The 461,373-nt window shown below is 60.3% G+C and carries 427 protein-coding genes, 7 tRNA genes, 3 rRNA genes, 2 pseudogenes and 1 riboswitch (2 of these 440 only partly in view); of the genes and pseudogenes, 199 read left to right on the top strand and 240 right to left on the bottom strand.

The window, feature by feature from the left end; all coding sequences use genetic code 11:
• From J3P75_RS04025 to J3P75_RS03965, 13 genes are all read right to left on the bottom strand, one after another.
• A protein-coding gene (locus J3P75_RS04025; protein ID WP_434709397.1) for a S66 peptidase family protein crosses the window boundary here: on the bottom strand, positions 1-33 show its beginning. Its footprint begins 918 nt before the window's first position; 33 of the gene's 951 nt are visible here — the first part of the coding sequence; its start codon is at positions 31-33; the stop codon falls past the left edge of the window.
• Between the two features lie 167 nt (positions 34-200).
• Positions 201-1,199: a lipoyl synthase gene (lipA, locus tag J3P75_RS04020; protein WP_160768663.1), complete on the bottom strand. Its 999-nt coding sequence runs from the start codon at positions 1,197-1,199 to the stop codon at positions 201-203.
• A gap of 25 nt (positions 1,200-1,224) precedes the next feature.
• Positions 1,225-1,872: a lipoyl(octanoyl) transferase LipB gene (gene lipB, locus J3P75_RS04015; RefSeq protein WP_434709396.1), complete on the bottom strand. Its 648-nt coding sequence runs from the start codon at positions 1,870-1,872 to the stop codon at positions 1,225-1,227.
• Entirely contained in the window at positions 1,872-2,147 is a 276-nt protein-coding gene (locus J3P75_RS04010) for a DUF493 domain-containing protein (protein WP_093098020.1), read from the bottom strand. The genes lipB and J3P75_RS04010 overlap by 1 nt, the downstream gene beginning before the upstream one ends.
• A gap of 87 nt (positions 2,148-2,234) precedes the next feature.
• On the bottom strand, positions 2,235-3,392 hold the full coding sequence (locus J3P75_RS04005) for a D-alanyl-D-alanine carboxypeptidase family protein (protein WP_090286609.1): 1,158 nt from the start codon (positions 3,390-3,392) through the stop codon (positions 2,235-2,237).
• Between the two features lie 187 nt (positions 3,393-3,579).
• Entirely contained in the window at positions 3,580-4,590 is a 1,011-nt protein-coding gene (locus tag J3P75_RS04000; RefSeq protein WP_434709395.1) for a septal ring lytic transglycosylase RlpA family protein, read from the bottom strand.
• Positions 4,590-5,600 (bottom strand): lytic murein transglycosylase B, encoded by a 1,011-nt coding sequence (mltB, locus tag J3P75_RS03995; RefSeq protein ID WP_434595224.1) that lies wholly within the window; start codon positions 5,598-5,600, stop codon positions 4,590-4,592. The genes J3P75_RS04000 and mltB overlap by 1 nt, the downstream gene beginning before the upstream one ends.
• Before the next feature lie 17 nt (positions 5,601-5,617).
• Positions 5,618-6,721 carry a rod shape-determining protein RodA gene (rodA, locus tag J3P75_RS03990; RefSeq protein WP_167359939.1) on the bottom strand — a complete coding sequence of 368 codons (1,104 nt, stop codon included), beginning with the start codon at positions 6,719-6,721 and terminating at the stop codon, positions 5,618-5,620.
• 31 nt (positions 6,722-6,752) lie between these two features.
• Positions 6,753-8,648: a penicillin-binding protein 2 gene (gene mrdA, locus J3P75_RS03985; protein WP_434595221.1), complete on the bottom strand. Its 1,896-nt coding sequence runs from the start codon at positions 8,646-8,648 to the stop codon at positions 6,753-6,755.
• Between the two features lie 10 nt (positions 8,649-8,658).
• On the bottom strand, positions 8,659-9,126 hold the full coding sequence (gene rlmH, locus J3P75_RS03980) for a 23S rRNA (pseudouridine(1915)-N(3))-methyltransferase RlmH (RefSeq protein WP_011063671.1): 468 nt from the start codon (positions 9,124-9,126) through the stop codon (positions 8,659-8,661).
• 9 nt (positions 9,127-9,135) lie between these two features.
• A complete protein-coding gene (rsfS, locus tag J3P75_RS03975; protein WP_016773024.1) occupies positions 9,136-9,630 on the bottom strand; it encodes a ribosome silencing factor in 495 nt (164 codons plus the stop codon).
• A gap of 72 nt (positions 9,631-9,702) precedes the next feature.
• Complete coding sequence (gene nadD / locus J3P75_RS03970) at positions 9,703-10,425, bottom strand: nicotinate-nucleotide adenylyltransferase (RefSeq protein ID WP_434709394.1); 723 nt, start codon at positions 10,423-10,425, stop codon at positions 9,703-9,705.
• Complete coding sequence (locus tag J3P75_RS03965) at positions 10,394-11,665, bottom strand: glutamate-5-semialdehyde dehydrogenase (RefSeq protein ID WP_434709393.1); 1,272 nt, start codon at positions 11,663-11,665, stop codon at positions 10,394-10,396. The genes nadD and J3P75_RS03965 overlap by 32 nt, the downstream gene beginning before the upstream one ends.
• Positions 11,666-11,842: 177 nt before the next feature.
• Between J3P75_RS03965 and J3P75_RS03960 the strand changes: the two genes are divergently transcribed.
• From J3P75_RS03960 to J3P75_RS03940, 5 genes are all read left to right on the top strand, one after another.
• Positions 11,843-12,568 carry a DNA-3-methyladenine glycosylase gene (locus J3P75_RS03960; RefSeq protein ID WP_434709392.1) on the top strand — a complete coding sequence of 242 codons (726 nt, stop codon included), beginning with the start codon at positions 11,843-11,845 and terminating at the stop codon, positions 12,566-12,568.
• A gap of 146 nt (positions 12,569-12,714) precedes the next feature.
• A complete protein-coding gene (locus tag J3P75_RS03955) occupies positions 12,715-14,031 on the top strand; it encodes a bifunctional DedA family/phosphatase PAP2 family protein (protein WP_434709391.1) in 1,317 nt (438 codons plus the stop codon).
• A gap of 316 nt (positions 14,032-14,347) precedes the next feature.
• Positions 14,348-16,366: a hypothetical protein gene (locus tag J3P75_RS03950; RefSeq protein WP_434709390.1), complete on the top strand. Its 2,019-nt coding sequence runs from the start codon at positions 14,348-14,350 to the stop codon at positions 16,364-16,366.
• A gap of 70 nt (positions 16,367-16,436) precedes the next feature.
• Positions 16,437-19,919 carry a calcium-binding protein gene (locus J3P75_RS03945; RefSeq protein WP_434709389.1) on the top strand — a complete coding sequence of 1,161 codons (3,483 nt, stop codon included), beginning with the start codon at positions 16,437-16,439 and terminating at the stop codon, positions 19,917-19,919.
• Positions 19,920-20,275: 356 nt separating this feature from the next.
• Positions 20,276-22,030: a hypothetical protein gene (locus J3P75_RS03940; RefSeq protein ID WP_434709388.1), complete on the top strand. Its 1,755-nt coding sequence runs from the start codon at positions 20,276-20,278 to the stop codon at positions 22,028-22,030.
• A gap of 60 nt (positions 22,031-22,090) precedes the next feature.
• Here J3P75_RS03940 and J3P75_RS03935 read toward each other — a convergent pair whose 3' ends face one another.
• The 5 genes from J3P75_RS03935 to J3P75_RS03915 form a co-directional block, all read right to left on the bottom strand.
• Entirely contained in the window at positions 22,091-22,666 is a 576-nt protein-coding gene (locus J3P75_RS03935) for a hypothetical protein (protein ID WP_434709387.1), read from the bottom strand.
• A 71-nt stretch (positions 22,667-22,737) separates the two neighbouring features.
• Entirely contained in the window at positions 22,738-22,968 is a 231-nt protein-coding gene (locus J3P75_RS03930) for a hypothetical protein (RefSeq protein ID WP_434709386.1), read from the bottom strand.
• A gap of 126 nt (positions 22,969-23,094) precedes the next feature.
• Positions 23,095-23,685 (bottom strand): LON peptidase substrate-binding domain-containing protein, encoded by a 591-nt coding sequence (locus tag J3P75_RS03925; RefSeq protein WP_434709385.1) that lies wholly within the window; start codon positions 23,683-23,685, stop codon positions 23,095-23,097.
• A 10-nt stretch (positions 23,686-23,695) separates the two neighbouring features.
• Complete coding sequence (locus J3P75_RS03920; RefSeq protein WP_093097985.1) at positions 23,696-24,412, bottom strand: LrgB family protein; 717 nt, start codon at positions 24,410-24,412, stop codon at positions 23,696-23,698.
• Entirely contained in the window at positions 24,412-24,774 is a 363-nt protein-coding gene (locus J3P75_RS03915) for a CidA/LrgA family protein (protein WP_336356074.1), read from the bottom strand. The genes J3P75_RS03920 and J3P75_RS03915 overlap by 1 nt, the downstream gene beginning before the upstream one ends.
• Before the next feature lie 180 nt (positions 24,775-24,954).
• Between J3P75_RS03915 and J3P75_RS03910 the strand changes: the two genes are divergently transcribed.
• The 3 genes from J3P75_RS03910 (at position 24,955) to J3P75_RS03900 (ending at position 27,909) form a co-directional block, all read left to right on the top strand.
• A complete protein-coding gene (locus J3P75_RS03910; protein WP_434709384.1) occupies positions 24,955-25,410 on the top strand; it encodes a MaoC family dehydratase in 456 nt (151 codons plus the stop codon).
• Between the two features lie 102 nt (positions 25,411-25,512).
• Positions 25,513-27,240 carry a C13 family peptidase gene (locus J3P75_RS03905; RefSeq protein ID WP_434709383.1) on the top strand — a complete coding sequence of 576 codons (1,728 nt, stop codon included), beginning with the start codon at positions 25,513-25,515 and terminating at the stop codon, positions 27,238-27,240.
• Positions 27,241-27,267: 27 nt separating this feature from the next.
• Positions 27,268-27,909 carry an oxidoreductase gene (locus J3P75_RS03900; protein WP_394507890.1) on the top strand — a complete coding sequence of 214 codons (642 nt, stop codon included), beginning with the start codon at positions 27,268-27,270 and terminating at the stop codon, positions 27,907-27,909.
• Positions 27,910-28,029: 120 nt separating this feature from the next.
• Here the strand turns inward: J3P75_RS03900 and J3P75_RS03895 are convergent, their stop codons facing one another.
• The 4 genes from J3P75_RS03895 to J3P75_RS03880 form a co-directional block, all read right to left on the bottom strand.
• Positions 28,030-28,314 (bottom strand): YceK/YidQ family lipoprotein, encoded by a 285-nt coding sequence (locus tag J3P75_RS03895; RefSeq protein ID WP_434595203.1) that lies wholly within the window; start codon positions 28,312-28,314, stop codon positions 28,030-28,032.
• Positions 28,307-28,954 (bottom strand): flavin prenyltransferase UbiX, encoded by a 648-nt coding sequence (gene ubiX, locus J3P75_RS03890; protein WP_258447890.1) that lies wholly within the window; start codon positions 28,952-28,954, stop codon positions 28,307-28,309. Before ubiX ends, J3P75_RS03895 begins: the two co-directional genes overlap by 8 nt.
• On the bottom strand, positions 28,951-30,300 hold the full coding sequence (gene mpl, locus J3P75_RS03885; protein WP_064364045.1) for a UDP-N-acetylmuramate:L-alanyl-gamma-D-glutamyl-meso-diaminopimelate ligase: 1,350 nt from the start codon (positions 30,298-30,300) through the stop codon (positions 28,951-28,953). The genes ubiX and mpl overlap by 4 nt, the downstream gene beginning before the upstream one ends.
• A 297-nt stretch (positions 30,301-30,597) precedes the next feature.
• Entirely contained in the window at positions 30,598-32,511 is a 1,914-nt protein-coding gene (locus J3P75_RS03880; RefSeq protein WP_434709382.1) for a sigma-54-dependent Fis family transcriptional regulator, read from the bottom strand.
• 301 nt (positions 32,512-32,812) lie between these two features.
• On the opposite strand from J3P75_RS03880, the gene exaC reads away from it, so the two are divergent.
• The 14 genes and pseudogenes from exaC (at position 32,813) to darG (ending at position 44,800) form a co-directional block, all read left to right on the top strand.
• A complete protein-coding gene (exaC, locus tag J3P75_RS03875) occupies positions 32,813-34,333 on the top strand; it encodes an acetaldehyde dehydrogenase ExaC (protein WP_090286659.1) in 1,521 nt (506 codons plus the stop codon).
• 95 nt (positions 34,334-34,428) lie between these two features.
• Complete coding sequence (gene eat / locus J3P75_RS03870; protein WP_206415582.1) at positions 34,429-35,880, top strand: ethanolamine permease; 1,452 nt, start codon at positions 34,429-34,431, stop codon at positions 35,878-35,880.
• 51 nt (positions 35,881-35,931) lie between these two features.
• Entirely contained in the window at positions 35,932-37,326 is a 1,395-nt protein-coding gene (locus J3P75_RS03865) for an ethanolamine ammonia-lyase subunit EutB (RefSeq protein WP_434709381.1), read from the top strand.
• Between the two features lie 5 nt (positions 37,327-37,331).
• Complete coding sequence (gene eutC, locus J3P75_RS03860) at positions 37,332-38,156, top strand: ethanolamine ammonia-lyase subunit EutC (protein WP_434709379.1); 825 nt, start codon at positions 37,332-37,334, stop codon at positions 38,154-38,156.
• Between the two features lie 115 nt (positions 38,157-38,271).
• Positions 38,272-38,733, top strand: coding sequence for a GNAT family N-acetyltransferase (locus tag J3P75_RS03855; RefSeq protein WP_007958617.1), 462 nt, complete (start codon positions 38,272-38,274; stop codon positions 38,731-38,733).
• 227 nt (positions 38,734-38,960) lie between these two features.
• Complete coding sequence (locus J3P75_RS03850) at positions 38,961-39,611, top strand: DedA family protein (protein ID WP_093097959.1); 651 nt, start codon at positions 38,961-38,963, stop codon at positions 39,609-39,611.
• Between the two features lie 3 nt (positions 39,612-39,614).
• Entirely contained in the window at positions 39,615-40,427 is an 813-nt protein-coding gene (locus J3P75_RS03845; RefSeq protein ID WP_434709378.1) for a zinc-dependent peptidase, read from the top strand.
• Positions 40,428-40,539: 112 nt separating this feature from the next.
• Entirely contained in the window at positions 40,540-41,067 is a 528-nt protein-coding gene (ppa, locus tag J3P75_RS03840; RefSeq protein WP_320389505.1) for an inorganic diphosphatase, read from the top strand.
• Positions 41,068-41,289: 222 nt separating this feature from the next.
• Positions 41,290-42,033, top strand: a complete 744-nt coding sequence (locus tag J3P75_RS03835; protein WP_434595185.1) for a S24 family peptidase — start codon at positions 41,290-41,292, stop codon at positions 42,031-42,033.
• Positions 42,034-42,467: 434 nt separating this feature from the next.
• Positions 42,468-42,707: a type II toxin-antitoxin system RelB/DinJ family antitoxin gene (locus tag J3P75_RS03830; protein ID WP_434709377.1), complete on the top strand. Its 240-nt coding sequence runs from the start codon at positions 42,468-42,470 to the stop codon at positions 42,705-42,707.
• Positions 42,697-42,993, top strand: coding sequence for a type II toxin-antitoxin system RelE family toxin (locus J3P75_RS03825; protein ID WP_434709376.1), 297 nt, complete (start codon positions 42,697-42,699; stop codon positions 42,991-42,993). Before J3P75_RS03830 ends, J3P75_RS03825 begins: the two co-directional genes overlap by 11 nt.
• A 78-nt stretch (positions 42,994-43,071) precedes the next feature.
• On the top strand, positions 43,072-43,503 hold the full coding sequence (locus J3P75_RS03820) for a hypothetical protein (RefSeq protein ID WP_434709375.1): 432 nt from the start codon (positions 43,072-43,074) through the stop codon (positions 43,501-43,503).
• A gap of 32 nt (positions 43,504-43,535) precedes the next feature.
• Positions 43,536-43,718, top strand: a pseudogene (locus tag J3P75_RS03815) (DarT ssDNA thymidine ADP-ribosyltransferase family protein); the annotation flags it as partial.
• On the top strand, positions 43,715-44,800 hold the full coding sequence (gene darG, locus J3P75_RS03810) for a type II toxin-antitoxin system antitoxin DNA ADP-ribosyl glycohydrolase DarG (RefSeq protein ID WP_434709374.1): 1,086 nt from the start codon (positions 43,715-43,717) through the stop codon (positions 44,798-44,800). The pseudogene J3P75_RS03815 and the gene darG, both read left to right, overlap by 4 nt.
• Positions 44,801-44,842: 42 nt before the next feature.
• Here the strand turns inward: darG and J3P75_RS03805 are convergent, their stop codons facing one another.
• The 6 genes from J3P75_RS03805 to J3P75_RS03780 are packed head-to-tail and all read right to left on the bottom strand — an operon-like array spanning position 44,843 to position 55,043.
• Positions 44,843-45,655 (bottom strand): YfaP family protein, encoded by an 813-nt coding sequence (locus J3P75_RS03805; RefSeq protein ID WP_434709373.1) that lies wholly within the window; start codon positions 45,653-45,655, stop codon positions 44,843-44,845.
• Positions 45,656-45,658: 3 nt separating this feature from the next.
• Positions 45,659-47,278: a DUF2300 domain-containing protein gene (locus tag J3P75_RS03800; RefSeq protein ID WP_434709372.1), complete on the bottom strand. Its 1,620-nt coding sequence runs from the start codon at positions 47,276-47,278 to the stop codon at positions 45,659-45,661.
• A 1-nt stretch (position 47,279) separates the two neighbouring features.
• Positions 47,280-51,854, bottom strand: coding sequence for an alpha-2-macroglobulin family protein (locus J3P75_RS03795; RefSeq protein WP_434709371.1), 4,575 nt, complete (start codon positions 51,852-51,854; stop codon positions 47,280-47,282).
• Positions 51,851-52,516 carry a DUF1175 domain-containing protein gene (locus tag J3P75_RS03790; RefSeq protein ID WP_434709370.1) on the bottom strand — a complete coding sequence of 222 codons (666 nt, stop codon included), beginning with the start codon at positions 52,514-52,516 and terminating at the stop codon, positions 51,851-51,853. Before J3P75_RS03790 ends, J3P75_RS03795 begins: the two co-directional genes overlap by 4 nt.
• The gene (locus J3P75_RS03785) at positions 52,501-54,213 is read right to left on the bottom strand and encodes a DUF2138 domain-containing protein (RefSeq protein ID WP_434709369.1); all 1,713 of its coding nucleotides are present in this window, start codon (positions 54,211-54,213) and stop codon (positions 52,501-52,503) included. Before J3P75_RS03785 ends, J3P75_RS03790 begins: the two co-directional genes overlap by 16 nt.
• A 35-nt stretch (positions 54,214-54,248) precedes the next feature.
• Positions 54,249-55,043, bottom strand: coding sequence for a YfaP family protein (locus J3P75_RS03780; RefSeq protein WP_434709368.1), 795 nt, complete (start codon positions 55,041-55,043; stop codon positions 54,249-54,251).
• Between the two features lie 336 nt (positions 55,044-55,379).
• Here J3P75_RS03780 and J3P75_RS03775 point away from each other — a divergent pair, with 336 nt between their 5' ends.
• The 6 genes from J3P75_RS03775 to J3P75_RS03750 all read left to right on the top strand — a co-directional run bounded on the left by J3P75_RS03775 (position 55,380) and on the right by J3P75_RS03750 (position 62,529).
• Positions 55,380-56,687 carry an AAA family ATPase gene (locus tag J3P75_RS03775; RefSeq protein WP_434709367.1) on the top strand — a complete coding sequence of 436 codons (1,308 nt, stop codon included), beginning with the start codon at positions 55,380-55,382 and terminating at the stop codon, positions 56,685-56,687.
• Positions 56,680-57,270 (top strand): retron system putative HNH endonuclease, encoded by a 591-nt coding sequence (locus J3P75_RS03770; protein ID WP_434709366.1) that lies wholly within the window; start codon positions 56,680-56,682, stop codon positions 57,268-57,270. The genes J3P75_RS03775 and J3P75_RS03770 overlap by 8 nt, the downstream gene beginning before the upstream one ends.
• 102 nt (positions 57,271-57,372) lie before the next feature.
• The gene (locus tag J3P75_RS03765; RefSeq protein WP_339494355.1) at positions 57,373-57,615 is read left to right on the top strand and encodes an exodeoxyribonuclease VII small subunit; all 243 of its coding nucleotides are present in this window, start codon (positions 57,373-57,375) and stop codon (positions 57,613-57,615) included.
• A complete protein-coding gene (ispA, locus tag J3P75_RS03760) occupies positions 57,612-58,499 on the top strand; it encodes a (2E,6E)-farnesyl diphosphate synthase (RefSeq protein WP_434709365.1) in 888 nt (295 codons plus the stop codon). The genes J3P75_RS03765 and ispA overlap by 4 nt, the downstream gene beginning before the upstream one ends.
• Positions 58,500-58,590: 91 nt before the next feature.
• On the top strand, positions 58,591-60,489 hold the full coding sequence (gene dxs, locus J3P75_RS03755) for a 1-deoxy-D-xylulose-5-phosphate synthase (RefSeq protein WP_434709364.1): 1,899 nt from the start codon (positions 58,591-58,593) through the stop codon (positions 60,487-60,489).
• A 156-nt stretch (positions 60,490-60,645) separates the two neighbouring features.
• Positions 60,646-62,529, top strand: a complete 1,884-nt coding sequence (locus J3P75_RS03750) for a TonB-dependent receptor domain-containing protein (RefSeq protein ID WP_434709363.1) — start codon at positions 60,646-60,648, stop codon at positions 62,527-62,529.
• A 136-nt stretch (positions 62,530-62,665) separates the two neighbouring features.
• On the opposite strand, the gene J3P75_RS03745 is transcribed toward J3P75_RS03750, so the two are convergent.
• From J3P75_RS03745 to nrdR, 12 genes are all read right to left on the bottom strand, one after another.
• Complete coding sequence (locus J3P75_RS03745; protein WP_434709362.1) at positions 62,666-63,466, bottom strand: helical backbone metal receptor; 801 nt, start codon at positions 63,464-63,466, stop codon at positions 62,666-62,668.
• Positions 63,466-63,885: an MFS transporter gene (locus J3P75_RS03740; RefSeq protein WP_434709361.1), complete on the bottom strand. Its 420-nt coding sequence runs from the start codon at positions 63,883-63,885 to the stop codon at positions 63,466-63,468. The genes J3P75_RS03745 and J3P75_RS03740 overlap by 1 nt, the downstream gene beginning before the upstream one ends.
• Entirely contained in the window at positions 63,882-64,499 is a 618-nt protein-coding gene (ribA, locus tag J3P75_RS03735) for a GTP cyclohydrolase II (protein ID WP_090286700.1), read from the bottom strand. The genes J3P75_RS03740 and ribA overlap by 4 nt, the downstream gene beginning before the upstream one ends.
• 242 nt (positions 64,500-64,741) lie before the next feature.
• Positions 64,742-65,476, bottom strand: a complete 735-nt coding sequence (locus tag J3P75_RS03730; protein WP_434709360.1) for a substrate-binding periplasmic protein — start codon at positions 65,474-65,476, stop codon at positions 64,742-64,744.
• Between the two features lie 31 nt (positions 65,477-65,507).
• Entirely contained in the window at positions 65,508-66,011 is a 504-nt protein-coding gene (locus tag J3P75_RS03725; protein WP_203419661.1) for a phosphatidylglycerophosphatase A family protein, read from the bottom strand.
• Positions 66,008-66,973: a thiamine-phosphate kinase gene (gene thiL, locus J3P75_RS03720; RefSeq protein WP_434709359.1), complete on the bottom strand. Its 966-nt coding sequence runs from the start codon at positions 66,971-66,973 to the stop codon at positions 66,008-66,010. The genes J3P75_RS03725 and thiL overlap by 4 nt, the downstream gene beginning before the upstream one ends.
• A gap of 27 nt (positions 66,974-67,000) precedes the next feature.
• Positions 67,001-67,501, bottom strand: coding sequence for a transcription antitermination factor NusB (gene nusB, locus J3P75_RS03715; protein WP_434595141.1), 501 nt, complete (start codon positions 67,499-67,501; stop codon positions 67,001-67,003).
• The gene (gene ribH, locus J3P75_RS03710) at positions 67,498-67,974 is read right to left on the bottom strand and encodes a 6,7-dimethyl-8-ribityllumazine synthase (RefSeq protein ID WP_003228649.1); all 477 of its coding nucleotides are present in this window, start codon (positions 67,972-67,974) and stop codon (positions 67,498-67,500) included. The genes nusB and ribH overlap by 4 nt, the downstream gene beginning before the upstream one ends.
• 90 nt (positions 67,975-68,064) lie before the next feature.
• The gene (gene ribBA / locus J3P75_RS03705; protein WP_093097920.1) at positions 68,065-69,156 is read right to left on the bottom strand and encodes a bifunctional 3,4-dihydroxy-2-butanone-4-phosphate synthase/GTP cyclohydrolase II; all 1,092 of its coding nucleotides are present in this window, start codon (positions 69,154-69,156) and stop codon (positions 68,065-68,067) included.
• A 28-nt stretch (positions 69,157-69,184) separates the two neighbouring features.
• Positions 69,185-69,850, bottom strand: a complete 666-nt coding sequence (locus tag J3P75_RS03700; RefSeq protein WP_434709358.1) for a riboflavin synthase — start codon at positions 69,848-69,850, stop codon at positions 69,185-69,187.
• Between the two features lie 47 nt (positions 69,851-69,897).
• Positions 69,898-71,028, bottom strand: a complete 1,131-nt coding sequence (ribD, locus tag J3P75_RS03695; protein WP_434709357.1) for a bifunctional diaminohydroxyphosphoribosylaminopyrimidine deaminase/5-amino-6-(5-phosphoribosylamino)uracil reductase RibD — start codon at positions 71,026-71,028, stop codon at positions 69,898-69,900.
• A complete protein-coding gene (nrdR, locus tag J3P75_RS03690; RefSeq protein WP_172833237.1) occupies positions 71,025-71,489 on the bottom strand; it encodes a transcriptional regulator NrdR in 465 nt (154 codons plus the stop codon). Before nrdR ends, ribD begins: the two co-directional genes overlap by 4 nt.
• Positions 71,490-71,617: 128 nt before the next feature.
• Here nrdR and J3P75_RS03685 point away from each other — a divergent pair, with 128 nt between their 5' ends.
• From J3P75_RS03685 to trxA, 3 genes are all read left to right on the top strand, one after another.
• On the top strand, positions 71,618-72,082 hold the full coding sequence (locus J3P75_RS03685; RefSeq protein ID WP_434709356.1) for a YbaY family lipoprotein: 465 nt from the start codon (positions 71,618-71,620) through the stop codon (positions 72,080-72,082).
• Positions 72,079-72,732, top strand: a complete 654-nt coding sequence (locus J3P75_RS03680) for a class I SAM-dependent methyltransferase (RefSeq protein WP_434709355.1) — start codon at positions 72,079-72,081, stop codon at positions 72,730-72,732. Before J3P75_RS03685 ends, J3P75_RS03680 begins: the two co-directional genes overlap by 4 nt.
• 183 nt (positions 72,733-72,915) lie before the next feature.
• Positions 72,916-73,788 carry a thioredoxin gene (gene trxA / locus J3P75_RS03675; protein ID WP_434709354.1) on the top strand — a complete coding sequence of 291 codons (873 nt, stop codon included), beginning with the start codon at positions 72,916-72,918 and terminating at the stop codon, positions 73,786-73,788.
• A gap of 4 nt (positions 73,789-73,792) precedes the next feature.
• Here the strand turns inward: trxA and J3P75_RS03670 are convergent, their stop codons facing one another.
• Positions 73,793-74,152: a hypothetical protein gene (locus tag J3P75_RS03670; protein WP_434709353.1), complete on the bottom strand. Its 360-nt coding sequence runs from the start codon at positions 74,150-74,152 to the stop codon at positions 73,793-73,795.
• A 193-nt stretch (positions 74,153-74,345) separates the two neighbouring features.
• Here J3P75_RS03670 and J3P75_RS03665 point away from each other — a divergent pair, with 193 nt between their 5' ends.
• From J3P75_RS03665 to J3P75_RS03635, 7 genes are all read left to right on the top strand, one after another.
• The gene (locus J3P75_RS03665; RefSeq protein ID WP_434709352.1) at positions 74,346-74,912 is read left to right on the top strand and encodes a hypothetical protein; all 567 of its coding nucleotides are present in this window, start codon (positions 74,346-74,348) and stop codon (positions 74,910-74,912) included.
• A gap of 165 nt (positions 74,913-75,077) precedes the next feature.
• Entirely contained in the window at positions 75,078-75,677 is a 600-nt protein-coding gene (locus J3P75_RS03660) for a DUF2796 domain-containing protein (RefSeq protein ID WP_434709350.1), read from the top strand.
• A 138-nt stretch (positions 75,678-75,815) separates the two neighbouring features.
• Positions 75,816-76,526 carry an ABC transporter ATP-binding protein gene (locus tag J3P75_RS03655; RefSeq protein ID WP_090286721.1) on the top strand — a complete coding sequence of 237 codons (711 nt, stop codon included), beginning with the start codon at positions 75,816-75,818 and terminating at the stop codon, positions 76,524-76,526.
• 1 nt (position 76,527) lies between these two features.
• Positions 76,528-77,793 carry an ABC transporter permease gene (locus J3P75_RS03650; protein ID WP_434709349.1) on the top strand — a complete coding sequence of 422 codons (1,266 nt, stop codon included), beginning with the start codon at positions 76,528-76,530 and terminating at the stop codon, positions 77,791-77,793.
• Positions 77,794-77,804: 11 nt separating this feature from the next.
• Positions 77,805-78,323, top strand: a complete 519-nt coding sequence (locus tag J3P75_RS03645; RefSeq protein ID WP_203419672.1) for a DUF3299 domain-containing protein — start codon at positions 77,805-77,807, stop codon at positions 78,321-78,323.
• Positions 78,324-78,544: 221 nt separating this feature from the next.
• A complete protein-coding gene (locus J3P75_RS03640; protein ID WP_016985285.1) occupies positions 78,545-79,243 on the top strand; it encodes an OmpW/AlkL family protein in 699 nt (232 codons plus the stop codon).
• A gap of 422 nt (positions 79,244-79,665) precedes the next feature.
• Positions 79,666-80,808, top strand: coding sequence for an IS481 family transposase (locus J3P75_RS03635; protein ID WP_434709348.1), 1,143 nt, complete (start codon positions 79,666-79,668; stop codon positions 80,806-80,808).
• 78 nt (positions 80,809-80,886) lie between these two features.
• Here J3P75_RS03635 and J3P75_RS03630 read toward each other — a convergent pair whose 3' ends face one another.
• Positions 80,887-81,819: an NAD-dependent epimerase/dehydratase family protein gene (locus tag J3P75_RS03630; protein WP_434709347.1), complete on the bottom strand. Its 933-nt coding sequence runs from the start codon at positions 81,817-81,819 to the stop codon at positions 80,887-80,889.
• Positions 81,812-82,696, bottom strand: coding sequence for a sugar nucleotide-binding protein (locus tag J3P75_RS03625; protein ID WP_434709346.1), 885 nt, complete (start codon positions 82,694-82,696; stop codon positions 81,812-81,814). Before J3P75_RS03625 ends, J3P75_RS03630 begins: the two co-directional genes overlap by 8 nt.
• 297 nt (positions 82,697-82,993) lie before the next feature.
• Between J3P75_RS03625 and J3P75_RS03620 the strand changes: the two genes are divergently transcribed.
• Positions 82,994-87,280 (top strand): DEAD/DEAH box helicase, encoded by a 4,287-nt coding sequence (locus tag J3P75_RS03620; RefSeq protein WP_434709345.1) that lies wholly within the window; start codon positions 82,994-82,996, stop codon positions 87,278-87,280.
• 28 nt (positions 87,281-87,308) lie between these two features.
• On the opposite strand, the gene J3P75_RS03615 is transcribed toward J3P75_RS03620, so the two are convergent.
• Positions 87,309-89,411, bottom strand: coding sequence for a mechanosensitive ion channel family protein (locus J3P75_RS03615; RefSeq protein WP_434709344.1), 2,103 nt, complete (start codon positions 89,409-89,411; stop codon positions 87,309-87,311).
• Positions 89,412-89,702: 291 nt separating this feature from the next.
• Between J3P75_RS03615 and J3P75_RS03610 the strand changes: the two genes are divergently transcribed.
• Genes J3P75_RS03610 through J3P75_RS03595 form a run of 4 tightly spaced genes read left to right on the top strand, consistent with a single transcriptional unit; the run spans position 89,703 to position 93,677 of the window.
• Positions 89,703-90,629: a DUF72 domain-containing protein gene (locus J3P75_RS03610; protein WP_434709343.1), complete on the top strand. Its 927-nt coding sequence runs from the start codon at positions 89,703-89,705 to the stop codon at positions 90,627-90,629.
• The gene (locus J3P75_RS03605) at positions 90,626-91,423 is read left to right on the top strand and encodes an endonuclease/exonuclease/phosphatase family protein (protein ID WP_203419676.1); all 798 of its coding nucleotides are present in this window, start codon (positions 90,626-90,628) and stop codon (positions 91,421-91,423) included. Before J3P75_RS03610 ends, J3P75_RS03605 begins: the two co-directional genes overlap by 4 nt.
• Positions 91,420-92,694, top strand: coding sequence for a cardiolipin synthase ClsB (gene clsB / locus J3P75_RS03600; RefSeq protein ID WP_434709342.1), 1,275 nt, complete (start codon positions 91,420-91,422; stop codon positions 92,692-92,694). The genes J3P75_RS03605 and clsB overlap by 4 nt, the downstream gene beginning before the upstream one ends.
• Positions 92,691-93,677 (top strand): lysylphosphatidylglycerol synthase domain-containing protein, encoded by a 987-nt coding sequence (locus J3P75_RS03595; protein ID WP_434709341.1) that lies wholly within the window; start codon positions 92,691-92,693, stop codon positions 93,675-93,677. The genes clsB and J3P75_RS03595 overlap by 4 nt, the downstream gene beginning before the upstream one ends.
• Positions 93,678-93,832: 155 nt before the next feature.
• Here the strand turns inward: J3P75_RS03595 and J3P75_RS03590 are convergent, their stop codons facing one another.
• The 3 genes from J3P75_RS03590 to J3P75_RS03580 form a co-directional block, all read right to left on the bottom strand.
• The gene (locus J3P75_RS03590; protein ID WP_434709340.1) at positions 93,833-94,591 is read right to left on the bottom strand and encodes an alpha/beta hydrolase family protein; all 759 of its coding nucleotides are present in this window, start codon (positions 94,589-94,591) and stop codon (positions 93,833-93,835) included.
• Entirely contained in the window at positions 94,581-95,690 is a 1,110-nt protein-coding gene (locus J3P75_RS03585; RefSeq protein WP_434709339.1) for a DUF3182 family protein, read from the bottom strand. The genes J3P75_RS03590 and J3P75_RS03585 overlap by 11 nt, the downstream gene beginning before the upstream one ends.
• Before the next feature lie 298 nt (positions 95,691-95,988).
• Entirely contained in the window at positions 95,989-96,969 is a 981-nt protein-coding gene (locus J3P75_RS03580; protein WP_434709338.1) for a GlxA family transcriptional regulator, read from the bottom strand.
• Between the two features lie 101 nt (positions 96,970-97,070).
• Between J3P75_RS03580 and J3P75_RS03575 the strand changes: the two genes are divergently transcribed.
• From J3P75_RS03575 to J3P75_RS03545, 7 genes are all read left to right on the top strand, one after another.
• Positions 97,071-97,625 (top strand): cysteine hydrolase family protein, encoded by a 555-nt coding sequence (locus J3P75_RS03575; RefSeq protein WP_434709337.1) that lies wholly within the window; start codon positions 97,071-97,073, stop codon positions 97,623-97,625.
• A gap of 229 nt (positions 97,626-97,854) precedes the next feature.
• The gene (locus J3P75_RS03570) at positions 97,855-98,436 is read left to right on the top strand and encodes a YjfI family protein (RefSeq protein ID WP_203419683.1); all 582 of its coding nucleotides are present in this window, start codon (positions 97,855-97,857) and stop codon (positions 98,434-98,436) included.
• Between the two features lie 17 nt (positions 98,437-98,453).
• Entirely contained in the window at positions 98,454-99,152 is a 699-nt protein-coding gene (locus J3P75_RS03565; RefSeq protein WP_394598577.1) for a PspA/IM30 family protein, read from the top strand.
• Between the two features lie 212 nt (positions 99,153-99,364).
• The gene (locus J3P75_RS03560; RefSeq protein ID WP_434709336.1) at positions 99,365-100,015 is read left to right on the top strand and encodes a DUF2491 family protein; all 651 of its coding nucleotides are present in this window, start codon (positions 99,365-99,367) and stop codon (positions 100,013-100,015) included.
• A 15-nt stretch (positions 100,016-100,030) separates the two neighbouring features.
• Positions 100,031-100,456 carry a DUF350 domain-containing protein gene (locus J3P75_RS03555; protein WP_093097853.1) on the top strand — a complete coding sequence of 142 codons (426 nt, stop codon included), beginning with the start codon at positions 100,031-100,033 and terminating at the stop codon, positions 100,454-100,456.
• Positions 100,457-100,473: 17 nt separating this feature from the next.
• Positions 100,474-101,169, top strand: a complete 696-nt coding sequence (locus tag J3P75_RS03550) for a DUF1190 domain-containing protein (RefSeq protein WP_434709335.1) — start codon at positions 100,474-100,476, stop codon at positions 101,167-101,169.
• A 2-nt stretch (positions 101,170-101,171) separates the two neighbouring features.
• Complete coding sequence (locus tag J3P75_RS03545; RefSeq protein ID WP_434709334.1) at positions 101,172-102,329, top strand: glutathionylspermidine synthase family protein; 1,158 nt, start codon at positions 101,172-101,174, stop codon at positions 102,327-102,329.
• Positions 102,330-102,499: 170 nt separating this feature from the next.
• Here the strand turns inward: J3P75_RS03545 and J3P75_RS03540 are convergent, their stop codons facing one another.
• Both J3P75_RS03540 and J3P75_RS03535 read right to left on the bottom strand, forming a co-directional pair.
• Entirely contained in the window at positions 102,500-103,021 is a 522-nt protein-coding gene (locus J3P75_RS03540; protein ID WP_042610650.1) for a single-stranded DNA-binding protein, read from the bottom strand.
• 15 nt (positions 103,022-103,036) lie between these two features.
• On the bottom strand, positions 103,037-104,428 hold the full coding sequence (locus tag J3P75_RS03535) for an MFS transporter (protein WP_090286764.1): 1,392 nt from the start codon (positions 104,426-104,428) through the stop codon (positions 103,037-103,039).
• Positions 104,429-104,619: 191 nt separating this feature from the next.
• Here J3P75_RS03535 and uvrA point away from each other — a divergent pair, with 191 nt between their 5' ends.
• Positions 104,620-107,454, top strand: coding sequence for an excinuclease ABC subunit UvrA (gene uvrA / locus J3P75_RS03530; RefSeq protein WP_203419689.1), 2,835 nt, complete (start codon positions 104,620-104,622; stop codon positions 107,452-107,454).
• A 65-nt stretch (positions 107,455-107,519) separates the two neighbouring features.
• Here uvrA and bfr read toward each other — a convergent pair whose 3' ends face one another.
• The 56 genes from bfr to tyrS form a co-directional block, all read right to left on the bottom strand.
• Positions 107,520-107,987, bottom strand: a complete 468-nt coding sequence (gene bfr / locus J3P75_RS03525; protein ID WP_434709333.1) for a bacterioferritin — start codon at positions 107,985-107,987, stop codon at positions 107,520-107,522.
• A gap of 149 nt (positions 107,988-108,136) precedes the next feature.
• Positions 108,137-109,591, bottom strand: coding sequence for a catalase (locus tag J3P75_RS03520; protein ID WP_434709332.1), 1,455 nt, complete (start codon positions 109,589-109,591; stop codon positions 108,137-108,139).
• A gap of 236 nt (positions 109,592-109,827) precedes the next feature.
• Positions 109,828-110,214 carry a 50S ribosomal protein L17 gene (gene rplQ / locus J3P75_RS03515; RefSeq protein WP_003176402.1) on the bottom strand — a complete coding sequence of 129 codons (387 nt, stop codon included), beginning with the start codon at positions 110,212-110,214 and terminating at the stop codon, positions 109,828-109,830.
• 42 nt (positions 110,215-110,256) lie between these two features.
• Positions 110,257-111,258, bottom strand: coding sequence for a DNA-directed RNA polymerase subunit alpha (locus tag J3P75_RS03510; RefSeq protein ID WP_003186012.1), 1,002 nt, complete (start codon positions 111,256-111,258; stop codon positions 110,257-110,259).
• A gap of 22 nt (positions 111,259-111,280) precedes the next feature.
• A complete protein-coding gene (gene rpsD / locus J3P75_RS03505) occupies positions 111,281-111,901 on the bottom strand; it encodes a 30S ribosomal protein S4 (RefSeq protein WP_003176404.1) in 621 nt (206 codons plus the stop codon).
• An 18-nt stretch (positions 111,902-111,919) separates the two neighbouring features.
• Entirely contained in the window at positions 111,920-112,309 is a 390-nt protein-coding gene (rpsK, locus tag J3P75_RS03500) for a 30S ribosomal protein S11 (RefSeq protein WP_002555466.1), read from the bottom strand.
• A 30-nt stretch (positions 112,310-112,339) separates the two neighbouring features.
• Positions 112,340-112,696 (bottom strand): 30S ribosomal protein S13, encoded by a 357-nt coding sequence (gene rpsM, locus J3P75_RS03495; protein WP_003186020.1) that lies wholly within the window; start codon positions 112,694-112,696, stop codon positions 112,340-112,342.
• A 130-nt stretch (positions 112,697-112,826) separates the two neighbouring features.
• Positions 112,827-112,943: a 50S ribosomal protein L36 gene (gene rpmJ / locus J3P75_RS03490; protein WP_002555468.1), complete on the bottom strand. Its 117-nt coding sequence runs from the start codon at positions 112,941-112,943 to the stop codon at positions 112,827-112,829.
• A gap of 27 nt (positions 112,944-112,970) precedes the next feature.
• Positions 112,971-114,299 carry a preprotein translocase subunit SecY gene (gene secY / locus J3P75_RS03485; RefSeq protein WP_090286770.1) on the bottom strand — a complete coding sequence of 443 codons (1,329 nt, stop codon included), beginning with the start codon at positions 114,297-114,299 and terminating at the stop codon, positions 112,971-112,973.
• Positions 114,300-114,737, bottom strand: coding sequence for a 50S ribosomal protein L15 (gene rplO / locus J3P75_RS03480; RefSeq protein WP_003228720.1), 438 nt, complete (start codon positions 114,735-114,737; stop codon positions 114,300-114,302).
• 3 nt (positions 114,738-114,740) lie between these two features.
• On the bottom strand, positions 114,741-114,917 hold the full coding sequence (rpmD, locus tag J3P75_RS03475) for a 50S ribosomal protein L30 (protein WP_003176408.1): 177 nt from the start codon (positions 114,915-114,917) through the stop codon (positions 114,741-114,743).
• A 2-nt stretch (positions 114,918-114,919) separates the two neighbouring features.
• On the bottom strand, positions 114,920-115,420 hold the full coding sequence (gene rpsE, locus J3P75_RS03470; protein ID WP_007955637.1) for a 30S ribosomal protein S5: 501 nt from the start codon (positions 115,418-115,420) through the stop codon (positions 114,920-114,922).
• A gap of 3 nt (positions 115,421-115,423) precedes the next feature.
• Positions 115,424-115,774, bottom strand: a complete 351-nt coding sequence (rplR, locus tag J3P75_RS03465; RefSeq protein ID WP_003186037.1) for a 50S ribosomal protein L18 — start codon at positions 115,772-115,774, stop codon at positions 115,424-115,426.
• Positions 115,775-115,784: 10 nt separating this feature from the next.
• The gene (rplF, locus tag J3P75_RS03460; RefSeq protein ID WP_007966176.1) at positions 115,785-116,318 is read right to left on the bottom strand and encodes a 50S ribosomal protein L6; all 534 of its coding nucleotides are present in this window, start codon (positions 116,316-116,318) and stop codon (positions 115,785-115,787) included.
• A gap of 12 nt (positions 116,319-116,330) precedes the next feature.
• On the bottom strand, positions 116,331-116,723 hold the full coding sequence (gene rpsH / locus J3P75_RS03455; protein WP_016772944.1) for a 30S ribosomal protein S8: 393 nt from the start codon (positions 116,721-116,723) through the stop codon (positions 116,331-116,333).
• A 209-nt stretch (positions 116,724-116,932) separates the two neighbouring features.
• A complete protein-coding gene (gene rpsN, locus J3P75_RS03450) occupies positions 116,933-117,238 on the bottom strand; it encodes a 30S ribosomal protein S14 (protein WP_003228726.1) in 306 nt (101 codons plus the stop codon).
• Positions 117,239-117,251: 13 nt separating this feature from the next.
• The gene (gene rplE / locus J3P75_RS03445) at positions 117,252-117,791 is read right to left on the bottom strand and encodes a 50S ribosomal protein L5 (protein WP_003210069.1); all 540 of its coding nucleotides are present in this window, start codon (positions 117,789-117,791) and stop codon (positions 117,252-117,254) included.
• A gap of 20 nt (positions 117,792-117,811) precedes the next feature.
• Positions 117,812-118,126, bottom strand: a complete 315-nt coding sequence (gene rplX, locus J3P75_RS03440; RefSeq protein WP_003186046.1) for a 50S ribosomal protein L24 — start codon at positions 118,124-118,126, stop codon at positions 117,812-117,814.
• An 11-nt stretch (positions 118,127-118,137) separates the two neighbouring features.
• Positions 118,138-118,506, bottom strand: a complete 369-nt coding sequence (gene rplN / locus J3P75_RS03435; RefSeq protein WP_002555479.1) for a 50S ribosomal protein L14 — start codon at positions 118,504-118,506, stop codon at positions 118,138-118,140.
• A gap of 23 nt (positions 118,507-118,529) precedes the next feature.
• Positions 118,530-118,796: a 30S ribosomal protein S17 gene (gene rpsQ / locus J3P75_RS03430; protein ID WP_003194644.1), complete on the bottom strand. Its 267-nt coding sequence runs from the start codon at positions 118,794-118,796 to the stop codon at positions 118,530-118,532.
• A 2-nt stretch (positions 118,797-118,798) separates the two neighbouring features.
• Positions 118,799-118,990, bottom strand: a complete 192-nt coding sequence (rpmC, locus tag J3P75_RS03425; protein ID WP_002555481.1) for a 50S ribosomal protein L29 — start codon at positions 118,988-118,990, stop codon at positions 118,799-118,801.
• A complete protein-coding gene (gene rplP, locus J3P75_RS03420; RefSeq protein WP_003228729.1) occupies positions 118,990-119,403 on the bottom strand; it encodes a 50S ribosomal protein L16 in 414 nt (137 codons plus the stop codon). Before rplP ends, rpmC begins: the two co-directional genes overlap by 1 nt.
• Before the next feature lie 12 nt (positions 119,404-119,415).
• Complete coding sequence (rpsC, locus tag J3P75_RS03415; protein WP_003176422.1) at positions 119,416-120,102, bottom strand: 30S ribosomal protein S3; 687 nt, start codon at positions 120,100-120,102, stop codon at positions 119,416-119,418.
• Between the two features lie 13 nt (positions 120,103-120,115).
• Positions 120,116-120,448, bottom strand: coding sequence for a 50S ribosomal protein L22 (gene rplV / locus J3P75_RS03410; RefSeq protein WP_003103908.1), 333 nt, complete (start codon positions 120,446-120,448; stop codon positions 120,116-120,118).
• Between the two features lie 11 nt (positions 120,449-120,459).
• The gene (gene rpsS, locus J3P75_RS03405; RefSeq protein ID WP_011336172.1) at positions 120,460-120,735 is read right to left on the bottom strand and encodes a 30S ribosomal protein S19; all 276 of its coding nucleotides are present in this window, start codon (positions 120,733-120,735) and stop codon (positions 120,460-120,462) included.
• Between the two features lie 16 nt (positions 120,736-120,751).
• A complete protein-coding gene (gene rplB / locus J3P75_RS03400; protein ID WP_003228734.1) occupies positions 120,752-121,576 on the bottom strand; it encodes a 50S ribosomal protein L2 in 825 nt (274 codons plus the stop codon).
• A 14-nt stretch (positions 121,577-121,590) separates the two neighbouring features.
• Positions 121,591-121,890, bottom strand: a complete 300-nt coding sequence (rplW, locus tag J3P75_RS03395; protein ID WP_002555488.1) for a 50S ribosomal protein L23 — start codon at positions 121,888-121,890, stop codon at positions 121,591-121,593.
• Entirely contained in the window at positions 121,887-122,489 is a 603-nt protein-coding gene (rplD, locus tag J3P75_RS03390; RefSeq protein WP_003228735.1) for a 50S ribosomal protein L4, read from the bottom strand. The genes rplW and rplD overlap by 4 nt, the downstream gene beginning before the upstream one ends.
• Before the next feature lie 12 nt (positions 122,490-122,501).
• Positions 122,502-123,137 carry a 50S ribosomal protein L3 gene (gene rplC / locus J3P75_RS03385; protein WP_003228738.1) on the bottom strand — a complete coding sequence of 212 codons (636 nt, stop codon included), beginning with the start codon at positions 123,135-123,137 and terminating at the stop codon, positions 122,502-122,504.
• An 80-nt stretch (positions 123,138-123,217) separates the two neighbouring features.
• Entirely contained in the window at positions 123,218-123,529 is a 312-nt protein-coding gene (gene rpsJ / locus J3P75_RS03380; RefSeq protein WP_003186070.1) for a 30S ribosomal protein S10, read from the bottom strand.
• Between the two features lie 155 nt (positions 123,530-123,684).
• Positions 123,685-124,878: an elongation factor Tu gene (gene tuf / locus J3P75_RS03375; RefSeq protein ID WP_024014521.1), complete on the bottom strand. Its 1,194-nt coding sequence runs from the start codon at positions 124,876-124,878 to the stop codon at positions 123,685-123,687.
• Between the two features lie 31 nt (positions 124,879-124,909).
• Positions 124,910-127,015 (bottom strand): elongation factor G, encoded by a 2,106-nt coding sequence (fusA, locus tag J3P75_RS03370; RefSeq protein ID WP_090286772.1) that lies wholly within the window; start codon positions 127,013-127,015, stop codon positions 124,910-124,912.
• Positions 127,016-127,045: 30 nt separating this feature from the next.
• Positions 127,046-127,519, bottom strand: a complete 474-nt coding sequence (rpsG, locus tag J3P75_RS03365; protein WP_016772941.1) for a 30S ribosomal protein S7 — start codon at positions 127,517-127,519, stop codon at positions 127,046-127,048.
• A gap of 108 nt (positions 127,520-127,627) precedes the next feature.
• Positions 127,628-127,999 (bottom strand): 30S ribosomal protein S12, encoded by a 372-nt coding sequence (gene rpsL / locus J3P75_RS03360; RefSeq protein ID WP_003186084.1) that lies wholly within the window; start codon positions 127,997-127,999, stop codon positions 127,628-127,630.
• 216 nt (positions 128,000-128,215) lie between these two features.
• Positions 128,216-132,415, bottom strand: a complete 4,200-nt coding sequence (gene rpoC, locus J3P75_RS03355) for a DNA-directed RNA polymerase subunit beta' (protein WP_332769295.1) — start codon at positions 132,413-132,415, stop codon at positions 128,216-128,218.
• Between the two features lie 64 nt (positions 132,416-132,479).
• On the bottom strand, positions 132,480-136,553 hold the full coding sequence (rpoB, locus tag J3P75_RS03350) for a DNA-directed RNA polymerase subunit beta (protein WP_203419693.1): 4,074 nt from the start codon (positions 136,551-136,553) through the stop codon (positions 132,480-132,482).
• 221 nt (positions 136,554-136,774) lie between these two features.
• The gene (gene rplL, locus J3P75_RS03345) at positions 136,775-137,140 is read right to left on the bottom strand and encodes a 50S ribosomal protein L7/L12 (RefSeq protein ID WP_003228750.1); all 366 of its coding nucleotides are present in this window, start codon (positions 137,138-137,140) and stop codon (positions 136,775-136,777) included.
• A gap of 74 nt (positions 137,141-137,214) precedes the next feature.
• Positions 137,215-137,715: a 50S ribosomal protein L10 gene (rplJ, locus tag J3P75_RS03340; protein ID WP_008081912.1), complete on the bottom strand. Its 501-nt coding sequence runs from the start codon at positions 137,713-137,715 to the stop codon at positions 137,215-137,217.
• 198 nt (positions 137,716-137,913) lie between these two features.
• Positions 137,914-138,609, bottom strand: coding sequence for a 50S ribosomal protein L1 (gene rplA / locus J3P75_RS03335; protein ID WP_003228754.1), 696 nt, complete (start codon positions 138,607-138,609; stop codon positions 137,914-137,916).
• Complete coding sequence (rplK, locus tag J3P75_RS03330; protein ID WP_003176435.1) at positions 138,609-139,040, bottom strand: 50S ribosomal protein L11; 432 nt, start codon at positions 139,038-139,040, stop codon at positions 138,609-138,611. The genes rplA and rplK overlap by 1 nt, the downstream gene beginning before the upstream one ends.
• A gap of 118 nt (positions 139,041-139,158) precedes the next feature.
• Positions 139,159-139,692, bottom strand: coding sequence for a transcription termination/antitermination protein NusG (gene nusG, locus J3P75_RS03325; protein ID WP_007957598.1), 534 nt, complete (start codon positions 139,690-139,692; stop codon positions 139,159-139,161).
• A 9-nt stretch (positions 139,693-139,701) separates the two neighbouring features.
• Positions 139,702-140,070 (bottom strand): preprotein translocase subunit SecE, encoded by a 369-nt coding sequence (gene secE, locus J3P75_RS03320; RefSeq protein ID WP_007916493.1) that lies wholly within the window; start codon positions 140,068-140,070, stop codon positions 139,702-139,704.
• 45 nt (positions 140,071-140,115) lie between these two features.
• Positions 140,116-140,191 (bottom strand) — tRNA-Trp (locus J3P75_RS03315).
• A gap of 53 nt (positions 140,192-140,244) precedes the next feature.
• Positions 140,245-141,438 (bottom strand): elongation factor Tu, encoded by a 1,194-nt coding sequence (gene tuf, locus J3P75_RS03310; protein ID WP_103303766.1) that lies wholly within the window; start codon positions 141,436-141,438, stop codon positions 140,245-140,247.
• Between the two features lie 85 nt (positions 141,439-141,523).
• Positions 141,524-141,599, bottom strand: a tRNA-Thr gene (locus J3P75_RS03305).
• A gap of 26 nt (positions 141,600-141,625) precedes the next feature.
• Positions 141,626-141,699: transfer RNA gene (locus J3P75_RS03300), tRNA-Gly, on the bottom strand.
• A gap of 25 nt (positions 141,700-141,724) precedes the next feature.
• Positions 141,725-141,809 (bottom strand) — tRNA-Tyr (locus J3P75_RS03295).
• Positions 141,810-141,954: 145 nt separating this feature from the next.
• Positions 141,955-142,386: a hypothetical protein gene (locus tag J3P75_RS03290; RefSeq protein WP_434709331.1), complete on the bottom strand. Its 432-nt coding sequence runs from the start codon at positions 142,384-142,386 to the stop codon at positions 141,955-141,957.
• 7 nt (positions 142,387-142,393) lie between these two features.
• Positions 142,394-143,146: a pantothenate kinase gene (locus J3P75_RS03285; protein ID WP_434709330.1), complete on the bottom strand. Its 753-nt coding sequence runs from the start codon at positions 143,144-143,146 to the stop codon at positions 142,394-142,396.
• Positions 143,136-144,089, bottom strand: coding sequence for a bifunctional biotin--[acetyl-CoA-carboxylase] ligase/biotin operon repressor BirA (gene birA, locus J3P75_RS03280; RefSeq protein WP_434709329.1), 954 nt, complete (start codon positions 144,087-144,089; stop codon positions 143,136-143,138). Before birA ends, J3P75_RS03285 begins: the two co-directional genes overlap by 11 nt.
• Before the next feature lie 132 nt (positions 144,090-144,221).
• Positions 144,222-144,337, bottom strand: a 5S ribosomal RNA gene (rrf, locus tag J3P75_RS03275).
• Between the two features lie 150 nt (positions 144,338-144,487).
• A 23S ribosomal RNA gene (locus J3P75_RS03270) occupies positions 144,488-147,381 on the bottom strand.
• 234 nt (positions 147,382-147,615) lie between these two features.
• Positions 147,616-147,691: transfer RNA gene (locus J3P75_RS03265), tRNA-Ala, on the bottom strand.
• A 10-nt stretch (positions 147,692-147,701) separates the two neighbouring features.
• Positions 147,702-147,778 (bottom strand) — tRNA-Ile (locus tag J3P75_RS03260).
• Positions 147,779-147,901: 123 nt separating this feature from the next.
• A 16S ribosomal RNA gene (locus tag J3P75_RS03255) occupies positions 147,902-149,438 on the bottom strand.
• The 16S, 23S and 5S rRNA genes sit together here with 2 tRNA genes alongside, the layout of an rRNA operon.
• A 497-nt stretch (positions 149,439-149,935) precedes the next feature.
• A complete protein-coding gene (gene tyrS / locus J3P75_RS03250; protein WP_434709328.1) occupies positions 149,936-151,135 on the bottom strand; it encodes a tyrosine--tRNA ligase in 1,200 nt (399 codons plus the stop codon).
• A 213-nt stretch (positions 151,136-151,348) separates the two neighbouring features.
• Here tyrS and J3P75_RS03245 point away from each other — a divergent pair, with 213 nt between their 5' ends.
• On the top strand, positions 151,349-152,776 hold the full coding sequence (locus J3P75_RS03245) for a peptidoglycan DD-metalloendopeptidase family protein (protein ID WP_434711202.1): 1,428 nt from the start codon (positions 151,349-151,351) through the stop codon (positions 152,774-152,776).
• A 3-nt stretch (positions 152,777-152,779) separates the two neighbouring features.
• Positions 152,780-153,871 carry an anhydro-N-acetylmuramic acid kinase gene (locus J3P75_RS03240; protein ID WP_434709327.1) on the top strand — a complete coding sequence of 364 codons (1,092 nt, stop codon included), beginning with the start codon at positions 152,780-152,782 and terminating at the stop codon, positions 153,869-153,871.
• A gap of 91 nt (positions 153,872-153,962) precedes the next feature.
• On the opposite strand, the gene erpA is transcribed toward J3P75_RS03240, so the two are convergent.
• Positions 153,963-154,313 carry an iron-sulfur cluster insertion protein ErpA gene (gene erpA / locus J3P75_RS03235; protein WP_007918905.1) on the bottom strand — a complete coding sequence of 117 codons (351 nt, stop codon included), beginning with the start codon at positions 154,311-154,313 and terminating at the stop codon, positions 153,963-153,965.
• 168 nt (positions 154,314-154,481) lie between these two features.
• Complete coding sequence (argC, locus tag J3P75_RS03230) at positions 154,482-155,516, bottom strand: N-acetyl-gamma-glutamyl-phosphate reductase (RefSeq protein WP_042610443.1); 1,035 nt, start codon at positions 155,514-155,516, stop codon at positions 154,482-154,484.
• A gap of 133 nt (positions 155,517-155,649) precedes the next feature.
• On the opposite strand from argC, the gene hemJ reads away from it, so the two are divergent.
• From hemJ to coq7, 6 genes are all read left to right on the top strand, one after another.
• Positions 155,650-156,078, top strand: coding sequence for a protoporphyrinogen oxidase HemJ (gene hemJ / locus J3P75_RS03225; protein WP_090286791.1), 429 nt, complete (start codon positions 155,650-155,652; stop codon positions 156,076-156,078).
• A gap of 32 nt (positions 156,079-156,110) precedes the next feature.
• The gene (locus J3P75_RS03220; protein WP_434709326.1) at positions 156,111-157,079 is read left to right on the top strand and encodes an NAD(P)H-dependent flavin oxidoreductase; all 969 of its coding nucleotides are present in this window, start codon (positions 156,111-156,113) and stop codon (positions 157,077-157,079) included.
• Positions 157,080-157,158: 79 nt separating this feature from the next.
• The gene (locus tag J3P75_RS03215) at positions 157,159-158,109 is read left to right on the top strand and encodes a DUF805 domain-containing protein (RefSeq protein ID WP_434709325.1); all 951 of its coding nucleotides are present in this window, start codon (positions 157,159-157,161) and stop codon (positions 158,107-158,109) included.
• A 61-nt stretch (positions 158,110-158,170) separates the two neighbouring features.
• Entirely contained in the window at positions 158,171-158,959 is a 789-nt protein-coding gene (locus tag J3P75_RS03210) for an SDR family NAD(P)-dependent oxidoreductase (RefSeq protein ID WP_090286797.1), read from the top strand.
• 56 nt (positions 158,960-159,015) lie between these two features.
• Positions 159,016-159,354 (top strand): histidine triad nucleotide-binding protein, encoded by a 339-nt coding sequence (locus J3P75_RS03205; RefSeq protein ID WP_017128660.1) that lies wholly within the window; start codon positions 159,016-159,018, stop codon positions 159,352-159,354.
• Positions 159,355-159,532: 178 nt separating this feature from the next.
• Positions 159,533-160,180, top strand: a complete 648-nt coding sequence (coq7, locus tag J3P75_RS03200) for a 2-polyprenyl-3-methyl-6-methoxy-1,4-benzoquinone monooxygenase (RefSeq protein ID WP_434709323.1) — start codon at positions 159,533-159,535, stop codon at positions 160,178-160,180.
• Positions 160,181-160,299: 119 nt separating this feature from the next.
• On the opposite strand, the gene speD is transcribed toward coq7, so the two are convergent.
• On the bottom strand, positions 160,300-161,094 hold the full coding sequence (gene speD, locus J3P75_RS03195; protein WP_434709322.1) for an adenosylmethionine decarboxylase: 795 nt from the start codon (positions 161,092-161,094) through the stop codon (positions 160,300-160,302).
• 237 nt (positions 161,095-161,331) lie between these two features.
• Positions 161,332-161,754, bottom strand: coding sequence for an OsmC family protein (locus tag J3P75_RS03190; protein ID WP_007994936.1), 423 nt, complete (start codon positions 161,752-161,754; stop codon positions 161,332-161,334).
• Between the two features lie 249 nt (positions 161,755-162,003).
• On the opposite strand from J3P75_RS03190, the gene crp reads away from it, so the two are divergent.
• The gene (gene crp / locus J3P75_RS03185; RefSeq protein WP_434709321.1) at positions 162,004-162,648 is read left to right on the top strand and encodes a cAMP-activated global transcriptional regulator CRP; all 645 of its coding nucleotides are present in this window, start codon (positions 162,004-162,006) and stop codon (positions 162,646-162,648) included.
• A 10-nt stretch (positions 162,649-162,658) separates the two neighbouring features.
• Here crp and J3P75_RS03180 read toward each other — a convergent pair whose 3' ends face one another.
• From J3P75_RS03180 to J3P75_RS03165, 4 genes are all read right to left on the bottom strand, one after another.
• Entirely contained in the window at positions 162,659-163,357 is a 699-nt protein-coding gene (locus J3P75_RS03180; RefSeq protein ID WP_434709320.1) for a lipoate--protein ligase family protein, read from the bottom strand.
• Between the two features lie 120 nt (positions 163,358-163,477).
• Positions 163,478-164,317, bottom strand: coding sequence for an indole-3-glycerol phosphate synthase TrpC (gene trpC / locus J3P75_RS03175; protein ID WP_434709319.1), 840 nt, complete (start codon positions 164,315-164,317; stop codon positions 163,478-163,480).
• A complete protein-coding gene (trpD, locus tag J3P75_RS03170; protein ID WP_090286810.1) occupies positions 164,314-165,363 on the bottom strand; it encodes an anthranilate phosphoribosyltransferase in 1,050 nt (349 codons plus the stop codon). Before trpD ends, trpC begins: the two co-directional genes overlap by 4 nt.
• 9 nt (positions 165,364-165,372) lie before the next feature.
• On the bottom strand, positions 165,373-165,966 hold the full coding sequence (locus J3P75_RS03165; protein ID WP_090286811.1) for an aminodeoxychorismate/anthranilate synthase component II: 594 nt from the start codon (positions 165,964-165,966) through the stop codon (positions 165,373-165,375).
• A gap of 408 nt (positions 165,967-166,374) precedes the next feature.
• On the opposite strand from J3P75_RS03165, the gene estP reads away from it, so the two are divergent.
• On the top strand, positions 166,375-168,282 hold the full coding sequence (gene estP / locus J3P75_RS03160) for an esterase EstP (protein ID WP_434709318.1): 1,908 nt from the start codon (positions 166,375-166,377) through the stop codon (positions 168,280-168,282).
• 167 nt (positions 168,283-168,449) lie between these two features.
• Here estP and trpE read toward each other — a convergent pair whose 3' ends face one another.
• From trpE to J3P75_RS03110, 10 genes are all read right to left on the bottom strand, one after another.
• Positions 168,450-169,928: an anthranilate synthase component I gene (gene trpE, locus J3P75_RS03155; RefSeq protein ID WP_434709317.1), complete on the bottom strand. Its 1,479-nt coding sequence runs from the start codon at positions 169,926-169,928 to the stop codon at positions 168,450-168,452.
• A gap of 70 nt (positions 169,929-169,998) precedes the next feature.
• Positions 169,999-170,817: a phosphoglycolate phosphatase gene (locus J3P75_RS03150; RefSeq protein ID WP_434709316.1), complete on the bottom strand. Its 819-nt coding sequence runs from the start codon at positions 170,815-170,817 to the stop codon at positions 169,999-170,001.
• The gene (gene rpe, locus J3P75_RS03145; protein ID WP_085688445.1) at positions 170,814-171,488 is read right to left on the bottom strand and encodes a ribulose-phosphate 3-epimerase; all 675 of its coding nucleotides are present in this window, start codon (positions 171,486-171,488) and stop codon (positions 170,814-170,816) included. Before rpe ends, J3P75_RS03150 begins: the two co-directional genes overlap by 4 nt.
• A 114-nt stretch (positions 171,489-171,602) precedes the next feature.
• A complete protein-coding gene (locus tag J3P75_RS03140; RefSeq protein WP_434709315.1) occupies positions 171,603-172,751 on the bottom strand; it encodes an iron-containing alcohol dehydrogenase in 1,149 nt (382 codons plus the stop codon).
• 289 nt (positions 172,752-173,040) lie between these two features.
• Positions 173,041-173,859: an ABC transporter permease gene (locus J3P75_RS03135; RefSeq protein WP_434709314.1), complete on the bottom strand. Its 819-nt coding sequence runs from the start codon at positions 173,857-173,859 to the stop codon at positions 173,041-173,043.
• A 12-nt stretch (positions 173,860-173,871) separates the two neighbouring features.
• A complete protein-coding gene (locus J3P75_RS03130) occupies positions 173,872-175,119 on the bottom strand; it encodes an ABC transporter permease (protein ID WP_203419715.1) in 1,248 nt (415 codons plus the stop codon).
• 197 nt (positions 175,120-175,316) lie between these two features.
• On the bottom strand, positions 175,317-176,360 hold the full coding sequence (locus J3P75_RS03125) for an ABC transporter substrate-binding protein (protein ID WP_090286825.1): 1,044 nt from the start codon (positions 176,358-176,360) through the stop codon (positions 175,317-175,319).
• Positions 176,361-176,408: 48 nt separating this feature from the next.
• The gene (locus tag J3P75_RS03120; RefSeq protein ID WP_208939542.1) at positions 176,409-177,533 is read right to left on the bottom strand and encodes an ABC transporter ATP-binding protein; all 1,125 of its coding nucleotides are present in this window, start codon (positions 177,531-177,533) and stop codon (positions 176,409-176,411) included.
• 349 nt (positions 177,534-177,882) lie between these two features.
• The gene (locus J3P75_RS03115; protein ID WP_008085218.1) at positions 177,883-178,512 is read right to left on the bottom strand and encodes a response regulator; all 630 of its coding nucleotides are present in this window, start codon (positions 178,510-178,512) and stop codon (positions 177,883-177,885) included.
• A gap of 85 nt (positions 178,513-178,597) precedes the next feature.
• On the bottom strand, positions 178,598-180,994 hold the full coding sequence (locus J3P75_RS03110) for a PAS domain-containing sensor histidine kinase (RefSeq protein ID WP_434709312.1): 2,397 nt from the start codon (positions 180,992-180,994) through the stop codon (positions 178,598-178,600).
• 73 nt (positions 180,995-181,067) lie between these two features.
• Here J3P75_RS03110 and J3P75_RS03105 point away from each other — a divergent pair, with 73 nt between their 5' ends.
• The gene (locus J3P75_RS03105; protein WP_434709311.1) at positions 181,068-182,057 is read left to right on the top strand and encodes an alpha/beta hydrolase family protein; all 990 of its coding nucleotides are present in this window, start codon (positions 181,068-181,070) and stop codon (positions 182,055-182,057) included.
• A 135-nt stretch (positions 182,058-182,192) separates the two neighbouring features.
• Here J3P75_RS03105 and J3P75_RS03100 read toward each other — a convergent pair whose 3' ends face one another.
• Genes J3P75_RS03100 through J3P75_RS03090 form a run of 3 tightly spaced genes read right to left on the bottom strand, consistent with a single transcriptional unit; the run spans position 182,193 to position 184,649 of the window.
• The gene (locus J3P75_RS03100) at positions 182,193-182,960 is read right to left on the bottom strand and encodes a TerB family tellurite resistance protein (protein ID WP_434595034.1); all 768 of its coding nucleotides are present in this window, start codon (positions 182,958-182,960) and stop codon (positions 182,193-182,195) included.
• Position 182,961: 1 nt separating this feature from the next.
• Complete coding sequence (murU, locus tag J3P75_RS03095) at positions 182,962-183,633, bottom strand: N-acetylmuramate alpha-1-phosphate uridylyltransferase MurU (RefSeq protein ID WP_434709310.1); 672 nt, start codon at positions 183,631-183,633, stop codon at positions 182,962-182,964.
• The gene (locus J3P75_RS03090; protein WP_434709309.1) at positions 183,630-184,649 is read right to left on the bottom strand and encodes an aminoglycoside phosphotransferase family protein; all 1,020 of its coding nucleotides are present in this window, start codon (positions 184,647-184,649) and stop codon (positions 183,630-183,632) included. Before J3P75_RS03090 ends, murU begins: the two co-directional genes overlap by 4 nt.
• 130 nt (positions 184,650-184,779) lie before the next feature.
• Between J3P75_RS03090 and J3P75_RS03085 the strand changes: the two genes are divergently transcribed.
• The 11 genes from J3P75_RS03085 to J3P75_RS03035 all read left to right on the top strand — a co-directional run bounded on the left by J3P75_RS03085 (position 184,780) and on the right by J3P75_RS03035 (position 198,877).
• Complete coding sequence (locus tag J3P75_RS03085; protein ID WP_434709308.1) at positions 184,780-187,581, top strand: LPS-assembly protein LptD; 2,802 nt, start codon at positions 184,780-184,782, stop codon at positions 187,579-187,581.
• The gene (surA, locus tag J3P75_RS03080; protein ID WP_206414589.1) at positions 187,556-188,878 is read left to right on the top strand and encodes a peptidylprolyl isomerase SurA; all 1,323 of its coding nucleotides are present in this window, start codon (positions 187,556-187,558) and stop codon (positions 188,876-188,878) included. The genes J3P75_RS03085 and surA overlap by 26 nt, the downstream gene beginning before the upstream one ends.
• Positions 188,875-189,864, top strand: a complete 990-nt coding sequence (gene pdxA / locus J3P75_RS03075) for a 4-hydroxythreonine-4-phosphate dehydrogenase PdxA (protein ID WP_434709307.1) — start codon at positions 188,875-188,877, stop codon at positions 189,862-189,864. Before surA ends, pdxA begins: the two co-directional genes overlap by 4 nt.
• Entirely contained in the window at positions 189,861-190,679 is an 819-nt protein-coding gene (gene rsmA / locus J3P75_RS03070) for a 16S rRNA (adenine(1518)-N(6)/adenine(1519)-N(6))-dimethyltransferase RsmA (RefSeq protein WP_434709306.1), read from the top strand. Before pdxA ends, rsmA begins: the two co-directional genes overlap by 4 nt.
• Before the next feature lie 113 nt (positions 190,680-190,792).
• Positions 190,793-191,173 (top strand): Co2+/Mg2+ efflux protein ApaG, encoded by a 381-nt coding sequence (gene apaG / locus J3P75_RS03065; protein WP_434709305.1) that lies wholly within the window; start codon positions 190,793-190,795, stop codon positions 191,171-191,173.
• Positions 191,173-192,054 (top strand): symmetrical bis(5'-nucleosyl)-tetraphosphatase, encoded by an 882-nt coding sequence (locus J3P75_RS03060; protein WP_434709304.1) that lies wholly within the window; start codon positions 191,173-191,175, stop codon positions 192,052-192,054. Before apaG ends, J3P75_RS03060 begins: the two co-directional genes overlap by 1 nt.
• Positions 192,055-192,088: 34 nt before the next feature.
• Positions 192,089-192,418 (top strand): thiosulfate sulfurtransferase GlpE, encoded by a 330-nt coding sequence (gene glpE, locus J3P75_RS03055; RefSeq protein ID WP_434709303.1) that lies wholly within the window; start codon positions 192,089-192,091, stop codon positions 192,416-192,418.
• A gap of 295 nt (positions 192,419-192,713) precedes the next feature.
• Positions 192,714-194,636 carry a PrkA family serine protein kinase gene (locus tag J3P75_RS03050; protein WP_090286853.1) on the top strand — a complete coding sequence of 641 codons (1,923 nt, stop codon included), beginning with the start codon at positions 192,714-192,716 and terminating at the stop codon, positions 194,634-194,636.
• Positions 194,637-194,754: 118 nt separating this feature from the next.
• Positions 194,755-196,026, top strand: a complete 1,272-nt coding sequence (locus J3P75_RS03045) for a YeaH/YhbH family protein (RefSeq protein WP_090286856.1) — start codon at positions 194,755-194,757, stop codon at positions 196,024-196,026.
• Positions 196,023-197,585: a SpoVR family protein gene (locus J3P75_RS03040; RefSeq protein ID WP_434709302.1), complete on the top strand. Its 1,563-nt coding sequence runs from the start codon at positions 196,023-196,025 to the stop codon at positions 197,583-197,585. The genes J3P75_RS03045 and J3P75_RS03040 overlap by 4 nt, the downstream gene beginning before the upstream one ends.
• 62 nt (positions 197,586-197,647) lie before the next feature.
• Complete coding sequence (locus tag J3P75_RS03035; RefSeq protein ID WP_434709301.1) at positions 197,648-198,877, top strand: multifunctional CCA addition/repair protein; 1,230 nt, start codon at positions 197,648-197,650, stop codon at positions 198,875-198,877.
• Between the two features lie 95 nt (positions 198,878-198,972).
• Here the strand turns inward: J3P75_RS03035 and folK are convergent, their stop codons facing one another.
• A complete protein-coding gene (gene folK, locus J3P75_RS03030; protein WP_434709300.1) occupies positions 198,973-199,491 on the bottom strand; it encodes a 2-amino-4-hydroxy-6-hydroxymethyldihydropteridine diphosphokinase in 519 nt (172 codons plus the stop codon).
• Positions 199,482-199,838: a dihydroneopterin aldolase gene (folB, locus tag J3P75_RS03025; RefSeq protein WP_434709299.1), complete on the bottom strand. Its 357-nt coding sequence runs from the start codon at positions 199,836-199,838 to the stop codon at positions 199,482-199,484. The genes folK and folB overlap by 10 nt, the downstream gene beginning before the upstream one ends.
• Positions 199,839-199,912: 74 nt before the next feature.
• Here folB and plsY point away from each other — a divergent pair, with 74 nt between their 5' ends.
• Positions 199,913-200,482: a glycerol-3-phosphate 1-O-acyltransferase PlsY gene (plsY, locus tag J3P75_RS03020; protein WP_332764803.1), complete on the top strand. Its 570-nt coding sequence runs from the start codon at positions 199,913-199,915 to the stop codon at positions 200,480-200,482.
• Between the two features lie 23 nt (positions 200,483-200,505).
• On the opposite strand, the gene tsaD is transcribed toward plsY, so the two are convergent.
• Complete coding sequence (gene tsaD / locus J3P75_RS03015; protein ID WP_434709298.1) at positions 200,506-201,531, bottom strand: tRNA (adenosine(37)-N6)-threonylcarbamoyltransferase complex transferase subunit TsaD; 1,026 nt, start codon at positions 201,529-201,531, stop codon at positions 200,506-200,508.
• Positions 201,532-201,730: 199 nt separating this feature from the next.
• Here tsaD and rpsU point away from each other — a divergent pair, with 199 nt between their 5' ends.
• From rpsU to J3P75_RS02935, 16 genes are all read left to right on the top strand, one after another.
• Positions 201,731-201,946, top strand: coding sequence for a 30S ribosomal protein S21 (rpsU, locus tag J3P75_RS03010; protein WP_002551877.1), 216 nt, complete (start codon positions 201,731-201,733; stop codon positions 201,944-201,946).
• A gap of 485 nt (positions 201,947-202,431) precedes the next feature.
• Positions 202,432-204,396 (top strand): DNA primase, encoded by a 1,965-nt coding sequence (dnaG, locus tag J3P75_RS03005; RefSeq protein WP_434709297.1) that lies wholly within the window; start codon positions 202,432-202,434, stop codon positions 204,394-204,396.
• A gap of 67 nt (positions 204,397-204,463) precedes the next feature.
• The gene (rpoD, locus tag J3P75_RS03000) at positions 204,464-206,311 is read left to right on the top strand and encodes an RNA polymerase sigma factor RpoD (protein WP_090286871.1); all 1,848 of its coding nucleotides are present in this window, start codon (positions 204,464-204,466) and stop codon (positions 206,309-206,311) included.
• A 126-nt stretch (positions 206,312-206,437) separates the two neighbouring features.
• Positions 206,438-210,184 carry a bifunctional diguanylate cyclase/phosphodiesterase gene (locus tag J3P75_RS02995; protein WP_434709296.1) on the top strand — a complete coding sequence of 1,249 codons (3,747 nt, stop codon included), beginning with the start codon at positions 206,438-206,440 and terminating at the stop codon, positions 210,182-210,184.
• A gap of 15 nt (positions 210,185-210,199) precedes the next feature.
• Positions 210,200-210,276 (top strand) — tRNA-Ile (locus J3P75_RS02990).
• 199 nt (positions 210,277-210,475) lie between these two features.
• Complete coding sequence (locus tag J3P75_RS02985; protein WP_434709295.1) at positions 210,476-211,042, top strand: PBECR2 nuclease fold domain-containing protein; 567 nt, start codon at positions 210,476-210,478, stop codon at positions 211,040-211,042.
• 291 nt (positions 211,043-211,333) lie between these two features.
• Positions 211,334-211,795, top strand: a complete 462-nt coding sequence (locus J3P75_RS02980; RefSeq protein ID WP_042606694.1) for an Lrp/AsnC family transcriptional regulator — start codon at positions 211,334-211,336, stop codon at positions 211,793-211,795.
• A 222-nt stretch (positions 211,796-212,017) separates the two neighbouring features.
• Positions 212,018-213,700: a flavin monoamine oxidase family protein gene (locus J3P75_RS02975; RefSeq protein WP_434709293.1), complete on the top strand. Its 1,683-nt coding sequence runs from the start codon at positions 212,018-212,020 to the stop codon at positions 213,698-213,700.
• A 12-nt stretch (positions 213,701-213,712) separates the two neighbouring features.
• Positions 213,713-214,507, top strand: coding sequence for a carbon-nitrogen hydrolase family protein (locus J3P75_RS02970; RefSeq protein WP_434709292.1), 795 nt, complete (start codon positions 213,713-213,715; stop codon positions 214,505-214,507).
• A 38-nt stretch (positions 214,508-214,545) separates the two neighbouring features.
• Complete coding sequence (pqqF, locus tag J3P75_RS02965; RefSeq protein ID WP_434709291.1) at positions 214,546-216,960, top strand: pyrroloquinoline quinone biosynthesis protein PqqF; 2,415 nt, start codon at positions 214,546-214,548, stop codon at positions 216,958-216,960.
• A 156-nt stretch (positions 216,961-217,116) separates the two neighbouring features.
• Entirely contained in the window at positions 217,117-217,191 is a 75-nt protein-coding gene (gene pqqA, locus J3P75_RS02960) for a pyrroloquinoline quinone precursor peptide PqqA (protein WP_003444522.1), read from the top strand.
• An 81-nt stretch (positions 217,192-217,272) separates the two neighbouring features.
• Positions 217,273-218,184 (top strand): pyrroloquinoline quinone biosynthesis protein PqqB, encoded by a 912-nt coding sequence (gene pqqB / locus J3P75_RS02955; RefSeq protein WP_434709290.1) that lies wholly within the window; start codon positions 217,273-217,275, stop codon positions 218,182-218,184.
• A 134-nt stretch (positions 218,185-218,318) separates the two neighbouring features.
• Positions 218,319-219,071 carry a pyrroloquinoline-quinone synthase PqqC gene (gene pqqC, locus J3P75_RS02950; RefSeq protein ID WP_434709288.1) on the top strand — a complete coding sequence of 251 codons (753 nt, stop codon included), beginning with the start codon at positions 218,319-218,321 and terminating at the stop codon, positions 219,069-219,071.
• A complete protein-coding gene (pqqD, locus tag J3P75_RS02945; protein WP_434709286.1) occupies positions 219,068-219,343 on the top strand; it encodes a pyrroloquinoline quinone biosynthesis peptide chaperone PqqD in 276 nt (91 codons plus the stop codon). The genes pqqC and pqqD overlap by 4 nt, the downstream gene beginning before the upstream one ends.
• Entirely contained in the window at positions 219,336-220,475 is a 1,140-nt protein-coding gene (gene pqqE / locus J3P75_RS02940) for a pyrroloquinoline quinone biosynthesis protein PqqE (RefSeq protein WP_434711200.1), read from the top strand. The genes pqqD and pqqE overlap by 8 nt, the downstream gene beginning before the upstream one ends.
• Positions 220,441-222,252 carry a prolyl oligopeptidase family serine peptidase gene (locus tag J3P75_RS02935; RefSeq protein ID WP_434709285.1) on the top strand — a complete coding sequence of 604 codons (1,812 nt, stop codon included), beginning with the start codon at positions 220,441-220,443 and terminating at the stop codon, positions 222,250-222,252. The genes pqqE and J3P75_RS02935 overlap by 35 nt, the downstream gene beginning before the upstream one ends.
• Positions 222,253-222,368: 116 nt before the next feature.
• Here J3P75_RS02935 and J3P75_RS02930 read toward each other — a convergent pair whose 3' ends face one another.
• The gene (locus J3P75_RS02930) at positions 222,369-222,527 is read right to left on the bottom strand and encodes a YqaE/Pmp3 family membrane protein (RefSeq protein WP_003228885.1); all 159 of its coding nucleotides are present in this window, start codon (positions 222,525-222,527) and stop codon (positions 222,369-222,371) included.
• Positions 222,528-222,722: 195 nt separating this feature from the next.
• Positions 222,723-224,006, bottom strand: a complete 1,284-nt coding sequence (locus tag J3P75_RS02925) for an aspartate aminotransferase family protein (RefSeq protein WP_434709284.1) — start codon at positions 224,004-224,006, stop codon at positions 222,723-222,725.
• 169 nt (positions 224,007-224,175) lie between these two features.
• Between J3P75_RS02925 and J3P75_RS02920 the strand changes: the two genes are divergently transcribed.
• A complete protein-coding gene (locus J3P75_RS02920) occupies positions 224,176-225,090 on the top strand; it encodes a LysR family transcriptional regulator (RefSeq protein ID WP_434709283.1) in 915 nt (304 codons plus the stop codon).
• Positions 225,091-225,317: 227 nt separating this feature from the next.
• On the opposite strand, the gene J3P75_RS02915 is transcribed toward J3P75_RS02920, so the two are convergent.
• The 10 genes from J3P75_RS02915 to bioB all read right to left on the bottom strand — a co-directional run bounded on the left by J3P75_RS02915 (position 225,318) and on the right by bioB (position 237,733).
• Positions 225,318-227,096 (bottom strand): acyl-CoA dehydrogenase C-terminal domain-containing protein, encoded by a 1,779-nt coding sequence (locus J3P75_RS02915; RefSeq protein ID WP_434709282.1) that lies wholly within the window; start codon positions 227,094-227,096, stop codon positions 225,318-225,320.
• Between the two features lie 183 nt (positions 227,097-227,279).
• A complete protein-coding gene (locus tag J3P75_RS02910; RefSeq protein ID WP_434709281.1) occupies positions 227,280-229,076 on the bottom strand; it encodes an acyl-CoA dehydrogenase C-terminal domain-containing protein in 1,797 nt (598 codons plus the stop codon).
• Positions 229,077-229,166: 90 nt separating this feature from the next.
• Positions 229,167-230,456 (bottom strand): GGDEF domain-containing protein, encoded by a 1,290-nt coding sequence (locus tag J3P75_RS02905; RefSeq protein WP_434709280.1) that lies wholly within the window; start codon positions 230,454-230,456, stop codon positions 229,167-229,169.
• Between the two features lie 191 nt (positions 230,457-230,647).
• The gene (locus J3P75_RS02900; protein WP_332764761.1) at positions 230,648-232,453 is read right to left on the bottom strand and encodes a phenylacyl-CoA dehydrogenase; all 1,806 of its coding nucleotides are present in this window, start codon (positions 232,451-232,453) and stop codon (positions 230,648-230,650) included.
• Between the two features lie 276 nt (positions 232,454-232,729).
• Complete coding sequence (locus J3P75_RS02895; RefSeq protein ID WP_434594968.1) at positions 232,730-233,026, bottom strand: pyrroloquinoline quinone biosynthesis protein PqqE; 297 nt, start codon at positions 233,024-233,026, stop codon at positions 232,730-232,732.
• Between the two features lie 108 nt (positions 233,027-233,134).
• Positions 233,135-233,815 carry a dethiobiotin synthase gene (gene bioD, locus J3P75_RS02890; RefSeq protein WP_434709278.1) on the bottom strand — a complete coding sequence of 227 codons (681 nt, stop codon included), beginning with the start codon at positions 233,813-233,815 and terminating at the stop codon, positions 233,135-233,137.
• Positions 233,812-234,621, bottom strand: coding sequence for a malonyl-ACP O-methyltransferase BioC (bioC, locus tag J3P75_RS02885; RefSeq protein ID WP_434709277.1), 810 nt, complete (start codon positions 234,619-234,621; stop codon positions 233,812-233,814). Before bioC ends, bioD begins: the two co-directional genes overlap by 4 nt.
• A complete protein-coding gene (locus tag J3P75_RS02880) occupies positions 234,614-235,345 on the bottom strand; it encodes an alpha/beta fold hydrolase (RefSeq protein WP_434709276.1) in 732 nt (243 codons plus the stop codon). Before J3P75_RS02880 ends, bioC begins: the two co-directional genes overlap by 8 nt.
• Entirely contained in the window at positions 235,338-236,516 is a 1,179-nt protein-coding gene (gene bioF / locus J3P75_RS02875; protein ID WP_434709275.1) for an 8-amino-7-oxononanoate synthase, read from the bottom strand. Before bioF ends, J3P75_RS02880 begins: the two co-directional genes overlap by 8 nt.
• 161 nt (positions 236,517-236,677) lie before the next feature.
• A complete protein-coding gene (bioB, locus tag J3P75_RS02870; RefSeq protein ID WP_434709274.1) occupies positions 236,678-237,733 on the bottom strand; it encodes a biotin synthase BioB in 1,056 nt (351 codons plus the stop codon).
• Between the two features lie 90 nt (positions 237,734-237,823).
• Between bioB and J3P75_RS02865 the strand changes: the two genes are divergently transcribed.
• From J3P75_RS02865 to rarD, 5 genes are all read left to right on the top strand, one after another.
• The gene (locus tag J3P75_RS02865) at positions 237,824-238,558 is read left to right on the top strand and encodes a ComF family protein (RefSeq protein ID WP_434709273.1); all 735 of its coding nucleotides are present in this window, start codon (positions 237,824-237,826) and stop codon (positions 238,556-238,558) included.
• A gap of 183 nt (positions 238,559-238,741) precedes the next feature.
• Positions 238,742-239,506: a TOBE domain-containing protein gene (locus J3P75_RS02860; RefSeq protein WP_434709272.1), complete on the top strand. Its 765-nt coding sequence runs from the start codon at positions 238,742-238,744 to the stop codon at positions 239,504-239,506.
• Positions 239,507-239,576: 70 nt separating this feature from the next.
• Positions 239,577-241,478: a PhoX family protein gene (locus J3P75_RS02855; protein ID WP_434709271.1), complete on the top strand. Its 1,902-nt coding sequence runs from the start codon at positions 239,577-239,579 to the stop codon at positions 241,476-241,478.
• Between the two features lie 166 nt (positions 241,479-241,644).
• A complete protein-coding gene (locus J3P75_RS02850) occupies positions 241,645-242,619 on the top strand; it encodes a serine/threonine protein kinase (protein WP_434709270.1) in 975 nt (324 codons plus the stop codon).
• 207 nt (positions 242,620-242,826) lie between these two features.
• Complete coding sequence (gene rarD, locus J3P75_RS02845; RefSeq protein WP_090286931.1) at positions 242,827-243,714, top strand: EamA family transporter RarD; 888 nt, start codon at positions 242,827-242,829, stop codon at positions 243,712-243,714.
• 221 nt (positions 243,715-243,935) lie between these two features.
• Here rarD and J3P75_RS02840 read toward each other — a convergent pair whose 3' ends face one another.
• Positions 243,936-244,454 carry a glycine cleavage system protein R gene (locus J3P75_RS02840; protein ID WP_203419758.1) on the bottom strand — a complete coding sequence of 173 codons (519 nt, stop codon included), beginning with the start codon at positions 244,452-244,454 and terminating at the stop codon, positions 243,936-243,938.
• A 545-nt stretch (positions 244,455-244,999) separates the two neighbouring features.
• On the opposite strand from J3P75_RS02840, the gene J3P75_RS02835 reads away from it, so the two are divergent.
• On the top strand, positions 245,000-247,177 hold the full coding sequence (locus J3P75_RS02835; RefSeq protein ID WP_434709268.1) for a malate synthase G: 2,178 nt from the start codon (positions 245,000-245,002) through the stop codon (positions 247,175-247,177).
• A gap of 209 nt (positions 247,178-247,386) precedes the next feature.
• Here J3P75_RS02835 and J3P75_RS02830 read toward each other — a convergent pair whose 3' ends face one another.
• Complete coding sequence (locus J3P75_RS02830; protein WP_203419760.1) at positions 247,387-247,833, bottom strand: response regulator; 447 nt, start codon at positions 247,831-247,833, stop codon at positions 247,387-247,389.
• 253 nt (positions 247,834-248,086) lie between these two features.
• On the opposite strand from J3P75_RS02830, the gene J3P75_RS02825 reads away from it, so the two are divergent.
• From J3P75_RS02825 to J3P75_RS02790, 8 genes are all read left to right on the top strand, one after another.
• Positions 248,087-250,027: a DUF294 nucleotidyltransferase-like domain-containing protein gene (locus tag J3P75_RS02825; RefSeq protein ID WP_203419761.1), complete on the top strand. Its 1,941-nt coding sequence runs from the start codon at positions 248,087-248,089 to the stop codon at positions 250,025-250,027.
• Positions 250,024-250,731, top strand: coding sequence for a 3'-5' exonuclease (locus J3P75_RS02820; protein ID WP_434709267.1), 708 nt, complete (start codon positions 250,024-250,026; stop codon positions 250,729-250,731). The genes J3P75_RS02825 and J3P75_RS02820 overlap by 4 nt, the downstream gene beginning before the upstream one ends.
• A 208-nt stretch (positions 250,732-250,939) precedes the next feature.
• Positions 250,940-251,458, top strand: coding sequence for an RNA polymerase sigma factor (locus tag J3P75_RS02815; RefSeq protein WP_434709266.1), 519 nt, complete (start codon positions 250,940-250,942; stop codon positions 251,456-251,458).
• A complete protein-coding gene (locus tag J3P75_RS02810) occupies positions 251,455-252,426 on the top strand; it encodes a FecR domain-containing protein (protein WP_434709265.1) in 972 nt (323 codons plus the stop codon). The genes J3P75_RS02815 and J3P75_RS02810 overlap by 4 nt, the downstream gene beginning before the upstream one ends.
• A gap of 210 nt (positions 252,427-252,636) precedes the next feature.
• On the top strand, positions 252,637-255,063 hold the full coding sequence (locus J3P75_RS02805) for a TonB-dependent siderophore receptor (RefSeq protein ID WP_434709264.1): 2,427 nt from the start codon (positions 252,637-252,639) through the stop codon (positions 255,061-255,063).
• A gap of 75 nt (positions 255,064-255,138) precedes the next feature.
• A complete protein-coding gene (locus tag J3P75_RS02800) occupies positions 255,139-256,269 on the top strand; it encodes a PepSY-associated TM helix domain-containing protein (RefSeq protein ID WP_434709263.1) in 1,131 nt (376 codons plus the stop codon).
• Entirely contained in the window at positions 256,266-256,445 is a 180-nt protein-coding gene (locus J3P75_RS02795; RefSeq protein ID WP_090286950.1) for a hypothetical protein, read from the top strand. The genes J3P75_RS02800 and J3P75_RS02795 overlap by 4 nt, the downstream gene beginning before the upstream one ends.
• A 174-nt stretch (positions 256,446-256,619) precedes the next feature.
• Positions 256,620-257,249 carry a glutathione S-transferase gene (locus J3P75_RS02790; RefSeq protein ID WP_434709261.1) on the top strand — a complete coding sequence of 210 codons (630 nt, stop codon included), beginning with the start codon at positions 256,620-256,622 and terminating at the stop codon, positions 257,247-257,249.
• 178 nt (positions 257,250-257,427) lie between these two features.
• On the opposite strand, the gene creD is transcribed toward J3P75_RS02790, so the two are convergent.
• The 4 genes from creD to J3P75_RS02770 form a co-directional block, all read right to left on the bottom strand.
• Positions 257,428-258,795, bottom strand: coding sequence for a cell envelope integrity protein CreD (gene creD, locus J3P75_RS02785; RefSeq protein ID WP_434709260.1), 1,368 nt, complete (start codon positions 258,793-258,795; stop codon positions 257,428-257,430).
• 176 nt (positions 258,796-258,971) lie between these two features.
• Positions 258,972-260,390: a two-component system sensor histidine kinase CreC gene (creC, locus tag J3P75_RS02780; protein ID WP_434709259.1), complete on the bottom strand. Its 1,419-nt coding sequence runs from the start codon at positions 260,388-260,390 to the stop codon at positions 258,972-258,974.
• On the bottom strand, positions 260,390-261,070 hold the full coding sequence (gene creB, locus J3P75_RS02775; protein WP_434709258.1) for a two-component system response regulator CreB: 681 nt from the start codon (positions 261,068-261,070) through the stop codon (positions 260,390-260,392). Before creB ends, creC begins: the two co-directional genes overlap by 1 nt.
• Before the next feature lie 68 nt (positions 261,071-261,138).
• Positions 261,139-261,642 carry an ATP-dependent zinc protease family protein gene (locus tag J3P75_RS02770; RefSeq protein WP_090286958.1) on the bottom strand — a complete coding sequence of 168 codons (504 nt, stop codon included), beginning with the start codon at positions 261,640-261,642 and terminating at the stop codon, positions 261,139-261,141.
• 260 nt (positions 261,643-261,902) lie between these two features.
• On the opposite strand from J3P75_RS02770, the gene J3P75_RS02765 reads away from it, so the two are divergent.
• A complete protein-coding gene (locus J3P75_RS02765) occupies positions 261,903-262,790 on the top strand; it encodes an acyltransferase (protein ID WP_434709257.1) in 888 nt (295 codons plus the stop codon).
• 1 nt (position 262,791) lies between these two features.
• Here the strand turns inward: J3P75_RS02765 and J3P75_RS02760 are convergent, their stop codons facing one another.
• Positions 262,792-263,349, bottom strand: a complete 558-nt coding sequence (locus J3P75_RS02760) for a DUF2780 domain-containing protein (protein WP_434709256.1) — start codon at positions 263,347-263,349, stop codon at positions 262,792-262,794.
• Between the two features lie 149 nt (positions 263,350-263,498).
• Between J3P75_RS02760 and J3P75_RS02755 the strand changes: the two genes are divergently transcribed.
• The 4 genes from J3P75_RS02755 (at position 263,499) to J3P75_RS02740 (ending at position 265,444) form a co-directional block, all read left to right on the top strand.
• Positions 263,499-264,134 (top strand): sigma-70 family RNA polymerase sigma factor, encoded by a 636-nt coding sequence (locus J3P75_RS02755; protein WP_434709255.1) that lies wholly within the window; start codon positions 263,499-263,501, stop codon positions 264,132-264,134.
• Positions 264,131-264,805, top strand: coding sequence for an anti-sigma factor (locus J3P75_RS02750; RefSeq protein WP_434709254.1), 675 nt, complete (start codon positions 264,131-264,133; stop codon positions 264,803-264,805). The genes J3P75_RS02755 and J3P75_RS02750 overlap by 4 nt, the downstream gene beginning before the upstream one ends.
• An 82-nt stretch (positions 264,806-264,887) precedes the next feature.
• Complete coding sequence (locus J3P75_RS02745; RefSeq protein WP_434709253.1) at positions 264,888-265,154, top strand: hypothetical protein; 267 nt, start codon at positions 264,888-264,890, stop codon at positions 265,152-265,154.
• Between the two features lie 77 nt (positions 265,155-265,231).
• Complete coding sequence (locus J3P75_RS02740) at positions 265,232-265,444, top strand: cold-shock protein (RefSeq protein ID WP_434709252.1); 213 nt, start codon at positions 265,232-265,234, stop codon at positions 265,442-265,444.
• Between the two features lie 54 nt (positions 265,445-265,498).
• Here the strand turns inward: J3P75_RS02740 and fdhA are convergent, their stop codons facing one another.
• From fdhA to J3P75_RS02700, 8 genes are all read right to left on the bottom strand, one after another.
• Entirely contained in the window at positions 265,499-266,698 is a 1,200-nt protein-coding gene (fdhA, locus tag J3P75_RS02735) for a formaldehyde dehydrogenase, glutathione-independent (RefSeq protein WP_090286964.1), read from the bottom strand.
• Between the two features lie 179 nt (positions 266,699-266,877).
• Positions 266,878-267,735, bottom strand: coding sequence for a formyltetrahydrofolate deformylase (gene purU / locus J3P75_RS02730; protein ID WP_434709251.1), 858 nt, complete (start codon positions 267,733-267,735; stop codon positions 266,878-266,880).
• A gap of 226 nt (positions 267,736-267,961) precedes the next feature.
• On the bottom strand, positions 267,962-268,594 hold the full coding sequence (locus tag J3P75_RS02725; protein ID WP_434709250.1) for a sarcosine oxidase subunit gamma: 633 nt from the start codon (positions 268,592-268,594) through the stop codon (positions 267,962-267,964).
• Between the two features lie 157 nt (positions 268,595-268,751).
• Positions 268,752-271,769: a sarcosine oxidase subunit alpha gene (locus J3P75_RS02720; protein WP_434709249.1), complete on the bottom strand. Its 3,018-nt coding sequence runs from the start codon at positions 271,767-271,769 to the stop codon at positions 268,752-268,754.
• The gene (locus J3P75_RS02715) at positions 271,766-272,095 is read right to left on the bottom strand and encodes a sarcosine oxidase subunit delta (protein WP_016772830.1); all 330 of its coding nucleotides are present in this window, start codon (positions 272,093-272,095) and stop codon (positions 271,766-271,768) included. The genes J3P75_RS02720 and J3P75_RS02715 overlap by 4 nt, the downstream gene beginning before the upstream one ends.
• A 13-nt stretch (positions 272,096-272,108) precedes the next feature.
• A complete protein-coding gene (locus tag J3P75_RS02710) occupies positions 272,109-273,359 on the bottom strand; it encodes a sarcosine oxidase subunit beta (RefSeq protein ID WP_003177603.1) in 1,251 nt (416 codons plus the stop codon).
• Between the two features lie 20 nt (positions 273,360-273,379).
• Positions 273,380-274,633: a serine hydroxymethyltransferase gene (gene glyA, locus J3P75_RS02705; RefSeq protein ID WP_024014589.1), complete on the bottom strand. Its 1,254-nt coding sequence runs from the start codon at positions 274,631-274,633 to the stop codon at positions 273,380-273,382.
• Between the two features lie 272 nt (positions 274,634-274,905).
• A complete protein-coding gene (locus J3P75_RS02700) occupies positions 274,906-275,616 on the bottom strand; it encodes a TraX family protein (protein WP_434711198.1) in 711 nt (236 codons plus the stop codon).
• Positions 275,617-275,742: 126 nt separating this feature from the next.
• Here J3P75_RS02700 and J3P75_RS02695 point away from each other — a divergent pair, with 126 nt between their 5' ends.
• Positions 275,743-276,783 carry a low specificity L-threonine aldolase gene (locus tag J3P75_RS02695; RefSeq protein WP_434709248.1) on the top strand — a complete coding sequence of 347 codons (1,041 nt, stop codon included), beginning with the start codon at positions 275,743-275,745 and terminating at the stop codon, positions 276,781-276,783.
• A gap of 731 nt (positions 276,784-277,514) precedes the next feature.
• Positions 277,515-278,048: an REP-associated tyrosine transposase gene (locus J3P75_RS02690; RefSeq protein WP_434709247.1), complete on the top strand. Its 534-nt coding sequence runs from the start codon at positions 277,515-277,517 to the stop codon at positions 278,046-278,048.
• Positions 278,049-278,127: 79 nt separating this feature from the next.
• On the opposite strand, the gene gbcB is transcribed toward J3P75_RS02690, so the two are convergent.
• Positions 278,128-279,228, bottom strand: coding sequence for a glycine-betaine demethylase subunit GbcB (gene gbcB / locus J3P75_RS02685; RefSeq protein WP_208939476.1), 1,101 nt, complete (start codon positions 279,226-279,228; stop codon positions 278,128-278,130).
• 296 nt (positions 279,229-279,524) lie between these two features.
• On the opposite strand from gbcB, the gene gbcA reads away from it, so the two are divergent.
• Complete coding sequence (gbcA, locus tag J3P75_RS02680) at positions 279,525-280,820, top strand: glycine-betaine demethylase subunit GbcA (protein WP_016772823.1); 1,296 nt, start codon at positions 279,525-279,527, stop codon at positions 280,818-280,820.
• A gap of 930 nt (positions 280,821-281,750) precedes the next feature.
• On the opposite strand, the gene J3P75_RS02675 is transcribed toward gbcA, so the two are convergent.
• The 6 genes from J3P75_RS02675 to J3P75_RS02650 form a co-directional block, all read right to left on the bottom strand.
• The gene (locus tag J3P75_RS02675; RefSeq protein ID WP_434709246.1) at positions 281,751-282,521 is read right to left on the bottom strand and encodes an electron transfer flavoprotein subunit beta; all 771 of its coding nucleotides are present in this window, start codon (positions 282,519-282,521) and stop codon (positions 281,751-281,753) included.
• Between the two features lie 9 nt (positions 282,522-282,530).
• Positions 282,531-283,751 (bottom strand): electron transfer flavoprotein subunit alpha/FixB family protein, encoded by a 1,221-nt coding sequence (locus J3P75_RS02670; RefSeq protein ID WP_434709245.1) that lies wholly within the window; start codon positions 283,749-283,751, stop codon positions 282,531-282,533.
• Complete coding sequence (dgcB, locus tag J3P75_RS02665) at positions 283,751-285,700, bottom strand: dimethylglycine demethylation protein DgcB (protein WP_434709244.1); 1,950 nt, start codon at positions 285,698-285,700, stop codon at positions 283,751-283,753. Before dgcB ends, J3P75_RS02670 begins: the two co-directional genes overlap by 1 nt.
• A gap of 152 nt (positions 285,701-285,852) precedes the next feature.
• Positions 285,853-287,913: a dimethylglycine demethylation protein DgcA gene (dgcA, locus tag J3P75_RS02660; RefSeq protein ID WP_394504016.1), complete on the bottom strand. Its 2,061-nt coding sequence runs from the start codon at positions 287,911-287,913 to the stop codon at positions 285,853-285,855.
• A 15-nt stretch (positions 287,914-287,928) separates the two neighbouring features.
• On the bottom strand, positions 287,929-288,459 hold the full coding sequence (locus J3P75_RS02655; protein ID WP_005792152.1) for a DUF5943 domain-containing protein: 531 nt from the start codon (positions 288,457-288,459) through the stop codon (positions 287,929-287,931).
• 105 nt (positions 288,460-288,564) lie between these two features.
• Positions 288,565-289,542 carry a dipeptidase gene (locus J3P75_RS02650; RefSeq protein ID WP_434709243.1) on the bottom strand — a complete coding sequence of 326 codons (978 nt, stop codon included), beginning with the start codon at positions 289,540-289,542 and terminating at the stop codon, positions 288,565-288,567.
• 231 nt (positions 289,543-289,773) lie between these two features.
• Between J3P75_RS02650 and J3P75_RS02645 the strand changes: the two genes are divergently transcribed.
• The 4 genes from J3P75_RS02645 to J3P75_RS02630 all read left to right on the top strand — a co-directional run bounded on the left by J3P75_RS02645 (position 289,774) and on the right by J3P75_RS02630 (position 291,372).
• The gene (locus J3P75_RS02645) at positions 289,774-290,175 is read left to right on the top strand and encodes a lysozyme inhibitor LprI family protein (RefSeq protein WP_434709242.1); all 402 of its coding nucleotides are present in this window, start codon (positions 289,774-289,776) and stop codon (positions 290,173-290,175) included.
• 190 nt (positions 290,176-290,365) lie between these two features.
• Positions 290,366-290,620 carry a type II toxin-antitoxin system RelE family toxin gene (locus J3P75_RS02640; protein ID WP_434709240.1) on the top strand — a complete coding sequence of 85 codons (255 nt, stop codon included), beginning with the start codon at positions 290,366-290,368 and terminating at the stop codon, positions 290,618-290,620.
• Complete coding sequence (locus J3P75_RS02635; RefSeq protein ID WP_042606630.1) at positions 290,604-290,927, top strand: helix-turn-helix domain-containing protein; 324 nt, start codon at positions 290,604-290,606, stop codon at positions 290,925-290,927. The genes J3P75_RS02640 and J3P75_RS02635 overlap by 17 nt, the downstream gene beginning before the upstream one ends.
• 28 nt (positions 290,928-290,955) lie before the next feature.
• A complete protein-coding gene (locus J3P75_RS02630) occupies positions 290,956-291,372 on the top strand; it encodes a DUF3010 family protein (protein WP_434709239.1) in 417 nt (138 codons plus the stop codon).
• Between the two features lie 122 nt (positions 291,373-291,494).
• Here J3P75_RS02630 and J3P75_RS02625 read toward each other — a convergent pair whose 3' ends face one another.
• Positions 291,495-292,439 carry a GlxA family transcriptional regulator gene (locus tag J3P75_RS02625; RefSeq protein WP_434709238.1) on the bottom strand — a complete coding sequence of 315 codons (945 nt, stop codon included), beginning with the start codon at positions 292,437-292,439 and terminating at the stop codon, positions 291,495-291,497.
• A gap of 191 nt (positions 292,440-292,630) precedes the next feature.
• Here J3P75_RS02625 and J3P75_RS02620 point away from each other — a divergent pair, with 191 nt between their 5' ends.
• From J3P75_RS02620 to J3P75_RS02595, 6 genes are all read left to right on the top strand, one after another.
• Complete coding sequence (locus tag J3P75_RS02620; protein ID WP_434709237.1) at positions 292,631-293,575, top strand: choline ABC transporter substrate-binding protein; 945 nt, start codon at positions 292,631-292,633, stop codon at positions 293,573-293,575.
• Between the two features lie 120 nt (positions 293,576-293,695).
• Positions 293,696-294,583: a 3-keto-5-aminohexanoate cleavage protein gene (locus J3P75_RS02615; RefSeq protein WP_018612361.1), complete on the top strand. Its 888-nt coding sequence runs from the start codon at positions 293,696-293,698 to the stop codon at positions 294,581-294,583.
• 141 nt (positions 294,584-294,724) lie between these two features.
• Positions 294,725-295,690 carry an L-carnitine dehydrogenase gene (locus tag J3P75_RS02610; protein ID WP_434709236.1) on the top strand — a complete coding sequence of 322 codons (966 nt, stop codon included), beginning with the start codon at positions 294,725-294,727 and terminating at the stop codon, positions 295,688-295,690.
• 224 nt (positions 295,691-295,914) lie between these two features.
• Complete coding sequence (locus J3P75_RS02605; RefSeq protein ID WP_434709235.1) at positions 295,915-296,391, top strand: thioesterase family protein; 477 nt, start codon at positions 295,915-295,917, stop codon at positions 296,389-296,391.
• A gap of 24 nt (positions 296,392-296,415) precedes the next feature.
• A complete protein-coding gene (locus tag J3P75_RS02600) occupies positions 296,416-297,579 on the top strand; it encodes a gamma-butyrobetaine dioxygenase (RefSeq protein ID WP_434709234.1) in 1,164 nt (387 codons plus the stop codon).
• 364 nt (positions 297,580-297,943) lie between these two features.
• Positions 297,944-298,207: a hypothetical protein gene (locus tag J3P75_RS02595; protein WP_016772808.1), complete on the top strand. Its 264-nt coding sequence runs from the start codon at positions 297,944-297,946 to the stop codon at positions 298,205-298,207.
• Between the two features lie 152 nt (positions 298,208-298,359).
• Here the strand turns inward: J3P75_RS02595 and J3P75_RS02590 are convergent, their stop codons facing one another.
• Together J3P75_RS02590 and J3P75_RS02585 are read right to left on the bottom strand one after the other, a co-directional pair.
• Positions 298,360-299,463 (bottom strand): GlxA family transcriptional regulator, encoded by a 1,104-nt coding sequence (locus tag J3P75_RS02590; RefSeq protein ID WP_090287006.1) that lies wholly within the window; start codon positions 299,461-299,463, stop codon positions 298,360-298,362.
• Between the two features lie 514 nt (positions 299,464-299,977).
• The gene (locus J3P75_RS02585) at positions 299,978-301,354 is read right to left on the bottom strand and encodes an L-serine ammonia-lyase (RefSeq protein WP_434709233.1); all 1,377 of its coding nucleotides are present in this window, start codon (positions 301,352-301,354) and stop codon (positions 299,978-299,980) included.
• Positions 301,355-301,790: 436 nt separating this feature from the next.
• On the opposite strand from J3P75_RS02585, the gene J3P75_RS02580 reads away from it, so the two are divergent.
• The 3 genes from J3P75_RS02580 to choV all read left to right on the top strand — a co-directional run bounded on the left by J3P75_RS02580 (position 301,791) and on the right by choV (position 304,836).
• Complete coding sequence (locus tag J3P75_RS02580; protein ID WP_203419792.1) at positions 301,791-302,738, top strand: choline ABC transporter substrate-binding protein; 948 nt, start codon at positions 301,791-301,793, stop codon at positions 302,736-302,738.
• Between the two features lie 77 nt (positions 302,739-302,815).
• Positions 302,816-303,661, top strand: a complete 846-nt coding sequence (gene choW / locus J3P75_RS02575; RefSeq protein WP_016772805.1) for a choline ABC transporter permease subunit — start codon at positions 302,816-302,818, stop codon at positions 303,659-303,661.
• Complete coding sequence (choV, locus tag J3P75_RS02570; protein WP_434709232.1) at positions 303,658-304,836, top strand: choline ABC transporter ATP-binding protein; 1,179 nt, start codon at positions 303,658-303,660, stop codon at positions 304,834-304,836. The genes choW and choV overlap by 4 nt, the downstream gene beginning before the upstream one ends.
• Before the next feature lie 280 nt (positions 304,837-305,116).
• Here the strand turns inward: choV and J3P75_RS02565 are convergent, their stop codons facing one another.
• Positions 305,117-307,057: a BCCT family transporter gene (locus J3P75_RS02565; protein WP_434711197.1), complete on the bottom strand. Its 1,941-nt coding sequence runs from the start codon at positions 307,055-307,057 to the stop codon at positions 305,117-305,119.
• Positions 307,058-307,541: 484 nt separating this feature from the next.
• Here J3P75_RS02565 and betI point away from each other — a divergent pair, with 484 nt between their 5' ends.
• The 9 genes from betI (at position 307,542) to yccS (ending at position 321,427) form a co-directional block, all read left to right on the top strand.
• A complete protein-coding gene (gene betI, locus J3P75_RS02560; protein WP_203419794.1) occupies positions 307,542-308,162 on the top strand; it encodes a transcriptional regulator BetI in 621 nt (206 codons plus the stop codon).
• 61 nt (positions 308,163-308,223) lie between these two features.
• On the top strand, positions 308,224-309,696 hold the full coding sequence (betB, locus tag J3P75_RS02555; protein WP_434709231.1) for a betaine-aldehyde dehydrogenase: 1,473 nt from the start codon (positions 308,224-308,226) through the stop codon (positions 309,694-309,696).
• Between the two features lie 178 nt (positions 309,697-309,874).
• Positions 309,875-311,578 (top strand): choline dehydrogenase, encoded by a 1,704-nt coding sequence (gene betA / locus J3P75_RS02550; RefSeq protein WP_312999563.1) that lies wholly within the window; start codon positions 309,875-309,877, stop codon positions 311,576-311,578.
• Between the two features lie 281 nt (positions 311,579-311,859).
• The gene (locus J3P75_RS02545) at positions 311,860-313,302 is read left to right on the top strand and encodes a TldD/PmbA family protein (RefSeq protein WP_434709230.1); all 1,443 of its coding nucleotides are present in this window, start codon (positions 311,860-311,862) and stop codon (positions 313,300-313,302) included.
• Positions 313,302-314,639 (top strand): TldD/PmbA family protein, encoded by a 1,338-nt coding sequence (locus J3P75_RS02540; RefSeq protein ID WP_203419797.1) that lies wholly within the window; start codon positions 313,302-313,304, stop codon positions 314,637-314,639. Before J3P75_RS02545 ends, J3P75_RS02540 begins: the two co-directional genes overlap by 1 nt.
• A 150-nt stretch (positions 314,640-314,789) precedes the next feature.
• Positions 314,790-316,217 (top strand): multidrug transporter subunit MdtD, encoded by a 1,428-nt coding sequence (gene mdtD, locus J3P75_RS02535; protein ID WP_434709229.1) that lies wholly within the window; start codon positions 314,790-314,792, stop codon positions 316,215-316,217.
• Between the two features lie 80 nt (positions 316,218-316,297).
• Entirely contained in the window at positions 316,298-317,683 is a 1,386-nt protein-coding gene (gene dbpA, locus J3P75_RS02530; RefSeq protein ID WP_123532470.1) for an ATP-dependent RNA helicase DbpA, read from the top strand.
• A 142-nt stretch (positions 317,684-317,825) separates the two neighbouring features.
• Entirely contained in the window at positions 317,826-319,004 is a 1,179-nt protein-coding gene (locus J3P75_RS02525; protein WP_434709228.1) for an NAD(P)/FAD-dependent oxidoreductase, read from the top strand.
• Positions 319,005-319,234: 230 nt separating this feature from the next.
• Positions 319,235-321,427 carry a YccS family putative transporter gene (gene yccS / locus J3P75_RS02520; protein WP_434709227.1) on the top strand — a complete coding sequence of 731 codons (2,193 nt, stop codon included), beginning with the start codon at positions 319,235-319,237 and terminating at the stop codon, positions 321,425-321,427.
• A 111-nt stretch (positions 321,428-321,538) separates the two neighbouring features.
• On the opposite strand, the gene J3P75_RS02515 is transcribed toward yccS, so the two are convergent.
• Positions 321,539-322,276 (bottom strand): substrate-binding periplasmic protein, encoded by a 738-nt coding sequence (locus J3P75_RS02515; RefSeq protein WP_434709226.1) that lies wholly within the window; start codon positions 322,274-322,276, stop codon positions 321,539-321,541.
• 255 nt (positions 322,277-322,531) lie between these two features.
• On the opposite strand from J3P75_RS02515, the gene J3P75_RS02510 reads away from it, so the two are divergent.
• A complete protein-coding gene (locus J3P75_RS02510) occupies positions 322,532-322,984 on the top strand; it encodes a GNAT family N-acetyltransferase (protein WP_434709225.1) in 453 nt (150 codons plus the stop codon).
• 123 nt (positions 322,985-323,107) lie between these two features.
• Here J3P75_RS02510 and J3P75_RS02505 read toward each other — a convergent pair whose 3' ends face one another.
• The 3 genes from J3P75_RS02505 to J3P75_RS02495 are packed head-to-tail and all read right to left on the bottom strand — an operon-like array spanning position 323,108 to position 326,089.
• A complete protein-coding gene (locus J3P75_RS02505) occupies positions 323,108-323,404 on the bottom strand; it encodes a winged helix-turn-helix domain-containing protein (protein ID WP_434709224.1) in 297 nt (98 codons plus the stop codon).
• Between the two features lie 21 nt (positions 323,405-323,425).
• Positions 323,426-323,920 carry a M48 metallopeptidase family protein gene (locus tag J3P75_RS02500; protein ID WP_434709223.1) on the bottom strand — a complete coding sequence of 165 codons (495 nt, stop codon included), beginning with the start codon at positions 323,918-323,920 and terminating at the stop codon, positions 323,426-323,428.
• Between the two features lie 45 nt (positions 323,921-323,965).
• On the bottom strand, positions 323,966-326,089 hold the full coding sequence (locus J3P75_RS02495; RefSeq protein ID WP_434709222.1) for a putative bifunctional diguanylate cyclase/phosphodiesterase: 2,124 nt from the start codon (positions 326,087-326,089) through the stop codon (positions 323,966-323,968).
• Between the two features lie 311 nt (positions 326,090-326,400).
• Between J3P75_RS02495 and J3P75_RS02490 the strand changes: the two genes are divergently transcribed.
• The 4 genes from J3P75_RS02490 to J3P75_RS02475 all read left to right on the top strand — a co-directional run bounded on the left by J3P75_RS02490 (position 326,401) and on the right by J3P75_RS02475 (position 329,343).
• Positions 326,401-327,069, top strand: a complete 669-nt coding sequence (locus tag J3P75_RS02490) for a polysaccharide lyase family 7 protein (RefSeq protein WP_090287046.1) — start codon at positions 326,401-326,403, stop codon at positions 327,067-327,069.
• Positions 327,070-327,433: 364 nt separating this feature from the next.
• Entirely contained in the window at positions 327,434-327,796 is a 363-nt protein-coding gene (locus J3P75_RS02485) for a DUF6124 family protein (protein ID WP_434709221.1), read from the top strand.
• Between the two features lie 99 nt (positions 327,797-327,895).
• Entirely contained in the window at positions 327,896-328,147 is a 252-nt protein-coding gene (locus J3P75_RS02480; protein ID WP_434709220.1) for a helix-turn-helix domain-containing protein, read from the top strand.
• Positions 328,144-329,343: a type II toxin-antitoxin system HipA family toxin gene (locus J3P75_RS02475; protein ID WP_434709219.1), complete on the top strand. Its 1,200-nt coding sequence runs from the start codon at positions 328,144-328,146 to the stop codon at positions 329,341-329,343. Before J3P75_RS02480 ends, J3P75_RS02475 begins: the two co-directional genes overlap by 4 nt.
• An 80-nt stretch (positions 329,344-329,423) precedes the next feature.
• On the opposite strand, the pseudogene J3P75_RS02470 reads toward J3P75_RS02475, so the two are convergent.
• Positions 329,424-329,706: pseudogene (locus J3P75_RS02470) on the bottom strand (class II fructose-bisphosphate aldolase); the annotation flags it as partial.
• A gap of 221 nt (positions 329,707-329,927) precedes the next feature.
• Between J3P75_RS02470 and J3P75_RS02465 the strand changes: the two are divergent.
• Positions 329,928-330,278, top strand: coding sequence for a hypothetical protein (locus tag J3P75_RS02465; RefSeq protein WP_434709218.1), 351 nt, complete (start codon positions 329,928-329,930; stop codon positions 330,276-330,278).
• Positions 330,279-330,342: 64 nt separating this feature from the next.
• Here the strand turns inward: J3P75_RS02465 and fba are convergent, their stop codons facing one another.
• The 6 genes from fba to tkt all read right to left on the bottom strand — a co-directional run bounded on the left by fba (position 330,343) and on the right by tkt (position 336,683).
• Positions 330,343-331,407 carry a class II fructose-bisphosphate aldolase gene (gene fba, locus J3P75_RS02460; RefSeq protein WP_008081027.1) on the bottom strand — a complete coding sequence of 355 codons (1,065 nt, stop codon included), beginning with the start codon at positions 331,405-331,407 and terminating at the stop codon, positions 330,343-330,345.
• Positions 331,408-331,659: 252 nt separating this feature from the next.
• Positions 331,660-331,992, bottom strand: a complete 333-nt coding sequence (locus tag J3P75_RS02455; RefSeq protein ID WP_008081029.1) for an MliC family protein — start codon at positions 331,990-331,992, stop codon at positions 331,660-331,662.
• A 56-nt stretch (positions 331,993-332,048) separates the two neighbouring features.
• Positions 332,049-332,270 carry a hypothetical protein gene (locus J3P75_RS02450; protein WP_208939443.1) on the bottom strand — a complete coding sequence of 74 codons (222 nt, stop codon included), beginning with the start codon at positions 332,268-332,270 and terminating at the stop codon, positions 332,049-332,051.
• A gap of 34 nt (positions 332,271-332,304) precedes the next feature.
• Positions 332,305-333,468 (bottom strand): phosphoglycerate kinase, encoded by a 1,164-nt coding sequence (locus J3P75_RS02445; RefSeq protein WP_434709217.1) that lies wholly within the window; start codon positions 333,466-333,468, stop codon positions 332,305-332,307.
• A 12-nt stretch (positions 333,469-333,480) separates the two neighbouring features.
• Entirely contained in the window at positions 333,481-334,533 is a 1,053-nt protein-coding gene (gene epd / locus J3P75_RS02440; RefSeq protein ID WP_434709216.1) for an erythrose-4-phosphate dehydrogenase, read from the bottom strand.
• Positions 334,534-334,685: 152 nt separating this feature from the next.
• Positions 334,686-336,683, bottom strand: a complete 1,998-nt coding sequence (gene tkt, locus J3P75_RS02435; RefSeq protein ID WP_434709215.1) for a transketolase — start codon at positions 336,681-336,683, stop codon at positions 334,686-334,688.
• Between the two features lie 259 nt (positions 336,684-336,942).
• On the opposite strand from tkt, the gene J3P75_RS02430 reads away from it, so the two are divergent.
• The 4 genes from J3P75_RS02430 (at position 336,943) to J3P75_RS02415 (ending at position 341,547) form a co-directional block, all read left to right on the top strand.
• On the top strand, positions 336,943-337,938 hold the full coding sequence (locus tag J3P75_RS02430; RefSeq protein ID WP_203419812.1) for an ArsR/SmtB family transcription factor: 996 nt from the start codon (positions 336,943-336,945) through the stop codon (positions 337,936-337,938).
• A gap of 18 nt (positions 337,939-337,956) precedes the next feature.
• The gene (gene metK / locus J3P75_RS02425) at positions 337,957-339,147 is read left to right on the top strand and encodes a methionine adenosyltransferase (protein ID WP_024014624.1); all 1,191 of its coding nucleotides are present in this window, start codon (positions 337,957-337,959) and stop codon (positions 339,145-339,147) included.
• Positions 339,148-339,378: 231 nt separating this feature from the next.
• Entirely contained in the window at positions 339,379-341,055 is a 1,677-nt protein-coding gene (gene ligB, locus J3P75_RS02420) for an NAD-dependent DNA ligase LigB (RefSeq protein ID WP_434709214.1), read from the top strand.
• Between the two features lie 96 nt (positions 341,056-341,151).
• Positions 341,152-341,547 (top strand): DUF1090 domain-containing protein, encoded by a 396-nt coding sequence (locus J3P75_RS02415; RefSeq protein WP_434709213.1) that lies wholly within the window; start codon positions 341,152-341,154, stop codon positions 341,545-341,547.
• A gap of 54 nt (positions 341,548-341,601) precedes the next feature.
• Here J3P75_RS02415 and J3P75_RS02410 read toward each other — a convergent pair whose 3' ends face one another.
• The gene (locus J3P75_RS02410; RefSeq protein WP_434709211.1) at positions 341,602-342,051 is read right to left on the bottom strand and encodes a c-type cytochrome; all 450 of its coding nucleotides are present in this window, start codon (positions 342,049-342,051) and stop codon (positions 341,602-341,604) included.
• Positions 342,052-342,179: 128 nt separating this feature from the next.
• On the opposite strand from J3P75_RS02410, the gene mltA reads away from it, so the two are divergent.
• A complete protein-coding gene (gene mltA / locus J3P75_RS02405; protein ID WP_434709210.1) occupies positions 342,180-343,358 on the top strand; it encodes a murein transglycosylase A in 1,179 nt (392 codons plus the stop codon).
• 121 nt (positions 343,359-343,479) lie between these two features.
• Here mltA and J3P75_RS02400 read toward each other — a convergent pair whose 3' ends face one another.
• Entirely contained in the window at positions 343,480-343,863 is a 384-nt protein-coding gene (locus J3P75_RS02400; protein WP_203419818.1) for an MAPEG family protein, read from the bottom strand.
• 424 nt (positions 343,864-344,287) lie between these two features.
• On the opposite strand from J3P75_RS02400, the gene J3P75_RS02395 reads away from it, so the two are divergent.
• Together J3P75_RS02395 and J3P75_RS02390 are read left to right on the top strand one after the other, a co-directional pair.
• A complete protein-coding gene (locus J3P75_RS02395) occupies positions 344,288-345,457 on the top strand; it encodes an MFS transporter (protein WP_434709209.1) in 1,170 nt (389 codons plus the stop codon).
• A 310-nt stretch (positions 345,458-345,767) separates the two neighbouring features.
• On the top strand, positions 345,768-347,033 hold the full coding sequence (locus tag J3P75_RS02390) for a cation:proton antiporter (protein WP_434709208.1): 1,266 nt from the start codon (positions 345,768-345,770) through the stop codon (positions 347,031-347,033).
• On the opposite strand, the gene J3P75_RS02385 is transcribed toward J3P75_RS02390, so the two are convergent.
• Both J3P75_RS02385 and J3P75_RS02380 read right to left on the bottom strand, forming a co-directional pair.
• Positions 347,034-347,921, bottom strand: a complete 888-nt coding sequence (locus tag J3P75_RS02385; RefSeq protein ID WP_434709207.1) for a formate/nitrite transporter family protein — start codon at positions 347,919-347,921, stop codon at positions 347,034-347,036. It lies immediately after the preceding gene.
• 170 nt (positions 347,922-348,091) lie between these two features.
• Positions 348,092-348,496, bottom strand: a complete 405-nt coding sequence (locus J3P75_RS02380) for an acyl-CoA thioesterase (RefSeq protein WP_042561508.1) — start codon at positions 348,494-348,496, stop codon at positions 348,092-348,094.
• A gap of 198 nt (positions 348,497-348,694) precedes the next feature.
• A riboswitch (S-adenosyl-L-homocysteine riboswitch) is annotated at positions 348,695-348,794 on the top strand.
• A gap of 23 nt (positions 348,795-348,817) precedes the next feature.
• On the opposite strand from J3P75_RS02380, the gene ahcY reads away from it, so the two are divergent.
• The 4 genes from ahcY (at position 348,818) to J3P75_RS02360 (ending at position 354,310) form a co-directional block, all read left to right on the top strand.
• Positions 348,818-350,227 (top strand): adenosylhomocysteinase, encoded by a 1,410-nt coding sequence (gene ahcY, locus J3P75_RS02375; RefSeq protein ID WP_434709206.1) that lies wholly within the window; start codon positions 348,818-348,820, stop codon positions 350,225-350,227.
• A gap of 157 nt (positions 350,228-350,384) precedes the next feature.
• Positions 350,385-351,230, top strand: coding sequence for a methylenetetrahydrofolate reductase [NAD(P)H] (metF, locus tag J3P75_RS02370; protein WP_203419823.1), 846 nt, complete (start codon positions 350,385-350,387; stop codon positions 351,228-351,230).
• A 170-nt stretch (positions 351,231-351,400) separates the two neighbouring features.
• Positions 351,401-352,213, top strand: a complete 813-nt coding sequence (locus J3P75_RS02365; protein WP_434709205.1) for a substrate-binding periplasmic protein — start codon at positions 351,401-351,403, stop codon at positions 352,211-352,213.
• Positions 352,214-352,435: 222 nt separating this feature from the next.
• Positions 352,436-354,310 carry a DEAD/DEAH box helicase gene (locus J3P75_RS02360; RefSeq protein WP_434709204.1) on the top strand — a complete coding sequence of 625 codons (1,875 nt, stop codon included), beginning with the start codon at positions 352,436-352,438 and terminating at the stop codon, positions 354,308-354,310.
• 269 nt (positions 354,311-354,579) lie between these two features.
• Here the strand turns inward: J3P75_RS02360 and J3P75_RS02355 are convergent, their stop codons facing one another.
• Positions 354,580-355,158: a YceI family protein gene (locus J3P75_RS02355; RefSeq protein WP_434709202.1), complete on the bottom strand. Its 579-nt coding sequence runs from the start codon at positions 355,156-355,158 to the stop codon at positions 354,580-354,582.
• A 31-nt stretch (positions 355,159-355,189) separates the two neighbouring features.
• Positions 355,190-355,741: a cytochrome b gene (locus tag J3P75_RS02350; protein ID WP_090287091.1), complete on the bottom strand. Its 552-nt coding sequence runs from the start codon at positions 355,739-355,741 to the stop codon at positions 355,190-355,192.
• 295 nt (positions 355,742-356,036) lie between these two features.
• Between J3P75_RS02350 and J3P75_RS02345 the strand changes: the two genes are divergently transcribed.
• Positions 356,037-356,534, top strand: coding sequence for a hypothetical protein (locus J3P75_RS02345; protein ID WP_434709201.1), 498 nt, complete (start codon positions 356,037-356,039; stop codon positions 356,532-356,534).
• Positions 356,535-356,555: 21 nt separating this feature from the next.
• Here J3P75_RS02345 and J3P75_RS02340 read toward each other — a convergent pair whose 3' ends face one another.
• On the bottom strand, positions 356,556-356,714 hold the full coding sequence (locus J3P75_RS02340) for a hypothetical protein (RefSeq protein ID WP_434709200.1): 159 nt from the start codon (positions 356,712-356,714) through the stop codon (positions 356,556-356,558).
• A gap of 183 nt (positions 356,715-356,897) precedes the next feature.
• Positions 356,898-358,676, bottom strand: a complete 1,779-nt coding sequence (locus tag J3P75_RS02335; protein ID WP_434709199.1) for a flavin monoamine oxidase family protein — start codon at positions 358,674-358,676, stop codon at positions 356,898-356,900.
• Positions 358,677-358,899: 223 nt separating this feature from the next.
• Between J3P75_RS02335 and J3P75_RS02330 the strand changes: the two genes are divergently transcribed.
• Positions 358,900-360,306, top strand: a complete 1,407-nt coding sequence (locus J3P75_RS02330) for an adenosylmethionine--8-amino-7-oxononanoate transaminase (protein ID WP_434709198.1) — start codon at positions 358,900-358,902, stop codon at positions 360,304-360,306.
• Between the two features lie 132 nt (positions 360,307-360,438).
• Positions 360,439-361,158: a 16S rRNA (uracil(1498)-N(3))-methyltransferase gene (locus J3P75_RS02325; RefSeq protein WP_434709197.1), complete on the top strand. Its 720-nt coding sequence runs from the start codon at positions 360,439-360,441 to the stop codon at positions 361,156-361,158.
• Between the two features lie 114 nt (positions 361,159-361,272).
• Here the strand turns inward: J3P75_RS02325 and trhA are convergent, their stop codons facing one another.
• Complete coding sequence (trhA, locus tag J3P75_RS02320) at positions 361,273-361,890, bottom strand: PAQR family membrane homeostasis protein TrhA (protein WP_007964065.1); 618 nt, start codon at positions 361,888-361,890, stop codon at positions 361,273-361,275.
• A 140-nt stretch (positions 361,891-362,030) separates the two neighbouring features.
• Here trhA and J3P75_RS02315 point away from each other — a divergent pair, with 140 nt between their 5' ends.
• Positions 362,031-362,951: a LysR family transcriptional regulator gene (locus tag J3P75_RS02315; protein ID WP_434709196.1), complete on the top strand. Its 921-nt coding sequence runs from the start codon at positions 362,031-362,033 to the stop codon at positions 362,949-362,951.
• A gap of 217 nt (positions 362,952-363,168) precedes the next feature.
• On the opposite strand, the gene madM is transcribed toward J3P75_RS02315, so the two are convergent.
• The 16 genes from madM to pilG all read right to left on the bottom strand — a co-directional run bounded on the left by madM (position 363,169) and on the right by pilG (position 381,566).
• On the bottom strand, positions 363,169-363,933 hold the full coding sequence (gene madM, locus J3P75_RS02310; RefSeq protein WP_038861195.1) for a malonate transporter subunit MadM: 765 nt from the start codon (positions 363,931-363,933) through the stop codon (positions 363,169-363,171).
• Between the two features lie 5 nt (positions 363,934-363,938).
• Positions 363,939-364,331 carry a malonate transporter subunit MadL gene (gene madL, locus J3P75_RS02305; RefSeq protein ID WP_093097491.1) on the bottom strand — a complete coding sequence of 131 codons (393 nt, stop codon included), beginning with the start codon at positions 364,329-364,331 and terminating at the stop codon, positions 363,939-363,941.
• A 67-nt stretch (positions 364,332-364,398) separates the two neighbouring features.
• A complete protein-coding gene (gene mdcH / locus J3P75_RS02300; protein WP_434709195.1) occupies positions 364,399-365,319 on the bottom strand; it encodes a malonate decarboxylase subunit epsilon in 921 nt (306 codons plus the stop codon).
• Positions 365,316-365,936, bottom strand: coding sequence for a malonate decarboxylase holo-ACP synthase (locus J3P75_RS02295; protein WP_434709194.1), 621 nt, complete (start codon positions 365,934-365,936; stop codon positions 365,316-365,318). The genes mdcH and J3P75_RS02295 overlap by 4 nt, the downstream gene beginning before the upstream one ends.
• Positions 365,930-366,715, bottom strand: a complete 786-nt coding sequence (gene mdcE / locus J3P75_RS02290) for a biotin-independent malonate decarboxylase subunit gamma (RefSeq protein ID WP_434709193.1) — start codon at positions 366,713-366,715, stop codon at positions 365,930-365,932. The genes J3P75_RS02295 and mdcE overlap by 7 nt, the downstream gene beginning before the upstream one ends.
• A complete protein-coding gene (locus J3P75_RS02285; RefSeq protein ID WP_434709191.1) occupies positions 366,712-367,563 on the bottom strand; it encodes a biotin-independent malonate decarboxylase subunit beta in 852 nt (283 codons plus the stop codon). The genes mdcE and J3P75_RS02285 overlap by 4 nt, the downstream gene beginning before the upstream one ends.
• Positions 367,556-367,855: a malonate decarboxylase subunit delta gene (locus J3P75_RS02280; RefSeq protein ID WP_056786420.1), complete on the bottom strand. Its 300-nt coding sequence runs from the start codon at positions 367,853-367,855 to the stop codon at positions 367,556-367,558. Before J3P75_RS02280 ends, J3P75_RS02285 begins: the two co-directional genes overlap by 8 nt.
• Positions 367,855-368,712 (bottom strand): triphosphoribosyl-dephospho-CoA synthase, encoded by an 858-nt coding sequence (locus J3P75_RS02275; protein ID WP_434709190.1) that lies wholly within the window; start codon positions 368,710-368,712, stop codon positions 367,855-367,857. Before J3P75_RS02275 ends, J3P75_RS02280 begins: the two co-directional genes overlap by 1 nt.
• Positions 368,712-370,382 (bottom strand): malonate decarboxylase subunit alpha, encoded by a 1,671-nt coding sequence (mdcA, locus tag J3P75_RS02270; protein WP_434709189.1) that lies wholly within the window; start codon positions 370,380-370,382, stop codon positions 368,712-368,714. Before mdcA ends, J3P75_RS02275 begins: the two co-directional genes overlap by 1 nt.
• Before the next feature lie 321 nt (positions 370,383-370,703).
• A complete protein-coding gene (locus J3P75_RS02265; RefSeq protein WP_206414526.1) occupies positions 370,704-371,069 on the bottom strand; it encodes a DUF6124 family protein in 366 nt (121 codons plus the stop codon).
• Between the two features lie 530 nt (positions 371,070-371,599).
• Complete coding sequence (locus J3P75_RS02260; RefSeq protein WP_434709188.1) at positions 371,600-372,070, bottom strand: chemotaxis protein CheW; 471 nt, start codon at positions 372,068-372,070, stop codon at positions 371,600-371,602.
• Positions 372,063-377,984 (bottom strand): Hpt domain-containing protein, encoded by a 5,922-nt coding sequence (locus J3P75_RS02255; RefSeq protein ID WP_434709187.1) that lies wholly within the window; start codon positions 377,982-377,984, stop codon positions 372,063-372,065. Before J3P75_RS02255 ends, J3P75_RS02260 begins: the two co-directional genes overlap by 8 nt.
• Positions 377,985-377,995: 11 nt before the next feature.
• On the bottom strand, positions 377,996-380,044 hold the full coding sequence (locus J3P75_RS02250) for a methyl-accepting chemotaxis protein (RefSeq protein ID WP_090287125.1): 2,049 nt from the start codon (positions 380,042-380,044) through the stop codon (positions 377,996-377,998).
• Between the two features lie 142 nt (positions 380,045-380,186).
• Positions 380,187-380,726: a chemotaxis protein CheW gene (locus tag J3P75_RS02245; RefSeq protein ID WP_434709186.1), complete on the bottom strand. Its 540-nt coding sequence runs from the start codon at positions 380,724-380,726 to the stop codon at positions 380,187-380,189.
• 10 nt (positions 380,727-380,736) lie between these two features.
• Positions 380,737-381,102, bottom strand: coding sequence for a twitching motility response regulator PilH (gene pilH / locus J3P75_RS02240; protein WP_007913674.1), 366 nt, complete (start codon positions 381,100-381,102; stop codon positions 380,737-380,739).
• Between the two features lie 59 nt (positions 381,103-381,161).
• On the bottom strand, positions 381,162-381,566 hold the full coding sequence (gene pilG, locus J3P75_RS02235) for a twitching motility response regulator PilG (protein WP_090287129.1): 405 nt from the start codon (positions 381,564-381,566) through the stop codon (positions 381,162-381,164).
• A 225-nt stretch (positions 381,567-381,791) separates the two neighbouring features.
• Between pilG and gshB the strand changes: the two genes are divergently transcribed.
• The 7 genes from gshB to J3P75_RS02200 all read left to right on the top strand — a co-directional run bounded on the left by gshB (position 381,792) and on the right by J3P75_RS02200 (position 387,840).
• Positions 381,792-382,763, top strand: coding sequence for a glutathione synthase (gene gshB / locus J3P75_RS02230; protein WP_434709185.1), 972 nt, complete (start codon positions 381,792-381,794; stop codon positions 382,761-382,763).
• 107 nt (positions 382,764-382,870) lie between these two features.
• Positions 382,871-383,770 carry a TonB family protein gene (locus tag J3P75_RS02225; protein WP_434709184.1) on the top strand — a complete coding sequence of 300 codons (900 nt, stop codon included), beginning with the start codon at positions 382,871-382,873 and terminating at the stop codon, positions 383,768-383,770.
• Between the two features lie 173 nt (positions 383,771-383,943).
• A complete protein-coding gene (locus tag J3P75_RS02220; protein ID WP_434709183.1) occupies positions 383,944-384,516 on the top strand; it encodes a YqgE/AlgH family protein in 573 nt (190 codons plus the stop codon).
• Complete coding sequence (gene ruvX / locus J3P75_RS02215) at positions 384,516-384,953, top strand: Holliday junction resolvase RuvX (RefSeq protein WP_041476809.1); 438 nt, start codon at positions 384,516-384,518, stop codon at positions 384,951-384,953. The genes J3P75_RS02220 and ruvX overlap by 1 nt, the downstream gene beginning before the upstream one ends.
• A gap of 80 nt (positions 384,954-385,033) precedes the next feature.
• The gene (pyrR, locus tag J3P75_RS02210; protein ID WP_434709182.1) at positions 385,034-385,540 is read left to right on the top strand and encodes a bifunctional pyr operon transcriptional regulator/uracil phosphoribosyltransferase PyrR; all 507 of its coding nucleotides are present in this window, start codon (positions 385,034-385,036) and stop codon (positions 385,538-385,540) included.
• A gap of 27 nt (positions 385,541-385,567) precedes the next feature.
• Entirely contained in the window at positions 385,568-386,572 is a 1,005-nt protein-coding gene (locus J3P75_RS02205; protein ID WP_434709181.1) for an aspartate carbamoyltransferase catalytic subunit, read from the top strand.
• Positions 386,569-387,840 carry a dihydroorotase gene (locus J3P75_RS02200; protein WP_434709180.1) on the top strand — a complete coding sequence of 424 codons (1,272 nt, stop codon included), beginning with the start codon at positions 386,569-386,571 and terminating at the stop codon, positions 387,838-387,840. The genes J3P75_RS02205 and J3P75_RS02200 overlap by 4 nt, the downstream gene beginning before the upstream one ends.
• A gap of 93 nt (positions 387,841-387,933) precedes the next feature.
• Here the strand turns inward: J3P75_RS02200 and J3P75_RS02195 are convergent, their stop codons facing one another.
• Positions 387,934-388,368 (bottom strand): NINE protein, encoded by a 435-nt coding sequence (locus J3P75_RS02195; protein ID WP_090287138.1) that lies wholly within the window; start codon positions 388,366-388,368, stop codon positions 387,934-387,936.
• Between the two features lie 248 nt (positions 388,369-388,616).
• On the opposite strand from J3P75_RS02195, the gene J3P75_RS02190 reads away from it, so the two are divergent.
• The gene (locus tag J3P75_RS02190) at positions 388,617-389,234 is read left to right on the top strand and encodes a C40 family peptidase (protein ID WP_434709179.1); all 618 of its coding nucleotides are present in this window, start codon (positions 388,617-388,619) and stop codon (positions 389,232-389,234) included.
• A gap of 125 nt (positions 389,235-389,359) precedes the next feature.
• Here J3P75_RS02190 and J3P75_RS02185 read toward each other — a convergent pair whose 3' ends face one another.
• Positions 389,360-390,394, bottom strand: coding sequence for a type IV pilus twitching motility protein PilT (locus tag J3P75_RS02185; RefSeq protein ID WP_434709178.1), 1,035 nt, complete (start codon positions 390,392-390,394; stop codon positions 389,360-389,362).
• A gap of 56 nt (positions 390,395-390,450) precedes the next feature.
• On the opposite strand from J3P75_RS02185, the gene J3P75_RS02180 reads away from it, so the two are divergent.
• The 10 genes from J3P75_RS02180 (at position 390,451) to J3P75_RS02135 (ending at position 397,917) form a co-directional block, all read left to right on the top strand.
• Positions 390,451-391,137 (top strand): YggS family pyridoxal phosphate-dependent enzyme, encoded by a 687-nt coding sequence (locus J3P75_RS02180; RefSeq protein WP_434709177.1) that lies wholly within the window; start codon positions 390,451-390,453, stop codon positions 391,135-391,137.
• 23 nt (positions 391,138-391,160) lie between these two features.
• Positions 391,161-391,979, top strand: coding sequence for a pyrroline-5-carboxylate reductase (proC, locus tag J3P75_RS02175; RefSeq protein WP_434709176.1), 819 nt, complete (start codon positions 391,161-391,163; stop codon positions 391,977-391,979).
• 11 nt (positions 391,980-391,990) lie between these two features.
• On the top strand, positions 391,991-392,581 hold the full coding sequence (locus J3P75_RS02170) for a YggT family protein (protein ID WP_434709175.1): 591 nt from the start codon (positions 391,991-391,993) through the stop codon (positions 392,579-392,581).
• Between the two features lie 269 nt (positions 392,582-392,850).
• Entirely contained in the window at positions 392,851-393,990 is a 1,140-nt protein-coding gene (gene metX, locus J3P75_RS02165) for a homoserine O-succinyltransferase MetX (RefSeq protein ID WP_090287151.1), read from the top strand.
• A gap of 7 nt (positions 393,991-393,997) precedes the next feature.
• Positions 393,998-394,618: a methionine biosynthesis protein MetW gene (gene metW / locus J3P75_RS02160; protein WP_434594686.1), complete on the top strand. Its 621-nt coding sequence runs from the start codon at positions 393,998-394,000 to the stop codon at positions 394,616-394,618.
• Between the two features lie 25 nt (positions 394,619-394,643).
• Entirely contained in the window at positions 394,644-395,078 is a 435-nt protein-coding gene (locus tag J3P75_RS02155) for a DUF4426 domain-containing protein (RefSeq protein ID WP_434709174.1), read from the top strand.
• Entirely contained in the window at positions 395,075-395,671 is a 597-nt protein-coding gene (gene rdgB, locus J3P75_RS02150) for an RdgB/HAM1 family non-canonical purine NTP pyrophosphatase (protein ID WP_434709173.1), read from the top strand. The genes J3P75_RS02155 and rdgB overlap by 4 nt, the downstream gene beginning before the upstream one ends.
• Positions 395,668-396,873, top strand: a complete 1,206-nt coding sequence (gene hemW / locus J3P75_RS02145; protein ID WP_434709172.1) for a radical SAM family heme chaperone HemW — start codon at positions 395,668-395,670, stop codon at positions 396,871-396,873. Before rdgB ends, hemW begins: the two co-directional genes overlap by 4 nt.
• 27 nt (positions 396,874-396,900) lie before the next feature.
• Positions 396,901-397,224 carry a DUF3392 domain-containing protein gene (locus J3P75_RS02140; protein ID WP_003229134.1) on the top strand — a complete coding sequence of 108 codons (324 nt, stop codon included), beginning with the start codon at positions 396,901-396,903 and terminating at the stop codon, positions 397,222-397,224.
• Positions 397,225-397,368: 144 nt separating this feature from the next.
• Complete coding sequence (locus J3P75_RS02135) at positions 397,369-397,917, top strand: RNA 2'-phosphotransferase (protein ID WP_434709171.1); 549 nt, start codon at positions 397,369-397,371, stop codon at positions 397,915-397,917.
• A gap of 123 nt (positions 397,918-398,040) precedes the next feature.
• Here J3P75_RS02135 and J3P75_RS02130 read toward each other — a convergent pair whose 3' ends face one another.
• From J3P75_RS02130 to J3P75_RS02110, 5 genes are all read right to left on the bottom strand, one after another.
• Positions 398,041-398,829 (bottom strand): hypothetical protein, encoded by a 789-nt coding sequence (locus J3P75_RS02130; protein WP_434709170.1) that lies wholly within the window; start codon positions 398,827-398,829, stop codon positions 398,041-398,043.
• 188 nt (positions 398,830-399,017) lie between these two features.
• Entirely contained in the window at positions 399,018-399,743 is a 726-nt protein-coding gene (gene trmB, locus J3P75_RS02125; protein ID WP_253496804.1) for a tRNA (guanosine(46)-N7)-methyltransferase TrmB, read from the bottom strand.
• 9 nt (positions 399,744-399,752) lie between these two features.
• A complete protein-coding gene (locus J3P75_RS02120; protein WP_203419852.1) occupies positions 399,753-400,547 on the bottom strand; it encodes a thiazole synthase in 795 nt (264 codons plus the stop codon).
• Positions 400,548-400,608: 61 nt separating this feature from the next.
• A complete protein-coding gene (gene thiS / locus J3P75_RS02115) occupies positions 400,609-400,809 on the bottom strand; it encodes a sulfur carrier protein ThiS (protein ID WP_172604520.1) in 201 nt (66 codons plus the stop codon).
• 70 nt (positions 400,810-400,879) lie between these two features.
• Positions 400,880-401,260 carry a DUF423 domain-containing protein gene (locus tag J3P75_RS02110; RefSeq protein ID WP_090287167.1) on the bottom strand — a complete coding sequence of 127 codons (381 nt, stop codon included), beginning with the start codon at positions 401,258-401,260 and terminating at the stop codon, positions 400,880-400,882.
• Positions 401,261-401,334: 74 nt separating this feature from the next.
• On the opposite strand from J3P75_RS02110, the gene mtgA reads away from it, so the two are divergent.
• Positions 401,335-402,057 carry a monofunctional biosynthetic peptidoglycan transglycosylase gene (gene mtgA / locus J3P75_RS02105; RefSeq protein WP_434709169.1) on the top strand — a complete coding sequence of 241 codons (723 nt, stop codon included), beginning with the start codon at positions 401,335-401,337 and terminating at the stop codon, positions 402,055-402,057.
• Between the two features lie 179 nt (positions 402,058-402,236).
• Here the strand turns inward: mtgA and rpoH are convergent, their stop codons facing one another.
• From rpoH to ftsY, 4 genes are all read right to left on the bottom strand, one after another.
• Positions 402,237-403,091, bottom strand: coding sequence for an RNA polymerase sigma factor RpoH (gene rpoH, locus J3P75_RS02100; protein ID WP_007913617.1), 855 nt, complete (start codon positions 403,089-403,091; stop codon positions 402,237-402,239).
• Between the two features lie 115 nt (positions 403,092-403,206).
• Positions 403,207-404,232, bottom strand: a complete 1,026-nt coding sequence (gene ftsX, locus J3P75_RS02095) for a permease-like cell division protein FtsX (protein ID WP_434594666.1) — start codon at positions 404,230-404,232, stop codon at positions 403,207-403,209.
• Positions 404,229-404,900 carry a cell division ATP-binding protein FtsE gene (gene ftsE, locus J3P75_RS02090; protein WP_090287173.1) on the bottom strand — a complete coding sequence of 224 codons (672 nt, stop codon included), beginning with the start codon at positions 404,898-404,900 and terminating at the stop codon, positions 404,229-404,231. Before ftsE ends, ftsX begins: the two co-directional genes overlap by 4 nt.
• Positions 404,897-406,387 (bottom strand): signal recognition particle-docking protein FtsY, encoded by a 1,491-nt coding sequence (gene ftsY, locus J3P75_RS02085; protein ID WP_434709168.1) that lies wholly within the window; start codon positions 406,385-406,387, stop codon positions 404,897-404,899. Before ftsY ends, ftsE begins: the two co-directional genes overlap by 4 nt.
• 344 nt (positions 406,388-406,731) lie before the next feature.
• Here ftsY and J3P75_RS02080 point away from each other — a divergent pair, with 344 nt between their 5' ends.
• From J3P75_RS02080 to J3P75_RS02065, 4 genes are all read left to right on the top strand, one after another.
• Complete coding sequence (locus tag J3P75_RS02080; RefSeq protein ID WP_434709167.1) at positions 406,732-408,087, top strand: M16 family metallopeptidase; 1,356 nt, start codon at positions 406,732-406,734, stop codon at positions 408,085-408,087.
• Complete coding sequence (locus J3P75_RS02075; RefSeq protein WP_434709166.1) at positions 408,080-409,570, top strand: M16 family metallopeptidase; 1,491 nt, start codon at positions 408,080-408,082, stop codon at positions 409,568-409,570. The genes J3P75_RS02080 and J3P75_RS02075 overlap by 8 nt, the downstream gene beginning before the upstream one ends.
• Complete coding sequence (rsmD, locus tag J3P75_RS02070; protein WP_434709165.1) at positions 409,570-410,184, top strand: 16S rRNA (guanine(966)-N(2))-methyltransferase RsmD; 615 nt, start codon at positions 409,570-409,572, stop codon at positions 410,182-410,184. Before J3P75_RS02075 ends, rsmD begins: the two co-directional genes overlap by 1 nt.
• A 67-nt stretch (positions 410,185-410,251) precedes the next feature.
• Entirely contained in the window at positions 410,252-411,247 is a 996-nt protein-coding gene (locus tag J3P75_RS02065; protein WP_434709164.1) for a hydrolase, read from the top strand.
• 98 nt (positions 411,248-411,345) lie between these two features.
• Here the strand turns inward: J3P75_RS02065 and J3P75_RS02060 are convergent, their stop codons facing one another.
• Positions 411,346-412,200 (bottom strand): sulfurtransferase, encoded by an 855-nt coding sequence (locus tag J3P75_RS02060; RefSeq protein ID WP_434709163.1) that lies wholly within the window; start codon positions 412,198-412,200, stop codon positions 411,346-411,348.
• A gap of 30 nt (positions 412,201-412,230) precedes the next feature.
• Positions 412,231-412,902, bottom strand: a complete 672-nt coding sequence (locus tag J3P75_RS02055; RefSeq protein WP_122596593.1) for a TetR/AcrR family transcriptional regulator — start codon at positions 412,900-412,902, stop codon at positions 412,231-412,233.
• 147 nt (positions 412,903-413,049) lie between these two features.
• On the opposite strand from J3P75_RS02055, the gene J3P75_RS02050 reads away from it, so the two are divergent.
• From J3P75_RS02050 to J3P75_RS02030, 5 genes are all read left to right on the top strand, one after another.
• The gene (locus J3P75_RS02050) at positions 413,050-414,480 is read left to right on the top strand and encodes a coniferyl aldehyde dehydrogenase (protein ID WP_434709162.1); all 1,431 of its coding nucleotides are present in this window, start codon (positions 413,050-413,052) and stop codon (positions 414,478-414,480) included.
• A 29-nt stretch (positions 414,481-414,509) separates the two neighbouring features.
• Positions 414,510-415,055 carry a twin-arginine translocation pathway signal protein gene (locus J3P75_RS02045; RefSeq protein WP_434709161.1) on the top strand — a complete coding sequence of 182 codons (546 nt, stop codon included), beginning with the start codon at positions 414,510-414,512 and terminating at the stop codon, positions 415,053-415,055.
• 132 nt (positions 415,056-415,187) lie between these two features.
• Positions 415,188-416,783, top strand: coding sequence for a GMC family oxidoreductase N-terminal domain-containing protein (locus J3P75_RS02040; RefSeq protein WP_434709160.1), 1,596 nt, complete (start codon positions 415,188-415,190; stop codon positions 416,781-416,783).
• A 115-nt stretch (positions 416,784-416,898) separates the two neighbouring features.
• Positions 416,899-417,378, top strand: coding sequence for a pantetheine-phosphate adenylyltransferase (gene coaD / locus J3P75_RS02035; RefSeq protein ID WP_042606545.1), 480 nt, complete (start codon positions 416,899-416,901; stop codon positions 417,376-417,378).
• A 102-nt stretch (positions 417,379-417,480) separates the two neighbouring features.
• Entirely contained in the window at positions 417,481-417,732 is a 252-nt protein-coding gene (locus tag J3P75_RS02030) for a YfhL family 4Fe-4S dicluster ferredoxin (RefSeq protein WP_003195146.1), read from the top strand.
• A 133-nt stretch (positions 417,733-417,865) separates the two neighbouring features.
• On the opposite strand, the gene J3P75_RS02025 is transcribed toward J3P75_RS02030, so the two are convergent.
• The 3 genes from J3P75_RS02025 to J3P75_RS02015 are packed head-to-tail and all read right to left on the bottom strand — an operon-like array spanning position 417,866 to position 419,883.
• Positions 417,866-418,189, bottom strand: coding sequence for a multidrug transporter (locus tag J3P75_RS02025; protein WP_434709159.1), 324 nt, complete (start codon positions 418,187-418,189; stop codon positions 417,866-417,868).
• Positions 418,190-418,245: 56 nt separating this feature from the next.
• Positions 418,246-419,058: a bifunctional DNA-formamidopyrimidine glycosylase/DNA-(apurinic or apyrimidinic site) lyase gene (mutM, locus tag J3P75_RS02020; RefSeq protein WP_090287192.1), complete on the bottom strand. Its 813-nt coding sequence runs from the start codon at positions 419,056-419,058 to the stop codon at positions 418,246-418,248.
• Between the two features lie 12 nt (positions 419,059-419,070).
• Positions 419,071-419,883, bottom strand: coding sequence for an HDOD domain-containing protein (locus J3P75_RS02015; RefSeq protein ID WP_434711195.1), 813 nt, complete (start codon positions 419,881-419,883; stop codon positions 419,071-419,073).
• Positions 419,884-420,110: 227 nt separating this feature from the next.
• On the opposite strand from J3P75_RS02015, the gene J3P75_RS02010 reads away from it, so the two are divergent.
• From J3P75_RS02010 to ilvD, 6 genes are all read left to right on the top strand, one after another.
• Complete coding sequence (locus J3P75_RS02010; protein ID WP_434709158.1) at positions 420,111-420,650, top strand: type 1 glutamine amidotransferase domain-containing protein; 540 nt, start codon at positions 420,111-420,113, stop codon at positions 420,648-420,650.
• A 162-nt stretch (positions 420,651-420,812) separates the two neighbouring features.
• Positions 420,813-422,009, top strand: coding sequence for a class I SAM-dependent rRNA methyltransferase (locus J3P75_RS02005; RefSeq protein WP_434709157.1), 1,197 nt, complete (start codon positions 420,813-420,815; stop codon positions 422,007-422,009).
• A 440-nt stretch (positions 422,010-422,449) separates the two neighbouring features.
• Positions 422,450-423,523 (top strand): SagB family peptide dehydrogenase, encoded by a 1,074-nt coding sequence (locus J3P75_RS02000; protein WP_434709155.1) that lies wholly within the window; start codon positions 422,450-422,452, stop codon positions 423,521-423,523.
• The gene (locus J3P75_RS01995) at positions 423,520-424,497 is read left to right on the top strand and encodes a diiron oxygenase (RefSeq protein ID WP_434709154.1); all 978 of its coding nucleotides are present in this window, start codon (positions 423,520-423,522) and stop codon (positions 424,495-424,497) included. Before J3P75_RS02000 ends, J3P75_RS01995 begins: the two co-directional genes overlap by 4 nt.
• On the top strand, positions 424,490-425,722 hold the full coding sequence (locus J3P75_RS01990; RefSeq protein WP_434709153.1) for an MFS transporter: 1,233 nt from the start codon (positions 424,490-424,492) through the stop codon (positions 425,720-425,722). Before J3P75_RS01995 ends, J3P75_RS01990 begins: the two co-directional genes overlap by 8 nt.
• 266 nt (positions 425,723-425,988) lie before the next feature.
• On the top strand, positions 425,989-427,830 hold the full coding sequence (gene ilvD, locus J3P75_RS01985) for a dihydroxy-acid dehydratase (protein ID WP_090287208.1): 1,842 nt from the start codon (positions 425,989-425,991) through the stop codon (positions 427,828-427,830).
• 205 nt (positions 427,831-428,035) lie between these two features.
• Here ilvD and J3P75_RS01980 read toward each other — a convergent pair whose 3' ends face one another.
• On the bottom strand, positions 428,036-429,091 hold the full coding sequence (locus J3P75_RS01980) for a haloacid dehalogenase-like hydrolase (protein WP_434709152.1): 1,056 nt from the start codon (positions 429,089-429,091) through the stop codon (positions 428,036-428,038).
• A 239-nt stretch (positions 429,092-429,330) separates the two neighbouring features.
• Here J3P75_RS01980 and J3P75_RS01975 point away from each other — a divergent pair, with 239 nt between their 5' ends.
• A complete protein-coding gene (locus tag J3P75_RS01975; RefSeq protein WP_434709151.1) occupies positions 429,331-430,722 on the top strand; it encodes an L-cystine transporter in 1,392 nt (463 codons plus the stop codon).
• Positions 430,723-430,830: 108 nt separating this feature from the next.
• On the opposite strand, the gene J3P75_RS01970 is transcribed toward J3P75_RS01975, so the two are convergent.
• A complete protein-coding gene (locus J3P75_RS01970) occupies positions 430,831-431,343 on the bottom strand; it encodes a dihydrofolate reductase (protein ID WP_434709150.1) in 513 nt (170 codons plus the stop codon).
• A gap of 85 nt (positions 431,344-431,428) precedes the next feature.
• Between J3P75_RS01970 and J3P75_RS01965 the strand changes: the two genes are divergently transcribed.
• A complete protein-coding gene (locus J3P75_RS01965; protein WP_434709148.1) occupies positions 431,429-432,802 on the top strand; it encodes a DUF2868 domain-containing protein in 1,374 nt (457 codons plus the stop codon).
• Complete coding sequence (locus J3P75_RS01960; protein ID WP_434709147.1) at positions 432,795-434,171, top strand: GTPase/DUF3482 domain-containing protein; 1,377 nt, start codon at positions 432,795-432,797, stop codon at positions 434,169-434,171. The genes J3P75_RS01965 and J3P75_RS01960 overlap by 8 nt, the downstream gene beginning before the upstream one ends.
• A 129-nt stretch (positions 434,172-434,300) precedes the next feature.
• On the opposite strand, the gene J3P75_RS01955 is transcribed toward J3P75_RS01960, so the two are convergent.
• From J3P75_RS01955 to J3P75_RS01925, 7 genes are all read right to left on the bottom strand, one after another.
• The gene (locus J3P75_RS01955) at positions 434,301-434,855 is read right to left on the bottom strand and encodes a phosphonate degradation HD-domain oxygenase (RefSeq protein ID WP_434709146.1); all 555 of its coding nucleotides are present in this window, start codon (positions 434,853-434,855) and stop codon (positions 434,301-434,303) included.
• Positions 434,852-435,985, bottom strand: coding sequence for a TIGR03364 family FAD-dependent oxidoreductase (locus J3P75_RS01950; RefSeq protein ID WP_434709145.1), 1,134 nt, complete (start codon positions 435,983-435,985; stop codon positions 434,852-434,854). Before J3P75_RS01950 ends, J3P75_RS01955 begins: the two co-directional genes overlap by 4 nt.
• A 185-nt stretch (positions 435,986-436,170) precedes the next feature.
• The gene (locus J3P75_RS01945; RefSeq protein ID WP_093097383.1) at positions 436,171-437,196 is read right to left on the bottom strand and encodes a putative 2-aminoethylphosphonate ABC transporter substrate-binding protein; all 1,026 of its coding nucleotides are present in this window, start codon (positions 437,194-437,196) and stop codon (positions 436,171-436,173) included.
• 38 nt (positions 437,197-437,234) lie between these two features.
• The gene (locus J3P75_RS01940) at positions 437,235-438,959 is read right to left on the bottom strand and encodes a putative 2-aminoethylphosphonate ABC transporter permease subunit (RefSeq protein ID WP_434709144.1); all 1,725 of its coding nucleotides are present in this window, start codon (positions 438,957-438,959) and stop codon (positions 437,235-437,237) included.
• Positions 438,959-440,035 carry a putative 2-aminoethylphosphonate ABC transporter ATP-binding protein gene (locus J3P75_RS01935; RefSeq protein ID WP_434709143.1) on the bottom strand — a complete coding sequence of 359 codons (1,077 nt, stop codon included), beginning with the start codon at positions 440,033-440,035 and terminating at the stop codon, positions 438,959-438,961. Before J3P75_RS01935 ends, J3P75_RS01940 begins: the two co-directional genes overlap by 1 nt.
• 233 nt (positions 440,036-440,268) lie before the next feature.
• Entirely contained in the window at positions 440,269-441,132 is an 864-nt protein-coding gene (locus J3P75_RS01930; protein ID WP_434709142.1) for a LysR family transcriptional regulator, read from the bottom strand.
• Between the two features lie 16 nt (positions 441,133-441,148).
• Complete coding sequence (locus tag J3P75_RS01925; protein ID WP_434709141.1) at positions 441,149-443,458, bottom strand: heavy metal translocating P-type ATPase; 2,310 nt, start codon at positions 443,456-443,458, stop codon at positions 441,149-441,151.
• A gap of 85 nt (positions 443,459-443,543) precedes the next feature.
• Between J3P75_RS01925 and cadR the strand changes: the two genes are divergently transcribed.
• Positions 443,544-443,993 (top strand): Cd(II)/Pb(II)-responsive transcriptional regulator, encoded by a 450-nt coding sequence (gene cadR, locus J3P75_RS01920; RefSeq protein ID WP_016772685.1) that lies wholly within the window; start codon positions 443,544-443,546, stop codon positions 443,991-443,993.
• 124 nt (positions 443,994-444,117) lie between these two features.
• Here cadR and J3P75_RS01915 read toward each other — a convergent pair whose 3' ends face one another.
• From J3P75_RS01915 to J3P75_RS01905, 3 genes are all read right to left on the bottom strand, one after another.
• A complete protein-coding gene (locus J3P75_RS01915) occupies positions 444,118-445,089 on the bottom strand; it encodes a thymidylate synthase (RefSeq protein ID WP_434709140.1) in 972 nt (323 codons plus the stop codon).
• A gap of 50 nt (positions 445,090-445,139) precedes the next feature.
• Positions 445,140-445,955, bottom strand: a complete 816-nt coding sequence (gene lgt / locus J3P75_RS01910; RefSeq protein WP_434709138.1) for a prolipoprotein diacylglyceryl transferase — start codon at positions 445,953-445,955, stop codon at positions 445,140-445,142.
• Positions 445,956-446,025: 70 nt separating this feature from the next.
• Positions 446,026-446,808 (bottom strand): sulfite exporter TauE/SafE family protein, encoded by a 783-nt coding sequence (locus tag J3P75_RS01905; RefSeq protein WP_203419886.1) that lies wholly within the window; start codon positions 446,806-446,808, stop codon positions 446,026-446,028.
• Positions 446,809-446,940: 132 nt separating this feature from the next.
• Here J3P75_RS01905 and J3P75_RS01900 point away from each other — a divergent pair, with 132 nt between their 5' ends.
• Positions 446,941-447,687, top strand: a complete 747-nt coding sequence (locus J3P75_RS01900; RefSeq protein ID WP_434709137.1) for an NRDE family protein — start codon at positions 446,941-446,943, stop codon at positions 447,685-447,687.
• A gap of 207 nt (positions 447,688-447,894) precedes the next feature.
• On the opposite strand, the gene ptsP is transcribed toward J3P75_RS01900, so the two are convergent.
• On the bottom strand, positions 447,895-450,174 hold the full coding sequence (gene ptsP / locus J3P75_RS01895; RefSeq protein WP_203419888.1) for a phosphoenolpyruvate--protein phosphotransferase: 2,280 nt from the start codon (positions 450,172-450,174) through the stop codon (positions 447,895-447,897).
• 22 nt (positions 450,175-450,196) lie between these two features.
• Positions 450,197-450,676: an RNA pyrophosphohydrolase gene (locus tag J3P75_RS01890; protein WP_003229203.1), complete on the bottom strand. Its 480-nt coding sequence runs from the start codon at positions 450,674-450,676 to the stop codon at positions 450,197-450,199.
• A 143-nt stretch (positions 450,677-450,819) separates the two neighbouring features.
• Here J3P75_RS01890 and J3P75_RS01885 point away from each other — a divergent pair, with 143 nt between their 5' ends.
• Positions 450,820-451,476: an HAD family hydrolase gene (locus J3P75_RS01885; protein WP_090287246.1), complete on the top strand. Its 657-nt coding sequence runs from the start codon at positions 450,820-450,822 to the stop codon at positions 451,474-451,476.
• A gap of 94 nt (positions 451,477-451,570) precedes the next feature.
• Here the strand turns inward: J3P75_RS01885 and J3P75_RS01880 are convergent, their stop codons facing one another.
• Together J3P75_RS01880 and ilvA are read right to left on the bottom strand one after the other, a co-directional pair.
• The gene (locus J3P75_RS01880; protein WP_434709136.1) at positions 451,571-451,984 is read right to left on the bottom strand and encodes a DUF2269 family protein; all 414 of its coding nucleotides are present in this window, start codon (positions 451,982-451,984) and stop codon (positions 451,571-451,573) included.
• 40 nt (positions 451,985-452,024) lie between these two features.
• Positions 452,025-453,539, bottom strand: a complete 1,515-nt coding sequence (ilvA, locus tag J3P75_RS01875; RefSeq protein ID WP_203419890.1) for a threonine ammonia-lyase, biosynthetic — start codon at positions 453,537-453,539, stop codon at positions 452,025-452,027.
• A gap of 146 nt (positions 453,540-453,685) precedes the next feature.
• Between ilvA and rpiA the strand changes: the two genes are divergently transcribed.
• Positions 453,686-454,360, top strand: a complete 675-nt coding sequence (gene rpiA, locus J3P75_RS01870) for a ribose-5-phosphate isomerase RpiA (RefSeq protein ID WP_434709134.1) — start codon at positions 453,686-453,688, stop codon at positions 454,358-454,360.
• A gap of 133 nt (positions 454,361-454,493) precedes the next feature.
• Here the strand turns inward: rpiA and J3P75_RS01865 are convergent, their stop codons facing one another.
• From J3P75_RS01865 to J3P75_RS01850, 4 genes are all read right to left on the bottom strand, one after another.
• Complete coding sequence (locus J3P75_RS01865) at positions 454,494-455,411, bottom strand: SdiA-regulated domain-containing protein (protein ID WP_434709133.1); 918 nt, start codon at positions 455,409-455,411, stop codon at positions 454,494-454,496.
• Positions 455,412-455,528: 117 nt separating this feature from the next.
• A complete protein-coding gene (locus tag J3P75_RS01860; protein ID WP_434709132.1) occupies positions 455,529-456,452 on the bottom strand; it encodes an SdiA-regulated domain-containing protein in 924 nt (307 codons plus the stop codon).
• A gap of 268 nt (positions 456,453-456,720) precedes the next feature.
• Entirely contained in the window at positions 456,721-457,386 is a 666-nt protein-coding gene (locus J3P75_RS01855; protein WP_093097355.1) for a fumarylacetoacetate hydrolase family protein, read from the bottom strand.
• A gap of 41 nt (positions 457,387-457,427) precedes the next feature.
• On the bottom strand, positions 457,428-458,822 hold the full coding sequence (locus J3P75_RS01850; protein ID WP_434709131.1) for an FAD-binding oxidoreductase: 1,395 nt from the start codon (positions 458,820-458,822) through the stop codon (positions 457,428-457,430).
• Positions 458,823-459,027: 205 nt separating this feature from the next.
• On the opposite strand from J3P75_RS01850, the gene serA reads away from it, so the two are divergent.
• Positions 459,028-460,257, top strand: coding sequence for a phosphoglycerate dehydrogenase (gene serA / locus J3P75_RS01845; RefSeq protein WP_090287262.1), 1,230 nt, complete (start codon positions 459,028-459,030; stop codon positions 460,255-460,257).
• A gap of 51 nt (positions 460,258-460,308) precedes the next feature.
• Here serA and J3P75_RS01840 read toward each other — a convergent pair whose 3' ends face one another.
• The gene (locus J3P75_RS01840) at positions 460,309-460,734 is read right to left on the bottom strand and encodes a DUF4399 domain-containing protein (protein ID WP_434709130.1); all 426 of its coding nucleotides are present in this window, start codon (positions 460,732-460,734) and stop codon (positions 460,309-460,311) included.
• Between the two features lie 135 nt (positions 460,735-460,869).
• Here J3P75_RS01840 and J3P75_RS01835 point away from each other — a divergent pair, with 135 nt between their 5' ends.
• Positions 460,870-461,373: the 5' portion of a transporter substrate-binding domain-containing protein gene (locus J3P75_RS01835; RefSeq protein WP_434709129.1), read on the top strand. 81 nt of this gene lie beyond the right edge of the window; the window shows 504 of its 585 coding nt (coding positions 1-504); its start codon is at positions 460,870-460,872; its stop codon lies off the right edge, out of view.

The following is a 461,373-nucleotide window of genomic DNA, read 5'->3' as shown; positions in this document are numbered from 1 at the left end:
CGGGCAAAGCGTGTGAGTCGGTCGAATGGTCATCCTTGGATCTCTCAATGAATTCATGCACACACAGTAGTCAGGAACGCGGGCAAACAGAAGAGGGTCGACCCCGCCGCAAGTTGCAGGAAAAGTCAGCATTGGATGTGAGACGGGCAAAAAAATGCCCGCCGGGCTAACCTCGGCGGGCATTTTTCATCCAATGCGGATCAGGAACCCAGCAGCTCGGCCTTGACCAGCTTCGCTTGCTCATCGGCATGGTACGAAGAACGCACCAGCGGGCCCGAGGCGACGTTTTTGAAGCCCATCTTGTAACCTTCCTCGGCGAACCAGGCGAAGGTGTCCGGGTGCACGAAACGCTGCACCGGCAAGTGGCTGCGCGAAGGTTGCAGGTACTGACCGAGGGTCAGCATGTCGATGTCGTGTTCGCGCATGCGCTTCATCACTTCGATGACTTCTTCGTCGGTTTCGCCCAGACCCAGCATCAGACCGGACTTGGTCGGAATGTGCGGCATCATCTGCTTGAAGCGTTGCAGCAGGGTCAGCGACCACTGGTAATCCGAACCCGGACGCGCGGCCTTGTACAGACGCGGCACGGTTTCCAGGTTGTGGTTGAACACATCCGGCGGCTCGGCGGCGGTGATTTCCAGGGCGATGTCCATGCGGCCACGATAGTCCGGGACCAGCGTCTCAAGCTGCACATTCGGCGACAGCTTGCGGATTTCGCGGATGCAGTCGGCGAAGTGCTGGGCACCGCCGTCACGCAGGTCGTCGCGGTCAACCGAGGTGATCACCACGTACTTGAGCTTGAGATCGGCGATGGCGATCGCCAGGCTTTCCGGCTCGTTGACGTCCAGTGGCTTCGGACGACCGTGGCCGACGTCGCAGAACGGGCAGCGACGGGTGCAGATGTCGCCCATGATCATGAACGTGGCAGTGCCGCCGGAGAAGCATTCACCGAGGTTCGGGCAGGAGGCTTCTTCGCAGACGCTGTGCAGCTTGTGCTTGCGCAGCAGGCTCTTGATCCGGTCGACTTCCGGCGACACCGGGATGCGCACACGAATCCAGTCAGGCTTTTTCGGCAGTTCGGTGGTCGGAATGATCTTCACCGGGATGCGTGCAACCTTCTCGGCGCCGCGCAGCTTGACGCCGGCTTCGACCTTGGGACGCGGGGCCGGGCGCTCGGTCACGTCGAGCGTCGGGATCATGGTTTGCACTGCATCAGTAGTCATATCAGTCGATTCCGCCCGTGAGGGTCGTCTGCTCAGCATAGTCGAGGTGTTTGACGAGCTGCGCACGCAGCCGGGCACTTACCTCGGCAAATTCAATCGATCCTGCGTGATCGCTCAGCTGGGTCATCGCCAGCCCGGCGTAGCCGCAGGGATTAATCCGTCGAAACGGTTCCAGGTCCATATCCACGTTCAGGGCCAGGCCATGAAAGGAACAACCGTGGCGAATGCGCAAACCCAGAGACGCGATTTTCGCGCCCTCGACGTAAACGCCGGGAGCATCCGGCTTCGCCGCTGCGGTCACGCCGTAGCTGGCCAAAAGATCGATCAGGCACTGTTCCATGCGTGTGACCAGATCTCGTACGCCGAAACCCAGCTTGCGTACGTCCAGCAGCAGATAGGCCACCAGTTGGCCGGGACCATGATAAGTCACTTGGCCGCCGCGATCGACCTGCACCACCGGAATATCTCCCGGCAGCAGCAAGTGCTCGGCCTTGCCGGCCTGGCCCTGAGTGAACACCGGCGGGTGCTCGACGAGCCAGATTTCGTCGGCGGCAGCGCTGCCACGTTCGTTGGTGAAGCGCTGCATGGCATGCCAGACCGGCTCGTAAGCCATCCGGCCAAGTTCACGAAAGCCCAGCGTGCCGGGCATCACAACACCATGTGCACGAAGCCGGTCGCCCGCAGTTCGCTGTTGATGTTGTACAGCTGATCCTGATCGGTGGCGACAATGTGCAGCTGAATGGTGGTGTATTTGCCAGTGCTGCTTTGCCGCTCGTCGATGCGCTCGTCGTTGATGGTCGCGTGTTTCTTGACGATTTCAATGATCTGGTCTTTGCGACCGACGCCCGTATCGCTGATCACCTTGACGGGATAATCCGTAACAGGGAATTCGATCTTTGGCGCCTTTACTTCGGTATCGGTCATGGCGTAACGGCCTCTAATAGCACAAGCCGTGGTAACGCACATGGCCCCGCTCCGGATCGGGGCGGGGCCATGCAGGTCAACACAAAATCAGTTGAACAAGCCGTAGAAGAATAGACGGATGCTATCCCACATGCGGCGGAAGATACCACCCTCCTCGACGCCGTCCAGAGCGATCAGGTCAGCGCTGTGCACGACCTTGTCTTCCAGTTTGACTTCGACTTTACCGATCACGTCGCCCTTGGCGATAGGCGCGGTCAGTTGCGGGTTCATGGTCATGCTGGCAGCGAGCTTCTTCAGCTGGCCTTTTGGCAGGGTCATGGTCAGGTCTTGCGCCAGACCGGCCTTGACCTGATTGGTGGTGCCTTTCCACACCGGCGCCTGCGCCAGTTCGGTGCCCTTCTGATAGAAGGTCTGGGTTTCGAAGAAGCGGAAGCCGTAAGTCAGCAGCTTCTGGGTTTCAGCCGCACGGGCCACTTCGCTGTTGGTGCCGAACACCACGGCGATCAGACGCTGACCGTCACGCACCGCCGAAGACACCATGCAGTAGCCGGCTTCGTCGGTATGACCGGTTTTCAGACCGTCGACGGTCTTGTCGCGCCACAGCAGCAGGTTGCGGTTAGGCTGCTTGATGCCGTTCCAGAAGAACTCTTTCTGCGAGTAGATCGCGTAGTGAGCCGGGTCTTCGTGAATGATCGCGCGAGCCAGCGTCGCCATGTCGTGCGCCGAGGAGTAGTGCTCAGGGTTCGGCAGACCGGTCGGGTTCATGAAGTGGGTATTGGTCATGCCCAGTTCGGTAACCGTCTTGTTCATCAGGTCGGCGAAGGCATCTTCGCTACCGGCGATGTGCTCGGCCAGCGCGACGCTGGCGTCGTTGCCGGACTGGATGATGATGCCATGCAGCAGGTCGCTGACGGTCACCTGCGAGCCGACTTTGATGAACATCCGCGAACCGCCGGTACGCCAGGCGTTTTCGCTGACGGTCACCGGATCGTTTTCACCGATCTGGCCGCGACGGATTTCCAGGGTCGCGATGTACGCGGTCATCAGCTTGGTCAGGCTGGCCGGTGGCAGACGCTGGTCGCCGTTGTTTTCAACCAGCACGTTGCCGCTGCTGGCATCCATCAGAACGTAGGCTTTGGCCGCCAGTTGCGGTGGCGACGGCATCATCTCGGCCGCAAAAGCGGCTGGCGAGAGGAGCAGCGGGACTAGCAGACACAGGCGTTTGGCAAAGGTGGTGATGTTCATCCGTCTCTCGAAATCGCTAATGGAAACTTGCCCGAGGGCAAAACTTGTTCAGACAGCCTTCTAACGGGCCATCGCGTGTTCAGTCGTTCACTCCAGTCACCCTTGCCGGGCTTTTGTTCTTCGACGAGCCAACAACCTGGTCCACCCCCCGAATACCGCAAGTGAACCGTCAATCAAGGTCTACGTTTTACTCGGTGACCACACTGGGCGAACCCAGGTTGGCCAGGCGCACGCTGTTCTGCACCTGGGCGATTTCACCCGGCGAGCCGATCGGCCCCAGGCGAACCCGGTGCAGGGTCTGCTGATTGCGCACGATCGAGCTGATGAACACCGGAGCGCTCACCATCCCGCTGAGCTTCGACCTCAGCAGTTCGGCAGCGTCCGGGTTGGCGAACGCGCCCACCTGCAGATACTGGCCAGACGCTGTTGCAGAAGCGTTTTTTTTTGCGTCGATCTGCACCGGCACGACGGCCGCGGCGTGTTGCTGCGGCGGCGGCGTCCACTGCTCGACGGTGCCGGCCGAGGCCGTGATCACCGGAGCGCTGGTCTGCGCCACTTGCGGCTCGTTGAGCATCAGCGGCGCCGGACGGCCTTTGGCGGCCCACCATTGCTGCGGATCGATGCCTTCGACCTTGACCCGCGCGGTGCCGGTTTCGGCGTAACCGAGTTTCTTCGCCGCCGCGTAGGACAAGTCAATGATGCGATCGGAATAGAACGGCCCGCGGTCGTTGACGCGCAGTATCACGGTCTTGTTGTTGTCCAGGTTGGTCACCCGAACGTAACTTGGCAACGGTAGGGTCTTGTGTGCGGCACTCATGCCGTACAGGTCATAGACCTCGCCGTTGGCGGTGTTCTGCCCGTGAAACTTGGTGCCGTACCAGGACGCCGTGCCGGAAGCGACGTAGGTCTTGGATTCCTGCAGCGGAAAGTAGGTCTTGCCCAGCACTGTGTAAGGGTTGGCCTTGTATGGCCCGGTGTGCAGGGTCGGCGTCGCATCCGGGATACGCGAAACATCGACGTCCCACCATGGCGCGCCGTCTTTGTGCGCGCGGTTGATGTCCAGGCCCGGTTGGGCGCGGACAGCGGTGGACGGAGCTTTCTGCGTCGGGGTGCGGCTGGTCGTGCAACTGGCGACCAGAACTGCCAACGCAGCGAAAGCCACCAGCTTCAGGGGTTTATGGTTAGGCAATGCCTGCATTACTTGACGCCCCGTGCTTGTACCAGCTGTTCAGACAGTTGATGTACGGCCATGGCGTACATCACGCTGCGGTTATAACGCGTGATTGCGTAGAAATTCTTCAGGCCCATCCAGTATTCCGGGCCATTGTCGCCTTCGAGGCGAAATGCGGTAACCGGCATATCATCGCGCAGCGCATCATGACTTGACCAGCCCAGCGCCCGCAACTCTGCGACCGTTTTCGTCGGCTCGATACCGCTCGTCAGGCCTTCATCGACGTGCTCGCCGTCAACATCGGCGCGGCTGACCACCGGCTCGCCGGCAACCCAGCCGTGACGCTTGAAATAGCTGGCAACGCTGCCGATCGCATCGTCCGGGTTGTTCCAGATATTGATGTGGCCGTCACCGTCAAAATCCACCGCATAGGCGCGAAAGCTGCTCGGCATGAATTGCGGCAGGCCCATGGCCCCGGCGTAGGAGCCTTTGAGGGTCAATGGATCGACCTGCTCTTCACGCGCCAGCAGCAGAAACTCGCGCAATTCCTTGCGGAAAAATTCGGCACGGGGAGGATAGTCGAAACCGAGCGTCGACAACGCATCGATTACCCGGTAATTACCGGTATTACGTCCGAAAAAGGTCTCAACGCCGATGATCGATACAATGACTTGTGCCGGTACGCCGTATTCCTGCTCGGCACGCGCCAGGGTTGCCTCGTGCTGACGCCAGAAGTCGACACCACGGGCGATGCGCGCGTCGGTGATGAACATCGGGCGGTATTCGTTCCACTGCTTGACCCGCTCGGCAGGCCTGGAAATGGCATCGAGAATCGCCTGCTTGCGCTGCGCCTCACGGAACACCGCCATTAATTGCTCACCGGCGAAACCGTAGTCGCGGGTCATTTCACCGACGAATTCGGCCACCTGCGGCGAGCCTTCGTATTCGCCGGCCAGCGCTTCCTGGACGCTGCCCAGCAGGCCCATCAGGCCAACCAGCGGCGCGCATCGAGTCGCCCAGCCACGCATGACTTGCATTGAACTGTTCACCTTATTCAAACCTGTGCGATCCACTTGCGATGGGTATGGATCGACATCAAAACCCCAAACGCTGACAGCAGTGTCACCAGCGAAGTTCCTCCGTAGCTAATGAACGGCAACGGCACCCCTACGACCGGCAACAGGCCACTGACCATACCGATGTTGACGAAAACGTAAACAAAAAATGTCATGGTCAACGCCCCGGCGAGCAATTTGCCGAACAGGGTTTGCGCCTGAGCGGTGATCACCAGCCCGCGTCCGATCAGCAGCAGATAAATCAGCAACAGCGCGCAAATGCCGACCAGCCCGAACTCTTCACCGAGTACGGCAATGATGAAGTCGGTATGGCTTTCCGGCAGGAAGTCCAGGTGTGACTGGGTGCCGAGCAACCAGCCTTTGCCGAAGACACCGCCGGAACCGATCGCGGCTTTCGACTGGATGATGTTCCAGCCGGTGCCCAGCGGATCGCTTTCCGGATCGAGGAAGGTCAGCACGCGCTGCTTCTGGTAGTCGTGCATGACGAAAAACCACATTGCCACCGACACCGGCACCGCCGCCGCCAGCACGCTGAGGATCCAGCGCCAGCGCAACCCGCCCATGAACAGCACAAAAGCGCCGCCGGCAAGAATCAACAGCGAGGTGCCGAGATCGGGCTGACGCACGATCAGCGCGAACGGCACGCCGATCAGCATCAGGCTGATACCGACATGCTTGAGTTGCGGCGGCAAGGTGCGCTTGGACAAGTACCAGGCGATAGTCGCCGGCATGAGGATTTTCATGAATTCCGAAGGCTGGAAGCGGATCACCCCGGGGATGTTGATCCAGCGTGTGGCGCCCATGGCGTTGTGGCCCATGATGTCCACCACCAGCAGCAACACCACGCCAATGACATAACCGAGCGGCACCCAACGGGCCATGAACCGCGGTTCGAACTGGGCAATGACAATCATCGCCACCAGGCCGATGCCGAACGACGTCGCCTGTTTGCCCAGCAGATCCCAGCTCTTGCCGCTGGCCGAATACAGCACGAACAGGCTGCCGGCGGCGAGGATCAGCAGCAGGATCAGCAGCGGGCCATCAATGTGAAGTCTTTGCAGCAACGTCGCACGGCGACGCATCACATCCTCACTGGAGAGCATGCGATCGAAGTTATTCATCACGGGCCGTGGCCTCCGCAGTGATTGGGCTGGCGTACTCGGCCTTCAAATGTCCGTCCTGATCGAGCAGCCAGGCATCCATGACCTGACGCACCACTGGCGCAGCGACGCCGGAACCGGACTCACCGTTCTCGACCATCACCGACACGACGATTTTCGGATCTTCGGCCGGAGCAAAGCCGACGAACAAGGCGTGGTCGCGGTGGCGTTCCTGGACCTTGGAGCGGTCGTATTTCTCGCCCTGCTTGATCGCCACGACCTGGGCGGTACCCGACTTGCCGGCGATGCGGTATTGCGCACCGATCGCCGCTTTACGCGCGGTGCCGCGGGCGCCGTGCATCACCTGCTGCATGCCGTGGTTGACCTTGTTCCAGTCGGACGGATCGCGCAGCACGATGTTCGGCATCGGGTTGTCATCCACAGGCTTGACCCCGTCAAGCGACTTGGCCAGGTGCGGACGGTTCCAGATGCCTTTGTTGGCCACCAGTGCCGTGGCCTGGGCCAGTTGCAGCGGTGTCGATTGCATGTAGCCCTGGCCGATCCCGAGAATCAGGGTTTCGCCGGGGAACCATGCCTGTTTGCGGGTCGCCCGCTTCCATTCACGCGACGGCATCAGGCCGGGGGATTCTTCGAACATGTCCAGCGAGACTTTCTGGCCGATGCCGAACTTGTTCATGTACGCCGACAGCCGATCGATGCCGAGCTTGTGTGCCAAGTCATAGAAGTAGGTGTCGTTGGACCGCATGATCGCCGTGTCGAGGTCGACGAAGCCGTCCCCGGTGCGGTTCCAGTTGCGGTACTTGTGGTCGTAGTTGGGCAGCATGTAATAGCCCGGGTCGAACACCCGGCTCGACGCCGTGACGACGCCGGCATCAAGGCCGGCGATCGCCACCGCCGGTTTGATCGTCGAGCCCGGCGGGTACAGGCCGCGCAGCACGCGGTTGAACAGCGGCCGGTCGATGGAATCGCGTAATTCAGCATAAGCCTTGAAGCTGATCCCGGTGACGAACAGGTTGGGGTCGAAACTCGGCTGACTGACCATCGCCAGCACTTCACCGGTCTTCGGATCGAGCGCTACCACCGCGCCCCGCCGCCCGCCCAGCGCGGCCTCGGCGGCTTCCTGCAACTTGATGTCCAGACTCAGGACGATGTCCTTGCCGGGAATCGGATCGGTGCGTTTGAGCACGCGCAAAACGCGGCCCCGGGCGTTGGTCTCGACTTCCTCGTAACCGACCTGCCCGTGCAATTCCGGCTCGTAGAAACGCTCGATGCCGGTTTTGCCGATGTGGTGGGTGCCGCTGTAGTTGACCGGATCGAGGCTCTTCAGCTCTTTCTCGTTGATCCGTCCCATGTAGCCCACCGAATGCGCAAAATGCGCGCCCTGCGGATAGTGACGGACCAGTTGCGCGACCACCTCGACGCCCGGCAGGCGGAACTGGTTTACCGCGATGCGGGCAATCTGCTCTTCGCTCAGCTCGAACAGGATCGGCACCGGCTCGAACGGTCGGCGCCCCTGCCGCATGCGCTTCTCGAAGATCACCCGGTCCTCGGGCGTCAGCTCCAGCACTTCGACGATGACGTCGAGCACCTGCTGCCAGTCGCCGGAGCGCTCGCGGGTCATGCTCAGGCTGAAGCTTGGGCGGTTGTCCGCGACCACCACGCCGTTGCGATCGAAAATCAGCCCGCGCGTGGGCGGTATCGGCTGCACATGGACGCGGTTGTTCTCCGACAAGGTCGAGTGATATTCGTACTGGATCACCTGCAAGTAATACAACCGCGCTATCAGCACAACGATCAGCAACATCACCGTGATGGCCCCGAACACGACGCGGCTGCGCACCAGGCGGGCGTCCTTTTCGTGGTCCTTGATGCGGATCGGCTGAGACATGAGGGCAGGCTTACTTGTGGTAAGGGTGACCGGACAACACGGTCCAGGCACGATACAACTGTTCGCCGATGAGGATGCGCACCAACGGATGCGGCAACGTCAGCGGCGACAAGGACCAGCGCTGATCGGCACGGGCGCAGACTTCCGGCGCCAGCCCCTCGGGACCACCGACCATGAAATTGACCGTGCGCGAGTCCAGCCGCCAGCGATCGAGTTCGACCGCCAGTTGCTCGGTGCTCCAGGGCTTGCCGTGAACTTCCAGCGTGACGATCCGCTCGTTGTGCCCGACCTTGGCCAGCATGGCTTCGCCTTCCTGGCGGATGAAACGGGCCACGTCGGCATTCTTGCCACGGGTATTGAGCGGAATTTCCACCAGTTCCAGCGCCAGCTCGGACGGAAGACGCTTGGCATATTCATGCCAGCCTTCTTCCACCCACTTGGGCATGCGTGAACCGACGGCGATCAGGCGCAGTCGCACAGCAATCCCTTAGAACTGGTCTTTGTTGAGCTTGGTGAAATGCTCGTGGGTGTTTTCCGGGCTGTGGTGCTTGGCATCGGCAGCACGGCTTTGCTCGGCACCGGCCCACAGGCGCTCCAGATCGTAGAACTGACGCGCCGAGGCGGTCATCATGTGCACGATCACCAGATCGAGGTCGAGCAGCACCCAGTCGCTGTCGCCCTTGCCTTCTTCGCCCAGCGGCTTGGCGCCCTGCTTTTTCACTTCCTCGCGAACCTTGTCGAGCATCGCGTTGATCTGGCGATTGGAGGTACCGGTGGCGATGATCATGTAGTCAGTGATGCTCTGCTTGTCGCGCACATCGATGATCTGGATGTCCTGGGCCTTGACGTCTTCCAGCGCAGCGACGGCAATCTTGACCAGTTCGTCGCCCTTGAGCGGCTCGTTGGTGTTGACGGCTTCCGGCAGTGGCGCGCTCTTGAACGTGCCTTTGCGCTTTACTTTCGGTAGATCTTTATCAGTCATATGAAACTCGTTTTGCTCATGTATTCGGCGGCTTGGGGATACGGTGATTCGTATCCGTGAAGCACGCCTTGTTCAGTTCGACGCACGGTACAGACCGTGCGCATCGATGTAGGCCAGGACCGCGTCGGGCACCAGGAAACGTACCGACTTACCGCTGGCCAGCAGTTGACGGATCTGGGTGGCGGAAACCGCGAGCGGTGTCTGCCAGACGAATGCAATCTGTCCGCTCGGCCCTTTCAGGGCCAGCGGGTCGCTCACCGAACGCGCTGCCAGCAGGTTGCGCAAGGCATCCGGCGGTTCGCTGTCGGCGTCCGGGCGCTGTAGCACCAGGATGTGGCAATGCTGGAGCAACTCTTCCCAGCGGTGCCAAGTGGGCAGGCCGCAAAATGCGTCCCAGCCCAAAAGCAGAAAAACCTGGGTCTCGGCGGGCATCTCTGCGCGCAGCGACTCCAGGGTATCGATGGTCCAGGACGGCTTGTCCCGCTGCAATTCGCGGGCGTCCACCATCAACGGCGGCAAACCGGCCACCGCACACTCGACCATGGCCAGCCGATCCTGCGCCGACACCTGCGGCGTACCGCGGTGCGGCGGACGCGCGCTGGGCAGCATGCGCAGCTCATCGAGCGCCAGCGCCTCGGCGACTTCCAGCGCGCCGCGCAAATGGCCGATGTGCACCGGGTCGAACGTGCCGCCCAGAACGCCGATGCGTCGTGGGCGCGACTCGCTGCCGGTGTGCGGCGCTGTCAGGTCGAGGTCGGTCAAGTCAGACCGTCGCCTGGCCGCGCAACTGGCCATCACCGACCACAATGTACTTCTCGCAGGTCAGACCTTCGAGGCCCACCGGGCCGCGGGCGTGCAGCTTATCAGTAGAAATGCCGATCTCGGCACCCAATCCGTATTCAAATCCATCGGCAAAGCAGGTCGGCGTGTTGATCATCACCGAGGCCGAGTCGACTTCCGCCACGAAGCGCCGGGTGTCGGCGAGGTTTTCGCTGACGATCGAGTCGGTGTGGTGAGAGCCGTAATGGTTGATGTGTTCGATGGCCTGATCCAGCCCGTCGACCACGCGGATCGACAGAATCGGCGCCAGGTATTCACTGCTCCAGTCGTCCTCGGTGGCTGCTACGGCTTCGATGATCGCTCGGGTGCGCTCGCAGCCGCGCAGTTCGACACCTTTTTCGCGGAATTGCGCGGCCATCGCCGGCAGGAAATCCTGCGCAACCGTCTGATCGACCAGCAAGGTCTCCATCGCCCCGCAGATGCCATAACGATAAGTCTTGGCGTTGAAGACAATGCGCTGGGCTTTGCCCAGATCGGCGTGCTCGCTGACATACACGTGGCAGATGCCGTCCAGATGCTTGATCACCGGTACGCGGGCATCGCGGCTGATGCGTTCGATCAGGCCACGGCCACCGCGCGGCACGATCACGTCGACGTATTCGGGCATGCTGATCATCGCGCCGACGGCGGCACGGTCGGTAGTTTCTACCACTTGCACCACGGCGGCGGGCAATTCGGCCTCGGCCAGACCGCGTTGAATGCACGCAGCAATCGCCCGGTTGGAATGGATCGCTTCGGAGCCGCCACGCAGAATCGTCGCGTTGCCGGACTTGAGGCACAGGCTGGCGGCGTCGATAGTCACGTTGGGCCGGGATTCGTAAATGATCCCGATCACGCCCAACGGCACGCGCATCTTGCCGACCTGAATCCCCGACGGACGGAAGCTCATGTCACGGATCGCGCCGACCGGATCCGGCAGCGCAGCGACCTGCCGCAAACCGACGATCATCCCGTCGATGCGTGCCGGGGTCAGTTCCAGACGTTCCAGCAACGCAGGCTCCAGGCCATTGGCGCGGCCGGCGGCCAAGTCCTGTTCATTGGCTGCAGCCAGCTCGGCACGCGCCGCATCCAGAGCATTGGCGGTCGCCTGCAGGGCGCGGTTCTTCTGCGCGGTGCTGGCACGGCCGATGACCCGGGAAGCGCTGCGGGCGGCGCGACCCAATCGGGTCATGTAGTCAAGAACGGACTCAGTCATGGTCTGCTGGGGTCTTGGCAAAGAGGAAAGCGGCAGATTATAGCTGTCACGTCCCCCGACTAACAGCGGTGACGGGCGGATGGTCAAAATGAGCCTCGAATGGCCATCGTTCAGACGTAATTAAGCTCAGCATTGTTATCATCACGGCCTCTTGAGCCTGGATCAACCGTGCCCATCATGAGCAACGAGCCTCAACACTCTCAGCCCACACGCCTGCCCGTGGGCCTGCCGGACAGCTTTTTCGAGCGTGACGCCCAGGTACTGGCGCAGGATCTGCTCGGCAAAGTCATCCGCCATCGCGTCGGCGATCTGTGGCTGAGCGCGCGGATCATCGAAACCGAAGCCTATTACTGCGCCGAAAAAGGCAGCCATGCCTCACTCGGGTACACGGAAAAGCGTAAGGCTTTGTTTCTGGATGGCGGGCACATCTATATGTACTACGCCCGTGGCGGCGATTCGCTGAACTTCAGCGCGCAGGGCCCGGGCAACGCCGTGCTGATCAAATCGGCGTATCCATGGGTCGATGAAATCAGCGGTCCGGCGAGCATGGCACAAATGCTCCTGAACAACCCCGACGCTCAGGGTCGCGCCCGCCCAGCGCAGAAGCTTTGCGCCGGGCAGACATTGCTGTGCAAGGCACTCGGGCTGAAAGTACCGATGTGGGATGCCAAGCGTTTCGACCATCAACTGTTATTGGTGGAAGACACCGGTCCCGCGCCCTCACACATTATTCAAACGACTCGTCTGGGCATTCCGCTTGGACGAGACGAGCACCTGATGTACCGCTTCGTCGATGCGGCCTACGCACAATGGTGCACGCGGAACCCGCTGCGCCGGGGCCAGGTCGAAGGCCGGGATTATTTTCTGTTGCCTGGAGCCAGCGTCGATTGCGCGAATAAATGATATCCGCCTGTGGGAGCGAGCCTGCTCCCGAAGAGGTCTGCCGGACAATTTTAATCGTCTGACATTCCGCATTCGCGAGCAGGCTCGCTCCCACAGGTGAGTAGTCAGCCCCGAATATCAATTGAGAATCAATGGAGTTTTTCTGTATGGGCCCATGGCTCGATAGCGTGACCGGTTGGCTGGCGGCCAATCCACAGTGGCTGGCGGCGGCGGTGTTCCTTGTGGCGCTGGTGGAATGCCTGGCGATCGCCGGACTGATCGTGCCAGGCACCGTTCTGCTGTTTGCCGTCGCGGTTCTGGCCGGCAGCGGCGCGCTGTCGTTGAGCGAAACCCTGCTCCTGGGCTTTCTCGGCGGCATTCTCGGCGATCTGATTTCGTATTTTCTCGGTCGGCATTTTCACCAGAACATCCGTCGCCTGCCGGGGCTGCGCAGCCATCCGGAGTGGATGGCCGGCGCCGAGTCGTATTTTCATCGATACGGGATCGCCAGCCTCTTGGTCGGGCGATTTATCGGCCCGTTACGACCGATGCTGCCGATGGTGGCAGGCATGTGCGACATGCCGTTCCCACGTTTTATTGCGGTCAGCCTGCTCGCTGCGGCCGGCTGGAGCCTCGCCTACCTGCTGCCGGGCTGGGCCACCGGCGCGGCGTTCCGCTTGCCGCTGCCCGAGGGCTTCTGGCTCGAAGCCGGGATCGTCGCTGCCAGCATTGCCGTCATGGTGGGGATGAGCGTCAACAGCAGCTTGCGCCGCCATCGCCGCGCCACGCTGTGGATCGGCAGCATGAGCCTGCTGATCCTGATCGGTCTGTTCATCGGCTATCCCTACCTCACGGCGCTCGACCAGGGCGTGATGACCTTGGTCCAGGAACATCGACAGCCGGCGCTCGACGAGATCGCGGTGACGCTGACTCTGATCGGCGAATTCCGCAACATGCTGATGTTCAGCGCCTTGCTGGTCATCCTGCTGCTGGTGTGCAAGCAATGGCGCCACGCACTGTTTACCGGCGCTACGCTGCTGGTCACGGCGCTGGCCAACACCGGCACCAAATACTTCTTCGCCCGGGTACGCCCGGAAGTGCTGAGCGATCCGCTGACCACTTACAGCATGCCCAGCGGCCACGCCTCCGGCGCGTTCGCGCTGTTTCTGAGCCTCGCGGTTTTGGCCGGTCGCGGCCAGCCGCCGCGCATGCGCCTGACCTGGTTGCTGATCGGTTGCATACCGGCGCTGGCCATTGCCCTGTCGCGAGTGTATCTGGGCGCGCACTGGCCGACCGATGTGCTGGCCGGCGCCATGCTCGCCAGTTGCCTGTGCGCGGCGAGCCTGTGGCTGAGTCAGCGTTCGACCTCGCTTAATGCGATGCCTTTCAAAGTCTGGTGGCTGGTCCTGCCGGCGATGCTGGCGATGTTCGGTTTCTTCGTGCTGCGCCATCTTCCACATACGCTGCTGCGTTACGCTTATTGATTGAAACTGCACAAGCGTTATTTTCTAGCCCTGCTCTTTTCGGAAAGTTCCGACAAGGGCAGCGCGATTAACTTATTCAAACTTTCTCATTGCTCGTAAATTTTCGCGCAACAACACGGCAACTTTCCCACCTGTAAATATTTGAAAAAACCGGGTAACACAATTCAACCCCTGCACACTGCGATAAGCAATTCCGCACTTAAGAAAAAGCATTAGATTGACTCGTCAAATTCAATAACTTCGATCATCAAAACACTTCAACTAATCAGACTTTGAAGTTGAGACTGTATTGCTGATCCATTGATTCGAGTCATTCATGAGCCCAAAGCTGCCACGCAAACCCACCGCCACTCTTCGACAACCCGACACGCCGATTCCCGCGCCCTCGCCCGGCACCTCTGCAACCTGGCGGCTGCCCGGTTTTGCCGACCCCGTCAGCACCACGCGAAACATTGATGCCCGCGCCGATACCGAGCCCGCCCCGGCCATCACCATCACTACCCTGCCGACGCAAACCCCTGCGCTGCCCCGCCAAGCCGGCGCAGTGGATCAATACTGGTTGCAACCGGAATTTCTACGCGGCATGCAAGCAGCCGATGAAGATGGTTTCCGCTGGATCGTCGGCCGGCGCTTCGTCGACGTCGAATACGCCGGCGGCGTCGAAACCGCCCATGTCGGGCTCGATGATGACGGCGTCTGGCGCAGCAAACTGCTGACCGAGCGCAGCCCCTCCGGCCCCAGACTGTACAAAAATGCCGGCCGTTCGACCTGGCGCCTGACCGAACAGCCCGGCGCAGTTCCCGCAGTCGGCGCCGAACGATCAATGCTCGACTCATCTGCGCATAAGCGCCCCGCCATGCCCGGCACCGAGGCCAGTGCCGCCAGGCAACCGCGACCGGCGTCGACTCGCACGCACATCAATCAGATGTTTTACCGGCAAACGATGCGCTCGCCGGACGCTCAGGGTTATTACGAGTTCATGCCATTCCCGAGCACCAACCCCGCCGACGCTCAGTTCGCCTTCATGGACAGATACGGCAACCCCGTGCGGGTCATTGCGCCAGCGGCTGGCTTCAGTGCAGAACCTGCGCAGCTGAAATCCTGGACCGATCGTGAAATCTGGATGCTGTACGGCATCGAAGGGCCGCAGATCACCCGTTTTCGCGCCGAAGCTCAATCCAGCGGCAAGCCACCGGGCTGGGTCGAAGCTCGAGAGACCGCCAATCCGCACAACGATCTGCTGAATAACGCCCTGCGCTGGCTGCACCCAGGCATGAGCCGTGCGCAAAGTGAAACCTTCCTGCAGGCCTACAACCTGCTACCGAGCCAATTGACCCGCCTGCGCCAGGCACTCAAAAGCACACTGGCGATGCCGGAATGGACCGAGGCGCACAAGCGCCTGACCGAGGATGTCGGCAATGCGCAGCGTCTCGAACAATTGAGCCGCGACGCCACCACCGAGCTCAACCTCAAGCGCGACGCCCGGCATGACTGGTACGCCCCGCAAAGCAGCCTGACCAACGAGGTCCGTGAAGCCCTGCTGAGCAAGCTCGGCTACCTGCGCAACAAGAACAACTGCCTGTACCGCACCGACATCCCGGCGCTGTTTCGCGGTGATGAACGCACGCCGTTCGAGCTGGCTGATGACCGCACCATGCTGCCGCGTTATCACCACGAACCGGGAGCAACAACGCACAAACCGTTGAGCGCGACCTTCAGCCTCAACGAGGGCCAGATGTACGCACGCCAACCGGACCCGGAATATCTGCGTTACGAGCGCCAGACCAACAAATATCCGGGGCGCGACGCCGATGAATCGTCCTCGGACAGCGATGTCAGTGATGCGAGTGACAGTGATAGCGCGACGTCCTCCGACTGGTCGGATCCGGCCAGTCCGATTCCGTGGGACAACGATCGCCAATACCGCAGCAGCCGCTCTAAACAACAGGAGATGTTTCTCTACGTCCTCGACACGCGCGGCCTGGAAGTGGTCCCGCATGAAGAAAACATGCTGTTCAACTCGGCGGCCCGCGACACGCCGCCAACCTGGTTCCCTTCCGATGATTTCGAAGGGCTGATTTCAGTCACCCGCAGCGGTTTGCCGGCCGAGCGCATCTGGCTGCTCAATTCAGCGCAGACCAAAGCCGCCCGCATCGATGACATCGCCGCGCAGGCCGGCGACCGCGCCGAGCTGATCGAAGCCGCGACCCGCGCCGGCCATGCCAATGCCTGGGAGTACGACCGCTTGATCGACAGCGCCGAAGCGGCAGCCAAGCCGATCGTCAGGCTTTCCGGCAACCGCAACGAATTCGCCTACGACATTACCTGGCCGTGAGTACGCAACGGCCTGCACTGAAGCACCCGGCATGGAAGCCGGTCAAACACATCATTAAAGGACTGATACCGTGTCAAAACTCATCACACCCAGCCTCGCCGCCCTCGAAGCCCGCGCCCTCGGCATGGAGCAAATCAGTGCTTCAGCCAACCCGTTCGGGCGCCAGCCTGCTCGGTTGACTGCGCCACCTTCGGCTACTGCGGCGGACCCGGACGCACCCTACCGACGTACGCTGGCCAGCCTCGACAAACATTTCGGCCCGTTACGCATTGGCGAAGTCATGACCAGTCGCGTCGAATTGCAGGCCCTCGGCGCAACGGTCCACGGCCAACCCATCAGCCCGGCGAATGCCGGCATGCAGAGTGTTGATCAAGCCTTTCTCGACGGTTTGAATTTCGATGCGGAGAAGGTCCATGCACGCTTGCGCTCCGCCGACATCGCCGACAGCGGCGCCCCTGCCATGCTGTTTTTCGAAATCTGCTGCAAGCGCTCGCCCGATGCCGGGGAATTGTTCGTGCGCGCTGGCACCATCGAATCCGGCAGTTCCTTCGAGCGTCTCAATCGTTTGGGTCGGTCCGCGCAAAAGCTTGATATCCAGCGCGTCGACGCCTTTGAAAACTCCCCAGGCTGGGTCAGTCGAGGCAAAAGCTATCTGCTGAGCGGTGCCGGTGTCGGCATGCAAGCGTTCGGCATCTACAGCGGTTACATGGCCATGGTGGATGCAATCAAACACGGTGAAACCGGGGAAGCGTGGCTGCAGGGCGGCTCGATTGCCGCCGAGCTGGGTTCGCTGATCGTTGAGCAGGGCTTCAGCAAGGGTGGCCAGGCAATGATCCGTAACGGCGGGATGATCTTCCGTTATTTCCCGCGGACTTCTGTCGGCAAATTCCTGAGCCGCGGCGCCGGCATGTTCGCCAGCATCCTCACGCTGCCCTTCGACATCAAAGATGCGGTGAAATCGTTCAATGCCGCAGCGGCAACCTCCGGCAAGGTGGCGCAAGACCACTACGTCAGCGGCGGTCTGAGTGTTGCCGGCGCGGGCATCAGCCTCGCACTGGGCGTGGCGGCCCTGGCCGGCTTCGGCAGCGTTGCGGGACCTCTCGGCCTGGCCGCGGCCGGAGTCTTGATCGCCGCTTCAATGATTTATCAGGCCGCGCGCGTGGTCGATGACATCGACGACTACATCGAGCTGACCGCCCACGAACGCTTGCGCTCAGGCTGGTTCGCCTTCACCGGCAAGGAACTGGACAAGGAGGTCATGGACCGCTTCAAGGTCTCCAAGGGTTATCGCGACCATCAGGACCAACTGCAATTGTCTGCCCGACAGATGCTCGAAGGCGCCTACAAGCACTCCCTTGAGCACGTGGTCAACGGCGCATTTCGGGTCGAACTCAAATCGGTCGAACTCTGGCGCTACCAGTGGAATGAGCAGGCTGGCGAACAGCCGTTCAAGCTCGATAGCCACGCGGCGGTCATCGACGGTGACGATGAAATAGACGCTGGCAAAGGCTTGCCAGCGGACCTCGAAGGCAAGGTTTCCGGCACGGCGGGCGATGGCAAAGGGGTGTTCTGGCGCCTCGGCGATGGCAATGACCGTGTGATCGGGGTGGACGATCAGCCCAACATGTTTTCCTTCCGCGCCGGCCACAAGGCCCTGACGGGCGGTGCCAAGAGCGACGCGTTTTACCACGAAGTGACCCATGACGAACTCAACCGGGCGAGCAAACCGGCTCATCTGAACGTGTTCGATGGCGGCGCCGGTTCTGACACGCTGGCGTTCGAAGGCAGTCGTCCACTCGACGACACTGCCCACTTCGGACACGACATCAACCTGCAAACCGGCAAGATCAGCCTGCGCGGGCTGGATGTCGATATCGGCGCCGTGCATGTCGCCCAACTGACGTCGATCGAAAACGTCTCGACGCTGCGCAAAGGCACCAGTCGCGTGACCGGCAGCGACGAAGCCAACCGGATCGCCGCCAATGGTTACGACCGGGTCAATGCCGGCGCTGGCGACGACACCATCGCCATCGGCGGCATCGATTGTCGGGTTAATGGCGGTAGCGGCATGGACCGCTATTACATCGCCGACACCTGCGCGCGAACCACGATTATCGAAGACGGCGAACACGCCAGCCTGATTGAGTTTGGCTGGCCGCGGGACGTCATCCAGCACTGGGAAATCAACGACACCTCACTGGTGGTGCGCTCCCTGCGCGGCGTCGACGGCAGCGATCCCGAGCATGTCCTCACCATTGAAAACGTCTACCAACGGATCGACGGCGAGCGCCAGTTGAAGAACGCCAAGCTGGTATTCAAGACTCAGGACGAATATGAGTTGCTGGCACTGTTGCCAACGAAACCGGGCGAGGCCTTGATCGAACGTGTCGATGTCGCAATAACCATCATCGGCAAACCGAGCCCAACCGCAGAGATCATCAGTAGCGGTACGGTGGACATCAATGATCTGGGGCGCAAACGGCATTATGTGTCGCGCCTGCCTGGCGATATCGAGTTCGTTGCCAAACGCCATGCGACACGCACTTCGCGCGTGGTTCACCTCGACTTCAAGAGCATCGAAATCAAGGACGTCGTGGTCAGTCATGAAGTCGAAATCCGCAAGGGTGTCTCCGGCAATACTCACCTGACCTACAAAGACATCGACCTGGCGCTGCATCTGCCGGATAAAACCGTGACCTTCAAAGGGGTCATTCAGCCTATCGCCGCAGCCACCGGCTACAGCGGCAGAAACAGCCTGAAAGTCACCACGCCGCTGCTTGCTCAGGACATCGTCCTGATTCTGCAGGATGAGGTTTCATACCGCCTGCAGGTGCCGGAACTGAACTACCAGGACGACGCCCGCAACCCCGGCCCCCGTAGCCAGAGCACCCGCAGTTGCCTGAAGCGGCGTACCGGCAATTACCTGTTCACCCGGCCGCTGGCGGGAGAAAAACTGGCACTGCCGGCGCACCCGAGCAAAGTGGTGATTCCCGCCGGGCCGCACACCGGCATTCATGTGCTCCACGGGCAAAGTTCGACGTACGACGTGTACCTGACCAGCAACTCGATCGTGCGCCTGTCAACACCGGGCGCCGCAGCCAAAACCGCCAACGCATCGGTCTGGAACATCTTCACCAGCGCCATGACGGAGACGATCAAGCGCGATGACATTGACCTCGATACCAACCGCCTGCGCATCGGCAGCGCCGTGATCGAACTGCCGACAGTCGACGACGACGCCCCGGTCGAGTCGGTCAGCGTGGTGACGTCCGCGGGGCATATTTACGAAGTGTCGTTGCTGTTCGAAGTTCTTCAGTTGTATGTCATCGATGCCAGCGCTTACGCCAGCGTCGCCGCACTGCTGGTGGATCTCGACGCGCATCGACTGCGCAACGAACTGGCCGCCAGCGTGCACGCGACCCATCTCTGCGCCAAGGGAAAAACCGGCACGCTGGTCTACCGCTCGACGAAGCAGCACTGGAGCCTGGGCGCAGATCCGAAGGTACGTATCGAGCCTGAAGATCTGTTGATCACGCCCACGCCAACCGCTTGATAATTATCAACCGACAATAACGGTGCACTGCTGCACGGATGGCTGCAGCAGTGCACCTTGAAGACGCCCACGGCTATGCCTCCAGGCACCGGGTACCCCTTTCAGCCAATGGAAGGCTGATTCACACAAAGGAATGAAATTTCATGCGCAAAAACACGGGTCCTCTACGCCCTTCGCCAACACCTGACACATCCGGCCCGTCAACGCCTCGACCCACAGGTGACCAGCCTGTCGATCTGGATTTTCACTTGTCCGGTCGGCCGCGTTCGGGCGCTCTCGACGAGCCGCCGCGGCGCAGCGCCGACGGGAGGACCGACGAAGCACTGCAGGCAGAGACTGCAGTGACGGTCACACGAATGAGCGAAATCGTCGAACCACTCGCGCCAGTCCCCTTTTCCCCTCTGGAACGCTATCGACAAAACGCCTTGAGCGGACTCTCCGCTTACGATGCTGAAGGGCTGCGGAGCTACAAAGGCAGAAAGTTTGCTGATGTCAGCGACGACGCAACAACCGCCATGCAGACAGTGATGGTCGTGTATCACGAAATGATGAAGGTCTACCGGGCCAGGCTATCGACCGAGCGAGAGGCTTCGGGACCACCGCTCTATCGAATCGGCGAGAGCAATACCTGGAGTCTGCACAAGCCGTTTGAATACTATGATCCCAAGCAGTACACCCAGTCTCATATCGCCGACAGCCGCGGATATTATTCAGTGGATAAAATCAGGCTGATCGAATACTCGGGCGAGCACGGCAAATGGTATGAACGGCAGATTGTGGACAGAAATGCGGGTCTGGCGTTTGTCGACGAAAATGGCGGTCTGATACGCGTCGACCCGAATGAAGCACGCGCAGACAGCACGATACCCGTGAAGCTGGCGCACTGGAGCGATGGCGAAATCTGGAGTACTTACCGCCTGGAGGGCGCGCGGGCCCTGGTATTCCGCATCGAAGCCGAAGCAGCCGGAAGAGCGCCCGATTGGGCTACACGCTTTCACGAACCAGACATTCACAAGTATCTGACCGACTCATTGCGATGGCCGTACCCGGATAAATCCCGACAGGAACGAACGGAGATCTTGCGCAGCTACAATTTGAGCATTGCTCAACAGAATCGCCTGCGTCTGGAAATGGAACATGGTTCGTTTCCTGAGTGGGCCGAACAGCACAAGCGCTTGACCCTGAGCGAGTCGGACGTTACGAGGTTTGAGCATATTGCACAGGAGCTTGGACCCTTCACTCTCAAACTGAGAGAAGAAGGCGAGTTCCAGGAGCACGATTTGCCTCCCCTCTCCCAGCGCTATGAATCAGACTTCCTCAACAGTTATCTGGAATACGCGGGATACAAGCGCAACCAGCACGATTACCTCTACCGGACAGACATTCCGGCAATGTTCCGCGCCGACTTGCGAACGCCTTTTGAACTGGCGCGAGACAAACGCCTGGTGAAATTGCGCGGCAATCCGTCTGACTCAACGACCAAACGGGCATTCAGTTCAACCTTCGGTGTGGCCAACGCCTTGTCCTACATGGGCTTCGATTATTACTCCAACCCTCGGCATTACAACAGCCAGGCCAACCGTTACCCGGGACATTTCTCCGATAGCGATTCTTCCAGTGGATTCCGACACAGTTCAGGCGAAGAGTCCGACACGTCCTTCGAGATGGACGAGTCGCGTGATTACCCCTTGCTACGGCGCAACCAGAACCTTGGTTTTCTGTATGTCATCGACACCCGCAGCATCGAAGTAGTCCCACGCGTGGAAAACATTTATCTGAACAACAAGGATTTCGACGGCGATACGCTTGAGGGCCGGATATCGATGCCGACGCGTGGTATCAGTGCCGAGCGGATCTGGCTGGTGAGTTCAGATCTGAGCCGGGCGGCGAGAGTAGAGGATGTTTTTCTGCAGGCCGGTGACAGAGCCGAAGCTATCGAGAAAGCCACCTGGTCAGGGACAAATGATTATGATCGATACGGCAATAATGCCTATGACGGACTGATAGATAAAATTGCCCGTTCTGGTGGTGTCGTATTGAAGCTGCCCAAAGGTCAAGATACTCGTTCCAATGACATAACCTGGCCAGTGGCCGAACATTACCGAACGTGAGATAAAGCGCCATTCATTCCATGATGAATGGCGCGTTTTTTACTGATGTGAAGCCTATGACTATCGAACCACTTTGATCACGAACGTCGCCGGTTTGTTATTGAAAGCGTTGTGCCCGGTAGGGTTGGGATCTTCATTCACAAAGGTATCCAAGCCGCTGCTTACGTGGTGGTAAACAGGCTTGCTTCTGGATTTACTGTCTAGCGCTTTGCTGCTCAACTCAAGATGGGCCGGGCCCGCCTCGAAGTCGCCCAGCGAAGCTTTGGGTACGCCGTACGTAATGATGGAAAAGTGCTGCGCGGCGGCACTGGTGCTGGCTAAGAGATTATGCGTTAGGGCCTCTATGTAAAAGCGCGCATTGGCAAACGCTCCCGTATGCACCAGTGAGATCTCATAGTTGTCACCCTGCGGGACGAGCTTCAGTAACAGCGGTTCGTCGTCTTCATGATCGGCCAGCGTAATGAAGCTGGCGACACGCGTATCCGCCAGCCCCACCTCGGCTTCCAGTTGCTCGCTCTTGGTTATGCGCTGTTGGCCAAGGGCCTTTTGCAGACGCTGTTGATTGAGCACCACCGGCCGGCCGTTCAGATAAAGATGCGCATTGAATGTTTTGCTGTTGACTTTGGTTATGGACATGGTTTGCACCTGTAGGCATCCTGCCGTCGGCTATATACCCACGACAGGCAATATCGAAAAAGGAAAAGTCTTCAAACAGCCGCGGATGCCACTAGGGTCGAGGCGGATGCAGCCATCCGAGGGATATCCCCTTCGGGTACTTTTGCCGATTTTCGTTTACGTCGGGCAATGACCATGCGATCGGCATATGTCGATGCAGCTTCAATCACATTGTTGACGTTATGGTCGGTCTCGGCATGTTTCAAAATATACTTGCCGGCAATATCGTCCCAGAATGCCCATTCATCTTCATATACAGTCATGACTTCTTCCTTGTTCTTATTCAAATTACCCGCGTCCTGCGGGCCACTTGAAAGTAAGACAAAGTCATCAGTGCGACAATGCTGGCAAACGCGATCAGTTGATTCAAAGTACAACCAGATGAACAACTAGGCGAACAACTCGCCTTGCAACTCATCGAGCAAGGCCTGGATCGCGTCCAGCCGCTGCTGGGGATCGTCGAGTTGCAGCAGGTCGATCTTGTCTTCTTCAGCGAACGGCAACAGATAGGCCAGTTGATTGGCCAGCGATTGCTGACCGGCAGCGTCGGCGCCCATGTCGAGCGCTTCGACCATCGGGTGTTCGGCCAGCGCCTTGAGCAGCGCGACCAGATCGGCGTCTTCGTCCTGCAGCGGTTGTTCGGGCTCGTCGTCGAGCCATTCGACGTCGGCCAGGATCAGCTGATCGTGCTGCACTTCGGTGCGCAATACCGTGAAGCGGCGGCCGCCCTGCACGCGAATACCGAGCAGGCCATTGTCCTGTTGCTGAAAGTCGGTGACGCGTGCCTCGCAACCGACCAGGGCAAACCCTTGCGGCGCGACGCCGACTTCGCTGCCTTCCAGGATGCACACCACGCCGAAGCCGACGCCCTGTTTCATGCAGCGGCCGATCATGTCGAGGTAGCGCGCCTCGAAGATCTGCAAATCGAGGTTGCAGCCGGGGAACAGCACCGTGTTCAGCGGGAAAAGCGGCAGACTCATAGACATTTCCTTACACCACCATCGACACCGCCAACGGCAGGAACACCGCCGTGGCCACGCCCATCAGACTCATCGCAAGCGCCGCGAAGGCGCCGCACTCATCACTCTCCTGCAACGCGACCGACGTGCCGACCGCGTGAGCGGTCATGCCCAGCGCCATGCCGCGTGCCTCCGGGCTGTGCACACCGAGACGGGTCAGCAGCGCCGGGCCGAAGATCGCCCCGATCACCCCGGTGATCAGTACGAACACCGCCGCCAGCGCCGCGACGCCACCGATCTGCTCGGCCACCAGCATGGCAATCGGCGAGGTCACCGACTTCGGTGCCATGGTCATCAGAATCATGTGCTCGGCGCCAAACCACCAGCCCAGCGCCACGCCCATGCCAGTCGCCACCACCCCGCCTATCACCAGCGTAGTAAAAATCGGCCAGAACAATTGCCGAATGCGCCGCAAATTCAGATACAGCGGCACCGCCAGCGCCACCGTCGCCGGGCCGAGCAGGATGCTCAGGATCTCGGTGCTCTTGCGGTACTCGGCGTACGTCACGCCACAACCGACCAGCACACCGATCACCAGCAACATGGAGACCAGCACCGGCTGCAGAAAGATCCAGCGGGTTTTCTCGAACGCTGCCAGCACCAGTTGATAGGCACCGAGGGTGATGCCGATGCCGAACAGCGGATGATGAATGACCGACGCCCAGGCACCTTGCCAATCGAACAGCATCAGGACTCCTCCGCCGGCGGCGCGTGGCGTTTGACCAGGCGCTGCATCAGCACACCGGCAAAGGCCATCGACAGGATCAGCGACAGCACCAGCGCGCCGACGATCGCCCAGAAATCCGCAGCAATCGCTGCGGCGTAAACCATCACACCCACGGCTGGCGGCACCAGCAGCAACGGCAGATAACGCAGCAGACTGCCCGCCGCCAGGTTCAGCGGCTCACCGACTTCACCGCGAATGATCAGGAACGCCAGCAACAGCAGCAGACCGATGATCGGCCCCGGCAGCACCGGCAACAGCAAATGATTAAGCGCCGTGCCGAGCAATTGAAACAGCACCAGCAGGGTCAGGCCACGTAGCAACATCAGACATCTCTCCGCGCAAGTCGCCTGCATTATAAGCACGCCTGCGCTATGGATCGGCATTCGCCAAAAGCATGGTCGGTTGACCGCAGCAAATCGCCGTGATGATCTACAGTGGTTCGCAGGGCGGTCAAATCCCCCACCTGAAAAACTATAAAACCGATGAACCCAAGGAGAGTCTCAATGCCCTATGTTCCCGTTGCAGAGCTCAAAGATCATGTCGGCAAGGAACTCGGACGTTCCGAATGGCTCACCATCGATCAGGAACGCATCAACCTGTTTGCCGAAGCCACCGGTGATTATCAGTTCATTCACGTCGACCCGGCCAAAGCCGCGCAAACGCCCTTTGGCAGCACCATCGCCCACGGTTTCCTGTCGCTGTCGCTGATGCCGAAACTGATGGAAGACATTCTGGTATTGCCGGAAGGCGTGAAGATGGTGGTCAACTATGGCCTGGACAGCGTGCGTTTCATTCAGCCGGTGAAGGTCGACTCGAAAGTCCGATTGAAGGTCGATCTGGTTGAAGTGACCGAGAAAAAACCCGGCCAGTGGTTGCTCAAGGCTATCGCAACCCTCGAGATAGAGGGCTCGGAGAAACCGGCCTATATTGCCGAACCCTTGTCGCTCTGCTTCGTCTGATCGTTCCGGATGCGAAGCAGCGCACGCTGTTTCGCGTCACCTCTCTATATATGCGACGCATAGCTGCGGCATACTCGGTCGCCTAATTGCCCGGATCCCGCTATGCGCTCACTTGCTTGTCTTGCACCCCTTGCCTTGACCCTGATGCTCACCGCTTGCGGCGACGGCGAATCGCTGTTGCCGCCGGATGCACGCCTGCCGGACGGCGGACGCTATCGCGGCGAACTGGTCGATGGCTTGCTGCAAGGCCAGGGCCGCGTCGACTACCCCAATGGCAGCTGGTACGCCGGGCAGTTCGACAAGGGCCAGTGGCATGGTCAGGGCGAATGGCACGGCAGCAACGGCGAGGTCTATCGCGGCCAGTTTGCGCAGGGGCTGTTCGACGGTCAGGGCAGCCTGACCACCAACGCCAGCAGCTACACCGGCGGCTTCAAACAGGGCCGGCGCGACGGCGAAGGCACGCTGAAAGAAAACGGCATGACCTACCGTGGCGAATTCCGTGCCGACCAGTATTCCGGGCTCGGCCGTCTGGAAATGGAGGACGGCAGCTCCTATCAGGGCCAGTTCGCCCACGGCAAACCCAACGGTGAAGGCCAGCGCGGCGATGCCAGCGGCAACTCGTTCACCGGGCATTTCGTCAACGGCCAACTCGAAGGCAACGGCACCTTCAACAGCGCCGATGGCGACATCTATGTCGGCGGGTTCAAAAACAATCAATTGCACGGCAAGGGCCGCTACGAAAACGCCGACGGCGATGTCTGGCTCGGCCAGTTCAAGGAAGGCGCGCTGACCGGCAAGGGCGAACTGATCGGCGCCGACGGCAGCCATTACATCGGCGTATTCAATGATTGGCGTTTCACCGGCCAGGGCCGCTTGAACCTCTCTGACGGCAGCTTCTACATCGGCGGTTTCGACAACGACAGCTATTCGGGGCGCGGCACCCTGGTACTGACCGATGGCAGCGTGCTCAGCGGCACCTGGATCAACGGCCAGCGCGTGCGCGACGCCGACGGCAAACTGCTGCCCGATACCCTTGAACTCGGTCTGCTCGCCCAAGGTCGTTTGCTCGACGAAGCACTGACGGCAATTCCCGCCTCGACTCCGGCCGTGGAGCTGTACACCCTGACCCTCGGCGGCGATGGCAAGCAAAGTGTGTTTCTGCGCGAGTCCGACTTCGTCGCCAATATGCTCAATACGCGTTTTGGTGCGTTCGGCCAGATTCGTCTGGTCAACCACCGCGACCACCTCGGCGACCGGCCGATGGCCACCCGCGAAAACCTGCGCCGGGCCGCGCAAGCCTTGGCCGAACGCAGTGGCCCGGAAGACTTGCTGTTCATTTACCTGACCAGCCACGGCACCGCCGAGCATGAACTGGTGCTCGATCAGCCACGCATGGAGCTGGCCGACCTGCCCGCCGACGAACTCGCCGCGGTGCTGGCGCCGCTGAAGCACCGTGACAAGATCATCGTTATTTCGTCGTGCTACTCCGGCGGTTTCATTCCAGCGCTGAAGGACGAACGCACCCTGATCATGACCGCCTCGCGCGCCGACCGGGTGTCGTTTGGCTGTTCCGAAGAAGCCAATTTCACCTACTTTGGTGACGCGCTGTTCGCCCAGGCGCTGAACCAGACCGATGATCTGGAGCAGGCTTTCAAACTGGCCAGGGCCACCGTCGCCGAGCGCGAGCTGGCGGATGGTTTCGAGGCTTCGGAGCCGCAGATCTGGGCGCCGAAAACCGTGTTGTCGCACTGGCAACTGCTGCGCAAACAGCAGGCCCGTAAAGCGTTGCAAAGTGCTGCGTTGAACGACGGGGCGACAAAAGGCAACTAAGCTGAACAGTATCAAGGGAGAGACACTATGTACTTGACGCCTCAGCACGTATTGCTTGCCGGAGCCACCGGACTGACCGGTGAACATCTACTCGATCGCCTGCTCAACGAACCGACGATTTCACGCGTGCTCGCCCCTTCGCGTCGCCCCCTGGCGGAACATCCGCACCTGGAAAACCCGGTCGGCGATCCGCAGGTGTTTCTGCCGCAACTGAGCGGGCGCGTCGATATCGCCTATTGCTGTCTCGGCACCACCATCAAGCAGGCGGGCTCGGAAGAAGCCTTTCGCGCGGTGGATCTGGACATGGTCGTGGCGTTCGCCAAACGCGCGCGGGAGATGGGCGCGCGGCATCTGATCGTGATCAGCGCGATTGGCGCGGATCCGAAATCCTCGGTGTTCTACAACCGGGTCAAGGGCGAAATGGAGCAGGCACTGCGCGCGCAGGACTGGCCGCAACTGACCATCTGCCGGCCTTCATTGTTGCTGGGTGAGCGAGTCGAGCCGCGTCTGGCCGAGCAACTGGCCGGGCCACTGTCGAAGCTGATTCCGGGCAAGTACCGCGGCATCGAAGCCTGCCAGTTGGCGCGAGCGATGTGGCGGCTGGCGCTGGAAGAGCAGGATGGGGTGCGGGTGATCGAGTCGGATGAGCTGAGGAAATTGGGTAAATAACCGGAAATCGCTATCGCCAGCAGGCTGGCTCCCACACTGATTCTCAGTGAACCCACCTTTTGTGGGCAACCAGGAAACCTGTGGGAGCCAGCCTGCTGGCGATGGAGTGCGCAGCACTCCCTACAATCCGCCCGTCGCCTGAAAACCCACGCCAATCACAGTGAGCAACGACAACGGCAACAACAGTGTATCGAGCAGCGCACTGGCCGGCAGGTCCACCCCGGGATAGCTCGGCGCCTCGGCGCCGAAGCGGTCTTTCGCACAACAGCCACCATTGAGCGCATACCAATCCAGTCGCGTACCGGAATACACCACCGGCGCGCCGGGTTTCGCCGCGTCCAGCGTCCGCGCTGTGGCGCAGCCGGTCAGTTGCACGGCCAGCACCAGCGCCAGCAGCTTATTCATCGCTGCTCAGATGATGCTCGCCCCACCGCGGCAGCATGTCTTGCGGGATACCAAGCAGATTGAGAATGCGTGCTACGACGAAATCGATGAGGTCATCGATGGTCTGCGGCTGATGGTAGAAACCCGGCGACGCCGGCAGAATCGTCACGCCCATGTTCGACAGCTTGAGCATGTGTTCCAGATGAATGCTCGAATACGGCGCCTCGCGCGGCACCAGAATCAACTGGCGGCGCTCTTTCAACGTGACGTCGGCGGCGCGCTCGATCAGGTTGTTGCACGCGCCGGTCGCAATGGCCGACAGCGTGCCGGTCGAGCACGGCACCACGACCATTGCCGCCGGCGCACCGGAGCCCGAGGCCACCGGCGACATCCAGTCTTCCTTGCCGTACACGCGAATCTGTCCGGCGGCTGCGCCGGTGTATTCGGTGAGAAACGCCTGCATCATCTGTGGCTTGGCCGGCAACGACACGTCGGTTTCGGTGGCCATCACCAGTTGCGCAGCCTTGGAAATCAGAAAGTGCACTTCGCGATCTTCACGCACCAGACAATCGAGCAGACGCAAACCGTACTGCGCGCCGGACGCGCCGGTCATCGCCAGCGTGATGCGTTCCGGGCCACCGGCCTGCGAGTAACCGTTCATTGCAGCGCCTCGGCGAGTTTGCCGTGCAGACCACCGAAGCCACCGTTACTCATGATCACCACATGCGTGCCCGGCTGGGCCTGGCTCTTCACGCGTTCAATGATGCCTTCCAGCGAATCGCTGACAATCGACGGCACCGTGCACAGCGCGGCAGTCGCGGCCAGGTCCCAGCCAAGATTGGCCGGGGCGTACCAGATCACCTGATCGGCATCGACCACGCTGTCCGGCAAACCGTCACGGTGCGCGCCGAGCTTCATCGAATTGGAGCGCGGCTCGATGATCGCGATCAGCGGCGCGTCGCCAATGCGCTTGCGCAGGCCATCAAGGGTGGTGGCGATGGCTGTCGGGTGGTGGGCAAAGTCGTCGTAAATGGTGATGCCGCGGACTTCCGCGACTTTTTCCATGCGGCGTTTGACGTTCTTGAATGCGCTGAGACCGGCAATGCCCATTGACGGCACCACGCCGACATGCCGCGCTGCTGCCAGCGCCGCCAAGGCATTGGCGACGTTGTGCTGGCCGGTCAGCTCCCATTCAACGGTGCCTTGCGACACGCCTTCGAACATCACTTCGAACGCCGAACCGTCTTCGCTGAGCAGTTTGACCTGCCACTGACCGCCGGCACCGGTGGTTTGCACCGGGGTCCAGCAACCCATCTCGATCACCCGCTGCAACGCCGGCTCGGTGGTCGGGTGAATAACCAGACCTTCGCTCGGGATGGTGCGGACCAAGTGATGGAATTGCCGCTCGATCGCTGGCAGATCCGGGAAGATATCGGCGTGATCGAATTCCAGATTGTTGAGAATGGCCGTACGCGGGCGGTAATGGACGAACTTCGAACGCTTGTCGAAGAACGCGCTGTCGTATTCATCGGCCTCGATCACGAAGAACGGCGTACCGCCCAGCCGCGCCGACACCGAGAAGTTCTGCGGTACACCGCCAATCAGGAAACCCGGGCTCATGCCGGCGTGTTCCAGCACCCAGGCGAGCATGCTGCTGGTGGTGGTCTTGCCGTGGGTACCGGCAACCGCCAGCACCCAACGACCTTGCAGCACATGATCAGCCAGCCACTGCGGGCCGGAGACGTACGGCAGGCCTTTGTTCAGCACGTATTCCACGGCCGGGTTGCCACGGGACATGGCATTGCCGATCACCACCAGATCCGGCGCCGGATCGAGCTGCGCCGGGTCGTAGCCCTGAGTCAGCTGAATGCCCTGGGCTTCGAGCTGTGTGCTCATCGGTGGATAGACGTTGGCGTCGGAGCCGGTCACATGATGGCCCAGCTCTTTGGCCAACACCGCCATCGAGCCCATGAAAGTCCCGCAGATACCCAGAATATGAATGTGCATAGTCGACCTCGTAAAACATGGCCGCAGGTTAGCGTAGGGAGGGGGAAATGGCACTCTTTAGGTGAAGTCTGCGCGCGCGCAGGCCGCTACATCTCGGGTTGATCGTTCCCACGCGCAGCAAAGGAATGCAGCTCGGGACGCTCTGCGTCCCAAAGCGGACGCAGAGCGTCCGGGGAGGCGTTACCACGCAGAACGTGGGAACGATCAAGTTCGGCTCGATTATTCAGGTCCACGTAAATCGCCAGAACACCTCGATCAGTCCCTCTCCCTCTGGGAGAGGGCTAGGGTGAGGGGCATTTAACTGACACGCCGCTCAATCCCATGCTTGCGCAGCTTTCTATAAAGCGTATTTCGACTCACGCCCAGCTGTTCCGCGGTACGGGTCATGTGCCAGCGGGTCTGCTCTAACGCATTAAGCAACGCAGAACGCTCGGCATCTTCCAGCGGTCGCTCGCAAGAGTCCTGCGCCACAACCACCGGCCGCACCTGCCGAATCATCCCCGGCAAATCCTCCACCCCGACCCGGCCCTCATCACACAACGCCGCTAACGTCCGCAGCACATTGCGCAACTGCCGGACATTGCCGGGCCAGTCGAACGCCAGCAACGCCTGACGCGCCGGCTCTTCAATCACAATCGCCTCACCGCCCGCCTCTTCGGCCAACAGAAAATCCAGCAACTGCGCCTTGTCACTGCGCTCACGCAATGCCGGCAACGCCACTTCCAGCCCGTTCATGCGGTAATACAAATCCTCGCGAAAACTGCCGTCCTCGACCCGCTCGAGCAGATTGCGGTGGGTGGCACTGATGATCCGCACATTGACCGTCTCTGGTTCACCGCCGAGCGGCACCACCTGGCGATCTTCCAGCACCCGCAGCAAACGGGTCTGCAGAGCCAGCGGCATGTCGCCAATTTCATCGAGAAACAGGGTGCCGCCATCGGCCTGCTGCAACTTGCCACGCATGCCGTCCTTGCGTGCGCCGGTGAAGCTGCCGCCGCGATAGCCAAACAGTTCGCTCTCGATCAGGCTCTCCGGGATCGCCGCGCAATTGAGCGCGACGAAGGCTTTGCCCGAGCGCTGACTGGCCTGATGCACAGCCTTGGCGAAGGCTTCCTTGCCGGTGCCGGTTTCGCCGTTGATCAGCAGCGGCACATCACGTTCGAACACGCGCAGGGCTTTGCGGAAACTGGCTTGCAACGCCTCGTCACCGAGGCAGATGCCGGGCAGGCGCGGCGCTTCGATGATCTTCGCCGGGGCCGGGATCGGCAGCGGTTTGCGTGATTCGCCGCGCAGGACGGCAAACAGATGCCGCCCATCGCGGGTGCGCAGCGGCCAACTGGCGCTGGCATTGGCGCTGGCGCGAACGAGCAGCTCATCCAGCGAGCAATCGAAAAACGCTTCCACCGGTTTGCCCAGCAAGCCGCCGCGCATATGCCCAAGCAGGTTCAGCGCACTCTGGTTGACTGCGCTGATCCGCCCTTCCCCATCGAACGCCAGCAAGCCTTCGCTGAACAGCCCGACCGACTCGGCCTGCAGATGAAAGCGCAACAACCACTGGTTATCGAAGCAGCGCAGGAAGTAGCAACTCTCGATCATCTTCGCCGACAGATTGACCAGCGTCATGGTGTGGAACTGGCTCTGGCGCGAAACCTCGTGGCGCGCCGAAGACACATCGAGCACAGCGAGCAGTTCGCCATGCGGATCGAACACCGGGCTTGCCGAACAAGTCAGGCCGGTGTGGCGGCCGCGAAAGTGTTCGTCCTGATGAATGGTCAGCGCCTGGCGCTCGACCAGGCAAGTGCCGATGCCGTTGGTGCCTTCGCAGGCTTCACTCCAGTCGGCGCCGAGCCAGAGGCCGGCGCGTTCGAAAATCTTGCGTTCGGCCGGCGCGGCGACGCAGTTGAGGATCACCCCCCGCGCATCGGTCAACAGCACCGCGTGGCCGGCGCCGGAAAGCTGTTGATGCAGGCTGCTCATTTCCGTCCCGGCAATTTGCAGCACTTGCTGCAGACGTTCGCGGCTTTCCAGCACACGCCCGTGTTCGAGCACGGTCGGGGCCATGCTCAGGGCCGGGTCGAGGTGATAGTCCTGCAGACACCGCAGCCAGGAGCGGGCGATCGACGGGTCGGCACCGGGGCCGTGCAAATGCGGCTTGCCCTGGGTGGCGGTGAGGACCTGGCGGGCATGGCGACTCAAATGGTTGTCGTGCATTTCTTATTGTTCTCCCCGAGGCGCGGCGGCCCAATGCTGAGGTGACGCCCAGCATCCTCCAGGCACCGGCGCATTGCAATGCTGGCAAGACCGCCCGGCCACGGGCTGTGCCAGAAACGGTACAAATCGTCACCGCAGCTGTACCGAAACCCTCACAGCATCGACCCGCTCGTCCGAGACAAACCGTGCAACGCCCTGATTTGCCTGACCTGCGCGGCAATGGCCCGGCCCTTGCTCTACGCTTATAGCAAGCGCACTTGCGCGTTTCTCTAATAAGTACAAAGCCAAGGAGAACATCATCATGCGTTACGCTCACCCCGGTACTGACGGCGCCAAGGTCTCGTTCAAGAGCAAGTACGGTAACTACATCGGCGGCGAGTTCGTCGCGCCGGTCAAAGGTCAGTACTTCACCAATACCTCGCCAGTGAATGGCCAGCCGATTGCCGAATTCCCCCGCTCCACCGCCGAAGACATCGACAAGGCGCTGGACGCTGCCCATGCCGCCGCCGATGCCTGGGGCGCGACTTCGGTGCAGGCGCGCTCGCTGATCCTGCTGAAAATCGCCGACCGCATCGAAGCCAACCTCGAATTGCTGGCGATCACCGAAACCTGGGACAACGGCAAAGCCATCCGCGAAACCCTCAACGCCGACATTCCGCTGGCCGCCGACCACTTCCGCTACTTCGCCGGTTGCCTGCGCGCGCAGGAAGGCAGCGCCGCGGAAATCGACGGCAACACCGTGGCCTATCACATTCATGAACCGCTGGGCGTGGTCGGCCAGATCATCCCGTGGAACTTCCCGCTGTTGATGGCCGCGTGGAAACTGGCGCCTGCGCTGGCCGCCGGTAACTGCGTGGTACTCAAGCCCGCCGAGCAAACGCCGCTGGGCATCTGCGTGCTGATGGAGTTGATCGGTGACTTGCTGCCGCCGGGCGTGCTCAACGTCGTGCAAGGCTTCGGCAAAGAGGCCGGCGAAGCACTGGCGACCAGCAAGCGCATCGCCAAGATCGCCTTCACCGGCTCGACCCCGGTCGGTTCGCACATCATGAAATGCGCAGCGGAAAACATCATTCCGTCCACCGTGGAACTGGGCGGCAAATCACCGAACATCTTCTTCGAAGACATCATGCAGGCCGAGCCGAGCTTCATCGAAAAAGCCGCTGAAGGTCTGGTGCTGGCGTTCTTCAACCAGGGCGAAGTGTGCACCTGCCCGTCGCGCGCGCTAGTACAGGAATCGATCTACGACGAATTCATGCAGGCCGTGATGAAGAAAGTCAGCCAGATCAAACGCGGCGACCCGCTCGACACCGACACCATGGTCGGTGCCCAGGCATCCGAGCAGCAATTCGACAAGATTTTGTCCTACCTGGAAATCGCCAAGGGCGAAGGCGCCGAGCTGCTGACGGGCGGCAAAGTGGAAAAACTCGAAGGCAGCCTGGCCACCGGTTACTACATCCAGCCGACCCTGCTCAAGGGCACCAACAAGATGCGCGTGTTCCAGGAAGAAATCTTCGGCCCGGTGGTGAGCATCACCACCTTCAAGGACGAAGCCGAAGCTCTGGCGATCGCCAACGACACCGAGTTCGGCCTCGGCGCCGGTCTGTGGACCCGCGACATCAACCGCGCCTACCGCATGGGCCGGGCGATCAAGGCCGGTCGCGTGTGGACCAACTGCTACCACCTGTACCCGGCGCATGCCGCGTTCGGTGGTTACAAAAAGTCCGGTGTCGGCCGTGAGACGCACAAGATGATGCTCGACCATTATCAGCAGACCAAGAACCTGCTGGTGAGCTACGACATCAATCCGTTGGGCTTTTTCTAACTCTGCGGCACTGATCGTTCCCACGCGCAGCAAAGGAACGATCAGGTTCCTGGCGATACCGCCGGGGCAATAAAACAATAAGAAAGGTGAACCCTATGCCAAGCGAATCCCCGGCTGGCGCTCCGGCGACCGGCTCCTCCGTCGACTTCGAAAAAGTCGGCACCGACTACTTCCAACAACGCGAATTGAAAAAAGGCGCCGCCGGCTGGGTCCTGCTGGTGGGCCTGGGCGTTGCTTACGTGATTTCCGGCGACTACGCCGGCTGGAACTTCGGCCTCGCCCAGGGTGGCTGGGGCGGCATGTTTCTCGCCACGCTGCTGATGGCGACCATGTACCTGTGCATGTGCTTCTCCCTCGCCGAACTGTCCTCGATGATCCCCACCGCCGGCGGCGGTTACGGCTTTGCCCGCAGCGCGTTCGGGCCGTGGGGCGGATTTCTCACTGGCACCGCAATCCTCATCGAATATGCAATCGCGCCCGCCGCCATCGCGGTGTTCATCGGCGCCTACTGCGAGTCGCTGTTCGGCATCGGCGGCTGGGTGATCTATCTGGCTTTCTACATCATCTTTATCGCCATCCATATTTTCGGCGTAGGCGAAGCGCTCAAGCTGATGTTCATCATCACCGCTGTCGCCGCGTTGGCACTGGGAGTGTTTCTGGTGGCGATGGTGCCGCACTTCGATGTCGCCAACCTGCTCGACATCCCGGTTACCGCCGCGGCCGGCGCCAGCCCGTTCCTGCCGTTCGGCTATGTCGGCGTGTGGGCAGCGATTCCCTATGCGATCTGGTTTTTCCTCGCCGTCGAAGGCGTGCCGCTGGCGGCTGAAGAAACCAAAAATCCCAAGCGCGACCTGCCGCGTGGCCTGATCGGCGCGATGCTGGTGCTGTTGATGTTCGCCCTGCTGATTCTGATCGTCGGCCCCGGTGGCGCTGGCGCCAATTCGCTGCTGACCTCCGGCAATCCGCTGGTCGAAGCCTTGAGCAAAGCCTATGGCGGCTCGACCTGGATGGGCAGCTTCGTCAACCTCGTCGGCCTGGCCGGGCTGATCGCCAGTTTCTTCTCGATCATCTACGCCTACTCGCGGCAGATCTTTGCGTTGTCGCGGGCCGGTTACCTGCCGCGCAAATTGTCGCAGACCAACAAGAGCAAGGCGCCGGTGCTGGCGCTGGTGATTCCCGGAATTATCGGCTTCGGGCTGTCGTTGACCGGTCAAGGCGACCTGCTGATTCTGGTGGCGGTGTTCGGCGCGACCATTTCCTATGTGCTGATGATGGCCGCGCACATCACGCTGCGCATCCGCCGCCCCAAAATGGATCGGCCGTATCGCACGCCGGGCGGTATTTTCACTTCGGGCGTGGCGCTGGTGCTGGCGTGCATCGCCGTGGTGGCGGGGTTCCTCGTCGATCCACGGGTGGTGATCGGCGCCGCCATCATCTATGGAGTGTTAATTGCTTACTTTGCCTTCTACAGTCGGCATCACTTGGTAGCGGGCACGCCGGAAGAAGAATTCGCGGCGATTCAGAAAGCTGAACAAGCCTTGCACTGATTGTCGAAAACCACGGCGCAGAGGTATCTGCGCCGTCACGGAGAACGCTGAATGGCCAGTTTTGCTCACACGGTCGGCGCGCAGACCTACCGCTTCGACAGCCTCAAAGACCTCATGGCCAAGGCCAGCCCGGCACGCTCGGGGGATTTTCTCGCGGAAATCGCCGCGCTCAATGACGGCGAGCGCGTCGCCGCACAAATGGCCCTGGCTAACACCCCGCTCACGCATTTTCTGCAGGAAGCGCTGATCCCCTACGAAGCCGATGAAGTCACCCGACTGATCATCGACACTCACGACAAGCAGGCCTTTGCAGTCGTCAGCCATCTCACCGTCGGTGGCTTTCGCGACTGGCTGCTCAGCGACGCCGCCGACGAAACCAGTCTGCGCCTGCTGGCCCCCGGCCTGACGCCGGAAATGGTCGCGGCCGTGTCGAAGATCATGCGCGTACAGGATCTGGTGCTGGTGGCGCAAAAGATTCGCGTGGTGACGAAATTCCGCGGCACCCTCGGCTTGAAAGGTCGCCTGTCGACCCGCCTGCAACCCAACCACCCGACCGATGAGCCGTCCGGGATCGCCGCGAGCATTCTCGACGGCCTGCTCTATGGCAACGGCGACGCGATGATCGGCATCAACCCGGCCACCGACAGCATTGCCTCGATTTGCGCCATGCTGGAAATGCTCGATGCGATCATCCAGCGCTACGACATTCCGACCCAGGCCTGCGTACTCACCCACGTCACCACCTCCATCGAGGCGATCAACCGTGGCGTGCCGCTGGATCTGGTGTTCCAGTCGATCGCTGGCACCGAAGCGGCCAACGCCAGTTTCGGTATCAATCTGAATGTGTTGCAGGAAGGCTATGACGCCGGGTTGAGCCTGAACCGCGGCACGCTCGGGCAGAACCTGATGTATTTCGAAACCGGTCAGGGCAGTGCGCTGTCGGCCAATGCCCACCATGGCGTCGATCAACAGACCTGTGAGACGCGAGCCTACGCCGTGGCGCGGCATTTCAAGCCGTTTCTGGTGAACACGGTCGTAGGATTTATCGGCCCGGAATACCTCTACAACGGCAAACAGATCATCCGCGCCGGCCTCGAAGACCATTTTTGCGGCAAGTTGCTTGGCGTGCCGATGGGCTGCGACATCTGCTACACCAACCACGCCGAAGCCGATCAGGACGACATGGACACCCTGTTGACGCTCTTGGGTGTGGCCGGGATCAACTTCATCATGGGCATCCCCGGCTCCGATGACATCATGCTCAATTACCAGACCACCTCGTTCCACGACGCCCTCTACGCCCGGCAGACCCTGGGCCTGAAACCGGCGCCGGAGTTCGAGCAGTGGCTGGCCAACATGGGCATCTTCACGCAAGCCGATGGCAAGGTGCGCTTTGGTAACAATCTGCCGCCGGCCTTCCGCCAGGCGCTGGCGCAATTGGGATGACTCGCATGGAAAAACCGCCCGTGGACCCGCAAAACCCGTGGCTGCAACTGCGCCGCCTGACCCCGGCGCGCATTGCTCTGGGCCGCACTGGCACCAGCCTGCCGACCAGCGCTCAGCTGGATTTCCAGTTTGCCCATGCGCAGGCGCGCGATGCGGTGCACCTGCCGTTCGATCATGCCGGGCTCAGCGCACAGTTGCAGGAGGGCGGGCGCCAAAGCCTGCTGCTGCACAGCGCGGCGCCGGATCGCCACACGTATCTGCAACGCCCGGACCTGGGCCGCAAGCTCAGCGACGAGTCGGCGCAATCCCTGCGTGATTACGCCAGCGCCCATCCGGGCGGCGTCGATCTGGCGATTGTCGTCGCGGACGGCTTGTCGGCCCTGGCCGTGCATCGGCATACCCTGCCGTTTCTCAAGCGCCTGGAAGAACAGATGAGCGCCGATGGCTGGTCGCTCGCGCCCGTGCTGCTGGTGGAACAGGGCCGCGTCGCCATCGGTGACGAAATCGGCCAGTTGCTCGGGGCGAAAATGTTGGTGATGCTGATCGGCGAGCGGCCGGGCCTGAGTTCGCCGGACAGCCTCGGCCTGTATTTCACCTATGCGCCCAAGGTCGGCCTGACCGACGCTTACCGCAATTGCATCTCCAATGTCCGCCTGGAGGGATTGAGCTACGGCATGGCGGCGCATCGCCTGCTGTATCTGATGCGTGAAGCCTGTCGACGGCAGCTGTCGGGGGTCAACTTGAAGGACGAAGCCCAGGTGCAGACGCTGGAGCCGGACGATGAGGTGAACATGAAGGGCAATTTCCTGCTCGACCCGCCGCCCGCCTGAACCGTTTCCGCATTGCCTTTCTGCGCTGGTTTCAGGCAGGATCGAAGCACGGCCGCCAGGGTTTCCCATCGCCGTCAGAGCAGTTGAAGACAGCCACTTGAAGACGAGACCTATCATGCGGATTATTCAAGCGACCCTCGAACATCTGGATTTGCTGACCCCGTTGTTCGTCAAATATCGCGAGTTCTACGGTTCCCTGCCTTACCCGGATTCCTCCCGCGCCTTTCTCGAAAAGCGCCTGCGCCGCAAGGAATCGGTGATTTACCTGGCCCTGGCCGATGATGACGACAAGAAACTCATGGGGTTCTGTCAGCTCTATCCAAGCTTCTCCTCGCTGTCGCTCAAGCGCGTGTGGATTCTCAACGACATCTATGTCGCCGAAGACGCCCGTCGGCAATTGGTCGCGGACAATCTGATCCGCACCGCAAAAAAAATGGCCAAGGAAACCCAAGCCGTGCGCATGCGCGTCTCCACCAGCGCCGACAACGAAGTGGCACAAAAAACCTATGAATCCATCGGATTCAAGGAAGACACCGAGTTCAAGAACTACGTATTGCCGATCAGCGACGAGCTCTGATCGCCACCGACCGGGTGCTGAGGGAGCGCGCTCCCTCGCCACACGTCGGGTCTGCCTGACAATTGATCACAGGCGACACTCCTCGCGACAAAACCGACACGCTTTCCTCCTGCCAGACCGTATAATCGCGAGCTTTCCGGCTTGTAAGAAAAACTACACCCCGCTGTAGGCTTACACGAAGTCATCCGCACAGGCCTGCCGAGTCGGGCCGCCATACAGGTGCCTCCATGGATTTCAACCCGCTCGACCTTATCCTGCATCTCGACGTCTACCTCGATTTGCTGGTGAACAACTATGGGCCATGGATCTACGCCATCCTGTTTCTGGTGATCTTCTGCGAAACCGGTCTGGTGGTGATGCCGTTCCTGCCGGGCGACTCGCTGCTGTTCATTGCCGGCGCCGTGGCGGCGGGTGGTGGCATGGACCCGGTATTGCTCGGTGGTCTGCTGATGCTCGCGGCCATTCTCGGCGACAGCACCAACTACGTGATCGGTCGTACGGCGGGTGAGAAGCTGTTCAGCAACCCCAACTCGAAAATATTCCGCCGCGACTACCTGCAAAAAACCCACGACTTCTACGACAAGCACGGCGGCAAGACCGTGACCATGGCGCGTTTCCTGCCGATCATCCGTACGTTTGCGCCATTCGTCGCCGGCATCGCACGCATGCCGTATCCGCGCTTTTTCGGTTTCAGCGTACTCGGCACGATCCTCTGGGTCGGCGGCCTGGTCACTCTCGGTTACTTCTTCGGCAACGTGCCGTTCATCAAGAAGAACCTGTCGCTGCTGGTGGTGGCCATTATCCTGCTGTCGCTGGTGCCGATGATCATCGGTGTGGTGCGCAGCCGTTTCGGCGGCACCAAAGCGCAATCGCACTAAGCAATGTGGTTGTTGAGCGCCTGGCGTCGCCGACGCATTCTGGCAAAGCACCCGATTGCCGACGATGTCTGGCAACGGGTGCGGCATCACCTGAGTTTTCTCGATGGCCTCAGCGCTGCGCAAGACCAGTGGCTGCGCGACGCCTGTGTGTTGTTCCTCGAAGACAAACACCTGAGTGCCCTGCCCGGCGTCGAACTGCATCAGGAACAACGCCTGTTGCTCGCCGCCCAAGCGCAGTTGCCGCTGCTTAACCTCGGTGATTTGAACTGGTATCAAGGCTTTCATGAGATCGTCCTCTACCCCGACGACTTCCTCAGCCCGCAACGCCATCGCGACGCCAGCGGCATTGAGCATGAGTGGGACGGCGAGCACAGCGGCGAAGCCTGGCAACAGGGGCCGGTGATTCTCGCCTGGCCGGGCGTCATGGCCAGCGGTGGCTGGGAAGGCTATAACCTGGTCATTCACGAACTGGCGCATAAACTCGACATGCTCAATGGCGATGCCAACGGCCTGCCGCCGTTGCATGCCGACATGCGCGTCAGCGACTGGGCCGAGGTGATGCAGGCGGCCTACGACGATCTCAACCGCCAGCTAGACCATGATCCCGATGCCGAAACCGCCATCGATCCGTACGCGGCGGAGAACCCGGCGGAGTTCTTCGCAGTCACCAGTGAATACTTCTTCAGCGCCCCGGATCTGCTGCACGAGGCCTATCCGCAGGTGTACGCGCAGTTGCAGCTTTTCTACCGCCAGGACCCGTTGGGCAGGTTGCGGCAACTTCAGGCCACAGACCCGGTCTATCAGGCGCACGACTAAGCTGCACACGACTTTCGGTCCATGGCGTCGACGGCAGAATATGCCTATAATCGCCGCCACTTTTTGGTCAATCCGGCCAAGTGTTTTTGGTCAACTACGGGGGCAACGCCCAATGAGCTACAGCAAGATTCCGGCTGGCAAAGACCTGCCGAACGACATCTACGTCGCGATCGAGATTCCGGCCAACCACGCGCCGATCAAATACGAAATCGACAAAGACAGCGATTGCCTGTTCGTTGACCGTTTCATGGCCACCCCAATGTTCTACCCGGCCAACTACGGTTACATCCCGAACACTCTGGCTGACGACGGTGATCCCCTCGACGTGCTGGTCGTGACCCCTTACCCGGTTGCCCCAGGTTCGGTGATCCGCGCACGTCCGGTCGGCATTCTGAACATGACCGACGACGGCGGCGGCGATGCCAAAGTCATCGCAGTGCCACACGACAAGCTGTCGCAGCTGTACGTCGACGTGAAGGAATACACCGACCTGCCGCCACTGCTGATCCAGCAGATCGAGCACTTCTTTGCGAACTACAAAGATCTCGAAAAAGGCAAATGGGTCAAGATCGAAGGCTGGGCCGGCGCAGACGCCGCCCGCGAAGCGATCATCAAGTCGGTTGCCGCCTACAAAGGCTAAGCGACGGCTCGCTGCGTGATGCTTGAGAAAACCCCGGTTGATCCGGGGTTTTTTATGTCCGGCCAAAGCTCGCTTAAACAAGCTGTTTAGAGCGGACTACAGAAAAGTTTTAAGCCGTGTAATTTCCCACAAGTGCGGCTTACATCCCGTCGCAAAATTCAGCCCGATTTTGAACGCGCGGTTTATTCAAACCGCTCTGGCACGGCCGTAGACTCCGTGTTTATGAGAAAGAACACTAGCGGTCCAAGATTCAAGGCACTCCTGGAAGCTGCGAACATCTCGACGACGGGTTTCGCAAAGTTCTGGGGCACGGAAGCCCAAAATGTCCACAACTGGTACACCCGGGGCGTCCCGGCGTATCGCATGGAAGAAGTCTCACGCCTGCTGTCCGTCAATAGCGAATGGCTGAAAACCGGCGAAGGCACCAAGGAATCCCCAAGCCTCAGCCCACCGGCGAGCAATGGCGACCATTTCGACGCCAACGACCCGCAGGGCAGCTACCGATTCATCCACCCCAACGATGTCGAACTGGCCTTCTTCAAGGAAACGCCGCTCGACAGCTCCGACAAGACCCACGTCATCCAGGACCCGGACCTCTCGATCCGCCTGCTGCGCGCCCACCTCGACCAGCTGGAAGTGCGCCCCGGCGACGCCATCTGCGCCCACATGATCGGCAACAGCATGGCCGACCGCATCGAAGACGGCTCCATCGTCGCCATCGACCGCAGCCTGACCCAGGTCGTCGACGGCGAAATCTACGCCATCGAACACGACGGCATGCTGCGCATCAAATACCTGCACCGCATGCCCGGCAACGGCCTGCGCCTGCGCAGCCACAACAGCGCCGAATACCCCGACGAGGTCTTCCGCCCGGCACAGATCGAGGAGCAAAGGATTCACATATTGGGCTGGGTGTTCTGGTGGTCGACGGTGAGCAAGCGCCGGCCGGTGGTGCCGTTTCTCTGATATCAGGGCCTACATAGCCCCCCTGTAGGAGTGAGCCTGCTCGCGATGAGGCCCTGATAATCGGTACAAATCCAAAATTTGTTCGACTGCGGTCGCTCTAAACCGCACTTCAGACTGGGAATCCCTAACAAAACTCAGTATCCTGCGCCCCACATTTGCGCATCGACCCGCTCCCGCGGCTCAGATGACGCCCGACGCGGCAGACCAACGTCTGACCAAGTCCCACAGCCGGACGCAAGATCCGGATGTACGTTTTGAAGGCTGGCGCGGCTTACCAAAAATAAGCCAAGCCAGTCCCCGAGAAGCCGGCCACAAGCCGGCTTTTTAATGCCTGAAAGAGCGGCAGCCCTACCCGTCCGAAAGCCGAATTTGCACTTGTCTAGCTTCTGTCACCTTGCTACCGTAACGACAAACGTCACTACAGGTATCTCATCATGGCCTCCATCAACATCCGTATCGACGATGAGCTGAAGCAACGCTCCTTTGCCGAACTGGAGAAGCTTGGCGTCACGCCTTCCGAGCTTCTGCGCCAAACGCTTCAATACGTCGCCGAGCGGGGCAAGCTACCTTTCAAAGCGGCGTTGCTCAGCGAAGAAGATGAAGCGCTCATCGCCGTCGTCACCGAACGCCTCGCCTCACCGCAGCGAGTCAAGGTGAGTCTGGATGATTTATGAGCTTGAGTTTGATCGTCGTGCTTTAAAAGAATGGAACAAGCTAGGGGATACGATTCGCCAACAGTTCAAAAAGAAACTGGCTGAGGTTTTGGAGAATCCTCGAATCGAAGCCAATCGCCTTCGTGAGCTACCGGATTGCTACAAAGTGAAATTGAAAAGTGCCGGTTATCGATTGATCTACCAGGTGCTTGACCAGGAAATCTTGGTGTTCGTGGTCGCTATCGGCAAACGCGAGCGTGAGGCTGCTTACGAGGTTGCGCATGATCGCTTGCCATCCCGCACCTGATACGAAGTGATTTACCAGATACAAGCCGTCCGAGGCGAATCATTTTTTAAAATAAAAACGCGTACAAGGAAGTAACATATGCGTCTCGCTTATCGCCCCTCACCTTTTCAATTGACCATCCTCATTGCTTTGAGCTTTTGCATCTCCGGCTGCGTCGGTACCATCGTGGCATTGCCTGAGAAAACCACGCTCAAAACTGACGAGTACAAAGCCCTTAACGCTCGCTCGATCCACCCAGCGGTCACCCGAACCGTGCAATCAACACCCACGCGTGAATGGTGCGGCATCACGGTTTGGGCGCTGATCATTCCTGTGCCGTTGAAATTGCCCGTGTGTTCGTCGTACTCCGAGCAGTCCTTCGGACGTGACGCGTATGGCGAGGAAATCGTTTTGCTCAATTCAAAACAAACTGTACCTTCGCCGTTCTATGCCTGCGGCCCGTTCATGGTGCTGGGGCCAGTTGTTCATGGCTATCAGGGCAATGCGCTTTGCGGGGTCTTTCCAGACTAGCCGGGGATCACCAATAACCGAACGACTTCCCTGATGACCCTCGCAAAATGGAGCGTTATCAGGCTGAGGCGTTGATCCACCATCACTTACCGATTACGGGACTACTGGGCATCATGTACCACACCGATGCAATGAAAGTACGCATAGAAGCAGACGTTGCCGCAAAAGGCCTGACGTTGCCGGTTCATGCGCGCCCCAAGTGGTATTTCCAATGATCAGATTCACCCAAGGCAACCTGCTGGAAGCCAAAACCGAAGCCCTCGTCAACACGGTGAATACCGTTGGCGTCATGGGTAAGGGCATCGCGCTGATGTTCAAAGAGCGCTTTGCGCAGAATTACCGCGTGTATGCAGCGGCATGTAAGGCCGGGGAAGTAGAAACCGGCAAAATGCACGTGACTGCCACCGACGAACTCGATGGCCCTCGCTGGATTGTGAATTTTCCTACCAAGCGCCACTGGCGGTCGCCGTCGCAAATGGCATGGATAACCGAAGGCTTGCATGATCTGCGGCGGTTCCTGCTTGAAAACGATGTGAAATCCGTCGCGATTCCACCGTTGGGTGCTGGCAATGGCGGTTTGAAGTGGACCGAAGTCCGTGAGCAGATTGTCGACGTGTTGGGGGACCTGGATGCTGATGTATTGGTATTCGAGCCGTCCAATCAGTATCTGAATGTCGCCAAGCGTACGGGTGTAGAAAAACTCACGCCTGCCCGCGCTCTTATCGCCGAACTGGTTCGTCGCTATTGGGTTTTAGGCATGCAGTGCAGTCTGCTGGAAATTCAGAAGCTGGCCTGGTTTCTTGAGCGCGCAATTGAGCAGTTGCCGGATACAGAGAACCCTCTAAATCTAAAATTTGTCGCGCACAAATATGGGCCATACGCCAACCGGCTGGAACATCTGCTCGATAACCTCGATGGCAGTTATCTTCACTGTGACAAACGCATCAGTGATGCAGGCATTAGTGATGTGATCTGGTTTGATCAAGAGCGCAAAGCGTTCTTGCAGACGTATCTGAAGACTGAGGCGAAGGACTATTCGCAAGCATTGGAGCGCACGGCTCAACTGATTGACGGCTTCGAATCGCCCTTTGGCATGGAGTTATTGGCCACAGTTGATTGGCTGTTGAACCAGGAAGGGGTGCCTGCGACTGTTCCTGCAATACGTGAGGCGTTAAAACGCTGGGATGGCGGTGCCGGTGCTGCGGCTCGCAAAAGCAAGCTGTTCGATGATCAGTCTTTGGAAATTGCGCTCAAGCGATTGGCTACCAGCAGCTTTCGACCAGAATTAGTGCACTAAGCGATCAAGAACAATTGGTCAGCAACCTGCTGACCAATCCCCTCACGGATAACTAAACGACTTCACCAACGTCAACTCCCCCACCGCCCGCATCGGGATCAAAAACGTCTCCATTTTCTCACTCGGCGTGCCTTCCTCGGTGATCACCGTCACCTGCGCCGTGGTCAACGCCTGCACCGCCTCGCCCGCGCCCTCGTCATCCTCGCGATAGCCACCGCCGTAATAATTCACATACACCAGATACTGGCCTTTGATCGGCGCGGGCATGGCGGCGATTTCCGGGCCGTAGCCGGTGGTGACGTCGACGTCGAGGGCGGCGCCGTTGGGGGCGACGCGGTTGCCGTACCAGATGTGCGCGCCGTCGGGGGTGATCAGGTGCAGGTCGAGGTCGGTGCCGTCGCTGTCCCACGCCAGCAGTACGCGCAGTTTGGCCGGGGTGGCGCCGCCGCGAGTGTTGAGGAACTGGGTGCGGTGGCGTTGTTGGCCGTCGGGGCTGCGCACTTCGACGCTGTTGCTGCCGTTGGGGAAGGAGAACGGGCGGTCGAAGCGGCCGCTGGCGTCGATTTTCAGCGGCATGCTGACGCCGTTGACGATCAGGCGGCCGGGCTGGTTGTTTTTGGCCGTCGCTTTGATTTCGCCGCTGATGCGCGCGGTGCTGGCCTGGCCGATTGGGGTGTTTACCGACGAAGCCGGGTAGTTGACGGTCTGGCGAAAGCTCTCGCCCTCGCCTTCCGGGGCGCCGCTGCGCCAGCCGCTGATCGGGGTGTCGAGCTTGACGCTGTCGGCGGCTTGGGCCGGCGCCAGCGCGGTCAGCGTGCAGAGCAGCAGCAAGACCTGTGGATAACGGAGTGTCATGGTCTATTCCAGCAAAAGGTGACGGGCGAGCCCTTCGATGTAGGTTTCGTCCTGGCCGTTGGGGTGTGCTTCAAAAGCCAGGTGCAGGTATTCGTGAGTCAGGTCGAGGCGATCCTGCAGCGTCAGAACGCCGCGTACGTAGATGCGCTGCCGTTCGCGGTCGACGAAGGGCCGGCCGAAGGCAAGTTTGCATACGGCGAAAGTGCTGACTTCGTTGTAGCCGGTTTCGCTGGCAAGCTTCGGCCGCCAGCCGCGTCGCTGTTTTTGCAGCCAGTCTTGCGCGGCGGGCAGCGCTTCGCAGGAGGCGACCGGGTTGTCCCAGCGGCTGAGGCTGGCGCGCGGGTAGGCGTGCAGCAGAATCGCGTCGTAGCGCTGGCCGGCGTTGGCCTGCTCGACGGCTTGCTGCCAGGCGAGTTTGTCCGGGCCGGGTTGCTCGGAGTGATAGGTGACGGTGCTGCCGGCGAGGACCAGATCAGCAGTCCAGGCGGCGATGTTGCGTGATTCGGCAGAGGCCGGGCGAGGCGCGACGCGTTGGCGGTTGCTGCTGTCGTCGATGCTCAGGCAGTCGCCGTGGCGCGTGGCGTTTTGCAACAGGTAGGTGCGGATCGCCACAGCGAGGGCTTTGGCGGCTTCGGCGGGTTGCGCCTTGGCTTCACGCTCGAGGACGCGGGCGACATACTCCTCACGATCAAGCCGGGCGACCAGTTTGTCGTTGAGCAGGAACAATTCGCCGTTGCTGTGGATATCCAGCGCATTGCCGTTGGCGAATTCGACGCGGTAGTCACCCAGTAACGGTCCGGAGATCACTGTTCGCTCGCCCGCCGAAACCCTCGCAAGCGGGTACTTCGAAAACAGCCCGACTTCGACACAACGCCCCGCTTCTGCCGGCCATGCCGCTGGCAAAACCGTCGCCAGTGCCTGACCGTAATGCCGCAAGACCATCTGACTGGTGCCACGCCCGCCGGCCCAGACCGGCGCACCATCCGCCGTCCAGCCGGCAAAGCCACCCTGACGCGACTGCGGATCGTGATCGCCGAGCCAGCTCCAGGTTTTCACCCGCAAGCGCCCGCCCAGTTCGCCGACGACATTGCCGTCCGCCGCGTTCAGCACCACGTCGAGCAACACCCGCCGCGCCTGATCCTGCGCCGGCAGCGAGGCCAGCACCTTGAGCAACTCCACAACGGAAACCCGCTGCGCTGGCTGCACCGAGGGCAGATCGAGCAACCACGGCGGTGCCTGTCGCGCCTGCCAATAGCTGCGCCAATCGGCAGCAGAAACGCCCAACCGCGCCGGTTCAAAATACAAACCGCAGGATTTCACCAACGCCTGATCGCGCTCGATCTTGCCGCCCGCGGTGCAGCAATAGACTTCTTCTTTCGACTGCCCGCGACATTCATAAGCCGGCTCACGCGCGCCGGTATCGACCAGCCATGCGTATACGAACAATTTCCACAGGCTGCCCAGCGGCGCCTCCAGCGAGGGAGGCAACGGCTCGCGCGCGATCAGTTGCGTTTGGCTCAGCGACAACAGTTCGCCCTGATAAGCCAGGCGTAAGGGCTCGTCCTGCGCCGTTGCCAGCGCAGGCATGATCCCGATCAACAGCCACAGCAGCGGCCGGGTCATGTCAGTTGACCGTGACCTGGCCGAGCGCGGCTTTGGTTTCCTGAGCCTGATGCTGCGGCGCGTAGACCTGTTTGAAACGCACCGGCGGCAGGTTGAACTGACCTTTTTGCGAGAAACGCACCAGATGGCGCAGGCGCAGTTCACCGCTCAGCGCATCCACCGGCACCGCGTAGGCCAGTTGCCCCGGCTCGAAACGGGCCTTTTCCAGCGCGGTCGGCTCGCTGCCGTCTTTACCCTGCAACTTGATGCCCCAGGTGGTGCGCTCGACATCGGCGCCCGGTGGCAGCGGCACTTCGAGCATGCCGTAGCGCAGCGGTTTCGGCGCTTTGCTGGTGAGGATCACTTCGTCCAGATACAGACTGTCGCTGGAGAGCGGTTTGCTGCCGACCGGCTCGAGTTTGAAGGTGAACGCTTCGTCGCCCGGCACCAGTCGCGACAGACGACGGGTGATGGTCACGGCCATCGGATCGACCGCTGGCTGTTGGGTCTGGAAGCTCAGCGCCGCGCGCAGCGGACGCTCTTGTGTGCCGGACACGCTCAACACGCTTGGCACCGGCGTCGGGCCCTGCCAGATCCAGTACATCTCGCCGCTCGCGCCATAGTGTTTCTTCCAGCCTTCACCCGGTGTCAGGGCGATGGTCGGCGACGCCTGGGCGATGCTGCGTTGCAGCCAGGTCAGCGCCAGCGCGCGTTCGAGGGTCGATTGCTGTGGCAGCAGACGTTGCAGCAGCGCTGTCGCACGGCCCTGATCGAACGGTTGCAGCGAGAGGTCCAGCGCTTCAACGAAGGGCTGCGAGCTGACCGCCAGACGTTGTTGTGCCGCAGACACCTGACGATTGAACGCTTCCGGCAATGTCACTTTCGCTTGCGTGGCCAGTGAGGCGGTCAATACCCGCGCCGCCGCCAGACCGCGCGCCGAATCCGGATCGTTCATCACCAGACTGTCTTCGCCATCGTCCAGCACGGTTTCTGCACTGCCCTCACCGGCCTTGGCCAGATCGTCGATCAAACCGCTGAGCAGCGTGTTCACCGGCAGATGCATCTGTTTGGCGAACGACAGAATCAGCGCCCGTTGCAGTAGCGGCGTATTCGGCGCTTGCTTGGCGTAGACCTCCAGCACCCGCTGCCAATGCTCCGGCGGCAAGGTCAGCTCGAGCACCTGACTGGCGTTCCAGTCGGCGTAGTAAGCGTAGGCCGTGAGGAATGCATCCGGCTCGCCGTCATAACCCCACCAGGTGAAGCTCGCCGACGGCCCGGCCATTTGCACCAGCCGCAAGCGGCTGTTTTGCATGATCAGGCGCAAGCGATCGCGAATCTGCGGGTTCGACGCCAGCGAGGGATAAGCAATGCTCAGCGGCAGCAAACCGCTGGCGGTCTGCTCGACGCCGCCGTACGGGTAGCTGAGCAGATCATCAAGGGCGGAACGGAACAGCGCTTGCGGACTGTCATCCAGACGCAGGCGAATATCCGTGGCATCGGCCGGCAGACCCAACGGCGTATCACCGCTGGCAACCTCGAGACTTTGCGTTTGCGTCACTTGCCAGCCATCGCCGGTTGCACTCAGGCGCACCGCCAAGGCGTCAGCGGTTTTGCCGTCCTGCACCAGTTCCGCCGTCCATTCACCGGAAGCCAGGGCGAACGCCGGGATCGGCAGGTAGTTAATGCCGTTGTTCAAGGTCACCGGCAGACGCTGCTCAGCACCGGCATAACGAGTGACCAGTTCAGCCTTGAACGGTTTCTCGGCTTGGCTGAACGCGAACACGCCCAGTTGCGGCTGATCGCCCTGGCGGAATTTGCTCGGCCCGCTCCACTTCAGGTACAGCGGTTTTTCCGAACGAACAAACTGCTTCTTCTGCCCGACCTGACCGTCATCGGCGATCGCGCGAGCAGTGATGCGCCAGCGGGTCAGAGAGTCCGGCATCTTGAAGGTGAAACGGGTTTTGCCGTCGGCGCCGGTCAGCAGTTCCGGCTGCCAGGCGGCGGTGTCGACGTCTTCGCGACGCGGCCGCTCCAGCACTTTCACCCCGCGCTCGCTGCGGTTGGCCTTGCCCGGTGCGCCGGGGCTGCCCGGCAACGCCACGTCATAACTGATGAACGACAGGCTGGCACTGGTGCGCACGTTGTTACGGCGCGGGTGATAGAAGAACTGGTCGATGGTCGGCGCGACTTCCGGTTGCAGCGCATAGACCATTTCATCGACGACGCTGACCGTCAGGTGCGCCGGCACGGCTTTGCCGGCGAATTGCGTGGTCAGGTCAACCGTGACCGTATCGCCCGGCAGATACACCGCTTTGTCGGTGCTGATCGCCACGTCGATCTGCGGCGCGACCACTTTGATCCCGGCGTTCTGGAAGCTGTACTGACCGCCCTTGGTGTAAAGCACGGAGAAGGTCAGGTTCGGCGCAAAGTTGTCCTTTACCGGGATGCGCGCGCGGTATTGCGTGTCGCTGAGCTTTTCCAGCTTCAGCCAGTCCGCGCCCTTGGCCAGCAGCGCGGTGGCTTCGACCTTGTCGCGTTCCAGCGACAGCAATGCATCGCTGACCGGCTCGGGGAAGGTGATCAGCGCCAGCGCTTCATCGCCGGCCTTGTATTCAGGCTTGTCGAGGACGATCTCGACGGTCCCCGGCACGGCTTTTACGCCATCGCCAGTCACTGAATGGCCAGTGGCGCCGAGGACGCGACCGTGCTGATCCTTCAGCGTCAGGTTGTAGGTGCCCGGACGTTCGAACGCGAGGCTGAAGCCTTTGTCGGTGGCGGCGAGTTTGCCTTCGCCGGTGCTCTGGTCTTCGAGACGCACCCAGCCATAGCTGCTTGGCGTCACCGCTTTGCTCTGCTCGCTGCCGCCCTCGTTGGCGTAGCTGAAGTCAACCTTGTCGCCGACCGCGCTGAAGCGTTGCGGCGCGCTCAAGCGAAAACTCGCCGCGCCACGGTCGATAAGGATTTCCTTGGTGGTCTTGACCCGATATGCCGCGCCATCGCTGGCAAACACGGTGAGCATGTAGCGGCTCGGTTTGTCGGCGGCCGGCAGGTCGAGGGTCGCATTGCCTTTGCTGTCGGTGGTCAGTTCGGCGCTGGTCAGTTCCACCGGGAATTGCCCCAGATATTGCAGCTCATTGTCGACCATCGACAATTGCTGGGCGCGCAAGCTCAGGCTCAGTTTGGCATTGGCCACCGGTTTTCCGTCCGGGTAGAGCAGCACCAGACTGCCTTTGACCGGCTCGCCGGTGCGGTAATCCTGCTTGGCCAGATTCAGGGAAATCTCAAAGTGCGGCTTGATGTATTCGGCGACGCGGAAGGCGCTGCTGTAGGCCTGATCCTTGTAGTTGAAACGGATCTCGTACCCCCCGGCCACGGCATTGTCCGGCAATTGGAAACGGCCCTGCGTACCGGCCTTCGAATCGAGTTTGAGGTCGAGGTGTTGCAACTCGGTACCGGTCGCGTCGAGCACGCTAACGGTGACATCCGCCGCGCCCGGCAATACCGAATCCCGGGCATTCTTGAATTCGCGACCGACGATTTTCAGCGAAACCCAATCCCCCGGGCGATACAGCGGCCGGTCGGTGAAGGCATACAGTTTGGTGTCGTAGATTTCGCTGTCGTAATAGAAGTTTTCCGAAACGAACACGCCGCCCTCTTCGTCTTCGCCGATGACGAATGAACGCTCGGGGCTTACGTGTTTCAGGCGCAGCAAACCATCGCTGTCGGTGGCGCCGCTGCTCATTACACCAAGGCCGTCGGTCCACAGCACATTGACCTTCGGCACCGAGCTGCCTTCGTGTTTGCGTGCGGCCCAGACCAGCAGTTCGTCACCGGCAATCTTGCTCACCGCCACGGTGTTGGACACAAAGACCATGGTCGTCGCGCGGTACTTGCCGATCAGCGCCTCGACCAGGTACAGGCCCGGTTTCAGATGACCCAACGGAATGTAGACGTTGCCTGGCGCGACGCTGACGAAATCGCTTGAAGAACCGGCCAGATCGACCCCGGCCGGCGGCTGGATCGGCTTGGCCTGCCACAGCGGATAGCGGAACTGACTGACCACCGGCAGGCCCGGAATCAGTGCAAATTGCGGCTGCGCGTCGTACGGCGTCGGCGCGGCCATGGCGTCGCCCATTTTCAGTTCCGGCACTTCTTCGGTGACCTGTTTGCGCGACTCGTAGGAGAACGCACGCTGCATCACCCGACGGGATTTGCGGTACCAGTTGTCCCACAGATACGCGAGGGTATTGGATAGCCCTTCACCCTTGAACTGGCCGTCACTGACCACCCGGTGCAGGTTCTTCTGACGCTTGAGAAAATCCAGCGGTTTGTCGATGCGGTACACGCGAATGTCGGCGCCGCCATACGGTTCCATGCGGAAACGCCGGTAGTCACGGCCGGGCGCTTCGAGGCGCACCATGGCCTGTTCGTCTGCCGCGAAACTGCTGTCGGCAAGCAGAAAGAAGCTTTCGCCGGACACCGGTGTGTAGCCGCTGGGTTCGACCGAATCGTCAGCATTCACGCTCGCCAGTGGCAGCAACAGTGCGAGCAGCAGTGGAATTCGGGAGCAGAGTCGCAACATGCGGGCACCGGTCATTGGGAGAGAAAATTCAGTCGATAGACGCCGATGAAGTTGGGGTTGGCTGCGTCGGGTATCCATCGGGTGTCCTTCCATGTCATGAGTTGCTGCAGGCTTGCCGAACGCATGCCGTTGTCTGTGGGAGTGGTGGTGCCGGTGTGATAGGCGATGTAGCGGCCCATCCAGATCATCAGGTGCTGGTCGTCGCCCTGATCGAAAAACATCAGGTCACCGGGGCGCGCCTGCGACACATCGCGGCTGACCAAGTGACTGTTGAACTGAATCAGTTTGATCGCGTTGACGTACGGCCCGACCTCGCCGCCGCCCTGCTGCCACTGTTGCGCAAGCTTGCGTTGTTCGTCGCTGAGCGCCAGCTCTGGCGGCAGGTAGCGATTGGACAGGCCATTGCTGCGCAGCCACTTGTCATCGTGGACTTTCAGCGCTTCGTTGGCGGCGAAGCGCACCAGCCCGGCACAATCCTGCTGATACCAGCGCGGGCTCGGGCCCTGGCTCAGTTGCTCTTGGGCAATGCGCACGAACCAGGCGCGGAACACCTGCGATTGCGCAGGGTCCAGCGCCGGGGCTTTTAAAGGTAGAGAGTCGACGGCGCGGGCGCCCGCGCTGAGCAACAGCGCGAGCAGGCCGAGGCTGCGGATCAATGTCGTCACAGCGCTTTCCATTCCAGCGGCAGCCACTGCCAGTGGCCGTCCGGCTCACTGCCTTCGGGCAAGGTCAGGGCGTATTTACCGTAGCCGCCAAGGGCGCGCAGTTTCGGCAGCAGATAGGTTTGTGCGGCGTTGTAGAACACCGGCTCCATGTCCTGCGGCAGGCTGTCGAGAGTTTCCTGCTGCATCAGCTGGGCCATCGAATCCGGGCCGAAATAGATTGGCATCAGCACGTCTTTCGGCAATACGTCGGCCATCGGCGGGAAGCGTTTGTCGAGGGTGCCGAGGGCCTTGTCGAGCAGTTTGTCGTCCAGCGAAAACAGCAGCGTCGAGCCGTGTCGGGCGAGGCTGACCTTCATGAACGCCTTGCCGGATACCGCCTCCGGGTTCTGCGCAGTCTTCGCCGCATACGGACCGAAACTGGAGCTGACCTGGCGCTGCCAGACGTGGCTTTGGCCTTCCTGCTTCTCGACCACTGGGAACACGTTTTCCGCGATGTTGGGCTCGAACGCGCCGACCATCGAGCCGAACAGCTTGCCCAGATCGCCGTCGAGCTTGCTGCTGTCTTCGTCTTTCAGGCTGGCCACCAGCAGCGGCGTGTACAAGCGTGAATCGGCGTACCAGCACAGGCCCGCCGCACCGGCGACGTGCTCGGTCAGCGTCTGCGCCACGGCGTCGTCGGCGCCGAGCTTCATTAGTAGCGGCTTCTGCGGTTCGGCTGCCACCGGCAGGGTCACACAGGCGCTGGCGCCCAGCGGCATCGCCTGCCACACCGGTTTGAAATCGAAATCCGGCTGGTTTTCCAGCTCGTCCATGGCCAGGTAGCTGTGCCAGCCCTTGTCGTCCATGTCGAAACGCAGCCCGGCGAAATTCGGGATAAAGCGCTGATAGCCCATGGCAAGCACGCTGGCATTGACCGACAGCCGCTGCTTGGTTTCAGGGCTCTTCGCCGGCAGACCGAATGCTTCGGGAAAGAGTTTTTCGCCGTTGAGCAGCGCCGCCAGCGCTTGCGAGGAAACGTGGCCGGATTCTTCAGACGCGCCGTGTTCAGGGTCGTAGTACTTGGCCGGGTTGGACAACACCACCAGTTTGTCGCCGCGCGAGGCGAACAACAGCGATTTGCTGGCGTTGTAGCTGAGCTGATAGAGCGGGACTTCGTCGCCACCGACCTTGAGGTTGTCGATGACGCTGAGCTGACTGTCATCCAGCGCGACTTTCGCCAGCGGCTCGAGCAGTTTCGCCAGCCCGCCGCGATCCATCACCAACAGAAAATCCTTCAAGCGACCATCAGCGCCACGCCACAGCGCGACATCGGCCGGTTGATCGAAAAGCTGCTCGATCAGGCTGTCCTGCAATTTCAGATCGTGCTCGTAGACGATCCGCCGCAAGCTGCCAATCAAGCCGAGGCGATCGGCGTGGGTTTCGTAATAGAAGACGAAATCCTCGGTCAGCGTGGCCTTGAGGAACGGCACCGTCAGCAGGTCTTTAGGCAGCTGGCTCAAGGAGCGGGTTTCCAGCAACGCGTCCGGGCGACTGAGACCGAGCTTGTCACTGGCCAGCTCGGCCGGCGGCGCCTTGGGCTTGAGCAGCAGCCAGCCGAATCCGCCCGCCACGCCGGCGATCAGGCACAGCCCGAGCAACAGAAACGGCCAGCGCCGCGAAGGTTTGGCCGCTGGCGTAGCGGCAGCCGGGGTAGCAGTGTTATCGCTCATGTGCACAACATCCGAGTTCATCCGTGGCGGGATGCTTAATAGTTGAAAGTCTTGACCAGCAGCAGATCACCGATTGCCTGCAGGGGCACGATGAAGGTTTCGCGTTTCTCGTCGACGGTGTTTTCGTTGAGCACCAGCGTGATTTGCGAGGTGATCACCTCGTTCTGGTTGCTGGTCTCCTCGAAGTTATAGCCGCCGTCGCCGTAGTTGCCCCAATAGTTGACGTAAACCAGATAGGTGCCGTGCAGCGGCGCGGTCATGGTGAACATTTCCGGGCCCGGCCCGTCGACGCCATCCGGGTCGAGACCGCCGCCATTGCTCAGCGCCGGTCGCGCCCAGAACGCATGCTGACCGTCGGGAGTGACAATATGCAGATCGAGTTCGGCTTTCGGGTCGTCCCATCCCAGGACAAGACGAATTCGTGCCGGCGTGCGCAAATCGTTTGCTTCATAAAATTGCACGCGCTTGAGCGACTGGCCCTCGGCGCTGATCACCTCGACACTGTTGGAACCGGCGCCGAACGCATACGGCCGGGCGAAGCGGCCCTGGTCGTCGGTGTACAGATTAAGCGGATTGCCATTCACCGCGAGGCTATGCGGCGGACGCATATGGCCGAGGGCCTTGAGCTGGCCCTGAATCATCGTGCGATTGCGTTGAATACCGCGATCGATCGGCGGCGTCGGATAGGCGACCTGCGGGTTTTCCGTGCGATCGAGCAAACCGTGATAGCGCCAGCCCCCCACCGGCTCCGACAATTCGGCGCTCGGCGCGGCCGCCCACAGCCCCGGCGCACAGGCCAGGCCGATCAGCAGCAACAGAAATGAACGCATGTGATGCCTCCTGCCATGCCCCAACGAAACCTTGCACCCGATCCTCGGCGCTTCACAGCGATGAACTGCGTTTCGTCTGATGGACCCGCGAATGCGGGTCGTCGAAGGCGCGAAGATTAGCGATTCGGCAGTTTTTTAACAATCGGATACATGTGCTTTTGCTGTAGGAATTGCGCTTTCGAGAGGGCGTGAGCCGAATAGCGAATTTATTCGGCTCACAAAATGAGCCGAATACGTGAGGCCCCGGCATTGATTTCGGCTGGAGCTCAAGGTCTTCTCATGATCAACTACCGCCACAAAGCCGTCGGCAAGGACGGCAGAACCTGAGGTCGCCTTGTGAAACTGCGCAAATTGAAATTAAAGGACTTCCGTCGATTCGAGGAAATCGAGATAGATTTCCATCCTGAGCTGACGGTTATTGCTGCACGTAACGGGCAGGGTAAAACTACCATCCTGGAAGCCATTGCGACTGCTCTCGGCCCATTTATCGGGGCATTCGATATGGGCAAATCCAAGCACATCGAGCGCACAGACGCTCGTTATGTGCGTTTAGGCAACAGCTTCGAAAACGAGCAGAAATTTCCAGTAGTCGTTGATGCAGTCCTGGATGAACCTTTTATTGAGTGGCAAAGAGCCCTCCATGGCCCCAAAAGCCGGACGACAACCAAAGAGGCGTCTGCACTTGCAAGCTGGGGCAAAAAACTTCAGGAATCACTACGCACCGACGCAGGCACAGCCTTGCCGCTGATCAGCTATTACCCAGCTGGACGTCTGTGGATTACTCATAAAAACAGCTCTCGAAAAGCTGTGGTTAGTGCCAGTCGGACGACCGGTTATGAGGACTGTCTTTCTTCTGCGTCGAATTTTCTGCAAATGCAACAGTGGATACGCAAGGCAACAATGGCATTACTACAACAACAAGAGCTGCCAGGGTATGAGGGGTCGGATCTAAAGCCCAGGATTGCAGGGATTCAAAACGCCGTTAACCTGGTACTGGAAAACGAGGGATGGAGCAACTTCCATTACAGCCTCAGCTTCGAAGACCTCGCAATGTCTCACCCTGACCATGGGCTGCTGCCTATCAGTTTGCTCAGTGACGGCGTTCGGGCAATGATTTCGATGACCGCCGACATGGCGTTTCGTTGTGCACGCTTGAATGGTCATTATCAAGAGCAAGCCTCTCTTTTAACAGAAGGCATTGTGCTGATTGATGAAGTCGATCTGCATTTACACCCGGCCTGGCAGCAACAAGTCTTGCCAGCCCTGCGCAATGCATTTCCAAAGATCCAATTCATTGTCAGTTCTCATAGCCCGCAAGTATTGACGACGGTTAATCGCGAACAGATCCGCGTAGTACACAAAGACGAGCACGGCTGGATCTCCGAACAACCCGCGATGAGCCCTCTGGCACAAGCTTCGGGCGATGCGCTGGCCGGAGTCATGAATGTGAGCACTCGCCCTCCTATGTCGATAGTCGAAACAGCTCACGCTTATGAACAGCTTTTTCGCGACGGCGCAGGCACCAGTCCACAAGCAAAACAGTTGAGGCAGGAGCTGGATGAAGCGGGATATGAGATTTCCAATGCGGACATGGCGCTTTGGACCTTTCTCGCAGCGCAAGTCAGGAAGACACGCAATGATTGAGTTGGCTCACAATCCTGCGGTACCTCGGGCCCTTGTCGAGTTCAATGCCAGCTACCCAGAGGCGGGACCGAGCGATTTCGATGGCGCAGCATTTCATCAGGTAAAGAAAATCGTCAAGGCGAGCCTTCATTCGGATCAGGGTGGACTTTGTGCTTACTGCGAAATGCCTTTGGAATCCGATAAAGGCCAAATCGACCACATCAAGCCTAAGCGCGGCAATGACGCACATCCGCACCTGACATTCACGTATACCAACTATGCTCACGGATGCATCAGGGCTGATGGATGCGGGCAACGAAAAGGTGATCGACTTCTTCCCATCGAACCGGCCCCCGGTTGTAACGAGCGGTTCTCCTTATCGTCGGATGGCTCGCTGGAGCCCATGCCCGCACTCAATAGAAGAGAAAAGCATTTGGTGCGCCAAGCCAGAGACATGCTGGGGCTACAAAGTGCGGCACTCGTTCTTGAACGGGAGAAGTGGATAAAGGCCTTTCTCAGCCTGCTGAAAGAACAGCCTTTAATTGCGAACGATTTTTTGAAGGAGGCGCCGTTTCGCCACATATTGCTTCGCTTGATCAGCTAGCCAGTTGTCATAGCCGAGCACCAGGGCACGCCCGCTCATTTGCCCATACCCCCCCTATCTGCTAGTGTCGCGCCGGTTTAACGTCTACCGGAAATTGCCGCCATGGCCCGCAAAAAAGCTGCACTGGATTTCGAACAGTCCCTCGCCGACCTGCAAACACTGGTCGAGCGTCTGGAGAACGGGGAATTGTCGCTGGAAGACTCGCTGACCGCTTTCGAGCAGGGCATCGGTCTGACCCGTGACTGCCAGTCAGCGCTGGCGCAGGCCGAGCAGAAGGTGCAAGTGCTGCTGGAGCGCGATGGCGAACTCGCCGAGGAACCCTTCGACGCGGAACAGCCAGAATGATTGCAGCGTATTCGGCGACCAGCCAGGGCCGGGTCAACGCGGCGCTGGAAAGCTTGTTCGATGCGCCGCTGCCGGAGTTGGCGCGGCTCTACGAAGCCATGCGCTACAGCGTGATGAATGGCGGCAAACGCGTGCGTCCGTTGCTGGCTTACGCCGCGTGCGAAGCCCTCGGTGGCAAGGCCGAGCAAGCCAACGGCGCGGCCTGCGCGGTGGAGCTGATTCACGCGTACTCGCTGGTGCATGATGATTTGCCGGCGATGGACGACGACGATCTGCGTCGCGGCCAACCCACCACCCACAAGAAATTCGATGAAGCCTGCGCGATTCTCGCCGGTGACGGCTTGCAGAGTCTGGCGTTCAGCACTCTGCTCGACCCGCGTCTGAGCGATTGCAGCAGCGACATCCGCCTGCAAATGGTCACCGCGCTGGCGCAGGCTGCGGGCCCGGCGGGCATGGTCGGCGGCCAGGCCATCGATCTCGGCTCGGTGGGCTTGAAACTCGATCAGAAAGCCCTCGAACAGATGCACCGGCACAAGACCGGCGCGCTGATCGAAGTCAGCGTGCGCCTGGGCGCCCTCGCCAGCGGCCGGGCCGAGGCGGACGAACTGAAATCCCTGCAGACGTATGCACAGGCCATCGGTCTGGCGTTTCAGGTCCAGGACGACATTCTCGACGTTGAAAGCGATACCGCGACCCTCGGCAAACGCCAGGGCGCCGACATCGCGCGCGACAAGCCGACCTACCCGGCCCTGCTCGGCCTCGACGCGGCCAAAGCCTATGCCCTGGAGCTGCGAGATCAGGCGCTGCATGCCCTGCGACCGTTTGACGCGGCGGCCGAGCCGTTGCGTGAGCTGGCCCGGTATATCGTCGAGCGGCGCAACTGACGGCGAATCGGCCAAAAAAGACCAACGCGTGGGCAGGGGCCGATGCATCAGGTAAACTGCCGCATCTTCTATACCTATAACGATTCGCCTGATGCCCACGACGTTTCATGAGATTCCCCGCAAGCGCCCGACCACGCCCCTGCTCGACCGCGCGAACACGCCGGACGGCCTGCGCCGGTTAGGCGAAGCCGAGCTGGAAACCCTGGCCGATGAGTTGCGCCTGGAACTGCTCTACACGGTCGGCCAGACCGGTGGGCATTTCGGTGCCGGCCTGGGCGTGATCGAGCTGACCATCGCGCTGCATTACGTCTTCGACACGCCGGACGACCGGTTGCTGTGGGACGTCGGCCATCAGGCGTATCCGCACAAGATCCTCACCGGCCGTCGCGAGCGCATGGCCAGCCTGCGCCAGAAGGACGGCATCGCCGCATTCCCGCGTCGCTCCGAGAGCGAGTACGACACCTTTGGCGTCGGCCACTCCAGCACTTCGATCAGCGCCGCGCTGGGCATGGCGATTGCCGCCCGCCTGCAGGACAGCGATCGCAAGGCCATCGCGGTGATCGGCGATGGCGCATTGACCGCCGGCATGGCCTTTGAGGCGCTGAACCACGCGCCGGAAGTCAACGCCAACATGCTGGTGATCCTCAACGACAACGACATGTCGATCTCGCGCAACGTTGGCGGGCTGTCGAATTATCTGGCGAAGATCCTTTCCAGCCGCACCTACGCGAGCATGCGCGAAGGCAGCAAGAAAGTCCTCTCGCGCCTGCCGGGCGCCTGGGAAATTGCCCGTCGCACCGAAGAGTACGCCAAAGGCATGCTGGTCCCGGGCACGCTGTTCGAAGAACTGGGCTGGAACTACATCGGCCCGATCGACGGCCACGACCTGCCGACCCTGATCGCCACGCTGCGCAACATGCGTGACCTCAAAGGCCCGCAGTTCCTGCACATCGTCACCAAGAAAGGCAAAGGCTTCGCCCCGGCGGAAGTCGACCCGATCGGTTACCACGCCATCACCAAACTCGAGCCGCTGGACGCGCCGGCTGCTGCGCCGAAAGCCGCCAGCGGGCCGAAGTATTCGGCGGTGTTCGGCGAGTGGCTGTGCGACATGGCCGCCAGCGACCCACGTCTGGTCGGGATTACCCCGGCGATGAAGGAAGGCTCGGATCTGGTGGCGTTCAGCGAACGTTTCCCGCTGCGCTACTTCGACGTGGCGATTGCCGAGCAACACGCGGTGACATTCGCCGCGGGCATGGCCTGCGAAGGCGCGAAACCGGTGGTGGCGATCTACTCGACGTTCCTGCAGCGCGGTTACGACCAGCTGGTGCATGACGTCGCGGTACAGAACCTCGACGTACTGTTCGCCATCGACCGCGCCGGTCTGGTGGGCGAAGACGGCCCGACCCACGCCGGCAGCTTCGACCTGTCGTACCTGCGCTGCATCCCGGGCATGCTGATCATGACCCCGAGCGATGAAAACGAGCTGCGCAAGATGCTCACCACCGGACACCTGTTCAACGGCCCGGCGGCAGTGCGTTACCCGCGCGGCAGCGGCCCGAACGCGACCATCGAGAAAGACCTTGCGCCAATCGAAATCGGTAAAGGCATCGTCCGCCGTCAGGGCAGCAAAGTCGCCCTGCTGGTATTCGGCGTGCAACTGGCCGAAGCGCTGAAAGTCGCCGATAAGCTTGATGCCACCGTGGTCGACATGCGTTTCGTCAAACCTCTGGACGAATCCCTGGTGCGCGAGATCGCCGCCAGCCACGAGCTGCTGGTGACCATCGAAGAAAACGCGATCATGGGCGGCGCCGGTGGCGCGGTCAGCGAATTCCTCGCGCGCGAGAACATCCTCAAGTCGATGCTGCACCTCGGCTTGCCGGATATCTACGTCGAGCACGCAAAGCCTGCGCAGATGCTGGCCGAATGCGGTCTGGATGAAGCCGGGATCGAAGCGTCGATTCGTCAGCGCCTGGCGCTGCTCGACCAGTAAACGCAATACCCCCTGTGGGAGCGAGCCTGCTCGCGAATACGGTCTATCAGTCAACACTACTTTGACTGACAGTTCGCTTTCGCGAGCAGGCTCGCTCCCACAGTGTTTTGTGAAACCCGATTTTTTGTGCACACCTGAAACACCTGTGGAATGTTGATGAACCTCTCGCGCCTCGCCCTGCCTCTCTTCCTGCTGCCGACCGCCAGCGCTGTCGCCGACACCTTCGAACGCGATCAGGCCCTGAAGCTGCCCGACACACTGATCAGCGCCAACCGCCAGGTCGAAGCCCGCAACGACAGCAGCGCCGCCAGTACCGTGTTCACCCGCGAAGACATCGACCGCCTGCAACCGAGCGACGTACCGGACCTGCTGCGCCGCGTGCCGGGCGTGCAAGTGGCACAGACCGGCGGGCGCGGCAGCCTGCCGGGCATTTATATCCGGGGCACGCAGTCGGCGCAGAGTCTGGTGCTGGTCGACGGCCAACGCATCGGCAACTCGACCTCCGGCGACAGTAACCTGCAGCATTTGAATATCGAGCAGATCGAGCGCGTCGAAGTGCTGCGCGGCTCACGCTCGGTGATTTATGGCAGCGATGCGATCGGCGGCGTCATCCAGATCTTCACCCGCCGCGGCACCGGCCAAGGCTTGCAGCCACGCCTGCACATGGGCTTGGGCAGCAACCAGAGCTGGGAGCGCAGCCTCGGTGTGTCCGGGGGCGACGACAGAACCCGCTTTAACCTTGGTGCCAGCCTCGATGAAAGCGCCGGCATCGACCGCACTCACGGCTCATACCCGAGCGACGGCGATCACGACGCCTACCGCAACAAGTCCGTCAGCCTGAGCCTCAGCCATGCAGTGACCGACGACATCGAAGTCGGCGCCAATCTGCTGGATAACCGTGGCAAAAGTGAATTCGACAATCCGTTCGGCCGCTTCGACCCGGTTACGTTCGAGTCGCTGCAGCAACAGCCCTACAGCGATTTCAACGTCAGCAGCCTCAACAGCTACGTCGACGCGCGGGTCAATGAACGCTGGAAAACTCGCCTCGAGTTTGGCCACACAGAGAACCGCGAAAAAACCTTCGACAAGCTCAGCGAAGAGCGCTCAGTGTTCAATACTTACCGTGATTCGGTGAACTGGCAGAACGACCTGACCCTTGATCCGCGCAACAGCCTGATTCTCGGCGGCGACTGGTACGAAGACCGCATCAACAGCAGCACTGCGTTCGACGAGGACAGCCGCTGGAACCGCGCCGCATTCATCCAGCATCGCTATCAGGGCGACAGCTTTTCCACCGAGCTGGGCCTGCGCCACGACGACAATCAGCAGTTCGGTAGCCAGAACACCTGGAGCGGCACGCTCACCCTGCCGCTGAACCCGGACAACGACCTGTTGCTGAGCTACAGCGAAGGCTTCCGCGCGCCGACCTTCAATGATCTTTACTACCCGGACTTCAGTAATCCTCAGCTGAAACCGGAAACCTCGAAAAGCTATGAGCTGCAATGGCGCAGCCAGTTGAGCGACAGCAGCCGCCTCGAGGCGTCGATCTATCGCACCGATCTGGAAGACGCGATTATTTTCGGCAGCAATTCACGCCCGGAAAATGTCGCTTCGGCACGGATCAATGGCTTTGAAGCGGCCCTCAAGCAGGACCTCTTTGGCTGGCAGAGCAATCTGGGCGTTTCGATCATCGATCCGCGCGACCGCGACAGCGGGCACACCCTGGCACGACGTGCGCGGCGAACACTGAGTTGGGATCTGGATCGGCAGTTCGACCGCTTGAGCCTGGGCGCGAGCTGGCAGGCGGTGAGCAACAGTTATGATGATCGCGACAACCAGCAATCATTGGGTGGCTATGCGCTGTTCGGCTTACGCAGCAGTTGGGCGCTGAATCGCGAGATCAAGCTGGATCTGAAGGTCAATAACCTTTTCGACAAGGGTTACAGCCGAGCCAATTACAGCTATGACGGCAATTCGTATGGGTATCGCGAGGAAGGTCGGGTGTGGATGTTTGGGGTGACCTGGACGCCGGAACTCTGATCATTATGTGGTGGTTTGGCGGGCCTCTTCGCGAGCAGGCTCGCTCCCACAATGGATCTCCGTTGCACTCAGATCCCGGGTTAAACCCCGATCAAAAGTGGGAGCGAGCCTGCTCGCGAATGCAGGCGCTGCGGTCTCAACGGTCGGGCGCGATCAATTGGCAGAGCTTGGCAGTGGCGCCGATCATTTGCCCACTTGGGCGCTCAAGCCCTTTGTCAGCAACCAACAGCAACATCCCCTGCTTCACCGCCGCCACCTGCGGCCAGCTCTTCCACGCCTCCAGCTGCGCCTGATCCCCGGCCAGTATCACCTCGGGATCACGCTGCAACACCGCTTCGACACTTACCTGCGGCGCCGGCAGATTCAGGTCGGCGAAGACATTCCGCGCCCCGCAGACCTCAAGCGCATCGCTGATGATTTGCCCGCCGCCGATCGTGTACAGCGGCTTGTCCCAGACCTGATAGAACACTCGCAACGGCACCTCGCGGCGATAGCGCTGGCGCAGGTCGGCGAGCTGTTGGCGTAAATAGTCCGCGCGCTTCAGTCCGCGCTCCGGTCGTCCCAGGCGCGTGGCAATCGCTTCAATCTGAATGGTGAGCTGTTCGAGGGAATGCGGTTCAGCCACGAAAGTCGCTATACCCAGGCGCTTGAGCTGATCACGCTGCGCTGCACCGACGCTGCCGGGCCAGAGCAACAACAGATCAGGCTCGAGGCTGAGCAAACGCTCGATGTCGAGCTGGCCGTAACGTCCAACCGAGGCGACATGCGCAATCGGCGCGGGGCGCTCCCCGGCATCGAGCACGCCGACCAGCAGATCGGCTGAATCCAGTTCAACGACAATTTCCGACAACGACGGGGCGAGGCTGACCACGCGCAGATCCGCCAGCGCCGGGCCAGCGCCGATCAGCAGCAGAACCGCCAGCCAGAGCCGGCGCATCAGCCGAGTTGACGCGGAATACGGTAGAGGTAAAACAGCACCGCCGTGGACAGCGCCAGCAGCATCAGCGGCACCGCTTTAAGGCCGACGAACACCGCCAGCGCACCGATCCACGCCGGCAGGGAGGCGACCAGGAACGCCGCGCGGCGACATGCCGCAAGCGCGATCCACGCGGCCGGTTCATCAGGAGTATCGAGGGCTTTTTGCGTGGCGATCAGCGCATGTTTGTAGCGGCCAAAAAACTTCAGGCTGACGAACATCGACGCGACGCCGGCGATGAACAACGGCATCGCCAAGACGGGCAGCAGCTCCTCGCCCGCGCCGAACAACGCATTGATGACGAACAGCGGTACCAGCGCCAGCGCCAGGTATTGCCACCAGGCCACCGACAATCGGCGCCGCACCTGTCCGCGCGTCACGCGCGGTCCACCTCGCCCTGATGCTCGTTGCCCATCATGTGGTCGAGCTTGCTGGCCTTGGTCGCCAGGTAGAGTTTGTTGTGCGGGTTGTGGCCGGTGTGCAGCGGCACACGCTCGGCGACGACAATGCCCATCTCGGTCAAGGCTTTGACCTTGCGTGGATTGTTGGTCATCAGACGCAGGGATTTGACTCCCAGATGTTCGAGCATCGGCAGGCACATGGCGTAGTCACGCTGATCGGCGGCAAAGCCCAGACGCTCGTTGGCTTCTACGGTGTCGGCGCCGCCGTCCTGCAATTCGTAGGCGCGGATCTTGTTCAGCAGACCGATGCCGCGACCTTCCTGGCGCAGATACAACAGCACGCCACGGCCTTCGCGGGCGATCGCCTGCAGGGCGGCGTCCAGTTGCGAGCCACAGTCGCAACGCTGGCTGAACAGGGCATCGCCGGTCAGGCATTCGGAGTGCAAACGGCCCAGTACCGGCGCGCCATCTGCAATTTCACCCAGGCTCAGCACGACGTGCTCGCGGCCGGTGGTTTCATCGAGAAACCCGTGCATGGTGAATTGCGCATAAGGCGTTGGCAGCTTGCAAGCGGCAACAAAGACGACAGGCACCGTTGTGCTCCTGATCTGAAGAGTCTGAAATTCGCAGGCCGGCATTGTAACAGCAGGTACCTGTGGACGCTTAGGCTGAATTATCGGCGATAACGATCAAAAAGTTTGATGACAATGACCTTGATCGCCCTCCCTGTAGGAGTGAGCCTGCTCGCGATAGCGGATGATCAGGCGACATCATTGTTGAATGTCAGTCCGCTATCGCGAGCAGGCTCGCTCCTACAGGGGATTTGTGTTGGGCTTCAGTTTGCGTCAAACGGATACGGCTGCTTCCACTTTTCAAAGATCGGCTTCAACTCGCCGCTCTTGACCAACTTCGCCATACGCCGGTCATACAACGCCATCAACGCCCGGGCCTGCGGGGTATTGGCGAAACCGAGGAACAACGGCAACTCGGCCAGATGCGAATAACGGTACTGCGCCGGGTCCAGCGCATCGCGCACCACGGCTTCAACCTCGGTCCGCGCGTCGATGTAGTAATCGGCCCGCCCCTGCTTGAGCATCGACAGAATGCCGCTGCGCCGCTCGATCTGGTTGTAGCGCTTGATGTTCGGCAGGTAGTTTTCATAGCGATAGCCGCGCACCCACGCCAAGCGGTATTTGCCCAGGGTCGCCTGGGTGGGTTCGGGACTGCTGGCCAGCCCCAGTGCGTAAATGTGGTCGGAGTCAAAATTCCACTGCGGATACAGCACCTGCGGGGCTTCATCGCGATAGGAGCCGACCAGCGCGTCGACTTCCTGCAATTGCACCAGGCCGATCGAGCGGGTATACGGCACCGTGCGAATGTCCAGTTTCACGCCGACCGGTTCGAACACTTTGCGCAGTACATCCCAGGCCAGACCATGGCCGTCGGCGGCGGTGTAGTCTTGCCAGTCCTCGCTGGCCAGATGGATCACCGCAGGCGGCGGCATTTCATGCGCCTGGGCAAACACGCCCAGCAGAACCAAAACCAGCATCGCCAACCCGCGTCGCAGCATTTACCTGCCCCTCACTTGCCCCTGACCCTGATCAGGCGAACAGCCACACCAGGCCCTGCATCGCCAGCCAGGCAAACACCCCGGCGAGCACGTCGTCGAGCATGATGCCGACGCCGCCATGCACGTGTTTATCGATCCAGCGGATCGGCCACGGCTTGAGAATATCGAAAAAGCGAAACACCAGAAAACCCGCGAGTAACCAGTACCAGCCTTCCGGCACCAGCCACAGGGTGATCCACATGCCGACCATTTCGTCCCAGACGATGCCTTCGTGGTCATGCACGCGCAGATCATCGGCGACTTTGCCGCACAGCCAGAAGCCGAACAGCATGGTGATGCCCAGCATCAGCCAGTAACCCCAGTCGGGCAGCATCTGCCACAACGGAATGAACGGCAGCGCCACCAGCGAACCCCAGGTGCCCGGCGCCTTCGGCAGCGTGCCGGAACCGAAGCCGAACGCGAGGAAATGCCAGGGGTTGCGCCAGACCGACGGCGGCACGAAGTCAGCCGGAACCTGTTTCGGGTGATCTGTCACGGTGTCTCCTGAAAATGTTGATAACCGCGGGTATGCGGGGTGATATCGCGACCGTCACGATCCAGCAGCACCACGCCCTGGCCGTCGCTGACGCGGCCGATCACATGGATTGGCCAACCGGCTGCGAGCAGTGCCGGTAGCTCGACGGACGGCAGCGTAAAGGCCAGCACGTAATCATCGCCACCGCTGAGCGCTGCACGTTCGGCACCGCGCTGACCGAGAAACGCCACTAAGGCATCCGACAACGGTACACGCTCGCGTTCAATCTCAAGTCGCACCTTCGACGCCAGCGCGATATGACCGCAGTCGGCGAGCAGGCCGTCGGAGATGTCCAGCGCCGCTGTGGCTTTGCCCCGCAAGGCCTGACCGAAGGCCAGTTGCGGCTGTGGCGACCAGTAATGATCGAGCAGCGGCTGGGCGATTTCGGCCGCGGCGTCGCGTTGCCCCAGCACCAGCGGCAACGCTCCGGCAGCATTGCCCAACTCACCGCCGACACAGAGCAGATCGCCCGTTCGCGCGCCGCTGCGGGTCAACGCCTGGCCTGCGGGTACGCGGCCAAACACGGTGACCGTCAGGCTCAACGGCCCACGCGTGGTGTCGCCGCCAACCAGCGCCACGCCGCAACTCTGCGCCATGCGGTTCAAACCGCGGGCATAGGCTTGCAGCCAATCGGCGGTCACCGTCGGCACAGTCAGGGCAAGGGTAAAGGCAACGGGCGTGGCGCCCATGGCGGCCAGGTCACTGACCGCGACGGCCAGCGAGCGCTGACCGAGCAGAAAAGGATCGCACGGATCGGCGAAATGCACACCGGCCACCAGCGTATCGGTAGAAATGGCCAACTGCTCCCCGGCGGGAACCGTCAGCAAGGCACAGTCATCGCCAATCCCGAGAGCAACGCCTTCGCCGCCCTGCGCACAAGGCGCGGCGGCGAAGAAATTGCGGATCAGCTCAAACTCGCCCATGGCTGAGACAAAGTGCTCAAGCGCCAATCAGCGCTTGAACGCCTTCACTTCAGCTTCACGCAGGCGCGGGGCCAGCTTGTCGAGCACGCCGTTGACGAACTTGTGGCCGTCGGTCGAACCGAAGACTTTCGCCAGTTCGATACCTTCGTTGATCACCACGCGGTACGGCACGTCGACGCGCTTGAGCAGTTCCCAGGTGGACAGGCGCAGAACCGCCAGTTCAACCGGGTCCAGCTCTTCGATCGCCAGATCCAGGCAAGGCGTCAGGGCGGTGTCGATTTCGCTCTTGAATTGCGGAACCCCGTGCAGGATCTCGCGGAAGTAGGCGCCGTCGACATCGGTGAAATCGTTATCAACGCGAAACTGCGCTTCGATCTCGTTCAGCGATTGCTTGGCCATGTGCCACTGGTACAGCGCCTGAGTCGCGAGCTGACGGGCTTCGCGACGCTTGACGCTTTTCGAGGGCTTGCCGGCATCCGCAGGTTTCGGATCGCGCGGGTTGAAACGATCGCTTTCGTCGCTAATCACTTGGCCTCCAACTGCGCCAGCAGGCTGACCATTTCCAGAGCGGACAGGGCAGCTTCGGCACCTTTGTTACCGGCCTTGGTGCCGGAACGTTCGATGGCTTGCTCGATGGAATCAACGGTCAGGACGCCGAACGCGACCGGCACGCCGAACTCCATGGATACCTGAGCCAGACCCTTGGTGCATTCGCCCGCCACGTATTCGAAGTGCGGGGTGCCGCCACGAATGACCGCGCCGAGGGCGATGATTGCGGCGAACTCGCCTTTCTGCGCGACTTTCTGCGCAACCAGCGGGATTTCGAAGGCGCCCGGTGCGCGGATGATGGTGATGTCGCTTTCGCTCACGCCGTGGCGAACCAGGGCATCAACGGCACCGCTGACCAGGCTTTCAACCACGAAGCTGTTGAAGCGGCCCACTACCAGAGCGTAGCGGCCTTTGGGGGCGATGAAGGTACCTTCGATGGTCTTCAGGGTCATTCGTCAGTTCTCTTAAAGAGCCGGGACGCGTCTGCTACGCGCCCCTCAGTGATTATTTGCCGCGAATTGGAATCCGGAAACAGCCGGTCATTATTCGGAGGGCACGTATTCTACAACTTCCAGATCGAAACCGGATATCGCGTTAAACTTCATCGGTGCGCTCATCAAACGCATTTTGCGCACGCCGAGGTCGCGCAGGATCTGCGAACCGGCACCGACGATGCTGTAAGTGGTCGGTTTTTTCGGCGCTGGCTGATCGCCGGTTTCGCGAATGTGCGCCAGCAATACATCACCATCGAGCGGATGGCCGAGCAACAACACCACACCGCTGCCCGCCTCGGCGACCGCAGCCATGGCGGCGCGCAGGCTCCAGCGACCCGGTTGCTTGACCATCAACAGGTCGCGCAGCGGGTCCATGTTGTGCACGCGCACCAGCGTCGGCTCTTCGGCACAAACGGTGCCCAGGGTCAGCGCCATGTGCACGTCGCCTTCCACCGAATCACGATAGGTCACCAGGTTGAATTGGCCCAGTTCGCTGTCCAGTGGCTGCTCGGCAATCCGCTGAACGGTACGTTCGTGGATCATCCGATAGTGAATCAGGTCGGCGATGGTGCCGATCTTGATGTTGTGTTCGGCGGCGAAGGCTTCGAGTTCGGCGCGACGGGACATGGTGCCGTCATCGTTCATCACTTCGCAGATCACCCCGCTTGGCTCGTAACCGGCCATGCGCGCCAGATCGCACGCCGCTTCGGTGTGGCCGGCGCGCGCGAGGGTGCCGCCGGCCTGGGCCATCAGCGGGAAAATGTGGCCCGGGCTGACGATGTCTTCAGCCTTGGCGTCTTTGGCGGCAGCCGCCTGCACGGTGCGCGCGCGGTCAGCGGCGGAGATGCCGGTGGTCACGCCTTCGGCGGCTTCGATCGAGACGGTGAACTTGGTGCCGAAGCCGGAACCGTTGCGCGGTGCCATCAACGGCAGCTTCAACAGCTCACAGCGCTCGCGGCTCATCGGCATGCAGATCAGGCCACGGGCGTGCTTGGCCATGAAGTTGATATGCTCGGCCTGGCAGCACTCGGCGGCCATGATCAGGTCGCCTTCGTTCTCGCGGTCTTCGTCATCCATGAGGATGACCATTTTGCCTTGGCGGATGTCTTCAACCAGTTCTTCGATGCTGTTGAGCGCCACAAGGCACCCCCTTCTTATATTTTGAGCTTCAGGATTTGAGGTAGCCGTTCTGGGCCAGAAAGCTTTCGGTGATCGTGCTGCCAGCGGTCTTCTCGGCGGCCTTGTCACCCAGCAGCAGACGCTCCAGATAACGCGCCAGCAGGTCGACCTCAAGATTCACCCGGCGACCTGGCTTGTACGACCCCATGATGGTTTCACTCAGGGTGTGCGGGATGATCGTCAGCATGAATTCGGCGCCATCGACGGCGTTCACGGTCAGGCTGGTGCCATCGACGGTGATCGAGCCTTTATGGGCGATGTATTTGGCGAGTTCCTTTGGCGCGCGGATGCAGAATTCCACGGCGCGCGCGTTGTCGCTGCGCGATACCACTTCGCCGACACCGTCGACGTGGCCGCTGACCAGATGCCCGCCGAGACGGGTGGTCGGGGTCAGGGCTTTTTCCAGATTGACCGGGCTGCCGCTTTTCAGGTCGTTCATGGCGGTGCAGTCGAGGGTTTCGCGGCTGACGTCGGCGGCAAAACCGTTGCCCGGCAGCTCAACTGCGGTCAGGCAGACGCCGTTGACGGCGATGCTGTCGCCGAGTTTGACGTCGCTCAGGTCGAGCTTGCCGGTGTCGACATGCACACGCACATCGCCGCCCTTGGGGGTCAGTGCACGGATGCTGCCGATGGATTCGATGATGCCGGTAAACATGGGGTTCTCCTTGAGAACGGAGCCAGCGCTAAGGCGATGGCCGGGAATTATACGCGCGCCGCAGGGACAGGGCGGGCAGTGACTCGCCAGTCATCGCCGACCGCACGAATTTCAGTGATTTTCAGCTCCGGCGCATCCTTCATAGAGGCCAGCGGCCAGTCGAGCAGCGGACGCGCCGTGGAACCGAGAAACTTGCCGGCCATAAAGATCACGAACTCGTCGACCAGACCAAGCTGCGCGAAAGCCCCGGCCAGACGCGGACCGGCCTCGACCAGCACCTCATTTACGCCGCGATGGGCCAGCTCCAGCAGCAATTGATGCAGGTCGACCTGACCGTCATCACCCGGAACGATCAAGCATTCCGGGCCGTTGGCGTACTGTTCTTCGACCGCCACGCAGGTGGCGACCAGCGCCGGGCCGGCCTTGAAGAACGGCGCATCCAGCGGCACCCGCAGGCGCCCGTCGATCAGCACGCGCAACGGCGGGCGACTCATGACTTGCGCGGTTTGCTCGGCGTCCAGACCCAACTCGTCAGCACGCACGGTCAAGCGCGCACCGTCGGCCAACACGGTATCGGCGCCGGTCAGCACCACCGCCGCCTCGGCACGCAAGCGCTGAACCGCCGAACGCGCCGCCGGGCCGGTGATCCACTGGCTCTCGCCGCTCTCCATCGCCGTGCGGCCATCGAGGCTCATCGCCAGCTTGACCCGCACGAACGGCAAGCCGTGCTCCATGCGTTTCAGAAAGCCTAGATTGAGCGCGCGCGCTTCGGCCTCCAGCACGCCGCTTGCGGTGGCGATGCCGGCATCGGCCAGGCGCTGCAAACCGCGTCCGGCGACTTGCGGATTGGGGTCACGCATCGCTGCTACTACCCGCGCCACGCCGGCATTCACCAGCGCATCGGCGCACGGCGGCGTGCGGCCATGGTGGCTGCACGGTTCGAGGGTGACATAGGCCGTGGCACCGCGGGCTTGCTCACCGGCAGCGCGCAGCGCATGGACTTCAGCGTGCGGTTCGCCGGCGCGCTCATGCCAGCCTTCGCCGACAATCTGCCCATCGCGCACCACCACGCAACCGACCCGCGGGTTGGGATGGGTGGTGTAGTGACCTTTGCGTGCCAGTTCCAGCGCGCGCGCCATGAAATGCGCGTCGAGGATGGCCTGCTCGGCGGCGGTCATTCTTGCACCGGTTCGCGGGCGAGGCGGTCGATCTCTTCGCGGAATTCGTTGAGGTCCTGGAAGCGTTTGTACACCGAGGCGAAACGAATGTAGGCGACTTCATCGAGCTTTTGCAGTTCGGCCATCACCAGTTCGCCGACGACGAGGGATTTGACCTCGCGCTCGCCGGTGGCGCGCAACTTGTGCTTGATGTGGACCAGAGAGGATTCGAGGCGCTCGACGCTCACCGGACGTTTCTCCAGCGCGCGCTGCATGCCGGCACGGAGTTTTTCTTCGTCGAACGGCTGACGGCTACCGTCGGTTTTGATCAGGCGCGGCAACACCAGTTCGGCCGTCTCGAACGTCGTGAAACGTTCGCCGCAGGCCAGGCATTCACGCCGGCGGCGCACCTGTTCGCCCTCGGCGACCAGACGCGAGTCGATGACCTTGGTGTCGTTGGCACCGCAGAAGGGACAGTGCATGGTGGCTGGCAACAAAAAAAGGGAGGGCCATGGTAGCGCATCCCGGTGGCAAGACAAGCCATAGCCTTTGCGGTATACAGAACGGCATGATTGTTTGATCCATGGAATTCATTCTGCCGGAGCCTCCAATGCCGTTACGTCCGCTCGTATTGCTCAGTCTTTTCAGCCTGCTGGTGGCCTGTGGCAGCGACGCGCCCAAGCTGCAGCCGCCAACGCCAGGCCCAGCGCCACAGCAGGCACAGAAAAAAGCCAAAGAGGCCGCCGAACTCGGCCCGCTGCCGGCCTATCAACGGGAGCTGAGCGGCACGCTGCAAGGCGTACCCGCCGGGGCCGAAGTTGAACTGGCGCTGCTGGTGATCGATGAAAAGGATCGCCCGCAACAACTGCTCGCCAGCTCCAGTCTGATCGGCACCAATCAGCTGCTGCCGTTTCGCCTGCGCTTCAACCCCGAGGCCTTCCCGGCCGGTGCGCGGGTTGAGCTGCGTGGTCGCGCCAGCCAGTCCGGTCAGTTGATTCTGCATCTGCCGTCGCAGACCATTACTCAGCCGACCACCCAGGCGCTGGGCCAACTGCAATTTGTCAAAGCCCCATGACGGCACCGCTCGACCTGCAACAGGCCTTGGGCGAATTGCTCGGCGACGCCAGATTGAAAGCCTGCGCGTTGCCGGACACCGATTTGCAGCTGTGGCTGATCGACGGCGACAACATGGCCCGCGAATTCAGCCAGGAAGAAACCCAGCGCATCCTGCACGAGCCGCCCTACTGGAGTTTCTGCTGGGCCAGCGGCCTGGCGGTGGCGCGCTATCTGGCGGAGTTTCCCGAGTGGGTGCGCGGCAAGCGCGTGCTGGATTTCGGCGCCGGTTCCGGGATTGCCGGGATCGCGGCGGTGAAAGCCGGCGCGCTGGAAGTGGTGGCCTGCGATCTCGATCCGCTGGCGATTGCGGCGTGTCGGGCCAATGCCCTGCTCAATGATGTGCAGATGAGTTATTCGACGGATTTCTTTGCAGAAGCCGATCGCTTCGATCTGATACTGGTCGCGGATGTGCTGTACGACCGGGCGAATCTGCCGCTGCTCGATGCGTTTCTCAGCCGCGGGCGCGAGGCGCTGGTGGCGGATTCGCGGGTGCGGGATTTCCAGCATCCGCTATATGAGCGGATCGAGATGCTCGAGGCGATGACCCTCCCCGATCTGGCCGAGCCCGAAGAATTCAGACATGTCAGCCTCTACCATGCGCGGCGCTAGCTGAAAGCATCGCCAGCAGGCTGGCTCCCACATTTGATTTGTGGCGTTCACAAATCCTCTGTGGGAGCGAGCCTGCTCGCGAAAGCACCCGCTCAGACGACACACCTTCAAAACCTGCCCCGCTTCCGGCCACCCCCCGGCAAGCCTTATAGTTGCCCCATCCACGCTTTGACGAGATCCCCCATGAGTGAGCAAACGCCGTACATCTTCGACGCCACGACGGCCGATTTCGACCAGTCGGTGATCGAGGCTTCTTTCAACAAACCGGTGCTGGTGGATTTCTGGGCCGAATGGTGCGCGCCGTGCAAGGCGCTGATGCCGATGCTGCAAGGCATCGCCGAGAGCTATCAGGGCGAGTTGCTGCTGGCCAAGGTCAATTGCGACGTCGAGCAGGACATCGTCGCCCGCTTCGGCATTCGCAGCCTGCCGACCGTGGTGCTGTTCAAGGACGGTCAACCGGTCGACGGTTTTGCCGGTGCGCAACCTGAATCCGCCGTGCGCGCGCTGCTCGAACCACATGTGCAAATGCCGCCACCGGCCGCTGCCGACCCGTTCGAACAGGCTCAGGCGCTGTTCGATGACGGACGCTACGCCGACGCCGAAGCGGCGCTGGTAGCCATGCTCCAGGAAGACAACAGCAATGCCAAGGCGCTGATTCTGTATGCCCGCTGCCTGACCGAGCGCGGTGAGCTGAGTGAAGCGCAGACCGTACTCGACGCGGTCAAGAGTGACGAGCACAAGGCCGCACTGGCCGGCGCCAAGGCGCAGATCCAGTTCCTCGGGCTGGCCCGCGACCTGCCGGACGCCGCCGAGCTGAAAAGCCGTCTGGCGCAAAACCCGCAGGACGATGAAGCGGCCTATCAACTGGCGATCCAGCAACTGGCGCGTCAGCAATACGAGGCGGCGCTGGAAGCCCTGCTCAAACTGTTCATCCGCAACCGCAGCTACGGCGAAGGCCTGCCGCACAAGACCCTGCTGCAAGTGTTCGAACTGCTCGGCAACGATCACCCGCTGGTGACCGCTTACCGCCGCAAGGTCTTCGCCGCGCTGTACTAAGCGTTCACTCGATCCAGCTATAGAGCGGCGTGTCGGCGCCGCTCTGCACTTTCACCTGCGAACTGTGGCGCAAGCGCACCAGCAAACGCTTGCCGGCCGCCGCACTGCCGGTCAGCCCTTCCAACTGATCAAGCAGGTCCGGCCCGCTGAGCTGCCCGGCCTGACGCAACAGATCCTTCGCCACCTGCCACAACGCATCGTCCTGCCCCTGCGGTTTCGCCGCCGGCACCGCTGCAGCCACTTCAGACGGCGCAAGCGGTGCCTGAGCACTCAGCACCGAACCAAGCCTGGCCCAGTCACTGTCATCCAGCTCCACCGTCAAATCCACCGGCAGCGCGCCGACGGTTCCGCGTATCCGCAACATTGATTTCGCTCCTGCCTTTTTCCGACCTGCATGCTCCCACGGGACTTGTGTAGCGCCAAGTAAAGGCCGTCAAACACATCTGGTAATTCTCGGGCGATCGACTACATTAATTTCTTTTTTCGCGGGAAGGATCCCTAATGTCTTCGGGAAGAAAACTGGCCTCCAAGGGAGGCTACAAGTACAGCACTCCACAATGAAACGGTCTTACTGGTTCCTTCTGACAATCCCGCTCTTGCTCATCGTGGTATGGCGATTCTGGTCACCTGCGGATTTTTCAGCGTGTCCCCCAGATGACGCTGCCTCAGGCCCACTTACGCATGTCATTCGCGACTACTTCGAGCGAAACAACCGCACCGACTGGAAAGATATGGACGATCGATTCGACATAATTTCCACTCTCGATGGCCAAACCATTATCAACCAGCCGGAGACTTACGTCTGCGAGGCCTTGCAAATACTGCAAAGCCCGGCGTTCAGCCAGACTGAAAAAATCTTCACCACAGCGTTGATGTTCGAGTTGCCAATCACTGAATACATGGCCTTCATGGATCGCAGCCATCTACTGTACGCAGAGCACAGCATCGATCAAGAAGTGATGAAACTCGTATTATTGCCACGCGGAACGGCCATCAATTACTGGTGGCTGCCTGCTTGGCGACAGCGTTTCACTCGCGACGCTCCTGGCGTTTTCGACGCTAATCTGATCAACAATGTCCTATCGGGACACTATTGGTTTGAATATCCCGGCGCAGGCTTCTGATTCAACAAGCGTGACATCGAGTCTATGCACCGCCCGTAAATCCATCACGGGCGGTGCATAGTCATGTCTTGCGCAAAGCGGAGCACACGGGCAAACTCTGTGCGCTTTCGTTATAAGATTACATAACAAACTTTTCACTTTTCACTTTACGCTCTGGAGTTCGCCATGCGTCGTTTGTTGCTCGCTTTGCCGTTTGCCCTGTTGCCGCTGGCCGTTGCCTACGCCGCTGACGAGCATGACCACGATCATGACCATGAGCACGGCAGCCTCGGCGCCCATGAGCATGGCGTGGGTCGACTGAATGCTGCGCTCGATGGCCAGACTCTGGAGCTTGAGCTGGAAAGCCCGGCGATGAACCTGGTGGGTTTCGAGCATGCGGCCACTTCGGACGCTGACAAGGCCAAGGTCGCTGCCGCTCGTGCGCAGCTGGAAAAACCGTTGGCGCTGTTCAGCCTGCCGGCGGCGGCCGGTTGCAAGGTGGCCAGTCAGGAACTGGAAAGTCCGCTGTTCGGCGACAAGCCGGAAGCCGACGATCATGACGAAGATGAAGCGGACAAGGACGGTCATGAGCATCACCACGAGCACAGCGAAATCCATGCGCACTATCAGTTCACCTGCACTACGCCGGGCGCGTTGAAGACGCTGGATCTGGCGAACCTGTTCAAGACCTTCCCGGCCACGCAGAAGATTCAGGTACAACTGATCAGCGCCAGCGGCCAGCAAGGTACGGAAGTGACGGCCAAGGCGGCGTCGCTGAAATTCTGAGCTGTATGAAGATCCCCTGTAGGAGTGAGCCTGCTCGCGATAGCGGTATGTCAGACAACTTGTTATCAACTGACACGACGCTATCGCGAGCAGGCTCACTCCTACAAAAGCGTCACTCAATTACCTGACCGGTTGCACATGACCCAAGCACTCATCGAACTGTCCGACCTGGGCTTCAACTGGCCCGGTCACCCGCCGTTGCTGGACATTCCGGCGTTTCGTCTGGAAGCCGGCGAGACCCTGTTTCTCAAAGGCCCGAGCGGCAGCGGCAAGACCACCCTACTCGGTTTGCTCGGCGGTGTGCAGAAGCCGGGCCGTGGCAGCATTCGCCTGCTCGGCCAGGAACTGACCGAGCTGTCTGCCGGTGCCCGCGACACCTTTCGTGTCGACCATACCGGCTACATTTTCCAGCAGTTCAACCTGCTGCCGTTTCTCTCGGTGCGCGAGAACGTTGAACTGCCCTGCCATTTTTCGAAACTGCGCGCCCAGCGAGCGAAACAGCGCCATGGCAGCGTCGATCAGGCCGCCGCGACCCTGCTCGCTCACTTGGGGTTGAAGGACGAAAGCCTCCTCAGCCGCCGCGCCGATTCCTTGTCGATCGGCCAGCAACAACGGGTCGCCGCTGCGCGCGCTCTGATCGGCCAGCCGGAACTGGTGATCGCTGACGAGCCGACTTCGGCGCTGGACTACGACGCCCGGGAGAACTTCATTCGCCTGTTGTTCGCCGAATGCCGCGAGGCGGGCTCCAGCCTGCTATTCGTCAGTCACGATCAAAGCCTGGCGCCGCTGTTCGATCGTCACCTGTCCCTGGCCGAACTCAATCGCGCCGCCACGTCTGCCGAGGTCTGAGATGTATCTGTTTCGTCTGGCCATGGCCAGCCTGGCCAACCGCCGTTTCACCGCTTTGCTCACCGCGTTCGCCATCGCTTTATCAGTGTGCTTGCTGCTGGCGGTCGAGCGCGTGCGCACCGAAGCCAAAGCCAGTTTCGCCAGCACCATCAGCGGCACCGACCTGATCGTCGGCGCGCGTTCCGGCTCGGTGAACCTGCTGTTGTACTCGGTGTTTCGCATCGGCAACGCCACCAACAATATTCGCTGGGACAGTTTCGAGCACTTCGCCAACAACCCGAAAGTGAAGTGGGCGATCCCGATGTCCCTCGGCGACTCGCATCGCGGCTACCGGGTGATGGGCACCACCGAAGCCTATTTCGAGCACTACCAATACGGGCGTCAGCAGCACTTGGCGCTGGCCGACGGGCGCGCGTTTGCGACAGATCCGTTCGAAGTGGTGCTCGGTGCCGAAGTGGCCGAAGCCTTGCACTACAAGCTCGGCGACAAACTGGTGCTGGCCCACGGCGTCGCGGCGATCAGCCTGGTCAAGCACGACGACAAACCGTTCACCGTGGTCGGCATTTTGCAGCGCACCGGTACCCCGGTCGATCGCACGCTGCACATCAGTCTCGGCGGCATGGAAGCGATCCACATCGATTGGCACAACGGTGTGCCGGCGCGCGGCAACGGCCGGATCAGCGCGGATCAGGCGCGTAACATGGACCTGACGCCGCAAGCGATCACCGCGTTCATGCTCGGCCTCAACAGCAAGATCTCCACCTTCGCCTTGCAGCGCGAGATCAATGAATTTCGCGGTGAGCCGATGCTGGCGATTCTGCCTGGCGTGGCGCTGCAGGAATTGTGGAGTTTGATGAGCACTGCAGAAAAAGCGTTGTTCGTGGTCTCGCTGTTTGTGGTGCTGACCGGGTTGATCGGCATGCTCACGGCGATTCTCACCAGCCTCAACGAGCGGCGCCGCGAGATGGCGATTCTGCGTTCGGTGGGCGCGCGGCCATGGCACATCGCAAGCCTGCTGGTGCTGGAGGCGTTTGCCCTGGCGCTGACCGGGGCGATCGCCGGACTGGCGCTGTTGTACATCGGCATCGCCGCCGCGCAGGGTTACGTGCAGGCCAACTACGGGTTGTATCTGCCGCTGGCGTGGCCGAGCGAGTATGAATGGACGCTGCTCGGTGGCATTCTGGCGGCCGCGCTGCTGATGGGCAGCGTGCCGGCCTGGCGCGCTTATCGCCAATCCCTGGCCGACGGCCTGTCGATCCGTTTATGAGGAAGTTCACCATGCCCCGCGCCGTGCTCGCGCTGCTGTTGCTGATCGCCCTGCCCGTTTGGGCGGCAGCGCCGAAGGACCTGACGTGGTCGGAAATGATTCCGCCGGACGCCGCACCGGAAGTGCCGAACATGACCCCGTTGCATGACCTGTCGAAGATGGGCGATGCGCTGTCGGCCGAATCCGCCCCGGCGGCCAAGCAGGACCTGCCGAATGCGCCGGTGGTACAGAGCCTCGACGGCCAGAACATTCGTTTGCCAGGCTACATCGTGCCGCTGGAAGTCAGCGAAGAAGGCCGCACCACGGATTTCCTGCTGGTGCCGTATTTCGGCGCCTGCATCCATGTGCCGCCACCGCCGTCGAACCAGATCGTGCATGTGAAAAGCGAACTCGGTGTGAAGCTCGATGAGCTGTATCAGCCGTACTGGGTCGAGGGGCCGTTGCAGGTCAAGGCATCGAGCAGCGAACTGGCGGATGCCGGGTATCAGATGGAGGCGCAGAAGATTTATGCGTATGAGCTGCCGGAGTGAGTCCTGCAGTTTTGTATTGTCTGATCAGTTGGTATCGCGAGCAGGCTCACTCCTACAGGGGAACGCGTTCCAAATGTAGGAGTGAGCCTGCTCGCGATAGGGCCATCAAAGGTTCCGCAAAACTTTCCCATCACAGTTTCATTGAGCTGAGTCAAAAGACCGGATCAGCTGGCTTCGTACCATAGGGCATCAGATTTTTCTTATGTCCTTTCGGAGCCCCCATGAACAAGTCCTTGCTCAGCGCCTCGCTGTTTGCCCTCGCGCTCGCAGCCCCGCTCGCCCACGCCCACGAGGCCGGCGACATTCTGATCCGCGCCGGTGCGATCACCGTCAACCCGAAGGCCGACAGCTCCAGCGTCAAGGTCGATCAGGGTCCGTTGAGCGGCGCGAATCTGGGCGGCAAGGCGACCATGAGCAGCGACACCCAACTGGGTCTGAACTTCGCGTACATGCTCACCGACCACGTCGGCCTCGAACTGCTCGCGGCCACGCCGTTCGAGCATGACGTCAAACTCAAGGGCACCGCCCTGCCGGCTGCCAATGGCAAGCTCGGCACCCTGAAACACCTGCCACCGACCCTCAGCGTCGTGTACTACCCGCTGGATTCGAAATCGGCGTTCCAGCCTTACGTCGGCGGCGGCATCAACTACACCTGGATCTATGACGAGCACGTCGGCAGTGAAGCCAGCGCCAACGGCTTCAGCAACTTCAAGGCGAAAAACTCCTGGGGCCTGGCCTGGCAGGTCGGTGCCGACTACATGCTGACCGACAACATCATGCTCAACGCCCAGGTGCGCTACATCGACATCGACACCCGCGCTACCGTCGAAAACAACGCCGTCGCGCCGGGCACTCGTGCTCGGGTCAACGTCGATGTCGATCCGTTCATCTACATGGTCGGCTTGGGCTATAAGTTCTAAGGCGATTGACCGAACGTTCACGTGGTGGTGAATGAGGCTTGGTGGCGAGCAGGCATAGAACTGACGGCGACCGTACGCAGTTGATCGGGGGATAACATCCCCTTGCCACAGGAGTAGCGACATATTCCGGCCGTGAAAAAGGCGCCTGTCAAAGGGCGCCTTTTTCATAGGTGGGGATTTTGGGTGCGTTCGAAATCCTCGCCCCTCACCCCAGCCCTCTCCCGAGGGAGAGGGAGCCGATTTGGAGTTCTTCAAAACTTGAGTTCGGCTCGGTATTTCAGGTCGGCGTAACTCGATAGAACAACTCGGTTAGTCCCCTCTCCCCCTGGGAGTGTATGTACCGGACACATGGTGGACAGGTGTTCGGAGACATGGTGGACACTTTTTAATAGGCACATTGCTCATCATCAAGGAGATGACCTGTGTCCTGGCAAGAGGCATCCACCATGCAACTTCGTACAGAGTTTGTGCATTTAGCTCGGCAAGAAGGAGCGAATGTTCGGCAGCTTTGCCGTCGATTCAATATCAGCCCAAGTACTGCCTACAAATGGCTCAACAGGTTTGAAATATCAGGTGTAGAGGGGTTGCACGATCAGTCCCGTCGACCGAAAACATCACCGAAACGTTGTGCTGATGAGGTTGAGCAGCGGATTCTGACCATGAGTCAGCGATACGAGGCCTGGGGTGCCCGCAAGCTCAAGCGCGTGCTGGAAGATGAAGGCGCTGTGATGCCCTCTGTCAGCACTGTGCATGCGGTTTTGCAGCGTCATTCGCGTGTTGATCCAAAGGCTACCGAGATCAAACCATTTATCCGCTTTGAGCACGAAGCGCCTAACGATCTATGGCAGATCGACTTCAAGGGACATTTCAGTCTGAGCCACGGACGCTGCCATCCATTCACAATACTGGACGACCACTCACGCTTTTCGCTATGCATTGCCGCATGTGCCAATGAACAGCGCCAAACTGTACAAGACCATCTAATCCGGACGTTTCGACGCTACGGCCTGCCGTTGCGCATGACGATGGACAACGGCTCGCCATGGGGCGATCAGACTGGCGTTTATACTGCGCTGGAAGTCTGGCTGATGAGCCAGGGCATTAAGGTCGGTCACTCCCGGCCTTATCATCCTCAGACTCAGGGAAAACTGGAGCGCTTCCACCGCAGCCTGAAAAATGAAGTCCTGCAAGGCCGGTTTTTCACCGATCTCGACGACGCACAACGGGCGTTTGATACCTGGCGCGACATCTACAACCAAAAACGCCCTCATCAGGCGCTGGGCATGGCGGTGCCGGCGGCTCGTTACAGTGGCAGCCCAAGGGAATATCAGGAGCGACCGGCGGAACCGGAGTACAGCGACGCGGATGTGGTCAGGAAGGTACAGGTGGGAGGCGAAATCTTTTGGAGGAATCGGGAATACAAGATTGGAAAGGCTTTTTATGGCAGGTGCATAGCGATCAGGGAGACGACGGAGGACGGCATCCACGATGTCTACTGGAGTAGACATCGTGTCGCTCGAATCGACTTGAACTTGCAGATCGTGACGGCAGGTAAGAAGATCTAAAACCGTCCACCATGTCTCCGAACATGTGTCCACCATGTCTCCGGTACATACAGGGAGAGGGTTAGGGTGAGGGCTCTATCAGCCACGCCCCAACAACCGCGCCAACCCAACACTCATCGGCGTCTGCGCCGGCATTTCAAACCGCTCCAGCAGACGCCGGTTATCCGCCCGCGAATGGCGAATATCACCCGCCCGCGCCGGGCCATAACTGATCGGTGGCAGTTCACCGACCACCACTTTCAATGCTTCCAACATTTGCTTGAGACTCATCGACTGGTTCCAGCCAACGTTCACCGCGCCCACCTGCACATCAGGCTTTTCAAGCCCCTGCACCAGCAGATTGACCAGATCCTCGACATAGAGAAAATCGCGGGTCTGCTCGCCATCGCCGAACACGGTGATCGGCAGGCCTTGCTGCGCGCGTTCGCTGAAAATGCTGATGACCCCGGAGTACGGCGAGGACGGATCCTGGCGCGGGCCGAAGATGTTGAAGAAGCGGAAGATCACCGGTTCCAGGCCATGCTGGCGGCGATAGAAATCGAAATACTGCTCGCCGGCCAGTTTGTCCGAGGCGTACGGGGTCAGCGGAGCTTTCGGCGTGTCTTCGCTGATCGACTCGCCCTCGCCGTTGTTGCCGTAGACTGCTGCACTGGAGGCGTACAAAACCCGTTTGACGCCGGCCAGACGCATCGCTTCGCAGACATTCAGCGTGCCGATGAAATTGCTCTGGTGAGTCTTCACCGGATCGTCCACCGACGCCTGCACCGACGCCACCGCCGCCAGGTGGGCGACTGCGCTGCAGCCGTGCATGGCTTGCGCCACCAGTGCCGCATCGGCGACATCGCCGACGATCAGTTCAACCTTGGGATTATCCAGCGGCAGGTTGCTGCGTTTGCCGGTCGACAGGTCGTCGAGCACCCGCACCGAGTGACCCTTGGCGAGCAACGCGTCGGTCAGGTGCGAGCCGATGAAACCGGCTCCGCCGGTGATTAGAACGATACCTTCAGCCATGACGGTAGAACCTGTCCAGTAAGCCCGGGAGTGCGGCACGCCAGGCGCGTGGCTTGATCCCGAAAGTGTGCAGAATTTTCTTGCAGGCCAGCACCGCGTGTTGCGGCTCTTCGGCAGCGTCGGGCCGTGCGGCGTGTGCCTGGGCGGTCGGCGCTTCGATGGCCAGTGCGTGCAGGCTGCGTGCTTCGGTGAGAATCGCCTGGCCCAGCGCCAGCGGCGTGGTCGCTTCATGGCCGGCGTAGTGATACGTGCCCCACAGCGGCGCCGCGCAATCGAGTTGCTTGAGCACCGAAATGATCACCCGTGCAGCGTCGTCGACCGGGGTCGGGTTGCCGCGGCGGTCATCGGCCAGCAGCAACTCTTCCGGTTGCTCGGCGCGGGCAAGGAAACGCCCGAGGGTGCCGTCCGGGCTGTCATCGAGCAGCCAGCCGAAACGCAGCAACACGTGCTGCGGGCAGGTGGCGCGCACGCTCTGTTCGATACGCCACAAGGCTTGCCCGCGCAGGCCCAGCGGCACCGGTTCGTCTTTTTCGCTGTAGGCGGTGGCGCGCGAACCGTCGAACACCCGGTAACTCGACGGCTGCACGAGGACGATGTTGTGGTGCCGGCACAGTTCGGCCAGACGTTCGATCGCGCGTTCCTGCCCGGCCATGCGGGTTTCGCTGACGGTCTCGGCCTGGAACCAGTCGAAATAGTAGGCAAGGTTGATCAACGCATCGGGACGGGTGTCGTCCAGCAGTTGCGTCAGGCTCGCGGCATCCCAGCCGGTTTCGGGCGGGCGGGGGGCGAGGAAACCGATGTCTTCCTCCGCACCGAGGCGAATCAGCGCCTGCCCAAGGGCATTTCCGCCGCCCAGTAACATAAGGCGCATTCGCATAGAGTCAGCAGGCCCAGTCTGATTGGAACGATGGCTTTAGCGACGGATCTCGTGGAACCGTCGTCGATAATTGCCGGAATCGTTGCATTTTGCGGGTTTAGTGCGCAACCGTCATCCGTAATGTGCACATCCCGCAATTTGTATTGTCCCGACTACCGCTATCGCGAGCAGGCTCACTCCTACAATTGGAACGCGTCCCCCTGTAGGAGTGAGCCTGCTCGCGATAGCGTACTTCCAGCCGCTGAAGATCCCCAGCGGTACTTGCATCTTCCCTCCCCCGCCCGCATAACTTTATCCATGAATCTGCCCCTACCCGCCGACAGCGCCCTGGCCGGTTTCCACCCTGCCGTCAGCGCCTGGTTCAGCCACACGTTCCCGGCGGTCACCGCTGCCCAGGCCCGTGCATGGCCGTTGATCCGTCAGCGCCGCTCGACGCTGATCGCCGCGCCGACCGGTTCCGGCAAAACCCTGACCGCGTTTCTCGCCGTACTCGATGATCTGGTTCATCGCGGCCTGGAAGCCCCCCAAGGCCTGACCGATGAAACCCTGGTGGTTTACGTTTCGCCGCTCAAAGCGTTGTCCAACGATATCCAGATCAACCTGCAGAATCCGCTGGCCGGCATCACCGAACAACTGCGCCGACTGGGCCTGCCCGAGCTGCAGATCACCACCGCCGTGCGCACCGGCGACACCCCGCAGAAAGACCGCGCGGCCATGCGCAAGACCGCACCGCATATTCTGGTGACCACGCCGGAATCGCTGTACGTACTGCTCGGCTCCGAGTCAGGCCGCAAGATGCTCGGCACCACGCGCACGGTGATCATCGACGAAATTCACGCGATGGCTGCCGGCAAGCGCGGCAGTCATCTGGCCTTGAGTCTGGAACGCCTGCAAGCCTTGTGCAGCGAACCACTGACGCGCATCGGCCTGTCCGCCACGCAGAAACCGGTCGAAGCCGTGGCGCAGTTTCTCGTCGGCCATGAACGGCCTTGCGAAATCGTCGACATCGGTCATGCCCGCCCACGGGAACTGGGCATTGAAGTACCGCCGGTGCCGTTGTCGGCGGTGATGGCCAATGACGTCTGGGAGCTGGTCTACAACCGCCTCGCCGATCTGGCCCGCGAACATCGCACCACGCTGATTTTCGTCAATACCCGGCGCCTGGCCGAACGCCTCAGCCGGCACCTGAGCGAACGCCTCGGCAAGCATGCGGTGGCGGCGCACCACGGCAGTCTCGCCAAGGAGTTTCGCCTCGATGCCGAGCAGCGGCTCAAGCGCGGCGAACTGCAGGTGCTGATCGCCACCGCGTCGCTGGAACTGGGCATCGATATCGGCGAAGTCGATCTGGTCTGCCAGATCAGCTCGCCGCGCTCGATTGCCGGTTTCCTGCAACGGGTCGGCCGCTCCGGCCACCAGGTCGGCGGCACGCCGAAGGGACGGTTGTTCGCCACCACCCGTGACGATCTGATCGAATGCGCCGCCCTGCTCGATTGCGTGCGTCGCGGTGAACTCGACACTTTGCATATTCCCCAGGCGCCGCTGGATGTGCTGGCGCAGCAAATCATTGCCGAGGTCAGCTGTCAGGAATGGCCGGAAGACGCCTTGCTGGCCATGTTCCGCCGCGCCGCGCCCTATCACAATCTCGACGAAAAACACTATCAGGCGCTGCTGAGCATGCTCGCCGAAGGCTACAACGGCCGCCAGGGCATCCGCAGTGCGTATCTGCACCGCGACGCCGTCAGCCGCACCTTGCGCGGCCGGCGCGGTGCGCAACTGACCGCTGTGACCAGCGGCGGGACGATTCCGGACAACGCCGATTACAGCGTGCTGCTCGAACCGCAGGGCCTGAACATCGGCAGCGTCAACGAAGATTTCGCCGTCGAGAGCATTGCCGGCGACGTGTTCCAGCTCGGCAATACGTCGTACCGCATCCTGCGCGTGGAGGCCGGCAAGGTGCGCGTCGAGGATGCCCACGGCCAGCCGCCGACCATTCCGTTCTGGCTCGGCGAAGCCCCGGGGCGCAGCGATGAGCTGTCCGCCGCGGTGGCACGCCTGCAAGCGCAGCTCGACGAATTGCTCGGCGCCAGCCCCGGCGATCTGCAACCGGCGCTCGACTGGCTGACCCAGACCCTGGGCCTCAACCTCGCCAGCGCCGAACAACTGGTCGAGTATCTGGCCCGCGCACGGCAGACCCTCGGCGCCCTGCCCTCGCAGGACACGCTGCTGATGGAGCGGTTTTTCGACGAATCCGGCGGCACGCAACTGATCATCCACACGCCGTTCGGCAGCCGCATCAACCGCGCCTGGGGCCTGGCCCTGCGCAAGCGCTTTTGCCGCACCTTCAATTTCGAATTGCAGGCCGCCGCCAGCGAAGACGCGATCGTGCTGTCGCTGTCGACCAGTCACAGCTTTGAACTCGACGAGGTGTGGCGCTACCTGCACAGCAACAGCGCCGAACATGTCCTGATCCAGGCCGTGCTCGACGCGCCGCTGTTCGGCGTACGCTGGCGCTGGAATGCCGGGGTCGCGCTGGCGCTGCCGCGCTTTACCGGCGGGCGCAAAGTCGCGCCGCAGTTGCAGCGAATGAAAAGCGAAGACCTGATCGCCAGCGTGTTTCCCGATCAGATCGCCTGCCTGGAAAACCTCGCCGGCGAACGAGAGATTCCCGAACACCCGCTGATCGAACAAACCCTCGACGATTGCCTGCACGAAGCGATGGACAGCGAAGGCTGGCTTACGCTGTTGCGACGCATGGAACGCGGCGAGGTGCGCCTGATCAGCCGCGACCTGCCGGCGCCCTCGCCGCTCGCCGCAGAAATTCTCAGCGCGCGGCCGTACACCTTTCTTGATGACGCGCCGCTGGAAGAGCGCCGCACGCAAGCGGTGATCAACCGGCGCTGGAGCGACCCGCAATCGACCGATGACCTTGGTGCGCTGGACGCCGAGGCGATCGTCGCCGTGTGTGAAGAGGCTTGGCCTACGCCGAACTCGGCGGACGAAATGCACGAAGCGCTGATGAGTCTGGCCTGTATCAGCGCAGCGGAAGTTGCCGCGAATGACGGCTGGCACGACTGGCTGCAAACCTTGGCCAGCAGCGGTCGCGCGTGTTGCCTGCAGGTCGATGCCGAGCATTCTTTATGGCTGGCCCGCGAACGCCTGACCTGCCTGCAAGCGCTTTATCCACAGGCCACGCCGCATCCCGAACTGGACGCGTTACCGGGCTTCGACGCGGCGTGGAGCTTCGATGATGCCTTGGTCGAAGTGATCCGCGCGCGCCTCGCCGGGTTCGGCCCGCTGCCGTTACCCGCCATTGCGCAACCACTGGCGCTGCCGACTGCGCAGGTCGCGCAAGCCCTCGCTCAGCTGGAGCGTGAGGGTTATGTGCTGCGTGGCCAGTTCACGCCGAATCTTGATCACGAAGAATGGTGCGAACGGCATCTGCTCGCGCGCATCCATCGCTACACGGTCAAGCGTCTGCGCCGGGAAATCGAACCGGTGGCGTTGCAGGATTTCATGCGCTTCCTGTTCGATTGGCAGCACTTGTCGGCCTCGACGCGTGGTCAGGGCAGCGCGGTGTTGCCGGCGATTGTCGGCCAGTTCGAAGGCTACGCGGCAGCGGCTTCGGCGTGGGACAGCGACATTTTGCCGGCACGGCTCAAGGACTACTCGCCGAGCTGGCTGGATGATCTGTGCCGCAACGGCAAACTGGTGTGGACGCGCCTCAGCGCTCGGCAAAAGGTCAGCGGCACGGCGTTGCGCAGCACACCGATCGTGTTGCTGCCGCGCAGTCAGGTCGGCTTGTGGAGTGCGCTGGCGGAACAGACGCCGGTGGACGAACTGTCGCCGAAGACCCGCAAGGTCTTCGACGCCTTGAGCCAGCACGGCGCGTTGTTTTTCGATGAGCTGACTCACGAAGCGCACCTGCTGCGCAGCGAACTGGAAATCGCCTTGCAGGAACTGGTCGGCGCCGGGTTGGTAAACGCCGACAGCTTCGCCGGCCTGCGCGCGCTGATCACCCCGCCGAGCAAGCGCCAGCAGCGCAGCAGTCGGCGCGGGCGCGGCGCGTTTGTCGGCGGTATGGACGATGCCGGACGCTGGGCGTTGTTGCGCCGCGGTGCGGCTGTGGATAACAGCCAAACGTTGGAGCATGTCGCCATGACCTTGCTGCGCCGCTACGGCGTGGTGTTCTGGCGCTTGCTTGAACGTGAGGCGGACTGGTTGCCGAGCTGGCGCGAGCTACTGCGCACGTTCCATCGACTCGAAGCGCGTGGCGAGATTCGTGGCGGACGCTTTGTCAGTGGTCTGGCGGGTGAACAATTCGCCCTGCCCGAAGCGATTCCCCTGCTGCGCGAAGTGCGTCGGCGCCCGCATGACGGCAGTCTGGTGATGGTTTGCGGGGTCGATCCGCTGAACCTCGCCGGGACCTTGTTGCCGGGGGTGAAAGTGCCGGCCTTGGCGAGTAATCGGCTGGTGTATCGCGATGGGATTGCGGTGGCGGCAATGATTGCAGGCAAGCAGCAGATCTGGGTGGAGCTGGATCACGCTGCGGCGGAGCAGGTGCACAGCAAGCTGATCCGACATTGAGGCCGGGACATGCAACGCGTCATTCAGATCAGATCCGCGACTCCTGCGGCACCTCCGCCCCCGCCACCTCCTCCACCGCCTGACGCTTGGGCAACATCACCTGCTGTGGATAAGTCTGCGCAAAATGTACATTCGCAGTGTTATCCACAAGCTTCTTCAAACGCTGATTGAACGCCCGGCTAACCGCATATTGCCCGCCCGAGACCGTGCGGAATTGCGCGGTCAGCACCACGCCGTTGAGGTCCATCCGGTCGACCCCGAATACATCCAGCGGGCCTTGCAGGTTGTACTTGAGGAACGGGTCTTCGCGGATCGAATCGCCGGTCTCGCGGATCAGTTCGATGGCCCGGTCCACATCGGTGTCATAGGTGAACTGCACCGAGAAAAACGCGAAGGCGAACTGCCGCGACTGGTTGGTGACCGCTTTGATCTGGCCGAACGGCACCGAGTGCACGAAGCCCTTGCCGTCGCGCAGGCGCAGGGTGCGGATGGTCAGCCCTTCGACCGTGCCGGCATGCCCGGAATCGAGCACCACCCAATCGCCGATCGACAGGGTGTCTTCGATGATGATGAACAACCCGGTGATCACGTCCTGGACCAATTGCTGCGAGCCGAAACCGATCGCCAGACCGACCACCCCGGCACCCGCCAGCAATGGCGCAACGTTGATCCCCAGATTGGCCATGGTGGTAATCGCGCAGATCACCACCAGGATGATTTTGATCGCGTTGCGCAGCAGCGGCAGGATGGTTTTCACCCGCGTACTCGGCTGGCGCGCTGCGCGTTTGCTCAGCGGCGGTTTCAGCGCTTCCTGAATTGCCGTGTCCAGCACCACCCACAGCAGCCACGTCACCAGAAAGATCAGGCCGATGCTGCTCAAGGCTTCGCTGATCGCCCGGCCCACCGCACTGCTCTGGGCAAAATCGAGCAGCGACACGCCCCAGATCCGCCCGAGAATATCGAGAAAGGCTATCGCGATGACGATCCGCAACAACGCGTGCAGCAGGCTCAGAAAACGTTCCTTGTAGGCGCTGCTGCGCTGGATCGCTTCGGCCTTGCGCGATTTGAACAGGTGCTGCAGCACGGTGCTGAGAAATACCGTGCCGATCAGCAATACCGTAGTGAACAAGGCGCAGCGCAGGGCTTTCTGATTGTCCTCGCCGATGCCGATCAGGCTGACCGCCGAGACCAGCACCATCAGCACGATCGGCCAGTACCACAGCCCGGAAAAAATCCGCAGCGACTCTTGCAGTGACGGCTGTTTCAAGCGCTGGCTCAGCGAGCGGTTGCGGATCAGATGCGCCACCGGGCGGCGCAGGCGGATCACCAGCAAGCCGAAAATGATCGAAGCGATCAGGCCGGTGAACACGGCGATGCTGCTGGTGATGTTGCCGCCCAGTTGCCGGGCGATCTGCGGACTGGTCAAGGCATCGCTGAGCGCGGCAAGAAAGCCGATCAGGAACAGCGGTCGCGGGCAATATTGGCGGATGATTCGCGCGGCGGTGCGTTTGTGCCCGACATTGAACACCACGACCACGCACAGCAGCATCGAGGTGGAAAAGATGCCGCTACTGGTCGCGTACGCCAGACACAGCGCCAGCGCGCGGCCAACCGAGGCTTGCAGAAAGTGGCTGACGTACAGGGTCAGCGGCAGGCAGATCAACGCTGGCACGGTGTACGGCAGCAGATAACCGAGCAAATCCTGACCGCGCTGGCGCGTACGCAGCCAGCGGCCTTCGCGCAGGCGTTTGGTCAACAGGCTGCCGAGGACGGTCAGCACGGCAAAGCTGCCCAGCCAGGCGCCGGACAAGGTGAGGAAATCCCCGGCGACGCTCCAGCCAGAGCGGTTCGAGGGTTGCTTGACCAGTTTGTCGACTTCATCGGCGGCGCGGTCGGCGCGCAGGCGCCAGGCGTCGACCAGATCTTCGTTGAGGTCGAGTTTTTCCTGCACGTCATCAATGCTGGTACTGATCGCGCCGAGCAACCCGCCCTGCACCAGCGGCTCGGGTTCAGCAGCTTTTTCAGTGGTTTCGGCGCTGGCCGGAACGCCCGGCAACGCAGCAGCCTCGACTTCACTGGCGCCGAGAAACAGCAGCGCGCCCAGCACAATGGCGATCCTGAACCTGGTCAAAACGCGGGACTCCTGTGGGTGAACCTGTAAGGAACTGATCGGTAATTGCGCGGCAAGTTCAGCCATCAGGACCACACACATCCCCTGTGGGAGCGAGCCTGCTCGCGAAGGCGGCTTTATATTCAACCTCTTTGCTGACTGACCCACCGCTTTCGCGAGCAGGCTCGCTCCCACAATGAATCGGAGGCGATTGGCGATCGCGACCGCCCGTAACACCGCCGAAACTTTCCCGCCCCCGCCGCAGTCATCACAAAACACCGGCAACACGAGGACTTTCTACGGGAGGATGGGATGGCGGCGATTCACATCGGTATTTCAGGCTGGCGTTACACCCCGTGGCGCGGGGACTTCTACCCGAAGGGGCTGGCGCAGAAGCGCGAATTGCAATTCGCCTCGCGCGCCGTCAACAGCATCGAAATCAATGGATCGTTCTACGCCCTGCAACGGCCGGAACGCTACGCCCAGTGGTACGCAGAAACCCCGGACGACTTTGTGTTCAGCGTCAAGGCACCGCGTTTCATTACCCATGTGCGGCGCTTGCGCGAGATCGAAAAACCGCTGGCGAACTTCTTCGCCTCAGGCGTGCTGGAACTCAAGGAAAAGCTCGGGCCGATCCTCTGGCAGTTTCCGCCCAACTTCAAGTTCGAGCCCGAACGCTTCGAAAACTTCCTCGCTCAGTTGCCACGCGACACCGAAGCCGCCGCCGCGCTCGCCCGTCAGCATGATGAGCACCTGCGTGGCCCGGTCAGCGTCAAAGCCTGGCGCAAGAAACCGCTGCGCCATGCGGTGGAAATCCGCAACGACAGCTTTATCGATCCAGAATTCGTACGCCTGCTCAAGCGCCATAACACCGCGCTGGTGATCGCCGACACCGCCAATAAATGGCCGTACCGCGAAGACGTCACCAGCGATTTTCTCTACTTGCGCCTGCACGGTGCCGAAGAACTCTACGCCAGCGGCTACAGCGCCGAAGCCCTTGAACGCTGGGCCGAACGCATCGATGCCTGGCACCACGGCGGGCAACCGCAAGACGCGCAGCTGATCGCCCCGCGCCTGAAACCGCGACCGCGCAAATCCCGCGAAGTGTTCTGCTATTTCGATAACGACATCAAAGTCCGTGCGCCCTATGACGCGCGCAACCTGTTGCAGCGCTTCGATCTCGACCAGGACCTCGCCACCGCGCCTGGCGAACCCGCTGGCGAAGGAGTGTTGGCATGAGCATTCCAGAACCGGTCGGCTTTACCGACGAAGGCTCGGTGGTCGCACCTGCGGTACGCACCTTCACCGTGCTGACGGTCAACACGCACAAGGGCTTCACTGCGCTCAACCGGCGCTTCATCCTGCCGGAGTTGCGCGAAGCGGTGCGCAGCGTCGCCGCCGATGTGGTGTTTTTGCAGGAGGTCCACGGCACCCACGAACACCACCACAAGCGCTTCGACAACTGGCCAACGATGCCGCAGTACGAATTTCTCGCCGACAGTCTCTGGCCACAGTTTGCCTACGGGCGTAATGCGGTGTACCCGGATGGCGACCACGGCAATGCGCTGCTGTCGAAATTCCAGATCATCCGTCACGACAACCTCGACGTGTCGATCAGCGGCCACGAGAACCGCGGCCTGTTGCATTGCGTGCTGCGCTTGCCCGGCGACGGCGCCGAGGTGCATGCGATCTGCGTGCATCTGGGCTTGCGTGAGAGTCATCGCAACGCGCAACTGGATCTGCTGATGCAACGCCTGGCCGAGTTGCCGCAGGACGCGCCGGTGATCGTTGCCGGCGATTTCAATGACTGGCGCCAGCGCGCCGATGCGCAACTCAAGCCGTGCGGTTTGCGCGAAGTGTTCGCCGAGCATCAGGGCAAGCCGGCGCGCAGCTTTCCGGCGCGCCTGCCGACCCTGCGCCTGGACCGCATCTACGTGCGCAACCTCAAGGCCAGTCAGCCGAAAGTTCTGGCCAATCGGCCCTGGTCACACCTTTCCGATCATGTCCCGTTGTCGGTGGAGATCCAATTATGAGCAGCTCGCCACTGGAGAAATCCGCCGTGGAGCCGATGACCATCACCCCGCCGATGCGCGAGCCCGGCCACGTTGACGTGCAGTACCGCTGGCACGGCGGTAACCGCATCGAACTGCTGGAGAACGGCGAGGAGTATTTCCCGCGAGTGTTCGAGGCGATGCGCGCGGCGAAAAGCGAAATTCTTCTTGAGACGTTTATTGTTTTTGAAGACAAGGTCGGCGCCGAGCTTCAGGAAATCCTCATCGACGCCGCGCGGCGTGGCGTGCGCACCACGGTCAGCCTTGACGGTTTTGGCTGTGGCGAGCTGAGCACCGGCTACCTCACCGCATTGAGCGACGCCGGTGTGCATTTGCAAATCTTCGACCCGGCGCCCAAACATCTAGGCATTCGCACCAACTGGTTCCGCCGTCTGCACCGAAAGATCGTGGTGGTCGACGGCACGATCGCATTCATTGGCGGGATCAATTTTTCCGGCGATCACCTGGCCGATTTCGGCCCCGAAGCCAAGCAGGATTACTCGGTGGAAATCCAGGGCCCGGCGGTCGCCGATATTCACCACTTCGCCCTGCTGCAAAGCGGTCGTCCCGGACGGGCGAAATTCTGGTGGCAGCGCCGGCGACAACGGCGTGCCGAAATGGCTTTCAATGACCACGACGGCCAGGTGCGCCTAGTGTTCCGCGATAACGATCAGCACCACACCGACATCGAAGATGTGTATTTGCAGGCGCTGCGCCACGCCAAACACCGGGTGGTGATCGCCAACGCCTATTTCTTCCCTGGCTATCGCTTGCTGCGCGAGATCCGTAATGCCGCGCGCAGGGGTGTTGAAGTACGCCTGATTCTGCAAGGTCAGCCGGACATGCTGGTGGCCAAGATCGCCGCACGCATGACTTACGATTATCTGCTCAAGGCCGGCGTGCAAATTCACGAATATTGCCAGCGCCCACTGCACGGCAAAGTCGCGCTGATGGACGAAGAATGGAGCACCGTCGGTTCGAGCAATCTCGATCCGCTGAGCCTGTCACTGAACCTTGAAGCCAATGTGCTGATCCGCGATCGCGCATTCAATCAACATCTGTACGAGCGCCTCGAAGACCTCAGCCGCAACCACTGCAAAGCCATGGACCCGGCGAAGTTGCCGCGCGGGCGCATCTGGCACATGACCGTGGGGTTTCTGGTGTTCCACTTCCTGAGGCACTTCCCGGCAATGGCCGGTTGGCTGCCGGCACATAAACCAAGGCTCAAGCCATTTCGAGGAGACCTGACATGAGCCATACCGAAACACATTCGGCCGAGCAGTCGGCGCCGGGGCAACATTCGAAATGGAGCCGCTGGAAGCGTCCGCTGACGCTGCTGTTCTTTCTCGCCCTGATCGTCTTGCTGACCATGTTCGCCATGCGCATCGAATGGGCCGAGGTCCTGCAAACGCTCGCCGACTTCAAGTTGCGTACGCTGATCATCGCTGCCAGCCTGACGCTGCTGAGCTTTCTGGTGTACGCCAGTTTCGACCTGATCGGCCGCACTTACATTCGTCAGGATCTGACCTGGAAACAGATCCTGCCGGTGGGAATCATCAGCTACGCATTCAACCTCAATCTCAGCGCCTGGGTCGGCGGCATCGCCATGCGCTATCGCCTGTATTCGCGGCTGGGGGTGAGCAAGAGCAACATTGCCAAGATCCTCGGCCTGAGCCTGGCGACCAACTGGTTCGGCTACATGACCATCGCCGGCGTGGTCTTCACCAGCGGTCTGGTGAGCATGCCACCGGGCTGGAAAATCAGCAGCACCGCGTTGCAGGGCATCGGCGTTCTGCTGTTGCTGGTGAGCGCCGGATATCTGGCCGCATGCCGCTTTTCCAAACGCCGTGAATGGTCGATTCGCAACGTCGAAATCAACCTGCCGTCGCTGCGCATGGCGGTCCTGCAACTGCTGCTCGGCGCGTTGAACTGGTCGCTGATGGCGGCGGTGATTTTCACCCTGTTACCAAGCAAGCTCGATTATCCGTTGGTGCTGGGCGTGTTGCTGATCAGTGCGATTGCCGGGGTCATCACGCATATTCCGGCCGGACTTGGCGTACTCGAAGCGGTGTTCGTCGCGCTGCTGCAACACGAGGTCTCGCGCGGCAGCCTGGTGGCGGGGTTGCTGGCGTATCGGGCGATTTACTTTCTATTGCCGCTGCTGATCACACTGGTGATGTATCTGGTGGTGGAAGCGAAGGCCAAGGCGTTGCGGATCGAGAAGAAACCTTCCTGAGCATTGCGGTGAGGCTGACGGCGCCATCGCTAGCAGGGCTAGCTCCCACAGGTTGGAATGCATCCAAATCATGGCAGCAGCTGCGATCCCAGTCCTGGAACACATTCCCTGTGGGAGCTAGCCCTGCTAGCGATGGGGCCCGAAAAATCAATAAATCATCTGGACTGAATAATGCTCAACCGCTCCCCGACCACCATCTCGGTAATCCAGTCCACCAGAATCGAGGTATAGGCTTGCTGCGACACCGGATCGCTCAGCGCGTGATCGGCACCGTCGATGATCCGGTGCGTCAGTGAGTGGGTCTGCTGACACGCCGCGCGATAACTCATGATCGTTGCGTGCGGGACGAAGTCATCGGTTTCCGACTGCACCAGCAAAACATCCCCGGAAAATTGCGAACAGGCATGCAAAGCGCGGTTGCTGTCAGCGCGCACCAGCGTGCCGCGATAGTCACGCAGATCCGCCTTGTCCAGATCGCGCTTGGGCGTGTGCCACTGCTCATCGCGATACAGCGCCGGTACCCGCAGCGCCAGCCAGCGCACCGGGCGCAACGACGTGAGGATCGAGGCCAGATAGCCGCCGTAACTGGTGCCGACCACGGCGATCGCTGAAGTATCGAGCGCCGGGTGCGCCAGCAAGCGATCGTAGGCGGCGAGCAAATCGCGCAGATTGTCCTCGCGGGTCACGCGGCTCAGCGGGATACCGGTGCCGCCGGTGTGCCCGCGCAAATCGAAGGTGAGGCACACGCAACCCAGACCGGCGATGCCCTTGGCGCGTTCCAGATCACGCTCCTGACTGCCGCCCCAACCGTGCACGAACAGCACGCCCGGCACCTTCGATTTCGGGCTGAGGAAAGTCCCGCTCATCTGTTCGTCGTCAATGTCGATTTGAATGCTTTCGCTTCTAGCCGTCATAAGATTTGACCGTTACATATTTGAGAAGAAATTCGCTGTTCTCGGCGGGGCCCCGATAGACCTCGATGGCGTCTGCCGGCAGCGCCTGATCGATGTAGGTTTCCACCGAAGACACGCGGATCGCGCGCATCCCCGGATCGTTGACGAAACTCTGCAGCGCCGCGACTTCAGCGCTGCTCGCCCCGCCCATACGCCAAGATTGCTCGAGCACGCCGCTGCGCGGATTGCCACTGCTGTCCAGGCCTTGGGCAATGTCGTAATTGCGTCGCGAGGCGAAGAATCGCGGGTAGGCTTCATCCGCAGCGCTGTCGAACACTTGGGCCTGTTCGATGGCCAGGCGCACGTCGTCGGGCAGACCCAGCGCCAGCAAAGCTTCGTAACCACCCTGCACCACCAGCAGATTGGAACCGCCGTAGACTTCTTCGCCCTGACCATCCTTGGTCAAATATTGCTCGCCGCAGTAACTCAGCACTTTGCCGACGATGAATGACTGGCCAACGCTGTGGGTCACCACTTTGCTCAAATCCTGCTCGAGCACCACGCCTTCGCCGAACAGCTTTTCGGCGTCGGGCCGGGCGAGGATTTCATCGAAGGCGTCGAGGCTTTTGATGACTTCCTGGCCGCGACCGGCGCACGCATGAATCGGCTTGATGCGGATCGGCCCGGCATACAGCAGATGTTCGGCGGCTGGCCGTGCATCTTCCAGGGCAAAAACGCTGAGTCCATCGAGCACGACGTTGCGCACCCGTTCGGAAAACAGCGGCGACCAGCCCGACGGCGCGCGGGCCAGGTGGCTGCGCAAACCGTGGCTGATGGCTTTGGTGCAGATGAAGTCATGTTCGACAAAGCCTCCCCACAGATCGTCCGGGCCGCTGATGCCCAGGTCCTCGGCGTGGGCGGCGCCGACGATGGTTTGCGTGGGCAGTAGATACAGGTCGCGGCCGCGGTGTTTTTGCGCCTCGTAACTGCCGCCGAATTTGCAGCCGAGAATCTGCGCCAGCCAGCGCGCCAGGGCTTTGTTGGTCTGGACTTCGTGTTGCGGCGCGTCGGGACGCACCGAGTGAGCGACGACGATTTTGTTGCGCGGTGTCGGGGTCATGCGTTCCCCTTTTGCTGGTTCAATGGTTTCCCGTTGAGAGGTGCAGAGATCAGGCCAACGGCATCTAGCAGAAAAATCTATTCGAATCATTCAGTTAGGAAAAAGATGCTGGCACCGCGCCTGTTTCAAACTGCACGACAGCGCGGAAAATTCCGGCAAATTGCACGATTTCGAATATCGCACCGCACCTGTAGGAGTGAGCCTGCTCGCGATAGCGGTATATCAGTCACAACCGCATTGAATGACCCACCGCTATCGCGAGCAGGCTCACTCCTACATTGGATAGTCGTTGGTTTGACTAACGGGACAGACCAAACCGCCCTCGGTAATCACTCGGCGTCAGCCCGGTAATCTTCTTGAAAATCGCGCGAAACGCGCCGGGATCCTGATAGCCCACCGTCCACGCAATGTGATCGATCGTGCCATTGCTGAACTCCAACATCTCCCGCGCCTTGCCCACCCGCAAATGCTGGCAATACTCGGTCGGTTTCAACCCGGTCGCGGCACGAAACCGGCGCAGAAACGTGCGTTCCTCCAGCGTCGCGCGTTCGGCCATTGCGGCTAACGAAACATCCGTCGCGCCGGTGCTTTGCAGCCAGTGCTGGACCTTCAGAATGGCGGCGTCGCCATGGCTGAGAATCGGCGCGAAGTTGCTGCCGCAGGCGCTGGCGCTGTCGCTGTGCTCCATCACCAGAAAATGCGCGGTGCGAGTGGCGATGCTGGGGCCGAGCAAGCGGTTGACCAGGCGCAGGCCCAACTCCGACCAGGCCATCAGCCCGGCCGTGGTGATCAGGTCGCCATCGTCGACGATCGGCGTGTCGGCCTTGAGCTGGATCTTCGGGTAGCGTTCGCTGAAGCCCTGCGCCGCGGTCCAGTGCACCGTGGCGCTGCGGCCATCGAGCAAACCGCTTTCGGCGAGCATCAGCGACCCCACACAAACCCCGCCCAGCGTTGCCCCGCTTGTGTGCTGATCCCGTAACCATTGCATCAGCCGAGTCGGCATTTGCGCCGCCGAAAAGCCACTGATCGACGGCGGAATCAGCACGGCTTGCAAACTGGATTCATCGCCTGCAAGACTGGCGTAGATCCGCGTCGGCGGCAGATTGCCTTCGACCTGCCAGTGGCTGACCCGCAGCCTTGGCAATTGCGCCGCCTGCTGCTCGGCAGCAATCCGGTTGGCCACTGCAAACAGGTCCGTCAGCCCATGCACGGCCGCCATCTGCGCGCCGGGATAAATCAGCACACCGAGTTCAGCGATGGCGGCGTTTTCTGCGCCCATTGTCAGTTTTCCCCTGTCTATTGTCGGTGCGGCCAATCCTCGAATCGCTCATCAGCGCCAATACTCAAGTCACTTCCAGCCAACACATCGAGGACACACCCATGGCCAAGCAAGCGCTCATCGTAGTCGATATCCAGAATGACTACTTCCCTCAAGGCAAGTGGCCGCTGGCCGGTGCTGACGCCGCTGCCGACAATGCCGCCCGACTGATCGGAGCTTTCCGCGAGGCGGGCGATTCGGTGGTGCACATTCGCCACGAATTCACGTCGGCTGAGGCGCCGTTTTTCACTCCCGGCTCGGACGGCGCCAAGCTGCATCCGAAAGTGCTCAACCGCGCCGACGAGCCGGTGGTGCTCAAGCACTTCGTTAACTCGTTTCGCGAAACCGAGCTGAAAGCGCTCCTCGATGAAAAAGGCATTACTGACCTGGTCGTGGTTGGCAGCATGAGTCACATGTGCATCGATGGCATCACTCGCGCAGCGGCAGACATGGGTTACGGCGTCACGGTCGTTCACGACGCCTGCGCCAGCCGTGATCTGGAGTTCAACGGCCTGACCGTCCCGGCTGCGCAGGCGCATGCCGCGTTCATGTCGGCGCTGGGTTTCGCTTATGCCAGCGTGGTGTCGACTGACGAATTCCTGCGCAGCAACGCCTAGCAACAACTGCAATGCCCACTGGCCTGCCGCGTTGCGGGCCTTTTGCATCTGTCATGAAAATCTCACGCGTGAGTCATTGATGGCACTTTGGATTGGTTGTAGTGTGGCCCACGCGTGAGACATTCATAACCGGATTTCAGCCATGACAAGCCGCACGAAGGCGCACGCCGCAGCAAGCTCGAAAGGCGAGCGCGCCAAAACCTCCGCAAAGAAACCATCGAGCTTTTACATGAAGCAGATGCGCGCGGGTCTGGCGGCCGCCGGTTATGTGAAACACGAAACTTGGGTGCTTCCGGAAAACCGAAGCTTGCTCAAGCAAATGGAGCAACAGCTACGCCAACCGATTCTGGCTGGCTCATTCATGTCGGAGAATTACATGAGCGCAGGCAACAACTGGACCATCGATAGCCTCTTCAACGCCCTCAAGGCCCTGGACGAGGTGGCTTCGCAAGAAATCACGCTGTCGCTGATCCAGAGCTCCGAGCCGAGCATCAAGCTGGAAATGAACGAATTCGGCGGTCTGCCGATTCACATCGCCCTGGCCGGCCAGCAGATCATCGTTGACACCGTTCTGGTGGACGTCGATTCGATCAGCAACGTCCAGGCTTTCAACGACGCCGTGCTGCGCAGCCGGGAGATGTTCCCGCTGTCGTCGATCGGCATCGAGTCGATGCCCAACGGGCAGACCGTTTACAACATGTTTGGCGCCCTCAGCGCCGACTCGAGCCTGACCAACATCGTCACCGAGGTGAAAACCCTGGTCGATAACGTGCAGCGCGCCAGCGAAGCCTTCGAACACTTCTTCAAGTAATCAACAGGGAATATCCAATGACTCAGTCCATCTGGAGCAAGTTGTTCACCGCACTGCGCGGCGGCGCCAATGAAGTCGGCGAAGCCATCGCCGACCAGCAGGCCCTGCGCATCCTCGATCAGGAAATCCGCGACGCCGACAGCGCGCTTTCCAATGCCCGTCGCGAACTGGTCACCATCATGGCCAAGCACAAACTGGCCGCCGACCGCGTCAGCGAGTACGACGCCAAGATCAAGGACCTCGAAGCCAAGGCTGTCTCAGCGCTGAATGCCGGTCGCGAAGACCTGGCGCTGGAAGTCGCCGAAGCGATCTCGACCCTGACCAACGACCTGAATGCCGAGAAAAAACTCAGCGATGAATTCGGCGCCTACGCCGACAACATGCGCAAGGACATCAGCAAGGCCGAGTCGCGGATCAAGAGCCTGCGCCAGCAAGTGGACATGGCCAAGGCCCGTGACAGCGTACAGAAAGCGCAGGTCAGTGCTTCCATCGCCAGCGGTGGCGCCAACGGCAAACTGGAAACCGCCGTCGGCACCCTGAACCGCCTGCAAGCCAAGCAGCAGCAACGCGCCGCTGAACTGAGCGCTGCCGACGAACTGGCCGACGCTTCGACCGGCAACGACCTGGAACGCAAACTGCGCGACGCCGGCATCACGCCGAACGAAGGCAGCGCCAATGCGATTCTTGAGCGCCTGAAGCAGAAGTCCGCTCAATAAGACCTGCGCAAAACCCTTGTAGGTGTGAGCCTGCTCGCGATGAGGCCGGTACATTCAACATCAATGTTGTCTGAACCGCCGCCATCGCGAGCAGGCTCACTCCTACAGGATTTTCGGCGTGAAATGCCCTCTGCTCGTTCGCCGCTGCGCCCGGTACACTAGCGCCACTTTTTCGCCAACGAACACCTCCACCCGCTTCAAGGAACGTACCCATGGGATGGTTTAAAGACTTGCTCGGCACCAGCAATTGGCAGGCCGCTGCGCCAACGAGCACCGGCGCCAGCGGCCCGCTCGGGATGGCGCAGGGCAAAGGCGTGCGTTTCGACACGACCCTGGCCTTGCTGCTCGATGGCTCGACTTCGGTGCGGGTGCCCTTCGATCAGGCAGTCTGGAGCGCAGGCTGGGTCGACCTCGGCCAGTCCAACAAACTGCACCGCTATTACATGAACGACGAAGATTTCTGGGTGCAGATCCACGTCACCGGTGAAGACCAGGTCGAATCCGTCACGCTGTTCAATTACCTCAGTTACGTGACCGTCAACAGTGACGCCGAACTGCAGCGTCTGGCCGGCCCGAACAGCCAGATCGGTTTGCCGAACTACACCCACGAAGGCATCGCCTATATCCGCGAATGGGGCACCGAACAGGGCCAGACCGAGCTGGTACCGATGACCGAACACGTGGTCAATCCGGACGAGAGCTACACCATCAACCACCATTCAATGCTTTACGCGCGCGACACCGGCCTGACCGATCGCCGCGAACTGCTGCTGTTCTCCGTCGAACAGGACGAAGAAGGCACCGTCAGCCTGAGCACTTCGCTGGGCATCTCGCTGTACACGACTGATCTGAGCGCCATTTAAAAAAGGAAGTTTTTCATGCTGGAAGTGCTGGCCGTTTCCCTGAACAAGACCGCGCTGGTCGGTTTCGTCGTCTACCTGATTGGCGCCGTGCTGCTGTTCATGCTGTTTCAATTTGTCTATACGCGCATCACCGCGCACAAGGAATTCGAGCTGATCCGCGCCGGCAATACCGCCGCTGCGATCGCGCTGTCCGGCGCAATCATCGGTTTCGCCATTCCGGCCAGTAACGTGATCGCTTATTCGGTCAACGTGCTCGACTTCATACTCTGGGCGGTCATTGCCGCCGTCGTGCAATTGCTGGCGTTCGTCGCGACAGGGCTAGTGCTCAAAGGCACCTCTCAGCGCATCGCCAATGGCGAAGTGGCTGCCGGCATTTATGTGGCTGCGGTGGCGATCAGCGTCGGCATGCTCAATGCCGCCTGCATGACCCCGTCCAACTGATCGGCAGGAAGCCTTCGATGAAACGCAGCAAATACGTTCAGTTGTCCCTCGCCGCCTCGGTGGCCATGGCCATTTCCGGCCAGGCGAGCGCCGCCGATCAACCGCGCAACTTCACCAGCGTCGAGCAATGCGTCGATGCCGAAGTGGCCGCCGATGTCTGTTCCAACGCCTACGTCGCGGCATTGACCGAACACCGACGCATCGCGCCGGCGTACGACAACAAGGCCAAGTGCGATGCGGATTTCGCCGCTGACTGGTGTCAGAAAAATTCCGATGGCCGCTTCGTGCCGAAACTGGGCGGCTTCAAGGTCCCGCAGAACGGTGAAGCCGCACAGAACCTCGATGCCATCGCCAATGCGCAAATGCCTGCCGGTGACAGCACCGCACAGAATGCGCAAGCCACCTCGCACTATTCCGGTGGCGGTGGTGGCGGCGGTAATGGCTGGCTGACCGGTTGGCTGATCGGCAATGCCATGAGCAACAACGCCGACCGTACGGTATATCGCGATCGCGAAACCCGCCAGACCTACAACACCTCGACGCAGTACCGCCGCGCCGAAACGACCGCGCGCAGCCAAGCGGACTACGAAAGCAGCAAGAGCAAACCGGTCAACGTGGCTTCCTCAACGTCCCGGGGCGGCTTCGGCAGCCAGTCCAGTGCCCGCAGCGGCTGGGGTGGCTGGAGCAGCAGTTCCGGGCGCTCGAGCAGCTGACCATGAAGAAAATTGCCTGCGCCGAGCGGCCCGACTGGAAGCGCACCGCCGAGAGCCTCGGCTTTATGTTCCATACCATCGACGACGAGCCGTACTGGGACGAAAGCGCGTATTACCAGTTCACCCTGGCGCAGATCGAAAACGATCTCGAGGACCCGACCACCGAACTGCACGAGATGTGCATGGACCTGGTCGACCGCGTTGTGCACAGCGAAGAACTGCTGGACCGCCTGAGCATTCCGCCGTCGTACTACGACATGATCCGCACATCCTGGCTGGAAGGTCACCCGCATCTGTACGGGCGTATGGACTTTTCCTACAGCGGCAACGGCCCGGCGAAACTGCTCGAACTCAACTACGACACGCCGACCAGCCTCTACGAAGCCGCAGCGTTTCAGTGGGGCTGGCTGGAAGAGTGTATCGAGCGTGGCATGCTGCCGCGCCATGCCGACCAGTTCAACAGCATCGACACCAAACTGCACCAGGCCTTCGCCGAGCTGCAACTCAAGCGTCCGTTCTATTTCGCCTCGATGAAAGATTCGGTCGAAGACAAGGGCACCACCGATTACCTGCGGCTGATCGCGGAAAAGGTCGGCATCGAGTCGCGCCACATCGATATAGAAGACATCGGCCTGACGGCCGAGGGTCGCTTTGTCGACCTCGAGGATCGCTGGATCCCACACCTGTTCAAGCTGCATGCCTGGGAATTCATCTTCCACGAACCGTTCGGCGCAGCGATTGCCGAATGCGATACGCAATTCTTCGAACCGGCGTGGAAAGCGATTCTGTCCAACAAAGGCGTGTTGCCCTTGTTATGGGAAATGCACAAGGGCCACCCGAATCTGCTGGCAGCGCATCTCGATCCGAATCCGCAATGTGCAGTGCCGAAAGGCTGGGTGCGCAAGCCGTACTTCTCCCGCGAAGGTGCGAACATCGAGCTGCAAACCGCTGAAGGGATGATCGTCAAAGAGGACGGGCCTTACACCGATGCGCCATTTATCCTGCAGGAGTTTGCGCCGTTGCCGAAGTTTGGCGACAGCTACACGCTGATCGGCTCGTGGGTGATTGGTGATGAGGCGGCGGGGATCGGCGTGCGTGAGGACAACAGCCTGATCACCAAGGATTCGAGCCGTTTCCTGCCTCACCTGATTCTCGACTAAAAACACCAAACCCCATGTGGGAGCGAGCCTGCTCGCGAAAGCGCCAGGCCAGTCAATGCAAAGGGTGACTGACAGGCCGCTTTCGCGAGCAGGCTCGCTCCCACAGGTACAAAAAAGGCCCGTCGCGCAATGCGACGGGCCTTTTCATTTACAGCGGATGCAGCGGCAAATCAGAACGGAATATCGTCATCGAAGCTGTCGAAATCCGGAGCCGGTTGCGGTGCGGCCTGCTGTGGCGCTGGCGGCGCCGAACGCTGCTGCGGTGCCGACTGCTGCGGGCGCGGAGCCTGCTGGCGTGGCGCCTGCTGCTGGTAGTTGTTGCCGCCGCCTTGCTGGTCGCCCTGTTGTGGACGGCCGCCGAGCAGTTGCATGGTGCCTTGCATATCGACCACGATCTCAGTGGTGTAACGCTTGATACCGTCTTTTTCCCATTCACGGGTCTGCAGCTTGCCTTCGATGTACACCTGCGAACCCTTGCGCAGGTATTCGCCGGCGATTTCGGCAACCTTGCCGAACATCGAAACGCGGTGCCACTCGGTCTTCTCGACCTTCTGACCGGTTTGCTTGTCGGTCCATTGTTCGCTGGTGGCCAGACTCAGGTTGGTCACGGCGTTACCGTTCGGCAGGTAGCGAACTTCGGGATCCTGGCCGCAAGTGCCGACCAATATGACTTTGTTAACCCCACGGGCCATAACGTTCTCCTAGGCTTAGCACGCAGCCCCGGCCGGGTTGTTCACCAGGCGTTCGAGGGTGTCGCGATCCACTAATTCTTTGTCCAGTTTGATGTAAACAGCCGCCTCGTCAGCGACTATCACTGCATCCGTTACCCCTACGAGGGCCTTGAGACGCTCGACCAGACCCGCTTCGCGGATCGCTTCGGGCGACAACGGCAAGCGCAGGCTCGTCACGTAGGGAGGTTCGCGCATGGTAACAGCAAAGGCCAGCCAAAGTGCAGCCAGCCCGGCACATCCAAGGAACACAACCGACAGACCGCCATGCTGGAACAACCAGCCGCCAAGTATCCCGCCGAGTGCCGAACCGAGGAACTGGCTGGTGGAGTACACGCCCATGGCCGTGCCTTTGCCGCCTGCCGGTGAAACCTTGCTGATCAGCGATGGCAACGAAGCCTCCAGCAGATTGAACGCGGTGAAGAACACCACCGTGCCGATCACCAGAGCGCGCAGGCTGTCGCCGAACTGCCAGAAGAATAGTTCAGTCAGCATCAGTGTCATCACCGCACCGAGCAAAACTCGTTTCATTTTGCGTCGCTTCTCGCCATAGATGATGAAAGGGATCATGGCAAAGAAGGAAATCACCAGCGCGGTGAGATACACCCACCAGTGCTGCTCCTTGGGAAGGCCGGCTTTTTCCACCAAAGCCAGTGGCAAGGCGACGAAGCTCGACATCAACATGGCATGTAACACAAAGATACCCAGGTCGAGGCGCAGCAGGTCCGGATGCTTGAGCGTCGGCAGCAATGCCTGGCGCGCCACCCCGGATTCACGATGCTGCAGCGGCCCGGTGGAACGCGGCACCATGAACATGATGATCAGAATGCCGACCAGCGCCATGCCGCCAGTGGCAAGGAACAACCCCGACAGCCCGAACGCACGGGTCAGCAACGGCCCGACCACCATGGCCACGGCGAACGACAGGCCGATGGTCATGCCGATCATAGCCATGGCTTTGGTGCGGTGTTGTTCGCGGGTCAGGTCGGACAGCAGCGCCATCACCGCTGCGGAAATCGCCCCGGCACCTTGCAGGATCCGCCCGGCAATCACGCCCCAGATCGAATCGGCCTGCGAGGCCAGGACACTGCCGAGGGCGAAAACGATCAGTCCCAGATAAATCACCGGACGGCGGCCGATGCGGTCGGAAATGATCCCGAACGGAATCTGGAAAATCGCCTGGGTCAGGCCGTAAGCGCCGATCGCCAGGCCGATCAGGGCCGGGGTCGCGCCGGCCAGATCCATGCCATAGGTCGCCAGTACCGGCAACACCATGAACATGCCCAGCATACGGAAGGCGAACACCAGGGCCAGACCGCTCGCCGCGCGGGTCTCGCTGCCACTCATGCGTTCGCTGTGGGGATCGTGCATGGAAAAACCTCGTGTGAACCGGCGGCGATTCTACCAGTCCCATCGGAAGACGGGGTATATCGCGACGCTATGACGCGTATAGATGAAACTCTCTTCATGAACGGTGAAACGCCCTTCGTTTGATAGTGTGCATCCATCCAGTATTTGGCCGTATACTCCTACGTTTTCGACGCCCGCCGAGCGAGGCCACTTTGGACAAGATCCTGATACGTGGGGCCCGTACCCACAACCTGAAGAACATCGACCTGACCCTGCCACGGGACAAACTGATTGTCATCACCGGCCTGTCCGGATCCGGCAAGTCGTCCCTGGCGTTCGACACGCTGTATGCCGAAGGTCAGCGCCGCTATGTCGAATCGCTGTCGGCCTACGCCCGCCAATTCCTGTCGATGATGGAAAAACCCGACGTCGATACCATCGAAGGCCTGTCGCCGGCGATCTCCATCGAACAGAAGTCGACCTCGCACAACCCGCGTTCCACGGTCGGCACCATCACCGAAATCTACGACTACCTGCGCCTGCTCTACGCCCGCGTCGGTACGCCGCGCTGCCCCGACCACGACATTCCGCTGGAAGCACAGACCGTCAGCCAGATGGTCGATCTGGTGCTGGCCCAGCCGGAAGGCAGCAAGCTGATGCTGCTGGCGCCGGTAATTCGCGAGCGTAAAGGTGAGCACCTGTCGGTCTTCGAAGAACTGCGCGCGCAGGGCTTTGTCCGCGCTCGGGTCAATGGCCGCATCTGCGAGCTCGACGAACTGCCAAAACTGGATAAACAGAAGAAGCACTCGATCGACGTGATCGTCGACCGCTTCAAGGTCCGCGCCGATCTGCAGCAGCGGCTGGCCGAGTCGTTCGAAACCGCGCTGAAACTGGCCGACGGCATTGCCCTGGTGGCACCGATGGATGACGAGCCCGGCGAAGAAATGATCTTCTCCGCACGCTTCGCCTGCCCGATCTGCGGCCATGCGATCAGCGAGCTGGAACCCAAGCTGTTTTCCTTCAACAACCCGGCCGGCGCCTGCCCGACCTGTGATGGCCTGGGGGTAAAGCAGTTTTTCGATATCAAGCGACTGGTCAATGGCGAGCTGACCCTGGCCGAAGGTGCAATCCGCGGCTGGGACCGGCGCAACGTCTATTACTTCCAGATGCTCGGTTCGCTGGCTTCGCACTACAAGTTCAGCCTCGACAAGCCCTTCAACGAACTGAGCGCCGAGCAGCAGAAAAACATCCTGCACGGCAGCGGTTCGCAGAATGTCGACTTCAAATACCTCAACGACCGCGGCGATATCGTCAAACGCTCGCACCCGTTCGAAGGCATCGTGCCGAATCTGGAGCGTCGCTACCGCGAGACCGAGTCGGCAAGCGTACGCGAAGAGCTGGCCAAGTTCCTCAGCCACCAGGCTTGCCCAGACTGCCGCGGCACCCGCCTGCGTCGTGAAGCGCGGCACGTGTGGGTCGGCGAGAAAACCCTGCCGGCCGTGACCAACCTGCCGATCGGCGACGCCTGCGAATACTTCGCCGACCTGAAGATGACCGGCCGCCGCGGCGAGATCGCCGACAAGATTCTCAAGGAAATCCGCGAGCGTCTGCAGTTTCTGGTCAACGTCGGCCTCGATTACCTGTCGCTGGATCGCAGCGCCGACACTCTGTCCGGCGGCGAGGCGCAGCGGATTCGTCTGGCCAGCCAGATCGGCGCCGGTCTCGTGGGCGTCTTGTACATCCTCGATGAACCGTCCATTGGCCTGCATCAGCGCGATAACGACCGTTTGCTCGGTACCCTCAAACACCTGCGTGATATCGGCAACACGGTGATTGTGGTCGAGCACGACGAGGACGCAATTCGCCTGGCTGACTATGTCGTCGACATCGGCCCGGGCGCCGGTGTACACGGCGGGCAAATCGTTGCCGAAGGTACGCCGGACGAAGTCATGGCGCACCCGGACTCCCTGACCGGCAAATACCTGTCGGGCCGGGTGAAGATCGAAGTGCCGGCCAAGCGCACACCGCGCAACAAGAAGCTCAACCTGTCGCTCAGAGGCGCGCGCGGCAACAACCTGCGCAACGTCGATCTGGACATTCCGATCGGCCTGCTGACGTGCGTGACCGGCGTGTCCGGCTCGGGCAAATCGACGCTGATCAACAACACGCTGTTCCCGCTGAGCGCCACCGCGCTCAACGGTGCGACCACGCTGGAAGCGGCCGCACACGACAGCATCAAAGGCCTCGAGCACCTGGATAAGGTCGTCGATATCGACCAGAGCCCGATCGGCCGTACACCGCGCTCCAACCCGGCGACCTACACCGGTTTGTTCACGCCCATTCGCGAACTGTTCGCCGGCGTGCCGGAGTCGCGTTCACGCGGTTACGGGCCGGGGCGTTTCTCGTTCAACGTCAAGGGCGGTCGTTGCGAGGCCTGCCAGGGCGATGGCCTGATCAAGGTGGAGATGCACTTCCTCCCGGACATCTATGTGCCGTGCGACGTGTGCAAGAGCAAGCGCTATAACCGCGAAACCCTCGAGATCAAATACAAGGGCAAGAGCATTCACGAAACCCTCGAGATGACCATCGAGGAAGCTCGCGAATTCTTCGACGCGGTGCCGGCGCTGGCGCGCAAGCTGCAGACGTTAATGGATGTGGGCTTGTCGTACATCAAGCTCGGGCAGTCGGCGACCACGCTATCGGGTGGTGAAGCGCAGCGGGTCAAGTTGTCACGCGAGCTGTCCAAGCGTGATACCGGCAAAACCCTGTATATCCTCGACGAGCCGACCACCGGACTGCACTTCGCCGATATCCAGCAATTGCTCGACGTGCTGCACCGCCTGCGCGATCACGGCAACACGGTGGTGGTGATCGAGCACAACCTCGATGTGATCAAGACTGCCGACTGGCTGGTGGATCTTGGTCCAGAGGGCGGTTCCAAGGGCGGGCAGATCATTGCCACCGGTACGCCGGAGGAAGTGGCCGAGATGAAGCAATCTCACACTGGCCATTACCTCAAGCCGCTGTTGATCCGCGATCGGGCGTAGACGCCAGGCATGAAAAAGCCCCTGTCACTGTTGAAGTGACAGGGGCTTTTTTACATCGGAGGCAATCAGGACGCGTGGGATTGCAGGTAGTTCTCGAGACCGATGAGCTTGATCAGCCCCAACTGCTTTTCCAGCCAGTAGGTGTGATCTTCTTCGGTGTCGTTGAGCTGCACCCGCAGGATCTCACGGCTGACGTAATCCTTGTGTTGCTCGCACAGCTCGATACCTTTGCACAGGGCAGCGCGAACTTTGTATTCAAGGCGCAGATCCGCTTCGAGCATGGTCGGCACCGTGGTGCCCACATCCAGATTATCCGGACGCATGCGCGGCGTGCCTTCGAGCATCAAAATCCGCCGCATCAGCGCGTCGGCGTGGCCTGCCTCTTCTTCCATTTCGTGGTTGATTCGCTCGTAGAGCTTGGTGAACCCCCAGTCCTCATACATCCGCGAATGAACAAAATATTGGTCACGCGCGGCCAGTTCGCCGGTCAGCAACGTGTTGAGGTAATCGATTACGTCTGGGTGGCCTTGCATCGCCCTACATCTCCCTGCTGGAAAGTCTGTAGTTTGAACCAACCTGACCGGAAGGTCACCCGCCGAGCGCAATAAAAGTGAAGAATATCCGAGAAAAGCAGGCTAAATAACGCAAAAACCGCCCAAATGAGGGCGGTTCTGCTTCTCGTTTAGACTTCGTTAAGCTGTACGTTGAGCAGCTTTGCGATTGCTTCTCCATACGCCGGATCGGCTTTGTAGAAATGCTGCAGTTGGCGGTCTACGACATCAGGCGAAACCCCGGCCATCGCACCGGCAATGTTGCTGACCAACAGCGCCTTCTGCTCATCGTTCATTAAACGGTACAGCGCACCGGCGTGACTGTAGTAATCGGTGTCTTCGCGGTGATCGTAACGATCGGCCGCACCACTCAAGGCCAGCGCAGGTTCAGCATAGTGCGGAGCTTGCTTAGGCGATTCGATGTAGCTGTTCGGCTCGTAGTTAGGCGCCGCACCACCGTTGCTGCCAAAAGCCATTGAGCCGTCGCGCTGATAGGTGTTCACCGGGCTGCGCGGGGCGTTCACCGGCAGTTGCTGGTGATTAGTGCCGACGCGGTAGCGGTGTGCGTCGGCATAAGCGAACACACGACCTTGCAGCATGCGATCTGGCGACAGACCAACACCTGGGACCATGTTGCTCGGGCCAAACGCGGCCTGCTCGACTTCTGCGAAGTAGTTGAGCGGGTTGCGGTTCAGCTCCAGCTCACCGACTTCGATCAGCGGGAATTCCTTCTGCGACCAGGTTTTGGTTACGTCGAACGGGTTCTCGTAATGCGCCGCCGCTTGCGCTTCAGTCATGATCTGGATGCACACGCGCCATTTAGGGAAATCACCGCGCTCGATCGCTTCGAAGAGGTCGCGCTGAGCGTAGTCAGGATCAGTACCGGCCAAACGCGCAGCATCGGCTGGCGCAAGGTTTTTGATGCCTTGCAGCGTCTTGTAATGCCACTTCACCCAGTGACGCTCGCCCTTGGCGCTGATCAGGCTGTAGGTGTGGCTGCCAAAGCCGTGCATGTGGCGGTAGCCGTCAGGAATGCCGCGATCCGAGAACAGAATCGTCACCTGGTGCAGCGCTTCGGGCGAATGCGACCAGAAATCCCACATCATCTGCGCGCTTTTCAGATTGCTTTGCGGCAGGCGCTTTTGCGTGTGGATAAAGTCAGGGAATTTCAGCGGATCACGAATGAAGAACACCGGCGTATTGTTGCCGACGATGTCCCAGTTGCCTTCCTCGGTGTAGAACTTCAGCGCGAAACCACGTGGGTCGCGCTCGGTGTCGGCTGAACCGCGCTCTCCACCCACGGTGGAGAAGCGCAGGAACGTCGGGGTTTGCTTGCCGATCGCTTCGAACAATTTGGCGCTGGTGTATTCGGTGATATCGCGGGTGACGGTAAAAGTGCCGTAAGCACCCGAGCCTTTCGCATGTACGCGGCGCTCAGGGATGTTTTCGCGATTGAAGTGGGCGAGCTTCTCGATCAGATGAAAGTCGTCGAGCAGCAACGGACCGCGCGGGCCGGCGGAGCGAGAATTCTGGTTATCGGCGACAGGTGCGCCACTGGCGGTTGTAAGCGTTTTGGTCTGGCTCATGCGGTCTTCTTCCTCTGTCAGTCTTGAACTGCCGGCTAATGGCTTGGTGGGGAGTATTGATCATCGAAGCGACAGCCACAAATTCATTAACTTGCAGCAGTCGATAGATAATTACTAATCATGTTCCCACCACATAGTGGCATTACGACTGTGTCAGATACTTGTACGAACCGCGCATTTTCTGGAGGCACAAAAAACCGGGCACTAGGCCCGGTTCTTTGTTTCAGACTGACGTCTTACTCGGCGGATACAGCTTCGCCAGCAGTAGCACGATCAACCAACTCGACGTACGCCATAGGCGCGTTGTCGCCAGCGCGGAAACCGCACTTGAGGATGCGCAGGTAGCCACCCTCACGGGTAGCGTAACGCTTGCCCAGGTCGTTGAAGAGCTTACCAACGATAGCTTTCGAACGAGTACGGTCGAAAGCCAGACGGCGGTTAGCCAGGCTGTCTGTCTTGGCCAGAGTGATCAGCGGCTCGGCAACCCGGCGCAGTTCTTTGGCTTTTGGCAGAGTAGTTTTGATCAGCTCGTGCTCGAACAGCGACACCGCCATGTTTTGGAACATGGCCTTGCGGTGCGAGCTGGTGCGGCTCAGGTGACGACCACTTTTACGATGACGCATGGTTCATTCCTTACCAAACACTACGTTCGGTGATTACGACGATCAGGCAGTCGCCTTGTCGTCCTTCTTAAGACTTGCAGGCGGCCAGTTGTCGAGGCGCATGCCGAGGGACAGACCGCGGGAGGCCAGAACGTCCTTGATTTCAGTCAAGGATTTCTTGCCCAGGTTCGGAGTCTTCAACAGCTCTACTTCGGTACGCTGAATCAGGTCGCCGATGTAGTAGATGTTTTCCGCCTTAAGGCAGTTAGCCGAACGTACAGTCAGTTCCAGATCGTCAACCGGGCGAAGCAGGATCGGATCGATCTCGTCTTCCTGCTCGACAACCACTGGCTCACTGTCACCTTTGAGGTCGACGAACGCAGCCAACTGCTGTTGCAGAATGGTTGCAGCGCGGCGGATAGCCTCTTCAGGGTCCAGAGTACCGTTGGTTTCCAGATCAATAACCAGCTTGTCCAGGTTGGTACGCTGCTCGACACGGGCGTTTTCCACCACGTAAGCGATACGGCGAACCGGGCTGAACGAAGAATCGAGCTGCAAGCGACCGATGCTGCGGCTTTCGTCTTCATCGCTCTGACGCGAGTCGGCTGGTTCATAACCACGACCACGAGCTACGGTGAGCTTCATGTTCAGGGCGCCGTTAGACGCCAGGTTAGCGATTACGTGATCGGGATTAACGATCTCGACATCATGATCCAGCTGAATATCGGCAGCGGTAACCACCCCCGAACCCTTCTTCGACAAGGTCAGCGTAACTTCGTCACGACCGTGCAGCTTGATGGCCAGACCTTTAAGGTTCAACAGGATTTCAATTACGTCTTCCTGTACACCTTCGATGGCGCTGTACTCGTGGAGCACACCGTCAATCTCGGCCTCGACTACTGCGCAGCCGGGCATTGAGGACAACAGGATGCGGCGCAGCGCGTTGCCCAGGGTGTGGCCAAAACCACGCTCGAGAGGCTCGAGAGTGATCTTGGCGCGGGTTGGACTGACAACCTGCACATCAATGTGGCGGGGTGTCAGGAACTCATTTACCGAAATCTGCATGGATGCACCTATTTTCTAGCCCTTACTTGGAGTAGAGCTCGACAATCAGGCTTTCGTTGATGTCGGCGGACAGATCACTGCGAGCAGGAACGTTCTTGAAAACGCCCGACTTCTTCTCAGTGTCTACTTCTACCCATTCTACGCGGCCACGTTGGGCACACAGATCGAGAGCTTGGACAATGCGAAGCTGGTTTTTTGCTTTCTCGCGAACTGCAACCACGTCACCAGCACGAACCTGATACGACGGAACGTTTACGGTCTGACCGTTAACGCTGATCGACTTGTGCGATACCAGCTGACGGGATTCGGCACGAGTCGAACCAAAGCCCATACGGTATACGACGTTGTCCAGACGGCATTCGAGCAGTTGCAGCAGGTTTTCACCGGTTGCACCTTTCTTGCCAGCAGCTTCTTTGTAGTAGCCACTGAACTGACGCTCGAGAACGCCGTAGATACGACGAACCTTCTGCTTTTCACGCAGTTGGGTGCCGTAATCGGACTGGCGACCGCGGCGCTGGCCGTGGATACCAGGTGCTGCTTCAATGTTGCACTTCGATTCGATCGCGCGCACGCCGCTCTTCAGGAAGAGATCGGTGCCTTCGCGACGAGCGAGTTTGCATTTTGGACCAATGTAACGAGCCATTCTTTACAATCTCCTGGATTACACGCGGCGCTTCTTCGGCGGACGGCACCCGTTGTGCGGGATTGGCGTCACGTCGGTGATGCTGGCGATCTTGTAGCCACAGCCGTTCAAAGCGCGGACTGCGGATTCACGACCTGGACCTGGACCCTTGACGTTGACGTCGAGGTTTTTCAGGCCGTATTCCAGCGCAGCTTGACCAGCACGTTCAGCAGCTACCTGAGCAGCGAACGGGGTGGACTTGCGGGAACCGCGGAAACCCGAACCACCGGAGGTAGCCCAGGAAAGAGCGTTACCTTGACGGTCGGTAATGGTCACGATGGTGTTGTTAAAAGATGCATGGATGTGGGCGATGCCATCAACCACTGTCTTTTTAACTTTTTTACGAGGACGAGCAGCAGGTTTTGCCATGATTAAATTCCTGTCGATTCGCTGGGGCGATTACTTGCGGATCGGCTTACGCGGACCTTTACGGGTACGCGCGTTGGTCTTGGTACGCTGACCGCGTACTGGCAGACCACGACGATGACGCAGACCGCGATAGCAACCGAGGTCCATCAAGCGCTTGATTTTCATGTTGATTTCGCGACGCAGGTCACCTTCAGTGGTGAACTTCGCCACTTCGCCACGCAGCTGTTCAATTTGCTCGTCGCTCAGATCTTTGATCTTTGCTGCTGGGTTTACCCCAGTCACTGCACAGATCTTCTGCGCAGTAGTGCGACCAACACCATAGATGTAGGTCAGCGAGATAACAGTATGCTTGTTATCTGGAATGTTAACGCCTGCAATACGGGCCATTCAGTGGGACTCCAATTGACAGCTACCTACGCCCCGGAAGCCAAGAAATAGGGCGCGAGATAATATCGCTGTAATAACAAATAATCAACCCGGTAGCGCACTAGCTACCGGGCTTGAAGCACAATCACACTCAGCCTTGGCGCTGTTTGTGACGCGGTTCCGCGCTGCAAATTACTCGAACAACACCTTCGCGGCGAATAATCTTGCAGTTACGGCACAGCTTTTTCACCGATGCACGAACTTTCATCACCAACTCCTCGAACCTTATGGGTACTCAGCGCAACATGCCGCTGCCGTAACCCTTCAGGTTGGCTTTCTTCATCAGGGATTCGTACTGGTGCGAAACGAGGTGCGATTGTACTTGGGACATGAAGTCCATCACAACCACGACCACGATCAGCAACGAGGTCCCGCCAAGGTAGAACGGTACGTTTGCCGCAACCACCAGAAACTGGGGCAACAGACACACGGCCGTCATGTAAAGAGCACCGAACAGGGTCAAACGAGTCAGAACGCCATCAATGTAGCGCGCAGACTGCTCACCTGGACGGATACCCGGAATAAAGGCACCGGACTTCTTCAGGTTTTCCGCTACGTCTTTCGGATTGAACATCAACGCCGTATAGAAGAAGCAGAAGAAAATAATCCCTGCACTAAACAGCAGAATATTCAACGGCTGACCAGGAGCGATCGACTGCGAGATGTCCTGCAGCCAGCCCATACCTTCAGACTGACCGAACCAGGCACCCAGCGAAGCCGGGAACAGCAAAATGCTGCTCGCGAAAATAGCCGGAATAACACCGGCCATGTTCACCTTCAGCGGCAAGTGGCTGGTCTGCGCAGCAAAAACCTTGCGGCCCTGCTGACGCTTGGCGTAGTGAACAGCAATACGACGCTGACCACGCTCAATGAACACCACGAAACCGATAATCGCTACTGCCAGCAAACCGATGGCAACCAGGGCGAAGATGTTGATATCACCCTGACGCGCAGACTCGAAAGACTGCCCGATTGCTCTCGGAAGACCGGCGACGATACCCGAAAAAATCAACATCGAGATACCGTTGCCAACACCACGCTCAGTAATCTGCTCACCCAGCCACATCATGAACATCGCACCAGCCACAAATGTGGTTACCGCGACGAAATGGAAGCCCAAGTCACCAGTGAACGCCACGCCCTGCCCCGCCAGACCAATGGACATGCCAATAGCCTGAACGAGAGCGAGAGCGACGGTGAGGTAGCGGGTGTACTGGCTGATCTTGCGACGGCCAGCTTCACCTTCCTTCTTCAACTGCTCCAGCTGTGGGCTGACGGCGGTCATCAACTGCATGATGATCGATGCCGAAATGTACGGCATGATCCCCAATGCAAAGATGCTCATCCGTTCCAGCGCACCGCCGGAGAACATGTTGAACAAGCTAAGAATGGTCCCCTCATTCTGTCGAAACAGGTCTGCGAGTCGGTCCGGGTTGATACCTGGAACCGGGATGTGTGCGCCTATTCGGTAGACGATAATCGCCAGGAACAGAAAACGCAGACGAGCCCAGAGTTCAGACATACCGCCTTTGCCGAGCGCAGAGAGAGCACCTTGCTTAGCCATTTATTCCTCGAACTTGCCGCCAGCTGCTTCGATAGCCGCACGCGCACCTTTGGTGGCGCCGATTCCCTTGCCGATAGTGACAGCGCGAGTCACTTCACCGGACAGCATGATTTTCACACGCTGTACGTTGACGTTGATCACGTTGGCATCTTTCAGGGACTGCACAGTAACGATGTCGCCTTCCACTTTGGCCAGCTCGGAAAGACGCACTTCTGCGCGATCCATGGCTTTCAGGGAAACGAAACCGAACTTAGGCAGGCGACGATGCAGCGGCTGTTGACCGCCTTCAAAGCCTGGAGCGATAGTGCCACCGGAGCGGGAGGTCTGACCTTTGTGACCACGGCCACCAGTCTTGCCCAAACCACTACCGATACCACGGCCCGGACGATGCTTTTCGCGACGGGAACCCGGCGCTGGACTCAGATCATTGAGTTTCATCGATTAACCCTCGACACGCAGCATGTAGTAAGCCTTGTTGATCATCCCGCGATTCTCGGGAGTATCCTGGACTTCTACAGTGTGACCGATGCGACGCAGACCCAGACCCTTAACGCACAGTTTGTGGTTAGGGATGCGGCCGGTCATGCTTTTGATCAGCGTTACTTTAACGGTAGCCATGATTACTTGATCTCCTCAACACGCAGGCCACGCTTGGCAGCGATGGACTCAGGAGATTGCATAGCCTTCAGACCCTTGAAAGTGGCGTGAACCACGTTTACCGGGTTGGTCGAGCCGTAGCACTTGGCCAGAACGTTCTGAACGCCAGCAACTTCGAGGACAGCACGCATAGCGCCGCCAGCGATGATACCGGTACCTTCAGAAGCAGGCTGCATGTACACCTTCGAAGCGCCGTGAGCGGACTTCATTGCGTACTGCAGAGTGGTGCCGTTCAGGTCAACTTGAATCATGTTGCGGCGAGCAGCTTCCATTGCCTTCTGGATCGCAGCAGGCACTTCACGCGACTTGCCACGGCCGAAGCCAACACGCCCTTTACCATCACCAACCACGGTCAACGCGGTGAAAGTGAAGATACGGCCGCCTTTAACGGTTTTGGCTACGCGGTTAACTTGAACCAGCTTCTCGATGTAGCCTTCGTCGCGCTTTTGGTCGTTATTTGACATAACTTAGAACTCCAGCCCAGCTTCACGAGCAGCATCAGCCAGCGCTTTAACGCGGCCGTGATACTTGAAGCCAGAGCGGTCGAAAGCCACTTGCGATACGCCAGCGGCCTTAGCACGCGTAGCGACCAGCTGGCCAACCTTTGTGGCCGCGTCGATGTTGCCAGTGGCACCATCACGCAGTTCTTTATCCAAAGTCGAGGCACTTGCCAGGACTTTGTTGCCGTCGGCCGAGATGACCTGGGCGTAGATGTGCTGCGACGAGCGGAACACGCAGAGACGCACGACTTCGAGTTCGTGCATTTTCAGGCGTGCTTTGCGAGCGCGACGCAGTCGAGTAACTTTTTTGTCGGTCATTTGCTATGCCCTACTTCTTCTTGGCTTCTTTACGACGGACGACTTCGTCCGCGTAGCGCACACCTTTGCCTTTGTACGGCTCTGGTGGACGGAAGTCGCGGATCTCAGCGGCCACTTGACCTACCAGCTGCTTGTCGATGCCCTTGATCAGGATATCGGTCTGGCTAGGAGTCTCAGCGGTGATGCCTTGCGGCAGTTCGTAATCCACTGGGTGCGAGAAGCCAAGAGCCAGGTTCAGAACCTGACCTTTTGCTTGCGCCTTGTAACCAACACCGACCAGCTGGAGCTTGCGCTCGAAGCCTTGGCTTACGCCCTGGACCATGTTGTTTACCAACGCACGCGTGGTACCGGCCATTGCGCGAGTCTGTTGATCGCCATTGCGAGCAGCGAAACGCAGCTCACCAGCTTCTTCAACGATCTCAACGGACGAATGGATGTTCAGTTCAAGAGTACCCTTGGCACCCTTCACCGAAAGCTGTTGGCCTGCGAATTTGACTTCGACACCGGCTGGCAGCTTAACGGGGTTCTTAGCGACGCGAGACATGCTTATCCCCCCTTAGAACACAGTGCAAAGAACTTCGCCGCCGACACCGGCAGCGCGCGCAGCACGATCCGTCATCACACCTTTGTTGGTGGAGACGATAGACACGCCAAGACCGCCACGAACTTTCGGCAGATCTTCAACGGACTTGTACTGACGCAGGCCTGGACGACTAACGCGCTTCACTTCTTCGATAACCGGACGGCCTTCGAAGTACTTCAGCGAGATGGACAACGACGGCTTGGCGTCGGTGGTGATCTGAAAATCCGCGATGTAACCTTCGTCCTTCAGGACTTTTGCTACAGCAGCCTTCAACGTGGAAGACGGCATGCTTACGACAGACTTTTCAGCCATCTGGGCATTACGGATTCGAGTTAGCATGTCCGCTAACGGGTCCTGCATACTCATGGGCTAGACGCTCCTAATACAGAAAAATTAGCCTTGCGGCTACTACTTGTCGCCGAGAACTTCCGGGCATGAAAAAACACGGGCTCAGGCGAGCCGGTCATTCTAGACACACCCCAGAAATGAATCAAGCCCCAAAAGGGGCTTGATTCACATTCAAGGCACCGATGGTCAGGTTTTTGCAAACCCGGCCATCGAGGCTTTGACGACTATTACCAGCTGGCTTTAACCAGACCTGGAACGTCACCACGCATTGCAGCTTCACGCAGCTTGTTACGGCCGAGGCCGAACTTGCGGTAAACGCCGTGCGGACGACCAGTCAGGCGGCAACGGTTACGCATGCGAGAAGCGCTTGCGTCACGTGGTTGCTTCTGCAGAGCTACGGTAGCTTCCCAACGCGCTTCTGGACTTGCGTTCAGATCGACGATGATAGCTTTCAGCGCTGCACGCTTGGTGGCGTACTTGGCAACGGTGAGCTGACGCTTCAGCTCACGGTTTTTCATGCTCTTCTTGGCCATTTTCCTACTCCAATCAGTTGCGGAACGGGAATTTGAAAGCACGCAGCAGCGCGCGACCTTCATCATCGTTCTTGGCAGTGGTGGTCAGGGTAATGTCCAGACCGCGGAGAGCATCGATCTTGTCGTAGTCGATTTCAGGGAAAATGATCTGCTCTTTCACGCCCATGCTGTAGTTGCCACGACCATCGAAGGACTTGGCATTCAGGCCGCGGAAGTCGCGAACCCGAGGCAGGGAGATCGACAGCAGACGATCCAGGAACTCGTACATACGCTCACGGCGCAGAGTCACTTTGACGCCGATCGGCCATCCTTCGCGGACTTTGAAGCCTGCGATGGATTTACGAGCGTAGGTCACAACGACTTTCTGGCCGGTGATCTTTTCCAGGTCAGCAACAGCGTGTTCGATGACTTTTTTGTCGCCGATCGCTTCGCCCAGACCCATGTTCAGGGTGATTTTGGTAACGCGCGGAACTTCCATCACGTTCGAAAGCTTAAGTTCTTCCTTAAGTTTCGGAGCGATTTCCTTCCGGTAAATCTCTTTTAGTCGTGCCATGGTCTTCTACCTAGCAGTGTTCAAGCATCAACCGCTTTTTGGGTCGACTTGAAGACACGAATTTTCTTACCGTCTTCTACTTTGAAACCAACGCGGTCAGCCTTGTTGGTTTCGCCGTTGAAGATGGCGACGTTGGAAGCGTGCAGTGGCGCTTCTTTCTCGACGATACCGCCCTGTACGCCCGACATCGGGTTAGGCTTGGTATGACGCTTGACCAGGTTCAGACCACCAACAACCAGACGGTTGTCAGCAAGAACCTTCAGCACCTTACCGCGCTTACCTTTGTCTTTGCCGGCGATCACGATGATCTCGTCGTCACGACGAATCTTTTGCATGTCGGATCTCCTTACAGCACTTCTGGGGCGAGCGAGACGATCTTCATGAACTTCTCAGTACGAAGTTCACGGGTCACTGGCCCAAAGATACGGGTGCCGATCGGCTCTTGCTTGTTGTTCAGAAGAACAGCAGCGTTGCCATCAAAGCGGATAATGGAGCCATCAGCACGACGTACGCCGTGACGAGTGCGGACTACAACAGCAGTCATCACTTGGCCTTTTTTCACTTTACCGCGAGGAATTGCTTCCTTCACGGTAACTTTGATGATGTCACCGATACCAGCGTAACGACGATGGGAGCCACCCAGCACCTTGATGCACATAACACGGCGAGCGCCGCTGTTATCGGCCACATCGAGCATGGATTGAGTCTGAATCATATAATTTCTCCGACCCCTAGCCCTTAGACTTCCACAGCGCGTTCGAGAACATCAACCAGTGCCCAAGACTTGGTCTTGGCCATCGGACGAGTTTCACGAATAGTGACTTTGTCGCCGATGTGGCACTGATTGGTTTCGTCGTGCGCGTGCAGCTTAGTCGAACGCTTAACGTATTTACCGTAGATCGGGTGCTTAACGCGACGCTCGATCAGAACGGTGATGGTTTTGTCCATCTTGTCGCTGACAACACGGCCAGTCAGCGTACGGACAGTTTTTTCGGCTTCAGCCATGATCACTTACCTGCCTGCTGGTTGAGCACAGTCTTCACGCGAGCGATGTCACGCTTAACTTGCGAGAGCAGATGAGACTGCCCCAACTGGCCAGTTGCTTTCTGCATGCGCAGATTGAACTGGTCGCGCAGCAGGCCGAGCAGTTGCTCGTTCAGCTGCTGTGCGGATTTTTCACGAAGTTCATTCGCTTTCATCACATCACCGTCCGTTTAACAAAGGAGGTGGCGAGCGGCAGCTTTGCAGCAGCCAGGGCGAAAGCCTCACGCGCCAGCTCTTCAGAAACACCCTCGATTTCATACAGGACTTTGCCTGGCTGAATCTGGGCAACCCAGTATTCCACGTTACCCTTACCTTTACCCATACGAACCTCTAGAGGTTTTTTGGAGATCGGCTTGTCCGGGAATACACGGATCCAGATCTTGCCGCCACGTTTTACGTGACGGGTCAGAGCACGACGCGCTGACTCGATCTGACGAGCGGTGAGACGACCACGAGCAACAGACTTCAGCGCGAACTCGCCGAAGCTGACTTTGCTACCGCGCAGTGCCAGACCACGGTTGTGGCCGGTCATCTGCTTGCGGAACTTCGTACGCTTTGGTTGCAACATTTGGCGTACCCCTTACTTAGCAGCTTTTTTACGAGGCGCTGGTGCTTGTGGTTTCAGTTCTTCTTGGCGACCACCAATAACTTCGCCTTTGAAGATCCAAACCTTTACACCGATCACACCGTAAGTGGTGTGAGCTTCGTAGTTGGCATAGTCGATGTCGGCACGCAGGGTGTGCAATGGCACACGACCTTCGCGATACCATTCAGTACGTGCGATTTCAGCACCGCCGAGACGACCGCTCACTTGGATTTTGATGCCTTTGGCACCAATGCGCATGGCGTTCTGTACTGCGCGCTTCATAGCGCGACGGAACATTACGCGACGCTCCAGCTGCTGAGCTACGCTCTGCGCAACCAGCATACCGTCGAGCTCCGGCTTACGGATCTCTTCGATATTGATGTGCACAGGCACACCCATTTGCTTGGTCAGGTCCTGACGCAGTTTCTCAACATCTTCACCTTTCTTCCCGATAACAATACCTGGACGAGCGGTGTGGATGGTGATGCGTGCAGTTTGGGCCGGACGATGGATATCGATACGGCTTACGGACGCGCTTTTTAGTTTGTCTTGGAGATACTCACGCACTTTCAGATCTGCGAACAAGTAGTCCGCATAAGTCCGACCGTCTGCGTACCAGACGGAGGTGTGCTCCTTGACGATTCCCAGGCGAATGCCAATGGGATGTACTTTCTGACCCATCTCTTCGACTCCGTTACTTGTCAGCAACCTTGACAGTGATATGGCAAGACCGCTTGACGATGCGATCAGCACGGCCTTTGGCACGTGGCATGATGCGCTTCAGCGAACGCCCTTCGTTGACGAAAACGGTGCTGACCTTCAGGTCATCAACGTCTGCGCCTTCGTTATGCTCGGCGTTGGCTACGGCCGACTCCAGCACTTTTTTCATGATCTCGGCGGCTTTCTTACTGCTGAAAGCCAACAGGTTGAGCGCTTCGCCCACCTTCTTCCCGCGGATCTGGTCGGCGACCAAGCGGGCTTTCTGGGCGGAGATTCGAGCGCCCGACAACTTAGCGGCTACTTCCATTTCCTTACCCCTTAACGCTTGGCTTTCTTGTCAGCCACGTGCCCGCGATAGTTGCGGGTACCGGCGAACTCGCCCAGTTTGTGGCCGACCATGTCTTCGTTAACGAGAACCGGGACGTGCTGACGACCGTTGTGTACTGCGATGGTCAGACCGACCATTTGTGGCAGGATCATGGAACGACGCGACCAGGTTTTAATTGGTTTGCGATCGTTCTTTTCCGCCGCCACTTCGATCTTCTTCAGTAGGTGAAGATCAATAAAAGGACCTTTTTTCAGAGAACGTGGCACTGTCGTATCCCTCTATTTACTTGCGACGACGGACGATCATTTTGTCGGTACGCTTATTACCACGAGTCTTCGCGCCCTTAGTCGGGAAGCCCCATGGCGATACCGGATGACGACCACCAGAGGTACGACCTTCACCACCACCATGTGGGTGGTCAACCGGGTTCATGGCAACACCACGAACGGTTGGGCGAACGCCACGCCAGCGTTTGGCACCAGCTTTACCCAGCGAACGCAGGCTGTGCTCGGAGTTCGAGACTTCGCCCAGGGTCGCACGGCATTCAGCCAGGACTTTACGCATCTCACCCGAACGCAGACGCAGGGTAACGTACACACCTTCACGAGCGATCAGCTGAGCCGAAGCACCAGCGGAACGAGCGATCTGTGCGCCTTTACCTGGCTTCAATTCGATGCCGTGTACGGTAGAACCGACTGGAATGTTGCGCAGTTGCAGAGCGTTGCCTGGCTTGATTGGAGCCAGAGCGCCTGCGATCAGCTGGTCGCCAGCACTCACGCCTTTAGGGGCGATGATGTAGCGGCGCTCGCCGTCTGCGTAGCACAGCAGTGCGATGTGAGCAGTACGGTTTGGATCGTATTCGATACGCTCGACAGTGGCGACGATGCCATCTTTGTCGTTGCGACGGAAATCGACCATACGGTAATGCTGCTTATGACCACCACCGATGTGACGAGTGGTAATACGGCCATTGTTGTTACGACCACCAGTCTTCGATTTTTTCTCGAGCAGCGGTGCGTGAGGAGCGCCTTTATGCAGCTCCTGGTTGACCACCTTGACCACAAAACGGCGGCCAGGGGAAGTCGGTTTGCATTTAACGATTGCCATGATGCACCCCTTCCTTACTCAGCACTGCTGCTGAAATCGAGATCTTGGCCTGGCTGAAGGGAGATAACTGCCTTCTTCCAGTCATTACGCTTGCCCAGACCGCGAGCAGTGCGCTTGCTCTTACCCAGAACATTCAGGGTAGTGACGCGCTCTACTTTCACGCTGAACAGGCTTTCGACGGCCTTCTTGATTTCCAGCTTGGTTGCGTCAGTAGCAACCTTGAAAACGAACTGGCCTTTCTTGTCTGCCAGAACCGTAGCCTTCTCGGAAACGTGCGGGCCAAGCAGAACTTTAAATACGCGTTCCTGGTTCATCCCAGCAGCTCCTCGAATTTCTTCACGGCCGACACGGTGATCAACACCTTGTCGTATGCGATCAGACTAACTGGATCGGAACCTTGCACGTCACGTACATCTACGTGCGGCAGGTTGCGAGCAGCCAGGTACAGGTTCTGATCAACAGCGTCCGACACGATGAGAACATCGGTCAGGCTCATGTTGTTCAGCTTGCCCAGCAGATCTTTGGTTTTCGGAGTTTCAACAGCGAAATCCTGAACCACGACCAGACGATCAGTACGCACCAGCTCAGCAAGGATGGAACGCATTGCTGCGCGATACATCTTCTTGTTCAGCTTCTGGGAGTGATCCTGCGGACGAGCTGCGAAAGTGGTACCGCCGCCACGCCAGATTGGGCTACGGATAGTACCGGCACGAGCACGGCCAGTACCTTTCTGACGCCACGGGCGCTTGCCGCCACCACGAACGTCGGAACGGGTCTTCTGCTGCTTGCTACCTTGACGGCCGCCGGCCATGTAGGCCACGACTGCTTGGTGAACCAGCGTCTCGTTGAATTCGCCGCCAAATGTCAGTTCGGAAACTTCGATCGCTTGAGCGTCATTTACATTTAATTGCATGTCAGCTTCCCCTTAACCGCGAGCCTTGGCTGCTGGACGTACAACCAGGTTGCCGCCAGTAGCGCCAGGAACAGCACCCTTGACCAACAACAGATTGCGTTCAGCGTCCACGCGCACTACTTCCAGGGACTGCACGGTCACGCGCTCAGCGCCCATATGACCGGACATTTTTTTGCCCTTGAATACACGACCAGGAGTCTGGCACTGGCCGATAGAGCCTGGGACGCGGTGGGATACGGAGTTACCGTGGGTGTTATCTTGCCCGCGGAAATTCCAACGCTTGATCGTACCCTGGAAGCCTTTACCCTTGGACTGACCGGTTACATCAACCAGTTGACCAGCGGCGAAGATTTCAGCGTTGATCAGATCGCCTGCCTGGTACTCGCCTTCTTCAAGACGGAATTCCATGGTGGTGCGACCAGCGGCAACGTTCGCTTTAGCGAAGTGGCCAGCCTGAGCTGCTGTTACACGCGAAGCACGACGCTCGCCGACAGTGACTTGCACTGCACGATAGCCATCGGTCTCTTCAGTTTTGAACTGGGTGACGCGATTCGGCTCGATCTCAATGACCGTGACCGGAATGGAGACACCTTCTTCGGTGAAAATACGGGTCATACCGCATTTACGACCGACTACACCAATAGTCATGTTGTAAACCTCATGAGTGTACGGGGCTTTCACCCGCTATGGCCGCCCATTTCAGAGCGTTACACGACTAAGACCGAGTCTTAGCCGAGGCTGATCTGCACTTCCACACCGGCCGCAAGATCAAGCTTCATAAGAGCATCAACGGTTTTATCCGTTGGCTGGACGATGTCCAGAACGCGCTTATGAGTGCGGATCTCGTACTGGTCGCGCGCGTCTTTGTTGACGTGCGGGGAAACCAGAACGGTGAACCGCTCTTTACGGGTAGGCAGTGGAATTGGACCACGCACTTGAGCACCAGTACGTTTCGCGGTTTCCACGATTTCCTGGGTTGATTGGTCGATCAGGCGATGGTCAAAAGCCTTCAACCTGATACGGATTTGCTGATTTTGCATTGGATTTCAGACTCCGGCTGCTATTCCCACCGGGCGCAATACGCCCGTTAAAAGGAGGCGCAATTCTATAGACGCCCCCGATAGGTGTCAACCCAATAAAAAAGCCCCCGCTGAGCGGGGGCTTTTTCAATCCATCAAGCTGACTTTAAAAAGTCTTACTCGATGATTTTGGCTACGACGCCGGCGCCGACGGTACGACCGCCTTCACGGATAGCGAAACGCAGACCGTCTTCCATCGCGATGGTTTTGATCAGGGTAACAGTCATCTGAATGTTGTCACCTGGCATTACCATTTCAACGCCTTCTGGCAGCTCGCAGTTACCAGTCACGTCAGTAGTACGGAAGTAGAACTGTGGACGGTAGCCTTTGAAGAACGGAGTGTGACGACCGCCTTCTTCCTTGCTCAGAACGTAAACTTCTGCGGTGAACTTGGTGTGCGGCTTGACCGAACCTGGCTTGACCAGAACCTGGCCACGCTCAACGTCGTCACGCTTGGTACCACGCAGCAGAACACCGCAGTTCTCGCCAGCACGACCTTCGTCGAGCAGTTTGCGGAACATTTCAACACCGGTGCAGGTGGTGGTAGTGGTGTCACGCAGACCAACGATTTCCAGTGCATCCTGAACGCGAACGATACCGCGCTCGATACGACCAGTCACAACAGTACCGCGACCCGAGATCGAGAATACGTCTTCGATTGGCATCAGGAATGGCTTGTCGATCATACGAACTGGTTCTGGGATGTAGGTATCCAGAGTCTCAACCAGTTTACGAACGGCAGTGGTGCCCATTTCGTTGTCGTCTTTGCCTTCCAGCGCCATACGAGCCGAACCGATGATGATCGGAGTGTCGTCGCCTGGGAAGTCGTAGGTCGACAGCAGGTCACGAACTTCCATCTCAACCAGTTCCAGCAGCTCAGCGTCGTCTACCAGGTCAGCCTTGTTCAGGAAAACCACGATGTACGGAACGCCTACCTGACGGGACAGCAGGATGTGCTCACGGGTTTGTGGCATCGGACCATCAGCGGCCGAGCAAACCAGGATCGCGCCGTCCATCTGGGCAGCACCGGTGATCATGTTCTTCACGTAGTCAGCGTGACCTGGGCAGTCAACGTGAGCGTAGTGACGAATAGTCGAGTTGTACTCAACGTGAGCGGTGTTGATGGTGATACCGCGAGCTTTTTCTTCTGGAGCGCTGTCGATCTTGTCGAATTCAACGACGGCAGAACCGAAAACTTCGGAGCAGACGCGAGTCAGAGCAGCGGTCAGAGTGGTTTTACCGTGGTCAACGTGACCGATGGTGCCAACGTTGACGTGCGGTAGGGAACGATCAAATTTTTCTTTAGCCACGACAATTAACTCCTAGCCTAAAGGGGCTGAATCAGCCTTGTTTTTTGGTTACGGATTCGACGATGTGCGACGGAGCCGTATCGTATTTTTTGAATTCCATAGAGTAGCTTGCGCGACCCTGGGACATGGAGCGAACGTCGGTCGCATAACCGAACATCTCACCCAGTGGAACCTCGGCACGGATAACCTTGCCGGACACTGTGTCTTCCATACCCTGGATCATGCCGCGACGACGGTTAAGGTCGCCCATCACATCACCCATATAGTCTTCAGGCGTAACAACTTCTACAGCCATGATCGGCTCGAGCAACTCACCACCGCCCTTCTGGGCCAGTTGCTTGGTCGCCATGGAAGCAGCCACTTTAAACGCCATCTCGTTCGAGTCGACGTCGTGGTAAGAACCATCGAACACGGTAGCCTTCAGGCCGATCAGCGGATAGCCGGCAACTACGCCGTTCTTCATCTGCTCTTCGATACCCTTCTGGATAGCCGGGATGTATTCCTTAGGAACCACACCACCTACAACTTCGTTCACGAATTGCAGACCTTCCTGACCTTCGTCAGCAGGAGCAAAACGAATCCAGCAGTGACCGAACTGGCCGCGACCACCGGACTGACGAACGAACTTGCCTTCGATTTCACAGTTCTTCGTGATGCGCTCACGATACGAAACCTGAGGCTTGCCGATGTTGGCTTCGACGTTGAACTCACGGCGCATCCGGTCAACCAGGATGTCCAGGTGAAGCTCGCCCATGCCGGAGATGATCGTCTGACCAGTCTCTTCATCAGTTTTAACGCGGAAAGACGGGTCTTCCTGAGCAAGTTTGCCCAGAGCGATACCCATTTTTTCCTGGTCATCCTTGGTCTTGGGCTCTACGGCAACCGAAATAACCGGCTCCGGGAAGTCCATGCGAACCAGGATGATTGGCTTGTCAGCGTTGCAGAGGGTTTCACCAGTGGTGACGTCCTTCATGCCGATCAGGGCCGCGATGTCGCCAGCGCGCACTTCCTTGATCTCTTCGCGGGCGTTTGCGTGCATTTGCACCATACGACCCACGCGCTCTTTCTTGCCCTTGACCGAGTTGATCACGCCGTCGCCGGAGTTCAACACGCCCGAGTAAACGCGGACGAAGGTCAGAGTACCCACGAATGGGTCGGTAGCAATCTTGAACGCCAGAGCAGCAAACGGCTCGTCATCGCTTGCGTGACGCTCCATTTCCTCTTCCTCGTTATCAGGGTTGGAACCCTTGATCGCAGGAATATCGGTCGGAGCAGGCAGGTAGTCGATAACGGCGTCGAGAACCAGGGGAACGCCCTTGTTCTTGAACGAAGAACCGCAAACGGCCAGAACGATTTCGCCGGCGATAGTACGCTGACGCAAAGCAGCTTTGATCTCTTCGATCGACAGCTCTTCGCCTTCCAGGTACTTGTTCATCAGCTCTTCGTTGGCTTCGGCGGCAGCTTCAACCATGTTGTTGCGCCACTCTTCAGCCAGCTCTTGCAACTCGGCAGGAATGTCCTTGCGAACAGGGACCATACCCTTGTCAGAGTCGTTCCAGTAGACAGCTTGCATGTTGATCAGATCGATCTGACCCTGGAAGTTGTCTTCGGAACCGATAGCCAGCTGGATCGGCACCGGAGTGTGACCCAGACGCTGCTTGATCTGACCGATCACGCGCAGGAAGTTGGCACCGGCACGGTCCATCTTGTTTACATAAACAAGACGTGGAACGCCGTATTTGTTGGCTTGACGCCATACGGTTTCCGACTGCGGCTCAACACCCGAAGTACCGCAGAATACAACGACAGCGCCGTCGAGTACGCGCAGGGAACGTTCAACTTCAATGGTGAAGTCTACGTGGCCCGGGGTATCGATTACGTTGAAGCGGTGTTCGTGCGGGTACTGCTTCTCGGAACCTTTCCAGAAGGCGGTAATGGCAGCAGAAGTAATGGTAATACCACGCTCCTGCTCCTGAACCATCCAGTCTGTGGTCGCGGCGCCATCATGCACCTCGCCCATTTTGTGACTTTTGCCGGTGTAAAACAGTACGCGCTCGGTGGTGGTGGTTTTACCAGCATCCACGTGAGCGACGATACCGATGTTACGGTAGCGGCTAATCGGAGTAGTACGAGCCATAAAGCCCTCGCAAAATTAGTGAAGCTAAAATTAGAAGCGGTAGTGCGAGAAAGCTTTGTTGGCTTCGGCCATACGGTGCACGTCTTCACGCTTCTTAACAGCAGCACCTTTACCTTCAGCAGCATCCAGCAGTTCGCCAGCCAAACGCAGAGCCATAGACTTCTCGCCACGCTTACGGGCGAAGTCTACCAACCAGCGCATTGCCAGAGCGTTACGACGGGAAGGACGAACCTCGACCGGAACCTGGTAAGTAGCACCACCAACGCGGCGCGACTTCACTTCGACCAGCGGAGCGATGGCGTCGAGTGCTTTTTCGAAGAGTTCCAGGGGATCGGTGCCAGCCTTACGGGCCGCAACGGTTTCCAGGGCACCATAAACGATACGCTCGGCAACGGCCTTCTTGCCGCTTTCCATAACGTGGTTCATGAATTTGGCGAGGATCTGGCTTCCGTATTTCGGATCGTCCAGAATCTCACGCTTTGCTGCTACGCGACGTCTTGGCATGATAAGCCCTCAAGCGGTCTTCAGGTTAGCTCGGGACAGATCCAGAGGATGCGTGCCCGACCTTACTCTTATCGACTCAATAAAATTGAAAAACTGCAAAACGGCCGATTACTTCGGACGCTTGGTACCGTACTTCGAACGACCCTGGTTACGGCCTTTAACGCCGGAAGTATCCAAGGAGCCGCGAACGGTGTGGTAACGAACACCCGGCAAGTCTTTTACACGACCGCCGCGGATCAGTACCACGCTGTGCTCTTGCAGGTTGTGACCTTCACCACCGATGTACGAGGAAACCTCGAAACCGTTGGTCAGGCGCACACGGCATACTTTACGCAGTGCCGAGTTAGGTTTTTTCGGCGTGGTGGTGTACACACGGGTGCACACGCCACGACGTTGCGGGCAGTTCTGCAGCGCAGGTACGTCGGATTTCTCGACGATACGCTTACGCGGCTGACGTACCAGCTGGTTGATAGTTGCCATCTACTAGCTCCACTGTTGTCTTGCGACGCTATTGTCTTGCAAGAAAAGCAAAATGGCAGGAACGAATTCCCGCCAAATTTAGGGGATCAAGAGTCTAAAGAGGATCTTGGCCCCAGTCAAGGCAAGGCCCCGACCTCCCCGCCCTTCGAACCTCGACTAAATGTCTCGATTCGACGAACGGAGCGATCAGGGCCTTACGCTCATTTACCGCAGAACTCAGTTACCGCTCGAGTTCAGCGCTTCGGTCAGTGCAGCTTCCACTTCACTGGCGCTTACGCGCAACGGCTTGTCTGCATCACGGCGACGCTTGCGCTCGCTGTGATAAGCCAGACCGGTACCCGCCGGGATCAGACGACCCACGACGACGTTTTCTTTCAGGCCGCGCAGGTAATCGCGCTTGCCGGTGACTGCCGCTTCGGTCAGTACGCGGGTGGTTTCCTGGAAGGAAGCCGCCGAGATGAACGATTCGGTGGACAACGACGCCTTGGTGATACCCAGCAGAACGCGAGTGAACTTGGAGACAAACTTGTCTTCCGTGCTCAGACGCTCGTTCTCTACCAGAACGTGAGTCAGTTCCATCTGGTCGCCCTTGATGAAGCTGGAGTCGCCGGACTCGGAGATCTCAACTTTACGCAGCATCTGACGCAGGATAGTCTCGATGTGCTTGTCGTTGATCTTCACGCCCTGCAGACGGTAAACGTCCTGGATCTCGTTGACGATGTACTTGGCCAGCGCACTTACACCCAGCAGACGCAGAATGTCGTGTGGATCGCTCGGGCCGTCGGAGATAACTTCGCCGCGGTTTACCTGTTCGCCTTCGAACACGTTCAGGTGACGCCACTTCGGAATCAGCTCTTCGTACGGATCGCTACCGTCGTTCGGGGTAATGACCAGACGGCGCTTGCCCTTGGTCTCTTTACCGAACGCGATGGTGCCGCTGACTTCAGCCAGAATCGACGCTTCTTTCGGACGACGAGCTTCGAACAGGTCGGCAACACGCGGCAGACCACCGGTGATGTCACGGGTCTTCGAAGTTTCCTGAGGAATACGAGCGATAACATCACCGATCGCAATCTTCGCACCATCCGCTACACCGACCAGGGCGTTGGCTGGCAGGAAGTACTGAGCGATAACGTCAGTGCCTGGCAGCAACAGATCCTTGCCGTTGTCGTCGACCATCTTCACTGCAGGACGGATTTCCTTGCCGGCAGCTGGACGATCTTTCGCGTCGAGTACTTCAATGTTGGTCATACCGGTCAATTCGTCAGTCTGACGCTTGATCGTGATGCCTTCTTCCATGCCCACGTAGGTCACGGTACCTTTCATTTCGGTAACGATCGGGTGAGTGTGCGGATCCCACTTGGCCACGATTGCGCCAGCGTCGACCTTGTCACCTTCTTTAACCGAAATCACGGCACCGTACGGCAGCTTGTAACGCTCGCGCTCACGACCGAAGTCATCAGCGATCGCCAGTTCACCCGAACGGGACACGGCTACCAGGTGGCCATCCACTCGCTCAACGTGCTTCAGGTTGTGCAGACGGACGGTACCGCCATTCTTCACCTGAACGCTGTCGGCTGCGGAAGTACGGCTTGCCGCACCACCGATGTGGAACGTACGCATGGTCAGCTGGGTACCCGGCTCACCGATGGACTGGGCAGCGATAACGCCGACCGCTTCACCGATGTTCACCTGGTGACCACGCGCCAGATCACGGCCGTAGCACTTGGCGCAAATGCCATAGCGGGTTTCGCAGCTGATCGGCGAACGCACGATCACTTCGTCGATGCTGTTCAGCTCGATGAACTCGACCCACTTCTCATCTACCAGGGTGCCGGCAGGAACGATAACGTCCTCGGTACCTGGCTTGAATACGTCACGGGCAATAACACGACCCAATACGCGCTCACCCAGCGGCTCTACAACGTCACCGCCTTCAATGTGCGGAGTCATCAGCAGACCGTGTTCGGTGCCGCAATCGATCTCGGTTACTACCAAGTCCTGCGCCACGTCTACCAGACGACGAGTCAGGTAACCGGAGTTCGCAGTTTTCAACGCGGTATCCGCCAGACCTTTACGAGCACCGTGAGTCGAGATGAAGTACTGAAGTACGCTCAAACCTTCACGGAAGTTCGCAGTAATCGGCGTTTCAATGATGGAACCGTCCGGCTTGGCCATCAGACCACGCATACCGGCCAGCTGACGAATCTGTGCTGCGGAACCCCGCGCACCCGAGTCGGCCATCATGTACATCGAGTTGAAGGACTCTTGATCGACTTCAACGCCATGACGGTCAATAACCTTCTCTTTCGAGAGATTGGCCATCATCGCCTTGGAAACTTCGTCGTTCGCCTTCGACCAAAGGTCGATCACTTTGTTGTACTTCTCGCCCTGGGTTACCAGGCCGGAGGCGTACTGGCTCTCGATCTCTTTAACTTCGTCGGTGGCTGCACCGATGATGCGGGCTTTTTCATCCGGGATAACGAAGTCGTTAACACCGATGGAAACGCCGGAGATGGTCGAGTAAGCGAAACCGGTGTACATCAACTGGTCAGCGAAGATCACGGTCTCTTTCAAACCAACCACGCGGTAGCACTGGTTGATCAGCTTGGAGATCGCCTTTTTCTTCATCGGCAGGTTGACGACGTCGTACGACAGCCCTTTTGGCACAACCTGGAACAGCAGCGCGCGGCCGACAGTGGTGTCGACGATACGGGTACCGCTCACGCTGTTGCCGTCACGGTCGTTGACGGTTTCGTTGATACGAACCTTGACCTTGGCGTGCAATGCGGCTTCGCCGGCACGGAACACACGGTCAACTTCCTGCAGATCCGCGAACACACGACCTTCGCCCTTGGCGTTGATCGCTTCACGGGTCATGTAGTACAGACCCAATACAACGTCCTGCGACGGAACGATGATTGGCTCACCGTTGGCTGGCGACAGAATGTTGTTGGTCGACATCATCAACGCACGCGCTTCGAGCTGGGCTTCCAGCGTCAGCGGTACGTGCACGGCCATTTGGTCGCCGTCGAAGTCGGCGTTGTACGCGGCGCAGACCAGCGGGTGCAGCTGGATAGCCTTACCTTCGATCAGTACCGGTTCAAACGCCTGGATACCCAGACGGTGAAGGGTCGGTGCACGGTTGAGCAGGACCGGGTGTTCGCGAATCACTTCAGCGAGAACGTCCCAAACCTCTGGCAGCTCGCGCTCGACCATTTTCTTGGCCGCTTTGATGGTGGTCGCGAGACCGCGCATTTCCAGCTTGCCGAAAATGAACGGCTTGAACAGCTCGAGAGCCATCTTCTTCGGCAGACCGCACTGGTGCAGACGCAGGGTCGGGCCTACGGTAATTACCGAACGACCGGAGTAGTCAACACGCTTACCGAGCAAGTTCTGACGGAAACGACCCTGCTTACCCTTGATCATGTCAGCCAGGGATTTCAGAGGACGCTTGTTGGAACCGGTGATAGCGCGGCCACGACGACCGTTGTCGAGCAGTGCATCGACAGCTTCCTGCAACATACGCTTTTCGTTGCGCACGATGATGTCCGGAGCGGACAGATCCAGCAGGCGCTTCAAACGGTTGTTACGGTTGATCACTCGACGATACAGATCGTTGAGGTCGGAAGTCGCGAAACGACCGCCATCCAGCGGGACCAGTGGACGCAGATCCGGCGGCAGAACCGGCAGAACGGTCAGCACCATCCACTCTGGCAGGTTGCCGGAACCCTGGAAGGCTTCCATCAACTTCAGACGCTTGGACAGCTTCTTGATCTTGGTTTCCGAGTTGGTTTGCGGAATTTCTTCGCGCAGACGGCCAATCTCGTGTTCCAGGTCGATAGCGTGCAGCAGTTCGCGGACAGCTTCAGCACCCATGCGGGCGTCGAAGTCGTCACCGAACTCTTCCAGCGCTTCGAAGTACTGCTCGTCGTTCAGCAGCTGACCTTTTTCAAGGGTGGTCATGCCTGGATCGATAACGACATAGCTCTCGAAGTAGAGAACGCGTTCGATATCACGCAGGGTCATGTCCATCAGCAAACCGATACGCGACGGCAGCGATTTCAGGAACCAGATGTGGGCAACCGGCGAAGCCAGTTCGATGTGCGCCATGCGCTCACGACGAACCTTGGCCAGTGCAACTTCAACGCCGCACTTCTCGCAGATCACACCACGGTGCTTCAAGCGCTTGTACTTACCGCACAGGCACTCGTAATCCTTTACCGGGCCAAAGATCTTGGCGCAGAACAGGCCGTCACGCTCTGGTTTGAACGTACGGTAGTTGATGGTTTCCGGCTTTTTAACTTCACCGAACGACCACGAACGGATCATCTCAGGCGATGCCAATCCGATACGGATGGCGTCGAACTCTTCGACTTGACCCTGGTTTTTCAGCAAATTCAGTAGGTCTTTCAAGGCCTTTCCTCCTGGCGGAGCAGAGAGCGGGCAATCCTGCCCCGCTCTCGATTCGCGTCACGTGTTATTCGGTTTCCAGATCGATATCGATGCCGAGGGAACGAATTTCCTTGATCAACACGTTGAAGGACTCGGGCATGCCCGGCTCCATACGGTGATCGCCATCCACGATGTTCTTGTACATCTTGGTACGGCCGTTCACATCGTCCGACTTCACTGTGAGCATTTCTTGCAGAGTGTATGCAGCACCGTATGCTTCCAGTGCCCAGACCTCCATCTCCCCGAAACGCTGACCACCGAACTGCGCCTTACCACCCAGCGGCTGCTGGGTAACCAGGCTGTACGAACCGGTAGAACGCGCGTGCATCTTGTCGTCTACCAAGTGGTTCAGCTTCAGCATGTACATGTAGCCAACGGTAACTGGACGCTCGAACTTGTTGCCGGTACGGCCGTCGGTCAGCTGCATCTGGCCGCTTTCCGGCAGGTCTGCCAGTTTCAGCATGGCCTTGATTTCGCTTTCCTTGGCGCCGTCGAACACTGGAGTGGCCATTGGAACGCCGCCACGCAGGTTCTTCGCCAGATCCAGGATTTCCTGATCGGAGAAGCTGTCCAGATCTTCGTTACGACCGCCGATCTGGTTGTAGATCTCGTCCAGGAAGGTACGCAGTTCAGCGACTTTACGCTGCTCTTCGACCATCCGGTTGATCTTCTCGCCCAGACCTTTGGCCGCGAGGCCCAAGTGGGTTTCAAGGATCTGACCAACGTTCATACGCGAAGGTACGCCCAGCGGGTTGAGGACCACGTCGACCGGGGTGCCATTGGCATCGTGCGGCATGTCTTCAACCGGCATGATCACGGAGACCACACCCTTGTTACCGTGACGACCGGCCATCTTGTCGCCCGGCTGGATGCGACGACGGATTGCCAGGTAAACCTTGACGATTTTCAGCACGCCTGGAGCCAGGTCATCGCCCTGCTGCAGTTTGCGCTTCTTGTCTTCGAACTTGTCGTCCAGCAGACGGCGACGATCAACGATGTAGGCCTGAGCTTTCTCGAGCTGCTCGTTCAGAGCATCTTCAGCCATGCGCAGTTTGAACCACTGGCCGTGCTCAAGACCGTCGAGTACTTCGTCGGTGATGTCCTGACCTTTCTTCAGACCTGCGCCGCCTTCAGCCTTGTGGCCTACCAGAGCGGAACGCAGACGTTCGAAAGTCGCGCCTTCAACGATGCGGAACTCTTCGTTCAGATCCTTGCGGATCTCGTCCAGCTGGGACTTCTCGATCGACAGTGCACGAGCATCACGCTCAACGCCGTCACGGGTGAAGACCTGTACGTCGATGACAGTACCTTTGGTGCCGGTTGGCACGCGCAGGGAGGTGTCTTTCACGTCGCTGGCTTTTTCACCGAAGATTGCACGCAGCAGTTTTTCTTCCGGAGTCAGCTGGGTCTCGCCTTTCGGAGTGACCTTACCGACCAGGATGTCGCCTGCGCCTACTTCAGCACCTACGTAAACGATACCGGCTTCGTCCAGCTTGTTCAGTGCAGCTTCACCCACGTTCGGGATGTCCGCAGTGATTTCCTCTGGGCCAAGCTTGGTGTCACGGGCCACACAGGTCAGTTCCTGAATGTGGATCGTGGTGAAGCGGTCTTCCTGAACCACACGCTCGGACAGGCAGATGGAGTCTTCGAAGTTGAAGCCGTTCCATGCCATGAACGCGATGCGCATGTTCTGACCCAGCGCCAGTTCACCCATGTCGGTGGACGGGCCGTCGGCCATGATGTCGCTACGCTGAACGCGATCGCCCTTGCTCACCAGCGGACGCTGGTTGATGCAGGTGTTCTGGTTCGAGCGGGTGTATTTGGTCAGGTTGTAGATGTCGACCCCAGCTTCGCCGGTTTCAACTTCGTCATCAGCAACACGCACCACGATACGGCTGGCATCAACGGAATCGATTACGCCACCACGACGAGCCACGACGCAAACGCCGGAGTCACGGGCTACGTTACGCTCCATGCCGGTACCTACCAGCGGCTTGTCGGCGCGCAAGGTTGGTACAGCTTGACGCTGCATGTTCGAACCCATCAACGCACGGTTGGCATCATCGTGCTCGAGGAACGGGATCAGCGACGCTGCAACCGAAACTACCTGCTTCGGCGAAACGTCCATCAGGGTGACTTCTTCAGGCGCCTTGACGGTGAATTCGTTCAGGTGACGTACGGCAACCAGTTCGTCGATCAGGACTTTCTGCTCGTTCATGGTCGCCGAAGCCTGCGCGATCACGTGATCGGCTTCTTCAATGGCGGACAGGAACACGATCTCGTCGGTGACCACACCCTCTTTCACTACGCGGTACGGGCTTTCCAGGAAGCCGTACTGGTTGGTGCGAGCGTACGCAGCCAGGGAGTTGATCAGACCGATGTTCGGACCTTCCGGCGTTTCAATCGGGCAGACACGACCGTAGTGAGTCGGGTGTACGTCACGGACTTCAAAGCCAGCGCGCTCACGAGTCAGACCGCCAGGGCCGAGTGCAGAGACACGACGCTTGTGGGTGATCTCGGACAGCGGGTTGTTCTGGTCCATGAACTGCGAGAGCTGGCTGGAACCGAAGAACTCTTTCACCGCCGCAGCCACTGGCTTGGCGTTGATCAGGTCTTGCGGCATCAGGCCTTCGCTTTCAGCCATAGACAGACGCTCTTTGACCGCACGCTCAACACGTACCAGGCCAACGCGGAACTGGTTCTCGGCCATTTCGCCTACGCAGCGAACACGACGGTTACCCAGGTGGTCGATGTCATCGACGATGCCTTTACCGTTACGGATGTCGACCAGAGTCTTCAGTACCGCGACGATGTCTTCCTTGCACAGCACGCCCGAACCTTCGATCTCGGTACGACCGATACGACGGTTGAACTTCATCCGGCCGACCGCAGACAGGTCGTAGCGCTCAGGGCTGAAGAACAGGTTGTTGAACAGGGTTTCGGCAGCGTCTTTGGTTGGCGGCTCGCCTGGACGCATCATGCGATAGATCTCGACCAGCGCTTCCAATTGGTTGCTGGTGGAGTCGATCTTCAGTGTGTCGGAGACGAACGGACCGCAGTCGATATCGTTGGTGTACAGAGTCTCGATGCGTACAACGCCGGCCTTGGCAATTTTTGCCAGGACTTCGGTGTTCAGCTCGGTGTTGCACTCAGCCAGGATTTCGCCGGTAGCCGGGTGCACGATGACCTTGGCGGTAGTGCGACCCAGGACGTAGTCCAGAGGCACTTCCAGCGTCTTGATGCCGGCTTTTTCGATCTGGTTGATGTGGCGCGCGGTAATACGGCGGCCTGCTTCAACGATGACCTTGCCCTTGTCGTCCTGGATGTCCAGAACTGCGATTTCGCCACGCAGGCGCGACGGCACCAGTTCCAGGCTGAGGGTTTCGCCGCTCAGGTGGAAAACGTTGGTGGTGTAGAACGCGTCGAGCACTTCTTCAGTGGTATAGCCGAGCGCGCGCAGCAGCACGGATGCCGGCAGCTTGCGACGACGGTCGATACGCACGAACACGCAGTCTTTCGGGTCGAACTCGAAGTCCAGCCACGAACCGCGGTAAGGAATGATGCGCGCGGAGTACAGCAGTTTGCCGGAGCTATGCGTCTTGCCGCGGTCGTGGTCAAAGAACACGCCCGGGGAACGGTGCAGCTGGGAAACGATTACACGCTCGGTACCGTTGATTACGAAGGTACCGTTCTCAGTCATCAGGGGAATTTCACCCATGTAGACTTCTTGCTCTTTGATGTCCTTGATCGCTTTGTTCGACGATTCTTTGTCGAAAATGATCAGGCGCACTTTTACCCGCAAAGGTACGGCGAAAGTTACACCGCGCAATACGCATTCTTTGACATCAAATGCCGGTTCGCCCAGACGATAACCGACGTACTCCAGCGCAGCATTGCCGGAGTAGCTGATGATCGGGAAAACGGATTTGAAGGCCGCATGCAGGCCCACGTCGCGGAACTGATCTTTAGTCGCTCCCGCTTGCAAGAATTCACGATACGAATCCAGCTGGATGGCCAGGAGGTAAGGCACATCCATGACGTCCGGCAACTTGCTAAAGTCCTTGCGGATACGTTTTTTCTCAGTATATGAGTAAGCCATCAGCGTTCCCCAGCTTGGTCACCTGCTTGTTTGGCCCCTCCCGACGGGAGCAGCCAGAAAATCGTGCAAACCCCATGGTTTGCGCCACCGCATCGGGTGGTTACAGCGCCTTTATCAGCACCGACCCAGTCGGCTGCCAATAACGGAAAAAGGCCGGTGGCAAGAGCCACCAGCCATCAGCCTGTCGCTTGACGCTCGGGCTGGAGGAGCAAAGTCGATGCTTACTTCAGCTCGACTTTAGCGCCTGCTTCTTCCAGCTTCTTCTTGGCGTCTTCAGCCGCTTCTTTCGAAACGCCTTCAGCTACAACCTGAGGAGCGCCGTCTACTTTCTCTTTGGCTTCTTTCAGGCCCAGACCGGTCAGTTCACGAACTGCCTTGATCACGTTAACCTTCTTCTCGCCAGCTTCCAGCAGAACAACGTTGAACTCGGTTTGCTCTTCAACAACAGCGGCAGCAGCAGCTGGGCCAGCCGAAGCGGCAGCAGCGGTAACACCGAAGGTTTCTTCCATCGCTTTGATCAGCTCAACGATTTCCACTACGGATTTCTGGCCGATTGCTTCGATGATTTGTTCGTTAGTCAGAGACATGACTCAATTCCTGAATTGGGGGACGGCCTACGCGACCATCGAAATAAACAAAAAACGCGAGAAGTTGACGAGCCTTAGGCTGCGGCAGCTTCTTTCTGGTCGCGAATTGCCGCCAGAGTACGAGCCAATTTGCTGGTAGCGCCTTGAATCACGCTCATCAGCTGAGAAATTGCTTCGTCACGGGTCGGCAGAGTTGCCAGTACGTCGATCTGATTAGCTGCGAGGAACTTGCCCTCGAACGCAGCTGCCTTGATCTCGAACTTGTCCTGACCCTTGGCAAACTCTTTGAAGATACGGGCAGCAGCGCCCGGATGTTCGTTGGAGAATGCAATCAGGGTCGGGCCGGTGAACACGTCGTTGAGGACACTGTATTGAGTGTCAGCAACAGCGCGCTTGAGCAGGGTGTTACGTACAACACGTACGTAAACGCCAGCTTCACGAGCCTCTTTACGGAGTCCGGTCATTGCGCCTACTGTTACGCCACGTGCATCAACCACGACAGCGGACAGAGCGACTTTGGCAGCCTCGTTGACTTCAGCGACGATGGCCTTCTTGTCTTCGAGATTAATTGCCACGGGTTTAACTCCTGCTTGTTACCGTTTCATTCGATCGAAACCGAATGTCGTTTTGGTGTCTGATTCGGTAAGGAACCGGGAGCACCATCTGCGTAGGCTGATGGTTTAAGACTTGCGTCGCCTACGGTCTTGGATAGCCCCCGCCAGGCAGGGACCCCAATTTTTCAACTGACGCGATCTCTCGCGCCAATCTGTGTGTTACGCGTCCAGCGAGCTCTGGTCGATAACCAGACCTGGGCCCATAGTGGTGCTCAGGGTAACGCGCTTGACGTAGATACCTTTCGAAGAAGCTGGCTTGATACGCTTCAGATCAGCGATCAGGGCTTCAACGTTTTCCTTCAGCTTGACGGCGTCGAAACCGATTTTGCCAACGGAGGTGTGGATGATGCCGTTTTTGTCGGTGCGATAACGAACCTGACCAGCCTTGGCGTTTTTAACCGCGGTAGCTACGTCTGGAGTCACGGTACCAACCTTAGGGTTAGGCATCAGACCACGTGGACCGAGGATCTGACCCAACTGACCTACAACGCGCATGGCATCCGGGGATGCGATCACTACGTCGTAGTTCAGGTCGCCGCCTTTCATTTCGGCAGCCAGATCGTCCATGCCTACACGGTCAGCGCCGGCAGCCAGAGCGGCCTCAGCAGCTGGACCCTGAGTGAACACAGCAACGCGAACAGTCTTGCCAGTGCCGTGTGGCAGCACGGTAGCGCTACGAACAACCTGGTCGGATTTACGCGGGTCTACACCCAGGTTTACAGCAACGTCGAACGACTCGCTGAACTTGACAGTCGACAGCTCAGCCAGCAGAGCAGCAGCGTCTACAATGTTGTAGGCCTTGCCTGCTTCGATCTTGCCGGCGATAGCCTTTTGACGCTTGGTCAGCTTAGCCATTACACACCCTCCACGTTAAGGCCCATGCTACGAGCAGAACCGGCGATAGTACGCACGGCTGCATCCATATCAGCTGCAGTCAGATCCGCGTTTTTGGTTTTCGCGATTTCTTCCAGCTGAGCACGGGTAACGGTGCCAACCTTAACGGTGTTCGGACGAGCGGAACCGCTGGTCAGACCGGCCGCCTTCTTCAGCAGAACCGAAGCAGGGGTGGATTTGGTTTCGAAAGTGAAGCTACGGTCGCTGTAGACAGTGATGATCACTGGAGTCGGCAGACCTGGCTCAAGACCCTGAGTACGGGCGTTGAAGGCCTTGCAGAATTCCATGATGTTCACGCCGTGCTGACCCAGAGCAGGACCAACAGGTGGGCTTGGGTTAGCCTGAGCGGCCTTCACTTGCAGCTTGATGTAAGCGGTAATCTTCTTGGCCATGAGGCACTCCAATTACGGGTTCGAACGCCTCGAAAGGCTCCCCGGTTACTTGCGCGTTTATCCCAGTGACGACAAAACCCCACAGCCTAGGGCTGCGGGGTTGGGATTGCTTGTCCAGCTAGACCTTTTCGACCTGACTGAACTCGAGCTCCACCGGAGTAGAGCGACCGAAAATGAGCACCGCGACCTGGATCCGGCTCTTTTCGTAGTTAACTTCTTCGACGACGCCATTGAAATCAGCAAATGGACCGTCATTGACGCGCACCGTCTCACCTGGCTCAAACAGAGTCTTCGGCTTCGGCTTGTCGCTACCGTCAGCGACACGACGCAGAATCGCCTCTGCCTCTTTATCAGTGATCGGCGCAGGCTTGTCAGCAGTACCACCGATAAAGCCCATCACCCGAGGAGTATCCTTGACCAAGTGCCAAGTACCCTCGTTCATATCCATCTGGACCAGCACGTAGCCAGGGAAGAACTTGCGTTCACTTTTGCGCTTCTGGCCATTACGCATTTCAACCACTTCTTCAGTGGGAACCAGAATCTCGCCGAAGCCATCTTCCATGCCAGCCAGCTTTACGCGCTCGATCAGCGAGCGCATCACATGCTTCTCGTAACCCGAGTAAGCATGCACAACATACCAACGCTTAGCCACGGGACACCCTTAGCCGACAATCAAGGAAACAAGCCAGCCGAGCAGGGAATCAAGACCCCACAACAGCAACGCCATAACCAGAACAACAGCCACCACAATCAGGGTGGTCTGCGTGGTTTCTTGGCGAGTTGGCCACACGACTTTACGAATCTCGGTCCGAGCTTCCTTAACCAGTACAAAGAAAGACTTGCCCTTCGCAGTCTGCAGGCCTACAAAGGCAGCTACAGCAGCGATGACAAGCAAAGCGAGTACACGGTACAGGATCGGCGAAGCAGAGTAATACTGATTGCCAACAACGCCAACAACTACCAAAGCGACAACTACAAGCCACTTGAGCAGATCGAAGCGAGAGCCTTGAGCTTCAGCTTTAGGAGTCATCTATGAAGATCCTGTGAAAAGAAAGCCAGACACACTGAGTGAATCTGGCAGGTCAGGAGGGAATCGAACCCCCAACCTACGGTTTTGGAGACCGTCGCTCTGCCAATTGAGCTACTGACCTAAAACAAAATCAGGCCGACCATTATGCCGGCCCGAAAAATACATTACAACCACTTACTCGATGATTTTAGCTACGACGCCGGCGCCGACGGTACGACCGCCTTCACGGATAGCGAAACGCAGACCGTCTTCCATCGCGATGGTTTTGATCAGGGTAACAGTCATCTGAATGTTGTCGCCTGGCATTACCATTTCAACGCCTTCTGGCAGCTCGCAGTTACCAGTCACGTCAGTAGTACGGAAGTAGAACTGTGGACGGTAGCCTTTGAAGAACGGAGTGTGACGACCGCCTTCTTCCTTGCTCAGAACGTAAACTTCTGCGGTGAACTTGGTGTGCGGCTTGACCGAACCTGGCTTGACCAGAACCTGGCCACGCTCAACGTCGTCACGCTTGGTACCACGCAGCAGAACGCCGCAGTTCTCGCCAGCACGACCTTCGTCGAGCAGCTTGCGGAACATTTCAACACCGGTGCAAGTAGTAACGGTGGTGTCACGCAGACCAACGATTTCCAGCGGATCCTGAACGCGAACGATACCGCGCTCGATACGACCAGTCACAACAGTACCGCGACCCGAGATCGAGAATACGTCTTCGATCGGCATCAGGAATGGCTTGTCGATCATACGAACTGGTTCTGGGATGTAGGTATCCAGAGTTTCAACCAGTTTACGAACGGCAGTGGTGCCCATTTCGTTGTCGTCTTTGCCTTCCAGCGCCATACGAGCCGAACCGATGATGATCGGAGTGTCGTCGCCCGGGAAGTCGTAGGTCGACAGCAGGTCACGAACTTCCATCTCAACCAGTTCCAGCAGCTCAGCGTCGTCTACCAGGTCAGCCTTGTTCAGGAAAACCACGATGTACGGAACGCCCACCTGACGGGACAGCAGGATATGCTCACGGGTTTGTGGCATCGGACCATCAGCGGCCGAGCAAACCAGGATCGCGCCGTCCATCTGGGCAGCACCGGTGATCATGTTCTTCACGTAGTCAGCGTGACCTGGGCAGTCAACGTGAGCGTAGTGACGAATAGTCGAGTTGTACTCAACGTGAGCGGTGTTGATGGTGATACCGCGAGCTTTTTCTTCTGGAGCGCTGTCGATCTTGTCGAATTCAACGACGGCCGAACCGAAAACTTCGGAGCAGACGCGAGTCAGAGCAGCGGTCAGAGTGGTTTTACCGTGGTCAACGTGACCAATGGTCCCAACGTTGACGTGGGGCAGGGAACGATCAAATTTTTCCTTAGCCATCGATATCACCCTCAAACAGAAGAATTAGAAAAACAATATCAACCATTAAAACAAAGGCAGATATTTTCATATCTGCCTTGTTAGATGGAGCTCTTGAGCGGATTTGAACCGCTGACCTCACCCTTACCAAGGGTGTGCTCTACCAACTGAGCTACAAGAGCAAAACACTTTGCACAACCTGCAAACTTGGAGCGGGTAGCGGGAATCGAACCCGCATCATCAGCTTGGAAGGCTGAGGTTCTACCACTAAACTATACCCGCAGAGCCTGCAGCTCACGCTTAAATCTGGTGGAGGGAGAAGGATTCGAACCTTCGAAGTCGTAGACGTCAGATTTACAGTCTGATCCCTTTGGCCGCTCGGGAACCCCTCCTAATCAGGCCGGCATTCTATACTATGCCAAACCCCTGTCAAGCATTTTCTCATTTAAAAACCTGAGGTTAGCTGCACTGACACATCACTCCACTTCAACTACCTCTTCAGGTCTTCGCTGTGGAGCGGGCGCCATTCTATGCAAACTATTGAACAGGTGCAACCCCCTCACACTGCATTATTTTATGTTTTAACTCATTGAATTCATTGGAAAGGTTTTGCAGCTGAACATCGCCCAGCAAACGCTGGCTCTGAGGCGCGACAGACAACCAATAACCCTCTCCCGAAACATCTTTTGCCGAAGACCGCACCTCCACGCCCATTCCTGCCAAACGTTGTTGAAGGCGTGCTATCGACTCCTGCCGGGCAAAGCCGCCGAGAAACAGGCAGTCTTGCCGCCGCCCTTCCTGCTCTACCCCAACATTACCGTTCGACTCACTGAGCAAACGAATGTCTTGCTGGGAACCGCGATACAAACTTAGAGGCGTAACATCCTTTGCGCGCAAAGGCGCCTCCTGCTGATGCCAGACATAGTAAAAAACGTTGAGAACGACAAGCAGGAGAAACAACCAACGCATACAAACCTCAGGAAAAAGGACACGCCATAGCCAATCCTACAAATACCAAATCCGGGACGACCCGAGCTTCAGGCGCAACATCTGCTACAAGTTGAGCGTCACCGCCAGTGATGAAAACTGCGAAATCCTCCCTCCAATGTGCGCGCGCCATTTCCAGCTGGGTCAACACAAATCCTCGCAACATCAAAGAACACCCGCGCTCCACCGCTTCTACGGTTGTCCGCCCTGGAGCTGTACTGGACAGCGCGCGCTCAGCCGCCAAGTCTCCATAGCGGATCTTTCGGGTATGCGTGCGCAACTGATCTCGCATCAATGGCATTCCAGGACAAATGAAGCCTCCCAGATGCTCCCCGTCAGCAGCTACGAAATCAGCCGTTACCGCTGTACCAAAATCGAGTACCAAGCACGCCTTGCCCGATGCCAAGTGGAAACCGCCTAGCATGGCCAGCCAGCGATCAAGCCCCAGGCGCTGATAATCTTCGTAACCGTTCCTGACGCCGGACATTTGCCGAGCGGACGTGGCGCGCACTACCGAAATAGCGAACGCGCGCTCAAGAACATCAACCAGAGAATCTGTTTCCTCTGCTGTCCTGACACTGACCACGCGACATCTGCGGAGGGCAAGCCCATCCAGCGCCTTCAAGCTCTCCAGCAATGCCAGATCAGAGTCGACAACACCCTCGGCAAACAAGACTCCCGACGCAGATTCCAATACTCGCCACTTGATGAAACTGTTTCCACAATCGAGCTCAAGAATCATCACGCAACCTCAGGCTGAGCTCACCACCACTAAAGACTTTTTCCACCCCATCCACCTTCAGCCGCAGCGCACCCTGGCTATCGATTCCAACTACCACGCCGTCTATCTGGCTTGAACCTGCAATCAATGATACCGAACGATCCTGCCACAAATGATTGGCTTCCCATTCCACCCGAAGCGTAGAAAAGCCTTTCAACTGATGGCGCTGGATATAGGAATTCAACTGTGCGCTCAACTCACCCACCAAAGCATTACGGTCAATACTATTGCCGGATTCGAGCCGTATCGAAGTCCATTGCTGGTCGACTTCGTCAGCCTTTTGCATGTTCACGTTGATGCCAATACCCAACACAACATGACAAACATCCGCTGGATCGCCGACGAGCTCAAGGAGGATGCCCGCGACTTTCTTGTTTGCGACCAGAACATCGTTGGGCCACTTCAACCCGGCAGACGAGACACCGAAATTTCGCAGAGCCTGCATAACAGCCAAACCCACGACGAGACTCAAGCCCTCAAGCTGGCGCATCCCACCATCTATACGCAGGACGAGGCTGTAATAAAGATTCTCTGCAAACGGACTGACCCATTTACGACCTCTACGCCCACGGCCAGAGACCTGCCGCTCAGCGAGAACCAAAAACGGTGCAGAAGCACCTTGGCCAATGGCGCGCAACGCTTCAGCGTTTGTCGAGTCGACTGAATCCAGCACAGTCACCGGCCACTTCGGCACTGTTGCCGAGATTTCCACCGCATCGAGCAGAGTCAATGGCGCAGCCAATTGATAGCCCCGCCCTCGAACCTTATGGATGGACAATCCAAGTTCAGCCTCAAGGTGCTGAAGCTGCTTCCATACTGCGCTCCGACTTATTCCCAGAGCAGCACCCAGATCCTGACCAGAATGGAATCGACCATCCCTCAAGAGATTTAACAACGTCAGCATGCAGGTCTCGCCTCACAATGAGGCCCGAATAATAGCCATGCACCGGGCCATTGCATAGAAATCAAGCGCATAGATTTCTCGCAGGCAAAACAAAACCCCAACTGCTTTCGCAATTGGGGTTTCGGAATTTAATCTTGACGATGACCTACTCTCACATGGGGAAACCCCACACTACCATCGGCGATGCATCGTTTCACTGCTGAGTTCGGGATGGGATCAGGTGGTTCCAACGCTCTATGGTCGTCAAGAAATTCGGGTACTGAGTCGTGACCAGATGGCCTCGCTTCAGCAAATCGGGTATGTGACAGCTGGTGTTTGCGTTTCGAACTTTCGGTTCGTTTCGTCTTCACACACCGCAATCTGGTCTCTTTCGAGTTCGCAAATTGCTTGGGTGTTATATGGTCAAGCCTCACGGGCAATTAGTATTGGTTAGCTCAACGCCTCACAGCGCTTACACACCCAACCTATCAACGTCGTAGTCTTCGACGGCCCTTCAGGGAACTCAAGGTTCCAGTGAGATCTCATCTTGAGGCAAGTTTCCCGCTTAGATGCTTTCAGCGGTTATCTTTCCCGAACATAGCTACCCGGCAATGCCACTGGCGTGACAACCGGAACACCAGAGGTTCGTCCACTCCGGTCCTCTCGTACTAGGAGCAGCCCCTCTCAAATCTCAAACGTCCACGGCAGATAGGGACCGAACTGTCTCACGACGTTCTAAACCCAGCTCGCGTACCACTTTAAATGGCGAACAGCCATACCCTTGGGACCGGCTTCAGCCCCAGGATGTGATGAGCCGACATCGAGGTGCCAAACACCGCCGTCGATATGAACTCTTGGGCGGTATCAGCCTGTTATCCCCGGAGTACCTTTTATCCGTTGAGCGATGGCCCTTCCATACAGAACCACCGGATCACTAAGACCTACTTTCGTACCTGCTCGACGTGTCTGTCTCGCAGTCAAGCGCGCTTTTGCCTTTATACTCTACGACCGATTTCCGACCGGTCTGAGCGCACCTTCGTACTCCTCCGTTACTCTTTAGGAGGAGACCGCCCCAGTCAAACTACCCACCATACACTGTCCTCGATCCGGATAACGGACCTGAGTTAGAACCTCAAAGTTGCCAGGGTGGTATTTCAAGGATGGCTCCACGCGAACTGGCGTCCACGCTTCAAAGCCTCCCACCTATCCTACACAAGCAAATTCAAAGTCCAGTGCAAAGCTATAGTAAAGGTTCACGGGGTCTTTCCGTCTAGCCGCGGATACACTGCATCTTCACAGCGATTTCAATTTCACTGAGTCTCGGGTGGAGACAGCGCCGCCATCGTTACGCCATTCGTGCAGGTCGGAACTTACCCGACAAGGAATTTCGCTACCTTAGGACCGTTATAGTTACGGCCGCCGTTTACCGGGGCTTCGATCAAGAGCTTCGCGTTAGCTAACCCCATCAATTAACCTTCCGGCACCGGGCAGGCGTCACACCCTATACGTCCACTTTCGTGTTTGCAGAGTGCTGTGTTTTTAATAAACAGTCGCAGCGGCCTGGTATCTTCGACCGGCATGAGCTTACGGAGCAAGTCCTTCACCCTCACCGGCGCACCTTCTCCCGAAGTTACGGTGCCATTTTGCCTAGTTCCTTCACCCGAGTTCTCTCAAGCGCCTTGGTATTCTCTACCCAACCACCTGTGTCGGTTTGGGGTACGGTTCCTGGTTACCTGAAGCTTAGAAGCTTTTCTTGGAAGCATGGCATCAACCACTTCGTCACCCAAAGGGTAACTCGTCATCAGCTCTCGGCCTTAAGATCCCGGATTTACCTAAGATCTCAGCCTACCACCTTAAACTTGGACAACCAACGCCAAGCTGGCCTAGCCTTCTCCGTCCCTCCATCGCAATAACCAGAAGTACAGGAATATTAACCTGTTTTCCATCGACTACGCTTTTCAGCCTCGCCTTAGGGACCGACTAACCCTGCGTCGATTAACGTTGCGCAGGAAACCTTGGTCTTTCGGCGTGGGTGTTTTTCACACCCATTGTCGTTACTCATGTCAGCATTCGCACTTCTGATACCTCCAGCAAGCTTCTCAACTCACCTTCACAGGCTTACAGAACGCTCCTCTACCGCATCACCCGAAGGTGATACCCGTAGCTTCGGTGTATGGTTTGAGCCCCGTTACATCTTCCGCGCAGGCCGACTCGACTAGTGAGCTATTACGCTTTCTTTAAAGGGTGGCTGCTTCTAAGCCAACCTCCTAGCTGTCTAAGCCTTCCCACATCGTTTCCCACTTAACCATAACTTTGGGACCTTAGCTGACGGTCTGGGTTGTTTCCCTTTTCACGACGGACGTTAGCACCCGCCGTGTGTCTCCCATGCTCGGCACTTGTAGGTATTCGGAGTTTGCATCGGTTTGGTAAGTCGGGATGACCCCCTAGCCGAAACAGTGCTCTACCCCCTACAGTGATACATGAGGCGCTACCTAAATAGCTTTCGAGGAGAACCAGCTATCTCCGAGCTTGATTAGCCTTTCACTCCGATCCACAGGTCATCCGCTAACTTTTCAACGGTAGTCGGTTCGGTCCTCCAGTCAGTGTTACCTAACCTTCAACCTGCCCATGGATAGATCGCCCGGTTTCGGGTCTATTCCCAGCGACTAGACGCCCTATTAAGACTCGCTTTCGCTACGCCTCCCCTATTCGGTTAAGCTCGCCACTGAAAATAAGTCGCTGACCCATTATACAAAAGGTACGCAGTCACCCAACAAAGTGGGCTCCCACTGCTTGTACGCATACGGTTTCAGGATCTATTTCACTCCCCTCTCCGGGGTTCTTTTCGCCTTTCCCTCACGGTACTAGTTCACTATCGGTCAGTCAGTAGTATTTAGCCTTGGAGGATGGTCCCCCCATATTCAGACAAAGTTTCTCGTGCTCCGTCCTACTCGATTTCATTGACAAGAGATTTTCGCGTACAGGGCTATCACCCACTATGGCCGCACTTTCCAGAGCGTTCCGCTAATCTCAAATCAACTTAAGGGCTAGTCCCCGTTCGCTCGCCACTACTAAGGGAATCTCGGTTGATTTCTTTTCCTCAGGGTACTTAGATGTTTCAGTTCCCCTGGTTCGCCTCTTGCACCTATGTATTCAGTACAAGATAACCATCTTGTGATGGCTGGGTTCCCCCATTCAGACATCTCCGGATCAAAGTCTGTTTGCCGACTCCCCGAAGCTTTTCGCAGGCTACCACGTCTTTCATCGCCTCTGACTGCCAAGGCATCCACCGTATGCGCTTCTTCACTTGACCATATAACCCCAAGCAATCTGGTTATACTGTGAAGACGACATTCGCCGAAAATTCGAATTTCTCAATTAAGAGAACTCACAAATTTTACCTTAGCCTGATCCGTTACCAGTGAAAGTAACGTTCAGTCTATCTTTCTATCACATACCCAAATTTTTAAAGAACGATCTAATCAAAAGACTAGAAATCAATATTCGCACCGAATATTCATTTCTAAGCTTTCAGAAGCAGTTTATATGGTGGAGCCAAGCGGGATCGAACCGCTGACCTCCTGCGTGCAAGGCAGGCGCTCTCCCAGCTGAGCTATGGCCCCATAACAAAATTGGTGGGTCTGGGCAGATTCGAACTGCCGACCTCACCCTTATCAGGGGTGCGCTCTAACCAACTGAGCTACAGACCCAATTTCGAGCGCGTAACTGTTAGCCTGGAGCTATCAGCTTGGAGCTTAAAGCTGCTTCTATCGTCTTCTTCAATGAATCAAGCAATTCGTGTGGGAGCTCATGGAGCAGCTGATGTCGTCGATTAAGGAGGTGATCCAGCCGCAGGTTCCCCTACGGCTACCTTGTTACGACTTCACCCCAGTCATGAATCACACCGTGGTAACCGTCCTCCCGAAGGTTAGACTAGCTACTTCTGGTGCAACCCACTCCCATGGTGTGACGGGCGGTGTGTACAAGGCCCGGGAACGTATTCACCGTGACATTCTGATTCACGATTACTAGCGATTCCGACTTCACGCAGTCGAGTTGCAGACTGCGATCCGGACTACGATCGGTTTTATGGGATTAGCTCCACCTCGCGGCTTGGCAACCCTTTGTACCGACCATTGTAGCACGTGTGTAGCCCAGGCCGTAAGGGCCATGATGACTTGACGTCATCCCCACCTTCCTCCGGTTTGTCACCGGCAGTCTCCTTAGAGTGCCCACCATAACGTGCTGGTAACTAAGGACAAGGGTTGCGCTCGTTACGGGACTTAACCCAACATCTCACGACACGAGCTGACGACAGCCATGCAGCACCTGTCTCAATGTTCCCGAAGGCACCAATCCATCTCTGGAAAGTTCATTGGATGTCAAGGCCTGGTAAGGTTCTTCGCGTTGCTTCGAATTAAACCACATGCTCCACCGCTTGTGCGGGCCCCCGTCAATTCATTTGAGTTTTAACCTTGCGGCCGTACTCCCCAGGCGGTCAACTTAATGCGTTAGCTGCGCCACTAAGAGCTCAAGGCTCCCAACGGCTAGTTGACATCGTTTACGGCGTGGACTACCAGGGTATCTAATCCTGTTTGCTCCCCACGCTTTCGCACCTCAGTGTCAGTATCAGTCCAGGTGGTCGCCTTCGCCACTGGTGTTCCTTCCTATATCTACGCATTTCACCGCTACACAGGAAATTCCACCACCCTCTACCATACTCTAGCTCGACAGTTTTGAATGCAGTTCCCAGGTTGAGCCCGGGGATTTCACATCCAACTTAACGAACCACCTACGCGCGCTTTACGCCCAGTAATTCCGATTAACGCTTGCACCCTCTGTATTACCGCGGCTGCTGGCACAGAGTTAGCCGGTGCTTATTCTGTCGGTAACGTCAAAATTGCAGAGTATTAATCTACAACCCTTCCTCCCAACTTAAAGTGCTTTACAATCCGAAGACCTTCTTCACACACGCGGCATGGCTGGATCAGGCTTTCGCCCATTGTCCAATATTCCCCACTGCTGCCTCCCGTAGGAGTCTGGACCGTGTCTCAGTTCCAGTGTGACTGATCATCCTCTCAGACCAGTTACGGATCGTCGCCTTGGTGAGCCATTACCTCACCAACTAGCTAATCCGACCTAGGCTCATCTGATAGCGCAAGGCCCGAAGGTCCCCTGCTTTCTCCCGTAGGACGTATGCGGTATTAGCGTTCCTTTCGAAACGTTGTCCCCCACTACCAGGCAGATTCCTAGGCATTACTCACCCGTCCGCCGCTGAATCCAGGAGCAAGCTCCTTTCATCCGCTCGACTTGCATGTGTTAGGCCTGCCGCCAGCGTTCAATCTGAGCCATGATCAAACTCTTCAGTTCAAACATCTTTGGGTTTTTAAGAAACCCTAAACTTGGCTCAGCAATCGTTGGTTACATCTTTGATTTCTCGCGGAGTAACTTGTGATGCTGATAATCTTGTTGACTATCAGTCTGACTCCACAAGCACCCACACGAATTGCTTGATTCAGTTGTTAAAGAGCGGTTGGTTAAGATCTTTCGTCTCAACCGAGGCGCGCATTCTACAGCAGCCTCATTTGCTGTCAAGTGATTATTTTCAGAAGCTTTCGAAGATTTCTTCAACAACTTCAACCACTTGCGCTTCCGATCTCTCGTCAGCGGGAGGCGAATTCTACAGCGTTACACGCCGCTGTCAACACCTCTTTTTCAACTTCCTTTCGGGCTTCTATAAACTGAAGCCGTCTGCCGCCGAAACCTATTTAACTCGTTGAATCTCAAGGAGTTTTCCGTTTCGACTGCGCCGGAAGTGGGGCGAATTATAGACATCTGAAATTCGCCGTCAACACTTATTTGAAACATTACTCGGATTTCAATGTAATCCGGGCAAATGCCTTTTTCCCGGCCTGGCAAACGTGGGTCGCACCCAGTACATATATAAAGGAGCGATCAACCACTTCACCATCAACACGAACACCGCCAGACGCCAGCAGGTCACGCGCAGCCGCCGAGTTCTTCACCAGCCCTGCCTTGTTAAGGACAGCGGCAATCGGCATATCCTCAGCGGAAGCCAACTCGATCTCCGGCAGATCATCCGGCAACTCGCCATCCTTCATGCGGTTACCTGCTGCACGGTGAGCATTGGCCGCAGCCTCTTCACCATGGAAACGCGCGACGATTTCTTCCGCCAGCTTGATTTTGACGTCACGCGGATTGGCACCCGCCTCGACATCAGCTCGCAATGCATTGATTTCATCCATCGAACGGAAGCTGAGCAGTTCGAAGTAGCGCCACATCAGCGCATCCGGGATCGAAACCAGCTTGCTGTACATGACACCCGGCGCTTCCTGGATACCGACATAGTTGCCCAACGATTTGGACATCTTCTTCACGCCATCCAGACCTTCGAGCAACGGCATAGTCAGAATGCACTGGGCTTCTTGACCATAACCACGTTGCAGCTCGCGCCCCATCAGCAGATTGAATTTCTGATCGGTACCGCCCAACTCCACATCCGCACGCAGAGCTACCGAGTCGTAACCTTGAACCAGCGGATAAAGGAACTCGTGAATGGCGATGGGCTGATTGGTGGTGTAGCGCTTGTCGAAGTCGTCGCGCTCGAGCATGCGAGCGACGGTGTACTGCGAAGTCAGACGAATGAAGTCCGCCGGCCCCATCTGATCCATCCAGGTGGAGTTGAACGCGACTTCGGTTTTCGCCGGATCGAGAATCTTGAACACCTGAGTCTTGTACGTCTCGGCGTTTTCCAGAACCTGCTCGCGAGTCAACGGTGGGCGCGTAGCGCTCTTGCCACTCGGATCACCGATCATCCCGGTGAAATCACCGATAAGGAAGATCACCTGATGCCCCAGCTCCTGGAACTGGCGCAGCTTATTAATAAGCACGGTGTGGCCCAGATGCAGATCCGGCGCGGTCGGATCGAAACCAGCCTTGATACGCAGCGGCTGGCCGCGCTTGAGCTTCTCGATCAGCTCGGACTCGACCAGTATTTCTTCCGCACCACGTTTTATCAGCGCTAGCTGCTCTTCAACCGACTTCATAACAGACCCGCAAGGCTCAGATTCAAAGGGAACCAACCATACAATATCGCGCACCAATTACAAGTTTTGCCCGGCGCAACGACCACCAATCCGCAGACTCACTGTCTGTAGACTTGCTTCAGAGATGATTTGGTTATATTTTATACAGTTATTTCATCTTCATCATGTCATTCATCTTTTCCAATTCATCATTTTTCAAAGTCAAAATTACCTATGACCACAGAACCGTCTAAAGCGCCCCCGCTTTACCCGAAGACCCACCTGCTTGCCGCAAGTGGAATCGCCGCCCTTCTCAGCCTGGCGCTCCTGGTATTCCCTTCCAGTGATGTAGAAGCCAAAAAGACGACCCTGAGCCTTGAACTGGAAAGTCCTGCTGAACAACTGACACAAGATCAAGACGCTGCTGACGCGGCTCAAGCCACAAATGAACCCGTCGCATCGCCGTTTGCGCAAATCGAAAACACTGAAGACAGCACCGCACAAACCGCGGATGCAGCCCCTGCCCCCGCACCTGTAATTGAAGAAAAAGCTAAAGCCCCAGGTCACCGCGAAGTCGTTGTGGCCAAGGGCGATACGCTGTCCACACTCTTCGAAAAGGTCGGTTTGCCAGGCGCCTCTGTGCATGAAGTATTGGCCAGCGATAAACAAGCCAAACAATTCAGCCAGCTCAAGCGCGGCCAGAAACTCGAATTCGAACTGAGCCCGGAAGGCCAGCTGACCAGCCTGCACAGCAAGGTCAGCGACGTCGAAACCATCACCCTGACACGCAATGACAAGGGCTACGCGTTCAATCGCGTCACCGCAAAGCCGACCGTTCGCACCGCTTATGTTCACGGCGTGATCAACAGCTCGCTGTCGCAATCCGCAGCTCGCGCGGGCCTGTCGCACAGCCTGACCATGGATATGGCCAGTGTTTTTGGCTATGACGTCGACTTCGCTCAGGACATCCGTCAGGGCGACGAATTCGATGTGATCTACGAGCAGAAAGTGGTCAACGGCAAAGCAGTCGGAAACGGTCCGATTCTCTCGGCGCGCTTCACTAACCGCGGCAAGACCTACACCGCCGTGCGTTATACGAACAAGCAAGGCAACAGCAGCTATTACACCGCCGATGGCAACAGCATGCGCAAGGCCTTTATCCGCACGCCGGTGGACTTCGCTCGTATCAGCTCGAAGTTTTCGATGGGCCGCAAGCACCCGATCCTCAACAAGATCCGCGCCCACAAAGGCGTTGACTACGCTGCACCACGTGGTACGCCAATCAAGGCTGCCGGTGACGGTAAAGTGCTGCTCGCCGGTCGCCGCGGCGGTTACGGCAACACCGTGATCATTCAGCACGGCAACACCTACCGTACGCTGTACGGTCACATGCAAGGTTTTGCCAAGGGCGTGAAAACCGGCGGTACCGTCAAGCAAGGCCAGGTGATTGGCTACATTGGCACCACAGGCCTGTCGACCGGTCCGCATTTGCACTACGAGTTCCAGGTCAACGGTGTGCACGTCGATCCGCTGGGGCAGAAATTGCCGATGGCCGACCCGATAGCCAAGTCTGAGCGCGCTCGTTTCCTGGCGCAAAGCCAGCCATTGATGGCGCGCATGGACCAGGAAAAGGCCACCATGCTGGCCTCGAGCAAGCGTTAAGTCATGGCCTTGTATATCGGGGTAATGTCCGGCACCAGTCTCGACGGGCTGGACATAGCCCTGATCGAGCAGACCTCGGCGATCAGACTGGTCGCCACCCACTACATTCCCATGCCCGACTCCCTGCGCGCCGAGCTGCTTGGCTTGTGCGCCAGCGGCGCTGATGAAATTGCCCGCTCGGCCATCGCCCAGCAACACTGGGTGAAGCTCGCCGCGCAGGGTGTACACGCGCTACTGAGCAACCAGCACCTCAAACCTGAAGCTATTCGTGCGATCGGCAGTCACGGCCAGACCATTCGCCATGAACCGGCGCGCGGTTTTACCGTGCAGATCGGCAACCCGGCCCTGCTCACCGAACTGACCGGCATCACGGTCGTCAGTGACTTCCGTAGCCGCGACGTCGCGGCCGGCGGCCAGGGTGCACCGCTGGTGCCCGCCTTCCATGAGGCTTTGTTCGAAGAGCGTTCTGGCAATCAGGCAGTCTTGAATGTCGGCGGCTTCAGCAATTTGAGTCTGATCGAGCCGACCAGGCCTGTAGCCGGTTTCGACTGCGGCCCGGGGAATGTTCTGATGGACGCCTGGATTCAGCAGCAACGCGGCGAGAACTACGACCGTAATGGCGATTGGGCGAAGACCGGCACTGTTGAACCTGAACTGCTCGAAGCACTGCTCAGCGATCCGTTCTTCATCACCCAAGGGCCGAAAAGTACCGGGCGAGAAGTGTTCAACCTGCCCTGGCTGGAACAACATCTTTCGCGTTTTCCCGCGCTTGCTGCGGAGAACGTGCAAGCCACATTGCTCGAACTGACCGCCGTAACCATCGTCACCTCGCTGCAAAGCGCTCAAGCCAATACACAGGAGTTGCTGGTCTGCGGCGGCGGAGCACACAACTCGGCTTTAATGACACGATTGGCAGCGCTGCTACCCGACACCACCGTCGCCAGTACCGCTAGCCACGGCGTTGATCCTGACTGGGTCGAAGCGATGGCCTTCGCCTGGCTGGCTCATTGCTGCCTCGAAGGTATCGCCGCCAATCGTCCGAGCGTCACCGGTGCCCGCGGCCTCCGAGTGCTTGGCGCGATCTATCCGGCCTGAGTGAATCGCGAGACAACAAAAAACGCCGCAAAACCGTGAGGCTCTGCGGCGTTTCAGTATGCGAAGCGAAAACGCTGTAAAGACGCTGCTATCAGATCGAGAACGACGACCCGCAACCACACGTGGTGGTGGCGTTCGGGTTCTTGATCACGAACCGCGAACCTTCCAGGCCTTCCTGATAATCCACTTCCGCACCAGCCAGGTACTGGAAGCTCATCGGATCGACCACCAGACTCACGCCTTCGCGCTCGACAATGGTGTCATCATCGGCCACATCTTCATCGAAGGTGAAACCGTATTGAAACCCTGAACAACCGCCGCCCGTAACGAATACGCGCAGCTTCAAGCGATCATTCCCCTCTTCATCGACCAGGCTCTTCACCTTGTGCGCAGCACCTTGAGTGAATTGCAAAGCCGTGGGGGTGAAGGATTCGACGCTCATGCTGACTATCTCCCGGCGTTACGCCGCCATAATGCGTGATGACGCGCATTATCCGCTTGTCCTAGAAAATTGGTCAACTATTAGAGGAGCAGCGGCAAGCTTCAAGCGCTGAGCTTCAAGCTTGCGGCTGATGACTTCTAGCTTGGAGCTTGAAGCTCGTAGCTGCTTTTAAGGCAGCATGCCGGCGTGGGACAAACCGAAGCGCTCGTCCAGGCCAAACAGGATGTTCATGTTCTGCACTGCCTGCCCCGACGCGCCTTTGACCAGGTTGTCGATGACCGACAGTACCACCACCAAGTCGCCATCCTGCGGACGGTGCACCGCGATACGGCAGACGTTGGCGCCACGCACGCTACGGGTTTCGGGATGGCTGCCGGCCGGCATTACATCGACGAACGGTTCGTTGGCATAGCGTTTTTCAAACAGCGCTTGCAGATCAACCGAGCGATCGACCACGGTCGCGTAAAGCGTGGAGTGAATGCCACGGATCATCGGAGTCAGGTGCGGGACGAATGTCAGACCGACGTCCTTGCCCGCCGCACGACGCAAGCCCTGGCGAATTTCCGGCAGGTGACGGTGACCTTTCACCGCATACGCCTTCATGCTTTCCGACGTTTCGGAGTACAGCGAGCCTACAGCCGCACCACGGCCGGCACCGCTGACACCGGATTTGCAGTCGGCGATCAGGCGCGAAGCATCAGCCAGCCCGGCCTCCAGCAATGGCAGGAAACCCAGTTGCGTCGCGGTTGGATAGCAACCCGGCACTGCAATCAGACGTGCCTTTTTGATCTGCTCGCGATTGACTTCCGGCAGACCGTAGACCGCTTCATCCAGCAGTTCCGGTGCGCCGTGAGGCTGGCCGTACCACTTCGCCCATTCGTCGGCGTCCTGCAGGCGGAAGTCCGCCGACAGGTCGATGACTTTGGTGCCCGCGGCCAGCAACTCACCTGCCAACGCGTGCGCAACACCGTGCGGGGTGGCGAAGAACACCACATCGCAAGCACCGAGGGTTTTCACGTCCGGCACGCTGAACGCCAGGCCATCGTAATGACCGCGCAGGTTCGGGTACATGTCAGCCACGGCCAGACCGGCCTCGGATCGGGAAGTGATGACGACCACTTCTGCCTGCGGATGCTGTGCCAACAGACGCAGCAGTTCGACACCGGTGTAACCCGTGCCGCCGACGATACCGACCTTGACCATAAACCTGCCCTCAACGAAACCACTGGAAACCGTCGATGATAGGGGCCGCACGCCCCTGCGACAACCGCCAAGGTGACGTGCGGACGCTCAAGCCTCTACTATCTGGCTTACCGTGAATGAGGGAATAACCAAAATGCTCTATCTGTGGATCAAAGCGTTGCATATCGTCAGTGTCGTCTGCTGGTTCGCCGGGCTGTTTTACCTGCCGCGATTGTTCGTTTATCACGCACAAAGCGAAGACACGATCAGCAAGGAGCGCTTCAGCGTCATGGAGCGCAAGTTGTATCGCGGCATCATGGGCCCGGCGATGATCGCGACCCTGATCTTTGGCGGCTGGCTGATCTACCTCAACCCGACGATCTTCAGTCAGGGCGGCTGGATCCACGCCAAGCTGACCCTGGTCGTGCTGCTGATCGGCTACCACCACATGTGTGGCGCGCAGGTCAAACGCTTCGCCCGTGGCGAAAACACCCGCAGTCATGTCTTTTATCGCTGGTTCAATGAAGTGCCGGTTCTGCTATTGCTGGCTATCGTCATTCTGGTCGTGGTCCGGCCGTTCTAGTTTCGATAACTACACCATTTCGGGGTACTCCAATGTCGCTGCCCGTTTTGCTCGAACAACGTCTGCGTCTGCCTGTGGTGGCTGCGCCGATGTTCCTGATATCCAATCCGCAACTGGTGCTCGCCTGCTGCCGCAATGGCGTGGTGGGTAGCTTTCCCGCGCTGAACCAGCGCGAAAGCAGTGGTTTCAAGGCCTGGCTGGAAGAGATCGAGGCGGGTCTGGCCGCACTGGAAAACCCGGCGCCGTATGCGGTGAATCTGATCGTGCACAACAGCAACCCACGCTTGCAGGCTGACCTGGACATCTGCGTTGAGCACAAGGTGCCGATCGTGATTACCAGCCTCGGTGCAGTGAAGGAGCTGGTCGACGCAGTGCACAGTTATGGCGGCCTGGTATTCCACGACGTGACGACACGCCGGCATGCAGAGAAAGCCGCCGAAGCCGGCGTCGATGGTTTGATTGCAGTCGCGGCCGGCGCCGGCGGGCATGCCGGGACCTGGAGCCCGTTTGCGCTGATAGCCGAGATCCGCCAGTTCTTCGACAAGACGCTGCTGCTTGCAGGATGTTTGAACCACGGCCATGAGATTCTCGCTGCACAACTGCTGGGTGCGGATTTGGCCTACTTCGGTACGCGATTTATCGGCACCAGCGAAAGTCATGCGCCTGACGCCTACAAGCAGATGCTGCTGACAGCCAAGGCCGCGGACATCATCCATACTCCAGCGGTGTCAGGAGTACCGGCCAGTTTCATGCGCCAAAGCCTGGAAGCGGCCGGTTTCGATATGGCCGCCCTGCAAGGTACAGGCGAGGTGAATTTCGGCGACAAGCTCAAGCCGATCAACGACGAAGCCAAAGCCTGGAAAACCGTGTGGTCAGCGGGTCAGGGAGTGGGACAAATCGACGACTTGCCGACAGTCGATCAATTGATTGCACGACTGGACGCCGAGTACCGCCAGGCGCAAATTCGCGCAGCACAGTTACCGAGCCGCTGGCCACGCTGAGAAAAAACCAGGCCAGCGCTGATGCCCTGGCCTTACACTGCTGACCTTTCCAACAATTCGCGACAAGGATGCCTCGACCATGAGCGAACCCCGTTACAAGATCGTCTTCGACGGCGCTCTGCAGCCCGGTGTCGATCTCACCACCGCCAAACTCAATCTGGCGGACCTGTTCAAAAGCGATGTTGCCGGCATTGAGCGTCTGTTCAATGGCCGCACCGTAGCCCTCAAGCGTGACTTGTCGCACAGCGATGCGCAGATTTATCTGCAGGCGCTGAACAAGACTGGCATCGATGCGCGGGTCGAAACCGAAACCGTCATCGACCTGAACCTTTCTGACGTCCACGAGCAATCCGCGGTCATGGCGGAAACCGACTCCCCTTACGCACCGCCGCGCGCCGGCGTCGGCGAAAATATGCCGGCGTTCGCCACGCTCAAGCCGTTCAGCGTCGAAGGGCGAATTGGCCGCCTGCGTTTTCTGGCCTGGACAATGGTCCTGAGCCTGGTGACGCTGCCGATTGTCGGCGTGTTTGCCCTGATGGCTCTGGGGCTGGTCGCTGGCGACTCCACCACCGGCCTGATCATTGGCGGGATCCTCGCTTTCTTCCTGTTCGTCGCTTTCCTGATCGTCAGCATTCTATTCAGCGTCCAGCGTCTGCATGACATCGGCTGGTCTGGCTGGCTCTGGCTGCTGAACCTGGTGCCGTTCGTGGGCAGCTTCTTTCCGCTGGTGATCATGGTCGTGCCGGGCAACGCCGGTGCCAACCGTTACGGGCCACCGCCACCGCCCAACAGCACCGCCGTCAAAGTCCTGTGCTCGTTGTGGATCGTGTTCTTCGCGCTGATCTTCGTCGGTGGAATGCTCGGTGGTATCTCGGCTATCCAGCAGGAATACGAAAGCAGCGTCGAAAGCAGCTATGACAGTGGTTCGGTGACCACCGACGAGATCGACGGAGAGGTCGAACCGCCAGTGATTTCCGGCGACGATGCAGCCGAAGCGGCGCAGCCCCCTGTAGACTCTGCGCAAGAATGAACAGCGCTCCCCGCCGTGACACCCGCGTCGCCGGCGCGGAGCTGTTGCGATGGAGAACTGCATGACCCGTTACGCTCTGATCACTGGCGCGTCCAGCGGCATCGGCCTGGCCATGGCCGAAGCGCTGGCCCGCCGCGGCCGCAGCCTGATTCTGGTGGCTCGACAGCGTGATCAGCTGGAAAGTATTGCCCTGGAATTGACCCAACGCTTCGGCGTCGAAGTGCTGTTTCGCGCCTGCGACCTGGGCGAACCGCTGCGCCTGTCCGGCTTCCTGCTGGAACTGGAGGAAGGCGACCGGCAGATCGATTTGCTGGTGAACTGCGCCGGCATCGGCACCTGCGGCCCGTTTCTCGCGCAGGACTGGATGACTGAGCAGGATCTGATCGAGGTGAACATCCTCGCCCTCACCCGCCTCTGCCACGCCATCGGCAACAGCATGGCGCTGCAGGGTGGCGGGCAGATCCTCAATGTCGCCTCGGTGGCGGCTTTCAGCCCCGGTCCGTGGATGAGCACTTACTACGCAAGCAAGGCTTACGTCCTGAACTTCTCCGAAGCCTTGCGCGTTGAACTCAAACAAAGCGCGGTGAAGGTTTCGGTGCTCTGCCCTGGCCCGACACGCACGGCGTTTTTCCGGACGGCGCAGCTCAACAGCGAAAAACTCGATGAAAGCGCAAAACTGATGAGCCCCGAGGAAGTTGCGCTGTACACCGTGCGCGCCCTGGAAAAGAACCGCGCGATCATCATTCCGGGACGGCGTAACCGCTGGCTGGCCTTTTTGCCCAGGTTCGGCTCGCGCTGGCTCAACCGGACCATCGTCGGCATGGTCAACAAAGCCTATTGCCCGCGCTGAAAATTCCGAATTCAACGCGGTACACTCGACTCAGCCCCTATAACGGAGAAACAGCAGTGGATACTCTGTTCACCAAGATCATCAACCGGGAGATTCCGGCGAAGATCATTTACGAGGACGACCAGGTTCTGGCGTTCCACGACATCGCCCCGCAGGCACCTGTGCATTTCCTGGTGATCCCGAAGAAACCGGTGCGCACCCTCAACGACCTGACCGAAGACGACAAGGCACTGGCCGGGCACATTCTGTTCACCGCGCAACGCCTGGCGCTGGAGCTGGGCTGCGAGGAAGGTTTCCGCGTAGTGATGAACTGCAATGAACTCGGTGGGCAGACTGTCTATCACATTCATATGCATGTACTGGGTCAGCGCCAGATGAACTGGCCGCCGGGCTGATCCGCGGCAAACCTGCTCGCGAAGACGTCGGCATATCCAGCACGACAGTGCCTGACCCAACACATTCGCGAGCAGGCTCGCTCCCACATAAGCCTGCTCGCGCGACCAATGACCCAACGCAAACCTTCGCCGGCTGATTCGGTTAAACTGGCCGTCGAGATTTTTCCCGGAGGTCAGCATGACTACCCAACGTCACTACTCGCCGATTGACCGTCTTCTGCTGCAAGCCGATGCCGCGATGCGGACTTTGCTGCCCTTCAGCGGTCAGCCATACCGCCCGTCACCGGCCATCCTGCAGCCGGACACGCCAATGAGCGACGAAGACACCCGCCACGTCGCCGGCCTGATGCGCATCAACCATACCGGCGAAGTCTGCGCTCAGGCGTTGTACCAAGGGCAGGCGCTCACCGCCAAACTGCCGCAGGTGCGCGAGGCCATGGAGCATGCGGCCGAAGAAGAGATCGATCACCTGGTCTGGTGCGAACAGCGCATTCATCAGTTGGGCAGCCATACCAGCGTGCTGAATCCGTTGTTTTATGGCATGTCCTTCGGGATCGGTGCAGTGGCCGGGCTGATCAGCGACAAGGTCAGCCTCGGTTTTGTCGCGGCGACCGAGCATCAGGTGTGCAAGCATCTGAATGAACACCTCGAGCAACTGCCGGCCGAGGATGAGAAATCCCGGGCGATTCTGGAGCAGATGCGCACTGACGAAGAACATCATGCGGAGAGTGCGCTGGATGCAGGTGGTTTTCGCTTTCCGGCGCCGGTGAAGTTCGGGATGAGTATTTTGGCCAAAGTGATGACCAAGAGTACATATCGAATTTGAGATAGTTATTGCGGCTGATGGCCCCTTCGCGAGCAGGCTCGCTCCTACACGGGGCTGTGCTTCGGACATGAAAAAGGCGACTGCCGTGAAAGGAGTCGCCTTTTTTTTGCCTGGAAATCTTACGCAGGCATGTTGCGTGCGTAGAAGATCTCGAGCATTTCGTGTTTCACCCGGTCGGTCACTTGAGTACGTTGCTCGGGGGACAGATTGCTGGTGGCGTCGCCGAACAGGTAGTTGTCCAGTTCGAAGTTCTTCAGCAGCATCTTGGTGTGGAACAGGTTTTCCTGATACACGTTCACGTCGGTCATCTGGTACGCGTCGCGAGTGTCTTCGGACAGGTAGTTCTGGATCGAGTTGATCTCGTGGTCGATGAAGTGCTTGTTGCCTTCAACGTCACGGGTGAAACCGCGCACACGGTAATCCACGGTCACAATGTCCGAATCGAACTGGTGAATGAGGAAGTTGAGCGCTTTAAGCGGTGAAATGACCCCACAGGTCGACACGTCGATGTCCACACGGAAAGTTGCAATACCGTCGTCCGGATGAATCTCCGGGTAGGTGTGCACCGTGATGTGACTCTTGTCGAGGTGGGCCAGGATAATTTCGGGCAACGGGCCCGGCGATTCTTCGATCTGACTGTCAGTCGGGGTCACCGGCTCTTCAGAAATCAGAATCGTGACGCTGGCGCCCTGAGGTTCGTAGTCCTGACTGGCAATGTTCAGGATGTTGGCACCAATGATCTCGACAACTTCTGTGAGAATCTGCGTCAGGCGTTTCGCGTTGTACTCTTGATTGATGTACTCGACGTAAGCCTGCTGGTCTTGCGGGGTTTCCGCGTAGCAGATGTCATAGATGTTGAAGCTCAAGGTCTTTGTCAGGTTATTGAACCCGTGGAGCTTGAGTTTGCTTTTCACCGTTAAAAACTCTCTATGTATGCGGCCCGGCCGCGTGATCAAGCATGCCCGTCAAGTGCGAACGACGCACCTGCGTAGGACGGTTAACACCTCTTCGCGATGGCGATTTTGGTTGTCTGTTCAGGCGGATGATCCGTCGGCTGACCGATCACTGCCCTGAAAAAAGTGGCGCATTATGCAGACGTCAGCGGGGGATCGCCAGAGTCTGCACTGCTTTTATGATAGTTGAATGTCGGTTCAGCCGAGTTCGATGATTTCGTAATCGTGGGTAATCGCCACGCCAGCCGCGCCGAGCATGATCGAGGCCGAGCAATACTTCTCGGCGGACAGCTCGATGGCACGCTTGACCTGAGCTTCTTTCAGGCCACGACCCTTGACGACGAAATGCATGTGGATCCTGGTGAAGACCTTGGGATCTTCGGTGGCGCGCTCGGCTTCCAGGAACGCTTCGCAGCTTTCAACAGCCTGACGCGACTTCTTGAGGATGCTGACCACGTCGAAGTTGCTGCAACCGCCGACGCCCAGCAGGAGCATTTCCATCGGCCGAACACCCAGATTACGGCCACCGGCGTCCGGCGGACCGTCCATCACCACGACATGACCGCTGCCGGATTCGCCGAGGAACATGGCTTCGCCAGCCCATTGGATGCGTGCCTTCATCGCCCAGACTCCACTGTAAAAAAAAGGGTCGCCAGCTTAGCACAGCGATTTGCCCCGACAGGAATGACGTCCTAGGACGTACACCCCTGGACTGTAGGTAATTTCTCGAATTTGCGACGAAGTGTCTGTTAAGCTGGCGCCAATTCGCTGGCGCCCATGTCAGCCCGTGTCGTCAGCTGTTGCAGCGACCCTCTTCAGCGCCTCATAAAAAAACCAAACATCACCGTGCAGTCTTTTCGGGATACAACCATGGTTGCTATTACCCCCACATCCAGAATCAAGAATCTCGACAAGTTGTTGATGCATTGTCAGCGCCGTCGCCATGCAGCCAAGAGCAACATCATCTGTGCCGGCGACCGCTCGGACACGCTGTATTTCATCATCAAGGGCTCGGTGACGATTCTGATCGAGGATGATGACGGCCGCGAAATGATCATTGCGTACCTCAATGCCGGGGATTTCTTTGGTGAGCTGGGGCTGTTCGAGCAAGCCGGTCAGGAGCAGGAGCGCAGCGCCTGGGTCCGGGCCAAGGTCGAATGCGAAACAGCGGAAATCAGCTACGCCAAGTTTCGCGAACTGTCCCAGCTGGACCCGGACATTCTTTACGTACTCAGCGGACAAATCGCACAACGCTTGCGCAATACCACGCGCAAGGTCGGCGATCTGGCCTTCTTCGACGTCACCGGTCGTGTGGCTCGTTGCCTGCTGGAATTGTGCAAACAACCGGACGCCATGACCCACCCGGACGGCATGCAGATCAAGGTGACGCGTCAGGAAATCGGGCGGATTGTCGGTTGCTCGCGGGAGATGGTCGGTCGCGTGCTCAAGGATCTGGAAGAGCGCAACCTGGTCGATGTGAAAGGCAAGACCATGGTGGTCTTCGGTACGCGCTGAATCCTGAGAATCAGCCGCCGTAGATCTGCGCCAGCATCAGACGAAACAGTTCATCGAGACGCGCCAAAGCCTGTGGCGCGTTGAATTTCTCATGCAGGGCGATGTGGCTTTGCGCTCGTACCCGTTGCTCCAGGCCGCAGGCCTCGTTGAAGCGATTGACCGCTGCAACCATCGACTCACGCTCGTCATCCATCAGCATCGCACCGTGCACCAGCCCGACCGGACGCTGGCCGCCCTGACTCTGCCGCCAGCGCTGCGCGGTGCCGACCATCTTGCGTCCGTCCAGATTGACGTTGAAGCGTCCGTCGCAGAACGCACCGTCAATCTCGCCCAGCGAAGACGTGCCGCCCAACTCATCGAGCAACTGACAGATCGGATCGCACAAACGTCGGTAGCCGGTTTCGATACGATTGAGATCGCCCTCGCTGCGCGGCGGCGCGTAAACCAGCGCGATGTTGATCGTCGCGGCAGATTGCGGGACCGGCTCGCCGCCGGTTTCGCGCAGCAGCACCGGCCAACCGGCCGCAGCGGAAACTTCGCAAGCGTGGTCGAAACCGGGTAACCGGTTGAGGCGGCGCGGCATGACCAGCGCGCGGTCGCTGGGTTGCCAGAACAGCAGAGCGAATTCCGCGTCGCCGGCGCACACCGAGGCCAACAGATCTTGCTCGGCTTGCAGGCCGGCTTCGATGGTCAGGGGGGTTGGTAGCATGCAGGGCTCCGGCAGATTGGACATCTTTAGCGGATTTCAAGGCCTCATCGCGAGCAGGCTCACTCCTACAGGGGAACGCATTCCAAATGTAGGAGTGAGCCTGCTCGCGATGGCGTCGAATCAGTCGAGGGTCGAACCGCTGACTACCGGACCGCCACGCTCCGGGAAGAACAGACGCTGCAACTCGGTGCCCGGGCTTTCTGCACGCATGAACGCTTCGCCAACCAGAAACGCGTACACGTCGCTGATTTCCATCAGTTCGACATCGGCACGGTTGAGGATGCCGCTTTCGGTGATTACCAAGCGATCTCGGGGAATGCGCGGCAGCAGATCCAGCGTGGTTTCCAGGCTGACATCGAAGGTGTGCAGATTGCGGTTGTTGACCCCGATCAGCGGCGTATCGAGTGTCTTCAAGGCGCGTTCGAGCTCATCGCCGTCGTGCACTTCCACCAGCACATCGAGGCCGACGCTTTTCGCCACCGCAGCCAGTTCGGCCATCTTCACGTCATCCAGTGCGGAGACGATCAGCAGCACGCAGTCCGCGCCCAGTGCGCGGGCTTCGACAATCTGGTACGGATCGATCATGAAATCCTTGCGGATCACCGGCAGTTTGCACGCGGCACGGGCCTGTTGCAGATACGCATCGGCGCCCTGGAAATAGTCGATGTCGGTCAGCACCGACAGGCAGGTCGCGCCGCCCTTCTCGTAGCTTCTGGCGATGTCGGCGGGAACGAAGTCTTCGCGGATCACGCCTTTGCTCGGCGAAGCCTTTTTGATCTCGGCAATCACCGCCGGCTGCTTTTTCTTCGCCTGCGTCAGCAACGCCTGGGCGAAACCACGGGGTGCATCGGCCGCCTTGGCCAGAGTCTCCAGCTCACCGAGGCTGACGCGGGCGCTACGCTCAGCCACTTCCTCGACTTTGCGGGCGAGAATCTTTTCCAGAACCGTCGGTACACTCATCCTTCATTCTCCACTTTGAATACCGCGGTAAAGGCACCCAGCTCCTCGAGTTTCTCTCGAGCGAGGCCGGTGTGCAAAGCGTCGTGCGCAAGCTCCACGCCCTGTTTCAAACTGCTGGCCAGGTCGGCGGCGTACAACGCAGCACCGGCATTGAGCACGATCATCTCGGCGGCTTTCTGGCCGTTTTCGGTTTTGCGCTTGCCGAGGGCATCACGTATCAGCGCCAGCGACGCTTCCGGGCCTTCGACCGACAGGCCGTGCAGGCTCTGGCTCTTCATGCCGAGATCTTCCGGCTCGACCCAGTATTCAGTGATTTCGTTGTTCTTCAGTTCGGCGACAAACGTCGGCGCGGCGAGACTGAATTCATCCAGCCCATCCTTCGAATGCACCACCAGCACGTGCTTGCTGCCCAGACGCTGCAAGACTTCAGCCAATGGTCGGCACAGTGCCTGCGTGAACACGCCCACTACCTGATGTTTCACACCGGCCGGATTCGTAAGCGGGCCGAGCATGTTGAACAGCGTGCGCAGGCCGAGATCGCGGCGCGGGCCGGCAGCGTATTTCATGGCTTTGTGGTGGGTCTGGGCAAACATGAAACCGATGCCGACATTGTCGATGCAGCGCGCCACTTGTACCGGCGTCAGGTTCAGATAGATGCCGGCGGCTTCGAGCAGGTCGGCGCTGCCGCTCTTGCCCGAGACGGCGCGGTTGCCGTGCTTGGCCACGGTGCAACCGGCTGCCGCGACAACAAAGGAAGACGCGGTCGACACGTTGAAGATGTTCGCCCCGTCACCACCGGTGCCGACCACATCGACCACGCCGTCGAGGGTCTTGAGTTCAACCTGATCGGCAAGCTCGCGCATGACCGACACGGCGCCGACGATCTCGTCGATGCTCTCGCTTTTCATGCGCATGGCCATCATGAACGCGCCGATCTGCGCATCGCTGCATTGGCCAGTCATGATTTCGCGCATCACATCGCGCATCTCATCGGTGCTGAGGTCGAGGTGATCGACGATACGGCTCAGGGCTGTCTTGATATTCATGCAAAGTCCTTAGCGCATGCCGCCGGTTTGTTTGAGGAAGTTGGCGAACAGTTCATGGCCCTGTTCGGTGAGGATCGACTCGGGGTGAAACTGTACGCCTTCGATGTTCAGGGTCTTGTGACGCAGGCCCATGATCTCGTCGACCGAACCGTCATCGTGCTGTGTCCACGCGGTCAGCTCCAGGCAATCGGGCAAGCTCTCGTGTTTGACGATCAGCGAATGGTAGCGGGTGACGGTCAGCGGATGGTTGAGACCGTTGAATACGCCCTTGTCCTCGTGGAATACCGGGCTAGTCTTACCGTGCATCACTTGCCGTGCCCGCACCACATCGCCGCCGAAGGCCTGACCGATGGACTGGTGGCCAAGGCAGACCCCGAGAATCGGCAGCTTGCCGGCGAAGTGCTTGATCGCATCGATGGAAATGCCGGCTTCGGTCGGCGTGCATGGGCCGGGGGACACCACGATGCGCTCGGGGTTGAGCGCTTCGATTTCGGCGATGGTCAGTTCGTCGTTGCGCACCACTTTGACCTCGGCACCCAGCTCGCCGAGGTATTGCACAACGTTGTAGGTAAAGGAGTCGTAGTTGTCGATCATCAGCAACATGGCGTGTCGAACCTCTTGAATTCTGATTTGAAAACAGCCTTCAGAACACTTGCCCGCAGGGCGCTGCACGATGTCGGACGCAGTCAGGTGCGTCGGCACAGCGGCATTTCAGACAGGCAAGGAAGGCAAAGCGATGCAGATCCGGCGGGGCCGGCAGAAAAGATTCAGGCGCGCCAACGCCAGCGGGCGTGTGCCTTGATGACTTGATCCAGAAGTTTGCTGGTGATCAACACGGGGAAGGTCTCGTTCATGCGTTCCGGCACAGTAACTTAGCTGGGCAGAGCGTGCAATATGGCGGGGCCTGCGGGAGTTAAAACGGGGAGACGATTCGCGACCGATGGCAAAACGCCGGGATTTTTTGGTACTGTCGTTTCGTTCACCTAAAACAATAAATAAACGGACTTGCTCATGATCAGACAGACGTTGTTTGTACCGCTGGCCGGATGCCTGCTTGCACTGGCCTGTGCTCAGGCGAATGCAGCGCCAAACCCTTATTCCAGCTTCATCGTATTTGGCGACAGCCTCAACGATGCCGGTACCTTCGCCGACGCTGGCGGCCCGGCAGGCTCGACCGAGCGTTATACCAACCGCACCGGGCCGGTCTATCAGGACGGCAGCGGGGAAGTGTATTCATTGAATTCCACCCAACTGCTCGGCGCACGCTTGGGCTTCAGTGCCGACCAGACAGCGTCTTCCAGCTCGGCCGTACGTGCTGAAAACGGCCAGGCGGACGGCAACAACTGGGCGGTCGGCGGCTATCGCACCGACCAGATTCTCGATTCGATCACCAGCCAGTCGGCCACTGGCGAACGCACGCGCCCAGGTTATCTGCCATCGAACGGCTTTCGCGCCGACCCGAATGCGCTCTATTACGTTTCCGGCGGCGGTAACGACTTTTTGCAGGGCCGCGTTCTCAGCCTGCCCCAGGCCAACGCCGCCGCTGATCGGCTGGCAGACAGTGTGCAAGCCCTGCAAACCGCCGGTGCCAAATACGTGATGGTCTGGCTCCTGCCCGACGTCGGCCTGACGCCGGCACTCAACGGTACACCGCTACAAGCGTTCAGCAGCACCCTCGCCAACCAGTTCAACAGCCAGTTGGTGACACGCCTGCAAGGCATCAACGCCGAAGTCATTCCGCTGAACATTCCGGTGCTGCTCTCGGAAGTGTTCGCCGATCCGGGGCGCTTCGGTCTGGCGACTGACCAGAACCTGACCGCAACGTGCTTCAGCGGCGGCGGCTGCCCTGAGAACGCCCGTTACGGCATCAACAGCGCTACGCCAGATCCAACCAAACTGATCTACAACGACGGCGTACACCCGACCGAGTCCGGGCAGAAACTGATCGCCGACTACGCCTACTCGCTGTTGGCCGCGCCTTGGGAGCTGACCCTGCTGCCGGAAATGGCCCACTCCACCGTGCGCGCGCACCAGGATGAACTGCGCAGCCAATGGCAGGCCGATTGGGAAAACTGGCAAGCGGTAGGCCAATGGCGGGCGATTGTGTCGGCGGGCGGGCAGCATCTGGACGTCGACAGCCAAAGCAGCGGCGCCAGTGCTGATGGCAGCGGCTACAACCTCAACGTCGGCGGCAGCTATCGCTTGAATGACGCCTGGCGCGTTGGCGTGGCCGCAGGTTTGTACCGGCAGAATCTGGAAGCCGGGCATAACGACTCGGACTACAAACTCAACAGCTACATGGCCACGGCCTTTGCCCAGTTCCAGCAGAATCGCTGGTGGGCCGACGCGGCGTTGACCGGCGGCAAACTCGACTACGACAACCTCAAGCGCAAATTCGACCTGGGCGTCAGCGAAGGCGCCGAGAAAGGCGATACCGATGGCAGCCTGTGGGCGTTCAGTACGCGCGTCGGTTACGACATTGCCCAGCCGGGCAGCGAATGGCACTTGTCGCCCTTCGTCAGCGCCGACTACGCCAGCGTCGATGTCGACGGCTACTCAGAGAAGAGCAACCGTGCCACGGCGCTGACCTTCGACGATCAGAGCCGCGATTCGAAACGCCTCGGCCTCGGCTTGCAGGGCAAGTACAACATCACCGCGCAGACTCAGGTGTTCGGCGAATACGCCCATGAGCGCGAGTACGAAGACGACGTGCAGAAGGTCAATATTGCGCTCAACACCCTGCCGGCGAATGACTTCACCCTGGAAGGCTACACGCCGGCCAGCCACTTGAACCGTTTGAGCCTGGGCGTCAGCCACAAGCTCACCGCGGATCTGGCGCTGCGCGGTGGTTATACGTTCCGCAAGGATGATGACTTCAAGCAGCAGGGGTTGAATGTCGGGGTGGTGCTGGACTTCTGATTCGCAGATGCAAAAAAGCGGCGCCCTCACAGGCGCCGCTTTTTTAATGCCTCTACACAGTCCAAATGTAGGAGTGAGCCTGCTCGCGATAGCGGTGGTTCAGTCAACTGATGGGTTGAATGTTATTGCGCTATCGCGAGCAGGCGAAGGCCTACAGGGGAGCTATCTCAATCCGGGGTCTGTTCGGCCAGCGCCACAGCGCGGAACATTGCGCGGCGTTTGTTCAGGGTTTCTTCCCATTCCATCGCCGGCACCGAGTCGGCGACGATGCCGCCACCGGCCTGCACGTGCAGTTCGCCGTTCTTGATCACCGCGGTGCGAATCGCGATCGCGGTGTCCATGTTGCCGTTCCAGGCGAAGTAACCGACCGCACCGCCGTACACGCCACGCTTGACCGGCTCAAGTTCGTCGATGATTTCCATCGCGCGGATCTTCGGCGCGCCCGACAAGGTGCCCGCCGGCAGAATCGCCCGCAGTGCGTCCATCGCGGTCAGCCCGGCTTTCAACTGGCCGGTGACGTTGGAGACGATGTGCATCACGTTCGAATAACGCTCGATGACCATTTTCTCGGTGAGTTTCACCGAGCCGATCTCCGAGACTCGCCCGGTATCGTTGCGGCCCAGGTCGATCAGCATCAGGTGCTCGGCGATTTCCTTGTCGTCGGAGAGCAGATCCTGCTCCAGCGCCACATCGGCTTCTTCCGTGGCGCCGCGTGGGCGCGTACCGGCGATCGGGCGCACGGTGATCAAATTGTCTTCAACGCGCACCAGCACTTCCGGCGAACTGCCGACGACATGGAAGTCGCCGAAGTTGAAGAAGTACATGTACGGCGTCGGGTTGAAGCAACGCAGGGCGCGGTACAGATCGATCGGCGCAGCCTTGAAATCGATCGACATACGCTGCGACGGCACCACTTGCATGCAGTCGCCGGCGAGGATGTATTCCTTGATGGTGTCGACGGCTTTTTCGTAATCGTTCTGGGTGAAACTCGAGCGGAATAGCGGATCTGCCGACTGCTGCTTGCTGAAATCCAGGCCACGACGCGGCGTGATCGGCTGGCGCAGTTGCTCGAGCAACTCCTGCAAACGCGCCTGACCCTGTTCGAAGGCATCGGCCTGCGCCGGGTCGGCCAGCACGATCGCATGCATCTTGCTGGCGAGGTTGTCGAACACCACAACGGCATCGGAAACCATCAGCAGAATGTCCGGCACGCCCAGCGGATCAGGATTCGGGCATTTGCCCAGACGTTTTTCGACATAACGCACGCAGTCGTAACCGAAGTAACCGACCAGACCACCGTTGAAACGCGGCAGGCCGGCAATGGTCGGCACGTTGTAGCGCGCCTTGAAGGTTTCGACGAAGGCCAATGGATCTTCAACGTCATGGCTTTCGGTCTCGACGCCATCAACGGTGATGCTGACATGATGGTCGTGCACGCGCAGAACGGTGCGGCACGGCAGGCCGATCATCGAATAACGGCCCCATTTCTCGCCGCCCTGTACCGATTCGAGCAGGTAGGTATTGGGCTGGTCGGCCAGTTTCAGGTAGATCGACAGCGGTGTGTCGAAGTCGGCCAGGGTTTCGCAGGCCAGCGGAATGCGGTTGTAGCCGTCAGCGGCCAAGCGCAGGAATTCTTCGCGGATCATGAGGTGCCTCGTGGTGTGAGGGGCAATCGGTCAGGTATGCAAACGCGCCGGCAGGCCGGCCAGGAACAAGTCAGGCGCGCCAACGCCAGCGGGCCAGGGCCTTGATGACTTTCATCCAGAGTTTGCGAGTGACCACCACGATGGCGTTTCCAGAACGGGATTGAGCAGCGTCGGGCAACGTTATCTCAGCGGCTGAACCGAGGCAACCGGGAATTAGCTCGCGCAGATTATCGATCACCAGCGCCGGCGATTCCTCGGCGATCGGCCGGCCATGGTTATAGCCGTAACTCAGCGCGACACACTTGACCCCCGCCGCTTTCGCCGCCAGCACGTCGCTGCGCGAGTCGCCGACGAACAACGATTGCGAGGCCGGGATATTGGCCATTTTCATCACGAAGAACAGCGCCGCCGGATCGGGCTTCTGCTGCGGCAAGGTATCGCCGCCTATGATCCATTTGAAGTAGCGACCGATCTTCATCTGATCCAGCAGCGGCGCGACGAAGCGCTCCGGCTTGTTGGTGATCAGCGCCATGGCCACGCCTTGCTTGTCCAGCCACTTCAAGGTGTCGCGCACACCGGGATAGACCACGGTCAGCTCATGGCTGGCACCGTAGGCCTGCATGAAAATTTCCAGCGCGCGTTCGGCCTCGGCATTATCCACCGTCGAATGATCGATACCGCCGGCCAGCGCGCGACGCACCAGCACCGGTGCGCCGTTGCCGACCCACTGGCGTACCGCGTCGATGCCCGCAGGCGGGCGACCGAGGGTGAGCAGCATGTTGTCCACCGCCGCTGCCAGGTCGGGAACCGAGTCGATCAGCGTGCCATCAAGATCGAACATCACCAGCCGCGGCAGTTTCCCCGGAAACAGCTGCTCGAACCCGCTCATGGGCGGGCCAGCGCCAGTTCGGAGCGCATCTTGTCGATGACTTCCTGATAGTTCGGTGCATTGAAGATCGCCGAGCCGGCAACGAAGGTGTCGGCGCCAGCGGCGGCGATTTCACGGATGTTGTTGACGTTGACGCCGCCGTCGATTTCCAGACGGATATCACGCCCCGAGGCATCGATGATCGCCCGCGCTTCGCGCAGTTTTTCGAGGGTACCAGGGATGAACTTCTGCCCGCCGAAGCCCGGGTTGACGCTCATCAGCAAGACCATGTCGACCTTGTCGATCACGTACTTGAGCACGTCCAGCGGGGTCGCCGGGTTGAACACCAGACCGGATTTGCAGCCGCCTTCGCGGATCAGTTGCAGCGAGCGATCGACGTGCAACGTGGCTTCCGGGTGGAAAGTGATGTAGGTGGCGCCGGCTTCGATGAAGTCGCCAACGATGCGATCCACCGGGCTGACCATCAAGTGCGCGTCAATCGGCGCGGTCACGCCGTACTTGCGCAGAGCCGCGCAGACCATCGGGCCGATGGTCAGGTTCGGCACGTAGTGGTTGTCCATGACGTCGAAGTGGACGAAGTCGGCGCCAGCGGCGAGAACGTTGTCCACTTCCTCGCCGAGGCGGGCGAAGTCGGCGGAGAGGATCGACGGAGCAATTACGAAGGGCTGCATGACGCACCTGTGCTGAGCTAAATCACGATGGCGCGCATTGTATACCTCAAGTTTGTGCGCACGCACCGTGACCGCGATGATTGGGTTGTGCCATGCCGCCGGTTCGGCAGTGACTCAGTAGGCCGCGCGGTAGATCTTCTCGATGTCCGCGGCGCTGAGCTTGCGCGGGTTGTTGCGCATCAGCCGTTCGATGCCCGCGGCCTCCACGGCCATCGCCGGGATCGCCTCTTCCGGCACGCCGAAACTGCGCAATCCGGCCGGAATTTCCACCGCCGCGCACAAGTCGGTCATCGCCTGCACGGCTTTGTCCGCCGCTTCGGCCGCGCTCAGATGCGCAGTCTTGAGCCCCATGGCTTCGGCGATATCCTGCATCCGTTCGACGCAGGCCATCTTGTTCCAGGTCATCACATAAGGCAGCAGCAAGGCGTTGCTCACGCCATGGGCAATGTTGAAGCGCCCGCCCAGTGGATACGCCAGCGCATGCACCGCGCCGACCCCGGCATTGCCGAACGCCATGCCCGCCATGAGGCTGGCGGTGGCCATGTCTTCGCGGGCTTGCAGGTTGGCGCCGTTGGCGTAGGCCTTGGGCAAAGCGCTGGCGATCAGTTTGATTGCGCCGATAGCCAGAGAATCGGTGATCGGCGAGGCATTCACCGACAAATAGGATTCGATGGCATGCACCAACGCATCAACACCGCTGGCGGCGGTGACGCTGCGTGGACAGGTCAGGGTCATCTGCGGGCTGACCAGCGCCACGTCCGGTAATAGATAGTCGCTGACGATGCCTTTCTTCAGTTGCGCGACCTTGTCGGACAGAATCGCCACGTTAGTCACTTCGGACCCCGTGCCGGCGGTGGTCGGGATGGCGATCAGCGGCGGGCCTTTGCGCGGCACCTGGTCGACGCCGAACAGATCTTCCAGCGCGCCGTGGTAACCGGCATAGGCGGCAACACTCTTGGCGATGTCGATGGCACTGCCGCCACCGAGCCCGATCAAACCGTCATGCCCGCCGTCGCGGTAGGCGCGCATGCAGTCTTCGACAATGGCGATTTCCGGGTCGGGCAGAACGCGGTCGAAGATCTCGTAGTCACGCCCGCCAAGTTGCGCCAACGCCAGCTCGACGGTACCGGACTGGACCAGCGCGGCATCGGTCACGATCAGTGGATTATCGACATCGAGGCGGGCGAGTTCGGCGGCCAGTTGTTCGATGGCTGCGGCACCGGTGATCAGTTTGTGAGCGATTTTGAACTGGGACAGGTTCATTGGGCGCAGCCTCTTATGGATAGGGGAGCTGGGCACAAGAGTAGCTGGGGATTTGGGGTTGTCTGCTATTCCGTTGGTGAATGCTGGATAAGGTCAAGATCAAGAGCCCCTCACCCTAACCCTCTCCCGGAGGGAGAGGGGACTGACCGGGTTGTACGCTCGAAATACATCGACCTGAATTACCGAGTCGAACTCCGGCCGCGAAAACCACGAAGATCTGCTCCCTTCCCCCTCGCCCCCTTGGGGAGAGGGCTGGGGTGAGGGGTGGCTTTTGACCTTGATCTCAGACCTACGCAGTACGCAGTTTCTCGCTGCGCCCGCGTAGCCATTCCAGCGTCAGCAGCAAGATCACCGAGAAGGCAATCAGCAACGTCGCCGCCGCCGCAATCGTCGGACTCAGGTTCTCGCGAATCCCGCTGAACATCTGCCGCGGCAACGTTGCCTGCTCGGGCCCGGCGAGAAACAGCGTCACCACCACCTCGTCAAACGATGTCGCGAAGGCGAACAGCGCCCCGGAAATCACCCCCGGCGCAATCAGCGGCAAGGTCACCCGGCGGAATGCAGTCAGTGGCGAAGCACCGAGACTCGCCGCCGCTCGCACCAGATTGTGATTGAAACCCTGCAAGGTCGCCGACACCGTGATGATCACGAACGGCACACCGAGCACCGCGTGCACGACGATCAGCGAGAAGAAGCTGTTGCCCAGCCCCAGCGGTGCGAAAAACAGGTAACTCGCGACACCGATGATCACCACCGGCACCACCATCGGCGAAATCACCAAGGCCATCACCAGCGACTTGCCAGGGAAATCGCCGCGCGTCAGGCCGATCGCCGCCAGCGTACCGAAGATCATCGCCAGCACCGTCGCGGCCGGGGCGACGATGATGCTGTTCTTCAGTGCGCGCATCCATTCCGCCGAAGCGAAAAAGTCGTGGTACCACTGCAGTGAGAACCCTTGCAGCGGGTAGACCAGGAAACTGCCCGAGTTGAACGACAGCGGCACGATCACCAGCACCGGCAGGATCAGGAACAGCAGGATCAGGCCGCAGAGAATCCGCAGGCTGTAGAACCACACCCGTTCGATGGGCGACATGTAAGGACTGAGCATTTCGAATTCTCCTTAGCTCAAGCGCAGGCGACTGGCGCCGACCAGCCAGCTGTAGATCAGATAAAGCACCACGGTCGCCAGCAAGAGCAGCCCGCCGAGCGCGGTGGCCATGCCCCAGTTGATGCTGGTGTTGGTGTAGAACGCGACGAAGTAACTGACCATTTGATCGTTCGGGCTGCCGAGCAGCGCCGGGGTGATGTAGTAGCCGATGGCGAGAATGAACACCAACAGGCAGCCGGCGCCGACACCGGCGTAGGTCTGCGGGAAGTACACCCGCCAGAAACTGGCGAACGGGTGACAGCCGAGGGAAATCGCCGCCCGCATGTAAGTCGGCGAGATGCCTTTCATCACGCTATAGATCGGCAAAATCATGAACGGCAGCAGAATGTGCACCATCGAGATGTATACGCCGGTGCGGTTGAACACCAGTTCCAGCGGCTTGTCGATGATGCCCATGGCCAGCAGCGCACTGTTGATCAGGCCGCCCGATTGCAGGAGCACGATCCACGCCGCGACACGCACCAGAATCGAGGTCCAGAACGGCAGCAACACCAGAATCATCAGCAGGTTGCTTTGCCGCGAAGGCAGATTCGCCAGCAGGTAGGCCAATGGATAAGCGAGCAGCAGGCAGATCACCGTGATGACCAGCCCCATCCAGAAGGTGCGAGCAAAAATATCGAGGTAGATCGCCTGATCCGGGGTCGCCGGGGCCAGTTCGCCGAGGTCGTCGATACGGTGGTCGACTGCCGCCAGCAAATAATACGGGGTGATGCTGCTGGTGTTGCGTTTGACCGCTTGCCAGTAGGCCGGATCGCCCCAACGCTCATCGAGGCCTTCGAGGGCTTCTTTATACGAGGCCGGTTCGCTGGCGAATGGCAGCGCCCGGGCGGTTTTGGTCAGCAGGCTGCGATAGCCGGCCAACTCCATGTTCAAGCGCTTTGACAAGTCGCCCAGCGTCTGGTTTTTGCGCGCCTCGGCGAGGTCTTCGCTGGCGGCTTTGTACACCGGTTCGGCGGGCAGGCCGCGGCCGTCCCAGGCGGCGATGGCCGTTACGGTGCGCGGCATGCCGCCGACCACTTCAGGGTTGCCGACGCTTTTGTAGAGCAGCGCCACGATCGGCACCAGAAACACCAGCAACAGAAATAGCACCAGCGGCGCAATCAGCGCCTGGGCTTTCCAGCGGTTGACCCGCTCGGCGCGCTTGAGCTTCTGCTTCAAGGTGGGGCTGGCGCCCTCGTTCAGGGGAACGGCGATGGCCATGACGTACTCCGCAAATCTTTGATCGTTACAGAGGTGGCGAGCCACCTCGAACTTTTGCCAGTGATCGTTCCCACGCTCTGCGTGGGAATGAATCCAGTGACGCTCTGCGTCACACAGGGACGCGGAGCATCCCGGGCGGCATTCCCACGCAGAGCGTGGGAACGATCATCCGGAAAGCCATCGGTCCCTATGTGCGGTTATTTCGCCGCCCAGGAATTGAAGCGCTGTTCCAGTTGCTCGCCGTTGTCAGCCCAGAAGCTGACGTCGATCTGCACCTGGTTGGCGATGTTTTCCGGGGTGGTCGGCATGTCCTTCAGAACATCCTTGGCCAGCAGCGGTACGGCTTGAGTGTTGGCCGGGCCGTAGGCGATGTTTTCCGAGTAGGTCTTCTGCTGCTGCGGCTGCACCGAGTAGGCGATGAATTTCTTCGCCGCTTCGGCACGCTTGGCGTCCAGACCTTTCGGGATGGCCCACGCGTCGAAGTCGTAGATGCCGCCGTTCCACACCACTTTCAGGTTGGATTCTTTCTGCACGGCGGCGATGCGACCGTTGTAGGCCGAGCTCATCACCACGTCACCGGAGGCGAGGTACTGCGGCGGTTGCGCGCCGGCTTCCCACCACTGAATGCTCGGTTTCAGCTCATCAAGCTTTTTGAAGGCGCGGTCCTGACCGCCCTTGCTCGCCAGCTCTTTGTAGACGTCTTTCGGCGCCACGCCGTCGGCCATCAAGGCGAATTCGAGGGTGTACTTGGCGCCTTTGCGCAGGCCACGCTTGCCGGGGAATTTCTTCGTGTCCCAGAAATCCGCCCAGCTGGTGGGTGCGGTTTTCAGCTTGTCGGCGTTGTATGCCAGGACGGTTGACCAAACGAAGAAGCCCACGCCGCATGGCTGGATTGCGCCTTTGACGTAGTCTTCGGTCTTGCCGAACAGTGCCGGGTCGAGTTGTTCGAACATGTCTTCGTCGCAACCACGGGACAGCTCTGGCGACTCCACTTCAACCAGATCCCACGACACGCTCTTGGTGTCGACCATGGCTTTGACCTTGGCCATTTCACCGTTGTACTCACCGGCGACGATCTTGCCGTTGCCCGCTGCTTCCCACGGTGCATAGAAGGCTTTGACTTGCGCAGCCTTGTTCGCCCCGCCAAACGACACCACGGTCAAATCCGGGCCGGCGGCCATTGCGCCGGTCGCACCCATCAGGCCCAGGGTCAGGGCGGTGAACTTCAGGGATCTCAACATTTATTGTTCTCTCCACGTGCAGGGTTGGTGTTGGTATTGCCGGGGCGCTTAATGCGCCTCTGAAAGAGGATCGAGCGCGCGTACGTGCTCGACCTGCCAGCCAAGCGGAACCACGTCGCCGACGCTGAGCGCAGGATCGAGCTCGGCAATCGGTTGTTTCACGAAGAAGTCGGTCTTGCCGCAGACTTCCAGGCGCACCCGGACGTGGTCGCCCAGATAGATGAATTCCGCCACCCTCCCTGAGAAGCGGTTGACGCATTGATCACTCGAACCGTTGAGGCTGACCCGCTCCGGACGGATCGACAGGGTCACCGGCTCGCCGGTCTGGCCGACATTGACCGCCAGCGCCTCGACCTTCTCGCCACGACCCAGCTCAACCACACAACGCTCGCCGCTCTGGCTGAGCAGACGACCGTTGAGGCGGTTGTTCTCGCCGATGAAGTTGGCGACGAAGGTATTTTTCGGCTCTTCATAAAGCGTACGCGGTGGGGCGATCTGCTGGATTTCACCTTGATGAAACACGGCGACACGGTCAGACATGGTCAGCGCTTCGCCCTGATCGTGGGTCACGTAGACCACGGTCACGCCGAGGCGCTGGTGCAGGTGTTTGATTTCCATCTGCATGTGTTCGCGCAACTGCTTGTCGAGGGCGCCCAACGGTTCGTCCATCAGCACCAGTTGCGGTTCGAACACCAAGGCGCGGGCCAATGCCACACGCTGTTGCTGACCACCGGACAACTGCGCCGGATAGCGTGAAGCGAACGCGTCGAGCTGGACCATGCTGAGGACTTTCTTCACCCGCTCACTGACGTCGCTTTTGTTCAAGCCACGCACGGTCAGCGGGAAGGCGAGGTTTTCCGCGACGGTCATGTGCGGGAACAGCGCATAGTTCTGGAACACCATGCCGATGTCGCGCTTGTGCGGCGGCACGTTGTTGATCGAGCGCCCGGCCAAGAGGATTTCGCCGGCAGTCGGCGTTTCAAAACCGGCGAGCATCATCAGGCTGGTGGTCTTGCCGGAACCGGACGGCCCGAGCAGGGTGAGGAATTCGCCTTTGCGAATGTCCAGGTTGAGGTCTTTGACGATCAGGTTCTCGCCGTCGTAGCTCTTCTGCACACCACGAAAGCTGACCAGCACATCACTGGCCCCTGCGTTTGAATCGACCTGGCTCATACCCGCACCTTTGTTGTTGATGACTGCTTGTGAGTCAAGCCTAGTGGCTGCTGACAGCCACGCAAATCGGGGCGCAGGAGAGAATGGCTTAAGCCGGATGGAAGGTTCGGGGTAGGGATTGCCCTACAAGGATGGCGCGTTTTGGCAAACGCAGCGGCAAGCGGCTGGCTGCGAGCTGCAAGAACGGGCGAAAGCGTTTGTCGCTAACGGATATGCCCGGAATCGCGAGTTGAACAAAGAATCCTGTGGGAGCTGGCTTGCCAGCGATAGCGGTGGGTCAGCCGACATTGATGTGACTGACATTGCCTCATCGCTGGCAAGCCAGCTCCCACAGGAATTTGTGGTGGATTCAGAGAAGCTTGTGCTCCATCGCATACTTCACCAGTTCGGCCAGCGAGGTGATGTTGAGCTTTTGCATCAGGCGCGCCTTGTGCGTGCTGATGGTCTTGCTGCTGAGCGCCAGTTGCTGGGCGATGTCGTTGACGTTGGCGCCCTGGGCCAAGCGTTCGAACACCGAGAACTCACGCTCGGACAGCAGCGAATGCAGCGGCCGTGCATCGGTCAGGCCGACCTCGAACACCATGCGGTCGGCCAGATCGGGGTCGATGTAACGCCCGCCCGCGGCAACCTTGCGAATGGCCGTCAGCAACAGCGCCGGATCACTGTCCTTGGTCGCATACCCGGCCGCGCCGACTTTCAATGCACGGGCGGCCATCTGCGCTTCGTCGTGCATCGACAACACCAGAATCGCCGGCGGATTGTTCAACGCGCGAATACGCGGAATCGCCTCAAGACCATTGACCCCGGGCATGGAGATATCCAGCAGCACCACTTCGCACGGCACATGGCGCAGGGTTTCCAGCAATTGCTCACCATTGCTCGCCTCGCCGACCACTTGCAGGTCCTTGGCCAGGCCAATCAACTGCTTGATGCCCTCACGGACGATGGTGTGGTCTTCGGCTACCAGTACACGGATCACATCGATTCTCCAGATTTCAGGTACACACCAATCCCTGTGGGAGCGAGCCCGCTCGCGATAGCGTCAGCCCAGACACTGCCAATCTTCAAACCTCACCCACCGGCACGCGCACCACCAGACTGGTGCCCTCCCCCGGCTCACTCTCCAGCAGCAAACGCCCACCCATGATCAGCACCCGCTCGCGCATGCCGACCAGACCAAACGAAGTCGGCCGACCGGTAGCGGCGATAAATCCTGCGCCATCATCGCTGACCGTCAGACACAATTCATCGCCCTCCAGCGCCAGCGTCAGTTCCACCGTGTGCGCCTGGGCATGGCGCATGACGTTGGTCAGGGCCTCCTGCAAAATCCGGAACAGCCCCACCGCTTTGGCATCGCTGAGCGCCGGCAGATTGTCCGGCACCTGCACCAGACAGGGAATCTGCGTACGCGCCTCGAACCGCCGCGCCTGCCATTCGATCGCCGAAGCAATCCCGGCATCGAGAATCGGTGGCCGCAGCGCCGTTGCGACATCCCGCACCAACTGAAACAACTGGGCGATCAGGCGCTTCATGCTGTTGAGTCGCTCATGCAGACCGGGATCGAGTTGCGCATACGCCAATTCGCACATCGAGGTTTCCAGTTTCAGCACCGTGAGCATCTGCCCCAGCTCATCATGGACTTCGCGGGCGATCCGCGCCTTCTCTTCTTCGCGCACGCTTTCAAGGTGCGCGGACAATTCACGCAGCTGTTCGCGCGAGGCGGCCAGTTCCAGCTCGATGCGCTTGCTCTCGCTGATGTCCCAGACGATGCCGTCCCAGACATACGCGCCGTCCTCCAGTTGCCGAGTGATTGCCTTGATCTCGGCCCAGCGCTGCTCGCCCTGACGCGTGAGGATGCGTCCCTGCCACGACCAGTCGCTGTCACTGTCGAGGGCCTGATCCTGGGTGCGGTGATAGCTGGCCTTGTCATCCGGGTGGACCAGACCGCGCAGGCCCATGTCGCGATGGGCGATGGCGGCCGGGGCGTACCCGACCAGACTTTCACTGCCTTCGCTGATGTAGGCGAAATCGATCTGCCCGGTGACCGGCGCCCGCTCCAGACGGAACACCAGCCCCGGCACGTTGGCAGCGATGCCCTGCAGGCGCGCTTCGCTTTCCTGCAACGCCGCCAGGGCGCGACGCCGTTCAGTCACGTCGGTGAGGTAGACCACCAAATATTCACTGTCGCGAAAACGCAGAAAACTCAGCGAAACGTCCGCCGGCAGTACACTGCCGTCGGCGCGCACGCAACTGGTTTCGAAACTCAGCGGCCCCTCTTCACTGGTCCGCGCGCGCTTCCACAGGTTGAGCCAGCGATCCATGTGCAGGCCCGGCTCAACGTCGATCAGCGGGCGTTCGATCAGGCCACCGGCGGGATAGCCGAGCATGCTTTCTGCCGCACGGTTGGCGTAGCGCACATGGCTGTCCCAGTTGACCCAGAGGATGCCGACGGTGCTTTGATCGATGGAAAACTGCGTCAGGCGCAGCGCCTCCTCACTCGCGGTACGCAGGGCGATGTCTTCACGCGCGGCAAGCAGGCGCTGTTCCAGGCTGTGCTGTTGGCGCCGCTGCCAGAACACAATCGCGGCACAACTGAGCAGCATTACCGCAAACAACAGGCTGAGGTTCTGCCAGAACCCCGGCGATTCCGACAATCGTGGATATTTCGGCTGCAGCCACTGGTTGTGCAGCTGCTCCAGGTCCTTGGCCGGGATCGCGCGCAAAGCACTCTGGACGATACCGGCGAGTTCCGGCCAGTCGCGGCGCGACGCCACACGTAGCAGTTGCGGCAGGCCAATGTCGCCAACGACCACCAGCTCGGCAAACTCCGGTTCGACCGACAGTCGCCCCAACTGGGCTTCATCGACGACGGCGTAAGCGGCTTGCTGGCTCAACAGCAACTGCAATGCCTGACGTTCGAGCGGCACGCCTTGCAGGTTCAGGTGCGGATAGTTGCTGCGCAGATAATCGGCCGTGGTGCTCGGCATGCGCACCGCGACGCGGGTCTGGCTGTCGATTTTTTCCAGATCGACCACGCCGGCGCCTTTCTGGTCACTGACCACCAGTTGCGGTACGCGCATATAAGGGTCGGAAAATTGCCACAGGCGCAGCGCGCTCGGGGTCTGGCTGAGACCCGGGGCGATATCGATTTCGCCGTCGCGCAAGGCGTTTTCCAACTGACCGAGGTCCTGAAAGTTGCGCCAGCTCAATTCGATATTCAGCGCTTTGGCCAACAGCTTCATCAGCTCGACATTGGCCCCCGACAGTCGCTGCAAACGCCGATCGTACGTTGCGTACGGCGCCTGCAAGACCAGTCCGACGCGCAGCTCATTGTGCTGCGCCAGCCATTGCTGCTGGCCCGCCGACAATTGCGCAAGGTGCGGCGGTGGCGCAGGCGCGGCCCAGCCCATCAAGGGAAACCACAAACAGCCGATAACCCACAGGCAGCAAAATCGCTTCATTGACGTCTCATACACTGACAAATTCTGACCAACCCATTAGGCTGCCGGGATACTTTCTGGCCTGGAATAACCGATGCCCTTTGTTTATCGCCTGGCAATGCCAGCATTGTGCCTGTCGCTGATCCTGCCTTGTGCGTTTTCCGTCGAAGCCGCCGATCCGGCGCCTGCCGCCACGGCAGAAAAACCGGCCGAAGAGAAACCGGTCGAACGCCAGCCCTTGCTTGAGCGTAGTCAGGAAGAAGCCGCTGCACTGGAACGTCTTCTGCCGGCGCAAGAGCAACAACAACTGCAGGCCGGCAGCGAAACTTTCCTGGCACTGTGGAAACCAGCCAACACGGCCGAGCCCAAAGGCGCGGTGATCATCATTCCAGGCGCCGGCGAAACCGCAGACTGGCCGCAGGCAATCGGCCCGTTGCGGCGCAAACTGCCGGACGCGCAGTGGAGCAGCCTGAGTATCACCCTGCCCGACCTGCAAAGCGATGCCATCGCACCGCGGGTCATCGAGCCCGCCGCAGCGCCGAAAGCGCCTGAGTCCGGCAGCAAGGATTCAACCACAGCACAGCCGATCGAACAGGCCGCCGGTGGCGAAGCCGAAGTCGCCGATCAGGTCGTCGCCGAAACCACCCAGGAACAATCCCGGGCTGACGCCGAACGGATCTTCGCGCGCATCGACGCGGCGATTGCCTACGCCGAACAGCAGAGCGCGCGCAGCATCGTCGTGCTCGGCCACGGCACCGGCGCCTACTGGGCGGCGCGCTATCTGAGCGAGAAACAAACGGCGCAGGTCGAAAAGTTCGTCATGGTCGATGCACAGGCGCCGGCCAAGGCCAAGCCGCCACTGGCCGAGCTGACGCCGACGCTGAAGCTGCCGACGGCGGATATTTTCTACATGGACAAGCCGCTGGATCGCAACGCGGCGCTGGAGCGCATGCAGGCGAGCAAACGCCTGAAGACGTCGGCGTTCAGCCAGGTCGCGCTCAAGGCATTGCCGGACAAAAAGGCTGAGGGAGAACAACTGTTGCGCCGGGTGCGTGGCTGGTTGAATCCGCAGAACACGGACTGACCAGTAGACCGAGTAGCGCCCATCGCGAGCAGGCTCACTCCTACAGTTGATCGAGTGCCTTCAGTTGGAATGCAATCACCTGTGGGAGCGAGCCTGCTCGCGAAGGGGCCAGTTCAGACAACACACATTCAACGATTAGCGAAAATCTCGCCGCTCGCGAATCAACGTATAGGCATTGTGCAGTTCGCGAGTACGCTCGGTCGCCTCGCGCACCTGCGCCGCTGACGCCCCGCTGCCGGCGATCTTGTCCGGATGATGGCGACTGAGCAGGCGCCGATAAGCGCGCTTGATCTGCGCCGGTTCGCTGCTCGCCGAGACGCCGAGCAGCTTCATGGCTTCCTGATAACTCACCGCGGCACTAACGATCGGCCGCTTGCCCGGCTCGTAATCACTGGCCAGCGCCTGTATCTGCTGCGGCGTCCAGCCCAGCCACTTGCCCCACTGTGCCAGCAGCTCTCGCTCACTGACGCCAGCGCGACCGTCGGCCCAGACCATCCGCCAACAGGCGCGCAACACACCTTCGGCGGCATGCGGCTGCGCGCTCAGACGGCGCAGATAACCGCGCAGATTATCGTTGCCCGACTTGCCACGGTTGAACGCAGCAATGGCTCGACGCGTGGCCGGTTCGCTCATTTCCAGCGCGCGCATTTCATTGCGCGCCTGCTGGATATGCCCGTCCGTTACGCGACCGTCGCTTTTTGCCAGCCGCCCGAGCAGCACAAACAACAGTTCGTCGTTGCGCAACATCGGCCGGCCGCCAAGCTTTTCCCGCAAATGCCCCCAGCTCTGCAGATTCAGGCGCCGATCCAGCGCCTGCCCCAACAATGCCCCAAGCATGGCCCCCGGAATGCTGGCAATCGCAAAACCCGCTCCGGCTCCAATCAGAGTCCCTGGCCACAACATATCAGCGACTCGCTTTTATCAAGGTTTCAGCTTCGGCCAGACGCTCGTGCGTACCGACGTCCACCCAGTGCCCTTCCAAGCGCTCGCCGCTGACCTCGCCGGCCGCCATGGCTTTGCGCAACAGCGGCGCCAGCTTGAAGGCGCCGTCGTTGCAGCCGTCGAACAATTGCGGATGGAGCACGGCGATGCCGCTGTAAGTCAGCGTCGACGTATCCGGCTGGCCGTCCTGCACCTTGCCGTCGACGAGGGAGAAATCGCCATTGGGGTGATGCGCCGGATTATCTGCCAGCACCAGATGCGCCAGTCCGCTGATCGGTTGATGCAGGACGCTGAAATCGTAATCGGTCCAGATATCGCCGTTGACCACCAGAAACGCATCGTCACCAAGCAGCGGCAGCGCACGGAAAATCCCGCCGCCGGTTTCCAGCGGCTCGCCTTCCGGCGAGTACTGGATGCTCAGGCCGAACTGCGAGCCATCGCCCAAATGGTCTTCGATCTGCTGTCCGAGCCAGGCGTGGTTGATCACGATCTCGTTGAAGCCAGCCGCGGCGAGGGCGCGCAGGTGATATTCGATCAACGGCACGCCGCCGGCACGCACCAGCGGTTTAGGGGTGGTCAGGGTCAGCGGGCGCATGCGCTCGCCTCTGCCTGCCGCCAGAATCATTGCCTTCATGCCGTCGCTCCAGCACGCAAGCTGCTGAACAGCGCTTGCAGTTCCGCCAGTTCAGGACGACGGGCAATCACCTCTTCTATATAAGAGAAGAAGCGCGGCACGTCCGCCAGATAGCGTGGCTTGCCGTCGCGGTGGCAGATGCGCGCGAAAATACCGATGACTTTCAGATGACGCTGCACGCCCATCAGGTCGCTGGCGCGCAGGAAATCGTCAAAATCGGCCTGCACCGGAATATTCAGCGCCAGCGCTTGCTGCCAATATTTTTCCAGCCAGCCGAGTACACGCTCTTCAGGCCAGCTGAGGAACGCGTCCTTGAACAGGCAAGTGACGTCGTAGGTCACCGGGCCGTAGACCGCATCCTGGAAATCCAGCACGCCAGGGTTGGGTTCGCTGAGCATCAGGTTGCGCGGCATGTAGTCGCGGTGCACCAGCACCTTCGGCTGGGCCAGGGCGCTGTCGATCAGCAGATCGCTGATGTGCTGCCATTGCCGTTGTTGAGCCGCATCGAACTCAACACCCAGTTCGCGCTTCACATACCACTCAGGGAACAATTCCAGCTCACGGCGCAGCAACGCCACGTCGTAGCTGGGCAGCGGCGCAACCATCGGCAATTGCTGAAAGGCCAGCAAGGCCTGCAGCGCATCGTCGAACAAAGCGTCGGCATTTTCGCCATTGATCACGTCGAGATAGGTCTGATTGCCCAGGTCATTGAGCAAAAGAAAGCCGCGTTCGAGGTCTTCGGCATAAATTTTCGGCACGTTGATTGCGGATTTCGCCAGCAAAAAGGCGATATCCACGAACGGTTTGCAGTTTTCCTGAGGCGGCGGCGCGTCCATCACGACAAAGCTGCGACCCTCACCTTCCCAGCGGAAGTAACGGCGAAAACTCGCGTCGCTGCTGGCCGCGGTCAACGTGGCCGGGGGCACGGTGCCCCAGCCTTGTTGTGCAAACAGATTCGCCAACTGCTCATCGAGCCAAACTTTCAGGTGTTGCAAGCGTACATCTTGGTCAGGCATTGCAAGGGTCTCCGACGGCGCTAGCCGTCAAGCGGGTCATGCTTTATTATCCAGCATCTTTTTCAGACCATCGAGAGGCGTGCGGCCCACACCGCGGGCAGATGGCACGCAGGAAGCCCGGACTAATAAGATGGCATTGAAATCCCCCGCGTTTCGTAAAAAATTTCCGTTGTTGGTAACCGGCAGTCTGCTGGCTATGCAACCTCTGGCCAGTCAATTCGTTGTTGCCGCCGAGCAGTATGACTGCTCCGTCTCGGCTACGGGTGGTTGGGACTGTGCGCCCAAATCACCGGCCGCTGCGTTGCCGCCGCGCCCGGTGCATGACGGCAGTGCCGTCAGCGCCACCGGCGATGCGCCAAGCGAGAACGGTTCGACGGCCGACACCGGCCCGAAAACCGCACTCGTCACCGAAGCCAAGGGCCGCGGTCTGAAATCCCGTAGCGAAGACTACAGTCACCTCGACTGGGTTCCGCGCGAGAAGCTCACCGCCGCCCAACTGGCCGAGACCGGGCCTTACTGCTCCGGTGCCTACATCGAGCCGACTCGTCCTGGCATGAACGACAAGACGAACAAAAGCGACGCTCCGACCTTTATCGGCGCGAAAGCCTCGCGCTATAACACCGATGATCAAGTCGGTACGCTGGCCGGTGACGTGGTCCTGCGTCAGGGCAGCATGCAGGTCGAGTCCGACGAGGCCAGCCTGTACCAGGCCGAAAGCCGTGCCGAACTCAATGGCGACGTACGCATTCGCGACAACGGCGCGCTGATCGTTGGCGATCACGCCGATGTGCAGCTCGACACCGGCGAAGCCAAGGTCGACAACGCCGAATACGTGATGCACAAATCGCGCATCCGCGGTAACGCGCTGTATGCCAAGCGTGCCGAAAACGCGATCATTCGTCTGAAGGACGGCACGTACACCACGTGCGAACCGAACAGCAACGCGTGGCAGCTCAAGGGCAACAACATCACCCTGAACCCGGCCACCGGTTTCGGTACCGCGACCAACGTGACGTTGCGCGTCAAAGACATTCCGATCCTGTACACGCCCTACATCTACTTCCCGATCGATGACCGTCGTCAGTCGGGCTTCCTGCCGCCGACCATTGGCAGCGGCAGCGATACCGGCTTCATGCTGGTCACGCCGTACTACTTCAACCTGGCGCCGAACTATGACGCCACGTTGTACCCACGTTACATGAGCAAGCGCGGCATGCTGGTGGAAGGCGAATTCCGCTATCTGACCAAGTCGAGTGAAGGTCAGTTTGGTGCGGCGTATCTGAATGACGAAGATGACGATCGCAAGCGCCAGTCCGACTACAGCGAGACACGCTACATGTACAACTGGCAGCACAAGGGCGGTCTTGACTCCCGCGTGCTCACCGAAGTTGATTACACCAAGATCAGCGATCCGTACTACTTCCAGGATCTGCAGACCGATCAGATTGGTGTTAAAAGCAGCGACTTCGTGAACCAGCAAGGCGCTGTGACTTACCGTGGCGACAGCTACACCGCCCGCCTGAATGCTCAGCAGTATCAGCTGGCGACTGTTTCGAACATCACGCCTTACGGTCGTTTGCCGCAAATCACCTTCAACGGTCAACTGCCCTACCACCCGGAAGGCTTGAACTTCGATTACGAAACCGAGCTGGTTCGTTTCGATCGTGATCTGCGCAGCGGCACGTTTGTTCAGGAAGATGGCATCACCACCGAGCCGCGTCTGGACAACAATATTCAGGGTCTGGCCCGCGCCAATGGCGACCGCTTGAATCTGAAGCCAGGCGTCAGCTTGCCGATGAACTGGACGTATGGCTTCCTCAAGCCATCGCTGAAGTATCAGTACACTCAGTACCAGCTTGATCTGGACAACACAGGCAAATCGCAGATCGATGCGATGACCGCCGAGCAGAAGAAGCTCAACGGCGAATTCGACAGCAACCAGAACCGCGGCGTACCAATCGCCAGCATCGATGGTGGCCTGTACTTCGACCGCAACACTTCGTACTTCGGCAAGAACTACCGCCAGACCCTGGAACCACGCCTGTTCTACCTCTACGTCCCTGAAGTGGACCAGGAAGACATTCCGGTTTTCGACACCAGTGAATACACCTTCAACTATGCCTCGCTGTTCCGCGACAACCGCTTCTCCGGTGCTGACCGCGTTGGCGACGAGAACAAGCTGTCGCTGGGTGTAACCAGCCGCTGGATCGAAGACGATGGCTTCGAACGACAGCGCATCAGTGTCGGTCAAGCCTTGTACTTCAAGGACCGCGAGGTTCAATTGCCCGGTATCGCATTCAAGGATCGCGATGACGCAAGATCCAACGTCTCGCCTTACGCGCTTGAATACGAGTACCGCTGGAACCGCGACTGGCGCACCACGGCCGACTACAACTGGGATCCGGACAGCCACAGTCCGCGTTCCGGCAGTGCGATGTTCCATTATCAGCCTGAAGACAACCCGAACAAGGTCGTCAACCTTGGCTACCGCTATCGCAACGACCAGGTGCGCTTCGACCAGAACACCGGTAAATGGTCGGTGGGCGGCGGTGATTACGGCACGCCGGGCACCCCTGGCTACGTGAAGGATTACTACAAGATCCAGCAGCATGACTTCTCGGTCATCTGGCCGATCGTTCCGCAGTGGAGCGCGATCAGCCGCTGGCAGTACGACTACAACCGCAACCGCACGCTGGAAGCCTTCGGCGGTTTCGAGTACGACAACTGCTGCTGGAAACTGCGCCTGATCAACCGTTACTGGGTTTCCTACGACGAGTTCAGCCAGGAAGCTCCGCAAAACGAAAAAGGCGACCATGGCGTCTTCCTCCAAATTGTTCTGAAGGGACTCGGCGGCCTCACCGGCGCCAAGGTAGAGAGCTTCCTCGACAAAGGCATTCAAGGTTATCGTGAACGTGAAGACCAAGCTTTCTGATTGTCTGCGCCCGCTGATGCTGGGCGCGCTGTTCCTGGGTACGGCGGCCAACGCCGCCGTACAGTCCATCGACAAAGTGGTAGCGATCGTCGACAACGACGTGGTCATGCAGAGCCAACTGGACCAGCGCGTCCACGAAGTGCAGCAGACTATCGCCAAGCGTGGCGGCGGCTTGCCGCCTCCGGGCGTGCTGGATCAGCAGGTGCTCGAGCGTCTGATCGTCGAAAACCTGCAACTGCAGATCGGTGAACGCTCCGGCATCCGCATCACCGACGAAGAGCTGAATCAGGCCGTCGGCACTATCGCCCAGCGCAACAACATGAGCATTGATCAATTCCGTGCTGCTCTGGCGCGCGATGGCCTGTCTTATGACGATGCCCGCGACCAGATCAAACGCGAGATGATCATCAGCCGTGTGCGTCAGCGTCGCGTGGCAGAACGCATTCAGGTCTCCGAGCAGGAAGTGAAGAATTTCCTCGCCTCCGACCTGGGCAAGATGCAACTGTCCGAAGAACTGCACTTGGCCAACATCCTGATTCCGACCCCGGAAAGCGCCAACTCCGAAGCGATTCAGAGCGCCGCGCGTCAGGCCATGGAGGTTTACCAGCAGCTCAAGCAAGGCGCCGACTTCGGTCAGATGGCCGTGGCCAAATCCGGCAGCGACAACGCACTGGAAGGCGGCGACATGGGCTGGCGTAAAGCCGCGCAATTGCCACCGCCGTTCGATCGCGAGCTGAGCAGCATGGCCGTTGGCGACATCACTCAACCTGCACGCACGCCGGGCGGCTTCATCATCCTGAAACTGCTGGGCAAACGTGGCGGCGAAGCGCAGATGCGCGACGAAGTGCATGTTCGTCACATTCTGGTCAAACCGAGCCCGATTCGCGACGAAGCCAAGACCAAGGCGCTGGTGCAATCGTTGTATGACCGCATCACTGCCGGTGAAGATTTCGCTGAGCTGGCGAAAAACTACTCCGAAGACCCGGGTTCGGCGCTCAATGGCGGTGACCTGAACTGGATCGATCCGAACGCACTGGTACCGGAATTCCGCGAAGTGATGGCCACTACCCCACAAGGTCAGCTGTCCAAGCCGTTCCAGACCCAATACGGCTGGCATGTTCTGGAAGTCCTTGGCCGTCGCGCCACCGACAGCACCGAACAGGCCCGTGAGCAGCAAGCCCTGACCGTCCTGCGTAACCGCAAATACGACGAAGAGCTGCAAACCTGGCTGCGTCAGATCCGTGACGAAGCGTACGTCGAAATCAAACTTCCTGGTGCAGACCAGGCAGCGCAGTGAAACCCCAGCGTTTCGCGCTGACACCCGGCGAGCCAGCCGGCATCGGTCCCGACCTGTGCCTGCTGCTCGCTTCGCAAGCCCAGCCACATCCTCTGGTCGCCATCACCAGCCGCGGCCTGCTCCTCGAGCGGGCCGCGCAGCTGGGGTTGGCTGTCGATCTGCTGGACGTCGGGCCTGATCACTGGCCGGACGCTCCGGCGCCCGCCAACAGCCTTTATGTCTGGGATACGCCGCTGAGCTCCCCAGTGGTGGCCGGGCAACTGGACAAGGCCAACGCGGCGTTCGTCCTCGACACCCTGACCCGCGCCGGCAACGGCTGCCTGAACGGCGACTTCGCCGGGATGATCACCGCGCCCGTGCACAAGGGCGTGATCAACGAGTCAGGCATAGCGTTTTCCGGACACACCGAATTCCTCGCAGACCTGACTCACACCGCGCAAGTGGTGATGATGCTCGCCACCCGAGGTCTGCGCGTGGCGCTGGTCACCACTCACCTGCCCTTGCGCGAGATTGCCGACGCGATCACACCGGAGCGGCTGGAGCGGGTTACGCGCATCCTGCATGCCGACCTGCAAAACAAATTCGGCATCGCCCAGCCACGGATTCTGGTGTGCGGACTCAACCCGCACGCCGGCGAAGGTGGTCATCTGGGCCGTGAAGAAATCGACATCATCGAACCGACATTGGAACGCCTGCGCGGCGAGGGCATGGACCTCCGTGGCCCGCTGCCTGCCGACACTCTGTTTACCCCCAAATATCTGGAGCACTGCGACGCAGTGCTGGCGATGTACCACGACCAGGGCCTGCCCGTGTTGAAGTACAAAGGCTTTGGCGCAGCCGTCAACGTGACGCTGGGCCTGCCGATCATCCGCACATCGGTCGATCACGGCACCGCGCTTGATCTGGCCGGCAGCGGCAAGATCGACACCGGCAGCCTGCAAGTCGCCCTGGAAACCGCCTACCAGATGGCCGAGACCCGTTTATGAACGAGCAATACCAACACAAGGCGCGCAAACGCTTTGGCCAGAACTTCCTCCACGATGCCGGCGTTATCGACCGCATCCTGCGTTCCATCCATGCCAAGGCTGACGACCGTCTGCTGGAAATCGGCCCGGGCCAGGGCGCATTGACCGCCGGCCTGCTGTCTTCCGGCGCCCAGCTCGACGTGGTGGAACTGGACAAGGACCTGATTCCGATTCTCAACCAGCAGTTTGCCGGCAAGAATAATTTCAACCTGCACCAGGGCGATGCACTGAAGTTCGACTTCAACACGCTCAACGCCGCGCCGAACAGCCTGCGCGTGGTCGGCAATCTGCCGTACAACATCTCGACACCGCTGATTTTTCACCTGCTGAACAATGCTGGCATCATTCGCGACATGCACTTCATGCTGCAAAAAGAAGTGGTCGAGCGTCTGGCTGCGGGTCCTGGCGGTGGTGACTGGGGGCGTCTGTCGATCATGGTTCAGTACCACTGCCGCGTCGAACACCTGTTCAACGTCGGCCCGGGCGCGTTCAATCCGCCGCCGAAAGTCGATTCGGCGATCGTTCGTCTGGTGCCGCATGCGGTACTGCCGCACCCGGCCAAGGATCATCGCCTGCTCGAACGCGTGGTGCGCGAAGCGTTCAACCAGCGCCGCAAGACCTTGCGCAACACGCTCAAGCAACTGCTCAGCAATGCCGAAATCGAAGCCGCCGGCGTCGATGGCAGCCTGCGTCCCGAGCAACTGGATCTGGCCGCGTTCGTGCGCCTGGCAGACCAGCTCGCCGTACAAGTCCCGGCCACCCCTGCCGCCGACTGACCGGCGATGAACGCTATCGGGCAGCACACCACTCTGGTTTACTGCCCGATACTTGCCTAGACTGATTCCCCATCAGCTACGCCCCGCGTTCCGCTTCGTTAAGGCCTTTTTGCATGTCCGATTCCCGTTATAAGGTTGATGTCAGCGTCGTCACCCGCTATCTGGCAGAACAATCGCAACCCGAAGATGACCGTTTCGCTTTCGCCTACACCATCACCGTGCAGAACAATGGTCAGATGCCGGCCAAGCTTCTGTCCCGGCATTGGGTGATTACTGACGGTGACGGCCATGTCGAAGAAGTCCGTGGTGAAGGCGTTGTCGGCCTGCAGCCACTGATCGCCGCTGGCGAGAGCCACAAATATACGAGCGGTACGGTGATGACCACCAAGGTCGGCACCATGCAGGGCTCTTATGAAATGGTCGCCGACGACGGCAAGCATTTCGACGCGATCATCAAACCGTTCCGCCTTGCCGTGCCCGGAGCCCTGCACTGATGACGACGTATGCCGTCGGCGACCTGCAAGGCTGCCTCGAACCGCTCAAATGCCTGCTCAAGCAAGTCGCGTTCGATCCGCAGCTCGATCGACTCTGGCTGGTGGGTGATCTGGTCAACCGCGGCCCGCAATCGCTGGAAACCCTGCGTTTTCTGTACGGCATGCGCGAGTCGCTGGTTTGCGTACTGGGCAATCACGATCTGCATCTGCTTGCCGCCGCAAAAAACATCGAACGCCTGAAAAAATCCGACACCCTGCGCGAGATCATCGAAGCGCCGGACTGCGCCGAATTGCTCGAATGGGTACGCCAGCAAAAACTCATGCACTACGACGAGCAACGTGATGTCGCCATGGTTCATGCCGGCATCCCGCCGCAATGGTCACTACGCCGCGCCTTGAAGTGCGCCGCCGAGGTCGAGACGGCGTTGCGCGATGACAATATGTTGCCGGCCTTTCTCGATGGCATGTACGGCAACGATCCGGCGAAGTGGGACAGCGATCTCAAAGGCGTCGAGCGTTTGCGCGTGATCACCAACTATTTCACACGCATGCGTTTTTGCACCGCCGAAGGCAAACTCGACCTCAAAAGCAAGGAAGGCCTCGACGCTGCTCCGCCCGGCTATAAACCGTGGTTCCAGCACAAGGAGCGCAAGACCCGCGGCCTGCGCATCATCTTCGGCCATTGGGCGGCGCTGGAAGGCAACATCCACGAGCCGGGTATCTCTGCACTGGACACCGGTTGTGTCTGGGGCGGCAGCCTGACCCTGATGAACGTCGACAGCGGTGAACGCCTGTCGTGCAAATGCGACGAACATGGCGGACTTGCACCTTCAGTCGCGCCATCCATACCCGAAATTTCGCCAGTCAACGCGCCGCGTTAGACTGCGCTATCAGTTGAGCAACAGGAACACAGCCATGACCGAATTCAAACGAATCCCCCCGGAGCAGGCCCAGGCCTTGCGTGAACAAGGCGCAGTTGTAGTTGACGTGCGCGATCCGGCAACCTTTTCCGCACTGCACATCAGCGGTTCGAAGCATCTGGACAATCATTCGCTGCACGCCTTCATCCAGGCCGCCGACCTCGATGCACCGACCGTTGTGGTCTGCTACCACGGCAATTCCAGCCAGGGCGCTGCGGCCTACCTGATCAGCCAAGGCTTTTCCGACGTCTACAGCATGGACGGTGGCTTTGAGCTGTGGCGTACGACCTATCCTTCGGAAACTGCGCAAGGCAGCGACGAATAATTTTTTTGTCACGCGCAGCCCCCGGCTTCCGCGGGCCTGCGCGAGGCAGACGAACGGTCTGCCACAACTAATTACGTATCTCGCCTTTACCTCTCGAATTCCCAACTATCCTTAAGCGCAGGCCATCCAAAACAGGGGAGAGCCGGTACACCGGCGCACGGGTCATCGGGAGTAGCTTCCGTGGTTGTCCACTGCGGGAGAGTTCTGGGGGGTAAACAACGGCTGCCACTGTGGCTGTTGCCAGCATCGACTGAGTGATCCGGCGTCGGCTCCACGTATCGAGCGAGGTGACGTCATGAGTATCTTTAGCCACTTCCAACAACGCTTCGAATCCACACGCCAGGAAGAATTCTCTCTGCAGGAATACCTGGAACTGTGCAAAAAGGATCGCAGCGCCTACGTATCCGCCGCCGAGCGTCTGCTGCTGGCGATTGGCGAACCGGAACTGCTCGACACTTCGACCAATTCGAGGCTGTCGCGCATCTTCTCCAACAAGGTGATCCGCCGCTATCCGGCCTTTGAAGACTTCCACGGGATGGAAGAATGCATCGACCAGATCGTCTCGTATTTCCGCCACGCCGCTCAGGGCCTGGAAGAGAAGAAACAGATCCTTTATCTGCTCGGCCCCGTCGGCGGCGGTAAATCGTCCCTGGCCGAGAAGCTGAAACAGCTGATTGAAAAAGTGCCCTTCTACGCAATCAAGGGCTCACCGGTATTCGAATCGCCACTGGGTCTGTTCAACGCCACCGAAGATGGCGCGATTCTCGAAGAAGACTTCGGTATCCCGCGGCGCTATCTCAATACCATCATGTCGCCGTGGGCAACCAAACGCCTGGCCGAATTCGGCGGCGATATCAGCCAGTTCCGCGTGGTCAAACTGTACCCGTCGATCCTCAATCAGATCGCCGTGGCCAAGACCGAACCGGGTGACGAGAACAACCAGGACATTTCCGCACTGGTCGGCAAGGTCGATATCCGCAAACTCGAGGAGTACCCACAGAACGACGCCGACGCCTACAGCTATTCCGGTGCGCTGTGCCGGGCCAACCAGGGCCTGATGGAGTTCGTCGAAATGTTCAAGGCACCGATCAAGGTGCTGCACCCACTCCTGACAGCGACTCAGGAAGGCAACTACAACAGTACCGAAGGCCTCGGCGCGATTCCGTTCACCGGGATCCTGCTCGCTCACTCCAACGAATCGGAGTGGCACACCTTCCGCAACAACAAGAACAACGAAGCGTTCATCGACCGGATCTACATCGTCAAAGTACCGTACTGCCTGCGTGTCAGCGACGAAGTGAAGATCTACGACAAACTGCTGTTCAACAGTTCACTGGCAAAGGCGCATTGCGCACCGGACACCTTGAAGATGCTGGCGCAGTTCACCGTACTGTCGCGCCTCAAGGAGCCGGAAAACTCCAATATCTATTCGAAAATGCGCGTCTACGACGGCGAAAACCTCAAGGACACCGATCCGAAAGCCAAGTCGATTCAGGAGTACCGCGACTCGGCGGGTGTCGATGAGGGCATGAACGGTCTGTCGACCCGCTTCGCCTTCAAGATCCTGTCCAAGGTGTTCAACTTCGACCCGCATGAAATCGCCGCCAACCCGGTACACCTGCTCTATGTGCTGGAACAGCAGATCGAACAGGAACAGTTCCAGGCCGAGACCCGCGAACGCTACCTGCGCTATCTGAAGGAATACCTCGCGCCGCGCTATATCGAGTTTATCGGCAAGGAAATCCAGACTGCTTACCTCGAGTCTTACAGCGAGTACGGTCAGAACATCTTCGACCGCTACGTGCTCTATGCGGACTTCTGGATTCAGGATCAGGAGTACCGCGACCCGGAAACCGGCGAAATCCTCAACCGCGTCGCGCTCAACGAAGAACTCGAGAAAATCGAAAAACCGGCCGGCATCAGCAATCCGAAGGATTTCCGCAACGAGATCGTCAACTTCGTCCTGCGCGCCCGGGCCAACAACAACGGCAAGAACCCGACCTGGCTCAGCTACGAAAAACTGCGGGTGGTCATCGAAAAGAAAATGTTCTCCAACACCGAAGACCTTCTGCCCGTCATCAGCTTCAACGCCAAGGCCAGCAAAGAGGACCAGCAAAAACACAACGACTTCGTTACACGCATGGTTGAACGTGGCTACACCGATAAACAGGTACGACTGCTGTCCGAATGGTACCTGCGGGTCCGCAAGTCGCAGTGAGGCAGCTGCAAGCTACAGGCCACAAGCTGCAAGACAAAGCGCGTAAGCCCTGAATCCTGGGTCATTCGCTTCTACTTGCAGCTTGCAGCTCAAAACTTGAAGCTCCCCGGAGGGGCCTATGAGCTATGTGATCGACCGACGCCTCAATGGCAAGAACAAGAGCACGGTGAACCGTCAGCGTTTTCTGCGACGTTACCGTGACCACATCAAGAAGGCCGTCGAAGAGGCGGTCAGCCGGCGCTCCATCACTGATATGGAACACGGCGAACAGATCAGCATTCCCGGTCGCGACATCGACGAACCGGTGCTTCACCACGGCCGCGGCGGCAAACAGACCGTGGTTCATCCCGGTAACAAGGAATTCACCGCCGGCGAACACATCGCCCGTCCGCCGGGCGGCGGTGGCGGACGCGGTCCGGGCAAGGCCGGCAACTCCGGCGAGGGCATGGACGAGTTCGTCTTCCAGATTACCCAGGAGGAATTTCTCGAGTTCATGTTCGAAGACCTCGAACTGCCGAACCTGGTCAAGCGCAACCTGAGCGGCACCGATACCTTCAAAACCGTGCGCGCCGGGATCAGCAACGAAGGCAACCCGTCACGCATCAATATCATCCGCACCCTGCGTTCGGCACACGCACGGCGTATCGCCCTGTCCGGCAGCAGCCGGGCGAAGCTACGCGAGGTCAAAGCAGAGCTGGAACGGCTGAGACGCGAAGAACCAGACAACTTCGGCGATATACAGGAACTGGAGGCGGAAATCGAAAAACTCAGCGCGCGCATCCATCGCGTACCGTTTCTCGATACCTTCGACTTGAAATACAACCTGCTGATCAAACAGCCAAACCCCAGCTCGAAAGCCGTGATGTTCTGCCTGATGGACGTTTCCGGTTCGATGACCCAAGCGACCAAGGACATCGCCAAGCGCTTCTTCATCCTCTTGTACCTGTTCCTCAAGCGCAATTACGACAAGATCGACGTGGTGTTCATCCGCCATCACACCAGCGCCCGTGAAGTCGACGAAGAGGAGTTCTTCTATTCGCGGGAAACCGGCGGCACCATCGTTTCCAGCGCCTTGAAACTGATGCAGGAAATCATGGCCGAGCGTTACCCGAGTAACGAGTGGAATATCTATGCCGCTCAGGCCTCCGACGGCGACAACTGGAATGATGACTCGCCGATCTGCCGTGACATTCTGATCAACCAGATCATGCCGTTTGTGCAGTACTACACTTACGTGGAGATCACCCCGCGCGAACATCAGGCCTTGTGGTACGAATACGAACGCATCGCCGAAGCCTTTTCTGACACGTTTGCCCAGCAGCAACTGGTCTCGGCCGGAGATATCTATCCGGTCTTCCGTGAACTCTTCCAGCGCAGGTTAGTGACATGACCGCCAAAGAGCAGAAGCGCCAACCCATTTCCACCGGCTCGGAATGGACATTCGAGCTGATCCAGACCTACGACCGCGAGATCGCTCGGATTGCGGCCCGCTATGCGCTGGACACCTATCCCAACCAGATCGAAGTGATTACCGCCGAACAAATGATGGACGCCTATGCTTCGGTGGGCATGCCGCTGGGTTACCACCACTGGTCCTACGGCAAGCACTTCCTCAGCACCGAGAAGTCCTACAGCCGCGGGCAAATGGGCCTGGCCTACGAGATTGTGATCAACTCCGATCCGTGCATTGCCTACCTGATGGAAGAGAACACCATCTGCATGCAGGCGCTGGTAGTGGCGCACGCTTGCTATGGCCACAACAGTTTCTTCAAGGGCAACTACCTGTTCCGCACCTGGACCGATGCCAGTTCGATCATTGACTATCTGGTGTTTGCCAAGCAGTACATCATGCAATGCGAGGAGCGCCACGGCATCGATGCGGTGGAAGACCTCCTCGATTCCTGCCATGCATTGATGAATTATGGGGTTGACCGCTACAAGCGTCCCTATCCGATTTCTGCCGAAGAAGAGCGGCGCCGGCAGAAGGATCGCGAAGAGCACATGCAGAAGCAGATCAACGATCTGTGGCGCACCATTCCCAAAGGCGCGGACAAGTACAGCGACAAGGACAACGCACGCTTCCCGGCCGAGCCGCAGGAAAACATCCTCTACTTCATCGAGAAGCACGCGCCGCTGCTGGAGCCTTGGCAGCGCGAGATCGTGCGCATTGTGCGCAAGATCGCCCAGTATTTTTATCCACAGCGTCAGACCCAAGTGATGAACGAAGGCTGGGCCACGTTCTGGCATTACACGTTGATGAACGACCTGTACGACGAAGGGCTGGTCACCGACGGTTTCATGATGGAATTCCTCACCTCGCACACCAGCGTGGTGTTCCAGCCGGGTTTCGACAGCCCCTATTACAGCGGCATCAACCCTTATGCGCTGGGCTTTGCCATGTATCGCGACATTCGGCGCATATGTGAAGAGCCCACCGAGGAGGATCGCCGCTGGTTTCCGGAAATCGCCGGGACCGATTGGCTGTCGACTATCAAGTTCGCCATGAGCAGCTTCAAGGATGAGAGTTTCATCTTGCAGTACCTGTCGCCGAAGGTGATTCGCGACCTGAAACTGTTCAGCATTCTCGACGATGACCAGAAAGACGATCTGCTGGTGCCAGCCATTCACGACGAAAGCGGCTATCGGATCATCCGTGAAACTCTGGCTGCGCAGTACAACCTCGGCAATCGTGAGCCGAACGTGCAGATCTACAGCATTGATCGACGTGGCGACCGTTCGCTGACCCTGCGCCATCAGCAGCATGACCGCAAACCGCTGGGCGACTCCACTGACGAGGTGCTCAAGCACCTGCATCGACTCTGGGGTTTCGACATTCACCTGGAAACCCTGCAGGGCGACCAGATCATGAAAACCCATCACGTTCCGCCACGTAGCGAACACAGTGAAGGGGATTACGGTCGACTTGATCTGGCAGTGATTCATCTTTGAGCCGGTTAGGCCTCCGAAAGTCTGACGCAAGGGTTATCCTGTCGGGCTAACGGAGGTTTTTTATGCAGGTTTACAAGGTTGGCGGCGCGGTGCGCGATCGCCTGTTGGGGTTGCCGGTCACCGATATCGACCGGGTCGTGGTCGGCGCAACGACCGAAGAGATGCTCGCCCAGGGATTCCGCCCGGTTGGCGCGGATTTTCCGGTTTTTTTGCACCCGAAAACCGGCGAGGAATACGCCCTCGCCCGTACGGAGCGCAAGAGTGGCCGCGGTTATGGCGGCTTCACGTTTTACGCCAGCCCCGAAGTCACCCTCGAAGAGGACCTGATTCGCCGTGACCTGACCATCAATGCCATGGCCGAAGACGATCAGCACAATCTGACCGATCCGTATCATGGCCAGCGCGATCTGCAAGCGCGAATCCTGCGCCACGTTTCGCCGGCATTCGCCGAAGATCCTCTGCGGGTATTACGCGTTGCCCGTTTCGCTGCGCGTTATGCCGGCCTCGGCTTTACCGTTGCGCCAGAAACTCTGGAGCTGATGCGCCAGCTCAGCGAGTCCGGTGAACTGCAAGCATTGACCGCTGAACGCAGTTGGAAGGAAATCTCCCGAGCCTTGATGGAAGATCAGCCCCACGTGTTCATTCAGGTGCTGCGTGATTGCGGCGCGCTGGAGGTGCTGATGCCTGAGGTCGACGCGCTGTTTGGCGTGCCGCAACCCGAAGCGCATCACCCGGAAATCGACACCGGGCTGCACACCCTCAGCGTGCTGCAACAGGCGGCGCTGCATAAACAACCGCTGACGGTACGCTGGGCCTGCCTGCTGCACGATCTCGGCAAAGGACTGACGCCGCAAGCGGAGTGGCCACGGCACATCGCCCATGAGCACACCGGATTGAAGCTGATCAAAGCGGTCAACGAACGCTTCAAGGCGCCGAAGGATTGCCAGGAATTGGCGCTGCTGGTCGGCCAGTACCACACCCATGGTCACCGGGCGCTGGAGTTGAAGGCTTCGACACTGCTGGAATTGCTGCAGAGTTTCGACGTGTATCGCCGCCCGCAGCGTTTCGAAGAATTTATTGCTGCCTGCGAAATGGACGCTCGTGGACGCAAAGGCCTGGAGCAGCGGAGTTATCCACAGGCGGATTATCTGCGCGGAGCCGCAACTGCAGCGCGCGGGGTGGCGGTGCAGCCATTGCTGGAGCAGGGTTTCAAGGGACCGGCGCTGGGCGAAGCGCTGAAGCGCGAACGGCTCAAAGCTCTGAAGGCTTACAAAGAAGCGGCGTCAGGATAAAAGCTTCGTCGGATCGCCGCCCGGAGCAGGTTCGCTCCCACAGGCGACCTCGATCCAATGTGGGAGCGAGCCTGCTCGCGAAGGCGCCTTTGATATCAACGCAAATGCGCAGGCGTGAGCTGCTCCCCGCGCCATTCGAATGCAACCGGCGCCAACACCTGATCAATCTGCGCCTCGGCCCACAGCGTCGAAAAGCTTTTTCCCACACCCGGATGCACCCGATCTGGAGCAATCAGCGACAGCGGCCATAGCACAAAGGCATTTTTCAGGATTTCCGCCCGCGGCAGCACCAGACCATCGAAATTGCCGGCCAGATCGCCGTACAACAGCACGTCGATATCCAGCGGCAAGCCTTTGCGATCCGGGGCGTAGCGGCCATTGTCCGCTTCGATGAATTTCAGTCGTCGGTCCAGCTCCATCAATGGTAGATCGGTCTGCGCCGACACCACGAAATTGAAAAACGGACCGCTCTTGATGCCCACCGGCTGGCTTTCGAACACCGCCGAACAGCGGATATCCACCAGAAACATCGCCAAAGCGTCGAGCCCGGCGCACAAATGAGTTTCGCGGTCGATATTGCTACCGAGCCCGAGGTAGACCTGAGTCAGCGACATCCGCGCTCGATCTCCACACCTACACCACCCTTGGCCGCCGGCACCGCGCCGGGTTTGGTCAGCTTCAGGCGCACCCAAGTGATGTTGAATTCGCTCATCAGCACTTCGACCAGACGCTCGGCGAAGGTCTCGACCAGTTGAAACTGCGCCTGCTCGGCAAACGCCTGAATGCGCGCGGAAACGCTGGCATAGTCGAGCGCCAGGGTCAGGTCGTCACCAGCGGCGGCCGGGCGGTTGTCCCAGGCGAAGCTCAGATCAAGTCGCAAGCACTGGCGGATGCCGCGCTCCCAGTCATAGGCACCGATGACGGTGTCGACTTCCAGGCCCTCGATAAACACTCTGTCCAAGCACTTCTCTCCGCTGCACGACAAGGGCGCAATGCGCCGTTAGAATCAGGGCGTCCTCGCCCGGAATAGTTAGCATGTTTTGGTTACTGGCGATTCTCGCCTACCTGCTCGGCTCGCTGTCCTTCGCCATTTTGCTCAGCCGCCTGACCGGAAATCCGGATCCGCGAATGAGTGGCTCGGGCAATGCCGGCGCCACCAACATGCTGCGCCTGGCCGGTCGCAAACTGGCGATCCTGACCCTGCTGGGTGACCTGTGCAAAGGCCTGCTGCCGGTACTGATCGCAGCGGCTGCGGGCCTTTCGGTGCAGGATCAGGCGTGGATCGGCGTTTGCGCCGTAATCGGTCACCTGTTCCCGCTGTATTTCCGCTTCCGTGGCGGCAAAGGCGTCGCTACCGCTGCCGGCATGCTGCTGGGCCTGTATCCGCCCGCCGCGCTGCTGGCCGTTTGCGCCTGGTTGCTGACGTTCTACCTGACCCGTACCAGCTCGCTGGCGGCGCTGATTGCCACTCCGCTGACCCTGCCGTTGCTGGCCTGGCAGGAACCGGCGGCGCTGCTGCCGATGAGCGCGCTGACGCTGCTGATCGTCTGGCGCCACCGCGGCAATCTACGCGACCTGTTTGCCGGGCGCGAACGGCATTTCTAAATAACCCCGCCGAGCGCCAAGCATCACAACGCCGACAATTGCTCCATCGGCCAGCGCGCCTGCACGCTGATCGCCAAGGTTTCCTGCTGGCCGGCCTTCAAGCGCTGGCAGCCGGCAAAGGCGATCATTGCGCCATTGTCGGTGCAGAACTCGGGGCGGGCATAAAACACCTCGCCTTGCATGTCGCCGAGCATCTTCTCCAGGGAAACCCGCAAAGCCTTGTTGGCACTGACGCCACCCGCGATCACCAGACGCTTCATGCCCGCCTGTTTCAGCGCGCGCTTGCACTTGATGGTCAAAGTCTCCACCACGGCCTGCTGGAACGCCAGCGCGATGTCGCTGCGGGCTTGCTCGCCGTCGTCCCCGGCGCTGACGCATTGCTGCCAGGTGTTGAGGGCAAAGGTCTTGAGGCCGCTGAAGCTGAAATCCAGACCCGGGCGATCACACATCGGACGCGGGAAAGTGAAACGTCCTGCAGTGCCCTTTTCAGCCAGCTTGGCAATTTCCGGACCGCCGGGATAATTGAGGCCCATCATTTTCGCGGTTTTGTCGAACGCTTCGCCGGCGGCATCGTCGAGCGTCTCGCCGAGCAGGCTGTATTGGCCGATGCCATCGACCTGAACCAGCTGCGTATGCCCGCCCGACACCAACAAAGCGACGAACGGGAATTGCGGCGGTTTCGGCTCCAGCATCGGCGCCAGCAGATGGCCTTCCATGTGGTGCACACCGAGCGCCGGAATGCCCCAGGCAAACGCCAGCGCCTGAGCGCAAGACGCACCAACCAGAAGCGCGCCAACCAGGCCGGGACCTGCGGTATAGGCGATCGCATCGATCTCGGTGGGCACGCAGTCGGCCTCGGCCAACACCTGACGGATCAAGGGCAGCATGCGTTTGACGTGGTCACGCGAGGCCAGCTCGGGCACTACTCCGCCGTAAGCGCGGTGCAGGTCGATCTGGCTGAACAGCGCGTCGGCCAGCAGACCGCGTTCACTGTCATATAAGGCGACGCCGGTTTCGTCGCAGGAGGTTTCTAATCCCAGTACTAGCATGGGTTTGCGCCTTGTTTAGGCTGAATTCGAAGGCGCGCATAATAGTCGCCGCGGGATGCCCCGACCAGCGGTTTTCGATCAGAGGCTTTGCATTCCGAGCGATGAGGGGTTAACATCCGCAACCCTTAAAAACCGACGTCTTCAAGTGCTCTTTTGCCGCGAGGATGTTGACCCCGGTAATGAATGAAGGTAGCTCTGGATGCCAGCCGTCAAAGTAAAAGAGAACGAACCCTTCGACGTAGCTCTGCGTCGTTTCAAGCGCTCCTGCGAAAAAGCCGGTGTACTGGCTGAAGTTCGTAGCCGCGAATTTTACGAGAAGCCAACTTCTGAGCGTAAGCGCAAGGCAGCAGCTGCTGTTAAACGCCACGCCAAGAAAGTTCAGCGCGAACAGCGCCGCGCCGTTCGTCTGTACTAATACACAGACGTTCGTAGCAAGCTTCTTGCCTAAGCCCGGCTCACTGCCGGGCTAATGGCATTTGCGTAAAACGCTTGATGCTTCACCGTCGACGCCGCAGATGCGACCGAGACAAATCCGCTTCACCGCGTCAGGCCTGGCTTTTTTGCCAGCGGTGCACGTCTTTTCTGACGAGCCTTTCAAGGCTACTGACGAGCACACCCACTGATTCCTCTTACGACGATCAGCCCAAGGCACCTCATGCGTGCCCGCTTTATTGAGCTATCCGAGGCCCTTTACCGGCCGTCAGCGGACTCAGCGCAACACTTTCAAATAGTCGAAGACTGATAGGTACTAACGTCAGTGGATTTTCGGCAGATACACTTCCCGACAGCGATCATGCAGACGACACCGGTCGAGCCGCACATTTTGCGCGCTTCCAACATAGACCCGCGTTCGACAGCCTGTCGCAACGGACTTCTTGCAGCGCAGACGACGAGAACGCCATGGCCGGGCTGATACCCCAGAGCTTCATTGACGACCTGCTGAACCGCACCGACATCGTCGACGTGGTCAGCTCGCGCGTGCAATTGAAGAAGGCCGGCAAGAACTACACCGCCTGCTGCCCGTTCCACAAAGAGAAAACCCCGTCTTTCAGCGTCAGCCCCGACAAGCAGTTCTATTATTGCTTCGGCTGCGGCGCCGGCGGCAATGCCCTTGGCTTTCTCATGGATCACGACAATCTGGATTTCCCCCAGGCCGTCGAAGATCTGGCCAAAGCCGCCGGCATGGAAATCCCTCGCGAAGAAAGCGGCCGCGAACGCAAACCCCGGCAACCGACTGATTCGCCGCTGTACCCCCTGCTGACCGCAGCCGCCGATTTTTATCGGCAGGCGCTCAAGAGCCATCCCGCGCGTAAAGCGGCGGTCGATTACCTCAAGGGACGCGGACTGACCGGCGAGATCGCCCGGGATTTCGGCCTCGGCTTTGCACCGCCAGGCTGGGACAATCTGTTCAAGCATTTGAGCAGCGATACCCTGCAACAGAAGGCCATGATCGACGCCGGCCTGCTGATCGAGAATGCTGAAACCGGCAAACGCTATGACCGCTTCCGCGATCGCGTGATGTTCCCGATCCGCGACACCCGTGGCCGGATCATCGCGTTCGGCGGCCGCGTGCTGGGTGACGACAAGCCCAAGTACCTGAACTCCCCGGAAACCCCGGTATTCCATAAAGGCCAGGAACTCTATGGCCTGTATGAAGCGCGCAAGAACAATCGCAACCTCGACGAAATTATCGTCGTCGAAGGTTACATGGACGTCATCGCCCTTGCCCAGCAAGGCTTGCGCAATGCTGTCGCGACGCTGGGCACCGCCACCAGCGAAGAACATTTGAAGCGGCTTTTTCGCGTCGTGCCGAACGTGCTGTTCTGCTTCGACGGCGACCAGGCTGGCCGCAACGCCGCGTGGCGGGCGCTGGAAGCCACCCTGCCGTGCCTGCAGGACGGACGGCGTGCGCGGTTCCTGTTTCTGCCCGAAGGCGAAGACCCGGATACCTTGGTTCGCGCCGAGGGCACCGATGCCTTCAAGGCACGGATCAATCAACATGCGCAGCCATTGGCCGATTACTTCTTCCAGCAACTGACCGAAGAAGCCGACCCACGTTCGCTCGAAGGCAAGGCGCACATGGCTACCCTTGCCGCGCCGCTGATCGACAAAGTACCGGGTGCGAATCTGCGCATTCTGATGCGTCAGCGCCTGAGCGAAATCACCGGCCTGAGCAGCGAAACCGTCAGCCAGCTCGCGCAGAGCGCGCCGCAGGAAGCCCCACCGGCGTACGACCCCGGTATCGATTACGACGCCATGCCGGACTACGGCGACTATCATCAGCCGCAGGCGCAGGACATGTATGTGCCGCAGCAGGAGTGGACGCCAAAGAAACCCGGCGCCGGCGGCAAGAAGTGGGACAAGAAACCCTGGGACAAGAACGGCAAGCGTGGCAGCGATCGCGATCAGCAGCGTCCGCGCACGCCGATCGGTGTCGAGTCGCCGACCCTGACCGCCCTGCGCACACTGCTTCATCACCCGCAATTGGCCAAGCGCGTCGAAGACGCCGGGCATATTGCCGACGAAAATCAGACCAATGCCCAGTTACTTGTGGCACTGCTCGAAGCCGTACAGAAGAATCCCCGACTAAACTCATTTCAGTTGATCGCGCGATGGCACGGCACTGAACAGGGACGCTTGCTCAAGGCACTGGCAGAAAAGGAATGGCTGATTGACGGAGAAAACCTTGAACAACAGTTTTTCGACACCATTACTAGCTTGTCAGCCCGCCAACGCGAGCGAAATCTCGAACAGTTACTCAGGAAAGCGCGGCAAAGCGAACTGAGCGTCGAAGAGAAAAATCAACTGCGCGACCTTTTAAGTCGCAATGTTTCCGCATCAAACCCGACCTCAACTGGCGCGTGAGGTCATAGCTCAGGTATAATCCTCGGCTTGTTTTTTGCCCGCCAAGACCTTCAGTGGATAGGGTGTTATGTCCGGAAAAGCGCAACAGCAGTCTCGTATTATTGAGTTGATCAAACTGGGTCGTGAGCAGAAGTATCTGACTTACGCCGAGGTCAACGACCACCTGCCCGAGGATATTTCAGATCCGGAGCAGGTGGAAGACATCATCCGCATGATCAACGACATGGGGATCCCCGTACACGAGAGTGCTCCGGATGCGGACGCCCTTATGTTGGCCGACGCCGATACCGACGAGGCCGCTGCGGAAGAAGCAGCCGCTGCGTTGGCAGCGGTGGAGACCGATATCGGTCGCACCACTGACCCTGTGCGCATGTATATGCGTGAAATGGGTACGGTAGAGCTTCTGACTCGTGAAGGCGAAATCGAAATCGCCAAGCGGATCGAAGAAGGCATTCGTGAAGTGATGAGCGCTATCGCGCACTTCCCTGGCACGGTTGACCACATTCTCTCCGAGTACACGCGTGTCACCACCGAAGGTGGTCGCCTGTCCGACGTTCTGAGCGGTTACATCGACCCGGACGACGGCATTGCGCCGCCAGCGGCAGAAGTGCCGCCGCCCGTTGACCCGAAAGCCGTCAAGGCCGACGACGATACCGACGACGATGATGCCGAAGCTTCCGATGACGAAGAAGAAGCGGAAAGCGGTCCGGATCCGGTCATCGCTGCACAGCGCTTTGGCGCCGTCGCCGACCAGATGGAAGTCACCCGCAAGGCCCTGAAAAAGCACGGTCGCAACAACAAGGCAGCGATTGCCGAGTTGCTCGCACTGGCCGAGCTGTTCATGCCGATCAAACTGGTGCCGAAGCAATTCGAAGGCCTGGTCGAGCGTGTTCGCAGTGCCCTGGATCGTCTGCGTCAGCAAGAGCGCGCGATCATGCAACTGTGCGTACGTGATGCACGTATGCCGCGCGCCGATTTCCTGCGTCAGTTTCCGGGCAACGAAGTCGACGAAAGCTGGTCCGACGCTCTGGCCAAAGGCAAGAGCAAGTACGCCGAAGCCATCGGTCGCGTACAGCCGGACATCATTCGTTGCCAGCAGAAGCTGATCGCGCTGGAAACCGAAACCGGTCTGACCATCGCAGAAATCAAGGACATCAACCGTCGCATGTCGATCGGTGAGGCCAAGGCCCGCCGCGCGAAGAAAGAGATGGTTGAAGCCAACCTGCGTCTGGTGATCTCGATCGCCAAGAAGTACACCAACCGCGGCCTGCAATTCCTCGATCTGATCCAGGAAGGCAACATCGGCCTGATGAAAGCGGTGGACAAGTTCGAATACCGTCGTGGTTACAAGTTCTCGACTTATGCCACCTGGTGGATCCGTCAGGCGATCACTCGCTCGATCGCCGACCAGGCCCGCACCATCCGTATTCCGGTGCACATGATCGAGACGATCAACAAGCTCAACCGCATTTCCCGGCAGATGTTGCAGGAAATGGGTCGCGAACCGACCCCGGAAGAGCTGGGCGAACGCATGGAAATGCCTGAGGACAAGATCCGCAAGGTATTGAAGATCGCCAAAGAGCCGATCTCCATGGAAACCCCGATCGGTGATGACGAAGACTCCCATCTGGGCGACTTCATCGAAGACTCGACCATGCAGTCGCCAATCGATGTCGCCACCGTTGAGAGCCTGAAAGAAGCGACTCGCGAAGTGCTGTCGGGCCTTACCGCCCGTGAAGCCAAGGTACTGCGCATGCGTTTCGGTATCGACATGAACACCGACCACACGCTCGAAGAGGTGGGCAAACAATTCGACGTAACGCGTGAGCGGATCCGTCAGATCGAAGCCAAGGCGCTGCGCAAGCTGCGCCACCCGACGCGAAGCGAGCATCTGCGCTCCTTCCTCGACGAGTGATACCAGAACCCCCGGCCCAGGCCGGGGGTTTTGTTTATATGGCAGATTAAATTCTTCGCACCGCCCCTCCCCCGCCTACCGCGTCTACACTCGAACCAATCATCCCCGAGCCATAACGAGAGCGTTATGCACAGATTGGCGCCCGTGCTTTTTTTGCTGTCACTGATGATCTGGACCGCAACGGCTGACGCGCTGACTCTGACCGAAGAAGAACGCAGCTGGCTCGCGGCTCACCCGGATTTACGCCTGGGTGTCGACGCGTCGTGGCCACCTTTCGAGTTTCGTGACGATCAGAGCCGCTATCAGGGTCTGGCGGCTGACTATATCGAAGTGATTCGCCAACGTTTGTCGATCAAATTGACGCCGATCGAACCGGTGAGCTGGACGGTGGTGCTGGAACAGGTCAAAAGCGGCAAGATCGATCTGCTGCCTGGCATCATGTCGACTCCTGAGCGCCAGACCTACCTGTCGTTCACCCGTCCCTATCTGGACTTCCCAATCGTCATCCTCGCCCATATCGGTGGCGCGCAGCCACGCAAAATAGGCGATCTGTACGGTTTGAAGATCGCTGTGGTGGAAAATTACGCCCCACACGAATTGCTGCGCACCCACCATCCGGATCTGAACCTGGTGGCCATGCCCAACGTCAGCTCGGCGTTGCAGGCACTCGCCACCGATGAAGTCGACGCGGTCGTTGGCGATCTCGCGTCCAGTGTCTGGAGCCTGCGCCAGCTCAAGCTCGACGGCCTGTATGTCAGCGGCGAAACCCCTTATCGCTACCAATTGGCGATGGCCGTGCCGCGCGACAACAAAGTATTGGTAGGGATACTCGACAAAGTTCTGGCCGACATGAGCCCGGATGAAATCAGCAGCATTCAGGAACAGTGGGTCGGCAACGTCCTCGATCACCGGACATTCTGGTCAGATCTGTTGATTTACGGTTTACCGGGACTGTTGTTGTTGGTGACGATTCTTGCCGTGATGATCCGCATCAATCGCCGTTTGAGCTCGGAGATCGCCCGGCGCATCGATCTCGAACAGGAACTGCGCAGCAGTGAGTACCACTATCGCGGTCTGGTGGAGAGCCTGTCGGCCATCGCCTGGGAAGCGCGAATGAGCGACTTCACCTACAGCTATGTCTCGCCCCATGCCGAGGACTTGCTCGGCTATCCGCAATCCCATTGGCTGATACCGGGTTTCTGGCACAACATCATTCACCCGGCGGATCTGACCCGCACGCAAAACTACTGCAAAGAGGCCCTGCGTGAGGGTCGCGATCACATTGTCGACTACCGGGTCATCACTGCCGACGGCCGTTGTCTGTGGGTACGCGACATCGTCAGCCTGATTGAACATGGACACGAACCGGTGATGCGCGGTTTGATGATCGACATCAGCGAGATCAAGCGTACGGAAGAAGCGCTACGTCTCTCGGAGCAGAAATTCGCCTCGGTCTTCCAACAGTGCCCGGATATTCTGGTGATTGCGCGCCTGTCGGATGGCTGCCTGCTGGAGGTCAACGAAGCGTTTGAAGAGCAGATCGGACTGAAAGCCAGGGACGTCCTCGGGCAGACCGCGACCGATCTGAATATCTGGGGTATTCCCGGCGTCGGCCCGGGACTGCTCCTGCGTTTACAGGCAGGCAGTATCCGCAACCTGGAGATGCCTTTTCGCCGCAACAACGGCCAAGTGTTCACCGGTCTGATTTCCGCCGAGCCATTTGATCTGGATGCCACCGCGGCGCTGGTGGTCGTGGTTCGCGACATCACCCAGCTCAAGGAAACCCAACAGCAACTACAAACATCCGAAGAGAAATTTGCCAAGGCCTTCCACGCCTCGCCGGACGGCTTGTTGCTGTCGCGCCAGAGCGATGGCCTGCTGCTGGAAGTCAACGAGGGCTTCAGCCGGATTACCGGCTTCAACAGCGCCATGTCGGTGGACCGCTCGACACTTGATCTGGGCATCTGGGTCAATCTCAATGAGCGCAAACAGATGCTCGACTTGCTGCAGCGCGACGGCTTCGTGCGCGACTTCACCTGCCATATCCGCCGCAGTGACGGGCAGATTCGCCTTTGCGAAGTGTCCAGCCGGCCGCTGCCGATCGGCGAAGAAGACTGCATGCTGACTATTGCGCGAGATATCACCGAGCGCCATCTGATGCAGGAAAAACTGCAGCAGGCCGCCACCGTGTTCGAAAGCACCGCCGAGGGCGTGCTGATCACCGATACTCAACAGCACATCAGCGCGGTCAACCGCGCCTTCACCGAGATCACCGGTTACAGCGAAAGCGAAGCGCTTGGCCATACCCCGCGCCTGCTCGCCTCCGGCCTGCATGACAGCGCTTTTTACGCGGCAATGTGGCACCAGCTTACCGCTGACGGTCACTGGCAGGGCGAGATTTCCAACCGGCGCAAAAACGGCGAGCTGTACCCGAGCTGGCTGACCATCAGTGCGGTGCGCAATCGGGACAAGTTCATCACCCACTTTGTCGCGGTGTTCGCCGACATATCCAGCCTCAAGCACGCCCAGGCCAAGCTCGATTATCAGGCACATCACGACCCGCTCACCGGCCTGCCGAACCGCACGCTGTTCGAAAGTCGTCTGCAAATGGCGCTGAACGGTCAGCAGGAGAACGGCGGTCAAGGTGCTGTGTTGTTTCTCGATCTCGACCGCTTCAAACACATTAATGACAGCCTCGGTCACCCGGTCGGCGACCTGTTGCTCAAGGGCATCGCCATTCGCTTGAAAGAGCAACTGCGCGACATCGATACCGTTGCGCGCCTGGGTGGGGATGAATTCATCATTCTGCTGCCCGGTCTGCAACAGGCCAGTGATGCCGACAACATCGCCAGTAAACTGCTCAACTGCTTTGGCGCACCGTTTCAGGCTGGCGAGCATGAGTTCTTCATCAGCGCCAGCATCGGCACCAGCCTGTATCCGCGCGATGGCAGCGACGTCGCGACGCTGGTGAAGAACGCCGATGCAGCGATGTACCGCTCCAAGGCCAAGGGCCGCAACCGCGTCGAAAGTTACACCCGAGATCTCACCGCCCAGGCCAGCGAGCGCATTGCGCTGGAGCATGAGCTGCGCCGCGCCATCGAGCGCGACGAACTGTTCCTCTATTACCAACCAAAAATCAGCCTCAACGACCATCGCCTGGTTGGCGCCGAAGCACTGATCCGCTGGCGTCACCCGACGTTCGGCGACGTACCGCCCGAACATTTCATTCCACTGGCCGAAGAAAACGGCATGATCCTGCAGATCGGTGACTGGGTGCTCGAAACCGCCTGCCGGCAAATGTTCGAATGGAATCAGGTCTACGACAGCCTCGGCCCGCTGTCGGTCAACCTCGCCGGCGCGCAACTGCGCCAGCCAAACCTGCTCGGACGCATCGAGCAACTGCTCAAGGACAACCGCCTCCAGCCGGATTTACTGCAACTTGAAATTACCGAGAATTTCATCATGAGTCAGGCCGAAGAGGCACTGGCCGTGCTGCACCAGCTCAAACACCTCGGCGTGCAACTGGCGATCGACGACTTCGGCACCGGTTATTCCTCGCTCAGCTACCTCAAACGCTTGCCGCTGGACATCCTCAAGATCGACCAGTCATTCGTCCGCGGCCTGCCCGACGACCCGCACGACGCGGCGATTGTCCGGGCCATCATCGCACTGGGCCGGAGCATGCAATTCACCGTCATCGCCGAAGGGGTGGAGACCCAGGCACAACAACAATTCCTCGCCGCCGAAGGCTGCGAACAGATCCAGGGCTACATCGTCAGCCTGCCGCTGCCACCGGAAGAATTCGCTGCAACGTTTCTACGTGTAACCGTATCGGATTTTTCGGATAGCACAGCCGAGAAACCGTCGCTATAATCCGCGACCTACTGAGGGCCTATAGCTCAGTTGGTTAGAGCAGAGGACTCATAATCCTTTGGTCCACGGTTCAAGTCCGTGTGGGCCCACCAAATTGAAAGCCGCGCTATATGCGCGGCTTTTTTGTGGGCGGGTGGGCGGTGAACGTTGATCTGACGAATGCCATGCTCAGAAGACTTCCACAATGCTGTAGGCATATTCTGAAGATATGTTTTCTCTCCTCCCAATCTATTGTTGAGCATTTCATCAGACGAGTAATGTCCTGACGCCTCCGCCCGAACAGGATTTTTCATGCTCGTGAATATTGCGCATCCGATAAAGGAAGCCGCCAACCAACAAACATGGATCAATCTTGCGTTACCCGTTCTTAGAACGTTATCTCGAGAACTCCGGACAGCCGCAATAGAAGAAGTAAAAAGGGCTGAAGACGCAGAAAGCGCCCTCAAAATATTGTTGGATCATTTCGGGTTCGTCGATGAATCCGTACTGGCCGTGACTATCATCACGCCGATCGGAAATGTCGCGGTCATGAGAGACAAACTGGCTGATATCGTCGAAAAACGTTCAGACTCTAGAGAGCGCTATGTTCGACATGCCATCGATACGTTGAAGGGACCTTTCGAAGTTTGGAAAGTCCTTTACGATAATGGGCGATATCGAATGGCATTCATCAACGCCTACGAAGCAAAGAACGACATGCTTGTAGTTGTCGACGTGCGAGAAGGACAAATTCTCTGGAATTTCCTGCATGCTCCGGCCAGAGCGATGAACAAGCACCGCCAGGGTGACCTTTTGTTCAAGCGATACATTATTGGAGACAAAGAAAAGGGCAGCCATTTGGCTGCCCTTGATATTTGAATCCTGATATTTGCATCCTCAGGAAATGGGATGAAGAGGTCTCACCTTACACCGATGTTGCAGCATCGCTGAGGTACCTACGTCCGCTAATGCCCTGCAAGGCAGCAGATTTCGCGCTCTTGCGGCATTCTTGACAAACAGGCAGGGCAAGTCAAATCAAATATGCGATGTTTTGTTTCAGCGCAGGGATAACGCTCACCCCGCGGCTGACTGTTTAACCACAGCCCGCAGCATGCCGCTGACAGTGTCTGTAACATGCGCAATTCCTACCTGCTAACCATGGAGCCCCCTTTGCCCGACACCCGCCCCCCCACCCTCGACGAAATCGACCGCCAGCTGATCGCCGCCCTGCAAATCAACGCCCGTGAAAGCGTGGCCATGCTCGCCCGGCAGCTAGGCATCGCGCGTACCACGGTGACCTCACGATTGGCGCGGCTGGAAAAAGCCAAAGTGATCACCGGTTATGGCGTGCGCTTGGGTCAGCGTGTGGTTGATGGCGGGCTGCAGGCGTATGTCGGGATCAAGGTGCAGCCGCGGTCCGGCAAGGATGTATTGCGTCGCTTGAGTGCGATGGCGCAGGTGCAGCAGTTGTGTGCGGTGAGTGGCGAGTTTGATTATGTGGCGTGGTTGCGGACCGATTCGCCGGAGCAACTGGATCAGTTGCTGGATCAGATCGGCAGTGTCGACGGGGTCGAGAAGACTACGACTTCGATCATTTTGAGTAGCAAGATTGATCGCGGGCAGCCGGTTTGAATTTTTCCCACTGGGTTCTCGGCTAGATGTGCAGGCCTCTTTGCGGGCAAGCCCGCTCCCACAGTGATCGATGTGAAGCCCAGAATCGTCGTTCTGCACAGATTAATAGCAAAACGACGACACATTGCGTCTTATTAACGTGTTCCATGCTCCCTAGAATGGCTGCCATCTTTTCCTATACTCAGACGCGCATTCCGCGTCGGGTCGCCAGCAAGGTCAGCCATGAACAAGAACAATCGCCATCCTGCAGACGGTAAGAAACCAGTCACCATTTTCGGTCCGGACTTTCCGTTCGCCTTTGACGATTGGATCGAACATCCGGCCGGTCTGGGCAGTATTCCCGAGCACCATCACGGCGCTGAAGTGGCGATTGTCGGCGCTGGTATTGCCGGTCTGGTGGCTGCGTACGAACTGATGAAACTCGGCTTGAAACCCGTGGTGTACGAGGCGTCGAAGCTGGGTGGCCGTTTGCGCTCGCAAGCCTTCAACGGTACCGACGCCATCGTTGCTGAACTCGGCGGCATGCGCTTTCCGGTTTCATCCACGGCGTTCTATCACTACGTCGACAAACTCGGCCTCGAAACCAAGCCTTTCCCCAACCCGTTGACCGGCGCCTCCGGCAGCACCGTGATCGACCTCGAAGGCGAAACCTATTACGCAGAAAGCCTGAAGGATCTTCCCCCATTGTTTCAGGAAGTGGCCGACGCCTGGGCTGATGCGCTGGAGGCCGGTTCGCAGTTCTCCGATATCCAGCAAGCCATCCGTGACCGCGATGTGCCGCGCCTCAAAGAGCTGTGGAACAAGCTCGTGCCGCTGTGGGACGACCGGACCTTCTACGACTTTGTCGCGACCTCGAAAGCCTTCGCCAAATTGTCGTTCCAGCACCGCGAGGTCTTCGGTCAGGTCGGTTTCGGTACCGGCGGCTGGGACTCGGACTTCCCCAACTCGATGCTGGAAATTTTCCGTGTGGTGATGACCAACTGCGACGATCACCAGCACCTGGTGGTTGGCGGTGTCGAGCAAGTGCCGCAAGGCATCTGGCGGCATGTGCCGGAGCGTTGCGCACACTGGCCCGCAGGCACAAGCCTGAAGTCCTTGCACCGTGGCGCGCCGCGTTCCGGTGTGAAGAAAATTGCCCATGCACCGGAAGGCCGTTTCGCGGTCACCGACAACAACGGCGACACCCGCGAATACGCCGCCGTGCTGACCACTTGCCAGAGCTGGCTGCTGACCACCCAGATCGAGTGCGACGAAACCCTGTTTTCGCAGAAGATGTGGATGGCGCTGGACCGCACGCGCTATATGCAGTCGTCGAAAACCTTCGTGATGGTCGACCGGCCGTTCTGGAAGGACAAGGACCCGGAAACCGGTCGCGACCTGATGAGCATGACCCTCACCGATCGCCTGACCCGTGGCACCTACCTGTTCGATAACGGCGACGACAAGCCTGGGGTGATCTGCCTGTCGTATTCGTGGATGAGCGACGCATTGAAAATGCTTCCACATCCGGTGGAAAAGCGTGTTGAGCTGGCGTTGAACGCGTTGAAGAAGATCTACCCGAAAGTCGACATCGCCGCACGTATCATCGGCGACCCGATCACCGTGTCGTGGGAAGCCGACCCTTATTTCCTTGGCGCCTTCAAAGGCGCCCTGCCCGGCCATTACCGCTACAACCAGCGCATGTACGCGCACTTCATGCAGGGCGAGATGCCGGCCGAACAGCGCGGCATCTTCATTGCCGGTGACGACGTGTCGTGGACGCCGGCCTGGGTCGAAGGTGCGGTGCAGACTTCGCTTAATGCGGTGTGGGGGATCATGAAGCATTTCGGCGGTTCGACACATAAAGCGAACCCGGGCCCGGGTGATGTGTTCAAAGACATCGGCCCTATCGCCCTGCCCGAGTAAGAGGATTCTTCGATGCGTGTAGCCCTTTACCAATGCCCGCCGCTGCCACTGGAGCCCGCCGCCAACCTGCACCGCTTGCACCGGGTGGCGATGGAAGCCAAGGGCTCGGACCTGCTGGTGCTGCCGGAAATGTTCATGACCGGCTACAACATTGGTGCCGAAGCGGTCAGCACCCTGGCCGAGGTCTACAACGGTGAATGGGCGCAACAGATCGGCCGGATTGCCAAGGCTGCGGGCATGGCGATCGTTTACGGTTATCCCGAGCGCACCGCGGACGGGCAGATTTACAACGCCGTGCAGTTGATCGACTCGACAGGCGAGCGCTTGGCCAATTACCGCAAGTCGCATCTGTTCGGCGACCTCGACCGGTCGATGTTCAGTCCGGGAGAGGCGGATTTGCCGGTGGTCGAGCTGAACGGCTGGAAGCTCGGCTTTCTCATCTGTTACGACCTCGAGTTTCCGGAAAACGCCCGCCGTCTGGCGCTCGCTGGCGCCGAGTTGATCGTGGCGCCGACAGCCAACATGATTCCGTTCGATTTCGTTGCCGATGTCACCGTGCGTTCGCGCGCGTTCGAAAACCAGTGCTACGTGGCCTACGCCAATTACTGCGGTCACGAAGGCGATATCCAGTATTGCGGACAAAGCAGCATTGCTGCACCGGACGGTAGCCGCATCGCCCTGGCCGGTCTCGACGAAGCGCTGATTGTCGGCGAGCTGGATCGTCAGTTGATGAACGACTCGAGGGCCGCCAATCGCTACCTCAGCGATCGCCGCCCCGAACTTTACGCCGCGCTGAACCAGCGCTAATCCGCTAGCATTGGCACTTCACTGTTCTGGAAGTGCCCATGCCTGCGCCGACTCCCCCCCGCCCCCACACTGAAACTCTGGCCAACGGCTTACGCGTGACCCTGCGTCATGTGCCCGGCCTCAAGCGTAGCGCTGCCGTGTTGCGTGTGGCGGCCGGCAGCCACGACGTGCCGCTGGCGTGGCCAGGTCTGGCGCATTTTCTCGAACATTTGCTGTTTCTCGGGACCGAGCGGTTTCCGGCAACCGAAGGGCTGATGGCCTACGTGCAGGGCCACGGCGGCCAAGTGAACGCCAGCACCCGCGAACGCACCACCGACTTCTTCTTCGAGCTGCCTGTGCGATCTTTCAGCGGCGGGCTGGAGCGTCTGTCAGACATGCTCGCGCATCCGCGTATGAATCTGGACGATCAATTGCGCGAACGTGAAGTGCTGCAGGCGGAATATGTCGCCTGGTCGCAGGATCCGACAGCGCAAAAGCAGCTTGCCCTGTACGAAGGTTTACCGGCAGAACACCCGCTGCGGGGTTTTCATGCCGGCAATCGCGACAGCCTGAAAGTCGAACTGCCGGCGTTTCAACAGGCGTTGAGAGAGTTTCATCAGCGCTTTTATCGCACCGGGCAAATGACATTGAGTCTGACCGGGCCGCAACGCCTGGAACAGTTGCGCGTGCTGGCCGAACAGTTCGCCGCTGCGTTACCGGCTGGGGATAAAGTTGCGCAGGCAGCGCCTGTGCCGTTGGCGGTGAAAAGTTATCAACAGGTCGACGGGCCGCACGGCAATTTGCTGTTTGCGTTCGACGCATTGCCGCAACTTTCTGTGGAAGCCTTGGCGTTTCTTTGCCATTGGCTCAATAGCGCCAAGCCCGGTGGATTACTGGCGTATTTGCAGCAGCACAATCTCGCTGAGGGTTTGAAGGCGCTGCCGCTTTATCATTTCGACGGGCAGGCGCTGCTGCATCTGCACTTCAACGCGGGTGCCGAATCGCTGAAGATGATTCGCCAACATTTGCGGGACTGGCTGAGCTTCTTCGCGCAACAGGACTGGGCGCCGCTGCGCGAGGAATATGCTGCCGCGCAGCAACGGCAGCAGCAAACCAGTGGTGCGCTGCAACTGGCGCGGCTGGACAGTGAACAGATGCAAAACGGCCTGCCTGATCGCGCCGCTGAAGCACTGAAAAACATTCTGCGCGAACTCGGTGCTGTGGATAACTTCAGCCCACACTGGCGCTTGCCAGCCGCCAACCCCTTCCTGCGTGCCAACGAGCCGTTGGCCAACGCCGGACTGATTCGCGGCCAGACCAGCGCGCACCGCGGCCTGCGCACGTTCGCTCAGGACCGCTCGCGCGGGCGCCGCGAACGCTCGCCGATGCAGTTCAGCCAGGCAGTGCCGGGTAACGGTGATGAAGGCGCGATTTATCTGCGTTGGCAGGTCGACGCCCCCGCCAGCGTTGACCTGCAAGCGCGGCTGCAGGGCAGCCTTCAGCTGATCCGGCAAGATTCCAGCAAGGCCGGGGTCGAGACGTCGTTCAGCGCAACAGGCAACCAATGGCTGCTGAAACTGACCGGCCTGCAAGAGCCCATGCCCAGCGTGCTGGAGCATGCGCTGAAATGTCTGACATCAGTCTCAGCCGATTCTCCGCGTGGCGAGCCGGAATCGCCGCTGATGCCGATCCGCCAATTGCTCAAGGCCTTGCCGGAGAGTTGCCTGGAGCCTGTCGGCGCGTCTGATGACGCTGCGCATCTGTGGACAACTGCACGGTGGGACGGCTTCGCGCTAGGGTTCAACCCGCAAAGTCAATCTGCGATGGGCCTGGCCTTGAGCCGCATCCCCGGCCAACCGGACCATCAGCTGTCTGCGCCTTGCGCCATCAACGGTCGGCGCCTTTGGCAGCACATCGACACGGCATCCAGCGAACACGCCGTGCTACTGTTTTGCCCTAGCGCCAGCCAGGACGTGGCCGATGAAGCCGCCTGGCGCTTGCTCGCTCAATTGCTGCAGACGCCGTTCTATCAGCGCCTGCGCGTCGAGCTTCAACTGGGCTACGCGGTGTTCAGCGCATTGCGTCAGGTCCATGGCCGCGTCGCGCTGGTGTTTGGCGTGCAGTCGCCCAACGTGAAGCCTGACGCACTGCTTGAGCACATCCACCAGTTCCTCAACGGCCTTCCAGCGCTGATTGAACAACTGGATGATGCCAGTCTCTGCCAGCATCGGCGGAGCCTCGCCGATCAATTCGATGCGGCTGAAATCGACTTCAAAGAAGCGGCCGAGCTGGCCTGGCAGGCCCGGCTCGCCGGCCATTCGTCGGATTACCTTGAGCGGTTAGTCGCCACCATTGCTGCACTGGACCGTTCGACACTCCTCAGTGCCGCGCAGCGCCTGCTCGACGCCGAAGGCGGCTGGCTCTGCCTCGCCAGCGCTCCGGCTCCTGCCGCTCCCTGGCAAGCGACGAAGTGATCATTACCGAGGCTGCAAGGAGCTTTCTCAAAGATTCACGGGTCATCGCGTTGAAATTTTGAGTAACATAGCCGCCTAACTAATTGGAACATCACCGCGCTGCCGTGGACTATACCTATGGATAGCGCTATCCCAACCCACAGAAGGAGACATCTCATGGCCTGGACCAAACCTGCTTACACCGACCTGCGTATCGGCTTCGAAGTCACCATGTACTTCGCCAGCCGCTGAGTTCTGCTTACGCAGAATCGCAGTGCAACGCCTCGGCTCGCCGGGGCGTTTTATTTTCCGCGTTGAAATGATGGAGCGTTCATGTTCGTCCAGATTCTGGGTTCGGCCGCCGGTGGCGGTTTTCCGCAGTGGAACTGCAACTGCGCCAATTGCGCCGGCTTTCGCGACGGCAGCCTGAATGCCAAGGCCCGCACCCAATCGTCCATCGCCATTTCCGATGATGGCGTGAACTGGGTGTTGTGCAACGCCTCGCCGGACATCCGCGCGCAATTGCAAAGCTTTGCCCCGATGCAACCGGGCCGCGCCCTGCGTGACACCGGCATCAGCGCGATCATTCTGATGGACAGCCAGATCGACCACACCACCGGCCTGCTCAGCCTGCGCGAAGGCTGCCCGCATCCGGTCTGGTGCACGGACATGGTTCACGAAGACCTGAGCACCGGTTTCCCGCTGTTCAAAATGCTCAGCCACTGGAACGGCGGGCTGGACTGGAACCGCATCGAACTCGATCAGAGCTTCACGGTAGCGTCGTGCCCGAACCTGCGCTTCACTCCCCTGCCTTTGCGCAGTGCGGCACCTCCGTACTCGCCACACCGATTCGACCCGCATCCGGGCGACAACATCGGTTTGATCGTCGAAGACCTCAACACCGGCGGCAAATTGTTCTACGCGCCGGGCCTGGGCAAAGTGGACGCGCCATTGCTGGAGATCATGGCCGGCAGCGACTGCCTGCTGGTCGACGGTACGCTGTGGGACGACGACGAAATGCAGCGTCGTGGCGTCGGCACCCGCACCGGTCGCGAGATGGGCCATCTGGCGCAGAACGGCCCTGGCGGCATGCTCGAAGTGCTGGAACAGCTTCCCGAGCAACGCAAAGTCCTTATTCATATCAACAACACCAACCCGATTCTTGACGAGGATTCGCCCGAGCGCGCAGAACTCACGCGGCGCAATGTTGAAGTGGCATTTGATGGCATGAGTATTGTGCTGTAGCTGTTGACCCCATCGCTGGCCAGCCAGCTCCCACAGGTCTTGTGAACACCGCAAACCTTGTGGGAGCTGGCTTGCCAGCGATGGCGTCCTGGCAGACAACACAGAATCCAACGGTTGTTCCCCGGAGAACCGCAATGACCGACACCCCGCTGTCCCCCGCCGATTTCGAAGCGGCCCTGCGCGCCAAAGGCGCCTATTACCACATCTACCACCCCTACCATGTGGCGATGTACGAAGGCCGCGCCACGCGCGAGCAGATTCAGGGCTGGGTCGCTAACCGCTTCTATTATCAGGTGAACATTCCCCTGAAAGACGCGGCGATTCTCGCCAATTGCCCGGATCGGGAAATCCGCCGCGAGTGGATTCAGCGCCTGCTCGACCACGACGGCGCTCCCGGCGAAGACGGCGGCATCGAAGCCTGGCTGCGTCTCGGCCAAGCGGTCGGCCTCGACCCGGACCAACTGCGCTCGCAAGAACTGGTGCTGCCCGGCGTGCGTTTCGCCGTCGACGCGTACGTCAACTTCGCCCGCCGCGCCAGTTGGCAGGAAGCCGCCAGCAGTTCGCTGACCGAACTGTTCGCACCGCAGATCCACCAGTCGCGCCTCGACAGCTGGCCGCAACATTACCCGTGGATCGATCCGGCCGGTTATGAATACTTCCGCACCCGCCTCGGTCAGGCGCGGCGGGATGTCGAACACGGTCTGGCGATCACGCTCGAACACTACAAGACCCGTGAAGGCCAGGAGCGCATGCTGGAAATTCTCCAGTTCAAACTGGACATTCTTTGGAGCATGCTCGATGCCATGAGCATGGCCTACGAACTGAACCGTCCGCCGTATCACAACGTCACTGATCAACGGGTCTGGCATAAAGGAATCAGCTTATGAGTTTCGACCGCAGCAAAGTCCCGAGCTGGCGTCCCGGCTACCGCTTCCAGTACGAACCGGCACAAAAAGGCCACGTGCTGCTGTACCCGGAAGGCATGATCAAGCTCAACGACACCGCCGCGCTGATCGGCGGTTTGATTGACGGCCAACGCGATGTAGCGGCAATCATCGCCGAACTCGACAAGCAGTTCCCCGGCGTGCCGGAACTCGGTGACGACATCGAGCAATTCATGGAGGTTGCCCGTGAGCAACACTGGCTCACCCTTGGCTGATCTGCCGGCCAAACCTGAAGTCGGCCTGCCGCTGTGGCTGCTCGCCGAGCTGACCTACCGCTGCCCGTTGCAATGCCCGTATTGCTCCAATCCGCTGGATTTCGCTGAGCAGGGCAAAGAGCTGACGACCGAACAGTGGATCAAGGTGTTCCGCGAAGCGCGGGAGATGGGCGCGGCGCAACTGGGCTTTTCCGGTGGTGAGCCGCTGGTGCGTCAGGATCTGGCCGAGCTGATTCACGAAGCGCGGCAGCTGGGTTTCTACACCAACCTGATCACCTCCGGCATCGGCCTGACCGAGCGGAAAATCAGCGACTTCAAGAAGGCCGGGCTCGATCACATCCAGATCAGTTTCCAGGCCAGCGACGAGCAAGTGAACAACCTGCTCGCCGGCTCGAAAAAAGCTTTCGCACAGAAGCTGGAAATGGCTCGCGCGGTGAAAGCCCATGGTTACCCGATGGTGCTGAACTTCGTTACTCATCGGCACAACATCGACAAGATCGACCGCATCATTGAGCTGTGCATTGCGCTGGAGGCCGACTTTGTCGAGCTCGCCACCTGCCAGTTCTATGGCTGGGCGCAGCTCAATCGCGTAGGCCTGTTGCCAACCCAAGAGCAACTGGTGCGCGCCGAACGCATCACCAACGAATACCGGGCGAAGCTGGAAGCCGAAGGGCACCCGTGCAAGCTGATTTTCGTCACCCCGGATTACTACGAAGAACGCCCGAAAGCCTGCATGAACGGCTGGGGCAGTATCTTTTTGACGGTGACACCGGACGGCACCGCCCTGCCCTGCCACGGCGCGCGTCAATTGCCGGTGCAGTTCCCCAATGTGCGCGATCACAGCATGCAGCACATCTGGTACGACTCGTTCGGTTTCAATCGTTTCCGCGGTTACGACTGGATGCCCGAGCCGTGCCGCTCGTGCGACGAGAAGGAAAAGGACTTTGGCGGTTGCCGCTGCCAGGCATTCATGCTCACCGGTGATGCGAGCAACGCCGACCCTGTGTGCAGCAAATCCGAACATCACGGCGTGATCCTCAAGGCCCGCGAAGAAGCCGAGAGCGCCACGCATACCATCGAACAACTGGCCTTTCGCAATGAACGAAACTCACGCATCATCGCCAAGGGCTGAGCCCTTCAGCGCCGCGCAAGCCGTCGCCGCCGGCGTCGATTTCGCCGAATTGCAGCTCGGCGCCAACGGCTTGTTCTGGAATGAATATCGCCCACAGGATGCGGCATGCCGGATCTGGCACTGGCGCGATGGCGTGGCGCAATGTCTGACGCCGGATGGCTTCAGCGTGCGCAGCCGCGTGTACGAATATGGCGGTGGTGCGTTTTGTCTGACGCCTGACGGGGTGGTTTTCGTCAACGAGGCGGACCAGCAGGTGTATCGGCAAAACCTCAATGGTGCGCCTGAAGCACTGACCTCCGGCGATTGCCGCTTTGGTGATTTGCAGTATGCGTTCGGCCAGATCCTGGCGGTTGAGGAGCAGCGCGATCAACATCGATTGGTGGCGGTTGATCTGGCTGATGGTGTTCGGCACGTATTGGCTGAGGGCGCAGACTTTTATGCGTCGCCCCTGTTGAGCCCGGACGGCCAACGCCTGGCGTGGATCGAGTGGAGCCGACCGCATCAGCCGTGGACCTCAACCCGGTTGATGACCGCCCAGCGCTTGCCCGATGGCGGATTCGCTTCGCCGCGCTGCGTGGCTGGCGATGACATTGAAGAGTCGATTCAACAACCGCGCTTCGATGACGAGGGTCGCCTGTATTTCCTGACCGATCGCGGTGGATTCTGGCAACCGTGGGCGGAAACTGTCGACGGTCTGGAATCATTGCCGGCCGCACTGGCCGATCATGCGCCGGCTCCGTGGCAGCTCGGTGGCTGCACCTGGCTGCCGCTTGGCGATGCTTTCCTGGCCAATTGGAGCGAAGGCGGTTTCGGTCGCCTTACTCTTGGCGAAGTAGATTTCACTGGCGACTACAGCCGCTTCCGTCATCTGGCCGCAGATCAGCAAAACATCTACTGCATTGCTGCCTCGCCGATCAGCCCCTCGGCGATCATTGCCATTGATCGAGCGACGCACGAAGTCACCGTGTTGGCCGGTGGCACAGCACCGTTGCCCGCCGAACGCATCAGCCGTCCGCAAACCCTGCGTTATCCAAGCGGTTCAGGTGAGGCGCACGGTTTCTTTTACCCGGCCATGGGCGGCGAGACCAGGCCGCCGCTGGTGGTGTTTATCCATGGCGGCCCGACATCGGCCTGCTACCCGATGCTCGACCCGCGTATCCAGTACTGGACGCAGCGCGGTTTTGCGGTCGCCGATCTCAACTATCGCGGCAGCAGCGGTTACGGCCGGCAATATCGCCAGGCTTTGCATTTGCGCTGGGGTGAATTGGATGTCGAGGATGCGTGCAACGTCGTCGCGTATCTCGCCGACCAAGGCTTGATCGACGGGCAGCGCGCGTTCATCCGGGGCGGCAGCGCGGGCGGCTACACCACATTGTGTGCGCTGGCGTTCAAGCAAGTATTCCGCGCCGGGGCGAGTTTGTACGGTGTCAGCGACCCGGTGGCATTGGGCCGGGCAACGCACAAGTTCGAAGGCGACTATCTCGACTGGCTGATCGGCGATCCCGAGCGGGACGCCGAACGCTATGCCGCTCGCACACCGTTGCTTCACGCAGACAATATCAGCGTGCCGGTGATTTTCTTTCAGGGTGAACTGGACGCTGTGGTCGTGCCGCAGCAGACCCGTGACATGGTCGCCGCACTTGAACGCAACGGCATTCCGGTCGAAGCCCATTACTATCCCGATGAACGCCACGGCTTCCGCCGCGCCACCAATCAGGCGCATGCGCTGGACCAGGAGTGGCAGTTTTATCGGCGGGTGATGGGGTTTGCAGACTGAAATCCGGGGTTGCCCGAATCGCTAGCAGGCTAGCTCCCACAAGGTTTCGTGAGCGCCACAAATCCAGTGTGGGAGCTAGCCTGCTAGCGATGGCGGTCTATAGGCTGACGCTGAACTCAGCGCTTGGCGATGATATACACCGCATGCACGATCCCCGGAATGTACCCGCACAGCGTCAGCAGAATGTTCAACCAGAACGCCCCGCCGAACCCGACCTGCAGAAACACACCCAGTGGCGGCAACAGAATAGCGATGATGATGCGAATAAAGTCCATGGGGCAGCTCCTGAATGGGGGTTGGCTCACTTGAGCCATACAAGCTAATCGACCTGCGCCGTTCGTCAGGGTTCAGTGCTTCTGCCATTTCATCGCCACCACCCACAAAAAAACGCCCCACGCCAAAAAGGAATCAGGCGTGGGGCGTGCGTTATACCGCGAGACGGTTCTGGAAATCGGATAGGAAAAGTCAGCTCAAACGGCAATCCCTTTACGGCACTGCAACTGTGCGGTGCGCACTCGGGAGAACGCGCGGCCCAGGCGCAGGAGCATTTCGTCGATGTTGGTTTTGCTCACAGTCAGGGCCGGGGTGAAACGCAGGCAGTTGGCTTGCGGGGCGTTGAGCAGCAGGCCTTCGTGCAGGGCCGCATGGACTACGGCGTTGGCGCAATCATCTGACAGCGTCAGCCCGTAGAACAAGCCTTGGCCGCGCAGGTCGCCGTGCCCGTAGCGGTGTGCCAATCGGGCCAGGCCTTCGCGCAGGTGCTGGCCGTTTTCTCTGACCTGAGCGAGAAAGCTGCGGTCCTGCACGCTGTCGAGTACGACCAGGCCCGCCGCTGTCATCAAGGCGTTGCCGTGATGCGTCCCGCCCAACTCACCCGCGTCGAAACAACAAGCCTTGCCCCGCGCCAGCAACGCCGCCAAAGGGACACCGCCGCCGAGGCCTTTGCCGAGCACGACGATATCGGCGCGCACGCCGTAGGACTGTTCGGCGAGCATGCTGCCGCAGCGGCCAATGCCGGTTTGCACTTCGTCGAGGATCAGCAGAATGCCCAAGTCACGGCACAGGCGTTCGACGCCTTTGAGGTAGTGCTCGCTGGCCGGAAATACCCCGGCATCGCTCTGGATCGGTTCGAGCATGATCGCCACCGTTTGCGCATCGACGGCCGCATGCAGCGCCGGCAAATCGTTGAACGGCACCTGATCGAAACCCGGCAGCAACGGCGCGAAACGGTTCGCCAGGTTGCAGCTGTCCGAGGCGGAGATCGTCGCCAGGCTCCGGCCATGACAGCCCTGTTTGGCGACGATGATCCGCGAAGCACCGGCACGATGTAGTTGTCCCCATTTGCGCGCCAGTTTGATCGCCGCTTCACAGGCCTCGCTGCCGCTGTTGAGCAGATAGGCCTGATCGCTGCCGGTGCTGGCACACAGACGCTCGGCGAGGCTGAGCATGCCGCGATTGTGCAGGTTGAAACCGGGGTTGATCAGCGCCTGCGCCTGGTTGGCGATGGCTTTGACCAGTGCCGACGGGCTGTGCCCGAGACTGTTCGCGCCGCCGGCCTGGGAAAAGTCGAGGTAGGCGCGGTCATGGCTGTCCCACAACCAGGAACCCTGCCCGCGAACAAACACTTGCTGTGGACGCTGGACGCTGGGCATCAGACGCTCGGCGCTAAGGTCACCGTCAGCCTCGGTTGCGCAGTTGCCCATAACGAGGTCATCGAGATCCGGCGCCTGGCGCCGAAGATTGAACAGATTCATTGAAAAACACCTCGCTCGAGGTGTTTTGAACTGCCTATGCAAACCCTGTCGAAGCGAACGCTGATCATTGCGCTTTCTGACCCTGCAAGCCTTGTGAATGCGGTTAGACTAGGCTCACCGAAGGCTCCGGGCCATTTCGATTTACCAGCCATTTCGATAAGCGTTACTTATGGATTTCAAACAACTGCGTTATTTCGTCGCGGTCTACGAAGAGGGTCATGTCGGCCGCGCTGCCGAACGCCTGTCGATCTCACAACCGGCGCTGTCGCAACAGATTCGCCAGCTCGAACGGAACCTCGACGTCACCTTGTTCGAGCGCAGCAGCAAGCGCCTGCTGCCGACGCTTGCCGCGCACACCTTGTACAACCACGCCTTGCCGCTGCTCGACGGTTTGCAACGGGCGCGCGAAGCGCTGGGCAACTTCAAGGGTCAGGCGTTGCGCACGCTGGCAATCGGCGTATTGCAGACAGTGCACACCAGCCTGGTGCCGCAAATGCTTGAACGGGTGCGCAAGGCGCAACCGCATCTGGTGGTGCAGATCTACGAGCTGACGGGACTGGAAATCGAACGGCGCTTGCTCAATGGTTCGCTGGACATCGGCATCAGCTATCTGCCCCCGCGCCAACCGGGTCTGCACGGCGTGATGCTTTACGAAGATGAACTGACCCTGGTGGTTCCGGCAGACCATCCGTTGCGCGAATTCAAGAAAGTCTCGATGCGCCAGGCTGCCGAGTTGCCGATGTTGCTGCTGGGTGAGGAATTTCAGATTCGCCAGATCTGGCAGGCGCAACTGGCCAGCCTCGGTCGGCGCCCGCAGGTACAGGCCGAACTGAACAATATGGTGGGGATTCTCGACAGCCTGCCGCACACCCGATTGGCGACGGTGCTGCCGGGGCAATCCCAGCGGCAGTACGACGATGAGGATCTGCTGTGGAAACCGCTGAGCGAGCCACGGGTGCCGCTGAAGGTCGGCCTGGTGTGTCGCGATGTGCAACGCCAGCAGGCATCACTCACGCTGCTGCGCGGTTTGCTCGAAGAAGTGCTGGAACGCGAAGTGAAACCGGCGCTGGATCCGCTGGCCTGAAAACTTTTCTTCAGGCAAAAGAAAACCCCGCCGAAGCGGGGCTTTGCAGACTGTTTCCCTGACATCCATTTCACTCCGCCACCCTGGCAGAATCCTACGTGTCCGTGTTGTTGCTTTGCGCTTCCTGCGCGACGTCCATGAAATGTAGATTAGCCGTGGATCCAATTGGCGACTATGGGAGAACAGCAGCACGTCATGTAAGCGAATGCTTACATGACGCTAATGCATCAGAATTGAGCGGCATCCAGCAGGAACAACGACTCGCTGCCGGCCTTCACTGACGCGCTCAACGAGTGGATACGCGGCAGAAGACGGGCGAAATAGAAGCGTGCGGTGCCCAACTTGCTCGCGTAGAAATCTTCCTGCGCTTCTTTGCCCAGCGCGGCCCTGGCCATCAGTGCCCACATGTAGGCGTACGCCGTGTAACCGAATGCTTGCAAATATTCGACAGAGGCCGCGCCGATTTCGTTCGGATTATTTTTCGCTCGGTCCAGCAACCATGAAGTCAGCTCGTCCAGGGTATCGACTGCGTCGTTCAAAGGCTTGGTGAATTCACCCAGATCGGCGCTCGCGGTAGCAGTGAAATGGCGGATCTCATCGGCGAACAATTGATAGAACGCACCGCCGCTGCCGACGATCTTGCGCCCGACCAGGTCCAGCGCCTGGATGCCGTTGGTGCCTTCGTAGATCTGCGTGATGCGCACGTCACGCACCAGCTGTTCCTGGCCCCACTCGCGGATGTAGCCATGGCCGCCGAAGATCTGCTGGCCATGCACGGTGGTTTCCAGACCCAGATCGGTAAGAAACGCCTTGGCTACCGGCGTCAGCAGTGCGACCAGATCTTCCGCACGTTTGCGCGTCGCCGGGTCTTCGCTGAACTTGGCGGTGTCGAGTTGCATCGCCACATACGTGGAGAACGCCCGGCCGCCTTCGTTCGAGGCTTTCATGGTCAGCAGCATGCGTCGCACGTCAGGGTGAACGATGATCGGATCAGCGACCTTATCCTTGTTCTGCGCGCCGGTCGGCGAACGGCTTTGCAGACGATCGCGGGCGTATTCAACCGCGTTCTGATACGAACGCTCGCCGGTCGCCAGCCCCTGAATACCGACGCCCAGACGTTCGTAATTCATCATGGTGAACATCGCGGCGAGGCCTTTGTTCGGCTCGCCGACCAGATAGCCCACGGCTTCGTCGAAGTTCATCACGCAGGTCGCGGACGCCTGGATGCCCATCTTGTGTTCGATCGAACCGCAGTTGGCCGGGTTGCGCGCGCCGAGGCTGCCATCGGCATTGACCATGAACTTCGGCACCAGGAACAGGGAGATGCCCTTCGGGCCCGCCGGGGCGTCCGGCAGCTTGGCCAGCACCAGGTGGATGATGTTCTCGGTGAGGTCGTGTTCGCCGCCGGTGATGAAGATTTTGGTGCCGCTGACCTTGTAGGAACCGTCGGCCTGTGGCTCGGCCTTGGTGCGAATAATCCCCAGGTCGGTGCCGGCGTGCGGTTCGGTCAGGCACATGGAGCCGGCCCAAATCCCCGCGTACATGTTCGGCAGATACGCCGCTTTCAGCTCTTCGCTGGCGTGGGCGTTGATCGACAGGCAGGCGCCGGCGGTCAGCATCGGATACAGACCGAACGCCAGGCTGGCGGAGTTGACCATTTCTTCAACCTGAGCCGATACGGCCTTGGGCATGCCCATGCCGCCATAAGCCGGATCACCGCCGACGCCGACCCAACCACCTTCGGCATAAGTCTGATAAGCCTCGGGGAAACCGGCCGGCGTGGTCACGGCACCGTCGGCCCAGTGACAACCTTCTTCGTCAGCGGCGCGGCTCAGCGGGGCGATGCTTTTGCTGGTGACCTTGCCGGCTTCTTCGAGAATCGCTTCAACGGTTTCGGCGTCGACGGTCTCGGCCAGCGCCGGCAGTTCGGCCCAGAGTTTGGCGACTTCGAACACTTCATTGAGGACGAAGCGCATATCGCGCAGCGGCGCTTTGTAGTCGGCCATGGCAAACCTCGCAGGATCTGGAATAGGTGATTCGTGGAATGATGTTTTCTGTGAGCCGGAGTGTACCTCAACAACTTTTCCGACACATAGGGTCAGGCCATGACTGATTTGTTATTTTTAGTCATCGACAGATATCCAAAAAAGAAGCCCGCAATCAGCGGGCTCTTTTTCTGCCGCCAACCCTTAGAGCGCGAACAGCTCCGCCGGCAATTTCATCAGACAATCGCTACCCGCCTCGATCGCCGCGCGATGTGCAGCGGTGCGTGGCAGCAGGCGTTTGAAGTAAAACTCGGCCGTCGCCAGTTTGCCGCGCAGGAAATCCGCCTCGCCTGTGCCCGCGTCCAGTTGCGCCTGCGCCACCAGGGCCATGCGCAACCACAGATAGCCTAGAATGATGTATCCGCTGTACATCAGATAATCGACGGATGCCGCGCCGACTTCGTCGGGATTTTTCATCGCGGCCATGCCGACCTTCAGGGTCAGATCGCCCCACTGCTGATTCAACTCATTGAGCTGCGCAACGAAAGCGCCCAACTGCGCATGCTCGGCGTTGGCGGCGCAGAACTTGTGAACGATTTTGGTGAAGCCGCGCAGCAACTTGCCCTGGCTGCCGAGCACCTTGCGCCCGAGCAGGTCCAGCGCCTGAATGCCGTTGGTGCCTTCGTAGATCGGCGCGATGCGGCAGTCACGCACCAGTTGCTCCATGCCCCATTCGCGAATGAACCCATGGCCACCAAACACCTGCATACCGTGGTTGGTCACTTCCAGCCCGGTGTCGGTCATGAACGCTTTGCAGATCGGCGTGAGAAACGCCAACAGGTCTTCGGCGTCCTGACGCGCCTCGGCGTCGCTGCTCACATGCGCGCTATCGAGGAGCTGGGCGGTGAAATAAGTCAGTGCCCGATTGCCTTCGTTGAAGGCTTTCATGGTCAGCAGCATGCGCCGTACGTCCGGGTGGACGATGATCGGATCGGCGGCTTTGTCCGGCGCTTTCGCGCCGGTCAGCGAGCGCATCTGCAAGCGGTCGTTGGCGTACTTGATCGCACCCTGAAAGCTTGCCTCGCCCAGACACAAACCCTGCATGCCAGTGCCGAGGCGTGCGTGGTTCATCATGGTGAACATGCAGTTCAGGCCCTTGTTCGGCTCGCCGATCAGAAAACCTTTGGCGCCGTCGAAATTCAACACGCAGGTGGCCGAGGCCTTGATGCCCATCTTGTGTTCGATCGAACCGCAGGAAACGCCGTTGCGCTCGCCCGCTTCGCCTTCCGCATCGGGCAAAAACTTCGGCACGATGAACAGCGAGATGCCCTTGGTCCCGGCCGGCGCATCCGGCAGCTTGGCCAGCACCAGATGAACGATGTTGTCGCTCATGTCGTGCTCGCCGGCGGAGATGAAAATCTTGCTGCCGGTGATCGCGTAGCTGCCGTCGGCCTGTGGCACGGCGCGGGTCTTGATGATGCCCAGATCGGTGCCGCAATGCGCTTCGGTCAGGCACATGGTGCCAGTCCATTGCCCGGCGGTGAGTTTGCTCAGGTAGGTGTTTTTCTGTTCGCTACTGCCGTGGGCATGGATCGCCGACATGGCGCCGTGGGTCAGGCCCGGGTACATGCCCCAGGATGTGTTGCTGGAGCCGACCATCTCGCTGATCACCAGCCCCAGCGAACTCGGCAGGCCCTGGCCGCCATAGGTCGGATCCGCAGCCAGACCGTGCCAACCGCCCTCCACGTATTGTGCGAAGGCTTGCTTGAAGCCTGTAGGCGTTGTCACCACACCGTTATCGAAATGGCAGCCCTCTTCGTCACCGCTGCGGTTGAGCGGTGCGAGCACGTTCTCACAGAACTTCGCGCCCTCCTCAAGAATCGCGTTGATCATGTCAGGACTGGCGTCATGGGCGCCGAGGGCGGCGTAGTTGCTGTGAAAGTCGAAGACGTGGTCGATCAGAAAGCGCATGTCGCGCAAGGGAGCTTTGTACTCAGGCATGGTGGCTTCTCCGTCAGCAGATCGATTCAACCTACTGCCGGCCACCCCACCCGACAATCATTGTGCAGGCGCTGAATGCGCCGTCATCACTCAACCCGCAGCGGTGTCCATGCGCACCGCGCCACGGCGATTCTGCCCGAACGCCATCACGCAGTTACGCCCGGCGCCCTTGGCGCTGTACAGCGCCTGGTCGGCGGACTTGAGCACTTCTTCCGGCGTGCGTTGTTCCAGCCGTTCGGCGACGCCGATACTCACAGTGACCGACACTGCGGACGCTCCTGACCCTGCGCGGCGCTGACGACCTTGCAGGTCATCCTGCGGGCGGTTTTCCTGGTTGCGCAATTGAATGCTGTAGGACGCAATCGACTCGCGGATCACCTCCAGGTGCGGCATGCATTCCTCGAGGGTCTTGCCGGCAAACACCAAGGCAAATTCCTCACCGCCATAGCGATATGCCCTACCGCCACCGCTGATTTTCGACAGCTTGCTGGCGACCAGACGCAAGACCTGGTCACCGACGTCGTGGCCGTGGGTGTCGTTGAATTTCTTGAAATGGTCGACGTCGCTCATCGCCAACACATAGTTGCGTCCCAGGCGCTGCATGCGTTCGTTGAGCGCACGACGGCCCGGCAGACCGGTGAGCTCATCGCGAAAGGCCATTTGATAAGCCTCGTGCGCAACGGCGGCGGCAATCATCAACATCACCTGACTGCACATGATGTTCAGGGTAAACGGCAGGATGAAGGTTTTCGGCAGCATCCAGAACACGCCGAGCAAGCCGACCAGTTGCGCCGCGTGCAGCGGGCGCGGGTGGCACCAGTACTGCCAGGCCAGCAGCAGGAACGACAAGATGAACACCGGATAGGACAGCTGGATCAGGCTCATCCATGCCCCGTGCAGCGCCGGCCAACGGATTTCCGACAACCACATCAGCAGCGCCTGGGGATAACTCTGCTCCAGCCCCAGTGCCACGCTGCCGAAGGCCAGCAGCACGGCAAAGCGCGCGACCATGTCCTGAAACAGGTGCGTACGTTCCTGCCACGCCGCAAACAGGCCGAACAACAGCGGCAACAGCAGACACACCAGATGAAACACCACCGCAGCGTCTTCACGGACCTTGCCGTTGTCGCGGTAATAATCGGTCTGGGTATCGAGCAAGAAGTAGGCGATGTACACGGTGAGCATCAGAAACAGCTCACGCTGGCGTCGGTAAACCGCGCAATACGCACCGCCCAGCAGCAACACCAGAGTTGGCAGCACGTTGAACAGCGAAGTGAAGAACACACTGAGGTCTTTGACGTACGCAGCCGCCAACCCCGCCAGCAACAATAGCAGTGAGGGGAGGAAGTGACTGAAACGTACAGCGGAAGAACGCGGCAAGGGTAAAGCTCCGACCCGTCATGGCAAAGAGATAGCATTGTGCCTGCAATGTGCTCGTTTAAGCACTCACAATGTGATCCAGATCACATGCTGTCTCTGTAACGGCAGAAGCCCTGACTATCTGAGCGAATCGGCAATAAAAAAACCGCTGCCCCTCAGAGGGCAGCGGTTTCAGCGGACAGCGGCAGGACTTAGTAGCCCAGCGCGAAGTCTTCTTCTTTCATGTCCATCAGGTTGTTGGCGCCCGACAGCATAGTGGCCACGTGGGTGCGGGTACGCGGCAGGATGCGCTGGAAGTAGAAGCGCGCGGTCTGCAGTTTGGCGGTGTAGAACGCCGCGTCGCCAGTGCCTTCTGCCAGCTTCTCGGCAGCCAGGCGTGCCATGTCGGCCCAGAAATACGCCAGGCAGGCATAACCGGAGTACATCAGGTAATCCACGGAGGCCGCGCCGACTTCTTCGCGATCTTTCATGGCGGCCATACCAACCTTCATGGTCAGCTCGCCCCATTCCTTGTTCAGGGCAGCCAACGGTGCGACGAATTCCTTGACGGCTTCGTTGCCTTCGTTGTTCTGGCAGAACTTGTGGACGATCTTGGTGAAACCCTTGAGGGCTTCGCCTTGAGTCATCAGCACTTTACGGCCCAGCAGGTCGAGGGCCTGGATACCGGTGGTGCCTTCGTACAGCATCGAAATGCGGCTGTCGCGAACGTTCTGCTCCATGCCCCACTCAGCGATAAAACCGTGACCGCCGTAGATTTGCACGCCGTGGTTGGCGGCTTCGAAACCGACTTCGGTCATGAAAGCTTTGGCAATCGGCGTCATGAACGCCAGCAGTGCGTCGGCTTTCTTTTTCTCTTCTTCGTCGACGCCGTATTTGACGATGTCGACCTGTTTGGCGGTGAAGTACACCATCGCCCGATTGCCTTCGGCGAAGGCTTTCATGGTCAGCAGCATGCGACGTACGTCCGGGTGGACGATGATCGGGTCAGCAGCTTTGTCCGGCGCTTTCGGGCCAGTCAGCGAGCGCATTTGCAGGCGATCGCGAGCGTATTTCAGGCCGCCCTGGAAACCGATCTCGGCGTGGGCCAGACCTTGCAGCGCGGTACCCAGACGTGCGGTGTTCATAAAGGTGAACATGCAGTTCAGACCTTTGTTCGCCGGGCCGATCAGGTAACCGGTGGCGCCGTCGAAGTTCATCACGCACGTGGCGTTGCCATGGATGCCCATCTTGTGTTCCAGCGAACCGCAGGTCACTGCGTTGCGTGCACCGACGGTGCCATCAGCATTCGGCATGAACTTGGGAACGATGAACAGCGAGATGCCTTTGGTGCCAGCCGGTGCGTCCGGCAGGCGGGCCAGTACGATGTGGACGATGTTATCGGCCATGTCGTGTTCGCCGGCGGAGATGAAGATCTTGGTGCCGGAGACTTTGTAGGAACCGTCGGCCTGTGGTTCGGCCTTGGTGCGCAGCATGCCCAGGTCGGTGCCGCAGTGCGGTTCGGTCAGGCACATGGTGCCAGTCCATTCGCCGGAGACCAGCTTGGTCAGATAGGCGTCCTGCTGCTCAGGGGTGCCGTGCTCGGAAATGGTGTTCATCGCGCCGTGCGACAGCCCCGGGTACATGCCCCACGACCAGTTGGCCTCACCAACCATTTCGCTGACTGCCAGACCCAACGACTCCGGCAGGCCTTGACCGCCATGCGCCACGTCGTGAGCCAGGCTTGGCCAGCCACCTTCGACGAATTGCTTGTAAGCCTCTTTGAAGCCGGTCGGGGTTTTCACGCCGGACTCGCTCCAGGTGCAACCTTCAAGGTCGCCCACGCGGTTCAGCGGTGCCAGTACCTGCTCACAAAACTTGGCGCCTTCTTCGAGAATGGCGTCAACCATGTCCGGAGTTGCGTCTGCGCAAGCCGGAAGGCTCTGATAGTGCGCTTCGTAGCCGAGCAGTTCGTCACGAACGAAGCGAATATCACGCAAGGGGGCCTTGTAGTCAGGCATAGCGATAAACCTCTGCTGATGTAACCGGGAATGAACGACCGCATTGATTTGTTTGTGACGGTCAAACAGTTGTTTGAAACATACGTTTACGCCGAAATCTTGTCAAGCGGCGATCTTTTGCCGTTCGTCTTCAGGTTTTTTTCAGAGGCGCGCACAGCAAATCGCCACAGACTCGAACGAGTCGTGGGCGCTGCGAAAAGATTAGTTGAGAGAGAAGGACTTACAACGAAAACGCCGCGACAAGGCGCGGCGTTCACTAGCGAAAAGAGAAACAGATCAAGCGAAGGTGTCGATGATCGTCCCGAGCATTTCGTCGGAAGCCTTGGCCACCTTCACGCCCAGCTCTGCCTGGACCTTGCCTTGGGCCATCTCGACGATATTGCTGGCCAGATCCGATTGCTGAGCGCGATCCACTCCGCGCAGACGGTCGACCTGCACTTCGGACGACTGGCTGGTCACCGAACGTTCGATGGTGTTGTTGGCGATCTGGCTGGCAGCCTGATCGACGCGGTTCTGTCCGCTCTGAATCGAGCTCAGACCTGCATAAAAAGCGGTACTACCGGAGATTTCCATAACAGCTCTCATCCCTGGAAAGGATCAATAGACGCCATTGAAGCAGAGCCGCCAGAAAAACACCCGTCAAAAACACTAATGGCACAGTGCCTGCCCATAGACAAAAGCTTAGTCGAGCAAATCCAGCTGCAAATGCTCGGCCACGGCTTCGGCGCTCGGCGCCTTGAGTTTCGGCACGCGGCCCAGGCACGGCGCCGGGATCCGCTCAGCCAATGTCGCCAGATTCTCTTCGAGTCGCGAGGTCTTCGGATCGATGATATTCGCCACCCACCCGGCCAGTTGCAGACCATCCCGAGCAATCGCCTCGGCCGTAAGCAAGGCATGGCTGATGCAACCCAACCGCACGCCCACTACCAGAATCACTGGCAATTTCAGTGCGATCGCCAGATCGGACAGATTATCCTGATCGGCCAACGGCACCCGCCAGCCGCCGGCACCTTCGATCAAAGTGAAATCGGCGTTCATGGCAATAATCCCGCGCATCGGTGCCAACAACGATTGCACGGTCAACGCCACCCCCGCTTCGCGCGCCGCCAGATGCGGTGCGATCGCCGGTTCGAAAGCCAGCGGATTGACCTGTTGATACGTCAGCGGCAACGAGCATTCGGCCAGCAGCGCCAGCGCATCGGCGTTGCGCAAACCCTTGGGCGTGACTTCGCACCCCGACGCCACTGGCTTGCCCGCTGCCGTACTCAATCCCGCCGAGCGCGCCGCGTGCAGCAAACCGGCGGCGACGGTGGTTTTGCCGACATCGGTGTCGGTGCCGGTGATGAAATAGGCTGCGCTCATACGGGTTTCTCCAACACGGCGTAGACCACCTGATAAGTCGCCGGCAATCCCGACGCCTCGCGGAACCGCTCGTAAGCCTCGACCAGCCCGAGAATCCGCGCGCGCCCGGTCAAACCACCTGGCCGCCCGGGATTAAGATTGTGTGCACCCAAAGCTTTCAACTCATGGGTCAGACTGCGCACATCCGGGTAATGCAGCACGTGCGGCTGATTCGCCAGACTCAACGTACGCAGGCCACTGGCTGCACACGCCCGCTCATATCGAGCAAATTCGCGGAAGCGGTTGACATGCACCAGCCCGTCGACTTGCCGCCAGCTCTCGCGCAGCTCGAACAACGTCCCTGTGCAAAGACTAGCAAATGCAAAAATCCCGCCCGGTTTCAGCACGCGAAACGCCTCGCTGAGCACCGCCTCGAAATCCGCGCACCACTGCACCGCGAGGCTGGAGAAGATCAGATCACAGGTCGAATCCTGCAACGGCAGGCGCTCCGCATCGCCGGCAATAAAATGCTCGGCGCCGCCCAGCGGCCGCGCGTGGTTGAGCATGCCCTGGGCAATATCCAGCGCCAGCCCCTGGCCTTCAGCAAAACGTGCGGCCATCGCACGGGTGAAATAGCCGGTGCCACAGCCCAGATCCAGCCAACGTGCGGGGACGAAATCCAGCGGTAGACGCGCGAGTAATTGTGTACCCACATCACGCTGCAACTCGGCGACGCTGTCATAACTGGCCGCCGCTCGGGAAAAAGACGCGGCAACCTGACGCTTGTCGGGCAAGCCGCCAGGCAGCACAAAAGACAAATCAGTCATCGGCGCACTCGTGTAGAAAAGCCTGGATTGCGCCCGCCAGTCCGTGGGGGTCTTCCAGAAGAAACGCATGGCTGGCCTGTTCGATCAGGCCAATTTCGATATCCGGCAACAGCGCAAACAAGGCGCCGGCGGCTTCCGCAGGCACCAGACCATCCTGGCCGGCGAACAGGTGCAACTGCGGACCGCGAAACGCTTGCAGCGCCTCGCGAATATCCATCTGCGCGAGCAATTCCAGCCCGGCCATCAATACCGCGGGCGAGGTGTTTGGCGCCGCGCCGAGCAACAGGCGCGACAGTCCACGCGGATCTTGCGCACCCTGAGTACACAGCAGCGAAAAACGTTTGAGGGTCGCGCGCGGGTCGGCCTGGCACCCGGCCAGAAACGCATCGAACGTTTCGCCCGGCATCGCACTCGGCCACTGCTCATAGGCCACAAAACAAGGATTGCTCGCCAGCGTCAGCACGCCGCAGCAATGCTCGCCACGGCGCGCTGCCAGCTCGGCGGCGAGCATGCCGCCCAGCGACCAGCCGCCAAGCCACACGTCTTGAGGAATACGTTCATCGAGCTCATTGAGCCAATCCTGCGGGTCACTGGAATCCAGCTCCGGCAACGGCTCGATGCTGACCGTCAGATGCTCATCCAGTCCTTGCAATGCGGCGGCCAGAGGTTCCATTGGCGAAATGCCAAGACCCCAACCGGGTAGCAAAATCAGACGATCACGCATGGCTGGACTCCGACGATAGCCGTGCGAAGCAGTCGGCCAGTCCTTCTAACAATAGCTGTACCTGCGCCTCGCTGTGGGCGGCGGTCAGGGTCACACGCAGCCGCGCGCTGCCAGCGGGGACGGTCGGCGGGCGGATCGCCGTGACCATCAACCCGCGCTCGCGCAGCATCTGCGACAGGCGCACTGCACGCCAGGCATCGCCAATCAGGATCGGCTGGATCGGCGTGAAGCTGTCCATCAATTGCAGACCGATCTGCTCGGCGCCGTGGCGGAACTGACGGATCAACGTCTGCAGATGTGCGCGACGCCAGTGTTCGCTGCGCAACAGCTCGAGGCTTTTTAGCGTTGCACAAGCCAGTGCCGGCGGCTGGCTGGTGGTGTAGATGTATGGGCGGGCGAACTGGATCAGGCTCTCGATCAGCTCTTCGCTGCCGGCCACGAATGCGCCTGCCGTACCGAAGGCTTTGCCGAGGGTGCCGACCAGTACCGGCACGTCTTCCTGGCTGAGGCCAAAATGCTCGACGATGCCCGCGCCTGTCTCGCCGAGCGGGCCGAAACCGTGGGCGTCATCGACCATCAACCAGGCGCCTTTGGCCTTGGCTTCACGGGCCAATGCCGGCAGATCGGCGATATCGCCGTCCATGCTGAACACGCCATCGGTGACCACCAGGGTATTGCCGGTGGCTTTCTCGAGACGTTTGGCCAGGCTTTGCGCGTCGTTATGCAGATAGCGATTGAAGCGCGCACCGGACAGCAGACCGGCATCCAGCAGCGAGGCGTGATTAAGCCGATCTTCAAGCACCGTATCGCCCTGCCCGACCAGCGCCGTGACCGCGCCGAGATTGGCCATGTAACCGGTGGTGAACAACAGCGCACGCGGCCGACCGGTGAAGTCGGCCAGCGCTTCTTCGAGTGCGTGGTGGGGGCCGCTGTGGCCGATCACCAGATGCGAGGCGCCACCGCCGACGCCCCAGCGCTCGGCCCCGGCGCGCCAGGCTTCGATCACTTGCGGATGATTGGCCAGGCCCAGGTAATCGTTGTTGCAGAAGGCCAGCAACGGTTTGCCGTCGACCACCACTTGCGGTCCCTGCGGGGATTCAAGCAGCGGGCGCTGGCGGTAGAGGTTTTCGGCACGACGGGCGGCAAGGCGTGCGGCGAGATCGAAAGACATGCAGGCCTCGAAAAAATCAGAACACATGAATCCAGATAGACACGGCACCTGTGGGAGCTGGCTGCCAGCGATGAGGGCAGCACATTCAGCATCCATGTCGACAGTCAGTCCGCTATCGCTGGCAAGCCAGCTCCCACAGGTGCTTGCATCGCTTCAAAAAATCAGACGGCAGCGTTATAGAACTGCTCGCTGCTCTTCTGCTCCACCAACGCCTGTTCGATCGCCGCCTGATGCACTTCATCGGCATGCTCTTCGCGCGCTTCCGGCTGGATGCCCAGGCGGGCGAACAACTCCATGTCCTTGTCCGCCTGCGGGTTGGCGGTGGTGAGCAACTTGTCGCCGTAGAAGATCGAGTTGGCGCCAGCGAAAAACGCCAGCGCCTGCATCTGCTCGTTCATCGCTTCGCGGCCAGCGGACAGGCGTACGTGGGACTGCGGCATGAGGATGCGCGCCACGGCGAGCATGCGGATGAAATCGAACGGATCGATATCTTCGGCATTTTCCAGCGGCGTGCCGGCAACCTTGACCAGCATGTTGATCGGCACCGATTCCGGATGCTCTGGCAGGTTGGCCAGTTGAATCAGCAGATTGGCGCGGTCATCCAGCGACTCGCCCATGCCGAGAATGCCGCCGGAGCAGATTTTCATGCCCGACTCACGCACGTAAGCCAGCGTCTGCAGGCGCTCGCTGTAAGTGCGCGTGGTGATGATGCTGCCGTAGAACTCCGGCGAGGTGTCGAGGTTGTGGTTGTAGTAGTCGAGGCCAGCCTTGGCCAGCGCCTCGGTCTGCTCCTGGTCCAGTCGGCCGAGGGTCATGCAGGTTTCCAGGCCCATGGCTTTCACGCCTTCGACCATTTTCAGCACGTAGGGCATGTCTTTCGCCGATGGATGTTTCCACGCCGCGCCCATGCAGAAGCGTGTCGAGCCGATGGCTTTGGCGCGCGCCGCCTCTTCGAGGACTTTCTGCACTTCCATCAGCTTTTCTTTTTCCAGACCGGTGTTGTAGTGACCGGACTGCGGGCAGTACTTGCAGTCTTCCGGGCAGGCGCCGGTCTTGATCGACAGCAGCGTCGAGACTTGAACGCGGTTGGCGTTGAAGTGCGCGCGGTGCACCGTTTGCGCCTGGAACAGCAAGTCGTTGAATGGCTGTACGAAGAGTGCTTTGACTTCGGCCAGAGACCAGTCGTGACGCAGGGTGGCGGTGGTGCTCGCGCTCATGGGCAATTCCTTGGTTATGCTTGGCTGGCGCCGGGGAAACGGAATACCCACAGGCGCTACACGGATGTTCGGCATATTTAAGGAAGTGTCATGCGCTGTCAACCACGATACGAAGGACCGGTTTACATCTGTTTGAATAATGTACAGACCTGCTTGTTATGCGATGAGCCCGCCGAAGCAGAAATGCCAATCTGCGTGGCCTGCGAAACCGAGTTGCCTTGGCTCGGCAGCCATTGCCAGCGCTGCGCTTTGCCCTTGATTGCCGAGGGTCTGACGTGCGGAGCATGCCTGCTAGAGCCTCCGGCGTTTACCCAAGTCGCCGCGCCTTGGCTATATGGCTTCCCGGTGGACAGTCTGATTACGCGTTTTAAACACAACGCAAAATGGCCGTTTGGCCACCTGCTCGCCGATGTTCTCGGGCAATACCTGCAACATCGCTTCGATGAAGATCTGCCAAGGCCCGATGCGTTGGTGCCGGTGCCATTGGCGCGTAAACGCTTGCGTCAACGCGGGTTCAACCAGGCGGCCATGCTTGCGCGGTGGCTGAGCAAATCGCTGGAATTACCTTGCGAAGAAGAGATACTGCGCCGCATCAAGGAGACCGATGCGCAGCAGGATCTCGACGCCAATGCGCGTAAACGTAATTTGCGCAATGCCTTCGATCTTGTGCCGAACGCAGCGGTAAGCGGTCGGCATTTCGCGCTGATCGATGACGTACTGACCACTGGCGCCACGGCTCAGGCGCTGGCGCGGTTGTTGATGAGCGCGGGCGCCGCGCGGGTCGATATGTATTGCCTGGCGCGCACGCCAAAACCCGGAAGCTGAGCTGCTCACAATTCCCTGCAGGAGTGAGCCTGCTCGCGATAGCGGTAGATCAGCCAGCATAGATGTCGCCTTTGATGACGCCATCGCGAGCAGGCTCACTCCTACAGATTTTGTGTTCGGCTTGACTCGTGCGTTGCAAATGGCCAACGTCCATCTCGTCGCCCGCGCCAGAAGCGTTCTGATATGTCCCTACCCACCCTCCTCTCCCAACACATCGTGCGCCGTCCGCAGCGCATCGCCCTGTTGCAACACATCGCCGAGCAGGGCTCGATCACCCGCGCGGCGAAAAGCGCGGGCCTGAGTTACAAGGCGGCGTGGGACGCCATCGATGAGTTGAACAACCTCGCACATAAACCGCTGGTTGAACGGGTCATCGGCGGCAAGGGCGGTGGTGGTGCCAGATTGTCCAGCGAAGGCGAACGTGTGCTGCGCCTCTATCAAAAGTTGCAGGCCCTGCAGGCGCAAGTGCTCGAAGCCGCCGAAGATGCCAGTGACCTGGACCTGCTCGGGCGGCTGATGCTCAGAACCAGCGCGCGTAATCAGTTGCACGGCAAGGTGGTAGCGATCGGCAGTCAGGGCCGCAATGACCTGATCCGCCTCGAACTGGCCGAAGGCCTGTGCCTCGATGCGCAAATCACTCACGACAGCACCCTGCACCTCGAGCTGCAGATCGGCACGCCAGTGGTCGCGCTGATCAAGGCCGGCTGGCTGGAATTGCTTGGCCGTGAGCAAGTCGCAACGTCGGGACACAATCTTCTCGACGGACTCATCGAGGCAATCCTCGACGCCGAAGACGGCCCCAGCGAAGTGCGGATTGCTTTGCCCAACGGTCACACCCTCTGCGCGTTGGCCGAACCGCTGGAGTTGCGTGAGCGCGGGTTGAGTGTCGGCCAGCCGGTGCGCGTGCAGTTTTCGCCGAGCAATGTGCTGATCGGTACGCCGCTCTGAGCGGGCGCTGCAACGAAAGCGTCATCGTTGCTCATTAAGGTGGCTGCCAAAACCATGCAGGGAGCCTGAGATGAGCCTGTTAGAAGAAAACCAATCCACCGATCTGGAAAAAATGGTCGGCCTCAGCCGTCGCGGTTTCATCAGCGCCGGTGCGTTGTGCGGTGCCGCGATGTTTCTGGGCGGCAACCTGCTGAGCCGCAGCGTGATGGCGGCCAGTGTCAGCGCCGGCAACAGCCGTCTGCTCGGTTTCGACAGCATTCCCGCCGCGACCAGCGACGCGATCAGCCTGCCCAAGGGCTACAAGTCTTCGGTGCTGATCAGCTGGGGCCAGCCGCTGCACAAGAACGGCCCGGCCTTCGACCCGAGCGGCAATGGCACCGCGGCCGCACAGGAAGTGCAGTTTGGCGACAACAACGACGGCATGAGCCTGTTCGCCTTCCCGGATGACCGCAACCGCGCGCTGATGGCGATCAACAACGAATACACCAACTATCGCTACCTCTACCCGCACGGCGGCATGCCGCAGTCGGCTGAAGACGTGCGCAAGGCGCTGGCGTGTGAAGGCGTCTCGGTGATCGAAGTGCAGCGCAAGAACGGCCAATGGCAGTTCGTTCAGGGCTCGCGCTACAACCGGCGCATCCACGGCAATTCGCCGCTGCGCATCAGCGGCCCGGCCGCCGGTCACGACTTGATGAAAACCGCTGCCGACAAGCACGGCAAAAAAGTCCTCGGCACGTTCCAGAACTGCGCCAACGGCAAAACCCCGTGGGGCACCTACCTGACCTGCGAGGAAAATTTCACCGACTGCTTCGGCAGCAGCAATGCCCAGCAGCAATTTGACGCCGCGCAAAAACGCTACGGCGTAACGGCCGCCAGCCGCGAGATCAACTGGCACCCGTACGATCCGCGTTTCGACATGGCCAAGAACCCGAACGAGTTGAACCGTCACGGCTGGGTGGTCGAGATCGATCCGTTCGATCCGCAATCGACCCCGGTCAAACGCACCGCGCTGGGCCGTTTCAAACACGAAAACGCCGCCCTCGCCGAGACCGACGACGGCCGTGCCGTGGTGTACATGGGCGACGACGAGCGTGGCGAGTTCATCTACAAATTCGTCAGCCGCGACCGCATCAATCACCGCAATGCCAAAGCCAACCGCAATATCCTCGATCACGGCACCTTGTATGTGGCCAAATTCGATGCCGGTGACGGCAATCCCGATCACCCGAAAGGCCAGGGCCAGTGGATCGAACTGACCCACGGCAAAAACGGCATCGACGCCAGCAGCGGTTTTGCCGACCAGGCCGAAGTACTGATTCATGCACGCCTCGCCGCCAGTGTCGTCGGCGCGACGCGCATGGATCGCCCGGAATGGATCGTCGTCAGCCCCAAGGACGGCCAGGTCTATTGCACCCTGACCAACAACGCCAAACGTGGCGAGGACGGCCAACCGGTGGGCGGCCCGAACCCGCGCGAGAAGAACGTCTACGGACAGATTCTGCGCTGGCGCACCGACCGCGACGATCATGCATCGAAGACCTTTTCCTGGGATCTGTTCGTGGTCGCCGGCAACCCCGGCGTACATGCCGGTACGCCGAAGGGCGGCTCGTCCAACATCACCCCGCAGAACATGTTCAACAGCCCGGATGGCCTGGGTTTCGACAAGGCCGGCCGCCTGTGGATTCTCACCGACGGCGACTCGAGCAATGCCGGCGACTTCGCCGGGATGGGCAACAACCAGATGCTCTGCGCCGATCCGAAGACCGGTGAGATTCGCCGGTTCATGGTCGGGCCAGTGGGTTGCGAGGTGACGGGGATCAGCTTCTCGCCTGATCAGAAAACCCTGTTTGTCGGGATCCAGCATCCGGGCGAAAACGGCGGTTCGACTTTCCCCGAGCACCTGCCCAATGGCAAGCCACGGTCGTCGGTGATGGCGATTACCCGTGAAGACGGTGGCATTGTCGGCGCCTGATAATCCCTTATCGCGAGCAGGCTCACTCCTACAGGGGAATGCATTCCAAATGTAGGAGTGAGCCTGCTCGCGATGGCGTGGGCACGGACACCAAATTCCTCACTGCCTGCCATCTGCGCTAACATGCCGGGCCGGACGCGGCAGCCTGCTGCGCGCAGGAGTCAGCATGGCCCACCCGTTTGAAACCCTCACACCCGATCTCGTCCTCGATGCCGTTGAAAGCATCGGTTTTCTCAGCGATGCGCGCATTCTGGCGCTCAACAGCTATGAAAACCGCGTCTATCAGGTCGGCATCGAAGACTCCGAGCCGCTGATCGCCAAGTTCTACCGCCCGCAGCGCTGGACCAACGACGCCATCCTCGAAGAGCACCAGTTCACCTTTGAATTGGCCGGGGTGGACATCCCTGTAGTCGCGCCGCTGGTTCACAACGGCGAAACCCTGCATGAGCATGCCGGTTTCCGCTTCACCCTGTTCCCGCGTCGCGGCGGGCGCGCGCCGGAGCCGGGCAACCTCGATCAGTTGTATCGCCTCGGCCAGTTGCTCGGGCGCATCCACGCGGTCGGCGCGACCAAACCGTTCGAACACCGCGAAGCCCTCGCCGTGCAGAATTTCGGCCACGCTTCGCTGAATACCCTGCTGGAAGGCAATTTCATTCCGAAAAGCCTGCTGCCCGCGTATGAGTCCGTCGCCCGCAACCTGCTCAAGCGCGTCGAAGATGCCTACGCCAATACCCCGCATCAGAACATCCGCATGCACGGTGATTGTCACCCCGGCAACATGATGTGCCGCGACGAAATGTTCCACATCGTCGATCTGGATGACTGCCGCATGGGCCCGGCGGTGCAGGACATCTGGATGATGCTCGCCGGTGATCGTCAGGACTGTCTGGGGCAGTTGTCGGAACTGATGGATGGCTACAACGAATTCCACGATTTCGATCCGCGTGAACTGGCGCTGATCGAGCCGCTGCGCGCCCTGCGGTTGATGCACTACAGCGCATGGCTGGCGCGACGCTGGGATGACCCGGCGTTCCCGCACAGCTTTCCGTGGTTCGGCACCGAGCGTTATTGGGGCGATCAGGTATTGGCGCTGCGCGAGCAACTGGCGGCGCTGAATGAAGAACCATTGAAACTCTTCTGACACACCATCTTTTCCCTGTGGGAGCTAGCCCTGCTAGCGATAGCGGACTCACATTCAGCACTGCGCTGACTGGACTACCGCAATCGCTAGCAGGCTAGCTCCCACAGGAGTCCTGTGTTCACACATTTCTGACCAATCAGCTCAGACATCTGCGGACAAATCTCCTTACAATCCCTCCTTTGTCAGCTGCCAAAGCAAGGATTCTGCATGCAAGCCGCCAACCCGCGTCGCGGGTACATTCTGGGCCTGAGTGCCTACATCATCTGGGGCCTGTTCCCGATCTATTTCAAAGCCATCGCCGAAGTGCCGGCGGTCGAGATCATCATTCATCGTGTGCTGTGGTCGGCGCTGTTCGGCGCGCTGCTGCTGATGGTGTGGAAGCACCCGGGCTGGCTGCGCGAACTGCTCGACAACCCCAAGCGTCTGGCGATCCTGGCCTTGAGCGGCACGCTGATCGCGGCCAACTGGCTGACTTATGTGTGGTCGGTGAACAACGGGCGCATGCTTGAAGCGAGCCTCGGTTACTACATCAACCCGTTGATCAATGTGTTGTTGGGTATGGTGATTCTCGGTGAGCGACTGCGACGCATGCAGTGGCTGGCGGTGGGGCTCGCCGCGGTTGGTGTGGCGCAGCAGGTGTGGCAGGTCGGCAGTCTGCCGTGGGTGTCGCTGGCGCTGGCGTTGACCTTCGGTTTCTACGGTCTGATTCGCAAGCAGGCACCGGTCAAGGCCTTGCCGGGGCTGGTGGTGGAAACCTGGATGCTGGTGCCGATTGCGATTGCGTGGTTGCTGTTCAACCAGACCGCGACCAGCGTACAACCTGAATTCTGGAGCACCTCGCAAGCCTGGTGGCTGGTCGCCGCCGGCCCGGTGACGCTGGTACCGCTGGTGTGCTTTAACGCAGCGACCCGGCATCTGCCTTACACCACCATCGGCTTCCTGCAATACATCGCGCCGACCCTGGTGCTGCTGCAGGCGGTGCTGCTGTTTGGCGAGCACTTGTCGTCGAGCACACTGGTAGCGTTCATGTTTATTTGGGCCGGTCTGGCGGTGTACAGCGTCGATGCGTGGATAAGTCTGCGTCGACGTAGCTGATCAAAAAACGCACAAACCTCCATAGGCCACGATTCTCGTGGCCTGTATCGTTCCTTCCCAAGGTTATCCACAGCGTGATCCCCGCGGTTTGTGTGCAAGTCTTTGAATACTGGCGGTTTTTTGATCAATCGTCGCAAAGCCACGGCGGACGTGGCGCGGCGCTCGGTCTCTACAGGTTATCCACAGGCAGGTGCACGTTTAAACTGGATAACCTGCGCGGCTCAAACCTCTGTGCGTAAGACCAACTCGACCATCAAATCATCGGCCAGGGTTTCCAGTCGCGCCTGCAATACGTCCAGCGACAACGTCAGCGGCACGGCTAGAATCGCCTCGGCGTGAAACAGCGGCTCGCTGCTCATTGGCGCCGGGCGCACTTCGGTAACCAGCCTTTCAAGGTTGACGCCCTGCTCGCTCAACAGCCGAGTAATGTCGCGGACGATGCCGGGCCGGTCATTGCCGACCAGCTCCATGGCGATCGGCTTCCAGGTGCAGGATTGCTCGATGCCGCTTTCGGCGACCAGTACGCGGATACCGTGCGCCGTCAGCGCTTGTAAGGCATCGACTAATTCATCGTAAGCCTCTGCCGGTACGCCCACGCGCAGGATCCCGGCGAACTGCCCGGCCATCCGCGACATGCGGCTTTCCAGCCAGTTGCCGCCGTGCTCGGCAATGCATTGGGCGATGCGCTCGACCTGCCCGGGCTTGTCCGGGGCGAAAACGGTGAGTACGAGATGGTCCATGGCGCAGCCCTCTGTGCATGACTTTTGTTATCGAAGGGCAAGTATAGGCAAGGGCTTGTTTTGCGTTGAATCGACTGGCCCCTTCGCGAGCAGGCTCGCTCCCACATTTGGAATGCAATCCTCTGTGGGAGCGAGCCTGCTCGCGAATGACAGCACTGCGGATCTGCGCGAAAGACAAATCGTGTACAACTTTTGATATTTAACTGGAACAATCCAATGCTTTTTTGAGAACATCCCGTTCCGCGACGTGACCGCAATGCGTCATGAGGTCGCAGAACGACGTAATTAGTCTGATTTTCACAAGCGCAACTCATCATGTAGTATGCCGCAGCGCGCACTACATAACGCCGGATCGATGTCCGCCCAGGCCTGTTCGCAACCCTGAAAGCCCCGTCAGCAAGGCCCTCAAGCCGTTGATTGGTCCTAGCCCAGCCGCCAGCAATGGCATGTACTGGTCGGCAGGTTTGTGGTTTAAATGGCCCGAGGCTTCATTGTTTAAATTGAAGAGCTGAAAAGCGAAATAGCTGAGCAGAGTGAGGCAAGCAATGACTGAACACGTTCAAGTCGGTGGCCTGCAGGTCGCCAAAGTCCTGTTCGACTTCGTGAACAACGAAGCCATTCCCGGTACCGGCCTCACCGCCGAACAATTCTGGGAAGGTGCCGACAAGGTCATTCACGACCTGGCGCCGAAGAACAAAGCCCTACTCGCCAAACGCGATGACTTCCAGGCGCGCATCGATGCCTGGCATCAGCAGCATGCAGGCCAGGCGCACGACGCCGTGGCCTACAAAGCTTTCCTGCAAGAGATCGGTTATCTGCTGCCAGAAGCGGCTGATTTCCAGGCCACGACGCAAAACGTCGATGACGAAATCGCCCGTACCGCCGGCCCGCAATTGGTGGTGCCGGTGATGAACGCGCGATTCGCCCTCAATGCCTCGAACGCCCGCTGGGGTTCGCTGTACGACGCCCTCTACGGCACCGACGCGATCAGCGAAGAAGGTGGCGCGGAAAAAGGCAAAGGCTACAACAAGGTGCGTGGCGACAAAGTCATCGCCTTCGCCCGCGCGTTCCTCGACGAAGCCGCGCCACTGGCCGCCGGCTCCCACGTCGACTCGACCGGCTACAAGATCGCTGACGGTAAACTCGTCGTTACTTTGCAGGGCGGCAGCGACAGTGGCCTGCGCGACGATGCTCAACTGATCGGTTTCCAGGGCGACGCCAATGCGCCAATCGCCATCCTGCTGAAACACAACGGCCTGCACTTCGAAATCCAGATCGACGCCAGCACCCCGGTCGGCCAGACCGATGCCGCCGGCGTCAAAGACATCCTGATGGAAGCGGCGCTGACCACCATCATGGACTGCGAAGATTCCGTGGCTGCCGTCGATGCCGACGACAAAGTGCTGATCTACCGCAACTGGCTCGGCCTGATGAAGGGCGACCTGGCGGAATCGGTGTCCAAGGGTGGCCAGACGTTCACCCGCACCATGAACCCGGACCGCACCTACACCGCGCCGAACGGCGGTGAAGTGACGCTGCACGGCCGTTCGCTGTTGTTCGTGCGCAACGTGGGTCACCTGATGACCATCGACGCGATCCTCGACAGTCAAGGCAATGAAGTGCCGGAAGGCATCCTCGACGGTCTGGTCACTTGCCTGGCAGCGATGCACAACCTCAACGGCAATACGTCGCGCCGCAACACGCGTACCGGTTCGGTCTACATCGTCAAACCGAAGATGCACGGCCCGGAAGAAGCAGCGTTCACCAACGAGCTGTTCGGTCGCATCGAAGACGTGCTGGGCCTGCAACGCAACACGCTGAAAGTCGGGATCATGGACGAGGAGCGCCGCACCACTGTCAACCTCAAAGCCTGCATCAAGGCCGCCAGCGAGCGCGTGGTGTTCATCAACACCGGTTTCCTCGACCGCACCGGCGACGAAATCCACACCTCCATGGAAGCCGGCCCGGTAGTGCGCAAGGCCGACATGAAGGCTGAGAAGTGGATCGGCGCCTACGAAAACTGGAACGTCGATATCGGTCTGAGCACTGGCCTGCAAGGTCGTGCGCAGATCGGCAAAGGCATGTGGGCCATGCCCGACCTGATGGCGGCGATGCTCGAGCAGAAAATTGCCCACCCGCTGGCCGGCGCCAACACCGCCTGGGTGCCATCGCCGACTGCTGCTGCGCTGCATGCGTTGCACTACCACAAGGTCGACGTGTTCGCCCGTCAGGCCGAACTGGCCAAACGTGCGCGCGCTTCGGTGGACGACATTCTGACCATTCCGCTGGCGGTCAATCCGAACTGGACGCCGGAGCAGATCAAGAACGAACTGGACAACAACGCCCAGGGCATTCTCGGTTACGTGGTGCGCTGGATCGACCAGGGCGTAGGTTGCTCGAAGGTGCCGGACATCAATGACGTTGGCCTGATGGAAGACCGTGCGACGCTGCGTATCTCCAGCCAGCACATCGCCAACTGGCTGCGCCATGGCATCGTCAGCGAAGCGCAAGTCATGGAAAGCCTCAAGCGCATGGCGCCCGTGGTCGACCGGCAGAACGCCAACGACCCGCTGTATCGCCCGCTGGCACCGGACTTCGACAGCAACATCGCCTTCCAGGCGGCGGTCGAGCTGGTGATTGAAGGCACCAAACAACCGAACGGTTATACCGAGCCGGTGCTGCACCGTCGTCGTCGCGAGTTCAAGGCTGCGAATGGTCTGTAAGTTGCGTAGATGATGGATGTGAAAAGCCCTGATCGAAAGATCAGGGCTTTTTTGTTTGTGCGCTGGGATTGGGTTTGTTGATCGTTCCCACGCTCCGCGTGGGAATGCAGCCCGGGACGCTCTGCGTCCCTTCCAAAGCCGAACGCGGAGCGTCCGTGGAAGCGTTCCCACGCAGAGCGTAGGAACGATCAGCGAAAGAGCGGCAGGTCCTAGGGTTCGATACCCAACTCGTGTTTCACCAACCCCAACAACTTCTCCGTATCAATCGGCTTGAGCAGAAAATCCACCACGCTCAAGTGCATCGCCTCAATCGCATCCTTCACGTCGGCATCGCCGGAAACAATGATGATCGGCATCGCCGCCCGCTCCGACTCGCGCACCTGGCGAATCAGCTCCAGGCCATCGACATTGCCCATGCGCAGGTCAGTAATCACCAGTCCGATCGAAGGCTTTTCTTCGAGCATTTTCAGCGCGGTTTCGCCACTGGCTGCGGTCAGGCAGCGGATGCCGTCGAGCGCAAGAATTTCCGAGAGCAACTCGCGGGCATCCTTGTCGTCATCGACGATCAGGACGCGCTGCGGTGGCAGATCGGGCTCGAGCATGACTGCGCTGAGCGCTTCGCGCTCGGCATCGCTCAAAATATCGTGGTCGGACATGGCGCTCTCTAAGTATTCGAATCAATCACCTGGCACAGTCGTCTGACATCGCCCGGCAGCGCTTCAATGTGCACTTCGTCGGATTTTTTTCCAAGGGGCTGAACAGGGTAATTTCCGACTGCTTGCGTAGGGCATCTCCGAAACCATGCCGATGATGGCAAAACCTAGACTTACGTCCAATGGGCACCCCGGCCGCAGGGGTCGACCATGGCCGCAACGATCCGACAACAACAATTCGAAAAAGACTGCGGTAATGGTTATGAGTAAAGCGGACGCCTTCACCCAGGCAGGGAAAACCGCGGTTTTGCAGAACATTCAGGGCACCCTGCAATTCCTCCAGCGCTTCCCGCCCTTCAATCAGATGGAACACGCCCACCTCGCTTATCTGGTCGAGCAATGTCAGCTGCGGTTTTACGCCCAGGGCGAGAGCATCATCAAACCCGCCGACGGCCCGGTCGAACATTTCCATATCGTCAAACAGGGCCGGGTGGTCGGCGAGCGTCCGCACACCGCCAAGGGCGGCACCGAAACCACTTTCGAGATCACCACCGGCGAATGCTTTCCGCTGGCGGCGCTGTTGGGCGAGCGCGCCACGCGCACCGAGCACCTCGCCGGCGAAGACACCTTCTGCCTGCAATTGAACAAACTGGCGTTCATCAAACTGTTCGCCCTCTCCAACCCGTTTCGCGATTTCGCCTTGCGCGGAGTCAGCAGCCTGCTCGATCAGGTCAATCAGCAAGTGCAGCAGAAAGCTGTGGAAACCCTCGGCACCCAGTATTCGCTGAACACACGTCTGGGCGAACTGGCGATGCGGCATCCGGTGACGTGCGCGCCCGACGCGCCACTGCGCGAAGCGGTGAAGCTGATGCACGAGCAGCAGGTCGGCAGCATCGTCGTGGTAGATGAACACAAGGCGCCGCTGGGGATTTTCACCCTGCGCGATTTGCGTCATGTCGTGGCCGAAGGCATTGCTGATTTCAATCAAGCCATCGAGCGCCACATGACCCGCGCACCGTTTTATCTGTCGCCGGATCACAGCGCATTCGACGCGGCAATTGCCATGACCGAACGGCACATTGCGCACGTCTGTCTGGTCAAGGATCAGCGCTTGTGCGGCGTGGTCTCCGAGCGCGATCTGTTCTCGCTGCAACGGGTCGATCTGGTGCATCTGGCGCGAACCATCCGCAGCGCCCAGCGCGTCGAACAACTGGTCAGCCTGCGCGGCGAGATCGGCCAACTGGTCGAGCGCATGCTTGCTCATGGCGCCTCCTCGACGCAGATCACCCACATCATCACCCTGCTCAACGATCACACCGTGTGCCGAGTGATCGAATTGACGCTCGCGGAAAAAGGCGACCCCGGCGTGCCGTTCAGCTGGTTGTGTTTCGGCAGCGAAGGCCGCCGCGAACAGACGCTGCACACCGATCAGGACAACGGCATTCTGTTCGACGCCCGCGACGCTGCGCATGCCGCGGAGATTCGCGGCAAGCTGCTGCCGATCGCCCAACAGATCAACCACAGCCTGGCGCAGTGCGGTTTCACTCTGTGCAAAGGCAACGTCATGGCCGGCAATCCCGAGCTGTGTCTGTCGCGAGCGGAATGGGCGCGGCGTTTCGCGGCGTTCATTCGTGAGGCGACGCCGGAAAACCTGCTCGGCTCGAGCATTTATTTCGATCTGCGCGTGGTCTGGGGCGATGAGAAAAGCTGCGAGCAGTTGCGTCGCGGAATTCTCGAGCAGGTCGGCGACAACCGCTTGTTCCAGCGCATGATGGCCGAGAACGCCCTGCGCAATCGGCCACCGGTCGGGCGCTTCCGCGAGTTCGTGCTGGCGCGCAAGAACGGCGAAAAAGCCACGCTGGACCTGAAGATCCAAGGCCTGACGCCATTTGTCGATGGTGCACGCCTGCTGGCGCTGGCCAACGGCATCGACGCCAACAACACCCTCGAACGCTTCCGCCAACTGGTTGCTAAAGAAGTCATCGAACCCCTCGACGGCGCGGCGTATGAAGAGGCGTATCACTTCATTCAGCAAACGCGCATGCAGCAGCACCAACTGCAGACGCGCGAGAATCTGCCGTACTCCAACCGCGTCGACCCGGACAGCCTCAACCATCTCGACCGGCGCATCCTGCGCGAATCCCTGCGTCAGGCTCAGCGCCTGCAAAGCAGCCTGACCTTGCGGTATCAGCTATGAGCCTGTTCTCGTGGCTACGTCCGCCCAGCACGCCGGTGTCGGCTCAGTTGCAACAACGCCTGGCGCAGTTGCCGGTGGTCACCGAGTTGCGCGAATGCACGCTGCGCGAACAGCGCTGGGTGGTGCTGGATCTGGAAACCACCGGGCTCAATCTGAACAAGGATCGCGTGTTATCCATTGGTGCCGTGGTGATCGAAGACGGCGCGATCGATTTCGCCCAGCAGTTCGAGCGCACGCTGCAATGTCGCGAATTGAAGATCAGCCCGAGCGTGCTGATCCATGGCCTGGCGCCCAGCGCGATCGCCGCCGGCAGCGATCCGGCCGAGGCGTTGCTGGAGCTGATGGAATTCATCGGCGACAGCCCGGTGCTGGCGTTTCATGCGCCGTTCGATCAGCACATGCTCGGGCGTGCCTTGAAGGAGCATTTGGGGCACAAACTCCAGCATGTGTTTCTCGACGTGGCCGATATTGCCCCGCTGGTTTGCCCGCAGGCACAGATTCGCGAGGCCGGGCTGGATGAGTGGATCGAGTGGTTCAAACTTGAGGTATTCGAACGGCATAACGCCAGTGCCGATGCGTTGGCGACGGCGGAACTGGCGTTGATCCTGTTCAGCCGTGCGCGGGCGCAGCAGATTCACAGCCCGCGAAATTTGCAGCAGCGCTTGAGTCAGTGGAAGCGGCGGCAGCAGTCGCCGTCTTTTTAAGACTTCGGCGCCTGCCCAGTCCCCTTCGCGAGCAGGCTCGCTCCCACAGGGAAGCGCATTCCAAATGTGGGAGCGAGCCTGCTCGCGAAGAACGATAACGCGATTTTCCAGACATCACCTGACCAGTGGCCAATTGCTAACCATTCCCACCTCTGCCAGAATCGCGAACAATTCGCGTTAGTTAATCTTTCCCAATCGGTGATGTCCGGTGTCGTCAGTCCCAAGCCCTCACAGTCAGCTTGTCGGTGCGCTGTATCGCGACCATCGTGGTTGGCTGCTGGCGTGGCTGCGGCGCAATGTGGCTTGTCCGCAGCGTGCCGAAGACCTGAGCCAGGACGCCTTCGTGCGCCTGCTCGGTCGCGATGAGTTGCTGACACCGCGTGAGCCGCGCGCTTTTCTGGTGGCGATCGCCAAAGGCCTGCTGTTCGACTACTTCCGCCGCGCCGCGCTGGAACAGGCCTACCTCACTGAATTGATGCTGATCCCCGAAGCCGAACAACCGTCGGTGGAAGAACAGCAAATGATCCTCGACGACCTCAAGGCCATCGACCGCTTGCTCGGCAAGCTCTCGACCAAGGCCCGCGCCGCGTTTCTGTATAACCGCCTCGATGGCCTCAGCCATGCCGAGATCGCCACCCGCCTCGGCGTCTCGGTGCCGCGTGTGCGTCAGTATCTGGCGCAAGGGATTCGCCAGTGCTACATCGCCCTGTACGGTGAGCCAACATGAACCCGGCCAGTTCCCGACCGGTGCCGGCGCACGTGCTGGATGCAGCGATTGCCTGGCAACTGACCCTTGATTCGAGCAGCCCGCTGGAGCGCGAGGAGTTCGCCAAATGGCACGCGGCGAATGAGGAACACGCCCGCGCCTGGCGCCAGTTGGGCATGCTCGATCAGCGTTTCAGCGTGGCCAAAGGTCCGGCGCGCAGTGCCTTGCTGCAATCGCGCGAGGGCATACGCCGGCGCGTGCGCAAACTCGGCAGCGGTCTGGCCAGTGTGGCGTTGATCGTCGGTCTGGGGCTGTTCGCCAGTGAACGCTTTCTGCCGCTGGATTACTGGCTGGCCGACCAGCGCACTGCGACCGGCGAGCAGCGCACCGTGCGCCTGGCGGATGGCACCGTGCTCAATCTCAATACCCACAGCGCGGTGGACGTGCGTTTCGATGACCAGCGCCGGTTGATCGTCTTGCAGGAAGGCGAAATTCTGGTCGAGACCGGCCATGGTGATGCGCGGCCATTTATCGTCGAAACCCGCGAAGGCAGCATGCGTGCCCTGGGCACGCGATTTCTGGTCAAGCGTGAAGAAGACGGCACGCGGTTGAGCGTGTTGCAGTCGGCGGTGGCCGCCCATGGGCAAGCCAACCCGCAGGAACAGATTCTGCGCGCAGGCCAGCAAGTGCTGCTGCGCCGCGATGGCCTCGGCACGGTCGCCGCGCTCAATCCCGGCGCCGATGCCTGGACCCGCGGCATGCTGGTGGTCGATAACGCGCGCCTCGGCGATCTGCTGCATGAACTGGGACGCTATCGTCGCGGATACCTCGGCGTGGCGCCGGAGGTGGCGGACCTGCGGATTACCGGCAGCTTCCCGCTGCTCGATACCGATAAAGCCCTGAGCGCACTGCTGCCGACGTTGCCGGTGCAGATCGAGCGGCATACACCTTATTGGGTCACCGTGGCGAAGGCCGAGCCCACGCCTTAGAAATTCGCAGGCTGTGAAATGGCTATCGCGAGCAGGCGAAGGCCTACAGTTGGAATGCGTTCCCTTGTAGGCCTTCGCCTGCTCGCGATGGCGGCATCAGCCCCCCACATGATTTGCAGCGAAAAAATTATTTTCATCCAGCCCTATCACTTTTCCAATCTCGTCCGGCACACAGGCAATTGAGAAATATTTCCATTCAGGAGCCGCCGTATGTCCCGTTCGCTAGACACCTTGTTGCGTCCCAGTCTGCTGGCTGTCGCCATTGCGCTCGGCGCCCCGCTGATCAGCAGCCCATTGCTCGCCGCCGAGCAAGCGTCCAGCGTGCGCGCCTACAACCTGCCGGCCGCGCCGCTGTCGACCACGCTGAACCAGATCGCCAGTCAGGGCGGCCTCGCTTTGTCGTTGAACCCGTCGCTGGCGGCAGGCAAGACTTCGGCGCCGGTCAGCGGCCAGTACGATGCCGCCGGCGCCCTGCGCGCCGCCCTGCGTGGCACCGGTCTGCAACTGGAACAAAGCAGCGCCGGCACCTACACCCTGGTCGCGGTGCCTGAAGGTACGCTGGCCCTGCCGGAAACGGCGGTCATCGGCGTGGAAAATCTGGAAACCGCCTGGGGCCCGGTCGAGGGCTACACCGCCACCCGCACCGCGGCCGGCACCAAGACCGACACCGCACTGGTCGAAGCGCCGCGCTCGATCTCGGTGGCGACCCGTCAGCAAATGGACGACCGCAGCGTGCACAGTCTCGACGATGCCGTGCGCTACATGCCGGGCATCACCGCCAGCAGCTACGGCAGCGACACCCGCGCTGACTGGCTGCGTGTGCGCGGTTTCGAACCGACCCAGTTCCTCGATGGCCTGCCGCTGCCCAAAGGTGTGTACGCCAACCCGAAACAGGAAACCTGGAACCTCGACCGCCTCGCCCTGCTGCGCGGCCCGGCCTCCTCGGTCTATGGCCAGACCCCGCCGGGCGGCCTGCTCGACATGGTCAGCCGCCGCCCGAGTGCGGAAGCGAGCAACGAAATCCAGCTGCAATACGGCAGCGACAACCACCGCCAGATCAACTTCGCCAGCACTGGCAAGATTGATGACGCCGGGCAGTTTTTGTACGGCATCAGCGGCGTGGTACGCGACAGCGGCACGCAGGTCGATCACGTCGACAACAAGCGCTACAACATCGCGCCGAGCCTGACCTGGAACATCGACGACGACACCAAATTCACCCTGCTGAGCCAGTTCACCCGCGACGACACCGGCATCACCAGCCAGTTTCTGCCGATCCAGGGCACCAAGATCAATTCGCCGTTCGGTGATATCTCTCACCACAAGAACCTCGGCGATCCAGACTGGGAATATTACGATCGCACCTACTACGCGCTGGGCTACGCCTTCGAACATCGGCTGAACGATGTCTGGCAGTTCAAGCAGAACCTGCGCTACACCAAATCGGATCTGTCGTTTCAGGTGCTGACGCCGGGCTCTTATCCATTCACCATGGTGGATGAGCAAGGCAACGTCGGTCGCACCAGCACCAGCGTCGAAGAAGACATCAGCCAGTTCGCCGTGGACAACAACTTCCAGGCCGATTTCGCTACCGGTGACATCCGCCACACCCTGCTGCTGGGTCTGGATCACCAGCGCAGCAATACCAACTACACCTCGATTTTCGGCGATGGCCTGACCACCAACGTGATCACCCCGATCTACGGCCAGCCGATCGTGCGTCCGGCGCGCTCCACGGCGTTTTACGACTACGACCAGAAAACCTACCAGACCGGCCTGTACGTGCAGGATCAAATGGCCCTCGATCAATGGCGCCTGACCCTCGGTGGCCGTGAAGACTGGGTGCACACCAGCACGCAATTCATCAACCAGGGCGATGCCACCAACACTCAGCGCGACAAGAAATTCAGCGGCAACGCAGCCCTCAGCTACGTGTTCGACAACGGTTTTGTGCCGTACCTGTCGTACGCCGAGTCGTTCCAGCCAACCACCGGCGCCGACGCCACGTCCACCGGTTCGTTGAAACCCACCGAAGGCAAGCAATGGGAATTGGGCATCAAGTACCAGCCGCCGGGCAGCAAGACCCTGCTGACCGCTGCCGTGTATGACCTCACCCAGAAGAACGTCTCGGTCAACACCTTCGTCAACAACGTCTCGATCACCAGCCAGACCGGCGAAGTCAAAGTCAAAGGCCTGGAGCTGGAAGCGGTGTCCGACGTGACCGACAACCTCAAAGTCATCGCTGCCTACACCTTGGCCAAGTCGGAAGTGCAAAACGGCGTCGACAAGGGCAATCGCCTGCAACTGATGCCCAACCAGCAAGCTTCGCTGTGGACCGATTACACCTGGCACAGTGGTGTGCTCGACGGCTTCGGCATTGGCGGCGGCGTGCGTTACACCGGCAATACCTATGGCGACAAGGCCAACACCTGGCTGGGCAAGGCCGACGCCTACACGGTGTTCGACGCTTCGGTGCATTACGACCTCGGCCGCCTCGACAACAGCCTCAAAGGCGCGTCGCTGGCGGTCAATGCGACCAACCTGTTCGACAAGGAATACATTTCCACCTGCGACAGCTTCTATTGCTACTACGGCGACCAGCGCAGCGTCGTCGCCAGTGCCACTTACAAGTGGTAAGCGCGTGAGCTGAAAACAGGCCCAATTACCAGGCCGTCCCCAGGGGACGGCTTCGGTGTTTTTGAAGGTCATGCAATGAAAAGTAAAACCATCCGCCGCTGGTCGTTCATTCACACCTGGACCAGCCTGATCTGCACGGTGTTTCTGCTGATGCTGGCACTGACCGGTCTGCCGCTGATTTTCAGCCACGAGATCGATCATCTGCTGGGCAACGCTCCCGAGTTGCGCGAGATGCCGGCCGACACGCCGCAGCTGAATTTGCAGCAACTGGTCGATGCCGCGCAGCAGCATCGACCCGGCGAAGTCATGCAGTACTTCGGCTATGACGACGAAGACCCGAACGCCGCCTTCGCGATCATGGCGAAAACCGCCGACACCGAACCGAACTCGTCGCACACCTTCATGCTCGATGCGCGCACCGGCGAAGCGCTGGAAACGCCCTCGGCCAACGGCGGCTTGATGCTGTTCATCCTGCGCCTGCACGTCGACATGTTCGCCGGGCTGCCGGGCAAACTGCTGCTGGCGTTCATGGGGTTGTTGTTTGTGGTGGCGATCGTGTCCGGGACGGTGCTGTACCTGCCGTTCATGCGTCGCTTGAAATTCGGCACTGTGCGCCAGGACAAATCCACGCGGCTGCGCTGGCTCGACCTGCATAACCTGATCGGCGTCGTGACGCTGACGTGGTGTCTGGTGGTGGGCGTGACCGGGGTGATCAGCGCCTGCGCCGACCTGCTGATCGCCGCGTGGCGCAACGATGCGCTGACCACGCTGATTGCGCCGTACCGCGACGCGCCGCCGCTGACGCAATTGGCGCCAGCCACGCGTTTGCTCGACATCGCCGCTGAAGTCGCGCCGGGCATGAAGCCGGATTTCATCGCCTTCCCAGGCACGCGTTTTTCCAGCGAACACCATTACGCGGTGTTCATGAAGGGCGGCACGCACCTGACTTCGCATCTGCTGACGCCGGTGCTGATCGATGCCACGACCTTGCAAGTCACCGCCGTGGCCGAGCGCCCGTGGTACATGGACGCCATGGGCATGTCCCAGCCTTTGCATTTCGGTGATTACGGCGGCATGCCGATGAAAATCCTGTGGGCCACGCTCGATGTGTTGACCATCATCGTGCTGGCCAGCGGCGTGTACCTGTGGGTGGTGCGGCGCAAAGCGGCGAACCGCGTTGCCGAAACCGCGGAGGCCTCGGCATGAAGCCGCGTCAGTCGAGTTTCTGGAAGGTCTTCAGCACACCGATCGTGATCGCCCTGCTCAGTGCGGCGGGGTTGTTTGCGGCGTTGCTGGGGGACGGCATCTGGGATGCGTTGAGCTGGGTCGGCCTCGGCGTGCCGGCATTTCTGGCGATAAGAGGCTTTGTGCCGCGAAGCTGAAAATCCCTTGTAGGAGTGAGCCTGCTCGCGATAGCGGTCTGTCTGTAACTTCTTTTCTGACTGACCCACCGCTATCGCGAGCAGGCTCACTCCTACAGAGGGTAGGTGTTCGGCTTGAGCCGGGCGTGTAACAGGCTATGCTGCGCCATCATTGTCCTGATCGAGACCTTGCCCATGTCCGCCCCCAGCATGACCCTGTACCACAACACCCTCTCCCCGTTCGTGCGCAAAGTGATGGTGTTGCTCCACGAAACCGGGCAGCAGGATCGCGTGGCGCTGCAAGACTGTGTGCTCAGCCCGGTCAGCCCGGACCTGGCGCTGATCGCCGACAACCCGTTGAGCAAGATCCCTGCCCTGCGTCTGGCTGATGGCAATGTCATCCATGACAGCCGCGTGATCCTTGAATACCTCGATCAGCAGCACGTCGGCAATCCGCTGATCCCGCGTGAAGGTGCGGCGCGCTGGCGGCGGCTGACGCTGGCGTCGATGGCCGACGGGATCATGGACGCCTCGGTGATGGTGCGTTACGAAACCGTCCTGCGCCCGGTGGAAAAACACTGGGAGCAGTGGCTCGACGCGCAGCGCGACAAGATCCGCCGCGCCCTCGCCGTGCTGGAGAGCGAGGCGATTGCCGAGCTGACCAGCCACTTTGACGTGGCCGCCATCAGTGTCGCCTGTGCGCTGGGTTATCTGGATCTGCGCTTCCCGGACATGGACTGGCGCGCGGCCAATCCACAACTGGGCAACTGGTATTTTGAAGTGAGTCAGCGGCCTTCCATGGTCGCGACAATGCCCAAGCCTTGATGCTGCGGCGCCTGTTCTGCCCCCATCGCGAGCAGGCTCACTCCTACAATTGACCGCGTTCCCCTGTAGGAGTGAGCCTGCTCGCGATGGCACCACCTCGGTTCCACAGGTAAAAAGCAAATGATCCGCGTCACCAACTCATCCTTCCAACGCTGATCCTCTCTCAATCCCACCCCGCTCATTCCACCACCCCCAGATCAAACTCCAGCGGCTTCGCCGGTTTCTGCGCAAGCGCATACCAGTCCAGCCGGCGCGTCAGCACCATGAGCACCCCGAGCAGTCCGAACAGCAACAGAGAGCCCATCAGCAGCGCGTAATCCTCAGCGCTCAGCAATCCATAAAGCAGGCCATACAACGCTGCCAGCCCGGCGGAAAAACTCAAGCCGTGACGCACGCTGCGCAGCACATGGCAGACGTAAAAGCCGATCAGCAACACGCAACCACTGGCCGACAGCAGATAGGCCAGGGCAAAGCCGATGTGCTCGGACAGCGACAACAGCAACAGGTAAAAGAACGCCAGCGCCACACCGACCAACGCGTACTGCACCGGGTGCACCGCGAGGCTCTTGAGTACTTCGAAGAGGAAGAAACCGGCGAAGGTCAGGACGATGAACAGCAAGGCGTATTTGATCGCTCGGTCGCTTTTCAGGTACTGATCGACCGGGTCGATGAAGCTGACGCCAAAGCTGCGACCGTTCAGCCCATCGCCGTCGCCGACGATGCAGCGGTCCATCGCCTCTTGCAGGTTGGTGGAGAAAAACGAGGTCTGCCATTCCGCGCTAAAACCCTCATCGTTGATCTCACGCTTGGCCGGCAGGAAGTTGCCAACGAAGCTTGGGTGCGGCCAGTTGGCCTTCAGGCTGACGCTGCTGGTCTTGCCCACCGGCAATACTTTCAACGAGCCGGTGCCTTGCAGGCGCAGGTCGAAGGCAAAGCTCAGTTGCGTAACTTTGCCAGTGTCCAGCGCTGGCAGCGTTACGTGCACACCTTCACCGATCCAACCCACTTCCGAACCGGGGACAAAGTCCAGGCGCTGGCCGTCAAGTTCCAGTTTCAAGGCGTTTTCGATGCCGCGAATATCGCTGATGCCGACCGCCAGGAACGGCGCGTCGAACTGGTAATCGGTGAAATTCTCTTTGATGCCCAATTGCGCCGGCACAGTGAAATGAGCGTTGATGCGGTTGTCGGCGTGGAACAGCCGCGCCTCATAAATGCCGCGCTTGCGCAGCTCGGTTTCCACCTGTCCGTCGAGTTCGAAACGCTCCGGCAGAAAGTACAAGCGCCCACGTTCTTCGCCGACTTCTTCGTAGCGCTGATTGGTTTTTTCGTTGGTCTTCCAGGTGCGCACGACCTTGCGATACGGCACCACCATCACCGGCCCGCTCAGCTGCTGGCTGTAGCTGGAGCTGCGGGCGATGTCATCGAGCACACCGTCGCGCAACTGTTGGCGCTCGTCGATGACGCCGTCGATCATCAGCAGCGGTATCAGCAACAGCAGGATCAGCAAGGCGATGGCGCCGAGCTTGATGGTCAGATTTCGGTTCATGGGACTCTCCCTGTTTGGATGGGGAGAGTCTGCTGAGATGGTGTGGGGGGTTTATGGGGAAATTATGGAGATTGTGTGGAGAATGTACCGGCCCTATCGCGAGCAGGCTCACTCCTACAGGTGATCGCATTTCAAATTGTAGGAGTGAGCCTGCTCGCGATGGCCGCGACTCGGTCTCAAGGCAGGCGCAATGAAACTTCCACACCGCTTTCAACATTGCGAATGCTCAGTGATCCACCATGCAACTTGACCACTTCTTCAACGAAGTTAAGCCCCAACCCGGTGCTCTTGCGCCCACTGTCCGGGCGCGGCAATGAGTAAAACCGCTCGGTCAGGCGCGGCAAGGCGTAATCGGGAATCGGCGCAGTTTCGTTGAACAGTCGCACCTCGATCTGCTCGCCAACCCGCTCGGCACTCAAGCGCAACAGCCCCCGCGCCGGAGTGAAATCCAGAGCATTTTCCAGCAGATTGCCCAACGCCTGACGCAGCAGAAACGGCTCACCAATCAGCAACAGATCCGCGCCAATCGCTTGCTCGACGCGCAGCTGCTTGCCCTCGATCCGCGCAGCCTGCGCCTGCAGCAACTCTGCGATCAACAGCGTCAGCGGCACTGCCACACGCTCTTCCAGGCCTTGACGTTGTTCGACCTGCGCCAGATTGAGCAAGCGTTCGATCAACTGCTGCATCCGCGCGCTTTCGCTGTCGATGTTGCTGACAAAGCGCAGGCGCTGGACGGGCGGCATATCGCTTTGCAGCAACTCCGCCGCACCACGAATCGCCGCTAACGGGCTTTTCAGTTCGTGGGTCAGCGTGTGCACATAGCGCTCGACGTAGGCTTTGCCTTCAAGCTGTGTGCGCATCTGCTCCACCGCGGTGGCGAGCTGTTGCAGTTCGCCGCCGCGATAATGCGGCACTTCCACACGCCGGCCTTCGCTCACCGCCTGGGCATAACCGGTCAACCGGTGCAGCGCGCGGCTCAGCCACCACGACAACAACGCGCCGAACAACAGGCCGAGGCCGATCAGCGCGGCGCCGTAAATCAGCAAGCGCCGCTCAGTGCGATCGACGTAGGGCTGCAACGAGCTGTTCGGTTTGGCCACGGTGACCACCCCGATGATCTTGCCGTTGTCGCGGATCGGCGCGCCGACATGCATCACCGAGGAGTTCGGATCGTCAGGATCACTGCGGCTCGAGCGCGCGCCGTATTCGCCGCGCAAGGTCAGGTAGACGTCATTCCAGCGCGAGTAATCCTGGCCGACCGCGACGCCGCTGGAGTCGAGCACGACGATGCCTTTGGCGTCGGTCACGTAGATACGGTGGTTGACCTGATTCTTCGGCAAGCCCCAGATCGTCGCCTGCGGCTGGCGCTCGCCATAGGCGCGCAGCAATTGCGGCCAGCGGTTTTCACTGAGGGTGCCGGCCTTGAAGTCGTCGCGCAGGATTTCCGCCATCAGGTTGGCCGTGTCGACCAGGGTTTCTTCGGTGGACTGGCGCACGCCGGGGCGGATTTCTTCCATCACCGTGTTGAGCACGAAATACCCGGTCAGGCCGACGAACAGCACATACACGAGAAAAATCCGCAGCCCCAGCGACATCAGCTGTGCCCCGGGCTGTAGCTGTAGCCGAGGCCGCGATGGGTCTGGATCGGCTCGGCGTCGGCGCGCACCAGACGCAATTTGGCGCGCACGCTTTTGATGTGGCTGTCGATGCTGCGCTCGTAGCCGGCGTCGGCAGCCACGCCCAAGGCGTCGAGCAGTTGCTCGCGACTGAACACCCGCTCGGGTTGTTCGAGCAGGCATTGCAACAGGCGAAATTCGTGACGGGTCAGGCTCAGGGTCTGGCCGCGATAGATGATCTGCACCCGATCGGCATCGATGCGAAACAGCGCTGAACCGGCTTCAATCACCGGGCGCGGTGCCATGCGTTTGAGGATTGCCTTCACCCGAGCGGCAACTTCACGCGGGCTGAACGGCTTGACCACGTAATCGTCGGCGCCGATTTCCAGGCCGACCACGCGATCGATCTCGGCATCCCGCGCGCTGAGAAACAGCACCGGCACTTCGCTGAAACGCCGCAGCTGTTTGCAGGTCTCGAAGCCGCTGATGTCCGGCAGACCGATATCAAGAATGATCAGATCGGCCGGGGTCTGCCGCTGATGCTCCAGCGCCGCCGCGCCGAGGCTCAGCCACGTGGTGCTGAAGCCCTCGCCCTGCAGGGCGAAAATCAGCGTATCGGCAATCGCCGCTTCGTCTTCGACAATCAGGATATGGGGCATGGCGTCCGAGCCTGTGGGTTAAGTGCGCGAACGGTGCCCCAAGCCTGACGTTACGTCAATGAGACCACTCAGCAGTCCGGCTTGTCGGCGGTGAAGCGCCGCGCCGGATTGACTGCGGCGCCAAACTCACGCAAGGCCTTGGCACCGATCAGCAGCGGATAGTTGAAGTGGCTGCGGTCGGTCAGGTTGACCTCGACGGTGCGCTTGACGTTGCCCAGGCACAGCTCCAGATCGACCACCGGGCGCTTGGCGACGTCGGTGCTTTCACCCTCGTCCTCTTCGTCCGAACGGCTCTTGATCTTGCTGATGCGCGCGACCTTGTGTTCGTAGACCTTGTTGCTGGCGTCCTTGGTGGCGAGGCGAAAACGCACCCAGTCATCGCCATCGCGGGTGAAGGTCTCGATGTCCTTGGCCGACAGCGAGGCGGTCAGCGCACCGGTGTCCATCTTGGCCTTGAGCACTTCACCGCCGATTTCCGGCAGCGCGATGTATTCATAGCGCCCGTACAGGGTCGGCTCGGCGGCCATGACCGGCAGGGCGACGAGGGCAAACAGTGCAAGGAGGGATTTCACGTAGGGGGCTTCCTTGGGAGAGGTTGGGCAACGGGATTTTAGACCGTTGCGCGCTTGATCGTTCCCACGCTCTGCGTGGGCAATGCCTCCAGTGACGCTCTGCGTCACAGGGACGCGGAGCGTCCCGGGCGGCGTTCCCACGCAGAGCGTGGGAACGATCAGGTTAACGCGACTAAAGTGAAACATTCGTCACCACCGATTTGGCCTGTCGCGCGAAGCTGCTTATCATGGCCCGCCCCTGACACTTCGTAGAGTTGCCTATGCGCCGCCTGCTCACCGGCTGTTTCGTCACCCTGCTGCTGTTGCTCAACACCCTGATCCTGATCGGGCCGTTGATGGTGTTTGCCTTGCTCAAACTGGTCGCACCGGGGCACTGGCGCGATTATGCGTCCGCGGCGGTGATGTGGATTGCCGAGACCTGGGCCGAGATCGACAAGCTGATCTTCCAGCTGTGCATTCCGACGCAGTGGGACATTCGTGGCGGCGACGATTTGCGTCGCGACACCTCCTATCTGGTGGTCAGCAATCATCAATCGTGGGTCGACATTCCCGCGCTGATCCAGACCCTCAACCGGCGCACGCCGTTCTTCAAGTTCTTCCTCAAGAAAGAGCTGATCTGGGTGCCGTTCCTTGGGCTGGCGTGGTGGGCGCTGGATTACCCGTTCATGAAGCGCTACACCAAGGCCTTTCTGGCGAAGAACCCGGAACTGGCAGGCAAGGATCTGGAGATCACCAAAGCGGCGTGCGAGCTGTTCAAACGTCAGCCGGTGACCGTGGTGAATTATCTGGAAGGCACCCGCTACACCTTGGCGAAAAGCACACAACAGACATCACCGTTCAATCACCTGCTCAAACCCAAGGCCGGTGGCGTGGCGTTCGTGCTCGCGGCGATGGGCGAACAGCTCGATGCGATGCTCGATGTGACGGTGGTCTACCCGCAAGAAAAAATTCCGGGGTTTTGGGATCTGATCAGTGGCAGTGTTCCGCGAGTCATCATCGACATCAAGACCCGCGAACTCGACCCGGCGCTGTGGCAGGGCGATTACGAGAAGGACCCGGTATTTCGCGAGCGCGTCCAGAACTGGGTCAACCAGCTCTGGACCGAGAAAGATCAGCGAATCGCCGAACTGCGCAACCAGCGCCGTTGACTCAGCTACCGGTGCCAGCGCCCCAGATATTGCCCAGGCTGCTCAGCAGCGAACCGCCGACACCCTGCTGACCGAGGTATTGCAGGAGCACCGGGGCAAACTGGCCGATCATGCCGCTGTCCATGCCCAGCGCACTGAACGCATTGTTCAGGTCGCTGCTGTCCTTGACGTTGCCCAGCGCCTTTTCCAGCCCGGCGGATTTGCCCGACGAACCGAGCAACGCGCCCAGCGCGGCCAGATTGCCGCTGCCACCGGACAACTTGTCGATCCCCGGCACTTCCTTGGCCAGTTGCGAATAGTCGGTGCTGCTCAGCTGGTTTTTCGCCAGGCCCAGCATCGCACTGGTGCCGCCCACCGCTTGCTCCGGCGTCACGTCCAGCGCACTCAGGGCACTGAGCAAACCGGCGGTTTCCGAGGTCGGCGCCGCCGCGGCGGCCTTGTCGCCACCCTGCATGCCCGAGACCGCACCGGCCACGTCATTCAGGCTGAAACCGGCAAACACCGGGCCGGCAGCCAGGGTCAGGAGCGATGCCAGGGCAAAACCGCGTGAAATCTTCATTCAGACATCCTCTCGAGCTGTGAAAACCACCCGGTCGACGGGCAGTAAAACTGCCGGTTTGACCGGGTATCCAGGCGCATGTTCCGGCGCGGCGCATCCATTTTCATCTGACCTGCGTATATAAAACGTGAAACCCGGACGCCGACGCGATGAATGGCACAACCGCTGTCGCTGAACTAGCCTGTGAACAGTTCGAGCCTCGCCCTCGTGCGCTCACGCTTGTCTGGAGAATGGTCATTTCCATCGCCGACACCGATCAGTTGCGCCAGCTCCTCGCCCAGTGCTCACAAGGGGATCGGCGCGCCTTCGAAACGCTGTACCGCAGCGTCGGGCCGCGCCTGCACGGCGTGGCGCTGCGCTTCATGGGCCGTGCCGATCTGGCCGAAGAGGTGCTGCAGGAAAGCTTCGTGCGCATCTGGCACAACGCCTCGCGCTACGAGGCGCACTTGTCGGCGCCGCTGACCTGGATGATCAACATCACCCGCAATCAAGCCATCGACCAATTGCGCAAGCAGCGCGAGCGGCCGCTGAGCGAGGTTGAGCAAGACGCGCTATCGGATGAAAGCCCCTCGGCGCACGAACAACTGAACAGCGCCCGCGAAGCCCACGCGCTCAAGCGCTGCCTGAAAACCCTCGACGGCATGCAGCGCCAATCGATCACCGTGGCCTATTTTCAGGGGTTGTCCTGTAGCGAACTTGCCGAACATCTGGCCACGCCCCTGGGAACCGTCAAATCGTGGATTCGCCGAGGCCTGGAACGCCTGCGCCGGTGCCTTGAATCATGAACTACCAGACCCCTGCCCTGCGCCGCGCCCTCGCCGCCGACTATGCAATCGGCTTGATGCCTGCGCCGGCGCGGCGGCGCTTTGAACAGTTGCTTGTGGATGACGCGGCATTAAGGGTTGAACTGGCGCAATGGCAGGAAAGCCTGACCTCTTTGACCGAAGCGTTGCCGGAACAACCGGTGCCGGAGCGTGTGTGGCACAGCATTACCGCGCGCATCGAACCGCAAGTGCTGCACGTACCCGAGAAACGGCCGTTTTGGAATTGGCTACGGCTCACAGCGGCGGCGTGCTCCATCGTCGCGCTGGTGTTCATCGGCTCGCTGTACAACCGTGACGACGCCCGCTACAGCGCCACTCTGTTAAGCGCCGATGCAAAACCGGCGCTGAAGGTCGAAGCGCATGCGGATTATCTGCAGGTCGAACCGCTGATACTTGCAGCGGTGGAGGCGGATCGCAGCCTCGAATTGTGGGCGATTCCCGACGGTGGCACGCCGATCTCACTGGGTGTGGTTCCGGTTGGGGGCAAGGGCAAGGTCGAGTTGAGCGAGGCGCAGAAAGCCTTGATCGGCAAGCCGATTGTGTTGGCGGTAACGCTAGAGCCCAAAGGTGGGTCACCGACTGGCAAGCCAACCGGACCGGTTCTTTATCAAGGTTCGCTAGCCGCGCTTTGATTTTTTAGGCGCTTTATTACTTACCTTAGACGCAGCTATTCCCAAAAACACTAAACACCTGTCAGATCTGACAGGTGTGCTGATGCTTGGACTCGAATACGCTGTTGATGAATCAAAAGTTAGATTAAAGCGAGGTGCTAACAACGGTTATTCAACGGGAGATACAGAGATGGAAAAGCTATGCCATACGCGCGATCAACTGCTCAAATCAGATGTCCCGCCGATCATCTTTTGCATCAGCCCGGACGATCCGATCATCAAACACATCAAAGCGGGGCAGAAGGTGACTTATGACCTTGTGCGCGGGGACAACGGTCGTTATTACGCTGTAGATCTTAAATTGGCTTAGGACGAGGACAAGGTTGATAGCCCTCAACCTTGGTTTTGTATTGTTTTAGCCATCCCATAAAGTCAGGAAGCACGAACATGTCAAACAGAGAAACCGGTACCGTTAAATGGTTTAACGATGACAAAGGCTTTGGTTTCATCACTCCAAAAAATGGCGGTGATGATCTTTTCGTCCATTTCAAAGCCATCCAATCGGATGGATTTAAAAGCTTGAAGGAAGGGCAAATTGTTTCTTATGTCGCAACGCAAGGACAGAAAGGCAAACAAGCGGAGGAAGTTAGAGTCGAATAGGATACATCGAGAAACGGCGACCCTGAGGTCGCCGTTTTGCGTTGCAATAAAACCCTACGCCGCACTAAACAACTTATGCGGATCAATCACAAACTTCTTCGGCACGCCCGCATCGAACTCGCCATACCCTTCCGGCGCCTGATCGAGGCTGATCACCTGCACGCCCACGACTTCGGCGATGTTGATGCGATCCCACATGATCGCCTGCATCAACTGGCGGTTGTACTTCATCACTGGGGTTTGCCCAGTGTGGAAGCTGTGCGACTTGGCCCAGCCCAGACCGAAGCGAATGCTCAGGCTGCCCATTTTTGCGGCGGCGTCGACGGCACCCGGATCTTCGGTGACGTACAGGCCCGGGATACCGATCTTGCCGGCAACGCGCACCACGCCCATCAGTGAGTTGAGGACGGTGGCCGGGGCTTCGGCCTTGACGCCGTCGTGGCCGTGGCCGCGGGCTTCGAAGCCGACGCAGTCGACCGCGCAGTCGACTTCCGGCTCGCCCAGCAGTGCAGCGATCTGTTCGTGCAGCGGGGTGTCCTTGGACAGGTCGACGATTTCGAAACCCTGCGCCTTGGCGTGGGCCAGGCGGATGGTGTTGACGTCGCCGATGATCACCACTGCCGCGCCGAGCAGACGTGCCGAAGCGGCAGCGGCCAGACCGACCGGGCCGGCGCCGGCAATGTACACGGTGCTGCCCGGACCGACGCCGGCGGTGACTGCGCCGTGGTAACCGGTCGGGAGGATGTCGGAGAGGCAGGTCAGGTCGCGGATCTTCTCCATGGCCTTGTCGCGGTCCGGCAGTTTCAGCAGGTTGAAGTCGGCGTACGGCACCAGCACGTATTCGGCCTGGCCGCCGGTCCAGTCGCCCATGTCAACGTAACCGTAAGCGCCACCGGCACGGGCCGGGTTGACGGTCAGGCAGACGCCGGTGTGTTGCTCCTTGCAGGAACGGCAGCGCCCGCAAGCCACGTTGAAGGGAACGGAGACCAGGTCGCCGATCTTCAGGTTTTCGACGTCGGAGCCTTTTTCGATGACCTCGCCAGTGATTTCGTGGCCTAGCACCAGACCGGTCTGCGCCGTGGTACGGCCGCGCACCATGTGCTGGTCGGAGCCGCAGATATTGGTGGAAACCACACGCAGGATCACACCGTGTTCGATCTTCCTGCCGCGCGGGTCCTGCATTTTCGGATAGTCGATTTTCTGTACTTCGACCTTGCCAGCGCCGAGATACACCACACCACGATTGCCAGACATGCTTTCACCTCACTGTTGTTTTTATGGAACCGCGTTGCCCCAAGAAGGGCAGCGCGTTGAGTGCTCGGGTTATTGCTTGTTGGGTTTTGCGTTGTTTGTTATGGCCTCATCGCGAGCAGGCTCACTCCTACATTTGGAATGCGTACCCCTGTGGGAGCGAGCCTGCTCGCGAAAGCAATCTAAAGAACGACGGTGCGATTGGCGTTGAGAAACACTCTGCGCTCAATGTGATACCCAACCGCCCGCGCCAGCGTCAGGCCTTCGATATCGCGCCCCTTGGCAATCAAATCCTCCGGGTAATGACTGTGATCCACCGCCTCGACGCCCTGGGCAATAATCGGCCCTTCATCCAGATCGTTGTTGATGTAATGCGCCGTCGCGCCAACCAGTTTCACGCCTTTGTTGTAGGCTTGGTGATACGGCTTGGCGCCCTTGAAGCCGGGCAGCAGCGAGTGGTGAATGTTGATCGCCTTGCCATCGAGCTTGCGGCACAACTCCGGCGACAGCACCTGCATGTAGCGGGCGAGGATCACCAGTTCGGCGCCGGACGCTTCGATCACCTGCCAGACCTGACGCTCCTGCGCCGGCTTGTCATTAGGGTCGAGTGGGAAATGGTAGTAGGGAATCTGGTGCCAGTCGGCCAACGGCTTGAGATCCGGATGGTTGGAAACCACCGCCGCCACATCCATCGACAACTGGCCGATGCGCTGGCGATAGAGCAAATCGTTCAGGCAGTGATCGGCCTTGGACACCATGATCACGACTTTCGGCCGGTAGTTCGGCGCGGTCAGCTCGAACAGCATGCCAAAAGCATGTCCGCGTTCGGCCAGGCCGGCGCGGAAGGATTGTTCGTCGAAGCCGTCGGGCTGGCGGAATTCCACACGAATGAAAAAGCGCCCGGAGAGGCGATCGTCGAAAGAATGGTGCTCAGTGACGTAGCAGCCCTGCTCGAACAGAAAACGCGTCACCGCGTCCACCGTGCCGAGGACGCTGGGGCAGTCGGCGGTCAGAATCCATGTATCTGGGGCACGGCTCATATTTTTTCCTCTGATCGTTCCCACGCTCTGCGTGGGAATGCCGCCATGGACGCTCTGCGTCCGCTCTTGGAACGCGGAGCGTCCCGGGATGCATTCCCACGCAGAGCGTGGGAACGATCATCCAACTCAGGTCGAAAACAACACAAATCGGCTCCCTTTCCCCCTCTCCCCCTTGGGGGCGGTCCGACGTTTCGGAAGGGCTGGGGTGAGGGGGGCTTTTGGTCTTTCAGGCCTGAACACTGAGGCCGTACTCAGCCGACGCATCCTGCAACCACAACCACCAGTAATCCGAGAAGCTGCGGCGAATCAGCAATTCCCAGGTGTCTTCGGCCGTATGGCGAATCATCAGCTGCGACTTGGCGAACACCGTGCCCACCGCTTTGCCGACCGGAAAGTTGTTCGGGTGCACGTCGTAACTGGTCGACTTCATCAGCACCTGACGCACGTTCGGCCCGCTCAATTCGAGAAGTTGCTGGCCGCCGCTGACATTGACGATTGCGATGTGCAGGTCGCCCAGCGCTGCGCGCAGTTGCTGTTCGGCGGCGAATTCCTCACCGCTGGGCACGATCAGCAGCCACTCGTCCGGGCCCATCCATTGCAGGCTGGTTTCGCCTTTGACGATGACGCTGAGGGCGCCGGGCAGTTCAATGCCCAGCGCCTTGTGCACAGCGGCGGCGAAGGCGGCATCGTGGCCATCGCCACGAATGGTCAGATGGCCGAGGAGTTTTTTCTCACGCACGATCACGCCGGCGTTCTTGCGGCCCTTGCCGACCAGGCTGGCGAGGTCGGCATGGTGCAGCGACGACTCGGCGCGGGCACCGGTGGTCGGGCGTTGTTGGTACACATTGGCTGTGGTCATAAAGCACCTTCTGAATTCTGACTTGAGCCCTGTGTAGGCAGATCTACCGCTATCGCGAGCAGGCTCACTCCTACAAGGGGTACGCGATCACCTGTAGGAGTGAGCCTGCTCGCGATGAAGTCACCGCGGTGCAACTGCACTCCCCAGGAGCCGACCATCAAATGTTCTGCCGCTCGCCCTTCGGATCGAAGAACACCGAAGAAACGATTTCCGCCTCGATCACGCTGCCATCGGCCAGCGGTGCAAACACCCGCTCGCCCATGCGCTTGAGACCGCCCTTGACCACACCCATGGCAAACGAATAACCCAGGGAGTTGTGCGCGTAGCTGGAAGTCACGTGGCCGACCATGCTCATCGGGATCGCCTGCTTGGTGTTGAACACCAGTTGCGCACCTTCCGGCAGCCATTTGGTTGGATCGACCGGTTTCAGGCCGACCAACTGTTTGCGTTGATCACGCACGCAGTCTTCACGGTTCATCCCACGCTGGCCGATCCACGAGAATGGTTTGGTGCGACCCACACACCAGCCCATGTTCAGGTCGTCCGGGGTCATCGAGCCGTCGGTGTCCTGGCCGACGATGATGAAACCCTTCTCGGCGCGCAGCACGTGCATGGTTTCGGTGCCGTACGGGGTCAGGTTGTACTGCTTGCCGGCCTCGACGATTTTTTCCAGCACGCCCATCGCATAGTCGGCCTGGACGTTGACTTCGTACGACAGCTCACCGGTGAACGAGATACGGAACACCCGCGCCGGCACGTCACCGACCAGACCTTCTTTCCAGGTCATGAACGGGAACGCTTCGTTGCTCAGATCGATGTCGGTCACGGCGCTGAGCAGCTTGCGGCTGTTCGGCCCGGACAGGGTCATGGTCGCCCAGTGGTCGGTGACCGAGGTGAAGTACACCTTCATCTCCGGCCATTCGGTCTGGTGGTACAACTCCAGCCATTGCAGTACGCGGGCAGCGCCACCGGTGGTGGTGGTCATGACGAAATGGTTGTCGGCCAGACACGCCGTCACACCGTCGTCGAAGACCATGCCGTCTTCCTTGCACATCAAACCGTAACGCGCCTTGCCCACGTCGAGCTTGGTCCAGGCGTTGGTGTACACGCGGTTGAGGAACTCGCGGGCATCCGGGCCTTGAATGTCGATCTTGCCGAGGGTCGAGGCATCGAGCAGGCCGACGCTGTCGCGCACAGCCTTGCATTCGCGCTTGACCGCGGCGTGCAGGTCTTCGCCGTTTTTCGGGAAGTACCATGGACGCTTCCACTGCCCGACGTCTTCGAACTCGGCGCCGTTCTTCACATGCCAGGCATGCAGCGCGGTGTAGCGCACCGGTTCAAAAATGTGCCCACAGTGACGACCGGCTACGGCGCCGAAAGTCACCGGCGTGTAGTTCGGGCGGAACATCGTGGTGCCCATCTGCGGGATGGTCACGTTCAGCGAACGCGCGGCAATTGCCAGACCGTTGACGTTGCCGAGCTTGCCCTGATCGGTGCCGAAGCCCAGCGCGGTGTAGCGCTTGACGTGCTCGACCGACTCGAAGCCTTCACGGGTCGCCAGTTCGATGCCACCGGCGGTGACGTCGTTCTGCAGGTCGACGAATTGCTTCGGCGCACGTGCCGAGTTTTTCTCGTGGGGCACCTGGAACAGCGCCAGCGTCGGTTCTTCGACGCGGCTCAAGGCTTTCGGCAGCACGCCTTCGACGGTCTGGAAACCAGCTTCAGCGGCAGCGCGCACGCCACCTTCGAAACCGTCAGCCAGAGAATCGCCGAGCGCGTAAACCCCATTGACGCCACCGACGCACACGCGTTTCTGCGGTGCCTCGCCCGGTACGAAACCGAGGATGTCTTCACGCCAGATCGGCTTGCCGCCCAGGTGCGACGCCAGGTGCACCACCGGGCTGTAACCACCGGAGCTGGCGACCAGATCGCAGTCGAGCCATTCGCCCGGGCTGGTCACGGCGTGTGCTTTCACATCAATCGCCGCAACGCGGGCAGCGGTGACGCGTTTGCTGCCACGCACTTCGATCACCGCACTGCCGGTGAGGATGCGAATGCCTTTGGCGCGCGCTTCTTCCACCAGCGCACCGCGCGGGTTGCTGCGCGCATCAGCGATCGCCACCACTTGCAGACTGGCATCGAGCCAATCGAGCGCGACGCGATAGGCGTGATCGTTGTTGGTGCTGAGGACCAGTTTTTTGCCCGGCGCCACGCCGTAGCGACGCACGTAAGTCGATACCGCACCGGCAAGCATGTTGCCCGGCACGTCGTTGTTGCCGTAGACCAGCGGACGCTCATGGGCGCCGGTCGCCAGCACCACACGCTTGGCGCGCACGCGGTGAATGCGCTGACGCACCTGACCGATCGGCGTGCGGTCACCGAGGTGATCGGTGAGGCGTTCGTGAATGGTCAGGAAGTTGTGGTCGTGGTAACCGTTGACCGTGGCGCGCGGCAACAGCAGCACGTCCGGGGTGTTCTTCAGTTCGGCGAGGACGCTGGCGACCCACTCCATCGCTGGTTTGCCGTCGAGGCTTTCGCGCGAGTCGAGCAGGCTGCCGCCGAACTCTTCCTGCTCATCGGCCAGAATCACTCGGGCACCGCTGCGTGCAGCCGCCAAGGCTGCGGCGAGACCGGCCGGGCCGGCGCCGACGATCAGCACATCGCAGTGCTGGTTCATGTAGTCATAGGTGTCCGGATCGTTCTCGGTCGGCGAACGGCCAAGACCAGCGGCCTTGCGAATGTACTTCTCGTAAGTCATCCAGAACGATTGCGGGTACATGAAGGTTTTGTAGTAGAAACCCGGCGGCATCAGCTTGCCGCCGACCTTGCCGAGAATGCCCATCATGTCGTTGTTGACGCTCGGCCAGCCGTTGGTGCTGGTCGCGACCAGACCTTGGTACAGCGCCTGTTGCGTGGCGCGCACGTTGGGAATCTGCGTGGCTTCGGTAGCGCCGATCTGCAGGATCGCGTTCGGCTCTTCGGCACCGGCGGCGAAGATGCCGCGTGGACGCGAGTACTTGAAGCTGCGGCCGATGATATCGACGCCGTTGGCAATCAGCGCAGCGGCCAGGGTGTCACCCTCGAAACCTTTGTAGGTCTGACCGTTGAAGGTGAAGCTCAGCACTTTGTTGCGGTCGATCCGTCCGCCGTTGGACAGGCGATTGGTCTGGCTCATACCTTCTCTCCCAGCGCCGTCGTGGCGGTTTTTGCAGTGCCAGCCTTGTCGGTGAATTGTGGCTTCTCGCCGATCTTGTAGCTCTCGAGAATCTCGTAGGTCACGGTGTCGCGGGTGACGTTGAAGTACTGCCGGCAACCGGCGACGTGGTCCCACAGCTCGTGGTGCAGACCGCGCGGGTTATCGCGGAAGAACATGTAGTCGCCCCACTCCTCGTCGGTGCAGGCGTTCGGATCCAGTGGACGCGGAATGTGCGCCTGCCCGGATGCGTGGAATTCCTCTTCGGAGCGCAGTTCGCCGCAGTGAGGACAGAAGATATGCAACATGGGATTTCTCCTGTTAGTGGGCGACGGCAGCAGCGCCGTGTTCGTCGATGAGGGCGCCGTTGTGGAAACGGTCGATGGAAAACGGTGCGGCCAATGGGTGCATTTCACCCTTGGCCAGACTCGCGGCAAACACGTTGCCTGAGCCAGGTGTGGCCTTGAAGCCGCCGGTGCCCCAACCGCAGTTGAAGAACATGTTCGGTACCGGGGTTTTCGAAATGATCGGGCAGGCGTCCGGGGTGGTGTCGACGATGCCGCCCCACTGGCGGTTCATGCGCACGCGGGACAACACCGGGAACATCTCGACGATCGCTTGCACGGTGTGCTCGATCACCGGGTACGAACCACGCTGGCCGTAGCCGTTGTAGCCGTCGATACCGGCGCCGATCACCAGGTCGCCCTTGTCGGACTGGCTGATGTAACCGTGCACAGCGTTGGACATGATCACGCTGTCGATAATCGGCTTGATCGGCTCGGACACCAGCGCTTGCAGCGGGTGGGATTCGATCGGCAGACGGAAACCGGCGAGCTTGGCCATGTGCCCGGAGTTACCGGCAGTGACCACGCCGACGCGCTTGGCGCCGATGAAACCCTTGTTGGTTTCGACGCCGATGCACACGCCGTTTTCCTTGCGGAAACCGATCACTTCGGTCTGCTGGATCAGGTCCACGCCCAAGGCATCGGCGGCACGGGCAAAGCCCCAGGCCACGGCATCGTGACGGGCGACGCCGCCGCGACGCTGCACGGTGGCGCCCATTACCGGGTAGCGGGTATTTTTTGAGCAATCGAGGTAGGGAATTTCGTCTGCCACTTGCTTGGCGTTGAGCAGTTCACCATCAACGCCGTTGAGGCGGTTGGCGCTGACCCGACGCTCGGAATCACGGATGTCTTGCAGTGTGTGGCACAGGTTGTAGACGCCGCGCTGGGAGAACATCACGTTGTAGTTGAGGTCCTGCGACAGGCCTTCCCACAATTTCATCGCGTGTTCGTAAAGGTGCGCCGACTCGTCCCACAGGTAGTTGGAGCGGACGATGGTGGTGTTGCGCGCGGTGTTACCGCCGCCCAGCCAGCCCTTCTCGACCACCGCGACGTTGGTGATGCCGTGTTCTTTCGCCAGGTAATAGGCGGTCGCCAGACCGTGCCCGCCACCGCCGACGATGACCACGTCGTAGACTTTTTTCGGCGTCGGCGTGCGCCACATGCGCTGCCAGTTTTCGTGGTGGCTGAGCGAGTGTTTGAAGAGGCCGAAGCCCGAATAGCGTTGCATAGTCATTTACTCCAGAACGCTCAGCGATAAACCGGGAAGTCTGCGCACAGGGCCGACACCTGTTGGGCAACATTGGCCTCGACATCGGCGTCACCTAGGTTGTCGAGGATGTCGCAGATCCAGCCGGCGAGGGTTTCGCACTGGCTGACCTTGAAGCCACGGGTGGTGACGGCCGGGGTGCCAATGCGCAGGCCCGAGGTCACGAACGGCGACTGCGGGTCGTTCGGCACGGCGTTCTTGTTCACAGTGATGTGGGCACGGCCGAGAGCGGCGTCAGCGTCCTTGCCGGTCAGGCCCTGACGGATCAGGCTGACCAGGAACAGATGGTTATCGGTGCCGCCGGACACTACATCGTAGCCACGTTTGATGAACACGCTGGCCATCGCCTGAGCGTTGTCGATCACTTGTTGCTGATAAGCCTTGAAGCCCGGCTCCAGCGCTTCCTTGAAGCACACCGCCTTACCGGCAATGACGTGCATCAGCGGGCCGCCCTGGGCACCGGGGAATACTGCGGCGTTGAGCTTCTTTTCGATCTCTTCGTTGGACTTGGCCAGGATCAGCCCGCCGCGTGGACCGCGCAGAGTCTTGTGGGTCGTGGTGGTGACGACGTCAGCGTACGGCAGCGGATTCGGGTACAGGCCAGCGGCGACCAGACCGGCGACGTGGGCCATGTCGACGAACAGCAGTGCGCCAACCTTGTCGGCGATCTGGCGGAAGCGCGGGAAGTCCAGAGTCTTCGAGTAAGCCGAGAACCCGGCGACGATCATTTTCGGCTTGCACTCAACGGCCAGACGCTCGACTTCGTCGTAGTCGATCAGCCCGGTGTCGGTGTTGATACCGTACTGCACGGCGTTGTAGAGCTTGCCCGAGGACGACACTTTCGCGCCGTGGGTCAGGTGGCCGCCGTGAGCCAGGCTCATGCCGAGGATGGTGTCGCCCGGCTGGATCAGCGCCAGGTACACCGCGCTGTTGGCCGAAGAACCGGAGTGCGGCTGGACGTTGGCGTAATCGGCGCCGAACAGTTGCTTGGCGCGCTCGATCGCCAGCGCTTCGACTTTATCGACATGCTCGCAGCCGCCGTAGTAGCGCTTGCCCGGGTAGCCTTCAGCGTACTTGTTGGTCAGGCCGCTGCCTTGCGCCTGCATGACGCGCTTGCTGGTGTAGTTCTCCGACGCGATCAGCTCGATGTGATCTTCCTGACGTTGCTCCTCGGCATTCATCGCCGCCAGCAGTGCATCGTCGTAACCCTGGATCTGGTCTTGCTTGCTGAACATCGCGTCTCTCCCAGCGGCATCTGTGCGCCATTCGTCTCGGTAAGGCACCGGCAATCGCAGCGGTGCCCTTTGATGCGATGGTATGACCGGCACAGACAGCTCAAATGCCTGCGCGCGCCACGCAAAGGTGCGTTTACGACATGGCTGGAAATGACTTGTCGAACCTGCACAGATCCCTTGTAGGAGTGAGCCTGCTCGCGATAGCGGTGGATCAGTTGACGCCTATGCTGGCTGATCCACCGCTATCGCGAGCAGGCTCACTCCTACAGGGGTTATGTGATGACTTGGCGGACGGCGAGCAACATCAAGAAATGCGCGGGGTAAAGGGCATACGCCCACCGGCGCATCGGTGGCGACTGAAGATGTCGCCCATGTCGCAAGAGGAACATCCCCAGCATTGGCGCAAACAGACAAGTCGCCAGACCGACAATCGCCACGCGATTGCCGAACCGCGCCGATTCGAGCAATACCTGCCATTGATTCGCGGCGACACAGATCAGGCCCGGCAGCAGACCGAGATACCAGGGATGACGAAACACCACGAGCATCGCCAAAGGCAGCAGAACGCCAAAGAAACCAAACATCAGTCGCTCTGAAAAAACCGCCGCGGCCAGCAGCGCAGCGGCGGCCAGCAGTCGCGAAACCGACGAGGAGTCCTGCCAACCGCGCGCCACCAACAAACCCAGCGCCAGCGTCGGCATTACGTTCAAAGTATCGGGATCAGCAATGTACAAGCGATACGGAATTTCACTGACGGCGCTGAACAGCAACAGCCAGCCCAGATAGCGCCACTCCATTTTCCGTGAACCGTCGCGAGCCAGATTCGCCGCCATCGCCAGGCAAAACCACGGATAGGCCAGTCGCCCCGGCACGTACAGCCAATCGGCGGAAAAGCCGACATATCGCAGGTGATCGAGGACCATACTCAATAGCGCCAGCCACTTGAGCAGATCCAGCGCGCCGTCGCGTCGGCTCAGGTGCATAATCGGCCCATAAACTGGTAATTTCCTGCACCCGACATCGCATGTGCTCCCCGGAAGATCTTCGGTAAAGTGCGCATCTTCATTGACCACGAGCCTTCACAAGAGTCTCGATTACGGAAGCCGGCCATGACCGACAAGAGCCAACAATTCGCCAGCGACAACTATTCCGGTATCTGCCCGGAAGCCTGGGCTGCCATGGAACAGGCCAACCACGGCCACCAGCGCGCCTATGGCGACGATGAATGGACCGCCCGCGCGGCCGATCATTTCCGCAACCTGTTCGAAACCGACTGCGAAGTGTTCTTCGCCTTCAACGGCACCGCGGCCAACTCGCTGGCCCTGTCGTCGCTGTGCCAGAGTTACCACAGCGTGATCTGCTCGGAAACCGCCCACGTCGAAACCGACGAATGCGGCGCCCCGGAATTTTTCTCCAACGGTTCGAAACTGCTGATCGCCGGCACTGAAAACGGCAAGATCACCCCGCAGTCGATCCGCGAAGTCGCGCTCAAGCGCCAGGACATTCACTATCCGAAACCGCGCGTGGTGACCCTGACCCAGGCCACTGAAGTCGGCAGCGTCTACACCCCGGAAGAAGTCCGCGAGATCAGCGCCACCTGCAAGGAGCTGGGCCTGCACCTGCACATGGACGGCGCGCGGTTTTCCAACGCCTGCGCATTCCTCGGCTGCTCGCCCGCTGATCTGACCTGGAAGGCCGGCGTCGATGTGCTGTGCTTCGGCGGTACGAAAAACGGCATGGCCGTGGGCGAGGCGATCCTGTTCTTCAATCACAAACTGGCCGAAGACTTCGATTACCGCTGCAAACAGGCCGGGCAACTGGCGTCGAAAATGCGCTTCCTGTCGGCGCCCTGGGTCGGCATTCTGGAAAACGGCGCCTGGCTAAAATATGCGCGCCACGCCAACCACTGCGCGCAACTGCTGGCCGAACTGGTCAGCGACATTCCCGGCGTCGAACTGATGTTCCCGGTCCAGGCCAACGGCGTGTTCCTGCAACTGTCCGAGCCGGCCATCGCCGCGCTGACTGCGAAGAACTGGCGCTTCTACACCTTCATCGGCAAGGGCGGCGCACGTTTCATGTGCTCCTGGGACACCGAAGAAGAGCGCGTGCGCGAACTGGCGCGTGACATCCGCGAAGTGATGTCGGCCTGATCCCCCCGCCACACTGATCGTTCCCACGCTCCGCGTGGGAACGCCTCCCGGGACGCTCCGCGTTCCAGCCCCACCACCATCGCCACATTGAACTCCGCTATGACGCGGAGCGTCAGTGGCTGCATTCCCACGCAGAGCGTGGGAACGATCTTGGGTCGAGACTGACTTTTCCCACCGCTACCCTACTTCCCCTCTATCGCGAACATCCCGCACGCCCCACTCTGATCGTTCCCACGCTCCGCGTGGGAATGCCTCCCGGGACGCTCCGCGTTCCAGCCCCACCACCTTCGCCACATTGAACACCGCTATGACGCGGAGCGTCAGTGGCTGCATTCCCACGCAGAGCGTGGGAACGATCTTGGGTCGGGACTGACTTTTCCCACCGCAATACCCTACTTCCCCTCTATCGCGAACATCCCGCACACCCCACTCTGATCGTTCCCACGCTCCGCGTGGGAATGCCTCCCGGGGCGCTCCGCGTTCCAGCCCCACCACCATCGCCACATTGAACACCGCTATGACGCGGAGCGTCAGTGGCTGCATTCCCACGCAAAGCGTGGGAACGATCCCGCGTCAAAATGACGTTTCCCACGCACACCAGTGACTTCTTCCTCTAGCGCGATAAATCCGCACGCCCCACTCCGATCGTTCCCACGCTCCGCGTGGTAACGCCTCTCGGGACGCTCCGCGTTCCATCTCCTTCGCACCGCAAGATTCAAGGATCGAATCCCATGGGCCGCAGCCGCTACACGATTACCGAAGCCGACAAGCCGCACTTCCTGACCTGTACCGTTATGGAATGGTTGCCGTTATTCATTCGCCCATACATCGTTGAGCACCTGCTCCATTGCTGGCGCTATCAACAAACTCATCACGACTTGAAGCTGTATGGCTACGTGATCCTGGAAAACCACCTGCACTTCGTCGCTCAAGCACCCGATCTGAGCAAATGCCTCAGCCAGTTCAAATCATTCACCGCGCGACAGATCATCAATGACTTGCAAACCAAAGGCGCCGACAAAGCCCTGCAGCGTCTGCGCTTCAGCAAACGCGCGCATAAGCAGGATCGGGTTTATCAACTGTGGCAAGAAGGCGCGCACGCAGAGATGGTCTACAGCGAATCAGTGATGCGCCAGAAACTTGAATACATCCACAACAACCCGGTGAAACGCGGTTACGTGGATTTACCAGAGCATTGGCGGTATTCGAGTGCCAGGGACTACGCAGGAACTGAGGGACTGATCGAGGTTCAGCGCTGGTATTGAAATGGGACGCGGAGCGTCCCGGGCTGCATTCCCACGCAGAGCGTGGGAACGATCAGCTGTCGTGCGTGCGAGATGCCGATTAAAACTCAATCCGCACATCGCCTTTAGGCACACTGCAGCAAGAAAGGATGAAACCCTCCGCCTCGTCATCCTCGGTTATCCCGCCGTTGTGCTCCATCTCCACTTCGCCGCCGAGCTTCATCACCTTGCACGTTCCGCAAATGCCCATGCCGCAGGCTTTCGGAATCATCAAGCCCAGCTTGGCCGCCGCCGCGTGCACGGTTTCGCCCGGTGCCACGCGGATGCTCTTGCCGGAGGCGGTGAATTCGACTTGATGCAGATCCGCCGCGTCGATTTCCGGCGCATCGGCTGCCTGTTCGGCCTGTTCCACCGCGTCGGCACGCGCTTCCGGTGGCGTGGCGCCGAAGGATTCCTCGTGATAACGCGACATGTCGTAGCCGGCGTTTTCCAGCAAGCGCTTGACCGCGGTCATGTACGGCGTCGGGCCGCAGCAGAACACTTCGCGTTCGAGAAAGTCCGGCACCATCAGCTCAAGCATCTTGTGGTTGAGGTAGCCGCGATAACCGGCCCATGGCTCACCGAGACCATGTTTCTCGCAGATCAGGTGCAGGCTGAAGTTGTCGATCCGCGACGCCATGTGTTCCAGCTCGCGGTGATAGATGATGTCCTTCGGCGAGCGCGCGCTGTGGATAAAGGTCATGTCGACATTGGCGTTGGTGTCGTAGAACCAGCGCGCCATCGACATGCACGGCGTGATACCGACGCCGCCGCTCAGATACAGAACTTTTGGGCTCGGGAAATCGATCGCATTGAACAACCCGACCGGGCCATGCACTGCAAGCTCTTGTCCTTCATGCAGCGTGTCGTGCAGCCAGTTGGAAACCTTGCCGCCTGGCACGCGTTTGATGGTTACCGAAAAGCTGTACGGCACCGACGGCGAGCTGGATATGGTGTACGAGCGCATGACCGGCTGGCCTTCGATTTCCAGTTCCAGGGTGACGAACTGCCCCGGCTTGAAAAAGAACATGATGGGCTGGTCGGCCATGAAGCAGAACGTGCGCACATCCCAGGTTTCCTGGATGACTTTGACGCAACGGACAATGTGTCGGCCATTGGCCCAGGTCTGGGTGGTGACTGGATTCAGGAAGCTGTTGGACATGCTGTTCTCCACGGCCGACTGTCGGCCTCATGTCGGCGATTCTGCGTATAGCGCGGACCGTCCGTTTACCTATCCGCGACATTGACATACTTATCGCGACCAGCCCCCAACCACCGGGGCTTGCGCGTCGGGAACAGATTGCACCATGTCGCCCATGGATAAGGTTCGGGGCAGCGCCGGCCCCACACTCGCCCCAACACAAGACGACTTCTTTACACCTTGCGTAGCAACCGTTTTGCAGCACACCTGATCAGCCACTTTCGCCGGCCACGCAGAGGGCCATGAGGATTACATCGATGGACGTCACCGCAAAAATCAGCCTGGGCGATCCGCTGGAACCCGCACGCAAGGCCACCGCACAAATGCTCCAGGAACGCGAGCGGACCTTCTCCCTGCCGCAGCCGTTCTACAGCGACGAGCGCCTGTTCGATATCGACATGCAGGAGATCTTTCAGAAAGAGTGGTTGATCGCCGGCATGACCTGCGAAATCCCGGCCAAGGGCAACTACCTGACCCTGCAGGTCGGCAAGAACCCGATCATCGTCATTCGTGGCGCCGAAGGCGTGGTGCACGCGTTCCATAACGTCTGCCGCCACCGTGGCTCGCGCCTGTGCACCAGTGAAAAAGGCAAGGTCGCCAAACTGGTCTGCCATTACCACCAGTGGACGTACGAACTGGACGGCCGCCTGCTGTTCGCCGGCACCGAGATGGGCGCCGACTTCGACATGAAGCAGTACGGTCTCAAACCGGTGAACGTGAAAACTGCCGGTGGCTACATCTTCATCAGCCTGGCGGAAAACCCGCCGGCTATTGATGACTTCCTGTCGACGCTCAACCATTACATGGAACCGTACGATATGGAGAACACCAAGGTGGCGATCACCACCACCTTGATGGAAAAGGCCAACTGGAAACTCGTCCTGGAAAACAACCGCGAGTGCTACCACTGCAACGCGTCGCACCCGGAACTGCTGAAAACCCTGCTGGAATGGGACGACGTCACCGACCCGCGCGCCGACCAGGCGTTCAAGGACCACGTCGCTGCCTCCGCCGCTGCCTGGGAAGCGGAGAAGATTCCGTACGCCCACGCCAGCTTCGGCCTGCGCAACCGCATCGTGCGCATGCCACTGCTCAAAGGCACCGTGTCGATGACCCTCGATGGCAAGCAGGGCTGCGCGAAATTGATGGGGCGGATCAAGAACCCGGATCTGGGCTCGATGCGCATCCTGCACCTGCCGCATTCGTGGAACCACTGCATGGGCGACCACATCATCGTCTTCACCGTGTGGCCGATCAGCGCTCAGGAAACCATGGTCACCACCAAATGGCTGGTGCACAAGGATGCCGTTGAAGGCGTCGATTACGATGTCGAGCGTATGCGCCAGGTATGGGACGCGACGAATGATCAGGACCGTCGCCTGGCAGAAGAGAACCAGCGCGGGATCAACTCCACCGCCTACCAGCCGGGGCCCTACTCGAAGACTTATGAGTTTGGCGTGGTCAACTTCGTCGACTGGTACAGCGAGCGGATGCTGAACAACCTCGGCGCTGAGCCAGCGCCTTATCTCAAAGGTGTACCGGTTCAGGGTTAAAAAGCAAAAGCATCGCGAGCAGGCTCACGCCTACAGTTTGGAATGCGTTCCCCTGTAGGAGTGAGCCTGCTCGCGATAGCTATTTCACATACACCCAATCCCAAGCCTTGATTGCACAATTTCTGATCAACCACCCCGCCAGCCATACCCAGCAAGCCCCCCAGCCTTCCGCAAACAAGTTATCCACATACCCACCCACAGCAATTGGGGGTAACTGTGGATGAACCATCAAATATCCCGCTGATTTGCAAAGAAAAACCGTGACTTATTCAAAATCAGTGTTCCCGAACACAACCGATCACTTTTTAACCAGATCTCTACAGGTCACGTTTTTAAAGGCCTGTAGCGGGTAGCGAACACGTTATCCACAGAAGCGCCAACAGAGATCGGGGGTAACTTCGCTTGTTCTGTGGAAAAGCGCGCGAGGCTGGGGAAAAGACCTCGTCCATGGGACTTTTACCGCAGAAAGGCTTCACTTGATCAAAATATGATCACATCTTTGTAAGCCTTGTTCCATAAGGCTTTCAGCGGATAGCGAACACGTTGTCCACAGAAGCGCCAACAGAGATTGGGGGCAAGTTTTCGCAGGGTGTTGTAGAAAAACCTCTGGAAATCCGTAAGTTACACTGATCACTTTCTGATCATCGGGCTGGAAGGCTTGATTATCGCGGGATGTAGGGAGGGGCGAACACGTTATCCACAGAATCGCCAACAGGGATTGTGGGTAAACCGCTACCCTCACCCCAGCCCTCTCCCGGAGGGAGAGGGAGCCGACCGAGTCGACTCATAAAGGTACATCGAATAGAGCGATCGAGGCGGTCACAGACTTGGCCAAACCGGGGCCACCGCGACGGCGCAGGTCGATGCATCTGGCCAATTCACCGCGGTCGGTCCCCTCTCCCCTGGGAGAGGACTAGGGTGAGGGGCTTCTCAGCGCACCACACCCTCTTCGATCAGCAACTTGAGAATGGCTTCTGCACCCGCCTGCGCAGTCACACCTTTCAGAACTTGCCCACCGCCACCACTGGCTTTCGCCGTGGCGGCCTTCATCCGGTCAGCCCCGCTCTTGGCCTTGATCACTTTCAAGCGCTTGGGCCTTAGCTTGGCCGGTTGCAGCGTGGCGACGGCCAGAAGCTGGTCGTCCACCACCTCGACTTCATCAGCCTGTAACTCGCCCCGTCGCGCCGGTCCGTAAGCACTTTGCCGAGGCTTCGGCGCGGCATTATCCACAGTCGCCAGAAACGGCAGCTTGACCTTCAAGCGTCGCCGCTGCCCGCGCGGCAATGCTTGCAGCACCAGTGCCGAGCCGTCATTGATCGACTCGACCTGCGCCAGCCCGACCACCAGTGGCCAGCCCAGCCCTTCGGCGAGCAGAAACGGCAACATCCCCGAACCTTCGCCGGTTTCCGCCTGGCTGCCGGTCAATACCACTTGCGCGCCTGCCTCACGCAGGTACGCGGTCAGCGCCGGCAGCGCATCGGCGCCTGCCGGTTGTTCCAGCACGTGCATCTGCTCAAGGCCCATGCCCAGATAGGCGCGCAGGGCCGGTTCGGCGATATCGCCGGCGTGCAGCACTTGCAGGTTATCCCCAGCCAGTCGCAAGCCCAGCTCGACCGCGCGGGCGTCCTGTTCGGCGCGCCGTGGCCGGCCGGAGGTTGGATGGGCGCCAATCGAGACCAGACTGATAACGTTCGTGTTCATAGGGTTTCCTTAAGCCGCATCGCGCTTGGCGTCGTTGCGGTAAGCCGCGACCGCTTCGATCAACGCTTGCAGAATCTCTGCGCTTTCGCCGATCACCGAAAGGTCGGCACGCTTGATCATGTCGCAGCCCGGATCGAGGTTGATCGCCACCACCTTGTCGCAGGCGCCAATGCCTTGCAGGTGCTGGATCGCCCCGGAAATACCCACGGCGACATACACCCGCGCGGTGACCCAGGTGCCGGACGCGCCGACCTGGCGATCACGGGCCATGAAACCATCGTCCACGGCGACCCGCGACGCGCCCTCGGTGGCGCCGAGTGCAGCGGCTGTTTCGTGGAACAGCGCCCAGTCCTTCACGCCGTTGCCACCCGAGAAAATGAATTCGGCTTCGGCCATCGGAATCGCGCCCGGGTCCACCGCTACCGCACCGAGATCTTCGATCCGCGACAGGCTGCGCGCCACGCTTGTGGATAACTCCGCCGGCAACGCTTCATGACGGGTTTCGCTGACCGGCTCGGCGCATTCGGCCGCCGCCAGAATCAACCGCGCTACCGGACGGGCCAAGTCCTGCAGCCCGGCGCCGGCGCGGCCGATACACTCTTGATCCTTGACCTGCCAGACCCGCGTTGCCGGGCGTTCGCCCAGTGCTGCCGCAAAGCGTCGGCCGAGTTCGCCACCACCGCTGCGGCTGTCCGGCAGCAGCCAGTGACGCGGGTTGAACTGGTTATCCACAGCCCGCAGGCCTTGCACCCGTTGTTCCGGTGCATAACCGCTGAACTCGTCGCCTTCGAGCACCAGCAAGCGATCAACACCCGCCGTGGCGAAAGCGCTTTCCTTGTGCTCGCCAAACACCACCGCCAACACCGCGCCGTCCGTGCCCGCCAGTTGATGAGCGAGGCCCAGCAGATCGCGGTCGTGGCTGCTCAAGCGGCCACCGACCATGTCCGGCACCACGCAGATGTAGAACGCCGGCGTTGGCACCTGATGCAACGGCAATTGCACTTCAACCGCGGCCGAACGCTTGACCGCCCCGCCCTGCTGCGCGCCACTGCGGTCAATGCGTTTGATGCCGTTGGGGCCGATGAAACCGATGCCGTGCAGATTCTTGCGGATAACGCCATTCGGCCCCATCCAGCTGTGTTGCGCCGGTTGCATCGCCGCGTGCAGCGGATGCAGACGGTTGCGCGCGATCCATTCGGCGCGCGGGTCGCGGCGGATAATGTCGCTCATCAATGCACCTCCGCAGGTTCACGTTTGGCCGGTGCCGCCGGTTTGCTCGGCGCGGCGTCCTCGAGCAGCGCGTCGGCGACCAGTTCGGCAATGTCCTTGATCAGCGGACGCGGTTCGACCACGCCTTCGAGCATCGCCGTGCACTGTGGACAACCCACGGCCACCAGTTCGGCGCCGGTCTCGCGGATGTCGTCCATGCGCATGTCGGGGATGCGCTGCTTGCCCGGAATGTCGGTGATCGGCGCGCCGCCGCCACCGCCACAGCAGCGCGAACGGAAACCGGAACGCTGCATTTCTTTGACTTCGATGCCGAGCGCACGCAGCACTTCGCGCGGTGCTTCGTATTCGCCGTTGTAGCGGCCCAGGTAGCACGGGTCGTGATAGGTCACGCTGTTGCCTTTGTGCTGGCCGAGGTTGAGTGCGCCAGCCTGGATGATCTCGGCCATGTAGGTGCTGTGGTGCTGCACCAGATAATGGCCGTCGAACGCGCCGTACTCGTTTTTCAGCACATGGAAACTGTGCGGATCGCAGGTGACGATGCGGTTGAAGCTGTATTTGCCCAGGGTCTGGATATTGCGCTTGGCGAGCAACTGGAAGGTCGCTTCGTCACCGAGCCGCCGCGCCACGTCGCCGCTGTCGCGTTCTTCGAGGCCAAGCACGGCGAAGTCGATTTTCGCCGCTTTCAACACTTTGACGAAGGCGCGCAAGGTGCGCTGATTGCGCATGTCGAAAGCGCCGTCGCCGACCCAGAACAGCACGTCGGTGGATTTCTTCTCGCTGAGCAGATTGAGGTTCAGGTCCGCTGCCCAGTTCATCCGCCCGCCCGGTGCAAAACCGCCGGGGTTGTCGGTGGCGATGAGGTTTTCGAGGACTTCGGCGCCCTTGTTCGGCGTCGCACCTTTTTCCAGGGTCAGGTGGCGGCGCATGTCGACGATCGCATCGACGTGCTCGATCATCATCGGGCATTCCTCGACGCAGGCGCGACAGGTGGTGCACGACCACAGGGTTTCGGCATCGACCAGACCGTTGACGATCGGTTGATGCGGATTGCCGCCGTGTTCGCCCACTGGTTTGCCAGGGTACGGACTGCCGGCGAACTTCGCGTCAGTGCCACCGGCGAGACCGACGACCATGTCCTGAATGAGTTTTTTCGGGTTCAGCGGCTGGCCGGCGGCGAACGCCGGGCACGCGGCTTCACATTTGCCGCACTGCACGCAGGCGTCGAAACCGAGCAACTGGTTCCAGGTGAAATCCTTGGGTTTTTCCACGCCCAGCGGTGCGTCTGGATTGCTCAGGTCCAACGCTTTCAAACCGGTCGAGCGACCACCGCCAAAACGTTCCGGGCGACGGTGCCAGGCCAGGTGCAGCGCGCCGGCGAAGGCATGTTTCATTGGCCCGCCCCAGGTCATGCCGAAGAACAGTTCCGACACGCCCCACAGCACGCCAACACCGAGAATGGCCGCGAGCACCCAACCGCCGAAGTTCTCCGGCAGGATCCCCGCCACCGGCAAGGTCACCAGAAAGAACGACGCGGAAAACGCCAGCAGGCTTTTCGGCAGGCGCATCCACGGGCCTTTCGACAGACGCGCTGGCGGGTTGCGCCGACGCAGGTACATGAAGATCGCGCCGATGAACATCACCGCCGACATGAGCAGCAAGGCGTAGCCGAGGATGCGGTTATGCAGGCCGAAACCGTGCACCAGAATCGCCAGCACAATCGACGCCACGGCACCGCCCGCCGTGGCAACGTGGGTGTTGGCGATGTATTTGTCCCGTGCCACGACGTGGTGCAGGTCGACCATGTAGCGCTTGGGCATGGCCAGCAGACCGCCGAGCAGATCGACCTTCGACGCCCGGCCACGACGCCACATGTTCATCCGCCGCAGCGCGCCGAGGAGCGCAAGGCCCAGGGCTGCGAACAACAGGATTGGAAGAAGGGTGTTCAACATGGTGAAGCTCCCACCAGACAGCCTGGAGAAACACGATCCGCTTTACTGTGGGAGCGAGCCTGCTCGCGAAAGCGCTGGGTCAGTCGACATCAGCGTCAACTAGCAGATTGCATTCGCGAGCAGGCTCGCTCCCACAGGGTTATGTGCAAGCCTTAAAAGTCTTTACACAGTCTGAGTGCGTCATAGATCGCGGCGTGGGTATTACGCTGCGCCACGCAGTCGCCGATGCGGAACAGCAAGTAGCCGTCACCCGCTTCGCTCAACGAAGGCTGCGGCTGGATGGCGAACAGCGCTTCGACGTCGATCTGGCCCTTGTTGCGTGAGCCGTCCTTGAGGGCGTAGTAGATTTCCTCGTCCGGGCGCACGCCATTTTCGACGACCACCTGATCGACCACTCGCTCCTCTTTCGCGCCGGTGTATTCGTTCTCCAGCACCGCCACCAGCTTGTCGCCTTCGCGGTAGACCTTCTCCAGCATCATGTCGCCGGTCATGATCACTTCTTTCGGGTACATGCTGCGGTAGTAGGTCGGGAACGACGTACCGCCAATGGCCACGCCCGGTTTGATGTCATCGGTGACGATCTCGACCTGGCTGCCCTTGTCGGCGAGGAAGTCGGCGACCGACATGCCGGTGAACTCGCAAATCGTGTCGTACACCAGCACGTTCTTGCCCGGCGCGACCTTGCCGTCGAGCACGTCCCAGCTGCTGACCACCAGCCCTTCGGCGGCGCCCCAGTGCTCGTTCTGCTCCAGGTACGGATGCCCGCCGACTGCCAGCACCACCACGTCCGGACGCAGGTCCATGATGGTGTCGGCATCCGCCGCCGTGCCCAGGCGCAGATCGACTTTCAAGCGCGCCAGCTCCAGTTGGAACCAGCGGGTGATGCCGGCGATCTGGTCGCGCTGCGGCGCTTTCGACGCGGTAGTGATCTGCCCGCCGATGAATTCCTTCTTCTCGAACAGGGTCACATCATGGCCACGCTCGGCGGCCACGCGTGCGGCTTCCATCCCGGCCGGGCCGGCACCGACGATCACCACTTTGCGTTTCGGCCCGGTGGATTTCTCGATGATGTGCGGCACGCCCATGTACTCACGGGAAGTCGCGGCGTTCTGGATGCACAGCACGTCCAGACCTTGATACTGGCGGTCGATGCAATAGTTGGCACCGACGCACTGCTTGATCTGGTCGATCTGGCCCATCTTGATCTTGGCGATCAGGTGCGGGTCGGCGATGTGCGCGCGGGTCATGCCGACCATGTCGACGTAACCGCCCTCAAGGATCCGCGTGGCCTGGTTCGGGTCCTTGATGTTCTGCGCGTGCAGCACCGGCACCTTGACCACTTCCTTGATCCCGGCAGCCAGGTGCAGGAACGGCTCCGGTGGATAACTCATGTTCGGAATGACGTTGGCCAGGGTGTTGTGGGTGTCGCAACCCGAGCCAACCACGCCGATGAAGTCGAGCATGCCGGTGTCATCGTAATACTTGGCGATCTGCTTCATGTCCTCGTGGGACAAGCCGTCCGGGTGGAACTCGTCACCGCACAGGCGCATGCCCACACAGAAGTCGTCACCGACCTCGGCGCGTACGGCTTTCAGTACCTCCAGGCCGAACTTCATTCGCCCTTCGAAGCTGCCGCCCCACTCATCGGTGCGCTTGTTGACGCGCGGGCTCCAGAACTGGTCGATCATGTGCTGGTGCACGGCCGACAGCTCGACACCGTCCAGACCACCGGCCTTGGCCCGGCGCGCGGCCTGGGCGTAATTGCCGATCACCCGCCAGATTTCTTCCGGCTCGATGGTCTTGCAGGTGGCGCGGTGCACCGGTTCACGGATGCCCGACGGCGACATCAACGTCGGCCAGTTGAAACCGTCCCAGCGCGAGCGGCGGCCCATGTGGGTAATCTGGATCATGATCTTGGCGCCATGCTTGTGCATGGCGTCGGCCAGATTCTGGAAGTGCGGAATGATCCGGTCGGTGGACAGGTTGACCGAGCTCCACCATTCCTGCGGGCTGTCGATCGCCACGACGGACGAACCGCCGCAGATGGCCAGGCCGATACCGCCCTTGGCTTTCTCTTCGTAGTATTTGACGTAGCGGTCGGTGGTCATGCCACCGTCAGTCGCGTAGACCTCGGCGTGCGCGGTGCTGAGCACGCGGTTGCGGATGGTCAGTTTGCCGATCTGGATCGGCTGGAACATTGCTTCGAAAGCCATTTCACGGTCCTCGGCTTACAACGGCTTGACGGTGAACAGGCCGTCATCGTGGCCCTCTTCGGAGCCTCCGTAGACTTGTTCGGCCACAGTGCGAATCTTGCTGCCACGCGCTTCGAGGATCTGGTCCATGGCGCCGGCAAACCAGCCGGTGAACATGTAATCGACCTTGCGTCCGACCTTGCCGTAGACGTAGACAAACGCCGAGTGCTCGAGCTTGACGCTGGCGGTGCCTTTGTCGAGGTCGATGTCCTGGATTTTGAACAGGCCCCAGCCGCGTTGCGACAGGCGTTTCATGTAGTGCTCGAACACCGCAACGCCTTCCAGACCGTGGCATTCGGCTTCTTTTTCGCACCAGTGCCAGGCGGACTTGTAGCCGGCCTTGTAGAGGATCTCGGCGTAGGCGTCAGCGCCCAATACTTCTTCGATGCCCATGTGGTTATTGACGAAAAAGTGCCGTGGCACATAGAGCATCGGCAGGGCGTCGGACGTCCAGACACCGGTCTCGCTGTCGACTTCGATAGGCAATTGCGGGGCGATCTTGGCCATGGAAACTTAACTCCAGAAAAATGATGGTTCAGTGTTGGCCGCGGCCCTCACCCCAGCCCTCTCCCTCAGGAGAGGGGGCAGATCGGCGGCGGTCTCGAGAAAGCGTTACTCGCCCCAGACGTCCTTGAGGACGCTCACCCAGTTCTCGCCCATGATCTTGCGCACCACGCGTTCGGAATGGCCGCGCTTGAGCAGGGTTTCGGTGAGGTTGGGGAATTCGCCGACGGTGCGGATGCCCAGCGGGTTGATGATCTTGCCGAAGCTGGTCAGGCGGCGGGCATAGCCCTTGTCGTGGGTCAGGTATTCGAAGAAGTCCTGGCCGTGGCCTTGAGTGAAATCGGTGCCGATGCCGATCGCGTCTTCGCCGACGATGTTCATGGTGTATTCGATCGCTTCGGCATAGTCGTCGATGGTCGAATCAATGCCCTTGGCGAGGAACGGCGCAAACATCGTCACGCCGACGAAACCGCCGTGGTCAGCGATGAACTTCAGCTCTGCATCGGACTTGTTGCGCGGGTGCTCTTTGAGCCCTGACGGCAGGCAGTGCGAGTAGCACACCGGTTTTGTCGATTCGAGGATGACTTCCTCGGAGGTCTTGGAACCGACGTGGGACAGGTCGCACATGACGCCGACGCGGTTCATCTCGGCGACGATTTCGCGACCGAAGCCCGACAGCCCGCCGTCACGCTCGTAGCAACCGGTGCCGACCAGGTTCTGGGTGTTGTAGCACATCTGCACGATACCGACGCCGAGCTGCTTGAACACCTCGACATAGCCGATCTGGTCTTCGAAGGCGTGGGCATTCTGGAAGCCGAAGAGAATGCCGGTCTTGCCCTGTTCCTTGGCACGACGGATGTCGGCGGTGGTGCGCACTGGCATCACCAGGTCGCTGTTCTCGCGGATCAGCTTCTGGCTGGCGGCAATGTTGTTCACGGTCGCCTGAAAGCCTTCCCACACCGACACAGTGCAGTTGGCCGCCGTCAGACCGCCCTTGCGCATGTCTTCGAACAGCTCGCGGTTCCATTTGGCAATGATCAGACCGTCGATAACGATGCTGTCGGCGTGTAATTCGGCTGGGCTCATCAGGCGTCCCCTTGTTGGCGATTCATGCGCCGAATCGTCTGCCGGCGCTTTGGGGCCAGCATATGCCTAGGTGTCGGGGCGACCGGGTGCAAAAACGACAGGGGAATTGCCGAAAGCGTCAATCCGCGACAAAGGGTCGTGCGCCGCTCCGATCAGCTACCTGTTCAAGCCCGCGCGCTTGCGCCAGAATCTGCCGCAGCCTGCACATACCAACGGATTAGAGCGACCCCAATGAAATCGATCTTCCTCGCCCTGGCACTGATTGCGACCGGCGCCCACGCCGCCGAAGAATCCGAGAACAACCCGTGCGACGCAGTAGAAAACGACATCCAGACCCTGGAATGCTCCGCTTACAGCCGCAGCACCGCCGAAGACCTGCTCAAGGACAACTACGCCAGCCTCAACGAACGCCTGCAGACGGCGTACGGCAAGAACCCGACGCAACTGGCCGACATCACCGCCAAGTTGAAGACCGCTCAGCAGCAGTGGCTGAAAACCCGCGATGCGGATTGCGCAGTGGAAGCGTTCCCGGCGACCGCAGGCAGCAAGGCGTTCACCATTGCGCAGAATGATTGTGTGGCGCGGATGAGTGATGAACGGTCAGAGTTTTTGGAGTCGATCGGGCAGGAGTGATCGGATTTTTAGAAGGCTACCGCGGGCTTATCGACCGAACTCCTTCCTCACCATTGTGATCGGGCCGTCACGCTTCGCTTTGATAGCCAAGAGTGACGCGACCGCGCAACACCCGACACGCCTTGTTTATTGGTCATTGGAAAAATATAAGTAAAGATTCGCGAATCTTATAAAAGACTTATATTCTTCTATGAACAGCATCCACTGGACTCGCAAAGCTGTTAAGCAGCTTTTGAAATTGCATTCCGTGCACCAAGGGAAGGTTCGCGACGCCGTGACGGCGCTCGCCGACATGCCCGATGTTGGCAACGTAAAATCATTGGTTGGTCATGATTACGCTTACCGGCTGCGTGTCGGCAATTATCGAGTCATGTTCGACTGGGATGGCGAAATTAAAGTGGTCAGTATTCAAGAGGTCAAAAAACGTGATGAACGCACCTACTGACGTTCAAATAATCAATGACGCCGAGGGTAACCCTGCGTTCGTGGTTATCCCCTACGCTCAATATGTCGCGCAGAAAATACAGCCCGATCTGATTCCCCATGAGGTTGTCAGCCGGATCGTTGACGGGGCAACACCCATCCGCGCCTGGCGCGAACATCTCAATCTGACTCAGGAAGAGGTGGCGAAGCGCATGGGTATTTCGCAACCGGCATTTGCTCAACAGGAAACAGTCGCCAAGCCACGCAAGGCCACCCGCGAGAAAATTGCCGCCGCGTTCGGTATCACAGCCAGTCAGCTCGAACTGTAGGCTGCCCTCTTCATTCAAAGGAATTCACATGAACATCTGCGGCATCGAAATCAAAGGCAGCGAAGCGATCATCGCCGTAGCCGCTCTCGACGGTTCGTCCTTGAGCCACATTCCTCTTGCCACCAAGAAGATCGCCCTCGATGACGATGACGAAGCGGCCAACGTGAAGCTGTTCGCGGCGCAGGTGGCGTCGTTTGTGCGGGAGAACTCGGTGGACCGGATTGCGATCAAGAAGCGCAGCAAGAAAGGCGAATTTGCCGGTGGGCCGACGACGTTCAAGATTGAAGGGATTTTGCAGTTGCTGGAGGGTTGTGCGGTGACGCTGCTGTCGCCGCAGACGATCAATGCGCAGGCCAAGAAGCACAATTTCGAACTGCCGGGGACGTTGAACAAGTATCAGCATGAGGCTTACAAAGCCGCGTGCTCGGCGTTGGTGAAGCGGTAATGCCGATCAAATTGTAGGAGTGAGCCTGCTCGCGATAGCGGTGGGTCAGTCCCCGCACATGTCAGCCGATAGACCGCTATCGCGAGCAGGCTCACTCCTACAGGGGTTTTGTGTGCAGCCGTTCAGGCTTGGGCAGTACGCCGGTCTTCGCGGGGGCAGCGGGCAAATTTTGCTCGATAGCTGCGGGTGAAGTAGGACGGCGATTCGAAGCCGCAGGCAATGCTCACTTCGAGCACGCTCATGTCGGTCTGGCGCAACAGCTGCCGCGCCTTCTCAAGCCTTAAGCGCAGATAGAAATTACTCGGCGTATCGTTCAGATGCAGCCGAAACAAGCGCTCCAGTTGCCGCCGGGTGACCTTGATCGACTCCGCCAGTTGCAGCGTGGTCAGCGGTGGTTCGCTGTGCTGCTCCATCTCGCCAATCACTTGCACCAGCTTCTTGTTGCTGATGCCGTAGCGCGTGGCGACTTCCATGCGCTGGTGGTCCTTGCGCGGGCGGATGCGCCCCAGCACAAACTGTTCGCTGACCTGAATCGCCAGTTGCGGGCCGTGGGCCTGGGCGATCAGATCGAGCATTAAATCAATCGATGCCGTGCCACCGGCTGAGGTGATGCGCCGCCGGTCGATCTCGAACAGCTCCTGGGTCACGCTGAGCTGTGGATAAGATTCCTTGAACGCGTCGAGCGCCTCCCAGTGCAGCGTCAGGCGATGGCCGTCGAGCAGGCCTGCTTCGGCGAGGACGAAACTGCCGGTGTCGATACCACCGAGCGTTACACCGTCGTTGTCCAGCCGACGCAACCAGTGCTCCAGCGTCGGCGTGATGAACTTCAGCGGTTCGAACCCGGCCACCACCAGCAAGGTTGCGCCTTTCTTCAGCGGCTCCAGCGCGGCATCGGCGTTGACCGACATGCCATTGCTCGCCAGCACCGGCCCTCCATCGGCGCTGAGCACATGCCAGCGATACAGCTCGCCACGAAAACGGTTGGCCACGCGCAGCGGTTCGATCGCGGAAATAAAGCCAATGGCGGAGAACCCCGGCATCAGCAAAAAGTAGAAATCCTGGGACATGGGCGCACTCGGTTGGCGGGTCGCGTGCAACGTTGATACGCCGTTTGCCGGCGGCATTCAAGCGTGCAGGTCGCTACAGTGCAATTGCCAGTCGCCGCAGTGCGCTTTCACCGGGCCGTTGCTGCGTAACTTGGCACCACCGGCGCGCCAGATGCCGGAAACCCAATAATCGAACTGCCGAGGAACCCGACATGAAACGACTGATCAGCAGCTGCGTTCTTGCACTCAGCGGTACCGCTTTTTTGAGCACCGGCGTCATGGCGGCCGAACCGGCGTCCTGCAAGAACGTGCGCATGGGCGTGGTCAACTGGACCGATGTGATCGCCACCAGTGCCATGACCCAGGTCCTGCTCGACGGCCTCGGCTACAGCACCAAACAGACCAGCGCCTCCCAGCAGATCATCTTCGCCGGGATTCGCGATCAGCGCCTGGACCTGTTCCTCGGTTACTGGAACCCGCTGATGACCCAGACCATCACCCCGTTCGTCGAGGCCAATCAGGTCAAGGTGCTAGAGGCGCCAAGCCTGAAAGACGCCCGCGCGACCCTCGCGGTGCCGACCTATCTGGCGGACAAGGGCCTGAAAACCTTTGCCGACATCGCCAAGTTCCAGAAGGAGCTGGGCGGCAAGATCTACGGCATCGAGCCGGGCTCGGGCGCCAATACGCAGATCAAGGCAATGATCGCCAAGAACCAGTTCGGCCTCGGCAAGTTCCAGCTGGTGGAATCGAGCGAGGCCGGCATGCTCGCCGCCGTCGATCGCGCGGTGCGCCGCAAGGAAGCCGTGGTGTTCTTCGGCTGGGCGCCGCACCCGATGAACGTCAACATCCAGATGACCTATCTCACTGGCAGCGAAGACGCCCTCGGCCCGAACGAAGGCATGGCCACCGTCTGGACCGTCACGGCGCCGAAATACACCGAGCAGTGCCCGAACATCGGCCGCCTGCTGACCAACCTGACCTTCACCGCCGAAGACGAGAGCCGGATGATGCAGCCGCTGCTCGACCATAAAGACGCCTTCGAATCGGCGAAGCAATGGCTCAAGGATCACCCTGAAGACAAGCAGCGCTGGCTCGAAGGGGTGACCACATTCGACGGCAAACCGGCCGCTGAAAACCTCCAGCTGACCAGCAAATAACCCTCATTTTGAAAAGCCCCTCACCCTGACCCTCTCCCAGAGGGAGAGGGAACCGGACGACGCTTCGCAGCCCCGAAAAGGGCTGCGGACAGACCCATCACGCCTCAAGGAAACCGCACCATGAACCACGACGTCATCATCACCTGCGCACTCACCGGTGCTGGCGACACGACCGCCAAGAGCCCGCACGTGCCAGTCACCCCGAAACAGATCGCTGCTGCCGCCGTCGAAGCCGCCAAGGCCGGCGCCACTGTCGTGCACTGCCATGTGCGCGATCCACAGACCGGCAAGTTCAGCCGTGACGTCGCGCTGTACCGCGAAGTGATGGAGCGCATCCGCGAAGCGGACGTCGACATCATCGTCAACCTCACTGCCGGCATGGGCGGTGACCTGGAAATCGGCGCTGGCGAGAACCCGATGGAGTTCGGCCCGAACACCGATCTGGTCGGCCCGCTGACCCGTCTGGCTCACGTCGAAGCGCTGCTGCCGGAGATCTGCACCCTCGATTGCGGCACCCTGAACTTTGGCGACGGCGACACCATTTACGTGTCCACCCCGGCGCAACTGCGCGCCGGCGCCAAGCGCATTACCGAACTGGGCGTGAAGGCTGAGCTGGAAATTTTCGACACCGGTCACCTGTGGTTCGCCAAACAACTGATCAAGGAAGGCTTGCTCGACAACCCGTTGTTCCAGCTGTGTCTGGGCATACCGTGGGGCGCGCCGGCCGACACCACTACCATGAAAGCCATGGTCGACAACCTGCCGGCCGACGCGGTGTGGGCCGGTTTCGGCATCGGCCGCATGCAGATGCCGATGGCCGCGCAAGCAGTGCTGCTGGGCGGCAACGTACGGGTGGGTCTCGAAGACAACCTGTGGCTGGACAAGGGCGTGCTGGCGACCAACGGCCAACTGGTCGAACGCGCCGGCGAAATCCTCAGCCGCCTCGGCGCCCGCGTGCTGACCCCGGCTGAAGGTCGCAAAAAGATGGGCCTGACCCAGCGCGGCTAAAAGAACTCATTTCAAAACCCTGTGGGAGCGAGCTTGCTCGCGAAGAGGCCGGTACATCCGAAGCATCTTCATCAGCAGTGCCACCGAATTCGCGAGCAAGCTCGCTCCCACAGGGATCTTCAAAACATTCAGGAATCCACCATGCGCTTTATCACCGAAATCAAAACCTTCGCCGCCCTCGGCAGCGGTGTCATCGGCAGTGGCTGGGTTGCCCGCGCCCTCGCCCACGGTCTCGACGTAGTGGCCTGGGACCCGGCACCGGGCGCCGAAGCCGCGCTGCGCAAACGCGTGGCCAATGCCTGGGGTGCGCTGGAGAAAAACGGCCTGGCGCCGGGCGCTTCGCAGGATCGCCTGCGCTTTGTCGCGACCATCGAGGAATGCGTGCGCGATGCCGATTTCATTCAGGAAAGCGCCCCCGAGCGGCTGGAACTGAAACTCGATTTGCACAGCAAAATCAGCGCAGCGGCCAAACCCGATGCGCTGATCGGTTCAAGTACCTCGGGCCTGTTGCCGAGCGAGTTCTACGAGAGTTCGACGCACCCGGAGCGTTGCGTGGTCGGGCATCCGTTCAACCCGGTCTATCTGCTGCCGCTCGTAGAGGTGGTGGGCGGCAAGAACACCGCACCCGAGGCCGTTCAGGCGGCGATGCAGGTCTACGAGTCTCTCGGCATGCGACCGCTGCATGTGCGCAAGGAAGTGCCGGGCTTCATTGCCGACCGCTTGCTCGAAGCGCTGTGGCGCGAAGCGTTGCACCTGGTCAACGACGGCGTAGCGACCACCGGCGAGATCGACGATGCGATCCGTTTTGGCGCCGGGTTGCGTTGGTCGTTCATGGGCACTTTCCTGACGTACACCCTGGCCGGTGGTGATGCCGGCATGCGCCACTTCATGTCGCAGTTCGGCCCGGCGTTGCAATTGCCGTGGACTTATCTGCAGGCACCGGAGCTGACTGACAAGCTGATCGATGATGTCGTTGATGGGACCACTGATCAACTGGGCCGACACAGTATTTCGGCGCTGGAGCGCTATCGTGATGATTGTTTGCTGGCGGTGCTTGAGGCGGTGAAAACCACCAAAGAGAAGCATGGGATGAGTTTCAGCGAATAATGCGTATGGCATGACACTGCTGCCCTCACCCTAACCCTCTCCCTGAGGGAGAGGGGACTGACCGAGGTGTTTTTGCAAGCTACGCCGACTTGCACCACTGAGTCGAACTCTGGACTTGAAAAGCTCGAGAATCGGCTCCCTTTCCCCCTCGCCCCCTTGGGGGAGAGGGCTGGGGTGAGGGGGTTGCTCTTGATCTTCACCCATCAACTGCGGGAATCGAAACCATGCCCCACCTCACCACCTACCAAACCATCATCATCCCCGACTGGGTCGACTACAACGGCCACCTGCGCGATGCCTTCTACCTGCTGATCTTCAGCTACGCCACCGACGCGCTGATGGACCGTCTCGGCATGGACAGCAACAACCGCGAAGCCAGCGGCCATTCGCTGTTCACCCTCGAACTGCACCTCAATTACTTGCACGAAGTGAAACTCGACGCCGAGGTCGAAGTGCGCACGCAGATCATCGGCCACGACAACAAACGCCTGCACCTCTACCACAGCCTGTACAAGGTCGGTGATGCGCAGGAACTGGCCGGCAACGAACAGATGCTGCTGCACGTCGACCTCGCCGGCCCGCGCTCGGCGCCGTTCAGTGCCGAGACCTTGAGTCACCTGCAAAGCATCGTCGCCGAGCAGCAGGACCTGCCCGCTCCCGCTTACGTCGGCCGCGTCATTGCGCTGCCACCCGCCCGGTAAATTCATCGATCATCTGGAGCCGCCATGAACACCGCTGCCGCTGTTGCCGATTTTCGTACTTATCCGTTGATCAGCGCGCTGAGTGGCGTGCAGAGTCTGGCGGATCGGGTTGTCATCAAATGGGCTGACGGCCGCGTCAGCCCGTTTCATCATGTCTGGTTGCGGGATAACTGCCCCTGCCAGCAGTGCGTCTACAGCGTGACTCGCGAGCAGGTTTTCGAGATCGTCGATGCGCCTGACGAACTGCAACCGAGCGCCGCCTACGTTGATACCGAAGGCTGCCTGCGCATCGATTGGCAGGACGGCCACCTCAGCCGTTTCGATCCAGGATGGTTGCGCGCGCATGCTTATGACGACGAGTCCCGCGCTGAACGTCTGGCCGCCAGACCCAAAAGCTTTTTGTGGCGCAGCGATCTGCAGTTGCCGGTGTTCGATTACGCCGCGCTGATGAACGACAACGCTGCCCTGCTGCAGTGGTTGCTCGCCGTACGCGATATCGGCCTGACACAAGTGCGCGGCGTGCCCACCGAGCCCGGTTCGCTGCAACTCATCGCCCAGCGGATTTCCTTCATTCGCGAAAGCAACTTCGGCGTGCTGTTCAACGTGCAATCCAAAGCCGACGCCGACAGCAACGCCTACACCGCTTTCAACTTGCCGCTGCACACCGACCTGCCCACCCGCGAGCTGCAACCGGGGCTGCAGTTTCTGCATTGCCTGGTGAATGACGCCGAGGGTGGCGAAAGTATTTTCGTCGACGGCTTTGCGATTGCCGATGCATTGCGTCAGGAAGAACCGTCGCTGTTTCAGGCGCTGTGCGAAACCCCCGTGGAGTTTCGCAACAAGGACCGTCACAGCGACTACCGCTGCCTGGTGCCGATTATCGCCCTGGATGCGTTGGGGCGGGTCGCGGAGATTCGCATGGCGAACTTCTTGCGCGGAGCATTTGAGACGTCGGTGGAGCAGATGCCGTTGTTGTATCGCGCCTATCGACGGTTTATCGCCATGACCCGCGAGCCGCGGTTTCGTCTGATGCAGCGGCTCAAACCGGGTGAATTGTGGTGCTTCGATAACCGCCGCACGTTGCATGCGCGCAATGCATTCGACCCGGCCAGCGGGGCGCGGCATTTTCAGGGCTGCTATGTCGACCGGGATGAGTTGTTGTCACGGATTCTGGTGTTGCAGCGCTAGACCGCGTCATCGTTCATCGCCAGCAGGCTGGCTCCCACAAAGAGCAGTGCACATTTCCCTGTGGGAGCCAGCCTGCTGGCGATGAATCCATCTCGGTTTGACTGATTTACAGGCAAAAAAAACCCCGATCAAGCCGTGACAGGATCGGAGCTGAGGAGGGTACTGTCGAGGAGCTGCCAGGCGAGGGTGACCAAACCTTCGTGAAGCGAGCTGAGGCCAGTGTGCCTAGTCGACATTTTCGTCGGTTAGCCGAAAACGACCTGTTCATAGTCGTCCCGGCCACTGCGACAAAACGCCCTTGCCGCCTCCGGTCGGGGCCACCAGAATCGAGCCAGACCTCCGTTGCCACAGAAGGATTTGCGTGATGATGTACGCCGATTTGATTGATCAGGAAGACCTGTTGGGCCAGCTCAAGGCGTTGGGCATTCAAGTGCCGAGCGGCACCACCGCCGAACAGGCCTGCGAGTGTGCAGTGCGCGGGCTGGACAACGTGCGCGCCTTTGAACTGCGCAAGATGGTCAAGGACATGTACACCAGCGGCGCGAGCATTCAGCCGGCCGTGCGCCAGGCGATCGACAAACAGTTGCTGCCCGCCCTCTCCGATTACCAACAATCCCACAGCGCCTGAAAAACCAATCGCCAGCAGGCTGGCTCCCACATTCGACCGCATTCTCAATGAAAGAACCCGGTCACTGTGGGAGCCAGCCTGCTGGCGATAAACGATAACGCGGTCTACAGCCTTGCCTGATCGTTCCCGCGCTCTGCGTGGGAACGATCACATCAAAGCCTTACGCTGGCAAACGTCGATTCATTGCGCGCCTGACTCAACGCCGACATCGGCCCCGACAGCGGCGACATCACAATCGCCTGCGGCAGCGGCAGCATCGCCACTTGCTGGGTGGTGTTGGAGCCTACGCGCTCGTCACGCGGCGGAATGCCGAAGTATTCGCGGTAGCACTTGGAGAAGTGCGGCGTCGAAACAAAACCACACACCGACGCCACTTCGATGATCGACATCGGCGTCTGCTTGAGCAGCTGCCGGGCGCGGATCAGCCGCAGCTTGAGGTAATAGCGCGAGGGTGAGCAGTGGAGGTATTTCTGGAATAGTCGCTCCAGCTGCCGACGGGACACCGCGACGTACACCGCCAGTTCATCCAGATCGATCGGCTCCTCAAGATTGGCCTCCATCAGCGCGACGATTTCCTGCAGCTTCGGCTGGTTGGTGCCGAGCATGTGCTTGAGCGGCACGCGCTGGTGATCCTGCTCGTTGCGGATGCGCTCGTAGACGAACATTTCCGAGATCGCCGCCGACAGCTCGCGGCCGTGATCACGACTGATCAGGTGCAGCATCATGTCCAGCGGCGCGGTGCCGCCAGAGCTGGTGAAACGGTTACGGTCGAGGGTGAACAGGCGTGTGCTCATCGCCACTCGCGGAAACGCTTCCTGCATCGCCGCCAGACATTCCCAGTGCACGCTGCAATCGAAGCCGTCGAGCAGGCCGGCGCAGGCCAGCGCCCAACTGCCGGTGCACACCGCGCCGAGGCGCTTGGACTGCCGCGCCTGGCTTTGCAGCCAGGACACATGTTCACGGGTCACGGTGCGTTGAATGCCGACGCCGCCGCAGACGATAACAATGTCCAGTGGCGGGGCTTTGTGCATGGACGCGTCGGGGGTGATTTGCAGACCATCACTGGCCCAGACCTGGCCGCCGTCGACGGTGAGGGTGCTCCAGCGATACAGTTCGCGACCGGACAACTGATTGGCCATGCGCAGCGGTTCAACTGCGGACGCCAGAGAAATCAGCGTGAAATTGTCCAGCAGCAGAAAGCCGATGGATTGAGGCGCACGGTTCTGGGGTTGGGCCCCGGAGTTGAACGACGTCATCGCGGTATCTCCTCACACAAAGCGGGTGATGGCCTCAGGCGGAGGCTCTTGTTATTGCCAGTGTTCTCGCGTGAGAGACGGGCTTTGTTATGACAGAGCAATTGCCATGCCTAAAATTGGACGGCCATTCAATAACTCCTGAAAACGACCTCGCGACGTGTCTATTCGAGACCTGCGAACCGGACATTTCGAAGTGCCATCAAGCGCCGACAGGGCCCTGCCCCGCTGTCTGTGAGCAGATCGGTAGCACTTGTGGGAACAGGGCTGCAGGGGTTTTGCAAAGAGTGTCACCGCAAGCACGGGCGATGGACGGTCGAGTAGCGACTCGGCGGTCACGACTGACAACCACTCTTATCTGATTGCGACGCGCCAAAAGGTGGCGCGGTTGAAATGTGATGATCGTTTGGCGAGCAGTTTTGACTGGTCTGGCGCTATCGCGAGCAGGCTCACTCCTACAGGGAAACGCATTTCAAATTGTAGGAGTGAGCCTGCTCGCGATCGGGGCAACTCGGTTTCAACACTCAACCGCACTGACCGCCAGGCCACCGCGCGAGGTCTCTTTATATTTGTCATGCATATCCGCGCCGGTATCGCGCATGGTGCGGATCACCCGGTCGAGCGAGATAAAGTGCTGACCATCGCCACGCAAGGCCATCTGCGCCGCGTTGATCGCCTTCACCGCGGCAATCGCATTGCGCTCGATACACGGCACTTGCACCAGGCCGCCGACCGGGTCGCAGGTCAGGCCGAGGTTGTGTTCCAGGCCAATCTCCGCCGCGTTGCACAATTGCTCCGGCGTCGCGCCAAGAATCTCCGCCAGCCCCGCCGCAGCCATCGCGCAAGCTGAACCGACCTCGCCCTGACAGCCGACTTCGGCGCCCGAGATCGATGCATTCTTCTTGCACAGGATTCCCACCGCCGCCGCACCAAGGAAGTAGTCGACGACATTGGCGTCCGTCACCGCCTCGCTGAACTTCATAAAGTAGTGCAGCACCGCGGGTATGATTCCCGCCGCGCCGTTGGTCGGCGCCGTGACCATGCGCCCACCGGCGGCATTCTCTTCGTTGACCGCCAACGCGAACAGGTTGACCCATTCCATCGCGCTCAGCGTCGAGCCGATGACATTGGGTTTGTTCAGCTCCTGCAGACTGCGGTGCAACTTCGCCGCGCGCCGCCGCACATTCAAGCCGCCGGGCAAGATACCTTCGTGCTTGAGGCCTTGCTCGACGCAATCCTGCATCGCCCGCCACAGCTTCATCAGCCCGGCGCGGATTTCTTCTTCACTGCGCCAGACTTTTTCGTTGGCCATCATCAGTTCGGCAACCCGCAGGTTGTGCTTCTTGCACAGTTCCAGCAGCTCGACCGCGCTGGAGAAGTCGTAGGGCAATTCGGTGCGGTCGAGATCGACCACACCGCTGCTGGCCTGTGCCTCATCAACGACAAAACCGCCACCCACTGAATAGTAGGTGTCGCGATGCAATTCACCGTGATCGCCCTCGGCAACGATGGTCATGGCATTGGGATGGAACGGCAGGTTTTCATCGATCAGGCGCATGTCGCGCGCCCAGACAAACGGCACCGTCAGGCGGCCATCCAATAGAAGCGTGTCGGTTTCGCGCAGTGCCTGAATGCGCGGGCCGATCTGCGCCGGGTCAATGGCGTCCGGCCATTCGCCCATCAGGCCCATGATCACTGCGTTATCGCTGCCGTGACCGACGCCGGTGGCCGACAGCGAACCGAACAGTTGCACCTCGATCCGGCGCACCTGCTCCAGCTGGTGCTTGTCGCGCAACGCCTCGACGAACAATGCCGCGGCGCGCATTGGCCCCACGGTATGGGAACTGGAAGGGCCGATGCCGATTTTGAACAGGTCGAAAACGCTGATAGCCATTGCTGCAGAGCTCCTGAGAATACCGGTCCGGGCGGCAAAAGCGCCCGCTGGCGGAGCTGCTACGCTCAAGCTGCGATCCGCCGAATGCCGGCATCATCGGGCTTTTGTCGGCGCGCACGGCGTCTGACACCGACGCACTCATGTCCAGCAGCGCCGTTACGTTTTCGCCCCGCAAATGCGCCGTTTTTATGCAGATCAGAAGGCCATCGAGGGCGGAAAAAAGCTGTAAGCGACGTCACCGACACTGGAAGCGACCATCCCTGTACTGGATACGACCCTCCCTGTAGGCGTCAGATTTTCACTGGTACATGATCGGGATGACTCGATTGCCAGGCGCTGCGGTAGAGCTGTCTTCAGAACGCCACCCAACCGCAACCCATAAGTGCGGTGGTCCACAGTCGGAACACTGCCAAAAAAAACACCAAGGAGTCCATCCATGAAAGGTTCCCCGTCGTTGTTGTTGGCCGCCATGCTGAGTCTGCCGTTACTGGCGCAAGCCGCAGAACCGGCGCAATGCAGCCTCGTTAACTTCTCCGATGTCGGCTGGACCGACATCACCGCGACCACCGCCACCACCTCCGTTGTCCTCAACGCCCTCGGCTACAAGACCAAAACCACCATGATCTCCGTACCCGTGACCTACAAGTCGCTGGCCGACGGCAAGAACATGGACGTGTTCCTCGGCAACTGGATGCCGACCATGGAAAACGACATCAAGCCGTATCGCGATGCCGGCACCGTGGACACCGTGCGCACCAACCTCAAGGGCGCCAAGTACACCCTCGCCGTCCCGCAAGCCCTGTATGACAAAGGACTGCACGATTTCGCCGACATCGCCAAATTCAAGAAAGAGCTCGACGGCAAGATCTACGGCATCGAGCCAGGCAACGACGGCAACCGGCTGATCCAGAGCATGATCGACAAGGACGCCTTCGGTTTGAAAACCGCCGGTTTCAAAATGGTCGAGTCATCGGAAGCCGGCATGCTCTCGCAGGTTGATCGTGCGCAGAAGCGCGACACCGCCGTGGTCTTCCTCGGCTGGGCGCCGCACCCGATGAACAAGCGTTTCAAGATTCAATACCTGACCGGCGGCGACGACTTCTTCGGCCCCGACTTTGGTGCCGCCACCGTGGCCACCAACACCCGCAAGGGTTACGCCGAAGAATGCAGCAACGTCGGTCAGTTGCTGAAGAACCTGGAGTTCACCGTCGACATGGAAAGTGAACTGATGGGCAACATCCTTGACGACAAGATGAAGCCTGACGCGGCCGCCAAGGCCTGGCTGAAAAAGAATCCACAGGTGCTCGATACCTGGCTCGCTGGCGTGACCACCATTGACGGAAAACCAGGCCTGGAGGCCGTGAAAGCCAAGCTCGCGCCTTGATCCGAGGGGCATCGCTTATGCCGGGCAGGCGTGCCTGCCCGGGCTGTTAATTTCCTTGCATGCGGACGTTCACTACCATGCTGATTGATCAGAAAATACCTTTAGGCCAGTACATCGCGGGCTTCGTCGAATGGTTGACGCAACACGGCGCCAACACTTTCGATGCAATCGCCGTGACCCTGGAAACGATGATCCACGGCGTGACGTTTGCGCTGACCTGGTTCAACCCGCTGGTGTTGATTGGCCTGATTGCCATCATCGCCCATCTGATTCAACGCAAGTGGGGCCTGACCGCGTTCGTGGTCGCCTCGTTCCTGCTGATCCTCAACCTGGGGTACTGGCAGGAAACCATGGAAACCCTCGCCCAGGTGCTGTTCGCCACCCTGGTCTGCGTATTGATCGGCGTGCCGCTGGGCATCGTCGCTGCGCACAAACCGATGTTCTACACCATGATGCGGCCGGTGCTCGATCTGATGCAGACCGTACCGACCTTCGTTTACCTCATTCCTACCCTGACCCTCTTCGGGCTGGGTGTGGTACCGGGCCTGATCTCCACGGTGGTCTTCGCCATCGCTGCGCCGATCCGCCTGACCTACCTGGGCATCCGTGATGTCCCGCAAGAACTGATGGACGCCGGCAAGGCCTTCGGCTGCTCGCGTCGCCAGCTACTCTCACGGATCGAACTGCCCCACGCCATGCCGAGCATCGCCGCCGGCATCACCCAGTGCATCATGCTGTCGCTGTCGATGGTGGTGATCGCGGCACTGGTCGGCGCCGACGGACTCGGCAAACCGGTGGTCAACGCACTGAACACTGCTGATATTGCGCTGGGCTTCGAAGCGGGCCTGGCAATCGTACTGCTGGCGATCATGCTCGACCGTATCTGCAAACAACCCGACGCCAAAGTAGGGGGTGACGCATGAGCATTATTCGCTTTGAAGACGTCGACGTAATCTTCGCCAAGGACCCGCGCGAGGCACTCAAGCTGCTCGATCAGGGCATGACCCGCAACGAAATCCTGAAGAAAACCGGGCAGATCGTCGGCGTGGAAAAAGCCACGCTGGACATCAACAAGGGCGAGATCTGCGTGCTGATGGGCCTGTCGGGCTCGGGCAAATCGAGCCTGCTGCGCTGCATCAACGGCCTCAACACCGTAAGCCGCGGCAAGCTGTTCGTCGAGCATGAAAACCGCCAGATCGACATCGCTTCTTGCTCCCCGGCCGAACTGAAAATGATGCGCACCAAACGCATCGCCATGGTCTTCCAGAAGTTCGCCCTGATGCCCTGGCTGACGGTGCGCGAAAACATCAGCTTCGGTCTGGAAATGCAGGGTCGACCGGAAAAGGAACGCAAGAAGCTGGTCGATGAAAAACTCGAACTGGTGGGCCTGACCCAATGGCGCAACAAGAAGCCCGACGAACTTTCCGGCGGCATGCAACAGCGCGTTGGCCTCGCCCGCGCGCTGGCGATGGACGCCGACATTCTGCTGATGGACGAACCGTTCTCGGCCCTCGACCCGCTGATCCGTCAGGGTCTGCAGGACGAATTGCTGGAACTGCAGCGCAAGCTGAGCAAGACCATCGTGTTCGTCAGCCACGACCTCGACGAGGCGCTAAAACTGGGTAGCCGTATCGCGATCATGAAAGACGGGCGGATCATTCAGTACAGCGTGCCGGAAGAAATCGTCCTCAACCCGGCAGACGACTATGTGCGCACTTTCGTTGCGCATACCAACCCGCTCAACGTGCTCTGCGGGCGCAGCCTGATGCGCACACTGGACAAGTGCAAACGCATCAACGGCTCGGTGTGCCTCGACCCGGGCGGCGATTCGTGGCTGGACCTGGCCGAAGGCAACACCATCAAAGGCGCGCGGCAGAACGGTTCGGTGCTGAACCTGCAGAACTGGGCACCGGGGCAAGCGGTGGAAGGTCTCGAGCGCAAGCCAACGCTGGTGGACTCCAACATCGGCATGCGCGACGCGCTGCAGATTCGTTATCAGACCGGCAACAAGCTGGTGCTGCACGATGACAATCATGTGGTGGGGATTCTGGGCGACAGCGAGTTGTATCACGCGTTGTTGGGCAAGAATCTGGGGTAATGCGCCAAGTGGGATAAAAAAAAGGGATCGCGGTGAGCGATCCCTTCTTGTTGGGTCAGGAAAAAGCCCCTCACCCTAACCCTCTCCCAAAGGGAGAGGGGGCTGACCGGAGGATGCTGCAGTTATCCCTGATCGTTCCCACGCTCCGCGTGGGAATGCAGCCCGGGACGCTCCGCGTCCCACAACAGCGGACGCAGAGCGTCCATTGAGACATTCCCACGCAGAGCGTGGGAACGATCATGCAAAAGGGGCTCAATCGGGCCCCTTTTGTTTTAACGGTTTAGCTGTAAACCCGGCCAAGCAACTGCCGATGACTCTCAAACTGATCCAGCACATCCCGCGTGATCTGCTCCGGCGTAAAGCCCATCAAGTCGTAATCCTGACTGCCGTTGTGCAGATACACCTCAGCCCGGTAATAACGCTGACGCGCCTCATCCGATTGCGCTGATTCAGTCGGAGTCGCCAGATAACCCTCCAGGCTCACTTCGTAAACGAAAGGATTGCCCTCTTCCATCTCAACCCGCACGCCCATGCAACGCTTGGCTTTACCCAACAGCGTCTGCACTTCAATACCCTGATTGCGCAATTGCGCGGCGGCGTCTTCCAGCGCGGGGGTAACGTGCTTGTCCATGAAACGCTGCACCACCGATTGGCTCGGTTGCAGATCCAGTTGCGTCAAGCGCTCGCTGAAACCGCGACGTCCGCGTTCGGCCAGTTGCGCCTGCTCCTGCTCGATCTGCACGTCCTGACGCATCGCCTTGTGCAGGCCGAACATGAAGCACACCAGCACCACCGAGAACGGCAGGCCGGCCAGCACCACCATGGTTTGCATGGCTTCGAAGTTACCGGCGAACAACAGACCGATGGTCACAAGCGTGATCACCACCGACCAGAAAATCCGCAGCCAGTGCGGCGCGTCTTCGTCGACATTACCGCCCTTGCAGGAAAGGTTCGCCATCATCACCGCGCCGGAGTCGGCCGGGGTCAGGAACAGCACGAAGCCGACGAAGATCGACACACCGATGACGACTTTCGACGCCGGGTAATGCTCAAGCAACTGATAGATCGCCATCGACGGCTGTTCCAGCGCCGTCTTGCCCAGCTCCACCGCGCCCTGGTTCATCACCAGATCCAGTGCCGAGTTGCCGAAGATCGACAGCCACGCCAGGGTGAAGCCCAGAGGAATCAGCAGCACGCCGGCGACCAGTTCACGCACGGTGCGACCACGGGAAATCCGCGCGATGAACATGCCCACGAATGGCGCCCAGGAAATCCACCACGCCCAGTAGAACAGCGTCCACAGGCCCAGCCAGCGATCGGACTTGGCGTTGTCGCCTTCATAGACGTACAGATCGAACGTCTTCAGCACCACGCCGTTCAGGTAATCACCGATGTTCTGCACGAAGCCGTTGAGCAGGTGCAGGGTCGGGCCGAACAGCAGCACGAAGATCAGCAAGCCGCTGAACAGCACGATGTTAAGGTTAGACAGACGTCGAATGCCGTTTTCCACACCGGACACGGCAGCGATGGTCGCCACGGTGCTCATGACGATAATCACGATCAGCAGATTGGTGTTGCTGTGTTCCATGCCGAACAGGTTTTCCAGCCCCGAGGACACTTGCAGCGAACCGATGCCCAGGTTGGTCACCAGCCCCAGCAGCGTCACGAACATGCCGAAGCCGTCCACCGCATGCCCGGCCGCGCCTTTGACCCAGCGCTCGCCAACCAGCGGATACAGCGCCGAACGCAAGGCCAACGGCTGGTTATGCCGATAAGCAAAGTAAGCAACCGCCAGGCCGACCAGTGCGTAGATCGCCCAGCCATGCAGGCCCCAATGCAGGAACGTCAGCTGCACCGCCTGACGCGCCGCCAGATTGCTGGCCGACGTGCCTTCCGGCGGATTGAAGTAGTGATCCAGCGGTTCGGACGCGCCGAAGTACAACAGCGAAATGCCGATACCCGACGAGAACAGCATCCCCGCCCAGGCGCCGTAACTGAAATCCGGGGTGTCGTCTTTGCTGCCCAGTTTGAGTTTGCCGTACGAGGAAAACGCCAGACCGACCACGAACACCAGGTACGCGGCGATCACCACCATGTAGTACCAGCCGAAGCTGCGCGACAACCAGGCCTGAGCGATACCCAACACTCTGCCGGCCTCTTGCGGGGCGATGATCAGAATGGCGGTCAACAACAGAATCAACGCGGTCGAGGTGTAGAACACCCAACCGTTGACCGTCACCTTCTCGGGCGGGGTCTTTATTAGCGAGGCAGAACTCATGGCACAAATGCTCCAGGCAGTGCGAGAGAAGAACACAAGGCATCACGGAACCCGACCAATCGGTTAGTTGGCAGCCGACCGGCGGGTGATATAAAGACACTCCGAAAAAAGCCCGAACCTGCCGAAATGGCGCGCTGATCGCTTTCGTGGCCCTGGTGTGCGGACGTTCATCCGAAACCTGGTCCCGAGCGTCTTGCCCTTTCAACACGTCCATTGAATCGCGAACCGCGCCATGCCCCACGCAGGTTTCGAGCCGTTTCAGGTGTCGGTTTTTATCGTCATTACACGTAGGAAAAAGCTGTAGGCAGCGACGAATTGTCGCAGATCTTATTCTTTGTTGATTGAACGTTCAATCAAAACAAAATAGACTGGCCCTCAATCCGATCGGCGTCATTCGCCCCTCGGAAGGCCTAAGGAGATGTGCAAGATGCCCAAGGTCGGTATGCAACCCATCCGCCGTCAACAACTGATCGAAGCCACGTTGCAAGCGGTCGATCAGGTCGGAATGGGGGACGCCAGCATTGCGCTGATCGCCCGTTTGGCCGGTGTCTCGAATGGCATCATCAGTCATTACTTTCAGGACAAGAACGGCCTGATCGCCGCCACGATGCGGTACCTGATGAGCGTCCTCAGCGAGAACGTCACCGCGCGCCGTCAGGCGCTGACAGATGACAGCCCACGGGCGCATCTGCAGGTGATCATCGAAGGCAACTTCGACGCCAGCCAGGTCAATGGCCCGGCAATGAAAACCTGGCTGGCCTTCTGGGCCACCAGCATGCACCAGCCGTCTTTGCACAGGTTGCAGCGGATCAACGATCACCGTCTGTATTCCAACCTGTGCTGCGAGTTCCGCCGGGTGTTGCCGCTCGAAGAAGCGCGCAATGCCGCGCGAGGCCTGGCAGCGTTGATTGACGGCTTGTGGTTGCGCGGCGCGCTGTCGGGAGACGCTTTCGACACGGCGCAGGCGCAACGGATCGCTTACGAATACATGGATTTCCAATTGGCCAAGCAGGCAGGTCAGAGCACACAGAAACCGCTCGACGCCTGAACCCCACCGTAGCGTCATCGCGGTGGTCAAGGCCAACAACCAATGCACTTGCGAGGACACTATGGCCCGTTTCGAACTGCAAAAACTCTACATCGATGGCGCGTACACCGACGCTGGCAGCGATGCCACCTTCGAAGCCATCAACCCGGCGAACGGTGAAGTCCTCGCCCAAGTGCAACGCGCGACCAAGGAAGACGTCGAGCGCGCTGTGGTCAGCGCCGAAAAGGGCCAGAAAATCTGGGCCGCGATGACCGCCATGGAGCGTTCGCGCATCCTGCGTCGCGCCGTCGACATCCTGCGCGAGCGCAACGATGAGCTGGCCGCACTGGAAACCCTGGACACCGGTAAATCCTTCTCCGAAACCAAGTACGTCGACATCGTCACCGGCGCCGACGTGCTGGAATACTACGCAGGCCTGGTGCCCGCCATCGAAGGCGAGCAGATCCCGCTGCGTGACACTTCTTTCGTTTATACCCGCCGCGAGCCGCTGGGCGTGGTCGCCGGTATCGGCGCGTGGAACTACCCGATCCAGATCGCTTTGTGGAAATCCGCGCCAGCCCTGGCGGCCGGTAACGCGATGATCTTCAAGCCAAGCGAAGTGACCTCGCTGACCACCCTGAAACTGGCCGAGATCTACACCGAAGCCGGCGTGCCGAACGGCGTCTTCAACGTGCTGACCGGCAGCGGCCGCGAAGTCGGCACCTGGCTGACCGAGCACCCGCGTATCGAGAAAATCTCCTTCACCGGCGGCACCGACACTGGCAAGAAAGTCATGGCCAGCGCTTCGGCCTCGTCGCTCAAAGACGTGACCATGGAACTGGGCGGCAAGTCGCCGCTGATCATCTGCGACGACGCTGATCTGGATCGCGCCGCCGACACCGCGATGATGGCCAACTTCTACAGCTCCGGTCAGGTCTGCACCAACGGCACCCGCGTGTTCGTACCGGCGCACCTGAAAGCGGCTTTCGAAGACAAGATTGTTGAGCGCGTTGCGCGCATCCGCGTCGGCAACCCGGAAGACGAAAACACCAACTTCGGTCCGCTGGTCAGCTTCGCCCACATGGAAAGCGTGCTGGCTTACATCGAGAAAGGTAAGGAACAAGGCGCGCGTGTACTGTGCGGCGGCGGTCGTCTGACCGACGGCGAATTCGCCAAAGGCGCGTTCGTGGCACCGACCGTGTTCACCGACTGCACCGACGACATGACCATCGTTCGCGAAGAAATCTTCGGTCCGGTCATGGCGATCCTCTCCTACGAAACCGAAGAAGAAGTGATCCGCCGCGCCAACGACACCGACTTCGGCCTGGCCGCCGGTATCGTCACCCGTGACCTGAATCGCGCGCACCGCGTGATTCATCAGCTGGAAGCCGGTATCTGCTGGATCAATGCCTGGGGCGAGTCCGACGCGAAAATGCCGGTGGGCGGTTACAAGCAGTCGGGTGTGGGCCGTGAGAACGGCATCAGCTCGCTGAACAACTTCACCCGCATCAAATCGGTACAGGTCGAGCTGGGCGATTACGTCTCGGTGTTCTAACCCGAGATTTGCATTGCCCGCGAAGGCCTCTTCGCTGGCAAGCCAGCTCCCACAGGTTTGGTGTCATGCACCAGATCTGTGGCATCCCCAATCCCCCAGTGGGAGCCAGCCTGCTGGCGATTAAGTGCACAGCACTCGCCAAGGCCTGACCTGACCAACTTCAAAGAGGGTGCATTCAATGTCCCAAGAATTCGATTACATCATCATCGGGGCCGGCTCGGCCGGTAACACACTTGCCACCCGTCTGACTGAAGACGAAGGCGTCACCGTTCTGCTGCTCGAAGCCGGCGGTCCGGATTACCGTTACGACTTCCGCACGCAAATGCCGGCCGCGCTGGCGTTCCCGCTGCAGGGCCGCCGCTACAACTGGGCCTACGAAACCGATCCAGAGCCACACATGGACGGTCGCCGCATGGAATGCGGTCGCGGCAAAGGCCTCGGTGGCTCATCGCTGATCAACGGCATGTGCTACATCCGCGGTAACGCCATGGACTACGACGGCTGGGCGAAACTGCCGGGCCTGGAAAACTGGTCGTACCTTGATTGCCTGCCGTACTTCCGCAAGGCGGAAACCCGTGACATCGGCCCGAACGATTACCACGGTGGCGACGGTCCAGTCAGCGTGACCACGCCGAAAGCCGGCAACAACCCGCTGTTCCACGCCATGGTTGAAGCCGGCGTACAGGCCGGTTATCCGCGCACCGAAGACTTGAACGGTTACCAGCAGGAAGGCTTCGGCCCGATGGACCGCACCGTGACGCCGAACGGCCGCCGTGCTTCCACCGCCCGTGGTTATCTCGACGTTGCCAAGAAGCGCTCGACCCTGACCATCGTCACCCACGCGCTGACCGACAAGATTCTCTTCGAAGGCAAGCGTGCGGTCGGCGTGCGTTACCTGATCGGCGACGCCGAAGAACGCGTCGAAGCCAAGGCACGCAAGGAAGTCCTGCTGTGCTCCGGCGCCATCGCGTCGCCGCAGATTCTGCAGCGCTCCGGCGTTGGCCCGGCGAAACTGCTGGAAAGCCTCGATATCCCGGTGGTCCACGACCTGCCGGGCGTTGGTGAAAACCTCCAGGATCACCTTGAGCTATACCTGCAATACGCCTGCACCCAGCCAGTCTCGCTGTACCCGTCGCTGCTCTGGTACAACCAGCCGGCGATCGGTGCCGAGTGGCTGTTCAACGGCACCGGCATTGGCGCCAGCAACCAGTTCGAGGCCGGCGGTTTCATTCGTTCGCGTCCGGAATTCGAATGGCCGAACATCCAGTACCACTTCCTGCCAGTGGCGATTAACTACAACGGCAGCAACGGTGTGAAAGAGCACGGTTTCCAGGCGCACATGGGCTCCATGCGTTCGCCGAGTCGTGGCCGCATCCAGGTCAAATCCAAGGATCCGCGCCAGCACCCGAGCATCCTGTTCAACTACATGGCCACCGAGCAGGACTGGCAGGAATTCCGTGACGGCATCCGCCTGACCCGCGAAATCATGCAGCAGCCGGCGCTGGACGCCTTCCGTGGTCGCGAGATCAGCCCGGGCATTGACGTGCAAACCGATGAGCAGCTGGACAAGTTCATCCGCGAACACGCCGAAACCGCGTTCCACCCGTCCTGCTCATGCAAGATGGGCACCGACGAGATGGCCGTGGTCGATGGCGAAGGTCGTGTGCACGGCATGCAGAGCCTGCGCGTGGTCGATGCCTCAATCATGCCGATCATCACCACCGGCAACCTCAACGCACCGACGATCATGATGGCCGAGAAAATCGCCGACAAGATCCGTGGCCGCAAGCCGCTGCCGCGCAGCAATGCCGCTTACTACGTGGCCAATGGTGCGCCGGTGAAGGGCAAGCCGATGCGTGATATCACCCCCGTTACTCAGTAATTCAGTTACACCGCATCAAGGCTGATCGCGAGCAGGCTCACTCCTACAAGGATCTCCAGTGCACGCAAATTCTGTGAACACTGGAGATTAACTGTAGGAGTGAGCCTGCTCGCGATGAGGCCCTACCATTCAACACAAATTCCTCTGCTGCACAGTAAAACCTCCTACACCCCCTCTTTACTTGATCCTACCCCCACGCAGGCCTACTCTAGACCTCGCGCAACCGTTTCACCCCTCCCCCGCCGTCGCTGTGCCGCTTGCCCCTACAAGGAGGTTTCCGAATGTTCGATTTCCACCCCCAGCTCAAGCAGCGCTTCGCTGCCTTGCGCACGGGCGCCGAGTTTTTTTCCCTGCGCTATGTCCGCGAGTCCGGGCAGTACCTGTCGGTACGCAAGAACGTCGCCGAACCGCCGAGCCTGAGCCGCGATGAGGGGGCGATGCTCACCGTGCGCGTCAACGGCGTCGAAGCCTACGCGGCGACCAACGATCTCTCGCAGCAAGGCCTGCAAACCGCGCTCGAGCGCGCCGAGCAGCAAGCCCGCCGACTCAAGCCGCATGCCTTGCTCGACCTGCGCGATCAGCCGCTGAGCAGCGATCGGGCTGATTATTTTTCGCCCAACCTCGAACAACCCTTTCCGTCGCTGAGCGAATGCTATGAATTGCTCGGCGCGGAATCCGCCTCGGTGCCCAAGGATGAGCGCCTGGTGAACTGGCAAGTGAGCATCGGCATTACCCACGTAGAGCAGATCTACCTGAGCAGCGCCGGCGCCGAATTGCGTCAGGCCCAGCGCTTCGTTTATCCGAGCCTCGACGTCACCGCCTACGACGGCAACGACAGCCAGACCCGCAGCCTTGGCCGCGAGAATTTCGGCCAGCAGGGCGGCGCCGATGTGATCAGCCGCTGCGGCCTGGTCGGCGCCGGCCCGCAAGTCGCCGATCAGGCGCTGCAATTGCTGCTCGCGCCGAACACCCCACAAGGCCCGCGCGACCTGCTGTTGATGCCCGATCAGATGATGCTGCAAATCCACGAATCGATCGGCCACCCGCTGGAACTCGACCGGATCCTTGGCGACGAGCGCAATTACGCCGGCACCAGTTTCGTCAAGACCAGTGATTTCGGCAGCCTGCAATACGGCTCGAACCTGCTCAACGTAACCTTCGATCCGGGCATTCCCGAAGAGCTCGCCAGCTATGGGCATGACGACGACGGCAGCCAGGCGAGCAAACAATTCCTGATCCGCGACGGCCTGTTGCTGCGCCCATTGGGCGGGGCGCTGTCGCAATACCGCGCCGGGCTCGACGGCGTCGCCAACAGCCGCGCGTGCAGCTGGAACCGCGCGCCGATCGACCGCATGGCCAACCTCAATATCGAACCGGGTGACCAGCCGCTGAGCCAACTCATCGCCGGCATCGAACACGGCATTCTGATGAGCACCAACCGTTCGTGGTCGATTGACGATGCGCGCAACAAATTCCAGTTCGGCTGTGAATGGGGCCAGTTGATCGAGAACGGTGAACTTAAAGGCGTGGTGAAAAATCCCAACTACCGGGCAATTTCTGCGCACTTCTGGAAAAGCCTGCGCGCCGTGGGCAACGCCGACACCGTCAAGGTGCTCGGTACGCCGAACTGCGGCAAGGGCGAACCGAATCAGGTGATTCGCGTCGGCCACGCTTCGCCGGCCTGCGTATTCAGCAATATTGATGTGTTTGGGGGAGACGCCTGATGAGCATTTCGAAGAATCCGTCCGACGCCTTCAAGGTCATGGTCGATTGGCTGCGCGACAGCGTGCGCGACCCGGAACAGTTCACCCTCAGCTACGCCGCCGAAGCCTCGGCGTTCGTGCGCTTCAATCACGCCAAGGTGCGTCAGGCCGGGCAAGTGCAGCAGGCCAACGTCATTCTGAAACTGATCAACGACGGTCGCCACGCCGACTTGCAAGTGACCCTGTCCGGCGATCAGGAAGGCGATCTGCGCAGGCTCGGCGAAGGTCTGCAACAATTGCGCGAAACCCTGCCGCTGCTGCCGCAGGACCCGTACCTGCTGCTCAACCACAACGGCTGGCAGAGCGAGAACGTGCAGGAGCATCCGCTGCCGGATACCGAGCAGGTGGTGGATGAAATCTGCGCTGCTGCTGAAGGTCTGGACCTGGTCGGGTTTTACGCCGCCGGGCCGATCAGCCGGGGTTTCGCCAGTTCGTCGGGGGCGTTTGGCTGGCATCAGGCCAACAGCTTCAATTTCGATTTCAGCCTGTTCCACGACAACGGCGAGGCGGTGAAGGCCAGCTACGCGGGGCATGACTGGAGCAGTGAAGGCTTCGCCAAACGCTTCGCTCAGGCGCGCGAGCAGCTTGAGTTTCTCGGCCGACCGTTACGCACTTTGGCGCCGGGGCAGTACCGCGCCTATCTGGCACCGGCAGCGCTGGAAGAAATCATGGGCATGCTCAGTTGGGGCGGGTTTTCGGCGCAGTCGATTGCCAGCAAAAGCAGCCCGCTGCAAAAGTTGTATGTCGGCGATCAGGCATTCAGCCCGCTGGTGTCGCTGGACGAAAAAGTCAGCACTTCGCTCAGTCCGGCGTTTTCCGGTGAGGGCTATCCGCGCAGCGATTTGCGCCTGATTGTCGAGGGCAAGGCTGGCGATCAACTGGTCGGCTCGCGCAGTGCCGCCGAATATGGCCTGGCGGCGAACGGCGCGGGCGGCGGCGAAATGCCCAGTGCGTTGAACATGGCCGCCGGTGACTTGTCGCAGGAACAGATCCTCCAGCAGTTGGGCACCGGGCTGTACATCAGCAACCTGTGGTACCTGAACTACTCGGATCAACCGGCCGCACGCATGACCGGCATGACCCGTTTCGCAACCTTCTGGGTCGAGAATGGCGAGATCCAGGCGCCGGTCAGCACCATGCGTTTCGACGACAGCGCCTACAACCTGCTCGGTTCGCAGCTGGAAGCGTTGACCGCCGAACGGGAGTTGCTGCTGTCGGCGAGCACCTATAGCCAGCGCAACACCTCGTCGTCGCTGCTACCGGGGGCTTTGGTCAGCCGGTTGACCCTGACCCTCTGACGGCGATCGTTCCCACGCTCTGCGTGGGAATGCAGCCCGGGACGCTCCGCGTCCCAGCCAAAAGCGGACGCGGAGCGTCCGTTGAGGCATTCCCACGCAGAGCGTGGGAACGATCATCACTCCGAACATGCACTGACCACATGAGGTTCCATGCCCAACCGCCCGCCCCTCGACGCCATCACCGCCCGCTGGTTGCCGTGGGTCGTCGCCATTGCGTTTTTCATGCAGTCCCTCGACGGGACCATCCTCAATACCGCTCTGCCGGCGATGGCCCGCGATCTGGCCGAAGACCCGTTGCGCATGCAGGGCGTGATCATTGCCTACATGCTCACCGTGGCCTTGCTGATCCCGGCCTCGGGGTGGATCGCCGACCGTTTCGGCACCAAGAAAATCTTCTTCGGGGCAATTCTGCTGTTCAGCTTCGGCTCGCTGCTCTGCGCCTTGTCCAGCAGCCTGAGCATGCTGATCGGCGCACGGGTGATTCAAGGCCTCGGCGGTGCGCTGATGCTCCCGGTCGGGCGGCTGGTGGTGCTGCGCGCCTACCCCCGCTCGGAGCTGGTGCGGATCATGGGCTTCATCACCATTCCCGGATTGCTCGGCCCGTTGATCGGCCCGACCATGGGCGGCTGGATGGTCGAGTACCTGACGTGGCACTGGATCTTTCTGATCAACCTGCCGGTCGGTTTGATCGGTTGCTACGCGGTATGGAAGTTCATCCCCGACCTGCGCGGCAGCGAACGTACGCGCTTCGATAGCCTGGGCTTTTTGCTGTTCGGCGCGGCGATGATCCTCATCACCATCGCCATGGAAGGCCTCGGTGAATTGCACCTGCCGCACCTGCGGGTGATGTTGCTGCTGTTCGCCGGCCTGGCTTGTCTGGCGGCGTACTGGTTGCGCGCCGGGCACATCGATAATCCCTTGTTCGCACCGTCGCTGTTCAAGACCCGTACCTTTGCCGTCGGCATTCTCGGCAATCTGTTCGCTCGTTTGGGCAGCGGCGCCCTGCCGTTTCTGGTGCCGTTGCTGCTGCAAGTGGCGCTGGGTTATTCACCGTCGCAAGCGGGGATGAGCATGCTGCCGCTGGCGGCGGCGGCGATGGTCGCCAAATGGGTGGCGCGGCCGCTGATCGAACGCCTCGGTTATCGCATCGTCCTGACAGGCAACACGCTGGCGCTGGGGATCATGCTGGCGAGCATGGCACTGGTCAGCGAACAGACGCCGTACTGGCTGCTGCTGTGCCTGCTGGCGGTGCTCGGCGCGATCAACTCGTTGCAGTTCACGGCGATGAACACGGTGACGCTGATCGACCTCGACGACGCCAGCGCCAGCAGCGGCAACAGCCTGCTGTCGGTGGTCGCGCAGTTGTCGCTGAGCCTCGGCGTGGCCTGCGCCGGTGCGCTGCTCGGCGGGTTTACCGCGCAGATCGGCAACGACGGCGTGGACACCGTGCTCGGTGCATTCCAGCTGACCTTTGTCACGGTGGGCGTGATGGCGATGCTGGCGGCGACGATTTTCTCGCAACTGTCGAAGGAAGACGGACGTCGGCCCAAACGTCCGGAACAACACATCGAACATTGACCGCTGTTCGTCCAGAACTTTCGAAGAAAGTGGCACGGGGCTGCTACACTGCGCGACATTTTGTTTTGCAGGCCCGTCCCGTGACCACCATCGCCACCGCTTTTAATACTCTGCCCCTGTCCGCCGCCATGCTGGCTAACCTCGAATCACTCGGTTATGCCCAGATGACGCCGATCCAGGCGCAGAGCTTGCCGGTGATCCTCAAGGGGATGGACCTGATCGCCCAGGCCAAGACCGGCAGCGGCAAGACCGCCGCGTTCGGCATCGGCCTGCTCAACCCGATCAACCCGCGCTACTTCGGCTGCCAGGCGCTGGTGATCTGCCCGACGCGTGAGCTGGCCGACCAGGTCGCCAAGGAAGTCCGTCGTTTGGCTCGCGCCGAGGACAACATCAAGGTCCTGACCCTGTGCGGCGGCGTGTCGTTCGGCCCGCAGATCGCTTCGCTGGAACACGGCGCGCACATCATCGTTGGCACGCCCGGGCGCATTCAGCAGCACCTGCGCAAGGGTTCGCTGGTGCTCGATGGCCTGAACACGCTGATCCTCGACGAAGCCGACCGCATGCTCGACATGGGTTTCTACGACGCCATCGAAGACATCATCGTCAAGACCCCGGAGCGCCGTCAGACCCTGCTGTTCTCGGCCACGTACCCGGTGGGCATCAAGCAACTGGCCTCGAAGTTCATGCGTGACCCGCAAACGGTGAAAGCTGAAGCGTTCCACGATGACACCCAGATCGAGCAGCGCTTCTACGAGATTTCCCCGGAAGATCGCATGAGCGCGGTGACCAAGGTCCTCCATCACTTCCGCCCGGCCTCGTGCGTGGCGTTCTGCTTCACCAAGCAGCAGGTGCAGGAAACCGTCGATCATCTGACCGCCAAAGGCATTTCTGCGGTCGGCCTGCACGGCGATCTGGAACAGCGTGATCGCGACCAGGTGCTGGCGATGTTCGCCAACCGCAGCACCTCGGTGCTGGTTGCCACCGACGTCGCCGCCCGTGGTCTGGACATCGATGCGCTGGACATGGTGATCAACGTCGAGCTGGCCCGCGATTCAGAAATCCACATTCACCGCGTTGGCCGTACCGGTCGCGCCGGCGAAAAAGGCATCGCCATCAGCCTGGTCGCACCGGGCGAAGCGCACCGTGCGCAAGCCATCGAACAACTGCAGAAATCGCCGCTGAACTGGGATCAGGTCGACAACCTCAAGTCCCAGGGCCTGGCACCGCTGCAACCGCCGATGACCACCCTGTGCATCGGCGCCGGGCGCAAAGACAAAGTGCGCCCGGGCGACATTCTCGGTGCGTTGACGGGCGAAGCCGGGATTCCCGGTGCGCAGGTGGGCAAGATCGCGATCTTCGATTTCCAGGCCTACGTCGCCGTGGAACGCACGGTGGCCATGCAGGCCTTGCAGCGCTTGAATGACGGCAAGATCAAGGGCCGTTCGTTGCGCGTACGCATTTTGTAAGAACAACGTAATTCCCCTGTAGGAGTGAGCCTGCTCGCGATAGCTATCTCTCAGCCAACATCTATGTTGAATGACACACCGCTATCGCGAGCAGGCGAAGGCCTACAGTGGGTTTTGTGGTGAAATTTCTGAGGACACCGTTTTGCGCTCTACCGAAGTCGTGATCATTGGCGCTGGCGCCGCTGGGTTGATGTGTGCACTGACCGCTGCCGGGCGCGGGCGTCAGGTGTTGCTGCTCGATCACGCGAACAAGGCCGGCAAGAAAATCCTCATGTCGGGCGGTGGTCGCTGCAACTTCACCAACATGTACACCGAGCCGAGCAACTTCCTCTCGCAAAACCCGCACTTCTGCAAATCCGCACTGGCGCGCTACACCCAGTGGGATTTCATCGGCATGGTCGGCAAGCACGGCGTGCCGTACCACGAGAAAAAACTCGGTCAGCTGTTCTGCGATAACAAATCCAGCGACATCCTCGAAATGCTCCTTGATGAATGTGATCAGGCCGGCGTCGAGCTGCATCTGGGCACCTCGATCCAGACCATCGAGAAAGTCGACAGCGGTTACCTGCTCGACACCACTCTGGGCCAGGTGCAGTGCCAGTCACTGGTGATCGCCACCGGCGGCTTGTCGATCCCGACATTGGGCGCCACCGGTTTTGGCTATCAGGTAGCCAAACAGTTCGGCCATGAATTGCTGCCGACCCGTGCCGGGCTGGTGCCATTCACCATCACCGATCAGCTCAAGGAACTGTGTACCGAGCTGTCCGGCACTTCGGTGGATTGCCTGGTCAGCTGCAACGAGCAGAGCTTTCGCGAAAACATCCTGTTCACCCACCGTGGCCTCAGCGGCCCGGCGATTCTGCAGATTTCCTCATTCTGGGAATCCGGCGACACAGTGGAAATCAACCTGCTGCCGGATCACGACGCCGCGAGCTGGCTGCAACAGCAAGTGGCCGAACGCCCGAACAGCGAGCTGAAGACGCTACTCGGCGAGATCTTCACCAAGAAAATGGCCAACCTGCTCGCAGACAACTGGTTCGTCTCCAAACCGATGAAGCAGTACACCCACGCCGAACTGGCCGAGATCGCCGACAAGCTGGGCAGCTGGAAAGTCGTACCGGCGGGCACAGAAGGCTATCGCACGGCCGAGGTGACGCTCGGTGGCGTGGATACCCGCGAGGTCTCGTCGAAAACCATGGAATCGCTGAAAAGCCCCGGCCTGTATTTCATCGGCGAAGTGCTCGACGTCAGCGGGCATCTGGGCGGGTTCAACTTTCAATGGGCGTGGGCTTCCGGGTACGCGGCTGCGCAGTACGCTTAACTCAAGGCCAAATATAAAACCCTGTAGGAGTGAGCCTGCTCGCGATAGCGGTGTGTCTGTCACCAAATTTATTGGCTGACACACCGCTATCGCGAGCAGGCTCACTCCTACAATTGTCATGTGTGATGCAGTAAGGAACACTTTTTGCTGTCAGATGTGCTCGGCGCCATTGCGTCGGCGTCATTACTGGCTCAATTTAGCGGCATCGCCTCGGAAGGCCTTCGCACTTCATGTCCTCGACCTCGTTTCGTCAGTCTTTGCGGCGCCTGTGGGCGCTGGATAAATTCAGTTATAGCGTGCGGGTGTTCATCGCCCTGACCGGCAGCATGGTGCTGTGCTGGTATCAGGATGAAATGGGCCTGCTGATTCCGTTGTTCCTCGGCATCATCGCCAGCGCCCTGGCCGAAACCGACGACAGTTGGCAGGGCCGCCTCAATGCCCTCGCGGTGACGCTGGTGTGTTTCAGCATCGCCGCGCTGTCGGTGGAATTGCTGTTCCCCTACCCGATCATTTTCGCCGTTGCCCTGGCGCTGGCCAGTTTTGGCCTGACCATGCTCGGTGCGCTGGGCGAGCGTTATGGGGCGATTGCCTCGGCAACCTTGATCCTGTCCGTGTACACGATGATCGGCGTCGATCAGCGTGGCGGCGCGGTCACCGACTTCTGGCATGAGCCGATGCTGCTGGTCGCCGGTGCAGCGTGGTACGGTTTGCTCTCGGTGCTGTGGCAGGCGCTGTTTTCCAACCAGCCAGTGCAGCAGAGTCTGGCGCGGTTGTTTCGTGAGCTGGGTTTTTATCTGAAGCTGAAGTCGTCGTTGTTCGAGCCGATCCGGCAGATGGACGTCGAAGCCCGGCGTCTGGAACTGGCGCAGCAGAATGGCCGTGTGGTCGCCGCGCTCAACACCGCCAAGGAAATCATTCTCCACCGGGTCGGCAACGGCCGCCCCGGGTCAAAAGTGAGCCGTTACCTGAAGCTTTACTTTCTTGCGCAGGACATCCACGAACGCGCCAGCTCTTCGCACTATCCGTACAACGCCCTCGCCGAGGCGTTTTTTCACAGCGACGTGCTGTTCCGCTGCCAGCGTCTGTTGCGCCAGCAAGGCAAGGCCTGCCGCGCCCTGGCCGAATCGATCCAGATGCGCCAGCCCTTCGTTTATGACGCGAGTTTTGCCGAAGCCCTGGGCGACCTGCACGCCTCTCTCGAACACCTGCGCATCCAGAGCAATCCCGCGTGGCGCGGTTTGCTCCGTTCGCTGCGCGCACTGGCGGCCAACCTCGGCACCCTCGACCGTTTGCTCAGCGATGCGAGCAATCCTGATGCCCTGGCCGATGCGACTGACAGCAGCCTGCTCGACCGCTCGCCGCGCAATCTCAAAGACGTGTGGATTCGTCTGCGCACCCAGCTGACGCCAACCTCGCTGCTGTTCCGTCATGCCCTGCGCCTGCCACTGGCGCTGAGTATCGGTTATGGCATGGTGCACCTGATTCACCCGTCGCAAGGCTACTGGATCATCCTCACCACGCTGTTCGTCTGCCAGCCGAACTACGGCGCGACGCGGCGCAAACTTGGTCAGCGGATCTTCGGTACAGCGATCGGCCTTACGGTGGCGTGGGCGCTGTTCGACCTGTTCCCCAACCCACTCGTGCAGTCGTGCTTCGCCATCGCCGCCGGGGTGGTGTTCTTTACCAACCGCACCACGCGTTACACCCTGGCGACAGCGGCGATCACCATCATGGTGCTGTTCTGCTTCAACCAGGTCGGCGATGGCTACGGGCTGTTCCTGCCGCGCCTGTTCGATACCTTGCTTGGCAGCCTGATCGCCGGGCTGGCGGTGTTCCTGTTCCTGCCGGACTGGCAGGGCCGACGCCTGAACAAAGTGCTGGCCAACACGCTGACCTGCAACAGCATTTATCTGCGCCAGATCATGCAGCAATACGCCGCTGGCAAGAGCGACGACCTCGCCTATCGCCTGGCCCGCCGCAACGCGCACAACGCCGACGCGGCGCTGTCGACGACGCTGGCGAACATGCTCATGGAGCCGGGGCATTTTCGTAAGGAAGCGGATGTCGGCTTCCGCTTTCTGGTGCTCTCGCACACTCTGCTGAGTTATCTGTCAGGGCTGGGCGCGCATCGCGAGACGCAATTGCCGGCGGATGTTCGCGAGCATTTGATCGACGGCGCCGGGGTGAAGCTGGCGGCGAGCATCGACGAAATCGCCCAAGGGCTGGCGAGCAAACAGCCGATTGCGATTCAGAGCGATGAGGAAGAAGCACTGGCTAACGAGCTGGAGCAAATGGCCGATGAGATTGATGAAGGGCAGCGGCTGGTGCAGACGCAACTGGCGTTGATCTGCCGCCAGTTGGGGCCGTTGCGCACGTTGGCGGCGCACCTTATCAAGGACACCTCAGAGATCAGCGGCGGCTGACAAGGCGTTATCGCGAGCAGGCTCACTCCTACAGGGGACCGCATTCCAATTGTAGGAGTGAGCCTGCTCGCGATAGCGCCATCAGCCACACAGCAAATCAGGGATCAGCCCTCACATCCCATGCTGACGCAGCAATTTGTCGTAGCTGCCATCCGCCTTCATCGCCGCAATTGCCCTGTCGAACCCCGCAATAATCTGTTCATGCTGCGGATTCTTCAGGCTGACCAAAATATGCAGGCTGTTCTCACTCAGCGGCTTGGGCAGGAATTCCACTGAATTGCGCACCTTGGCTGACTCGCGCGCCAGGTAATACTTGGCCACGTATTCGTCTTCAAGGGTCAACTTGACCCGATCCGCCGCGAGCATGCGCACACCCATGGCGAAGTTATGCACAGGGACTTTCTGCATCGCCGTATCGGCATCGAATACCGCCGAATAGGCGTAGCCGCGTACCACCGCAATCGGATAGGTGTGCAGTTCCTGCAGATTGCTGTAATCGATCGGCGCGTCTTTGCGCTTGAGGAAGCGAATCCGGTTGGTCAGGTATTCGCCGGAGAATTGCCCGTAGCGGGTGCGGTCTTCGTTGTACCAGGCATTGACCAGCACGTCGTAACGACCTTCGTCGACGCCGAGCAAGGCCCGCGCCCATGGCACCTGTTCATAACTGCTGGCGTAACCAGCCCGGGCCAGCGCGGTGCTGACGATATCCGTGGCCAGCCCGCCGTTGACCAGCGTGTCGTCGGTAAAGGGTGGCCAATGATCGAAGACCAGTCGCAGCTTCTGCGCTGTCGCATCCTGGCCCAGCAACAGCAGTCCGATCAAAGCAACGGCTTGAAGCAATCGCGGCATGCTTGAACATCCTCAGCGGGCAGCGGCCCGACGCGTCTCACGGCAAAAAACCAAGACCCCTTACCGGCAAAAACCCAGGCACTAACATTAGCTCATTACAGCCAGTGCACGGCGCTCTCCAGCAGATTACACAAACTCGGCACGGCTGCGCGAAAGGAATGATGGCATTTTGACCTTTATCACAGACTCTTACGCCATAAAGACATCTTCGTCGCGTGCGCTTAGTATCGGGCGACACGAACAAGGAATCGGCAAATGACAATCGAGTGGATCTGCAAACATCACAGCGATCTGGGCAAGGAACAGCTGTACGCGCTTCTGAAACTGCGCTCGGAAGTGTTCGTGGTCGAACAGAAATGCGCCTACCCAGACCTGGATGGCCAAGACCTCGACGGCGACACCCATCACCTGATGGGCTGGGAGAACGACCAACTGGTCGCGTACCTGCGCCTGCTGGATCCGCAGTCTCAGGGCGGCGACGTGGTGATCGGCCGCGTCGTGACGGCACCGGCCGGTCGCGGCGAAGGACTGGGGCACAAGATGATGGAGCAGGCGTTGAAACAGGCCGAGAAGCATTGGCCGCAGGTGCCGATCTACCTGTCGGCGCAGGCGCATCTGCAGGGGTATTATGGCCGGTACGGGTTTGTGGTGGCGGGTGAGGAATATCTTGAGGATGACATTCCACATATCGGTATGCGTCGCTCCTGAAGGCCCCATCGCTGGCAAGCCAGCTCCCACAAGGAATTGCGTCGTTCACAACTTGTGTGAACACCAGAAAAACCTGTGGGAGCTGGCTTGCCAGCGATGGCGTCAGCCCAGTCCACTCAGGATTCAGGGATACTCCAGCACAGCCTTGATCTGGCGCAAATTGCGCTCGATCCAGCCCCGATCAATCGCCCCCCAATCGCGAATCCGATAGCGCCCGGCATGATTGCGCGCACCCTCTTCCTGCTCGAACTCACAGACGATATCCAGATCCGCCAGCGCCGCGATCGTGTCCTGCGCCGTGCGGCGGGGCATGCCGGTGACTTCGGTCAGTGCCGGCACGCCCGGCGCCAGGCCGCTGTCGATCAGGTACGCCACGTACAGGCGGCGATAGAAACTGCTTTTGGTCTTGCTGACGTCCATCCACATCTTCCTGATAGCTGATCAAGCCTGCATGTCGCGCCAGGTCAGGTAAACGCGCAGGTCGAACTCGATCTGGTGATACCCCGGCAGCATGTGCTCGCACAATTTATAAAACGCCTTGTTGTGGTCCGACTCCTTGAAGTGCGCCAGTTCGTGCACGACGATCATTTTCAGAAAGTCCGGCGCGGCGTCCTTGAACAACGAGGCGATGCGAATCTCTTTCTTGGCCTTGAGCTTGCCGCCCTGCACCCGCGACACCGTGCTATGCAGGCCGAGCGCGCGGTGGGTGAGGTCGAGGCGGTTGTCGAACAGCACTTTGTCGATCGCCGGCGCATTGCGCAGGTATTCCTGCTTGAGGTCCAGCGCATAGCTGTACAACGCCTTGTCGCTCTGCACGTCGTGCCGGCCCGTATAGCGCTGATCGAGGTATTCGCCCAGACGCCCTTCGGCGATCAACTGGCGTACCTGATCCTGCAAACGTTCGGGATAGGCCTGGAGGTATTTCAAAGCGGTCATCAACGGGCAGCACGGTTGGCAAAAAGGTGCGCCAGTGTAGCGAATTCAACCGGCCAGCGCGCCCCAGTCAAACGGCTCGGCGAAGCTTGCCGCGTCCTCGGCGATCAACGGCCGCGCCACCAGGAAGCCTTGCACATACTCGCAGCCATGAGCTTGTAGCCACTGGTATTGCTCGACGGTTTCCACCCCTTCGGCGATCACCAGCAAACCGTATTGTTTGCACAGACTGATCACCGTACTGACCAGCGAGGCGTCGCGGGGCGAATCAGGTAACCGGGCGATCAAATGGCGATCAAGCTTGAGCGTATCCAGCTCCAGATCGCGCAAATGCGCCAATGAGCACGGCCCGGAACCGAAGTCATCCAGCGCCACGCGCACGCCGAGATTACTCAGCAAGCGCAACTGTTTGCGGGTTTCGTCGGGGTTCTGCATCAAGGCTTCTTCGGTGATCTCGACCTCCAGCTGTCGCGGCTGCAAGGCGTGACGCTCCATCACCTGACGCAATTCGGTAACCAGATTCGGCAGGCTGAACTGGGTGTTGCTCAAACTTACACCCAACACCAGATCATCGGCAAACAGGCTTTCCCAGGCTTTACGCTGCCCGGCACCGCGATGATAAATCCAGCTGCCGAGACGACTGATCAGCCGCGCCTCTTCCAGCAGCGGTAAAAACAGACCCGGCGGTACATCGCCGACGCTTGGATGTTGCCAGCGCAGCAACGCCTCGAAACCTCGAATCCGGCCGCTGCCAATCGCCACCTGTGGCTGGTAGACCAGGTTGAAATCACGATTCTCGATCGCAGCGCGTACGCTTTCCTCAAGCATCAGCCGCGAACGCGCGCGGCCGTTCATTTCATGATCGTAAAAGCGATATTGCTGACGCCCGGCGCGCTTGGCTTCGTACATAGCGATGTCAGAGGCACGCAGCAAGCCGTCGAGATTCGCCCCGCAATCCGGGTACGTAGCAATGCCGATGCTGGCGCCCAGCACGATGTCCAACCCTTCGATCTGCTGACAGATGGATACGCGCTCGATGAGTTTTTCCGCAATCTTCGCCGCCTGCTCGGGAAACTCCAGATCCAGTAGCGCAGTGAATTCATCGCCACCCATGCGCGCCAGAATGTCGAACGGCCGCAGGCAGGCTTTCAATTGTTCGGAAACCCAGCGCAGCACCCGGTCGCCGGCATCGTGACCGAGGGAGTCGTTGACCCGTTTGAAGCCGTCGAGGTCCAGATACAGCAGCACCCAGCTGCTGTCGCTGCGCTCACCACGCAACAGCAGGTTTTCAACGGTCTGGTAGAAACCGCGACGGTTGAGCAGTCCCGTCAGCGGATCGGTCACGGCCTGAAACTCCAGCTGCTGATGCAGATGCCGCACCACCGACATGTCGAGCACGGTCACCACCATCGCATGCTGCTCGGACGGCAGCGCCGCGCAGGACAACGCAACCGGCACTTGCTGGCCCGGCGCCGTGCGCAGCAAGGCATCGTGCAGTCGCAAGGTCTCGCCACGTTTATAGCCGGCATAAAACTCGGAATCGGCCCACAGCGCAATGTGCGGTTTCTGCAAATAATCGAGAAATTCCTTGCCCTGCAGCTCCTTCACCGGCGCGTTGAGCAAGCGCGAAATTGCCGGGTTGGCAAAGCGGATCAAACCGTCCTCGCCGAGCACCAGAATGCCCTCGGCCGCGTTGTCCAGCACCGAGGCGTTAAAGGCTCGCGCAACTTCCAGGTCATGACTCAAACGTTGCAATGCGCGGCGGTTGCGCTGGTGTTCCAGCAATGCCTGCACCTTGGGTTTGAGAATTTGCGGGTCAAAGGGTTTGAACAGGTAATCCACCGCGCCGCTGGCGTAGCCCTTGATCACGGCGTCCTGGGATTGTTCGTTGGCGGTGAGAAAAATGATCGGCGTCAGCCGTGTGCGCTGGCTGCCGCGCATCAACCGCGCCACTTCAAAACCGTCCATACCGGGCATCTGCACATCCAGCAGCACCAGGTCGACGTCTTGTTCGAGCAGGATATTCAGCGCCTCGAAACCGGAGGCGGCGGTGATCACATGCCAATCCTGACGCTGCAGCAACGCGCGCATGCTGATCAGGTTTTCAGGGTAATCATCAACGATCAAAAGGACAGAGCTGCCTTCACCTGGCTGGGGTTGCGCGCATTCCATGCTGCTTCTCTTTTCGGGACCGTTGCCGGCAAAAACGTAGACGTACTGAGCCTTCACTCTAGACGCGGATCGGTGAAAGCAGAAGCTGTCATCCCGCCATCATCCAGACAATGCTCAACCCAGCCGACTAACGGTCACCTCTGCAGCCCCCGAAAACCGGGCGGGATGGCATTTCGACAGGACTTTGACGTCAAGTAATCGCCGGACGGGCATTAACAAAAATTGCCGCTACGCTTATAAAGGCGCCCGAAAACGCGCGGGCTAGAGCTTCTGGCACCGACGTTCCGGATGAATTGAGTGGAAGAACCGTCATGATCGATCTCGCAACCTGGAACCTCAGCGTTCCTGTTGGCAGCCCGCCGTACACCGTCGAAACCTCGAAACTGGTGGATGGCTTCAAGGATCAGTACTTCCATTCCGACACAGGCACCCTGTTCTTCTGGTCACCGGTGACCGGCTCGAAAACCGAAAATGCCATTTATCCGCGCACCGAACTGCGTGAAACCTTCAGCAACGGCACCCTGCGCAACTGGTATTACCCGGACGCCGATAACCTGCTGCGCGCAACCCTCACCGTAAACAAGGTGCCGAGCTCCGGCAAGATCGTCATCGGCCAGATCCACGCTTATGAAAGCCAGCGGCCAATGGTCAAGCTCGAATACCAGTACAAGACCAAAACCGAAACCGGCAACCTGGTAATCAAAGTGCGCATGCGCCCCGACGACGCGGAAAGCCGCGTTATCACACTGGCCACCGGGATCAAGCTCGACCGCGAATTCAACTACCTCATCCACCTCAGCCCCGGCGGCGCGCTGGGTGTGAGCGCCGCGGGCTATCAGTGGGATTCACAGATCAGCGCGACGTGGCGGGACAAGCCGTTGTACTTCAAGGCTGGGGTGTATGTGCAGGACAACACCGGGTATACGAGTGAGGGTGGGCAGGTGACGTTTTCGAAGCTGGATATTGATCACGATAAATGAGCCTTTTTCGGCTGTTTAAACGCGCCGTTTAAACCTGTCGGTTATGGCCTCCAGATGCCTACAACAGCTTGCGCCGTTGCCTACCACTGCGCCAGAATCCGCCGGCTTGTGCGCTTGGCGGACCATCGGTAACTTGATTTGCGTCACTGATTTCCAGTGATCGGGTTTAGTAGCCCGAGGTTACGCGAAGCGTATGTGCATTCCGTTTAGTCAGGTATTTCTACGCCTGCGCTTGATGGTAGCTGTACGCAGGGCGCCTTCGGGTGCGCCGGTCGCGTCTCCCCGGTCTACTAACCTGCGTTCAGCTGCCACCCTCTTCGTTTAGTAGCGATCCGGTGTCGGCTCCTTTTACCGGAGACGAAACATGCTCAGATCAACGCCGTACCCGCCAAAAACAGATCCCGTATCCCGGTATGAATCCCTTGATTCAAAAAAACTCAACGACGCCGCCGAACGCGCCCTCGACCATTACCTCAACCCCGCCGCACACATCATGACGTGCGTCCACGAACCCGAGGCGATGTACCTCGCCAACCCGAAGTACAACACCGAATCCCTACTGGCCAACGCCAGCGAAACCCTGGGTTCGGCCAGCGAAATGCTTAGCAACTTCGCCGCGACGCTCGACACCTCGCACCGCAAGACTGCGCTGGGTATCGCGCAAGTGGTCATGCTCGGTGAGTTGGCGGTGAATCAGGCGCTGGACCACGTTGAGCTTAAAGAATAAAACCCGCACAAAAACCCGCCGCACGGCGGGTTTCTTTCGCAAATGGCTTTAATGTTCCGTATACGCTACATTGAGACCAAAATGTGACGGTAGCGCAACATGGACTATTCTTTTTTGATAAGCCGCCTCGGCGTGCAATTGCGCGAAAAACGTCTGAATCGAGGCCTGACGCAGGTTCAGCTTGCCGATCTGGCGGGACTGACGCGATACAAAGTCATCGCGGTGGAGAAAGGTACCCTTTCTGTCGGCATGATCGCTTACGCGCGCGTTTTGGCTGCTCTCGACTGCGAACTTGCGGTGGTTCCAGCAACGATGCCAACCCTTGAAGAGCTTGGGGATTTATTCGAATGAAAATGATCTCTCTTCAAATCAGTACCCCTCAAGGCAAAAGTGGCAGGCTTTTCAGCGACGCCAAGGATTTCACTTTTCGTTATCACGAAGACGCATCGCCACCAATGGCAATCAGCCTTTCGATGCCTGTGCGGCTTGACGAGTTTCGCCAGCGCGAGCTGCACCCTGTTTTTCAAATGAACCTGCCAGAAGGCTACGTACTGGAGCAGTTGCGCAACCGCTTGGCCAAGACCGTGAACGTCGACCCAATGCTGCTACTGGCGCTGTCTGGCAGCACATCGCCCATCGGCAGGGTTCACGTACGCTCTGAAACAGTCGACGCCTTATTGGAAGAGCAAGAGTTTCCGGGAGAAAAACTCGAAGAGATTCTGACTTGGGACGGCACGGAAGATATCTTTGCCAACATGCTTGATCGCTACATCCTGCGGGCGGGCATTTCAGGTGTTCAACCCAAATTGTTGGTACCGGAACGACAAGAGGCTGGATTACCTCGAGTGACATCCAAAACATCGGATCTGATCATCAAAAGCGGGCGTGACGAATTCCCCGGCCTGGCGATCAACGAATTCCTTTGCATGTCCATGGCGAAAGAGGCGGGGATTCCTGTTCCACCGTTTTACCTTTCCGACAACGCCAAGCTGTTTGTCATGCGTCGATTTGACCGCGACGACCAGCTCAATCCGATTGGATTTGAAGACATGGCGGTGCTGATGGGGCTGTCGGCTAATCAGAAGTACAGCAAGAGTTATGCGGCAATCGCCAAGGCTGTCCGGGTTTTTTGTCCGGTGGAACACTTGCGTACGTCGCTTGATCAACTCTTCGATAGCGTCGCCCTGAGCTGCATCGTCGGAAACGGTGACGCTCATTTGAAGAATTTCGGATTGCTCTATTCAGAACCCACGCAACGCGATGCGCATCTGGCGCCGGCTTACGACATCGTCAACACCACGGCCTATATTCCAGAAGATGTTCTGGCATTGGATCTGGCGGGCAACAAGTCAATGTTCGCCTCACGACAAGGACTCCTGGAATTCGCTCACACCTGTGAAATCGACCAACCCAAGGAGCGAATTCAGCGTCTGCTTGCCTCAGTTGAAGTCGTGCTCAAACGCTACTCCCACTATCGCGAACAGGCGCCCCATGTGTTCAATGCCATCGAGCACGCGGCAGCGCCATTTTCTCTGACTTTTAGGTAGCTTCATTAGCGCAAGAGAATCCCGCCCACAAAAAACCCGCCTCTCGGCGGGTTTCTTTTGAATCAGCTCAACACTCAGGCTCAGTTAACCTTGGCGTTCAACTCACCCTTCAGATAACGCTGGTACATCGCTTCCAGCGAGATCGGTTTGATCTTCGAAGCATTACCGGCGGTACCGAACGCTTCATAACGAGCGATGCACACGTCACGCATTGCAGTCACAGTGGCGCCGAAGAATTTACGTGGGTCGAATTCGCTCGGGTTGGTGGCCATCAGGCGACGCATCGCGCAGGTCGGTGTCGATGTTGACCTTGCGCACGCCGTGCTTGATGCCTTCGACGATTTCTTCAACCGATACGCCGTATGGAAATAAAGGGGAAAGAACCGCTTAAATTACAACTTCTTATACCGAATATATGAACTACGTGAACAAAACATTGCGAATAACTATAAAAAACTGTCATTTTTATCAGGTTACAAGAAACAGACTTCAACCTAACCTCATCATCGTGATACCGGAAAACCAACTTCGGACTGAAATGTAGCCCGAGCCTTAAATATCGCGAGCAAAAGGTTAATAAAATAATGCCTACTTTCCAAGGAACCGTCTCTGATCTAGGCGAAAGCAATCCCGCCACACTTACATTTGATGATCTAAGCCCACAGGGTGGCAAGTTAAATAATGGACGAATGAAATACTACGGACTTAACTTCACCGTCACCGGTAGCTATACCACAAAGACTTCCAGATCTTTTAATCTCCAGGCGAAAGCAAAAGCTTCAGATGGAGATGAATATGGCCATGGGGACAGTTCGCTCACCATCAACCTGAAATCGTCCGACGGCAACGACAATCAGTTGGGCGGTACTGTTAAAGTTCTCGCAGGCGGGCCAAACGTGGGTAAAACCTACAATATGAATTTAACAAAAGGGTAACCCCCAGAGCACAAAAAACCCGCCTTTCGGCGGGTTTCTTGTATCAGCAAATTAACACTCAGGCTCAGTTAACCTTAGCGTTCAACTCACCCTTCAGATAACGCTGGTACATCGCTTCCAGAGAGATAGGCTTGATCTTCGAAGCATTGCCCGCAGTACCAAACGCTTCATAACGAGCGATACATACATCACGCATCGCAGTCACAGTCGCGCCGAAGAACTTACGTGGGTCGAATTCGCTCGGGTTGGTGGCCATCAGGCGACGCATTGCGCCGGTGGATGCCAAGCGCAGGTCGGTGTCGATGTTGACCTTGCGCACGCCGTGTTTGATGCCTTCGACGATTTCTTCAACCGGTACGCCGTAGGTTTCTTTGATGTCGCCGCCGTACTGGTTGATGATCGCCAACCACTCTTGGGGCACCGAGGACGAGCCGTGCATCACCAGGTGGGTATTCGGGATGCGTTTGTGGATTTCCTTGATGCGGTCGATCGCCAGCACGTCACCGGTTGGCGGCTTGGTGAACTTGTAGGCGCCGTGGCTGGTGCCGATGGCGATGGCCAAGGCATCGACCTGAGTGCGCTTGACGAAGTCAGCGGCTTCTTCCGGGTCGGTCAGCATCTGGCTGTGATCGAGAACGCCCTCGGCGCCGATGCCGTCTTCTTCACCGGCCATACCGGTTTCCAGCGAACCCAGGCAGCCCAGCTCGCCTTCTACCGAAACGCCGCAGGCGTGGGCCATGGCCACGGTTTGTTGGGTCACGCGGACGTTGTAGTCGTAGTCGGTCGGGGTCTTGCCGTCTTCGCCCAGCGAGCCGTCCATCATCACCGAGCTGAAGCCCAGTTGAATCGAACGCTGGCAGACGTCAGGGCTGGTGCCGTGGTCCTGGTGCATGCACACCGGGATGTGCGGGAATTCTTCGATCGCCGCCAGGATCAGGTGACGCAGGAAAGGCGCGCCGGCGTATTTGCGGGCGCCGGCCGAAGCCTGAACGATCACCGGGGAGTCAGTCTTGTCAGCGGCTTCCATGATGGCGCGCATCTGCTCAAGGTTGTTGACGTTGAAGGCTGGAACGCCGTAGCCGAACTCGGCTGCGTGGTCCAGCATCTGGCGCATGCTGATAAGTGCCATTGTGTGTGTCTCTCCCGGTTGAGGGTCGTTGATCGTGCCAGCCTGCCGGAGCGGCGGCGGCTATTCAAGTTAATGCAGATCGGGGGTTGAGGCCCGGTCTGGTGATTCGATAAAGCCAATTCTTCAGAACTGCGCAGACCCCTTGTAGGAGTGAGCCTGCTCGCGATAGCGGCCTGACAGTCGCTGCAGTGTTGACTGCAGAATTGCTATCGCGAGCAGGCTCACTCCTACATTGGGCCTGCGGTGTTGCAATTATTCGGCCTTGCAGCCCCGGCCAATCAGGTCATTGGTGGCGACCCAGTACACCAGGCCTTCTTCACCCTTGACGTGAAACGCCAGCATACCGTCGCTGTACAACGTGCCCGAGGCGCCCGGCTCTTCTTTCAGGCGATAGACCTGATCGCCGCCGCCCAGTCGCACATCGACTTCCTTCTGACCGGCATCGGCGTAACGCCACAGCACTTTGGCCTGGCTGTCGCAGGTCCAGGTGGTCCAGTTGTCTGCCGGAGCTGACGACTGGAACAGGTTCAACTGCGCGCAACCGCCCAACAATGCCAACGCCGCAATGGCGATCAAGCCTTTCATCCGTGTTCCTCGACTGACGGCGCACGCCGCCAGCCCTGAGTTAAGAGTCAGACCCGTCAAGGACAACCATGTTCCTTGGCCGGGGTTTGCGTCTCGTATTTCTCCAGGCCATCCGGCCCGGAACGCTTGTTCAGCACCGGGTTGGTTTCGGCCTGCCAGTCGGCCTGGTAACAGCCTTTCTGCGGCTCGCTCGGTGCCGGCGTGGCTTCGGCCTTGGGATTGCTCCCGCAGGCTGCCAGCGTAGCGGTCAGCAACAACAGCGCTAACGACTTGACCATGTGAACACTCCTTTGCCTGGCCAAACGGGCGGCCTCAGGCCTTGGCCCGGCTTTCCAGGACTTCCACGGCCGGCAGCACCTTACCCTCGACGAATTCGAGGAACGCGCCACCACCGGTAGAAATGTAGGAGATCTGTTCAGCCACGCCATATTTATCGATCGCCGCCAACGTGTCGCCACCGCCAGCGATGGAGAATGCCGAGCTTTCGGCGATGGCCTGGGCCAGCACCTTGGTGCCGTTACCGAACTGGTCGAATTCGAACACACCAACCGGGCCGTTCCACAGAATGGTTTTCGACGATTTCAGCAGCTCGGCGAAGTTGGCCGCGGTTTGCGGGCCGATATCCAGAATCATGTCGTCAGCAGCGACGTCAGCAATGAGCTTGACGGTGGCTTCGGCGGTTTCGGCGAATTCCTTGGCAACCACGACGTCAACCGGCAGCGGCACGCTGACCTTGGCGGCGATGACGCGCGCGGTGTCGAGCAGATCCGGTTCATACAGCGACTTGCCCACCGGGTGACCGGCTGCCGCGAGGAAAGTGTTGGCGATGCCGCCGCCGACGATCAGTTGATCGCAGATCTGGCTCAGGCTGTTCAGCACGTCGAGTTTGGTCGAGACCTTGGAGCCGGCAACGATGGCCGCCATTGGCTTGGCCGGCGCGCCGAGGGCTTTGCCCAGTGCGTCCAGTTCAGCGGCCAGCAGTGGGCCAGCGGCTGCAACTTTGGCGAACTTGGCTACACCATGCGTCGAACCTTCGGCGCGGTGAGCAGTGCCGAAAGCGTCCATCACGAACACGTCGCACAGAGCGGCGTATTGCTGGGCCAGCTCGTCAGCGTTCTTTTTCTCGCCCTTGTTGAAGCGCACGTTTTCAAACAGCACGATATCGCCGGCCTTGACGTCAACACCGCCCAGGTAATCGGCCACCAGCGGCACTTCGCGGCCCAGGGCCTTGCTCAGGTAGTCAGCGACAGGCTTGAGGCTGTTTTCGGCAGAGAACTCGCCTTCGGTCGGACGGCCCAGGTGCGAGCAGACCATCACGGCCGCGCCTTTTTCCAGGGCCAGCTTGATGGTCGGCAGCGAAGCCAGGATTCGCGCGTCGCTGGTGACCACACCGTCCTTGACTGGGACGTTGAGATCTTCGCGGATCAATACGCGCTTGCCTTGCAGATCGAGGTCGGACATCTTCAACACGGTCATGGGTCGCATTTCCTACGGTTTTTTTGAAGTTGCTGTTTGCAGATAGTGGTCTGCAACGTCCAGCATTCGGTTGGCAAACCCCCACTCGTTGTCGAACCAGGCCAGGATGTTCACCAGCCTTGGGCCGGAAACACGGGTCTGACTGGCATCGACGATGGCCGAATGTGGGTCATGGTTGAAATCACAACTGGCGTGCGGCAACTCGGTATAGGCCAGAAGCCCCTTGAGCGGGCCGCTGGTGGCGGCGTCGCGCAGGATCCGGTTGATCTCGTTGGCGTCGGTCGCCGTGGCGGTCTGCATCGTGATATCGAGGCAGGACACGTTGACCGTCGGCACGCGTACGGCTTTGGCCTGAATTCGCCCGGCAAGTTCCGGCAGCAGGCGCTCGATACCCCGCGCCAGACCAGTGGACACCGGGATCACCGACTGGAACGCCGAACGGGTGCGGCGCAGGTCTTCGTGGTGATAGGCGTCGATCACCGGCTGATCGTTCATCGCCGAGTGAATCGTGGTGATCGACACGTAATCCAGGCCGATCGCCTTGTCGAGCAGGCGCAACAGCGGCACGCCGCAGTTGGTGGTGCAGGACGCGTTGGACACCAGCCGTTCATCACCGGTCAGGCAATCCTGATTGACCCCGTAAACGATGGTGGCGTCGACATCCGCCTCGCTGGCCATCGGCTGCGAGAACAACACGCGTGGCGCACCAGCATCGAGAAAGCGCTGGCCGTCTTCACGGGTGTTATAGGCACCGGAACATTCGAGCACCAGATCGACGCCCAGCGACGCCCAATCGATGCCTTCGGGGGTGGCACTGCGCAGGACCTTCACGCAGTCGCCATTAATGTGCAGACAATCGCCTTCTACGCGCACTTCGCCGGGAAAACGGCCGTGGGTGGAGTCAAAGCGTGTCAGGTATTCGATGCTGGCCATGTCGGCCAGATCGTTGATCGCGACAACTTCAAACCCGGCTTTCTCGCCTCGCTCAAACAGCGCACGCAACACGCAACGACCAATGCGGCCGTAGCCGTTGAGTGCAACTTTGTAGGGACGCGGTTGAGGCATGGGGTTCTCGATTACCGTGGTGAATCAGAAAGCTCTTTATTGTCTGAACCGACGCTATCGCGAGCAGGCTCACTCCTACATGGGCAACGTAAAACCCTGTAGGAGTGAGCCTGCTCGCGATGGCGCCAGCCCGGACAACACAACTGTCGGACTTAGTCTTCCAGCAGCTCTTCCGCCTGACCCAGGATGTTTTCCAGGGTGAAGCCGAACTCTTCGAACAGTGCCGAAGCCGGAGCCGATTCGCCGTAGGTGGTCATGCCGATCACGCGACCTTCCAGACCGACATACTTGAACCAGAAATCGGCATGGGCCGCTTCGATGGCGATACGCGCGCCCACCTGCAACGGCAGCACCGATTGCTTGTAGCTGGCGTCCTGTGCATCGAACACGCTGGTGCACGGCATGGAAACCACGCGAACCTTGCGGCCCTGCCCGGTCAGTTTGTCGAAGGCCTGAACGGCCAGACCGACTTCCGAACCGGTGGCGATCAGGATCAGCTCAGGCTCGCCAGCGCAGTCCTTCAGCACGTAACCGCCGCGGCTGATGTCGGCAATCTGGCCGGCATCGCGTTCCTGGTGTTGCAGGTTCTGACGCGAGAAGATCAGCGCCGATGGGCCGTCCTTGCGCTCCAGGGCGTTTTTCCAGGCGACTGCCGATTCCACGGCATCGGCTGGACGCCAGGTGTCGAGGTTCGGCGTGGTGCGCAGGCTGGTCAGTTGCTCGATCGGCTGGTGCGTCGGGCCGTCCTCACCCAGACCGATGGAGTCATGGGTGTAGACGTGGATCACACGCTTCTTCATCAGCGCCGACATGCGCACCGCGTTGCGGGCGTATTCCATGAACATCAGGAAGGTTGCGCCGTACGGCACCAGGCCGCCGTGCAGGGTCACGCCGTTCATGATCGCGGTCATGCCGAATTCGCGCACGCCGTAGTACATGTAGTTGCCGCTGGCATCTTCAGCATTGACGCCCTTGCAACCTTTCCACAGGGTCAGGTTGGAACCGGCCAGGTCAGCCGAACCGCCGAGCAGTTCCGGCAGCAGCGGGCCGAACGCGTTCAAGGTGTTCTGGCTGGCTTTACGGCTGGCGATGGTTTCGCCCTTGGCCGCGACTTCGGCGATGTAGGCCGAGGCTTTTTCCGAGAAGTCGGCTGGCAGCTCGCCGCTCAGACGACGAATCAATTCGTTGGCTTCAGTCGGGAACGCTGCAGAGTAAGCCGCAAAACGCTGGTCCCACTCGGCTTCGGCGGCGCGGCCTTTTTCCTTGGCATCCCACTCGGCATAAATGTCGGCCGGGATTTCGAACGGGCCGTAGTTCCAGTTCAGCGCCTGACGGGTCAGGGCAATTTCCGCGTCACCCAGTGGGGCGCCGTGGCAGTCTTCCTTGCCTTGCTTGTTCGGCGAACCGAAACCGATGGTGGTCTTGCAGCAGATCAGCGTCGGCAGCGGACTCTTGCGCGCGGTGTCGATGGCGGTCTTGATCTCTTCCGGGTCGTGACCGTCAACGTTGCGGATCACTTGCCAGTTGTAGGATTCGAAGCGCTTCGGCGTGTCGTCGGTGAACCAGCCTTCGACTTCGCCGTCGATGGAGATGCCGTTGTCATCGTAGAAGGCGATCAGCTTGCCCAGACCCAAAGTACCGGCCAGGGAGGCGACTTCGTGGGAGATGCCTTCCATCATGCAGCCATCACCGAGGAACACGTAGGTGTGGTGGTCGACGATGTCGTGGCCAGGACGGTTGAACTGCGCGCCCAGAACCTTCTCTGCCAGCGCGAAACCGACGGCGTTGGCCAGGCCCTGACCCAGCGGGCCGGTGGTGGTTTCAACGCCCGGGGTGTAGCCGAATTCCGGGTGACCCGGGGTACGGCTGTGCAGTTGACGGAACTGCTTGAGATCGTCGATCGACAGGTCGTAACCGGTCAGGTGCAGCAGCGAGTAGATCAACATCGAGCCGTGGCCGTTGGACAGCACAAAGCGGTCACGGTCGGCGAACGACGGGTTGCTCGGGTTGTGCTTGAGGTAGTCGCGCCACAGCACTTCGGCGATATCTGCCATACCCATGGGGGCACCGGGATGGCCGCTGTTGGCTTTTTGCACGGCATCCATGCTGAGGGCACGAATGGCGTTGGCACGCTCACGACGGCTAGGCATCGCTGATCTCCTGGGTGTGAATAGATTGAAACGGAAAAAAGGAGGGCATTTTCCCTCACCCATGCGCCTCGGGGCAATGACAGATAGTAATCCGGAGGCGTTTTTCCAATCGATAGCGCTGGTTTCTTCTGGTGAAACCTTTCCGCTGTTGGTTTGTAGAGACCACCGTCTAATGAGAAGTGCCATTTATCGAGCAATATCAAAACTTTTTGATATTGACCTTGCGATGCCCCCTCACCGTCTCTAGACTGCCAGCCCTATGAACCTACGCGTGCCTTCCATTCGCCATGACGATTGCGACGAGCTGGCGGCCCTGTGCAAGGCCGGCGGCGATCCGTTGCGGCTGAATGTCTTGCGCGCGCTGGCCAACGATTCGTTCGGCGTGCTGGAGCTGGCGCAGATTTTCGGCATCGGCCAGTCGGGCATGAGTCATCACCTTAAAGTGTTGGCGCAGGCCGATCTGGTGGCGACCCGCCGTGAAGGCAACGCGATTTTCTATCGTCGCGCCCTGCCCCATACCGAATTGCTCGGCGGCAAGCTGCACGCGGCATTGCTGGAAGAAGTCGACGATCTGGCGCTGCCGGACGACGTGCAAACCCGGATCGAACAGGTCCACGGGCAACGCGCCGCCGCCAGTCAGGATTTTTTCGCCCGGGTTGCGGAGAAGTTTCGCGCCCAGCAGGATTTGATCGCCGGTCTGCCGCAGTACCGCGACAGCGTGCTGGCCCTGCTCGACAAGCTGAACTTCAATGGTGCTGCCACGGCCATCGAAGTCGGCCCCGGCGACGGCGCTTTTCTGCCGGAACTGGCGCGCCGTTTTGCCAGCGTTACCGCGCTGGACAACAGCCCGGCGATGCTCGAACTGGCGCGTCAGGTGTGTGAACGTGAACAGCTGGCTAACGTCAGCCTGCAATTGGCCGATGCATTGAACGGCAGCAGCGTTCAGGCCGATTGCGTGGTGTTGAACATGGTGTTGCACCATTTCGCCGCCCCGGCCGATGCGCTCAGACACATGGCCGACCTGCTGCAACCGGGCGGTAGCCTGCTCGTGACAGAGTTATGTAGCCACAACCAGAGTTGGGCCAGGGAGGCCTGCGGTGATCTCTGGTTGGGGTTTGAACAGGACGATCTGGCCCGTTGGGCCACCGCTGCGGGACTCGTTCCCGGGGAAAGCCTCTATGTAGGCTTACGTAATGGTTTCCAGATCCAGGTCCGCCATTTTCAGCGACCGGCTGGCGACACTCACCATCGGTAAATTCAGGAAAACATCGAGATGAGCGAATACTCCCTCTTCACCTCCGAGTCCGTGTCCGAAGGGCATCCGGACAAAATCGCCGACCAGATTTCCGATGCGGTGCTGGACGCCATTATTGCCCAGGACAAACACGCTCGCGTGGCCGTGGAAACGCTGGTCAAGACCGGCGTGGCCATCGTTGCCGGTGAAGTGACCACCAGCGCCTGGGTCGACCTGGAGCAGATCGTTCGTGACGTGATCTGCGACATCGGCTACACCAGCTCCGAAGTCGGCTTCGACGGCGCGACCTGCGGCGTGATGAACATCATCGGCAAGCAGTCCCCCGACATCAACCAGGGCGTTGACCGTGCCAAGCCTGAAGATCAGGGCGCCGGCGACCAGGGCCTGATGTTCGGCTACGCCAGCAACGAAACCGACGTTTTGATGCCAGCACCGATCACTTTCTCGCACCAGTTGGTGCAGCGTCAGGCCGAAGCCCGCAAATCGGGCCTGCTGCCTTGGCTGCGTCCGGACGCCAAGTCGCAAGTGACCTGCCGTTACGAAGGCGGCAAGGTAGTGGGTATCGACGCCGTGGTTCTGTCGACCCAGCACAACCCTGAAGTGTCGTACAAAGACCTGCGCGAAGGCGTGATGGAGCTGATCGTCAAGCACGTACTGCCTGCCGAACTGCTGAGCAAGGACACCCAGTTCCACATCAACCCGACCGGCCAGTTCATCATTGGCGGCCCGGTGGGTGACTGCGGTCTGACCGGTCGCAAGATCATCGTCGACAGCTACGGCGGCATGGCCCGTCACGGCGGTGGCGCGTTCTCCGGCAAGGATCCATCGAAGGTTGACCGTTCGGCGGCCTACGCCGGCCGTTATGTGGCCAAGAACATCGTCGCTGCCGGCCTGGCCGAGCGTTGCGAGATCCAGGTGTCCTACGCGATCGGTGTGGCCCAGCCGACCTCGATCTCGCTGAACACTTTCGGCACCGGCAAGATCAGCGATGACAAGATCATCAAACTGGTCCGCGAAGTGTTCGACCTGCGTCCATACGCGATCACCACCATGCTCGACCTGCTGCACCCGATGTACCAGGAAACCGCAGCCTACGGCCACTTCGGTCGCGCGCCGCAGACCAAGACCGTCGGCGAAGACAGCTTCACCACGTTCACCTGGGAAAAAACCGACCGCGCCGACGCCCTGCGTTCCGCTGCCGGCCTGTAAGCCCTCCCCGGCTACAAAAAGCCCCGCACGGTTCGCGCCGTGCGGGGCTCTTTAATGCCCGGAAAAATTCCCATGCTCACCCCGATCCCCTGTGGGAGCTAGCCTGCTAGCGATTACGGTCGTCCACGCAACACAAATCGCCCTCCTGGAAACACCCCGCAAAACACCCCGCCACCGCTCCCCAAATCCCCACCTACGCTTCAACCATCACCTCCGAGCAAGGAAGCTCACATGCCCTTCAACCTGCGCCTGCTGTCGATTCTCCTGCTGACACTCATCACCCTCCACGCCCACGCCGACTGCCCAGACTGGCCACCCCCCAAAGCCGAACGCGAAATCACCGCCCTGCAAACCCAGATCGACCAATGGGACGACGCCTACCACCGCGAAGGCCGCTCGCTGATCGCCGATGAACTTTACGACCAGTCGCGCCTGCGTCTGAAAGCGTGGCGACAATGCTTCCAACTGCCCTCGCCGCCCGCGCCATTGCGCAGCGCCACCGGCCCAATCCAGCATCCCGTCGCTCACACAGGCCTGGACAAACTTCATCAAGCCGAAGACGTCGAACGCTGGCTGCGGTCGCGCAAGGCTGTCTGGATTCAACCAAAAATCGATGGCGTGGCGGTCACCCTGATCTATCGCCAAGGCCTGTTACAACTAGCCATCAGCCGTGGCGACGGCCTCTCGGGACAGGACTGGACAGCCTCGGCGCGCCAGATCCCCGCGATCCCGCAACGCCTGAGCCAACCGCAAGACCTGCTGGTGCAAGGCGAACTCTATTGGCGCCTGACAGATCACGTACAAGCCCGTGCCGGCAGCATCAAGGCCCGCGCTACCGTTGCCGGATTGATGGGGCGCAAATCGCTGGACGTGCAACAAGCCGCGGGGATCGGTCTGTTCGTGTGGGACTGGCCGCAAGGTCCCGTGGATTTGTCCGAGCGAATAACCCGGCTGGCGACACTGGGTTTCGCCACGACCGAACCTTACAGCCACGCCGTCACCGGTCTCGCCGAGGCTCAAAAATGGCGCGAGCACTGGTATCGCTCACCGCTGCCGTTTGCCACCGATGGTGTGGTCCTGCGCCAGAGTCAACGACCACCCGCCGAGCGCTGGCAGGCCCGCGCGCCGTACTGGGCGATCGCCTGGAAATATCCGTTTGCACAGGCCTTGGCCGACGTCCGCAAGGTCAATTTCAAGATCGGTCGGACCGGGCGCATCACGCCGGTGCTGGAGCTGAACCCGACGATGCTCGACGACCGCGAGATCAAACGGGTCAGCGTCAGCTCATTGAAACGCTGGCAGCAGATGGATATCCGCCCCGGTGATCAAGTGGCGATCAGCCTCGCCGGACTGACCATACCGCGACTCGACAGCGTGGTTGTGCGGGCTGCCGAGCGCGCAGAGCTATCCGTTCCGAATGCGCAGGACTTCCACGCTCTGAGCTGTTGGCAACCCACCGCCGGCTGCGAAAGCCAGTTTCTCGCGCGTCTGGCCTGGCTCAGCGGCAAGCAGGGGCTGGCGATGGCGCATGTCGGTCGCGGCACCTGGGAGAAACTTTTCGAAACAGGCCGCCTGAACAACCTGCTGGATTGGTTGACCCTCGACGAGCCAGAGCTTGCTAACATCGCCGGCTTCGGCGAACGCAGCAGCGCCCGCCTGATTAACAGCTTTCACAGCGCTCGCCAACGACCATTCGCGCAGTGGCTCAAAGCCTTGGGCCTGCCGCCGACCGGTCAGGCACAACTGGCTGACTCCTGGCAGGCGCTGGCACAACGTGATACCGAACAATGGCAGGCAGAACCCGGCATCGGGCCCGGCCGTGCCGCGCAACTGAGCGCCTTCTTTCGCGACCCGCAAGTGTTAGCCTTGAGCGAGACCTTGCAGGCCGCCGGGATCGACGGCTTCTGAACATGCCTTCCCCGCTCGACGGGAACCCAATGGCCGGCCCGGCGCTCCAACAGCGCAGTGCCCTCCAACCCGATTGTTTATGCACATGGAGCTTTTATGAAATTTCTCGCACCGCTCGCCCTGTTCACCCTGTGCGGCGTCCTGGCCGTCCCGGCGATGGCGGAAGAAGAAGGCCCGGGCCTGACCGGTTGCGCTGCCAAGAAGCAGGGCATCATCAACCAGATCGAACAGGCCAAGTCGCGCGGCAACATGGAGCAGCAGGCTGGTCTGGAAACAGCCCTGCGTGAAGTGACCGAGCACTGCACCGACTCCGGACTGAAAAAAGAACGCGAGAACAAGGTGCTTGAGGCCAAGCATGAAGTCAGCCAGCGTCAGACCGACCTCGACAAGGCCATGAAGAAAGGCGATCCGGAGAGAATCAACAAGCGAAAGGAAAAACTGGCCGAGTCGCGTAAAGAGCTGCAGGAAGCGCTGGACGAGATCGACAAGTAAGCAGATCTAATGTGGGAGCGAGCCTGCTCGCGAAGGCAGCTCAGACGACACCGCTTAATGATCTCGAAACTGCTTATGACAAGCACTGCAGGCATCTTCAACTTTCTGCACGGCCGGCCCGAGGTTGCTGGCCTTGTACGGCTGAACCTTGCTGGCGATGACCAATTCACCGGTAGCCGCCTCAAGGTCTCGGGCCATTTGCTGAAACTGTGCCTGCTTCTGCCAGACATCATCCTTGGCGCTGCTGTGATCTTCTTCGCGAACCTGCGGGAAATGCTGCCACGGCTCATGGGACAAGGCATCGAGCCTGACCGCACCCTCAGTGAATTTCGGCCCGTCGAACGGGATGCGTCCACGCAACATGCCGCCGAGGTCTTCGCTGGTCTTGAGCATCTGTTTGAAGATGGCCTTGCGCTGGCCCAGCGGGGAATTCGGATCGACGCCGCCACAGGCGGACAGGCCCACACAGGCCAGCAATACAACAGCAATTCGTTTGAGAGTCATGGCGGCTTCAGGTCGCGGAAATCGGCGGCCAGTATCCTCGCGTCACCGTCAAACACCAATAGCCCTATTAAAAATACGGGTTGCTTGAGCGCATGGAGCACTCGGGCAACCGGCACAGGAATCACTCCATGAATCGCCGTTTCCAGGCCTGGCGTCACCCACTGCTTGCCACCCTTCCACTGCTGGCCGCACTCGCTGGCTGCACCGGCGGTGACAGCGACAAGCCGAAAACCCATGCGCTGGCGACTTACTCAAGCGCCACCTGGGAAGCCCTGCCCGCGGTGTCCGACAGCGATCTGGTCGCCGGTTTCGGCTCGTGGCGCAGCGCCTGCACCCGATTGAAAGCCGATGCGGTCTGGGGCCCGACCTGCGCAGCTGCCGTCAATGTGCCGCAGAGTGCCAGCGAGATCCGCGCCTTCCTCAAACAGAACCTCGATGTGTATGGCTTGCGTGCGGAAAACAATAACGCCAATGGCCTGATCACCGGCTATTACGAACCGGTCTATCCCGGCAGTCTGACGCCCACCGAGGCGGCCAACGTGCCGGTGTATGGCGTGCCGGAAGACATGATCATCGTCTCCCTGGACAGCATTTACCCGGAGCTCAAAGGCAAGCGCCTGCGCGGCCGGCTCGAGGGGCGGGTGCTCAAGCCTTACGACGATGCGGCGACCATCGAATCCAAAGGCGTGAAAGCGCCGGTGGTGGCTTACCTGACTGATCCGATGAACCTGCAATTCCTGCAGATTCAGGGTTCCGGACGGATTCAGACCGAGGACGGCAAGCAGTTGCGAATTGCCTACGCCGATCAGAACGGCCATCCCTACCGGCCTATAGGGCGCTGGCTGGTCGAGCAGGGCGAGCTGAAGAAAGAAGAGGTGACCATGAGCGCTATCAGCAACTGGGCCAAAGCCAATCCGTCACGGATTCCCGAACTGCTGGCCAGCAACCCGAGTTACGTGTTCTTCACTCGCAACCCGGACAGTAACGAAGGCCCGCGCGGCTCGCTGAACGTGCCGCTGACCGCCGGTTACAGCGCGGCAGTGGATCGCAAGGTGATTCCGCTGGGCAGTCTGTTGTGGCTGTCGACTACGCGCCCGGATGGCACGCCGCTGGTGCGCCCGGTGGCTGCGCAGGATACCGGGGGCGCGATTGCCGGTGAGGTTCGCGCGGACCTGTTCTGGGGCACCGGCGATGCCGCCGGGCAGTTGGCCGGCGACATGAAACAGCAGGGGCAGATCTGGATGCTCTGGCCAAAAGGCGCGCCGTTGCCGCAAGTGCCGCAGGTGGCGGATACACCGAAGAAGTAACCCTTCCGATTCGCTGAGGCGGTCAGACCGCTATCGCGAGCAGGCTCACTCCTACATTTGGAATGCGTTCCCCTGTAGGAGTGAGCCTGCTCGCGATGTGGCCATCAGCAACACCCGACAATCAGATCGACACAAAGAAGAACGAAGCGATCAAGCCCATCCCCACAAACCACACCACCGAGCGCAACGCCGCCCAGTCCGCCAGGTAGCAAATGATGTACAGCAGGCGACTGGTGATGAACAGCACCGCCAGCACGTTGACCGTTACCAATTGCGCCGTACCGACCAGGTGCGCAACGAGCACCGCCGCGGCAAATGCCGGGGTCACTTCAAAACTGTTCAGTTGCGCGGCATGCGCACGTCGGGCCACACCGTCGACGCTGTCGAGAAAGTCCCGCGGATCGTAATTATCTTTCAGCCGGAACCCGCCTGACGCCTTCGCCACGATCGTGCACACGTACGGCAGGAAAATCGCGATCAACACACACCACAGAGCTACCGTCATAACACCATCCTTTTTGATTTTTGAATTCGCGGGCAGGCAGAACGACATCGCCCGCCCAAGGCTAAGAGCCGCCCGCGACCGAAAGGTTCTTGAGGTAACGCATGCCGACAAGCCACACGGATCACACTGAGCCCGACTGCATCGCCCACAGCACCAGAGCGTAGCTGACAACCGGACATTCCACGCCGCCTGCAGCAACAGAGCTGTCGCCGCTCTCGCCCTCACCGCTGATGTTGAGTTCAATTAGTCAGATTATTGATTCGCGATGTGTCCATGGCTGTTTATACTGCCCGCGACCACGCCGCACTCAGTTGCGCACAGAAAAATACCAATAAATGCTGCCTGCGCCGTTCTTCCCAGAGAACGGACGTCGGCGCGCGTATGCCTGATCAAAGCGTCAAGACTACTAACAGAGACCTTGCGCATGCCACTCGCCTTGCTTGCCCTCGCCGTCGCCGCCTTCGGCATCGGCACCACTGAATTCGTGATCATGGGCCTGCTACCCGATGTCGCCCGCGACCTAGCCGTGAGCATTCCTCACGCGGGCCTGTTGATCACCGGTTACGCGCTGGGCGTAGTCTTTGGCGCACCGATTCTGGCGATCGGCACCGCGAACATGCCGCGCAAAGCAACCTTGCTGGGGATGACGTTGATGTTCATCCTCGGCAACGTGCTGTGCGCCCTCGCGCCGAATTACGCCACGCTGATGGCCGCGCGCGTGGTTACCGCCCTGTGCCACGGTGCGTTCTTCGGCATCGGCTCGGTGGTCGCCGCCGGACTGGTCGCGCCGAACAAGCGCGCCCAGGCCATCGCCATGATGTTCACTGGCCTGACGCTGGCCAACGTGCTCGGCGTTCCACTGGGCACTGCGCTCGGCCAATACGCTGGTTGGCGCTCGACGTTCTGGGCGGTGTCGGTGATCGGCATCATCGCAGCACTCGCCCAATGGCTGTGGTTGCCAAAACACATCGCGATGGACAAGGCCAACCTCGCCAGCGAATTCAAAGTGCTGGGCAAGGTCAACGTGCTGCTGGCGCTGGGCATGAGTGTGCTGGCCTCGACCAGTCTGTTCAGTGTGTTCACCTACATCGCACCCATTCTGCAAGACATCACTGGCGTCAGCCCGCACGGCGTCACGGTGATGTTGCTGCTGTTTGGCGTTGGCCTGACGGGTGGCAGCATGCTCGGCGGGCGCCTCGCCGACAGCCGTTTGTTGCCGTCGCTGGTCGGCGTGGCTTTGGCGGTAGTGGTGATTCTGGCCGCGTTCAGCCAGACCAGCCGCTCAGTGGTGCCAGCAGCGATCACCCTGGTGCTGTGGGGGATTTTCGCTTTTGCGCTGTGCCCGATTCTGCAACTGTTGATCATCGATCAGGCCCATGAAGCGCCGAACCTTGGCTCGACGTTGAACCAGAGCGCTTTCAATCTGGGCAATGCGGCCGGGGCATGGATTGGTGGACTGGTGGTGGCCAGTGGCGCGGATCTGGCAGATCTGCCGTGCACCGGGGCGCTGGTCGGTGTGCTGACGGTGCTGGCGGCGTTGTGGTTTATCTATCTGCAACGTCGGCGGGCGGTTGCGGTCAATGTGTCGGACTGATTGTGGTGTGCCAGATAGAGCCCTCACCCTAGCCCTCTCCCAGAGGGAGAGGGGACTGACCGAGTTGTCTTGCGTGATGCATTAGCCTGAAACACCGTGCCGATTATGGATTCGCCGAGAAACTCCGAGGTCGGCGTATCTCTCGAGCATCCCCCATTCGGCTCCCTCTCCCCTTGGGAGAGGGCTGGGGTGAGGGGCTGTTGAGCGCAACGCCGAATCCGGATGTGCCCTCAGCCAACCCCACCCCATCAAACCCCCGCGCCCAAAATTCCGGTCGCGCTCCATTCACCCTTCATCCAAAGGACCCCGGATGCTTGAACTTGTCGCCGCTTTCATCTGCTTGACAACCCTTCTTACCTTCGTCAACTTCCGCTTCATCGGCCTGCCGCCGACCATCGGCGTGATGGTTACCGCCCTGCTGTTCTCGCTGATCCTGCAAGGCCTCAGCGTGCTCGGCTTCCCCGGCCTCGAAGACCGTGTGCAGCAACTGATCGGCCAGATCGACTTCGGCGATCTGTTGATGAACTGGATGTTGTCGTTCCTGCTGTTCGCCGGCGCCCTGCACGTCAATCTGAATGACTTGCGCAGCTACCGCTGGCCCATCGGCCTGCTGGCGACCTTCGGTGTATTGATTGCCACTGCGGTGATCGGCAGCCTCGCCTATTACATTTTTGCCCTGTTCGGCTGGCACGTGAGTTTCCTCTACTGCCTGTTGTTCGGCGCGCTGATTTCACCCACCGACCCGATTGCAGTGCTCGGCGTATTGCGGACGGCCAACGCGTCGAAACCGCTGAAAACCACCATCGTCGGCGAGTCGCTGTTCAACGATGGCACCGCGGTCGTGGTGTTCACGGTGCTGCTGGGCATCGCGCAACTGGGCGAGACCCCGACCATCAGCGCCACGGCCATGCTGTTTGCACACGAGGCGCTGGGCGGCGTGCTGTTCGGTGGGCTGATCGGTTATCTGGTCTATCGCATGATCAAAAGCGTCGAGCAGCATCAGATCACCGTGATGCTGACCTTGGCGCTGGTGATCGGCGGTTCGGCGATGTCCACCGAGCTGCACGTCTCGGCGCCGATCGCGATGGTGGTTGCCGGGCTGATCATCGGCAACCTGGGTCGTAACCTGGCGATGAACGACATGACCCGCCGCTACCTCGACGGTTTCTGGGAATTGCTCGATGACATGCTCAACGCCTTGCTGTTCGCGCTGATCGGCATGGAGTTGTTGCTGCTGCCGTTCAACTGGCTGCACATGGCCGCAGCAGGTTTGCTCGCGGTGGCGATTCTACTGTCGCGTCTGCTCACCGTCGCCCCGGCGATTCTGTTGCTGCGGCGCTGGCGCTCAGTGCCGGCCGGCACCATCCGCATCCTGACGTGGGGCGGTTTGCGCGGTGGCGTCTCGGTAGCCCTGGCGCTGGCCCTGCCGCTGGGCCCGGAGCGCGATCTGCTGCTGAGCATCACTTACATCGTGGTGCTGTCATCGATCCTTCTCCAGGGCCTGAGCATCGGCAAACTGGTCAAGCATGCGACGCGCAACGAGCCGAAAGGCGCGACCGAACCAGCCCACCACTGATCATTTCCGGGTCGACTGCGGATCAGTTTTCCTCGCCTGATCCGCAGGTTCCTTCGGTACCCCGCTCTCACTGCGAATCTGCGCATGGCTGATCAGCGCAAAGATGAAACTGCCGCCGATGATATTCCCCGCCAGTGTCGGCCCGGCGAACACCGCCCAGAAATCACTCCACGGCAGTTCGCCGGCAAACACCAGATACGAAACCTCCGCCGAACCGACGACGATGTGAGTGAAGTCGCCCAATGCCATGAAGTAGGTGATGAGGATAATGATCCACATCTTCGCGCTCTCCATGGACGGGATCATCCAGACCATGGTGGCGATCATCCAGCCGGAGACGATGCCTTTGGCGAACATCTGACTGGCACTGTGTTCCATGACCTTGCGGCCGATTTCGAGGAAAGCCACGTCGGTCTTGCTGTCGAAAATCGGCAGTTCAAGCATCACGTAGGCCACCAGAATCGTGCCGCACAGGTTGCCGATCAGCACCACGCTCCACAGACGGATCAATCGGGCGAAATTCAGCAGGGTCGGTTTGGTCATCACCGGCAACACCGCAGTCAGGGTGTTTTCGGTGAACAGCTGCTGACGCGCCAGGATGACCGCGAGAAAACCGGCGCAGTAGCCGAAGCTGGCGATTACCTTGAACTCATCGCCGTCGGGCAGGCGCGAGTTGAGCAGGCCCATGCCCATCAGCGACAGGCCCATGGTCAGCCCGGCGGCCAACGCCGACCACCAGAGCGCGGCAATGCTGCGCTCCAGTTCCTGATCGCCTTGGGTGCGGATGATTTCATGCAGGACGGCCGCGCGAGGCGGCTGGCTTTTCTCGACTTCGTGCTGCTCTTTGGCCGAGAGGTCGGGGGTTTTGTCGCTGGTGGGCGTGGTCATGGCGTGGCAACCGTGGGGGGCGATTTAGCTACGACCGTTGCGCTTCATGGCTGTTCAGTGGCCAGGTGAATCTTCGCTGATGGCACCACCGCTATCGCCAGGCTGACTCCCACAGGCACATTGTCACCGCTGTGGGAGCGAGCCTGCTAGCGAAGAAAACACCGCCGAATTTATTGAACGGCCTCGTCATCCTTGAACTGATCTTTCACATACCGGATCTCGGTTCGCCCGTGCGGCGCCGGCAAACCGTCTTCACCCAGATTCACAAAAACCATCTTCTCAACGGTCAGAATGCTCTTGCGGGTGATCTTGTTGCGCACTTCGCAAGTCAGGGTGATCGAGGTGCGGCCGAACTCCGTGGCGGTGATGCCCAGTTCGATGATGTCGCCCTGGCGCGAGGCGCTGACGAAGTTGATCTCGGAAATGTACTTGGTCACCACGCGCTGGTTGCCCAGCTGGACAATTGCGTAGATCGCCGCTTCTTCGTCGATCCAGCGCAGCAGACTGCCGCCGAACAGGGTGCCGTTGGGGTTGAGGTCTTCGGGTTTTACCCATTTGCGGGTGTGGAAATTCATCTGCACTCCTTGAGTCTCTTGCCGAATGATGGCGCCATCTTGGCAGACCGGGCGGTCATGCTCCATGCGGCTTCGACTATGGTCGCCATTAACGATCTTCATCCAGCCGACAGAAACCCTTTGGAAGATCAGTCTAGACGGCTATAATCGCCACCGTTTCAAAACGGTAATGATCGCTTGTTACCGTTTTCCCGCCACCTGTCCGAGGGGCGCTGCAGCAGGTTCGACCTGTCAGGCTCGGATGGGGCGTTGACCGGCCGCAGGCTGGACACTAAACGCACAACGGCGCCCATTCGCATACATTACGAATGGAGGCTCTTCATGAGCGCTGTTATCACGCCTGCAGATTTTACCGATTACAAAGTCGCCGACATGTCCCTGGCCGCCTGGGGCCGTCGCGAAACCATCATCGCCGAATCGGAAATGCCGGCCCTGATGGGTCTGCGTCGCAAGTACGCCAGCGAGCAGCCGCTCAAAGGCGCCAAGATCCTTGGCTGCATTCACATGACCATCCAGACCGCCGTGCTGATCGAAACCCTGGTTGCCCTGGGTGCCGAAGTTCGCTGGTCGTCGTGCAACATTTTCTCCACCCAAGACCAGGCCGCTGCCGCTATCGCCGCTGCCGGTATCCCGGTGTTCGCCTGGAAAGGCGAAACCGAAGAAGAGTACGAGTGGTGCCTGGAGCAGACCATCCTGAAAGATGGCCAGCCATGGGACGCCAACATGATCCTCGACGACGGCGGCGACCTGACCGAGCTGCTGCACAAGAAATACCCGCAGGTGCTGGACCGCGTTCACGGCGTGACCGAAGAAACCACCACCGGCGTACACCGTCTGCTGGACATGCTGGCCAAGGGCGAGCTGAAAATCCCGGCCATCAACGTCAACGACTCGGTGACCAAGTCCAAGAACGACAACAAGTACGGCTGCCGTCACAGCCTCAACGATGCGATCAAGCGTGGTACCGACCACCTGCTGTCCGGCAAGCAAGCGCTGGTCATCGGTTACGGTGACGTGGGCAAGGGTTCGGCCCAGTCCCTGCGTCAGGAAGGCATGATCGTCAAGGTTTCCGAAGTCGATCCGATCTGCGCCATGCAAGCATGCATGGACGGTTTCGAACTGGTGTCGCCGTTCATCGACGGTATCAACGACGGTTCCGAAGCGAGCATCGACAAAGCGCTGCTGGGCAAGATCGACCTGATCGTGACCACCACCGGTAACGTCAATGTTTGCGACGCGAACATGCTCAAGGCCCTGAAAAAGCGCGCCGTGGTCTGCAACATCGGTCACTTCGACAACGAAATCGATACCGCTTTCATGCGCAAGAACTGGGCATGGGAAGAAGTGAAGCCACAGGTGCACAAGGTTCACCGCACCGGTGTCGGCAGCTTCGACCCACAGAACGACGACTACCTGATCCTGCTGGCCGAAGGCCGTCTGGTGAACCTGGGCAACGCCACCGGTCACCCGAGCCGCATCATGGACGGTTCGTTCGCCAACCAGGTTCTGGCACAGATCTTCCTGTTCGGCCAGAAGTACGCCGACCTGTCGCCAGCGCAGAAAGCCGAGCGTCTGACCGTGGAAGTACTGCCGAAGAAACTCGACGAAGAAGTGGCCCTGGAAATGGTCCGCGGTTTCGGCGGCGTGGTCACTCAACTGACCAAGCAACAGGCTGACTACATCGGCGTCACCGTCGAAGGCCCGTTCAAGCCGCACGCCTACCGCTACTAACAGGCGCTGACTGCTCGCTCTCCCTGTGGGAGCGAGCCTGCTCGCGAAAGCGATTGCTCATTCAACATCACGGTTGTCTGACCCCCGCTTCGCGCGCAGGCTCGCTCCCACAAGGGATTGCAGCGCCTCGAAGGTTCTTGTTTCCAAGGGTATGACCATGTCCCAAGACCGTCGCTACAGCTTCGAGTTCTTCCCGACCAAGACCGATGCTGGGCATGAAAAACTGCTCGCCACTGCCCGTCAGCTGGCCACTTACAACCCCGACTTCTTTTCCTGCACCTATGGCGCGGGCGGTTCGACCCGTGACCGCACGCTCAACACCGTGCTGCAGCTGGAAAGCGAAGTCAAAGTACCGGCCGCACCGCACCTGTCGTGCGTCGGCGACAGCAAGGACGACCTGCGCGGCCTGCTGAACGAGTACAAGGCTGCCGGCATCAAGCGCATCGTCGCCTTGCGCGGTGACCTGCCATCCGGCATGGGCATGACCAGCGGTGAGCTGCGTCACGCCAATGAACTGGTCGAATTCATTCGTGAAGAGACCGGCGACCATTTCCACATCGAAGTCGCCGCCTACCCGGAGATGCATCCGCAGGCGCGCAACTACGAAGACGATCTCGCCAACTTCGTGCGCAAGGCCCGTGCCGGTGCCGACAGTGCGATCACCCAGTATTTCTTCAACGCCGACAGCTACTTCTACTTTGTCGAGCGCTTGCAGGCGCAGGGTGTGGATCTGCCGATCGTGCCGGGGATCATGCCGATCACCAACTACAGCAAACTCGCGCGCTTCTCCGATGCCTGCGGTGCGGAAATTCCACGCTGGATCCGCAAGCAACTGGAAGCCTACGGCGATGACGCGCAAAGCATTCAGCGCTTTGGCGAGCAAGTCGTCAGCGAGATGTGCGAGCGCCTGTTGCAGGGCGGCGCACCGGGGCTGCACTTCTATTCCATGAACCAGGCCGAGCCTAGCCTGGCGATCTGGAACAACCTGAAGTTACCGCGCTGAAGCAGCTGCAAGCTTCGAGCTGAAAGCTACAAGCAAGATCAAGAGATCGCAGTGTTTGGCAACGCCTTTGTTGGGTCGTCAGGGCTGCGATTTTTTTGTTTGAAACCGCGAAACAGAGCTTGTGCGGCCGCTTTCTGGCTCTTTGGCGATTCTCGTCGTAATCTCCAGCCATGCCTTTGATCACACAGTTGTTCGCCGTGCTGGTATTTGCTTGCCTGAGCTTCACCGCTCGGGGCGAGAAGTTGCGTATTGTCACCGAGCCGTGGGCGCCGTACGTGTACGAAGACAGCGGCAAGAACCTCGGCCTCGACTACGAAACCACAGCCATCGTGTTCCAGCGTCTGGGCATCGAAGTCGAATGGCAGTTCCTGCCGTGGAAACGCTGCCTGTCGATGCTTGAAACCGGTCATGCTGACGGTGCGCTGGATATTTTTCACAGCGCTGAGCGCGACAGCACCCTGCTCTATCCGAGCGAGCCATTGTCGGACGTCGAGTTCGTGATGTTCTACGCCAATGACCAGCCGCACCCGTTCAAGCGTCTCGAAGAACTCAAGGGCCTGACCATCGGCACCTCGCCCGGCTATTTATATAGCGAAGATTTCAGCCAGTCGCAGCTGTTTACCCGCGAACCGGCACCGACCCATGAAGCCAACTTTGGGAAACTGGTACGCGGGCGCATCGACCTGCTGATTACCGATCGCCGCGTCGGTCAGCATTTGCTCGATGAATTGAATATACGCAGCCTGATCACCGAAAACCCCACGATTATTAGCCGCCAGAGCCAGTTCCTGGCGGTTCGGCGCAATGCCGGCATGGATCTGCTGGTGCAGCGATTCGGTGCCGAGCTCAAGCGTTTCAAGCGCGAGCCGGCTTACGCCGAGCTGAGCGCGCGCTACGGTGCGGCGCCCGTGGCGGGCGTTTTGTTGAACCCGGCGACGGTCAGCAGCAAAACCGTTGAGCAGCAGGAAAGCGGCGCGCGGTGATTGCTCTGTTATACTCCGGCGTTCCCGCCAGGCTCACGCCCGGACGCCCGGAACCGTAACAGGCCTCCCGACCCGCTACAGCGCAGCTTTGCAGCCCGCGCGAGCGCTCCCGACGTGCCTTCGGAACCGCAGCAGGACCGGACGGGATTGCGTCCTCTTAAACGCCATTCGCGCCAGGCAAGACTCCCATTGGGCCAAGCCCTAACTAAAACAGGATTACTCATGTCCTTTGCTTCCCTCGGTCTCTCCGAGGCTTTAGTCCGCGCCATCGAAGATGCGGGCTATACCGAGCCTACTCCGGTGCAACAGCGGGCCATTCCCGCCGTGTTGCAAGGTCGCGACCTGATGGTTGCGGCACAGACAGGTACCGGTAAAACCGGCGGTTTCGCCCTTCCGATCCTGGAGCGGTTGTTTCCCAACGGTCACCCGGACAAATCCCAGCGTCACGGCCCGCGCCAACCGCGCGTCCTGGTCCTGACCCCGACCCGCGAACTCGCGGCCCAGGTGCACGAGAGCTTCAAGATCTACGCCCGTGACCTGAAATTCGTCAGCGCCTGCATCTTCGGCGGCGTCGGCATGAACCCGCAGGTTCAGGCCATGTCCCGCGGTGTCGACGTGCTCGTCGCCTGCCCGGGTCGTCTGCTCGACCTCTGCGGCCAGGGCAGCGTTGATCTGTCTCACGTTGAAATTCTCGTCCTCGACGAAGCCGATCGCATGCTCGACATGGGTTTTGTGCACGACGTGAAGAAAGTCCTCGCGCGCCTGCCGTCCAAACGCCAGAACCTGCTGTTCTCGGCGACCTTCTCCAAAGACATCACCGACCTCGCCGGCAAGCTGTTGCACAACCCGGAACGCATCGAAGTGACGCCGCCGAACACCACGGTCGAGCGCATTGAGCAACGCGTGTTCCGCCTGCCGGCCAGTCACAAGCGTGCGCTGCTGGCGCACCTGATCACCGCCGGCGCGTGGGAACAGGTGCTGGTGTTCACCCGCACCAAGCACGGCGCCAACCGTCTGGCCGAGTACCTCGACAAGCACGGCCTGCCGGCTGTGGCGATCCACGGCAACAAGAGCCAGAACGCGCGCACCAAAGCGCTGGCCGACTTCAAGGCCAACCAGGTGCGCATTCTGGTTGCCACTGACATCGCCGCCCGTGGTCTGGACATCGACCAGTTGCCGCACGTGGTCAACTTCGAGCTGCCGAACGTCGATGAAGACTACGTGCACCGTATCGGCCGTACCGGCCGTGCCGGTCGTTCGGGCGAGGCGATCTCGCTGGTCGCGCCGGACGAAGAAAAACTGCTGAAAAGCATCGAGCGCATGACCAAGCAGAAGATCGCCGATGGCGACCTGATGGGCTTCGACTCGAGCACCATCGAAGCCGAGAAGCCGGAAGCCCGCGAGCGTCCGGACATACGCAACCCGCGCAACCCTCGTGGCCCACGCGGCGACGGCCCGAATGGCGGCGGCGGTGGCGGCGGTCGTAAAGACAAGGGCAAGGACAAGGGCAAGGAAAAACCCGCCGGCGAACGTGGCGAGCGCCCTGCCCGCCAGCAGAAGCCGCGTGAAGGTACGCCGAGCCGCGAACAGCGTCCAAGCCAGCCACCACGCGCAGCGGCGGATCGTGCGCCGGACGAGTTCCTCGACGACGATATCGATAACTTCGGTAACCGCGTTGACTACGTGCCAAAAGCCCCACCGGCCGGCGGCCGTGGTCGTCGCCCAGGCGCACCGGCTCAAGGCGCAGGTGCCGGCGCACCGCGCGGCGGTCAGTCGCAAGGTCGCCAGAACGGCCCGCGCAACAGCAACGGTTCGAGCACCGGCACCCCACCAGCCAAACGCAGCGGCCCGCGCAACGGCGCACCGCGTGACGGTCAGGGTCGTCGTGACGAGTCTTCTTCATCGTCGCGCAACCGCCGTCCAGCCCGTGACGATCAGCCACGTAGTGAGCCAGCCGTGCAGAACCCGCGCAGCACCGGGCCGAAGATCATGCACAAGGAATCGAAAGCCGACCGCTTTCCGACCCCTGAGCAGCTCGATCAACTGCCAAGCCGCCCGCGTGGCGAAAAACCAGCACTGCTGACCCGCAATCGCTGAGTTGACGCCGCAATAAAAAATGCCCCGGTTCGAAAGAGCCGGGGCATTTTTTTGTCCTGCCCCAAATCCCTGAAACACCGCACCCCCCCCCCTGTGGGAGCTAGCCTGCTAGCGATAGCGGTGGGTCTGCCAGCATCCATTTTGAATGTGCTGCCGTCATCGCTAGCAGGCTAGCTCCCACAGGGTTCTGCGGCGAAGGGAAGAATATCGCAGGCCATAAAAAACGCCCCCGGCCTTTCGACCGGGGGCGTTTTGTATGGCGGCGAAAATTACTTCGCTTTCACACCTTCAAACGAAACATACAGCTCGACTGCATCGGACTTCGGCCCGAGGTCTTTCTGCTTGCCGAAATCGGAACGCTTGATGGTGGTGGTGCCTTCGAAGCCGGCACGGTAGCCGCCCCATGGATCCTTGCCTTCGCCCAGGAAGGTCGCTTTCACGACGACAGGCTTGGTCACGCCCAGCAGGGTCAGGTCGCCGGTCACGTCAGCGGTGTTGGCACCGGTGGATTTGACGCTGGTGGAAACGAAGGTGGCCTTGCCGAATTTGCTGGCGTTGAGGAAGTCAGCGCTGGCGATGTGCTTGTCGCGTTCGGCGTGGTTGGTGAACACGCTGGCGGTGTTGACGTTGAATTCGATCTTGCTGTCTTCAGGCTTGGCAGCGTCGAAGCTGAACTTGCCGTCGATGTCCTTGAAAGTACCGGTGATGAAGCTGTAGCCCAGGTGGCTGATCTTGAAATCAACGAAGGCGTGCTGGCCTTCTTTGTCGACTACGTAGTCAGCGGCCATTACGTTGGCGGACAGCACGGCAGAACCGACTGCCAGAGCGGCCAGAGTCTTTTTCAACATGCTTTCTTTTCCTTTGAGTCGAGGTTGAATTTCAGGCTTTGCGACCGAGCATTCGGGTGAGGGTCGCATCACGATCGATAAAGTGGTGCTTCAATGCTGCCAACGCATGGAGGCCGGAAAAAATTACCAGCGCCCACGCCAGCCAGAGATGAATCACCCCAGCGGTATCTGCCTGATCCGGTAGTCCGGAGAGCAGTGCAGGAACTTCAAACAGGCCAAACACCGGGATCCCGACACCGTCTGCGGTGGAAATCAGGTAACCGGCAATCATCACAGCGAACAGCGCCAGATACAGAAACCCGTGGCCGAATTTAGCGCCAAGGCGGGTCATGCGGCTGTAGCTTTGCAGCGTCGACGGCGGTGGGCTGATAAAGCGCCACAGCACCCGCAACACCATCACCCCCAGCAGCACCAGGCCGATACTCTTGTGCAGGTCCGGCGCGTCTTTGCGCCAGGTGCTGTAGTAATCCAGCCCGACCATCCACAGACCCAGCGCAAACAGCCCGAAGACCACCAGCGCCACGCCCCAATGCATGAAGATGCTGACCCAACCATAGCGCGAAGAAGAGTTACGTAGCTGCATTGCCCAAATCCTGTGAGAACTGCGAACCAAGACTAGCGAGTTATCTATCGAATTAAAGCGGAAAATTTTGCTTTGAAATATCGAGAAATACGATCAAGAGTCTGCAAGAGAGGTGTTAAGAAAGGATTAAAGGCGATTTCGGCGTGGGGCGCTTGGATGGATGAGTGGTGTTGTGTCTCCGGGCAACATCCACAGCACGCAGACCTGAACATTCGAGGCCGATAAGCATGTACCGCAGATGCGACCTTCAGGCCTGTTCGAATGAGATTCCCTCATCATTCAGACAGGCGCAAATATGGCTCTGCGATATATCCCGTTCCAAGCAAGCGGTTCTTCCGTGCTGCCTCCCAATCAGACGATGTCGGCGGGACAATACCTGCAATCGGAGAACGGTCGATTCCGTTTGATCCTGCAAAGTGATGGAAATCTGATCCTCAAGGACGGCGAGGCCGTTATCTGGATTGCGGACAGCCATCAACCTTACAGCGCGACGTTGCACCCGAAGAGAATGCGCGAGCCGCTGCAGTTCGTGATCAGCAACAGCGGCTTCCTTTACGACCCGGCCAGGCGGCGACTATGGATCGCGGAGAGCACGCACAGCGCCGATAAGTCGCTGTGGTACCACACTTACATGACCGTGCAGGACGACGGCAACCTGGTGATTTATGACCAGCGCACGGGAAGTCTGCGCTGGGCGCGCTTCGGTTTCATTCCCGGACGCCTGCGCAAACCCAGGCAACGCTGGTTGAGAAAACTGCCGAACGGGACGGAATTCTTCAAGTGGGAGTTTTAATCGCCGTAAACGTGTGCCGTATCAGTTATGCAATACCGCCGGTGGTTGCAGGCAATCGGCACTGTAAGGATCAATCTTGCACTTGTGCGCCAGTTCAGAGCCGTAACCGCCGGGAAAGAAATGCCCGTTGGTACAGCCGGGAAGAGCCATCAGTAAAAGCATGAGCGTGAGGGGTTTCATCCAGAATCTCCGGTTTTTCCCAGCATAAGGTCGCTGGTCTGGCTACCGCCATCACCTCATTCCGAGTGTCTTGTGGGAAGGCTCCGGTACGCCGGTAAGCTGCTTGACCGGGCTGTGAAGGATAAAAATTCGCGCAAAAAAAAACGCGGCCCCGAGGGCCGCGTTTTTCATGGGAGCAAAGCCTTACTGCGCTTTGGTCTCGGTGGTTGCCGCAGGCGTGGCTGCGGGTTTGGCCGCTGGCTTTTTCGCCGGTTCAGCCTTTTTCGCTGCCGGTTTCGCCGCGGGCTTTTTCGTTTCGGTTTTCGCCGCAGGCTTCTTCGCCGCTGGCTTGGCCGCGGCTTTCTTCGCCGGCTCAGCTTTCACCGGAGCGGCTGGCTTCGGCGCTTCCACCGGCGCTGGAGCAGGTGCCGGGGTCGGCGCAGGTGCTGGAGCGACCGGAGCAGGTGCCGGTTCTGGAGCCTTCACCGGTTCTGGCTTCTTCTCATCATCCGAGCCACCGAACAGGTTGCTGAAGAAGTTGCCCTTCTTCGCCGCCACCGCGCCCGCCGCACCTGCTGCGGCAGCCGGAACCACTTTAGCCGGTTCGAACGATTTGCCCGCCGCGAGATCTTCAACCTGGCTGGCCGCGCGCTGGCCGGTGCGCAGTGCGCCTTCCAGGGTGCCCGGGTACAAGGTGTCGGTGTGTTCGCCAGCGAACGCTACGCGTTGCAGCGGACGTTCCCACAGCCGCCAGAACTTGCTGATCTGCCCCGGACCGTAAGCCAGGTAGGCGCCGCCCATCGACGGGTCGGTGCTGTAGCGGCGGATTTCATACCCGGTGAACGAGCCACGGGCCTGTGGATAAAACGCGTGCAGACGGATCAACACCTGATCGACCATCTGCTTGTCGCCGAACGCCTGCATCACGCGGGCGTTGTCGCCGGACAGGTTGATCACCACGTTGGCGCCACCCTTCAGCGCCGGCTCGATCCAGAGCATGCCCAGACCGGTGTTGCTGTAGATCTCGCCAGACATGCGCGCCTTGCTTTCCCACACTGGCGTCTTGAACTTCAGCATGATCTGGTCGCGCCAGCCGTAGTTGGTGCCTTTGATCGCTGCCAGATGCTGGGCATCCAGCGCCGGGGTCAGGGCGATCTTGTTCAGTGCGCGCAATGGCACGGCCAGCACCACGTAGTCAGCCTGATAACCGACACTGCCGACCTTGACGGTGACGCCGTCCTTGTCCTGGGTGATCGCCGAGACTGGCGAGTTGGTCTTGATGGTCTTGATCTGTTTAACGAACGCCTGGGCCAGCACCTGGCTGCCGCCGACCAGACGCGAAGCACGCAGGTCACGGTCGGAAACGCCGCGATAGACGCGGTTCTGCTGGGCAAAGTACAGCAGCGACAGCCGCGAAGGCTCGTCGTAATGGGTGCGGATGTCCTGATTGATCAACTGACGCGCAGTCGCCGGCAGGTTCTGCTTGTCGAGCCAGCTCGACACGGTGATCTGATCCAGCGCGTGCAGGGTAGCGGTCGCCGCCGGGTTTTGCGGATCGTCGATCGAGCGCGCCAGATCGTCGAGGGTTTTCTGGTAGCGCTTCAAGGCATCGGCGGTGGCCGGTTGCTTGGTCGCCAGATCCGCGGCGGAGAAATAGTCGCCGTCGATCAGATAGCTCGGCGTACGGACGAATTCCGGTGCTGCTGTGGTGCCGAGCTTGAAGGTCGACACGTACTTGTTCAGCACGGGCTGGGTCTTGTCGTTGCCGATCCACTCGCTGGTGGCCATGCCCGAGCGTCCGCCCAGGCTCGGCTTGGCTTCGAGCAAGGTGACCTGCCAGCCCTTGTTTTGCAGCTCATAAGCGGCGGTCAGGCCCGACAGGCCGCCGCCGATCACGATTGCAGTTTTATCCTTGGCCAGCGCTGTAACGCTGAACAGCCCCAACATCACCAGCGCACAGGCGCGCAGCCAACCGACAGACATTCAGCGAACTCCGGAAAAACATGTGGGAAAAAGCAGTTTGGCGGGTCAGACGACCCAAAGAACCGCGAAGAATACGTTAGCCATCAAAACGCCGCCAGCGGCGTCTATCGGCTCAGACAAAGTAGATCAATCGACACAATGGGTTGTCCCGGCGCGATGCATTGCATAGGCTTGCGCGATTGTTTGCCCGCGCCTGCCGCGAGCCGCCTCGAGGAGACTGTAAATGGGCCTGAATAACCAGTGGATGCAACGCGATCTCGCGGTGTTATGGCATCCCTGCACCCAGATGAAAGACCACGAACAACTGCCGCTGATCCCGATCAAGCGCGGCGAAGGCGTCTGGCTCGAAGACTTCGAAGGCAAGCGTTACCTCGACGCGGTCAGCTCGTGGTGGGTCAACGTGTTCGGCCACGCCAACCCGCGGATCAACCAGCGCATCAAGGATCAGGTCGATCAGCTCGAGCATGTGATTCTCGCCGGCTTCAGCCATCAACCGGTGATCGAGTTGTCCGAGCGTCTGGTGAAGATGACCCCCGAAGGTCTGAATCGGGTGTTCTACGCCGATAACGGCTCGTCGTGCATCGAAGTCGCGCTGAAGATGAGTTTTCACTACTGGCTCAACCGCGGTCAGCCGAACAAGAAGCGCTTCGTCACCCTGACCAACAGCTACCACGGCGAAACCATGGCGGCGATGGCGGTCGGCGACGTGCCGCTGTTCACCGAGACCTACAAAGCCCTGTTGATGGACACCATCAAGGTGCCGAGTCCGGATTGCTACCTGCGCCCCGACGGCATGAGCTGGGAAGCGCATTCGCGCAACATGTTCGCCGCCATGGAACAGACGCTGGCGGAGAATCATGACAGCGTTGCGGCGGTGATCGTCGAGCCTTTGATTCAGGGCGCCGGCGGCATGCGCATGTATCACCCGGTTTACCTGAAATTGCTGCGCGAGGCCTGCGACCGTTACGGCGTACACCTGATTCACGACGAAATCGCCGTCGGCTTCGGCCGCACCGGGACGATGTTTGCCTGCGAGCAGGCTGGCATTCGTCCGGATTTCCTCTGCCTGTCGAAAGCCCTGACCGGCGGCTACCTGCCGCTGGCCGCGTGTCTGACCACCGATGACGTCTACAGCGCGTTCTACGACGACTACCCGACCCTGCGCGCCTTCCTGCATTCGCACAGCTACACCGGCAACCCGCTCGCTTGTGCGGCGGCGCTGGCGACGCTGGACATCTTCGAGCAGGACAACGTCATCGAAAACAACAAAGCCCTGGCGCAGCGCATGGCCTCGGCGACGGCGCATCTGGTTGATCACCCGAACGTCTCCGAAGTACGCCAGACCGGCATGGTCCTGGCGATCGAGATGGTCAAGGATAAAGCCAGCAAAGAGGCCTACCCTTGGCAGGAACGCCGCGGCTTGAAAGTGTTCCAGCATGCACTGGAGCGCGGCGCGTTGCTGCGGCCGCTGGGTAGTGTGGTGTATTTCCTGCCGCCGTATGTGATTACCCCGGAGCAGATCGATTTTCTCGCCGAAGTGGCGAGTGAAGGCATTGATATCGCCACGCGTGACAGCGTGAGCGTGGCAGTGCCGAAAGATTTCCATCCCGGCTTCCGCGATCCGGGCTAGCAACACCGCTCGTTCCCACGCTCCGCGTGGGAATGCAGCCCGGGACGCTCCGCGTCCCAACAGCGGACGCAGAGCGTCCGGTGAGGCATTCCCACGCAGAGCGTGGGAACGATCAATTTAAAGAGACCCCGCATGAGACTGTCCCGCTTCTTTATCGACGCCCCGCTGAGCACCGGCGAACACGAACTGCCGGAAGCCCAGGCGCATTACATCAGCCGCGTGTTGCGCATGGCCGAAGGCGATTCGGTGCAGTTGTTCGACGGTTCCGGCCATGAGTTTCGCGGATCGCTGGTTGAGGTCGGCAAGAAGCGCGTCGTCGTGCAGATCGACGAGCAACTGCCGGGTCAGGTCGAGTCGCCGCTGCACATCCACCTCGGCCAGGGCTTGTCCCGGGGCGAGCGCATGGATTGGGCGATTCAGAAAGCCACCGAACTGGGCGTGAATGAAATCACCCCTATCTTCAGCGACCGCTGCGAAGTCCGTCTCAAGGACGAACGTGCCGACAAACGCCTGCAGCACTGGCGGCAGGTAGCGATCAGCGCGTGTGAGCAATGCGGACGTTCACGAGTGCCGGTGATTCATCCACCGGTATTGCTGGCGGACTGGATCAAGCAGACCGAAGCCGAGCTGAAACTGGTGCTGCACCCAGTGGCCGAGCCGCTGGTCAGTCATGCCCGACCGGCGACGCTGGCGTTTTTGATCGGCCCGGAAGGTGGCTTGTCCGATGCTGAAGTCGAGCAGGCCAAAGGCAACGGCTTCCACGCCGCCCGCCTCGGCCCGCGGGTGCTGCGCACCGAGACCGCGCCGGTTGTAGCGCTGGCGGTAGCCCAGCAGCTTTGGGGTGACTTCTAAGGCCTCATCGCTAGCAGGCTAGCTCCCACACTGGATTTTGGGTGTGCACAAATTCTGTATTCACTGGAGATCACCTGTGGGAGCTAGCCTGCTAGCGATTGGCAGCGCCTCGGTCTACAAGACATAAAACAGAATCGCCACAAAGTGCAGCAAGCTCCCGGCAATCACGAACAGATGCCAGATCCCATGGGCATGGCGCAGCCGGTGGTCGAGGGCAAAAAAGATAATCCCCACCGTATACAACACCCCGCCCGACGCCAGCCAGGCAAACCCCGCCGTGCCCAGCGCGGCGATCAGCGGTTTGACCGCGACCAGCACGATCCAGCCCATCACCGCGTAAATCACGATCGACAGGATCCGCGCCTCCGAGCGCGGTTTGATTTCTTGCAGGATGCCGATCAGCGCCAGCCCCCAGACGATCCCGAACAGCGTCCAGCCCCATGGCCCGCGCAGGGTTACCAGACAAAACGGTGTGTAGCTGCCGGCAATCAGCAGGTAGATCGAAAAGTGATCGACCTTTTTCATGATCGCTTTCTTGCGCCCGCGCACGCTGTGGTACACGGTCGAGGCGCTGTAGAGCACCAGCAGGGTGAACGCGTAGATCGCCACGCTGACAATCTTCCACGGACTGCCGTCGAGACTGGCGATCACCAGCATCCACACGCCGCCAATAAACGCCGCCACCGCCCCGACCAGATGGGTCCAGGCGTTGAGTTTTTCCCCGTGATACATGTGTTTCACACCTCGTCTTCATCACCGCAGCGCGCAAGGCTCGGGCCTTGAGCGTAAAAGCGCAATGTTTCTGTTCAACCGCGCCTGCGCGGCACGCCGGAATTGGGCACAATCGGTCGACACCAAAAAGAGCCCGCGCCATGCTGATCGACGAAGAATTGACCCTGAAAAAACTCGAGGTGTTCCTCGCCTTCATGCGCACCGGCAACCTCGCCCGCGCCGCCGCCGAATTGCAGACCAGCAACGTCAGCGTGCACCGCGCCATTCATTCGCTGGAAAGTGCCCTGCGCTGCCCGCTGTTCAAACACGAAGGGCGCAACCTGACGCCGCTGGAAAGTGCTTATGTGCTGGAAGAACGTGCGCAGAAGCTGATTAACGACGTGGTCGACAGCGTGCGCCTGACCCGCGAAGCCGCCGGGTTCTCGGCCGAACGCTTCAAGCTTGGCTCGCTGTATTCGCTGACGGTGAAGACCGTGCCGCAGTTGATCATGGGCCTGAAAATCCGTCGCAGCGAACTCAACATCGACCTGATCCTCGGCTCGAACATCGACCTGCTCTACAAGCTGAAAAACATGGAGGTCGACGCGATTCTGGTGTCGCTCGACGACAGCATCAACGACCCGGACTGCGAGCAGATTGCGCTGTTTTCCGATGACATCTTTCTCGCCACACCGGCGGATTCCAAGTTCGCCCAGCGCAGTGAAGTCGATCTGGCCGAGGTGCGCGATGAAACTTTCATCACCCTGACCCAGGGCTTCGCCACGCATCAGGATGGCAACCGGGTGTTCAGGCAGGCGGGGTTCGAGCCGAAAGTGGCGATGCAGGTGAATGACATTTTCACCTTGTTGAGCATGGTCAGCTCGGGCGTGGGTTATGCGTTGTTGCCGGGGCGGATTGCGGCGGTGTACGAGAATCGAGTGAAGCTGATTCCGTTGCAGGAAAAGTATCGGTTGCAGCAGCACATCGGGGTGGTGTTCTTGAAGGCCAAGGAGAGGGACCCGAATTTGCTGGCGTTGCTGGCGGAGTGTCGGATGTATGCCAATCGCCAGGTCAGCCCATGATCGACAGAAGATCAAGATCAAGAGCTACCCCCTCACCCCAGCCCTCTCCCCCAAGGGGGAGAGGGGAAAGGGAGCAGATCGGGGGCTTTTCAGAACCTGAGTTCGACTCAGAAATTTCAGGTCGATGAAACTCATGCATCCACCTCGGTCAGTCCCCTCTCCCTTTGGGCGGTCCGACGTTTCGGGAGGGCTAGGGTGAGGGTTAGCTTTTCGGCAGTCAGCCCATCAACCCACGCATCGCCAGAAACAACAGCGAAGGCCCAAGCAAACAGCCAAGCGCGGTATAGAACGCCGCCGTCAGGCAACCATAAGGCACCAGCTTCGGATCCGTCGCCGCCAACCCGCCAGCGACGCCGCTGGAAGTGCCCATCAAGCCGCCGAAAATCACCGCACTGCGCGGGTTGTTCAGGCCGATCATTGGTGCCACGAATGGTGTCATCACCATCACCAGAATCGCCTTGATCAGCCCCGCCGCAATCGACAGCGCCATCACCTCGGAACTGGCGCCAATCGCCGCGCCGGTCACCGGCCCGACGATATACGTCACAGCGCCCGCGCCAATCGTGGTCAGGCTGACCGCATCGGTGTAACCGAACGCCATCGCCACACCCACGCCCGCAACAAACGAGGTGCCGACGCCGACAAACAACGCCAGCACACCGACAAACCCGGCGCGTTTGAGCTCGTCGACGCTGACACCAAACGCGGTGGCGACAATCGCAAAATCGCGCAGCATGGCGCCGCCGAGCAGGCCGATACCGGACAACAACGGAATATCCACCACGCCCTTCTGCCCGCCGGTCAGCGCGCCGCCGACATACGACAGCACCAGGCCGAGCAGAATGGCAATCGCCGAGCCGTGCAGGCGGCCCTTGGTGAAGGTGTTGGACATCCAGTAGGACACCCACATGGTCAGGCCGACAATCAAAAAGCCGCTGATCAGGCCGTAGCCGGTGATCACTTTCATCATCGATTCGTACATGGCGATTACCCCGCAGTCTTGGCTGGAGCAATCGGCGTCTGTTGCTTGTTGCCCATGCGCGTCAGCACAGGCACCAGAGCAAAGGCGATCACCACGGCCAGCGTGCCGGCGAGAATTGCCATCGGCCCGCCCTTCAGCGCGCCGTAGACGTTCTGCTGCGCCGCCATGGCAACCACGATGGGAATGTAGATCGCACTCCAGAACTCCACGCCCTGCTCGGTCTTGCCCTTGAGCCAGCCGCTTTTGTACAGATAACTGCCGAGGCCGATCAGCAGCAGCATCGCAATGCCGACACCGCCGACGTTGGCCGGCACGCCGATCAGCTTGCCGAGCAATTCACCGATCCAGATACCGACCAGCGTACAAAAGGCGAGAAACGCCACACCGTAAATAATCATTGTTGTAGTCCTCAAAGTGCATCGTCGAATGTTGTTTTTGTTGTTCGAAGCTTGAGTCGCGGCGGTTTTAGAGTTGGCGGCCACCCTCCTCTCGCAACAGCGCTTGCAGGGTGTCGAGGCGGGCACTGTCGAAGGCCGTGACGGTGCCCTGCTCGAACATCCGGCGCGCCAGTCCGGTCAGCACCGCACCGGGCGGCAGTTCGATTTGTAGACGCACGCCGCGCTCGTAGGCGCTTTGCACGGTGCCGCGCCAGTCCACCACGCGGCACATATTGAAGGCGAGGTCGTCGCGCAGCGCTTCTACCTTGGTCACAGGCCGCGCACGGCTACCGCTCAGGTAAGCGATTTTCGGGGTTTTCAATTCAACCCTGGCAAAGGTTTCGGCGAGGGTTTGCGCCGGTTCGTCCAGCAGCGGACAGTGCGACGGCACGCTCACGGCCAGACGCTTCGCCAGACCGGCGCCACGACTGCGCGCCAGTTCGGCCACCGCTTGCATGGCCTCGTCGCTACCGGCAATCACCACCTGATTATCGGCGTTGATATTGGCCAGATACACCGGCGAATCCTCGCCGTGCACCTGCGCCAGCAGCGTTTCGACTGTGGACAATTGCAGTCCGATGATCGCGGTCATGCCGTAGCCCTGTGGATAAGCCTGCTGCATCAGCTCACCGCGCAGGCTGACCAGATGCAACGCGTCCCTGAAGCTCAAGGCCCCGGCGACCACTGCAGCCGGATAGGCGCCGATGGACAAGCCTGCGACGTAATCCGCCGTCAGCCCTTCCTGCAATAACTGCCGTGAGGCGGCGACGCCGGCGATCAGCAGGCACAGCTGAACCGCCCGCGTCGTGCGCAACGCTTCGGTGCAATCCAGCCGCAAGACATCTTCACCGAGCACATCGCTGGCCTCGGTCAACACTTCCCCAGGCAAACGCTGGAGCATGCCGGCTTGCTGCGCGCCCTGGCCGGGGAACACCAGCAGACTGCTCACGCTGCCTGCTCCTGCGGCTGCCATGGATCGACCACCAATTGCGCCTGTTGCGCATTTTTCAGCAGCAACCGCGCCGACCCACTGGCCCATTCGCGCAACGCCACCGCGCCGAATGGGGTTTGCAATTGCATGTCGACCCGGCACGCGGCTCGATCAAAAAACGCGACCAGCGCGCGTGCCTGCTGACGGGTAATCGGTTGCGCTGCGCGCAGGATCAGATCGAGGTCGCTGGCCGCGTGCATCGCGGCAAAACCGCTGGCCAGCTCAAAGCCGACACTGCCGCTGACACCCCAGACCCAACCACAGTCATCGAGCATCGGCCGCAATTGCCTGAGCGCTTGCATGACCGGCAGATCACGCGCGCTGTCGACATGACACAACGCTTCAGGACTGACCCGCCGCACAATCGAATCGACGCGCATGAACGCCGCCAGCCGCTGCTCACGCAGCAACCCACGCACGCCCACCGCAATCAGACCTCCAGCACTCAGCGCGCGCCGCACCACCACCGGTTGCCCGGCGGCCAGCGACTCGATCGCCCACTGCGGCGCATCCGCCGGCAACTGCGCCGGGATCATGCCCCAGAGCAGGTCGTGGGCCAGTGGCATGTTCACCACTGCGCCCTCAGCAATTCGCGAACCTTGCTCGACGCCGCGCGATTGCTGGCACCGAGGCGATTGCTCAGGTCGGTGCCGGTGATATCGCCGATGGCTTGCTTGAGGCATTCGCTGACGCGCGCCAGATCCTCTGCCGTCGGCTGTTCAATCTGCTGCACCGAGAGGGTTTCCCAGAGCAGACCGAGGCTCGCGTAGCTGTCGATGTCATAAGCCATCGGCGGCACGCTGGCGGCCAGCGCTTCCAGTTCTTCAACGCTGCGCAACGTCACCCGCGCCGCCGACGCCTTGCCCATCGCATGCACCATCACGCCGGGATCGCGCAGGGCGATCAGGCGGTTGGCCTGATAACCGTGCGCCAGAAACGCTCCGGACATGGCCTTGCCGACCAGCAAGGCAATCACCGGATGCCCGGCCAGCCGTGCACGGGCATAACTGCCCGCCGCGCCGCCCAACGCCTGATGAATACCGAGCGCTTCTTCGCGCCGACCATAGGCCTGGCTCGGCACATCGACGATGGCGATGATCGGGCGCTTTTGCGCGTTATCGCGATCAGCGCTGATCGCGTCATCCACCGCCTTGGCCAGCCCCCAGCCTTCGAGCAAGCCGACTTCGCCGTTGCGAGCACGTGGGAAACGATTGTCCGGGTCAGCGACCACGGCGATAAAACGCCCGAGTTCAGCGTCAGCAACTTTCAACGACGGCGGCAGGCCTTCGACATTTTTAGCGCCCGCGCTCAAGGCGTTGAACCAGTTCAAACCGCGCAATGAATAACCGCTCATGAGCGCTCTCCTTGATACAGATCGCGAACCACCGAGGGCTCGATTTGCTGGTCAGTGTTCAGACTGCCCAGACGCTGCAGGAACCACTCGGCGCTTTGGCTGCGTGGCTGCGCCGGCAAACCCTGCTGGAGCAATTCGCCGACCTGCTGACGAATCTGCGCCACGTCATCACCAACGTAACGATCCACCAGAGCACTGTTGAAGCGCTGCTCGCCACCGGTCAGGCTCCAGATGAACGGCCGGTCGCGTGAGTCATATTCCTCGATCCCGGCTTCCTGTTCGATGACTTGCGGGCCGTTCAGGCCAAGACGTGCTTCCTGAGTCACCAGCAGATAGCTGCACAGCGCCGCGGCAATCGACACGCCGCCGAAGCAACCGACGCTGCCGGCGACCACGGCGACCACCGGTTGGTATTGCTGCAAATCGACAATCGCTGCGTGAATATCGGCAATCGCCGCCAAGCCGAGGTTGGCTTCCTGCAAGCGCACGCCACCGGTTTCCAGCAGCAGCACCGCTCGGGTCGGTATGCCTTTGCGGTTGTCCTCGGCGGCCAGTTCCAGCGCGCCGGCAATTTTCGCCCCGCCGACTTCGCCAAGGCTGCCGCCCTGAAACGCGCCTTCGATCGCCGCAATCACCACGGGCAAACCGTCGAGGCTGCCCTTGGCGATGATGACGCCGTCGTCGGCCTGCGGCACCACGCCCTGGCGTTCCAGCCACGGCGACATGACCCGTTGAAACGGATCGAGCAGTTCGCGAAACGTCCCGGCGTCGAGCAAGGCTTTCGCCCGTTGCCGCGCGCCGAGTTCAACGAAGCTGTGTTTGTTGAGCAACGCGGCGCTGTCAGTCATGGCCGATCTCCTCGAAACCCTGTTCCAGACGCAAGCGCACCACCCCCGGCGTCGCGCCGAAATCGTGGATATCGATGGCCATCGCCGGTGGCGTGGTGCCGTCGAACATCCGCGCGAACAGATGCTGCCAGCGCTGTTGCGCGCCGTTGACCGAGGTTTGCACGTTGATCGTCAGCTTGCCGGCCAGGCCAGGTTCGATCAGCACTTCCAGATCGCCCGAGCCGACACAACCGACCAGCGCACGCCCGCGTGGCGGCTGCCCGGCGGGAAATTCAAACGATAGGCTTTCCATCAAAACGCTCCCTGAAGGATGCCGTCGCGCTCGATTCGGTCGAGCAGCAGCGTGGCGGCGAGCAAGTCGGCGGCGCCACCGGGCGAGGCATTCAATGCGATGAGTTGTTGATCCAGTTCGTGCAGGCGACGGCGGCCTGTCAGGCTGGCACTGCCGCCGGCATCGAGCACCGCTTGCGCGCCGCTTTGCATGGCGTGCAGGCCTTGTTCGCCGGCGCGATAGAGCACGCAGGTGTCGGCCAGCTCGGTCATGATCGCCAGCAAGGCGTCGAGCCGGGCGTTCTGTTCGCCGACGCCGTTGGCGCGGCTGTTCTTCAATTGCGGCAAGCCGCGTTGCAGCACCGAGGGGAAGCCGAGTTGCGCTTCCTCGCGAGCACCGCGTGCGCCGTAACGCTGGGCGACTTGAGCGCCGTGGCTGAGTGGCTTCGGTGCGTAGCGGTCGTCGAGCAACGCCAGGCGTGCCGCACAAAGAGCGACGGAGCTCGGTTGCAGCGCGGCGGCGGTGACCAGCAGACCCAGCGCCCAGATTGCGCCGCGATGGGTATTCACACCGTTAGTGGTCGCGAGCATCGCCTGCTCGCCTTCGCGACCAATCCGGCCAATCGCTTCGCGCAACGGCAGACCGACTTCGCCCATGTGCAGCGCGGCCTCGGCCATTTCCTTGAACGCCGGCCACAACGCCAACGCCGAAGCGTGCATCAGGCCCAGGTGCAGATCGGTATGGGCGCCGTTGCCGCGACGGTCGACCAGCGCCGGTTTCGGCGACAGGTCGGCTTCGTCGATCAACGCGTCCACCGCCAGATCGGCCAAGCGATCAGCCAGCGACAGCGGTTGTGCTTGCAGGTTGAATGCGTGCATTACCAGCTCCTGAATTTGGCGGGCGGGTTGTACAGGCCACCGGACCACTCGACCAGATCCGCCACGCTTTTCGCCGCGAGCAGTTCGCGGGTGGCGTCGGTGCGGCGGATGCCGAGGTCTTCGGGCAAGGCGATCAAGCCTTCGCGGCGCATGCGCTCGGTGTCTTTCGGGTTATGGCGCAGGCCAATCGCGGTGACGCCGGCCACCGCGGCGATCATCGCCTGGCGCTCCTCCAGCGAGCGCGCCTTGTACAGGTAGGCGATGCCTTCTTCAGTCAGCAGGTGGGTAACGTCGTCGCCGTAGATCATGATCGGCGCCAGCGGCATGCCGCTTTTCTTCGCCACTTCGACCGCGTCGAGGGTTTCGACGAAGGTCGGTTTGCCGCCCTCCTGGAACGTCTCGACCATTTGCACCACGAGTTTCTTGCCGCGTTCGAGCATCGGTTGCGGCGCATCGCCGTGACGCATGTCCAGCCACGCCGGGGTGTCGTGACGGCGACCGCGCGGGTCATGGCCCATGTTCGGCGCGCCACCGAAACCGGCCAGTCGACCACGGGTCACCGTCGAGGAATGCCCGTCGCCATCGACCTGCAATGTCGCGCCGATAAACAGGTCAACCGCGTACTGCCCGGCGAGTTGGCAGACCATACGATTGGAACGCAGCGAGCCGTCGCGGCCGGTGAAGAACACGTCTGGCCGGGCGGCGATGTAGTTCTCCATGCCCAGTTCGGTGCCGAAGCAATGCACGCTTTCGACCCAGCCGCTTTCGATCGCCGGGATCAGCGTCGGGTGCGGGTTGAGGGTCCAGTTGCGGCAGATCTTGCCTTTAAGGCCGAGGGATTCGCCGTAGGTCGGCAGGATCAGCTCAATGGCGGCGGTGTTGAAACCGATGCCGTGGTTGAGCGACTGCACATTGTGTTTTTCGTAGATCCCGCGGATTGCCATCATCGCCATCAACACATGCACAGGCTTGATGTGGCGCGGGTCGCGGGTGAACAGCGGTTCGATGTAGAACGGCTTGTCGGCCACCACGACGAAATCGACCCATGAGGCAGGAATGTCCACGCGCGGCAGTTCGCTGACGTCATCCACCAACTGGTTGACCTGAACGATGACGATGCCATCGCTGAACGCGGCCGGTTCGATCAGTGCCGGGGTGTCTTCAGTGCTGGGGCCGGTGTAGATATTGCCGGCGCGGTCGGCCATGAACCCGGCCGAAAGTACGACGTTGGGGATCAGGTCCACCACCAGCCGTGCATAGAGTTCGATGTAAGTGTGAATCGCGCCGACTTCGAGCAGGCCGTCTTCAAGCAACTGGCTGATGCGCAGGCTCTGGGTGCCGGCGAAAGAGAAATCGAGCTTGCGGGCGATGCCGCGTTCGAACAGATCAAGGTGCTCGGAGCGGCCGACGCTGGGCATGATCATGTGCAGGTCGTGAAGCTTTTGCGGGTCGGCCTTGGCCAGGGAACGCGAAAGAAAATCCGCCTGCTTCTGGTTATTGCCCTCCAGCACCACACGGTCGCCCGGATGGATCAGCGCTTCGAGCGCGGCGACGATCTTGTCGCTGGGCAACACCGCACCATCGGCCAGCCCGCGCACCTTGTCGAGCCGGCGCTGCTTCTCATCGCGCCGCCGCGTCCAGCGCGAGTCGGGGGAAATTATTGTTGTCATGCTCACTCCACGGGTTCGCTGTCGTGGAGCCAAGGTAGGCGTGTGAGGTGGGGGCATCAATCAAGCACGGTGGTGAATCGTTACGTTCAGCGTAATGATCAAGAGCGCCCTCACCCTAACCCTCTCCCGGAGGGAGAGGGGACCGATTGGGGGATATTCGGGAATTGCGACGGCCTGGCAATGTTGCACTGAATCCGGGATTTACCCAGGTTTACCAGCTCCATAATCGACTCGGTTTTTCAGGTCGATGTACAACGCCAGACACCTCGGTCGGCCCCCTCTCCCTCCGGGAGAGGGCTGGGGTGAGGGTCGGCTTTGAAGTCACTCCGTCGGCACCAACCTGTCCAACACACGATTCACAGCCATCTCCGCCACCATCACCACTTGCGCAATACCCTGCACGGTCTTGCGGTGCGTGCCCTCCACCATCGCCGCATGATTGTTGAGCATGACGGTGGCGGAGCCGAGGGTTTCGCTGGCGTCGGCCAGCAGAGATTCGGTGTCGGCATTTGGGTTGGCCATATACAGCGTGTTGGGGGTGTAGGGCGTGGCCATAAGGTCGGCGTTGGTCGGACCGAGGTAGTGGTCAAGCGCGCGTTCGGCGGCTTCGTGGAATTTCTTTGAGTCGGTGGATTCGTAGGGGGATGCGGGGTCGGTGAGCGGGGGGTTAGGCGTTACTTTGAACATTTACCAGATCCTCATTCGGGCTAGCCATCGCTTCCCTACTAAAAGAAGTGGAGGCAGCTGTGCGCAGGTTAGTAGACCGGGGATCTGGGAAACCGGCGCGCCCGAAGGCGCCCTGCGCACAACCACCATAAAGTGCAGGCATGGAGTACCTGACTGTCTGATGAGCTATACGCCCCAAATATGACGGGCTACTAAACCCGATCACTGGAAATCAGTGACGGAATCAAGTTACGCAGCCAGCCCAAGGCGCACAAGCCGGCGGATTCTGGTGCATGCGTAGGCAGCGGCGCAAGGATTTGTAGGCTGGTGAGCCGTAACGCCGAGTGTCTTTAAACAGCTTGGTTAAATGGTGTTTATTGCACTGCAGAAATTGAGGATTTTCCTGTAAGAATTTGGTGATGTAACTGGCCCCATCGCTGGCAAGCCAGCTCCCACAGTCCGAGTGGTATCCGAATTCGGTGTACCACACAAAACCCTGTGGGAGCTGGCTTGCCAGCGATGAGGCCCGTCTGAGCACCACCCATTCTGGATCAATGGACCAGCCCCGCCTCCACCAACAACTGCTCCAGCGCCAACAAATCCGGCACCTTCGCCACCTGTTCGCCGACCTGTACTGCCGCCCGCTCCAGCCTGCACAGCGGCACGTCGACGTAACTCAACTGACTGTCGAGCTTGTACGAGCGCGGGATGCCCTGCACCAGCAATGCGATGAACCTGAGCTCCGGCAGCCCGCCCAGCGCATTCAAGATCACAATCCGTACCCGCTCGCCGATGACGATCTTCTGCCCGCACGCTGACTCGAAACTGATCAGCGGGATCTGCCGCTCGCGCCAGGTCACCCGGCCCAGATACCACGGTGGTGTGTCGAGGTCGAAGGCGCTGGCCTGGTAGTCGATCAGTTCGGCGACGGCGACGTTGGGCAGGATCAGATTGCGATCCGCCAGCGGCAACAACAGGCCGGTGAGCTGGCTGCTGCGCAACGAGTGCCCGTGTTCATGCATGTCTGTTGCTCCAGTGGGCAATGCTTTCGAGCAGTACCGATTCCTGATACGGCTTGCCGAGGTAATCGTTGACGCCGATGGCCATGGCGCGGTCGCGGTGTTTCTGGCCGGTGCGCGAGGTGATCATGATGATCGGCAGGTGCTGCAGGCGTTCGTCGTTGCGCACTTGCGTGGCGACTTCGAAGCCGTCCATGCGCGGCATTTCGATGTCGAGCAGCATCACGTCAGGCAGGTGTTCTTCGAGCAGCAGCATGGCGTCAACCCCGTCCTTGGCGGTCAGTACGTTCATGCCGTGGCGTTCGAGCAGGCGGCTGGTGACCTTGCGCACCGTCACCGAGTCGTCGACCACCATCACCAGCAACGGTTTCTGCGGTTCGCTGTCGAGGTCGCTCAGGGCTGGCTGCTGCGCCACCCGTGCCTGCATCGCTCGGATCGGTGCGAGCAGGTCAAGGATCAGCACCACCCGGCCATCGCCGAGGATCGTCGCGCCGGACACGCCCTGCAACGCGGCGAACTGCGGGCCGAGGCTCTTCACCACGATTTCCCGGGTACCGGCCATGGCGTCGACCAGCACGGCGATGCGCCGGTCGTTGTAGTGCACCAGCAACACCGGCAGCGGCAGATTCTGCCCGAGCAGTTTCGGTCGTGGCGCGGTTTTCAGCAGCTCGCCGAGGTAGCACAGTTCATAGGTCTGGCCGGCGTAGTGATAGCGCGGCGGGTCCTGACGAAAGTGCCCTTCCAGATCATTCGGCAATACGCGCACGATGCCTTCGATGGTGTGCAGCGGAATTGCGTATTGATCCTCGCCGCACTGCACCATCAATGCACGGTTGACCGACACGGTGAACGGCAGCCGGATACGGAAATGCACGCCCTGCCCCGGCACCGAATCGATGCTCATGCTGCCGCCCAACTGACGCACTTCTTCGTGGACCACGTCCATGCCGACGCCGCGCCCGGAAATCTGGGTGATCTTTTCCGCCGTGGAAAACCCCGGCTGCAAGATGAACTGAAACACGTCGCGGTCGCTGATCTCCGCTTCCGGGGCGAGCAGGCCGCGTTTGATCGCCTTGCGCCGCACCGCTTCCAGCGGCACCCCGGCGCCGTCATCACGAATATCGAAAACGATGTCGCCGCCCTCACGGGACAGGTCGAGGGTGATCCGCCCCTGTGCCGGTTTGCCTGCCGCCAGCCGCACTTCGGCGGACTCCAGACCATGGTCGACGGCGTTGCGCAGCATGTGTTCCAGCGGCGCGGCCATGCGCTCCAGCACGTTGCGATCCATCTCGCCTTCGGCGTTGCCGACGACGAAAGCGACGTCCTTGTGCAGCTCTTCAGCGACCTGGCGGACGATGCGTTTGAGCCGCGGCAGCATGCGCTCGAACGGCACCATGCGCGTACGCATCAGACCTTCCTGCAATTCGGTGTTGACGCGCCCCTGTTGCTGCAACAGGTTCTCCGCGTCGTGGTTGCGCCGGTCGAGGGTTTCCTTGAGGTCGAGCAGGTCGGACGCCGATTCGAACAAGGCCCGCGACAGTTGCTGCAACTGCGAATGGCGGTCCATTTCCAGCGGATCGAATTCTTCATAGCCAAGGCGTTCGCCGTCGACTTGCTGGCGACTGAGAATCCGCCCCTGGGTTTCGGTGTCGAGGCGGCGCAACTGATCGCGCATGCGCTCGATGGTAGTTTCCATCTCGTTCAGCGCGACTTGCGCATCGTTGACCTGCTGCTCGATACGGCCACGGAAGATCGAGGTTTCTCCGGCCAGGTTGACCAGCTCATCGAGCAGTTCGGCGGAGACCTTGACCATGTCCGCAGCGGCCTCGGCGGGCGCTGGCGTCGGCTCGGATTTCGCCGGCAATGGCGGCGCTGGCGGCACTTCGGCACTCAGCGGATGGCTGAAATTCTGGATCGCATTGATCAAGCGGTCCGCCGGTGGGCACGGTTGCCCGGCGCGCACCCCGTCGAGCATTTGCGCGAGCCGGTCATGGCCACGCTGTACCAGAGCGAACAGCTCTGCCGACGGCTGCAAGGCGCCGGAGGACAGGCTTTCGTAAAGGTATTCGAGTTCGTGGGCGAGGTCGCCGATCGGGCCGATCTCGACCATCCGCGCGCCGCCTTTAAGGGTGTGCAGGTCGCGCAACAGGGTTTCCACTTCCTGGCGGTTGCCCGGCTCGGCCTGCCAGCGCAGCAGCGCGGCGCCGGAGTTTTCGATGATGTCGAAACCTTCCTCGAGGAAGATTTCCAGCAATTCCGGATCGTGGCCGCCGCTGTCAGGGTCGGCGCTGGCTGTCGGCGTTTCGCTGGCGCTCGCGCCATGGCGCGCCTGGCGCAGCGCTTCGATCAAGGCCTGCGCCGGCTCCAGCGCTTGCCGGGCTTGCAGTTGCTCGACCAGCAACGCCAGACGCTCATGGCCGTTGAGCAGCAACTGCGCCAGCGCGCTGCTGTGGCTGAAACGCCGATCAGCCAGACCTTCGTAAAGGTTTTCCAGTTCTTGCGCGAGGTCGCCGATCGCCTCGACCTCGGCCATCCGCGCACCGCCCTTGAGGGTGTGCAGGTCGCGCTGCAACGACGACAGCGGTGCACCGTTATCCGGTTCGCTGAGCCAGCGCTGCAAGGCCTGGCCGGCGCTGTCGAGAATGTCGATGGCCTCTTCTATGAAGATCTCGACGATTTCGTCGTCCGCCGCCAGCGGTGCGGCGGATTGCTGCAATTCGGCGGTGGCGCTGCCCAGCTCGCGGATGCTCAGGGTGCGGCTGCCGTCGCTGCGGATCAGGCCCATGGACGAAGGATCAAGGCTTTCATCGAGCAGTTCATGCAGGGCACGAACGCGCTCGGGCTGCGGGGTGATTTCCTGGCCGGCGGCCAGTTCGTCGAGCATGTTGATCAGCGCTTCGTGGGCCTGCTGCGCTTCGTGGAAAAACCGCTCGCTGACCGCCAGGCTGCTTTCTTCGACAGCGCCGTAAAGGTCGAGCAAGGCCTCGCAGAGCACGTCGACCGAGAGCAGATCGGCCAGATGCGCGCCTTCGCCGAGGGTCGTCAGTTCGTCGAGCAAGGCGCTCAGTTCCTGGCGTTCGCCGGGATGCTGCTGCCAGCGCTGCAACAGGCTTTCGGCGTCGAGCAGGATGTCCATGCCCTGAGCGAGAAAGTTGTTGATCAGTTGCGGATCACGCTTGACCCGTTGGCCGGTGTCCGGCGCATCGAGGATCGACGCCAGTCGCTCGGCGAGCAGGCTTTGCGCGCGCTTGATCAGTGACTGCGCACCGACAATCGGCGCCAGCGGATCGTGCTTGAGCTGGCGCAGGCCGACGCGTAGCAGGCCTTCGGCTTCCAGCAGCAACTCGACCTCGTCGAGGTCCAGCGGCAACTGGTGCGCCTTGAATTCGCGGGCCAGTTGATCGAGTGGCGCGGCGAGTTCGGCAATCGGCACCACGCCGGCCATCGACGCGCTGCCCTTGAGCGTGTGCAGGGCGCGTTGCAATTCATCGCTGGCCGGCAGCGGCACATGCTCGGCCGCCTGGTCGAGGAAGCGGTTGAGGCTGGCGAGGTGGGTTTCCGCCTCTTTACGGAAAATCTCCAGCAGCAGCGGATCGAGCGCGGCGACATCGTCGACGTCTTCAGCGGCTAGCGGCTCGTCGCCCTTGGCCAGCGCATGGGCACGGGCGGCCAGTTGGTCGACATCGCTGCGCTGACGCTGGCGCTGCGTGGCGAATTCGCTGATCAGTTCGGGCAGCAGCAAAACGGTGTCGGTGAGCAAGCGCTGCACCACCGAACCCGGTTCGACGCTTTGCTCCAGCACGCGGTTGAGCAAGTTCTCCACCGCCCACGCCAGCTCGCCAAGGATCAGCGCGCGGACCATACGCCCGCTGCCCTTGAGCGTATGAAAGGCCCGGCGCAGTTCGCTCAGCGCTTCGCGATCCTGTGGATCGGCGCTCCAGCGCGGCAGGTATTCATGCAGGACGGCGAGCACTTCGTCGGTCTCTTCGAGGAACACCTCGCGCAACTCGTCATCGACCGGTTCTTCATCGGCGGGCGGCGGCAGCAGGCTTTCGGGGGTGCTGCGTGCCGGCGGGTTGACCGCCGAAACCGGGCTGGCGAGGACGTCGGCCAGCGATTGCACGACCTCTGGATCATCCAGCGTTTGTAGATCCTGCATCACCAGTGCTTCATCGGGGCTGAGCACCTCGTCGAGCACCGGCACCTGCTGCTCGCCGGGCGCCTCGTCGGCGTGATCGTCGGGGAAGAAACCGAGGCTGGCGAGGCGCTTCTGCGCCACGTCCAGCAGTTGCTCACTCGGCGCCAGCGGGTCGTCGCCCCAGCGCTCGAGATAGTATTCGAGGCTGCTGATGACATCGGCGAGCGCGTCCAGTTGCTGCCAACCCGGCTCATGCGGATCGAGCAGAAGATGTTCACGAATGAAGCCGTTGCAGGCCTCGACCAGACTCGCCGCCCGGCTCAAGGCAATCATCGCCAGCGCACCGCGCACCTGCGTCAGCAGCGCCGGCAACGCTTGCAGTTGCTGGCGATCCCAGTCGGCGTCGATGTAGTCGGCGATCATGTCCTTGGCCTGTTGCAGGCAGATGCGCGCTTCCTTGATCACGATCTGGTGAATCTGCGTCAGATCGGTGGTCGGCAGTTGCGCGTCTTCCGCGCTTTCCGTTTCGACGGTGCCGACCATCCCGGCCAGGGTCGCTTCGACGTAGAGCAAAGCGCCGGCGACGTCCATCAGGATCGCGTCGTTCGGTTCGCGTTGACCCTGCGCCAGGCTGAGCACCACCGCCAATTGATCGATGATGACCTTGCGCGGCTGGCCGAACCCGAGCACTGCGAGGGTGTCGGCGATCTGCCGCAGCGGCGCGAGCAGGCTGTCCAGATCTGCTGCGTGCTGACGGTCGCTGCGCACGAACAGATCGAGACGCTCCTTGACCCGCACCAGTTCTTCGCACAGCGCCGCGAGCACCGAGCGCATCGCGTCGCGATCGGGCCCGGCGAGGCGTGCGCGTTCTTCATCGACCATTGCGCTGTCAGGCAGCGCGTCGTCCAGGGAGTAGCGATCTTTCATGGTCAGCATCTGCCCGGTGGGATGTTCGGCTTTGGCAATATAGAACAACAGGCTTTTCAGCAGCTCCGGCGGCGCGGGCTGGTTGAGCCCGGCCATGCCTTGTTCGAGCAGGCGCTTGAGCTCTTTGTCGGCCTCCTTGAACAGGCTGCGCAGCGCCGGGCTGTTGGCAATGACGCCGTCGCGCATGCCTTCGACCAGCGCCGCCGCGATCTGCCATAACGGGCTCAGCGGCGCATCGCCGCTCAACGCTTCGAGGCGGGCGAAGACTTTGCCCAGATAACCGAGATGAGCCGGGTCATCCTGTTCGCGCAACAGGCCGACCAGGGCCATTTGCAGGGTCTGGCGCAGCTTGCGCAGCACGTTCGGCAGTTCCGGCGGTTGCAGTTGCGCCAGCGCCTGCGCGCCGAGCGGCGCCAGTTCAGGCAATTGCGGGCTGAACAGGCTGGTTTCCGACAGCAGGCTTTCGCCACGGGCGCTGCGCAGATCATTGATCAGCGGCAGCACCACCAGCGGCAGGTCACGCCGCGCGTTCTGTACGCGTTCGAGGTACATCGGCAACTGCCCGAGGGCTTGCAACAACAGGTGCAGGGCCTCATCGCGATGATTGACGCGGTCGTGTTGCAGGGCTTCGATCAAGTGCTCCATTTCTTCGGCGAGCAGCGCGGCGCCGTAGAACTCGATGATCTGCAAACTGCCGTGCACCTGATGGACGTAATCCAGGCACTCGTCCAGTCCCGGAAAGGCCTGCGGATCATCCAGCACGGCTTCAATCGCCTGATGCGCCTGCTTCAGCGTATCGGCGATTGCGCCTTTGACCCACTCGAGGGCCACGTAGTCGTGCCGGGCACCCATAACCACTCCACTCACGCTTTGTCTGTCGCCGCCGGCAAGGTGAATCCGGACACCGAGCGGCGCAGCTGGCTGGCCATCTTCGTCAGGTTGCCGATGCTTTCGGCGGTGGCGGTGGAGCCAGACGAGGTCTGCGAAGTGATCTGCTGGATCACGTTCATCGTCAGCGAAATCTGCCCGGCCGAAGACGTCTGCTGCTGCGCCGCGTTGGAAATGCTCTGGATCAACGCCGCGAGGGTTTTCGACACGCCTTCGATTTCTTCCAGGGCCACACCGGCATCCTGCGCCAGTCGCGCGCCGCGCACCACTTCGGTGGTGGTCTGCTCCATCGAGATCACGGCTTCGTTGGTGTCGGTCTGAATCGCCCGCACCAGGGTTTCGATCTGCCGGGTGGCGGCGGACGAGCGTTCGGCCAGGCGCTGCACTTCATCGGCCACCACAGCAAAACCGCGCCCGGCATCACCGGCCATCGACGCCTGAATCGCTGCATTGAGCGCAAGAATGTTGGTCTGGTCGGCGATGTCGTCGATCAGGCTGACGATGTCGCCGATTTCCTGGGACGACTCGCCGAGGCGCTTGATGCGCTTGGCGGTGTCTTGAATCTGTTCGCGAATGTTGTCCATGCCGTGGATGGTGTTGTGCACCACCTCGTTGCCCTTGTTGGCGATTTCCACCGAGCGTTCGGCAACCGCCGACGACTCCGCGGCGTTGGCCGAGACCTGATCGATCGATTGCGCCATGTCGTTGATCGCGGTCGACGCTTCGGAAATCTGCTGGGCCTGATGCTCCGAGGCTTGCGCCAGGTGCATGGCGGTGGCCTGGGTTTCCTGCACGGCGGCGGCGACCTGGCCGGCGGTGAGGTTGATGGTCGCGACCAGATCGCGCAACTGGTCGACGGAATAGTTGATCGAGTCGGCGATGGTCCCGGTGAAGTCTTCAGTCACCGAAGCGGTGACGGTGAGGTCGCCGTCGGCGAGGTCTTCGATTTCATCGAGCAGGCGCATGATCGCGTTCTGATTACGCTCGTTCTTCTCGGCGGTCTCTCGCAGTTGCCGGTTGGTTTCGCGCACCATCACCAGGCCGATGAGGATGATCGAGGCCAGCGCCAGCAAGCCAAGCACGTAACCGCCGATGGTGTCGGTGTTGCGCCCGCCAGCGAGGTTTTCGAAACGGGTGGCCAGGTGCGAGGCTTCGTCGAGCAAGGTTTGCGACAACGAGAAGATATTGGTTGCCGACTCGCGCACCTTGAACAGCTCGGGCGAGGTTTCGAGGATTTCATCCACCGAGCCTGAGACGAACTGGAACAGCTCGGAGATTTCACTCAGCCGGGCGCGCGCATCGCGGTCTTCGACCTGAGTGATTTTCAGCGCCGGGTTGCCCTGCAGCATGCCGTTGAGCACTTGACCGAAACGGGTCGCATCACGACCAAAAGCGTCAGCGGCCTGCTGCGAATTTTCGTCACCGGCCAGCACCGTGTTGACCGCGCCGAGGATGCGTTCGGCAAGCAGCGACTGACGCTGGGCCATCGCCACTTGCGCCGCTGGCGCACCGCGTTGCAGAAGGATTTCGACGACTTTTTCGTATTCGATCTGCAACTGCGGCACGGTTTCGGCCAGGGTTGCGGCGACCTGATGCAGCGACAGCACGGTCTGTTCGCTGGAAAGAATCGCGTCGGTGTTTTTCAGCAGGCGTTCCCAGTCCAGCTGCACCGCGCGCATTTCCGGGCGCACGGTCGCCGGTGCCGGCGGCAGGCCGGTGTTCGGATCACCTTTTTTCAGGTAACCCCAGCGCTGGGCGAAATCGTTGCGCGCGTCACTGAGCAGCTTGAACGCGGCGGCTTTACCGGCAGCGGCTTCGGTGGCGTTCTTGGCGATGCGCTGCGACAGCACGCGCAGCTCACCGGCGTGGCCGATGTACTGTTTGTCGTAGTTCGCCTGGGTGTTGAGGTAAGCGAAGTTGGCGAACAGCAGCATGATGAACACGATCAGTGCGATGAACAGCACGATGATCTGCGCGCGGCTGCGCGACGCTTCTGCCGACTTGCCTGTTTTTGCTGTTGTCATCGGTCCTCGCCTGTCTGAAGCCTACCGAAGCACCTGTGGGAGCCAGCCTGCTGGCGATTGAACGATACGCGGTGTGCCTGATACACCGCGGTGTCTGAATCGCTAGCAGGCTAGCTCCCACAGGGGTTCTCTGTTGTTTCGACTATATTGCGACGCTCATGAACACCGGCGATTTCGCCAGGGCAAACAGGCTGAACACCCGCCAGTTCTGCTCGCGGCGGAAATAGCCTTTGACGAACTCGGCCTTCGAACCCTGGCGCTTGCTGATCGACAGCGGTTCGAAGCTGTGCTGATCGAAGTGCTGCAGACCGATGACCTCGTCGACCATCACCCCGGCAAACACGTCTTCATGCTCCACCACCAGCACCCGCCGCTGTTTGCGCAGTGGCGACAGCTCATGGCCGAAGAAGCCGCACAGGTCCATGATCGGCAGCAGCCGCCCGCGCAAATTGGCCACACCTTTCACCCACGGCTTGACCCCGGGCAATTGGGTAAAGCGCGGCTCATGCAGCACTTCGCTGACTTCGCCCATCGGCGCCACATACCAGTGCTCGCCGAGACGGAAACCGATGCCGCTCCAGCGCTCTTCGCGTGCCGTTTGCGACGGCAGGTCGGCCGCCAGCAAGCGGCAGCGCTGGTCGATCTGCCAGAGCAATTCGAACGCGGTCAGCGATTCGCTCATGATTGCGCGATCAGCCTTTGAGCACGTTGTTCAGGGTCTTGATCAGGGTGTCTTCGTCGACCGGTTTGGTCAGGTAGTCCTTGGCGCCCTGGCGTGTGCCCCAGACCTTGTCGGTTTCCTGATCCTTGGTGGTGATGATGATTACCGGGATGTGGCTGGTGTCAGCGTCCTTGGTCAATTGGCGGGTCGCCTGAAAACCGTTGAGGCCGGGCATGACGATGTCCATCAGCACGGCATCGGGTTTTTCCTGGCGGGCCAGGGCCACGCCGTCGGCGCCGTTCTCGGCCTTCAACACTTCGTGGCCGTGCTTTTCGAGCATGCCGGTCAGTTTGTACATTTCGGTCGGCGAATCATCGACGATCAGGATACGTGCCATGGTTTTCCCCATTTTCTTGTCGACGCCCGGCCCGCTGGCCGCGTGTCTCTGAGTCTTCGTTACTGCGACACTACGGCGGCGAAGCCCGGTACATGGGCCTGAATCGCGCTGAGCAGTTCTTCCTTGCTGAACGGCTTGGTCAGAAATTGATCGGAACCGACGATCCGCCCCTTGGCCTTGTCGAACAGGCCGTCCCTGGAGGACAGCATGATCACCGGCGTGGCCTTGAAGGCGCTGTTGTTCTTGATCAAGGCGCAGGTCTGATAGCCATCCAGACGCGGCATCATGATGTCGACGAAAATGATTCCGGGATGGTGGTCGGCAATCTTCGCCAGGGCGTCGAAACCATCGATGGCGGTGATCACTTCGCAACCCACATTCTTGAGCAATGTTTCGGCGGTGCGGCGAATCGTCTTCGAGTCGTCGATCACCATGACCTTCAAGGCGCTGGACTGCTGTTCCATAAGAGGGCTCTACCGTCGCCTTTGCGAATCAATTTGTCCGTCTTGCACTCATTAATGGCCCCAAACCCTTGATACCCAAGGGTCGGCGCGCTCTGCCAGCCTTTTTAGCACAGTCTCCAGATGCAATCTATCGACGGGTTTTTCCTTGACCGAAAACCCGCCCGGCGCCACTCTGGCGGCACTTTTTCAATACCGATCCGGTAGCCAATTTTCGAGGAAAACCCAATGAGCGTTCGCGTCGGGATTGTCATGGACCCTATCGCCAGCATCTCCTATAAAAAGGATAGCTCGCTGGCCATGCTGCTGGCCGCGCAGAAGCGTGGCTGGGAACTGTTCTATATGGAACAGAAGGATTTGTATCAGGCCGAGGGTCAGGCGCGCGCGCGCATGGCGCCACTGAAAGTCTTCGCCAACCCGGAAAAATGGTTCGAACTGGACGCCGAGCAGGACAAGCTGCTGAGCGACCTGGACGTGATCCTGATGCGCAAGGATCCGCCGTTCGACATGGAATTCGTCTATTCCACCTACCTGCTGGAACAGGCCGAAGCCGCCGGCGTGCTGGTGGTCAACAAGCCGCAGAGCCTGCGCGACTGCAATGAAAAGCTGTTCGCCACGCTGTTCCCGCAGTGCACGCCGCCGACCATCGTCAGCCGTCGCCCGGACGTATTGCGCCAGTTCGCCGATCATCACGGCGATGTGATCCTCAAGCCGCTGGACGGCATGGGCGGTTCGTCGATCTTCCGCCACACCGCTGGCCACCCGAACCTCTCGGTGATCCTCGAAACCCTGACCCTGCATGGCAAGCAGCAGATCATGATTCAGGGCTACCTGCCGGCCATCGTCGACGGCGACAAGCGCATCCTGATGATCGACGGCGAGCCGGTGGATTATTGCCTGGCACGGATTCCGGCGCTCGGCGAAACCCGCGGCAACCTCGCCGCCGGTGGCCGTGGCGAAGCCCGTCCGCTGACCGACAAGGACCGCTGGATCGCCGCTCAGGTCGGCCCGACCCTGCGCGAGAAAGGCCTGCTGTTCGTCGGTCTGGACGTGATCGGCGAGCATCTGACCGAAATCAACGTCACCAGCCCGACCTGTATCCGCGAAATCGACAATGCCTTTGGCACCGACATTGGCGGCATGTTGATGGATGCGATCGAGAAGAAGCTGCAAGCGGCCGGCAAAAAGCCACAAGCTTGATGCACGTCACATGCAGTCTGTCGCTTGAAGCGTGAAGCCCAAGGCGCGAAACCAACATTGCGTTATCATGCGCAGCCTCTGAAAAACGCGATGTTGGTTTTCTTGTCATGACCCTCCCGTCCGATCTGCCCGCTGAACTCGCCCATCGTGGCGTGCGCCCGGCCGATCGCCTCGGCTTTACCCTGTTTCTGGCGGCGCTGATCCATTTGGCGCTGCTGCTCGGTGTCGGCTTCAGCATGGTCGAGCCGAAACAGATCAGCAAAACCCTGGAAATCACCCTCGCCACGTTCAAGAGCGAAAAGAAGCCGGAGAAGGCTGATTTTCTCGCCCAGGAAAACCAGGAGGGCAGCGGCACGCTGGACAAGAAGGCGTTGCCCAAGACCACCGAAGTGGCGCCATTCCAGGACAATCAGGTCAAGAAGGTCACCCCGCCACCGGCTGCCAAACCCGAAGTACGGGAGGCCGCGCCCAAAGCAGCGGTGACCACCGTCGCGCCGCAGCCGAAAAAAGCCCCGACCCAGAAGGAAGAGCGCAAGACCGAGGTCAAACCGACCGTCGACGCGCCGGAATTCGACAGTTCGCAGCTGTCCAGCGACATCGCCAGCCTCGAAGCCGAACTGGCCAAGGAACAACAGCTGTACGCCAAACGCCCGCGCATCCACCGCTTGAGCGCCGCCTCGACCATGCGCGACAAGGGCGCCTGGTACAAGGACGACTGGCGCAAGAAAGTCGAACGCATCGGCAACCTCAACTACCCCGAAGAAGCCCGACGCAAGCAGATCTACGGCAACCTGCGCCTGATGGTCTCGATCAACCGCGACGGTTCGCTGTACGAAGTGCTGGTACTGGAATCTTCCGGCCAGCCACTGCTGGATCAGGCCGCGCAACGGATCGTCAGACTGGCGGCGCCGTTTGCGCCGTTTACCGGCGATCTGTCGGATGTCGATCGTCTGGAAATCATCCGCACCTGGAAATTTGCCCGCGGCGACAGACTGTCCAGCAATTAGATACACCGCATCCCCCTGTAGGAGTGAGCCTGCTCGCGATAGCGGTGTGTCAGTCAACATAGATACTGGCTGACCCACCGCTATCGCGAGCAGGCTCACTCCTACAATGGATCTGTGTTGTTGTCAGCATCTCCACCTTGTCAGTTCGCCCCTCGAACGCCACACTAGCGCACATGAAAAACGTCAGCCCCAGCTACCTCAAGCATCACTTCCTGATCGCCATGCCGCACATGGCCGACCCGAACTTTGCCCACACCTTGACCTACATCGTCGAGCACACGGCCAATGGCGCGATGGGGCTGGTGGTCAACCGACCGCAAGAGTTGAGTCTGGCCGACATCCTTGAGCAATTGCGCCCGGACATCGAGCCGCCAGCACTGTGCCAGCACGTACCGATCTTCATCGGCGGCCCGGTGCAGACCGATCGCGGTTTTGTCCTGCATCCCGCCGGCCAGACTTTCCAGGCCACCGCGCAACTGGACGGCGACTTGGCCCTCTCGACCTCGCAGGACGTGCTGTTCGCCATCGCCGACGGCGTCGGTCCGGCGAAAAGCCTGATCACCCTCGGTTACGCCGGCTGGGAGGCCGGACAACTGGAAGCCGAACTGGCTGACAACGCCTGGCTGACCTGTCCGTACGACGCCGATATCCTGTTCAACACCAGCAGCGAGCTGCGCCTGGACGCGGCAGCGCGGCATCTGGGCATTGATCTGAACCTGCTCACCAGCCAGGCAGGTCACGCCTGATGGCCCTGCGCCTGATTCTCGGCTTCGACTACGGCACCAAACAGATCGGCGTCGCGGTCGGCCAGGTGATTACCGGCCAGGCCCGCGAGCTGTGTACGTTGAAAGCGCAAAATGGCGTGCCGAACTGGGATCAGGTCGAAGCACTGATCAAGGAATGGAAACCCGACGCCGTGGTAGTCGGCCTGCCCTTGAACATGGACGGCACGCCCAGCGACATGTGCGTGCGCGCAGAGAAATTCGCCCGACGCCTGAATGGCCGCTACAACTTGCCCTTCTATACCCACGACGAGCGCCTGACCACGTTCGAAGCCAAAGGCGAACGCCTGGTGCGTGGCGGCCAGAAGGGCAGTTACCGCGACAACCCGGTGGACGCCATCGCCGCCGCCCTGCTGCTGCAGGGCTGGCTCGATGAAAACACTGCATTGTTTGAATCCTGACAAGCGCTTCGGCGCTTTTCTTTTGGTTATAAACCGGGCCTGTCCGGCAGGACGCGGCCCGGATTCACGAAGGAGCAACCATGAGCCTGCCCAATCCCGCCGATCTGATCAGCCAGATGGCGACCCGCCTCAAGGCGCACCTTGCCCAGCGTGACATCAGCGAACCGCGTTACATCGGCATCCGCACCGGCGGCATCTGGGTCGCGCAGGCGCTGCTCAAGGAGCTGCGCAGCGATGCGCCACTGGGCACGCTGGACGTGTCCTTTTACCGCGACGACTTCAGCCAGAACGGCCTGCACCCACAAGTACGCCCGTCCGCCCTGCCCTTCGAGATCGAAGGCCAGCACCTGGTGCTGATCGACGACGTGCTGATGAGCGGCCGCACCATCCGCGCCGCGATGAACGAACTGTTCGATTACGGCCGTCCGGCCAGCGTGACCCTGGTCTGCCTGCTCGATCTGGACGCCGGCGAGCTGCCGATCCGCCCGAACGTGGTCGGCGCGACCCTGACACTGGCCGCCAATCAGCGCGTGAAGCTCTCCGGCCCCGAGCCGCTGGCCCTCGAACTGCAAGACTTGCCCCTTTAATCCGCCCTATTGAGAGTCCCCTTCGCGATGACGCCTCTAGATACCAAGCGCCCGCTGCAGCTCAATGATCAGGGCCAGCTGCGCCACTTCCTCTCGCTCGACGGCCTGCGCCGCGAGTTGCTGACGGAAATCCTCGACACCGCCGACTCGTTCCTCGAAGTCGGCGCCCGGGCGGTGAAGAAAGTCCCGTTGCTGCGCGGCAAGACCGTGTGCAACGTGTTCTTCGAAAACTCCACGCGCACCCGCACCACCTTCGAACTGGCGGCCCAGCGGCTGTCGGCGGACGTGATCACCCTGAACGTGTCGACCTCGTCGGCCAGCAAAGGTGAGACCCTGCTCGACACCCTGCGCAACCTCGAAGCGATGGCCGCCGACATGTTCGTCGTGCGCCACGGTGATTCCGGCGCGGCGCATTTCATCGCCGAGCATGTCTGCCCGCAGGTGGCGATCATCAACGGCGGCGACGGCCGTCACGCCCACCCGACGCAAGGCATGCTCGACATGCTCACCATCCGTCGGCACAAGGGCGGTTTTGAAAACCTCTCGGTGGCGATCGTCGGCGACATCCTGCATTCGCGGGTGGCGCGCTCGAACATGCTCGCGCTGAAAACCCTCGGCTGCCCGGATATCCGCGTAATCGCACCGAAGACTCTGCTGCCGATCGGCATCGAGCAGTACGGCGTCAAGGTCTACACCGACATGACCGAAGGCCTGAAAGACGTTGATGTGGTGATCATGCTGCGCCTGCAGCGTGAGCGCATGACCGGCGGCCTGCTGCCGAGCGAGGGCGAGTTTTACCGCTTGTTCGGCCTGACCACGGCGCGCCTGGCCGGGGCCAAGCCCGATTGCATCGTCATGCACCCGGGGCCGATCAATCGCGGCGTGGAAATCGAGTCTGCAGTGGCCGACGGCGCGCACTCGGTAATCCTCAATCAGGTCACCTATGGCATCGCCATTCGCATGGCCGTGCTGTCCATGGCCATGAGCGGGCAGACCGCGCAACGTCAATTCGAGCAGGAGAACGCCCAGTGAAGCTCAGCATCCTCGGCGCACGCGTCATCGATCCTGCCAGCGGGCTGGATCAAGTCACCGACATTCACGTTGAAGCCTGCAAGATCGTCGCCCTCGGCGCGGCGCCCGCCGGTTTCACAGCCGTCGAAACCATCGATGCCAGCGGTCTGGTTGCCGCGCCTGGGCTGGTCGACCTGAACGTCGCCCTGCGCGAGCCGGGCTACAGCCGCAAGGGCTCGATCGTCAGCGAAACCCGCGCCGCCGCGGCCGGTGGCGTGACCAGCCTGTGCTGCCCGCCGCAGACCAGACCGGTGCTCGACACGTCGGCAGTGGCCGAGCTGATTCTCGACCGCGCCCGCGAAGCGGGCAACACCAAGGTGTTCCCGATCGGTGCGCTGAGCAAGGGCCTGGACGGCGAGCAACTGGCCGAACTGGTGGCCTTGCGTGACGCCGGTTGTGTGGCCTTCGGCAACGGTCTGGAGAGCTTTCGCAACACCCGCACCCTGTGCCGGGCGCTGGAATACGCGGCGACTTTCGACCTGACGGTGATTTTCAACTCACAGGACCACGATCTCGCCGATGGCGGCCTGGCTCATGAAGGCGCAGTGGCGAGTTTCCTCGGCCTGCCAGGGATTCCGGAAACCGCAGAAACCGTGGCCCTCGCCCGCGACTTGCTGCTGGTCGAGCAGACCGGCGTACGTGCGCACTTCAGCCAACTGACCAGCGCCCGCGGCGTCGCCCTGATCGCACAGGCTCAGGCGCGTGGTTTGAAGGTGACGGCGGATGTGGCGCTGTATCAGTTGATTCTGACCGACGAAGCGCTGATCGACTTCAGCAGCCTCTATCACGTACAGCCACCGCTGCGCACCCGCGCTGACCGCGATGGTCTGCGCGAGGCGGTGAAATCCGGCGTGGTCTCGGCGATTTCCAGCCATCACCAGCCCCACGAGCGCGACGCCAAACTGGCGCCGTTCGGCGCGACCGAGCCGGGCATCAGCAGCGTCGAACTGCTGCTGCCGCTGGCGATGACCCTGGTTGCGGATGGCTTGCTCGATCTGCCGACCTTGCTCGCGCGGCTGAGCGCAGGCCCGGCCGAGGCGCTGCGCTTGCCGGCGGGCAAACTGGCGGTGGGCGGCGCGGCGGATATCGTCCTGTTCGATCCACAGGCATCGACGGTGGCCGGTGAAAGCTGGCTGTCGAAGGGTGAGAACTGCCCGTTCATTGGGCACAGTCTGCCGGGTGTGGTGCGCTATACGTTGGTGGATGGGCGGATCAGTCACCAGGCTTGATACCGCGTCGCTCCAATCGCCAGCAGGCTGGCTCCCACACTGGATCTGTGAACGCCACAAATCCCCTGTGGGAGCCAGCCTGCTGGCGATGACTTATTGAAAAGCGCCGCGATTCTGCGCGTTGCGCACCGACACCTGATCATTCAACGTCCAGAAGTCATACAGCACCCCCAGAAAGAACAACCCACCGGTCAGCAGATAAACCAGCCCGCTGATCCACTTGCCCTGGTACATCCGGTGCACGCCGAGCGCACCGAGGAAGGTCAGCAGGATCCACGCCACGTTGTATTCGATCGGTCCGGCCGCGAAGCGCAGGTCGGCCTCGCGATCCATCGCCGGGATCAGGAATACGTCGATGAGCCAGCCAATCCCCAGCAAACCGAAGGTGAAAAACCAGATCGTTCCGGTGACCGGCTTGCCGTAATAAAAGCGGTGGGCACCGGTGAACCCGAAGATCCACAACAGGTAGCCGATGACTTTGCTGTGAGTGTCTTTTTCCTTCACGCGGGGTAGCTGATAGCTGTTCATTAAGACCTCATTGCGCTCGATAGATAAATATTCTTCATTTCTTTGTGACTTTTTTACAGGTAGCCGACGTATGGCAAATGTTACCGTTGCTAGCGCGAACCCCTTGTAAAACCTGACTTCTGTCGGACAATCGCGTCCTTTTTGCGGTTTTTTGGTTCCGTGGCAGGCCGAATGAATCGATGAACGGCCTCGGAGCGGCAATAAAAGCTGTTATAAAGTTGCGCGCTATCACTCAAGAGCCACGCCTAATGCGACCATTTTTCAAGACATGGCTAACCATCTGCCTGTTAATGCCACTGGCCGCCCACGCCACCAATCGTGAGCAACGTCTTCCAAACGTCAACGGCTTCACCCCTAAATCCCATGCTTCGGCTCCTTCGAGCAAAAGCAGCAAAAGCAAAACCACCACGCTGAGCAGCAAGAGCCACAGCAAGCTGGTGCCACCGATGGCGAGCAAGGAAAGCAGCAACGTGCTCAGCCGTGCGGTGAACGTGCTCGGTACACCTTATCGTTGGGGCGGCAGCAGCCCAAGTAAAGGCTTCGATTGCAGCGGCCTGGTGAAATACGCGTTCAACGACGCCACGTTCGACCTGCCACGCACCTCCAATGCCATGGCCAGCGGTCACGGTGAGAAAGTCGAGCGCAAGGATCTGAAGCCGGGCGATCTGATCTTCTTCAATATCAAGAGCCGTCGGGTCAACCACGTTGCCATCTACCTGGGCAACGACCGCTTCATCCACGCCCCGCGCCGCGGTAAAGCGGTGAGCATCGACACGCTGAACAAGCCGTATTGGCAGAAGCACTATGTTGTGGCCAAGCGCGTGTTGCCGAAAGAACAACAGCAACTACGCATAGTCCAGCGCTAACACCATACCGATCGTTCCCACGCTCCGCGTGGGAATGCCTCAATGGACGCTCCGCGTCCGCTTCGGCAGGGACGCAGAGCGTCCCGGGCTGCATTCCCACGCAGAGCGTGGGAACGATCACTCCCTCAGAAATTATCGGGGGTGCGCGCTTTCTCCCGTGCACTCTCTCGGCTGATCAAGCCTTTGCTCACCAACTCCTTCAGACACATATCGAGTGTCTGCATGCCCAGCGACCCGCCGGTCTGAATCGCTGAATACATCTGCGCGACCTTGTCCTCGCGAATCAGGTTCCGGATTGCCGACGTCCCCAACATGATCTCGTGCGCCGCCACCCGCCCGCCACCGATCTTCTTGATCAGCGTCTGCGAGACCACCGCCAGCAGTGACTCCGACAGCATCGAGCGGACCATCGACTTCTCGTCGCCGGGAAACACGTCAACCACACGGTCGATGGTTTTCGCCGCCGAGGTCGTGTGCAATGTGCCGAACACCAGATGCCCGGTCTCGGCGGCAGTCAGCGCCAGGCGAATGGTTTCCAGATCGCGCATCTCGCCAACCAGAATCACGTCCGGGTCTTCACGTAACGCTGAACGCAACGCGGTAGCGAAGCTGCGGGTATCACGATGCACTTCACGCTGATTGATCAGGCATTTACGCGATTCGTGGACGAATTCGATCGGGTCTTCAATGGTCAGGATGTGATGGTGACGGTGGGTGTTGAGGTAATCGATCATCGCCGCCAGCGTGGTCGATTTGCCCGAGCCGGTCGGCCCGGTGACCAGCACCAGCCCGCGCGGTGCGTCGGTAATCTTGCGGAAGACGTCGCCCATGGCGAGGTCTTCCATGCTCAGCACTTTCGAGGGGATCGTACGAAACACCGCCCCTGCGCCTCGGTTCTGGTTGAACGCATTGACCCGGAACCGCGCCACACCGGGGACTTCGAAGGAAAAGTCGGTTTCCAGATGTTTCTCGAAGTCGACCCGCTGGGTGTCGTTCATGATGTCGTAGATCAGCTCGTGCACCTGCTTGTGATCCAGCGCCGGCAGATTGATCCGCCGCACATCGCCATCGACGCGGATCATCGGCGGCAGCCCGGCCGACAGGTGCAGGTCGGAAGCGCCCTGTTTGGCGCTGAAGGCCAGCAGTTCAGTGATATCCATAGCGTCCCTCAATTCCAGTAGAATGCCGCGAACCTACAGACCGCCGGCGCCTCTTGATGTCCACGATAGCAGACAACATCCTTCAGGTTAGTTCGCGCATCCAGGCAGCGGCCAACGCTGCACACCGCGACGAAAACAGCATCCAGTTGCTCGCCGTGAGCAAGACCAAACCCGCCGAGGCCCTGCGCGAAGCGCACGCCGCTGGCCTGCGCGACTTTGGCGAGAACTACCTGCAGGAAGCCCTCGGCAAACAGCTGGAGCTGGCCGATCTGCCCTTGATCTGGCACTTCATCGGCCCCATTCAATCGAACAAGACTCGCGCCATCGCCGAGCATTTCGACTGGGTGCACTCCGTGGATCGCCTGAAAATTGCCCAACGCCTGTCCGAACAGCGCCCGGCCGAATTGCCGCCGTTGAATATCTGCATTCAGGTCAACGTCAGCGGCGAAGCGAGCAAATCCGGCTGCACCCCGGCCGACCTGCCAGCGCTGGCCGCGGCCATCAGCGCACTGCCGCGGCTGAAACTGCGCGGGCTGATGGCGATTCCCGAGCCGACTGACGATCGCGCCGAACAGGATGCTGCATTCGCCACCGTTCAGCAGTTGCAGGCGAGCCTCGACCTGCCGCTCGACACACTTTCGATGGGCATGAGCCACGACCTCGAATCGGCCATCGCCCAAGGCGCCACCTGGGTGCGGATCGGTACCGCGCTGTTTGGCGCCCGAGATTATTCCCAGTCTTGAACGTTTCCAGATAAGGACCACACATGAGCAACACACGTATTGCGTTTATCGGTGCGGGCAACATGGCGGCCAGCTTGATCGGCGGCCTGCGCACCAAAGGTCTGGAAGCGGCGCAGATCCGCGCCAGCGATCCGGGCGAAGACACCCGCGCCAAAGTCAGCGCCGAACACGGCATCGAAACCTTTGCCGACAACGCCCAGGCGATCGACGGCGTTGATGTCATCGTGCTGGCGGTCAAACCACAGGCGATGAAAGCCGTCTGTGAGGCAATTCGCCCGAGCCTGAAATCCGATCAACTGGTGGTGTCGATTGCCGCGGGTATCACCTGCGCAAGCATGACCGCCTGGCTCGGCGAACAGCCGATCGTGCGCTGCATGCCCAACACCCCGGCGCTGCTGCGTCAGGGCGTCAGCGGTTTGTACGCGACCAGTGAAGTGACCGCCGAGCAGCGTCAGCAAGCCGAAGAACTGCTGTCTGCCGTCGGCATCGCCTTGTGGCTGGAGGAAGAACAGCAACTGGATGCAGTGACCGCGGTGTCCGGCTCCGGCCCAGCGTATTTTTTCCTGCTGATCGAGGCCATGACCGCCGCTGGCGTCAAACTTGGCCTGCCAAAAGAAATCGCTGAGCAACTGACCGTGCAGACCGCCTTGGGCGCCGCGCACATGGCAGTGTCCAGCGAAGTCGATGCAGCCGAACTGCGCCGCCGTGTGACCTCGCCCAACGGCACCACGGAAGCTGCAATCAAATCATTCCAGGCTGGCGGCTTCGAAGCGCTGGTTGAAACCGCACTCGGCGCCGCCGCGCACCGCTCGGCCGAAATGGCCGAACAACTGGGCAAATAAAGGAGCCTTACATGATCGGATTGAACACCGCAGCGGTTTACGTGCTGCAAACCCTCGGCAGCCTGTACCTGCTGATCGTGCTGCTGCGCTTTGTCCTGCAACTGGTACGAGCGAATTTCTACAATCCGCTGTGCCAGTTCATTGTCAAAGCCACCCAGCCGCTGCTCAAACCGCTGCGCCGGATCATCCCGAGCCTGTTCGGCCTCGACATGTCGTCGCTGGTGCTGGCGATCCTGGTGCAGCTGCTGCTGATGGCACTGACACTGCTGCTGACCTACGGCACCACTGGCAACCCGCTGCAATTGTTGGTCTGGTCGCTGATCGGCGTGACCGCACTGTTCCTGAAGATCTTCTTCTTCGCCCTGATCATCAGCGTGATCCTCTCGTGGGTTGCACCGGGCAGCCACAACCCGGGCGCTGAGCTGGTCAACCAGATCTGCGAGCCGGCGCTGGCACCGTTCCGCCGCTTCCTGCCGAATCTGGGCGGTCTGGACCTGTCGCCGATCTTCGCCTTCCTCGCGCTGAAGCTGATCGACATGCTGGTGATCAACAATCTGGCGGCGATGACGATGATGCCGGAGATTCTGCGTTTGCTGATGTGAGGTCGAGGGCTGGGCGCTGGTCTTGATATCGGCGTCGCCTGCGCCCCTCACCCCAGCCCTCTCCCGAGGGAGAGGGAGCCGATTTGTGCTGGGTTTCGAGTTGAAGTTCGACTCAAAATTATCAGGTCGGCACAGTTCGACAGAACACCTCGGTCAGTCCCCTCTCCCTCCGGGCGGTCCGACGCTTCGGGAGGGTTAGGGTGAGGGCCGCTTGCCGCTACCGACCCCGGTCTTTAGACTTACGCCTCATTTCAACGAGAGCAGGGTCGATGCCAACTGCCTTTCCCCCCGATTCTGTTGGTCTGGTCACGCCGCAAACTGCGCACTTCAGCGAGCCGCTGGCGCTGGCCTGTGGTCGTTCGCTGGCCGCCTATGATCTGATCTACGAAACCTACGGCACGCTGAACGCGCAGGCGAGCAACGCCGTGCTGATCTGCCACGCGCTGTCCGGCCATCATCATGCGGCCGGCTATCACAGCGTCGATGACCGCAAGCCCGGTTGGTGGGACAGCTGCATCGGCCCCGGCAAGCCGATCGACACCAACAAGTTCTTCGTGGTCAGCCTGAACAACCTCGGCGGCTGCAATGGCTCCACCGGCCCGAGCAGCGTCAACCCGGAAACCGGCAAGCCGTTCGGCGCTGACTTCCCGGTGCTCACCGTGGAAGACTGGGTGCACAGCCAGGCGCGTCTGGCCGACCTGCTCGGCATCGCCCAGTGGGCGGCAGTGATCGGCGGCAGCCTCGGCGGCATGCAGGCACTGCAATGGACCATCACTTACCCGGACCGCGTGCGGCACTGCCTGGCCATCGCCTCGGCACCGAAGTTGTCGGCGCAGAACATTGCGTTCAACGAAGTGGCACGGCAGGCGATTCTCACCGACCCGGAATTCCACGGTGGTTCGTTCCAGGAACAAGGCGTGATTCCCAAGCGCGGGCTGATGCTGGCGCGCATGGTCGGGCACATCACCTACCTGTCCGATGACTCGATGGGCGAGAAATTCGGCCGTGGCCTGAAGAGTGAAAAGCTCAACTACGACTTCCACAGTGTCGAGTTCCAGGTCGAAAGCTACCTGCGCTATCAGGGTGAAGAATTCTCCGGACGCTTCGACGCCAACACCTATCTGTTGATGACCAAGGCGCTGGATTACTTCGATCCGGCGGCGAACTTCAACGATGATCTGGCGAAAACCTTCGAAAACGCCACGGCGAAATTCTGCGTGATGTCGTTCACCACCGATTGGCGTTTCTCCCCGGCCCGCTCGCGCGAGCTGGTCGACGCGCTGATGGCGGCGCGCAAGGACGTCAGTTATCTGGAAATCGACGCACCGCAGGGCCACGACGCCTTTCTGATTCCGATCCCGCGTTACTTGCAGGCGTTCGGCAATTACATGAACCGCATCACGCTGTGAGAAAGCCATGAGAGCTGATCTGGAAATCATCCAGGAATGGATCCCCGCCGGCAGCCGCGTCCTCGACCTCGGTTGCGGTAACGGCGAGCTGCTGAGCTGGCTGCGCGACAACAAGAACGTCACCGGTTATGGCCTGGAAAACGACGCCGAGAACATCGCCGAATGCGTGGCCAAAGGCATCAATGTCATCGAGCAGGATCTGGACAAGGGGCTGGGCAATTTCGCCAGCAACAGTTTCGACATCGTCGTCATGACCCAGGCCCTGCAAGCCGTGCACTACCCGGACAAGATCCTCGACGAAATGCTGCGGGTCGGCCGTCAGTGCATCATTACCTTCCCGAACTTCGGTCACTGGCGCTGCCGCTGGTACCTCGCGAGCAAGGGCCGCATGCCGGTGTCGGAATTTCTGCCGTACACCTGGTACAACACGCCGAACATCCACTTCTGCACGTTTGAAGACTTTGAAGCACTGTGCCGCGAACGTGACGCCAAGGTCATTGATCGGCTTGCCGTGGATCAACAGCACCGCCACGGGTGGGCCAGTAAGCTATGGCCTAATCTGTTAGGTGAAATCGGTATCTACCGGGTCAGCAGCCCGCTGCTGGCCGACCACAAGGTCGCGGTCTGAGCCGGGTTATTCGAGGAGCACGAACATGAGTCGTCTAGCGTTGTTGTTACTGACTGCCTGCCTGAGCGCCAGCGCCTTGGCGGCGGGCGTCATCAAAGGCGAGCGCAAGGAAACCTTCGGCGACGTCACGGTGCACTACAACACCTTCAACTCGACGTACCTGCAACCGGACATCGCCAAGGCTGCCGAGCTGATCCGCAGCAAGAACCAGGGCGTAATCAACGTCTCGGTGATCAAGGACGGCAAACCAGTGATCGCCAGCGTCACCGGCACGGTCAAAGACCTGACCAGCGCCAGCGTGCCGCTGAAATTCCGTCAGGTCACCGAACAGGGGGCGATCTACTACATCGCCCAGTATCCGGTGCCGCAGCAGGAAACCCGCACCTTTGAAATCAAGGTGCAGAACGGCGACAGGATCAACACCCTCAATTTCAACCAAGAACTCTTTCCCGGCGAATGATGAACATCAAGCAGCTCGTACTGGCCAGCCATAACGCCGGCAAACTCAAAGAACTTCAAGCGATGCTCGGCGACTCGGTGCAACTGCGCTCGATCGGCGAGTGGAGCAAGGTCGAGCCGGAAGAGACCGGTCTGTCGTTCGTCGAAAACGCGATCCTCAAGGCGCGCAACGCTGCACGCATTTCCGGGCTGCCGGCGCTGGCCGACGATTCCGGTCTGGCAGTGGATTACCTCGGGGGTGCGCCGGGCATCTATTCGGCGCGCTACGCCGACGGCAAGGGCGATGCGGCAAATAACGCAAAACTGCTCGATGCGCTGAAGGACGTGCCGGAAGCCGAGCGCGGCGCGCAGTTCGTTTGCGTGCTGGCGCTGGTGCGTCACGCTGACGATCCGTTGCCGATTCTCTGCGAAGGCCTGTGGCATGGGCGGATTCTGACCGCGGCCAGCGGCGAACACGGTTTTGGTTATGACCCGCTGTTCTGGGTGCCGGAACGTAACGTGTCCAGCGCCGAGCTGAGCCCGGCCGACAAGAACCAGATAAGCCACCGCGCCCGCGCCATGGTGCTGCTGCGCCAGCGTCTGGGTTTGCAATGACCCGTGACGCTAATGCGTCGTCGCTGATTGTCGGCGGCGCTGCCTCCTCGCCTCGGGCACCGCTGCCAACGCTGCCGCCGCTGTCGTTGTACATCCATATTCCGTGGTGCGTGCGCAAATGCCCGTATTGCGATTTCAACTCGCACACCGCAAGCCCCGTGCTACCGGAGCAGGAATACGTCGACGCCTTGCTCGCCGACCTCGATCAGGATTTGCATGCGGCGTATGGCCGTGAGCTGACCTCGATTTTCTTTGGCGGCGGGACTCCGAGCCTGTTCAGCGCCGAGGCGCTTGGGCGTTTGTTGCAGGGCGTCGAGCAGCGCATTCCGTTTGCCGACGACATCGAAATCACCCTTGAGGCAAATCCGGGGACCTTCGAGCAAGAAAAGTTCGTCGCCTACCGCCAGCTCGGCATCAACCGGTTGTCGATTGGCATCCAGAGCTTCCAGCAGGAAAAACTCAAGGCGCTCGGGCGCATCCACAACGGCGACGAAGCGGTGCGCGCCGCCGGTATGGCGCGCCAGGCCGGGTTCGATAACTTCAATCTCGACCTGATGCACGGCCTGCCCGATCAATCGCTGGACGATGCCTTGAGCGATCTGCGCCAGGCCATCGAACTGCGGCCGACGCACATTTCCTGGTATCAACTGACGCTAGAGCCAAACACGGTGTTCTGGAACCAGCCGCCAGTGCTGCCGGAAGACGACACGCTGTGGGACATCCAAGAAGCAGGGCAAGCGCTGCTGGCCGAGCACGGTTACGCGCAGTACGAAGTGTCGGCCTACGCCCAGCCCGGTAAACCGGCGCGGCATAACCTCAATTATTGGAGCTTCGGCGACTTCATCGGCATCGGCGCCGGTGCGCACGGCAAGCTCAGCCACCCGGACGGGCGCATCGTGCGCACCTGGAAAACCCGGCTGCCCAAGGACTATCTCAACCCGGCAAAAAACTTTCAGGCCGGCGAAAAAGCCTTGAGCAACGATGAGCTGCCGTTCGACTTCCTGATGAACGCGCTGCGCCTGACTGCGGGCGTCGAATCACGCCTCTACCCGGAGCGCACCGGCTTGTCGCTGGACACGCTTGCCGAAGGCCGACGCGAGGCCGAACAAAGCGGCCTGATGCAGGTCGAACCGTCACGTCTGGCGGCCACCGAGCGCGGACAATTGTTCCTCAACGACTTGCTGCAACAATTTCTGAGCTGAGCCCAACGGCGGCCTAAGGATAAACCCATGGATTTGATACTCGACCTGCTCGCCACCGTCTCCCGCTGGAGCCGCAGCAACCTCTCGGAAATCGCCCTGGCACTGGTCGGTTGCCTGCTGGTGCTGTTCGGTGCGGATTTCAAAGGCTGGGTCGAGCAACGCCTGGGCAGCATCGCCGGCGCCCTGCGCGTACCGCTGATGGCCCTGCTGTGCGTGATCGGCAGCGGCGCCGCACTGATCTACGCCACGCCGTGGGTAGTGAAGGGCTTGAGCCAGTTCAACAACTACAGCCTCGCGCCGGTGTTGTTGGTGGTGCTGGTGCTGATCGGCGTCGTCGCTGACCGCCGCTAATCTTTCAGCCGCTTGTGATCGTTCCCATGCTCCGCGTGGGAATGCCTCAATGGACGCTCTGCGTCCGCTTTGGGACGCAGAGCGTCCTGGGCTGCATTCCCACGCAGAGCGTGGGAACGATCATTGGCTCATTCAAGGAAGGACATGAGTAAAAAACTGCTGGATGAAACGAGCAAATTTCTCAGCTACGTACTGCGCCACGAACCTCAAAAGATTGGTCTGACGCTGGATTCGCATGGCTGGGCAGATATCAACGCACTGATTAGTGGCGCGGCCCGAGACGGACGTACCCTAGATCGTGTTTTGATTGAAGCTGTGGTGGCGAGTAGCGACAAGAAGCGTTTCTCGATTTCCACTGACGGCTTGTGCATCCGCGCTGTTCAGGGCCATTCGACGGAGACTGTCGAGTTGCAGTTCGACGAGAAACACCCACCGCAAATGCTGTATCACGGCACAGCGACGCGTTTTCTCGATTCAATCAATGAACAAGGTTTAATCCCTGGATCACGCCATCATGTGCATCTTTCGGAAGAAATCGCCACTGCCACTTCGGTAGGTCAACGCTACGGCAGCGTGGTGATCCTTGAAATCGCCGCGCAGCAAATGCAGGAAGAAGGCTTCAAGTTCTATCAGGCCGAAAACGGCGTATGGCTGACAGACCACGTACCCCCCCACTTCATGATCAAACTGTAAATCCGAGACACTCATAACTACTGTAGGAGTGAGCCTCCTCGCGATAGCTGTTTGACACTCAACATTCACGCCGACTGACACCCCTCTTCGCGAGCAGGCTCGCTCCCACTATCGGGCCTTGGTTCACTGATTCTTCGATAAGCGGCTCTGCGCCTGAAGAATCGCCTTGAGGCCAATGGAATCCTTGCAGCCCAGCGCTATCGCTTTATCCAAGTGTTCGATATTCCCGCTGTCGCGCAGATCGCTGCCGTTTACACGAGTCAACGCGAGTATGTAGTAGGCCTCAGCCCGAAACTGGTCTTCGGACAATACCAAGCCAGCTGCGCGGGCTCGCATGGCGGCAATCGGCCCGACCTTGCCGGCAGGCGCTCCGTTTTCTTCGAAACACAACGAACGTTTGGCCTGCAACGGATAGTCGTCAGCATGCGTATCAGGCTTGAGCAGCAACTGCTCGAGAGATTGCAAGAATTTCAAATGATCAGGATTTTGCGCATCAAATCGTTCATACGCCTTGTCGCACAGATGGTAATAACCCACCGCAGCCGCCACCAATCCATCACTCATAGCCTTTTGATAAAGGCCGCAGGTCTGTAGGCGCGTCTGCTCGGAAAACATCGGGTTGTCCTGCAGGCTGGCCAGAAAGTAAGTGGCCAGCGTATGCCCGCCGTCCGACGCATGCTTGAGACTGCCGACAAGAGCTTCGAGATCGCCCTCAGCAATTCGCAGCTGTTCGGGTGTGTATTGAACGCTTTCCCCGGCGGCCTCCCGCTTGATGCGTTCATTGGCTTCACGCTCGATTTTTTGCGCGGTTCTCTGCGCACTGGCGAAATATTCTTCAGGGGTGACAACCCGTTCGCATGCTCCGCAAAAAAGCAGGCCGAGAACCAGCGTGCAGGCAAAAATGGCTTTCAAGATTTGTCTTCCTTTACAAATGAGGGGGCTTGGAGCTTTCGGCGGTTCATGAACAAACTTGAGCAAACGCCAGAAACAACTGTGGGAGCGAGCCTGCTCGCGAAGACGTCTTAACATTCAACATCATCGTTGACGATCAGACCGCTTTCGCGAGCAGGCTCGCTCCCACAGTTTTTATTGCGTGATGCTTAAGCGAGCTTTTCGAACTTCAGATCCCACACGCCGTGGCCAAGACGTTCGCCGCGGCGTTCGAACTTGGTGATCGGGCGTTCGGCCGGGCGCGGCACGCATTTGCCGTCTTCGGCAAGGTTGCGGTAGCCCGGGGCGACGTTCATCACTTCCAGCATGTATTCGGCGTACGGTTCCCAGTCGGTGGCCATGTGCAGAATGCCGCCGACCTTCAACTTGCTGCGCACCAGTTCAGCGAAGGACGCCTGAACGATGCGGCGCTTGTGGTGACGACTCTTGTGCCATGGATCGGGGAAAAACAGCATCAGGCGATCGAGGCTGTTGTCGGCGATGCAGCGATTGAGCACTTCGATCGCGTCGCAGTCGTAAACCCGCAGGTTGGTCAGGCCCTGCGTCAGTACGCCATTGAGCAGCGCGCCGACACCCGGACGGTGCACTTCGACGCCGATGAAATCCTGCTCCGGTGCGGCCGCGGCCATTTCCAGCAGCGAGTGGCCCATGCCGAAACCGATTTCCAGCGAGCGCGGTGCCGAGCGGCCGAAGACCTGGTCGTAATCGACCGGCGCATCAGCCAGCGGCAGCACGTACAGCGGCGCGCCCTGGTCCAGGCCGCGTTGCTGGCCTTCGGTCATGCGCCCGGCGCGCATCACGAAACTCTTGATGCGGCGGTGTTGGCGCTCATCGCCTTCGTCCGGCTGGACAGGCGTGTCGTTCGATTCAGTCATCAATGGCTCTTACTTGATCAGACCATCCAGCGGCGAAGAGGCGCTGGCATAGAGTTTTTTCGGCATACGGCCAGCGAGGTAGGCCAGACGACCCGCGACGATGGCGTGTTGCATGGCTTGCGCCATCAGCACTGGCTGCTGAGCGTGGGCAATGGCCGAGTTCATCAGTACGGCGTCACAACCCAGCTCCATGGCGATGGTCGCGTCGGACGCAGTGCCGACACCAGCATCGACCAGCACAGGAATCTTGGCTTCTTCGAGAATGATCTGCAGGTTGTACGGGTTGCAGATGCCCAGACCCGAACCGATCAGACCGGCCAGGGGCATCACCGCAATGCAGCCTATTTCCGCCAGTTGCCGGGCGATGATCGGGTCATCGCTGGTGTAGACCATCACGTCGAAGCCTTCCTTGACCAGCGTTTCGGCGGCCTTGAGGGTTTCGATCACGTTGGGGAACAGGGTTTTCTGGTCGGCCAGCACTTCCAGCTTCACCAGGTTGTGGCCGTCGAGCAGCTCACGGGCCAGGCGGCAGGTGCGCACGGCTTCGATGGCGTCGTAGCAACCAGCAGTGTTCGGCAGGAAGGTGTAGCGCTCCGGCGACAGCACGTCGAGCAGGTTCGGCTCGCCTTCGATCTGACCGAGGTTGGTGCGGCGCACGGCGAAGGTGACGATCTCGGCACCCGAGGCTTCGATGGCCTGACGGGTTTCTTCCATGTCACGGTACTTGCCGGTACCGACCAGCAAACGCGACTGGTAGGTACGACCGGCCAGCACAAAAGGCTTGTCGCTACGAACGATGCTCATAAGGAATCCTCTTTAGGAGTGAGGGTCTTGCAGAATTCTGTGCCCTTGCGGGCCGGGCCGATTAACCGCCGCCGATGGCGTGCACCACTTCGACGTTGTCGCCGTCATTAAGCGTGGTCTCGGCATGCTGGCTGCGCGGGACGATATCCAGATTGAGTTCAACTGCTACCCGGCGTCCGGTCAGTTCCAGGCGGGTAATCAGCGCCGCAACGGTCTCGCCGTCGGGCAATTCAAGGGGTTCGCCGTTCAATTGAATGCGCATGCACAACGCCGCCATCATTTTAGGGGCTGGCATTCTAGCCCGATCATGACCTAAAGGTCAGTACCAAGCGTCAAGCGGTCGGCTGCAAACGCCACGCTGCGAGGCCGAGACATACCCAGCCGGCGAGAAAGGCCAGGCCACCGAACGGCGTGATGATGCCGAGCTTGCTGATGCCCGTCAGGGTCAACAGGTACAGGCTGCCGGAGAACAACAGAATGCCGACGGCAAAGGACACGCCGGCCCAAGTGATCAGCCGCCCCGGAATCTGCGTGGCGAGAAGCGCGACCCCGAACAGCGCGAGGGTGTGCACCAGTTGATAAGTGACGCCGGTGTGGAAGATCGTCAGATATTCTGGGGTCAGGCGATTTTTCAGGCCGTGGGCGGCAAACGCGCCCAATGCGACCCCGGTGAAACCGAAAAAAGCAGCCAGCATCAAAAAGCCACGCAGCATTGGGAACTCCAGTCAGACGCAATCGGCAGGGTCTGTATAATGGCCCGCTCCACCGGTTCGGCCAAGCCATCTCTATGCTGCGTTCAATATTCCGTCGTCTTGTGAAGGCCCTGCTCTGGTTCGTCGGTGGCAGCATCCTGTTGGTGCTGCTGTTTCGCTTCGTGCCGCCACCGGGCACCGCGCTGATGGTCGAGCGCAAGGTTGAATCGTGGATCGACGGCGAGCCGATCGACCTGCAGCGCACCTGGAAGCCGTGGGACGAGATCTCCGACGATCTGAAAGTGGCGGTGATTGCCGGCGAAGACCAGAAATTCCCCGAGCATTGGGGCTTTGATCTGCGCGCCATTCAGGCGGCGCTGGCCCATAACGAGCTGGGCGGTTCGATTCGCGGCGCCAGCACCCTGAGTCAGCAAGTGTCGAAAAACCTCTTTCTCTGGGCCGGACGCAGTTATCTGCGCAAAGGGCTCGAGGCTTGGTTCACTGCGCTGATCGAGGTGTTCTGGCCCAAGCAGCGGATTCTTGAGGTGTACCTGAACAGCGTTGAATGGGATGACGGCGTGTTTGGCGCCGAAGCGGCGGCTCGTCATCACTTTGGCGTGAGTGCAAAGTCGCTGTCGCGGCAGCAGGCGAGTTATCTGGCGGCGGTGTTGCCTAATCCGCGGGTATGGAGCGCGAGCCATCCGACCGGTTATGTGTCGCGCCGGGCCGGGTGGATTCGTCAGCAGATGAGTCAGTTGGGCGGGGATAGTTATCTGTTTGGGCTCAATGATTCGCGGCGGGCGCCTTGGTCTGAATAGCACCGAAGATCAAAGGTAGGAGTGAGCCTGCTCGCGATAGCGGTGTGTCAGTAACGAAGATTTCGCCTGATACACCGCTATCGCGAGCAGGCTCACTCCTACAGGGGTTTTGTGCGGCATCGGAAATAAAAACGCCCCGATCATCGCTGATCGGGGCGTTTTTGTTTGCCGGGCGCCGGTTACGCGGCGATCGACAATTTGAGCTTGTTCATCGCGCTTTTCTCAAGCTGACGAATCCGCTCGGCCGACACGTTGTATTTCTGCGCCAGGTCGTGCAGCGTGGCTTTCTCCTCGGCCAGCCAGCGCTGGTAGAGGATGTCACGGCTGCGTTCGTCCAGCACTTCCAGCGCTTCGTGCAGGTTGCTGTTGGAGTTGTCGCTCCAGTCAGCGTCTTCCAGCTGACGCGCCGGGTCGTACCGGTGGTCTTCCAGGTAATTGGCCGGCGACTGGAAAGCGCTATCGTCGTCCGCTTCCGCGGCCGGGTCGAAGGCCATGTCATGGCCGGTCAGGCGACTTTCCATCTCGCGTACTTCTCGCGGCTCGACGCCGAGGCTTTCCGCTACACGGTGGACTTCCTCGTTGTTCAGCCACGCCAGACGCTTCTTCTGGCTGCGCAGGTTGAAGAACAGCTTGCGCTGGGCCTTGGTGGTCGCGACTTTCACAATGCGCCAGTTGCGCAGGATGAACTCGTGAATTTCCGCCTTGATCCAGTGCACGGCGAACGACACCAGACGCACACCCATTTCCGGATTGAAGCGCTTCACGGCCTTCATCAGACCGACGTTACCTTCCTGGATCAGGTCAGCCTGAGCCAGACCGTAGCCGGAATAGCTACGGGCAATGTGTACGACAAATCGCAGGTGGGCGAGCACCATCTGCCGAGCCGCCCCCAGATCCTGCTCATAGTAGAGACTCTCGGCCAGTTCACGCTCCTGCTCCGGCGTCAGCAATGGAATGCTGTTCACGGTGTGCACATAGGCTTCCAGGTTCGCACCCGGAACCAACGCGTACGCAGGTTGCAAAGAATTGGTCATGCGAAAAAACCTCCCACTTACATACTCGTGCCTCTCGGCACTGCGAAAAATTGACCGGGAACTCAGGTACAAGTTCCCATAAAAACCGCAAGGTCAATCACGCGCAAAAAAGATTCTACTTCGGCGCCAGCTCCCTGAGATGACGTGCGACTGCAATCCATGCACCGATATAACCCAACAGCACCGCGCCAAGCAAGAGCGACAGACCGTCGGCCGCTGGCACACCGGCCAGGGCGAAATCACTGCCGTACAAGCCGGCTAGTCCAACCACCGCATCGTTCAGCCAGTTCAGGCCGAACGCCAATACACCCCAGGACAAAAGCCCTGCACCGAAGCCATACAACGCGCCCATATAAAGGAAGGGACGCCGTACATAACTGTCAGTGCCGCCGACGAGTTTAATCACTTCTATCTCGGTTCGGCGGTTTTCAATATGAAGACGAATGGTATTGCCTATCACCAAAAGTAATGCAGAAACCAGCAGCACCGTCAGACCGAAGACAAACCGATCGCCCAGCTTGAGGATGGCGGCCAGACGTTCGACCCAGACTAGATCAAGTTGCGCCTGTTGTACCTTGGGCAGCTCGGAAAGTTTTTGTCTTAATGCTTCGAGTGTCGGCTTGTCGACTTCGTTCGGTGTCACCAGCACCACACCGGGCAAAGGGTTCTCGGGCAGCTCACGCAGGGCTTCGCCGAGGCCGGACTGCTGCTGGAACTCCTCGAGCGCCTGATCGCGGCCGACATATTCAGCATCAGCGACGCCGGGCATGCCTTTGATCTGCTCGCGCAACGACTCACCCTGCTCCGGCGTCGCGTCGAGTTGCAGGTACAGCGAGATCTGCGCCGCGCGCTGCCACGAACCGCCGAGACGTTCGACATTGTTCAGCAGCAGCGACAGGCCCATCGGCAAACTCAACGCAACGGCCATCACCATGCAGGTGAAGAAGCTGCCGATTGGCTGCTTGCCGAGGCGACGCAGGCTGTCGAGCAGGCTGGCGCGGTGACTTTCAATCCACGCACGGAACAGCGTGGCGAAGTCCGGGCCATCGTCATCGTCGTGTTTTTTCTTTTTCGGCGGCTGCGGATCGGCGGCTTTCGGGGCCACACGTTCGGAAACCTTCGGGCTGCGTGTCGCACTCATACCCCGGCCTCCCCGTCGCCAATCAAGCGGCCGCGTTGCAGTGTGAGCATGCGGTGACGCATGCGCGCGATCAGTGCCAGGTCGTGACTGGCGATCAGCACGCTGGTGCCCAAACGGTTGATGTCTTCGAACACACCCATGATTTCCGCCGCCAGACGCGGGTCGAGGTTACCGGTCGGTTCGTCCGCCAGCAGCAAGGCCGGGCGATGGACGATGGCGCGGGCGATGCCGACGCGCTGTTGCTGACCGGTGGACAGGTCGCCGGGGTACAGATCGGTTTTATCCGACAGCGCTACACGCTCCAGCGCCGAATCGACGCGCTTGGCGATTTCAACCTTGGACAGGCCGAGGATCTGCAACGGCAAGGCGACGTTATTGAATACGGTGCGATCAAACAGCAACTGGTGATTCTGGAACACCACGCCGATCTGCCGGCGCAGAAACGGAATCTGCGCATTGCTGATGGTGCTCAGGTCCTGCCCGGCGAGCAGCAGCTTGCCGCTGGTCGGTCGCTCCATCGCCAGCAACAGGCGCAACAGGGTGGATTTACCAGCACCGGAGTGACCGGTGACAAACAGGAACTCGCCACGACGCACTCGAAAGCTCAGCTCATGCAAGCCGACGTGACCGTTCGGGTAGCGTTTACCGACCTGTTCGAAACGAATCATGAACGCTCCCGCTCGGCAAACAGTGCCTGGACAAAGGGTTCTGCTTCAAAAGTACGCAAGTCGTCGATGCCTTCACCGACGCCGATGTAGCGAATCGGCAGACCGAACTGCTTGGCGAGGGCGAAGATCACCCCCCCCTTGGCGGTGCCGTCGAGCTTGGTCAGGGCCAGGCCGGTCAGTTCAACGGTCTGGTTGAATTGCTTGGCCTGGTTGATCGCGTTCTGCCCGGTGCCGGCGTCGAGCACCAGCAGCACTTCGTGCGGCGCGTCAGCGTCGAGCTTGCCGATGACCCGGCGCACCTTTTTCAGCTCTTCCATCAGGTTGTCTTTGGTGTGCAGACGACCGGCGGTGTCAGCGATCAACACATCGATGCCACGAGCCTTGGCGGCCTGCACGGCGTCGAAGATCACCGAAGCCGAATCGGCACCGGTGTGCTGGGCGATGACCGGAATCTTGTTGCGCTCGCCCCAGACCTGCAATTGCTCGACTGCTGCGGCACGGAAGGTATCACCGGCGGCCAGCATGACTTTCTTGCCTTCCAGTTGCAGCTTCTTCGCCAGCTTGCCGATGGTGGTGGTTTTACCGGCGCCGTTGACGCCGACCACCAGAATCACGAACGGCTTGTTCTGCGAGGCGATCTTCAGCGGCTGTTCGACCGGCTTGAGCATGGCTGCCAGCTCGGCCTGCAACGACTTGTACAGCGCATCGGCGTCGGCCAGCTCTTTGCGCGCAACCTTTTGGGTCAGGCGCTGGATGATCTGCGTGGTGGCTTCGACGCCGACGTCGGCGGTGAGCAGACGGGTTTCGAGGTCGTCGAGCAAATCGTCATCGATGGTCTTGCGCCCGAGGAACAGGCTGGCCATGCCTTCGCCGATGCTGGCGCTGGTCTTCGACAGGCCTTGCTTGAGGCGGGCGAAGAAACCGGCCTTGGTTTCTTCGGTGCGCGGGGCTTCGACGGGTGTTTCTGCCGGCGCTTCGACCGGCACGATCGGAGCGACAGCTGGCGCAGCGGCAACCGGTGCAGGTGCAGGTGCAGGTGCAGGCTCGGACGGCGGGACAACCGGGGCGACGGGTTCGGAAATGACCGGCGCGTGTTCAACAACCGGTTGCGCTACAGGCTCCTCGGCGACCTCTGCAGCCGGCGCGGGGATTACCGGCGTCACATGCGGCGCTGCCTCTTCAACGAAGGCCACCGGTTCTTCCGCTACCGGCAAGGTCAGCCAAGGCTCGGCGGCCGGCGTCAGCGGCAACTCCGCAGCCACTGGCGCTTCAGGCTCGGCCGCGACCTCCGGCTGCAACACCGGCTCGGCGATCGGCAGCACGATCGGCGCAGATTCTTCTTTTATAGCAGGAGCCGGCGCGGGCTCGGCAATCGCGGGCGGCTGTTCGACGACGGGTTCCTGCGGTTTTTTCCGCAGCCATCCGAACAGGCTTTTCTTCTCGCCAGCCGCAGCTGGGCTCTTCTTGTCGTCGTTGGAACCAAACATGGAGGACGGCTATCTCACGGTAGCGACGCGCCATAAGGGCGCCCCGGCAAATAAATATTCGATGCAGAACAGACTGTGTTTCACCCAGCTTGTTCACGCGCAACATTTTGTCGAGGCGCCGAAGGCACCTCAAGGATCGTTTTAACGAAGGGTTAAACCGGTAAAAATCGGCGAAAACGCTAAGTTTAGTTGATAAACCGCAGCATTCTGCCATGAACCCATACAGCCCGATCAGCGTTCGAAGCCTGATAGGCGTGGTCGCCGGTAAAACGGATCAGTATCCTAGCACCCTCTCGCCCGCCGACGCTAAGACCAAGCGGGCAGCCCAACAGGTTGAAAAACGAATGAATGCTCTAGCCCGCCGCGCTGCTGGCCTGCTGCTCAGCGCAGTCTGCCTGCCCCTTTCGGCCCTGGCGGCCGACCCGCAACCGACCCATGAATTCACCCTCGACAACGGCCTCAAGGTCGTCGTGCGCGAGGACCATCGTGCGCCGGTGGTCGTTTCGCAGATCTGGTACAAGGTCGGCTCCAGCTACGAGACTCCGGGCCAGACCGGTCTGTCCCACGCGCTCGAGCACATGATGTTCAAGGGCAGCGAAAAAGTCGGCCCCGGCGAAGCTTCGCTGATCCTGCGCGACCTCGGCGCCGAAGAGAACGCGTTCACCAGCGACGACTTCACGGCTTATTACCAGGTGCTGGCCCGCGATCGCCTCGGCGTGGCGTTTGAGCTGGAAGCCGACCGCATGGCCAACCTGCGCCTGCCGGCCGACGAGTTCGCCAAGGAGATCGAAGTCATCAAGGAAGAGCGCCGCCTGCGCACCGATGACAAGCCGATGTCCAAGGCCTACGAGCGCTACAAGGCCATGGCCTATCCGGCCAGCGGTTATCACACGCCGACCATCGGCTGGATGGCTGACCTCGACCGTATGAAAGTCGAGGAACTGCGCCACTGGTACCAATCCTGGTATGCGCCGAACAACGCCACGCTGGTCGTGGTCGGTGACGTCACTCCGGACGAAGTGAAAACCCTCGCCCAGCGCTACTACGGCCCGGTCGCCAAACGCGACGTGCCACCGGCGAAAAAACCGCTGGAACTGGCCGAGCCCGGCGAACGCCAGATCACCCTGCGCGTGCAAACCCAACTGCCGAGCCTGATGCTTGGCTTCAACGTGCCGAGCATTGCTACTGCTGATGACAAACGCTCGGTCAACGCCCTGCGCCTGATCTCGGCGCTGCTCGACGGCGGCTACAGCGGGCGCATCCCGGCGCAACTGGAACGCGGCGAAGAGCTGGTCTCCGGCGGCTCGTCGGACTATGACGCCTACACCCGCGGTGACAGTCTGTTCACCCTGTCGGCGACCCCAAATACGCAGAAGAAAAAGACCATCGCTCAGGCTGAAGCCGGGTTGTGGAAACTCCTAGAGCAGCTGAAGACCACCGCGCCGTCGGCCGCAGAGCTGAAGCGCGTGCGTGCGCAGGTGATCGCCGGTCTGGTGTTCGAACGTGATTCGATCACCAGCCAGGCCACCGCCATCGGCCAACTGGAAACGGTCGGTCTGTCGTGGAAGCTGATGGACACCGAGCTGGCCGATCTGGAAAGCGTGACCCCGCAAGACATCCAGAACGCCGCGAAAAAGTATTTCACCCGCGAACGTCTCAGCGTCGCCCATGTCCTGCCTTTGGAGACGACTCATGAGTGAGCGCAAAGCCCCACGCCTGATGCTGCTTGGCCTGATCGCTGTCGCGGTAATCGGCTCGGCAGCAGTTTATCTGTCGCCGAGCGCCGACAGCCATGCCAGCGAAGCGCTGGATAACGCCAAGTCCACGCAGAAACTGCAATCGCTGGCCGAACTCGACGGCAAGGCGCCGGCCAGCCGCACGCTCGACGTGCAGACCTGGACCACCACCCAGGGCGCCAAGGTGCTGTTCGTCGAAGCCCATGAGCTGCCGATGTTCGACATGCGCCTGATTTTCGCCGCCGGCAGCAGTCAGGACGGCAACGCAGCGGGACTGGCGGTGTTGACCAACGCGATGCTCAACGAAGGTGTCGCTGGCAAAGATGTCGGCGCCATCGCGCAGGGTTTTGAAGGTCTCGGTGCGGATTTCGGCAACGGCGCGTTCAAGGACATGGCGCTCGCTTCGTTGCGCAGCCTGAGCGCGGCCGACAAACGTGAACCGGCGCTGAAGCTGTTTGCCGAAGTGGTTGGCAAACCGACCTTCCCCGCCGACTCCTTCGCGCGCATCAAGAACCAGATGCTTGCCGGTTTCGAATACCAGAAACAGAACCCCGGCAAACTCGCCAGCCTCGAGCTGATGAAGCGTTTGTACGGCGATCACCCGTACGCGCATTCAAGCGACGGCAACGTGCAAAGCGTGCCGAAGATCACCCTGGCGCAGTTGCGTGATTTTCACGCCAAGGCTTACGCCGCCGGCAACGCGGTGATTGCCCTGGTCGGTGACTTGTCGCGCGCCGAAGCCGAGGCGATTGCCAATCAGGTGTCCGGCGCACTGCCAAAAGGCCCGGCGCTGGCGAAAATCGCGGCACCGCAGGAGCCGAAAGCCAGCGTCAACCACATCGAGTTTCCGTCGAAACAGACCAACCTGATGCTCGCGCAACTGGGCATCGACCGTGACGACCCGGATTACGCCGCGCTGTCGATGGGCAACCAGATCCTCGGTGGCGGCGGCTTCGGCACACGCCTGATGAGTGAAGTGCGCGAGAAACGTGGCCTGACCTACGGCGTGTACTCGGCATTCAGCCCGATGCAGGCTCGCGGTCCGTTCATGATCAACCTGCAGACCCGCGCGGAAATGAGCGAAGGCACCCTGAAACTGGTGCAGGACGTACTCGCCGATTACCTGAAAACCGGGCCAACGCAGAAAGAACTCGACGACGCCAAACGCGAACTGGCCGGCAGCTTCCCACTGTCCACTGCGAGCAATGCCGATATCGTCGGCCAGCTCGGGGCGATGGGCTTCTATAATCTGCCGCTGAGCTATCTCGACGATTTCATGCGTCAGTCGCAGAGCCTGACCGTCGAACAAGTGCGCGACGCGCTGAACAAACACCTGAGCACGGACAAAATGGTCATCGTCACCGCTGGCCCGACCGTGCCGCAAAAGCCGTTACCGGCCCCATCTGATAAACCTGCCGAGCAACCGCTCGGGGTTCCGGAGCATTAATGGCGACTCGTACCCCTAAAAAACCTGCGCACAACGTCCACAACGGTGTGAACCAGTTGCGCATCATTGGCGGCCAATGGCGCAGCCGCAAGCTGAGCTTCCCCGACGCGCCGGGCCTGCGCCCGACGCCGGACCGTGTGCGCGAAACCCTGTTCAACTGGCTGGCGCCGTACGTTGAAGGGGCCAAGGTACTCGACCCGTTCGCCGGCAGCGGCGCGCTGTTTCTCGAAGCGCTGTCCCGTGGCGCGGCGATGGGCCAGGCACTGGACACGAGCAACATCGCCGTGTCCAGCCTTAAGGAACACCTCGGCACCCTGCGCTGCACCACCGGCCAGGTGCAGACCGCCGACGCCTTGCGTTATCTGGAAACCCAGACCGCAACGCCGTTCGATCTGGTATTCCTCGACCCGCCGTTCAACCAGAACCTGCTGCCGGCGGTGTGCTCGCTGCTGGAAGAGCGACAGTGGCTGGCGACCGATTCGTGGATCTACACTGAAAGCGAAACCGCGCCGTCGACCCTCGGCCTGCCGGGCAACTGGCGCCTGCACCGCGAGCAGAAGTCCGGTCGGGTCTACTATGCGCTGTGGCAGCGTTCGACGCACATCGACGCCTGACCTGTAGCGAGCGACAACCTGTGGCAAGGGAGCCTGCTCCCTTGCCCTACGCACATCGAGAATCATCGTGCCCCCTTCCTCAGAGCGTTTCACTCCCGCCTTCGGTCTCGGCAATCCGCACTTACAGACTTTGTGGGGGCCGCTGTGGCGCAAAACCGTGCACATCGAACGCGAGCGCGAGCGTCTGTGGTTGGAGGACGGCGATTTTCTCGATCTCGACTGGCATGGTCCGCACAGCGCCGAAGCGCCATTGGTGCTGGTGTTGCACGGGCTGACCGGCTCTTCCAACTCGCCTTATGTGGCGGGCATTCAAAAGGCCTTGGCTGATCAGGGTTGGGCCAGCGTTGCGCTGAACTGGCGTGGCTGCTCGGGCGAACCGAACCTGCTGCCGCGCAGCTACCATTCCGGCGCCAGCGAAGATCTGGCCGAGACCATCAAACACCTGCATGCGAAACGCCCGCTGGCGCCGTTGTTTGCGGTCGGCTACTCGCTCGGCGGCAATGTTCTGCTCAAGCATCTGGGCGAGACCGGTAGCGCCAGTGGCCTGCAGGGTGCGGTGGCGGTGTCGGTGCCGTTTCGCCTCGATCAGTGCGCCGACCGTATCGGCCAGGGTTTTTCCAAGGTTTATCAGGCGCACTTCATGCGTGAGATGGTCGCTTACATCAAGAACAAGCAGCGGCAGTTTCAGCATGACGGTCGTGAGGATGGCCTGGCGAAACTGGCGGCGCTCGGTTCGCTGGAAAACATGCGCACGTTCTGGGATTTCGATGGCCGCATCACCGCGCCATTGCATGGTTTCAACGACGCCGAGGATTACTATCGCCGCGCCTCGAGTCGCTATTTCCTCGGTGAGATTCGCACTCCGACGCTAATCATTCAGGCGGCCGACGATCCGTTCGTATTCCCGCACAGCCTGCCGCAGGCCGATGAACTGTCGGCCTGCACGCAATTCGAGCTGCAGCCGCGCGGCGGGCATGTCGGGTTTGTCGATGGCTCGGTTCGCACGCCCGGTTATTACCTGGAGCGGCGAATTCCGCAGTGGTTGCGCACACGGCCAGTGTAGGAGTGAGCCTGCTCGCGATGGCGTCCTGTCAGTCACTTCATCTTTAACTGACACACTGCTATCGCGAGCAGGCTCACTCCTACAGGGGTACGCGTTGTTTATTCGCCCGTGGCAATGCCTCGCGATGGCTCGTTGATCCACTCGCTCCACGACCCGGCATACAGCGCACCCAGCGGATAACCGGCCAGGCACAGGGCGAACAGGTTATGACACGCCGTCACCCCCGAGCCGCAGTAGGCGACCAACTCCGATGGCGAGCGATCGCCGAGTTTCGCCGCAAAACGCCGCTTGAGCTGATCGGCCGGCTGAAAGCGCCCGTCGCTGCCGAGGTTGTCGGTGAACGCCGCGCACTGTGCACCGGGAATGTGCCCGGCGACCGGATCGATCGGTTCCACTTCGCCTTTGAAGCGCGGCAGTGCGCGGGCATCGATCAAGGTCAATGACGGGTGACCAAGACGCTGCTGCAATTGCTCGGCGCTGAGCAGCAGGCTCATGTCCGGCTCGCCGCTGAAATTGCCACGAGCAATGGCCGGCGGATCCAGACTCAGCGGCAGCCCGGCCGCATGCCAGGCCTTGAGCCCGCCGTCGAGAATGAACACGCCGTCGCGCTTGCCCAGCCACGCCAGCAACCACCACGCCCGTGCCGCGTAGGCACCCGGGCCGTCGTCGTAGAGAACCACGTCGCTGTCATTGCTGATGCCCCAATCCTGCAGGCGCTCGATCAGCGCCGCCGGCTCGGGCAGCGGATGACGGCCGCTCACGCCCTTGATGACTTTGCCGCTCAGGTCCCGTTCGAGATCGGCGAAGCTCGCCCCGGCGATATGCCCTTCGGCGTAGCTGCGCTGACCGTAGTCCGGGTCTTCGAGGGCGAAACGGCAATCGAGGATCACCAGCCCCGGCTGCGCCTTGCGGGCGTCCAGTGCGACGGGGCTGATCAGTTGCGCAATCGGCATAACGGGCTCCTGGGTATCAACACAAAAGGCTTATTTGACGTCTTCGAGGGCCTGGGCCAGCGGCACGTAGAATTCTTCGAACAGTGCATTGACCTCGTCGCGCGCCTGCGCGGTGACAAACCCGGCTTCCAGCACCAGCACCTGATACACGCCACGCTTGATGGCTTGTTCACTGAGGTGGTTGGAGTTTTCCCGGGTGGTGCACAAGAAGCGCACCCACGAAGTCAGGATGATCCACGCGTTGAGAGTCAGTGATTCGATCTGCACGCGGTCCATGTCGAGAATCCCGGCAGCAACGAAACCTTCGTAGATCGCCGCGCCCTGAATCACGCAGCGCTGGGAGAAGCGTCGGTATCGCGCGGCCAGTTCCGGATCGCTGTCGAGCAGATGCTCAAGGTCGCGGTGCAAAAAGCGGTAGCGCCACATCGCCGAGAGCAGTTCCTTAAGATAGAAACGCTTGTCTTCGACCGTCGCCGCGCGGCCCTGCGGTGGGCGCAAAAAGCTGTCGACCAGGCTTTCGTACTCACTGAACAGCACGGCGATGATCGCCTGCTTGTTGGGGAAGTGGTAGTACAGATTGCCCGGAGAAATCTCCATGTGGGCGGCAATGTGATTGGTGCTGATACTGCGCTCGCCCTGTTGATTGAACAGTTCGAGGCTGTTGAGCACGATACGCTCGCTGGTTTTTATTCGTGGGGCCATGGCTTGAGCTTTAATTCAGGGTGCGTGTAGGGGCATCTTACGACCTAACCGGAAATGGATAAAACACCGCTGTGCATGGAAGTCATTTGACTTTCTAGAGCATAGACTCTAAAAAGTTCGTCACTACAATAAAATCCGGAGCAGAGCATGACTGCCGATATTGCCTACCTGCAAACGTTGCAGCCCGCGCTGGCCGAGCTTGATCGGTTGTTCGAGGCGCAACGTGCCGCCTACGCCGCCAATCCGATGCCGCCCGCCGCGCAGCGCCAGCAATGGCTCAAGGCACTGGCGGATCTGCTCAGCAGCGAACGGCAGGCATTGACTGCGGCCATCAGTTCGGATTTCAGCCATCGCAGCGCCGATGAAACCCTGCTCGCTGAACTGATGCCGAGCCTGCACGGCATCCATTACGCCAGCCGCCATCTCAAAGGCTGGATGAAAGCCTCACGGCGCAAGGTCGGCATGGCCTTCCAGCCGGCGTCGGCAAAAGTGGTGTATCAGCCGCTGGGCGTGGTCGGCGTGATCGTGCCGTGGAATTACCCATTGTATCTGGCCGTCGGCCCGCTGGTCGGCGCGCTCTCGGCGGGCAATCGGGTCATGCTCAAACTCAGCGAGTCGACCCCGGCCACCGGGCAACTGCTCAAGCAGCTGCTGGCGCGCATCTTCCCCGAGGATCTGGTCTGCGTGGTGCTTGGCGAGGCCGATGTCGGCGTGGCATTTTCCCGCCTGCGCTTCGATCACTTGCTGTTCACTGGCGCCACCAGCATCGGCAAACATGTGATGCGCGCCGCGGCGGAAAACCTCACCCCGGTGACCCTCGAACTGGGCGGCAAATCCCCGGCCATCGTCTCGCACGACGTGCCGCTCAAGGACGCCGCCGAGCGCATCGCCTTCGGCAAGACCCTGAACGCCGGGCAGACCTGCGTCGCCCCGGATTACGTGCTGGTGCCGGAAGATCGCGTCGGTGCGTTCGTTGAAGCCTATCGCCAGGCCGTACAGGGTTTTTACCCGACGCTCGCCGATAATCCGGACTACACGGCGATCATCAACGAGCGTCAGCTGGCGCGTCTCAACGGCTACATCAGCGATGCCACCAGCAAGGGCGCGCTGCTGATTCCGCTGTTCGAACAGGGCCAGGGCCGGCGCATGCCGCACAGCGTGCTGCTGAATGTCAGCGATGACATGACCGTGATGCAGGACGAAATCTTCGGCCCACTGCTGCCAATCGTGCCGTATCGGGATTTGCAGCAGGCATTTGCTTACATCAATCAGCGCCCACGTCCTCTGGCTCTTTACTACTTTGGCTACGACAAACGCGAACAGCGGCGCGTGCTGCATGAAACCCATTCCGGCGGCGTCTGCCTCAACGACACGCTGCTGCATGTCGCGCAGGACGACATGCCGTTCGGCGGCATCGGTGCGTCCGGCATGGGTCATTACCACGGTCACGAAGGTTTCCTGACGTTCAGCAAAGCCAAAGGCGTGCTGATCAAACAGCGTTTCAACGCCGCCAGGCTGATCTACCCGCCCTACGGCAAAACCGTGCAGAAGCTGATTCAGAAGCTGTTCATTCGCTAAACGCTGGTCACCGCCGGGTAATAACAACAATGCACCCAAGCCTGACTGCAACACCCGCGCTGTCGCGCCGTGGCCTGCTGAAATTCAGCCTCGGCGCAACGGCCTTCCTCGCCACCGCCGGCCTCGGGGCCAGCCTCAGTGGTTGCTCGTCGAGCATCGCCGCCAACGGTTTTGTCTCACTGCGCGACGGCGATCTGCTGTTTCTGCGCGCGCTGATTCCGGTGATGCTCGACGGCGCCGTCGCGGCAGAAAAGCTGCCGACGGCGGTCGAGGGCACGCTCCAGTCGCTGGATTACAGCCTCGATCACCTGTCGCCAGAAATGCTCAAGCTCACCCGGCAACTGTTCGACGTGCTGGGCATGGCCGTCACCCGCGGGCCGCTCACCGGCATCTGGGGCAGTTGGGAAAACGCCAGCCCCGCGGCCATGCGGCATTTTCTCCAGCGCTGGGAAAACAGCTCGCTGAGCCTGTTGCGCATGGGCCATAGCTCGTTGCAGCAGATGGTGATGATGGCGTGGTACACGCGCCCGGAATCCTGGGCGCACTGCGGATATCCCGGCCCGCCCACGGTTTGAGATCGGCGGCGCGGCCTTCGCGAGCAGGCTCGCTCCCACAGGGGGTCGCATTCCAATGTGGGAGCGAGCCTGCTCGCGAAGGGGCCAGTCGCCACACCTTGCATCCAAAAATAATAAAAGAGAGCCCGACCGATGCCCGTACCCGATCCTTTCCGCGAAGGCCTCGCCCGCGGCTGGAAAACCTACAACGGTTCGCAACTGACCGATGACCTGACCCTTGAAGCCGACGTAGCGATCATCGGCAGCGGCGCTGGCGGCGGTACCACTGCGGAAATTCTCAGCGCGGCCGGCTACAAAGTCCTGCTGATCGAAGAAGGCCCGCTGAAAACCAGCTCCGACTTCAAACTGCTTGAGGGCCAGGCCTACAGCAGTCTCTATCAGGAAGGCATCGGGCGCATGAGCAAGGACGGTGCGATCACTATCCTGCAAGGCCGCGCGGTCGGCGGCACGACGCTGATCAATTGGACTTCGAGCTTTCGCACGCCCGATCCGACCCTCGAACACTGGGCTCGGGAACACAACGTCAAAGGCCACAGCCCGGTCGAAATGGCACCGTGGTTCGAAAAAATGGAGCAGCGTCTCGGCGTTGCGCCGTGGAGGGTGCCGCCGAATGCCAATAATGACGTGATCCGCAAAGGCTGCGAACAGCTCGGTTATAGCTGGCATGTGATTCCGCGCAATGTACGTGGCTGCTGGAATTTGGGTTATTGCGGCATGGGCTGCCCGGCCAATGCCAAGCAATCGATGCTGGTTACGACCATTCCGGCGACGTTGGAAAAGGGTGGCGAGCTGCTTTATCTGGCGCGTGCAGAAAAACTGTTGATCAGCGGCGACAAGGTGGCCGGTCTGCAATGCGTGGCCATGGACGAGCGCTGCGTCGAGCCGACAGGTCGGCGCATCACCGTTCAGGCGCGGCATTACGTGCTGGCGGGGGGCGGCATCAACAGCCCGGCGCTGCTGCTGCGTTCGGACGCGCCGGACCCGCATGAGAATCTTGGCAAGCGTACGTTCCTGCACCCGGTGAACATGTCCGCCGCGCGCTTTGACGAAGTCATCAACCCGTTCTACGGCGCGCCGCAGTCGATTTACTCCGACCATTTCCAGTGGAAGGACGGCACCACCGGGCCGATGGCCTTCAAACTCGAAGTGCCGCCACTGCATCCGGCGCTCGCGGCGACGTTGCTCGGCGGCTTTGGTGCAGAAAATGCGCAGCACATGGCCGACCTGCCGCACACCCACGCCATGCTCGCCTTGCTGCGTGACGGTTTTCACCCGGATAGCGTGGGTGGCTCGGTCGAGCTGCGCGGCGACGGTTCGCCGGTGCTCGACTATCAGCTTTCACCCTACGCCTGGGACGGTCTGCGCCGGGCCTTTCACGTCATGGCGGAAATCCAGTTCGCCGGTGGCGCGAAATCGGTGATGCCAATGCATGCCGACGCCCGCTACGTGAAAACCCTGGGCGAAGCGCGCAGCCTGATCGACGGGCTGAGCCTTGAGCTGTATCGCACGCGCCTGGGCAGCGCCCATGTGATGGGCGGCTGCGCCATGGGTGAGGATGCCAGAAGCGCGGTGACCGACAGTCTCGGGCGCCATCATCAATTGGCCAATCTGTCGATTCACGACGGCTCGCTGTTCCCCACCAGCATTGGCGCCAACCCGCAATTGTCGGTGTATGGCTTGACCGCGCAACTCGCGACGTCCCTCGCCGATCGGCTGAGAAACCCATGAAAAAACCGATGATTGCCGGCGTCTATAGTGCGTTCTTACCCAACACGCGACTTGGCCGACCGGTTAGGCTGCGATACCATCCGACTCCCCAACGGACTCCCGCCAGGACGACGCGATGAACCGAGTGTTGTACCCAGGTACCTTCGACCCTATTACCAAGGGCCATGGCGATCTGGTCGAACGCGCCTCGCGCCTGTTCGACCATGTGATCATTGCTGTCGCCGCCAGCCCGAAAAAGAACCCGCTGTTCCCGCTGGAACAACGCGTGGAACTGGCGCGCGAAGTCACCCGGCACTTGCCGAACGTGGAAGTGGTCGGTTTCTCGACGCTGCTGGCGCATTTCGCTAAAGAGCAGAACGCCAATGTGTTCTTGCGTGGTTTGCGCGCGGTGTCGGACTTCGAATACGAATTCCAGCTGGCCAACATGAACCGCCAGCTGGCGCCGGATGTGGAGAGTCTGTTTCTCACGCCGTCGGAACGCTATTCGTTCATTTCCTCGACGCTGGTACGGGAAATTGCCGCGCTGGGCGGCGATATCAGCAAGTTCGTCCACCCGGCCGTGGCCGATGCGCTGACCCTGCGCTTTAAAAAGTAACGACCGTTCAAACGGCGCCCGCGTGCACTGCGGGCGCCAATGCGGCACAATTGCGCGCATTGATTTATAGCGCCCGGGCCTGCCGCCCCGGCTGGAGTTAGCATGTCCCTGATCATCACCGACGATTGCATCAACTGCGACGTCTGCGAACCCGAGTGCCCGAACGCCGCCATCTCCCAAGGCGAAGAGATCTACGTGATCGACCCCAACCTGTGCACCCAGTGCGTCGGCCACTACGACGAACCGCAGTGCCAGCAGGTTTGCCCGGTGGATTGCATTCCCCTGGACGAAGCCCATCCGGAGACTGAAGAGCAATTGATGGAGAAGTACCGCAAGATTACCGGCAAGGCCTGATTTTTCAGCGCCTGTCAGGTCCTCTTCGCCAGCAGGCTGGCTCCCACAGTGGTTTTGTGTCGATGCACATTCCCTGTGGGAGCCAGCCTGCTGGCGATAGGGCCATCAGCCACACTGCTGAAATCTGATCAGCTCACTCGCGCTGCTCAAACCCCTCCCCCGTACACCCCAGACAGCGCACAAAAGCAGCCTTCGCCGGGTCGACCACCAGCGCCTTCCCCGCATCGCCGACTCCGCCGCCCAGCGCGGTGAACGGCAACGACACGACAAACGCGCCGGCACCGATCACTGTGGCCACGACCAATAATGGCCGGGCGATCAATAGATCGCCGAGCATGGCGTAGGCCGGTGGGTTCTGGATGGTGTAGCGCGGATCACCGCTGCCGCTTTCCGTGGCCCGGGCGACCAGACTGGAACACAACAGCAGCGTGACGAAGAGGACTTGCAGGCATTTCATGGCGCGATCCTTCGGGCTGAGCAGTGAGACTCCTCATTATAGACCCGAGGATGTTTTCAGGTCTGGCAGCGCGGGCAGAACACACTGGCGCGCTGCCCAAGCTTGACCTCGCGCAGGCCGGTGCCGCAGACCTTGCAGTGTTCACCGCCGCGGCCATAGACAAACAGCTCCTGCTGGAAATATCCCGGCTGCCCGTCGCCGCCGATGAAATCACGCAGCGTGGTGCCGCCGCGCTCGATCGCTGCGGCGAGGATGCGTTTGATCTCGATCGCCAGCTTCAGATAGCGCCCTCGGGAAATTCCGCCGGCTGCTCGACGCGGATCGATCCCGGCGGCAAACAGCGCTTCGGTCGCGTAGATATTGCCGACCCCGACCACCACGGCGTTGTCCATGATGAACGGCTTGACCGCCATCGCCCGCCCGCGCGACAGCTGAAACAGCCGCTCGCCATCGAACAGATCGGTCAGCGGTTCCGGCCCGAGGCGAATCAGCAATTCATGATTGAGCGGATCGCTGCTCCACAACATCGCACCGAAACGCCGCGGATCGGTGTAGCGCAGCGCCAGCCCCGACTCCAGCTCGATGTCGACGTGCTCGTGCTTGAGCGCCGGCAACCCGGCTTCGACCAGACGTAGATTGCCCGACATGCCCAGATGGCTGATCAGCGTGCCGACCTCGGCATTGATCAACAGGTACTTGGCGCGGCGCTCGACCAGCACGATGCGCTGCCCCGACAGGCGCACGTCGAGATCTTCAGGGATCGGCCAGCGTAGCCGCCGGTCACGCACAATCACCCGGCTGACGCGCTGGCCTTCCAGATGCGGGGCGATGCCGCGGCGGGTGGTTTCGACTTCCGGCAGTTCAGGCATGCTGTCCTCGAATCAATGCGCGCCGAGGTCGCGGATCGTTTGCTTGAGGGTTTCGAAGTCGTAGTCCGACAGGCCTACGTAATCGAGCACCAGCGGGCCAACGGCGTTCCACTCGAAGTCTTCGGTCTGGTTGCCCAGTACCCGATACGACGCGCAGATGTTTTCGGCCATCTTCAGAATCGCCAGCAGGTTTTTCAGCTGGCTGTTCTTCGACGACTCGTCGCTGAAGATCGCCAACGCGTTGTGGTGATTGGCGATGGCCGCGCTGACATGCTCTGGCAGGCGCCAGGATTTTGCGGTGTAGTAACCGACCACGGCATGGTTGGTGTTGAACACACGGTTTTCCGTGTCGACCACCCGGCATTCCGGGCTGGCGCTGGCGTAGGCCTCTTCGAGTACGATCATGTAATCGGGGAAGCGCTGCAGCATCAACGGCACGCCACAATCGTGGAACAGCCCCAACGCATAGGCTTCATCGCCGGCCTGGGTGCCGATGCGCTTGGCCAGGGTCAGGCAGGTCATCGCCACATCCTGAGCAGTGTCCCAGAAGCGGTTGAGGGTGACGATGGTGTCGTCGTTCATTTCGCCCTTGATCGACTGCGCGTTGATCAGGTTGATGATCGAACGGCTGCCGAGCAGGTTCACCGCGCGCTGGATCGAAGTGATCTTGTTGCTCAGGCCGTAATAAGGCGAATTGACGATTTTCAGCAGTGCGCCGGACAGGCCCGGGTCCTGGGAGATCAGCTTGGCGATCACCTCCAGATCCGGGTCGGGCATGTACTGCTCCATTTGCAGATCCACCATGATCTGCGGTTGCGCCGGCACACTGATGCCTTGCAGCGATTGTTGAATCTGTTCGGTGGTCAGCTCTTGGGACATAAGTACACACTCTGGGACAGGCGGCGATTCTAACCGCTGAAAACGCGGGGCGACACACCGACGGGCACATCGCCGGAACTTTCATTCAAGCCCAGGCTTCGGACTGTGTGAGGCCCGCTGCACTTTTCAGGTCCGGCGCGGTGAAAAATCCCCACAGACTCAGGAGCTTATCGATGGCTAATTCCCTGAACGGCAAACGCGTCGCTTTTCTGGTAACCGATGGTTTCGAACAGGTGGAACTGACAGGTCCCAAGGACGCCCTCGACCAGGCCGGCGCGCAGACCGAAATCCTCTCGGCGAAATCCGGCACGGTCAAAGGCTGGAATCATGACAAACCAGCGGACGACTTCCCCGTCGCCAATACCTTCCAGGCCGTCAACATCGATCAGTACGACGCCGTGGTCCTGCCCGGCGGTGTGCAGAACTCGGACACCATCCGCATCGATGAAAATGCCCAGCAACTGGTCAAGTCCGCCGCATCGGCCGGCAAGCCGATCGCGGTGATCTGTCATGGCGGCTGGCTGCTGATTTCCGCGGGGCTGGTCGATGGCAAGACCATGACCAGTTACAAAACCCTCAAGGACGATCTGGTCAATGCCGGTGCCAACTGGGTGGATCAGGAAGTGGTCAAGGACGGCAAGCTGATCAGCAGCCGTCAGCCGGACGATGTGCCGGCGTTCAGTCAGGCTTTGATCGACGCACTGGCTGCGTAATCTTCGGCACCCCTTGCGCAAGCAGGCTCGCTCCCACTGGTATTCGTAATACCAATGTGGAGCGAGCCTGCTTGCGAAGGCGCCATCAGCGTTTCATCGCATCCACGGCCCTGCGCAAACTTCAACACGCTATACTCCCGCTCTTTTTTCCGGAGCGACGTCATGTCCCTGCCTAGCTTGCGCCTCAAAGCCAACGCCGACCGTCGCCTGCGCGCCGGTCACCTGTGGGTCTACAGCAACGAAATCGATGTAGCCGCTACCCCGCTGCACGGCTTCAATGCCGGCGATCAGGCCATTCTCGAAGCCGCGGGTGGCAAGCCGTTGGGCATCGTCGCGATGAGCCCGAACAACCTGATCTGTGCCCGTTTGCTGTCGCGCGACATTAAAGTGGCGCTGGACAAGTCCTTGGTGGTGCACCGCTTGAACGTGGCCCTGTCGCTGCGCGAGCGTCTGTTCGACAAGCCGTTCTACCGCCTGGTCTACGGCGATTCCGACCTGTTGCCGGGCCTGGTGGTCGACCGTTTCGGCGACATTCTGGTGGTGCAGATTGCATCGGCGACCATGGAAGCGCACAAGGACGACGTGATCGCCGCCCTGACCCAAGTGCTCAAGCCAAGCGGCATTCTGTTCAAGAACGACTCCGCCGCCCGTGATGCCGAAGGCCTCAACCGCTACGTCGAAACCGTGTTCGGTCTGGTCCCGGAATGGGTTGCACTGGAAGAGAACGGCGTGAAATTCGAAGCGCCGGTGATTCAGGGGCAGAAAACCGGCTGGTTCTACGATCACCGCATGAACCGCGCCCGCCTCGCTCCTTACGCCAAAGGCAAACGCGTCCTCGACCTCTACAGCTACATCGGTGGCTGGGGTGTGCAAGCGGCCGCATTCGGCGCCAGCGAAGTGTTCTGCGTCGACGCTTCGGCGTTCGCCCTCGACGGTGTTGAGCGTAACGCGGCGCTGAACGGTTTCGCCGACAAGATGACCTGCATCGAAGGCGATGTCTTTGAGGCCCTGAAAGAGCTGAAAGCCAGCGAAGAGCGTTTCGACGTGATCGTTGCCGACCCGCCTGCCTTCATCAAGCGCAAGAAAGACATGAAAAACGGCGAAGGCGCTTACCGTCGCCTGAACGAGCAAGCCATGCGCCTGCTCAACAAGGACGGCATCCTGGTCAGCGCGTCGTGCTCGATGCACCTGCCCGAGGACGATCTGCAGAACATCCTGCTGACCAGCGCCCGTCACCTGGATCGCAACATTCAGTTGCTGGAGCGTGGCGGGCAGGGTCCGGACCACCCGGTACACCCGGCCATCGCCGAAACTCGCTACATCAAGAGCATTACCTGCCGCCTGCTGCCCAACAGCTGATTCGCGCGGATAACGGGGGAGCCAGCAGGCTCCCCCGTTTGTTTGTACACCGCCCGGTGTGTTTTTTCGACTGTTCTGCAAACTTCCTACAATTACTTTCCTCCAGCCATGCAGGACGTTTCTCTCCGCCTTTCAATTATTGAAACCTTGCCTACAAGTTCAATTAAGCACAAAGATAGCTCTGACAAAATTACTGGAATTTTCCTACCGAATATCCGCTTGCCAATAGTCCATTACAAACTATTATGAAGTTGTCACCACGAGGTGACCTCAACTATCAATGAACATGGAGTTCAGATCATGAAAAGTATTTCTCTGGAAAGTAAAAAACTCGCAAACCTGGCTTTTCTGGTTGCCGCTAAAGCCCGCTAAGTAAGGCAGGACGCCGGGGAGTGCCGGCACCCGGCGTCCTTTTGACTTTACCCAGAGTGAATATCCTCATGCACATCAATCCCTTTCTTTTCATATTGCCGCGCCCTTCCGGACAAGTCATCTGGAACTATAAAGACCACACTCAATATGAACTTGGTCTCGACTATACAATTCGTCTTGCGCAATTAATCGACAACCCCGAACTGTACGACACGCAAAACATCATAGACACCGAACTATTGAATGCAAGCATTCTAACCAATTCAAAACCCGACGACTCACTGTGGGGCTGGGACGAACTGTCGAGGATTTATCATATCGGCACCCAGAATATTCCCTGTGAACATACGCCACAGAATATCCATGAGTGGTCCAGACATTATCTGGCCCACTGCAATGAAGTGCTCGCCGCACCGCCACCGACGACTGATCGTCCGGGATGCAAGGCAGACCGACGCATTGCTCTGCCCCGGCCCCGCGCCTTGAAAGACGAGAGCCTGATGCGCGCCCTGCTGCAGCGTAAAACCTGTCGGACCTACACAGGCGCAGCGGTCACGCTGGATGATCTCGGTACGCTGCTTTATCTGTCTTTCGGTTATCTCGAAGAACGCGAGCATGACCGCGACGACAGCATCGCCCACGGCCTCGGCGCCCGTCGAAGCAGCCCTTCCGCTGGCGGGCTGAATGCCTGCGAAGCCTTTTTGCTGGTGCAGAACGTCGATGACCTGGAGCCGGGCGTCTACAGCTACCATCCGGCCGAGCATTCACTGAGCCCGGTCAATCCTTTGCCAGAGCCCGCACTGGGCCAATTGCTCGCTGGCCAGCATTTCATCAACAACCTGCCGTTGGGCGTGTTCATCACCGCGCGTTTTGACCGGCTCTGGTGGAAATACGAACACTCACGGGCCTACCGCATGGCCTTCGTCGAGGCCGGCCACCTGTCGCAATCCTTCCAGTTGGTCGCCACCGCGCTTGGCCTCAACAGCTGGCTGACCGGTGCGTTTGCCGATCAGCAGGTCGAAGCCCTGCTTTCGCTTGAGGGCAGCGCCGAACAACCGCTGTTCTTCGTCGGCTGTGGGCACAGTGACGGCCAAGCGATGTGCGACGAGATCCATCAACTGCTGAGCGAGGGCCAAGCATGAGCCTGACGACGGCCGAGCCGGATGAGGCGCCTGTGTCATGGGCACTGAAATTCACCCTCAAGGATTGGGAAAGCCGCGCCTCGGTGCGCAGCAGTACCCATGACTATCTGTTACCGGACGACGTGGCCGCGCAGCTGCAAACCCGTCACTGGTTTCCGCCAGCCTTCATTCCCTATCTGGCGCACCCGGCCATCCAGGCGGCAGGGCTCGACGTGCAGCACCGATTGTCCGCCAACCACCTGGTGCACTTTCTCGATTACACCACCCTGCTCGAACACCGCATCGTCAATCGCGCCGTGGAAGTGATCGTGCACCGCGAGCTGCCGGTTTTCGTGCCGCTGGCGATGAAACACGCGGCGTTGCAGCTTTATACCGACGAGGGCTACCACGCGTTGTTCTCCAATCGGCTGGCTGAGCAGATCGCCGGTTTCTATGGCATCAGCGGGCGTCCGGCACTGCCCAAGCGCATCGCACGCCTCAACGCCTTGATCGCCCGCACTCCGGAAAAGCACCGACCACTGGCATGGTTTCTGCTCGGCTTCGTCTCGGAAACCATCATCGCCCGCGAGCTGCTGGACGTGTGTCGCGACAGCCTGGTGTCCAGCGTGAGTGACATGCTGCGCGACCACCTGACCGACGAGGCCCGCCACAGCCGTTATTTCGCCGAAGTGTTCCATTACCTCTGGCTGTCGATGCTCAGCCGCCAGCGCACCTTCGTCAGCAGGACCCTGCTGGAAATCATCGGTATTTTTTTCGAGGCCGACGAACGCTGGTTGCAACAGAGCCTGCGCGGCGCGGGCATTGCCGAGACGGACGTAATGGAAATCGTCAGCGGCATGGCCACCGTGCAGGCCAATCGCGCACGGGCGCGATCAGGTGCCATCGCTACGCTGGATGCACTGCGCAAGGCCGGTTTTTTTGCATTGCCCCATAACCAGACACTTTTTGCCAGGGCAGGACTGATCGATGCATAAGGCAACCTCCGTGGTAACCGTCAGGCAGCGCCGCGCAGCGGTGGGCCTGTTGCTGGCGATGGTGCTGCTTGGCGTATTCCCGCTGGATGTGTTGCTGCCCTCGTTTCCGGCATTGGCGGCGCACTTTGCCCGTTCACCGGCAGACATTGCGCTATCGATCAGCCTGTTTGCGGTGGGCATCGCGTTTGCCCAGTTGTTGATCGGCCCCCTGTCCGACGTGATCGGCCGCAAGGGCTTACTGCTGGCGGGCATGAGCGTGTCGATGCTCGGCGCAGTCGGTTGCGTAATGACCCGCGATTACACGCTGTTTCTGATATTCCGGGTCATGCAAGCCGTGGGATGCGGATGCTTCGTGCTGTCCCAGGCGCTGGTGCAGGATCTGTTCGAAGGGGCTGAGCGCGACCGGCTGCGCATCCTGATGGTCACGGCCACCGGGATTTTCATCTCGGTGTCGCCGCTGGCCGGGACTTTTCTGCAGGCCACGCTCGGCTGGCGCGGCAGCTTCTGGGTATTCACGGCGCTGTCTGCCGTGGTGCTGGTCAAGGCCTGGGTGTTTTTGCAAAACAGCCGGCCGGCTGACAGCCGTGCACGGGTCGGCTTCATCCGCGCCTATCGCCGCGTATTGGGTGAATTTGAATTTGTCGGTTACTGGCTGATCTCGGCGTTTGCCTTCGCCTGCCATTTCTCTTTCATCGTGATCTCACCACTGATCTTCATGGATCAACTGCAGCTCGCGCCGTATGACTTTTCGTTGATTCTGCTGCTATACGGTGCCGCTTATGTCGTCGGTGGCATTCTTGCCGCGGTGCTGAACCGGCGCATCACCCCGGTGCAGCAGATATTCACCGGGCTCGGCCTGATATTGCTGGCGGGGTTGGCAATGCTGTATCTGGCCGCTGCGCATGCGCTGGCCCCGGTCACGGTGCTGATTCCGATGCTGATCTGCACCGCTGGCACCACCATCGCCCGCCCTGCCGCGACATCGCGGGCCATGAGCCTGTTTCCTGAAAACGCCGGTACCTCGGCTTCAGCGGGCAGCACGATCATCTTCATTTGCGGCGGGCTGATCAGCGCGTTGATCAGCTTCAGCCCAGGCAATCTGCAAGCGACGCTGGGTTATTGCTTCGTGCTGTTGAGCGCAACAGCGCTGCTGCTCAACCACCGGCTCAGCCGGCGTGCGAGCAACCTTGCTGCCAGTGCCTTGGCGCAGAGCGGCGGCGATTGAAGCTGCCAGTCGTCATTCCACACCGACCGTCTGCACGGCGCAGCACGTTGCGCCATTCCCTCCAGACGCCAGCGGTGTAGAATCGCCTCATTCATCGCCATTCATCCCCGGCGGGTTTATGAGCTCAGGCTGAGACCAGCGGCGATCCCGCAACGTCATCGGCAGCTTCCGAAACACACGGCTATTTCCGCATGTTCCAGAGGTCCATAGAAGCTCACTCCCCTTTAGCACCTGATTAGCACCTGATTAGCCGCCCGGAGTGTTCCATGCCAGATTATCGTTCCAAAACATCCACCCACGGCCGCAACATGGCCGGCGCCCGCGCACTGTGGCGCGCTACGGGGATGAAGGATGACGACTTCAAAAAGCCGATCATCGCCATTGCCAACTCGTTCACCCAGTTCGTCCCGGGTCACGTACACCTGAAGGATCTGGGCCAACTGGTCGCCCGCGAAATCGAACGCGCCGGCGGCGTGGCAAAGGAATTCAACACCATTGCCGTGGATGACGGCATCGCCATGGGCCACGACGGCATGCTCTATTCGCTGCCGAGCCGCGAGATCATCGCCGACTCCGTCGAGTACATGGTCAACGCCCACTGCGCCGACGCCATCGTCTGCATCTCCAACTGCGACAAGATCACCCCGGGCATGTTGATGGCGGCCCTGCGCCTGAACATTCCAGTGATCTTCGTTTCCGGCGGCCCGATGGAAGCCGGCAAGACCAAACTCGCTTCCCACGGCCTCGATCTGGTCGACGCCATGGTGATCGCCGCCGACTCCAGCGCTTCTGACGAGAAAGTCGCCGAGTACGAGCGCAGCGCCTGCCCGACGTGCGGTTCGTGCTCGGGCATGTTCACCGCCAACTCGATGAACTGCCTGACCGAAGCGCTGGGCCTGGCCTTGCCGGGCAACGGTTCGACGCTCGCCACCCACAGCGACCGCGAGCAACTGTTCCTGCAGGCTGGCCGCACCATCGTCGAGCTGTGCAAGCGCTACTACGGCGAAAACGACGAGTCGGTGTTGCCGCGCAACATCGCCAACTTCAAGGCGTTCGAGAACGCGATGATGCTCGACATCGCCATGGGCGGGTCGACCAACACCATCCTGCACTTGCTCGCCGCCGCTCAGGAAGCCGAAATCGATTTCGACCTGCGCGACATTGATCGCCTCTCGCGCAGTGTTCCGCAGCTGTGCAAGGTTGCGCCGAACATTCAGAAGTACCACATGGAAGACGTGCACCGCGCCGGCGGCATTTTCAGCATCCTCGGTTCGCTGGCCCGTGGCGGCCTGCTGCACACCGACCTGCCTACCGTGCACAGCCGCAGCATGGAAGAAGCCATCGCCAAGTGGGACATCACCCAGACCAGCGACGAGGCTGTGCATCACTTTTTCAAGGCCGGCCCTGCGGGCATTCCGACGCAGACTGCGTTCAGCCAGTCGACCCGTTGGGAAACGCTGGACGACGACCGTGAAAACGGCTGCATCCGCAGCTTCGAGCACGCCTACTCGAAAGAAGGTGGCCTGGCCGTGCTGTACGGCAACATCGCGCAGGATGGTTGCGTGGTGAAAACCGCAGGTGTCGACGAGTCGATCCACGTCTTCGAAGGCAACGCGAAGATCTTCGAAAGCCAGGACAGCGCCGTGCGCGGCATCCTCGCAGACGAAGTGAAGGAAGGCGACATCGTGATCATTCGCTACGAAGGCCCGAAAGGTGGCCCGGGCATGCAGGAAATGCTTTACCCGACCTCGTACCTGAAATCCAAGGGGCTGGGCAAAGCCTGTGCCTTGCTCACTGACGGCCGTTTCTCCGGCGGCACGTCGGGCCTGTCCATCGGTCACGCTTCGCCAGAAGCTGCCGCCGGCGGCGCGATCGGTCTGGTGCAGGATGGCGACAAGGTGCTGATCGACATTCCGAACCGCTCGATCAACCTGTTGGTCAGCGACGAAGAACTGGCGGCACGCCGTGCCGAACAGGACAAAAAAGGCTGGAAACCGGTCGAACAGCGCCCACGCAAGGTGACCACCGCCCTCAAGGCCTACGCCCTGCTGGCGACCAGCGCCGACAAGGGTGCTGTACGCAACAAAGCGATGCTCGACGGCTTGTAAGCGTCCAGGCGCAGAAACAAAAATACCCCGCCAACGTGCGGGGCATTTTTTATCCGTCTGACACTGATCGTTCCCACGCTCCTGCGTGGGAATGCCTCAAGGGACGCTCCGCGTCCAGTGACGCGGAGCGTCACGGGCTGCATTCCCACGCGGAGCGTGGGAACGATCAAATCTGGCTCACGTCCCTACAGGAATACGGTGTGGGTTACTGAATATCTTCAGGCTTGACGATCACCCAGTTTTTATCCGCCGTCACCGGCAAGCCTTCCTTGGCCTGCGCCGCAGCGTGTTTGGCCATCATGCCGTTGATTTGCGTCATGTACTTGTCCTTGCGGTTGATCCACAAGTGGATGCCGCCCTTGGCCACGTCGACATCGTGGAACAGCATGTAGCCGTCGCTGGTCGGGGTGTCGCCGCCGACCAGTACCGGTTTTTTCCATTCATCGATGTAGGTGAGAATCGCCGCGTGCTTGCCGGCCATCCACGTCGCCGGGGTCCACAGGTACGGCGTCAGTTCCAGGCCGAGGTTGGCCTGCTCGTCATACTTGCCCGCTGTGATCTGCTTGCGCGCGGTAGTCAGTTCTTGCGTCTCGCGGTTCTTCAGCAGCAAGCTGACGCCAATGACGTTCTGCGGTTTGACGTTGTAGCCGTACTTCGGATCCGCCGCGACCATGCGCACCAGTTCTTCAGAGGCGGCGGTCATCACGTAGACCTCGATGCCGTTTTCCATCAGCTTGTTGTACAGCTCTTGCTGGCCGGTGAAGATCTTCGGCGGGTTGACGTCGAGTTTCTTCACCACATCGCCTTCGTAATAGGTCGCTGGCACCGGTTTGCCGGAAGCCATCAGCTCATCGACATAGCCCTTGAGCTCCTTGAGAGTGAAACCGGAGAACACTTGCGCCACCCACGGGTAGCAGACCATGTCGTCGACTTCGCAAAGACGATAGTAGTAACTGAACAGGCTTTCCTTGTGCTCGGCGGTGTCCTTGAACGGCATCAGTTTCAGCGACGGGTCGAGTTTGTCGCGGGTGATCAGGCCCTTGTTTTCCATGAACGGCAACAAGGATTCTTCGAGGTCGTAGCGGTAACTGGTGTTGTCCATATCGAACACCGCGTAGTTACCCTTGTTGGCGTTGGCCGCGATCATCGCCTCCAGCGCCTTGGCCTGATCCGCCGGCCAGTGCTTGAGGTCCGTGGCCAAGGCCTGACCCGCCAGGCCCGCCGCCAGTGCTACCGCCAACAACGTGCGTGCAATTCTCATAGCGCTACTCCCCGATCGAAAGAGTTCGACGCTAACAAATAAGCGTGACAACCCTCGCCTGCCTGCGACCGTACACGTCCGTATCGCGCCAGATGCATTGCCGACAGCGACACGTGCTTATTCCAAAAACGACGGACACCCAGCCATTTCGGTATTAAATCATTGCAAATCAAGCTGTTAGGCTTGCCGGTTCGCAGCAGCCCCGGATGGCTGTTGGCAAAGTCTTTTCTGGAGTCGTCATGAATCTACCGTTGATTCTCAACCTGCTGGTGTTCCTTGCCCTGCTCGTCGGTCTGGCGCAAACCCGCCACACCTCCTGGAGCCTGGCGAAAAAAGTCTTGCTGGCGCTGGTGCTCGGCGTGGCGTTCGGCGTGACGCTGCACACGATTTACGGTGCGGGTAACCCGGTACTGAAAGCCTCGATCGGCTGGTTCGATCTGGTCGGTAACGGCTACGTGCAGTTGCTGCAGATGATCGTCATCCCGCTGGTCTTCGCCTCGATCCTCAGCGCGGTGGCGCGTCTGCACAACGCTTCGTCGCTGGGCAAGATCAGCTTCCTGACCATCGGCACGCTGCTGTTCACGACGGCGATTGCCGCGCTGATCGGCATCGGCCTGACCAACCTGTTCGGTCTCACCGCCGAGGGGCTGGTTGCTGGCACGCAGGAAATGGCTCGTCTGCAAACCATTCAGAACGACTACGCCGGCAAGGTCGCCGACCTGAATGTGCCGCAACTGCTGCTGTCGTTCATTCCGCAGAACCCGTTCGCTGATCTGGCGCGGGCCAAGCCGACCTCGATCATCAGCGTGGTGATTTTCGCCGCGTTCCTTGGCGTGGCTGCGCTGCAACTGCTCAAGGATGACGTCGAGAAAGGTCAGAAAGTGATCAACGCCATCGACACCCTGCAAGCCTGGGTGATGCGACTGGTGCGGCTGGTGATGAAACTGACCCCGTACGGCGTGCTGGCGCTGATGACCAAAGTGGTCGCCGGCTCCAACCTGCAGGACATCATCAAGCTCGGCAGTTTCGTCGTCGTCTCGTACCTGGGTCTGGGCCTGATGTTCGTGGTCCACGGCGTGCTGGTGTCGGCGGCCGGGATCAACCCGCTGCGGTTCTTCCGCAAGATCTGGCCGGTACTGACGTTCGCGTTCACCAGCCGTTCGAGCGCAGCGACCATCCCGCTGAGCATCGAAGCGCAGACCCGGCGCCTGGGTATTCCGTCATCGGTGGCGAGTTTTGCCGCATCGTTCGGCGCGACCATCGGCCAGAACGGTTGCGCCGGCCTGTACCCGGCCATGCTGGCAGTGATGGTTGCACCGACCGTGGGCATCAACCCGCTCGACCCGCTGTGGATCGCCACGCTGGTGGCGATTGTGACCTTGAGTTCAGCGGGCGTGGCCGGTGTCGGCGGCGGCGCGACCTTCGCCGCACTGATCGTATTGCCGGCGATGGGCTTGCCGGTGTCGCTGGTGGCGCTGCTGATTTCGGTTGAGCCGCTGATCGATATGGGCCGTACGGCGTTGAACGTGAGCGGTTCGATCACCGCCGGTGCGATTACCAGCCAAGTGATGCAGCAGACCGATAAAGAGCTGCTCGATGCTGATGAGCATGCGGAACTCGCTCAGGCTTAAGCCAAAATGATCGTTCCCACGCTCCGCGTGGGAATGCAGCCCGTGACGCTCCGCGTCACTGGACGCGGAGCGTCCCTTGAGGCGTTACCACGCAGAGCGTGGGAACGATCATGCACGCTCCCAGACTTCGAAGCTGTACGCCGGCTTATCTTCAACCGCTGGATTTTCAACGTTGGAAACCAGCGTCCACTGGCTCACATCAAACTCCGGAAACCATGCATCCCCTTCCGGGCTCAGCGCGACGCGGGTCAGGTACAGACGATCCGCTTGGGCCAGTCCTTGCGCATACAACTGCGCGCCGCCAATCAGCATCAACTCATCGACGCCTTGCTCTTTCGCCCATTCTTCGGCGCGAGCGACGGCGGCGTCCAGCGATGGATAGACCTCGGCGCCTTCGAGCGACAGGTCGGCCTGGCGACTGACGACGATGTTCAAGCGCCCCGGCAGCGGTCGGCCGAGCGAATCCCAGGTCTTGCGGCCCATGATGATCGGCTTGCCGAGGGTCATGGCCTTGAAGTATTTGAAATCCCCCGGCAGGTGCCAGGGCATGCTGTTGTCGACGCCGATCACACGGTTTTCACCGAGCGCTGCGATCAGGCTGAGGGGCAGTGATTTAGTCATGCCGGCGAGGATACCAGAGCCGCGCTTACCCCGATAAGCGCCACAGCGGTTATGCTCAACGCTCATTTAAGCGACGAGACGCCGCGTGACTGAACTGACTCCACTGCAAAACCTCTGGCTCAGCGAAACCATCCGCCTGCGCGAAGAACACGCAGGCCCTCTGGATGACCTGGAAGCCAATCGCCTGGCGCGCACCGGTGGCGGCGATCTGCCGAGCCGCATTCAGCGCCGGGCGCGCTGGCTGGCCGACCGCGACGGGCTGACGCCGGCACTCAAGCACTGGCTGCAAGGCGCTCGTCTGGCATTGGTGCTGCTGAGCATTTTCGCCGTATTGAGCGGCGCCGGGCTGGCCTTCGCCGCACTGGGGCAGACGCCGGTCAACGTCTTCTGGGCCTTGGGCAGCCTGCTCGGGCTGAACTTTATTCTGCTGTTGAGCTGGGCGCTGGGCCTGGTGTTCGCCGGCGAACACGGCGCGACGCTGGGCCGCGTGTGGCTGTGGCTCAGCGAAAAACTCGCCCGCGACGCCAAAGCCGCGCAACTGGCGCCGGCGCTGCTGTTGCTGCTGCAACGCCGCAAACTCAATCGCTGGGCACTCGGCACGCTGGTCAACGGTTTATGGTTGCTGGCCATGCTCAGTGCCTTGGTCGTACTGCTGATGCTGATGGCCACCCGACGCTACGGCTTCGTCTGGGAAACCACGATTCTCAGCGCCGACACCTTTATCCACATGACCCGGACCTTGGGCAGCCTGCCAGCGCTGCTCGGCTTCAATGTGCCGACGGTCGAGATGATTCGCGCCAGCGGCGACGCGGCGCTGGATATCGAAAGCGCCCGGCAGGCCTGGGCGACCTGGCTGGTCGGGGTGCTGGTGGTTTACGGCGTGCTGCCGCGCCTGCTGTTGACACTGCTGTGCCGGTGGCGCTGGAACAGCGGCAAAGCCGCGCTGCGTCTGGACCTCAACCTGCCCGGCTACGCGCAATTGCGCGAGCGGCTGATGCCGACCAGCGAACGCCTCGGCGTCAACGACCCTGAGCCGGCGCAGCTGCACCGCGTCGAAAGCAGCGTCGGCGAGCTCGCCAGCGAGGGCGCGCTGCTGGTCGCCATCGAACTCGACGAGCAGCGCCCCTGGCCGCCCGCGTTACCGAAAACCGTCAGCAACGCCGGCATCCTCGACAGCCGCGAGTCGCGGCACAAGCTCCTCGAACAACTCAGCCGTTTTCCCCCGGCACGCCTGGCGATCGCCTGTGATCCGCGACGCTCGCCGGATCGCGGCAGCCTCGCGCTGATCGCCGAACTGGCGCGCAATGCCGGCGCGACGCGCGTCTGGCTGCTGCAAGCACCGCCTGGCGAAGCGCTGGATGCCGACCGCTTGGGCGATTGGCACGTTGCTCTGCAACAGCTGGAACTGCCTTTCGCCGATTGCGCGCCGCTGAACTGGCTGGAGACGGGCCATGATTGATCTGCGTAAAGCGCCGCTGAAACTCGCGGTGGTCGGCCATACCAACGTCGGCAAGACCTCACTGCTGCGCACGCTGACCCGCGATGTCGGCTTCGGCGAAGTCTCCCATCGCCCGAGCACCACGCGACATGTCGAAGGCGCACGGTTGTCGGTGGACGGCGAACCGCTGCTCGATCTCTACGACACGCCGGGGCTGGAAGATGCCATCGCCCTGCTGGATTTTCTCGAACGCCTGGAACGCCCCGGCGAACGCCTCGACGGCCCGGCGCGGCTGGCGCGGTTTCTCAAGGGCAGCGAGGCGCGCCAGCGTTTCGAGCAGGAGGCCAAGGTGCTGCGGCAACTGCTCGCCTCCGACGCTGGCCTGTACGTGATCGATGCCCGCGAACCGGTATTGGCCAAGTACCGCGACGAACTGGAAGTGCTCGCCAGTTGCGGCAAACCGCTGCTGCCGGTGCTGAATTTCGTCAGTAGCGCCAACCATCGCGAACCCGATTGGCGCGAAGCGCTGGCACGCTTGGGCCTGCATGCGCTGGTGCGTTTCGACAGCGTGGCGCCGCCGGAAGATGGCGAGCGGCGCTTGTATGAAAGCCTGGCGCTGCTGCTGGAAACCGCCCGCCCGCAACTCGAGCGACTGATCGCTGATCAACAGGTCCAGCGCCTCGCCCGTCAGCACAGCGCGGCACGCTTGATCGCCGAATTGTTGATCGACTGCGCCGCCTGCCGACGCAGCGTGGTCAGCGAGGCCGAACAGGAACAGCAGGCGATCAGCGAACTGCGCAAGGCAGTCCGTCAGCGTGAGCAGAAATGCGTCGAGGCGTTGCTCAAGCTCTACGCGTTCCGCCCGCAGGACGCGGCAGCCAGTGACCTGCCATTGCTCGACGGCCGTTGGGGCGATGACCTGTTCAACCCGGAAACTCTCAAACAGCTCGGCGTACGGGTCGGCGGCGGGATCGCGGCAGGCGCGGCCGCCGGAGCCGGCGTCGATCTGCTGGTCGGCGGCATCACCCTCGGCGCAGCGGCACTGGCCGGGGCGATCGCCGGCGGCGCCCTGCAAACGGCACGCAGTTATGGCAGCCGCTTGCTCGGCAAGATCAAAGGCCAGCGGGAATTGACCGTGGATGATGGTGTGTTGCGGCTGTTGGCGTTGCGGCAGCGGCAGTTGGTCTCGGCGCTCGATCAGCGCGGGCATGCGGCGATGGACGCGGTTCAGGTTGCAACACCTGTGGATAAAACCTGGCGCGAAGGCAAGTTGCCGGAAGCCTTGAACAAGGCTCGGGCGCATCCGCAGTGGTCGTCGCTCAATCCGCATCCGAAGCTGAATCAGGCGGAAAGGCAGGAGCAGGTTGATTTACTGGCAGCAGATTTGTAGTGCCTGGACTGGCCCTATCGCTAGCAGGCTAGCTCCCACACTGGATCTTCAGTGAACACAAACTTTGTGAACACCCGAATTCCTGTGGGAGCTAGCCTGCTAGCGATGGCAGCAACCCAGTTCCAAGACCTAAGCAGCCAGCAATCGCGCCGCTTTCTCTTTCAGCACACCCAAATCAATCACCGGCACCGCCACCTCCTTCGCCAACTCATCCCACTGGCGCATCCGCAGGCTGAGCGCACACAGCGGATCCTGCTCAAACGCCTGCGCCTCAGCCTCGGTCATCACCCCGCCCTGATACGCCAGCGTGCGCCGACTCGCCTCACTCAAGCGCTGGAAATACCCCGGTTCACGCAGCGTCAGATAACGCTTGGCCTGAACGTGATACTCCACCAGCCGCGCCAGCCGCTCGCTGAAACCCGCCTCCCGCAGATAATCCGCACCCAGCCGCTCATGGCTGACCACGCCATAACCGCCCATGTGCTGCGCGCCCTCGGCGCACAAATGGCCGATGTCGTGAAAGAAGGCGGCGAGCACCACTTCATCATCGCAGCCCTCAGCCATCGCCAGCTCGGCCGCTTGCGACATGTGCTCGATCTGCGACACCGGTTCGCCGATGTAATCGCTGGCGCCGAAACGTTCGTACAAGCCGAACACCCGCGCCACCACTTGTTCCGGATTCATGCTTCCTCCAGCAACTGCGCAAGGTTGCGCTCGGCCATGGCCGGGCCGACGCTCATGCCGACGCCGGTGTGCATCAGCGCCACGCTCAAGCCCGGTGCCGGGCGCAGGAATGAAAACGGCCCCGGTCCACGAGCGCCATAGACGCCCTGCCAGCGCTCGACCACTTGCACCTTGCAACCGAGGGTCTGCTCGGCGAGTTCGAGCATCCAGTTATCCACTTGCTCGGCGTTGAACGGCGACGGATCGCTGCTGTAATGGTGCGAGTCGCCAATGATCAGTTCGCCATACGGCGTCGGGCTGATCAGCAGGTGGATGCCGTTGTCATGCAGGTGCGGTTGCTCGCGCAGGATCTGCGCCTGCACCTCCGTTGCTTCGGGCAGACCGGCGAAGGCGCCGTAATGCACGCAGCTCAAACCGGTAAGCAAGGCGTGTTGCAGGTTCAGTTGCGTTTGCGGTTTGGCGCGGAGCATTTGCAGGCGGCAGATTTGCGGTTCGAGCGCGGCAATCGGCTCGGCCAGCAAGGTCTGATAATCGTGACCGGAGCAGACGATGATCTGCGCCGCGGTAAAACTGCCGGCGGTGCTGTGCAACCGCCCGGGCTCGACGTCGCGGACCAGAGTGGAGAAGTGGAAATCCACGCCGAGGTCGCGGCGCAGGTAGTCGATCAGCGCCGGAATCGCTTCGCGCGAATACAGCTGCTGATCGTCCCGGCCGTGCAGCGCGGCGCGGTGATGGCTGAATTGACCGCCATACAGATCACGCAGTGCGGCACCGCGCAGCAGCTCGACATTGTAGTCGTGCTCCCGCGCACGACCGGCGCAGAACGCTTCGAGCAGATGCTCTTCGGCTTCGCTGCGGGCGAACAGGTAAGAACCGTTGCGCTTGATCTGCAGATCGGCGAGCTGCGCCCAGTCGCCCCAGATTTCGCGGCTGGCCTTGGCCAGTTCGAGCATGGTGCCGGGCGGCTGGCCAGTGACCAGCGCCTGGCCGAAGTTGCGCACCGAGGCGCCGAGGGGCGTAGCGGTGCGTTCGAACACGGCGACTTTAAGCCCGCGCTTGGCTGCGGCGTAGGCGTGGGACAGGCCGAGGATGCCGGCGCCTACAATGAGCAGGTCTTTGGGGTGTGTCATGTCGCTACCTCAATGATCGTTCCCACGCTCTGCGTGGGCATGCAGCCAAGGACGCTCCGCGTCCTTTGTGACGCGGAGCGTCACGGGATTCATTCCCACGCGGAGCGTGGGAACGATCAGATTGGAACGCGTCCCCTGTAGGAGTGAGCCTGCTCGCGATGAGGCCCTGTCAGTCGATAAAGATCTCACTTGGCAGCCACTTTCTCGGACTTGCCGTCATAGCGCTTGCGCCACTCGGTCAGGATTTCGTCGCGATTCTTCGAGGCCCAGGCAAAGTCGTTCTTGATCAGACGCTGCTCGTAATCGGCGGGCAGTTCGGTCTGCGGCTTGGCGATCCCCGGTTGGGCGAGCACGGCGAAGTTCTCTTTGTACAGATCCATCGCCTCGGCGCTGGCAGAGAAGTCAGCGAGCTTCTTCGCCGCCTCTTCGTGCGGCGTGCCTTTGATCACCGCCGTGGCTTCGATCTCCCAACCCAGGCCTTCCTTCGGCAGGATGATGTCCAGCGGCGCGCCTTGGCGCTTCAGTTGAACAGCCGGATATTCAAAGGAAATGCCGATCGGGAATTCCCCGGCGGCCGCCAGTTTGCACGGCTTGGAACCGGAGTGAACGTACTGGCCGATGTTCTGGTGCAGGCCGTCCATATACGCCCAGCCCTGCTTCTCGCCAAAGGTTTGCAGCCAGGCGCTGACGTCGAGAAAACCGGTGCCGGACGACGCCGGATTGGGCATGACGATCTTGCCTTTGTACTCAGGCTTGGTCAGGTCCTGCCAGCTTACTGGCTTGGTCAAACCCTGTTTCTCGGCCTCGACGGTGTTGAAGCAAATGGTCGCCGCCCACACGTCCATGCCGACCCAGGCTGGCGGATTGGCGGCGTCGCGGTAGTTTGCGCCGATCTTGCCGAGGTCCTTCGGCGCGTAGCTTTGCAGCATGCCTTGCTGATCGAGGATCGCCAGGCTGGAAGCGGCCAGGCCCCACACCGCGTCAGCCTGCGGTCGCGCTTTTTCGGCGAGGAGTTTGGCGGTGATGATCCCGGTGGAGTCGCGCACCCATTTGATCTCGACGTCGGGGTTGGCTTTCTCGAACGCTTCCTTGTAGGACTTCAGTTGCTCGGCTTCGAGGGCGGTGTACACCGTCAACTCGGTTTTCGCCGCGAAGGCGTTCAGGCTGAAAGAGGCGAGCACAGCAGCGGCCAAGGCCATAGGCTTGAACATGATCGGTTTCCTGTCTTTTGAGTTGAGGGCAGTTGCAATCAGTGACCGGGCGCGGTTTGCCGCCAGGCCTGGGAACGGCGCAGCAAGCCGCGCGAAGCCCACGCCAGCAGCAAGGACACGCCCGCCGAGGTGAACAGAATCAGGGTCGACATCGCCGCCGCGCCGCCGACGTTACCGGCGTCATCCATGTTCAGCACCGCGACCGCGGCGAGGATGGTGTCGGGGCTGTAGAGGAAGATCGCCGCCGACACCGTGGTCATCGCGGAGACGAACAGGTAGCGCACGATGTCCAGCAGCGCCGGCAAGCAGATCGGCACGGTCACGCGCAGGTAATGCCGATACAGCGGCGCCTTCAGCGACAGCGCCGCCGCTTCGAACTCGGCATCGAGCTGGCGCAGCGCGGTGGTCGCGGTCATTTGTGCGGTGGTCAGATAGTGCGCGATGGTGCAGACGATCAGCAGCGTCATCGTCCCGTACAGCACGTGCAGTGGGTTGCCGGTGAGGTTGAAGAAGAAAACATAACCCAGGCCAAGCACCAGCCCCGGCACTGCCATTGGCACGAAGCTGAGCATGCGCAAAGCCAGGTTGAGCCCACGCTGGGTGCGGGTTTTCTCCATCAGATAAGCGCCGGTGAAGATCAGCACGCTGCCGATCAGCGCCGTACCCAATGCCATTTTCAAACTGTTGCCGTAGGCCAGCCAGCCACCGCCAGCGGTCTCGTTGAACTGGTAATGGTTGAGCGACAGTGACAGGTTGTATGGCCAGAACTTCACCAGGGACGAGAACACCGCCATGCCGAACACCAGAATCAACGCGGCGCTGATCAACACGACAATCGCCAGATAGCAGCCGTCGCGCAGGGTCGACGGTGTCGGTTTGAACACCTGCGCGCGACCGCTCATGGAATCGCCATGCCGACGCCGCAGCCAGGCATCGACCCCGAAACTGAACAGCGCCGGCAGCAGCAACACCATGCCGATCAACGCACCGCGCCCGAATTGCTGTTGGCCGACCACGGCTTTGTAGGCTTCCAGCGCCAGCACTTGATAGTCGCCACCAACCACCACCGGCACACCGAAATCGGTGATGGTCAGGGTGAACACCAGACAGAACGCGGCGAACACCGCCTGCCGCGTCGCCGGCCAGGTGATGCTGCGAAACGCCTTGGCCGGGCTGGCGCCCATGCTAGATGCGGCGTCGAACAGGCGCGCATCGGCCAGCGACAACGCCGAGAGCAAAATCATCAGCGCATGCGGGAAGGTGTAAATCACCTCGCCGAGCACGATGCCCCAGAATCCGTAGATGTTGTCCGAGAGCAACCCACGCAGCATGCCCTGGTTACCGAACAGGTAAACCAACGCAATCCCCGGCAACATCGACGGCGCCATCAGCGGCAGCAAAGAAATGCCGCGCCAGATGCCCTTCGCAGGAATCAGCGTGCGCTGCAACGCGTAGGCAAACAGATACGCCAGCGGTACGACGATGGCCGCAACGCTGAGGGAAACCTTCAGGCTGTTGCCGAGCAGCCAGTGGAAATTCGCGCTGTTCACCAACTCTTTCGCCGCAACCCAGCCGCCGCCCTGCCCGGCCTCGCTGCTGAAGCCGCGCCAGAAGATCGCCAGCAACGGCAGCAGCACCGCGACGCCGAGCAACAGCAGCAAGAGGATTTTGCCGCCAACGACAAAAATCCGATCGCCGATTTCGGCTGTCGAAGACTGGCGCACCTGCTTGTGCGGTAGCGGCAGCGCGAGGTTGCTGTTCATCAGGCAAACACCTGCAGACTGCGCGGCGGCAAGGCGACCATGATCTGCTGGGCGCCAAGACGCGGCATGGCTTCCGGTGCCAGTTCGGCGAGCAGCGCATGGCCGGGCAATTGATCGAGTTCGAAGCTCATGCGGCAGCGGTTGCCGAGAAAGGTGATCTCGCGGACCTTGGCCGGGAACAGGTTTTCTTCGTGCACCGGCGGATTGACGTTGATCGCCTCCGGGCGGCAGAACAGTCGACCCGAGGCGCTCTGCACGCTGCCATCGGCCAGACGCAGATTCATCCCGCCGACCTGGGCATGACTGTCGCTGCTGCGCTGGAACGGCAGCCAGTTGCCCTGACCGACAAACTCGGCGACGAACGGCGTGGCCGGGCGGTTGTAGATTTCCTGCGGGGTGGCGTATTGCTCGACGCGGCCGTTGTTCATCACGGCGATGCGGTCGGCCATCAGCATGGCTTCGTCCTGATTGTGCGTGACCATCAGGGTGGTGATGCCGAGGTTGCGCTGCAGTTGGCGCAGCTCGGTGCACAGATGCTCACGAACGCGAGCGTCGAGGGCTGACATCGGTTCATCGAGCAACAGCAGCGACGGTGCCGGCGCCAGCGCGCGGGCCAGCGCAACACGCTGCTGTTGGCCGCCGGACAATTGGCCGGGGTACTTTTTCTCGCTGCCGCTGAGGCCGACCAGCTCGAGCATCTGCCCGACGCGGCGGCGCACTTCATCGCGACCGCTGCCGGCGAGGCCGTAGGCAATGTTCGCTTCAACGGTCAGATTGGGAAACAGCGCGTAGGACTGGAACAGAATCCCGTAGTCCCGCGCTTGCGGGGCGAGGTGCGAGACGTCGCGATCGCCGAGGTACAGCTCGCCGCTGTCCTGTTTCTCCAGCCCGGCAATGCAGCGCAGCAACGTGGTCTTGCCACAGCCCGACGGGCCGAGCAGGCACACCAGTTCACCAGCGGCGACATCAAGGGAGACGTTATCCAGCGCGGTAAACGCGCCGAAGCGCTTCTGCACGCTGCGCACTTTCATCGGCGCACCGGGATTGGTCAGGGCAGTTGCGATGGCAGGGTTCATGGACAGACCTCATCAAACGGATGAGGCCAATCCTAGGGTTGTAATGCGTCCGTCATGTGGCAGTGAGGCAAAAAGCGCCGATAGTGATATTCAGGGATTTGGGTTTGATTCTGTGTCGCCCGGGCTGACGCCATCGCTAGCAGGCTAGCTCCCACACTGGACCGTATTCACAACGCAAATCCCTTGTGGGAGCTAGCCTGCTAGCGATGGGGCCAGCACCAGCACTGAAGATCTCAGGCGGGGGACATTTCTTGCGCCAAACCAAGAAACGCCGCCGGCAATCGCGCGCCTTTGCGCTCCTTCAGGCAATACAGATACTCGGGAATCTGCGGCGCATTCTCGATACTCAGCACGCGCAACTGCGGATCGTGCGGCACCTCCTGGCGAGCGATGATGCTGATGCCGATGTTGCGCAGCACCGCCTCGCGGATCGATTCGCGGCTGCCAATCTCCAGCAACGGCCCGAAGCTCACGCCGGCGCCGGCCAGCAATTCTTCGGTCAACCGCCGCGTGGTCGAGCCGGATTCACGCATCAACAAGGTGTGTCCGGCCAGCGCCGCCAACGCCACATGCGTCTGTGTCGCCAACGGATGGTTGCGATGCACGGCCAGCACCAGCGGATCGGTGCCCAGCACCCGGCGGATCAGCCGCGCGTCATCCAGCAGCTGCGATGACGCGGCGATGTCCACCCGGTAATCCTCCAGCGCTTCGAGGACCTGCTGCGAGTTGCCGATTTCCACCGACACTTCCACCTGCGGCAAGCGCTCGCGAAAGGTCTTTACCAGATCGAGGATGTAATACGGTGCCGTCGCGGCGATGCGCAACGTGCCTTGCACCTGGCCGCTGTTGCGCAGAAAGAACTCGATATCGGCTTCCTGCTGCAACAGCGTCTTGACCATCGGCAGCAACCGCGCACCCTCGTCACTGACGCTCAAACGCCGACCCCCGCGGTAGAACAGTTCCACCGAATACTGGCTTTCCAGATTGCGGATCTGCGTGGTCACGGTCGGTTGGCTGAGGCCGAGTTTCTTCGCCGCCAGCGTGATGCTGCCCAGGCGGGCGACCATATAAAACGCTTTCAGCTCGGCACTCAGCACAACCCACCCTCATCACTTACTTGCGCAGCAGGCGCAAACCGTTGAACACCACCAACAGACTCACGCCCATGTCGGCGAACACTGCCATCCACATGGTGGCGAGCCCGGCGAAGGTTACCCCAAGAAAGATAGCCTTGATCACCAAGGCCAGGGCGATGTTCTGTTTCAGGATGCTGGCGGTATTGCGCGACAGGCTGATGAACGCCGGGATCTTGCGCAGATCGTCGTCCATCAGCGCGACATCGGCGGTTTCGATCGCAGTGTCGGTACCGGCAGCGGCCATGGCGAAACCGATCTCGGCGCGGGCCAGTGCCGGCGCGTCATTGATGCCGTCGCCGACCATGCCGACCCGGTGACCCTTTTTGTACAGATCTTCGATGGCTTGCAGTTTGTCGGTCGGCAACAGATCGCCTCGGGCTTCGTCGATACCGACCTGCGCGGCAATCGCCTCGGCCGTGTGCGCGTTGTCGCCGGTGAGCATCAGGGTTTTCACCCCGAGCTCATGCAACTGACGAATCGCCTCGCGGCTGCTTTCCTTGACCGTGTCAGCCACTGCGAACAGCGCCAGCGGGCCAGAGCTGTCGAGCAGCAGCACCACGGACTTGCCCTGCTTCTCCAGCGCGAAGAGTTTTTCTTCCAGTTGCGGCGAGCACAGGCCCAGTTCTTCAACCAGACGATGGTTGCCCAAGTGATAGGTCTGGCCATTGATCTGGCCTTTGACGCCACGCCCGCCGAGCGCTTCGAAGTTATCCACAACCGGCGCGGCGAAGTTTTTATCCACAGCGGCATTGGCGATGGCCAGCGATACCGGGTGATCGGAGCGCCCGGCCAAGGCGGCTGCGATGGCCGGCGCGGTGCTCTCGGCGGTTGCCTCCAGGCACAGGTAATCGGTCTGGACCGGTTTGCCGTGGGTGATCGTCCCGGTTTTATCCAGCGCCAGATAATCGAGCTTGAAACCGCCCTCCAGGTACACGCCGCCCTTGACCAAAATGCCTTTGCGCGCCGCCGCGGCGAGGCCGCTGACGATGGTCACCGGGGTGGAAATCACCAGCGCACACGGGCACGCGACCACCAGCAGCACCAAGGCGCGATAGATCCAGTCGAACCACACGGCGCCCATGAACAGCGGCGGAATGATCGCCACGGCCAGGGCAAACACAAACACCGCCGGGGTGTAGATTTTCGAGAATTGATCGACGAAGCGCTGGGTCGGCGCACGCGCGCCCTGGGCCTGTTCTACGGCGTGGATGATCCGCGCCAGGGTCGAGTTGTTCGCCGCCGCGCTGACCGTGTATTCCAGCGAACCGGCCTGGTTGATGGTGCCGGCGAAGACTTTATCGCCGACGGTTTTTTCCACCGGCAGGCTTTCACCGGTGATCGGTGCCTGATCAATGGTCGAGCTGCCGCTGATCACCTCACCGTCCAGCGCGATACGCTCGCCCGGCTTCACCCGCACGCGGGCACCGAGTTCGACGCTTTTCACCTCCTGTTCGGTCCAGTTTCCGTCCGCCTGCAAGACCGTGGCTTGTTCCGGGGTCATCTGCATCAAGCCACTGATCGCATTGCGCGCCCGGTCCAGCGAGCGTGCTTCGATCAGCTCGGCAACGGTGAACAGGAACATCACCATCGCCGCTTCCGGCCACTGGCCGATGAGGATCGCGCCGGTCACGGCGATGCTCATCAGTGCGTTTATGTTGAGGTTGAAGTTCTTCAGGGCAATCCAGCCCTTTTTGTAAGTGCCGAGGCCGCCGCTGAGGATCGAGACCAGCGCAATGATCGCCACTACCCACGTCGGCGCGGCATCAGTGAAGTGAATGACTTCGGCAGCCAGCGCCGCGACCCCGGACAGCGCCAGCGGCCACCCGTGTTTTTTCACCGGCGCCGGAGCCGGCGCTTCGACGCCCGCCTCAAGCGGCTCGGCGTGCATGCCAATCGACTTGATCGCGTCCACGATCGGTGCCGTGTCCGCCAGGTTGTGGGTGACGCCGAGCACGCGGTTGATCAGGTTGAATTCCAACTGCTGGATGCCCGCCAGTTTGCCCAGCTTGTTCTGGATCAGCGTCTGTTCGGTCGGGCAGTCCATCGCCTCGATGCGGAAACTGCTCAGGCGCGCATCGGCGTTGGTCGTTTCGCTCAGTTGCACCAGCGTAGGCGCAGCCGCTTTCGACGAGCAGCAGGCATCTACGTGCGCATGAGCTGGCGCAGGCGTTGCGACTTTCGACCCGCAGCAGGAATCGCCGCCGTGCTCATGTTTGTGCACAGGCTGCAATTTATGGCTGTGATCGTGGCCGTCGCCGGGCTTGTGGGTGTGCAGGGAATCGCTCATTGGTCGCGTCCATGAAGGTGCCTGTTGCCAAGTAAAGACCCTGTAGCCACTATAGGGTCAAGCACCCTTTTTGGAGATGGCCTTCATGAAAATCGGCGAACTGGCGAAACTCACCGACTGCGCGGTGGAAACCATCCGTTACTACGAACGCGAAAACCTCCTGCCGGAACCGGCTCGCAGCGACGGCAACTACCGCGTCTACACCCAGGCCCACGCCGAACGCCTGACGTTCATCCGCAACTGTCGCACCCTCGACATGACCCTCGAAGAAATCCGCAGCCTGCTCGCCCTGCGCGACAGCCCGCAGGACCAGTGCGAAAGCGTCAATGCACTGATCGACGAACACATTCAGCATGTGAAGGCGCGGATTGATGGGTTGCTGGCGTTGCAGACGCAACTGCTCGACCTGCGCCAACGCTGTGGCGAAGGGCCGGAGGCGGATCAATGCGGGATCTTGCAGCGGCTGGAGGTGAGTGGCGGGGTTGTTGCGACCGAGGTCGAACACTCCCACGTGGGCCGTAGCCACGGCCATTAAGAACGCCACAAAACACTGTGGGAGCTAGCCTGCTAGCGATAGCGGACTGTCAGTCAACATCTCTGTCGAGTCTGATGGCCCTATCGCTAGCAGGCTAGCTCCCACAGGTGTGTTGCGGTGGCGACTAGACCGCCATCGGCGCGGTCATCGGCGGATGGTGCTCGTAGCCTTCCAGCGAGAAATCACTCGGCTCGACCCGCTCCAGCCACTCCGGCTGGTACACGCCAGTCTTGGCAAACTCCGGCACGCGATCGGAGATCTTCAGTTTCGGCATGGCGAACGGCTCGCGCTTGAGCTGTTCGTTGAGCATGTCCAGATGGTTCTCGTAGACGTGCGCATCACCGATGAAATAGGTGAACCAGCGCGGCGTGTAGCCGGTCAGGCGACCGATCAGGCTCAGCAGCGCGGCACCTTCGGTGAGGTTGAACGGTGTGCCCAGGCCCAGATCATTCGAACGGATGTAGAGGGTCAGAGAAATCTCTCTGGTCTCGACATTCGGGTGGAACTGGTACAGCAGATGGCACGGCGGCAGGGCCATTTCATCGAGCTGAGCGACGTTCCAGCCGTGGAACAGAATGCGACGGCTGCCCGGATCCTTGATGATCGTGTCGACGCACTGGCGCACCTGGTCGATGGCTTTGTACAGCACCACGTAGGCCTGGCCGTCTTCTTCGCCCTGGGCGATCTGCTTGTAGCCGTTGCTCAGGGTTTGTTCGATGGCGGCAGTGTTGCTCAGCGGGATCTGCTTGTAGGCCGGCCATTTGCGCCATTGCACGCCGTAGATTTCGCCGAGGTCGTCGTCACCCTGACGGAACGGGTTGGCCAGCCACTGCGCATTTTCGTTGGCGTTCTGGTCCCAGACCTTGCAGCCCAGCGCACGAAACTCGGCAGCGTTGTTCACGCCACGGAGGAAGCCGCACATCTCGCCGATGGCCGACTTGAAGGCCATTTTGCGCGTGGTGATCGCCGGGAAGCCTTCCTGCAGATCGAAACGCAGCATCGCCCCCGGGAAACTGATGGTGTTGATGCCGGTGCGGTTGGCCTGCTTGGTGCCGTTCTGGATGACGTGCGAGACCAGTTCGAGATATTGCTTCATGAGTTACCTGTGTCCTTTGAGCCCCGGCGTCGCGCGCCGGGGTTCGTAGTTTAAGCCGTCGGGGCGAGCGGCGCTGCCGGGGCGCGACGATAGGCCAGCCAGATCAGGAACAGCCCGCCGATGATCATCGGCACGCACAGCACCTGGCCCATGGTCAGCCAGTTCCAGGCCAAGTAGCCCAGTTGGGCATCCGGCACGCGCACGAACTCGACGATGAAACGGAAGATGCCATAGAACAGCGCGAACATGCCCGACACTGCCATGGTTGGCCGCGGTTTGCGCGAGAACAGCCAGAGAATCAGGAACAGCGCCACGCCTTCGAGAGCGAACTGATACAGCTGCGAGGGGTGACGCGGCAGTTGCGCCGGGTCGCTGAACGGCGGGAACACCATCGCCCATGGCACGTCGGTGGCCTTGCCCCACAGCTCGGCGTTGATGAAGTTGCCGATGCGCCCGGCGCCCAGACCGATAGGCACCATCGGTGCAACGAAGTCCATCAGTTGGAAAAACGATTTGCCGTTGCGCTTGCCGAACCACAGGGCCGCGAGCATTACGCCGATGAAGCCGCCGTGGAACGACATGCCGCCCTTCCACACTTCGAAGATCAGCGTCGGGTTGGCCAGATAAGCGCTCAGGTCGTAGAACAGCACGTAACCCAAGCGCCCGCCGATGATCACCCCCATCGAGAGCCAGAACACCAGATCGGAAAGTTTCTCCTTGGTCCACGTCGGGTCGAAACGGTTGAGCCGGCGCGACGCCAGCAGCCACGCGCCGCCGATGCCGATCAGGTACATCAGACCGTACCAGTGGATTTTCAGCGGACCGATGGCCAAGGCCACCGGGTCGATCTGCGGGTAAGGCAGCATTGCGACTCCTCGTAAGAGTGAAACCAGAATTCCCGGGCGACGCTGCCACCACAGGATTAAGCCAGGATTTTTACAGCAGGAAGCTCAACCCGACGCTGAACAGCAAAGCGGCGAACAGCCGTTTCAGCAAGCGCGGCGACAACCTGTGCGCCAGACGCGCGCCGAGACGGGCGAAGACCATGCTGGTCAGGGCAATGCCCAACAGCGCCGGCAAATACACAAAACCGAGACTATGCGGTGGCAACAACGGATCGTGCCACCCCAGAATCATGAAACTTGCCGCACTGGCCAGAGCGATCGGCAGACCACAGGCCGACGACGTCGCCACGGCCTGCTGCATCGGCACGCTGCGCCAGGTCAGAAACGGCACGGTCAGCGATCCGCCACCGATACCGAAAATCGCCGAGGCCCAGCCAATCACCGTGCCAGCGGCGGTCAGACCGAGTTTACCCGGCACCGTTCGGCTGGCCTTGGGTTTGACGTCCAGCGCCAGTTGCACGGAGACCAGCAGGGCGAACACACCAATGATCTTTTGCAGGTTCGGCCCGGAAATCGCCTCGGCCGTCAGTGCACCGAAACCGGCGCCGAGCAGAATGCCGACGGTCATCCACAGGAAGATCGGCCAGCGCACCGCGCCCCGGCGATGATGTTCACGCACGGCGTTGACCGAGGTGAAGATGATCGTCGCCAGCGACGTGCCGACCGCCAGATGCGTGAGGATCGACTGATCGAAACCCTGCAGGGTGAAACTGAACACCAGCACCGGGACGATAATGATCCCGCCGCCGACGCCAAACAGCCCGGCCAGCACGCCCGCACAGGCGCCCAGCGCCAGATAGAGCAGAAATTCCACGAGCGTCTCCCCGGACCGCATCCGCAAAACAGGAGCGGCATGGTAACGGATGCACACCCTTTGGCTCCACTGGCGATGGATGCACGGACGCCGGATGCGTAGAGTGAGCAAAAATCACACAAGGACCACCTTATGTGCCTGATTGTTTTTGCCTGGCGCCCGGGCCATGCCCAGCCGCTGATCGTCGCGGCCAACCGCGACGAGTTCTACGCTCGGCCGAGCCTGCCACTGGCGCCGTGGCCCGAAGCGCCGCAGGTCCACGCCGGACGAGACCTGGAGGCCGGCGGCACCTGGTTGGGGATTGGCGGCAACGGGCGCTTTGCCGCGCTGACCAACATTCGCGACCCACAACAGCCGCCGGCGCTGAAGTCGCGCGGGGAACTGGTGGCGCGGTTTCTCAGTGGCAATACATCGATTGATGATTATTTGAGCGATGTGGTTGGCCGCGCCGGGGAATATGCCGGGTTCAACTTGCTGCTCGGCAACAGTCATGAGCTGTGGCACTTCAATGCGCGAGCGTCCGAGCCGGTGATGTTGGTTCCTGGGGTTTACGGACTGTCCAATGCCGGGCTGGATACGCCGTGGCCGAAACTGCTCAAGGCCAAAGCGGCGCTGAACGCGGTGCTGGACGATCCGCAGCCGGAGCGATTGCTGGGGTTATTGAGTGATGCGCAGACGCCGCCCGAAGCCGAGCTGCCGGATACCGGGGTGGGGATGGCGACTGAAGCGCTGCTGTCGAGTGTGTTTATCGCCAGCCAGAGTTACGGGACGCGGGCGAGTACGGCGCTGGTGGTGCAGGCAGATGGGACGCGGCGGATGGTGGAGCGCAGTTTTGGGCCGTATGGGGGGCATTTGGGCGAAGTTGAGATTTGCGTTTAGTTCAAAAGCTTACCCTCACCCCCCGCCCTCTCCCAAAGGGAGAGGGAGCCGACCGAGGTGTCGTGAGTTGTGCATAGACCTGAAAGACCAAGTCGATTATGGATTCGGCGAAGCACTTTCTGGTCGACGGAGTTCTGCAGCAACCCCCAATCAGTCCCCTCTCCCTCGGGGAGAGGGCTAGTGAGGGGCTTTTGATCTTGAGACAGTTCAGAGCGCTTTGTTAACCACCGGCGCATTCATCTTCGCCAACCCAAGATTCTTCAGCGCCAATTGCAACGAGCTGTGGATCACTTGCGGGTTATCGATGGTCATCAACTCAGCCAACAACTCCTGCGCCTTGCTCAGATTGACCTGACGCAGCATCCACTTGACCTTCGGCAAGTTGGTGGCGTTCATCGACAGGCTGTCGAACCCCATCGCCATCAACAGCACCGCCGCCGCCGGATCGCCGGCCATCTCGCCGCAGATACTCACCGGCTTGCCTTCGGCATGCGCGTCACGCACCACGGTTTGCAAGGCTTGCAGTACCGCCGGGTGCAGGTAGTCGTAAAGATCGGCCACGCGCGGGTTGTTGCGGTCGACCGCCAGCAGGTACTGGGTCAGGTCGTTGGAACCGACCGAGAGGAAGTCGACCATCCGCGCCAGCTCTTTGGTCTGGTAGACCGCGGCGGGGATTTCGATCATCACGCCGATCGGTGGCATCGGCACGTCGGTGCCTTCGTCGCGCACTTCGCCCCAGGCCCGGTGAATCAGGTGCAGGGCTTCTTCGAGTTCATGGGTGCCGGAGATCATTGGCAGCAGAATCCGCAGGTTGTTCAGGCCTTCGCTGGCCTTGAGCATCGCACGGGTCTGCACCAGGAAGATTTCCGGGTGGTCGAGGGTGACGCGAATGCCGCGCCAGCCGAGGAACGGGTTGTCTTCCTTGATCGGGAAGTACGACAGCGACTTGTCGCCACCGATGTCGAGGCTGCGCATGGTCACCGGTTGCGGATGGAACGCGGCGAGCTGCTCACGGTAGATCGCCAGTTGTTCCTTCTCGCTCGGGAAGCGCTGGTTGATCATGAACGGCACTTCGGTGCGGTACAGGCCAACGCCTTCGGCGCCGCGCTTCTGCGCCCGCGCCACGTCCGCCAGCAGGCCGGTGTTGACCCACAGCGGCATGCGGTGGCCGTCGAGGGTCACGCACGGCAGGTCGCGCAGGGCATCGAGGCCCAGCGCCAGTTGTTTCTCTTCTTCGACGATTTCCGCGAACTGCTTGCGCAGCACTTCGCTCGGGTTGGTGTAGACCTCGCCGCGAACGCCGTCGACGATCATTTCGATGCCGTCGACCTTGGCGTACGGCAGATCGACCAGACCCATTACCGTCGGAATGCCCATGGCCCGGGCGAGAATCGCGACGTGGGAGTTACCCGAACCGAGTACCGACACCAGACCGACCAGCGTGCCTTCCGGCACTTCGCCGAGCATCGCCGGGGTCAGCTCTTCACTGACCAGAATGGTTTTTTCCGGGTAGACCAGGTTCTGCTGACGCTCTTCCTGCAGGTAAGCCAGCAGGCGGCGGCCAAGGTCTTTGACGTCCGAGGCGCGCTCACGCAGGTAGGCGTCGTCCATCAGTTCGAAACGGTTGACGTGATCGGTGACCACCTGACGCAGCGCGCCCTGCGCCCACTGGCCAGTCTTGATCACGGTGGTGACTTCGCTGCCCAGCGAGGCATCGTCGAGCATCATGAGGTAGACGTCGAACAGCGCCCGTTCTTCCGGGCGCAACTGGGTCGCGAGCTTGGCCGACAACGTGCGCATGTCGGCACGCACGCCTTCGATGGCGGTCTTGAACAGCGCCAGCTCGGCGTCGATGTCGGTGATGGTCTTGTCCGGCACCACGTCGAGATCGGCCGGCGGCAGCATGACCACCGCGGTACCGACCGCCGCGCCCGGCGAGCCCGGCACGCCGACGAACTTGGCTTCCTGAATGCCCTTGCCCTGCCGGCCCAGGCCGCGGATCGAACCGGTGGCCTCGGCGTGGGCGATCACCCCGGCGAGCTGCGCGCTCATGGTCACGAGGAAGGCTTCTTCGCCCTCGTCGAACTGACGGCGTTCTTTTTGCTGGATGACCAGCACGCCAACGACGCGGCGGTGGTGAATGATCGGCGCGCCGAGGAACGAGGCATAGCGCTCTTCACCGGTTTCGGCGAAGTAGCGGTAGCGCGGGTGATCCGCGGCGTTCTCGAGATTCAGGGGTTCTTCACGCGTGCCGACCAGACCGACCAGACCTTCGTTGGGTGCCATGCTGACCTTGCCGATCGAGCGCTTGTTCAAGCCCTCGGTGGCCATCAGGACAAAGCGGTTGGTCTCGGGATCAAGCAGGTAGACCGAGCAGACCTGGCTGCCCATGGCCTCTTTGACGCGCAACACAATAATCCCCAACGCCGCCTTGAGATCCTTGGCGGAGTTAACTTCCTGGACGATCTTGCGCAGCGTATTGAGCATGGCTCGGGGTCGAACTCCGTCGTCAGTCGCGCGCTAAAAGGCGCGGGGCAAGCTCTTTGAGAGCGCGTCGATACACCTCGCGCTTGAATGTCACCACCTGGCCCAACGGATACCAATAGCTGACCCAGCGCCAGCCATCGAATTCCGGTTTACCGGTCAAATCCATCCGCACCCGCTGCTCGTTGGAGATCAGGCGCAGGAGAAACCATTTCTGCTTCTGGCCGATGCACAGCGGTTGGCTGTGGGTACGCACCAGGCGTTGCGGCAAACGATAGCGCAACCAGCCTCGGGTACAGGCCAGTATTTCAACATCTTCACGTTCCAGGCCAACTTCTTCGTTCAGCTCGCGGTACAAGGCGTCTTCCGGCGTCTCTTCAGGGTTGATTCCCCCTTGCGGAAACTGCCAGGCGTCCTGATTGATACGGCGAGCCCATAGCACCTGGCCGGCGTCATTCGTCAGAATGATCCCGACATTGGGACGGAAACCATCGGGGTCGATCACGGCAACAACCTCGCAAACGCATGTCGTCGCATTGTTCCACAAAGGTTGATCAGGCGGCAACGAAGCTTCCCAGCTTATGTGCACTCTTGTGAAAAGACCGTATTCTTGTGGCCTTTTTACTGACTTTTCAGCGGGTAACTGCAATGCGCCTGGCTCTATTCGATTTGGACAACACCCTTCTGGGCGGCGACAGCGATCACGCTTGGGGCGACTATCTGTGCGAGCGCGGCTTCCTCGACCCGATCGCCTACAAGGCGCGCAACGACGAGTTCTATCAGGATTACCTGGCCGGCAAGCTGGACAACGCGGCGTATCTGAATTTCTGCCTGGAGATTCTCGGCCGCACCGAAATGGCCGTGCTCGACGCCTGGCACAGCGATTACATGCGCGACTGCATCGAGCCGATCATGCTGCCCAAGGCGCTGGAACTGCTGAAACAACACCGCGACGCCGGCGACAAACTGGTGATCATCACCGCGACCAACCGCTTCGTCACCGCCCCGATTGCCGTGCGCCTGGGCGTGGAAACCCTGATCGCCACCGAATGCGAAATGATCGACGGCCGCTACAGCGGGCGCAGCACCGACATTCCGTGCTTCCGTGAAGGCAAGGTGACGCGCTTGAATCGTTGGCTGGAAGAAACCGGTTACTCGCTGGAAGGCAGCTATTTCTACAGCGATTCGATGAATGACTTGCCGCTGCTGGAGCAGGTGGCGAATCCGGTGGCGGTTGATCCGGACCCGAATCTGCGCGCCGAGGCCGAGAAGCGTGGTTGGCCGGTGATTTCGTTGCGCGGCTGATATTGCTATCGCGAGCAGGCTCACTCCTACATGTGGAATGCGTTCCCTTGCAGGAGCGAGCCTGCTCGCGATCGGGGCGACACGGTCTCAAGCCCTAAACAGGCTTGGCCCCCATCAACGCCGCAATGGCCAGAAATCCAACGCCGCTGACAATCGCCAGTGCCAGACTGAATGTGCGGTTGCCCACCCCGGTAATCCAAAGCCGATCCAGTCGTACCAGCAGCCAGACCGCACTGAACGTGGCCACGGCATAGATCACGCTGGAGCCCAGAATCCACAATTGCCCCAGTGGCCAGCCAGTCAGGTGCACCAGCCACCAGCCGGTGAATGGCATGCTGAGAATACCCAGCAGCATCAGACACCAGAGAAACAGCCAGGGCCGCCGCATCGTCGTGGCCGGGCCTTCGCTGCGATTACGCCAGGTCAGGACGGCGAGCACCAGCCCGCTCGCGAGGATGACCACGGTCGCCACGACGTGAAGGACCTTCAGGGTTGTCAGGGTTTCCATGCAATTCTCTTCCTTGGGCGATGCCCTTCAGCGTAGCCGCTCAGCCGAGAAACAGCTGATAGGCCGGGTTCTCGCTTTCATCCCAGTACGGGTAACCGATTTCCGCCAATGCCGCTGGCACCAGATGCCGCTCGTCATGGGGCACCTGCAGCCCCGCGACCACACGGCCGTCGGCGGCGCCGTGGTTGCGGTAGTGGAACATCGAAATGTTCCAGCGCCCGCCCAGCTTGTTGAGGAAGTTGAACAGCGCTCCCGGGCGTTCCGGGAATTCGAAGCGGAACACCATTTCATCGATGACGTGCGCGGCATGCCCGCCGACCATGTGACGAATGTGCAACTTGGCCAGTTCGTTGTCGGTCAGGTCGACCACCGGGAAACCCTGCTCGGTCAGGCTCGCCAGCAGTGCGCTGCGCGGGTCGTTGTCCGGGTGCGTCTGTACGCCAACGAAGATGTGCGCCTCGCTACCGGTGTTGTAGCGGTAGTTGAATTCGGTGATCTGGCGTTTGCCGACGGCTTCGCAGAACGCCTTGAAGCTGCCGGCCTTCTCGGGAATGGTCACAGCGATGATCGCTTCGCGGCCTTCACCCAGCTCGGCGCGTTCGGCGACATGGCGCAGGCGGTCGAAGTTGACGTTGGCGCCAGAGTCGATGGCGACAAAGGTCTGCCCGCTGACTCCGCGCTGCTCAACGTATTTCTTGATCCCTGCCACGCCCAGCGCGCCGGCAGGTTCAGTGATCGAGCGGGTATCGTCGTAGATATCCTTGATCGCCGCGCAGATCTCGTCGGTGCTGACGGTGATCACTTCATCGACGTAGTCTTTGCAGATTTCAAAGGTGTACTGACCAATCTGCGCCACCGCCACGCCGTCGGCAAAGATGCCCACGGTCGGCAGAACCACGCGCTCGCCCGCCGCCATCGCCGCTTGCAGGCAATTGGAATCGTCCGGTTCGACACCGATGACCTTGATGTCCGGGCGCAGGTATTTCACGTAGGCCGCAATGCCGGCAATCAGACCGCCGCCGCCCACCGGGACGAAGATCGCGTCCAGCGGCTGTGGGTGCTGACGGAGGATTTCCATCGCCACGGTGCCTTGCCCGGCAATGGTGTGCGGATCGTCGTACGGATGGATGTAGACGTAGCCTTTCTCGTCGACCAGTTTCAGCGAGTAAGCCAGCGCCTCCGGGAACGAATCCCCGTGCAGCACTACTTTGCCGCCGCGCGACCGCACGCCCTCGACCTTGATCTCCGGAGTGGTCTTGGGCATGACGATGGTGGCTTTGACACCCAGCACTTTTGCCGCCAGCGCCAGCCCTTGCGCATGGTTGCCCGCCGACGCGGTGACCACACCGCGGGCGCGCTCTTCGTCGCTCAGTTGCGTCAACTTGTTGTAGGCCCCGCGAATCTTGAACGAGAACACCGGCTGCAAGTCTTCACGCTTGAGCCAGATGTCATTGCCCAGCCGCTCGGAGAGCTGACGGGCGTTGTGCAGCGGGGTTTCTACGGCAACGTCATAAACGCGCGAGGTGAGGATCTTTTTGACGTACTGTTCAAGCATCGGAAAGCATCACTGAGCGGTTGGGCGGGACCCGGGAGTCTAACCCGGCTTTTGCCGATGCGACCACACGAATCCAGAGGTTTTAGCCACGCTTGCGGCTATAATGCCGGCCTTTCTGCCCACCCCTTGCCCGCTTCGGAGCCCGCATGACCCAGGATCAACTCAAACAGGCCGTGGCCCAGGCCGCCGTCGACTTCATCCTGCCGAAACTCGACGACAAGAGCATCGTCGGCGTCGGCACCGGCTCCACCGCCAACTGCTTCATCAATGCCCTGGCCCAGCACAAGGGCGCTTTCGATGGTGCCGTTGCCAGCTCCGAAGCCACTGCCGCGCGCCTCAAGGGCCACGGCATTCCGGTGTATGAGCTGAACACCGTCAGCGACCTGGAATTCTACGTCGACGGCGCCGATGAAAGCGACGCACACCTGAACCTGATCAAGGGCGGCGGCGCCGCCCTGACCCGCGAGAAGATCGTCGCGGCCGTGGCCAAGACCTTCATCTGCATCGCCGACGCCAGCAAACTGGTGCCGGTGCTCGGTGAATTCCCGCTGCCGGTCGAAGTGATCCCGATGGCCCGCAGCCACGTGGCGCGCCAACTGGTGAAACTCGGCGGCGACCCGGTGTACCGCGAAGGTGTGCTGACCGATAACGGCAACATCATCCTCGATGTATTCAACCTGCAGATCACCAACCCGGTCGAGCTGGAAGCGCAGATCAACGCGATCGTTGGCGTTGTCACCAACGGCCTTTTCGCAGCGCGCCCGGCGGACTTGTTGTTGCTTGGGACTAGCGAAGGTGTGAAAACTCTCAAGGCTGAATAAAGAGCTTGAAGGCGCCGAAATAACCTGTAGGAGTGAGCCTGCTCGCGATAGCGGTCTGTCAGTCGATATTGAGGTCGACTGACAGACCGCTATCGCGAGCAGGCTCACTCCTACAATGTTTTTGCGGTGTTCGTTAGTTTGGCGAAGGTTTCTTGAACACGTAAAACAAATTCGGCTCACTCACCAGATATAAAGTCCCCTCATCATCCATCGCAATGCCTTCAGCCTGTGGCACGGTTTTCTGCAAACCCTGGCGACCACCGCTGATGGACATGGTGCTCAGCGGCCGCCCGTCGACGTCCAGCTCCAGAATCAGTCGCGACTCATCCGACAACGCCAGCAAATGGCCGCTGCGTTCGTCGTATTGCAGGCTCGACAGATCGCGCACAAACATCCCGGCATCGCGTTTCGGGTTGTTGATCACATGTACAGCGTAGGATTTTTCCGGATTGAAATGCGGGAAGCCGTGCACCTCATAGATCAGCATCGGGTTACGCTCTTTGGCGACGAACAGACGCTTGCCCACCGAATCGTAGGCCAGCCCTTCGAAGCCCTTGTTGCTGGCCATGTGCACACCGAGGGTCATTTGCTCGGCATCGTCGGCGTCGAGAAACGTGGTGTCGGCATCGAGGTGCACCTTGATCAGGCGCTGCTGGCGCTCGTCGGTAATCACGTAGGTGTCGGCGCTGATGAACTCGACGGCTTCCGGGTCGCCGAAGCCGACCAGGGCGATACGCCGCAGAATCTGGCCTTGCAGCGACAGCTCGATCAGCTCCGAGTTTTTGTTGGTGACCGTGAACAGGCTCTTGCGCACCGGATCGTAGGTCAGCGCTGACACGTCATCGTCCAGGCCTTCGATTACCCGCGCTTCGATGTCCACGCGATATTGGTCCAGACCGATGGCCTCGCCACTCAGCGGCTGCCACAACGTATGCAGGTTGAACCACGCGCGCTCGAACAGGCGCATGTATTGGCCGATACCAATCAACGCGATCAGGGCGATCACCGAGAGGAAAATAACCAGAGGCTTGGGGTGGGCAAGTCGACGCATTCGGATGGGCTCGGGAGCAGAACAGGCGGATGAAATATCACGCCTGTCTGAACTGAAGCTTAATGGCCACTTGCCTTCGAGGACAACCGCAGAAGTCTGCAATTGTCGTAGGCAAAGTTACCGCTGCTTTTCGAAGCGATAGAACAGGTTCGGCTCGCTGACGATATACAGCGTGCCCGCCTCGTCCATGGTCACGCCTTCGGCGCGGGGGATGGTGTCCTTGAGGCCATTGAAGCCACCGAGCAGAGTCATGAAGCTGACTTGCCCACCCTTTTCATCGAGCTCCAGCAGCAGGTGCGAATCGGCGGACAGCAACAAGGTGTGACCGGTGCGCGGATCAATCTCCAGCGCGGAAAGATTGCGTATATCCAGTTCATCGCTGGTCAGCTTTTGTTTGTCGCCTTTGAGTGTCTGGCTGCCATCGCTTTTCCAGGTGAACAGCGCCGGCGGCCGCTCCTCGCCCAGCAGCAACTGCTGGTTGCGCGCATCCCAGGTAATTGCCTCGAAGGCCTTGTTCTGGTCTTTCGACGGGCCGAGGTCATATCTAGGGAAATCAGCGATGTTCAGTTCGCGGGTGTTGGCGTCGACCTTGACGATCGACAGCGTGTGCTGACGCTCATCGACAATCGCCATCAGGCCGTTTTCCATCACGGTCAGGCCTTCCGGATTGCTCCAGCCCACCAGCGGCATCTTGCGCAGCACCTCGCCTTGCAGGCTCAGCTCAACCAGAAACGGATTTTTGCCCATCACCGAGAACAGGGTTTTGCTCTGCGGGTTGTAGGAAAGGTCCGAGGCTTCGTCCTTTTCCATGCCCGGCAGCGGCTTGGCATCGATCACCACGTGGTAATCCGGCAGCCAGATGCTCTCCTTCTGCTCGGCCTTGCTCTCGAATCGCTCGAGTACCCATAAAGCGCCGCGATCATCCCAGTGCATGGCGAACGCCAGCGCATAAGCGGCGGCCAGCGCGAGCAGCAACCAGACGTACCAGCGCAGGGCGAAACGCGGGCGGCGGGGAGTTTTGAGCTGAGTTTGAGATGACATCGAAGGACGCGTTCCGAAAATTCAGGCTATGGGTAATAGCACAAAGAGGCCGGCTCAGACGCCAGAATGCGCGGAATTATCCGTACAGGATGTGAAAAAAACGGCAAATGGCGGGATTGCCGTGCACTGCCAGCCATTTTCAAAACACCACAAACCCCTGTGGGAGCTAGCCTGCTAGCGATGGCGGTGTGTCAGGCCAGGCAGTATTGACTGACAGAGCGCAATCGCTAGCAGGCTAGCTCCCACAAGTTGTTTTGCGGTGTGGCGGTTAGCGCACGCTGCTCTCAAAGCGGCTCGCGCCCACCAGTTCGAGGACGATGTCGTCGCCAACGTTCAGCGGGCCGACGCCCACGGGCGTACCGGTCAGGATCACGTCACCGGCCTGCAGCGAGAAGCAGCCGGCCATGTGCTGGATCATCGGCACGATCGGGTTGAGCATGGCGCTGCTGTTGCCGTCCTGGCGCACTTCGCCGTTGATGGTCAGGCGGATGCCGATGTCGGTCAGGTCGGGGAAGGTGCTGCCGACCACAAACGGCGCCAGCACCGCCGCGCCGTCGAACGACTTGGCAATTTCCCACGGCAGGCCCTTGGCTTTCAGTTCGGCCTGCTTGTCGCGCAGGGTCAGGTCCAGCGCCGGGGCGAAACCGGAAATCGCATCGAGCACTTCTTCGCGGCTCGGTCTGGTCGACAGCGGCTTGCCAATCAGCACGGCGATTTCCGCCTCGTAGTGCACCGAACCGCGCTCGGTGGGAATGCTGAAACCGCCTTCCAGCGGCACCACGCAACTGCCCGGTTTGATGAACAGCAGCGGCTCGGTCGGGACCGGGTTGTCCAGTTCCTTCGCGTGCTCGGCGTAATTACGGCCAATGCACACGACTTTCCCGATCGGGAAGTGGATGCGCGTGCCGTCGACATACTGGTGCTGATAGCTCATTTACCGACTCCTGCGTTCATTGATTCATCAGAGATTGCTGATCAAACCGCGAAAATCTTGCCCGGGTTCATGATGCCGTTCGGGTCGAACACCGCTTTGACCGCTTTCATGTACTCGATCTCGGCCGGCGAACGGCTGTAGGTCAGGTAATCACGCTTGGTCATGCCGACGCCGTGCTCGGCGGAAATCGAACCGTTGTACTTCTCGACGGTTTCGAACACCCACTTGTTGACCGTGGCGCACTTGGCGAAGAACTCGTCCTTGCTCAGGTTATCCGGCTTGAGGATGTTCAGGTGCAGGTTGCCGTCGCCGATGTGGCCGAACCAGACGATCTCGAAATCCGGATAGTGCTCGCCGACGATCGCGTCGATTTCCTGCAGGAATGCCGGCACTTTCGAAACGGTGACCGAGATGTCGTTCTTGTACGGCGTCCAGTGCGAGATGGTTTCGGAAATGTACTCGCGCAGCTTCCACAGGTTGTGCAACTGGGTTTCGCTCTGGCTCATCACGCCATCGAGGACCCAGCCCTGTTCGACGCAGTGTTCGAAGGTTTCCAGCGCGCTGTTGGCCACTTCTTCAGTGGTCGCCTCGAATTCGAGCAGGGCGTAGAACGGGCAGTCGGTGTCGAACGGCGCCGGCACATCGCCACGGCCCATGACTTTGGCCAGGGCCTTGTCGGAGAAGAATTCGAAGGCAGTCAGGTCGAGCTTGCCCTGGAAGGCGTGCAACACCGGCATGATCGAATCGAAATCGGCAGTGCCGAGGACCATGGCGGTGAGGTTTTTCGGTGCGCGATCCAGGCGCATGGTCGCTTCGACGACGAAACCCAGGGTGCCTTCGGCGCCGATGAACAACTGGCGCAGATCGTAACCGGTGGCGTTCTTGATCAGGTCCTTGTTCAGCTCGAGCACGTCGCCCTTGCCGGTGACGACTTTCATGCCGGCGACCCAGTTACGGGTCATGCCGTAGCGAATCACTTTGATCCCGCCGGCATTGGTGCCGATGTTGCCGCCAATCTGGCTGGAACCCGCCGAAGCGAAGTCGACCGGGTAGTACAGGCCGTTTTCTTCGGCGACGTTCTGCAAATGCTCGGTGACCACGCCCGGCTGACACACGGCGGTGCGATCCGTGAGGTTCACGTCGAGAATCTGATTCATGTAATCGAACGAGACCACCACCTCGCCGTTGGCCGCGACTGCGGCGGCGGAGAGCCCGGTGCGCCCGCCCGATGGCACCAGCGCAACCTTGTGCGTATTGGCCCAGCGCACCACGGCCTGCACCTGCTCGATGGTCTTGGGAAACACGATGGCACTCGGCGCCGGGGCGAAGTGCTTGGTCCAATCCTTGCCGTACGTATTCAGGGAGTCGGCGTCGGTCAGGACCTTGCCGGGCTCGACCAGGGTCTTCAGTTCATCAATCAGCGCAGGATTGGTCATCGACAGAACTCTCGAACAATTCATGGTCATCCTGAGAACGCTTCACGTCGCAGGAATGAGTGTTTAGCGGGGTGGCTATGCTAGCATACCGACCCCGCAGGACAGTGCCCAAGGCCAGATCCGCGGTGACGGCTTTGTTGCCGTGCGGGTCAGCTCCAGGCTGCTCCCTCCCTGCCATTTTTCTCCGGGATACAGGTTTACGCAGATGAGCAAGACTTCTCTCGATAAGAGCAAGATCAAGTTCCTTCTTCTCGAAGGCGTCCACCAATCGGCTGTCGACGTCCTCAAGGCGGCGGGCTACACCAGCATCGAGTACCACACCAGTTCTCTGCCGGATGCCCAGCTCAAGGAAAAGATCGCTGACGCTCACTTCATCGGCATTCGTTCGCGCACGCAACTGACCGAAGAGATCTTCGATCACGCGAAGAAGCTGGTCGCGGTCGGCTGTTTCTGCATCGGCACCAACCAGGTTGACCTGGGCGCAGCCCGCGAGCGCGGCATCGCCGTGTTCAACGCGCCGTACTCCAACACCCGCTCGGTCGCCGAGCTGGTATTGGCCGAAGCGATCCTGCTGCTGCGCGGCATCCCGGAGAAAAACGCTTCCTGCCACCGTGGCGGCTGGATCAAGTCCGCGGCCAACTCCTTCGAGATCCGTGGCAAGAAGCTGGGCATCGTCGGCTACGGCTCGATCGGCACGCAATTGTCGGTTCTGGCCGAAGGCCTGGGCATGCAGGTGTTCTTCTATGACACCGTGACCAAGCTGCCGCTGGGCAACGCTACGCAGGTCAACAACCTGCACGAGCTGCTGGGCATGTCCGACATCGTCACCCTGCACGTTCCGGAAACCGCTGCTACCCAGTGGATGATCGGCGAGAAGGAAATCCGCGCCATCAAGAAGGGCGGCATCCTGATCAACGCCGCGCGCGGCACCGTGGTCGAGCTCGACCACCTGGCGGCAGCGATCAAGGACAAGCACCTGATCGGCGCGGCCATCGACGTGTTCCCGGTCGAGCCGCGTTCCAACGACGAAGAGTTCGAAAGCCCGCTGCGTGGCCTCGACAACGTGATCCTGACTCCGCACATTGGTGGCTCGACCGCCGAAGCGCAAGCCAACATCGGTCTGGAAGTGGCGGAAAAACTGGTCAAGTACAGCGACAACGGTACGTCGGTATCGTCGGTCAACTTCCCGGAAGTGGCCCTGCCGGCTCACCCGGGCAAGCACCGTCTGCTGCACATCCACGAGAACATCCCGGGCGTGATGAGCGAGATCAACAAGGTCTTCGCCGAAAACGGTATCAACATCTCCGGTCAGTTCCTGCAGACCAACGAGAAGGTCGGCTACGTGGTGATCGACGTCGACGCCGAATACTCGGAGCTGGCGCAAGAAAAGCTGCAACACGTCAACGGTACTATCCGTAGCCGCGTGCTGTTCTAAAGCAGCGTTCGCAGCAAACAAAAAGGGAGCCCCGCAGGGCTCCCTTTTTTTTTATTTCACATTGACGGTGATTTTTTCGGAAACGATCGACGGGTCGAACGGCATGTGGCCGCTGTCACCAAGAATCAGCTGCAAAGTATGTTTGCCAGGGGCCAGTTTGATCGTGGCTTCGGTCTGCGCCTTGCCGAAATGCATGTGGTGAGCATCCGTCGGAATCGGCGCACCTTCGGCCGGCAGGTCGTCGACGTCGATCAGAAGATGGTGGTGGCCGGTGTTCCTGGTGACGTCCCCGGCAGGTGCCAACGCGATGTTCTTGACGCCGAACTTGACCTTGAATTCCTGAGAAACCGTGGCCCCGTCTTCGGGAGAAACGATGAACACTTCAGCATCCTTCGGCGCCGGCGTCGCCGCACTGGCCAGCACCGAAACACCCATCAGCACACCGGCCAACGCTGCACGTGACATAAAGCTTTTCATTTTCTTCTCCAGTTTTTCCGTAAAATCCGCACGGTCATGACAACTTCATGACCATTCGTTGTCGAAGGCACTCGACAACCATAGCAAAGCGAGCCTGAATCAGAGCATCGCGATAATGATTTCAAAGGAGTGACCATGCGCTTTCTGCCTGGCCTGATCTGCCTGCTACCCCTTCTGAGCCCGCTGGCTCACGCCGAACTGATTGATGACGTCAACGACCGTGGCGAGCTGCGCATAGCCCTTGAGGCTAATACACCGCCCTTCAATTACAAGGAAGGCGACACCCTGACAGGGTTCGAGGTCGAGCTTGGGCAACTTCTGGCCAAAGAGCTGGATGTGCGCGCTGACTTCATCGTCACCGACGAGGGCGATCTGCTCCAGGGCGTTGAAAGCGGCAAGTACGACGTCGCGCTGAATCACATAGCACTGACACCCGAACTCAAGGATCGTTTCGACTTCAGCGCGCCGTACGGCAAGGTCGACGGGCAGTTGCTGGCGAAGAAGGATGAGACGCCGCGGCCAATGGTACTGGTGCAGGCGTTGAACGCAGAGCAGCCAAAGGCTGTTGAACCGGTGGAGCTGGCGATTCCGTTTCAGAAGGGTAATCCGGCGTTTCAGGCCAGTTTGCAAAGTGCACTG

The organism is Pseudomonas sp. R1-1, from assembly GCF_051132135.1.
GTDB lineage: Bacteria > Pseudomonadota > Gammaproteobacteria > Pseudomonadales > Pseudomonadaceae > Aquipseudomonas.
Note: the sequence above shows the minus strand (reverse complement) of the source record. Positions and strands in the feature narration are given on the sequence as shown.

Bases quoted from the DNA above. Each gene is read 5' to 3' on its own strand.
- lipA (WP_160768663.1), bottom strand. From the start codon at position 1,199: ATGATCCCGACGCTCGACGTGACCGAGCGCCCGGCCCCGCGTCCCAAG.
- lipB (WP_434709396.1), bottom strand. From the start codon at position 1,872: ATGCCCGGCACGCTGGGCTTTCGTGAACTTGGCCGGATGGCTTACGAG.
- J3P75_RS04010 (WP_093098020.1), bottom strand. From the start codon at position 2,147: ATGACCGATACCGAAGTAAAGGCGCCAAAGATCGAATTCCCTGTTACG.
- J3P75_RS04005 (WP_090286609.1), bottom strand. From the start codon at position 3,392: ATGAACATCACCACCTTTGCCAAACGCCTGTGTCTGCTAGTCCCGCTG.
- J3P75_RS04000 (WP_434709395.1), bottom strand. From the start codon at position 4,590: ATGCAGGCATTGCCTAACCATAAACCCCTGAAGCTGGTGGCTTTCGCT.
- mltB (WP_434595224.1), bottom strand. From the start codon at position 5,600: ATGCAAGTCATGCGTGGCTGGGCGACTCGATGCGCGCCGCTGGTTGGC.
- rodA (WP_167359939.1), bottom strand. From the start codon at position 6,721: ATGCGTCGCCGTGCGACGTTGCTGCAAAGACTTCACATTGATGGCCCG.
- mrdA (WP_434595221.1), bottom strand. From the start codon at position 8,648: ATGTCTCAGCCGATCCGCATCAAGGACCACGAAAAGGACGCCCGCCTG.
- rsfS (WP_016773024.1), bottom strand. From the start codon at position 9,630: ATGACTGATAAAGATCTACCGAAAGTAAAGCGCAAAGGCACGTTCAAG.
- nadD (WP_434709394.1), bottom strand. From the start codon at position 10,425: ATGGCCAGTTGCGCGGCCAGGCGACGGTCTGACTTGACCGACCTCGAC.
- J3P75_RS03965 (WP_434709393.1), bottom strand. From the start codon at position 11,665: ATGACTGAGTCCGTTCTTGACTACATGACCCGATTGGGTCGCGCCGCC.
- J3P75_RS03960 (WP_434709392.1), top strand. From the start codon at position 11,843: ATGAGCAACGAGCCTCAACACTCTCAGCCCACACGCCTGCCCGTGGGC.
- J3P75_RS03955 (WP_434709391.1), top strand. From the start codon at position 12,715: ATGGGCCCATGGCTCGATAGCGTGACCGGTTGGCTGGCGGCCAATCCA.
- J3P75_RS03950 (WP_434709390.1), top strand. From the start codon at position 14,348: ATGAGCCCAAAGCTGCCACGCAAACCCACCGCCACTCTTCGACAACCC.
- J3P75_RS03940 (WP_434709388.1), top strand. From the start codon at position 20,276: ATGAGCGAAATCGTCGAACCACTCGCGCCAGTCCCCTTTTCCCCTCTG.
- J3P75_RS03935 (WP_434709387.1), bottom strand. From the start codon at position 22,666: ATGTCCATAACCAAAGTCAACAGCAAAACATTCAATGCGCATCTTTAT.
- J3P75_RS03930 (WP_434709386.1), bottom strand. From the start codon at position 22,968: ATGACTGTATATGAAGATGAATGGGCATTCTGGGACGATATTGCCGGC.
- J3P75_RS03925 (WP_434709385.1), bottom strand. From the start codon at position 23,685: ATGAGTCTGCCGCTTTTCCCGCTGAACACGGTGCTGTTCCCCGGCTGC.
- J3P75_RS03920 (WP_093097985.1), bottom strand. From the start codon at position 24,412: ATGCTGTTCGATTGGCAAGGTGCCTGGGCGTCGGTCATTCATCATCCG.
- J3P75_RS03915 (WP_336356074.1), bottom strand. From the start codon at position 24,774: ATGTTGCTACGTGGCCTGACCCTGCTGGTGCTGTTTCAATTGCTCGGC.
- J3P75_RS03910 (WP_434709384.1), top strand. From the start codon at position 24,955: ATGCCCTATGTTCCCGTTGCAGAGCTCAAAGATCATGTCGGCAAGGAA.
- J3P75_RS03905 (WP_434709383.1), top strand. From the start codon at position 25,513: ATGCGCTCACTTGCTTGTCTTGCACCCCTTGCCTTGACCCTGATGCTC.
- J3P75_RS03900 (WP_394507890.1), top strand. From the start codon at position 27,268: ATGTACTTGACGCCTCAGCACGTATTGCTTGCCGGAGCCACCGGACTG.
- J3P75_RS03895 (WP_434595203.1), bottom strand. From the start codon at position 28,314: ATGAATAAGCTGCTGGCGCTGGTGCTGGCCGTGCAACTGACCGGCTGC.
- ubiX (WP_258447890.1), bottom strand. From the start codon at position 28,954: ATGAACGGTTACTCGCAGGCCGGTGGCCCGGAACGCATCACGCTGGCG.
- mpl (WP_064364045.1), bottom strand. From the start codon at position 30,300: ATGCACATTCATATTCTGGGTATCTGCGGGACTTTCATGGGCTCGATG.
- J3P75_RS03880 (WP_434709382.1), bottom strand. From the start codon at position 32,511: ATGCACGACAACCATTTGAGTCGCCATGCCCGCCAGGTCCTCACCGCC.
- exaC (WP_090286659.1), top strand. From the start codon at position 32,813: ATGCGTTACGCTCACCCCGGTACTGACGGCGCCAAGGTCTCGTTCAAG.
- eat (WP_206415582.1), top strand. From the start codon at position 34,429: ATGCCAAGCGAATCCCCGGCTGGCGCTCCGGCGACCGGCTCCTCCGTC.
- J3P75_RS03865 (WP_434709381.1), top strand. From the start codon at position 35,932: ATGGCCAGTTTTGCTCACACGGTCGGCGCGCAGACCTACCGCTTCGAC.
- eutC (WP_434709379.1), top strand. From the start codon at position 37,332: ATGGAAAAACCGCCCGTGGACCCGCAAAACCCGTGGCTGCAACTGCGC.
- J3P75_RS03855 (WP_007958617.1), top strand. From the start codon at position 38,272: ATGCGGATTATTCAAGCGACCCTCGAACATCTGGATTTGCTGACCCCG.
- J3P75_RS03850 (WP_093097959.1), top strand. From the start codon at position 38,961: ATGGATTTCAACCCGCTCGACCTTATCCTGCATCTCGACGTCTACCTC.
- J3P75_RS03845 (WP_434709378.1), top strand. From the start codon at position 39,615: ATGTGGTTGTTGAGCGCCTGGCGTCGCCGACGCATTCTGGCAAAGCAC.
- ppa (WP_320389505.1), top strand. From the start codon at position 40,540: ATGAGCTACAGCAAGATTCCGGCTGGCAAAGACCTGCCGAACGACATC.
- J3P75_RS03835 (WP_434595185.1), top strand. From the start codon at position 41,290: ATGAGAAAGAACACTAGCGGTCCAAGATTCAAGGCACTCCTGGAAGCT.
- J3P75_RS03830 (WP_434709377.1), top strand. From the start codon at position 42,468: ATGGCCTCCATCAACATCCGTATCGACGATGAGCTGAAGCAACGCTCC.
- J3P75_RS03825 (WP_434709376.1), top strand. From the start codon at position 42,697: ATGATTTATGAGCTTGAGTTTGATCGTCGTGCTTTAAAAGAATGGAAC.
- J3P75_RS03820 (WP_434709375.1), top strand. From the start codon at position 43,072: ATGCGTCTCGCTTATCGCCCCTCACCTTTTCAATTGACCATCCTCATT.
- darG (WP_434709374.1), top strand. From the start codon at position 43,715: ATGATCAGATTCACCCAAGGCAACCTGCTGGAAGCCAAAACCGAAGCC.
- J3P75_RS03805 (WP_434709373.1), bottom strand. From the start codon at position 45,655: ATGACACTCCGTTATCCACAGGTCTTGCTGCTGCTCTGCACGCTGACC.
- J3P75_RS03800 (WP_434709372.1), bottom strand. From the start codon at position 47,278: ATGACCCGGCCGCTGCTGTGGCTGTTGATCGGGATCATGCCTGCGCTG.
- J3P75_RS03795 (WP_434709371.1), bottom strand. From the start codon at position 51,854: ATGACCGGTGCCCGCATGTTGCGACTCTGCTCCCGAATTCCACTGCTG.
- J3P75_RS03790 (WP_434709370.1), bottom strand. From the start codon at position 52,516: ATGGAAAGCGCTGTGACGACATTGATCCGCAGCCTCGGCCTGCTCGCG.
- J3P75_RS03785 (WP_434709369.1), bottom strand. From the start codon at position 54,213: ATGAGCGATAACACTGCTACCCCGGCTGCCGCTACGCCAGCGGCCAAA.
- J3P75_RS03780 (WP_434709368.1), bottom strand. From the start codon at position 55,043: ATGCGTTCATTTCTGTTGCTGCTGATCGGCCTGGCCTGTGCGCCGGGG.
- J3P75_RS03770 (WP_434709366.1), top strand. From the start codon at position 56,680: ATGATTGAGTTGGCTCACAATCCTGCGGTACCTCGGGCCCTTGTCGAG.
- J3P75_RS03765 (WP_339494355.1), top strand. From the start codon at position 57,373: ATGGCCCGCAAAAAAGCTGCACTGGATTTCGAACAGTCCCTCGCCGAC.
- ispA (WP_434709365.1), top strand. From the start codon at position 57,612: ATGATTGCAGCGTATTCGGCGACCAGCCAGGGCCGGGTCAACGCGGCG.
- dxs (WP_434709364.1), top strand. From the start codon at position 58,591: ATGCCCACGACGTTTCATGAGATTCCCCGCAAGCGCCCGACCACGCCC.
- J3P75_RS03750 (WP_434709363.1), top strand. From the start codon at position 60,646: ATGAACCTCTCGCGCCTCGCCCTGCCTCTCTTCCTGCTGCCGACCGCC.
- J3P75_RS03745 (WP_434709362.1), bottom strand. From the start codon at position 63,466: ATGCGCCGGCTCTGGCTGGCGGTTCTGCTGCTGATCGGCGCTGGCCCG.
- J3P75_RS03730 (WP_434709360.1), bottom strand. From the start codon at position 65,476: ATGCTGCGACGCGGGTTGGCGATGCTGGTTTTGGTTCTGCTGGGCGTG.
- thiL (WP_434709359.1), bottom strand. From the start codon at position 66,973: ATGGGCGAGTTTGAGCTGATCCGCAATTTCTTCGCCGCCGCGCCTTGT.
- ribH (WP_003228649.1), bottom strand. From the start codon at position 67,974: ATGACCCTGAAGACCATCGAAGGTACCTTCATCGCCCCCAAAGGCCGC.
- J3P75_RS03700 (WP_434709358.1), bottom strand. From the start codon at position 69,850: ATGTTTACCGGCATCATCGAATCCATCGGCAGCATCCGTGCACTGACC.
- ribD (WP_434709357.1), bottom strand. From the start codon at position 71,028: ATGACCGCCGCCGAGCAGGCCATCCTCGACGCGCATTTCATGGCGCGC.
- nrdR (WP_172833237.1), bottom strand. From the start codon at position 71,489: ATGCACTGTCCCTTCTGCGGTGCCAACGACACCAAGGTCATCGACTCG.
- J3P75_RS03685 (WP_434709356.1), top strand. From the start codon at position 71,618: ATGCCGTTACGTCCGCTCGTATTGCTCAGTCTTTTCAGCCTGCTGGTG.
- J3P75_RS03680 (WP_434709355.1), top strand. From the start codon at position 72,079: ATGACGGCACCGCTCGACCTGCAACAGGCCTTGGGCGAATTGCTCGGC.
- trxA (WP_434709354.1), top strand. From the start codon at position 72,916: ATGAGTGAGCAAACGCCGTACATCTTCGACGCCACGACGGCCGATTTC.
- J3P75_RS03670 (WP_434709353.1), bottom strand. From the start codon at position 74,152: ATGTTGCGGATACGCGGAACCGTCGGCGCGCTGCCGGTGGATTTGACG.
- J3P75_RS03665 (WP_434709352.1), top strand. From the start codon at position 74,346: ATGAAACGGTCTTACTGGTTCCTTCTGACAATCCCGCTCTTGCTCATC.
- J3P75_RS03660 (WP_434709350.1), top strand. From the start codon at position 75,078: ATGCGTCGTTTGTTGCTCGCTTTGCCGTTTGCCCTGTTGCCGCTGGCC.
- J3P75_RS03655 (WP_090286721.1), top strand. From the start codon at position 75,816: ATGACCCAAGCACTCATCGAACTGTCCGACCTGGGCTTCAACTGGCCC.
- J3P75_RS03650 (WP_434709349.1), top strand. From the start codon at position 76,528: ATGTATCTGTTTCGTCTGGCCATGGCCAGCCTGGCCAACCGCCGTTTC.
- J3P75_RS03645 (WP_203419672.1), top strand. From the start codon at position 77,805: ATGCCCCGCGCCGTGCTCGCGCTGCTGTTGCTGATCGCCCTGCCCGTT.
- J3P75_RS03640 (WP_016985285.1), top strand. From the start codon at position 78,545: ATGAACAAGTCCTTGCTCAGCGCCTCGCTGTTTGCCCTCGCGCTCGCA.
- J3P75_RS03630 (WP_434709347.1), bottom strand. From the start codon at position 81,819: ATGGCTGAAGGTATCGTTCTAATCACCGGCGGAGCCGGTTTCATCGGC.
- J3P75_RS03625 (WP_434709346.1), bottom strand. From the start codon at position 82,696: ATGCGAATGCGCCTTATGTTACTGGGCGGCGGAAATGCCCTTGGGCAG.
- J3P75_RS03620 (WP_434709345.1), top strand. From the start codon at position 82,994: ATGAATCTGCCCCTACCCGCCGACAGCGCCCTGGCCGGTTTCCACCCT.
- J3P75_RS03610 (WP_434709343.1), top strand. From the start codon at position 89,703: ATGGCGGCGATTCACATCGGTATTTCAGGCTGGCGTTACACCCCGTGG.
- J3P75_RS03605 (WP_203419676.1), top strand. From the start codon at position 90,626: ATGAGCATTCCAGAACCGGTCGGCTTTACCGACGAAGGCTCGGTGGTC.
- clsB (WP_434709342.1), top strand. From the start codon at position 91,420: ATGAGCAGCTCGCCACTGGAGAAATCCGCCGTGGAGCCGATGACCATC.
- J3P75_RS03595 (WP_434709341.1), top strand. From the start codon at position 92,691: ATGAGCCATACCGAAACACATTCGGCCGAGCAGTCGGCGCCGGGGCAA.
- J3P75_RS03590 (WP_434709340.1), bottom strand. From the start codon at position 94,591: ATGACGGCTAGAAGCGAAAGCATTCAAATCGACATTGACGACGAACAG.
- J3P75_RS03585 (WP_434709339.1), bottom strand. From the start codon at position 95,690: ATGACCCCGACACCGCGCAACAAAATCGTCGTCGCTCACTCGGTGCGT.
- J3P75_RS03580 (WP_434709338.1), bottom strand. From the start codon at position 96,969: ATGGGCGCAGAAAACGCCGCCATCGCTGAACTCGGTGTGCTGATTTAT.
- J3P75_RS03575 (WP_434709337.1), top strand. From the start codon at position 97,071: ATGGCCAAGCAAGCGCTCATCGTAGTCGATATCCAGAATGACTACTTC.
- J3P75_RS03570 (WP_203419683.1), top strand. From the start codon at position 97,855: ATGAAGCAGATGCGCGCGGGTCTGGCGGCCGCCGGTTATGTGAAACAC.
- J3P75_RS03565 (WP_394598577.1), top strand. From the start codon at position 98,454: ATGACTCAGTCCATCTGGAGCAAGTTGTTCACCGCACTGCGCGGCGGC.
- J3P75_RS03560 (WP_434709336.1), top strand. From the start codon at position 99,365: ATGGGATGGTTTAAAGACTTGCTCGGCACCAGCAATTGGCAGGCCGCT.
- J3P75_RS03555 (WP_093097853.1), top strand. From the start codon at position 100,031: ATGCTGGAAGTGCTGGCCGTTTCCCTGAACAAGACCGCGCTGGTCGGT.
- J3P75_RS03550 (WP_434709335.1), top strand. From the start codon at position 100,474: ATGAAACGCAGCAAATACGTTCAGTTGTCCCTCGCCGCCTCGGTGGCC.
- J3P75_RS03545 (WP_434709334.1), top strand. From the start codon at position 101,172: ATGAAGAAAATTGCCTGCGCCGAGCGGCCCGACTGGAAGCGCACCGCC.
- J3P75_RS03540 (WP_042610650.1), bottom strand. From the start codon at position 103,021: ATGGCCCGTGGGGTTAACAAAGTCATATTGGTCGGCACTTGCGGCCAG.
- J3P75_RS03535 (WP_090286764.1), bottom strand. From the start codon at position 104,428: ATGCACGATCCCCACAGCGAACGCATGAGTGGCAGCGAGACCCGCGCG.
- bfr (WP_434709333.1), bottom strand. From the start codon at position 107,987: ATGCAAGGCCACCCAGACGTAATCGATTACCTCAACACGTTGCTGACC.
- J3P75_RS03520 (WP_434709332.1), bottom strand. From the start codon at position 109,591: ATGAGCCAGACCAAAACGCTTACAACCGCCAGTGGCGCACCTGTCGCC.
- rplQ (WP_003176402.1), bottom strand. From the start codon at position 110,214: ATGCGTCATCGTAAAAGTGGTCGTCACCTGAGCCGCACCAGCTCGCAC.
- J3P75_RS03510 (WP_003186012.1), bottom strand. From the start codon at position 111,258: ATGCAGATTTCGGTAAATGAGTTCCTGACACCCCGCCACATTGATGTG.
- rpsD (WP_003176404.1), bottom strand. From the start codon at position 111,901: ATGGCTCGTTACATTGGTCCAAAATGCAAACTCGCTCGTCGCGAAGGC.
- rpsK (WP_002555466.1), bottom strand. From the start codon at position 112,309: ATGGCAAAACCTGCTGCTCGTCCTCGTAAAAAAGTTAAAAAGACAGTG.
- rpsM (WP_003186020.1), bottom strand. From the start codon at position 112,696: ATGGCCCGTATTGCAGGCGTTAACATTCCAGATAACAAGCATACTGTT.
- rpmJ (WP_002555468.1), bottom strand. From the start codon at position 112,943: ATGAAAGTTCGTGCATCGGTGAAAAAGCTGTGCCGTAACTGCAAGATT.
- secY (WP_090286770.1), bottom strand. From the start codon at position 114,299: ATGGCTAAGCAAGGTGCTCTCTCTGCGCTCGGCAAAGGCGGTATGTCT.
- rplO (WP_003228720.1), bottom strand. From the start codon at position 114,737: ATGAAACTCAATGATCTGAGTCCAGCGCCGGGTTCCCGTCGCGAAAAG.
- rpmD (WP_003176408.1), bottom strand. From the start codon at position 114,917: ATGGCTACCGTTAAAGTAACGCTGATCAAAAGCATGACCGGCCGCATC.
- rpsE (WP_007955637.1), bottom strand. From the start codon at position 115,420: ATGTCAAATAACGACCAAAAGCGCGACGAAGGCTACATCGAGAAGCTG.
- rplR (WP_003186037.1), bottom strand. From the start codon at position 115,774: ATGACCGACAAAAAAGTTACTCGACTGCGTCGCGCTCGCAAAGCACGC.
- rplF (WP_007966176.1), bottom strand. From the start codon at position 116,318: ATGTCTCGCGTCGCTAAGAACCCCGTTAAGCTGCCAGCCGGTGTCGAA.
- rpsH (WP_016772944.1), bottom strand. From the start codon at position 116,723: ATGAGTATGCAGGACCCGTTAGCGGACATGCTAACTCGAATCCGTAAT.
- rpsN (WP_003228726.1), bottom strand. From the start codon at position 117,238: ATGGCCAAGAAGAGCATGAAAAACCGTGAGCTGAAGCGTCAGCTCACC.
- rplE (WP_003210069.1), bottom strand. From the start codon at position 117,791: ATGGCACGACTAAAAGAGATTTACCGGAAGGAAATCGCTCCGAAACTT.
- rplX (WP_003186046.1), bottom strand. From the start codon at position 118,126: ATGCAAAAGATTCGTCGTGACGACGAGATCATCGTGATCGCCGGCAAA.
- rplN (WP_002555479.1), bottom strand. From the start codon at position 118,506: ATGATTCAGACTCAATCCATGCTCGATGTGGCCGATAACAGCGGCGCT.
- rpsQ (WP_003194644.1), bottom strand. From the start codon at position 118,796: ATGGCTGAAGCCGAAAAAACTGTCCGTACGCTGACTGGCCGTGTTGTC.
- rpmC (WP_002555481.1), bottom strand. From the start codon at position 118,990: ATGAAAGCGAATGAACTTCGTGAAAAATCCGCACAGCAGCTGAACGAG.
- rplP (WP_003228729.1), bottom strand. From the start codon at position 119,403: ATGTTGCAACCAAAGCGTACGAAGTTCCGCAAGCAGATGACCGGCCAC.
- rpsC (WP_003176422.1), bottom strand. From the start codon at position 120,102: ATGGGTCAGAAAGTACATCCCATTGGCATTCGCCTGGGAATCGTCAAG.
- rplV (WP_003103908.1), bottom strand. From the start codon at position 120,448: ATGGAAGTAGCCGCTAAGTTGTCGGGCGCTCGAATCTCCGCCCAGAAA.
- rplB (WP_003228734.1), bottom strand. From the start codon at position 121,576: ATGGCAATCGTTAAATGCAAACCGACTTCCCCTGGCCGCCGTTTTGTG.
- rplW (WP_002555488.1), bottom strand. From the start codon at position 121,890: ATGAACCAGGAACGCGTATTTAAAGTTCTGCTTGGCCCGCACGTTTCC.
- rplD (WP_003228735.1), bottom strand. From the start codon at position 122,489: ATGCAATTAAATGTAAATGACGCTCAAGCGATCGAAGTTTCCGAACTG.
- rplC (WP_003228738.1), bottom strand. From the start codon at position 123,137: ATGACTATTGGTGTAGTCGGTCGTAAATGCGGTATGACCCGTATTTTC.
- rpsJ (WP_003186070.1), bottom strand. From the start codon at position 123,529: ATGCAAAATCAGCAAATCCGTATCAGGTTGAAGGCTTTTGACCATCGC.
- fusA (WP_090286772.1), bottom strand. From the start codon at position 127,015: ATGGCTCGTACTACTCCGATTAGCCGCTACCGTAACATCGGTATCGTC.
- rpsG (WP_016772941.1), bottom strand. From the start codon at position 127,519: ATGCCAAGACGTCGCGTAGCAGCAAAGCGTGAGATTCTGGACGATCCG.
- rpsL (WP_003186084.1), bottom strand. From the start codon at position 127,999: ATGGCAACTATCAACCAGCTGGTACGTCAGCCGCGTAAGCGTATCGTC.
- rpoB (WP_203419693.1), bottom strand. From the start codon at position 136,553: ATGGCTTACTCATATACTGAGAAAAAACGTATCCGCAAGGACTTTAGC.
- rplL (WP_003228750.1), bottom strand. From the start codon at position 137,140: ATGTCTCTGACTAACGAACAAATCATCGAAGCAATCGGCCAGAAATCC.
- rplA (WP_003228754.1), bottom strand. From the start codon at position 138,609: ATGGCTAAGCTGACCAAGCGTCAAAAGGCTATCGCCGGCAAGATCGAA.
- rplK (WP_003176435.1), bottom strand. From the start codon at position 139,040: ATGGCCAAGAAGATTACCGCTTACATCAAGCTGCAAGTGAAGGCCGCT.
- secE (WP_007916493.1), bottom strand. From the start codon at position 140,070: ATGACTCCTAAAGCTGAAGCTCAAGGCTCTCGCTTCGATCTGCTCAAG.
- tuf (WP_103303766.1), bottom strand. From the start codon at position 141,438: ATGGCTAAGGAAAAATTTGATCGTTCCCTGCCCCACGTCAACGTTGGG.
- J3P75_RS03290 (WP_434709331.1), bottom strand. From the start codon at position 142,386: ATGCGTTGGTTGTTTCTCCTGCTTGTCGTTCTCAACGTTTTTTACTAT.
- J3P75_RS03285 (WP_434709330.1), bottom strand. From the start codon at position 143,146: ATGATTCTTGAGCTCGATTGTGGAAACAGTTTCATCAAGTGGCGAGTA.
- birA (WP_434709329.1), bottom strand. From the start codon at position 144,089: ATGCTGACGTTGTTAAATCTCTTGAGGGATGGTCGATTCCATTCTGGT.
- tyrS (WP_434709328.1), bottom strand. From the start codon at position 151,135: ATGAAGTCGGTTGAAGAGCAGCTAGCGCTGATAAAACGTGGTGCGGAA.
- J3P75_RS03245 (WP_434711202.1), top strand. From the start codon at position 151,349: ATGACCACAGAACCGTCTAAAGCGCCCCCGCTTTACCCGAAGACCCAC.
- J3P75_RS03240 (WP_434709327.1), top strand. From the start codon at position 152,780: ATGGCCTTGTATATCGGGGTAATGTCCGGCACCAGTCTCGACGGGCTG.
- erpA (WP_007918905.1), bottom strand. From the start codon at position 154,313: ATGAGCGTCGAATCCTTCACCCCCACGGCTTTGCAATTCACTCAAGGT.
- argC (WP_042610443.1), bottom strand. From the start codon at position 155,516: ATGGTCAAGGTCGGTATCGTCGGCGGCACGGGTTACACCGGTGTCGAA.
- hemJ (WP_090286791.1), top strand. From the start codon at position 155,650: ATGCTCTATCTGTGGATCAAAGCGTTGCATATCGTCAGTGTCGTCTGC.
- J3P75_RS03220 (WP_434709326.1), top strand. From the start codon at position 156,111: ATGTCGCTGCCCGTTTTGCTCGAACAACGTCTGCGTCTGCCTGTGGTG.
- J3P75_RS03215 (WP_434709325.1), top strand. From the start codon at position 157,159: ATGAGCGAACCCCGTTACAAGATCGTCTTCGACGGCGCTCTGCAGCCC.
- J3P75_RS03210 (WP_090286797.1), top strand. From the start codon at position 158,171: ATGACCCGTTACGCTCTGATCACTGGCGCGTCCAGCGGCATCGGCCTG.
- coq7 (WP_434709323.1), top strand. From the start codon at position 159,533: ATGACTACCCAACGTCACTACTCGCCGATTGACCGTCTTCTGCTGCAA.
- J3P75_RS03190 (WP_007994936.1), bottom strand. From the start codon at position 161,754: ATGAAGGCACGCATCCAATGGGCTGGCGAAGCCATGTTCCTCGGCGAA.
- crp (WP_434709321.1), top strand. From the start codon at position 162,004: ATGGTTGCTATTACCCCCACATCCAGAATCAAGAATCTCGACAAGTTG.
- J3P75_RS03180 (WP_434709320.1), bottom strand. From the start codon at position 163,357: ATGCTACCAACCCCCCTGACCATCGAAGCCGGCCTGCAAGCCGAGCAA.
- trpC (WP_434709319.1), bottom strand. From the start codon at position 164,317: ATGAGTGTACCGACGGTTCTGGAAAAGATTCTCGCCCGCAAAGTCGAG.
- trpD (WP_090286810.1), bottom strand. From the start codon at position 165,363: ATGAATATCAAGACAGCCCTGAGCCGTATCGTCGATCACCTCGACCTC.
- J3P75_RS03165 (WP_090286811.1), bottom strand. From the start codon at position 165,966: ATGTTGCTGATGATCGACAACTACGACTCCTTTACCTACAACGTTGTG.
- estP (WP_434709318.1), top strand. From the start codon at position 166,375: ATGATCAGACAGACGTTGTTTGTACCGCTGGCCGGATGCCTGCTTGCA.
- trpE (WP_434709317.1), bottom strand. From the start codon at position 169,928: ATGATCCGCGAAGAATTCCTGCGCTTGGCCGCTGACGGCTACAACCGC.
- J3P75_RS03150 (WP_434709316.1), bottom strand. From the start codon at position 170,817: ATGAGCGGGTTCGAGCAGCTGTTTCCGGGGAAACTGCCGCGGCTGGTG.
- rpe (WP_085688445.1), bottom strand. From the start codon at position 171,488: ATGCAGCCCTTCGTAATTGCTCCGTCGATCCTCTCCGCCGACTTCGCC.
- J3P75_RS03140 (WP_434709315.1), bottom strand. From the start codon at position 172,751: ATGAACCTGTCCCAGTTCAAAATCGCTCACAAACTGATCACCGGTGCC.
- J3P75_RS03135 (WP_434709314.1), bottom strand. From the start codon at position 173,859: ATGCTCAGTCCTTACATGTCGCCCATCGAACGGGTGTGGTTCTACAGC.
- J3P75_RS03130 (WP_203419715.1), bottom strand. From the start codon at position 175,119: ATGGCCATCGCCGTTCCCCTGAACGAGGGCGCCAGCCCCACCTTGAAG.
- J3P75_RS03125 (WP_090286825.1), bottom strand. From the start codon at position 176,360: ATGTTGAGATCCCTGAAGTTCACCGCCCTGACCCTGGGCCTGATGGGT.
- J3P75_RS03120 (WP_208939542.1), bottom strand. From the start codon at position 177,533: ATGAGCCAGGTCGATTCAAACGCAGGGGCCAGTGATGTGCTGGTCAGC.
- J3P75_RS03110 (WP_434709312.1), bottom strand. From the start codon at position 180,994: ATGAAGCGATTTTGCTGCCTGTGGGTTATCGGCTGTTTGTGGTTTCCC.
- J3P75_RS03105 (WP_434709311.1), top strand. From the start codon at position 181,068: ATGCCCTTTGTTTATCGCCTGGCAATGCCAGCATTGTGCCTGTCGCTG.
- J3P75_RS03100 (WP_434595034.1), bottom strand. From the start codon at position 182,960: ATGTTGTGGCCAGGGACTCTGATTGGAGCCGGAGCGGGTTTTGCGATT.
- murU (WP_434709310.1), bottom strand. From the start codon at position 183,633: ATGAAGGCAATGATTCTGGCGGCAGGCAGAGGCGAGCGCATGCGCCCG.
- J3P75_RS03090 (WP_434709309.1), bottom strand. From the start codon at position 184,649: ATGCCTGACCAAGATGTACGCTTGCAACACCTGAAAGTTTGGCTCGAT.
- J3P75_RS03085 (WP_434709308.1), top strand. From the start codon at position 184,780: ATGGCATTGAAATCCCCCGCGTTTCGTAAAAAATTTCCGTTGTTGGTA.
- rsmA (WP_434709306.1), top strand. From the start codon at position 189,861: ATGAACGAGCAATACCAACACAAGGCGCGCAAACGCTTTGGCCAGAAC.
- apaG (WP_434709305.1), top strand. From the start codon at position 190,793: ATGTCCGATTCCCGTTATAAGGTTGATGTCAGCGTCGTCACCCGCTAT.
- J3P75_RS03060 (WP_434709304.1), top strand. From the start codon at position 191,173: ATGACGACGTATGCCGTCGGCGACCTGCAAGGCTGCCTCGAACCGCTC.
- glpE (WP_434709303.1), top strand. From the start codon at position 192,089: ATGACCGAATTCAAACGAATCCCCCCGGAGCAGGCCCAGGCCTTGCGT.
- J3P75_RS03050 (WP_090286853.1), top strand. From the start codon at position 192,714: ATGAGTATCTTTAGCCACTTCCAACAACGCTTCGAATCCACACGCCAG.
- J3P75_RS03045 (WP_090286856.1), top strand. From the start codon at position 194,755: ATGAGCTATGTGATCGACCGACGCCTCAATGGCAAGAACAAGAGCACG.
- J3P75_RS03040 (WP_434709302.1), top strand. From the start codon at position 196,023: ATGACCGCCAAAGAGCAGAAGCGCCAACCCATTTCCACCGGCTCGGAA.
- J3P75_RS03035 (WP_434709301.1), top strand. From the start codon at position 197,648: ATGCAGGTTTACAAGGTTGGCGGCGCGGTGCGCGATCGCCTGTTGGGG.
- folK (WP_434709300.1), bottom strand. From the start codon at position 199,491: ATGTCGCTGACTCAGGTCTACCTCGGGCTCGGTAGCAATATCGACCGC.
- plsY (WP_332764803.1), top strand. From the start codon at position 199,913: ATGTTTTGGTTACTGGCGATTCTCGCCTACCTGCTCGGCTCGCTGTCC.
- tsaD (WP_434709298.1), bottom strand. From the start codon at position 201,531: ATGCTAGTACTGGGATTAGAAACCTCCTGCGACGAAACCGGCGTCGCC.
- rpsU (WP_002551877.1), top strand. From the start codon at position 201,731: ATGCCAGCCGTCAAAGTAAAAGAGAACGAACCCTTCGACGTAGCTCTG.
- dnaG (WP_434709297.1), top strand. From the start codon at position 202,432: ATGGCCGGGCTGATACCCCAGAGCTTCATTGACGACCTGCTGAACCGC.
- rpoD (WP_090286871.1), top strand. From the start codon at position 204,464: ATGTCCGGAAAAGCGCAACAGCAGTCTCGTATTATTGAGTTGATCAAA.
- J3P75_RS02995 (WP_434709296.1), top strand. From the start codon at position 206,438: ATGCACAGATTGGCGCCCGTGCTTTTTTTGCTGTCACTGATGATCTGG.
- J3P75_RS02985 (WP_434709295.1), top strand. From the start codon at position 210,476: ATGCTCGTGAATATTGCGCATCCGATAAAGGAAGCCGCCAACCAACAA.
- J3P75_RS02975 (WP_434709293.1), top strand. From the start codon at position 212,018: ATGAACAAGAACAATCGCCATCCTGCAGACGGTAAGAAACCAGTCACC.
- J3P75_RS02970 (WP_434709292.1), top strand. From the start codon at position 213,713: ATGCGTGTAGCCCTTTACCAATGCCCGCCGCTGCCACTGGAGCCCGCC.
- pqqF (WP_434709291.1), top strand. From the start codon at position 214,546: ATGCCTGCGCCGACTCCCCCCCGCCCCCACACTGAAACTCTGGCCAAC.
- pqqB (WP_434709290.1), top strand. From the start codon at position 217,273: ATGTTCGTCCAGATTCTGGGTTCGGCCGCCGGTGGCGGTTTTCCGCAG.
- pqqC (WP_434709288.1), top strand. From the start codon at position 218,319: ATGACCGACACCCCGCTGTCCCCCGCCGATTTCGAAGCGGCCCTGCGC.
- pqqD (WP_434709286.1), top strand. From the start codon at position 219,068: ATGAGTTTCGACCGCAGCAAAGTCCCGAGCTGGCGTCCCGGCTACCGC.
- J3P75_RS02935 (WP_434709285.1), top strand. From the start codon at position 220,441: ATGAACGAAACTCACGCATCATCGCCAAGGGCTGAGCCCTTCAGCGCC.
- J3P75_RS02930 (WP_003228885.1), bottom strand. From the start codon at position 222,527: ATGGACTTTATTCGCATCATCATCGCTATTCTGTTGCCGCCACTGGGT.
- J3P75_RS02925 (WP_434709284.1), bottom strand. From the start codon at position 224,006: ATGAATCTGTTCAATCTTCGGCGCCAGGCGCCGGATCTCGATGACCTC.
- J3P75_RS02920 (WP_434709283.1), top strand. From the start codon at position 224,176: ATGGATTTCAAACAACTGCGTTATTTCGTCGCGGTCTACGAAGAGGGT.
- J3P75_RS02915 (WP_434709282.1), bottom strand. From the start codon at position 227,096: ATGGCCGACTACAAAGCGCCGCTGCGCGATATGCGCTTCGTCCTCAAT.
- J3P75_RS02910 (WP_434709281.1), bottom strand. From the start codon at position 229,076: ATGCCTGAGTACAAAGCTCCCTTGCGCGACATGCGCTTTCTGATCGAC.
- J3P75_RS02900 (WP_332764761.1), bottom strand. From the start codon at position 232,453: ATGCCTGACTACAAGGCCCCCTTGCGTGATATTCGCTTCGTTCGTGAC.
- J3P75_RS02895 (WP_434594968.1), bottom strand. From the start codon at position 233,026: ATGGAAATCTCCGGTAGTACCGCTTTTTATGCAGGTCTGAGCTCGATT.
- bioD (WP_434709278.1), bottom strand. From the start codon at position 233,815: ATGAGCGCAGCCTATTTCATCACCGGCACCGACACCGATGTCGGCAAA.
- bioC (WP_434709277.1), bottom strand. From the start codon at position 234,621: ATGACTGATTTGTCTTTTGTGCTGCCTGGCGGCTTGCCCGACAAGCGT.
- J3P75_RS02880 (WP_434709276.1), bottom strand. From the start codon at position 235,345: ATGCGTGATCGTCTGATTTTGCTACCCGGTTGGGGTCTTGGCATTTCG.
- bioF (WP_434709275.1), bottom strand. From the start codon at position 236,516: ATGTCTTTCGATCTCGCCGCACGCCTTGCCGCCCGTCGTGCCGAAAAC.
- bioB (WP_434709274.1), bottom strand. From the start codon at position 237,733: ATGAGCGCGAGCACCACCGCCACCCTGCGTCACGACTGGTCTCTGGCC.
- J3P75_RS02865 (WP_434709273.1), top strand. From the start codon at position 237,824: ATGCGCTGTCAACCACGATACGAAGGACCGGTTTACATCTGTTTGAAT.
- J3P75_RS02860 (WP_434709272.1), top strand. From the start codon at position 238,742: ATGTCCCTACCCACCCTCCTCTCCCAACACATCGTGCGCCGTCCGCAG.
- J3P75_RS02855 (WP_434709271.1), top strand. From the start codon at position 239,577: ATGAGCCTGTTAGAAGAAAACCAATCCACCGATCTGGAAAAAATGGTC.
- J3P75_RS02850 (WP_434709270.1), top strand. From the start codon at position 241,645: ATGGCCCACCCGTTTGAAACCCTCACACCCGATCTCGTCCTCGATGCC.
- rarD (WP_090286931.1), top strand. From the start codon at position 242,827: ATGCAAGCCGCCAACCCGCGTCGCGGGTACATTCTGGGCCTGAGTGCC.
- J3P75_RS02840 (WP_203419758.1), bottom strand. From the start codon at position 244,454: ATGGACCATCTCGTACTCACCGTTTTCGCCCCGGACAAGCCCGGGCAG.
- J3P75_RS02835 (WP_434709268.1), top strand. From the start codon at position 245,000: ATGACTGAACACGTTCAAGTCGGTGGCCTGCAGGTCGCCAAAGTCCTG.
- J3P75_RS02830 (WP_203419760.1), bottom strand. From the start codon at position 247,833: ATGTCCGACCACGATATTTTGAGCGATGCCGAGCGCGAAGCGCTCAGC.
- J3P75_RS02825 (WP_203419761.1), top strand. From the start codon at position 248,087: ATGGTTATGAGTAAAGCGGACGCCTTCACCCAGGCAGGGAAAACCGCG.
- J3P75_RS02820 (WP_434709267.1), top strand. From the start codon at position 250,024: ATGAGCCTGTTCTCGTGGCTACGTCCGCCCAGCACGCCGGTGTCGGCT.
- J3P75_RS02810 (WP_434709265.1), top strand. From the start codon at position 251,455: ATGAACCCGGCCAGTTCCCGACCGGTGCCGGCGCACGTGCTGGATGCA.
- J3P75_RS02805 (WP_434709264.1), top strand. From the start codon at position 252,637: ATGTCCCGTTCGCTAGACACCTTGTTGCGTCCCAGTCTGCTGGCTGTC.
- J3P75_RS02800 (WP_434709263.1), top strand. From the start codon at position 255,139: ATGAAAAGTAAAACCATCCGCCGCTGGTCGTTCATTCACACCTGGACC.
- J3P75_RS02795 (WP_090286950.1), top strand. From the start codon at position 256,266: ATGAAGCCGCGTCAGTCGAGTTTCTGGAAGGTCTTCAGCACACCGATC.
- J3P75_RS02790 (WP_434709261.1), top strand. From the start codon at position 256,620: ATGTCCGCCCCCAGCATGACCCTGTACCACAACACCCTCTCCCCGTTC.
- creD (WP_434709260.1), bottom strand. From the start codon at position 258,795: ATGAACCGAAATCTGACCATCAAGCTCGGCGCCATCGCCTTGCTGATC.
- creC (WP_434709259.1), bottom strand. From the start codon at position 260,390: ATGTCGCTGGGGCTGCGGATTTTTCTCGTGTATGTGCTGTTCGTCGGC.
- creB (WP_434709258.1), bottom strand. From the start codon at position 261,070: ATGCCCCATATCCTGATTGTCGAAGACGAAGCGGCGATTGCCGATACG.
- J3P75_RS02765 (WP_434709257.1), top strand. From the start codon at position 261,903: ATGCGCCGCCTGCTCACCGGCTGTTTCGTCACCCTGCTGCTGTTGCTC.
- J3P75_RS02760 (WP_434709256.1), bottom strand. From the start codon at position 263,349: ATGAAGATTTCACGCGGTTTTGCCCTGGCATCGCTCCTGACCCTGGCT.
- J3P75_RS02755 (WP_434709255.1), top strand. From the start codon at position 263,499: ATGAATGGCACAACCGCTGTCGCTGAACTAGCCTGTGAACAGTTCGAG.
- J3P75_RS02750 (WP_434709254.1), top strand. From the start codon at position 264,131: ATGAACTACCAGACCCCTGCCCTGCGCCGCGCCCTCGCCGCCGACTAT.
- J3P75_RS02745 (WP_434709253.1), top strand. From the start codon at position 264,888: ATGCTTGGACTCGAATACGCTGTTGATGAATCAAAAGTTAGATTAAAG.
- J3P75_RS02740 (WP_434709252.1), top strand. From the start codon at position 265,232: ATGTCAAACAGAGAAACCGGTACCGTTAAATGGTTTAACGATGACAAA.
- fdhA (WP_090286964.1), bottom strand. From the start codon at position 266,698: ATGTCTGGCAATCGTGGTGTGGTGTATCTCGGCGCTGGCAAGGTCGAA.
- purU (WP_434709251.1), bottom strand. From the start codon at position 267,735: ATGAGCCGTGCCCCAGATACATGGATTCTGACCGCCGACTGCCCCAGC.
- J3P75_RS02725 (WP_434709250.1), bottom strand. From the start codon at position 268,594: ATGACCACAGCCAATGTGTACCAACAACGCCCGACCACCGGTGCCCGC.
- J3P75_RS02720 (WP_434709249.1), bottom strand. From the start codon at position 271,769: ATGAGCCAGACCAATCGCCTGTCCAACGGCGGACGGATCGACCGCAAC.
- J3P75_RS02715 (WP_016772830.1), bottom strand. From the start codon at position 272,095: ATGTTGCATATCTTCTGTCCTCACTGCGGCGAACTGCGCTCCGAAGAG.
- J3P75_RS02710 (WP_003177603.1), bottom strand. From the start codon at position 273,359: ATGCAACGCTATTCGGGCTTCGGCCTCTTCAAACACTCGCTCAGCCAC.
- glyA (WP_024014589.1), bottom strand. From the start codon at position 274,633: ATGTTCAGCAAGCAAGACCAGATCCAGGGTTACGACGATGCACTGCTG.
- J3P75_RS02700 (WP_434711198.1), bottom strand. From the start codon at position 275,616: ATGCACCTGAGCCGACGCGACGGCGCGCTGGATCTGCTCAAGTGGCTG.
- J3P75_RS02695 (WP_434709248.1), top strand. From the start codon at position 275,743: ATGACCGACAAGAGCCAACAATTCGCCAGCGACAACTATTCCGGTATC.
- J3P75_RS02690 (WP_434709247.1), top strand. From the start codon at position 277,515: ATGGGCCGCAGCCGCTACACGATTACCGAAGCCGACAAGCCGCACTTC.
- gbcB (WP_208939476.1), bottom strand. From the start codon at position 279,228: ATGTCCAACAGCTTCCTGAATCCAGTCACCACCCAGACCTGGGCCAAT.
- gbcA (WP_016772823.1), top strand. From the start codon at position 279,525: ATGGACGTCACCGCAAAAATCAGCCTGGGCGATCCGCTGGAACCCGCA.
- J3P75_RS02675 (WP_434709246.1), bottom strand. From the start codon at position 282,521: ATGAACACGAACGTTATCAGTCTGGTCTCGATTGGCGCCCATCCAACC.
- J3P75_RS02670 (WP_434709245.1), bottom strand. From the start codon at position 283,751: ATGAGCGACATTATCCGCCGCGACCCGCGCGCCGAATGGATCGCGCGC.
- dgcB (WP_434709244.1), bottom strand. From the start codon at position 285,700: ATGTTGAACACCCTTCTTCCAATCCTGTTGTTCGCAGCCCTGGGCCTT.
- dgcA (WP_394504016.1), bottom strand. From the start codon at position 287,913: ATGGCTTTCGAAGCAATGTTCCAGCCGATCCAGATCGGCAAACTGACC.
- J3P75_RS02655 (WP_005792152.1), bottom strand. From the start codon at position 288,459: ATGGCCAAGATCGCCCCGCAATTGCCTATCGAAGTCGACAGCGAGACC.
- J3P75_RS02650 (WP_434709243.1), bottom strand. From the start codon at position 289,542: ATGAGCCCAGCCGAATTACACGCCGACAGCATCGTTATCGACGGTCTG.
- J3P75_RS02645 (WP_434709242.1), top strand. From the start codon at position 289,774: ATGAAATCGATCTTCCTCGCCCTGGCACTGATTGCGACCGGCGCCCAC.
- J3P75_RS02640 (WP_434709240.1), top strand. From the start codon at position 290,366: ATGAACAGCATCCACTGGACTCGCAAAGCTGTTAAGCAGCTTTTGAAA.
- J3P75_RS02635 (WP_042606630.1), top strand. From the start codon at position 290,604: ATGAACGCACCTACTGACGTTCAAATAATCAATGACGCCGAGGGTAAC.
- J3P75_RS02630 (WP_434709239.1), top strand. From the start codon at position 290,956: ATGAACATCTGCGGCATCGAAATCAAAGGCAGCGAAGCGATCATCGCC.
- J3P75_RS02625 (WP_434709238.1), bottom strand. From the start codon at position 292,439: ATGTCCCAGGATTTCTACTTTTTGCTGATGCCGGGGTTCTCCGCCATT.
- J3P75_RS02620 (WP_434709237.1), top strand. From the start codon at position 292,631: ATGAAACGACTGATCAGCAGCTGCGTTCTTGCACTCAGCGGTACCGCT.
- J3P75_RS02615 (WP_018612361.1), top strand. From the start codon at position 293,696: ATGAACCACGACGTCATCATCACCTGCGCACTCACCGGTGCTGGCGAC.
- J3P75_RS02610 (WP_434709236.1), top strand. From the start codon at position 294,725: ATGCGCTTTATCACCGAAATCAAAACCTTCGCCGCCCTCGGCAGCGGT.
- J3P75_RS02605 (WP_434709235.1), top strand. From the start codon at position 295,915: ATGCCCCACCTCACCACCTACCAAACCATCATCATCCCCGACTGGGTC.
- J3P75_RS02600 (WP_434709234.1), top strand. From the start codon at position 296,416: ATGAACACCGCTGCCGCTGTTGCCGATTTTCGTACTTATCCGTTGATC.
- J3P75_RS02595 (WP_016772808.1), top strand. From the start codon at position 297,944: ATGATGTACGCCGATTTGATTGATCAGGAAGACCTGTTGGGCCAGCTC.
- J3P75_RS02590 (WP_090287006.1), bottom strand. From the start codon at position 299,463: ATGACGTCGTTCAACTCCGGGGCCCAACCCCAGAACCGTGCGCCTCAA.
- J3P75_RS02585 (WP_434709233.1), bottom strand. From the start codon at position 301,354: ATGGCTATCAGCGTTTTCGACCTGTTCAAAATCGGCATCGGCCCTTCC.
- J3P75_RS02580 (WP_203419792.1), top strand. From the start codon at position 301,791: ATGAAAGGTTCCCCGTCGTTGTTGTTGGCCGCCATGCTGAGTCTGCCG.
- choW (WP_016772805.1), top strand. From the start codon at position 302,816: ATGCTGATTGATCAGAAAATACCTTTAGGCCAGTACATCGCGGGCTTC.
- choV (WP_434709232.1), top strand. From the start codon at position 303,658: ATGAGCATTATTCGCTTTGAAGACGTCGACGTAATCTTCGCCAAGGAC.
- betI (WP_203419794.1), top strand. From the start codon at position 307,542: ATGCCCAAGGTCGGTATGCAACCCATCCGCCGTCAACAACTGATCGAA.
- betB (WP_434709231.1), top strand. From the start codon at position 308,224: ATGGCCCGTTTCGAACTGCAAAAACTCTACATCGATGGCGCGTACACC.
- betA (WP_312999563.1), top strand. From the start codon at position 309,875: ATGTCCCAAGAATTCGATTACATCATCATCGGGGCCGGCTCGGCCGGT.
- J3P75_RS02545 (WP_434709230.1), top strand. From the start codon at position 311,860: ATGTTCGATTTCCACCCCCAGCTCAAGCAGCGCTTCGCTGCCTTGCGC.
- J3P75_RS02540 (WP_203419797.1), top strand. From the start codon at position 313,302: ATGAGCATTTCGAAGAATCCGTCCGACGCCTTCAAGGTCATGGTCGAT.
- mdtD (WP_434709229.1), top strand. From the start codon at position 314,790: ATGCCCAACCGCCCGCCCCTCGACGCCATCACCGCCCGCTGGTTGCCG.
- yccS (WP_434709227.1), top strand. From the start codon at position 319,235: ATGTCCTCGACCTCGTTTCGTCAGTCTTTGCGGCGCCTGTGGGCGCTG.
- J3P75_RS02515 (WP_434709226.1), bottom strand. From the start codon at position 322,276: ATGCCGCGATTGCTTCAAGCCGTTGCTTTGATCGGACTGCTGTTGCTG.
- J3P75_RS02510 (WP_434709225.1), top strand. From the start codon at position 322,532: ATGACAATCGAGTGGATCTGCAAACATCACAGCGATCTGGGCAAGGAA.
- J3P75_RS02505 (WP_434709224.1), bottom strand. From the start codon at position 323,404: ATGGACGTCAGCAAGACCAAAAGCAGTTTCTATCGCCGCCTGTACGTG.
- J3P75_RS02500 (WP_434709223.1), bottom strand. From the start codon at position 323,920: ATGACCGCTTTGAAATACCTCCAGGCCTATCCCGAACGTTTGCAGGAT.
- J3P75_RS02495 (WP_434709222.1), bottom strand. From the start codon at position 326,089: ATGGAATGCGCGCAACCCCAGCCAGGTGAAGGCAGCTCTGTCCTTTTG.
- J3P75_RS02490 (WP_090287046.1), top strand. From the start codon at position 326,401: ATGATCGATCTCGCAACCTGGAACCTCAGCGTTCCTGTTGGCAGCCCG.
- J3P75_RS02485 (WP_434709221.1), top strand. From the start codon at position 327,434: ATGCTCAGATCAACGCCGTACCCGCCAAAAACAGATCCCGTATCCCGG.
- J3P75_RS02480 (WP_434709220.1), top strand. From the start codon at position 327,896: ATGGACTATTCTTTTTTGATAAGCCGCCTCGGCGTGCAATTGCGCGAA.
- J3P75_RS02475 (WP_434709219.1), top strand. From the start codon at position 328,144: ATGAAAATGATCTCTCTTCAAATCAGTACCCCTCAAGGCAAAAGTGGC.
- J3P75_RS02465 (WP_434709218.1), top strand. From the start codon at position 329,928: ATGCCTACTTTCCAAGGAACCGTCTCTGATCTAGGCGAAAGCAATCCC.
- fba (WP_008081027.1), bottom strand. From the start codon at position 331,407: ATGGCACTTATCAGCATGCGCCAGATGCTGGACCACGCAGCCGAGTTC.
- J3P75_RS02455 (WP_008081029.1), bottom strand. From the start codon at position 331,992: ATGAAAGGCTTGATCGCCATTGCGGCGTTGGCATTGTTGGGCGGTTGC.
- J3P75_RS02450 (WP_208939443.1), bottom strand. From the start codon at position 332,270: ATGGTCAAGTCGTTAGCGCTGTTGTTGCTGACCGCTACGCTGGCAGCC.
- J3P75_RS02445 (WP_434709217.1), bottom strand. From the start codon at position 333,468: ATGACCGTGTTGAAGATGTCCGACCTCGATCTGCAAGGCAAGCGCGTA.
- epd (WP_434709216.1), bottom strand. From the start codon at position 334,533: ATGCCTCAACCGCGTCCCTACAAAGTTGCACTCAACGGCTACGGCCGC.
- tkt (WP_434709215.1), bottom strand. From the start codon at position 336,683: ATGCCTAGCCGTCGTGAGCGTGCCAACGCCATTCGTGCCCTCAGCATG.
- J3P75_RS02430 (WP_203419812.1), top strand. From the start codon at position 336,943: ATGAACCTACGCGTGCCTTCCATTCGCCATGACGATTGCGACGAGCTG.
- metK (WP_024014624.1), top strand. From the start codon at position 337,957: ATGAGCGAATACTCCCTCTTCACCTCCGAGTCCGTGTCCGAAGGGCAT.
- ligB (WP_434709214.1), top strand. From the start codon at position 339,379: ATGCCCTTCAACCTGCGCCTGCTGTCGATTCTCCTGCTGACACTCATC.
- J3P75_RS02415 (WP_434709213.1), top strand. From the start codon at position 341,152: ATGAAATTTCTCGCACCGCTCGCCCTGTTCACCCTGTGCGGCGTCCTG.
- J3P75_RS02410 (WP_434709211.1), bottom strand. From the start codon at position 342,051: ATGACTCTCAAACGAATTGCTGTTGTATTGCTGGCCTGTGTGGGCCTG.
- mltA (WP_434709210.1), top strand. From the start codon at position 342,180: ATGAATCGCCGTTTCCAGGCCTGGCGTCACCCACTGCTTGCCACCCTT.
- J3P75_RS02400 (WP_203419818.1), bottom strand. From the start codon at position 343,863: ATGACGGTAGCTCTGTGGTGTGTGTTGATCGCGATTTTCCTGCCGTAC.
- J3P75_RS02395 (WP_434709209.1), top strand. From the start codon at position 344,288: ATGCCACTCGCCTTGCTTGCCCTCGCCGTCGCCGCCTTCGGCATCGGC.
- J3P75_RS02390 (WP_434709208.1), top strand. From the start codon at position 345,768: ATGCTTGAACTTGTCGCCGCTTTCATCTGCTTGACAACCCTTCTTACC.
- J3P75_RS02385 (WP_434709207.1), bottom strand. From the start codon at position 347,921: ATGACCACGCCCACCAGCGACAAAACCCCCGACCTCTCGGCCAAAGAG.
- J3P75_RS02380 (WP_042561508.1), bottom strand. From the start codon at position 348,496: ATGAATTTCCACACCCGCAAATGGGTAAAACCCGAAGACCTCAACCCC.
- ahcY (WP_434709206.1), top strand. From the start codon at position 348,818: ATGAGCGCTGTTATCACGCCTGCAGATTTTACCGATTACAAAGTCGCC.
- metF (WP_203419823.1), top strand. From the start codon at position 350,385: ATGTCCCAAGACCGTCGCTACAGCTTCGAGTTCTTCCCGACCAAGACC.
- J3P75_RS02365 (WP_434709205.1), top strand. From the start codon at position 351,401: ATGCCTTTGATCACACAGTTGTTCGCCGTGCTGGTATTTGCTTGCCTG.
- J3P75_RS02360 (WP_434709204.1), top strand. From the start codon at position 352,436: ATGTCCTTTGCTTCCCTCGGTCTCTCCGAGGCTTTAGTCCGCGCCATC.
- J3P75_RS02355 (WP_434709202.1), bottom strand. From the start codon at position 355,158: ATGTTGAAAAAGACTCTGGCCGCTCTGGCAGTCGGTTCTGCCGTGCTG.
- J3P75_RS02350 (WP_090287091.1), bottom strand. From the start codon at position 355,741: ATGCAGCTACGTAACTCTTCTTCGCGCTATGGTTGGGTCAGCATCTTC.
- J3P75_RS02345 (WP_434709201.1), top strand. From the start codon at position 356,037: ATGGCTCTGCGATATATCCCGTTCCAAGCAAGCGGTTCTTCCGTGCTG.
- J3P75_RS02340 (WP_434709200.1), bottom strand. From the start codon at position 356,714: ATGAAACCCCTCACGCTCATGCTTTTACTGATGGCTCTTCCCGGCTGT.
- J3P75_RS02335 (WP_434709199.1), bottom strand. From the start codon at position 358,676: ATGTCTGTCGGTTGGCTGCGCGCCTGTGCGCTGGTGATGTTGGGGCTG.
- J3P75_RS02330 (WP_434709198.1), top strand. From the start codon at position 358,900: ATGGGCCTGAATAACCAGTGGATGCAACGCGATCTCGCGGTGTTATGG.
- J3P75_RS02325 (WP_434709197.1), top strand. From the start codon at position 360,439: ATGAGACTGTCCCGCTTCTTTATCGACGCCCCGCTGAGCACCGGCGAA.
- trhA (WP_007964065.1), bottom strand. From the start codon at position 361,890: ATGTATCACGGGGAAAAACTCAACGCCTGGACCCATCTGGTCGGGGCG.
- J3P75_RS02315 (WP_434709196.1), top strand. From the start codon at position 362,031: ATGCTGATCGACGAAGAATTGACCCTGAAAAAACTCGAGGTGTTCCTC.
- madM (WP_038861195.1), bottom strand. From the start codon at position 363,933: ATGTACGAATCGATGATGAAAGTGATCACCGGCTACGGCCTGATCAGC.
- madL (WP_093097491.1), bottom strand. From the start codon at position 364,331: ATGATTATTTACGGTGTGGCGTTTCTCGCCTTTTGTACGCTGGTCGGT.
- mdcE (WP_434709193.1), bottom strand. From the start codon at position 366,715: ATGAGCGGTTATTCATTGCGCGGTTTGAACTGGTTCAACGCCTTGAGC.
- J3P75_RS02285 (WP_434709191.1), bottom strand. From the start codon at position 367,563: ATGACTGACAGCGCCGCGTTGCTCAACAAACACAGCTTCGTTGAACTC.
- J3P75_RS02280 (WP_056786420.1), bottom strand. From the start codon at position 367,855: ATGGAAAGCCTATCGTTTGAATTTCCCGCCGGGCAGCCGCCACGCGGG.
- J3P75_RS02275 (WP_434709190.1), bottom strand. From the start codon at position 368,712: ATGCACGCATTCAACCTGCAAGCACAACCGCTGTCGCTGGCTGATCGC.
- mdcA (WP_434709189.1), bottom strand. From the start codon at position 370,382: ATGACAACAATAATTTCCCCCGACTCGCGCTGGACGCGGCGGCGCGAT.
- J3P75_RS02265 (WP_206414526.1), bottom strand. From the start codon at position 371,069: ATGTTCAAAGTAACGCCTAACCCCCCGCTCACCGACCCCGCATCCCCC.
- J3P75_RS02260 (WP_434709188.1), bottom strand. From the start codon at position 372,070: ATGCATGAACACGGGCACTCGTTGCGCAGCAGCCAGCTCACCGGCCTG.
- J3P75_RS02255 (WP_434709187.1), bottom strand. From the start codon at position 377,984: ATGGGTGCCCGGCACGACTACGTGGCCCTCGAGTGGGTCAAAGGCGCA.
- J3P75_RS02250 (WP_090287125.1), bottom strand. From the start codon at position 380,044: ATGACAACAGCAAAAACAGGCAAGTCGGCAGAAGCGTCGCGCAGCCGC.
- J3P75_RS02245 (WP_434709186.1), bottom strand. From the start codon at position 380,726: ATGAGCGAATCGCTGACCGCGTTCGAATTGCTCTGGCAGATCGACCAG.
- pilH (WP_007913674.1), bottom strand. From the start codon at position 381,102: ATGGCACGTATCCTGATCGTCGATGATTCGCCGACCGAAATGTACAAA.
- pilG (WP_090287129.1), bottom strand. From the start codon at position 381,566: ATGGAACAGCAGTCCAGCGCCTTGAAGGTCATGGTGATCGACGACTCG.
- gshB (WP_434709185.1), top strand. From the start codon at position 381,792: ATGAGCGTTCGCGTCGGGATTGTCATGGACCCTATCGCCAGCATCTCC.
- J3P75_RS02225 (WP_434709184.1), top strand. From the start codon at position 382,871: ATGACCCTCCCGTCCGATCTGCCCGCTGAACTCGCCCATCGTGGCGTG.
- J3P75_RS02220 (WP_434709183.1), top strand. From the start codon at position 383,944: ATGAAAAACGTCAGCCCCAGCTACCTCAAGCATCACTTCCTGATCGCC.
- ruvX (WP_041476809.1), top strand. From the start codon at position 384,516: ATGGCCCTGCGCCTGATTCTCGGCTTCGACTACGGCACCAAACAGATC.
- pyrR (WP_434709182.1), top strand. From the start codon at position 385,034: ATGAGCCTGCCCAATCCCGCCGATCTGATCAGCCAGATGGCGACCCGC.
- J3P75_RS02205 (WP_434709181.1), top strand. From the start codon at position 385,568: ATGACGCCTCTAGATACCAAGCGCCCGCTGCAGCTCAATGATCAGGGC.
- J3P75_RS02195 (WP_090287138.1), bottom strand. From the start codon at position 388,368: ATGAACAGCTATCAGCTACCCCGCGTGAAGGAAAAAGACACTCACAGC.
- J3P75_RS02190 (WP_434709179.1), top strand. From the start codon at position 388,617: ATGCGACCATTTTTCAAGACATGGCTAACCATCTGCCTGTTAATGCCA.
- J3P75_RS02185 (WP_434709178.1), bottom strand. From the start codon at position 390,394: ATGGATATCACTGAACTGCTGGCCTTCAGCGCCAAACAGGGCGCTTCC.
- J3P75_RS02180 (WP_434709177.1), top strand. From the start codon at position 390,451: ATGTCCACGATAGCAGACAACATCCTTCAGGTTAGTTCGCGCATCCAG.
- proC (WP_434709176.1), top strand. From the start codon at position 391,161: ATGAGCAACACACGTATTGCGTTTATCGGTGCGGGCAACATGGCGGCC.
- J3P75_RS02170 (WP_434709175.1), top strand. From the start codon at position 391,991: ATGATCGGATTGAACACCGCAGCGGTTTACGTGCTGCAAACCCTCGGC.
- metX (WP_090287151.1), top strand. From the start codon at position 392,851: ATGCCAACTGCCTTTCCCCCCGATTCTGTTGGTCTGGTCACGCCGCAA.
- metW (WP_434594686.1), top strand. From the start codon at position 393,998: ATGAGAGCTGATCTGGAAATCATCCAGGAATGGATCCCCGCCGGCAGC.
- J3P75_RS02155 (WP_434709174.1), top strand. From the start codon at position 394,644: ATGAGTCGTCTAGCGTTGTTGTTACTGACTGCCTGCCTGAGCGCCAGC.
- rdgB (WP_434709173.1), top strand. From the start codon at position 395,075: ATGATGAACATCAAGCAGCTCGTACTGGCCAGCCATAACGCCGGCAAA.
- hemW (WP_434709172.1), top strand. From the start codon at position 395,668: ATGACCCGTGACGCTAATGCGTCGTCGCTGATTGTCGGCGGCGCTGCC.
- J3P75_RS02140 (WP_003229134.1), top strand. From the start codon at position 396,901: ATGGATTTGATACTCGACCTGCTCGCCACCGTCTCCCGCTGGAGCCGC.
- J3P75_RS02135 (WP_434709171.1), top strand. From the start codon at position 397,369: ATGAGTAAAAAACTGCTGGATGAAACGAGCAAATTTCTCAGCTACGTA.
- trmB (WP_253496804.1), bottom strand. From the start codon at position 399,743: ATGACTGAATCGAACGACACGCCTGTCCAGCCGGACGAAGGCGATGAG.
- J3P75_RS02120 (WP_203419852.1), bottom strand. From the start codon at position 400,547: ATGAGCATCGTTCGTAGCGACAAGCCTTTTGTGCTGGCCGGTCGTACC.
- thiS (WP_172604520.1), bottom strand. From the start codon at position 400,809: ATGCGCATTCAATTGAACGGCGAACCCCTTGAATTGCCCGACGGCGAG.
- J3P75_RS02110 (WP_090287167.1), bottom strand. From the start codon at position 401,260: ATGCTGCGTGGCTTTTTGATGCTGGCTGCTTTTTTCGGTTTCACCGGG.
- mtgA (WP_434709169.1), top strand. From the start codon at position 401,335: ATGCTGCGTTCAATATTCCGTCGTCTTGTGAAGGCCCTGCTCTGGTTC.
- rpoH (WP_007913617.1), bottom strand. From the start codon at position 403,091: ATGACCAATTCTTTGCAACCTGCGTACGCGTTGGTTCCGGGTGCGAAC.
- ftsX (WP_434594666.1), bottom strand. From the start codon at position 404,232: ATGAGTGCGACACGCAGCCCGAAGGTTTCCGAACGTGTGGCCCCGAAA.
- ftsE (WP_090287173.1), bottom strand. From the start codon at position 404,900: ATGATTCGTTTCGAACAGGTCGGTAAACGCTACCCGAACGGTCACGTC.
- ftsY (WP_434709168.1), bottom strand. From the start codon at position 406,387: ATGTTTGGTTCCAACGACGACAAGAAGAGCCCAGCTGCGGCTGGCGAG.
- J3P75_RS02080 (WP_434709167.1), top strand. From the start codon at position 406,732: ATGAATGCTCTAGCCCGCCGCGCTGCTGGCCTGCTGCTCAGCGCAGTC.
- J3P75_RS02075 (WP_434709166.1), top strand. From the start codon at position 408,080: ATGAGTGAGCGCAAAGCCCCACGCCTGATGCTGCTTGGCCTGATCGCT.
- rsmD (WP_434709165.1), top strand. From the start codon at position 409,570: ATGGCGACTCGTACCCCTAAAAAACCTGCGCACAACGTCCACAACGGT.
- J3P75_RS02060 (WP_434709163.1), bottom strand. From the start codon at position 412,200: ATGCCGATTGCGCAACTGATCAGCCCCGTCGCACTGGACGCCCGCAAG.
- J3P75_RS02055 (WP_122596593.1), bottom strand. From the start codon at position 412,902: ATGGCCCCACGAATAAAAACCAGCGAGCGTATCGTGCTCAACAGCCTC.
- J3P75_RS02050 (WP_434709162.1), top strand. From the start codon at position 413,050: ATGACTGCCGATATTGCCTACCTGCAAACGTTGCAGCCCGCGCTGGCC.
- J3P75_RS02045 (WP_434709161.1), top strand. From the start codon at position 414,510: ATGCACCCAAGCCTGACTGCAACACCCGCGCTGTCGCGCCGTGGCCTG.
- J3P75_RS02040 (WP_434709160.1), top strand. From the start codon at position 415,188: ATGCCCGTACCCGATCCTTTCCGCGAAGGCCTCGCCCGCGGCTGGAAA.
- coaD (WP_042606545.1), top strand. From the start codon at position 416,899: ATGAACCGAGTGTTGTACCCAGGTACCTTCGACCCTATTACCAAGGGC.
- J3P75_RS02030 (WP_003195146.1), top strand. From the start codon at position 417,481: ATGTCCCTGATCATCACCGACGATTGCATCAACTGCGACGTCTGCGAA.
- J3P75_RS02025 (WP_434709159.1), bottom strand. From the start codon at position 418,189: ATGAAATGCCTGCAAGTCCTCTTCGTCACGCTGCTGTTGTGTTCCAGT.
- mutM (WP_090287192.1), bottom strand. From the start codon at position 419,058: ATGCCTGAACTGCCGGAAGTCGAAACCACCCGCCGCGGCATCGCCCCG.
- J3P75_RS02010 (WP_434709158.1), top strand. From the start codon at position 420,111: ATGGCTAATTCCCTGAACGGCAAACGCGTCGCTTTTCTGGTAACCGAT.
- J3P75_RS02005 (WP_434709157.1), top strand. From the start codon at position 420,813: ATGTCCCTGCCTAGCTTGCGCCTCAAAGCCAACGCCGACCGTCGCCTG.
- J3P75_RS02000 (WP_434709155.1), top strand. From the start codon at position 422,450: ATGCACATCAATCCCTTTCTTTTCATATTGCCGCGCCCTTCCGGACAA.
- J3P75_RS01995 (WP_434709154.1), top strand. From the start codon at position 423,520: ATGAGCCTGACGACGGCCGAGCCGGATGAGGCGCCTGTGTCATGGGCA.
- J3P75_RS01990 (WP_434709153.1), top strand. From the start codon at position 424,490: ATGCATAAGGCAACCTCCGTGGTAACCGTCAGGCAGCGCCGCGCAGCG.
- ilvD (WP_090287208.1), top strand. From the start codon at position 425,989: ATGCCAGATTATCGTTCCAAAACATCCACCCACGGCCGCAACATGGCC.
- J3P75_RS01980 (WP_434709152.1), bottom strand. From the start codon at position 429,091: ATGAGAATTGCACGCACGTTGTTGGCGGTAGCACTGGCGGCGGGCCTG.
- J3P75_RS01975 (WP_434709151.1), top strand. From the start codon at position 429,331: ATGAATCTACCGTTGATTCTCAACCTGCTGGTGTTCCTTGCCCTGCTC.
- J3P75_RS01970 (WP_434709150.1), bottom strand. From the start codon at position 431,343: ATGACTAAATCACTGCCCCTCAGCCTGATCGCAGCGCTCGGTGAAAAC.
- J3P75_RS01960 (WP_434709147.1), top strand. From the start codon at position 432,795: ATGATTGATCTGCGTAAAGCGCCGCTGAAACTCGCGGTGGTCGGCCAT.
- J3P75_RS01955 (WP_434709146.1), bottom strand. From the start codon at position 434,855: ATGAATCCGGAACAAGTGGTGGCGCGGGTGTTCGGCTTGTACGAACGT.
- J3P75_RS01950 (WP_434709145.1), bottom strand. From the start codon at position 435,985: ATGACACACCCCAAAGACCTGCTCATTGTAGGCGCCGGCATCCTCGGC.
- J3P75_RS01945 (WP_093097383.1), bottom strand. From the start codon at position 437,196: ATGTTCAAGCCTATGGCCTTGGCCGCTGCTGTGCTCGCCTCTTTCAGC.
- J3P75_RS01940 (WP_434709144.1), bottom strand. From the start codon at position 438,959: ATGAACAGCAACCTCGCGCTGCCGCTACCGCACAAGCAGGTGCGCCAG.
- J3P75_RS01935 (WP_434709143.1), bottom strand. From the start codon at position 440,035: ATGAACCCTGCCATCGCAACTGCCCTGACCAATCCCGGTGCGCCGATG.
- J3P75_RS01925 (WP_434709141.1), bottom strand. From the start codon at position 443,458: ATGAGCGATTCCCTGCACACCCACAAGCCCGGCGACGGCCACGATCAC.
- cadR (WP_016772685.1), top strand. From the start codon at position 443,544: ATGAAAATCGGCGAACTGGCGAAACTCACCGACTGCGCGGTGGAAACC.
- J3P75_RS01915 (WP_434709140.1), bottom strand. From the start codon at position 445,089: ATGAAGCAATATCTCGAACTGGTCTCGCACGTCATCCAGAACGGCACC.
- lgt (WP_434709138.1), bottom strand. From the start codon at position 445,955: ATGCTGCCTTACCCGCAGATCGACCCGGTGGCCTTGGCCATCGGTCCG.
- J3P75_RS01900 (WP_434709137.1), top strand. From the start codon at position 446,941: ATGTGCCTGATTGTTTTTGCCTGGCGCCCGGGCCATGCCCAGCCGCTG.
- ptsP (WP_203419888.1), bottom strand. From the start codon at position 450,174: ATGCTCAATACGCTGCGCAAGATCGTCCAGGAAGTTAACTCCGCCAAG.
- J3P75_RS01885 (WP_090287246.1), top strand. From the start codon at position 450,820: ATGCGCCTGGCTCTATTCGATTTGGACAACACCCTTCTGGGCGGCGAC.
- J3P75_RS01880 (WP_434709136.1), bottom strand. From the start codon at position 451,984: ATGGAAACCCTGACAACCCTGAAGGTCCTTCACGTCGTGGCGACCGTG.
- ilvA (WP_203419890.1), bottom strand. From the start codon at position 453,539: ATGCTTGAACAGTACGTCAAAAAGATCCTCACCTCGCGCGTTTATGAC.
- rpiA (WP_434709134.1), top strand. From the start codon at position 453,686: ATGACCCAGGATCAACTCAAACAGGCCGTGGCCCAGGCCGCCGTCGAC.
- J3P75_RS01865 (WP_434709133.1), bottom strand. From the start codon at position 455,411: ATGCGTCGACTTGCCCACCCCAAGCCTCTGGTTATTTTCCTCTCGGTG.
- J3P75_RS01860 (WP_434709132.1), bottom strand. From the start codon at position 456,452: ATGTCATCTCAAACTCAGCTCAAAACTCCCCGCCGCCCGCGTTTCGCC.
- J3P75_RS01855 (WP_093097355.1), bottom strand. From the start codon at position 457,386: ATGAGCTATCAGCACCAGTATGTCGACGGCACGCGCATCCACTTCCCG.
- J3P75_RS01850 (WP_434709131.1), bottom strand. From the start codon at position 458,822: ATGACCAATCCTGCGCTGATTGATGAACTGAAGACCCTGGTCGAGCCC.
- serA (WP_090287262.1), top strand. From the start codon at position 459,028: ATGAGCAAGACTTCTCTCGATAAGAGCAAGATCAAGTTCCTTCTTCTC.
- J3P75_RS01840 (WP_434709130.1), bottom strand. From the start codon at position 460,734: ATGAAAAGCTTTATGTCACGTGCAGCGTTGGCCGGTGTGCTGATGGGT.